The organism is Pseudooceanicola spongiae (assembly GCF_014899185.1).
In the GTDB taxonomy this organism is placed as follows: domain Bacteria; phylum Pseudomonadota; class Alphaproteobacteria; order Rhodobacterales; family Rhodobacteraceae; genus Pseudooceanicola; species Pseudooceanicola spongiae.
The window spans coordinates 1,082,530-1,536,439 of the sequence record NZ_CP045201.1; the positions used below are offsets into that span (position 1 = coordinate 1,082,530).

Here is a 453,910-nt window from a genome sequence, read left to right on the forward strand (position 1 = left end):
TCAGGCCATTTCTTTAGGCGACGGAAAAAACGTGGGTTACGCTGCACGAAGTCGGCAATCAGGGCTGTGAGCCCGCCCTTTTCCTGCCCCCGCAGATAGCCATAGCCGACCGAGGCGCCGAACGCCGCCCCGATGTGGTCGACGATGATGTCGCCCATGGTGTCGATCAGCCCGGATTTCTGCATATTTGTGCCGAAGATCTGATCCATGCCAAACTCGAAGACCTCCCACATCGCACCCATCGTCACGCCGAAACAAAAGGCGAAAAAGGCGATGGCGAGGGGCGGCGCGGCGTAGCGGTCGCCCTGAAACATCACGAAGACCAGCACAAAACCGATCATCCCGAATCCGACGGCGGAACCGGCGTGCATCACCACGTCCCACCACCAGTATTTGTTATAAAAATCAAACACTTCACCCAAGAACAGCGTCCCCCAGATAAAGGCGACAATCGCCGTCAGAAAGCTCGGCGGGATGCGCACCTGGGTCCAACGCGCCACGTAGATCGGCGCCAGAGACAACCCCAGCGTCGCCGCGGCAACAAACGCGAGAGGCCATCGGCCCAGCACCAGCGACTCTGCTATCGAGAAAAGCAGCGACAGCCAGATCAGCCGCGTCACGATGGTTTGCTCTCTCAACATCTTTGCTTTCCCGATTTCCACGTGTCACATCGCTGATATGAAAACACCCTCGCTTCGTATCGCAACCTACAACCTGCAGAAATGCGTCGGCATGGACCTGAGGCGCAATCCAAGGCGCTCACTTGAGGTGCTGGAGGATACAGGTGCCCTGATATGCGTGCTGCAAGAGGCTGACAAGCGATTGCCACCACGCCCTGCTGCGCTGCCGCACGACATGGTGACGGCTGAAAAATGGCAGATCCTGCAGTTCGGGGCGCCCGGAGGCTCTATCGGCTGGCACGGCAACGCCATGCTGATGCGCCCCGGCACCATCCATGTGGTTGAGACCGATCAGATCGACCTGCCCGGGTTTGAGCCGCGCGGCGCCATCCGGGCGGATCTCGACACACCCATCGGGCCGTTGCGCGTCATCGGGGTGCATCTGGGCCTCGTGCCCCGGTCGCGCCGTCAGCAATGCGCGGCGCTGCGCCGGATGCTGGAGCGTTTGCCGCCCCGTCCGACGATCATCGCGGGTGATTTCAACGAATGGGGCAGTGGCGCAGATCTGAATGCCGAACTGGCGCCCCTGCGCTTTCTGCCCTGCCCGCCCAGCTATCCCGCGATACGTCCCATAGCCGCGCTGGACCGTTTCTGGATCAGCGCCGACCTGAGCGCGGGTCCGGTGCGCCCGCATCTCGCGCAGCCAGCGCGTATCGCGTCTGACCATCTGCCGGTCACTGTAGAGCTGACGGCCCAGCAGCGATAGCCAGCCCGGCTTTGGCGTGCTATCTGCATGTAAACATTTGCAGAACAGAGGTCTTCCATGAACCTGCTTCAGATCGCCTCGCTGTTGATCGTGCTCGCGGCCGCATTTGGCTCCGTGAACTATTTCTTTCTCCGCTTGCCCTCCTCCATCGGCATTCTGCTGGTCGCTCTGCTGACATCCCTTGCAATGCTGGTCTTTGATATCTTTCTGCCGCAGTTCGGGCTGGCAGATCGCATCCGCTCCATCGTCAGCGGCATCGATTTCTCCGAAGCGCTGCTGGAGGGCATGTTGGGTCTGCTGCTGTTTGCCGGAGCCTTGCATGTCAAACTGTCGGATCTGCGCGAGCAATGGCGGATTGTCCTGCTGATGGCGACGATCGGTGTCGCGCTGTCGACCGCCATTGTCGGTGCCGGTTTCAGCTATTTGACGGGCATGCCGATCCTGATTGCGCTGGTCTTTGGCGCGTTGATCGCGCCGACAGATCCGGTGGCGGTTCTGGGTGTCTTGCGCGACGCCGCACTGCCCAAATCGCTGGAGACGAAGATCGCCGGTGAAAGCCTGTTCAACGATGGCGTCGGCTATGTGGTGTTTCTGGTCCTGATCGGCATCGCCTTCCCCAGCACCGAGGGTCATGGGGAGACTGGGATCGCAGCTGCGACAAAGCTGTTCCTTCAGGAGGCCGTCGGCGGCGCTGTGCTTGGCCTCGCACTTGGCTACCTTACCTTTCGGCTGATGCGGCTGATTGATGATGCGTCACTTGAGGTGCTGATCACCCTCGCGCTGGCCTTTGGCGGATACGAGCTTTCCGTGGCTTTGCATGTTTCCGCACCGATCATGGCCGTCTGCGCCGGGCTGTTGATCGGCGATATCGGCGCGCGCCACGGCATGTCGGAAAATACCCGCAAACATGTCGAGATGTTCTGGCACCTGATTGATGAGATCCTCAACGCTGTCCTCTTCCTGCTGATCGGGTTCGAGGTTTTCGCAGTGGCCTTCAGCGCGGACTATCTGCTTGCCGGAGCCATGGCGATCGTGCTGTCGCTGCTGGCGCGACTGGTCGCCGTGGCTGTCCCGGTTCTGATGCTGCGCAGCGTGCGCGATTTCAGCAATGGCACGATCCCGATCATGACGTGGGGCGGGCTGAAAGGCGGCATTTCAGTCGCACTGGTTCTTTCGCTGCCAGAGGGCGAGTGGAAACCCATGATCCTTGCTGCGACCTATTTTATCGTGATCTTTTCAATCGTTGTGCAAGGCCTCACGGTCGGTCGGCTGGCGAAGCGCGTCGGTCGTCAACCTGAACTGATGTAGGTCATGGCAGAATTGCCCGCCCGCCTTCCCCATACAAAGATCACAGTTCACGTAATTCCGCAAAACGCAGCTTGAACCTGTCGACGCGTCATAGAACAAGACAGCCAAAGGCCCGCACGGAGTGAGAGAATGACAAGTCGCAAAGATATCCTTCGGGCCGTGTTCTGGATGAGCGGCTCGGTCATCTCCTTCCTGACCATGGCGCTGGCGGGCCGCAGCCTCGGCAAGACTCTGGATACCTTCGAGATCATGACCTGGCGCAGCCTGACGGGCGCCGTCATCATGATCGTCCTCCTGACACTGCGGGGCAGCTGGAAGCAGATCCGTTTCGATCACATGGGCCTGCATGTCGCGCGAAATATTGCGCATTTCACTGGCCAGAACCTGTGGTTCTTCGCGGTGACGATGATCCCGATTGCACAGGTCTTTGCGCTGGAGTTCACCTCTCCGCTCTGGGTGCTGGCCCTGTCACCCCTCATCCTGGGGGAACGGCTGACCTCGATCCGGGTTGCGGCAGCGCTGCTGGGCTTCGTTGGCATCCTGATGGTGGCGCGACCGGGGGCCGAGGCGATTTCCCCCGGTATCATCGCGGCAGCCACTGCCGCGATCACCTTCGCGTTCACCATGGTCTTTACCAAGCGCCTGACACGCGATGTCAGCACGCTCTGTATTATCTTCTGGATGACGATCACGCAGAGTGTCTTTGGATTGCTCTGCGCCGGCTACGATCTCGACATCACCATGCCCGACATGGCGAGCTTTCCGCTGTTGCTGCTCGTTGGTTGCGCCGGGTTGTTCGGGCATTTCTGTGTCACTACAGCCCTGTCCTTCGCCCCCGCCACGGTCGTCGTGCCGATCGATTTCACCCGCCTGCCACTGGCGGCGATCATCGGCGCGCTGTTCCTTGGAGACAGAATCGATCTTTGGGTTCTGGCGGGCGCCTGCGTGATTTTCGCCGGGAATTATCTGAATATCTGGTCTGAGACACGGCCTCTGACGGTTGCAGACCGGCTCTGACACGGCGTAACCCCGGTTGCAGGCTCGATTTGAGCATCTCCTGCGGTTGTGCAGCTTCCCTTACGCTACGTTTACGCGATCATCCCGCTACGTCAACTTACAAGAGCGATTGATTGCCTAAACAAACATGTGAATATGGCTGACAATCTGACGTCGTAATCTTTAGGGAGGAGGTCGACATGAAACTTCAAGCCGGTATCGCACTGGTCTGTCTGAGTGCATCCACCGCTTATGCGGGCGGAATTGAACGGACAACACAATCAGCCATGATCCTGTATTCCGAAGGAAACCGGGTCGAGCTTAGCTATGGCTATGTCAAACCCAGTGTCTCCGGGACGAGCCGCAGGTTGGTTGCGCCCATCGGCAATGTGGCCAAGGATTTTTCGGTGCCTTCATTCGCGCTGAAAATGGATGTCGATGAAAAGCTCGCCTTTGCGCTGATCTACGACACCCCCTTTGCTTCTGACGTTGAATATCCGGCGAATCCGATGCTGGGCGGTACAATGGCGTCCTCCAACACCGACACGCTGACGGCGCTTGGCAAATACCAGCTGACCGAACAGGCCAGTGTCTTTGGTGGCCTGCGCATTCAGAAAGCCAGCGGCGCGATCACCTTGAAGGGCCTCGCGTATGGTCCGCTGTCGGGCTATTCGGTCGATCTGGGCGAAGATACGGCTGTCGGCTATGTCCTGGGCGCCGCCTATGAGATCCCCGACATCGCAATGCGCGTTGCCCTGACCTACAACTCGGATATTGAGCACGATTTCGACACCGTCGAGAACCTAGCCCCGACCGTCACCAGTTCGACAAAAACCAAGACGCCGTCGTCCTGGAACCTTGAGTTCCAGACCGGGATTGCGGCTGACACGCTGCTGATGGGGTCGATCCGCTACGTCAAGCACTCAGAGTTCAAGGTCGTCCCCGTTGTTTTCGGCAAGTTCCGTCCCGATGGACTTGTGAACCTCGAAGACACCACGACCTACCGTCTGGGCGTCGGGCGTCGGTTCAATGATCGCCTCTCGGGATCGATCATGGTCGGCTACGAAAAGGAAGGCGATCCGCTGGTTTCGCCTCTGGCCCCCAGCACGGGCATGACCTCGCTCACCCTCGGTGTGTCGTACAAGATCTCCGACCAAGTCGAACTGGGCGGCGGGATCAGCCGGACATGGCTTGGCAATGCAACGCCGCAGACTGCCAACTTGGCACAGGCCGATTTCAAGGACAACTCGGCAACCGCTCTGGGCCTGAAGGTCACCTATTCCTTCTAAGCACACGACACGACTTTGGGCGATACGCCCTTCTGCCCGGCCTTTTCACGAAGGTCGGGTTTTTTCGTGTCCGCCCTAAGCGTGTTAACCTAGCATTAGGATTTGACCGCCCCGCGCGCCTCGCCTACCCATGGCCTCAGGCTGGACCCCGGGATACTAAGGAAAACCAATGCTCTACAATTCGCCCCAAGACTGGCGCGACGCCGAAGAAAAGCGCGTACTGCTGTTCGGCATGTCCGGTCTGGGCAAGACCCACGTGTCCAATCTGCTGCGTGATGATGGCGGCTGGTTCCACTATTCCATCGACTACCGGATTGGCACGCGTCACATGGGCGAACACATCGCCGACAATGCCAAGCGTCACGCCATGCAGGTGCCGTTCCTGCGCGAACTGCTGATGACGGATTCGATCTACATCGGCTCCAACATCACGTTCAACAACCTCGCCCCGCTCTCGACCTATCTTGGCAAGCCCGGTGACCCCGCCAAGGGCGGTCTGAGCTTTGAGGACTACATGATCCGTCAGGAGCAGCACCGGGTCGCGGAGATCGCCTCTCTGCTGGACACCGAGCGTTTTGCGCAGCGCGCCGTGACGCTCTATGGCTATCCGCATTTCGTTTGCGACAGCGGAGGCTCGATCTGCGAGGTGGTCAATCCCGAAGATCCAGAAGACGAGGTGCTGAACGCCCTCGAGCAGACGACCCTGCTGGTCTGGATCAAGGGAGATGACGCGCATACCGAGCAATTGGTGCGTCGTTTTGATCGTGCCCCGAAACCGATGTATTACGAACCGGGTTTTCTGCGGCAGGCCTGGCAGGACTACCTGACCTCAAACGAGGTTGCGCCCGATGCGGTGGACCCGGATGCGTTCGTGCGCTGGACCTATGCCCGCGCCCTTGCACATCGCCAACCGCGCTATGCTGCCATGGCCAAACGCGGTGTCACCGTTTCTGCGGATGAAGTTGCGGCCGTGAAAACAGCTGAGGATTTCGAAACCTTGATCGCCGATGCTCTTGCACGACGCACGCCAGCGACTACTTAAACAAACCGCCGCGTCGGCCAACAATCAGGACAGCCCATGCCTATCAAAATCCCCGAAGACCTGCCCGCCTACGATGTACTCACCCGTGAGGGCGTCATGGTCATGTCCGAGGGTCAGGCGGCGCTGCAGGATATCCGCCCGCTACGGATTGGCCTGCTGAACCTGATGCCGAAGAAGATCCAGACCGAGAACCAGTTCGCGCGTCTGATCGGGGCCACGCCGCTGCAGATCGAGCTGAGCCTGATCCGCATGAGCGAGCATCAGACGAAAAACACGGCTGCTGAGCATATGGAGAGCTTTTATCGCCCCTTCTCGGAGGTCGCAGCGACGGGCGAAAAGTTCGACGGTTTCATCATCACTGGCGCTCCGATCGAACATCTTGAGTTCGAGAACGTCACCTATTGGGATGAGATGCGGCAAGTCTTCGAGTGGACGAAAACGCATGTCCATTCGACGTTCGGCGTCTGCTGGGGCGGCATGGCAATGATCAACTACCTGCATGGCGTGCCAAAGCACATGCTGGATGCCAAGTACTTCGGGTGCTTCCCACAGACCAACCTTGAACCCGCCTCACCCTACCTGCGGGGGTTTTCAGACGTCTGCACGGTCCCGGTCAGCCGTTGGACCGAGGTACGACAGTCAGACATTCTCGCTGTCGACGGCCTGAATACATTGCTCGGGGATGAAGACACTGGACCCTGCCTGGTCGAGGATCCCAGCAACAGGGCCCTCTACGTCTTCAACCACTTCGAGTATGACAGCGATACACTGAAGCAGGAATACGACCGTGACGTCGCCGAAGGCAAACAGATCGACGTTCCGCTGAACTACTTCCCCGGCGATGACCCGAGCCGGCGTCCGCAAAACCGCTGGCGCAGCCACGCGCATCTTCTCTACGGCAACTGGATCAACCAGATCTACCAGACGACGCCCTTCGACATGGCCAAAATCGGGACGACGGATAGCGATAGTGCGTAAACCATTTCGGATCGCGGTCGCTATCTGCCTTTGCTTTGCGGCAGTTACAGTCTGGCGGGTGCACGCGCGCAGCGCAGCCTTCGAGGCGGAGTTCCCGCCAGAGGGTCAATTCCTGAGCGTTGACGGCCACCCTGTGCACTACCTCCAGCTCGGGGCGGGGCCGGATCTGGTGCTGATCCATGGGGCATCTGGCAGCACGCGGGATTTCACCTTCTCGCTGGCGGATAAGCTGGCAAAACAGTTTCGCGTCACGCTTTTTGACCGCCCTGGCCTTGGCTATACGCCAGCGCTGGCCCCGCAAGGCGTCACTCTGGACGCTCAAACCGATCTTCTGGCCCATGCCGCGCGCGATCTTGGCCTCGAGGCCCCGATCGTCGTTGGACACAGCTTTGGCGGCGCACTTCTGATGGACTGGGCCGTCCGCCACCCTGACCAGATTGCTGCGGCGGTTTCAATCTCGGGGGCCACATATCCCTGGCCGGGCGAACTCGACAGGTTCAACAGTCTCCTCTCTCAGCCCATTCTGGGCACTGTGATGGCCTATGTTCTTTGTGCCTGGGTCCCGAGAAGCTATGTCATCAGCGAAGTCGGCAGCGTTTTTGCCCCTCAGCAGGCCCCCGCTGGCTATGCCGATTACATCGGTGCGGAACTGAACCTGCGCCCTGAAAGCCTGATTGCGAATGCACAGCAGCGCACGGACCTGCGCCGTCAACTGCGGGAACTCAGCCCGCATTATGCAGAACTGACCCTGCCGATCGAAATCGTGCACGGCACGGCGGATACCACTGTCGACCTCGAAATCCACTCAGCCGCGCTGGCACAGAATGCTCAGCATGCCCATCTTCAGCGGCTGGAGGGGATCGGTCACATGCCCCATCACGTCGCGGAACCTGATGTCATTGCAGCAATTGAGCGCGCAGCCCGCCGCGCCGGATTGCACTGACCGGGTAAGAGTTCCATATTGTATCAAAAGGATACCCCTATGGATCTGCCATTTGACGGCGCCATCAGCGCTTACTTCGAGAATGACGCCCCCGAGCCGATCCGCCAGGCGATCAAGCGGTACGACAAGGGTGATATTCTGAACCCATCCTACCCATATTCGGAACGTATGTCGGGCAAGACCTACGAAAAGGATCTGAGGGCGCTGCAGATTGAACTGGTCAACATGCAAGCCTGGGCCAAGGCAACAGGCGCCCGTATCGTCTGCCTTTTCGAGGGTCGGGATGCGGCGGGCAAAGGCGGTACGATCAAGCGGTTCCGGGAAAACCTGAACCCGCGTGGTGCAAATGTGATTGCCTTGCCGACCCCGAACAACCGCGAACAGGGTCAATGGTATTTCCAGCGCTACATCGATCACCTGCCTGCCCCGGGTGAAATCGTCTTCTACGACCGCTCTTGGTACAACCGCGCTGTGGTCGAGCACGTCTTCGGATTTTGCACACCCTCTGAGCGGGAACAGTTTTTCGCCCAGGTCGGGGATCTGGAAAAGATGCTGGTGGCAGACGGTATCCATCTGTTCAAGTTCTGGCTGAACGTCGGGCGCGCCGAGCAGCTGCGGCGCTTCATCGATCGTGAGCAAGACCTTCTGAAGCAATGGAAGATCAGCAATATCGACGTGAACGGACTGGCGAAGTGGGACGACTATTCCGAGGCCATTTCTGAAACCTTCCTGCGCACTCATACCGATTTCGCGCCCTGGACGGTGATCCGGTCGGATGACAAGCGGCGTGCAAGGCTTGCAGCCATGCGCAAAGTGGTCAGTTGCATCGACTACGATCGCAAATCCAAGACGGCGATTGGTGCGATAGACGATAAGATTTGCGGCGGCCCGGATATCTGGGATGCCTAAGAAACGCGGATATCACCACGGCAACCTGCGACAGGCGCTCGTCGAGGCCGCATTGGAACTGATCGAAGCCAAGGGGCCGACGGGCTTTACCCTCTCAGAGGCCGCAAAGCAGGCTGGCGTCACCCCTGCAGCGGTGTATCGTCATTTTGAGGGGCGCGAGGATCTGATCGCGGAGGCTGCGCACCAAGGCTATGAGATCTTTGCCGATGTCATCGATTATGCCTACCAGAGCGGCCAGCCCTCAGCGCTAGCAGCGTTTGAGGCGACGGGGCGCGCCTATCTCGCCTTTGCGCGCAAGTACCCCGGGCACTACATTGCGATGTTTGAAAGCGGCATCTCCGTCAACCGCAACCCTGAGCTTGCCAAAGTCGCGCGCCACGCATGGGACGTGTTGGAGCGCGCCGCCGAAGATCTGTCCCAGCATATTCCAGCTGAAAAGCGCCCTCCTGCGTCCATGTTTTCGGCCCATATCTGGGCGATGAGCCACGGCGTTGTAGAGCTCTTTGCGCGCAACTCACCGGGCAAGCAAAGCGCCTTTGCGGCTGAGGATTTGCTGGAAACCGGCATCGGTGTCTATCTGCGCGGCCTTGGCCTGATCGCGCCGGACGATTAGCGACATTGAGCGAGGCGAGGGCGTAATCTGTCGCACCGCCCGTTGCGGATCAATTTTTGGGGCCATTTCAGGTCGTGTCAGGCACAACTAACAAAAGTTGATTTCAACCTCGAGACATTAGGCCAGCGTTTTGCGGATCACCGCCGCTTTTCAACCAATGTCGTTCGCAGACTAGTTTCGCCCTACGTATTCGCTTTAGTTGTGCGCGCGTGCTGCATGGCGACCTCTCCTGATTGCATCTTAGGTGTTTGATCCCACGGTTTGATGGTGCGATCCTATCTCAGGATTGGAAGGAAGCATTATGGGACAAGTTCGTCACGGGAGCGCCACGACAACGCACGCCGTCAGAGCTGCAATACAGCGATCCGCTGCCCGGCAGGGTCATGCACAGCATGATCCCGAGAGGGGCAAGCTTCGCTCGCGCAGTTGAGAAAGGAGTTGGCATCAACCCCAAGACCGTCGCAAAGTGGCGCAAGCGTCCGACGGTATAGGATCTGAAGACCGGCCCAAAGGAGCCGCGTTCAATCGTTCTCTCTGAAGCTGAGCAGGCCATTATCGTCGCATTCCGACGGCGCACGCTGCTGCCGCTGGATGATTGCCTCTATGCCCTTCAGCTATCGATTCCGCATCTAACCCGATCGGCACTGCATCTTGCGTCGGGAAAACAATCCCTCGGATCGTTTTCTGACCCTCCTCACCTTCAGCGGCACGGCATCTCTCGCCTGCCGGATATCGAAGGAGACAAGCCAAAGCGCCAGAAGTTCAAGCGCTATCCCATCGGCTTCTTTCATATCGATATCGCGGAAGTTCAGACGGTGGAGGGCAAGCTCTATCTCTTTGCGGGCATTTGACCGGACTAGCAAATTTGCAGCCACGCAACTCGTGGCTAAGGCGGATCGCAAGACAGCGTGGGAGTTCCTCGAGCGTCTGCTCAAGGCCGTCCCCTATCGCATCCACACGATGCTGACTGATAGCGGCATCCAATTCGCCGAACAGCCCCGCAACCGGAACACAGCATACTCACGGCAGATGCGCTTTGACATGATCTGCGAAGTAAATGGGATTGAGCACGGGCTGACCAAACCATCCGTGGACCAATGGCCAGGTCGAGCGGATGAACCGCACGATCAAGGAGGGTGAGGCCCCACGCCGATCCGGGGGATCGGCGACGGCGGAACGTGAAGCGATACCATTACGACAGCCATGATCAGCTGCGCACGCACCTCGCCGACTTCATGGACGCATACAACTTCGCACGCTGGCTAAAGCCCCTGAACGGCCTCACGCCCTACGAATACATCTGCAACATCTGGACTTCAGAGCCACATCGATTCATCAGAAATCCGATCCACCAGATGCCAAAACCAATACACGACATGTCAAACAAAAAAGGCCGCCCAGAGGGCGGCCTTTTCTGAAAAGAAATAATCCAGATCAGCGCTTGGAGAACTGGAAGCTACGGCGGGCTTTGGCCTTACCGTATTTCTTACGTTCCACAACGCGACTGTCGCGTGTCAGGAAGCCAGCAGCTTTCAGAGCGCCGCGCAGGCTCGGTTCGTACAGCTGCAGGGCTTTCGAGATACCATGCTTAACCGCACCAGCCTGACCAGACAGACCACCGCCTTTGACGGTTGCCATAACGTCGAATTCACCTTCGACACCAGCAATCGTGAAAGGTTGACGCAGGATCATCTGCAGAACCGGACGTGCAAAATATGCGGACATATCCTTACCGTTGACGGTTACTTTGCCAGAACCTGGCTTGATCCAGACGCGGGCAACCGCATCCTTACGTTTGCCGGTTGCATAAGAACGGCCAAGCTCGTCACGGGTCGGTGCGGGCAGAGCGTCGGAGTCGAGAGCAGCAGCAACGGAACCGGTGTTAACCGCAACGGTGCCCTTGAGCTCTTCAAGCGAATTGATTTGATCAGCCATCTATCAGCTCCGCGTGTTCTTGGAGTTCATGGATTTTACATCCAGCACGTCAGGCGCTTGCGCCTCATGCGGATGTTCTGCTCCGGCGTAGACGCGCAGGTTGGTCATCTGCTGGCGGCTCAGGCGGTTACCTGGCAGCATGCGTTTGACGGCTGCAGTCACGACACGCTCCGGATAGGCGCCTTCCAGAATCTGGGCGGCGGTGCGGTTTTTAATGCCGCCCGGGTGGCCTGTGTGCCAGTAGTAAGTCTTGTCCGTCCGTTTTTTACCAGTCAGCTGGATCTTGTCAGCGTTGATGATAATCACGTTGTCGCCCATATCCATGTGCGGCGTGAAGGAAGGCTTGTGCTTGCCACGCAGACGCATGGCGACAATCGATGCGAGCCGACCGAGAACAACGCCTTCAGCGTCGATCAGGATCCACTTCTTGTCGATGTCTGCAGGTGTTGCAGAGAAGGTTTTCATGGGGGTGCCCTTTAAGATTGGCAGCCCGCGCGGCGAATGCTTAGCGGGCGAATTGATTGGGCGGTTATACAGGGGAAAAGGCCCCAGTCAAGTGAGCTTAATTCTGAAAACACAAGCAGTTTCAGTTACTTATAATTTAGGTATCTATATACCCCATATTTTTGCGCATCACAGACACCGAAATCTTATCGTCAGACCCCTCCACGAAGCCCCTGTCGGTATCCCGTCGGTACTACGACGGTATTGCGTATGTCATAGTGGCGCGTGCGACAGGTGCGTCGGCCCCCTCAGACCGCAATAGTACGTCGCCCACAGCCAGGGTGCGGCCGAGCTTGAGCAACGTGCAGCTGGCGATCAGATCCGCATGCGCCCGGGGCTTGCGCATGAAGTCCATCGAGCAGCCAGTGGTCACCGTCAGCGCCTTCGGTCCGATCATGGACAGAACCGCCAGGTAGACGCCAACATCGGCCAACGCGAACATGGATGGACCCGAGACTGTGCCACCGGGGCGCAAGTGCCGCTCTGCCACCTTGAGGCGGACGCGAACGGCCATCTCCTCGACATGCTCGATCGCAAAATCCTCGTGCACCTGTGGAAACACTTCGACCAGAAAAGCCGATAGGGCCTCTTTGTCCATCTTCACTGCCATGTCTGATCACTCCTCCCAAAGTGTGACGGTCGCACCCTGCCCTGAGGCAACCCTTATCCGCATCAGCGTCGACCATGTGATGCAGCAACTCAAGCACACGAATTTGCAACGTCACGGCACATGCTTTGCAAAGTGCTCTCCAGCTCAAATGCCTTTGCCTTCAACGCGGCGATGCCGTAAATCGCAGACATGACACAAAAGCTCCATATCATCGGCGGCGGCATGGCCGGATCCGAGGCCGCATGGCAAGCCGCGCAAGCAGGCTGCCCCGTGGTAATTCACGAGATGCGCCCCAGCGTTGAAACCTTCGCACATCGCACCGGCAACCTTGCCGAGATGGTGTGTTCCAACTCCTTCCGCTCGGACGACAGCGAACAGAACGCTGTCGGCCTGCTGCATTGGGAAATGCGCGCCGCGGGCGGCATCATCATGGCCACAGCAGACCGGCATCGTCTTCCCGCGGGCGGCGCATTGGCGGTGGATCGCGATCCCTTCTCCGCTGCCGTCACCGAGACTTTGATGAACCACCCGCTGATCGAGGTGGAGTATGGTGAGATCACCGAGCTGCCGAACGAGGGTCACTGGATCATCGCCACAGGCCCGCTGACCTCCGAAGGACTGGGCCGTGCCATTCAGGCGGAAACCGGGACCGAGGCTCTGGCTTTCTTCGACGCCATTGCACCGATCGTCTATGCCGACAGTATCAACATGGACGTCGCCTGGATGCAGTCGCGCTATGACAAGGGCGAGACCGAGGAAGAGCAGCGCGCTTACCTCAACTGCCCGATGGACAAAGATGACTATGAAGGCTTCATGGACGCGCTGCTGGAGGCCGACAAGGCCGCGTTCCATGAGGGCGAGACGGCAGGCTATTTCGACGGCTGCCTGCCCATCGAAGTCATGGCCGAACGTGGCCGTGAAACCCTGCGCCATGGACCGATGAAGCCTGTTGGTCTGACCAATTCGCACAAGCCACAGGACAAACCCTATGCCGTGGTGCAGCTGCGCCGCGACAACGCTCTTGGCACGCTCTACAATATCGTCGGCTTTCAGACCAAAATGAAGTATGGCTCGCAAGCTGATGTTTTCCGGATGATTCCTGGTCTGGAGGAAGCGCGATTTGCGCGTCTGGGGGGCATTCACCGCAATACCTTCATCAATTCTCCGACGCTGCTGGACGGTCAGATGCGCCTGCGCTCACGTCCCAATATCCGTTTTGCCGGTCAAATCACCGGGGTTGAAGGCTATGTCGAAAGCGCCGCTATGGGCCTGCTGGCCGGGCGAATGGCCGCTGCCGAAATCGCCGGACGCGAGTTGCTGCCCCCGCCACCGGAAACCGCGCTCGGCGCTCTGGTGACGCATATTACCGGCGGCGCAGATGCCAAGACGTTTCAGCCAATGAACGTGAATTTTGGGCTGTTCCCGCCTGTGGATGGGCTGAAAAGCGGCCGTCGCGGACGCAAGGACCGCTACAAGGCCTATACGGATCGCGCCAAGGAGTTGTGGCAAGGCTGGCTGGATGCACAAGAGCCTGTTGCCGCAGACTGATTGCATGAGCATCACCCTGCATATGATTGATATGACATGGTTGTGACCCGATTTGCCCCGTCACCAACGGGACCTTTGCATTTGGGTCACGCCTATTCTGCGCTCACCGCTGAGGCGCTCGCAAGGGGGGCTGGCGGTACGTTTCTGCTGCGCATCGAAGATATCGACAGGTCCCGCGCCCGCCCGGAGTGGGAGGAGCAGATTTACGACGACCTGCACTGGCTGGGTATCGCATGGCCAGTGCCAGTGATGCGTCAGTCGGATCGTTTGCAAAGCTACAGTGAAGCTTTGCAAAGCCTTTGGGACAAGGGCCTGCTCTACCCCTGCCACTGCAGCCGCCGCGACATCGCCGACGCTCTGTCGGCCCCGCAGGACGGCGTCGTTCCAGCCTTCGGACCGGATGGCCCTGTCTACCCTGGTACATGCCGCCCCCACGCGCCCCTGAACGGTGCGATGCCGCTGAACCTGCCGCTAAGGCTGGATATGGCGCGTGCAATAAGGGGCATCGACCTGGTATTCAGCGAGATTGGGTGTGGGCCCGATGGCCAGAGCGGCACCATCACCTATGACGCATCTCATATGATCGCTGAGATAGGTGACGTCGTGCTGGCGCGCCGCGATATGGGCACGTCCTACCATCTGTCGGTTGTGTGTGATGATGCCGCGCAACAGGTCACTGACGTGGTGCGCGGTCAGGATCTGTTCGAGGCGACGGCAATCCACGTGCTGTTGCAGCGCCTCCTCGGCCTGAAGACACCCCTCTATCACCATCACCGCCTCATCCGCGACGCCGACGGCAAACGACTGGCCAAACGCGACGACGCACGCGCGATAGCGGCCTATCGAAACGAGGGCGCGACGCCTGCAGATATCCGTCGCATGGTCGGCCTCTAGACCATCGGCTGCATAAGCTCGACTTCGGCCCCGTCCTGAATGGCGGTGTAAAAGCAGCTGCGGCGGTTGGTATGGCAGGCCGGTCCCGTCTGACGCACCTGGAACAACAGGCTGTCACGGTCGCAATCAACGCGCATCTCGACCAGCTCCTGCACATGGCCAGAGGTCTCGCCCTTGATCCAGAAACCCTGGCGCGAGCGAGACCAATAGGTCACCTTGCCGGTGTTCAGGGTCATGGCGATGGACTCGGCGTTCATCCAGGCCATCATCAGGATCTCACCCGTGTCCGCATCCTGAGCGATCGCGGGAATCAGGCCCTTTTCATCAAACTTGAGTGTCGAGGGATCAAAGCTCATGTACAAACCCTTTGCATCCGGTAAATCGCAGCCTATCTAAGCCAGATGCAATCTGCTGAACAGTGCGGAAAGGATGCGCCATGGCCGAGACGGACCTGATCAAACTCTATTCCAACCGGATCCTGGCGCTCGCGGCCGATATTCCACGGCAGCAGCGGCTCGAGACGCCCGACGCCACCGTCAAGAAACGCGCGCCGCTCTGCGGCTCGACCGTGACTGTGGATGTGCAGGTTTCAGACGACAAGATCATCGATTATGGGCAAGAGGTGCGCGCCTGTGCGCTTGGTCAGGCGGCGGCCAGTATCGTCGGTCAGGCGGTGATCGGCCAGAGCCGCGACCAGATCCATGCCGCCCGGGATGCCCTGAAGGCGATGCTGAAAGACGACGGGCCGACGCCGCCTGCCCCATTTGACGGGCTTGAGGTGCTGCGCCCTGCCCGCGACTACAAGAACCGCCATGCCTCCATCCTGCTGTCCCTGGACGCGCTGTCCGAAGCACTGGATGACGTGCGCAAACGCGACTGCGCTTAACAGCTTCTTCGGATATCGCCACTATCCCTGAGAAAGACGTCATTTCTTTGGTCAGGTATGGAACAGAAAAGCGATTTCTCCGATTCATCGCCCGTGGGCGCCTCGCTGGACCGTATGGCGGCGCATGCTGCCGAACTCGGGCAGGAGGTTGTGGACGTTGAGGGCTTTCTTGCTGAACTAAACAAGCACACCGGTGATTTGCTGGCAGAATTGCGCACGGTCCGCCACGGCTCGGGCAAGGTGCTGCAGATGAACGCCAGCGTCATGGTCACGATCAAGGAGGCCTACGCCGAGCTTGAACAGACTCAAGCGCGCTTCATGGAAGGATATGACAAGACGCGTCAGGCCGGCCAGCTGGGCCGCGAAGTCACGGACTGGATCGATACGCTCGAAAAACGCACGGTCAGCGTTGGTCAGATCCTGACGGACGTTCAGCAGAGTAACAATCATGTCGCTTCCATTGCCGCCCAGGTCAATATGCTGGCCATAAACGCCAAGATCGAGGCTGCGCGCGCCGGCGAGGCGGGTCGCGGCTTCTCGGTCGTCGCCGATGCAATAAACACATTGTCGCAACAGACCGGCACCGCCGCAGATCTGATCAGCGATAATGTGTTGCGGCTGGTGGACTGGATCGTCGAACTGCAGACTGAAACCAGTCGGGTCGCGAAAACATCGCAGGAACTGTCAGGCGTCAGCAATATGTCGCAGGAGCTGACGCTGCAGGTTCGAGCCGCGCTAGAGCTCACCGTCGGGCGGATGAAACTGGTGCGCGACGATGCCATCGAAGCAGACAAGGCCCTTCGCAAATACGCCCCTCAGATTGAGGAAACCTTCAACATCGTGCGCGACAGCGCGGAGGCGGTGGCCGAGGTTCACGAACGAGTTCACGACCTTGTCGATCTGTCCGAAGCCATGGTGCAGGACAGCGTCATCGCGGGTGGCGGCGCCTCAGACCTTCCTTTGATCCGCGCGGTTCAGGCCCGTGCAAAACAGATATCCGATCTGTTCAATGCGGCGGTAGACGCTGGTCGGATCGATTTCGACGATATGTTTGACGATGAGTACCGAAGTATCCCGCGCACCGACCCCGAGCAACTGATGGCCACGTTCACCGGGCTGACGGATGCGCTGCTACCGGACATTCTGGAAAGCGCGCTGGAGCTGGACTCCCGGATCGTCTTTTGCGCTGCGGTCGACTGCAATGGCTATCTGCCGACGCACAATCGAAAATTCTCTCAGCCGCAAAGCGATGATCCGGTTTGGAACATGGCGCATTGCCGCAACAGACGTATCTTTGACGATCGCGTCGGACTGAAGGCCGGGTTGAACAAGGATCCATTTCTTCTGCAGGTCTATCGCCGCGATATGGGCGGTGGCGACTTCATGTTGATGAAAGATCTCTCAGCGCCCATTTTCGTCAAGAACCGCCATTGGGGTGGGCTGCGTCTGGCCTTTCAATTCTAATGCTTCTATCGCGGAATCTTGTCGCGAATTGATATTGGACATAAAAATGCCGCCGCATCGTTAAATGCGGCGGCCAGTGATGCAGTGTCGCTTGGGACAGACGCGGTATCGGGGATGAGGCAGTTCCGATCCTCAGGGACAGGCAATCCCGGAGGTCACCGCTGGGGAAGCGGCCGCGCCATGAACGACATGCAGGCAGAAAACTTAAGTCAAGACAGGCAGGAACAACGATCCGACGAGCAGGACAATCAGCGCAGCTGCGCCAACCAGATCCTCCAGAAAAGTTGCCCGAGACCGCCGCGCGGCATTGAGTATATCGTTCAGCATTTTCCAGTTCCTTTCCATCTTCGCCGGAGTTGCCCCTTTGTTCCCACATGAAAAGCCTCACGTAAAGAACTTTTTAAGAACATTGGGGAACAAAGTGGAATTTCTTACCGTCGAAGGGATTAACCTACTGAAATCAAACGAATTGCCTCATCCTGTCCCATCAGCCACAAAAGTGAACGCGCAGCTTTCCCCCGGGGCGATTCGAGCTTGGGGTCGCGTGCCAAAAGCGAACGCGCATCGCTTTGGGCAATCGCCATCAGGTCCGTCTGATGTTCGAGATCGGCAATGCGGAATCTCGGCAGACCGCTTTGAGCGGTGCCGATCAGATCACCTGCCCCACGCATCCCCAGATCTGCCTCGGCAATACGAAAACCATCTTCGGTTTCGCGCAGCAAGGTCAGCCGTTTCAACCCGCTGTCGGCGATCGGGGGCTGGTACATCAGCAGACAGGTCGACTGCGCAGATCCCCGTCCGACGCGCCCCCGAAGCTGGTGCAATTGAGCCAGACCGAAAATTTCGGCCCGCTCAATGACCATGATCGACGCATTGGGCACGTTCACACCAACCTCGATCACGGTCGTCGCCACCAGAATATCTGTCTCGCCCCGCTGAAAGGCAGCCATTGCAGCGTCTTTCTGATCCGGGGGCATCTGCCCATGAACCAGCCCGACACGCGCTTCGCCTAAGCGCGCGCGCAGATGCTTGAAGCGTTGCTCAGCGGACGTCAGATCAACGCTCTCGCTTTCTTCCACAAGCGGGCAAACCCAATAGGCCTGCTTGCCGTCACGGGTTGCGCGGTCGAGATGGGCAATCACTTCCTCCATCCGCTCAGTCGAGGCGAGAGAGGTCTGCACAGGTTTGCGCCCGGGCGGTTTTTCATCCAGCACCGAAATATCCATGTCGCCGTATTGTGCCAGCGACAGGCTGCGCGGGATGGGCGTGGCCGTCATCACCAGAATGTCGACGCCCTGCCCTTTTTGCCCCAGCTGAAGCCGCTGACGCACACCGAATTTATGCTGCTCGTCGATGATCGCCAGACGAAGATCGGCAAAAACCACGTCGTCCTGAAAGACCGCATGCGTCCCGACCAGGATGCGGATCTCTCCCGCAGCCAGAGCGGCGAGCTTGGCGCGCCGATCGGCCCCCTTGTCGCGACCTGTCAGGATATCGAGCCGAACACCGGCCGCGTCTGCCAGCGGCGCCAACCCCTCAAGATGTTGACGTGCAAGGATTTCTGTCGGGGCCATCATGACACCCTGCCCGCCCGCCTCGACCGCAATCAACAAAGCCAACAAGCCGACCAGCGTCTTGCCTGAGCCGACGTCGCCCTGCAGCAGGCGCGACATGCGCTCACCAGTGGCCATATCGGCAGCAATCTCGGCAACCGCGCGACTCTGTGCCCCAGTTGGGCTGTAGGGCAAGGCAGCGAGCACCTTTTTGCTCAACGCACCAGTGCCGATGCTGGCGCGCCCTCTGGTTTTGCGCTCGCGCATGCGCGCCAGGGCAAGCGTTAACTGATGCGCCAGGAATTCATCATAGGCCAGTCGTGTGCGCGCGGGATCAAACGGGCTCACAGCGGCTGTGCTGTCTGGGTTATGGGCTTGCTGCAAGGCCGCGCGCCAGTCTGGCCACTCAGCCAAGGATTTCTGTGATGGATCGATCCATTCGGCAAGGTCTGGGGTCAGCGCCAGTGCCGAAGCCGCCGCCTTGGCCATCAGTTTTTGTGTGATACCGGCGGTCAGGGGATAAACAGGTTCAAAATCCGGGATCTCATCGGCCTCATCCTCGGCGAGGATATGATCGGGGTGCGGCATCTGCGCCTGACCGTCGTAGAGTTCCAAGCGACCAGAGATCAGCCGGCGTGCCCCGACTGGCAGAATACGCTCCAGGTAAGGGGCCTTGGCGTGGAAAAAGATCAGATCGAAGGTCGTTTCCGCATCAGCGACCTGTATGCGATAAGCGCCGCGATTGCGCGGAGGCGTGTGGCGCATCACAGTCACTTCAACCGTGGCCACGCTGGGCAAGGTCAGGCCAAGGATCGTATCGCGCCGCCGCCGGTCGATCGCCCCCTGCGGCAGCACGAACAACAGGTCGCGCGGCAGCAGAACGCGTAGCGCTTCCATATGCTTAGCTGTCTTTGGGCCGATCCCGTCAAGGCTCTCCAACTTGGCAAAGAGCGGGAAAAGGGCTTCGGGTCGGGTGCTCATGCGTCGCCAATCAGAGCCAGCCAGCCATCTTCGTCCATGGTCTCAATCCCGAGGTCAGCGGCCTTCTTGGCCTTTGAGCCGGCACCCGGACCTGCGACCAGAATATCCGTCTTGGCCGAGACCGAGCCTGCGACCTTGGCACCAAGGGCTTCGGCGCGGGCTTTCGCCTCAGACCGCGTCATCTTTTCCAAAGTGCCGGTGAATACCACGGTCTTGCCTGCGACGGGACTATCGCTGGTGTCGGGCGGCCTGATCGCTTGCACGTCAAGCTGCGCGATCAGGCGGTCGATAGACGCACGTTCAGCCTCCTGCGCGAAGGTCGCCACAAGCGATGTCGCCATGACTGTGCCGACGCCGTCGATACCCAGCAGTTCGTCCCAGGCCTCACCCGGTTCCTGCGCAGCCAGAACACCCTCCTCCAGCGCCTGCCAGGTACCGTAGTGCTGGGCAATCAGCCGCGAGGCCGCCTCCCCAAGATGCCGGATACCAAGAGCAAAGAGCAGCTTGTCGAGTCCAACCTTGCGGCTGATGTCGATGCCGTCGAAAAGATTGGCGGCGCTTTTTTCGCCCCAGCCTTCGCGATTTTTCAACTGCTGGAGGCCCGCTCCATATTTGTCGCGCAGCAGGAAAATATCGGCGGGCTCGCGGATCCAGTCGTCACGATAGAATTGCTCAACCTGCTTGGCGCCGAGCCCCTCGATGTCAAAGGCACCACGCGAAACAAAATGCTTCAGCTTTTCAACCGCCTGCGCCGGACAGATCAGGCCACCACTACAGCGGCGCACAGCATCGCCAGGCTCTCGGATCGCGTCCGAGTTACACTCCGGGCAGGTCATGGGGAACTGAAAAACGGGCGCATCTGGGCTACGTTTGGAGAGATCCACATTGGCGATCTTCGGGATCACATCACCTGCACGGTAAATCTGCACCCAATCGCCAATGCGGATGTCTTTTCCTTCGCGGATCTGCTCGCCCTTGCTGTCGCGACCGGCAATATAATCCTCGTTGTGCAGCGTCGCGTTGGAGACGACAACCCCGCCGACTGTCACCGGAAGAAGCCGCGCAACCGGGCTGAGAGCACCAGTGCGCCCCACCTGAATGTCAATTGCCTCAAGCGTGGTCCAAGCGAGTTCAGCGGGAAACTTATGCGCAATGGCCCAACGGGGCGTCGTCGAACGAAAGCCCAGCCTTGCCTGCAAGCCAAGGTCGTTCACCTTGTAGACGACGCCGTCGATATCATAACCAAGCGTGGCGCGCTGCGCCTCGATCCCGCGATAGTGGGCCACCATTTCTGTAGGGCCGTCACAGAGCGCCGTCAGTGGGTTGGTCTGGAAGCCGAGCTGTTGCAGACGCTGGATCGCGTCCATCTGGCTCTCCGCCAGAGGCTCCGACAGCACGCCCCAGGCATAGGCAAAAAAGCGCAAAGGCCGCGCGCGTGTGATGCCGGGATCTAGCTGGCGTAACGATCCGGCTGCCGCGTTGCGCGGATTGGCGAAGGTCTTGGCGCCTAATTCGCTTTGCCGGATGTTGAGCGACTGAAAGTCCTCGTGGCTCATGTAGACTTCGCCCCGCACTTCCATGCGAGACGGCGCACCGTGCAACTCACTGGGGATATCGTTGATTGTCAGCGCATTTGCCGTCACGTTTTCGCCAACCTCGCCATCACCCCGGGTGGCCGCACGCACCAGTTTGCCATTTTCGTAGAGCAATGACAGGCTCAGCCCGTCGATCTTTGGCTCCGCAGTGAAGACCAGCGCGGCATCCGATGCCAGATTCAGATAGCGACGGATGCGTTGATCAAAGTCAGTGATATCCTCATCAGAAAAAGCGTTGGAGAGGGATAGCATCCGCTGTTCATGCCGGATTTTGCCAAACCCGTCAGCCGGCGCGGCCCCCACCTGATCACTGGGACTGTCGTCGCGTTTCAGGTCCGGAAACTGAGCCTCGATTTCCGCATTCCGGCGCTTGAGGCGATCATACTCGGCGTCTGAAATGTCCGGCCTGTCTTCCTGATGATAGGAGAGATTCGCCTGACCCAGGATCAAAGCGAGATCAGCGAGGGCCTTTTCGGCTTGCGCCTCGGTCATTGCCTCCGGGGTCAGATCCTCAGAGGTGTCTGATGTGGGTTCCTGATGCGCGGCCATGACAAACGCCCCCTTGATTCACTTTTTCGACAGGCCCGAGGGCCGTTTCCGGAAGTGATAGGGGGCGTCTGGTGCAAGGTCCAGTCGTGAGTGGTGGTCGGGAGAGACCGATTTCCCGGGACAGTTCGTCAGCTCGCGGCGCCGAGCGCCATACGCTTTTGATCCATGCGACCGGGTTCAGGATCACGTAGCACATATCCTCGGCCCCAGACCGTCTCTATGTAATTGTCGCCTTCCGTCGCGGTGGAGAGCTTCTTGCGAAGTTTGCAGATAAATACGTCAATGATCTTCAGCTCAGGTTCGTCCATGCCACCGTAGAGATGGTTCAAAAACATTTCCTTGGTCAGCGTGGTCCCCTTGCGCAGACTGAGGAGCTCAAGCATCTGGTATTCCTTGCCGGTCAGATGCACTGGCTTACCGTCGGCCTCGACCGTCTTGGCATCCAGATTGACCTCGATCCGCCCAGTACTGATGACAGATTGGGAATGTCCCTTGGAGCGACGGATGATCGCGTGAATGCGCGCCACCAGTTCCTCCCGGTGGAAGGGTTTTGTAAGGTAGTCATCGGCGCCGAATCCAAAGCCTTTCAGCTTGTTTTCGGTGTCGTCGGCGCCAGACAGGATAAGGATCGGCGTTTCGATACGCGCCAGACGCAATTGCCGCAGAACCTCGTGTCCGTTCATGTCGGGCAAGCCCAGATCCAACAGGATCAGATCGTAATCATAAAGCTTCGCCAGATCGATCCCTTCTTCGCCCAAGTCCGTTGTATAGACATTGAGATTTGCATGGGTCAGCATCAACTCGATACTCTTCGACGTCGTCGGATCATCTTCAACCAAAAGCACACGCATACCGAGTTTTCTCCGTTTATCCCCTTGACGCTCTCGACCCTGACGCCATTTGGTTAATCTTAAGTTACCGCATATGACGCTTTTCAGCAACAACTTAAGGTTGACGGAACTTTTGCAGAGCCGTGGTTTTCAACGCTTCTTCCCCATGATTGGCGACGGCGCTGACCCACTCCAGAAACTCTTCGGCAGAAATTTCATATCTTTCCAAGGCTTCGTCCTGCGTGATCAGACCATGCACGACGCCGCGCACGACCGCCGCCTTGCGTGACGCCACCCAGCGTCGGGTCTCTGGCGGAGGCAGATCTGCCCGCGTCATGACGCGACCATCAGGCAAGGTTATCGCCCGCGGCCCCTGTACTTTTTTCAGATACATCGCTCTGATCCTCGTTCACTCACGAGCATCTTTGGGCTTGGGATTTAACGCAGGGTGAAACAGCGGGTTGAGAGTATCTCGCATTTTCCTATATTCACTTGGTCTTGCACCCCCAAACGGGGCAGATCAGGAGCAATCATGGCCTTGGACGCTGACACCAGACTGAATTCCTTGGGATTTCCCAAGCCCCCGCAGCAGACGCGCGTGGTCGTTGCCATGTCCGGCGGCGTCGACAGTTCCGTCGTGGCGGCCAAACTGGCGGAAGAAGGCTACGATGTCGTCGGCGTGACGCTGCAGCTCTATGACCACGGCGCAGCCTTGGCCAAGAAGGGTGCCTGCTGCGCCGGCCTGGACATACACGACGCCCGTCGCGTCGCCGAGGAGATGGGTTTTCCTCACTATGTCCTTGATTACGAGAACATTTTCAAAGACGCCGTGATTGATGAATTCGCCGACAGCTACCTCGCGGGCGCGACCCCCGTGCCCTGCATCCGGTGCAACGAGCGCGTGAAATTCAAGGATCTGCTGCAAACCGCCAAGGATCTCGACGCCGACTGCATGGCGACCGGCCACTACATCCAGCGCAAGATGGGCGCGAACGGAGCGGAGCTGCACAGTGCAGAGGACGCGAATCGCGATCAGAGCTATTTTCTGTTCTCCACGACACCAGAACAGTTAGAATTTTTGCGATTTCCTTTGGGTCACCTGGCCTCCAAGGCGGAAACACGTGCGCTTGCAGCGCAATACGGCCTTGCAGTGGCCGACAAGCCCGACAGCCAGGACATCTGCTTCGTGCCCAATGGCGACTACGCCAGCGTCATCGAAAAACTGCGCCCCGGTGCGGCCGAAGCCGGTGACATCGTGGATATGGAGGGCAACGTTCTGGGGACGCACAATGGCGTCATCCATTATACGATCGGTCAGCGACGTGGCCTTGGCATCGGCGGGCTGGCAGATCCGCTCTATGTGGTGAAACTGGACGTCGACAACCGCAAGGTGATCGTCGGCCCGAAAGAGTTGCTCTCCACACGGATCATTCCGGTGCGTGAGATCAACTGGCTCGGCGACGGCAGTCTGATGGATCAGGAGAGCTACGAGATCTCCGTCAAGGTCCGCTCCACCCGTCCGCCGCGCGAAGCGATCCTGCGCCCGATCTCGGCGACTGAGGCGGAAGTGGAGCTGTTGACGCCCGAAGAGGGTGTCTCGCCCGGTCAGGCCTGCGTGTTCTATGAGACGGGTGGCAGCCGCATCTTGGGCGGCGGTTGGATCTGGCGCGGCTAGAGCCGCGCCAGAATGGCCCGGGCCGCACGCAGGCCCGGCGCCTCTCCGCCCTTGCCAAGGCGCTGCATCGTCAGCGCCATGGCGTTCAGTTGCGCCTGCGGGGTTTCCAGCACCTGAGAAACCGCGGGAGCAATCAGCTCAGCCCGGCAATCTTGTGCAATGAATTCAGGGATGATGCGGGTTTCCGACACGAGGCTCACCAGAGTCACGGTGTCAGTCAGTAGCATCCGCTTGATGATACGGCGCGACAGCCAGTGCATGTCGTAGGCGATGACCATTGGCGTGGCCGAAGCGGCAAGCTCCAGCGAGACCGTGCCCGAGGCCGCAAGCGCCAGATTTGCCGCACCGAAAGCCGCGCGCTTTTCAGCCGCGAAGGTGCTGGGATGAATGCCGCGCGGGTCGAGAACGATCGGCGCGACGGGCCAACCAGCGACCATCTCCTGCACCGTTGCGACGACGTGATCTGCTGCGGGCAAGACCATCCGAAGCTCGGGATGGGTGGCTTTTGCCCGCGCCAGAACATCCGCAAAGACAGGGCCAAGCTTTGACACTTCGCCCCGGCGCGAGCCCGGCAGGACCAGCAGCAAGGGCGCATCGCCGATGCCGTGTCGTTCGCGGAACGCCGCGGTTTCCTGTTGTGTTGCAATGGGTTCGTTGACGACCGGGTGCCCGACAAAATCGCACTCCATCCCGGCGCGCTGCATATAGGGCGGCTCAAACGGGAACAGGGCGAGCACCTGATTGATCACCTGAGCCATCTTGACAGCGCGTTTCGGACGCCAGGCCCAAACGGTCGGGGCGACGTAATGAACGGTCCGGATGTCGGACTTTTCCTTGACCAGACGGGCAACGCGCAGGCAGAAATCGGGGCTGTCGATGGTCAGCAGAAGATCAGGCGGATCGGCCAGAACGGCCTCGGCGCATTCACGGATCCGGCGCTTGAGGTGGAAATACTTCGGCGCGATTTCGGCCAACCCCATGACCGACAGCTCGTCCATGGGAAAGCGGCTGGAGAGGCCTTCGGCCTGCATCTTTGCACCGCCGACACCGTCGAAACGGATGTCGGGAACGAGGCTCTTGAGCCCGGCCATGACAGCCGCGCCAAGGGAGTCGCCAGAGGGCTCTCCGGCGATCACGAATATACGCATCAGACCTCCACCGCGATGATTGAGACGCCGAGTTCGGCGGACAGGGACAGCAGGGTTTTCCGCTCGATCAGCAGCACACGACCGGCGGCAATGACGATGCCTTCCAGCCCGGCCTCAGCCGCGCGGCGCAGGGTTTCGGGGCCGATGGCGGGCATATCGACGCGCAAATCCTGCCCTGATTTCGGGAACTTACAGAGCACACCCTTGCCGCGGCGCAGGCGGTCCGGCGTCGATGCGGCAAATCGCAACATGGCATCCGTGCCCTGGATTGTCTCAATCCCGAGGCACATGCCCCCCGCCACGACGCAGGCCTGCGAGACGTCCAGAGGTGCCAGACCATCGAGGATTTCGCGCCCGCGATCGCTGTCAGCGCGGGCGTGTTTCGACAGGGCCACACCGCTCAGAACGCCGGCTTGCGCGGTCAGATCGGGCAGCAGATCATGGGCCCCGACGACGGCAAATCCCTGCTCCTCAAACACCGAAATCACCAGCCGCAACAGCGCGTCATCGCGCCCACTGCTCATGGCTTTGAGGATGCGCGGCGCCAGAGCCATCACGGTCAGATCGAGCTGTTTCATGTCGAGAACGGGGCGCGTCGTCGCACCGGCCATGACGATGCGGGTGACGCCTTCGGCCCGCAAAGCGGTGAAGACAGAGCCCAGTTTTTCGTATCGGTATCGCGTCAGTATTGCGTCGGTAAGTGAACAGTCCGTTCCCTCAAACGACAGGCAATATGCGTCGGGATAAGCTTCGGCCAGCAGGACCGGTAAAGTGCCGCTGCCCGCGATGATTCCGAGACGGCCCTGCCCCCCCGCCGACACGGGACTGAGGGCAGAGTTTGTCTTGCGCCTCGACAACCACGACATGGCGCGCGCGACCTATTGCTTGCCGGGGGTCAGGAAAGACCGGTCACTGCCTGCGAGCACGAAATCGACGATCTGGCGCACGTAGTCGCTTTCGGTTTCCTCGCCCAGACGGCGGGCGCGGTCCTGAAAGGCGCCCTCGCCCTGTGCCAGCATCTGAAAGGCGGCGCGCAGAGCCGTGATATCCGAGCGTGCCACGCCACGGCGCTTCAGTCCGACGAGGTTCAGCCCGTCCAGCTTGCCGCGTTCCGCCTGCACGAGGCCGTAGGGGATCACGTCGTGGGTCACCATGGTCACCGCGCCGATGATGGCACCGCGCCCGATGCGCACCCACTGGTGCACGCCCGAAAGGCCACCGATGATCACGTCATCCTCGATCACGCAATGCCCCGCGAGGGCCGCGTTGTTGACGATGATGACCTTGCTGCCAACCTGACAGTCATGGGCGACGTGACAGCCTGCCATGAACAGACCATCGTCGCCGACGCGGGTCACACCGCCACCGCCTTCGGTGCCGGCATTCATGGTGACGTGTTCACGGATGCGATTGCGTGCACCGACAACCAGACGGGTTTTCTCGCCGTTGAACTTGAGGTCCTGGGGGATGCCACCGATCACCGCGAAGGGATGGATCAGGGTGTCGGCACCGATCTCGGTGATGCCCTGCACCACCACATGGCTCATCAGTTCGACATTGGCACCAATGGTGACCTCGGCGCCGACGTGGCAGAAGGGGCCGATCCTGGCACCTGCGCCGATGGTCGCGCCGTCTTCGACCAGAGCCATGGGGTGAACGAGGGCTTCGTGACTGATCGCCATGCCCTCAGCCCTCAGCCGGTTGGTCGATCATGGCCATGAATTCGCTTTCACAGGCCAGCTCTCCGTCGACCGTCGCGACGCCGCTGAATTTCCAGACCTTGCCGCCGGGCTTGCCGCGCAGGGTTTCCACCCGCATTTCCAGCACGTCACCGGGCACGACCATACGGCGGAATTTGCTTTTCTCGATCGACATGAAATAGATCAGGATGTTCTTGTCTTCAAAGCCAAGGGTCGCGCCGACCATCACGGCTGCGGTCTGGGCCATTGCCTCGATGATGGTGACGCCGGGCATGATCGGCTTTGCGGGGAAGTGGCCCTGAAAATGCGGCTCGTTCATCGTGACGTTCTTGATGCCGAGCGCGGATTTGGTGCCGTCGATCTCGACCACCTTGTCCACCAGAAGAAACGGATAGCGATGGGGAATGATGCGAGTGATGCGATTGATATCGGCGCTTTGGAGCGTCTCGGTCATGCTGGTCTATCCTCGTGCGCAAGGAAGGGTCTGTCTGCCCTTCTGGTCTGAAGTGTCCCTAACAAGTCAGCCGCCGTGCGGCAAGCGCACTCGCGCTGAGGCGGCCAGAGTGTGGCCGGTTGAAATCAGTCGGCCGACGGCTTGGCAGGCATGACGGGCACGGCTGGCAACACCGGCTGCACCTTGGGGGCGCTGTCGGTTGGGCTGTCGGTGGGGCTGTCTGTGGCGGGCATGTCGTCGGGTGTGGGCGTCGCGTCGTCGAGCAAAGCCGCGTCGATACGCTCGATCGCTTCATCGGTGATATCGACGATATCGCGCGACACGAAGATGTTGCGATGTTCGAGGATGACGGCGGCCCCTGCCTCCTGCATCAGCGCATTCAGCACAGGCTCGGCCGCCTTGAGGAAAGCGCGGCGTGCGGCGTCGCTGTCCTGCCCGAGGGTTTTGGTCATTTCCTCACGCTCACGACGGATATCGGTGACCTTGTCGTCGAAGGCCTCGGCCATGGCGCGGAATTTTTCGGGCTCGGTCTTGGGGCGCAGATCGGTCAGGCGGCGCTCCTCATCCGCGAGCTCGCCTTCGATGCGGCGGTTGTCGGCGGCGATTTCCGCCGCCTGTGCCTCGATCTTGCTGGCCAGACTGGCACCATAGCGACTGTCTGCGAACAGGCGTTCGCTGTCGACGGTCAGAATGGGCGAGCGGGGCAAGCCACTGAACTGCTGCGCGCTGGCCAGCCCGGGACACAGGGAAAGCCAGGCGGCAAAGACGACGCTCAGCAGCCCTGTGATGCGCATCCCCTGCCCCTAGAAATCGGTGCGGATGGAGAGGTCGAAGCTCTGCTCGCGGTCAAAGGTCTCTTTCTGCAGAGCCTTGGACCAGTTGAACCGCAGCGGACCGATCGGCGTATCCCAGAAGACCGACAGACCGATGACCTGACGGATCGGGCCGTCCTCGTACAGCACGTTGGAGGAGCTGTTATCCAGGCCCCAGGAGCTGCCGATGTCATAGAACACGCCGCCGCTGATGCCATATTCTTCGGGCAGGCCAAGCGGGAACTCCATGTCGAACTGGGCGACGGCAAAGGCCGTACCGCCAAGCGCATCGTTGTAGGAGCCTGCCTGATATTCCCGCGGGCCGACACCGTTGGGAGAGAAGCCGCGCATGTAGTTGCTGCCGATCAGGAAGCGATCGGTGACCATGGAAGAGGACGAGCCGATGGACTGGATGGCACCGCCACGCAGGCTGGCGCGCAGGGTGACCTCTTCGTTGAAGACTTTCTTCTGCGCCACGGCGCGGGCCATGCTGCGAATATATTCCATATCGCCACCGACACCGGCAAAGTCCTGGCTGAATTCCAGCAACACACCGGCATTCGGGTTCAGGCCCGAGACGCGCGTGTCGTAGCTGTATTTGTAGCCCAGGGACGAGGTGTACTGCACAGGCAGATCAGATTCGGCCTGCAACAGCGGGCCGACCTTGCTGCCGGAGGAGCCGGTATTCGCACTGATATCAGTGCCTTTGATGGCGTAGTTGAAGTTCAGCGTCGACTTTTCGCCCGCTGGGAAGGTCAAACCGGTCGAGATCAGGCCCTGCTTGGTATCATAGGATGCGTAATCGGATTCGGTTTCTTCATAGCTGCCGTTGATGTCGAACTTGAGGTCACGACCAAGGAAGTGCGGTTCGGCAAAACGCAGGCTGTAGACGCGGTCGGAGGAGGCGCCAGAAACGGTCACGGCAACGGCCTGACCCCGCCCAAGGAAGTTGTTTTCCTTGAAGCTGATCGCCAGCCCGAAGCCGTCGGTCGACGAATAGGTGCCGCCGAAGGACAGCGAACCGGTGGTTGTTTCATCGACGTTGACGTCGACGATCACCTGATCCGAGGACGAGCCTTCGCGGGCATTGACCTGCGCATCGGTGAAAAACCCGAGCGCACGGATGCGCTCAGCGGCTTCGCGGATCTCACGGGGGTTGAAGGGGTCGCCCTCAACGCTGTTGAACTCGGCGCGGATGACGCGATCCAGGGTGGTCGTGTTGCCCTCGATGTCGATGCGTTCGACGAAAATGCGCGGGCCACGGGTCAGCACGAAATCAATGTCCAGCGTCATGTCGCGGTCATTGCGGGTGACGCGCGGCTCGACCCGCAGGAAGTCGAGGCCATTGCGGATGGCCAGACGTTCGATCCGGGCAATGGAATTTTCGATCAGGCTGGGGGAATAGACCTGCCCCGGCTTGATGTTGAGTGCGTCATTGTAGACGGCACTGTCGACACCCTCATACTGGCTGGTCGTCGTGACCTTGCCGAGGTGGAACTGCTGGCCCTCCTGCACATTGAAGGTCACGAGGTAGCCATCGCGTTCCTGCGACAGCTCGGCGTTGACGCCGGTGATGCGGAAATCGACATAGCCGCGGGACTGGTAGAAGTCCTTCAGCACCTGCTTGTCGAATTCGACCCGGTCGGCCACGAAGGTATCGTTCTTGAACAGCACGCGCAGCAAACCGGCCTGCTTGCTTTGCAGAACCTGACGCAGTCGACGGTCGGAGTAGTTGGTGTTGCCAACGAAGGAGATCCGCTCAACCTCTGTGACGCCACCCTCGAACACTTCAAAGACCAGATCGACACGGTTGTCGGAGCGGCGGATGATACGGGGTGTCACGCGCGCCGCCAGACGGCCCTGCGCGGAATAAGCCTCGGAGATCAGCGCCGCGTCGGCTTCGGCCTGCGCGGGCGAGAAGACCTGGCGCGAGGTCGACTTGACCAGCTTGGTCAGGACCTCGTCCTTGATGCGCTTGTTGCCCTCGAAGTTGACGACGTTGATCGTCGGGAACTCGGTCACCTTGATGACGAGATTGCCGCCGTTCGGCGTCAGTTCGACCGTTTCAAACAGGCCGGAGGCGACGATGCGCTGGTAGGCTTCGTTCAGCGTGCCGGCGTCGGTGGCCGCGCCCTTTGCGATTCCCGCGTAGGACAGGATCGTACCGGTCGGGATCCGTTCGTTGCCCTGAACCGTGACAGAGTTGAAGCTGTAGGTCTGCGCTGCGGCAAACGTCGGATAAACCGCGTAAGCGCCTGAAAGCAAAACGAAACCGCTAAGGATCGAAGATCCCAAGACAGTGCGGGTGCGATCCACGCTGGCAGCCCCGATTTTAAAGTACTTGTTCATGCGCCAGACCCACTCAGACATCCTATTCACGACGTGAGTAACGGGAATGAAACCAGTTGTCAAAACGCCAAAGTGCCCAATCGGTTGTGGGTCGCACGCGTGAGCATGGCCGATGTAGTTTCCAGCGGGAAATGCGGCTCTCACGTCACAAGAGAGGTGAAAATCCGCCGATGGCCATGACTGCGCCCTGTGTCAGAGGCCTTCTGCCCCCTCAGGGACAGAAGACATCATTTGTCAGCGCAAAGAGCATCACCCCGAGCACAATCGTCAGCCCGGCGAACATCAACACCCGCAGCGCGCGATCCGAAGGCGGACGGCCCGTGACGGCCTCATAGGCGTGAAACACCAGATGCCCGCCATCCAGCACGGGCACCGGGAACAGGTTCAGCAGGCCCACGCCCGTCGACAGCGCGGCGACGAACCAGACGAAGCTGACCACACCCTGGCTGGCCATCGCGCCAGAGGTCTTGGCGATCCCGATCGGGCCGGTCATGTTGCAGGACGAAATCGCCCCCGTGGCAATATGGTAGAGCCCCGAGAGCGAACTGAGGATGACCTGCCAGGTCTGGATCAGACCGCCCTGAATGCTCTCGAACACGCCGACGCGGGTGGTGGCCAGCTCAAACGCCATGCCACCGGCGATGCCGATCCGCCATTCCGTGCGGAAACCGCCTGCGGGATTCGGCTCGTCCACACGACGCGGGGTCAGGGCGAATTTCAGCGCCTCGTCCGTTTCGGGACGCCAGACATCCAGCAGAAGCGGCGCGCCGCTGGAGGCCTCGACGCTGGTCTTGAGCTGCTCGAACGAAAAGATCGGCGCACCGTCGATCGCTGTGATCACATCACCATTCTCAAGCCCGATGTCATAGGCGGCCGAGTTCGGCGACAGTTGAGTGATCACGGGCGGATAAGGATAGGGCCCCGGCACTGTCATCGTCTGACCGTCGCGGGCGATATCATAGTCGATCACCGGCGCCTTCGGCAGGCTGTCGCCAAACTGTGCCATGGCAGCGGAATCGCTGAACGCGGGCACGGCGACGCCGCCAATGGCGCGGATCTCGTCTCCGGCCCGCAGATCGGGTTGTTGCGGCGCACCGGCGACGGCCGGAAGAGGGCGCATCGCACCGACGGTCATCGGCTCGGCCACGTCGCCACGGGCGAACAACAAGACCGCGAAAAGCACCGTCGAGAGGATGAAGTTGAACACCGGGCCGGCGGCGACGGTCGCAGCGCGCGCCCAGAGCGGGGCACCCTGCATCGTGGCGCGGCGATCTTTCGCGCTCATCGCGCGGATCGCGTCGCCGTCACTGCCCGCCGAAGCCGGATCGGCGTCGCCGAGGAATTTCACATAGCCGCCAAAGGGAAGCGCCGCGAACTGCCAGCGGGTGCCATGCTTGTCGACGCGCGAAAACAGCACCGGGCCGAAGCCGAGCGAAAACACCTCGGCCTTGATGCCAGAGACGCGGCCGATGATGTAGTGACCGTATTCATGGATGGCCACGATGACCGAAAGCGCGACCACGAAGGCCAGTAAGGTATAGAGCGTGCTGCCGAACTCTGGCAAAAAAGTCATCAATTCATCCCTGCATTGGCAGTGTTGGACAGGCCTTCGGCGGCATATATCCGGGCCATGTGGTCTACCGCCATGACGTTATCAAGGGTGAAACTGGCGTCGATCAAGGTCGCGTCGCCGTCAAGGCGATCAAGAACGCGCGAGACGAGGGTCGCCATGTCCATGAAACCGATGCGCCGGTCGATGAAAGCGTCGAGGGCCACCTCTTTGGCGGCGTTCATCGCCGCGCCGGACATGCCGCCCCTCTGCATCACCCGCTGCGCAATGGCGAGCGCCGGATAGCGGCCCGGTTCAGGCGCACGGAAGGTCAGGCTGGCAACACGGGCAAGGTCGAGGCGTTCGACGGGCAGCGTGACACGCTCGGGCCAGTTCAGCGCATAGCCGATGGCATGGCGCATATCCGGCGCCCCGAGATGCGCCAGGATGCCGCCGTCGACATGGCCGACCAAGGCGTGCACCAGGCTTTCGGGATGAATGAGGACCTCGATCTGATCCGGTCGAAGACCGAAGAACTCTTTGGCCTCAATGACTTCCAGCGCTTTGTTAAACATGGAGGCGCTGTCGATGGTGATGCGCTGACCCATGTCCCAGTTGGGATGCGTGGCGGCCTGCTCGGGGGTCGCCTGCGCCAGTTTCTCGATCGGCCAGTCGCGGAATGCCCCCCCCGAGGCGGTCAGGATGACACGTTCGACACTGTCGATGGAGTCGCCCTGAAGCGCCTGAAAGACGGCGGAATGTTCGCTGTCGACGGGCAGCAAAGTAGCGTCATGACGCGCGGCCTCGGCCATGACCAGCGGGCCGGCGCAGACCAGGCTCTCCTTGTTGGCCAGAGCCAGAGTGCCGCCATTTTTCAACGCGGCAAGGCCGGGCGCAAGGCCCGCAGCCCCGACAATCGCCGACATCACCAGATCGGCCGGGCGTGCCCCTGCGTCATGGATGGCCTGCGTGCCCGCTGCAACCTCGATCCCGCTGCCAGACAGGGCCTCGCGCAGATCGGACAGACGATCCTCATGGGCGGTGACGGCCATGCGGGCGTTCAGAGCGATGGCATCGCGGGCCAGCTGGGCGATGTTGTGCCCGCCGGTCAGCGCCTCGACCGCAAAGGCGTCGGGGCGGCGGGCAATGAGGTCGATTGTGCTCTGCCCGATAGACCCGGTGGCCCCGAGAATCGAAATGCGTCGCATGTGTTATCCTACGATGAAGAACAGCCCCGTCCAGGGTCCGGTGATCAGCAGCATCAGCGAGGCGCCGAGCATCCCGTCAAAGCGGTCCAGCAAACCGCCGTGCCCGGGGATCAGGTTCGAGCTGTCCTTGACCCCAACGCGGCGCTTGGCGGCGCTTTCGGCCATGTCGCCCATTTGCGACGCCATCGAGAGAGCGACAGAAATGCCAGCCATCTGAATACCTTCGCCGGTCCAGATGCCGAAGATGATGCCGACCACGGCAGCAGCAATCCAGCCCGCAATCGTGCCGGACCAGGTCTTTTTCGGGCTGACGCGGGGCCAGAACTTGGGCCCGCCGATCATGCGGCCTGCGAAATAGCCCGCGATGTCGGTCACGACGACGACCGCCACCAGCCAACCCAGCCAGATGATCCCCTGATCATCGCGCAGACGCACCATGCCGTAGCCCGACAACAGGATCATCGCGCAGAAGGTCAGGAACATCGTCCGCCGGTGCGGCACGAGAGAGATCCCGACCATCGAGGGCGCGAGCAGGAATGGTAGCGCCAGCCCGCCCGGCAGATACAGCGCCAGCGCCAGACAAAGCGCGGCAATACCGCCCATCTGCAGCGGCATCATCTTGTTTTCGGGCGCGATCATGCGCGCCAGTTCCCACACCATGCCGCCGGAAATCAGCGCCAGAGAGATGCGGAACCAGTTGCCGCCGACCCAGATCAGCGCCAGGCCGATCAGAACCATCGCCACACCAGACGCCATACGCGGCGCGAGATCGGACCAGTTGCGTTGTGTCATGCGTGAGCCTTTCGCCCCTAGCCTTTTGCCCCACCGAAACGGCGGTCACGGCTGGCATAGCTGGCGACAAGGCCCGCCAGCACGTCGGGGGTAAAGTCAGGCCAGAGTGTATCAGTGAATTCATATTCCGCATAGGCAGACTGCCAGAGCAGAAAGTTCGAGATCCGGGCCTCGCCACTGGTGCGGATCACCAAGTCGGGATCGGGCAGCACGCAGGTGTCGAGGTATTTCGGCAAGGTCTCTTCGTCGATCGCACTGGGGTCGAGCCGCCCGGCCGCCACATCTTCGGCCAGCCGCTTGGTGGCGCGGGCGACTTCGTCACGGCCACCGTAGTTCAGGGCGATGGTCAGGTTGGTCCCGGTGCAGCCCGCCGTCATTTCCTCAAGCTCGTCCATCAGGGCCTGAAGTTTGCGATCCAGTCCCGGCCGGTCGCCGATGAAGCGCACGCAGACGTTCTGTTCGCGCAGCGCGCGGGCTTCCCTGCGGATGTAGGAGCGAAACAGGCTCATCAGGCCCGCGACCTCGATCTGGGTACGCTTCCAGTTCTCGGTCGAAAAAGCGAAGATCGTCAGATACTTGACGCCAAGGCTCGGGCAGGCTTCGACGATCTCGCGCACGCGACGCGCACCGGCGTGATGCCCGAACAAGCGCGGACGGCCACGCATCTTGGCCCAGCGGCCATTGCCATCCATGATAATGGCGACATGGCGCGGCCCCAAGGGGGCGACGGAGGCTTCATCCTGCGCCATATGCACTCCTTTCAAGGCCGACCTCCCCTCATGCAGCGGATGAGAGGAGGACCAGCGTGCCGTCTCAGACTTGCATGATCTCAGCTTGCTTGGTGTCAAGCGTCTCGTCGACCTTGGAAATATAGCTGTTGGTCAGATCCTGAACGGTCTGTTCCCAAAACTTCTGATCGTCCTCGGACAGGCTGTCCGCCTTGGCCTTCTTGATCTGGTCCATGCCATCACGGCGCAGGTTGCGGATCGAGACGCGGCAATGTTCGGCGTATTGCGCGGCGACCTTGGTCAGCTCGCGGCGGCGCTCTTCGTTCAGCTCGGGGATCGGCAGCATGATGATCGTGCCGTTCATCTGCGGGTTGATCCCGAGGCCGCTTTCACGGATGGCTTTCTCGACCTTGTTCACAAGGCCTTTATCCCAGACGTTGATCGTGACCATCCGCGGTTCCGGCACGTTGACCGTGCCGACCTGGTTGATCGGGGTCGGGCTGCCATAAGCGTCCACCATGATCGGTTCCAGCATCGAGCCAGAGGCCCGGCCCGTCCGCAACGAGGCGAATTCGGTTCTGAGGCTGGCAATAGCACCGTCCATGCGACGGGACAGGTCATCTGTATCCAGCTCGAAATCATCAGCCATTTGTCATTCCCTCAAGTCGTCTTTTCCGGTGCACCTATATCGCGACCGGGCGGAGTTTGTATAGTCTGCGGGCCGCAATTTGCGCGTGCGCCAACATCAGCTCACAGCGCGTTTGCGCGGCCAGGCGCGGAAGGCCAGCCACAGCGGCTGGCCCATCATGTGATTAATCCTGAACCTTCGTGTAGGTTCCCTGCCCCGACAGGATGCCACGGAACCCACCCGGTTCGTCCAGCGAAAAGACGATGATAGGTTTACGGTTGTCGCGCGCCAGAGCGATCGCCGAGGCGTCCATGACATTGAGGTGCTTGGCCAGCACTTCGTCGTAGGTCACGGTGTCATAGCGTTTCGCGTCGTCGTGCTTCATCGGGTCCTTGTCGTAGACGCCATCGACCTTGGTGCCCTTGAAGATCGCTTCGCAGGCCATTTCGTTGGCGCGCAGCGTCGCGGCAGTGTCGGTGGTGAAATACGGGTTGCCGGTGCCGGCCGCAAAGATGCAGACGCGCTTTTTCTCAAGGTGGCGCACGGCGCGACGGCGGATGTAGGGCTCGGCCACTTCATCCATGCGGATGGCGCTGATCACACGGGTGAAGACACCGATTTCCTCAAGCGAGGATTGCATCGCCAGCGCGTTCATCACAGTCGCCAGCATGCCCATGTAATCCGCCGTGGTGCGTTCCATGCCCTGTGCGGAGCCTGCGAGACCGCGGAAGATATTGCCGCCGCCGATCACCATGCAGATCTCGACACCCATGTCGCGCACCGACTTCACTTCGTTGGCGATACGCTCAACCGTGGGGGGATGCAGACCGTAGCCCTGCGGGCCCATCAGGGCCTCGCCTGATATTTTCAGCATGACCCGCTTGTAAGTGGGCTCCTGAACACTTTCGGGCATGTTGCACTCCTGCATGACGGGGTAATAGGATCGGGCGCAAAATGTCGCAAAAGCCGGTCAGGTTCAATGCGCGAAATGGCCTGACCGAGAGGAGAACGAGCGTTTTGCAGATCAACCGGCCCTTGGGCCTTTCCGTGGAGCGCCCGATACTTATTGCCGGGCCGACCGCATCGGGCAAATCCGCGCTCGCCATGCAGATCGCCGAACAGGACGGCGGGATCATCGTCAATGCCGATGCGATACAGGTCTATGCCAACTGGCGCGTGCTGACTGCGCGCCCCAGTCTGGCGGATGAAGCGGCCTTGCCACACAGGCTGTTCGGCCATGTAGCGGGCGATCACAGCTACAGTGTCGGGGAATGGCTGCGCGAGGTCGAGGCGCTGCTGAACGGCCCTGATCGGCTGATCATCATCGGCGGAACCGGCCTCTATTTCCGCGCTCTGACCGAAGGTCTGGCCGAGATCCCGGCGATTCCGCAGGACGTGCGCGCGGCGGGCGATGCGTTGCGTAAAGATGGGGCACTTGCACAGATGCGCGCCGAGGTTGATCCCGCCAGCGCCGCCCGCATCGACATGGCCAATCCCGCCCGCGTGCAGCGCGCCTGGGAGGTGCTGCGCGCCACAGGACGCGGCATTGCCGATTGGCAGGACGCAACCCCTGCCCCGCTGTTGCCCGACAGCAGAACCGAGCGGCTGGTGCTGGAGGCGCCGAAAGACTGGCTGAGCCCGCGAATCGCGCAGCGATTTGATCTGATGATGGAGGGCGGCGCGCTGGAGGAAGCCCGCGCCAACCTGCCCCACTGGGACGCCAGCCTGCCCTCGAACAAGGCCATCGGCGCACCGGAACTGATTGCGCATCTGCGGGGTGAGATGACGCTGGCGCAGGCCCGCGACGCCTCGGTGATTGCGACGCGTCAGTTTGCCAAGCGCCAGCGGACGTGGTTTCGCGCCCGGATGTCGCACTGGCGCGCAATCGCGATGGGATGAGCCTGCGACACAGGTTTGCACTTGCGCTTGAAGGCCGTGTCGCATTTCAATCATGAAACTGTCGCAATCACACGACCTGCGCGCGGTAGCTGAGAGGTGTGACGCGTCATTTTGCGGCCCCCTTAGCGCAAAAGAGGCAGATCAGGGCCAGTGGGCCGAAATAGTTCAGGATTTTGCGGCCAGTCGCTCTAGAGTTCCGGTCAGTGAAAAAGGTTACAGGGAGAATAGCATGACGTATCGCAACACCCCGCTGGGACGGGTCCACCCGGCGGCCAGCATGTACGCCGAGGAATTCAAGGCCGGCAAGCTGAGCCGCCGTGAGTTTCTGACCCGCGCCTCTGCTCTCGGCGTTGCCACCTCGACCGCCTATGCCCTTGGCGGGATCACGCAGGCGGCACAGGCCCAGACGGCCGAGCCGAAGATGGGCGGCACCCTGCGCATGAACATGCAGACCAAGGCGCTGAAGGACCCGCGCAGCTTTGACTGGTCTGAAATGGCCAACTTTGCCCGGGGCTGGCTGGAGTATCTGGTCGAATACCAGAAAGACGGCTCCTTCGATCCGATGCTGCTGGAGAGCTGGGACGTCAACGACGACGCCACCGAATATGTGCTGCACGTCCGCCCCGGTGTGACCTGGAACAACGGCGATCCCTTCACCGCCGAAGACGTCGCCTTCAACATTGCCCGCTGGTGCGAAGCCAATGCCGAGGGCAACTCGATGGCGTCGCGCATGACCTCGCTGATCGACGAGGCCACAGGCGTGGCGCGCGAAGGCGCGATCCTCGTCGAGGACGAGCATACGGTGAAGCTGGTCTGCTCAGTGCCCGATGTCACCGTGATTGCGACCTTCGCCGACTACCCCGCCTCGATCGTGCACCAAGGCTATGACGGCGGTGATCCTTCGGCCAACCCCATCGGCACCGGCCCCTTCCTGCCCGAAACCAACGAGGTGGGCGTCAAGCAGGTGCTGGTCAAGAACACCGAACACACATGGTGGGGCACCGGCGCCTATCTGGACCGGATCGAGTTCATCGACTTCGGCTCGGACATGGCCTCCTGGGTGGCAGCGGCGGATGCGGATGAGATCGATCTGACCTATCAGTCGACCGGCGAATTCATCGAAGTGCTGAGCGCCATGGGCTGGAAACAGTCCGAAGCGATCACTGCTGCGACGCTGGCGATCCGCTTCAACCAGACGCAGGCACCCTACGACAATGTTGCGGTGCGTCAGGCGCTGGCGATGGCGGTCGACAACTCGGTCGTGCTGGAGCTGGGCTATGCCGGTTACGGTACCGTGGCGGAAAATCACCACGTCTGCCCGGTCCACCCCGATTACGCCGCGATCCCGGCAATCCCCACGGACACCGACAAGGCCAAGGCGATGCTGGCCGAGGCCGGGCACGCCGATACCGTATTCGAGCTGATCTCGATCGACGACCAGTGGATCTCGGAAACCTGTGACGCGGTGGCGGCGCAGGTGCGTGACGCGGGCATCAACATCGAACGCAAGATCCTGCCCGGCTCGACCTTCTGGAACGACTGGCTGTCCTATCCGTGGTCCGCAACCGACTGGGCGATGCGCCCGCTTGGCGTGCAGGTGCTGGCGCTGGCCTATAAATCCGGTGTGCCGTGGAATGAATCCGCCATGGCCAACCCCGAGTTCGACGCGCTGCTGGCCGAGGCCCTGTCGATTGCCGATGCTGAAAAGCGTAAAGTCGTGATGGCCAAGCTGGAACAGATCATGCTGGACGAGGGCGTGATGATCCAACCCTACTGGCGCTCGCTTTACAACCACGCCAAGCCCGAGGTGATGGGGACCGACATGCACCCCTCGATCGAGCTGCATCACTACAAGTGGTGGATCGACGCCTGATCCATTTGCCGGGGCCGCCCTCTGAGGGGTGGCCCCGGTGCCTTTCGTGCCTCCACCACCTGCGGACGCCAAAACAATAAGGGGCCTCTGACGCCCCACTGACAGGGACAGTGCATGCTCTTCTTCCTCCTGCGACGGACGGCGACGATGATTCTGACGGCGCTCTGCCTTAGCTTCATCGTGTTTTACCTGACCAACCTGCCGCCCAACCTTGAAAAGGTGGCGAAGTTTCAGGGCAACAGCCGGATGACCGACGAAGAGGTCGACCGGTGGCTGGAGCATAATGGGTTCACGCAGCCGACCTATGTGCGCTACGGCGAATGGCTGGGCGTCAAACCCGGCTGGACAGATCTGCGCGATGGCAAGCTCAGCGGGCGCTGCATCGGCGCCGAGATGACCAAAGAGACCGCGCCGCGCTTCTGCGGCATCCTGCAGGGCAACTGGGGCACCAGCACGGTGTTTCGCGAAGACGTCAGCCATATCGTGGCGGTGCGCATGGCGCAGACCGGCAAGCTGATGTTCTGGGTGATGCTGCTGATGGTGCCGATGGCGCTGCTGATCGGGGTGCTGGCGGGGATGCGCGAGGGGTCCAAGCTCGACCGTGCGCTGTCGACGTTTTCGATCATGACGACGGCAACGCCGGAATATGTTTCGGGGGTCATCCTGATCGCGGTCTTTGCCTCATCCACCGTGGGGTTGAAATGGTTCAAGGGCACGGCAACCTCGGCCATGGACGGCGCGAATTTCGAGAACTTCTTTCTGCCGGTGCTGACCATCGCGCTTTACGGCACGGGCTACGTGGCGCGGATGACACGGGCCTCGATGGCTGAGGTGATGACGGCGCAATATGTGCGCACCGCCCGGCTCAAGGGGGTGTCGTTTCGCAATATCGTGCTGAAACATGCCCTGAGGAACGCGCTGATCGCACCCTTTACGGTGATCATGCTGCAGTTTCCCTGGTTGCTGAACGGCGTGGTAATCGTCGAGACTCTGTTCAACTTCAAGGGATTGGGCTGGGCTTTGGTGCAGGCCGCTGGCAATAACGACATCGACCTGCTGCTGGGCATATCGGTGGTTTCGGTGATCGTGGTTCTGGTGACGCAGCTGATCTCGGACATCGGCTACGTCTATCTGAATCCACGCATCCGGATGTCCTGAGGAGGATCGACACCATGGAAGACCTGTCCTGGGGCGCGATCCTGCTGCGTGTTTTCATCCGGTTCCTGCCGGTCTGGATTGCGCTGATCGTGACGTTTTCGCTGTCGATCGCCTTCAAGCGGCGGCTGGGCCTTTATGGCAAGTTGTTCGACAACAGCATCGGTGTGGTCGGCTTCGGGCTGGTGATGTTCTGGGTCTACACCGCGCTGAGCGTCGGGCTGTTCGGCTGGATCGCCACACAGGACCCGTTGTCTGCCGCAACCGGCATGAAGAACGCCATGCCCGGGTCGCCCCTGCGCGGAGCGGGTCCGGGGGATTATCCGTTTTATCTGCTGGGCGGAGACACGCTGGCGCGCGATGTCTTCAGCCGGATGATTGCGGGCTCCTGGGTGGTGATCCGGATCGCGCCGCTGGCGACACTGTTTTCCTTTATGGTCGGCATCACTCTTGGGCTGCCTGCGGGGTATGTCGGCGGCAAGCTCGATACGGTGCTGAGCTTTCTCGCCAACCTGATCCTGGCATTTCCGGTGATCCTGCTGTTCTACCTGCTGGTGACCCCCGAAATGGTCGAGACCGGCATTCCGAGCTATATGGCGATCGTGCTGTTCCTGTTTCCCATCATCTTTCTGACGGTGCTGATCAATGCGCGCTTTTATACCCAGCCCCGGCGCAGAAACATCACCCTTGCAGTGCTGCTGGTTGTGCTTGGCTGGACCTATCTGTCGCTGATCTCGGACCCGGAAACCGTGGTGCGGTTCTGGCCGCAAGCGCTGGATCTGTTCAACGTGCCGGCGGGGATTCTGGTGGTCTTCGTCTCGGTTGTCTTCGTCAATGCGCCGACGGTATTCCGCATCGTGCGCGGGCTGACGATGGACATCAAGACGCGGGATTATGTCGCCGCCGCGCAGACGCGTGGCGAAGGCCCTTGGTACATCATGCTGTGGGAGATCCTGCCGAATGCCCGTGGGCCGCTGATCGTCGATTTCTGCCTGCGCATCGGCTATACGACGATCCTGCTGGGCACGCTGGGCTTTTTCGGCCTCGGCCTGCCGACCGAGAGCCCGGACTGGGGCAGCACGATCAATCAGGGGCGCAAGTTGCTGTCGATCTATCCCCATGCGGCGATCGTGCCGGCTGTGGCGCTGCTGAGCCTGGTGCTGGGGCTGAACCTGCTGGCCGATGGGTTGCGCGAAGAAAGTCTGAAGGACTGAGTGCGGTTTCGGGACCGGGGGCCAGCCCCCGGACCCCCGGCATATTTGTACCAGGGAAACGGGGCAGGCTTGCGCCCCGGTTTGCAAACAGGGGCTGCGGCGCCCCGGGGAGAAGTGTCATGGACGCGTATGACGGACCCATACTGGAGATCGAAAATCTGTCGATTTCCTTTTTCACCCGATTGCGGGAAATCCCTGCTGTGATGGATTTCTCGGTCTCGGTGCGTCCCGGTGAGGCGGTCGGGCTGGTGGGTGAGAGTGGCTGTGGCAAATCCACCGTGGCGCTTGGCGTGATGCAGGATCTCGGCGTCAACGGGCAGGTCGTCGGGGGCTCGATCCGATTCAAGGGACGCGATCTGGGGGAGATGAGCGAGACGGAGCTGCGCGCGATCCGGGGCAATGAGATCGCGATGATCTATCAGGAACCCATGGCGAGCCTGAACCCTGCGATGCGGATCGGCAAGCAGCTGATGGAAGTGCCGATGATCCATGAGGGGATTGGCGAGAAAGAGGCCTATGCCCGCGCGCTGCAGGTGGTGAGCGACGTGAAACTGCCCGACCCCGAGCGCATTCTGAAGGCTTTTCCGCATCAGCTTTCGGGGGGGCAGCAGCAGCGCATCGTGATTGCCATGGCGCTGATGTCCAAGCCGGCGCTGCTGATCCTGGACGAGCCGACGACGGCGCTGGATGTCACGGTCGAGGCCGCGATTGTCGAGTTGGTGCGTGATCTCGGCAAGAAGTACGGCACCTCCATGTTGTTCATCAGCCACAACCTCGGGCTGGTGCTGGAGACATGCGACCGGATCTGCGTGATGTATTCGGGAGAGGCGGTCGAGCGCGGCTCGATTGCGGATGTCTTCGACAGCATGCGCCATCCCTATACGCAGGCGCTGTTCCGCTCGATTCCCCTGCCTGGTGCGGACAAGACCGCGCGGCCCCTCAAGGCCATTCCGGGGAATTTCCCCCTGCCCCATGAGCGCCCCGAGGGATGCAATTTCGGGCCAAGGTGTGATTATTTCGAAGCGGGCCGCTGTGATGTCGCCGACATTCCCATGACGCATGTGACAGGGGATGCGCGCCACACCACGCGCTGCCTGCGGTTTGACGAGATCGACTGGGCCGCGCCCTATACGGCCAGCGACAAGAAGCCCAAGGGCGAGATCGGGCGCACCGTGCTGAAGGTCAGCAATCTGAAGAAATACTATGAGGTTGCGGCCTCATCCCTGTTCACGCGCGGTGAAAAGAAGGTCGTGAAGGCGAACGAGACCCTGAGTTTCGAAGCCCGCGAGAGCGAGACGCTGGCGATTGTCGGCGAGAGCGGCTGTGGCAAATCAACCCTCGCCAAGGTGTTGATGGGGCTGGAGACGGCGACCGAGGGCACCATTCTGCTGGATGATCGCGAGATCCAGAACACCCCCATCGAAAAGCGCGGCGCCCGAACGATTGCCGATGTGCAGATGGTGTTTCAGAACCCCTTCGACACGCTGAACCCCTCGATGACCGTGGGGCGTCAGATCACCCGCGCACTGGAGGTCTTTGGCATCGGCGACAGTACGCAGGAGCGGCGCGAGCGGATGCTGACCCTGCTGGACCTCGTGAAACTGCCGCGCGCCTTTGCCGAGCGGATGCCAAGGCAGCTCTCTGGCGGGCAGAAACAGCGGGTCGGGATTGCCCGCGCTTTTGCGGGCGGCGCGCGGATCGTTGTCGCGGATGAGCCTGTCTCGGCGCTCGACGTATCGGTGCAGGCGGCTGTGACGGATCTGCTGATGGAGATCCAGCGCGAGGAAAAGACCACCCTGCTGTTCATCTCGCATGATCTGTCCATCGTGCGCTATCTCAGCGACCGGGTGCTGGTGATGTACCTCGGCCATGTGGTTGAGATCGGCACCACGGATCAGGTCTTTGCCCCGCCCTATCACCCCTATACCGAGGCGCTGCTGTCGGCGGTGCCGATTGCCGACACTTCGGTTGAAAAGGCGCGGATCGTGCTGGAGGGGGATATTCCCTCGGCGATGAACCCACCGTCCGGCTGTCCGTTTCAGACGCGCTGTCGCTGGAAATCCATGGTGCCGGGCAACCTCTGTGAGCGTGAGGTGCCGGTCAGCCGTGCGGTGGCCGAAGGGCATGACATCAAATGTCATCTGACGGATGCGCAGTTCGCCCAGATGGAACCGGTGATCAAGATCGCGGCGGAGTGAACTGGGCCGGAGTGAACTGGGCCGGAGCAACCAGCTCTGGCCTCAGCCGCCCCAGATGACTTTCACGTAGTTCTGGGTTTCGGCGTAGGGCGGGATGCCGCCGTAGCGCTTGACCACTTTCGGGCCGGCGTTATAGGCCGCCAGCGCCAGAGGCCAGGAGCCGAACTCGCGGTATTGCAGCGCAAGATAGCGCGCGCCGCCTTCAAGGTTTTCGTAGGGGTCGGTCGCATCGACGTTCAGGATGCGGGCGGTGTCGGGCATCAGCTGCGCCAGACCGAAGGCGCCCTTGACGGACTGGGCGGTTGCGCTCCAGCCGCTTTCCTGTTGCACGAGGCGCAGAAAGACCCCCTCAGGCACCCCGTGGCGCTGCGCGGCGGAGCGCGCCATGTCGAGGTAGGGTCCGTTGTACTTGCCCTTGTAGATCATCACGCCCCATTTCGTGGGCGCTTCAAACGCCTGCGGCTGCAGGCGGACCGAGGCGGAATATTGCTGGGCGGAACGGGTGTCGAGAACCCGGGTTTGTGCGCTGAACTGCGCTTTGCGCGCCTTTGAGGCCAGAACATCGGCCGAAACCGTGATCGGCGTGGCCAGCGCCAAACCCGTGGCGCAGAACAAAATGTGCAGCTTCACCCGCATCCCCTTTTTACTGTTCCACCCGGCAGTCTTCCCCAAAAAGGCCGAGCCATCGTTTTCGGTGTGAACCTTATCCTGAAGTTTTCAAAAAATGCACCCCTTTTGCGCCGCAATCGGCAGCAGCCCGCGCATCTGCGCTGTCAGAGCAATTTATTTCGGAACCTTTCTGAAACTTTACCTTTCGCCGCCGCTCTGTTGTAACGCTGCGAACGGCTGGCGCGGATTCGCGGACGGCCCTATGGTTTAATCGATACGCTTTTCGAACGAAGGGGAATTGCGACATGGCTGGATCTGTCAACAAGGTCATCCTGATCGGCAATTTGGGGCGCGACCCCGAGGTGCGGAACTTTGCGAACGGCGGCAAGGTGTGCAACCTGCGCATCGCCACCTCCGAGACCTGGAAAGACCGCAACAGCGGCGAACGCAAGGAGCGCACCGAGTGGCACACCGTCGCGATCTTTTCCGAGCCTCTGGTGCGCGTGGCCGAGCAATATCTGCGCAAGGGCTCCAAGGTTTACATCGAGGGCCAGCTGGAAACCCGCAAATGGCAGGACCAGAGCGGCGCGGACAAGTACAGCACTGAAATCGTGCTGCGTCCCTTCAAGTCCGAGCTGACCATGCTGGATGGCCGCAGCGAAGGCGGCAGCGGTGGCGGTGGCGGCGGCAACTTCGGTGGCGGCGGTGGTGGCGGCGGTTATGATGACCGTGGCGGCCAGGGCGGCGGCTACGACGATCGTGGCGGCTCCGGCGGCGGTTACGGTGGCGGGTCGGGCGGTGGCAGCACCCCCAACCGCGACATCGACGACGAAATCCCGTTCTGATAGCGGCCGGATCTTATCGCAGCGCCCAGTCCCACAAGGTCAGCGCAACGAAGACCGGTATGCCCAGAGCCAGAAACACCAGCAAAGCCGCCTGCCACGTCGGGCGGCTTTGTTCTATTTTAAGATGTGAAATCCTGCGCATGATGGCTTCTATTAACCATTGATAAGGTTTTTAATGTCTTAACAGACGGATGAACGGCGAGCGTTTTTCCCACTCTGTAGCTTTCGGATCGACCGGGCGTGCCGCGCCCGACACCGAGGCGACGCGCCTGCACAGTCACCGCGCCTATGCTCAGACCCTCGCGGCACTTGGGGCGCAAGTGATGGCCCTGCCCGACGGCACTCTGGTGGTGCAACGTCGGATCGGCCCGCTGCGGCTGTCCTGGATCCCCGCCCCCGTGCGGCTGCCGGATCTGACGCACCTGCGCCGCACCGTATTGATCAATGCCCGCGACGCCGCGATGGATCAGGCCTTGGCGGGTAGTGGCGCCATAAAGGTCATGATGCCGCAAACCCACGCAATGCTGGACCTGCGCCCCCCCGAGATCGAGCGGCGGGCGATGCTGCATCAGAAGTGGCGCAACCGTCTGTCTGTGTCCGAACGGACGATGCTCTCGGTGACCAACGGCCCGTTTCGCCGCGACCCCGATCACTGGCTGCTGCCGCTGGAAACCGCACAGCGGCTCGAAAACGGCTATAGCGCCCTGCCCCACAGCTTCGCCCTCGCCTGGCCCGACAGCCGCCTTTTCGTGGCGCGCCTTCATGGCACGCCCGTCGCGGCCGTTCTGATCCTGTTGCATGCCCCCGGCGCCAGCTATCACATCGGCTGGAGCGGGCTGGAGGGACGCGCCGCCTCGGCGCATAATCTGCTGCTCTGGCGCGCCAGCGGCTGGTTGCACGCGCGCGGTTTCACGCAACTCGACCTCGGCGTGATCGATACGATGCGCGGCGCGGGGCTGGCGCGCTTCAAGCTCGGCGCGGGCGCGCGGGCCGAACAATCGGGGCATACGTGGCTCTATAGCCGCTTAACTGCGCCGCTTGGCCGCCTGATCAGCTGAGTTTCACCCTTTCCTCTGGCAATTCGCGTCCAGTCAGTATAGGCGCGGGCGCAAGCTAATAAGGGATGTCCAATGGACCTGCGCAACATCGCCATCATCGCTCACGTGGACCACGGTAAAACCACGCTTGTGGATGAGCTTCTGAAACAGTCGGGTGCTTTCCGCGCCAACCAGGCCGTGGCCGAACGTGCGATGGACTCGAACGACCTCGAACGCGAACGGGGTATCACCATCCTCGCGAAAGCCACCTCGGTGGAATGGAAAGGCCTGCGGATCAACATCGTTGACACGCCCGGCCACGCTGACTTCGGCGGCGAAGTCGAACGTATTCTGTCGATGGTCGACGGCGTTGTTCTGCTCGTCGACGCGGCTGAGGGGCCGATGCCCCAGACCAAATTCGTGACCTCCAAGGCGCTTGCCCTCGGCCTGCGCCCCATCGTCGTCCTGAACAAAGTCGACAAGCCCGACGCCGAGCCTGATCGTGCGCTGGATGAATGCTTTGACCTCTTCGGCAACCTCGGCGCCGACGACGATCAGCTTGATTTCCCGCATCTTTATGCCTCTGGCCGTAACGGCTGGTGTGACGCTGAACTCGACGGCCCCCGCAAGGATCTGTCGGCGCTGTTCCAGCTGATCGTCAACCATGTGCCGCGCCCGAAACAGATCGCGCGTCAGGACGAAGACTTCACCATGCTGGCAACGACCCTCGGGTCCGACCCATTTGTGGGCCGCATCCTGACCGGCCGCGTTGAATCCGGCAAGCTCAAGGTCGGCGCAACCGTCCAGGCTCTGTCGCGCATCGGCCAGAAGATCGAACAGTTCCGCGTCACCAAGATCCAGGCGTTCCGCGGCCTCGGCCAGCAGGACATCGAAGAAGCTCAGGCTGGCGATATCGTATCGCTCGCTGGCATGACCAAGGCGACCGTGGCTGACACGATCTGCGCTCTGGCCGTCGACACGCCGCTCGATGCACAGCCGATCGATCCACCGACCATCACCGTGACCTTCGGCATCAATGATTCGCCCCTCGCCGGTCGTGACGGCAAGAAGGTGCAATCGCGCGTCATTCGTGAGCGCCTGATGAAAGAAGCCGAATCGAACGTCGCCATCAAGGTCAAGGACACACCCGGCGGCGAGGCCTTCGAGGTTTCCGGTCGTGGCGAACTCCAGATGGGCGTTCTGATCGAGAACATGCGTCGCGAAGGCTTCGAGCTGTCGATCTCGCGTCCGCAGGTGATCATGAAAGAGGGCGAGAACGGCGAACGTCTTGAGCCCATCGAAGAAGTCACCATCGACGTCGACGACGAATACTCGGGTGCCGTGATCGAAAAGATCACCGGCGCGCGCAAAGGCGACCTGACCGAGATGAAACAGGCCGGCGCTGGCAAAACGCGGATCATGGCCCACGTTCCCTCGCGTGGTCTGATCGGCTATCACGGCGAATTCCTGACCGACACGCGCGGCACAGGCGTTCTGAACCGTGTGTTCCACAGCTGGGCACCGCACAAAGGTCCGATCCCGGGCCGTCGCGCCGGTGTTCTGATTTCCATGGATGACGGTACCGCCGTTGCCTATGCGCTTTGGAAACTGGAAGATCGCGGCAAGTTCTTCATCGGTGCACAGGCCCCCGTTTATCAGGGTATGGTCATCGGCGAACACAGCCGTGAAAACGATCTGGAAGTGAACCCGCTGAAGGGCAAACAGCTGACCAACGTGCGTGCTTCGGGCACCGACGATGCGGTTCGTCTGACCACCCCCGTCACGCTGTCGCTGGAAGAGGCTATCGCCTACATCAACGACGACGAGCTGGTTGAAGTCACGCCGCTGTCGATCCGGATCCGCAAACGCTACCTTGACCCGCATGAGCGCAAGCGCCACTCGCGCGGTCAATAAGACCTGAGACACGAAAAAGGGCGGTGCCAAAAGCACCGCCCTTTCTGTATCTGGCAAAGTGTTCAGAAGAACCGCTTCAGAACGGTCCGCGAAAGATCACCACGGCCCCGGCGAAGATCAGACCAAAGCCGACCACATGGTTGAGCGTCAGCGCTTCTTTGAGGTAAACAACTGAGAAGGCTGCAAAAACCGACAGGGTAATAACCTCCTGAATGGTTTTCAGCTCAGCCGCGGAATAGACCGTATGGCCGATCCGGTTGGCGGGCACCGCGAGGCAATATTCCAGCAGCGCGATGCCCCAACTGACGAAAATCACCAACACCAGCGGTTTGTCGGTGAATTTCAGATGTCCGTACCAAGCCAGCGTCATGAACAGGTTCGAGCCGACAAGCAGAAGAACCGGCGCAAGATATGCGAACATGGCGCGAGGTCAGTCGAGAGCTTCGATGATCACCAGATCACGCTCGGACGCACCACGGGCATGCGCCAGCGCCTCCTGGTAATCGGGACCACGATAGCAGGCTTCCGCCTCTTCCAGGCTGGGGAAAAGCGCGACGACATTGCGCGCGTGCTCGGTCCCCTCAAGCGAGACATAGCGCCCGCCGCGGGCCAGAAACTTGCCGCCGTGTTTGGCGATGGCAGGTCCGGCCAGCTTGGCGTAGCGGCCATAGGCCTCTTCATCCGTGACGGTGACGTGGGCGATCCAATAGGCTTGGGGCATGGTTATTGTCCTTCGATGACAGCAGTTGCAGCGGCAATGGCTTCGGCGGCATTGGCGGCATCCTTCGCGCCACCCTGCGCCATATCGGCGCGCCCGCCGCCGCCCTTGCCACCAAGGGCCGGAACAGCTGCGCGCACTAGATCGACAGCAGAGACACGGTCGGTCAGATCACTGGTGACCCCTGCCGCCACGGCAGCCCGGCCATCCGCATCCGCGATCAACAGCACCACGCCTGACCCGAGCCGGTCCTTGTGCGCATCGATCAGCGCCGGAAGGTCCTTGCCCGACACGCCGGTCAGCACCTGCGCGAGGAATTTGATGCCGTTGACCTCAACCGCTTCGGGGGCCGCGCCCTGCCCGGCACCGCCAGACATAGCCAGCTCTCGCCGCAATTGCGCGACCTCGTTGGCCAGCGCCTTGCGTTCATCCGACAGCGCCTTGACCCGCTCGACAACCTCAGCCGCCGGTGCCTTCAGCATCGCGGCGATCTCAGACACTCGGTCCGATTGCGCCCCGAGATAGTCCATCGCCGCCTGGCCGGTCAGCGCCTCGATCCGGCGGACGCCAGCCGAGGAGGCCGAATCGCCCAGAATCACGCAGAGGCCGATATCGCCGGTCTGCACGACATGGGTGCCGCCGCAGAGCTCAAGCGAGTAGGTCTTGCCGTCGTGCCCCTTGCCGGTATCGGCACGGCCCATCGACACGACCCGCACTTCGTCGCCATATTTCTCGCCGAACAGAGCCTGCGCCCCGATGGCGCGGGCATCGTCGGGGGTCATGATGCGGGTCTCGACGGGCGTATTCTGCCAGATATAGCGGTTCACATCCGCCTCGACCTTCGCCAGTTCCTGCGCCGACAGGGCCTGCGAATGACTGAAGTCAAAGCGCAGACGGTCCGGTGCGTTCAAGGAGCCGCGCTGTGCAACGTGATCGCCGAGCGCCTCGCGTAGCGCCTCGTGCAGCAGGTGCGTCGCGGAGTGGTTGGCGCGGATCGTGCCACGGCGGGCATGGTCGACCTCAAGGATCGCCGCCTCGCCCGGTTTCACGGTGCCCTCGACGACTTCGCCGATGTGCATGAAGATCCCGTTCACCTTCTTGGTCTCGGTGATACGCACCTTGGCGGACTCAGTGCGAATCTCGCCGGTATCGCCAACCTGACCACCGCTTTCCGCGTAGAACGGCGTCTGGTTCAGCACCACAGTCACCGTATCACCGGGACCGGCCGCCGCGATCGCGACGCCATCCCTGACCAGCGCCAGGATCTGACCCTCAGCCGTTTCGGTGTCGTAGCCGAGGAATTCGGTCGCGCCGTTCTTGTCGGCCAAGTCAAACCAGATCGCGGCATCGGCGCTTTCGCCCGTGCCCGACCATGCGGCGCGCGCCTTGGCCTTCTGTTCGGCCATGGCACTGTCAAAGCCGTCGGTATCAACGGTGCGGCCCTTTTCACGCAAGGCATCCTGCGTCAGGTCCAGCGGGAAACCGTAGGTGTCATAGAGCTTGAACGCCGAGGCACCCGGCAGCGCGGCATCCTCAGGCAGGCCCGACAGCTCATCATCCAGCAGCTTCAGACCACGGTCGAGGGTCTGCTTGAAGCGGGTTTCCTCCAGCTTCAGCGTCTCTTCGATCAGTGACTGAGCGCGGCGCAGCTCAGGATAGGCCTCGCCCATCTGGCGCACCAGTTCGGGCACGAGGCGATACATCAGCGGATCCTGGCTGCCAAGCAGATGCGCGTGACGCATCGCGCGGCGCATGATCCGACGCAGCACATAGCCGCGCCCGTCGTTCGACGGCATCACGCCATCGGCAATCAGGAAGGAGGTCGAGCGCAAATGGTCCGCGATCACCCGGTGATGGGTGCGCCCCGGGCCATCGGGGTCCGAGCTGGTCGCATGGGCCGAAGCCTCGATCAGCGAGCGCATCAGGTCCGTCGCGTAGTTGTCGTTGGTGCCCTGCAGCAGCGCGGCAACCCGTTCGATCCCCATGCCGGTGTCGATCGACTGCATGTCGAGCGCGCGCATCGTGCCGTCCTCGAACTGCTCGTTCTGCATGAAAACGACGTTCCAGATCTCGATAAACCGGTCGCCATCCTCATCGGGCGATCCCGGAGGGCCACCCCAGAACTTGTCGCCATGGTCAAAGAAGATCTCGGTGCAGGGGCCGCAGGGGCCGGTCGGGCCCATCTGCCAGAAGTTGTCGGAGGTCGGGATGCGAATGATCCGGTCGTCCGAGAAGCCGGCGACCTTCTTCCACATCTCCGCCGCTTCGTCATCGGTGTGATAGACCGTGACCAGCAGCTTGTCCTTGGGGATGCCGAGCTCCTTGGTGATCAGCTCCCAGGCGAAGGGAATCGCTTCGGATTTGAAGTAATCCCCGAAAGAGAAGTTACCGAGCATCTCGAAAAAGGTGTGGTGCCGGTTGGTATAGCCGACATTGTCGAGGTCATTGTGCTTGCCGCCCGCGCGCACACATTTCTGCGCCGAGGTGGCGCGGGTGTAATCGCGGTGCTCGACCCCGGTGAACAGGTTCTTGAACTGAACCATGCCGGAGTTCGCGAACATCAGCGTCGGATCGTTGCGCGGCACCAGCGGGCTGGACGGCACGACCTCGTGCCCCTGCCGCTTGAAGTAGTCAAGGAAAGTGCTGCGGATATCGTTCAACGACTGCATAGGGGCGGCCTTTTTCGGTTGCCTGACGGTCTTGCTGATTTAGCCGTCACGAGCGGCGGTGTCCACCGGGTCTAAGCCCTTAGCAACATGGCAGTCGCAGCTGGTTGCAGATGCGTGCCGCAAACTTTGCAAATTTCCGTCTGCAAAACTGAAAAAAGACGGTCCAAAGACCGCCTTTTCCCAGAGTTTCTCAACGATACGCAGCCAGTGCTGTATCGAAGGGGGCTTTCTGCAGTGCCCGTCTGCGATCACTGGCGATGAAAGGCCTCAGCCCTCCGTCACCTCGTCGTCGCTGTCTTCCTTGAAGCCATTGCCGAAATCCAGACCATGTGCGGCGCGGATCTTGTCCTCGATCTCAAACGCCAGATCGGGGTTTTCCTTCATGAAGACCTTGGCGTTCTCACGCCCCTGCCCGATCCGTTCATCCCCGTAGGAATACCACGAGCCTGATTTTTCGACCACGCCGGCCTTCACACCCAGATCCAGCAGCTCGCCGGTTTTCGAGATGCCCTCGCCGTACATGATGTCGAACTCGACCTGCTTGAAGGGCGGTGCGACCTTGTTCTTGACGACCTTGACGCGGGTGGCGTTGCCGACAACCTCGTCACGGTCCTTGATCGCGCCGATGCGGCGGATGTCCAGACGCACGGAGGAGTAGAACTTCAGCGCATTGCCACCCGTCGTGGTTTCGGGCGAGCCGAACATCACGCCGATTTTCATGCGGATCTGGTTGATGAAGATCACCATGCACTTGGAACGGCTGATCGAACCGGTCAGCTTGCGCATTGCCTGGCTCATCAGACGGGCATGAACGCCGACGTTAGAATCGCCCATGTCGCCTTCAAGCTCGGACTTCGGCGTCAGCGCCGCAACCGAGTCGACGACGACCATGGAGACCGCGCCGGAACGCACCAGCGTATCGACGATTTCCAGCGCCTGCTCACCAGTATCGGGCTGCGAGATCAGCAGCTCGTCCAGATCGACACCCAGCTTGCGGGCATAGAGAGGATCGAGCGCATGTTCGGCGTCGACAAAGGCGCAGACGCCGCCTTTTTTCTGCTCTTCCGCCACGCAATGCAGTGTCAGAGTGGTCTTGCCCGAGCTTTCCGGCCCGTAGATCTCGATGATCCGACCCTTCGGCAGACCGCCGATCCCAAGCGCGATGTCGAGACCGAGCGAGCCGGTCGAGGTCGACTCGATTTCCTGGATGGCACCTTTGCCCCCCAGCGTCATGATGGAACCCTTGCCGAACTGACGTTCGATCTGCGCCAACGCGCTGTCCAGGGCCTTCTGCTTGTTGGGGTCTCGTTTGCTGTCCATGGATAATAGATCTGCCGTTGCCATTTTCTGCACCCTTATTTCACACCCGAAGGTGAGCGGCAATGATTGCCGATGTTCGCGCCTTGTTCCGACCTATATGAGGCTAAACCAAGAACACTTCAACCAGAATCTTGGTAAATCGACTTTGCGCGGTCAGGGTTAAGGATTAGTTTACACTGGAATGCTCAACTGCATTTCGGTCGAAGGGTTTGAGTATGCTGGTTTTTTCCAATGCGCGGCTGGTTTTTTTGTCGGTTCCCAAGACCGGTACGACCGCCTATGAAACAGCCCTCGCGCCGCTCGCCTCGATGGTGATCAGCGATCCGCCGGAACTGAAACATGCGCCGGTCTTTCGCTACAACCGCTTTTTCCGCCCCGCGCTGGAAAAATTCATCGGCCCCGATCTCGACGTGATCGCCGTCATGCGCGAGCCGATCTCCTGGCTTGGCAGTTGGTATCGTTACCGACAGCGCCCCTTCATGCAGGGTCGCCCCAATGCCACGCATGACCTCAGTTTCGATGCCTTTGTCGAGGGGTATTGCCAGTCCACGCGCCCCGGCTTTGCCAATGTCGGCAGTCAGGCCAAGTTTCTGGAGCCGTCGAAAAATGGCACATGCGTGACACGGTTGTTTCGCTATGAGGACCCGCCAAGCCTGATCCACTTCCTGCAAGAGCGGCTTGAGACGACCTTCGAGCTCAAGCGCGAAAACGTCGCTCCGCCCATGGCGCTCAGCCTCTCGGCCGGGACCGAAGCACGCCTGCGCGCCCGCCACGCTGAAGAATTCGCCCTTTACGCTTCGATCCCCTGAACCGCCTCAGCGGATCTGCTTGCGCACGGTCTCGGTCAGCTCAGCCAGAGAGAAAGGCTTGGGCAGGAAGACCGAATTCGCGATCTTGGCGTTGGAATCGCGGAAACTGTCCTCGGCATAACCCGACACGAAAACCACCCGCACATCGGGGTAGGTTTCACGCGCCTTGCGCACCCAGGTCGGCCCGTCCATGCCCGGCATGATCACATCGGTCACGAAGACGTCGATCTTCATCTCGCAACTGTCCAGCATCTCCAGCGCCTGCTCGGCACTGTCGGCCTCAAGCACCGTATAGCCGCGCAGACGTAGCGCGCGCGAGGCAAAGGCACGCACCGGCGCCTCGTCCTCGACCAGCAGCACAACGCCGTCCGCCCGCCCCGAGGTGTCCGGCTCCACCACAGGCGCCGGCAGCGCCATCACCACATCCTCCTCCCGCTGCGCCGGGAACATCAGGGTGAAACAGGTGCCTTCCCCCGGCGTGCTGTCGACAAAGATGAAGCCGCCGGATTGCTTGACGATCCCGTAGGCGGTCGACAGGCCAAGGCCCGTCCCCTCGCCGACGCGCTTGGTGGTAAAGAACGGCTCGAACACCTTGGGCAGCTTGTCGGGCGGAATGCCGACGCCGGTATCGGTGACAGTCACGATGACATATTCGCCCGGCACCAGAGAGGCGCGATCGCGCAGCATTTCCTCCGCCAGATGCAGGGTCTCGGTCTCGATCTGGATCTCGCCGCCGTTGGGCATGGCATCGCGGGCGTTGACCACGAGGTTCATCAGGACCTGCTCCAGCTGCCGCTTGTCCGCCCGGATCTTGGGCAGTGCCGGATCATGGCGCAGCGCCAGCGTGACCTTTTCGCCCACCAGCCGGTTCAGCAGATGCGTCAGATCCGACAGCGTGTTACGCAGATCCAGCGTTTCCGGCCGCAGCGTCTGCTTGCGCGAAAACGCCAGCAGCTGGCCGACGAGAGAGGCCGCGCGATTGGCGTTCTGGTTGATCTGGATCAGATCGCCATAGTCCGGATCACCATGATCATGGCGCAGCAACAACAGGTCGCAATGTCCTGAAATCGCAGTCAAAAGATTGTTGAAGTCATGCGCCACGCCACCGGCCAGCTGGCCGATCGCCTGCATCTTCTGGCTTTGGACGAACTGCGCCTCAAGTGTCTTGAGCTCGGTCGCATCGCTCAGCATGGCAATCAGCGCGATCTGCCCCTCGTGGCGCACGGGCTTGATCGCGACCTGAACAAAAACCTCACGCTCCGAACGCGACAGCCGCAGGAATTCCGAATGCGGCTTGGCGCCATGTTCCATCGCGGCAGTCGCCGCCTCCACCAGCCATTCGTTGATCGAGCGTCCCAGCCCCTCCATCAGACCCGAGAGCGGGATTTGCGGCTCGCGATCAATCGACAGCAACTGCTGCGCCGCGCCATTGGCCAGCTCGATCGTGCCCGACACCGACAGCCGCAGCATGGGCACCGGCAGATCGTCGATGGTCGTCCAGATGCTTTCTTCCGGCCGGGTGTCGACGCGGGGGCGCGCGATCTCGATTTCGCCCTGCACCGGGATGAACAGGAACTCCCGACGCCCACCCGAGTTGGCGATCTGCGTCATCCGGCAGGTCGTCGTGCCAGCGCTGGTTTTGATATCCGCCAGATCATCGAGGTCCGACAAGGGCCGCGTCAGCAGGTCTTCCAGCCGCCGTGGCCGCCCGCCGACCAGCTTGCGCGCTGCCGCGTTCATATAGAGAATCGCCTGCCCGCGTCCCACCGAAATCAGCGGCACCTGTGCCTCGACCTCGTCACCGGTCTGAGCCACAGCGAACTGCTCGATCCGCCAGAGCACGTTACCGCCGTCCAGCGATTGCACGATCAGCCGTACATGACCGGCACCGCTGACCACATCTTCGCGCAGGGCGCCCTCGCTCTGGGCGCGCCGCAACAGCCGGCGCACCAAGCTGTCCGCGTTGTTGAACCGAGAGGCCAGCGCCGCGACAACCGTTTCACAGTCCTCATGGCCGGTCATTTCCAGCGCCGAGGGATTGCGAAAGGTCAGATGACCCTCCGGCCCCGAAATCAGCGCCGGCGTTGGGTCCCCGGCCAGCAAAGCGTGCAGGTCACTGTCCCCGGCCGCGCTTCTTGCAGCGCCCCTGCGCGGCCTTGCCCGGACCAGAAGCACCAGCAGACACAGGGTAAATCCGCTCAACAGCAGGGCCAGCGAGGTGATGCGGTGTTCGATCAGCAGCGCCAGCGCCACAAACGCACCGCAGAGCAAAAGCAACAGATCGATACGCGCCGCCAGCTTGTGCCAGACCATCGCGCCCGCAGTCAAACTCGCTTCCGACTGAGTCACCCCGGCCCTCCTCGCATCGATGTCGATCCGCTTTTGTGGATCGCCCAGCTTAACGAGAGGTTAACAATGTCGCCGAATAAAACAAAGCGCTCCGTGAAACGGCTCAGCCGTGCCTCAGATGCGGCGCAGGCAGGCAAAGAAGAACCCGTCGCCACCCTCCAGCGGGGTCAGCCGGCGCGAAGTCTCCAGTTGCCAGCCCTCAGTACGGGTGAGGAAGGCGTCGATCTGGTCCGTGTTTTCCGCCTCGAACAGCGAGCAGGTCGCATAGGCCAGAACGCCCTTGGGCGCGACCAGTGCCGCCGCCTCGTCGAGGATCTGCGCCTGAATGCCCAGCAATTGCGCCAAACGCTCCTCGGTCAGACGCCATTTGCCCTCGGGCGCACGCCGCCAGGCGCCGCTGCCGGAACAGGGCACGTCACAGAGCACGACGTCAAACGGCGCGAGCTCGGCCAGCGCCTCTGTCTCGGCCAGGTGCACGTCGATGCCCGCGCGCCGCGCCCGGCTCGGCAGATCGCGCATCCGCTCGGGCGCGACGTCATGAGCCGTGAGATGCAGCTTGGCCCGCGCACCAAGAGCCAGCGTCTTGCCGCCGCCCCCCGCGCAGTAATCCAGCACGCTTTGCCCGTCTTGCACCGGCACCGCAGCACAGACCGCCTGACTGGCGGCATCCTGCATCTCGAACTGGCCCTCGCCAAAGGCGATGGTCGAGGTCAGACGCCGCGCTCCCTCGGTCACTTCCAGCGCCGTCGGCGCCAAAGGACCGGGAGTGGTCAGAATGCCTTCTGCCGCCAGTTCGCGCGTCAGATCCTCGGCACTGGTCAGGCTGGTGTTGACGCGGATGTAGACGGGTGCACGATGCCGCAGCACCTCCGCCACGGTCACGGCATCCTCGTCCAGAGCGCGCGTCAGATGCGGCCAGACCCAATCCGGCATATCGCCAGCTTCGGCGCCGCTTTCGGGCGCATGACCGGCACTGCGTTCCGCGTCGCTCAGCGCCGCGGCGCCATGGCCTTCGCCGGTAAAGATCGTCTCGGGATCGGTGCCGGCAGAGCGGGCCATGCCGATCACAAGCCCCCGCCCGGTCATCGCGCCGCCAAGCGCCGCGAACGAGCGCATGCAGCGCAGCGCATCAAAGACGTGGTCGCGCACCGCCGCGCGGTCCTTGGACCCGGCAAAACGCGACCGGCGCGCCCAGCCCGTCAACACCTTTTCCGCCGCCGTGCCCGCCAGAATCTCGTCCAGCAATTCCGCCGCTGTGGCGATCCGTGCCGCGGGGGTCATTGCGCCGCTCCGAACAGCTTACCGGGGTTGAGGATCTGGCGCGGGTCCAGCGCCAGCTTGATCGCCCGCATCACGTCGAGCGAGGGGCCCGCCTCAGCCGCCAGCGCCGCCATCTTGCCCTGCCCGATACCATGTTCGCCGGTACAGGTGCCGCCCACGGCCTGCGCCCGCTCGGTGATGCCCTTCAGGAAGGCCGAGACCTTGGGCGCCTCCTCCATATCCTCGGGGTCGGTCATCAGCACGACGTGGAAATTACCGTCCCCGACATGGCCAAGGATCGTGCCGATCAGCTGTTTTTCCAGCAGATCCGCCTGCGCGGCGGCGATATTGTCGGCCAGCGCGGAAATCGGCACGCAGGCATCGCTGACCAGCCCCTTGCAGGCCGGACGCAGCGCCAGCGCCGCCCAATAGCTGTCGTGACGCGCCTGCCACAGCTTGTTGCGGGTCTCGCGATCCGACGACCAGTTGATCGAGGTCGCGCCATGCTCCTCGGCGATATCGGCAAAGGTCTGCGCCGCGTCGCGCGCCGAGGTGTCAGAGCCCGCGCATTCAAAGAACAGCGTCGGCACTTCCTCAAGCTGCAGCTTGGAATAGGCGTTGCAGGCGCGGATCTGCGCCGCGTCCAGCAGCTCGACCCGGCCAACTTCGAGCCCGATCTGCACCATGACGATCACGGCCGCACAGGCGCTGTCGAGGTCGGGAAAGGCCGCAACCCCGCCCAACGTCTCTTCAGGAATGCCGCGCAGGCGCAGCGTCACTTCGGTGATGATCCCCAGCGTGCCCTCGCTGCCGATCATCAGCCGCGTCAGGTCATAGCCCGCCGAGCTTTTCGCCGCCCGCGATCCGGTGCGGATCACCTGACCATCGGCCAGCACCACCTCCAGCGCCAGCACATTCTCCGCCATCGTACCGTAACGCACCGCATTGGTGCCCGAGGCCCGCGTCGCGCACATCCCGCCGATCGAGGCATCCGCCCCGGGATCAATCGGAAACTGCAGGCCCGTCGCGCGCAGCTCATGGTTCAGCGCCTTGCGCGTCATCCCCGGCTGCACGACCGCCAGCAGATCTTCGGCGCGCACTTCCTGCAAGGCGTTCATCCGGCTCATATCGACCGAGACACCGCCCAGCGGCGCATTCAGCTGCCCCTCCAGCGACGAGCCCGCGCCAAAGGCGATCACCGGCACGCCGTTTTCCCAGCAGCAGCGCAGGATGGCCGAAACCTCCTGCGTGTTCAGCGGGTAGACCACCAGATCGGGGGCTTCGGTGCCCCGGCCCGTGGCCGTATTGGCGTGCTGCTCGCGCAGCGCCTGCGAGGTCTGAAGCCGATCGCCCAGCAGCGCACCCAGTGTCGCACGCACCACATCCAGCGCCGCCTCAGCGGGTTTCACGATCGCATTCATGGCCAAAACCTCCGGCAAATTGGGAACTGCCCTGTGCGGCGTCTCTGCGCCGGGATCCGGGCAGACGACTCGCAAGCGCACAGGCTATGGCCTTTCCCTAGCGCCCGCAGCCGTTGCAGGCAAGGCGCGCGCCCGAGAGCGGCTGATACCGCCAGCCTGAGCGCACCGCCGTGACGCGCCCCGCCTCACGCCCCGAAGCTCTTGCAATCGCTTGACGAAACCCGTCTGCGAAAGATCTCCGCCGACATATCCACTGAATAACTTTACCATATATTTCGGGCGGTAGATCCACCGAAGCTTGCCACATCCAACAACCTCAGGGTGAATAAAAATAGAACTGCAAGGCCTTCAATGATCACGCAAAACATTAGCTTCACCTAATAAGCCACTGGCTTTTATATATTATCGATTATACGTCACAGAAGAACCACTTCTCGAAACGAGAGTTCGGCGATCCATCCGCACCACACCATGCGCGTCGCGCCGCCCTCCCAGTCAGAGAGATGTCCACGGGCATATAGGGCAACCCTCCCCAGAGTTATCCACAGAGTTTTACCTGATCTCCCCGTAGGTTACCGCCCCAAAGACCGTCTTTGAGGCGGTGCGGCCTCAGCTCATCCGGTAGCCCGGTGTCGAGTTCGAAATCGCGACCTCCTCAGCGTCCATGTCCTCGCCGAAAACCTCGAACAGCGGGGTGCTCATATACCGCTCGCCCGTGTCCGGCAGCATCACCAGAATGACCGTGCCGGGCTCTGCGGTTTCGGCCATCTTCATTGCCACGGCAAAGGTCGATCCCCCTGAAATCCCGGTCAGGATTCCCTCATGCGCGGCCAGTTTGCGCGCCCAGGCGATGCCATCGGGACCGGCCACGGGGATCAGCTCGTCGAAGGTCTGATCGTCCAACGCCTCTTGCAGCACCAGCGGGATGAAGTCCGGCGTCCAGCCCTGAATCGGGTGCGGTTGAAACGCCTCGTGGCTGACAGCGGGGCTGCCATCGGCACCGCGCGCCTGCGCCACGCCACTGCCAACCAGCTGCGCGTTGGAGGGTTCGGTCAGAACGATCCTGATCTCGGGCCGCGCCGCCTTCAGCCCGCGCCCCAGACCCGTGGCGGTACCGCCAGTGCCATAGCCCGTCACCACCGCGTCCAGCCGCTGCCCCTCGAAATCGCCCAGGATTTCGCGCGCCGTCGTATGCTCGTGGATCGTCGCATTCGCTTCGCTCTCGAACTGATGCGCCAGGAACCAGCCGTTCTGCTCGGCCAGCTCCACCGCCTTGCGATACATGCCCAGCCCCTTTTCGGCCTTCGGCGTCAGCACCACCTTGGCGCCCATCATCCGCATCAGCCGCCGCCGCTCCATCGAAAAGCTCTCGGCCATGGTGATCACCAGCGGATAGCCCTTCTGCGCACAAACCATCGCCAGACCGATGCCGGTGTTGCCGCTGGTCGCTTCGACCACTGTCTGACCGGGCTTCAGCGCGCCGCTTTGCTCTGCGGTCTCGATGATGCTCAGCGCCAGCCTGTCCTTGACCGAGGAGGCGGGGTTGAAAAACTCGGCCTTGACGTAGATCTCCACCCCCTCGGGGGCGAGGTTGTTGATCCGCACCACCGGGGTATCGCCCACGGTTTCCAGGATCGAGCTGTACAGCCTGCCGCGTCCTTTGGTTGTTCTCTGGGTCATGGTCATGCTCCTTCATGTCTGTTTGCCCCACCTTATGCCAAGCCGCGCGTCAGGCAATGGTGGCGCGCAATTTCCCCGCAACCGCGCCACATCAACAGCCGTGTCCATAGGGTAACAGCGCGCACCAAAGGGTCGAAACCGCAGCGAAAATTTCATGTAAACCAATGCATGCGTCTCGACTTGAAAGGTCTGATCTTCTAACGATTACAGGCATGGGCGCAGCACATTCAGGTGACTCGCACCAGCCCGGCGGGCTCCGCCGGTCTCTCCATCCCAGAAGGAAATGCCTGTGCTGATTTGCTGCGGTGAAGCCCTGATCGACATGATCCCAACCCCGACGGTCGAGGGCCCGGATGGCTTCGTGCCCCACAGCGGCGGGGCGATCTTCAACACCGCGATCGCGCTTGGCCGGCTCGGGGCGAAGACCGCCATGCTGACCGGCATGTCGACCGATCTGTTCGGACAGCGCCTCGCCGATGCCCTCTCGGCAGCCGAGGTTTCCACCGATCTGCTGATCCGCTCGGAGCGTCCGACCACCCTGGCCTTCGTCACCCTTGTCGACGGCAAGGCCAGCTATGATTTCTACGACGAAAACTCCGCCGGGCGCATGATCACCCCCGAAGATCTGCCCCAGACCCTGCCCGAGCAGGCCGAGGCCTACTATTTCGGTGGTATTTCCCTGGCTTGCGAACCCGGCGCCGATGCCTATGCCGCGCTCTGTGACCGGGTGCATGCCGATCACGTGGTGATGATCGACCCCAATATCCGCCCCGGCTTCATCAAGGATGCCGACCGCTTCCGCGCCCGTCTCGACGCCATGCTGCGCCAGTCCGACATCATCAAGATCTCGGACGAGGATCTCGACTGGCTGCGCCCCGAAGCGGCGGCGCTGGATCAGAAGGCCTTCGCCCTGTGTGAAAGTGGCGCGGCTGTGGTGATCCTGACCCGTGGTGGCGATGGTGCCTCGGCCTATTTCGGCGACGGGCGCAGCCTGCATGTGCCCGCACGCGCGGCCACTGTCGTCGATACTGTCGGCGCGGGCGACACCTTCAACGCCGGCGTGCTGTTCCGCCTGTCCGAGCTTGGGTTGCTGAGCAAAACCGCGCTGCGCGACATCGACACCGGCGCGCTGTCGGATGCGCTCGGCTTCGGGGCGCGGGTCGCTGCGATCACCGTATCGCGCGCGGGTGCCAATCCGCCCTGGCGCAACGAAGTGCCGAACTGACACGGGATAGGGCGCTCAACGGAGCGCCCTTTCTGTTTAAACATCAAATCGTTACTGAATACTCTTAAGGCCCGGATAGGCGGCCCTGAAGCGGTGATACCCCGCGTCAAAGGCTTCGGTCAGGCTCTTGTCAGGCTCGACCACCGATCCGATTTCAGGCCGTGTCATCACCTCATCCGCCTGCGCCTCGCCCGCCGCGACCAGCCCCAGACGCGCCGCCCCGAGGGCCGCGCCGAATTCGCCTTTAGCCGGCAGCATCAGCGGCACATCCAGCACCGTCGCGATCAGCTTGACCCAATAAGGAGAGGCCGAACCGCCCCCGATCGCCAGCAAAGCCTCAGGCCGCGCGCCGACGCCTTTCAGCGCTTCCGCTGAATCGCGCAGACCATAGGCCACGCCCTCCAGCACCGCGCGGGTCATGTCCTCCAGCGTGGTTTCGGTGCCGAGGCCCGTGAAAGCGCCCCGGATCGCCGCGTCGTTATGCGGCGTCCGCTCGCCCGCGAGATAGGGCAGAAACTGCGCCCGCCCCGGTGCCTGAACATCGCCCAGAACAGAGGTCAGCTCGGCCGGACGGCGTCCGCTGATCCGTGCCAGCCAGTTCAGACTGTCGGTCGCCGACAGCATCACGCCCATCTGATACCACCGCCCCGGCACCGCATGGCAAAAGGTGTGCAGGGCGCTCTCGGCATCCGGCGCATAGCCATCGCGCGCCGCCAGCAACACGCCCGAGGTGCCGAGCGAGACAAAGCCCTCGCCCTCGGCCAGACAGCCCGTGCCACAGGCGGCAGCGGCATTGTCGCCTGCGCCCCCGGCGACGGTGACCCGGCCCATGCCCCATTTCTGCGCCAGCTCCGTGCGCAGCGTGCCCGCCGCAGCCGAGCCTTCGACCAGCTCCGGCATCTGGTCGCGGCGCATATGTCCGGCCTCAAGCAGCTCCTCAGACCAATCCCGCGCGCCGACATCCAGCCAGGAGGTGCCAGCACTGTCGGACATATCCGCGACATACTCTCCGGTCAGGTAATAATTCAGATAAGCTGCGGGCAGCAACACCTTGGCAACACGTGCAAAATGCTCCGGCTCATGCGTCCTCACCCAGTCGAGCTTCGGGGCGGTGAAGCCGGGAAAGACGATATTCCCCGACAGTTCACGCACACCCGGAATGGCATCCAGACGCGCCGCCTCAGCATGTGACCTTGTGTCGTTCCACAGGATGCAGGGCCGGATCACCGCGCCCTCCGCGTCCAGCAGGGTCGCGCCATGCATATGCCCGGCGACGCCGATGCCGGTGACTGCTGCCAGCGCGGCCGGATGCGCTTCCTTCAGCTCCTCCAGCGCCGCTTCAAGGGCGACGACCCACTCGGCCGGGTTCTGCTCGGACCAACCGGGGTGCGGGTTGCTGACCCGGCACGGGCTTTCCGCCGCGCCGATCACAGCGCCGCTTGCGTCGATCAGCAACGCCCTCAGCCCCGATGTGCCAAGGTCCAACCCCAATGCGTATGCCATTACTGCTCCTTCAGATAGGCGTTCAGCGCCGCCTCCGTGCCCTGCGCCCAGATCAGGCCCAGCCAACTGGCGAAACGCTCGGCAAAGGCCGGAACAGTCGCGAGGTCGCCATAGACGTCGCGCATGTCCAGCCAGGCCATTGGCGTATCCTTGGCGCGCGCGGCGGTCGTGGTCAACCGGTCCCAGCTCGGGTCGTTGGGGGCAATCTCGCTGCCGTCCTCGATCTGGCCGATGCAGTAGCGGCACCACAGCGCCGAGAGCAGCGCCAGCCCGTTGATCGACACACCCGCCGCCAGCCCGTCGCGGATCGAGGGCACGATGAACTTCGGCTGCCGGTTCGACCCATCGAGACACAGCCGCCGCGTGGTGTCCTTGATCGCGGGGTTGGAAAAGCGTGCATCAATCAGCTCAAGATACTGATCCGGCGTGAATTCCGGCACCGCGTGGACATGCGGCAGGATCTCCTCGGCCTCGACCTTGCGGAAGAAGGCATGCACCAGCGGATGCGCCATCGCGTCATGCGCCAGCTCACAGCCGAGCAGCGCTCCGGGGTAGGCAATCACCGCATGACCGCCGTTGAGGATGCGGATCTTCATCCGTTCATAGGCGTGCACGTCATCGGTGAAGGTCACGCCGACCTCCTCCAGCCGGGGCCGGCCCAGCGTGAACTTGTCCTCCAGCACCCACTGACGAAACGGCTCACAGGTCACCGGCACCGGATCGTCGATCCCCATGCTGGCGGCCAGCGTGCGCTCAGTCTCGCCCGTCGCCGGGGTGATGCGATCGACCATGCCATTGGGGAAGGCCACCTGCCCCTCGATCCAGTCCGCGAGGTCCAGATCGATCAGCTGCGCGAACCCGACCACCGCATCGCGCGTCACATCGCCATTGCCCGGCAGGTTGTCGCAGGACATCACGGTGAACGGCGGCACACCAGCCGCGCGTCGGGCCTTCAGCGCCGCCACGATCGCGCCGAACACCGTCTTCGGTGCCTCCGGCGTCGCGGCATCGGCGACGATATCGGGATGCGTCGGATCGAAGGTGCCGGTATCGGCGCTGACGAAATAGCCGCCCTCGGTGACCGTCAGCGACACGATCCGCGTCGCCTCCTCGGCCATCTTCGCGATCAGCGGCGCATTCCCCGGCGCGACCTCGGCAAAGTCGATCATGGCACCGATCACCCGGGCACGCGCGCCCTCTGGATCCAGCTCGATCACGGTCGAGAGGTTGTCCTGATCTCCCAGCATCTGGCGCATGTTGGCATCGGGCGCGCGCACGCCCGCCCCGGTCAGCGCCCAGTCATGATCGAGGCCGAGGGCGAAAAGGTCATCAAGGTAAACCGCCTGATGCGCGCGGTGAAAGTTGCCCAGCCCCACATGCACGATGCCGTGGCTCAGCGCCGCGCGGTCATATGCAGGCACGGCGATTGCGGGGTCGAAAGCCCCAAGCTTGTCATTCGCCAGTTTCATGGCATTCGCCTCCGATTTATTTGGTATCAGTCGCTTACGCGGCTCAGCTCATCCAGTTTCCGCCGTCGACGTTATACGTCTGCGCGACAATGTAGTCGGCCTCTGCCGTGGCAAGGAACACCGCCATGCCCGTCAGATCCTCGGCCCGCCCCATCCGCCCAAAGGGCACGGCGGCACCGACCTGTTTCTTCTTCTCGCCCGGTGCCAGACCCTCGGCGGCGGCGAATTTCGCGTCCACCCCGTCCCAGTGATCACCATCCACCACCCCCGGCGCGATGGCGTTGACGTTGATCCCCTTGCCAATCAGGTTCAGTCCGGCGCTCTGCGTCAGAGAGATGACGGCGGCCTTGCTCGCGCAATAGACCCCGACCAGAGCCTCGCCCCGCCGCCCCGCCTGAGAGGCCATGTTGATGATCTTGCCCCCCGTGCCCTGCGCCACCATCTGGCGCGCCACGGCCTGCATGGTGAACAGAGTGCCGCTGACGTTGACCGCAAACAGCCGCTCGTAGCTCTCACGCGTGATCTCGGTCAGGCCCGCCAGATCGAACAGCGCGGCATTGTTGATCAGGATGTCGATACGCCCGGTCTGCCCGACCACATGCGCTACAGCCGCGTCGATGCTGGCCTGATCGCAGACATCCATCTGCACGCCATACGCCCCTTCGCCCAGATCCAGCGCCGCCCGCTGCGCCGCATCGCCGTCGATATCGCCGATGGCGACGCGCGCGCCCTCCGCCAGATAGGCGCGGGCAAAGGCCTTGCCGATGCCACGCGCCGCCCCGGTGATCAGCGCAGATTTCCCCGCCAGCCGGGTCATGCGATCCGCAGCCCCTGCGCATCAAAGCGGTGCAGCTTGTCCATCTGCGGCGTCAGAAAGATCTTGTCGCCGTGGCGCAGCGCCACCTCGCCGCTCGCCCGTACCGTCAGCATCTCGGCCAGGCCCGTGTCATGGACATGAAAGAACGTGTCCGACCCGAGGTGCTCACTGACGCCGACGCGCCCTTCCCAGAGGCCGCTCTCCGCCGAGGTGTCCAGATGCTCGGGCCGGATCCCGATGGTATGGGCGTCGTGCTTTTCCGCCTCCGGCCCCTCGATCAGGTTCATCTTGGGCGAGCCGATGAAGCCCGCCACAAAGGTGTTCCTCGGCGTGTGATACAGCTCCAGCGGGCTGCCGACCTGCTCGATCCGGCCCGCATGCAGCACCACGATCTTGTCGGCCATGGTCATCGCCTCGACCTGATCGTGGGTGACATAGATCATCGTGGTCTTCAGGGTGTTGTGCAGCTCGGAAATCTCCAGCCGCATATTGACCCGCAGCGCCGCGTCGAGGTTCGACAGGGGCTCATCAAACAGAAACGCGGCCGGCTCCCGCACGATGGCCCGCCCGATGGCGACCCGCTGGCGCTGTCCGCCCGACAGCTGGCCCGGACGCCGATCCATGTAGTCCGTCAGGTTCAGCACCTTGGCGGCATAGTCGACGCGCCGGTCACGCTCTGCCGGGTCCATCTTGGCCATCTTCAGCGGAAAGGCGATGTTCTTTCTCACCGACATATGCGGATAGAGAGCATAGCTCTGAAACACCATCGCCAGCCCGCGCTTGGCAGGGGGCACATGCGTCGCGTCCTGCCGGTCGATGCGGATCTGGCCCGAGGTGATGTCCTCCAGCCCCGCGATCAGGCGCAGCAGGGTCGACTTGCCACAGCCCGAGGGGCCGACAAACACCACGAACTCGCCTTCATCGATGGTCAGATCCAGCGGCGGAATGACCTGCACCTCGCCAAAGCTCTTGGTCACCTTATCAAGTGTGATACGTCCCATTGAGGTCTTCCTTACTTAACCGCGCCAAATGTCAGGCCGCGGACGAGTTGTTTCTGGCTGAACCAGCCCATGATGAGGATCGGCGCAATCGCCATGGTCGAAGCCGCCGAGAGCTTGGCATAGAACAACCCCTCCGGGCTTGAGTAGCTGGCGATGAAGGCCGTTAGCGGCGCCGCCTTGGCAGCTGTCAGGTTGAGCGTCCAGAACGCTTCGTTCCACGCCAGAATGATGTTGAGCAGCACGGTCGAGGCCATCCCCGGCACCGCCATCGGCAGCAGCACGGAAATCACCTCATCCTTCAGCCCGGCCCCATCCATCCGCGCCGCTTCCAGAATATCCACCGGAATTTCACGGAAATAGGTGTAGAGCATCCAGACGATGATCGGCAGATTGATCAGCGTCAGCACGATGATCAGCCCGATCTGCGTGTCCAGCAACCCGACCTTCTGAAACAGCAGATAGATCGGCACCAGCACCCCCACCGGCGGCAGCATCTTGGTCGACAGCATCCACATCAGCAGATCCTTGGTGCGCTTGCCCGGCACAAAGGCCATCGCCCAAGCCGCCGGCACCGCAATCGCCAGCCCGATCAGGGTCGAGCCGACCGAGATCACCACCGAATTCCAGAAGTGGCGGAAGTAGTTCGACCGCTCCTGCACCGTGACGTAATTCTCCAGCGTCCAGTGAAAGTTGAACCAGATCGGCGGATCGGCAATCGCCTGCGCCTCGGTCTTGAAACTGGTCAGCACCGTCCACAGGATCGGAAAGAAGATCAGCAACCCGACACTCCAGGCAATCGCGGTATTCACCGCCTTGCGCCGGCTCGAAATCATCCGCGCCATGCCAGATACCTCCCAGTCATCTTGCCAAAAATACTTCGGGGTGAATGGGCCAGAGGCCCAGAGGGGCAGCGCCCCTCTCCCGGCTGCACCGAAAACAACATCCGCATCCCCCCTCAGGCGTCCAGATTCTTGCCGATCATCCGCATCAGGAAGATCGCAACGATATTGGCCAGCACGATGGCCACGACACCCCCGGCAGACCCGGTGCCAACGTCAAAGCGCAACAGGCTCTCGGCGTAGACAAGATAGGTCAGGTTGGTCGAGGCATTGCCCGGTCCGCCATTCGTCGTCACCAGGATCTCGGCAAAGATCGACAGCAGGAAGATCGTCTGGATCAGAATGACGACCGTGACCGCCCGCGACAGATGCGGCACGGTGATATAGAAGAACCGGCTGAACGGCCCGGCGCCATCCATCTCGGCGGCCTCCAGCTGTTCCTGATCCAGCGACTGCATCGCGGTCAGCAGGATCAGCGTCGCAAACGGCAGCCATTGCCAGCTGACGATGCCGATGATCGACATCAGCGGCGCCTGCGACAGGAAATCGTACGGCTGCAATCCGAGGAACTTGGCCGCATAGGCGAACAGCCCGTTCACCGGGTTCATGAACATGTTCTTCCAGACCAGCGCCGACACGGTCGGCATCACGAAGAACGGCGCGATCACAAGGATCCGCACAATCCCCTGACCCCACATTGCCTGATCCAGCAACAGCCCCAGCAGCACACCGCCCACGACGGTGATGATCAGCACCCCGACGACCAGCAGCAGCGTGTTGATCAGCGCGGTCTTGAACGCCGGATCGCTCAGAAAATAGCTGTAATTCTCCCAACCCACGAAGGGATGCTCGCCGGGCATCAACAGGTTGTAGCGCAGCAGCGAGAAGTAGATCGTCATCCCCAGCGGGATCAGCATCCACCCCAGCAGCAGCAAAACGGACGGCGAAATCATGAACCGCGCCGCAGCGCGTGAATGCTGTGTGGCCATTTTAGCCTCCCTCAGCGAAATGTCTGATCTGTGAATGTCGGATCGTCAGGGAACAGCGGCCGGAGGCACATCGCCCCCGGCCACCTGTCGCGCTTACTTCGGATAGCCCGAGCGCTTCATTTCCCGCGTGGTCAGCGTCTGAGCTGCTGCCAGAGCTTCATCTGCAGTCATCTGCCCGGCCAGTGCGGCCGAGAATTGCTGCCCAACGGACGTCCCGATGCCCTGAAACTCAGGAATGGCGACGAACTGAACACCAACATAGGGCACTTCATCCACGGTCGGATGCTGCGGATCTGCGGCCTGGATCGACTCCAGCGTCATTTTCGCAAACGGCGCCGCGTCGAGGTACTCTTGGTTCTCATAGAGCGAAGTGCGCGTGCCCGGCGGTACGTTGGCCCAGCCCTCATTGGCCGCGACCAGCTCCGTGTAGGCCTTGCTCGTGGCCCAGGCGACGAACGCCTTGGCCGCATCAGCCTTCTCGGTGCCCGCAGGGATCGCGAGGTTCCATGCCCAGAGCCAGTTGCCGCGCTTGCCCAGACCCTTGTCAGGTGCCAGCGCAAAGCCGACCTGGTCGGCCACGGTGCTGTCGGTCGGGTTGGTCACGAAGGAGGCCGCGACGGTCGCGTCGATCCACATGCCGCATTTGCCCTGCTGGAACAGCGCCAAGTTCTCGTTGAACCCGTTTGAGGAGGCGCCCGGAGGGCCGTAGTTGTTCATCAGGTCGAGATAGTCGGTCAGAGTGGCTTTCCACTCTGGGCTGTCGAACTGGGCGTTCCAGTCCATGTCGAACCACTTGGCGCCATAGGAGTTTGCCATGGCGGTCAGGAAGGCCATGTTCTCGCCCCAGCCGGCCTTGCCGCGCAGGCAGATGCCGTAGATCTCGCCGTCCTTGTCGGTCATCGCGGCGGCAGCGGCTTTGATCTCGTCCCAGGTCGGCGCGTCGGGCATGGTCAGCCCGGCTTTCTCCATCAGGTCCTTGCGATACATGACCATGGAGCTTTCGCCATAGAACGGCGCGGCATAGAGCTCGCCGTCCGTCGTCAGACCGCCCGCAATGGCAGGCAGCAGGTCGGCGGCGTCATAGCCCTCGGGCATGTCCTTGAGCGGCACCAGCCAGCCCTGCTTGGACCAGATCGGAACCTCGTAGGTGCCGATGGTCATCACGTCGAACTGACCGCCCTTGGTGGCGACGTCCTGCGTGACGCGCTGGCGCAGCACGTTCTCTTCCAGCGTCACCCACTCCAGTTCGATATCGGGGTGAGATTTTGTGAAGTCGTCGGTCAGCCCCTGCATGCGGATCATGTCGCCGTTGTTCACGGTGGCAATGGTGATCGTCTCGCCACTCGCGGACGTGGCGACAAGCGCAGAGGCGGCACAGGCCATAAGCCCGGCACGGATCGTGAAAGTCATGGTTTCCTCCCAAAGCTCTCCTGAGCTTCTGCCCAGTTGATGAACTATTTCTCACAAAAGGGTGTACCTCAAGTCAAGAACCTTTTCCGCTGCGGCGCAGCGTATCAGGGGGAGTAGACGGAGCGTGACTATCGCTCAGGTAGATTTGTCAAGTCTCGAGTAGCGCCTCTGCCGACAGCTCGTCCGTGATCAGACTGCTGACCAGACGACCATGCAAAGCGGCGCGTAACGCCTTGATTTTGCTGTTTCCACCGCCGATACACAGGGTCGCTCCGCCCTGTTCGGGGACGCGCACGCCCACCATCATGCGGTTGATCGAGTGGTCGAGGTAGCGCCCCTGGTCATCAAAGACATGGCCGCAGATTTCCCCCGCCGCCCCGGCGGCCCGAAGGCTCGCCAGCTCCTGCGCCGTGATGAAACCATCCATGAAAAGCGGGGCATCATCGCCCATTTGACCAATGCCGACGATGATCTTGCCCGCCGCCCCGGCCAGCGCCCGGCTGTTTCGCACATGCGGCAAATTTCGATAGAGAGAAAGCTCCTCCGAATCACGCGCCATCACCGGCACGGACATCGGATAGTGCGCCGCCCCCGTGCGATCCGCGAATCGCATCAGAACCTCGTAAAAGCTGGCCGAGCCGTCGGGGGCCACATTGCCGATCAACGACACCAGCTTGTGCTGCGTGCCCTGCACCGCCTGCATGTTCTCGACCACGTATCGCAGCGTGCGCCCGGTCCCCATGCCGATGATGCGCGGCACCTCGTCGCGAAAGATCCGCTCGACCTCGGCCGCGGCCACCGGCGCAATCGCCTTCAGCGCGTCGCCCTTGCCGCCAAGCGAGGGCGCCACGCGCACCAGCTCCAGCCCGAACCGCCGTTTCAGCTGCCGCTCCAGATCCAGACAGGCCCCGATGGGATGGTCGATGCGCACCCGGATCAGCCCGTCCTGCACCGCCCGCGCCACCAGCCGCTGCGCCCGCTGACGCGAGATCCCCATCTCCTCCGCGATCAGATCCTGCCGCATCCCGCCCACATAATAGAGCCAGGCCGCCCGCGCCGCGTCGTCCTTCAGCGCCCTGTCCGTGTCGTCGTTGCCGCCCTGCGCCATGCTCACCTGCTCTCGTTATGCATCTGCCCGGAACAGACCCGGCGCAAGATGCGGCAATTCGTCGAAATGTGCAAAGTGGCACTGTGGCGCAACCTTCAGCTCCGCCGTCAGGTCGAGGCCGACCAGATGGCTGCCACCGCGAAAATGCCAGACCTGCATCCCCGCCGCCAGTGCGCCCCGGATCCCCGGCAGGCTGTCCTCGATCACCAGACAGCGCTCCGGCGCCACCCCGGCCTTCTCGGCGGCCCGCAGGAACAGATCCGGCGCGGGCTTGCCCCGTTTGACCTCCGACGCCGTGGTGAAGCGCGTGCCAAAGACCGCGCCCAACCCCACCAGCCGCATCGAGCTCAGCACCCGCTCCTCGCTGGAGGAGGTGGCGATGCAGAACGGCACCACCATCCGCTCCAGCACCGCGCGCACGCCCGGCATGATCACCAGCTCCTGCTCAAACGCCGCCAGCAGACGCGCGCGATAGGTCGCCTCAAAGCCCTCGGGCAGCTCGATCCCGAACTCCGCCCGGATCTGCGCCAGCACCACCGGATAGGACCGCCCGAGGAAATGGCGCGCGATATAGGCCAGATCGACATGGATATCGTGGCGCGCCAGCTCGGCCACCAGCATCCGCGCGCTGATCACCTCGCTGTCCACCAGCACCCCGTCGAAATCAAAGATCACCAGCTCGATACCGTCCAAGATCACGCCTCCCCGCGCACCAGACATGCAAACGCCCCCGAAACTCAATCCGGAGGCGGTTTTTTCACAACCCGAGCGACCTCAGCCGATCCGGTAGTTCGGGCTTTCGCGGGTGATCTGCACGTCGTGCACATGGCTTTCGCTCAGGCCCGCGCCGGTGATCTTGACGAAACTGCAGTTGCTGTTCATCTCGGTCACGGTGGCGCAGCCGGTATAGCCCATGGCCGCCCGCAGACCGCCGACCAGCTGGTGCAACACCGCGCCCGCCGATCCCTTGTAGGGCACCTGCCCCTCGATGCCTTCCGGCACCAGCTTGTCGCTGGCGGCATCCTTCTGGAAATACCGATCGGCCGAGCCGCGTGCCATGGCGCCAAGGCTGCCCATGCCACGATAGCTCTTGTAGGTGCGGCCCTGGTACAGGATCACCTCGCCCGGGCTCTCGTCCGTGCCGGCGATCATGCTGCCCACCATGGCCACACTCGCGCCCGCCGCAATCGCCTTGGCGAAGTCGCCCGAGAACTTGATGCCGCCGTCGGCAATCACCGGCACATCGCCCGCCGCCCCGGCGCAATCCATGATCGCGGTCAGCTGTGGCACGCCAACACCGGCCACCATCCGCGTCGTGCAGATCGAGCCCGGGCCGATCCCGACCTTCACGGCATCCGCCCCCGCATCGATCAGCGCCCGCGTGGCCGAGGCTGTCGCCACATTGCCCGCCATCACCTGCACATGGTTCGACAGGGCCTTGATCCGCTCGACGGCAATCGCCACGCCTTCGGAGTGACCATGCGCCGTATCGATCACGATCAGATCACAGCCCGCATCGATCAGCGCCTGAGACCGCTCGAAACCGGCATCGCCCACCGTCGTCGCCGCAGCGACCCGCAAACGGCCCAGCTCGTCCTTGCAGGCAGTCGGGTTCAGAACAGCCTGCTCGGTGTCCTTCAGCGTCAGCAAGCCGGTCAGCTTGCCCAATGCATCCGTCACCAGCAACTTCTCGATCCGGCGTTCCTTCATCATGCCGATGGCACGATCGCGGTCCGCAGGCTCATGCAGGATCGCCAGATCTGCGCCTGTCATCATCGCCGACACCGGCGTGCGCGCATCCTGCGCAAAGCGCATGTCGCGGTTGGTCACGATCCCCAGCACCCGGCCATTTTCGTCAACGACGGGGAAGCCTGAGATCTTGTACTGCTCGCGCAGCGCATTGGCATCCGCCAGCGTCTGATCGGGGCGCAGCGTGATCGGGTTGTAGACGATCCCGCTCTCGAAGCGTTTGACGCGGCGCACTTCTGCGGCCTGTTCGTCAATGCTCAGATTGCGGTGGATCACGCCCATGCCGCCGGCCTGCGCCATGCAGATCGCCATGCGGCTCTCGGTCACGGTGTCCATGGCCGAACTCAGCAGCGGAATGTTCAGGGAAATGCTCTTCGTGACCCGCGTCCGCGTATCCGCCGTCGACGGCAATACCGAAGACGCGGCAGGAACAAGCAGTACATCATCGAAGGTCAAAGCCTCGCGAATCTCCATCGGGTCTCTCCATGGGTCAGTTCACTTGGCGCTTCCCTATTACATGGAAGCCGCCCGGGCGAAAGGTCAAAAGCGGTGTCACATAAACCTGTGAACACCCCGCGTCGCCAGCCCCGCCGACGCCCCACAACCGGCCCCTGAAAAGCCGATCTCTCGCGCACCCGGCTCTCTCATCTTGCCCAAATACTTAACCCGACGCCTCGAGTTTCGCACCGTTCGGATACCGTTCAGATACCGACGCCATACCGACATCGCATTTCCCCGGTTTCAAAGGCCTGTGAGCGACCCAGAGACAGACCGACAGACACACCGGCAGACACATCCGCACCCCCCTTTAGCTTCCCTGCCATTTTGCCTAGAGTGCCCTCTGAACCCGAGATTGAGGACAGCATGAGCGAACAGGACCCCCTGGTGATCTTCACCCCATCCGGCAAACGTGGCCGCTTCCCGGCCGGGACGCCCGTTCTTCAGGCCGCCCGCGCCCTCGGGGTCGACCTCGACTCGGTCTGCGGTGGCCGTGGCATCTGCTCGAAGTGTCAGATTACCCCCAGTTTCGGCGATTTTTCCAAGTACGGCGTGACAGTGCACGAGGACGCCCTGTCCGAATGGAACTCTGTCGAGCAGCGCTATGACGACAAGCGCGGCTTGAAACCGGGCCGCCGCCTCGGCTGTCAGGCGCAGGTGCTGCGCGATGTCATCATCGACGTCCCCGCCGAAAGCCAGGTCCACAAGCAGGTGATCCGCAAACGCGCCGACACCCGCGCCATCGTTATGGATCCCGCCACCCGGCTGTACTTTGTCGAGGTGCTGGAACCCGACATGCACGAACCCTCCGGCGACTTTGAACGCGTCGCGAGCGCACTCGAAGAACAGTGGGAAATCAAGGGCTTGACAGCCGATCTTAGTCTGATGGCGAAACTTCAGCCGGTGCTGCGCAAGGGCAAATGGCAGGTCACACTTGCCGTGCACCACGACCACACCGGTGCCGCGCCGCGTCTGCTTGAGGTCTGGCCCGGCCTGCATGAATCCGGCCTCTACGGCCTCGCCATCGACCTCGGCTCGACCACCATCGCCGCTCACCTGACTGACCTTGAGACGGGCGAGGTCAAGGCCGCCTCGGGTCTGATGAACCCGCAGATCCGCTTCGGCGAAGACCTGATGAGCCGCGTCTCCTACGTCATGATGAACCCCGGCGGCGACAAGGAGATGACCCGCGCCGTGCGGGAGGCATTGTCGCAACTCGCCAAGGAACTGGCCGCTGAGGCAGACATCTCCCCCGACCTCATCGTCGAGGCGGTCGTGGTCTGTAACCCCGTGATGCACCACCTGTTTCTCGGCATCGATCCGGTCGAGCTGGGCCAGGCGCCCTTTGCCCTCGCGACCTCCTCGTCGATGTCGCTGGCCATGGCCGAGCTCGACATCACCTCGATCAACCCCCGCGCCCGCTGCTATATCCTGCCCTGCATCGCTGGCCACGTCGGCGCGGATGCAGCCGCCGTTGCCCTCTCGGAAGCCCCTGAAAAGTCAGAAGATCTCGTCCTGATCATCGACGTTGGCACCAACGCGGAAATCCTGCTGGGCAACACCAAACGCGTCCTCGCCTGCTCTTCGCCCACCGGCCCCGCCTTTGAGGGTGCGCAGATCTCCTCCGGTCAGCGCGCCGCCCCCGGCGCGATCGAGCGGGTCGAGATCAACCCCGAAACGAAAGAGCCGCGCTTCCGCGTCATCGGCTCCGAGATCTGGTCCGACGATCCGGCTTTCGCCCAGGCCATCGGCACCTCCGGCATCACCGGCATCTGCGGCTCCGGCATCATCGAGGCCGTGGCAGAGATGCGCATGGCAGGCCTGCTCGACCCCTCAGGCCTGATCGGTTCCGCCGCCCAGACCGGCACCGCCCGCAGCGTGCCCGAGGGGCGCACCCACTCTTACGTCCTACACGACGGCACGTCTGAGAACGGCCCGCTGATCAGCGTCACCCAAGGCGACATCCGCGCCATTCAGCTCGCCAAATCAGCGCTTTATGCGGGCGCACGCCTGCTGATGGACGAGATGGGCGTCGATCATGTCGACCGCATCGTGCTTGCCGGTGCGTTCGGTGCGCATATCTCCTCCAAGCACGCCATGGTGCTCGGCATGATCCCGGACGCACCGCTCGACAAAGTGTCCTCGGCTGGCAACGCCGCTGGCACCGGGGCACGGATCGCCCTGTGCAATATCGCCGCCCGCAAGGCGATTGAGGCGAACGTCAGCAAGATCACCAAGGTCGAGACCGCCATCGCCCCCGCGTTTCAGGAGCACTTCGTTTCGGCCAACGCGATCCCCCACGCCACCGATCCCTTCCCGGAGCTGGCCAAGGTTGTCACGCTGCCCCATGTCAGCTTCAACGCCAGTACCGAGGATGGCGGCGGGCGCACCCGGCGTGGACGGCGTCGCAGCTAGATCGACGAAGATCGCGCGCCTTGAGAAGGTTTTTTAATACCTTACCTGCGCAGTATCGCTGAATTCAGGCGCGCGATCTGCTGTTTCACCTTGACGGGCCACGGGCCTTGAATTAGCTCGGTCCCCGAGACGCGGGTGTAGCTCAATGGTAGAGCTTTTGCTTCCCAAGCAAGTGACGAGGGTTCGATTCCCTTCACCCGCTCCAATCCTTCTCCGCCCGGATCGCTGAGGCCCGTTCAATGCCATGGCGTGCTCCGCGCCAAGACCGGCACCGAATGACTTGAACGCGTTTCTGAAATCCCTGCCCCTCGCCCTTGCACTGTGTCTTCTTGGGTTGATTGGCGGGATCGTTGCACATTACGCGCATTTCCCTCTGCCCTACATGCTCGGCTCTCTGTTCTGCGTCGCTCTGGTGACTGGGCTGATGCCGCGTGCGCTGCCGCAGAACTACCGCTTTCCAGAACATTTCCGCTCGATCTTCATCGGTATGATCGGCGCGACCATCGGCGCCAAAATCACCTGGGATGTCCTCGGCCAGCTGCCTCAGGTCTCACTGTCGATGGCGGCGCTGACGCTGTTCGTGCCGCTGACGCAGTGGCTCAACTTCCTGATCTTCCACAAGATCGGCGGCTATGACCGACCTACGGCCTTCTTCTCCGGCTCCCCCGGTGGTCTGATCGAGGCGATTGTTTCGGGCGAGGCGGCGGGCGCGGATGTGCGCGTGCTGGCGGTTCAGCAGTTCCTGCGCATCATCATGGTGGTGACATGCCTGCCGATTGGCCTGTCGCTCTACTATGGCCATCCCGTCGGCTCTGCTGCGGGGATCTCGCTGAACCGCACAGCTGTTGGGGTTGAGCATGTCCCCGCCGTGATCGCCATCGCCGTCGTCGGGCTGCTGATCTTTCGCCGCCTGCATATTCCCGCCTCGCAACTGATCGGCCCGTTGATATGTGCGGCCATCGTTACCCTGTCGGGGCTGAGCGTGATCCAGGCGCCGTCCTGGCTGATCAGCGGCTGTCAGGTGGTGATCGGCACCTCGCTCGGCACGCGCTTTGCGGGTATGGACCTCAAGCGTCTGGTCAAGGCCACCGGCCTCAGCATCCTCTCGGTCGGCACGATGGTCGCCGTAGGCTTGGCCATGGCGCTCAGCATCGCGCCGATCACCGGCCAGCATATGGATGTCTTGTTGATTTCGTTCTCGCCCGGCGGCGTGACAGAGATGGCGCTGATCGCCCTCAGTCTGAATGCCAATCCCGCCGTGGTCACCCTGCACCACCTCTACAGGATCATCCTGACAGTTGTGATGCTGGGGGTCGCGAAACGGCGTCAGTGGTTCCCGAACCCCGCCGATCAGCAGGGTCCGGGCAAGCTTTAGGCTTCGGCTTTTTCTTCGAGCTTCATCCACTCGGACTCGGTCTTGGCAAGCTCCGCCTGACGTTCGTTGAGCGCTTCCGTGCCCTTGGCGAACTTTGCCGGCTCTTTCTGGTAAAGCCCCGGCTGAGCGAGGAATTCCTCCAGCTTGGTGATCTCGGCTTCCAGCTTTTCGATCAGGCCGGGCAGTTCTTCCAGACGGTGGCGCTCGGTAAACGACAGACCGGACTTCTTGCCTTTGCCGCTGTCTTTCGAGGCTTGCGGCGTTGGTTTGGGCGCGACTTTGGCGCGGGCCTCAGCCTCGGCCGTATCGCTCTTGCGCTGTGCCTGATAGTCGGTCCAGCCCCCTGCATAGACAGTGGCCCGGCCATCGCCCTCCATCGCCACGGTGGTCGTCGCGACGCGGTCAAGGAAGTCACGGTCGTGGCTGACCAGCAGCACGGTGCCGTCGTAGTCGTCCAGCAGTTCCTGCAGCAGGTCCAGCGTTTCGACGTCCAGATCGTTGGTCGGTTCGTCCATCACCAGCAGGTTGGATTCCTTGGCCATCAGCTTGGCCAGCAACAGCCGCGCCTTTTCGCCACCCGAGAGTGAGCGGACAGGTGCACGCGCCTGCGCTTCGTCGAACAGGAAGTCCTTGAGGTAGGCGACGACGTGCTTGGGCGTGCCGCGCACCATCACCTGATCGGCCTGCCCCGAGACGCGCATGTCCTTGTCACCGGTCAGGCTTTCCCAGAGCGTCATCTTGGGGTCGAGGGCGGCGCGGCTCTGATCGAAAATCGCCGGCAGCAGATTCGAGCCGAGCTTGACGGTGCCGGAATCCGGCGCCTCTTCGCCCATCAGCATTTTCAGCAGAGTGGTCTTGCCGACGCCGTTCGGGCCCACGAAGGCCACCCGGTCGCCGCGATTGATCTTGATCTCGAAATTGGTGACGATCTGCTTGCCAGCATAGGCTTTTTCCAGACCTTCAGCCTCGATCACCTTGCGGCCGGACTGCTGACCACTGTCGAAGGCCATCGCGGCCGTGCCCTGACGACGGATCTGGCCAGAGCTTTCCGCGCGCAGGTCCTGCAGGGCGCGCACGCGGCCCTGGTTGCGCTTGCGGCGGGCACTGATGCCCTCGACCGCCCATTTTGCCTCGGCCTTGATCTTGCGGTTCAGCTTGTGGCGGGCGACGTCCTCGTCCTCCCAGACCTTGTCACGCCAGAGTTCGAAGTTCTCGAAGCCCTTTTCCTGCCGACGGACCTGGCCGCGATCGATCCAGAGGGTCGCGCGGGTCAGGTTGCGCAGGAAGGCGCGATCGTGTGAGATCAGAACATAGGCCGTGCGGGTCTGGCTGAGTTCAGCCTCGAGCCAAGCGATCGCCTCAATGTCGAGGTGGTTGGTCGGTTCGTCCAGCAGCATGAGTTCGGGCGCTTCGGCCATCAGCTTGGCGAGGGCGGCACGGCGGCGTTCACCGCCAGAGGCGGTCTCGACCGGGCGGGAGGGGTCGAATTTCAGCCCCTCACCTGCGATCTCGACCTTGTATTGCTCGGAGATGTCGAGGCGCGACATGGCGAAATCGCCAAGCGTCGCGAAGCCTGCCATCTCTGGCTCCTGCTCCATGTAGCCGACGGTTGTGCCCGGCGAGATCACGACATCGCCGCGGTCCGCCTCGACATAGCCTGCCATGACTTTCATGAGTGTGGATTTGCCCGAGCCATTGCGTCCGACAAGGGCGACGCGGTCGCCTTGCTGAACGGTCAGGGAAAGGTCATCGAAAACCGGATCGCCACCGAATGTCAGGGAGATGCCGGAGAGTTGGAGAAGGGGTGCCTGTGCCATGGGCGGCAGCTAATCAGGCGGCGGGTCGGCGTCAAGCGGAGCTTTGTGCGGGCAGCTATGCGAATAAGGGGGCGCTGCCCCCGCCTCGCGTGCCGCGCGCCTCCCCCGAAGTATTTCGGGCAAGATGACAGGGGCGCATGTGGCGGCTCGGGGCTTTGGCTCAGGTGGTGGTGGCACGCAGCAGGCGTTTGCGGGCGGCGGGGATGGCCTTGATCTCAAGCCCGGTGAAGACATGCAGGGTGTTCATCTGGGCATCGACGACCGCGTGGTCGGAGACCCATCCACCCATCAACAGGTAGGTGCGCAACAAGGGTGGCATCCCGAGGAGCGCGCGTTTGCGGTCGGGCGCGCGGCGCAGTTTCTGGGCAAAGCGGAAGACGCGTGGGGCCTTGACCCGTGGCAGCCAGCGTTTGGGGGCGAGATGACGCTCCTTGAGCACCGCGAAGGCATCGAGGTAGGCCTCGGCATCGGTGCCTTTGAAGGAGGAGCAGCCGAACAGCATCTCGACCCCGTTTTCATCCACATAGGCGGTCATCGCGCCCCAGGCGACGCGCAGGATATCGGCGTCGTGGTGATCGGGATGGATGCAGAAACGGCCCATTTCAACCATTGGTCCTTCGAAGGATTCGAGGCTGGAGAGTTCGTAATATTGAGCGGAGTAGCTGCGGCTGATTTCCCGACCCGCGCTCAGGGGGAGGATGCGGAAACAGCACACCAGCGTGCCCGTGCGCTGATCCTCGACCAGCACGTGGGTGCAGATCCGGTCGTAGTCGTCGACATCGCGGGGGGCGGAGACCTCTGGCGAAGCGGACGGGCCTTCGGCTGGGCCGAAAAACGCCAGCGAGCGCAGATGCTGGGCGGCCCGCACGTCTGCCGGTGTTTCAGCGAGGCGGGCTGCATAGCGGCCCTTTTTCAGCGTCAGCATAATGGACACTCCGACATGTACCCGAGGCTCAGTACGCCCCGGTTATCATGTCAGATGTGACCTCATCGTGACAAAAGAAAGGTCTGTTGGAAGCGTTTCACGCCAAGGGTAGGCCTGACGTGAGCGGCCATCGGCTAAGCTGAAAGCCGCCGATGGCCGCTTGGGCTCTATTCCGCGCCCAGAACCGAGGCGGCATCGAAGTTGCCGATGTTGCCCATGAGCTGGCGTATGAAGGTCTTGTCGGCCGTCGAAGAATCAGTGACCCGCCGCGTCAGCGGAACGACCTGGCCCTTTTCGAGGCCGAAGGTTTCGATATTTCTGACGGTCCCCGAGGGGTTGAAGCTGACGGCCAGAACCTCACGCGAGACCACAGTGGGGCGTGTGAAGGCATAGTGGCGCACCCGAGAGCGCACATAGTAAAGGCTGCTGTCCTTGAGAACGCCGGCCGTTGTGGGCGGGCCTGCGACCTCTTCCACAGTGGGGCGCGTGTCGACGCCGATAGTGATCTGGGAAAGCTGGTCCGCATCAGGCATATAGCCATGATTACGGAACTGAGCCGAGCAGCCCGAAAGGCCGGCAATGGCGACGAGTGATACCAGCCACCCTGCCCTGATCTTGTTGCGAGCCATTTTCGCCCCTCTTATATTCATCTGCACAGGCTGTTACTTCGCTTACAGAAGGAACGCAGCCTGTTCAAGAAAGGAAGCCATGACCGATCCCACCACCGACGCCCTGCGCGTCTCGACATTGCCCAAAAACGCGGCCACCGCGTTTGAGTTGCGCCCAGACAGCGACACGCTCAGCGCGATTGCCGCACGACTTGACCTGATCGGGCTGAAAAAGCTCAGCTTTCGGGGTGAAGTGCGCGCGGATGGCAAGGAAGACTGGGTGCTGAAAGGTCAGCTTGGCGCGACAGTGGTTCAGCCCTGTTCGGTGACGCTCGACCCCGTGACGACGCGCATTGATCAGGTCGTGCTGCGCCGGTTTACGCCGACCCTGCCCGACGACGTCAGCGATTCTGATGAAGTCGAGATGCCCGAGGACGAGACGCTGGAGAAACTCGGCAGTCATATCGACCCCGCGATCGTGATGGAGGAAGAGCTGGCGCTGTCCCTGCCGCTCTATCCGCGTGCCGAAGGCGTCGCTCCGGTCGAGATCGCCGTGACAGAACCCGGGCGCAAGCCGATGACTGACGAGGATGCAAAGCCGTTTGCGGGACTCGCGGGATTGATGTCGGGGCTTGACGGTTCCGCTGGAAAAGACGACGACGGCAGCAAGACGTAATCAAACCTCGGATACGAGGCAAAGAATCGCTTGCGCCTGTGGGGTTTCGAAGTATTTTCGCGCCTCCATACGAATTTTGGGTTGAATGCAGAGGCCGGGTCCGACTATGAGCCTCGCATCCGACTGAAACCGGGCCGTAGTGCCCCCGAATTACAGATAAGGTTGTGACATGGCTGTCCAACAGAACAAAGTCTCCAAGTCGCGCCGCAACAACCGTCGTGCGCATGACTCTCTCGTGGCTGCAAACCCGAACGAGTGCCCTTCCTGTGGCGAGCTGAAACGCCCGCACCACGTGTGCCCGTCCTGCGGCCACTATGCAGACCGTGAAGTCATCGCGATGGTCGATGAAGTCGATCTGGACGAAGACGCGGCATAAGTCGAATTCGTGAGGGCCGGGCGTCATAAATGACTGCGACGGATACGCCAGTTTCAGCGCTGCAAGCGCCCGGGCCCAAAGGGCGAATCGTACTTTCCATTGACGCCATGGGTGGCGATCGTGGGCCGGCGACGGTTGTCGCCGGCATGGCGCGTTCGGCCCGCAAGAACACCGATATTGAATTCATCCTGCACGGCCCCCGGGCCGAGCTGGAAAAACTTGTTGCCAAGCGCCGTCATCTGACAGACCGGGTCGAGATCCGGGATGCCTCTGATGTCGTCACGATGGACGACAAGCCAAGCCAGGTTGTGCGCCATGGCAAGCAGACCTCCATGTGGTCCGCCTTGGATGCTGTGCGCGCAGGCGATGCCTCTGTCTGCGTGTCCTGTGGCAACACCGGCGCGCTGATGGCGCTGTCCATGATGCGCCTGCGCAAGCTGCCGGGTGTCAATCGCCCTGCTATTGCCGTGCTCTGGCCGTCGCGTAATCCTCAGGGCTTCAACGTCATGCTGGATGTCGGCGCCGATATTCGCGCGGACGAAAATGACCTTCTGCAATACGCTCTCATGGGCTCTTCCTACGCCCGCAACGGCCTGCACCTTGAGCGGCCGCGCGTCGGCCTGCTGAACGTCGGCACCGAAGAGCATAAAGGCCGGAGCGAGCTGAAAGCCGCGCATGAGTTGATCCAGACCGCCTCGGTGGCTGCGAACTTCGAGTTTGTCGGTTTTGTTGAGGGCGGTGACATTCCAGGCAACCGCTGTGATGTGATCGTCACCGATGGCTTTACTGGCAACGTCGCGCTGAAAACCGGCGAAGGCACGGCCAGCCTGATCGGCGATCTGCTGAAAGAAGCCTTTAAATTCTCGCCCTTATCGCGGATTGCGGCGCTTCTTGCCCTCACCTCGATGCGGCGACTGAAAAAGCGGATCGATCCGCGTCGCGTCAATGGCGGGGTCTTTCTTGGCCTCAATGGGCCGGTGGTCAAATCCCATGGCTCGGCCGATGCAACGGGGGTTTCCGCCGCCATCAAACTGGCCTATCAGCTGGCTTTGTCCGGGTTTCAGGACAAAATAGCCGCACGGGTTGCATCTGCCGTTTCGCTGGCACAGGATGCCGCGCAACGGGAGACAGGAACGGAATGACACTTCGCTCAGTTGCAACAGGTGTTGGGCATTATCTGCCCGAACGAGTGGTTCCGAACAGCGAATTCGAGAAGAGCCTGGACACATCGGACGAATGGATTCGCACCCGCTCCGGGATCGAGAGACGCCATTTCGCGGCCGAAGGCGAAACCACGTCTCAGATGGCCACTATCGCCGCGCGCAATGCGCTCGATATGGCAGGCCTCAATCCCGATGATATCGACGCGATCGTGGTGGCAACCTCGACACCCGATCTGACCTTCCCGTCTGTCGCCACCATGGTGCAGAACGGCCTCGGCATGACGCGCGGCTTTGCCTACGATGTGCAGGCCGTCTGCGCCGGTTTCATTTTTGCCCTGGCAAATGCGAACGGTCTGATCCTGTCGGGCCAGGCTGAACGCGTGCTGGTCATCGGCGCAGAAACCTTTTCACGCATCATGGACTGGACCGACCGCTCGACCTGCGTGTTGTTCGGTGATGGTGCGGGGGCCGTCGTGCTGGAAGCACGCACCGGCACAGGATCTTCCGACGATCGCGGGATCCTGTCGAGCGATCTGAACTCTGACGGGCGCTACCGCGAGATGCTCTATGTCGATGGCGGCGTTTCGACCTCCGGCGAGTCCGGCAAGCTGCGGATGCAGGGGAATCCCCTTTTCCGCCAAGCGGTTGGCAAGCTAGCTGATACCGCTGAGGCGGCGCTGAAGAAGGCCGGGCTGACCGGTGACGACGTCGACTGGATCGTGCCGCATCAGGCCAATATCCGCATCATCCAAGGCACCGCCAAACGCATGGGCGTGTCGATGGACAAGGTGATCGTGACCGTTCAGGATCATGGCAACACCTCTGCCGCATCGATTCCCCTCGCGCTGTCCGTGGGCGTGGCTGAGGGCAAGATTCGCAAAGGTCAGTTGCTGGTTGCCGAGGCAATTGGCGGTGGACTGGCCTGGGGATCAGTCGTACTGCGCTGGTAGGGTCGAATACCGGCGTTAGGCGCTTGGTGACAAACCATTGATATTGACTCGGAAAATGCAGCACGCCTATTCTCGCGCAACCAGAGAGGGACGGTAAATGAGTGAAAAAACATTGACGCGCATGGACCTTAGCGAAGCAGTCTTCCGTGAGGTCGGTCTGTCGCGCAACGATTCAGCACAATTGGTCGAGACCGTTCTGGCACATATGTCGGATGCGCTCGTCGCAGGTGAGCAGGTCAAGATTTCGTCCTTCGGCACCTTCTCGGTGCGCGAAAAGGCGGCCCGCATCGGGCGCAACCCCAAGACCGGGGAAGAGGTGCCGATCAATCCGCGCCGCGTTCTGACGTTTCGTCCGTCGCACCTGATGAAAGACCGCGTCGCTGCCGGAAACAAAAGCTAAGGCAGGAATATGGTTAAAAGCGCCGACGCTTTCCGGACCATCAGCGAAGTCGCCGAATGGCTGGAAACCCCTGCGCATGTCCTGCGCTTCTGGGAGAGTAAGTTCACCCAGGTGAAGCCCGTGAAGCGGGCGGGCGGGCGCCGCTATTATCGTCCAGCGGATATGGAGCTTTTGGGCGGCATCAAGCGTCTGCTTCATGATGAGGGCATGACGATCAAGGGCGTGCAGAAGATGTTGCGCGATCATGGCATCCCCCATGTCGCCGCAATGTCACCCGCGCTTGAGGATATGGCAGCCCCCTTGCAGGCCGAGATCGTACCCTTGCGCCGCCCGTCGTCCATACCGCACCCGCAGATGTCCCCGAATCCCGTAACCGAAACGACAGGGCCGCATGGCGCCCCTGCCCCAGATCACGCGCAAGCGTCTGACGAGACGGCGCATTCGGCCTATGAAGAGCCTGCAGTCGCCGCCGAAGAGGTGCAACTCAGCGCCGAAGATCCCACAGAAGAGTCGATTGAAATGTCTGCATACCAACCCGGCGATCTTGCCTTTGAGTTGCCGCAAGACCCTGATGATGATGCCTATGATGTCGCCCCTGGCGTGCTGGGGCTTCTGGCTATGCGCCGCTCAGCGATGCCGACAGACGTGGCAATGGAAGCCTGGATGCTGGCCAGAAAGCTGACCCGCACGCTCTCCTGAGCCGCGTGACAAACCGACCCTGAGCGCGCAGAATTTTTTCCGCTCAAGGGGCGGAAAAAGCCCTTGCCCTCCCGGTCAGATCGGCTATTACACCCTCACATTCGGGCTATAGCGCAGCCTGGTAGCGCGTCCGTCTGGGGGACGGAAGGTCGCAGGTTCGAGTCCTGCTAGCCCGACCAAATATTCCCCTACTGCCAAATCCGCCGCAGCGAAAGCTCGGCGGATTTGGTGTTTTAAGCCCTGATTTGAATGGCTTTTTCCACCTTTCCTTCGCACGCCTTGCGTCCTACTCTCAGCCATCACACCTTTAAGGACACGCTATGACCGGCATTCTGGCCAGCCAACATCTGAAACGCATGATCGCCGATGGAGAGATCGCGGCCACGCCGGAGGTGACGGCTGCACAGATCCAGCCAGCCAGCCTTGATCTGCGTCTTGGAACGACGGCTTGGCGCGTGCGTGCGTCGTTTCTATCTGGCGAAGGCCGTACAGTTCAGGACCGCCTGAACGAGTTCGAGATGCACCAGGTCGATCTGTCCAAGGGCGCCGTGCTGGAGAAGGGCTGCGTCTATGTCGTGCCGCTGATGGAGCATCTGGCGCTTCCGATGGGTGTTGCCGCGATGGCCAATGCCAAAAGCTCGACCGGTCGGCTGGATTTGCTGACCCGGCTGATCACCGATGGCGGCACGGAATTTGACCGAATCCCCGCGGGTTACACGGGCCCCCTCTATGCAGAGATCTGCCCGCGCAGTTTTTCCGTACTTGTGCGGCCCGGGATGCGCCTGAACCAGATCAGATTTCGTGAGGGGCAAGCCGGCCTCAGCGACGAGGCACTGCGATCCCTGCATGACCAGACGCCTCTGGTCGACGGCACGGCGGTCATCGAACAGGGCCTGGGCTTTTCCGTGGATCTGCGCCCCGGTCCTGACAAGCTGGTCGGCTACCGCGCCAAACCGCATACCGGCGTCATCGATCTCGACCTGCTGAACCATTACGACCCGAGCGACTACTGGGAGGAAGTGCGCACCGACGCGCAACAGATCATTCTGGATCCGGGCGCCTTCTATATCCTTGTCAGCCGGGAATCTGTCACGATTCCACCGGATTACGCGGCGGAGATGGCCCCCTATCTCGCCATGGTCGGTGAATTCCGGGTGCATTACGCGGGCTTCTTCGATCCTGGCTTTGGCTATGCCGAGGCCGGTGGTGCGGGATCGCGCGGCGTTCTTGAGGTCCGCTGCCACGAGGCGCCTTTCGTGTTGGAGCATGGTCAGGTCGTCGGCCGGTTGGTGTTCGAGCGTATGGCCGAGCGCCCCGAAATGCTCTACGGCACGGGAATCGCATCGAATTATCAGGGCCAAGGCCTGAAACTCTCGAAACATTTTCGCGCGGGTTAAGATGAACCATCCTGTTGCTTTGCTGACCGGCGCAATTGCCGTGGTCGGCGCGAACTCCATGGTGCTGGCCCCGATCACTGCCGCCGTCGCCCGAGATCTTGGGGGCGATCCCGCCGAGATCGTGCAGGCCGCTGCGGCCTACGGGCTGACGACCGCCATCTCTGCCATGTTTCTGGCACCACGATCGGACACCATCGGAGCGGATCGTGCGCTGAACCAGGCAGTGATTATTCTTATAATCTCGCTACTTGCCTCAATCTTCGCCCCCAACAAATGGGCGCTGATCGGGGCGCAGGCTTTTGGTGGTCTGGGCGCGGGCATGGCCATTCCGGCGATCTATGTGCTCGCCCCGCAACTGGGACCCAAGGGCGAAGAAAAGCGCACCATGGGTCTGGTGCTGAGCGGCTGGACGCTGGCGCTGGTGGCCGGGGTCGCGGGGTCGGGCTTTCTGGCGGAATGGGCGGGCTGGCGGGCCGTTTACGTCGTGCTGGGCGTGCTGATGACCGGCCTCTGGATCGCGCTGCGGCGCACCGATCTGAAGGTGCCACGGGTGGCAACCAGCGCCACCTCTCCCCTGACCGCGCTCAGGGTACCGGGGATCTGGCGCGGACTGTTTTCCGCACTGGCTCTGATGCTGAGCTTTTATGGCACCTACGCCTTTGTCGGGGCGCATGTAGCGGACGCCCTTGGCCGTGGCACCGATGTCGCGGGCTTCATAACGCTTTGCTATGGCACGGGTTTCGGGATTTCGACGCTGCTTGACAAGTACTTTGACCGGCTGGCGCCGCTGACCGCTGGCGCGGTGTCGTTTGCGGCTCTGGCAGTGATCTATGCGCTGATGGCTCAGCTGGGGATGAACCTGACGCTGCTGGCGGTCCTTGCGGTCGTCTGGGGCATGGCGCAGCATCTGGCGCTGAACTTTGTCGTCTCACGTCTGTCGGCACTGGATCAGAGCCAACGCGGTGCGATCCTCGGGCTCAACTCTTCGGTGACTTATCTGGCGGTGTTCGGTGGGGCGCTGGCGTTTCGCCATCCCTATGAACTGGACGGCTTTGCCATCTGCAACACGATCTCGGCTGTGGTCGCGGCGGTTGCCTTTGTAGAATGCGTTTTGCCTCAGCGTGTTGCGCGCCGAACCTGAAGTTGCGTTTCCGAGCCAGAGATCATCACTGTCTACGCGGTGCGGTGACGGCCCAGAGAGCAGACCCCTCTACTCTTCGTCCTCGAACATGTCGGGCTGATCGTCGTCGATGACCTCGTCGTCGTCGGAGCCCAGGCGACCGGGGGGCGGTCGATTGTCGAGCAGCCCTGCCGCACGCAGATCCTTCAGGCCCGGCAGATCGCGCGGGGACTCGAGGCCAAAATGGTCGAGAAATGAAGGGGTTACCACGAAGGTCACCGGGCGGCCGGGCGTCATGCGACGACGGCCAAAGCGGATCCACTCCATTTCCAGTAGCTGATCGACGGTGCCACGAGAGACAGAGACACCGCGGATCTCTTCGATCTCGGCGCGGGTGACGGGCTGGTGGTAGGCGATAATGGCGAGGGTCTCGATCGCGGCGCGCGACAGCTTGCGCACCTCAACCGTCTCTTTTTGCATGAGAAAACCGAGGTCCGGCGCGGTGCGGATGGCCCAGGCCTCCCCGACGCGCACGACATTGACGCCGCGCCCCTCATAGCGCTTGACGAGATGCGCCAGAGCGGCGGCCCCATCACAGCCATGCGGCATGCGGGCATTGAGATCGGCGACCGAGACCGGCTCGGTCGAGGCAAAGAGGATGGCTTCGACCATGCGCTCCTGCGCACCCATTGGCGGCGCCTCGAACAGGCTTTCGCGGGGCGGCCTGGGGCTTTCGGTGTACTCGATCTGATCGGGAGAAAGGTCTTCAGTCACTGGATTTTCAACGTCGGTATCTGGTCGGTATTCGGACGGTATCTGAACGGTGCGATTTCGGACGGTCTGGAAGGTCGGCGCGGCTTTCGAGCCGCCCTCGGGATCGGAGGTTTCAGACATTGCCGCCCCTGTCCTGATCGCGGTCCCTGGCGCGTTCCTTGTCGCCTTCGCGGTCGCGGCGGCGCAGGTGGATCGGGGCGAAGGTGTCGGACTGGCGCAGCTCAAGCTTGCCTTCTTTGGCCAGCTCCAGCGAGGCGGCGAAGGTGGCGGCGGTGACCGAGCGGCGACGCATCGGATCATGGGTCCAGCCGGGCGGCATATAGGCCGAAAGTTCGGTCCAGTTGCCGGCAAAGCCGATCATGCCCCGCATATGGGCCAGCGCCTGCTCCATGGTGAAGACATTGTCGCGGTCCATCACGAAGGGGCGGAATTCATCGCGGGTGCGGATGCGCGCATAGGCCTGCATCAGGTCGAGCAGCGTCGCGGAGTAGGTGACGCTGCGCACGCGGGTGACGTCTTCGGGGATGCCACGCACGAAGAAGTCGCGGCCCCGCTGGTCGCGCGCCATCAGCCGGGCGGCGGCATCGCGCATCGCCTGCAGGCGCTCCAACTGGAAGGCGAGGTGCGCGGCGAGTTCTTCACCCGAGGGACCTTCTTCGGTGGGGTCAGGCGGCAGCAGCAGGCGCGATTTCAGAAAGGCGAGCCAGGCGGCCATGACCAGATAGTCGGCGGCCAGTTCGATACGCAGCTTCTTGGCGCGTTCGACGAAGGCCAGGTACTGCTGGGCCAGCATCAGGATGGAGATCCGGCGCAGGTCGACCTTTTGCGTCCGCGACAGCGTCAGCAACAGATCGAGCGGCCCTTCAAAGCCGTCGACATCGACGATCAGCGCCTCCGCCGCGAGGCGTTCCGAGACGCTCTCGGGGTCTTCCTGAAACAGGTCTTTGTCAGCCATACACCGGTCCGTCCAGCAGAGCGGACAGCTTGGCCTCCATCGCGTCAAAGTCAAGCTCGGGGGCGGTGTCGGGGCGCATGGAGAGCGCGCGTTCGGCCCGTTGCTGGGCGGCGGGCGTCATGAAGCCGGCGGCCTCGGCCACCTCCATACGGTCCTTGAGGTCAGCATTGCACAGCAGCACCACATCGCAGCCGGCCGCGAGAGAGCCGCGCGCGATCTCCGACAGGCTGCCCGAGAGCGCCTTCATCGAGATGTCATCGGTCATCAGCAGGTTGTCGAAGCCGATCTGGTTGCGGATCATCTGGATGGCGCGGGGCGACAGGGTGGCAGGCTGATCGGGGTCGATCTGGTCGTAGACGATATGGGCGGTCATCGCCATCGGCTGATCGTTCAGCACCTTGAAGGGGGCGAAGTCGACCTCGTCCAGCTCCGCGAGGGAGGTGGTGACGTGGGGCAGCTCCATATGACTGTCGGCGCGCGCCCGGCCATGGCCTGGGATATGCTTAACGACGGGCAGCACACCGCCCGCGAGCAACCCCATGGAAACGGCGCGGCCCAGGCCCGCCACCGTGGCGGCGTCGGTGCCATAGCAGCGGTTGCGCAGAAAAGGGTGGGTGCTGTCATCCGCAACATCGACCAGCGGCGCGCAATTGGTGTCGATCCCGACGGAGCGCATCTCGGCGGCGATGATGGCGTAGCGCAGGTACATCGCGGCGATGGGGTCACGCGCACGGGCGGCGAAATCGAGCGGCGCGTCCCACTGGCGGAAATGCGGCGGGCGCAGGCGCTGGACGCGGCCTCCCTCCTGATCCAGCAGGATCGGGGCATTGCGGCCAACAGCCTCGCGCAGCTCGGCGCAGAGCGCGGCCGTCTGCTCGGGCGTGTCGATGTTGCGGGCGAACAGGATGAAGCCATAGGGATCGGCGGTGCGGAAGACGCGCTTCTCCTCGTCCGTGAGGCGCAGTCCGGTGGGGTCGAGAATGGTGGCTCCGAAGGCCATGGCTACCTCTGACGGCGACGCGCGTGCGTGGCCTGTTGCGGACGCGGAGCATCCGGGTGGGCTTTGGGGCGGTCCCGCGCCTGATGCTCAGGCACGGGGTCCGGTTACTTGGTCAGAACGGGGATGCAGTCAGCCTTGTCCGCGACAAGGGCGGCGCAGAACCGGCGCGTGTCGGAGAGGTCGGTGAAGCCCATGGCGCGCAGGCGGTAGAAGGTGCGCCCGCCGGTTTCGGCCTTCTGGATCACACGGGATTTCCCGGCGAGATAGATGTCGAAGTCCTTGGACAGGCGGGTCCATTCCGACAGGGCAATCTCTTCCGAGGCAAAGGCGCCGAGCTGCGCCAACTGGGTGCCCGCAGGCACCGCGTCGGCAGCGATATTGGTGACGGTTTCGGCAGGTGGCGCGCTCTGCGGCACATCTGCGGCCGAGGCGGAAGCCTGAACGACGCTGGCCAGTGCCGAGAGGCTTGCCGGGCGGGCTTTGGGGCGCAGGGTAGCGGAGCCTGCCATATCCTCGCCAAGGCCCTGGCTGGTGCCCTCTCCGTCGGCGCGCAGGCGGGCGATGGCGGCGGCGTTTTCACCGGTGCCATCCGCTTCGCCGATGTCGAGTGGTGCGGGGGCGCTGACCGGGATGGCGCTGCGGGCGGCGAGCTCTTCTTCGGTGAGCGCGTCATCGCCGAGGCTGATGGCATTGGGTGCCAGCGTCACCTGATCGGGGGCCGAGGCGGCCTCCTTCGCGGCGGCAACGTGGTTGACCGAGAGGCCGAGGAAATCGGCGGTCTGGCCGCCGGCGTCGGTGGGGATGCGGCGGGTTTCGCCGGTCATCGCACGCACGACAGGCACGCCGGAGACGTCGCGCATGACCATCTGGTAGCCCCAGAGGCCGATGCCCGCGACCAGCGCCAGCGACACCACGCCGCCGACCCAGGTGAACAGCGCCCCGACAGACGCCGAGTCCCGCTGATCGCCGCCGTTGCCATACTGGCCACCGTCGTATGGGTCACCCTCGTACTGTGCTTCGTCGTACTGCGCTTCTTCGTATTGGCCGCCGTCGTGATGACCGTCGTCATATGAGGCGGTGTCGTAGTGGCCCGCGCCATAGGGGGACTGCGCCTCGGGGGCATAGCCTGCGTCGTGGCGACGCGGCGCCTGAGCGTGGGTCTGCTCGCGTCTGGGACGGGTGCCGTAATTGACGGAGCCAAAATGCCCGTCTGCCTGAAAGTCTGCCATACTGCCTCGCACGCCGGGGCTTTGACGCCCGGTCTTGTCGTGTCACGGATCGCGAACGGATCGGTTTGCCTGTTCGGGTCCGGCGCGCTGCGTTATCGCATTTCTTCCGCCGGGGTGACGCCAAGGATACCAAGACCTGCGGAAATGACAACGGCCACGGCACGCGCCAGCGCCAATTTTGCCTGAGACACCTCGGGCGCGTCCTCCTGAACGAAGCGCAAATGGCTCTCTTCGTTGCCCCGATTGTAGAGGCCGTGCAGATCCGACGCCAATTCATAGAGGAAAAAGGCGATCCGGTGCGGCTCGTTCGTGCGGGCGGCGATTTCGACCAGACGCGGCCATTCGGCGAGTTTGCGCGCAACCGCCAGCTCGGACTCGTGGGTCATGTCCGAGAGAACGGCGGCGGCCAGCGTCGCGTCATCCGTGGTGATCCCGGCCTCGCCGGCACGGCGCAGGGCCGAGCAGACGCGGGCATGGGCGTACTGGACGTAGAAGACCGGGTTGTCGCGCGACTGCTCCATCACCTTGTCGAAATCGAAGTCCAGCGGGGCATCGTTCTTGCGCGTCAGCATGACGAAACGGGTCACATCGGGGCCGACCTGTTCGACCAGATCGCGCAACATGATGAAGGTCCCGGCGCGTTTGGACATCTTGAACGGCTCACCGTTCTTGAACAGTTTGACCAGCTGGCAGAGCTTGATATCGAGCGGCACAGTGCCATCCGAGAGCGCCGAGACGGCCGCTTTCATGCGTTTGACATAGCCACCGTGATCGGCACCAAACACATCAATAAGGGCGTCGAAGCCTCTGGAAACCTTATCATAATGATAGGCAATATCGGGGGCGAAATAGGTCCAGTCGCCGTCCGACTTCTGGATCGGACGGTCGACGTCATCGCCGTGGGCGGTGGATTTGAACAGGGTCTGCTCGCGCGGTTCCCAATCCTCGGGCAGCTTGCCCTTGGGGGGTTCCAGCGTGCCGCGATAGATCAGGCCCTTGGCCCGCAGGCTATCAATCGCCGCTTCGATCTTGCCGGTGCCATAGAGCGATTTTTCGGAGAAGAAGACATCCATCTCGACCCCGAGCATGGCGAGATCGGCGCGGATCAGAGCCATCATCGCTTCGGTGCCGAAGGTACGGATCTCGGCCAGCCAGACCTCCTCCGGCTCGTCGACATAGGCGTCGCCGACCTTGTCCTTCAGCGCCTCGCCGACCTCGATCAGGTAGTCGCCGGGGTATGTGCCATCCTCGAAGGCGACCTCCTGCCCGTGGGCCTCAAGGTAGCGCAGATAGACGGACCGGGCGAGGACATCGACCTGTGCGCCGCCGTCGTTGATATAGTATTCGCGGGTCACGTCGTAGCCGGCATAGGCCAGCAGCGAGGCCAGAGCATCGCCGAAAACCGCGCCACGGGTGTGGCCAACATGCAACGGGCCAGTGGGGTTTGCCGAGACATATTCGACGTTTACGCGGGCACCCTGCCCCATTTCGGACTTGCCGTAGGCGGTGCCTTCGGTCAGCGCGGCCTTGACGACGCCCTGCCAGAGACCGCCTGCCAGACGCAGGTTGAGAAAGCCGGGGCCTGCCACTTCGGCCAGGGTGATGCGCTCATCCGCCACCAGACGGGCGGCCAGGGCATCGGCGATGTCGCGCGGCTTGAGGCTGGCGGGTTTCGCCAGCACCATGGCGGCGTTGGTCGCCATATCGCCGTGGGCGGGATCGCGCGGCGGCTCGACCGTGACGTTGTCGAAGGAAAGCCCCTCTGGCAGGTCGCCTGCTGCCTGCATGGCGGCAAGGCTGTCGAGAACGAGGCTGCGGATATCGGTAAAGAGGTTCATGGCGCTTTCCTGAGGTTTCGGGCGGGCCGGAGGGGTCCGGCAGGCTCGACGAGTTCCTCCGGGGTTTATCATTGCCGCAACAGAGGTCAATGGAGGAGGCAGATTTGGCGCATCCCTGGGGTGCGGTTCTGCCCTGATCTGGTTTTAGCTCTGGCGGGGGCTATCGGTCCAGCGCGCGGCGCAGCTGGATCAGAACGCGCTCGGCGGTGGCGGCATCCTCGGGGTCAACCATTTCTGCCAGAGAGTCGGTCCAGCTTTGGCGACGGGTTTCGGCCTCGGTCAGGGCGGCGCGCCCGGCCTCGCTCGGCACGACGAGACGCGCACGCAGGTGGGCCGGGTTGTCGGCCAGCGTGACGAGCCCCGCAACCTCAAGCTCGTTGACGACGCGCTGCACCGACTGGCGCGCCAGCCCAAGGCTCTGCGCGATGTCGGAAACGGTGCCGGGATCGGGCAGAAACTGCGCCGTTGAGAGCACCTGCCAGCGGGCGCTGCTGAGGCCGATATCCCCGACCAGAGCATCCCCCGCCGCCGTCAGCCGCCCGCCGAGGCGCAGGATTTCAAAGATGATCCGCCCTGTTGTGGCGGTTGTGGGGTTTTCAAAGCTCATGGGATCACTTTGCAAAGTTGACAGCACCCTGTCAATGCGGCAATCTGACAGCACACTGTCATTAAGGAGGAACCCATGGCAGACGCTCTGTATCGGATCGACAAGTTCATTGTGCCAGAGGCGGCGCGCGACAGGTTTCTGGATCAGGTGGCGCAGGTCCATGCGGTGCTGCGCCACTGTCCGGGCTGCCTGAGCGAGCAGGTCGTCGAGCAATGTGACGGGCCGGGACGCTTCAATATCGTGACCATCGCGGTCTGGGAGAGCGCGGAGGCGATCGAGGCGGCGAAGCGCGCCGTGCTGGCGTCGCGCGGTGAGAGTGGCATTGATCCCGCCAGCCTGATCGCCGAGCTGGGGATCACCGCGGATATGGCCGTCTACCGGGAGATCTGACGCTGAGGCAGAGCCGCGCCACCGATTTGCATCAGGCGGCGCGGAAAATGGGACGAGTCCCCTGCTCTACTCGTCTTCGAGGCGGGCTTCTTCGACGCGGTCGGCGTAGCGGATGTGGCCGGGACCAGAGGCGCGCAGGCCGGGCTCGGGATCATGACCCATCAGGCGGGCGTGTTCGACGATCGCGAAGCGGTCCGTCATGCCGGAGATGTAGTCCGCCACAAGCCGCGCCAGTGCGATCTTGTCGTCACCCACATCGTCGATATCCTTGCGCCATTGCTTCGGCAGCACTTCGGGGCGCTCCATGAACAGCGGGAACAGCTCCTCCACAATGCGGGTGACCTTCTGGCGCATCTCGACCACTTCCGGGGCGCGGTACATGCGGTGGAACAGGAACTCGCGGATCTGTTTCAGGTCAGACCAGACGGCGGGCGAGAATTGCACCATCATGCGGCCGGCAAGGCGGATGTCGGTGACGCTCTGCGGGTTCAGGGCGGCGATATTGGCGCGGCTGACCTCGATCACATCCTCGACCAGAATGCCGAAGAAACGGCGCAGCGCCTCGTGGCGGCGGCGGTAGTAGTTGAGGCCGGGATAGAGGCTGTCGACACCGGCAAAGCAGTCCTTCAGGATCGGCAGCTCGGCCAGCTCATCTGTCGAGAACAGTTCGGCGCGCAGACCGTCGTGCAGGTCGTGGTTGTTGTAGGCGATGTCGTCGGAGAGGGCGGCGACCTGCGCCTCGGCGCTCGCATGGGTGTGCAGCTCAAGATCATGCTTACGGTTGTAGTCGGCGAGCGCGAAGGGGATCACGCCGGTGACGGGGCCGTTGTGCTTGGCGATGCCTTCCAGCGTCTCCCACGTCAGGTTGAGGCCATCCCATTCGGCATAGTGCCGCTCCAGCGCGGTGACGATTCGGATGGCTTGCGCGTTGTGATCGAAACCGCCGTAGGGTTTCATCAGCGCGGCGAGAGCATCCTCGCCCGTGTGACCGAAGGGCGGATGGCCGAGATCATGGGCCAGCGCGACGGCCTCGGTCAGCTCGTCATTGAGGTTCAGCGCCCCGGCGATGGTGCGCGCCACTTGCGCCACTTCGATGGAATGGGTCAGCCGGGTGCGGAAATAATCGCCCTCATGCTCAATAAACACCTGCGTTTTGTGTTTCAGGCGGCGAAACGCCGAGGCATGGATGATCCGGTCGCGATCGCGCTGGAAACATGAGCGAAAATGGCTTTCATCTTCGGGATAGAGCCTGCCGCGCGACTGGGCAGGGTCGGAGGCATAGATCGCACGCATGTGATTGGTCCCTTCGGCTTCTTGTCGCCTTTTGCCATTGTCCTTATATTGGTGCAGGACGACATGCAAAATGTCAGGAGTTATTGCGATGAATTTGCCGCCAAAAGTCACTGACCGCGCCTTTGCCCGCCTCTCCGAGATCGCCGCGGGGCCTCAGGCCCTGCGCGTCGCGGTGGAAGGCGGCGGATGTTCGGGCTTTCAATACGAGATCAAGCTGGACGATATCGCCACCGATGACCTGGTGCTTGAGGGCATGGGGCAGAAGGTGGTGGTCGATTCCGTGTCGCTGCCGTTCCTGTCGGGCGCGGTGATCGACTTCACCGAGGAGCTGATCGGCGCACGCTTCGTGATCGAGAACCCGAATGCCACCTCGTCCTGTGGCTGCGGGACCTCGTTTTCGATGTGATCGCCGCAAAGGCGCAAGAAACGGGCCGCTTGAGAGGGCGGCCTTTTTCTTTGGTGCCGTCGGGCCTCAATCCTCTGGCGCGTGAAACACCGCCTCGATGCGGTTTCCATCGGGGTCGAGGATGAAGGCCGCATAGTAGCGGCCCTGATATTGCGGGCGCAGCCCCGGGGCACCGGCGTCCTGACCGCCCGCCGCCAGAGCTTCGGCGTGGAAACGATCGACGCTGGTACGGTCGGGGGCGGCGAAGGCGACATGGGTGCCTTGGCGTGCGCTGGCGGTGTCGCACTGCAGGCCGAAGTCCTGCCCGTCCTTGCCGTAGGTCAGCATGGTCGCGGTCTCCCACAGCAGCGGCACACCGAGCGTCGGCATGATACGATTGTAGAAGGCGCGGGCGCGGGCGATGTCACTGACCCCGAGGGTCACATGATCGAAGAGGGCGGACATGGCCCGCGCCTATTCGGCTGGCGAGATCGGCGAGGCTGCCTTGACCGACCCTGTCATCGCGCGCAGGGGGTCCTGCTGGGCACTGCTGCGGGCGAACTGTTCGTAGATCAGGTAGAGGCCCGAGCCGATGACGATGGTGACGCCGAGATAGATATGGGTGCCCGGGATCTCGCCGAAGAACAACGCGCCAAGGATCACCATCCAGACGAACTGCAGGTTCATCAGCGGCGTCACGACGTAGGCTGCCATCTGGCGCAGGGCGACGACCAGCACCCAGCGGGCCAGAAACAGAAAGCCGGCGTAGGCGGCGGCCCAGCCGACATCGACCAGCGGCATCGGCTTGAACACAAAGGGCAAGGCGCAGCTCATCACCAGCATGATCGTGACGTTGGGCCAGAACACCTGCGCCAGAGCGTTGGATTCGTGGCGACCGATGTAGCGCGCCATGACCATCGAGGTGGTGCCCGACAGAGAGGCCGCGAGAGCGATCAGGTGCCCCGAGGAGATCGAGTGCGGCCCCGCTGGAAACAGGCAGATGACGCCGATGAACCCCGCCCCGAGCGAGATCCAGACCGCAAGGCTGACATTTTCGCCCAGGATCGGGCCCGACATCAGCCCGGCGAAGATCGGCATCAGACCGACGAAGACGAAGACCTCGGCAAAGGGCAGCAGCTTGAAGGCGTAGAAAAAGCAGGTGGCAGCGATCACCGTCGCGACAGAGCGCACGGCCATGGCACGCGGCTGACCGGTGCGCACGGCGGCGACGAGGCCGGTGCGCTGCGACATCGCCTCGGCCAGCAGGCAGAAGACAGCGACGAGGCCGCCGGAGATGACATAGAGCTGCGGCGCGGCATAGCCGCCGGCGATGAACTTGGTGATCGCATCCGCAGAGGAGATCAGCGCCGTGTAGACCAGCACCATGGCGACGCCGAAAAGGGTCGCCCGTTTTGCCATGTGAGTCGTCACGCTGCCGCCCCCGCCATCAGATCATGAGGCCCGAAGGACCATGTTGGTGCGGGCGAACCCCGCGAAAAAGTCATGGAAATCAGTGCAGGAAGCCTCGGCCGCGCGCAGGTGAGCGATCTGGGCGTCGCTCTCAAGGGCTGCGAACATACGCTCTCGCATGTGGTGCCAGTCGCCACTGCGCGCGCCCTCAAGCGACAGCAGGCAGTGCGACATGCGGCGCAACGGGCCCGCACGACCGGGGCGCGCGTGAAACTGCGGTGTGCCTTCGGGGATCGTGTGGAGGAATGTGTCATGCCCGGCTGTGGCCAGCGCCCAATTGCTCACGAGGTATTCGTGGTAATCGTCTTGCGCTGCTGCCCCCTCTCCCCCTTGGACGGCAAAGCCGTGGGTTTCGCGCACCAGCCAGTCGTCCCAAAGTTGTGGAACGGCAAGGCCGGCGTGACGCAGGGCGACACAGATTTCGGCCAGAAGATCCGCGTTACATTCAAGATACGCAAGGGTCCCTGCAAAGTTAAGGCTTTCTTTGACCTGAGGCGGCAATTGCGGAGTTTTTCTGCCGTACTCGCTCAGGTAGAACAGGATGTGGGTCAATTCATAGGCAGCTTTCTTGTTCGGCATCACAAAAGTGGCAGATCTGGCGATGAAAGCATGCAGCCTCTCTGTCAGCTCTTCTGACGTGCCGAAGGGATCACGGCCCCGCCGCAGCATCAGACGCCGCGACTCGGCACGCTGCAGATCCGACAGCTCCGCCTGCGCCAGGCCTTGCGCGCAGGCCCAGTCGACCAGCGCGTCGCCCTTGCTGCCGGGCATCCCGAGGTCTTCCAGATCAAGGCAGATCGACAGGAAGAACCGGTAGTATTGCGGGAAGAACCCGAGGCGCTGTTCGAGGCTGTCATAGACGGCGCGGTGCGACGCGAGGGCCTCCTCGGTCAGGCGCTGGCCGGTGCACTCGAAGATGTTCAGGACTTCGGCGTTTTCCTTCAGCCAGAAGACATCGCCGGGGTCGCGGCGCCGTTGGGCAAAGCCCTCCAGCAGCGCCGCGCGGCGTGCGTCCCGGCTCTGCGCCCGGCTGGGGAAGGACAGATGGACAACATTGGAGGCGGTGGCGGGCATAGGCTCTCTCCTATCCGTCGTGTCAGCCCTGGCGTGGCGGGGCACCCCGCCCCGCCACAGCCCGGAGGTGCGGTCGGATCAGCTGCCCGAGGAGAAGCTGTGCACGGCATCGCCCATCTGCACATCGGATGCGGCGGTGGGCGCGGAGCCAGAGGAGAAGGCGCCGGTGTGCGCGCCTGCGCTGATCGGTGCGGAGCCGGAGGAGAAGGCCTCAACCGCATCACCGCTGAGCGTGGAGGTCGCGACAGGCGCCGAACCGGAGGAGAACATCGCCAGACCTTCCCCGTCGGACAGGCTGGCGGACGTCACCGGAGCGGAGCCGGAGGAGAACATTTCCACCCCCTCTCCGCCCAGCATCGATTCAGCGGAGGCATCGGAAATAGCGTTTTGAAACATGGCTTTACGGATAGCGGTCATGGTCATCTCCCGGTGTGTGATCAAGGGTTTGGATGTCTGTGGCGATGACCAACGCTGTGCACGCACAGCGATTTCGTCAAACGGTTAATTCAATTTTAACGTGTCAAGGAAAAACCGACCACATGAGCTTCGAACCACACCGGATTGCTTCATCGCTCTTAACAGATTTTTGACATATTTCTGATGAGGCACCTTTGCAAAATGGCACACCCCGGGAACGCATAAAGAACATATGTTCGTCGATTGCCTTGATTCTCAGCACCCACGCGACTCGGGCAGGATTTTGGCGGGGCGGGTCCTGCGCGCCGGGCGCGATTCGATGCCGATTGCAGGGTCGATTGGGTAAAATCCGGGGGCATCGCGGTTTGAAATCGGCTAGAAACGGGCCGACACCGGCGCGACACCGGCCCCGGCTTCGGCCAGGGCCCTGCCCGCGACCGGAACAAAGACCAGGGAAAAGGGCTGTCCGGCATGAAACTCGCCACCTTCAACATCAACGGAATCAAGGCGCGGGTGCAGGCTCTGTGCGACTGGCTCGACGAGGCGCAGCCCGACGTGGTGGTGCTGCAAGAGATCAAGTCCGTCGACGAGGGCTTTCCGCGCGAGCTATTCGAGGATCGCGGCTATCGGGTCGAGACCCATGGCCAGAAAAGCTTCAACGGCGTCGCGATCCTGTCCAAGCTGCCGCTGGAAGATGTCACGCGCGGCCTGCCCGGCGACGAAGCCGACGAACAGGCGCGCTGGATCGAGGCGACGGTGATCGGCGACAAGACGGCGCTGCGGGTCTGCGGGCTGTATCTGCCGAACGGCAATCCGGTGGAGCTGGACGACGCAGGCGCGCCGGTTTCCGGGGGCAAATACGCCTATAAGCTGGGGTGGATGGAGCGTCTGAAAGCCCGTGCCGAGGCGCTGCTGGAGGCCGAAGAGCCTGCCGTCATGCTGGGCGATTACAACATCATCCCGCAGGACGAAGACGCCGCCAACCCGGACAAATGGCGCGAAGATGCACTGTTTCGCCCGGAAAGCCGCGCCGCCTATCGCCGCGTGCTGAACCTCGGCTTTACCGAGATCTTTCGCACGCGCACCGCAGCGCCCGGGCATTATACCTTCTGGGATTATCAGGCGGGTGCCTGGAACAAGAACAACGGCATCCGCATCGACCATATGCTGATGACGCCGCAATGCGCCGATCTGGTCACCGAATGCGGCATTGATTCCGAGATCCGGGGCCGCGAAAAGCCCTCCGATCACGTGCCGCTATGGGCGGAAATCGACCTCTGAGAGGGTCTCTCCGCCGGTCACGTCGTGGTCATAGAGCCAGTCGAACTGGTGCCTCATGAACGACGGCGCGACCCGGTCCGACAAACGCAATACGCTGTGCGCCGCGGCGCGCAGCGGTGGAAACCGCAGGTGGTATTTCCAGGCGTTGCGGTTGGCGGCGGTGATAGCGCGGGTGGCGCGGTCCTTGCGGCGCGACTGATAGAGCGCGAGGCCCTCGGGGATCGTCGCGGCCTCGTCCAGCGCGGCGCCCAGCACCCAGGCATCCTCCAGCGCCATATTGGCGCCCTGCGCCAGAAACGGCAGGGTCGGATGCGCGGCATCCCCCAGCAACACGCAGTGATCGCGGTGCCAGAGCGGCGCAATGGGATGGCGGTGCAGGCCCCAGAGGTTGACGTCGGTGACACGGCCCAGCAGCTCTTTCACCTCGGGGCAGAAGCCCGCAAAGGCCCGTCGCAGCGCCTTGGGGTCATCCTTGTGCGACCAGCTGTCGGGGGCCCAGTCACGGCGCTCCTCGACTGCGACGATGTTTTGCGCGCGCCCGCCGCGCAGAGGATAGGTCACGAGGTGACGGCCCGGCCCCATGTAGAGATGCGCCTCGGAGGGCGGACCGGGGCGGTTGGCGGGCACGGGCACCACGGCGCGCCAGGCGACCTGACCGGTGAAGGCGGCTTTGCCATCGCCCAGCATCGCCGCGCGCAGACGCGAGTGCACGCCATCGGCGCCGACCACCAGATCGGGGCGGATGCGAGTTTGCGTATGGGTGCGGATTTCGGGGGTATCGCTGATCTCGACCGTGTCGACACTTTGCAGCAGGCGAATGCGGGCCCCGGCCTGACGCGCGGATTCGGCCAGCGCGCAGATCAGATCGGCGCGATGACAGAAGAAATAGCCCGCGCTGCCGTCCGCCTGCGTCAGATCCATCCGCAGGGCACTGCGCCCGCGATAGTCAAAGAGGTTGAGCGCGCGCCCCTGTTGCCCGATCTGCGCCACGTCGAGGCCAAGCCCCCGCAACACCGCTGCACCGTTCGGGCTGATCTGCAAACCTGCGCCAACCTCGCGGATCGCGCTGGCCTGTTCCAGCACCGTGACATCAGCGCCGCGCAGAGCCAGCGCCCGCGCCGCCGCAAGGCCACCAATACCGGCGCCAATCACGGCAATTTTCTGATCTCGCAGGGCCAAGGACGTCTCCTGTCGCGGTGAGGGGCGGGATTCGCATACAGGTCGATGCAATTTGAAAGCGCCGTGATATGGCCCGGCGGATGCCCGCTTTGCAAGCAACAACGCCGAGGCAGGGCCCCGGCGTTGTCAGATCTCGGATCACATTGGCGTCAGATCCGCAGTGCCAGACCCGACCAGCGACCGGACCCCGGAATGACCCGCGCCCCGGTCAGGGCGCGGCTTTTTGATCACTCGTCGCGATGCACACGTTCGCGCCGCTCGTGGCGTTCCTGTGCCTCCAGGCTCATCGTGGCGATCGGGCGGGCATCGAGCCGTTTCAGGCTGATCGGCTCGCCCGTGACTTCACAGTAGCCATATTCACCCTCTTCGATGCGACGCAGGGCTGCGTCGATCTTGGACACCAGCTTGCGCTGACGATCCCGGGTGCGCAATTCCAGCGCGCGATCGGTTTCTTCGCTGGCCCGATCCGCTACATCGGGAATATTGCGGGTGTTTTCCTGCAGGCCTTCAACGGTGTCGCGGCTGTCCGCCAGAAGGTCTTCGCGCCAAGACAGGAGTTTGCGGCGGAAATATTCGAGCTGACGCTCGTTCATGAACGGCTCGCCCTCAGCCGGACGATAATCGTCTTCAAGGAATGATTCAGCTTTCATCAGCGGCTCCCAAACTAGTCCTAAGCCCGGGGCGCGATACGCAATTCCGGGCAACAGGGTCCCCTGAACCGGGGACTTAAACTGTTCGCATATGGTTGTCACTACAGAAATCCAGTTAACCACTTTGCATTGCGCCAAACTGCGGAAAACTTTATCGTTAAGCGGAATTGGCGTGATCAGGGGCGAGGACTCAATGCATTTCGAAGGTACGGAAACTTATGTTGCGACAGAGGACCTTAAGGTCGCCGTCAACGCTGCGGTGACGCTGGAACGGCCCCTGCTGGTTAAGGGCGAACCGGGCACCGGCAAGACCGAACTGGCCCGTCAGGTTGCCCAATCTCTGGGCCTCGACATGATCGAGTGGAACATTAAATCAACCACGAAAGCGCAACAGGGCCTGTATGAATACGACGCCGTCAGCCGGTTGCGCGACAGTCAACTGGGCGAGGAACGGGTGCATGACGTGCGCAATTACATCCGCCGTGGCAAGCTGTGGCAGGCCTTCGATGCGGACCGCAAAGTGGTGCTGCTGATTGACGAGGTCGACAAGGCCGATATCGAATTCCCCAACGACCTGTTGCAGGAACTCGACCGGATGGAATTCCATGTCTACGAGACCGGAGAGACAATTGCGGCGCGCGTGCGTCCCATCGTCATCATTACCTCGAATAACGAAAAAGAGCTTCCGGATGCATTTTTGCGCCGCTGCTTTTTCCATTACATCCGTTTTCCCGATATGGAGACGATGAAAAAGATTGTCGAAGTTCATCATCCCGGTATCAAATCGCAGCTTCTGACCGCCGCGCTGACGCAATTCTTTGAGCTGCGCGAAACCACGGGCCTGAAGAAAAAACCCTCGACCAGCGAGGTGCTGGACTGGCTGAAGCTGTTGCTGGCCGAGGATCTGAGCGCCGAGGATCTGAAACGCGACGGCGCCAATGCACTGCCGAAGCTGCATGGCGCGCTGCTGAAAAACGAGCAGGACGTGCATCTGTTTGAACGTCTGGCCTTCATGGCGCGCGGTCAGCGGCGCTGATCTCAGGTGGGGCTGCGCGCGAGGGTGCGCGTGGCTCCGCCGACCGCGGGGCATGCGGGGTCTTGCCTGTCCCGCGCGATCGGTATTTTCTGGCGCCAGAGGCCGCGTCCTGTCCGCGGCAAGAGGATGACCTGAGAATGACCGGCGCTGTGGCCCCCTATCCAACCTCCCCCAGGGCGCAGCCTGCATGATCCGCATCCCGGCGGGACTACGCCCCATCGCCCTCGGGGCGGGCCTGTTGCTGGCCGCCTGTGCGCCGCAACCGGTGCCCCAGCCCCCCGCGCCAGAGCCCGGACCCACGACGCATTCGGTGCGCCCCCAGCTGCCCCCGGTCAAGCATTTCGCCGCTTTCGTGCCCGAGGTGCCCCGGGTCGCCAATGCCGATCTTGCGCGCGATTTCCTCGACCTCAGCTTCAAGCTGGAATCCGGGCGCGCTCTGCCGGTTCTGACCCGCTTCGAGGGGCCTGTGCGGGTCTCGGTCATCGGGGCCACGCCGCCGGGGATGATGCAGGACCTCAGGATCCTGATCGCGCGGCTGCATGACGAAGCCGGCATCGATATCGCGCTCAGCCCCGGTGCCCCGGACGCGACGACCGGCATCACCATTCAGGGGGTGAGCGGCAAGGACATTCGCGGCGAACTGTCGGATGCCGCCTGCTTCGTCATTCCCGGCATCCATGACCTGAGCGAATATCGCGCCGCCCGCCGGCAGGAGCGCACGGACTGGAGCAAGCTGACGACGCGCAGCCAGCTGGCGATCTTCGTGCCCAACGACGCCTCACCTCAGGAGCTGCGCGATTGCATGCACGAGGAACTGGCGCAGGCGCTGGGGCCGCTGAACGATCTGTTCCGCCTCAACGACAGCACCTTCAACGACGACAATACGCACTCGGTCCTGACCGGTTTTGACATGCTGATGCTGCGCCTGACCTATGCGCCGGAACTGCACAGCGGCATGACCCGGGCCGAGGTGGCAGCGCAGCTTTCGGCTCTGCTGGCGCGGCTCAACCCCGAGGGCCAGCACATCGCCCCCGCGCCGTTGCCCGAGACGACGCCGGACTGGGTCGCGGCCGTGCAGCAGGCGCTGAGCAGCACCGGCTCGCCCGCCGCCCGGCTGCGTGGGGCACAGACGGCTCTGGCGATCGCGAACCGCCAGGGCTGGAGCGATCATCGCACGGGCTTTGCCGAATATATCCTCGGGCGGCTGCTGGAGGCGCGCGACCCGGTGGGCGCCATGGCCCATATCCGCCGCGCCCATGCCCTGTATTCGGCCACCCCCGCGACGCGGCTTTACGCCGCGCAGACAGCGGTGCAACTGGCGCGTGACGCGCTGCGACAGGGCGACCCGGAGACGGCGCTGGGATATCTGCAGGACCTGCCTGCGCTGGCCGAAGCCAATCAGAACGCAGCCCTTCTGGCGCAGGTCATGATGCTGCAGGCACAGGCCTATGCGCTGCAGGGCAAGCGCGATCTGGCGCGCGCCACCCGTCTGGACAGTCTGGGCTGGGCAAGATACGGCTTTGGCCCAACTTGGGCGATCCTGGCCAAGCTGCAGGACGTCGCCGATCTGCCCCCCGACACCGCGTCGGAGCAGGGGCGCAGCTGACGCGGCGCACAGGATCGCTGCGGCAACACTCTCGGGGGGAATGCGATGTTCATTGTGGCAGGTCTGGTGCTGGGCGCCATTTTCGGTGGTTTTCGCGCGCGCAAGCGCGGCGGCAACACCAAGGACATTTGGCAATACGCCGCAGTTCATGCGATGCTGTTTGCAATCATCGGGTTGTTCGCGACCGTCATCCTCAACCGCATGATGCTCTGAGGCGGCGCGCGACCCTGCGAAAAGACCCCTGAAATAGGATCGAAGCCAGCATGTTCATTCCGTTTTTCGAGGCCTTGCGCACTCACGCCGTCCCGGTGTCGCTGCGCGAATACCTGACCTTTCTCGAAGCGCTGAAAGCCAACCTCGTCACCTATGACGCGGAGGGGTTCTATTATCTCGCCCGCGCCAGCATGGTGAAGGACGAGCGCAACATTGACCGCTTTGACCGCGCCTTTGCCGCCAGCTTTGAAGGGCTGGAGCAGATCAGCTTTGATCAAGTGCTGGAGAAGGTCGAGATCCCCGGCGACTGGCTGCGCTCGATGGCGGAAAAGCACCTCAGCGAGGAAGAAAAGGCCGAGATCGAGGCGCTTGGTGGCTTCGAGAAGCTGATGGAGACGCTGAAGCAGCGGCTTGAGGAACAGAAAGGTCGCCATCAGGGCGGCAACAAATGGGTCGGCACCGGGGGCACCTCGCCCTTCGGCGCCGATGGTTACAACCCCGAGGGCGTGCGCATCGGGCAGGACAAGTCCCGCCACCAGCGCGCCGTCAAGGTCTGGGACAAGCGCGAGTTTCGCAACTTCGACGATCAGGTTGAGCTCGGCACCCGCAACATCAAGGTCGCGTTGAAACGCCTGCGCAAATGGGCGCGGGATGGTGCGCATGAGGAGCTCGACCTCGACGGCACGATCCGCGCCACGGCCGAGCATGGCTATCTCGACGTCAAGACCCGGCCCGAGCGGCGCAACGCCGTGAAGGTGCTGCTGTTCCTCGACGTCGGCGGCAGCATGGATCCCCACATCAAGGTGGTGGAGGAGCTGTTCAGCGCCGCCCGATCCGAGTTCAAGCATCTGGAGCATTTCTATTTCCACAACTGCCTCTACGAGGGCGTGTGGAAGGACAATTCCCGCCGCTGGGACGCGCAAATGCCGACCTGGGACGTGCTGCGCACCTATGGGTCCGACTACAAGTGCATTTTCGTCGGCGACGCCAGCATGAGCCCTTACGAGATTGCCCATCCCGGTGGCGCCAATGAACACTGGAATCCCGAGGCCGGACAGGTCTGGCTCGACCGGGCGCGCATGCAATGGCCCGACCACCTCTGGATCAATCCGGTTCCGCAGAAATACTGGGGCTATACGCATTCCATCGGCATGATCTCCGAACTGTTCGAGAACCGCATGGTGCCGATGACCTTGCAGGGGCTTGAGGCCGGCATGCGAGAGTTGACACGGTGAGCGATCCCGAAGGCCGCCTGTCCGATCACCCTGCCCCGGACAGCACGGTCGGCGGCTTTGCGCGGCACATGTGGCACGATCACCGTCTCGGCACCCTCGCCTTTCTGGCGGCGCTGGTGCTGGTGGGGCTGTTCACGCTGCGGCTGATGCTGTTCTCGATGCACTACCGCGATGGCGACTGGCGCAACCCTGTGCCCGAGGCCTGGATGACGCCCGCCTTCGTCGCCCACGCCTGGCATGTGCCGCGCCCTCAGGTCTACCGGTTCCTGAACTACCGCGCCCGGCCTGACCATGCCCTGACGCTGTCCGATATAGCCGAAAAGCAGGGGCTGAGCGAAGACCAACTGCTGGCCCGGCTGAACATCTGGCTGTTGCAGTGGAAGCTGGATCACCCGCCGGTCGTCGCGCCTGAGCCACCTTTGGGGGAGGGGCAATGATCTTTCCCCCCCGAACGCCCGGAGCGCCTCATGAGTGAGGAGCTGATGGAGTTGCTGGCCAGCTACGGCGCGCCGCTGGTCTTTGCCGCGACACTGACCAGCTGTCTGGCGGTGCCTGTGCCGGCCTCGCTGATCATGCTGGGGGCCGGGGCGCTGGCGGCGGCGGGGGATCTGCCGATCGCCTTGTTGCTGATCGCGGCCTTCATCGGCGCGCTGATCGGTGATCACATCGGGCTGTTGCTGGGGCGTGGCCTGCAGGGTGCGCTGCAAGGCCGTCTGAAACCCGGCAAACGCGCAGTCGCAACCATGGACGAGGCGCGCAGCTTTCTGATCAAGCGGGGCGGCCTTGCGGTGCTGCTGTCGCGGTTCCCTCTGTCGCCGCTTGGACCTTATGTGAACTTCGCCGCCGGGGCCGCCCGGATGCCGCTGCTGAAATTCACCCCCTTCACCTTTATCGGAGAGCTGATCTGGGTCTCGCTCTACCTCGGCCTCGGCTATTTTGCCGAAGCGCATCTTGAGGCGGTGCTGCGCATTGCCTCGGATCTGACGGGCCTGCTGACCGCGCTGACGGCGGCGGCCGGGCTTGGGTACTGGCTGTGGCGCACGCATCGGGGCCGTCAGAAAGCCGCCTCCCCGCAGACTTTGCAAAGCGGCAAGGTGGCATCTGCAAAGTCACGAACAGCGGCGGCCCGGAAATCGGCAGGAACTTCTGCCAAGGCCGGGTCGTTGAGTCATGCAAAGACATTGAAGAAAAGGACGGACCCATGATCAAGAAAACAGGATCGGCAAAATGGAGCGGTGGACTGAAAGACGGCAAAGGCTCCGTCTCGACCCAGTCCGGCGCACTGAAGGACCAGCCCTATGGCTTCAACACCCGCTTTGAAGACGGCGCCGGCACCAACCCAGAAGAGCTGATCGGCGCGGCCCATGCTGGCTGCTTCTCGATGGCCCTGTCCAATATCCTTGGCGAAAAGGATCTGGTCGCGGACGAGATCGCAACCACCGCGACAGTGATGATGGAGAAACAGGACGGCGGCTTTGCCATCACCAAGATCCACCTTGAGCTGACCGCCAAGATCCCCGGCGCCAGCGACGAGGTGTTTCAGGAGTGCGCCAAGACGGCCGAGAAAAATTGCCCCGTCTCGAAAGTTCTCGCCGGTGCCGAAATCTCGATGACCGCGACGCTGCTCTGATCTGCGGATCTGACGCGCCGGACGCATGACCAGCTGCGCCGCCAGGGGCCGCCGACAGTTCAGTTGGCGGCCTTTGGCGCGCGTATCTGAGCTCAGCCGTAGACGCTAAGCCGCTCCTGCCGCGACGTTTCCCGCGCGGCCTCGCTTGCACAGCGGCCCCGGACGGCACATATCTTTCTCATGTTGAAGTTCACCCCCCTCCTTCTGGCGCTGATCTACGGGCTTGTGGCCTGGCGGTTCTCGACCTGGCGCCTGAAACGGGAGCTGGACGAGAAATCGAGCGAGCTGGCCGACCCCGCCCTGCACGCTCTGATGCGCAAGATGGCACAGGCGCTGGATATCGAACGCATCCGCGTGAACATCTATGAAATCCCGACGATCAACGGCCTTGCGGCCCCCGATGGGCGGATTTTTCTGACCCGTGGCTTCTACAATGCCTACCGCGCTGGCAAGGTCACGGCCGAGGAACTGGCCAGCGTCATCGCGCATGAGCTGGGCCATGTCGCGCTGGGCCACTCGCGCCGCCGCATGATCGATTTTTCGGGCCAGAACGCGCTGCGCATGGGGCTGAGCATGGTCATCGGGCGCTTCATCCCCTTCATAGGACCATTGATCGCCAATGCCGCCATGTCCCTGCTGACCGCAAAACTGTCACGCAAGGACGAATACGAGGCTGACGCCTATGCCGCCGCCCTGCTCAGCAAGGCCGGGATCGGTGTCGCCCCCCAGATTGCCCTGTTTCACAAACTCGAAGCGCTGTCGGGCGCACGCGGCGGTGAAAGCACCGCCTGGCTGCACAGCCACCCCGCCACAGCCGAACGCATTTCCGCGATCCGCACCCTGGACAAGGGCTGGTCGGGCCGCGACTGAAAGGACCTCAGATGAAATATTCCCTGCTCGATCTTGCCCCCGTCCCCGAGGGCAGCACAATGGCCGACGCGATGAAGAACTCCGTCGCACTGGCACAGGCGGCCGAGGCCGCGGGCTATCACCGGCACTGGCTGGCAGAGCACCACAACATGCCCGGCATTGCGTCATCGGCCACTGCGGTGATGATCGGCCACCTGGCGGGCGCCACCAAACGCATCCGCGTCGGGTCTGGCGGCATCATGCTGCCGAACCACGCGCCGCTGGTGATTGCCGAACAGTTCGGCACGCTGGCCGAGATGTATCCGGGCCGCATCGACCTTGGGCTTGGCCGCGCGCCGGGCACCGATCAGGAAACCGCCCGCGCCCTGCGCCGCAACATGAGCCAGCAGGACACCTTTCCCCGCGACGTGGGCGAGCTGATTGCCTATCTCGATGATCCGATCGCCGGTCAACGCCTGCACGCCTTCCCGGGCGAGGGCACCAAGGTGCCGGTCTGGATCCTCGGCAGCTCGCTCTATGGTGCGCAGCTGGCGGCCCAAGCCGGGCTGCCGTATGCCTTCGCGTCGCACTTTGCGCCGGACGCGTTGGAGCAAGCCTCCGACATTTACCGCCGGTCGTTCCGCCCGTCCGAGTTCTGCGCCAAGCCGCACTTCATGATGGCGCTGAACGTCTACGCGGGCGAGACCGACGCCGAGGGCGCCTATCTGCGCTCCTCCATGCAGCAGGCGTTTGTGCGGCTGCGCACCGGCATGCCCAGCAAGCTGCCCTACCCGGTCGACAATATCGAGGAAATCGTGCCGGCGCATATCCTTGCGGGCGTCAATCAGGCGGGCTCTGTCTCGGCCACGGGCGGGCCCGAAACCGTGCGTCGCCAGCTGGCAGCGCTGATCGCGAAGTACGAACCGGATGAGGTGATCATCGCGGGCCAGATCCACGACTCTGCCAAGCGGATCAAGAGCTTCCAGATCGCAGCGGAGCAGATGCAGGCGCTTGGACACGAGGCCAGCTGAGGCACCGAGGCGCCCGACTGTCAGACGTCGAGCGCCTCAAGGGCTTTGCCCAGACGTGGCAGCCGCGCCTTGCGCATCAGGGCGCGGATGCTCCAACCGGGGTCGGACATGGCGCGGGCCTGCGCCAGAACGCGGGCGCCAATGGGCGCCATGATATCGGGCGAGGCTTCGGTAAAGCCGACCAGCAGCGCGTCAGGATCAGCACGGCTGAGGCCCTCTTCCGCGAGGATATTGCGCGGGAAATCCTTGGCATTGACGGTGACGATGGCATCGGCAGAGCTGGCAATCGCCGCCGCCAGAACATGCAGATCGCCGCTGTCGGGCAGCCAGAGGCGGTTCACCAGCTCAGGCGGATAGCGCACCTCGGCTTTCGGAAAGGCGACGCGTGCCATCGCCACTTCGGCGCGGGCCTGCGCCTCGCCGTCGGCACCCAGCTTGGCGGCGGCGCGGGCCCATTCCTCAAGAATGCGGTCGGACCAGACAGGGGTGAACAACCCCTGCCCGGCCGCGCCCAACACCATTTCGCGCATCACTGTCGGATAGAGCACGCAGGCATCGATAACCGCTTTCATACCCTCAGACCCGGAAGATCAGCGCCTTGAGGTAGCCGCTTTCGGCCAAGTGCGGATGCATCGGGTGATCCGCCCCGGCAAAACCGGTGTGCAGCAGGATCGACTCGCGCCCCGCCCGGCCAATGCCACGAATGCAGGCGGTGCGGAACTTGGCGAGGTCCGCGGCGTGCGAGCAGGAGCACAGCACGAGGTATCCGCCCGGTGCGACCAGCGGCGCGGCAAGTTTCGCGAGCCGCTCATAGGCGCGCAGTCCGGCCTCAAGCGACTGACGTGCGGGCGCAAAGGCGGGCGGATCGCAGACGACGACGTCGAATTGCGCGCCCTCTTCGTTCATCGCCTCCAGCACCTCGAAGGCGTCGCCCTGACGGATCGCGAAGCGGTCCGAGGCACCCATGGCCGCAGCACCCTGCTCGGCCAGAGCCAATGCAGGGGCCGAGCCATCAACGGCCAGCGCGGACGCAGCCCCGTTCGCGAGGCACGCCAGACCGAAGCCGCCAACGTGCGAGAACAGGTCGAGGACTTTCGCGCCCTCCGCCAGCTTCGCGGTGAAGGCATGGTTCGGACGCTGGTCAAAGAACAGTCCGGTTTTCTGCCCGCCCATGAGGTCGGCCATATAGGTCGCGCCGTTCATCGTCACCGGCACGGGCGCATCGGGCGCCTTGCCCAGCAGAACGCCGGAAACATCGTCGAGGCCCTCAAGGCTGCGGGCGCGGCCCGAGGCGCTTTTCAGCACGCAGGTGACGCCGGTCACTTCGGCAAGCGCAGCGGTCAGCGGCTCGATCAGGGCTTCGGCCCAGGCGGCGTTCGGTTGCACCACGGCAGTATCGCCGAACCGGTCGATGATGACGCCGGGCAGGCCATCGGCCTCTGCATGGATCAGGCGGTAGAAAGGCGCGTCGAACAGGCGTTCGCGCAGGCTCAGCGCCTTGGCAAAGCGCGCGGCGAACCAGGCCTGATCGATGGGACCGGCATCGACCTTGTCGATGACCCGCGCCATGATACGGCTTTCGGTGTTGACGGTGACCAGCGCCAGCGGCGTGCGGTTTTCATCCTCAAGGATGGCGAGGGCACCGGGCGCCAGCGCCTTGGTGCGACGGTCGGTGACCATTTCATTGGCATAGACCCAAGGAAAGCCGTGCCGGATGCGCCGGGCATCGGTCTTCGGCTTCATGCGCACGGTTGGCAGGGTCGCAGGATCGGTGGCGGGAAGGGTGTCATTTGATTGCATCCCTCCCTCTACCCGCTTCGCTGATCCGGGGGAAGCCAGCACAGACAGGCCAGCGCGCAAATAAACGTGGCGTCCGGCGGGCGCTTGCCGTCCTCAGCTTGGCCTCAGCTTGGTGTCAGCCTGACTTCAGACGGGCGGCGCGGCCAGTTCGCTGCGCAGCACCTCGATCAGGTGGCGGGTGATGCGCACTTTCTGCGTCTCGCCCCGATGCACCGCTTCAGTTGCCCTGGCCCCGCCATAGCCCCGGATCTGGGTGCGCACTCGATATGGCGCGACCAGCACCGCACCGCTCGTCGCCTCCGTGAGCGAGAGCACGAAGTTGATGTTGTGCCAGCCTCCGGTGGTGCCGCGCGCGCGCTCGGTCAGCGCATGGAAATAGGTGATGCGCAGATGCGCCACGGCGGGCGGTCCGTCTGCAGGCGCCGCGAAGGCCTGCCGCGCCGCATCTCGCAGGATGGTCGCAACCTGTTCATACCGATCGCCAAGGGGATCTTCGCGCCAGACGATATCGCCACCGGGGTAGAAACTGTTGCTCTCCGACACCCTCAGACTGCGCGACACCTCGACCTCAACCGCGCGGATGTCATAGGCCAGCCTGATGCCATCGGTGGCCGTTGCACCGCGCGGTGTGCCGCCGACACGGGCATCATCGACATTCTCACAGGCGCTGAGGGCGATCACCGTCCAAAATACCAGCACGCCGGCCGCAAGCTTCATGATGTTTCTCCGCGAGGTTGCAATCCTCGCGCAGTTACATACGAATTAAGTCAATAAAACCGTAACGCCCCTGCCCTCGGGAAAAGCCCTGTTCGCCGTGTCTTAGCCGATTTTGCGATGCGATTTGCGGCAAGCAAGGATGGGCAAATCCGTCCAAATCTGGCAGGTTGCCGAAGTTGAAGAGTTGTTTTGCAGCATCGCCGTCTTTATGGGCTGGCATCTGCGACTGTTAGCGCTAAACTACAGCCGAAACGAGGAGGCGCTGGCGCCGCGCCCTCCCCCCGGCGTCACCCAAGATCCGCGACGCAGCCAGATTGGAGGCTTCGAGCCATGGCCCTGAACCAGACAATAGCAGACGTAACCGACCGGATTCGCGAAAGATCCCAAGGCACCCGTGACCTCTATCTTGAGCGGATCGGCCGTGCAGCCGAAGCCGGGCCCGTGCGTGCCCACCTGACCTGCGGCAACCAGGCCCACGCCTATGCCGGTGTGCCCGACGACCAGACCGCCCTGTCCAAGGGCAACGGCGCCAACCTCGGCATCGTCACCGCCTATAACGACATGCTCTCGGCCCACCAGCCGTATGAGCATTTCCCCGCCCTGATCCGCAAGACCGCCCGCGCCCAGGGCGCCACGGCGCAGGTTGCCGGTGGCGTGCCCGCGATGTGCGATGGCGTGACCCAAGGCCAGCCGGGGATGGAGCTGTCGCTGTTTTCGCGCGATGTCATCGCCATGGCCGCCGGGATTGCGCTGTCGCACAACTGCTTTGATGCCGCGCTCTATCTTGGGGTCTGCGACAAGATCGTCCCCGGCCTCGTGATGGCTGCCGCGACCTTCGGCCATATCCCGGCCGTCTTCCTGCCTGCGGGGCCGATGCCCTCGGGTCTGCCGAACGACGAAAAGGCCAAGGTGCGCCAGCAATACGCCAATGGCGAGGTTGGCCGCGACAAGCTGATGGAGGCAGAGCTTGCCTCCTATCACTCGCCCGGCACCTGCACCTTCTACGGCACCGCCAACACCAACCAGATGCTGATGGAGTTCATGGGCCTGCACCTGCCCGGTGCCAGCTTCGTCAATCCCAACACCCCGATGCGCGAAGCCCTGACCGTTGCGGGCACCGAACGCGCGCTGGCGATCACCGCGCTTGGTAACGAATTCCGCCCGGCGGGCGAGATCCTCGACGAGAAAGCCTTCGTCAACGGCATCGTCGGCCTGATGGCGACCGGTGGCTCGACCAACCTCGTGCTGCACATGCCCGCCATGGCGCGCGCCGCTGGCATCATCATCGACCCTGAGGATTTCGACACCATCTCCTCGATCACGCCGCTGATGGCCAAGGTCTATCCCAACGGTCTGGCCGACGTGAACCACTTCCACGCCGCCGGTGGCCTCGGCTACATGATCGGCCAGCTGCTGAACGAAGGCCTGCTGCACCCCGACACCAAGACCGTCGCCGGTGACGGGCTGGAGCTTTACACGCAGGAGCCGAAACTGCGCGAAGGCCGCATCGTGTATGAGCCCGGTGCCAAGGAAACCCTGAACGATCGCATCGTGCGCCCTGCCTCGGACCCGTTCCAGAAGTCCGGTGGCCTCAAGCACCTGTCAGGCACGCTGGGCCGCGCGATCATGAAGGTCTCTGCCGTCAAACCGGAGAACCACGTGATCGAGGCGCCCGTGCGCATCTTCCACGACCAGAACGACGTAAAAACAGCGTTCAAGGCGGGTGAGTTCACCTCTGACACCATCGTCGTCGTGCGCTTCCAGGGCCCCAAGGCCAACGGCATGCCCGAGCTGCACTCGCTGACGCCGACACTCGCGGTTCTGCTTGATCGTGGGCTGAAGGTGGCGCTGCTGACCGACGGTCGCATGTCCGGCGCCTCCGGCAAGGTGCCCGCCGCGATCCACCTCGCCCCCGAGGCGGCAGATGGCGGCCCGATTGCCCTGCTGCGCGATGGCGACATCGTCAAGCTGGACGCGGTCAACGGCACCATCACCTGCCCCGATCTGACTGGCCGCACCCCCGTCACGCCGGATCTGTCGGCCAACAAACACGGCATCGGTCGCGAGCTTTTCGAAACCTTCCGCCAGAATGCCTCGGCCTCCAGTGCCGGCGCGTCGAACATCGTCTGATCTTTTGTTACGGAGCTTTCCATGACCCCCGAAGCTGCTTCCGCCGAAGCCGAGAAAATCTGCAGACTGGCCCCCGTCGTGCCGGTGCTGGTCGTCCATGACGCCAGCATCGCCCGCGCTCTGGCCGAGGCGCTGGTCGCCGGTGGCCTGCCCGCGCTCGAAGTGACCCTGCGCACCCCCGCTGCGCTGGACGTGATCCGCGAAATGGCGAAAGTTGAGGGCGGCGTCGTTGGCGCAGGCTCGATCCTGACGCCCGCTGCCGTCACTGCCGTCGTTGCAGCGGGTGCCAAGTTCGGTGTCTCGCCCGGGGCCACCGACACCGTGCTCAGCGCCGCCGAGCAGGCCGACCTGCCGATGCTGCCCGGTGCCGCCACCGCGTCTGAAGTGATGGCCCTGCTGGAGCGCGGCTATCGCGTCCAGAAGTTCTTCCCGGCCTCGATCAACGGCGGCGCGCCCGCCATCAAGGCCATCGGCGCGCCGATCCCGGATGTGATGTTCTGCCCGACCGGCGGCGTCACCCCCGAGAACGCACCCGAGTATCTGTCGATGAAGAACATCATCTGCGTCGGCGGCTCCTGGGTCGCGCCGCAAAACCTGATCGACGCCAAGGACTGGAAGGCGATCGAGGAGCTGGCGCGCGAGGCTGCAAGCCTGCGCGGCTGACATTAAGATCGACGAAAAAGAGAAGGCGTGCCAATCCCTTGGCGCGCCTTCTTCATGTATAAGGTAAAGCCCTGTCAGTGCGCTTTGCGCGCCCGTGATCCACCGCGCCGCCGCACGGTCGTCATGTTCTGCAGGCCTTCCTGCAGCAGCGCCGTCATCGGATGCTCCGGCGCAGCGCGCCCGTATTTCTCCATCAGGATCTCGAGTGCGGCTTTCTGATCCTGCCCATCCTCAAGGCTCAGCGCCCAGTCCATCAGGACCGAGCGGCACTCGGGATCGTCGATGCCCTCAATCTGATAGGCCTCGCGGATCAGCGCCTTGGGGTCTGTTACATCGCCTTTCATGACCGTTCCAATCATCTGTCTGCCTCTCGTTCCAATATCGCATCAATCGCCTGTGCCGCGGCCTCGGTCGAGGCGGCGACCTGTGCCTGCAGGGCCTCGATCGTCTCAGCGCCAGTGTCGCGCAGCAGCAGTGCGCGGCCCCCCTCGCCAATTTCATCGGGGTCCAGAGCCTTGCCGCTCAGCAGTTTTCCGACCTGCCCGATATTCCACAGCAAGCGGTAAGTCGAGAGCAGAGCAGCGCTCTCCGCCGGCTCCATCCAGCCAGCCCGCACCGCCAGGTCCAGCCCCTCGCCAATCCAGCCATCGGGGTCGCCTGCGATCAGGCCACCGGCCTGCGCCATCAGCTCGATCTCCTGATTGCGGCCCCGACCTGTCTTGACGTCCCAGGGCGTCACGGCGGTCTTCGCCGCAGCGATGCGCGCGCGCATCTCGGCCACGTCCTTCAGTACCGGCCCCTTCGCGCGCCCCCGCGCAATAAGATCACGCCGGAACTCCATGATATCCTTGGACAACGCCTCAGGACCGGAGACGACACGCGCCCGGGTCAGCGCCAGATGCTCCCAGGTCCAGGCCTGGGTCTCCTGATAGTCGCGAAAGCTCTGCCAGCTGGTCGCAACCGGCCCCTGACTGCCGGAGGGACGCAGCCGCATGTCGACCTCATAGAGCCGCCCCTCGGCCATCGGGGCCGACAGGGCGGTCACCAGCGCCTGCGTCAACCGCGCGTAATAGACCCGCGACGCCAGAGGCCGCCGCCCCTCCGAGCTTTCCTCGCCCGCGGCATCATAGATCACGATCAGATCGAGATCGGAGCGCGCGTTCAACCGCCCGGCCCCCATCGAGCCCATGCCCATCACCGCCGCACCGCGCCCCGGCGGCGGCCCGTGCCTGGTGGCAAATTCGGCCTGCACCACCGGCCAGAGAACACGCAGCACCACGCTCGCCAGCTCGGCATATTCGTGTCCCGCCTCTTTCGGCTCGATCAAGCCACGCAGGTGGTGCACGCCGATGCGAAAGTGCCACTCCTTGACCCAGCGGCGGGCCGCATCCAGCTTGCGCTCGTAATCCTCTTCGATTTGCAAAGCGCGATCCAGCTCTTTGCAAAGGGCATCTTCGCCCGGCCATTCCGCAAAGAACCCACCCCCGATCACCGCATCGAACACAGCCGAATTGCGACTGAGGTAGAGCGCGAGGTCCGGCGCAGTCCCGGTGATATCGCCAAGCAGATCAATCAGTTGCGGGTTGGCCTGAAACATCGAGAACAGCTGCACACCGGCGGGCAATCCGCGCAGGAACCCGTCAAAGGCCGTCAATGCCTCTTCGGGGCGCGCCGCACGGGACAGGCTTTGCAACAGCTGCGGCCGCAGGCGGTCAAAGATATGACGCGCCCGTTCGGAACTCAGCGCGGGATAGCTGCGCCAGCGCGTCACCAGCGCCTCGTCAAAGCTGATCTCGGCCTCGGCCTCCTCAGCACAGACCTCCGGCTGGGCCTTGCCGCCCGGTTTGTCGGGGGCAAAAAAGGCCTCGGTGACGCTGTGGACCTCTTCCAGCCTGTCCTTGATCTCGCGCCCTAGCTCCGCCTCGCCCGTGCCCATGAAGGCCGCCAGCCGCGACAAGCCCTCGGCCCCGCTCGGCAGCTGATGGGTCTGGGCATCGTTGATCATCTGCACCCGGTGTTCAACCTCGCGGTGCGCGCGATAGTGACGCGACAGCACCTCGGCCGTGGCCTGCGGGATCCAGCCGCGCTCCGCCAGTTGCGCCAGCGCGGGCACCGTGCCGCGCAGCCGCAGCGACGCATCGCGCCCCCCGGCGACGATCTGGTGAAACTGAGCGAAGAACTCGATCTCGCGGATGCCGCCGCGCCCCAGTTTCATGTCGTGCCCGGCCAGTTGGATCGGCCCGAAAAAGCCCTTCTTGCGCCGGATCGCCAGCCGCACGTCATGGGCATCCTGAATGGCGGCGAAATCCAGATGACGACGCCAGACGAAGGGGCGCAGATCCTCCAAAAACGCCTCGCCCGCCGCGATATCGCCGGCACAGGGACGCGCCTTGATATAGGCCGCGCGCTCCCATGTGCGGCCCAGACTCTCGTAATACCGCTCCGCCGCCGCCATCCCCATGCAGACCGGCGTGACGCTGGGATCGGGGCGCAGCCGCAGATCGGTGCGAAACACATAGCCCTCGGAGGTGATGTCGTTCAGCGTCGCGGCCATCTTGCGGGTCGCCCGGATCAGCGCCGGTCGCGCCTCAAGCACGTCCTCGCCGCGATACCGCGCTTCGTCATAGAGCACGATCAGGTCGATGTCGGAGGAATAGTTCAGCTCTCCCGCGCCCATCTTGCCCATGGCCAAGGCCACCAGACCGCACCCCGTGGCCAGATCCGCCTCGCCCATCCCCGGCAGTTTGTTCCGCTTCACTTCCGCCGCCAGTGCAGCGCGCAGCGCCAGCGCGACCGCATGATCGGCGAAATCACTCAGCGCGCCCGTGACTTGGCTCAGATCCCAGGCACCCGAGAGATCAGCCAGCGCCACCAGCAGCGCCATACGCCGCTTGCCCCGGCGCAGCTCGGCCGCGATTTGGTCCGGCGCGATCTCTGAAAGGCGGGCCTTTTCCTCGCTTAGCGCCGCCAGAGGTGCGACCATCGCGCCGGGCAGCCAGTGCCGTTCCTTCGCCATCAACGCGCCGAGGTAGGGGCTACACCCGGCCGTACCCTCGATCAGCGCGGCCAGATCTCCGCTGAGGTCGGGAAACAGGGCGCGGCCTTCGGCACCACGATCGCGGTCAAAGGGGCGCGGCAGGCGGGTCGGGATCAATGTGTCATTCATCGCGCGAAGGTGCGGCGGGCGGGCGCGCCGGTCAAGACCAGATCCGCCTCGCTCTGGTCATTCCCGCCCGGCCTTGGCAGATTGCGCGCAAGAGCAGGGAGAGCCGGATGAGCAAGAGCATGAAACGTGTCGCCAAGGCGCTGGCAGACGCCGGGATCGAGACCGAGATCGAGGAGTTGGGCGCCTGCCGCACCGCACAGCAGGCCGCTGACAGTGTGGGCTGCTGCCTTGACCAGATCGCCAAGTCGATCATCTTTCGTGGCGAGGTGAGTGGCGAAGCGATCCTGTTCCTGACCGCAGGCGGCAATCAGGTCGATCCAGCCAAGGCCAGTGCCGTGGCCGGCGAAGCCCTTGGCAAGGCCGATGCCGCTCTGATCCGTGCCCAGACCGGCTTTGCCATTGGTGGCGTCGCGCCCATCGGCCACCTCAACCCGATCCGCGCCTATCTGGACCCGCGACTGCTGGAATTTGAACGGATCTGGGCCGCTGCGGGCACCCCGCGCCATGTTTTTGGCCTGCCCCCAAAACTTTTGCAGCCTCTGACAGCGGCGCAAGTGGCTGATTTCACATCCCAATCCAACTAATGTAAAAAACATTCACATGGCCCCCTTGTGGTTGAGGGCCGCACTTCCGATATCGGTAATGTGAAAGACATTCACATAGCAACAAACCAAGGATACGGAGACAGACATGACACCCGCCACCGCGCAAATGTACGACCACCAGAGCCAGGGCCCGCGCCCCGCTTCGTGGTTTCGTCGCACTGAGGCCTGGATGGACAGCAAGGGCAAACCCGCATGGATCACCGCGATGGTGCTGGGTTTCGTGTTCTTCTGGCCGGTCGGCCTCGCCATTCTCTTCTACATGATCTGGGGTAAAAAAATGTTCGGAAAATCCTGCCGTCACTCACGTTACAACGACATGCGCCGCACCGGCTTTGCGGCGATGAAATCCAGCGGCAACACGGCCTTTGATGCCTACAAGACCGAGACGCTGCAACGCCTTGAGGAAGAACAGAACAGCTTTGAAGGCTTTCTGGAACGCCTGCGCGCCGCCAAGGACAAGGCCGAGTTCGACCAGTTCATGGAAGACCGCTCCCGCAAGGCCAGCGCAGAGCGCGACAACGCCAATCAGGACGCCAACGCCTGAAGGCCAAGACACCTCGCCAGGCGCGCCCGGATGCGGCGCGCCCAAGCCCAGGACGGCCCCCTCGGGGCCGCCTCGCCCCCCCCCGATGACCGCCCCGTTTACAGGATACCGGACCCGATGCGCCTGACCCTTCCCGATCCCGACCACAGCCCGGAGTTCTATGACAGTGTCGCGATGAAGCGCGGCTTTGCCTGGGTGATCGATGCCATTGTCATCACGTTGGTGGCGCTGGTGATCGTGCCGCTGACCGCCTTTGTCGGCGCCTTCTTCTTTCCGCTGCTGCTGCTCACGGTCAGCTTCTTTTATCGCTGGATGACCATCTCTGGCAGCTCCGCCACCTGGGGCATGCGCCTGATGTCGATCGAGCTGCGCACCACCGAAGGCCAGCGGCTGAGCCCGCTTGAGGCATTGCTGCACACGCTGGGCTTTACCGTCAGCTTTGCGCTGCCCATCCTGCAGGTGATCTCGGTCGTCTTCATGCTGACCTCGCGGTACGGACAGGGTCTGACAGATCACATTCTGGGCACCACAGCCGTGAATCGCCGCGCATAAGCAGGCAAATTCGCCCACCCCCGAGGTCGAAAACCTCCAGAGGGCTTGGCGCTTGGGAACTTCGTTGTTATCGTTGCCGAACCTGCGGTGCCCGAAACGCTTCGGGGCCGCGCCCTTCCTTCGATGCTACACACTGGTTTTCATGCGTCATTCCCTGCCTCTTGCACCGCAATTCTATGTAACGGCTCCCCAGCCCTGCCCCTATCTTGCGGGCCGGATGGAGAGAAAGCTGTTCACCTCCCTGCAGGGCGACACTGCCGAGCAGCTGAACAATGCGCTCTCCAAGCAGGGCTTCCGTCGCTCGCAGAACGTGCTCTATCGCCCCTCCTGTGCCGATTGCGCCGCCTGCCTGTCGGCCCGCATCAATGTCGCCGACTTCACCGCCTCGCGCGGGCAGCGGCGCACCCTGCGCCGCAACCAACATCTTGAGCGTCGCGCCACATCGCCCTGGGCGACCGAAGACCAGTATGCGCTGTTCCGCCGCTACCTCGACAGCCGGCACGCCGATGGCGGCATGGCCGATATGGATGTCTTTGAATTCGCCGCGATGATCGAGGAAACGCCGATCCGCTCGCGCGTTGTCGAATACATCGACCCCGACAAGGGCCTGGCCGCCGCCGCGCTGACCGATGTTCTCGATGACGGCGTGTCGATGGTCTACAGCTTCTACGACCCGGCGCTGGAGAAGAACTCGCTCGGCACCTACCTGATCCTCGATCATATCGAGATCGCGCGCAACGCCGGTCTGCCCTATGTCTATCTTGGGTACTGGGTGCCCGGATCGCCGAAAATGGGCTATAAGTGCAAATTCACCGGGCTTGAGCTCTACCACGGCGGCAAGTGGGACCGGATGCGTGATCCGCATGATTACGACTCCACCACCCACCCGCTCAAAAGCGATCCCATCGCAGAACAGGTTGCCAATATCTCCTTACCCGACACACGCGCGCCCTGAAATGACACAAAACCTTTTCGCCGCGACGCTGGTGGTCCCCGACTATGATGCGGGCATCGCCTTTTATGTCGAAACGCTCGGCTTCGACCTTGTCGAAGACACCGCGCTGTCCGAAACCAAACGCTGGGTCCTGATTGCGCCGAAAGGCGCGCAGACCTGTCTGTTGCTGGCCCGCGCGGTGGGCGACGAGCAGACCGCCGCCATCGGCAATCAGACGGGTGGCCGTGTGGCCTTCTTTCTGCAAACCGATGATTTCAAAGGCGATCATGACCGCATGCTCAAGGCCGGCGTGACGTTTGAGGAAGACCCCCGCGACGAGCCCTATGGCCGCGTCGCCGTCTGGCGCGATCCCTTCGGCAACCGCTGGGATCTGGTGCAGTTCACCAAGACCCCGACGCGCGGCGTGCCCCCCGCCAAGGCGCGCACCTCGTCGCGCGAAACCGGCACCCCGGTGATCTGGCCGCATCCCGAAAAAGAGCCCTCCAAGGGCTGAAACCGCAAAAAGCCGCGACCCCAGCTAGGGATCGCGGCTTTTTTACGTCGCGCGGGCCTCAGCCGCCCATCAGGGCCGGCACGATGGTGACGATCTGCGGCACGAACCACAGCAGCGCCAGCCCCAGCACCTGGATCACCACGAAGGGCACGATGCCGCGATAGATATGGCCCGTGGTCACGCTGGCCGGGGCCACCCCGCGCAGATAGAACAGCGCGAACCCGAAGGGCGGCGTCAGGAAGCTGGTCTGCAGGTTCACCGCGATCATGATCGTCACCCATTTCGGATCGAACGTGCCGCCATAGATGACGGGCCCGACGATCGGGATGACGATGTAGATGATCTCGAGGAAATCCAACACGAAACCCAGCACGAACAGCACCAGCATCACGATCAGGAAGACCGTGAACTCATTGTCGAAGCTGCGCAGGAAGTCCTGGATATAGTGCTCTCCGCCGAAGGAGATGACGACCAGGTTCAGCAGCTGGCTGCCGACCAGAATGGTGAACACCATTGAGGTCACCTTGGCCGTCTCGCGCACGATGGGCGTCAGGACCCTCGTGCGGAACAGGACGTAGCCGGAATAGATCATTCCGAACCCGGCGATCATATAGGCCGCCGCCGCTGCAAGGTAGGCGATCCAGTTCTCGAAGGTCACCACATCCTGATTGATGCGCAGATCGAAATTCGCCCCCAGCAGGATCATCGCGCCAAGCGCCAAGGTCGCCCAGATGATGACCTTGGGATCGCGCCCCTCCTCCCGCAGTTTGCGATAGGCTGCCAGCATCATCGCGCCCCCCGCACCAAGCGCCGCCGCAGGCGTCGGGTTGGTGATCCCGCCGAGGATGGAGCCGAGCACCGCCACGATCAGCATCAGCGGTGGAAAGACCACGCGCACCAGCTCGTTCTGCGCCAGCCGCGCCGCCGCGTGCCGCAATGACCAGAAGGTGATCGCCAGCGGCACCGCCAGCAGCACCAGCGTCACCCCGGGCGAGGTCCGCGGCCCGATCAGCAGCAGATCGACCAGCAGCATCAGCGCCAGCCCGAAGCCGCCCACGGCCAGCGGCGCCACGCTGTCGCCCGGTTTCACCCCGTGCGCCAGCACCAGCACCAGCCCCAGCAACACGACAATCGTCGCAACGCCGGTGCCAATCGGCGCCGCACGATCCGCCTTCGCCTGCACGGCCGCCAGCATCTCCTCGTCGTTCAGCTTGTGCCCGGTGTCGAGACCACCCGAGGCCGCAATCGCCTCAGCCTCGGCCACGGCGGTGTCCCACTTGGCTTGCCCGTGCAGCTCGATCATCGCCGCCTTGCAGGGCGCGCTGACATTGGTGCGCAGGCTCGCGCCATCATCGGACTGGGAAAAGTTCGACACCGACAGGCTTTGCGATCCGACCACGCCAAACTCGGCAAAGGCCAGCACGCCGCCGATCAGCAGCACCGGCGCCAGCACGAACCAGGTCAGCCCCTCGCGCCGGGTGATCACCTCTCCCGAGCCGCCGCCGACGCTCACCGCAGGGGCCTTCGACGGGTTCAGCACCGCATAGCCGAAGGCATAGAGAGCATAGAGCACCGCCAGCAAGATCCCCGGCAACAGCGCCGCCTGAAACAACGTGCCCACCGACACGACCGCCGGTTTGCCCAGGTACGTCAGCGCATCGGAACAGCCCAAAGACTGCGCCCGCGCTTCCTGCGCTGCGGAATAGAGATCGCCCGCCAAAGTCCCCAGCAGCACGATCACGATGGAGGGCGGGATGATCTGCCCCAGCGTGCCCGACGCCGCAATCACCCCCGTCGACAGCTCTGGCGAATAGCCGTTGCGCAGCATGGTCGGCAGGCTCAGCAAGCCCATGGTCACCACCGTCGCGCCGACAATCCCCGTCGAGGCCGCCAGAAACGCCCCCACCACGACGACCGACACCGCGAGGCCGCCCGGCAAAGGCCCGAACACCCGCGCCATGGTCGTCAGCAGATCGTTCGCGATCTTGGAGCGTTCCAGCGTGATCCCCATCATCACGAACATCAGCACCGCCAGCAGCGTCTCGATCGACTGGCCGGCAAAGACGCGCTCGTTCATGCGGTTCACGATGAAGGACAGGTTGCGATCCAGCGCGGTTTCCCAGCCCCGCTCAAACACCGGCTGCGCCAGCGTCGGCAGATCCGGATAGCGGAAGATCGAGATCGTGTCCGGGTTCACCCCCGCCCCGATCAGCGCGCGATACCCCTCGCTGCTCGCATCAATCGCGTTGTGGATCAGCATGCCGCTGCCATCGAGCCAGGCAATCACCGCAAAGGCGAACAGCCCCGCGCCCGGAATGGCAAAGGCCACCGGAAAGCCCGACAGGATGCCTGCGAACAGGCTGAGAAATACAATGATCAGGCCGATCTCGACCCCATCCAAACCGAAAAACATCTGCCCCACCCCCTAGTGTGTGCCCTCATAGGCTTCTTCTCCGGCGCCCAGCGTATCGCGGTCGAGGTAGCGCCCCTCCGCGTCCTCGCCTTCGCTGAACTCCAGGAACGAGCGGTAGAAAAACGCGACCGCCTGCAGGAACACCAACCCGACGAAACACAGGATCAGCACCTTGAACAGGAAGTAGCCGTTGAAGCCGTCCGGACTGAACCCGATGGTCTCGACGTTCCATTTGACGATCTTCGCCTTGCGCATCAGCAGCTCCAGCTTGTCGCTGGCCGAGACCTTGGGCGTGATCAGATGCCGCCACAGGAAGAACCACGAATACATCCAGACCAGCACGACAACGGGCATCATGAAGAACAGCGACCCGAACATGTCGATCACCCGCTTGGCGCGGTAGCTGACCGGCGCATAGATCAGATCGACCCGCACATGACTGCCCTGCACGAAAGCGTAGGAGACGCAGAGCGCCACCACCGCAGCATTCCACAGCTTCAGCCCCTCGGCATACCAGCCGACGGACTGGGTGAAGCCGATCCCCAGCGGCGAAAACCCGATCTCGCCAAGGCGAAAGATGCTCTGCAGGAACACCACGATGATCTGCTGCGCCACCATGATCAGCCCGGCCCATGCGGCGGTGCGCCCGACGGCATTGGCGAAGGCCTCAAGCCCCCGCACGCAGCCCCACATGAACGGCCGCCAGATCAGCCCGGCAAGCGTCACGACGATAAAGATGTCGAAGACCGCAAAGAAGAACTCGGTCGAGCCGCCGTAATACAGGAACCGGATCATCGCTTCCTTGTTCGACCAGTCGAGCCAGAGGCCCGGATGGCTGATCGCATAGGCAATGTGATAAAACCCAAGGCCGATTTCGGTGACCAGCCAGAGCAGACCGTTCAGCATCGCTTCCCCCCCCGTTCGCAAAAGGCTGCGCACCGTTGGGGGTGCACAGCCTGCCTTGTCTTATGTCGGACTCAGCCGTCGACGCGGTTGCGCTGCGCGGTGTAGAAGCTGTCCGAGACAGACATCCAGCCCGAGGCCGACTTCATCGACGCTTCAGCGGACTCGCGGATCTTGGCGAACATCTCGTCATCCATGAAGCCGTCGAGCACCTCTTTCGAGGCCGCGCCGAGCGCGTCCCACACGTCATCGGGGAATTCCTGCACCTGCACGCCCGACGATTTCAGCCGCGCCAGCGCCGGGCCGTTGTTGGCGATGAACAGCGCATAATTGTGCTGATGCGACTCGCCGGCTGCGATCTCGATGATCTTCTGTTGCGACGGGGTCAGCCCCTCGAAGACTTCAAGGTTGCAGGCGACAGACAGCGCCGCGCCCGGTTCATGAAAGCCTGCGGGGTAGTAGTTCTTGCAGACCTCTTGCAGGCCCAGCTTTTCGTCCGACCACGGGCCGATCCATTCGGTGCCATCCAGCGCGCCGGTGGACAATGCCTGATAGATCTCGCCGCCCGGCAGAACCTGAACAGAGGCCCCCAGTTTTGCCAGCGCCTGACCACCAAGACCGGGCATGCGGAATTTCAGCCCCTTGAAGTCATCCGCCGATTTGATCGGGCTGCGGAACCAGCCGCCGCCCTGTGCCGCCGTCTGTCCGGCAAGAAAGCTTTTCAGGCCAAAGATTTCGCCCAATTCATGGTGCAATTGCATCCCGCCATTGGCGTAATACCAGGTCATCATTTCCGGCGCGGTCATCCCGAAGGGCACCGTGGTGAAAAAGGCCCAAGCCGGATGCTGGCCGACGAAATAATAATCCGCCCCGTGATACATATCCGCCTGACCACTGGTCACGGCGTCAAACACCTCCAGCGCGCCGACCAGCTCGCCCGCGGCTTTTGGTTCAATGATCAGCTGACCATCCGACATCTCATTGACACTGTTGGAAAAACGCTCCACCGAGTCCCAGACACCCGCAAGACCGCGCGGCCATGTGGTGACCATGGTCAGCTTGACCTGACCCTGTGCCAGCGCCGGCGCCGCCAGCGAGGTCGCCGCAGCGGCAGTCCCGCCCAATGCGGATGTTTTCAAGAAAGAACGACGATCCATGGAATTCTCCTCCCAGATGTGACTGCGCCAGACCTCCCATTGCCCCGCGCGGATCGTTTCAGTGAGGAGGGAGCCTAGCGAGGCCCACGAAACCGTGAAATACCAAGGATTACGTAGATCGGTCGAATAATTGGCGAAAATTGCCCGCCGAATGGCAAATATTGCGACAAGTAATCCTAGCCCGTATTACTTTACCTGACATTTACCGTGCCATTACCGTTGCATTCCCCCGCCATGGCGCTGGGAATCGCCAGTCCATTTCCGTAAAGCTCTGCCTCATGCACACCCGCCTGCCCCGCATCGCGCCCAGTTACGGACAGAAGCTGTTTCTTCTGGCCACCCTGCCGCTGATCCTCGCGGTGACGGCGATTTCGGCGTTGGTCGCCGATCAGTCCCGCGCCCTCGCCGAGCGTGAGATTGCCGCGCTGGAGCGCCAGATGATCGAGGCGAAAAAGGCCGAGCTGCGCAACTACGTGACGCAGGCGCGCAACGGGCTGAACTACATCTACGGCATGGCCGGGCCCGACAACCTCGCCGCCCAAAGCGAGGTCAAGCAGATCCTCTCGGCGATGACCTATGGCGACGACGGTTTCTTCTTCGTCTACGACTACGACGGCACCAACCTCGTCTCGCCGCGCCAGACCGACATGATCAACCGCAACTGGTGGGACCTCACCGACGGCAACGGCCGCCACGTCGTGCAGGCGTTCATCGCCACCGCGCGCGAGGGCACCGGCTGGGTCACCCATCTGTGGCCGAAACCCGGCACCGGAGAGGAGGCGCTGATGGTCACCTACGTCACCGCGCTGCATTCGTGGAAATGGGCCATGGGCACCGGCGTGTTCATCGACGATGTGCTGGCCACCACCGCCGCCGCCCGCGCCGATGTCGAGGCCCGCGTCCGCCGCACCTTCTTCTATATCGGCGCCATCACGGCCGCTGCGCTGTTTGCCGTCTTCGCCTCCGGCATGATCCTCAACATCCGCGAACGCCGCCTCGCTGATGCCAAGCTCAAGGAGCTGACGCAGCGCGTCTTCGATGCGCAGGAGGAGGAACGCGGCCGCGTCGCACGAGAGCTGCACGACGGCATCTCCCAACTGCTCGTCGGGGTGCGCTACGCTCTGGACAGCGCGCGGCGCCGGTTCGATGCCGGCGACGCGCGCGCCTCCGAGACGCTGGATCGCGGCATGGCCAGCCTGTCGGACGCGATACAGGAGGTCCGCCGCATCTCCCGCGATCTGCGCCCCGGCGTGCTCGACGACCTCGGCCTCGGCCCCGCTCTCAAGGCGCTGGTGGTGGATTTCGGGGCACGCACCGGCATCGAGACCACCTTTGACACCGTCGTCTTTCGCAACCGTCTGGACAACGACAGCAAGATTTCGCTCTATCGGATCGCACAGGAAGCCCTGACCAATGTCGAACGCCATTCCGGCGCGACCCACCTCAGTGTCGACCTGCGCGGCCATCGCAACGGGGCAACCCTGCGCATTTCCGACAACGGCAAGGGCATGTCCGCCCCCTCGACCAGCGCACAGTGGCAGGGCATCGGCCTGCGCAACATGCAGGAACGCGTCGATCAGATGGAGGGCACCTTGCGCATCCACTCCACCCGCTCCGGCACCGTGATCGAGGTGCAGGTGCCCCTGTCGCATATCATCGACCCGACCACCGGCGCGCCCGGCCCCGCGTCCGCCAAATGACCCCTCCGGCCCCCCGCGCCGCCCTGACCTGAAAAGGAGTGCAGATGCCCCACCAGCCCGCCGGCGCCAGTGACCTCGCACACACCATCCGACCGACCCGCGTCGCCATCGTCGATGATCACCCCCTCGTCGCCGAAGGCATCGAGGCCATTCTCGACAGCTTTCCCGATCTTGAGGTTGTCGGCACCTATTCCAACGGCCGCGCCATCATCGAGGCCGTGCCGACCTTGAATCCCGATGTCATCCTGCTGGATCTCAACATGCCCGAGATGGGCGGCCTCACTGCCTGCGAAATCCTGCTGGAAAACCATCCCGACCTGCGCATCCTGATCCTGTCGATGCACGACAGCCCCGAATATATCTCGACCGCGCTGGATCACGGCGCGCTTGGCTATGTCCTCAAGGACGTGCCCACTGACGAGATCAAGCGCGCCATCGACGCCGTGATGCGCGGCGAGCGCTACCTTTGCACCGGGGCGCAGGGCTCGCTGACGCCTCAGCCCGGTGCCGGGCACCTGACCAACCGCGAACAGACCATTTTGCTGCAGCTCGCGCAGGGTCAGTCCAACAAGGAAGTCGCTCTGACCTTGGATATTTCCGTGCGCACGGTCGAAACGCATCGCAAAAATATTAAGAAAAAGCTTGGCATTTCGTCGACCGCCGGGCTGACGCGCTATGCGCTGGAACATGGCGTCCTGCAGGGAACTGGACAGACATTCTGAAACATTGCCAATGTGTTGCAGGGTGAAGTTGAGGCATTAACTACCCTGACTCGGCTCAATGCATTGGCAATATATCGGCCCTAGACATGGCACAACCGGTTTCAGCCAGGAGTTGCCATGCCTCGCCCCATCTTCCCCGCATCCCCCTCGCTTGCTGCGCGGCCTCGCACACCCGCCCGCCTGACCAAACGTCTGTTCTGGCGCGCGACACTGGCGCTGCTCTCGGCGGTGCTGCTCGGCCCCCCTCCGGCGCTCGCCTCCACCCCCTCGCATGACGCAGCCCCTGCGCCTGCGGGCCATGCTGCGGCCCCGGCAGCGCATGCCCCGGCAGCCGCCCACACCAACGCCAGCGCCCAGACCCTGCCCCCCGCGCCCGAAGGTGGGCTCTGCACCGGGTTCGGGCCGCAGACACCGCGTGATATCGCCTCGCGCATCGGCCTCAACCAACAGCTCTTTCCCGTCGCACCGCCCTCGCAGGAGATGAACCTGTGCAATATCCACACCCACACCAACGCCGAACATAAGGGACCGGGCTTTTCCGTCCTGTCGCGCGATCCCGATTTCGGCGGCTATCAATGCGAAGGCTCTGAGTTGCTGACCGCGGATGAGCTGCGCGATCCCGCCTTCGGTCACGGCCCGTTTCACGGCGTCAAACCCGGCGACACGATCGAGGTGCACTGGGTCTATTCCTCCTGTGAGGTGACGCCGGGCAAGGGTCTCGGCGCCTGCCTCTCCGATGCCTGCTCCAATCCGACGTTGCGGGTTGAATCGCAGGTCTTCCTGCTGGTCAATGATCCCTTCGCGCTGGATTTCGCGCAGTATGATCACAAGGGCTACACGCCGAATGGCCATCCGCAGCCGCTGTCCCTGCCCGCCAACACCGGCGCGCCCGTGGTGTTCCGGGGCTCCACCACCGGACCCAGCTATACGCAGGCCGTCTGCTCTCCGTTGCAGGTGACATGGTCGGTGCGGCCCAACTGTGCCCGCCTCGATATCTCCTCGCTCTATCGCTGGGGCCAGGAGGGCAACGTTTTCGAGGAAGACCATTCTCACGGCGTGCGCGAACTGGTCACCGCGCCAGAGCTTCTCGCCCCGATCCAGTAGCCCCAAACCGCACCGTTCGGTTACCGACGCAATACCGACGCGATACCGACAGCTGATTTCGGGCCACTTTTGCCCCGTCCCGTTCCGATCCGCCCGCCGCGCGTCCCCCGCGGCGGGCCCTTGCGACTCTCCCTCAGGCTGTGACCCGAGGGCGGCTGACACGGGGATTTTTAGGCTCCACGGCGATTTCGCAAAGATTTTTGACGTCACGCGCAATTTTCAGAAAGAAAAAATGCCCCGGACGACATTTTTGGGCGATAAATACGGTTGACCTTGGGTGGATCAGCCCATATCAACCCAAATGAGTGAACAGGAGCCCTCGGGAATGACAACCCTAATCGTCATCGTAGGAGAAAGGCGCATGGGCCGGTAACACCGGACTCCCTCAAGGACCCCATGCGCCCCCGGACAATCACCGGGGGCTTTTTTGTTTGCAAAATCGACAGGCCGCATCCCCGCGGCGCGACACGGAGAGAGCAGATGGCACGTCAGATGACAGGTGCGAAAATGGTGGTTCAGGCGCTGAGAGATCAGGGCGTGGACACGGTATTCGGCTATCCGGGCGGCGCTGTCCTGCCGATTTATGACGAGATTTTCCAGCAAAACGACATCCAGCATATCCTGGTGCGCCACGAACAGGCCGCCATCCATGCCGCCGAAGGCTATGCCCGCTCGACCGGCAAGCCCGGCGTCGCCCTTGTGACATCTGGCCCCGGCGCCACGAACGCTGTCACGGGCTTGACCGATGCGCTGCTGGATTCCATCCCGATCATCGTCCTCTCGGGCCAGGTGCCCACATTCATGATCGGTACAGATGCCTTTCAAGAGGCTGATACTGTTGGGATTACCCGCCCCTGCACCAAGCACAACTGGCTGGTCAAGGAAACGTCGGAGCTGCCGCAGATCCTGCACCGCGCCTTCCATGTTGCCACCACGGGCCGCCCCGGCCCGGTGCTGATCGACATACCTAAGGACGTGCAGTTCGCGACGGCCAACTATACCGATGCGCCGAAAAAGTCCTCCTATCGCTATAACCCTCCCGTGAAGGGCGATCAGGACTCGATCACGGCATTGATCGCGGCGCTCGAGACCTCCAAAAAGCCGATCTTCTACACGGGCGGTGGTGTGATCAACTCTGGCCCCGCGGCCAGCCAGTTGCTGCGCGAGCTGGTTGAAGCGACGGGCGCGCCGATCACCTCGACGCTGATGGGCCTCGGCGCCTATCCGGCCTCCGGCGACAAATGGCTCGGCATGCTCGGGATGCACGGGCTCTACGAGGCCAACATGGCGATGCACGACTGCGATCTGATGATCTGCGTTGGCGCGCGCTTTGACGACCGTATCACTGGCCGCATCGACGCCTTCAGCCCGCATTCGCTCAAGGCCCACATCGACATCGACCCGAGCTCCATCAACAAGATCATACACATCGACATCCCGATCGTTGGCGATGTCGCCCATGTGCTTGAGGATATGCTGCGGATCTGGAAGGCTCGCGGCCGCAAGATGAATCGCGACGCAGTGGCCAAGTGGTGGACCCAGATCAATGAATGGCGCGCCGTCGATTGCCTGAAATACAAGGCTGGCGACTCCAAGATCATCAAGCCGCAATATGCCCTGCAGCGACTTGAGGCTCTGACCAAAGATCACGATCGCTATATCACCACCGAGGTCGGCCAGCATCAGATGTGGGCCGCGCAATACCTCAACTTCGAGGATCCGCATCGCTGGATGACATCCGGTGGCCTTGGGACGATGGGCTATGGCTTTCCCGCCTCGATCGGCGTGCAGATGGCGCATCGCGACGCATTGGTGATCAATGTCGCGGGCGAAGCGTCCTGGCTGATGAACATGCAGGAAATGGGCACCGCCATGCAGTTCGGCCTGCCGGTCAAGCAATTCATCCTGAACAACGAACGCCTCGGGATGGTGCGCCAGTGGCAAGAGCTGCTGCATGGCGAACGCTACAGCCAGTCCTGGTCGCAGGCCCTGCCCGATTTCGTCAAGCTGGCGGAGGCCTTTGGCGCCAAGGGCATTATTTGCTCCGACCCTGCCGACCTCGACGACGCGATCATGGAGATGATCAATTACGACGGCCCTGTCATCTTTGACTGCCTTGTCGAGAAGCACGAAAATTGCTTCCCGATGATCCCTTCGGGTGCAGCACACAACAAGATGCTGCTGGGCGATGCATCGACAAAGGACGCGATCAAGGAAGGTGGCGCGGTTCTGGTCTGAGAAAAGGCGGGCTGAAGCCCGCCCCACATCTCAGCGGCGCCGCAGTGCGGGGATCTCCCCGTTTTGCGAGGCCGAAACTCCAGGATCAGCGATCAAAAAGGATAGGCAAATGAACGCATTACAGATCAAAAAAGGCGCGAACAAGCATTCCGCCTACAACCTGCGCCCGACCTTTTCCGACACGGTCGAACAGCATACGCTTGCTGTTCTGGTCGACAACGAAGCAGGGGTTCTAGCCCGCGTGATCGGGCTGTTTTCCGGCCGTGGATATAACATCGACAGCCTGACCGTGGCGGAGGTTGACCGCGCCGGGCACCTCAGCCGTATCACAATCGTGACGCGGGGCACGCCTCAGGTCATTGAGCAGATCAAGGCACAACTGGGGCGTATTGTCCCGGTCCATACCGTCAATGACCTGACGGTAGAGGGCCCCTCGGTTGAGCGTGAACTGGCCCTGATCAAGGTCACCTCCGAGGGCGAAAAGCGTGTTGAAGCCTTGCGCCTGGCCGACATTTTCCGCGCCAAGGTGGTGGACAGTACGCTCAGCAGCTTCGTGTTTGAGTTGACCGGAACACCGGACAAGATCGACGCCTTTGCTGACCTAATGCGCCCCATAGGCCTGTCCGAAGTTGCGCGTACAGGCGTAGCAGCGCTGCGCCGGGGCGAGGACTGAACCCGATCCCACGCGCAGAATGTTGAAAGAGCCGCGCAGGAAACTGCGCGGCTCTTTTCAGTATACATTGTGCCCCGCGATGAGTGCTTCAGGAAATGTGCCGAAGACGCGGTCCGGGCCTGCGCGGTGTTTTCTTGCCGGGAAAAGCCACCACAACAGAGCTATGTCCTTCGCTGTTCGAGCCGGATCGCGGCGCTACTGTCGCGGATGAAGCAGAGCGCCCCATATCCTTGAGGCGTCGGGCCAACGTGGAGTCGTGATCTTCGGCCACAAGACGCGCGTTTTGCACGAGTCGCATGTCCCCAAACTCCTCGAGATCGAACTGCAGCAGGTCCCCCTGCGCAAGCCCTGTCAGATCCGGTGATTTCCCCCTTGATTCTGCATTCAAAAATGCAAGATCCCCATGATCTTCGCACCAGACGACTGCTTTGCTGTCGTCAGACGCGCTCCATAAAACCACACCAAACATTCACACCTCCCGATTTCTATCGGCACCAATCTTCTTAAAAGGATGGTTCACTTCCTCTCTGTTTCACATGACTGTTTCCGTGTCGCCATTTCAGATTTTGTGTCGCCTTGTTCAAAAAATGACGTTATATAGATACATGTCTGACGTGGTTCAGCGTCATGGTCATAAAAACAAGACCTTAAAGGGTGGTTAAAACATGAAGCTTCGCCATGTTTTCGCAACCGGGATGGTGATGAGTGAGTGATTCAAGCCTGAGTTCCGATCAATCCGCACTGAAACCCGTCGAGATCCGGAATATTTTTGGCGCCAATTTGCGTCAGATGAGCGCGCGCTACCCTTCGGTTGCAGGTTTGTGCCGTGAGTTGGGCATCAACCGGACCCAGTTTAACCGATATTTGTCAGGCGAGAGCTTTCCCCGACCGGATGTGTTGCATCGGATCTGTCAGTTCTTCGGCACGGACGCCCGGATCCTGCTGGAGCCTGTCGACGCGGTGAAACCCCTCAGCCGCGATTTGCTGAACCATCCGGAGATTTCCAGCTATCTCGGTCAGTCTGCCACCAATTTTGACCAGTCTCTGCTGCCATCCGGCTTTTACCGCTTTACCCGGCAGAGCTTCATCGACGGCTCCAAGGCGATCCTCGGGTTGGTTCTGGTGTACCGCAAGGATGGCTTTACCTTTGTGCGTGGCTTTGAGGCGCGCGAGGCCATGCGCCAGCAGGGTCTGCCCGAGGACAATCAGAGCCGGGAATTCCGGGGCATCTTTCTGGCGCAGGAAGAAGGGGTTGCCGCCCTGATCGCGCGGCGTGGGGCCATCACCTGCTCGTTCAACTTCCTCTCGAAAGTGGCAACCTTCGACAACAACTTCTGGGAAGGCTACATCACCCGCACGATCCGGGAAGCGATCTCGGGGCCGCGGGCGTCGCGTATGGTATATGAGCACTTGGGCAAGAATACCGGTGCGATCCTCAGGACTGCGCGCGAGGCCGGGTTGATCGAAAACGACCAGATCCCGCCCTTCCACCGCCGCCTGTTGCGGATGGAGCACCCGTTTCGTTAAGGCCCCGATACCAGCGCCCCGCAGTCACGCCGGGCGGCTGGTATCACGTCACAGGCAGATCAGACGACGACAGGGCGTTTTGCCATGAAAGTCTTCAGGCGCTGCATGGCTTCCTCAAGATCTTCCGTTGCGCCGGCATAGGAAAACCGCAGGGTCCCCGCTCCACGTGTCGCATCGAAATCGAGGCCCGGGGTGACCGCAACCCCTGCCTGCTCCAGGATCTCACGGGCGAAAACACGAGAATCCTGCGTCAGATCCCGCACATCGGCGTAGACGTAGAACCCACCATCCGGCGGAGCAATGCGCGTGAAGCCAGCCTGTGGCAGATGCTCGAGCAGCAGCTGACGGTTGCGGGCATAGACGGCCACGTTGGCCTGCAATTCCTCATGGCAGTCCAGCGCACCGAGCGCGGCCACCTGACTGGCTGTCGGCGCGCAGATGAACATATGCTGGGCCAGCCGCTCAACCCGTCGCACATGGGCCTCGGGGACAACCATCCAGCCGACCCGCCAACCGGTCATGCTGAAATACTTTGAGAACGAATTGATCACATAGGTCTCATCCGAGATCTCCAGAGCAGAAACCGCGCGGTCTTCGTAATGCAGGCCGTGGTAGATTTCATCAGAGATCAGGCTGATCCCCTCGTCTGCCGCCGCCCCCATCAGATCGCTGAGAGCGGTGCGGGACAACATCGTGCCCGAGGGGTTGCCGGGAGAGGCTATCATCAGGCCCTGCAAGCCCTGCCCGCGCAGATCATCGGGACGCGGCTGATAGCGGGCTTCCGGCGTGGTTTGCAGGATCACCGGCTCCAGATCCATCGCCTTGAGCAATTGCCGGTACGACGGATAGCCGGGTGCACCAATACCAACCCGCGCACCCGCATCAAACAGCGAGGCAAAGCTCAGCAGGAAGCCCGCCGAAGATCCCGTCGTCACGACAACGCGGTCCGGGTTCAGGTCCAGATCGTACCATTCACCATAAAGCGCCGCGATGCGCGCACGCAGCGCTGGCAGACCCAGGGTCACGGAATATCCCAGAGCCTCGCTCTCCAGAGCGCTCTTAAGCGCCTCGCGCGCGCCCTTGGGGGCCGGAGTGCCGGGCTGGCCAACCTCCATGTGGATGATCCGCCTGCCTTCCGCTTCCAGCTCTCTGGCCCGCGTCATCACGTCCATCACGATAAAGGGATCGACATCGCCGCGACTTGAAACTCTCATGGGCATCTCCGATTGTGGCTTCGCATCACCTATGGTTTCAACAGTCCTAGCTGGTAAGGTCAATGGAGGGGGTGAGTGCCATGGGGAGCTATCAAGTGCGCCTGCGCACAGTTTTAGCGGTTTGTCTGGCAATGCTCGCCCTTCCCGCACAAGCAGTATCGCTGTTGCGCGACCCCGACATCGAAAATGCGCTGAACCGAATGGCGCGTCCGGTACTGACGGCGGCAGGTTTGTCCGGCGCGACCCCCATTCTTGTGGTCAATGATCAGTCCCTGAATGCCTTCGTGATCGACAACAACGCAATCTATATCAATGCGGGGATGATCCTGCGCACCGCCTCTGCGGCAGAGCTGCAGTTTGTCATTGCCCATGAGGCCGCCCATATCGTCAACGGCCATATCACCAGCCGCGCCCTCAACGCTCAGCATATCTCGCGGGTGGCAGGGCTTGGCATGGCGCTGGCTGTCGCCACGGCAGCGGGCACCGGCAATGGCAAGCTGGGAATGGCGGCACTCGGCGTCGCCAGCTCGGCGCAAAGGTCCTACTTCGCGCATAGCCAGGCCGAAGAAAGCTCCGCCGATCAGAGCGGTATCCGGTTCATGTCGCTGGCGGGTCTTGGCACTCAGGGCGCGCTGGATGTCACGCAGATTTTCGCCGGACAGGAGTTGATCAGCGAGGGGCGTCAGGATCCCTACGTGCGCTCGCATCCGCTCTCACGTGACAGGTTGCGCCGCCTGACGGCCCTCGCGGGCACCTACGGGCTGAAACCGACCTCGGACCGCAGTGAGGACACCTATTGGTATGATCGTGCCCGTGGGAAACTCTCAGCGTTTCTGCGTGCGCCCAAATGGACCCGTGGACGGGCCGACGAGAGCGTCGCACAGGACATCACATACATGCGCCTTGCCATCGCCAAGCACCGTGAGGCCGATTGGAAGGGTGCGATTGCCCTGCTTGACCGCGCGCAGGCGATCCGCCCCAACGACCCATGGTATTTTGAGCTGAGAGGGCAGATCCTGCTGGAAGGACGTCAGTTTGCCGCAGCTGAAGCGGCTTACAAACGCGCCGCCGACCTCGCACCGAAAGACCCGCTGATCCTTGCCTCGCTGGGACATGCGATGGTGGTGCAGGGCGGTGCACAGAGGCTGCAACAGGCGCTGCCGGTGCTGGAACGCGCCCGGGCGGGGGATTATCGCAACGGCGCCGTGCTGCGCGATCTCGGATCGGCCTATGCCCAGCTGAACCAACCCGGCAATGCCGCGCTGACAGTCGCCGAATATCACGCGATCTCGGGGCGTATGAAGGATGCGCGCATTCAGGCGCAGCGCGCATCGGACCTGCTGCCCACGGGCTCACCCAGTTGGCAAAGGGCGCAGGATGTGCTCAATGCGGCAAAGAATACCATCGAGTAACGCGCGCTTGCAGGTCTGGCAAACAGGCCCCACATTACGCATGACGCCCCGCGACGACCCCAAGTAAGGAACCCCTTCAATGTCCAAGACCTTCCGTTCGATGATGCTTGCCGGGGCTGCCGCCCTGACCCTGTCTCCCCTCGCCGCTCAGGCCGAGATGAGCGAGGCCGAGCGCGCCGATTTCCGCGAAGAGGTCCGCGCCTATCTGATGGAGCATCCTGAGGTCATTCTGGAGGCCGTGCAGTCCCTGGAGTCCAAACAGGCGGATCAGAAGGCACAGGCCGACGTTGATCTGGTCGCCGACAATGCAGCCGAGATTTTCAACGACGACCATTCCTGGGTCGGTGGCAATCCAGATGGCGATATCACGCTGGTCGAGTTCATGGACTATCGCTGCGGCTATTGCCGCAAGGCCTTTCAAGAGGTTGAGGATCTGGTCAAGGGCGACGGGAACATCCGCTTCGTGCTGAAGGAATTCCCGATCCTGGGAGAGGAGTCGGTGACCGCATCGCGTCTGGCGATCGCCACGCAGCTTGAGGCCGGCGATGACGCCTACAAGGATCTGCACGACGCTCTGATGGCCTATCAGGGGGGCTTTGACGAAACCGCGATGACCCGCATCCTGTCGGGCCTCGATCTGGATCCGCAGCCGATTCTTGCGCGCATGGACAGCGATGAAGTAACCAGCGTGATTGCCAAGAACCACGCACTTGCACAGCAGTTGCAAATCAACGGCACGCCGACCTTCATCTTGCCCGAAACGATGCTGCGTGGTTACGTTCCCCTGGCCGGGATGCAGCAGCTGGTGGCCGAGGCACGCGACAAGTAATGCGCGCACCCGCAGCCCTGCTGGCCTCCCTCTTCTGCCTGCCGCTCTCAGCGACGGCAGAGCCGTTTCAGGATGCCTTTGAGGAGAACCCCTATCTCTTCAACGAAGAGCTGCGGATGCTGCTGCACGACGAACCCGATATCCTGGCCAGTGCGCTGGCACGGGGCGCGGAGCTGAGATCTGACGCTGTCTTTTCGCCGCTCCGCTCTGAGATCGAGACGGATCTGTCACGCATTACGGCCCTCTCGGATGATCTGTTCCGGACCACGCCTCAGGGCTTTGGGGCGGAGGGCCGCGCAAAGCTTGCTCTGTTCACGCAACTGAACTGCACCGAATGCGCCCGCGCCGAAGCAGAACTGCAAGATCTCGTCGCACAAACGCCCGGCCTGAGGGTAGAGCTGCGCAGCCTTACCACTGCCTTGCCCGACCGCCTGTCCTACGTGATCGCCCACGTGGCAGGAGCCGCCGCCGCACAGGATTTTCGCAGTGCTGTCAATAAGATGGGGGCGACTGATGATGTGGCATTGGCCTCAGTTCTCAGCAGCCTCGGACACGATCCAGAGGCCCTGCGCATTGCCGCAGACGCTCCTGCGACGATGGACGCTCTGACTCAGGAGGCAAGGATGTTCAACAGCCTGGGTCTCGACACGGCGCCCAGTTACGTGATGCCGCGGATGCTGATCCGCGGCCACATGCCGGCGATGGTGCTATCGAAATACCTCGCCAGGCCCTGACAGGCTATTCGGCCGCTGCCATATCCTTGACAGCTCCAGCCTCAATCGCCGCGGCGCGCTTTTCAACCTGCTCGACAATATGATCCACCATTTGCTCATTGCTGAGCTTGTGGCTTTGCTTGCCTGCCAGATAAACCATACCAGCGCCTGCGCCACCGCCCGTGAAGCCGACGTCTGTCATCAGCGCCTCACCCGGGCCATTGACGACGCAGCCGATGATGCTGAGGCTCATCGGGGTCTTGATATGCTCAAGCCGCTTCTCCAAAGCCTCGACGGTCTTGATCACGTCGAAACCCTGCCGCGCGCAGGACGGGCAAGAGATGATGTTCACGCCGCGATGCCGCAGCCCGAGGCCCTTGAGGATCTCGTAACCGACCTTGACCTCTTCGACGGGATCGGCGCTGAGGCTGACGCGCAGTGTATCGCCGATGCCCATCCACAGCAGATTGCCCATGCCGATAGCGCTCTTGATCGTGCCGGTCATCAGCCCGCCCGCCTCGGTGATCCCGAGGTGGATCGGTGCATCCGTGGCATCCGCCAGCTGCTGGTAGGCCGCCGCCGCCATGAAGACGTCAGACGCCTTCACCGAGATCTTGAATTCATGGAAATCATGATCCTGCAGGATGCGGATATGATCCATCCCACTCTCGACCATGGCGGCAGGGCAAGGCTCGCCATATTTCTCCAGCAGGTGCTTTTCCAGCGAGCCTGCGTTGACACCGATGCGGATCGAACAGCCATGATCGCGCGCTGCATTCACCACCTCTCGGACGCGGCTGGCGTCCCCGATATTGCCGGGGTTGATGCGCAGACAGGCCGCACCCGCTTCTGCCGCTTCAATCGCACGTTTGTAGTGGAAATGGATATCCGCGACGATCGGCACCGGGCTTTCGCGCGTGATCTCTTTCAGCGCCTTGCTGGCCGCTTGGTCCGGGATCGAAATCCGGACGATATCCGCCCCCGCTTCAGCGGCGCGAATGACCTGATCCAGCGTCGCCTTGACGTCACTGGAGTCGGTGTTGGTCATGGTCTGCACGGTGATCGGAGCGTCACCGCCCACGGGCACATTGCCAACCATGATCTGGCGGCTCTTGCGCCGTTCAATGTTACGCCAAGGGCGAATGGGATTGTGCGACATCGGAGGGTCCTCTCAATTGGCGCTTGGCCCCTACATAACCCGCCCGCAAGCTGAGAACAATCCGTTGGCGCAACGCTATCGGATGCAGTTTATATTTGGGCGAAGACAAAAGATTAGAGCCCAGATTACTAGACGCGTCATAGCCCGGAAAGAGACCTGGCATCAAAAAAACCGAATCTGAAGATCAGTCGACCCGAGGAAGATCCGCCTGGGCGACGGAGATGACACGCTCGGCTTCGGGATCAAGGGTCAGGTCAGCCAACGCAAAGGACGTCTTCAGATCATCGGCAGACAGCGCGACATTGCGAACGGCAGTCGTCCCTTTGCCTGCGGGGCCGTAAAAATTGCCATCGACCTGAAAATAGAGCGAACCGGACATGCCAGCGCGCAGCACCGGGGCGTCTTCTGTCTTTGGCAAGTCATAGCTTTCGCCGGCGTCTAGGATCTTTTCGAACAGGATCGTGCCATCTTGGCTCTGCACCCGCACCCATGCCGGACGCACAGCGACAAGAGAGACGCCAGGTTTGGCGGCGGCGACAACCTGCGGCATGTTGGCGGATGCCCCCGTTTTCGTGTCGGCCCCCAAAGCCTCAGCAACGGCACGATCTTCGCTGGACTGGCCCTGACCACCTGCTCTCGGCAGAGGCGAGCTGCTGGTATCGGCGTCAGCCATAAAGGTGCCGACAAGCGCGGGATTGAGTGTAGAGATCGGCGCATCACGCGACACGACGACCGGAACATCCAAAGCTTTGGGGCGATAGAGGCGATCCATGCTGTTGCGGGGCGGCGCGAAAACACCCGAGGCATTGGCACTGTTTTGCGGCACAGGATCTTCAACCACGCGGGTCGCCCCAGCCAGTGGGTCCAGATCCGCAAGCACGTCAGGCGTATTTTCAACCGGAGCGAATTGCACGCGCTGGACTTCGTTCAGCACCGCGTAGCCACCGTAAGCGAGCCCGCCGATCAGCGCCAGCAGCACGAGCCCCGAGCCAATGGCCGCGGGTTCGATCCGCGCAAAAAAGCTCTCTCCTGCAGGGATGAACGGCGTATTGGGGGTAATGAACAGGTCACGCGGAGCGGTCTTCGCCTGTTGGATCAACGCATCCTGACGCCGCGAGGACGCATCCGCCGACATACCGTGGGCAGTAATGAAGCCGCTCTCGGCACAGAATTTCTTATAAGTGCTGTCGGGGTCCATACCGAGATAACGCGAGTAGGACCTAACGTAGCCTGCAATGAAGCCCGGCGTGTCAAAGGCTTCGGGATCACAGTTCTCGATTGCAGCGATGTAGTTTGCCTTGATGCGAAGTTCACGCTGCACATCCAACAAGGATTTGCCGAGCGTTGCACGCTCGCCACGCATCATGTCCCCGAGTTTGATCTCGAAGTCATCATATCCTTTAGGTTGATCTGTGGCTTGGCCCTGCTCAGGCTTACCCTTACGCCGAATCATATCGCTGCCCCATCTGCGATCCACTGACCCGTTATCATCCCCGATTCGAGCCAGCTTCTTTCTTTACAAGAGGCTAACACGTTTCAAGGAGATTTGATGGGAAACAGGGATCCCCCTCTACATTTAGGCGTTTTGCCGCGCAACCTGCATATAAACAGGGTGCGATTTAGGACCATTCACGTCATAGTTGCAATTAATGTTTGCGAATAAAGTCTTGCCATATGGTTAACGGCTTCGAGCTGAACCCTTCGCATCAAAATCAAAAGCCCGGCATTTCAGCCGGGCTCTAATTTTCTGAGGCGCAGAATGCAAGGCAGTGGCGGGCTGCTTAGCCTGCCAGTTCCTGACGGTTCAGGGCGCAATGGGACCATAGCGAGTCCATTGCGCGGATCAGTTTCTCGATCTCGAGCGGACCATGGACCGGCGACGGCGTAAAGCGCAAACGCTCCGTCCCGCGCGGCACAGTGGGATAGTTGATCGGCTGCACGTAAATGCCATTGTCCTGCAGCAACATGTCCGAGAGCATCTTGGTGTGCACCGGATTGCCGACGATCACTGGCACGATATGGCTGCCGTGATCGATCAGTGGCATCCCCATGCCCTTGAGGCGGGTTTTGAGAATGTTCGCATTCTCCTGATGCTTGTCGCGCAGCGCCTGATCCGTCTTCAGGTGAGCCACCGAGGCGGCAGCCCCTGCAGCCACAGCTGGCGGCAGCGATGTCGTAAAGATGAATCCCGGTGCATAAGAGCGGATGGCATCGCACATCTTGGCGGATGCGGCGATATAGCCCCCCATCACACCATAAGCCTTAGCCAGCGTACCGTTGATGATGTCAATCCGATGGGCCAGATGATCGCGCTCGGACACCCCCCCGCCACGCGGGCCGTACATACCGACGGCATGCACCTCGTCGAGATAGGTCAGGGCACCAAATTCATCAGCCAGATCGCAGATTTCGCGGATCGGTCCAAAATCGCCGTCCATCGAGTAAATCGACTCAAAAGCAATCAGCTTAGGTGCCTTGGGATCGTCAGCCGCAAGCAACTCACGCAGATGAGCGACGTCATTGTGACGGAAAATCCGCTTGGCGCCTCCGTTGCGCCGCACGCCTTCGATCATCGAAGCATGGTTCAGCGCATCGGAATAGATGATCAGACCGGGGAACAGCTTGGGCAGAGTGCTCAGCGTCGCGTCATTGGCGATATAAGCGCTGGTGAACAGCAGCGACTCTTCCTTGCCGTGCAGATCCGCAAGCTCGGCTTCAAGCTGTTTGTGATAAAGGGTCGTGCCGGAAATATTGCGCGTGCCGCCCGACCCGGCGCCAGTGGCGTCGATTGCCTCGTGCATCGCGCTCAGCACCACAGGGTGCTGGCCCATGCCAAGGTAGTCATTGCCGCACCACACCGTCACTGGCTGCTCGGTCCCATCAGGGCGGCGCCATGTAGCGTGGGGGAACTGCCCCTTGTGGCGCACGATATCGATGAACGTGCGGTAGCGGCCTTCTTCGTGCAATTTGCCGATGGCCTGATCAAGTTGGGCTTCGTAAGTCACGGGCGACCCTCTTTCTTAGTCTACTTTGGGGTGCGGGCCGAACAGGTCTAGCATCCCAACCTTTATTTTGGAATGGCAATAAAACGCCATGCCGCCGAGCGACAGGTTACAAATTGCCGCCCCCCTCGCCTTGATCTGGGTCAACCTGTGCACAGGTTTTACACTTCGACCCGAAAATATGCCGAAAACAACGCCAAAAACTGATTTTGAGCGCCATTTCCATCTGTCTTTACTTTACGGCACCCCTGCATGGCAGTCACAACATACAGACGTATTAAATCAATATTTTTGGTATTTCAGCGCGATCTCTTTTCAGAACAAGGCTTTTTCGCCCCCGTCGTGCTGGCCTTCAGGGTTCGCACGGCGGGACTTTTGCTTGATGATCGCAGGAAAAACTTCTTCGCGACCGGCAGAGCCCGCTTCACCGCAGCCAAATCAAAATGCCGTGAACCTCCTCCAACACCCCGGCTGGACAAGCCCTCTCGGCCTGTTACCTTCCCCGCAAACATGAACACCGGAGGCACCATGTCCCTAGATCCCGTCCTGTTGCGCATCGATTCAGATCTGCCAAACGCCACTGAGCGTTTGCTGGAGCTGCTGCGAATCCCCTCCATTTCGACTGACCCTGCCTATAAAGGCGATTGCGAAACCGCTGCGGACTGGCTTGTTGCCGATCTGCAATCGATCGGGGTGGAGGCCAGCAAGCGCCCTACCCCCGGTCATCCCATGGTGGTCGGACATGTCGACGGAGACGGTCCGCATATCCTCTTCTACGGCCACTATGATGTGCAGCCCGTCGACCCCCTGAACCTTTGGGACCGTGATCCTTTCGATCCCGAAGTTCAGGACACCCCGAAGGGCAAGGTCATCCGGGGCCGCGGTGCTGCCGACGACAAGGGCCAGCTGATGACCTTTGTTGAGGCCTGCCGCGCTTGGAAAGAGGTCAATGGCACCCTGCCCTGCAAGATAACCTTTTTCTTTGAAGGCGAAGAGGAATCCGGCTCCCCTTCTCTCGTGCCCTTCATGAAGGAAAATGCGGCCGAGCTGACTTCGGACATTGCACTGATCTGCGACACTGGCATGTTTGGTGAACAGACCCCCGCCATCGTAACCATGCTGCGAGGCCTCCTCGGAGAAGAGCTGACGATCAGGGGCGCCTCCAAGGACCTGCACTCGGGCATGTACGGCGGCATCTCGATGAACCCGATCCGTGTGCTTTCCAAAATCATCGCCAGTCTGCACGACGAGTCCGGACATGTCACCGTACCGCAGTTTTATGACGGCGTGCCCGAACTATCGCCCGAAATCAAAGCCCAGTGGGATGGCCTGAACTTCGACGAGACTGGTTTCCTCGGAGAAGTTGGTCTTGGCACACCCGCCGGCGAACAGGATCGCACCGGGCTCGAGATGATCTGGTCACGCCCGACCTGCGAAGTGAACGGCATCTGGGGCGGCTATACTGGTGACGGTTTCAAAACCGTGCTGCCTGCCGAGGCCCATGCCAAGATTTCGTTCCGTCTTGTCGGGACGCAAGATCCCCTCGCCATTCGCGAAAGCTTCCGCAGCTATGTTCAGTCCATGCTGCCCGACGATTGCACGGTTGAGTTCAAGGCCCATGGTGCCAGCAGTGCCAGCCAGATGGAAATCACGGATCCGGCCTTCGAAAAAGCGCGGCGCGCGCTGTCGGACGAATGGCCCGAACCTGCCGCCTATGTGGGGTGTGGCGGCTCGATCCCAATTGCCGGGCATTTCAAGAAAATTCTCGGCACTGATGCAATGCTGATCGGCTTTGGCAAGGACGATGACCAGATCCATTCTCCCGACGAGAAATATGACCTTAACTCTTTTCATAAAGGAATAAGAAGCTGGGCACGCGTCCTTGATGCACTGACCAAGGGCTGATCGCCACGGGGTCTGCGCGGGATGCGTTTCCAAATGCATCCTGCGCAGCGTACCTTTCAAGGACGACAAGCCCTATGACCCTGAATATCGAAGAAGAGATCGATCAACGCATTGCCGCCATGGAAGCCGAACCGCAGGCATCTTCTGGTGTTGAGCATGTCCGCCGCGAAATCCTGTTCATCAATGATGTGATCCACACGACTGGCGTCGAAGCCCGCGGCGGCATCAGGTCACTGGCACAGATCGAGGTGTATGGACACGCCACTCCCTCCTCCACCGTCCGTCGAGGTATCATCCGCTTTCGCCCCGAAGCCGAGCTTCGCGCCCCTATTTCAAAGAAGGCGACAAAACGATCCGCCTTTGGATAGACCTCGCACATATGGCACATGCCACGACACAGCTTTTGCACCGAAAACGGTTTTTGTGGATCGGGATCTGGCCAGACGGCTACACCTACGCTGACCTGCATTCACGACCGTAACGCCAGACCGACTATTCAGCTGCTGCGCTGAAGACTCAATTCCAGCTCGCTAGCGGCTTTGCTACGATCGTCATTCCGGCTTTGTGCGTCTCCCATCGGACTTGACATACGCGCTGTTGGTGTCCGGAGAACCTAGGTGTTCAGTACCGGCATCTGGTGGATTGGATTTATGATGAATCGAGCTGGCTCTGAAGTCCAGATTTTGCAGATTTAATTGTAGGGCGTGAGGCCGTTCAGGGTCTTTAACCTGCGTGCGTAGTTGTATGTGAGGAGGGAGAAGCCGACAGTCCTGTGGACTGTTGACCCCGACACAAGATGAAGTCGGCGAGGTGCGTGCGCAGCGGGTCATGGCTATCGTAATGGTATTGTTTGACGTTCAGCCGTCGCCGACCCCCCGGATCTGATTGGGGCCTCACCCTTCTTGATCGTTCGGTTCATCCGCTCGACCTGGCCGCCCCTCGGAAAAACAGTTCCACGGACTGTTTTCTTATCCTCGCGGTTCCAAGGATAGTTGGGCTTGGTCAGCCGGTGCTCGATCCCATTTGCTTCGCAGATCATGTCATAGCTCATTTGCTGTGAGTATGCTGGCGAGGCTGCTCGGCGAATTGAATGCCCCTCGCCATTGTCGCTCGGACCCATGGCGCTCCTATGGCTCGACCCGTCAGGATCGTGTGGGCGCGATGGCTGCAAAGCAAATAGGCGTTCTTTGCACCAAACGATCCTCCGGATCGTTTGGTTGACGCTCGAACTCCAGCGGCAGCAGCGTGTGCCGCCCGAATGCGACGATCATTGCCTCCTCAGATTCAGCGAAAACAGTTGAACGCGGTTCCCTTGGCCCGGTTCTCAAGTCCTCGACCGTCGCACGCTTACGCCACTTTGCGACGGTCGTGGGATTCGTCGGGATAACGATCCCCCGGATCGTTTTCTGATCTCCCTCACTGCCCAACTCCTCGCTTAGCTGGGCGAGCGATGCTTGCCCCTTTCGGGACCATGCTGCGCATGACCCTGCCGGGCAGCGAGCCGCTGCATTGCAGCTCTGACGGCGTGCGTTGTCGTGGCGCTCACGTGGCGAACTTGTCCCATGATGCTTCCTTCCAAGCCTGAGAAAGGATTGGAGTGCCCCCATCGAGTGGTCCAGTTTGAATGTTAGTGCATGGTCGGTCGTTGGTCTATCGGGACGATGCTTTTGGGCGCTGGCGGCCGGTATCCCAAAGCACTGTGAGGCCTGACCGTATTGTAGTGACGCCGCCAGCGTTCGATAAGGATCTGGGCCTCGCGTAACGTGGTGAAGACTTCACCGTTGAGCAGCTCATCCCGGAAACGGGCGTTAAAGCTCTCGCAGTAGCCGTTCTCCCACGGTGAGCCTGGGGTGATGAATGCGGTTTTTGCGCCCACGGCACCGATCCAGGCACGCACCTTCTTGGCGATAAATTCTGCGCCATTGTCCGACCTTATGTATTCCGGCGGGCCGCGTGAGGCATGAACAGATCCGTCAAAGCATCGAGCACATCCGTTGAATTGAGCCTGCGTTTGACCCGGATCACCAGCGCCTCCCTCGTGAACTCAGCAATGATATTCAGCGTGCGGAAGATCCGCCCGTCGTGGGTCCGGTCCTGAACAAAGTCATAGGACCAGACATGGTTCGGGCGCTCCGGCCGCAGCCTCACACATGACCCGTCATTGAGCCAGAGTCGGCCCTTCTTCGGCTGTTTTTGCGGGACTTTGAGCCCTTCCCGGCGCCAGATCCGCTCGACGCGCTTGTGGTTTACATGCCAGCCGCTGTTGTTCAGCATGCCGGTGATCATGCGATAGCCATAGCGCCCGAACTCTTCGGCCAGCGCGGTGATGTCCTCGGTTAGCCGGGCTTCGTCCGGCAGACCGCAGGGCACTTTGCGCTGCGTAGAGCGATGCTGACCCAATGTGCGGCAAACCCGGCGCTCCGATACGCTGAGGGTTTGCCGCACATGGTCGATGCACCGCCTACGGCGGGAAGGGCTCAGTAGTTTCCCCGTGCAGCTTCGGCCAGGATCATCTTGTCCAACGTCAGATCCGACACGGCACGTCTGAGCCGGGTATTCTCAGCCTCCAGCTCTTTCAGCCGCTTGAGCTGATCCCGGCTCATGCCGCCATACTCCTTGCGCCACCGATAGTAGGTCTGAACCGTGACACCGATTTGCCGCACGGCCTCCTGAACTGATTTGCCTTGCCCTTGCAGCACTTCAACTTGTCGCAGCTTCAGCACGATATCCTCGGGCTTCTCTCGCTTGCCAGCCATCTCGTCGTCCTCCTGAAAACGGGATAACTCTATCCCAAAAGGTGGACCACTTCAGTGGGGGCATTCCAGGATCTCACCATCAAACCGTGGGATCGAACGCCTAGCATCTCCGCCTCCCGCTCCTTGATCAAGCCGATTATCTGCGCCTTGGTGATACGACTCTCTCTCATATGTCTCCAACTTCGAGGTTGGGGCAGACTGTACGATAGTCTGAGGGATTTTACGGAAGGGGGGCAGGTCACCGCGCACCCCAGTTTCTCCCCTCAACTTGATATTGAAGCCGAGCGCAGGTGCCGTATACCTCGCTTCATGAAGGCAAAGATATTTTCCATCGATATGCGCGACAGTGGCGGCGCGAGGCTCTCACTTAGCTATAAGGATGCTGAGCGGAACGGAATTTCGCGCATTTCCTGCGAAGTAGCGCCACAGCAACTGGTTCGTCTTGTTCTGTTCGCCGAAGCAATAAGCGCCGCCCATTCAGGTGACAGGTTGGATCCAATGAGCGTTTCCCTAGATGGCCTGAACATAAGATATGACGTTACGCATATGGAAAGCCTTACATTCGAACGTCAACTTGGATATTCCACTCAGATCGCACCAGCTACGCTGAGGGATTTCCTAACTGAGATGGCAGGCATTGCTGATGTCTGTCTCGCGCGCGCGGAATCCTCGAAACATGGGTCCTTGCTGAAGGAACTGCTTTCGGAAGTGCCTATGCCGCACTGCCTGTCATCTTCCCTCCCGGAAGATGCCGCAGAAGAAATCCTGTATCGACTGCGCGAAATGGCGCTGCTGATATTGGTCGACGACGCGTCCCACAAGACCTCTTCTTTGGCCCGGAAACTACGTGGCAAGAAGTCACGTCCAGAGGTGTGTGCAAAGGTTGAAGATCTTCTTCTCACATTGGCAAGCGAATTTACTCCCGAAAAGAAGAGCTCTGATTGGTCGACGGAAATCTTGCCAAGTGCCACTCAGGCTGAGCGTTTGTAAGGATAATTTTCGAATTCCTGTAGCAATTGTCCCAAGTTCCAGACCGGAAGAATGGCTCTTTGTTGTCTCAAATGTGGTGATGTCCAAAACGTTGATCAGCCGACGCTGACAGATAAACGCGTTGATTTTCTCGGCCGCATCAAAGCCCATGATGCGCAGGCAAAGCACGATCAGGCGGTTTTGGCGCGACGATGGAGATGTTCGGCTCTCCGCAACAGTAGCGCGCCCGCTACACGATGCGCCTGCGAACCACCTTTCGTCGTGGCGAACACTGGCTCGCAAGGGGCGGCTTGTGCTGCCTGCGCCGGATGATCCAGTTGCGTTCGCGGCGCTGATGCTCGGCTCCGCAGAAGATTCTCCGGGTGCCGACGTTGATGCCGTGGTCCGGCCGGACATGATCGCGGGCGCGGTGGTGATCCGTCTGGAAGCGGGGACCTCGGCGGAACGGATTGTATCGATCATTCGCGCCCTGGCGACAAGCCGGTGATCTTCCCGTCGATCCGGGTGCGGATCATGGTGGCGACTAAGTCCGTCGACTTCAGAACGGGCCAAGATGGTCTTGCCGCGCTGGTCTCATCTGCGCTGCGCGAGGATCTGTTCACCGGCACGGTGTTTGTCTTTCGCACGTGCCGGGCGGATCGGTTGAAGTAGCTCTATCGGGACGGCACCGGTCTTGTGATGGCCTGCAAGAGGCTTGAGGATGCGCGCTTCACTTGGCCCGCCATCAAGGACGGGATCATGGCGCTGAACCATGTCCAGTTCGAGGCGCTGGAAACACGCCCGCCTGCTGCGGTAGAATGGATCAGCTCCTTGATTTTGCATGCTTCTGTCTGAGTGATTGTTAAAAACGGGCATGTCTGCTGCCTCTGTTGTTGAGCTTTCCGCCATTCCCGACGCGCAACGCTTGGCGGTTCAGGCGTTTCTGAAAGAGGAGGCGGCCCTCAGGATGTCACCAAACGCCAGTAGCATCTGAGCGCTGAGCTGAGCCATGCGCTGCATGGCAAGCGGTACGAAAAGCTGTCTGAGGATGAGCGGCAACAGGCGTTCGAAGACCTGTCCATCGCGCTGACCGAGGTCGAGGTGGAGAAGGAAATGCGGGCCGCCAAGGCGGACAATGCGACGACCAATCCCGCGACGAAGCGCATCATCGGCAAGGCACCTCGAGGAACGAGACTCTGCTTGCAACACGTTACGATGCACAGGGGTTATAGAAACGCCGGACTGGATATCATTTAGGAAATCGCCTCAAGGCGAAGATGCACTGTCTTCGGGAGCGCATCGCAGCGAGAGATGCCGGTCATCAGACCGCCGAAAAGGCATTCAGATCCCACTCATGAAACGCTTCAATGCCCTCGCCGCGACCACAATCGTAAGAGCAGCGTGACTTCAGTGGGCTAAGTGGGGATAACGATTCATGCGGCATCTCTGCGACAATCCCACATCGGCCCGAGCTTGAGGTGAATGGTCGTTTCCCTCGACAAGCTAAAGAAACTTGCTTCCGGGACGGATATCTTTTCCGTCCCCTTGGACATAGAATACGAACTTCAATTTGGTTGGTAGAGCGTGACAGGTCCGACCAGCGGGACGGCCCCCTGTTACTGCAAAGTTGATCAGTTTACTCCTCTGGATGTCAAGCGTTGGGAGCCGGAAAATACGGCCAAGTATCTTTTGCTGGTCGTTTCCACGAAAGAAGACGCCGGTGTGAACCATTCACACCGGCGCCGCTAAAACCTGCCCAAACACTTAAAATTAACGCTAGGTCTGCGACTCCACCGCTGTCGCGGTCTTCGATGACCGAAACCGTTTTGTGACGAAGTGTTCGAAATCATCGATGAAGGTGTACATCACTGGGATTACCAGCAAGCTGAGCAATGTCGACGTTACCAACCCCCCAATCACCACCGTGGCCATCGGCTGGCGGAAGCTCGAGTCCCCTTCGACCATGCCCAAGGCCGCAGGCAACATACCCGCACCCATGGCAATCGTAGTCATGATGATGGGCCGGGCACGCTTGTGGCAAGCATCCACCAGCGCCTCAAACCGATCCAGACCGGATTGCCGCGCCGTCAACGCGTAGTCCACCAGCAATATCGAGTTCTTGGAGACAATCCCCATCAACAAGAGCAAACCGATGACTGCAGGCATCGAAAAGCTGGTGCCCGTGAGGACGAGTGAAAATAACGCGCCCCCCAAAGCCAATGGCAGGGCCATCAGAATTGTGACCGGCTGCAGGAAGTCGTCGAACAGCAAGACCAGCACTCCGTAGACACAGAAGACACCAAGCATCATCGCCGTGCCAAAACTGGAGAAGAGTTCGGATTGCCGCTTGAGGTCACCTTGCTCGACAAAACTTACCCCAGCGGGCAGATTTTGGTAGCTCGACAACTGTTGCACTTCGCTGTTGACGCCCGAGAGGGTTCGCCCGTTGAGCTCGATGGTCACGGACACGTTGCGTGAACGATCAAGACGATTGATCTCGGAGGGTGACGAGCCGAGCGAAATCTCGGCAATAGCCCCCAACGTCACGTTCCCGTTTGTCCCAGGGACGGGGATGAGCTTGAGTTGGTCGAGACTTTGGCGGGCAGTCTGAGCCAAAGTGACGCGGATGGGGATCTGACGCTCAGGCAGGTTTAGCTGTGAGAGCGCGGAGTCATACGCGCCGGACGTTGCAACCCGGATCGCATCAGAAATCCCCTTGGAGGTCACGCCGTAGGAAGCGGCGCGCGCCAGATCGGGCGTAATCACGATCTCGGGCGACTGAATCGATGCTGAAGACGTGACGTTGCCGATACCTTGGATATTTGCGCGCACGTCCTCCTCAATGCTTGTCGCTGCTTGCTCAAGTATCGCTGAATTATCGCCAGCAATGGTGATCTGCAGCTCGGTGCCGTTACCACCCGCGCCAACCTCGATGCGCGCACCAGGGATGTCGACAAGCGCACTGCGGATTGCGGCCTCTATGCCCGTCTGACTTATATCACGATCGTCAATATTGGTGAGATCAACCACGATTGTTGCCGATGTCACTGAACTGGTCGTAGAGCCGCCCATCCCACCATCAGAAGCAGACCCTGTCGCCTGGAATACCGCCTGGACGTGGTCGATATCGACCAGTGCGCCAGAGACGGGTCGCGAAATGTTGTCCGTTTCCTGAATAGTGCTGCCCGGAGCCGTGGTGATTTTGACTTGCGTCTGGCTGTCATCAGAGGCCGGGAAAAATCCTGTCGAAAGATGACTGAGCATCATCACTGTCAGCCCGAAGAAGGCAATCACCCCAAGCACCGCGACCCAGCGATGCCGCAGCGCCCCCTTGACCACTTTCAGGTAGGTCCTCATCGCCATGCCGTCTTTATGCTCTTCGGCTGGCTTGGTCTTCATCATGTAGGCCGCCATCATAGGCGTCACCAGCCGAGCAACCAGCAGCGAGAAGAACACGGCGACCGACGCCGTGATGCCGAACTGCTTGAAGATGATACCGATGACACCGCTCATGAATGCAGTTGGCATGAACACGGCAATCAGCGTGAAAGTCGTGGCGATGACCGCGAGGCCGATTTCGTCAGCGGCCTCCATCGATGCCTGGTAGGCAGGCTTGCCCATTTGCATGTGACGCTCGATATTCTCAACCTCCACAATCGCGTCATCCACAAGGATGCCGACCACCAGAGACAGAGCAAGCAGCGTCACGGTGTTAAGTGAATAGTCCAGATAATCCATCACCAGAAATGTCGGAATGATCGAAAGCGGCAGTGCGATCGCGGCAAGAAGTGTGCCACGCCATTCCATCAGGAAGAGAAAAACAACGAGTACTGCGATCGCAGCCCCTTCATAGAGCATGTCCATGGAGGCGGAATAGTTCTGCTCAGTCGGCAGGATCGTATTGTAGGCCTCTGTGATCTTCACCTGTGGATGGTCGGCAGAAAACACAGCCATCTCTGAGCGAATGTCTTCGGTCACCGCGAGGTCGGAATAACCTGAAAGCCGCTTGATCTGGGCGGCAATTACTGGTTCGCCGTTGAGGTAGGCAAGAGAGCTGAGATCCGAGTGCGTATCCGTGATTGTTCCAAGCTCATCCAGCCGCACCCAGCTGCCATTCGGCAGCGGAATCGGCGTGGCGCGCAGATCTTCGACGCTCTCGGAGGCGGCAAGAACGCGAACCGACTGGGACGCATTGCCGATCTCAGCCTTACCACCGGAGAGATCCCGCTGCACATCATCCAGCCGGGAATTCACATCGGCGGCAGACAGCCCAAGTCCATTCAGCAACAAGGGGTTCAGTTCGACCCTGATCTCGCGATCAACGCCACCAAGTCGCCCGACTTCGCCGACGCCGTCGACGGCCATAAGTGCCCGCTTGAGGTCGTTGTCGAGAAACCAGCTCAGCTCGGCGTCGTCGAGCTTGTCAGAACTGACTACATAGGTGACCAGCGGCGATCCTGCCAAGGAGCTCTTCGAGACCGTGGGGGCATTCATGTCAGACGGCAGGTCACTCTTGGCCTGATCCACTGCGCTCTGCACCTCGTCCAGTGCGGTCTGAACGTCCTTGCCGACCTGGAAGGCGACGGAGATGCTCACCGAACCGTCGGTGATTGTCGTTGTGACCGAATCCAGCTGATCGAAGCCGGTCAGCTGATCCTCGATTTTGCGCGCCACCTCAGTCTCAAGCTGAGACGCTGCCGCTCCATCCAGGCTGGCCGAGATCGAGATCGTCGGCAAGGACATGTCAGGAAAGTTCTGAACATCGAGGCGGTTGAAAGCCATCAACCCCATGACGGTGAGCAGCACGAAGGCCAGAATAGGAGGAACCGGATTTCGGATTGACCAGGCTGAGACGTTCACTTGCCATCCTCCAGCTTCGCGTCGTCCTTGGCAGAGGCGCCCTGTTTGTCGGCGTCCTCAGAAACCTCGTCGCCGCTGACCACCCGTACGACAGAACCATCCGACAGGAAGGCCCCGCCCGATTGCACGACTTGCGCGTCCTCAGGCAACTCGCTGGTGATCTCCACCCGGTCATCCTGACGACGCCCCGTATCCACCCTCACCCGCGAGACGGTATTCGTCTCACCCTCGACAAGCGTGAAGACATAGGAGAACCCGTCTTGCATCACGACAGCTGAGGCTGGAACAGAAAGAGCCTCACGTTCACCGACCTTGAAGACGCCGGAAATCATGATCCCGGTCTTGGGCTGCCCGGGACCTTCCGGTGCTGTCAGCGACACATAGACGATCACCCGTCCGTTGCTTTCTGAAGCCGTGGGAGCAATGCGCCTGACCACACCAGAAATCTCGCCGACGGGTGTGGGAATGCTGACAGGCGTCCCCACTTCGATGTTGCGCAGTTGGATCAAAGGCACCTCGGCCTGCCATTCCACACGCCCGTCGCGGATCAGGCGGAACAGTTCTGCACCGGCGCTCGCCACGTCACCAATCGCAGCGCTGCGTTCGGATATCACGCCGCCTGTGACAGCCTTCACTTTGGTATACGACAGGTCCAGCTGAGCCGAGGCCAGCTTGGCTTCGGCAGACGAAACATCAGCCTTCGCCTTGCGCTCCGTTGCAATATATTCAGCCGCTTGCTGCTGCGAGATTGAACTGCCCTGGCTGAGTTGACGGGCGCGGTCTGCTTCAGCGGTTGCCTGATCAAGTGACGCGCGCGCAGATTCCAGCGCAGCATCAAGTTGCAGGACTTCGTTTTCAAGAGACCCGCTGGAGAGTTCGCTGAGAATGTCATTCTCAGCCACGGTATCCCCCACATCGGCATTGACCGATACGATCATTTGACCGCCGACCTGAGCCGAAATCACCACCTCTTGCCATGCCGCGAGCCAGCCACTGGCTTCCACCTCCAACGGCCAGACATCCTTTTGAGGCGCTTGCACGGAAACAGTCAGCGCTGCCGCGCTCTGCTTGACCTCTGCTGTGCCAACATCGGTAGTATCTTCATCCTTGGGGCGCATAAAAACCAAGGCGCCAATGACGGCGACTGCGGCAACGCCAGCAATGAGTAGTTTTTGTTTTCTGGTCATGTGGCGGCTTTCGATTTTGCTGGTGACAGCTGGGTCGGTGGCACCCAGCCGCCGCCCACTGCCTTGTAAAGCGTGATCCATTGCCCAAGCAGGGTTCTGCGCTGGGTGATCCTTGTGATCCGAGCAGACTGCACCTGTCGACGCGCCTCTTCCCGGTCGAGCAGCGAGGCACCTCCGGCCTTCCAATCCTCATCGACCGCATCAAAATAGGCCTGATACTGTTGGACGAGGCTTTCGGCGCTTGCCACATTGGCTCGCGCAGCGGCGAGACGCGTCAGCGCCCCTTCCACTTCGGCAACGGCTGTAAGGACCGCGGAACGATAGCTTTCTGCTGCCGTCAGAGCATCGGCATTCGCAACCCTAACCTTGGACTTGGACGCGCCGCCATCAAGTATTGGCAAGGAAAGCGCAGGGCCAAAAGACCAAGACGTCGCATCAGAGAGAGTGACACTGCCGCCAAGGGTCAATGAAGGATAAAGGTTCGCCTGTGCGACCTTCAGATCCAGAAGAGAGGCAGCAAAGCGTTTTTCGGCCTCGATGACGTCGGGCCGCTGGCGCAACATGTCTGCAGGGACGGCAGCAACTTGAAACGGCTTCGCCTTAGGCAGACCGCCCCCCTTAGCGAGGATCGCATCAATCTGCCCCTGAGAAACGCCCACAGCCTTAGCGAGGCTCTGTGCTGCGATCTGGCAATCCGCGTGCTGCTGGGTCAGGTTGATCTGCGCGCTTGCCACATTGGCCCCCGCAAGCGAGAGATCAGAATTCGCGCTCATGCCAGCGTCGACGAGACTGCGCGTCGCCTCCAGCGTTTCCTGCTGCGAAGCTCGGGCCTCGCGATAATCCGCTTCAGCAAGTCTGCAGGCCCGGTACTCGACATAGTCATCCGCAACCTCAGCGGCGAGCGAGACATAAGAGCCAGCGTAGGACATTTCCTCAGCCTCAGCGCGGGTGATGTCGGCGCGCGACGCATTGCGAACCCGGCCCAACAGATCGACCTCCCAACTGGCGTCTAGAAGCATCGAGCTCGTTTCGCTACGCCGGCCAGCGTCACTGTCACTTACTGTAGAGGATGCCTGCCCCGTGACTGACGGAAAGAAATCCGCGCGACTTTGACCTGCCTGCGCTCGGGCCGACATGACGCTCGCTGCGGCACTTCGCAGATCAGGGCTGTTTGTCTGTGCCAGAGACAGCAACTCTGTCAGCTGTGGATCACCGATGCGCGACCACCAGTTGACGTCGAGCGCCGCACTGCCAGCAGGTTTTGCGGTGCTGTATTGCTCAGCAACGGTTTGTTGGGCATTGGGCCGGATCAGCGGGACGCTGCATCCGGCGAGCAGGCAGGCACCCACTAGGGAAAAGGCAGTCTTCATGGGGAGGCTCCGAAACTTCACTCGCCACTGTATGCCGCGCGAAGGTGTAAAGTTGTGTCAAGATTTGGCAAAGTTTTTAAAAGCTGGGTATCCGTGCCAAATCATGACGTTAACATGCCTCTGAAAGGACCATCCGGACATGACAACCATTCTGTTGATCGACGACGACACCGAACTGACAGGATTGCTCGGTGAGTACCTGGAACAGGAGGGTTTCAAGGTCACCGTGGCCGCAGATGGGGAGCGGGCACTCGGGCGTATCGTGGATGCGCGCGCTGATATCGTCGTTCTCGACATCATGATGCCGAAAGTCGACGGTCTGCAGGTGTTGCGCCGCATACGCGCGGAAAGTACCGTACCTGTATTGATGCTGACTGCGCGTGGGGACGAGGCTGACCGGATCGCCGGCCTTGACCTCGGCGCGGATGACTACCTCGCCAAACCCTGTTCTCCGGCTGAGCTTGCTGCGCGCATTCGCGCCATTTTGCGCCGCACCCTGCCTGTCGAGAACGTCTCGAATGAGACGTCGACGGTGCAAAGAGAAGGCCCCCTCAGCATGGATCGTCAGCGCCGTCTCGTCACCTGGGCTGAGACCCCTGTTGCCCTGACAGGCGTCGAGTTCAACATACTCGATGTGCTGATTGCCCAAACGGGACGACCTGTTTCACGGGCGGAACTGTCACTGCAGGGCCTTGGCCGCCCGCTCGCGGCCTACGACCGCGCGGTAGACGTGCATGTGTCATCAATCCGCCAGAAGATCGGCAGCTTTGACGACGGGCGCTCTCCGATCCAGAGCCTTCGCGGTGTTGGCTATGTTTTTGTCAGGGAGTGACCGGTCATGATTGTCCGGGTCTTTGCTTTCATCTGGTGCGCAAATCTGCTCAGCCTATTGCTGTTTTCGATGGTGACGTATTTCCTGGATCTGACACTGCCAGAGGACTTTCGTCACAAGGCAGAGATGGCAATTCTCACAGACGAGCTGACGCTGGTTTATAAAAACAACGGTGCAGACGCGGCGCGCGCGTTGTGGCAACAGATCGCAGACGCACATCCCAAATACGCCCTGACGGCCGAGACAACCTGCTCAAAAAACAGCATTTTCGGCACTCCGGAAGACGGCTGCTTTCAGCTGATCTACTCTGGATCAACCGATGACACGATGGCGATATTGCGCCCCGCCACGATGCCGATGCTTCTGGGAGCTGTCGTCAGCGCTGTGATGGCGATTTTCCTCTCTCAATGGCTGACCCGCCCGATCCGTGATGTCAGCCGCGGCCTCAAAGCCATCGCGGCAGGGCATCTCGACACAAGGATATTAGGCAGATTGCGCACCTCCAATCGCGAAATGCAGGACCTCGGCAAAGACTTCGATGTCGCGGCCGAACGGTTGCAGGCACTTTCTGAGGGACGAAACCGCCTGTTTCATGACATTTCCCACGAGATCCGCTCGCCACTTGCCCGTTTGAGAGCCGCCGTCGGACTGATTGAGGTGAACCCCGGACGCGGCGCTTCCCTTGCCGGCAGAATGGAGGGCGATATCGCTCGGCTTGACCATCTGGTGAATGAGATCCTGACACTTGCCAGGCTTGAACGCGGTGAGACCATGGGTGAAGTGCAGCGAATTGATCTGCTTGATCTGGTAGAAAACATTATTGCGGATGCCAATTTTGAAGGCCGCACCCGTGACGTAAGTGTACGATACGAGGGGGCCAACACTCTGGAGCTGCGAGGCAATCCGGAGCTGCTGCACCGCGCTTGCGAAAATGTCATCCGCAATGCCTTGTCACATTCTCCGCAAGGCGGAACTGTGTGCGTGACCGGGCGACTGGCAGGCGATGCGCTCATTCTGGAAGTCGCAGATTCCGGACCGGGCGTGCCGGAGGCCGACCTTAAAAACATTTTCATGCCCTTCGTTCGGGTTGACGAAGAAAGTCCATCCCAGGGAATCGGCCTCGGCCTGGCCATCGCCTACAGCGCCCTGCACTCCCATGGCGGCACCATAACTGCTCGCAATCGTGAGCCTCATGGCCTGCTGCTCTCCATCATGCTTCCCGCCGACCTTGAGACAGCCCGACCAGAGGCGTGAGACCTGCCGTCTGGTAGATGAAGAAAGGTCGCGTCATCGAACCTTGGGATCAACCTCAAATAGTCAGGCTCTGCAGACCGGTCGACGTGAGACTTCATCACACCCACCGGCCTAAATCACATCAGAGTGGGAAGAACACACTTATGGCAAGAACGGCAGTGATGCCAACGATGACATTCATCGGAATCCCGATCTTCAGGAAGTCAGCGAACCGGTAGTTTCCCGCCCCGTAGACCAGTGTGTTGGTCTGGTAGCCGATAGGTGTGGCAAAGCTCGCGCTGGCCGAAAACATGACGGCAACGACGAAAGGCCGGGGATCGACACCAAGTTGCCCTGCCAGCGCAACGACAATGGGTGTGAAGATGACCGCGACGGCGTTGTTCGTAACCACCTCTGTCAGCACCGAGCCAACCGCGTAAACCGCCAGCAGGGTCACAAACGGCGGCAAACCCGCAAGCCAAGGTGTAAGCTTTTCCACGACCAACTCAACTGCACCGGTATTTTCCAAGCCTGCGCCGACGATCAGCATGGAGAAGATCAGCACCAGGATCGACGCATCAATAGAAGCCCAAGCCTCGTCGTTGTCGATGCAGCGCAGCACCAGAATGGCAGCGACCCCGATCAGCGCCAGGATGCCGATCGGCATGACATCGAAGGCCGCCAGCGCAACGATGCCCACCAGAGTGAGGATTGCAATCGGCGCCTGGCGACGCCGGAACGCCCGCCCGCCTGGTTCCGTCACCGAAACGACATCGCCGGTTTCCATCAGCTCATCAAAGCCCTCGGCCGTTCCTTCCAGGAGCAGCTTGTCGGCGGGGCGCAGACGGACGCTAGACAGATCCGCTCCGGCGACGTGTCCCGGGCGAAAAGCCCCCAAAACGCGCATTCCCGCACGTCGACCAAGCGCCAGATCCGCGATGCGCAACCCCGAGCTCCGCCTTGACGGGGTGACAATCGCTTCTGCCACGCGCACTTGCGCGTCCGGGTCCAGCTCGACCGTGCGGCGCAGCCCGACGCGCAAACCGGGTACTTCTGCAAACGTCAGCAACTCAGAGGTCGGCGCCACGATGATCACGGCGTCGCCTTTGCGTAGCTGCTGTTCAGACACGGCTCTGCGCTCAATCTGCGCCCCCCTGCGAAGACCCGTGACACGGATCCCTGGGCGCTGGAAATCGGCGATTTCGGATAGCAGTGTTCCGATCTTGGGATATGTCGCCAGCACCGTGATTTCAGACAGAAACTCTGTCTCGGCGGTCTCGGACTTGCCGCCCTGAGAGGCACGATCCGGCAGCAGAAATTTGCCAAGAACCAACATCACCGTGCCACCGACCGCCGCCACTATCATGCCGACAGGGGCGATTTCGAAGATCGAAAAAGGGGCCAGTCCAGCCTCACGCGCGACACCATCGACGAGCAGGTTTGTCGAGGTGCCGATGAGAGTGCACGTACCGCCAAGAATTGCTGCGTAGGACAGAGGAATTAAAAGGCGCGTGGACGCGATGTTGAGACTTGCCGCCAGACGGATGACCACCGGGATCAGCACCAGGACAACCGGCGTATTGTTCATGAACGCCGAGGCCGCGATGGTCGCGAAGATAAAGATTCCGATGGCCAGAACCGGTCGATCCTTTGCGCGGCCGATCACCAGCCCCGCAATTGCGTCCAGTACTCCGGTCCGCACCAGCGCCCCGGACACAACAAACATAGCCGCGATGGTGATCGGTGCTGAACTGGAAAAGACGTCCATCACCTCGTCGTTCGTCACCAGTCCAAGCAAGATGAAAAGGGCAGCGGCCCCGGCCGCCGTAACTTCGGGCGGATATTTTTCGATGGTGAAAGCAACGAAAAGAAGCCCGAGAATAACCAGAGCGATTATGGGCGCATTGGCCCCAACAAATTCACTCATTGTGAAAACCTTTGCGAGAGCCTGTCCTTCGGGCGACAGGCCCGCTGGATACATTGAGGAGTGAACCTCTGAGAGGTGTTTGAGTTCCGTCCTGGGCGTGAAGTAGACTGCCGAGACCGAACTCTCTTTCACGATCACTTCGCCCATTTTCGCGAGGGCCAGAGGGTTCAGCCGGTTCTGACCTACAGTTTTCTTTGTAATTGGTGCCGCAGCTTCACGGCCCACCCTCAGAAAGCACACAAATCCGGCAAGTTAAGTTCCACAGTGGACCGACGGGCGCCGCAACCTCACCCCAGCCAAGTTCAGGCGTAACCCTGCGTACATCCTGTCGCAATTAATTGACAAGGCCACGCTATTTCGGGAAGAGGAGCTTCGATTCACGGCGATCAGAGCTCAGAACTTGGGGCTGTCGTGCCCATCATCCATCCTCCTCATCGTGGAAAGAGGTGCGCCGTAGCGCTGCCTTTCGATGGCGGGACTATTCAACACTGTGGCAGCCATTTGGTGCCGCAGTTCAAACAAACTGTGCAGAGGATTACCCTGTGTCGGAGCAAGCCAGCGTGACAGACCCGTTCAAAGTAGGCTGGGAAGAATGGGTTGCCCTGCCCGGACTCGGCCTTCCCGCGTTGAAGACCAAGATCGACACGGGCGCCCGTACATCGGCGCTGCACGCCTTTGACATCGAGCCATTCGGCCCGTCGCAGGCCCCGCATGTCCGCTTCTCGGTTCATCCCATTCCGGGGCGCGAAGATGTCACCATCGCCTGTTCCGCCGAGGTCATTGACCGCCGGGAAGTCACATCGTCGAATGGCGAGACCGAATGGCGCTATGTCGTCCGCACTGACGTGGTACTGGGCGACAGGACGTGGCCGATAGAGATCACACTGACCGACCGGGGCAGCATGGCCTATCGCATGTTGCTGGGCCGGCAGGCATTGGCGGATGAGATGGTGGTCGTCCCTGGCGAAAGCTGCTGTCAGGGCGTCCTAGACTACTCCGCCTACCACTCCACTGCCGTTCAGGCCGCCGCTCCGTCGCGCACACTGAGAATAGCCGTTCTGAGCCGTGAAGGTGGTGCCTATTCCACCCGCAGGATCGTCGAGGAAGGCGCGGCGCGCGGCCATGTGATCGAGGTCATCGACACGACCCGGTGCTACATGATGATCAACCCCCTGCAGCCCGAAATTCACTACGACGGCGCCCGCCTGCCCCGCTATGACGCCGTCATCCCCCGGATCGGCACCTCCGTCACCGCCTACGGCGCGGCCCTCATGCGCCAGTTCGAGGCCTCTGGCACGTATTGCGTCAACGGCGCCGAAGGAATCGTGGCAAGCCGCGACAAGCTGCATGCCCACCAGATTCTGTCGCGCAGCCGGATCGGGATGCCCGCCACGGCCTTCGCCGCATCCCCCAAGGATACCGACAACCTGATCGCGCTGGTCGGCAACGCACCGCTGGTGGTGAAATTGCTGGAAAGCACCCAAGGCAAGGGCGTCGTCCTGGCAGAGACGCGCCGCGCGGCACAATCGGTCATTTCAGCCTTCCGCGGACTTAAGGCAAACTTCCTGGTCCAGCATTTCGTGAAAGAAGCCGGGGGGGAGGATATCCGCTGCATGGTCATCGGCGGTCGTGTTGTCGCCACAATGCTGCGGCGGGCAGAATCGGGCGAGTTCCGCTCGAACCTGCATCAGGGTGGCAGCGCTGAACCTGTCAAAATCACGCGCGCCGAGCGGGATACCGCGATCCGTGCCGCGCGGGCGTTTCGCATGGGCCTGGCGGGTGTAGATCTTCTGCGCGCACATGACGGGCCACAAGTGTTGGAGGTCAACTCCTCGCCCGGATTTGAGGGCATCGAGAAGGCGACGGGGCGCAACATCGTTGCGGCTCTCTTCGAGGAAATCGAGAAGAAGGTCCGCCCCACCGTAGCACGTCGCCGCTCTCCGCGTGCCGAGGCGGCCAATCGCTAGCCCGAAGAAGTCAAATCAAACAGGGATCGGAAGAGCAAATTGCTCAGGCCAGTATCTTATGGACCGGATCTAGGTTGAATTTGTCTGCCCCTGATGGCCAAACGTTGCGGAAGTCTCCGTATGATGTGAGGGCATTGAGGGGCATGAGCCGACCCACGACATGATGAGCCGCTACCAAGTCAGTCAGATGAGGCCGTCACTGTTCATGATAAGCGAAATTTACATCTGTATAGGCAACGGGGAAACCTCTCCCAGTCATCATCCGATTGTTCTCCTCGATGCTACGGTTGATACGCTTCGCCTGCTTGTTGGTTTACTGGGGTACAGGTTGGGCAGCCTCTCCCCGATTTCACTCAACCACAATCCATGCGCCAATCACTGACAAAGGCTTCACCTCAACGAATTCTGTTCAAACGCAAACCGGATCTAGAGGGGCGTAGAGGAATCCAATATTGGGATCGTTTCCGATCCTCATCCTAGCCGAGAAGCGAGGGCGGAGCGCTTGTCCAAAGCATCACACCGGCTCACTTTCACTCAAAGGCATCGTCGCACTCCCGTGATGAGATTGGCGCATAATGCCATCTTGCCCACCCCCGAAAAGGATCGCGCCATCAAGCCGCCGGATCGTTCCTCCGATACAAACCAGGAACAATTGCGAAACAACATATCGCGCATGGCAACAAAGCGGTTAATCTGATAGAGGAGTTCTCATGAAAAATGTTCCCAAGAAGACCACCGACGATGCGCTAATCCAAGAGTTTCTGGACAAGGGCGGCGAAGTCAGCGTTGGCAAGACAAAGCCCCTGCCAAGTGCATTAGGGTTGAGCAACAACGTCTGGAACAACAAGCTGACCAAGAAAGAGCGGGCTGCGCGCGACCCGAAGTAATCTTTCAGCGTTTGCCCAAGCATCTCTACCTGAGCCGTAGTTTTAGTTTGGTTATGTGCGTTCCTTCGAAAACAACCTCCCACCTTCATTTATGCTCCGCGACACGACCATGCTTGCGAAGGTTAACTGTCGCCATCTGCGCTTACATTTAATTCGCTTAACTAATCAATCTGAAAGCCACCTGCCTGCTACGGAGCCTGTCCAGAAAGTCTACCGGACTAAATTAGGCGTTTTCTTGCAGAAACCCTGAATTCACGCTTTGAAACTTAATAGTTTGCGTCTCCCGATGATATGCATTAGCTAAGCATCGAAGTCGGATGAGCCAACAGTTCTGCTGACCGCGCGGCCCTAGTATGCTCTGGGCGCTGCGCAGGTCTGACATGTGTTGGTCGCCCGGTTTGCCCGAAATTGCAGGAGCACTTTAATGCGTAAGCTAACCCTGACGTCGACGGCACTTGTTGCCCTAAGCTTCATCCCCGCCACCGCCAACGCCGCCGATGACACCGCACAATGCGGTGACGTCTCGATCGCCCAGTTGGGCTGGGCCGCGGCCGAAGTGACCACGAACATCGCCAAATTCCTGCTCGAGCAGGGCTATGGTTGCGACGTATCGCTCGTTCAGTCTGATACGATCCCCGCGATCACCTCGGTGGCCGAAAACGGCGAACCCGACGTCGTGACCAACCTCTGGCTGAATTCGGCCGGCGACGCCTATGCCAAGCTGGAAGAAGGCGGCACCATCAAGACGCTCACCTCGGTTCTGGATCCCGGCGGCGTTGAAGGCTGGTGGATCCCGACATCGCTCGCCACGGAACACCCCGAGCTGAAAACCATCGAAGGCGTTCTGGCGCACCCCGAATGGGTCGGCGGCCAGTTCAACAACTGCCCCGATGGCTGGGGCTGCCGGGTTGTGTCCGACAATCTGGCGCGCGCGCTGGATCTGAAGGGACACGGCATCGAAGTCTTCAACCACGGCTCCGGCGAAACGCTGGCCTCGTCGATGGGCGCGGCTGTCACCGACGGCAAGCCATGGTTCGGCTACTACTGGGGCCCGACCGTGCCGCTGGGCAAATACGACATGACCCGCGTGTCTCTGGGCGAGTATGACAAGGCCAAGTTCGACCCGCTGCAGAACCCCGACACGCCCGATCCCAAGGTCTCGGACTTTCCGGCCGCGCCGATCCTGACAGCCGTCACCACCGACTTTGCCAAAAGCAATCCGGCTGTGACCCAGTTCTTCACCAACATGACCTTCAAGACTGCGGACATGTCCGCGCTGCTGGCCTGGAAAGAGCAGAACAACGCGTCAAATCAAGAAGTTGCGGTCTATTTCCTGACCTCTTCGCCTGACACCTGGTCGGCTTGGGTGAACGATGGCGCCCGCGAAAAGCTCTCGGCTCTGATCGACTAAGACCCGAACCACCTTCGGGTGATGCAATCAGGCGGGGCCGTTCATCGGCCCCGCCTCTGTTTTTAGCAAGGAGGGGCTGCGGCCCGAGTGCACGACATGGCAACATACGACGGACTTTTCGACATGCTGGGCCTGCGCAGCTGGTGCGACGGTGGCGAGGGCGGCGGACCGATGTCGATGGCCGACCTTCTGGCCAAGACCGGGGGCTCGGGGGATGGCGCGACCAGATTGCCCTTCCCCTCGCTCGACACGCTGAACGATGCCTGTACGGCGTTTCCGCAATCCCGCGATCTGACGGTGGGGCTGGAAGAAGGCTTTCTGTCCATCCGTGATCCGCTGCGCGCGATTGTCGATCCGCTGACCCAACCGCTCAGCTGGCTGCTGAACGGCACACTCGACGCCATGACACATACGCCCTGGTTCATCATGATCCCGCTGCTGATGCTGATCAGCTGGTTTGTCGGACGCTCTTGGAAGGTTGTCGGCCTTGTCGCCATGGGGCTGGGTCTGCTGGCCTTCGTCGATTACTACGACTACGCCATGCAGACACTGGCGATCATCTTTGTCTGTGCCTTCATATGCGTGCTGTTCGGGGTACCCATCGGCATTGCCATGTCGCGATCCGACAGGCTGCAGCGTATCGCCATTCCGCTGCTGGACATGCTGCAGACGCTGCCACCCTTCGTATATCTGATCCCGTTGATCTTCCTGTTCTCGGTGACGGAACCCAAACTCTACGGGATTGCCGTGATCCTGTATGCCATCGTGCCCGTGGTGCGCCTGACCGACCTCGGCATCCGTCTGGTCGACAAGGACGTGACCGAGGCCGCCGATGCCTTCGGCATGACCAAGCGGCAGAAGCTGTTCGGCGTGCAGATCCCGTTGGCCCTGCCCAACATCATGGCCGGTGTGAACCAGACCATCATGATGAGCCTCGCCATGGTCGTGATCGCCTCGATGGTTTCGGCCCCGGGTCTGGGCATTCTGGTGCTGCGCGGCATCCGCAACCTGGAACTGGGCGTCGGCCTGATTGCCGGGCTGGGGATCGTGATCCTGGCCATCCTGCTGGATCGCGTCACCAAAGCATCATTGGCGCGGATCGATTCCAGCCAGTCCAGCCGTTGAAGGAGGTCCAGATGACCAAGACTGTCAAAATATCCATCCGCAACCTCTACAAGATTTTCGGGGACGATCCGCAAACGGCCCTCAAGGCCGTACAGGCCGGCAAAAGCAAGGGCGAGTTGCTGGAGGAAACCGGCCATGTTCTGGGCCTACGCGACATCAACGTCGACATCCATGATGGCGAAATCACCGTCATCATGGGGTTGTCGGGATCGGGGAAATCAACCCTGATCCGACACCTGAACCGCCTGATCGACCCCACCGCGGGCGAGGTCGTGGTGAACGGCGAAGACATCATGAGCTATGACGAGGAGCAGTTGCGCGGTCTGCGCCGCAAGACCATGTCGATGGTGTTTCAGAAGTTCGCCCTGCTGCCGCACCGCACGGTTCTGGAAAATGCCGGCATGGCGCTGGCGACCCAAGGGCTGAAGCAGGCAAATTTCGAGGCCGAGGCGACCAAATGGTTGGACCGTGTCGGGCTGGCAGGCTACGGCGCGCAATACCCCCACCAGCTGTCGGGCGGGCAACAGCAGCGCGTCGGCCTTGCCCGTGCGCTGACGTCGAATTCCGACATCATGCTGATGGACGAAGCCTTTTCGGCGCTGGACCCCTTGATCCGGACCGACATGCAAAGCCTGCTGCTGGAACTTCAGGCCGAGCTGAAGAAGACCATCGTCTTCATCACCCACGATCTGGACGAGGCGCTGAAACTGGCCGACCACCTGGTCATCCTCAAGGCCGGGGCCATCGTGCAGCAGGGCGAGCCGCAGCATATCCTGCTGAACCCGGCGGATCCCTACATCGAACAGTTCGTCGCCGACATCAACCGCGCGCGCGTTCTGCGTGTGCGTTCGGTGATGACAAAGGGTGCGCCCGAAGGTGACGTGGCGGGTGACATCGCCGCAAATGACAACCTGGAAAGCGTCATTGCCCTCGCCCGTGGGAAGATGGACAACCGCTTCCGCGTCATGGACGGCGACACGCCCGTCGGCTCGCTCAACATGACCGAGCTGATGCTGGCTCTTGTCCCGCGCGAGGAGACGGTCGCGCAATGAACAAGCAATCGCGGCTCGCCTCTTCCGGGCGGCAAGCCGCGTCTTTCATGTCGGGCCCACACCTCACCCGAGCACGAAGGACCGTTCATTGCCGTCCCGAAGCACTTCTAAAGGCACCGAAGTCATCGGCATTAACCTCAACGATGAAACGAGGACTTCATGAAGCGGACAAGTAAAAGATCCTAGGCGTCGGATCCCCACTGAGGTCAAACGTTGCCATTCGAATACCACGATCAGCGACGGCCCCACTTACGCGACCTGATGTCAGCCCACAATTGCGCAGGCTGGTACGAGACCGCCCATGCTCTCACAAATGGTGATACAGCGGCAAACCTCGACATCGGGCCCAAACAGATTCATCCGAAATCGGATCCACAAGTCGCGATGGTTTAACGCCCATGGTCACTGCAATGTCGGAGACATGCCTAAGTCTCAAAAGGCATGTTCCAACTTCCGGTTCGCAACCCCTCGCGCAATTCGGCCTCAGGCATCGGCGCGGCCAGACCGTATCCTTGAAGATAGTTGCAGCCCATGGCTGTCAGCAACCGCACATGATCAGCCGTCTCGACACCTTCAGCGATGACATCGATATTGTGCATGCGGCCGATTTCGATGATCGAGCGCACGAGGGTTCCCTGCTTCTCGCCCAAGGTCAGAGGCCTGACGATCTGCTGATCGATTTTAAGCCGATCCGGCTGTAATTGAAGCATACCAACAATCGACGCGTGTCCGGTGCCAAAGTCGTCGATCTCGATTTCGATCCCCATACCGCGAATGGCGGCGATATTTGCAGCTATGACCGGGTTCTGAGTATCCAGAAACACCGTCTCAAGAAGCTCGAATGCAATCCGTCCCGAAGGAATATTCAATTTCTCAAGACGGAGAGGCAACTGTGGGTCAGAGAGTCTGCGCGCTGAGACGTTCACAGACACGCGCGGCACCGGAAGGCCCAGCGTCAACCAGTGCGCCTGATCTGTCATAACCTGATCCAGCACACGCTGATCGAGACGATCGACCACCCCCAGTTCTTCGGCCAGATCAAGAAAGACAAATGGCAGTTCGACCGTCCCGTCGGGCCGGCGCCAGCGCACCAGTGCTTCGACACTGCTGAGCTGCAGCGATCCGGCCTCGAACTGCGGCTGATAAACGCAAAAGAACTCGTCCCGTTCGAGCCCGCCAAGAAACGCGTCAGCCAGCAGCCGCTTTGTCTCGATCGCAGTGCGCATCCGATCAGAAAAGAACACGCTACGTCCGCGCCCGCTGCCTTTGGCTTCGTAGAGCGCCATGTCGGCATTTTCAAAAACCTCATCCGGCGTCTGGGCCGGCATCTCACCAAGGGCGATCCCGATCGACACTCCAAACCGGCAATTCTTGCCGTTCACCTCAAAAGGCGCATGCAATTCAGTGACGATCTGTTCGGCGATCCCGGCCAGAACATCTTGATCGGGAGCCTGCTCAAAGAAGACAACGAATTCATCACCACCAACCCGCGCGACAGTCGCCGTGTTGGGCACAAGGTTGTCCATGACGCACGCCACATGGCGCAGCACCGCATCGCCCGCAGCATGGCCGAGGGTGTCATTGATCTGCTTGAAGCGGTCGAGATCGAGCTGCATGATGGCAACGCGGTGATCCTTGCCGTGCAAAGCCTTCATCTGCCGGTCGAGGAAACGGCGGTTGGGCAGATCGGTCAGCGCATCATGCAAAGCGTTGTATTCCATCTCCGCGCGCGCCTGTTCCAGCTCCTCGTTGCGTTTGCGCGCCAGCGCGTGGGCACGTCGCAGCTCGTCAGCAGCCTCTACGTCGGCTGTCACATCCCAGTCGACGCCGATAAGACCGTGTCCGATGGTGTCATTGAACAGATTTGTTGAACGGGATCGAATGAACCGCACAGATCCGTCTGGTCTGACCACCCGGTAATCTTCGGAAAAGGTGATCTTGCCGGCCTCGACATCAGACGACTGCGACAGCACGCGATCCCTGTCATCGGGATGGATCGACTGCTCCCAGTAGCCATCCGGGATCGGACCGGGGGGCAGGTCGAGACCGTAGAGCTCCATCATCCGGGCGTCCCAGATGACCTCATCCTTCGCGAGATCCGCATCCCAGATCCCGACACGCGTCGCCTGAATGGCGATTTCGAGGCGTTGTGACATGCGGAAGATCTTTTCGCTCGAGGCTTTGATCTCGGTGATGTCGGTGTCGATGCCGATGATCCGGGACGCGCGGCCCTGACTGTCGCGCGCAATAACCCGTCCCCGCGACAGGATCGAGATCCAGTGACCGTCCCGATGCCGCTCGCGGTACTCCTGAAACACGGTCTCCGTATTGCCGTTGACCGTTGCATCGATCTGACGCGCAAGAGATGCGCGGTCGTCCGGGTGGGTGCGCGCAGCAAGCGCCTCGCGGCTCTCATCAAAGGCATCGTCGGGCCCATAGCCGCGCATGGCACGCCAAGTCTGCGATACATAGCGGGTGCCAGCGACTTCGTCATTGTCCCATAGCCCAAGCTGACCGTATTCAGCCGCGATCAGCCAGCGTTGTTCGAGACGGGCAATGTCGCGGATGTATTCCTCAGCGGAATGCGAGGCCGTGATATCGGCATCCGTTCCCGCAACGCGCACCACTGCCCCACTCGCGTCGCGCTCAATGACAGCGCCTTTGCAGAGGATGGTCATCCAGTGCCCCTGTGCGTGCCTCTCGCGGTAAATGAAAGGCACAAAATCAGCTTCGCCAGTCTGCAGTTTGCGCTGATAATCGAACAGAGCCGGCCGATCCTCCGGATGCACCTTCACATTCCAGGTCTCGTGGTCTTCAATGCCCGTCTCGCCAGACCGATAGCCGCGCAATGTATACCAGAGTTCGGACGCCTCAAAGGCGCCAGTCACAGGGTTACTTTCCCAATAGGCATTGGATAACTGTGATAATATCCGATGAGCAGATTCACGCGATGTGGATGCCACCCGGTCGGCATTCTGCTCTGGCATGTTAGAGATGCCGATGTCGGGGACTTCCTGCACGAAAAACCCGTAGGCCCGACCGTCGGCCTCCCTCAGCGGCGAGATCCGAACATCCATTTCGGGCTGAAGCAGCTCTACCTCGATAAAGTCGCTGGGTAGAGCGATATTGCATTCAGCATCCGCAGTACTGTTTCCCTCGGCGCAGCGGCTGAGGTCAGTCGGCTGCGGACCAGCAAAAGGTTCTTCACCAAAGGTTGAGGTCTGCTCTGCGCTCAGCGCCGCAGCCATGCCGGCAACATGCGCACGCGCCTCTGCACCCTTGATGCAGTCAAGAATACAATGACCCACCGGGTTTGGCGCCCCGAACCGACGCGCAAATCCCGGGGTGGTGTAACGCACGATCAGCTTTTCGTCGAGTACGGCGCCATCCACGACCAGCGACGCCACAAGCTGGGCAAGAAAAGCCTCCAGAGCGTTATTTCCTGGCGTGTTCACCGACATTCTCCAAGTGTAGCACAATCCTACCCTGCCCTGCATGTTGCCGCTGCTTTCTCGGACGTTCCCCAAGAAATCTGGCAACTGAGGGCAAAATCGCTTGATTATGCTTTTCGATCAAATATTTGGCGCTCCGTACAGCGTCTGAGTTTACCAGAACGCCTGAATGATATTGAAGGTCAACCCGGCCAAGACAGTTATCGCGAGGTTCTGGACTATAGTGACTATCATGCGATCATCTCCTGAAAAGCCGGCGATCTTGGCGCAGAAAGGTAACTTGCATGCGCAGATATTAACTCTCAAGAACAAAGCTCAAGATCAGACGATTTAGACTTTCTGCATGCTTCCGGCCCAGCAAGGCGAACATATTTCCGAGCGATCTTCTTTGATGACCAAGACGCTAATAGGGCCCTGACCGGCCTTTCCCACGCGACACAGTTGTAGCCAAGTCGGTGTCATACTAGTCTTAAATGGGACAGGGTTGTTCAATCACAATGGGTTATACTGGTTGGATACATCTGGGGAGACAGTCCGAAGAAAAAACTTGTGAAAGTTTGAAACGGCAGAGCGAGATAGGTACCCCTGTCCGGATCAGGATTTTGCTGATCGACGAGGGAAGGCGCAACGGTCTTCTTGCGGTTCCCTCATCGTCAGGGCGCGTACTGCGCCGGGCACCCGAAAGACTTTGCGACGCATCCAAACCAACCGCAACGCTGGATGGTCACGATATGCAACACCCGCCGAGTTTTGGATCTATGTTTTGCTTCGTAGCTAGGAAACGCCACTGGCGCTGCCATACGGCGAGAACCAAATCGCATTCTACCATGCAGGAATTAAGCTTTGTAAATCCACCCTGCATCGTTAACGTCATCACGCAACAACGGCTGCCTCAAGGGCAAAATGCGCATCCTACAAAGTATCGTCGTTAGAACATCGCGCCTAGCAACTGTATCCCTCACGCGGTCGAAGGCGTCCATTTCTGACGGCTTTTACACAGAGCGTGAGCAAGGTTGACCCGTTTCCGGGCGCCGGCCGTTATGATGAGCTTGTGCGGTTTCCCGGCTTTTCGCAGGCGATCCGCAAAGGTTTTCATGGTCAGGTTGTGATGCGCGGCGACCGAAGCAGCTTGGAACATCACATGCCTCAGAGCACGGCGATCGCCTGCAATAGTTCGCTTCCCAGGAAGGGTTCCACTGTTATGCACGACGGGGGCGAGCCCTACGAGAGCTGCGGCCTGTTCGCCGGTGACGGTGCCAGGCTCATGCATCTGCGCGACCAGCATTGTGCTGGCCACTGGTCCGACCCCGGGGATGGAGTGTAGAACACCAGTGGTCTTTGCCCGCAAATCGTCGAAAGATATGGCGGCACCGATTCTATCTTCCATCGCCTTGATCCGGCAGTCGAGCCGCGCCTTCAGTTCGGTATCGATGCTGTCGAACATTTCGGCTGCGCCAGGCTTCTGATGCGCGCGCATCTGTGCCAGTTGCCGTTTGCGCATCTCGACGACCTGGGCCCGCCTTGAGGTCAAAGCTCTAAGAAATCGCAGCTTTTCTGTGGGAAGCCGGCGACCAGCATCGAGCCGACAGGCAAAGAGGCGTGCAATAAACTCCGCGTCAATTCGGTCGGTCTTTGCACGCGTGCCCCGGCTTCATGCGAACGCCCTTACCTGCACGGGCGGCACTGGTCGGACGATGACGCCTTCTGTTTCGAGCGTTTCCCAGAGCTGCCATTCCTGTCTGCCGATCGTTTCAAAGCAAGCGACGGCCTCTTTATCGCGGGCAAGATCCGCGACGTCCGCGTGACCTTATGGTCCATTCGGCACGCGACATTGGAGCCCATCGGGCAGGCAATGAAGGTCCAGCCAGTCCGGCTGACGTCAATGCCGACAACGCGGCGGTGTGATAGATTGTCCATGCTCTCTTCCTTCTGGTGCGCGGTCCAGAGCGGAAGCAATCAACTCTCCGAGACGGTGCCGACAGGCTAAGAAGCGCGGTCATGCCACAAGGGTCAGACGTCGCGCACCATCCCGTCATTGTCCTGGCCAGGGAGAGTGACGGGGGTCGTTTAGCAGATGCCAGATCCAGAAGGGTCAGGTCTCATAACCAATCGATGATGCTCGCAGCGAGAGTGATTGCGGATAGGAAAACGTTTGGGCACCTGTCGTACTGGGGCGCGACACGTCTTCAATCCTTCGACCTGCCGAACATGATTTTGATGCGATTGCGGCGCTTGTAGCGACGCGTGTCGTATTTGACGGTGGTGCTGCTTTGTTTCCGGCTTGGGATGCGGGCGCGTTTCCCTTTGTCTTGCAACGCGTCTCTGAACCAATTGGCATCATAGCCGCGGTCCCCGAGCAACCAGTCAACATTTGGCAGGCCGCTCAGCAAGCAACTCGTGCCGAACAGTGCGGTTGTAGCGCTCGATCTAGGCGTTCTGTTGCCGCTGACCCGGTTGGATGTGCGCCAGGGCGATGCAGTGCTTTTCTGCCCACTCCGACAGCGTGAGTCTGATGTATTCCGGGCCGTTGCCCCCGTAGAATGCCCCCACTGAAGTGGTACACCTTTTGGGATAGAAATATCCCGTTTTCAGGAGGACGACGAGCTGGCCGACCAGCAGGTCAGCGATCCGCTCGTTTTCATCTCTGAGCAGCAGGCTGTAGCGATAGCAGGTCTCGCTCACACCAAACTTCCGACAGGACAATGCGATGCTGCCCCCCGGTGCTCAACTGCCTTGGCAGCCATCTCGCGACGCTAAGATGGCCGCGTCACTTTTTTCCAGGAGCCTGCTCAGGCTCTCTAGGGCAAGTGGCGTTCACCTTCGCAGTTCGGCCTGCATCCTCAGGTCCGCAAACATGCGATTCAGCCAGCGCTTGTCGTCCTCCAGACTCTTCATCTGGTTGATCATAAACGAATCCATCCCGCACTCGCCAATTATATCAGGACACCGTACTCACGACACAGCTCAGCAACCGGCACACCACCCCCTGCCTGAGGCAGGATCACAAAGATCTAGGGGCTCACTCAATATCGTCATCTCCATCACAATCATCTTAGATTTGCGGAGGATTACCGTAGCCCTACTGCCCGAGCGAAAATTTTCCCTCTCGGAGCCAATCAGTCTTTTCCCTTGACCGGAAGCAGATCACTGTGCCGCAGTTCTGGCCTTCTGACCCCCGGTTGGGCATCATTCTGAAACCCCGTTGCTTAACGAATTTTGCCAATCCCGAAACGCACGTTTAGCGAATTTCTTCCTCACAAGCCTGAGAATGGTTCCCAACTGCATACCCCGGAATGAACCAGTCCCAAAAGAGAGCGATGACATCTGATTGAACAAAAGAAAGGTGGCATTAAACATTGCCCGTCTAGCATTTTAAAGCAGACAAGGAGAAACCGAATGGCATGCTGCAATCAACCCAAGTCGACCATAAATCTGGTTCTCGATCTCTACTGTGCAATCCCGTGATTACACCGGGGACCGGAGCCACTTGGCAACGAGATACGGCAGAAACATCGTGGTTTTCGTCCCCGCCATTGCCCTCGCCTAAACGCGGTCCTGCGGTTATTACTCCTGAGCCTTGTTCAGAAATCTATGTCCCTTCCGGAAAAGCCGGCGAGGTAGGCCTCTAAAGAGGTTGTCAAGTCCTCCGAGAGATACCCACCCTCTTGGACCAGAACCGTCGGCAGCCCTGCGTCAGCAATCATACGGCCTGCTCTTCGGAAGCCATCAAACGTGACCTTCAACCCCTGCAGAGGATCGTTCTCATGAGCATCCAGCCCGAGGCTGACGACCAGAGCGTCAGGGTTAAACGCCGCAATGCGATCAAGGCATGACGCAATTGCCTCGCACCAACCGTCGTCGCCTGTGCTCTGGTTTAGCGGGATATTGAGGTTGAAACCCTCGCCTGCGTCCCGGCCGGTTTCGTGGGCGTAGCCTACAAAAAAGGGATAATAGGTCTCAGGCGTCGCGTGAACGGATAGAAAAAGAACATCGTCGCGCTCGTAAAATATGTCCTGTGTCCCATTGCCGTGATGCACATCAATGTCGAGAACAGCGACGCGCGCATAGGTCTGCTTCAGCGTCTCGACCGCGACAGCAGCACAATTGATCATGCAGTGCCCGGCAACCACGTCGGCAGAGCTGTGATGACCAGGTGGACGGCACAGGGCGTAAGCGACCCGATCCCCCCGTTGCACGGCCGTGGCAGCACAATGAGCCGACGCGGCCGCACCAAGCGTGGCTTGCCAACTATGTTCCGCGAGGGGCGCAGAGGTATCCCCCATATGCCAGCCAGCTTTGCCAACAATGTGTTTGGGATAGCTGCGCACCGAATTGAGTGCATGAACGTTCGGCACCACCTCCGGTCCCGCCCCTGGAAGTTTCTGCCACTCATCCCAGCCGGTTTCCAGGAAAGTCAAAAGAGCCTTGGTATGAACCTTCTCCAGGATCTCTTTTGGCACAGGCGTTGGTTCCGTCACCGGCAATCCGAGCCGGTCCAACCCCGCCAGCAGCAGCTGCGCACGTTCGGCCTGTTCGGCATTGCGGGCAATCCGGCCCAGGGAGAGGCGGAATATCGGGTCATGCGCCTCGGTTTGCTTTGCGTAGTAGCACTTCATGCCTCTCCGGCCTCCTGCTGCTTGCCTATGTGTTCGATCACCAAATCCTTCGCGACCCCGATGTGATAGGCGATGGCTTGTACGGCTGCGTCGGCATCACCTGCAGCAATCGCATCGACAATCGGTTCGTGGGTCTCGGCCATGCGGTGCGGATCGTCATAGAGACGGCCGATCACCAGCAAGCCCAGTTTTGTCTCGTTCGAGATCTGATCGAAGACCTGCAGAAAGCGCTGATTTCCCGAGCCTTCGCAGATCAACCGATGAAATTGCATGTCTGTGGTGACGTGGGCCATCATGTCCGCTCCGGTCTCCGCCAACTGATAGAGCTCCGCAACTTTGGCGCGCAGACCTGGCAAGGCTTGCGGGTTGGTCAGTGTCAGCGCACGCACCGCCGCCGTTTCGATCACGATACGCAATTCATATAGATCTGCGATGGAGCTGGCTGAGTTCACACGGACGAAGAACCCCCGGTTCGCGCGGTATTCCACGAGACCTGAGTTTTCCAGCAACCGCAACGCCTCCCTTACGGGTGCACGGGAAAGGTCCATTTGACGCGCGATATGGGATTCGGCGAGCCGGTGACCCGGGCGGATCGCACCCGAGAGGATCGCACTCACCAGAGAATGAGCGACACGGTCGACCAGCCCATCCCGGCTGAGCGGAAGGAAAGGATAGGCCTCAGACAAGGCGCTGGGTTCCCGGTGCATATGATGTCCAAATCTCAATCATCTCACCAATCAGATTATCTGCTGCTTTGTCGCGTGTCGACAATCTTCTTGACTCGGGGCGGCTCAGGCAATCTGTTTCAAGTTGAACGAAGCGCAAAAGACGATCTGAAAGGCAGACCACATGATGCCGTCACAAGTCACGCCGAAGCCAGAAGAGACCATGTCCTTGGGCGGCAGCAGCCCCGCCACGCCCCGCCGACTGAAAGGGGAAGATGAAATCCGGCGCGATCTGGCTGCCGCCTATCGCATCATTGCCCTCAAGGGGATGGATGATGGTATCTACACCCATATCTCCGCGCGTCTCGCAGACGGGCCATCCGGGCAGAAACGGTTTCTTCTGAATTCCTTCGGCCTGACCTTTGACGAGGTCACCGCCTCCAATCTCGTGACTGTGGACGAGAGTGGATCGATCCTTGACGATCCCTACGGCTCCGGGGTCAACGCCGCCGGGTTCACCATCCATTCAGCGGTACACATGGCCCGCCATGATGCCGCCTGCGTTTTGCATACGCATACCGTTGCCGGCGTCGCGACCAGTTCCGTAAAGGAGGGCCTGCTACCGCTCAACCAATGGTCTGCGCAGTTTCATGGCGCCATCGCCTATCATGGGTACGAGGGCATTGCGCTTGATCTGGAGGAGCGCGCGCGCATCGTCGCGGATCTCGGGACGCTGAACGTCATGATGCTGCGCAATCATGGCACTCTGGTCTGCGGACAATCCGTCGCGGAGGCCGTGAAGCTGGCTCTCAACCTGGAGCGTTCTTGCAGGGCGCAGGTCGCAGCTCTCTCGATGGGGCTGACACCCGACCCGCTGCCAGAGGACCTCGCTGCGCACACCGCCCAACAGTATGCGCGTGCCTATGAGAGGACCGAGGCCTCAGACAGCGACCCGGAGTGGGACGCAATCCTGCGACTGATCGACAGACAAGCGCCCGGCTACGACATCTGAAATCTACCCGAGATCCGGCTCAACGGATCCGCTTCAATCAAAACAACAGGGAAGAATAATATGAAACTTCTTAAAGCAACGACTTTTCTGGTCGCCGCAGCGATGGCGACCGGCGCCGCGGCGCAACAGGACGGCGGGCGGCTTGACCTGATCGTGCAACCCGAACCACCCGGGCTGATGCTGGGACTTGTGCAAAACGGTCCCACACAGATGGTGGCTGGCCAGATCTATGAGGGTCTGCTGCGCTACAATCAGGATCTGGAGCCGCAGCCCTCTCTTGCGAAGGAATGGGAAATCTCGGACGACGGGATGACCTACACCTTCAAGCTGCAGGAGGGCGTCAAATGGCATGACGGCGAACCGTTTTCGGCCGCGGACGTGATCTTCACCACCAAGTTTTTGCAGGACAATCATGCCCGTTTCCGAGGCGCATTTTCCCACGTGGAAAGCGTCGAGGCCCCAGATGACAACACCATAGTCATCCACATGAAAGAACCTTATGGTCCCTTCATCAATGCCTTCGAAGCCGGGTCGATGCCGATTGTGCCCAAGCACATCTATGAAGGCACCGATTACGCCACGAACGAGATGAACAACACCCCGATCGGCACAGGCCCCTACACCTTCGTTGAATGGGAGAAGGGCAGCTTCATCCACCTTAAAAAGAACCCGGATTACTACCTCGACGGTCTGCCCCATATCGATGATCTCTACTATCGCGTGGTGCCTGACGCGGCCTCGCGTGCCGTCGCCTTCGAGACGGGCGAGGTCGATGTACTGCCCGGAGGCGCGATCGAGAACTGGGATGTTGCGCGCCTGACCAAGATGGACAACGTCTGCTCCACTTCCGAGGGCTGGGAGTTTTTTGCGCCCCACGCCTGGATGTGGCTGAACAACCGTGAGGGGCCGACCTCGAACAAGCTGTTCCGCAAGGCGGTCATGTACGCTCTGGATCGTGAGTTCGTGAAGGACGTGGTGTGGAATGGTTTCGGCAAGGTGCCCACAGGCCCGGTGTCGTCGAAGACGAACTTCTACACCGACGACGTGCCGCAGTACCCGCATGATCCCGAAAAGGCGAAGGAACTGCTGAAAGAGATGGGTTATGACGGCACCCCGGTGCGTCTGCTGCCCCTGCCCTACGGCGAGACCTGGCAACGCTGGGCCGAAGCGGTCAAGCAGAATTTGGAAGAAGTCGGAATCTCTGTCGATATCGACAGCGCTGACGTGGCCGGTTGGAACGAAAAGACGGCCAACTGGGACTACGACATGGCCTTCACCTATCTCTACCAATACGGTGATCCGGCACTGGGTGTGGCGCGGAACTACATCGAGAGCCAGATCCAGAAAGGCAGCCCCTGGAACAACGTTGAGGGCTACGTGAACCCCGAAGTTGACGCAATGTGGGAGGCTGCGGCCGTGGAACCCGACAATGCAAAGCGTCAGGACATGTACACGGAAATCCAGCAGAAAATCGTCGAAGATGTCCCGGTGGCCTGGCTGCTGGAGATCGAATTCCCGACCATTTACCGCTGCGAAGTCAAGAACCTGATCACGACCGGGATCGGGTTGAACGACGGCCTTCGCGACGCCTGGATCGAACAGTAAGACGGGACGGGAGGGGCGGCACCGCCCCTCCCCACGGTCAACGGGGAACAGAAAATGGCCATTGCCGTAGCGATTTTTTCGCGCCTGCTAAAGGCAGCGATCACACTTCTAGCCATTGCGATCCTGAACTTTTTTCTGGTGCACGCCGCCCCCGGAGATCCGGCGACGGTTCTGGCTGGCGAGGCCGGTGCAGCCGATCCGCAGATGATCGCGGATCTGAAGGCTCGCTTCGGGCTGGATCAACCCTTCTATATCCAGCTGGCGCGCTATGTCGGAAACATCATGACGCTTGATCTGGGCTATTCCTTTCGGCAGGGCCAGCCGGTTCTGGACCTGATCATGGAGCGGCTGCCTGCGACGCTTATCCTGACGCTGACTGCCTTCTGGATATCCCTGCTTGCTGGGGTGGCGCTTGGCGTTGCGGCCTCCGCGCGCGTGGGGAAGTTCACTGACACGCTGATAACCGGCGCGGCGCTGCTGTTTTACGCCACGCCGCTTTACTGGGCGGCGCTAATGGCAGTGCTGGTCTTTTCGGTGCAGCTCGGCTGGTTGCCGGGGTTCGGCTATGAAACCGTCGGCAGCGGCTATGGCGGGCTGGCGCGGGCCTGGGACATACTCAAGCACCTGATCCTGCCAGCCCTGACCCTCGGCTTGTTCTTCATGGCGGTCTACATGCGCATGACCCGGGCCTCGATGCTCGAAGTTGCACAGCAGGATTTCGTCAAGACTGCGAAGGCCAAGGGACTCGCGCCCTCCATCATCCGGCGTCGGCATATCCTGCGCAACGCGCTGCTGCCCGTGGTGACACTGGCCGGCCTTCAGGCGGGGCAGCTAGTCGGAGGCGCCGTATTGACTGAAACCGTCTTTGCATGGCCCGGCATTGGGCGACTGATGTTCGAAAGCCTCGCAGCACGCGATTACAACACAATTCTCGGGGTCTTCTTGGTCTCTGCCGCGATGGTGATCGTGTTCAACATCATCACCGATCTTGTCTATCGGCTGATCGACCCACGGATTGGGCAGAAGGCATAATCATGACATTCTGGAAGCGTTTCATAACAAACCGGGGTGCCCTGTTCGGGCTGGCCATTCTGATTGCAGTCCTGCTGCTGGCCCTTTTGGCCCCGCTGCTTTTTCCGCGCGGTCCTTGGGCCATGGTGCAGCGCCCTTTTCTGGTGCCGTTCAGCACCGATGGGCTACCGCTTGGCACGGATACACTAGGCCGTGATGTCCTGGCAGGGCTGGTCTACGGCGCGCGGGTGTCGCTGCTGGTGGGGCTGGTCTCGACCGTAATGGCCCTGCTGATCGGGGTACCCCTCGGGGCATTGGCCGGGTTCTACGGCAAATGGGTGGACGAAGCCGCGATGCGCTTTACCGAATTCTTCCAGACCATCCCGAACTTTGCGCTGGCGATCGTGCTGGTGGCAATCCTCGAACCCTCTCTGACCTCGATCACCATTGCCATCGCGATTGTGTCATGGCCGCCCGTCGCGCGTCTGGTCCGGGCCGAAGTCATGTCGGTCACTCGTCGCGAATATGTCGACGCCGCGCGGCTTGCGGGCCTGTCGAACATGCACATCCTCGTGCGGCAGGTGCTGCCGAACACCGTCTCTCCGATCATCGTGATGGCCTCTCTGATGGTGGCAACGGCGATCCTGCTGGAAAGCTCGCTGTCTTTCCTTGGGCTGGGCGATCCCAACATCATGTCGTGGGGATTTCAGATCGGCGCCGCCCGCACCGTAATCCGCTCGGCATGGTGGCTGTCGTTCTTTCCCGGGGCCGCCATCGTGCTGACCGTGCTCGCGCTCAACCTCATCGGTGAGGGTCTGAATGACGCTCTCAATCCACATCTTTCACGCAAGGGGCGGTCATGAGCGTCTTAAAAATCACCGACCTGTCGATTGCCCTGCCCCAAGGTGCCGACCGGGGATTCGCCGTTCAGCAGTGTTCCTACGAGATCGCAGCGGGTGAAATCCTCTGCGTTGTGGGGGAGTCCGGGTCGGGCAAGTCGATGACAGCCAATGCCCTGATGGGCCTGCTGCCCGAAGGCGTGAGCGTCGCCGGCGGAACGGCTTATTTTGGCGGAAAGGATATCCTGACGGTGTCCGAGGCTGAACAGCGCGCCTTGCGCGGTGACCGCATCGCGATGATCTTTCAGGAGCCTATGACAGCGCTCAACCCGTTGATGCGGATCGGCGACCAAATCGCCGAGGTTTTTGAGGCGCACAAGCGTCATCGCCCGGCGGAGCGTCGGCAAAAGGCGCTGGAGCTGATCCGCGAAGTCCAACTGCCTGATCCTGAGAAAATCGTCCGCGCCTATCCCTTCCAGCTTTCTGGTGGTCAACGTCAGCGTGCGATGATCGCCATGGCGCTTGCGCTTGAACCGGAACTGCTGATTGCGGATGAGCCAACGACGGCGCTGGATGTCACGACGCAGGCGCAGATCCTCAAGCTGATCCTGGATCTGAGAGAGCGGCGCGGCATGGCCGTCATGTTCATCACGCACGATTTCGGCGTCGTGGCCGAGATTGCCGACCGGGTGATCGTCATGCGGTATGGCGAAATCGTCGAGAGAGGCTCAGCGGTTGAGGTGCTGGAGAACCCTCAGCACGACTACACCAAACGGTTGCTGGCCGCGATCCCCTCGGGTCTGGTACCGGCCTCCACCGAGGTTGCAAAAGCGCCAGCACTCGAAATCCGCAACCTGAAAAAGACCTATCGCATTGGTGGCGGGCTTTTCCGCGATGCGCGTGTGGTACAGGCGATCAACGATGTATCGCTGACCATTGCCCGCGGAGAGGTACTTGGGCTGGTTGGTGAATCCGGTTCGGGCAAGTCGACGCTTGGGCGCGCCGTGGTCCGGCTGGTCACCCCGGAGTCTGGCGAGATCATTGTCAGCGGCACCGATATGGCAGCGCTTGGCGAGGCCGAGCTGCGCGCGGTGCGCTACAAGGTGCAGATGGTGTTTCAGGATCCCTATGCCTCCCTCAACCCGCGGCACCGGGTGATGCGCGCCCTGACCGACGGCCCGATTGCCAAGGGCGTCGCAAAGGAAAAAGCACGTGAGCGGGCCCGCGCGTTGATGGAGACGGTTGGCCTCGGTGCAGATGCGGTTGAGCGCTATCCCCACGAATTTTCCGGCGGGCAGCGACAACGGATCGGGATTGCCCGTGCGCTGGCCATGGACCCGGAACTGATCATCGCGGATGAGGCCGTGTCGGCGCTGGATGTCTCGATTCAGGCGCAGGTGCTGGATCTGCTGCGCGACCTGCGTCGTCGGTTTGATCTGTCGATCCTGTTCATCACCCATGACCTGCGGGTCGCGGCGCAGCTCTGTGATAGGATCGCCGTCATGCAGAAAGGCAAGCTGGTCGAGATCGGCCCAGTGTCAGAGGTGTTCCTGAACCCGCAGCACAGTTACACTCAGACCCTGCTTGCGGCGGTGCCCGGCGGTGGTTGGGGGAAGGCTGCGCAATGACGACGCAGCGCACAACTGGCGTCGCCACCTGTACAGTGCTCGACATGATGACGTTCTTTGCCCGGCCATTTGCTGAGCTTGCTCCGGAGATCGACCTGATCACCCCGGAGCAGGTCACCGACGCGACAAAGGTCGACTTTGTCCTGACGTTCAAACCCGCCGACGATGCCTTCTCCCCCTACCCCAACCTTCGGGCGGTCTTTTCCGTCGGCGCGGGCGTCGACGGAATTGTCGGCTGCCCCTCCCTTCCCGATGTGCCCTTGTTTCGTGTCGAAGACCCCGATCAGGCGCTGCAGATGGCTGGCTTTGCCGCGTTTCATGTGCTCTGGCACCATCGCCGCATGGGTGATTTCCTGGCCGCCCAGTCCCAGCACGACTGGGCCCGGCGCGTCGGGGACCAGAGCCCGACCCTGCGTCGCATCGGGGTGCTGGGGTTTGGGATGATGGGGAGGGCGATTGCCAAAGCACTGATTGCACTCGGCTATCCAGTGACTGTTGTGTCTCGGTCCCGGCCCGACCACCCTCTGCCGAGAGCGGTGCACATGACGGTCGATGCCATAGACGAAGTCCTCGCACAGACCGACATCCTCATTAACGTCTTGCCCCTGACACCCGCAACGAACGGGTTTCTTAACGCCGCGACCTTCGCAAAGCTGCCCAAGGGAGCGGCTCTCATTCACATAGGTCGCGGTGCGCACCTTGTGGAGGACGACCTTTTGGCCGCACTCGAGTCCGGCCACCTCTCTGGGGCCTCGCTCGACGTTTTTGAAACGGAGCCACTTGCGAGGGACAGCTCTCTCTGGGACCATCCCGGCCTTTTCCTGACACCGCATGTCGCAAGCACGCCGAGGCACAGCAGTGTCGTTGAAAACGTTCAACGAAGGCTCGCCACTCTCTAACCTTTAAGCCTATTCTTTCAGTTCATCGGCACGTTGCAGACCGATCAAGGCAGTCCTACACATCGAAAAATCGTTATGGTTGGAGTCGGTAACACACTTCCTTGAACCGTTTTGAACAAAGAAGCATGCCCGAATTAAGCCGATTGAAGTGAGCCTCTCCCGGTCTTCTGGACGCTAAGTCGACGGATCCCAATATGGCGATCATGATCATCTCGAGATGAATGGAGACAAGAACGTCACCAAGACAACCCGACGTCTGAGATGGCGCTATTGGGCCCACTGCGCGGACGGCCCTCATGGCCAACATGAATGATCAGTACGATCGGCACCTTCCCTGAGGATGCGTGCGCCACGTCCGATTTGATCGTTGGCACAGGGCAACGCCCTTACGCATCAGTCAACATTCGGCGAGATCAATTTCACGGTGAATGGATTTTCGTCTGGGACGAAAAGCGGGACATGCCACTCTAAGTCTTATGTCCATCCCGGCTGGCTGCCTTTGTGACAAGCCTGCCCATCAAGGCTTTCCTGTCCGCCTTCGCGCTCAAACCAGCTGACACCTTCTGGCTCTGAAAGATACCGAGGTCTGGAGATTAGAGACGCAGTGTGCGGATGGTATCGCGGATATCTGACACAAGGAGATCGGGGGCTTCCAGCGCTGCAAAGTGTCCACCGCTTGCGTGCTCGGCAAAGTGCGTGAGCTTGTCGAAGCGGCTCTCGGCCCATCTGCGCGAAAGCCGTATCTGCTCTCCAGCGAACATGCTGATCCCTGCGGGGGTCGGAACCTTGGCCTGCGGCATCCCGCCCTGACGCATCGCCTGCATGCTTTCCCAGTAGAGGCGCGCCGAACTCGGCCCTGCGTTCGGCAACCAGTACAGCATGATGTCGTCAATGATCTCGTCGTGTGAAAAGACCGTTTCTGGATCGCCGCCGCTGTCGGAGACGTCCTGGAACAGCGCATAGATCCACGCAGCCAGCGCAACGGGGGAATCCGACAGCCCGAAGGCAACAGATTGCGGGCGCGTGCTCATCAGCTTCATGTAGCCGGAATACTCCGCGTCGTAGCGTCCCGCGTTGGCGAGCATGGCCTTCTCCTCGTCCGAGGCCTGCGCAACTTCCGCCTCAGTCGGCTGGAATGGCACGAAGTTGAGGTGAATGCCTTTCAGACCCGGCGGACACATGTGGCCAAGCGTCAGCGTGACCATTGCTCCCCAGTCTCCGCCCTGCGCCACCCAGCGGTCGTACCCAAGACGCGCCATCAGCGCGGCCCAGGCGCCCGCGTTACGGCTGGTGTTCCAGCCCGGCACCTCAGGCTTGCCCGAAAAACCGAAGCCGGGCATCGACGGGATGACCAGATGAAAGGCATCCTTCGCGGTTCCGCCATGCGCAGTCGGGTTCACCAAAGGGTCGATCACATGGCGGAATTCCAGCACCGAACCCGGCCAGCCATGGGTCATGAGAAGTGGCATGGCGTCCTCATGTTCCGAGCGAATGTGCAGGAAATGGATGCCAATCCCGTCGATCTCGGTCCGGCTTTGCCCCAGCGCGTTCAAGTCAGCTTCACACCGGCGCCAGTCGTAAGATGTGCGCCAATAGTCGACCAGCGCCTTTATCTTGTGCAGCGGTGGCCCCTGCCGACCATCCTCGATTGGCGAGGGATCCGGCCACCGGATGCGGTCCAGACGCGACGTAAGATCATCAAGATCGGACTGAGGAATATCGAGGATGAAGGGGGTGATGTCGGAGGTCATGATGTGTCCCTTGAAAAAATCGGTCAGACGAGGTCGCAGATCATGGCGCGGATATCTGTCCAGTCGGTCTTGCCGTAGCGCCCGTTATCAAGCCTGCGCAGCTGACCCCGCCCGCTCATCATGTCACGCAGGTATTGCATGCCCTGCCACGCCGGAAACACTTCGCCCTTTGCCGGGGCAACGCGCTGCGCAACCCAGATGACCAGCCCGAGCCGGCCGATGCTGCCAGCGCGAAAGGGTCGATAGGTTTTGCCCGATATTTCGCTCGCTATTCGCGCCAACTCCTGCGGAGAAAGACTGCCGCCGGCGATACGCAGGTCGCGTGGGGCAGCATCGTCGAGGGCGGCATCGGCGGTAAACTCAGCCACGTCATCCTTGGTGGTGAAGTCGAGCGGCTGATCCACGGCCCCCCAATGCAGGACCCGGCGCACGCGCGGCAGCAGAATCGGTGCGTCTTCGGTCAGAACAGTCGAGAAGGCGCCATTCAGCACTGAGGTCGCACGGATCGGCGCGGCATCGAGGCTTTTGCGAAACGCCCGGCGCAGGTCCATGTTACGATTTTCGCCGGGCCGGGTCTTGGTATAGTCGAGCGAGAAATCCGACGGAATGAAGCGCGCGACTCCTGCCAAGACTGCCGCGTTCAGCAGAACGCCCTGTTGGCCGAGGATCACGTCCTCAAGACCGTTCAGCGCCGAGACGACGCAGGCGACCCCCTCACAAAGTTCTTTCACCGACCGCGCATCATAACCGCTCTCCACAAGCGTGATGCCCTGTGCTTCGAGGTGACGCCGCTTTTGTGGCAACGTGCCGGGCCGCACGATTGCCCTCAGGTCGGCTCCCTTGCGCACCAAAGCCCTGGCGATCCGCTCTCCCAAGTCACCCGTCACACCGGCCAGAACAATTATCCTACGGTCCATGTCTCTTTTCCGTTCATCATCAGTTGCAAGGCTGTACATAGACCCAATGCGGATAAATGAAACGGTATCGTTCAGTTTTATTTTTGACCCGTCACAGCTAGACTCACCGAATGAAGCAAACGACGAAGATATCCTCGCGAATCGGACGCCCCCGGCTTGAGGAGGCCGGTGAAGTGAACGCGCGTATTCTTGCCGCAGCGACGGAGCTTTTCCTGAGCAAGGGCGTGGCCGCGACCAGTTGCGAGGCCGTCGTGGCCCGGGCGCATGTCGGCAAGGCCAGCCTCTATTCCCGCTATTCCGGCAAGGACGCGCTTTTCGAAGCCGTCATCAAACACGCAGTCGAGAGCGGAAGTTTTCAGATGGATGCCACAAAGCTTCCGGAAGGGACGGTCCGCGAGCGCCTTGCCTTTGCTGGCAAGGCGGTTCTGATGCAGGCGCTTTCCCCAATCCCTCTCGAACTGCTCCGGCTGTTCCTGACTGAGGCGCGACGATTTCCGGATCTGATCGCTCATGTGGACGCAATGGCGCGCTCAAAGGTCGTCGACATCGTCGCCCGTTCAATGGCTGCAAGTCCTCAGGACGCAGCGTCGAGAAAGGCTGTCGCGATTGCGGAGCGCTTTCTGGACCTCACCTTTGCGCCCATTATTCTTGCAGCTCTTACCGGGCGAGAGACAGCAACGACACCTGATGCGATCGAAGGCCAAGTCGCGTTTGCTCTCGACACACTTGAAAGCTCTGGCCTTCTTGATGACAGATTGTAGGCGCAATAGTCATGCAAAATATGATCGAACAGCTTCCACAGCTCTACCCATAGAGATATTCATTATAACGGATCTCTCCCGTGAGCGCCGACCAAACAAAAGTGCTAAAGTCGCAACAGGAGGGTCGCCTTTGAGGTCGGCGAAGGGCTCGACGCCGTTGATTTTCGCCGTGGTGGTGAGCGAAACGATCCGGCCCCAAATGCGGCCGCCTTCGTCGTGGCCAGCAAAAAGCGCATTCGTCCTCGTCAATGCAATTGGGCGTATCAGGGTTTCGACAGCAATGGAATCAATGCTCAACGCGGCGGTCGTGGAGGAAGGTCTGAAGCCCGTCCCATTGGCGATGGATATAAGTTAACTTCTCCGCGAGGCGTGACTTCGCGGAGATCCGGGGGCGCTGGTTTTGCAGCCATTCTCCAAATTCGGCTACCTTTGGCGCGGTGACGGCCAGCCGGGCCGACAGCCGCTGGCCGGGCCCCATACCGCGGATCTCACCCTCGATGCGGTAGAGCTCAGAGATGCGGCGCAGGCCTTCAGCGGTGATCGTCATGCCGTAGGCGTGCCTCTGGCACGACGCCGTCGTGATTGAAGACCTCCGTCAGCTTTCTGCGGGCATGTGCCCAACACTGCGCGAGCGTGATAGGCGCACCTCCTGTCCGTGAGGGGCGTGTCAGCCGATTGTAGTCGGCATAGTCGTCCAACTGCAGGATGCCGTCAGAGCCTTGCAGGATCTGTTCCGCGTTCTGTCCGGCCCAGCCTGGGGCATAAGTGAAGGCCACGATGCGGCAAGTCACGCCACTGGTCCGAGCGACAATGGCGAATGCGGATCATCGCTGCCCCCCGGTCGTCCCGAGCCAACGCCCAGAGATACCCGGTCTTTGTCCGGCCGCGGCCCGGGTCCAGAAGCGGCACCATGGTTTTCTCGATAAACAGCTTGGCTGAGGCCATCAGGTGCTCGGCCATGCTTGGGGTGGATGGCCACCCCTCGCGCACATGTAAAAATGCACTGCCAGGGAGCGGATAATGCGGAGAGATGCCGGGATGATGCCCAGCCGCTCGGTGCGGTCGTCACGCAAAAGGCGTGCTTGCCAGCACGACGCCGATCGGCTGCATTGTCCCGCTACGGCATTGGGCAGTCCAGGCTATGCGGTTCGACGACCCGTTCGATCCGCTGCAAGTCCTTGGGTGGATTGCCACGGTTGCGTCGGGCTGCCCGGCCCAGGGACGATTGCGGCGGAGCTTGTTCGTCCTGCTGGATCTCGGCCAGCGCGGTCTCGAGATCCTCGAAGGCAAACTGCCGCTCGCCGTTGTCCTAGGACCAATGGCGGAAAATGGCTCGCTCCTCGCTCAGCTTCTCCGACCGTTTGCCATGCACCGCCTGGTTCAACTCGGCGACAAGGTGTTCAAGACGCTTGACCAAATTCCTCAGCTAAGCCGCTTCACCTTTGAGTGCCAAGTGATCCCGCAGCAGCGCGGCGACAGCCTCGCGCTGATCTTCGAGGATGCAGAGAGGTCAATTGGCAGGGCCCTGGACATGGTCGGATCATATCATGATCCGGTCTGTGACGGGCAGCTTTTCCGCCCCCCGGATCATTCCGCCACAACCGGGCGGCGTGCCTTCTAGGGATCGCACCCGCCTCCAGCCCGGCAAACAGGGCCTCAAATTGAGCGCAGTTCAAGGTCATCGTCCCGCCGCTTATGGCAGGCCAGGCGAAGCTGATCTACTGCAGCCGCTTGTAGGCCATGACGAAACCGCTGCCGTCCCAGAACAAGATCTTCACCCTGTCGATGTATTGACCCATCTGAATCTGCTCAGGTTAAGCCGCTCCTCTGAATGCCTCGGCAGGCGTGCGTATGGCAAGCGCCTGATGAGGGCGGCGGTTTTTGTAGAAGCTGATCCAGTCGCCGATGACTCGGCTCGCATGCTGGATGCTTTCGAAACGATGGCGGTGAACACATTGCTCCTTGAGCGTCCGGATGACGCGCTCGACCATGCCGTTCTGTTGGGGGCAATGCGGGGTGATGAACTCCTGCTGCAGCCCGTCGCTGCGCGACCTGTGCCGCGAAGGGACGGCTGGTGAACACGAGGCCGTTGTCGGACCTCAGCAGGAACTCCTGTTCGACCCGGCCTAATGTCCCGAACCTAGCGATCAGGGCGTGCTCGAGGGCCGCGCTGGCGATGGTGGCCTTGCGCGAGCGGGACAGATGCCAGCCTAGAAGCTCGTGTGTGTGGCAGTCGATCACCAGTGCCAGCGAAGCCCAGCCATCCTTGGCGGCCCAGAAGCGCGCCAGGTCAGTAGGCCCGTTGCCTGGCAGGCGATTTGCAAAGCAAATCTGCCTAGAGGAGGCGTTCGTTCGGGCTGTGGCGACGGAAGGAATGGCCTGGACGCGGGGGCGCATGCCCACGGCGCGCTTGCGAACCTGCCAGCCCTTGAGCTGGAAGCCCCCCTTGACCGTGTTTTTATTGAAGCCCAGCAGCCAGGCAATAGTGCGATAGCCGAAGAAGGGCTCCTCCTCGATCAGGGACTTGATTGGGTCCGCGAAGCGCGGATCGATCTTAGACGCTGACGAGATCGGCTTGTCATAGGCTGTCCGAAGCGGCACGCCGAACCAATGGGCCAAGCCTGGCGATCGACATCGCGAGGCCCTCGTGGAGCGTCCGGATCAATTGCCGCCCTCCGTTCGGCCCTTGCCTCGGACCAAGAGCGGCTCAGGGCCTCACCAAAAGGGCCTGCAGCTTTTTCGGGCGCGCACCTCAAGCATCGCCTCGCCATAGGCCTCCTGCAGATTTTTAAGCGGCTTGTCGTAGTGGGCATGGATGTCGAACGGACTGGCCAGCGGGGACATCTTCGGGGCTTACGTGGCTGCACTGCAGCCACGGTCCCCTTCGAGATCCATGCCGCGCTTGGCATCCCCGACCCGGCTCTCGATCTCAGAGGGTGTCAGATCGAAGAATCGGCCCGCTGCGGCCACCGTTGTCTCGCCTTGAATGATCGCGATCACCTGGGCTGTCTTCCGCTTCGCAGTCCAACGTTTGATGCTCCGGTCCATCGTCACACACATTGCTGCCTTCTCCTTAGTAGCAGGAGCACATTTTCAGTGGGTTAATAGGGCATATCCGCAACGGCCTGCGCCTTCATGGTATCCGGCGATCGCCGGTGGCCCGAAGCGTAGATCTCGGCGTCCAACGATCTGAGAAACGAATTTGTAGTGCACATTGCGAAACGCACTCCCCACTATAAGATGGGTATGATCTCGCAGGCGAGCCTCACCGCTACAACATGGGGCCGGGACACCATTTACGAACAAACTCAAGCATGGCGTAAGTTCTCACCTAAGAATATTTGTTTTCAAACTAAAGCTGGCCGCTGGGTAAACTCTATTAGACCTCTGGGGCCGAACTGCTTATAATTGGGGCAAAATAGAATTGGTTTTTGTGCCTGAATAGATGCGGGATGCCGTTATTTGGCAGAAAATCTTGCTCGAAATCGTCGTTGCATCGGCGTCTGAGGCGATAACTTTGAGTCCCAATGTCGAGTCTTTCACAGAAAACTTAGGGTCAGGATTCATAACCAGAACATAACGACGGCGGGCAATGCGCATGCGGAGAGGAAGACCTTCGGGCATCTGTCGTAGCGGGTCGCAACACGGCGCCAGTCCTTGAGCCTGGCAAAACTGTTCTCGATCTTGTGGCGTTTGCGATAGCGAACTTCGTCGTGTCGGATCTGAACCTTGCGGCCCTTCCTTGCCGGTATGCATGGCGTGATACCCATGTTTTCAAGCGCTTCGCGATACCAGTCTGCATCATAGCCCCGGTCCGCCAGCATGTGTCTGGCAGGCGGCAGACCGTCCAGAAGCGCCCGTGCGCCGATGTAATCACTACGCTGGCCCGCCGTCAGGAACATCCGCAGGGGACGACCCTGGGCATCCGTGACGGTGTGCAGCTTGGAATTCATTCCACCCTTGGTGCGGCCAATCAGGCGGCCGCGCCCCCCCTTTTTCAGCCCCAGACTGGAGGCCGTCCGGTGCGTCTTGAGATGGGTTGCATCGATCATCAGCGTATCGGTCGTACCGCCCCGATCGGCCAGTTCCAGCAGCATCTGAGCGAAGATGCCCTTCTCGCTCCACCGCTTCCATCGACTGTAGAGGGTCTTGTGAGGGCCGTAGGCCTCAGGGGCATCCCACCACCGTAATCCATTGCGATTTATGAATATTATACCGCTCAGAACACGCCTGTCGTCAACACGCGGTTTGCCGTGGGACTTCGGGAAGAAGGGCTCCAGCTTGGCCATCTGTTCGTCGTTCAGCCAGTATAGATCGCTCATGTGACCCCTCCGTTTGGGGCTCCATGAAACAGACCGCTAGGCTAAAATCAATGCATCCTGACCCTACACCGTGAGCCTACGAAACGTCAGCGTCTGCGCGCAGCATTAAACATCATCTGACCGCTCATAAGAATGCGATTGCAAATCCGGCTTACTGCAACTCACTGCTCATCGAGCAGGATATAGCGATATAGCATCGTCTAGTTATGGGCGCTGTGCAAAGCGGGAGATTCATGGGGTTTAAGCACCGTTGCAGTGACCCCAGAAGCTGTTTTTGACAGATGACGTCATCTTACGGAGCCACATGAGGTTATTATCCGATAGGAAAGAATTCTTCTGGTGACTTCATAGCGGACAGCGCCAGCATGCTATCAATCCAATCAGCCATTATTGAACTTGGCTCGACGCCGCATGAGGCGAGCCATTGTGTGTAGCCCCAGATGGCACAATCCCCTATGCCCGGATGTTCGCCATGAAAGAAGGGCGTATCACCCAACAGAATCGCGAAACGGTCGCAATCTGCATCGTAGCGCATCTTCAGCCACTCCACAGCGCCAGGCGGGAAGCCACGTCCTTCTACACGCCTCGCCTCCTTGAGTTGCGGAAGGCACATGCCAATTCTGTTTGCCTCCCACATCAGCAGTTCGCGGCCTCTGCGAAGCCCGCTTGACGTCTCGCCTCCCAAAAGCCTGAAGCGACTGGCTATCTCGAGAAGGATCGCCCCGGACTGAACATAAGGCGCCCGATCAATCATCAACAATGGCACCTCCGCGAAGGGACTGGCAGCAAGGAAACTCGGAGGCCGGCGCGCAGGCTCGTCCCAGATATCGACCCGGATTACCTCATGGGATAACCCGGCCAGAGAAAGAGCGAGCGCAACCTTGCAAGCATGGCCCGAGTCTGGATGCCCAAATAGAACAAGTTCGGTCACGATATCAGCACCTCTACACCGTTCTGGAAACGTTGAGCCATTTACCAATGCCTGTAAAGCACTCTATTGCGGCTAATTTTCCTGCCTAGATGTTGAGCATTTGGCGAATATCAACTTCCGCGCGCAGTATCGTAGTGTTCAGAACCGACTGAGAATGCAGCAAGACCAGATTTGCAAAGATGACGACGCGTGGATTACCGTCGTAGATGCAAACTGTGGCCGTCACGTAATTACCTCTTACTCGCCAATTTCTTAAATCCTTCCTCAATGGGATCTCCTCCCAATTCGGGACAAATGAAAGCCAATTTTAGATGTCAGAGCGACATCGTTCGCCCAAGCTTTTCAGATCGTCTTGGCCTCTGCGGCGTGAGACCTGTGGCGCCCCGCTACGACGCAGTGCCAATCGACCTAAGAGTCGAGAAAGAGACAAGCCGGACATTGCGCACGGAAAATCAAAGGCATATGTCTAAAAATGATTTAGGGTCTGGTCCCATTGATCTTAGCCGAGCGTCGGGATTCACGGCCGGAAAACTGAGCGGTGACATGTCCGAGCTTTTCTGGTTGAGCGACGCGCATATGGCGCGTTTGAAGCCCTATTTCCCGAAGTCTCACGGTAAACCGCGTGTTGATGACCTCAGGGCGCTAAGGCGTAATTATGTTCATCAACCGCAAGGGGGTGAGCACAGGTTCGGGCCATAAGGCCCGATAAAACGCCATAAGACGTTTGAAGGTGAGAACGGGCGAAGCCCCGTCTACGCTGGCGCGATGCGCCCAAAGAATACGGCCCTCACAAGACACTCTACAACCGATGGAAGAAATGGAGTGATAAGGGCGTCTTTTCTCGCATCATGACTGGCCTTGCCGCCGAGCATCGCTAACGGAAGACCGTAATGGTCGAAGTGAGCAGGCGAACGCCATGCGTTCGAGTGAGCCTGCGCAAGTACCTCAAGGCACACCACACCGCGACCAGCATGGGAGTGAAAAGGGCGAGCGTAAGCGACTGATCGGGCGCACCAAGGGCGGCATGAATACCAAGCTGCACGCGGTCTACGTTAGCCAAAGTTGGCCGATCAGCTTGTTCGTGACTGCCCGGCAGGGCCTTGCTGAGCGGCCTGCCTTCTGTCGACTGGATGCTCAGGGACCGCAGCTAAGACGCTGATTGGTTCAGAGAAGCGTTGCAAGAGAAATGGATACGTGCCTCCTTCCCGGGCCGCAAACAACGCAACACCGCCGTGAAATACGGGACGCGTCGCTACAAACACCGCACTCGCATCGAAACCATGTTGGGCAGGTTGAAGGATTGGAGACGGGTCTCGACCCGGTACGACAGGTGCCCAAACGTCTTCCTATCCGCAATCGCTCTCACTGCGACCATCATTTATTGGTTATGAGACCTGACCATAGGGCAAAGGGCCAGTTGATAGTGACTGGCCCTTTAAATTTCCCGCAATTTTGAAAGGATTCATACGCCGATTGGAGGAACCTGCGCAGTTGCTCGAGCGCTCGTCTCACAGGCTTCGGATCATGCCACCGTCACAGCGCACCATAGAGCCGGTGATGTAGCCTGCGGGTACACTGCAGAGGAAGGCACCAACCGCGCCAAACTCCTCGACTGTCCCGTAGCGCTTGGCGGGGATGGATGCTCGGGACGCGGCGCGCACCTCATCCAGCGCCTTGCCCTGCGTCTCAGCCGCGACACCGTCCAGTTGATCGACCCGCGCAGTATGGATACGCCCGGGCAGCAGCATGTTGCAAGTCACCCCTTCACCCGCCACCTCCGTCGCGAGGGTCTTGTTCCACCCAGCCAGCGCACCGCGCAGGGTATTGGACAGCGACAGGTTGGGGATAGGCTGTTCGATTCCTGAAGATGCGATGGTCAGCACGCGTCCCCATCCTTGTGCGCACATGCCAGGGATCAACCGGCCCGTCAGTTCAATGACGGAAGCTACCATTGCCTGCGCCTGGGCCATCAGGATCGAGGCGTTGATATCGCGGGCAAGGCCGGGCTTGGGGCCTCCGGTATTATTGACCAAGATATCCACGCGGCCGAAGTGCTCCTGCACATGAGAGGCCAGTTTTGCAGCAAAATCAGGAGCGGTCAGATCGACGGTCACCCAGTCGGCCTGCCCCGCGCCGCGGGCATTGATTTCTGCGGCGGCGCTGGCCAGCGCGGCCTCATCCCTGCCGGTCAGCATGACGCGAACGCCTTCGGCGGCCAGTGCTTCGGCAACGCCCCGGCCAAGGCCGCGCGAAGAGGCCAGCACCAGTGCGCGGCGGTCCTTCAGTCCAAGGTCCATCTCAAATCTCCTTCAGCCGGATTTCGGTCCGGCGCATCAATCGTTCCAGTTCTTCCATGTCGCGCTTGACCAGTTTTGGCCCCGGAGCACGGGTGGCAGCGCATGCAATGGCACCGCGTTTCATCAGGATGTGCTTGCGCAGGGCAAGGCCCCAGCCCGGCTGCTGCTCATGGCGCAGGATCGGCAGGTAGCGGTCAAAGAGGTCCTCTGCCGCGTCAACCTGACCGGTCTGATAAAGCGCAACGGTCTGCACCAGTGCCTCTGGATAGGCAAAGCCGGTCATCGCGCCATCGGCTCCGCGCGCCAACTCCTGTGGCAGGTAGAGTCCCCCGTTGCCGCAGAGAATCGACAGACGCGCCACGCCTTCGTTCTTCTCGTGATCGCGCAAGGCAGAGATCTTGGTCAGCCCCGGCCAGTCCTCATGCTTGAGCATGACCATTTGCGGCAGGTCCTGCGACAACCGCCGGATCAGCGCGGGTGCGACGGCAACGCCAGTCGAAAGGGGGAAATCCTGATAGACCAACGGCACGTCCGCGCCGAGGTGTGAGGCGACGGCGTGGAAGTAACCTTCCACCCTGTCTTCGCGGGCCGGGCCGCGTGTCGGGGCCACCATGACGCCGGCAGCCCCGCGTTCCATCGCGTGACGCCCTAGGGCTGCAAGGCTGTCCAGTCCTGGGTCGGAGACGCCGACCACCACCGGCAGGTCAGTACGGGCCAGCACGCGGTCGATGACCTGCCGGCGTTCTTCGGCGGTCAGCTTGTCAGCTTCTCCCATCATGCCAAGAATTGTGATCCCGGTCACGCCGTGGGAGGCGTAGAAGTCCACCAACCGGTCAAGGCTGTCCAGATCCACCGCTCCATCTTCGGCGAAGGGCGTGGCGGCGATGATGAAGACCCCGCGCGTCTGACGGGTAATCAGCGTACTCATGGCTCAGTGCGCAAAAATGCCGGAGGTATCAGCAAATCCCTTGATCTCGATCGGATTGCCAGACGGATCGAAGAAGAACATGGTGCGCTGTTCGCCCGGCTCGCCTTCGAAACGGATGACCGGCGGAATGTCGAAAGCCACGCCCTTCTCTTCCAGCCGTGCGGACAGCGTCTTCCAGTCTTCCAGGCCCAGCACAGCGCCCATGTGGGGCATCATGACCATGTGATCCCCCACCTTGCCGGTGCGGCTGGTCTTGAAAGGCGCGCCAAGGTGCAGGGAAAGCTGGTGTCCAAAGAAATCGAAATCAACCCAGGTGTTGGTCGAGCGCCCCTCGGCGCAGCCCAGCACATCGCCGTAAAAGCGGCGGGTTTCATCCAGGTCGGTGACGTGAAGGGCGAGGTGGAAGACAGATTTCATGGGACAACTCCGTTTAAGGTCTTGTCTTGGGGTAGCCAATCGCCAGAGAAAGGAAAAACGAATTTATCTAACTCTCAGCGAAAGAAAAACTATTGGATACGCGATTTCTGGAAAGCCTTCTGGCGGTGGTAGACCATGGCTCCATCGTGGCAGCGGCACAGGCTCAGGCGCTGACTCCTGCGGCGGTGAGCCAGCGTATACAGGTGCTTGAGCGCGAGCTGGGACAAACACTGTTGGAGCGGCGGGCCAATGCCTCCTCCCCCTCGGCCGCGTGTCGGGACCTGCTGCCGGCGATGCGGCGGATCGTGGGTCAGGCACATGAGTTGCGGCGCAACGCCGACCCGGCAGTGGCGCAGGGGGTGTTCCGGCTGGGGGCGGTGTCGACCATGCTGACGGCGGCGGTGCCGGACCTGTTGATGGATCTGCGCCGCCGCGCGCCACGACTGGAACTGCAGATCACTCCGGGTTCCTCTGCCGCGCTGTACGAGGCCGTTCTGGCAGGGACCCTGAACGCGGCGCTCATCGTCGCGCCGCCCTTCCCCACGCCCTTCGGTTTGCAGCAGCATCCCTTGCGCAGTGAACCGCTCTGCCTGCTGGTGCCCCAAGGACACCCGGCCCGCAACGCCGAGGAGGCTTTCGCCGATCTGCCACACATTGCTTATGACCCAGAAAGCTGGGGCGGCCAGATTGCAGCGCGCTACCTGGCAGATCGGGGGCTGATGCCGCAGGTGCTTTGCGCGCTGGACGGGCTTGAGGTGATATCGGACCTTGTCGCCAGCGGGATCGGGGCAGCGCTTGTGCCGGAATGGGCCGGTCTGAAAAAAGCACGCCCCCTGCCCGACGGTTCGGGATATCAGCGCCGACTTGTGCTGCTGACCCGTGTCACGCACGAACGCGCGGCGGGTCGGCAGGCAATCATCGCCTCCCTTACGGGCACCTTGGCAACTAGTAGCCTTCCTGACGACTGACAAGGTGCAAGAAGGGTTCGCCAGCCTCACCGCGCCGGATATTCTCTGCGATCACCCCGGCACTGCTGTCGACCCGCACGAGAGAGGCAATATGTGGGCTGATGGTAATCTTCGGGTGGGCGCGGAAGGGATGATCTTCGTCCAGCGGTTCGATGCGGAAAGTATCCAGCGTCGCATGGCCAAGGGTGCCAGCGTCCAGTGCCGTGATCAGCGCGGCATCGTCAATCAGCGCGCCCCGCCCGGGGTTGATCACCACTGCACCCGGCTCAAGCAGCGCCAAGGTTTGCGCGTTCAGAACATTTTCTGTCTGTGGCGTAGTGGGCAACAGGCAGATCACGATCTCTGCGTCCGAAAGCGCGCGTGTCAGACCTTCCGCACCATGGTGGCAGGTCATGCCGTCCAGTTCACGCGCCCGGCGGCTCCAACCATGGACATCGAAATTCAGCGCCGAAAGCATCTGCGCGCAGGCACCACCAAGTTCCCCGAGGCCGAGCACAGCCACCTTGCGATACCGCGCCAGTTTGGGCGCTGTCTGGTCCCAACCAGTGGAGGACAGGATATAGCGATCCATCCCAATGTGATGGCGCAGAACGTGAGCGGTGACAAATTCCACCATGCCTTCGCGCTGGCCCGGATCCACCATCCGAGCGAGCGGCAGCGTCAGGGTCGGATTACCCAGCACCTTGTCGACACCCGCCCAGATCGAAAGCGCCGCCCGTGCGCGTGTGAAGCCAGAGAAATCCTTGATCAGATCGTTCGGCGTAAAGACAATGTAGTCCACGTCCTCGGGCGCAAGCTCCGGGCTGATCCGCGCCGGCACTCCGACTGATTTGAGAGCCGCCATGATGGCGGGATGGAATTCATCATAGACGTCTTGAGGCGCGGAGAAGAGGACATCGACTGTGCGGGGGGCGGACATGGGCAGGGCTCCTGGTATTTGCGTCACCGTGCCTCTGTCATGCTCCAACAGGATTCTCCAACCCGGCGCAGAAAGGGGCACCAGATTTGCTCCCCAGAAACCCTCATTGGAGCCGTTTTTGCGCATCGCTTTCGCGTCAGATGCCCAAAAAACGCCCAAAAGAACGCGAGGTTTCTGGGCTGGACCGCGCCACATTCAGGTACATCCGGCTTGCGGATGACAGGGGCGACAGAGATGCAATAGGCTTACTTTACAGGGCGATATGACGGTGCACCGCAAGCCCCTCAACCTATCCCACCTGAAATAGTATAAGCTGAGATTATACATTTAATCATAATATAATCCGCATTTATCTGGCCTCTTGATCCCTCCGCCCCGAAGTTGGCGGCACAGCGCATGCTGACAATGCGCGATCAGCAGGAGACCTCCCTTGACCTTCAAACATACATCTTTCGGCCTTGTTGCCGCCCTTCTTGTCGCCACCGCGGCCCACGCCGAAGGCGAGCCGCCCGCCGAGATCGCTCCGATCAAGGCCGAGGGCTACGTTGCCGGTGTCGACGGCACCTTTGCCCCCCATGCCTTCCCCTCGCTCGATGGTGGCGTGCAAGGCTTCAACATCGACCTCGCCGCGGCGATGGCAGAAAAGCTGGGCGTCGAGATCAAGATCGTTGCAGGCCAGTACACCGGCCTGTTCCCGGCACTGCATTCGGAAACCTTTGACTACATCGCCGCTCCGACCACGGTGACCGAAGAGCGCTCCAAGACGCTGCTCTTCACCGAAGGGTTCATGGAAACCAACTTCGGTTTCGCCACCAAGCCTGACGCCGGCATCACCAGCCTTGAAGACCTGAAAGGCAAGACCGTCACGGCCAACAAGGGCTCGCTGTACGAAACCTGGCTGACCGAAAAGGCCGCAGAGATGGACCTGACCGTGCTGACCTTTGGCACCCAGGCCGATGCTTTCGAAGCCGTGACCAGCGGCCGCGCGGATGCCAGCATGGCAGGCATGACCTCAACCGCGTGGGCTGGAAAGCAGAACCCACGCCTTGTATTCGCCTTCCAACTCAACACCGGCCTGTCCTGGTCGCTGCCCTTCCGCCGTGACGATTACGCGACCCGGAACCTGTTCGACTCCGTGCTGGAGTGCCTGAAGACAGACGGCACCATGGCGGCCCTCTCCGAAAAGTGGTTTGGCCTCACACCCGAGGAAGGCGAGCTGATCGTGACCCCCTCCGCCGGCTACGGTACCCCGGGTTTTGAGGGCTACCAATCCGACGCGCACGAAGTGTCCTGCACATTCAAGTGATCCACTTCACCTAACTTCCAGACCGGGGTTCCCGCCCCGGCCTGTCCCCTCTTTTCCCAGGTTCAATCATCATGGCAGCACAGCCTCGCCCCACGTTAGAAATCACCGCGCTGGAAAAGCGCTTCGGAGAGACGCAGGTGCTGAACTCCATCGACCTAAAAGTTCGGAACGGTGAGATGGTCTTCGTGATCGGGCCTTCAGGATCAGGCAAATCCACCATGCTGCGCTGCTGCAACCGGCTGGAAGAGCCCACATCGGGCGCGATCCATGTCAACGGCAAGCCAATGCTGGGCATCACCCGCAAGGAACTGGACCGCATGCGCCTGCGCGTCGGCATGGTTTTCCAGGGGTTCTTCCTTTACCCACATCTCTCCGTGCTCAAGAATGTGACGCTGGCTCAGCGCAAGGCCCTTGGCCGGCCCAAGGCGGAAGCCGAAGCCCGCGCGCTGGAAATGCTCGACAAGGTGGGTCTCAAGCATAAGGCAAATGCCATGCCGGGCGAGCTTTCGGGCGGCCAGCAACAGCGCGTCGCCATCGCCCGTGCCTTGGCCTTGGATCCGCAGGTCATGCTGTTTGATGAACCCACCTCGGCGCTGGATCCGGAGCTTGTTGGCTCGGTTCTGAAAGTCATGCGTGACCTGCGCGAAGGCGGCATGACCATGATCGTCGTCAGCCACGAAATGCAATTTGCCCGCGAAGCCGCCGACCGAGTCGTTTTCATGGATGGAGGTGTCATCGTCGAGGAAGGCCCACCAGAGGAGATCTTCGGCAACCCTAAATCCGATCGGCTGAAGGCCTTTCTGTCCCGTGTTTCGGGGCACGCAGCCTGATGGATTTCTTCGACGCATTCCTCAATCCCGAAATCATCGCGACCTACCTGCCGGCTCTGGTGCGGGCTGTCTGGGTGACCGTCTGGATATCGGTCCTGGTGGTCATCTCGGGCCTGGCGCTTGGCGCCTTGCTGGCCGGACTGCGGGCCTACCAGAAACGCTGGCTGACCTTGCCCATCGTCCTCTTTGCCGACCTGATGCGCGCCCTGCCGCCACTGGTCCTGATGCTGATCCTGTTTTTCGGCCTGCCCTCCGTCGGGATCATCCTGTCCGACTGGTTCGTGCTCTACCTGATCCTGACCTTGGTCCTGGCTGCCTTCGTGGAAGAGATTTTCTGGGCCACGATGACCTCCCTCTCCCGCGGGCAGTGGGAAGCCGGCCAAGCCACGGGCCTGTCGTTTCTGCAAGTTCTTGTCCACGTGATCTTCCCGCAGGCGTTGCGCATGGACATCCCGCAACTGGTGAACCGCTCCCTGACCATTTCCAAGATGACGGCCTATGGCTCTGTCATCGGGGTCAAGGAAATCGTCTCGGTCGCGGGATCTGCCCAAGCCTTTTCGGGGTCGGCGACGCCGCTGACCATGGCCGCTCTGGCCTATCTTATCATCTTCTTTCCGGCGATGCTGCTTTCGCGCTACATCGAAAACCGGTTCCACTACGAACACTAAGGGACCGACATGGAAAACTTTATAGATGCCTTCTTCAACATCGACATCATGCGGCAGGCCACCCCTTTGCTGCTGAGAGGGGCCTGGGTCACACTTCAGCTCTGTGCCGTGGTGATCGTGCTGGGTCTCTCCGGTGGTCTGGCGCTGTCCCTGCTGGCCAGCTCTAAGAACGCCCTGCTGCGCCTGCCGGCCTTCTTCTTCATCGACATCTTCCGCGCCATCCCACCGCTGATCCTGTTGATCCTGATCTACGCGGGCCTGCCCTTCGTCGGGGTGCGCGTATCGCCCTTCATCGCGGTCTGCATCGCCTTCCTGCTGAACAACTCCGCCTACTTCGCAGAGATCTTTCGCAGCGGCATCAAGTCCGTCGGCCGGGGGCAAACCGAAGCAGCCCGGGCCACCGGCCTCAGTCCCGCCCAAACGCAGGCCTACGTCGTCCTGCCGCAGGCGATCCGCAACGTGCTGCCCGATATCCTGTCCAACGTGGTGGAAATCGTGAAGCTGACCTCCATCGCCTCGGTCGTGTCGCTGTCGGAGCTTCTCTACAGCGCCAACATGGCCCGGGCCGTGACCTACAATTCCTCTCCGCTGGTAATGGCCGCAGGCCTCTACCTTCTTGTTCTCTGGCCGCTGGTGCGCGTGATCTCACGCTTCCAGCGCGGCCTGTCGATCACCAGCTAAACTATCAGAAGAGACTGAAAAGATGACACGCATGATCTTGGCCGCAGCACAGATGGGCGGCATTCAGAAGGACGAAACACGGCAAGAGGTCGTGGCGCGCATGCTGGCGCTGATGGCAACCGCGCATGAAAAGGGGGCTGGCTTCATCGCCTTCCCCGAAATGTGCCTGACCACCTTCTTCCCGCGCTTTTACGTCGAGGCCCGCGCCGATTTTGACCATTGGTTCGAAGCCGAAATGCCCGGACCCGATACCCAGCCACTATTTGATGCCGCGAAAAGCTACGCCATGGGCATGACTTTCGGCTATTGCGAGTTGACGCCGGAGGGAGAGCATTTCAACACCGCGATCATCGTGTCCCCAGAGGGCGAGATCACGCTGAAGTACCGCAAGATCCACCTGCCCGGCCACACCGAATATGAGCCCGAACGCACCCACCAGCACTTGGAAAAGCGCTACTTCCTGCCCGGCGACCTGGGCTTCAATGTCAAGCGCAGCCAAGACGTGTTGATGGGCCTTGCGATCTGCAATGACCGCCGCTGGCCAGAGGCCTGGCGTGAGCTGGGCCTACAAGGCGTCGAGCTGGTCTGCATCGGCTACAACACCCCCTCGCAGAACAACCTGTCTCAGGACGAGGGCTTGAAGCAGCGCCTTTATCATCATGAGCTTTCGGTCTGCGCCGGGGCCTATCAGAACTCGACCTACGCCATGGCCGTGGCCAAATGCGGCATGGAGGACGGCAACCACATGATCGGAGGCACGATCATCGTCGACCCTGACGGCTTCGTCATCGCCCGCGCGGAAAGCGAAAACGACGAGCTGATCACGGCGGAAGCCGATTTTGCCAAATGCGCCTTCGGCAAATCCACCGTGTTCAACTTTGTGGCGCACCGCCGGATCGAGCATTATGGCCGCATCGCCACCCAGACGGGCGTCAAATTGCCGGAGTAATACCCATGACTTTCGATTGCGTGATCCACGGCGGCCAGATCGCCACCACCGAAGGTGTCAGCACCGGCGACATCGGCATCAAGGACGGCAAGATCGCCGCCCTGGCCGACAAGATCGAAGGTGGTGAGCACCGCATCGATGCCGGCGGCCGTATTGTGATGCCGGGCGGGATAGAGACCCATGCCCATATTGCGCAAGAAAGTTCTTCTGGCGTGATGACGGCGGATGACTACCTGTCGGGCTCGATCTCTGCGGCCTTCGGGGGCAACTCCTCCTTCATTCCCTTCGCAGCACAGCAGCGCGGGGAAAACGTTGACGATGTGCTGGCGACCTATGACGCGCGCGGGTCCCGCTCCGTCATCGACTATTCCTATCACCTGATCATCTCAGACCCACGCGAAGAGGTGCTGACCGATCAGCTTCCCCGCGCCTTCGCCCGTGGCATCACCAGCTTCAAGGTCTTCATGACCTACGATCTGATGAATATCGGCGACGGCGGGATGCTGGACATCCTGACCGTAGCGCGCAAGCACGGCGCCATCACCATGGTCCATGCCGAAAACAACGACATGGTCAAATGGATGAACCGGCAGCTGGCCGATCGCGGCCTGACCGCGCCGCGCTACCATGCGATTTCGCGCCCCGAACTGGCCGAGCAGGAGGCGATCAACCGCGCCGTACAACTGGCCAAGCTGGCCGATGCTGCGCTTTTCGTGGTTCACGTCTCGACCGAAGGCGGGGCCGAGATCATCCGGCGCGAGCAGTTCAACGGGGCAAAGCTGTTTGCCGAGACCTGCCCGCAGTACCTGTCGCTGACCCGCAATGACCTCGACCGACCGGGCATGGAAGGCGCTAAGTACATCTGCTCGCCCCCCCTGCGCGATACCCAAACGCAGGAGGCCCTCTGGCATCACATCCGCATGGGCACATTCGTCGGCGTCCATTCGGATCACGCCCCCTATCGCGCGGATGCCACGGGCAAATTCCTGAACGGTTCTGACGTGCCCTACCCGAAGATCGCAAATGGCATGCCCGGGATCGGCCTGCGCCTGCCTTGGCTCTTCTCGGAAGGGGTCGTTGGGGGGCGCATCACGCTGGAGCAGTTCGTCGCCCTCTCCAGCACCAACACCGCCAAGGTCTTCGGCTGCACCACCAAGGGGCGTATTGCCCCCGGCATGGATGCAGATATCGCGATCTGGGACCCGGAAGCGCGCTATACGGTCACGCTGGAGGACCAGCACGACAACATGGATTACACTCCGCTTGACGGGCGGGAGCTGAGAGGCCGCCCCGAAACCGTCCTGACGCGCGGCGAAGTGATTGTCGACAAAGGCGAACTGAAGGCCACCGAAGGCCAAGGGCGCTTTTTCGGTCGCGCCCCGGTCGATCTGCGCGCCCGCCCCGGCGCCCCGGTGAAGGAATTCGACCCGGCCCAGAACTTCGGAACGGATCTGCGCGGATGACGGACATCCTGCTGATCAACCCGAATTCGTCGAAGACGGTCACGGACGGTATGGATCGCACCGCGCGCGCCATGTTGCCTGCCGGGCTTTCCCTGACCACGGCCTGCCTGTCCGAAAGCCCCGCAACGATCGCCAGCGACGAAGACGTCGCCCGCGCCGGTCTGGGCGTGCTTGGCATGGCACGCGCCACCCCTGCACGGGTGGTGATCACCGGCTGTTTTTCCGATCCCGGCCTGGACCTGCTGCGCGCCATGCCCGACGGACCCATTGCTATCGGCTGTCAGGAGGCCGCGCTTCTGTCGGCCATGGCACGGGCCGACCGGTTTGGCGTCATCGCCCTGGGCCCAGCCTCCATCCCGCGTCACATGCGCAAAATGCGCATGATGGGGATCGAAGGGCGGCTCGCCGGTGAACTGCACCTTTCGGGCTGTTCCGCCGAAGCCCCGATGCGCGACCCGGGGGCCTATGCGCTGATCCGCCAACGCGCCGAAGAGCTGGGGCAGATGGGGGCCGGCGCTATCGTGCTCGGCTGCGCGGGCATGGCGCTGATCCGCGCCCGTCTTGAAGCCGAAACCGGCCTTGCGGTGATCGACCCGGTCTCTGCCGCCTTGGCCCAGGCCATTGCCGCCTTGCAGGGTGATCCTGCATTCGACTTCTGTGCCACATGACCAAAGGTCCGGAGAAACTGCCCGAAACCTCCATGCGACAACTTGAGATTTTCGCCGCCATGATGGGGGAACGCACCACCGTGGCGACAGCGGAAAGCCTTGGTATTTCGCAACCGGCGGTCTCGTCCGGGCTGCGGCAACTTGAAGCCCAGCTTGGCCTCACCCTGTTCGAACGCACGGGACGCCACCTGGAACCCACGCTGGAGGCCCGCAACCTCTACGAGGAAATCAGACCGCTCTTCGGCATCGTGCGCAGCTTCGCCATGCGCGCCCGCGATCTGCGCAACGGACGCGTCGGGCGTCTGCGCGTCATTTCCACGCCGCCACCCGGCTATTCCGTCATCCCCCAGGCGATGCGGGGGTTCCTCGACACCCGGCCAGACGTCACTGTCAGCTTTGACGTGCGCCGCCTCGACAACGTCCTGCGTGCGGTACAGACTGGCCAAGCGGATATGGGCGTGGGCCTTGCTGCCGGGAGCATCCCCAACGTCAATACCGAAGAGCTGCGCCTGGGTCAGATGGTCGCCCTGCTGCCGCAGGACCACCCGCTGGCCCGCCATGACCAGATCGAGATCAAGGCCCTGAGGGGAGAGCGGTTCATCGGCATCGACCAGGAAAGCTTCCTTGGCCGGATGGTCGCCCAAGCCTTCGAGGCCGCCCACGTGACCTATCACCCCCAACTCGAAACACGCTATTGCCAGACGGCAGCATCGCTTGCGGCCAATGGCCTGGGCGTCTGCATCGTCGATCCCTGGTCGGCCCAGCCCTACCTCGATGGCCTGGAAGGCAAAGGTGGATTGGTGGCGCGTCCACTGGCACAGGACTGTCCGGTGCGCTGCATGATGTTCACCCGACGCGGCGTTCCTCATTCGGAACTCCTGAAGACGTTCATGGCAGAGATGCGTCGCGCCACCACGGCACTCGACATCCCCGGTCTGTCTGGCCCTGCGCCCGCCATCCCCGTAAAGGACGCCTGACATGACCCGCTCCATCGCCATCACCGGCGGCGCAGGCTTCGTCGGCCTCGCCCTGGCCGAGGCGCTTACTGCGCGCGGTGACCGGGTGACACTTCTGGACATAGCCCCGCCTGATCCGCAGCTTTTTTCACGGCCCGAAATTGCGGGAACGAGCTACCTGCCCTGCGATATCCTCGACGCCCGCAGCCTGCAGGCTGCGCTTGCCCAAAGCGGCGCAGATCTTCTGGTCCATGCCGCTGCTATGACGCCCAACGAGGAAACCGCGCAAAAAGACGCTCTGCGCATTGCCGAAGTCAACGTGACGGGTGCGTTGCGTGTTCTGGGCGCAGCGGCACAGGCCGGGCTGCGCGACGTGCTGCTGCTCTCATCAATCTCCGTTTACGGCAGTCTTGGCGGTGGCGCGGCTGAATTGCTGGAAGACGCTCCCGTCAGTCCAGACAGTCTTTATGGGGAAACCAAGCTGGCTGCAGAGAGGCTTTGCAGACGTGTCGCGCCGACGCTTGGGCTGCGGCTGGCAACTCTGCGCCTCGGGCCGCTCTTCGGCCCTTGGGAAAGCCTGCGAGAGGCCCGTCCGGATCTCTCACCCCAAGCGCAGCTCCTGCGGCTGAGCGCGGTGGGACACCCCGTGAGGCTGGCGCATGAAATGCGCGGTGACTGGGTCTATTCCCGCGATGCCGCCGCCATGATCGCGGCAGTGACTGCGCGCATGGATCGAGCCGCAGGCGGCTGCTACAACATCGCGGGCGGCGCGCCATTCGCGCTGACCGATTGGGCCGAAGCCATGGGTCTGCCAACGCCACTGATTGATGCGGCGTCCCCGGACATCGCACCCCGTGCAGATCCCCGGCGGGGGCCGATGTCCACCGCAGCCACAGCGGCCCTCACCGGGCTCAACGGCGGACGCCACATGGCAGATGCCGTGACCGACCAGATCCCTTGGCAGAAAAGTTTGCAGGAGCCCCTCGCATGACCCACCTTCCCCTCAGCGGCCAAAGCGCGCTTGTCACCGGCGCCTCCTCCGGCATCGGCCGCGCCATTGCACTGCGCCTCGCAGAGGCTGGCGCGACGGTGTGGGCGACCGATATCACGCAAGACGCCGTTGAAGGCGGACCGCCCGTGGCAGAGCCGTTGTCCGAAATCTCACCTGCCTCGTGCTTTGTCCGGCTCGATGTACGTGACCACGCTGCCTGCGCCGCACTTTGTGCGAAAATTGCGCAAACCCATGGCCGACTTGACCTGGTGGTGCCCTCTGCCATGACACCCGGTCGCGGTAGCTTGCCCCAGACCACACCAGAGGACTGGAAAAGGGTCATGGGCGTCAACGTCGACGGGGTCTACAACGTACTTTCAGGCACTTTGGTACAGATGCGTGCGCAAGAGCCGCTGAAAGATGTCCGTGGTCGTGTGGTCATCATCGGCTCACAACATGGCATGGTCGCCTCTCCCGGCGGCTTCGCCTATGGCGTCTCAAAGGCCGCAGTCCTACAGATGATGCGCCAGATCGCGGTGGAGCATGCCGAAGAAGGGATCATCTGCAACGCAGTCTCACCCGGCAAGATCCTGACCGGGAAAACCGGCCCCGCCATTGCACCAGAGATGATCGCCTATTCCGAAGCCCGCACTCCCATGCCTCGCCTCGGTCGTCCGGCAGATGTCGCTCAGGCGGTGCTGTTCCTTGCCGATCCGGCGACGACCTTTGTTACCGGGCATAACCTTCTCGTCGATGGCGGATGGATGGCTGGCTGATCTCACCCAATTGTCCCGTCCTTCGCAACAGGGACGAAATCCTTCAGACGGTCGCTCATGCGCACATATCGCCGTCTTCCTGACAGTTTGGAAATTCGCACGAATACTCAAGACGCTCATCGGCCGCACACCCAACGAATACATACGCCTAATCCAGCAACTGTATCCATCACACGGTCGAAGGCGTCCATTTGTGACGGCTTTGACACAGAGCATGATCAAGGTTGACCCGTTTCCGGGCGCCGTCCGTTATGATGACCTTGTGCGGTTTCCCGGCTTTTCGCAAACGATCCGCAAAGATTTTCATGGTAGGGTTGAGATGCGTGGCGACCAGAGCAGCTTGGAATATCACATGCCTCAGGGCACGGCGATCGCCTGCAATGGTTCGCTTCCCGCAAAGGGTTCCACTGTCATGCGCGACAGGGGTGAGCCCTTCGAGAGCTGCGGCCTGTTCGCCGGTCATGGTGCCAGTCTCAGGCATCTCCGCGATCAGCATTGTGCTGACCACTGGTCCAATCCCGAGGATGGAGCGTAGAACACCAGCGGTCTCTGCCAGCAAATCGTCGCTGGATATGGCGGCCCCGATCCTATCTTCCAGCTCCTTGATCAGGCGGTCGAGCCGCGCCGTTGGTTCGGTATCGATGCTGTTAAATATTTCGGCTGCGCCAGGCTTCTGATGCGCGCGGATCTGTGCCAGTTGACGTTTGCGCATCTCGACGATCTGGGCCCGCTTTGAGGTCAAAGCTCTAAGAAATCGCAGCTTTTCTGTGGGAAGGCGGTGACCGGCATCGGGTCGAAAGGCAAAGAAGCGGGCAATAAGCTCCGCGTCAATTCGGTCGGTCTTTGCACGCGTACCCCGGCTTCATGCGAACGCCCTTACCTGCACGGGCGGCACTGGTCGGGCGATGACGCCTTCTGTTTCGAGCGTTTCCCAGAGCTGCCATTCCTGTCTGCCGATCGTTTCAAAGCAAGCGACGGCCTCTCGTTCGCGGGCAAGATCCGCGGTGGCCGCGTGACTGTCTGGTCAATTCGGCACGCGACATTGGAGCCCATCGGGTAGGCAACGAAGTGTTTGGTCATACGGTTTGGTGCTGCGATCCTTTCTAGGGCTTGGAAGGAAGCCTTATGGGACAAGTTCGTCATGCGAGCGCCACGACAACATGCGCCGTCAGAGCCGCAATACAGCGATCTTCTGCCCGGCAGGGTCATGCGCAGCATAGTCCCGAAAGGGGCAAGCTGGCTCGCGCAGCTATGCAAGGAGTTAGGCAGTGAGGAGGATCGTTGCGAAGTGGCCAAAGCGTGCGACGGTGGAGAATCTGAAGACCGGGCCAAAGGAGCCGCGTTCAATCGTTCTTACCGAATCTGAAGAGGCGATGATCGTCGCATTCCGACGGCACACGCTGCTGCCGCTGGAGTTCGAACGTCAAAAAACCGATCTGGGGGACCGTTTGGTGCGAAGGACGCTTCTATGCTCTTCAGCCATCAATTCCGCGTCCGCCGGCCGACAGGGTATTTACGCAGGAAATGTCCCGAGAGGTCGACCCGGTCGGCATTGCGTCTTGCGTCGGGGAAAACGACCTGCCGGATCGTTTTCTTACCCTCCTCACCTTCAGCGGCACGGCATTTCTCTCCTGCTGGATATCGAATAAGACAAGCCAAAACGCCAGAAATTCAAGCGCTATCCCATCCACTGCCCGGCAGGCGATGCTGTAATCGCCTAGAGGGTGCTTATTCGATATCCGCTGCCCGTCAGTGAATGTTTACATGCACGAGAGGGGATATCGCGGAAATTCAGACGGTGGAGGGCAAACTCTATTTCTTTGTAGACATTGACCGGACCAGCAAATTTGCAGTCACTCAACTGGTGGATAAAGCGGATCTCAAGACAGCGTGGGAGTTCCTCGAGCGTCTGCTCAAGGCAGTGTCCTATCTCATCCACACGATCCTGACGGATCGAGCCATAGGAGCGCCATTGGTCCGAGCAACAATGGCGAGGGGCATCCAATTCACCAAGCAGCCCCGCCAGCATACTCCCAGAAAATGCGCTTTGACATGATCTGCGAAGCAAATGGCATCGAGCACCGGCTGACCCAGCCCAACCATCCTTAGCGCCGTGAGGATAAGAAAACAGTCCGGGGGGCTGTTTTTCCGAGGGGTGGCCGGGTCGAACGGATGAACCGAACGATCAAGGAGGGTGAGGCCCCAAGCCGATCCGGGGGATCGGCGACGGCTGAACGTGAAACCTGACGATTACGAGAGCCATGATAAGCTGCGCACTCACCTCGCCGACTTCGTCTTGCGTCGGAACCAACAGTCCACAGAACTGTTGGCTTTTCCCTCCTCACCTACAACTTCGCACGCAGGCTAAAGCCCCTGAACGGCCTCACGCCCTTCGAATACATCTGCAAAATCTGGACTTCAGAGCCAGATCGATTTCTTCATAAATCCAATCCAACATATGCCGGAACTGAACACCTAACCTCTGCCTCACGCCGCAGTCCGGCGCACTACATGTCCAAATGAACCGTTGAGATTGAAAATCGAAACCGCTTCCGACAGGGCGTCGACTTCACCGAGCAAGGCATGGGTAGCCCCGCTGGTTTCTTCGAACATCGCGGCATTGCGCTGAGTAACCTGATCCAGATCGCTTACGGCCGCGTTGATCTCGACCAGACTGCTACTCTGTTTGGCGGCGGATGCCGCAATACCTTCGACCCGTGTGGAGATGTCCTCGATCGAGGACTGGATCGACGATAGCGCGCCGCCAGTCTTTTTTACGAAATCCACACCGGTCGCCACATGCTGTCCCGACTTTTCAATCAAATCATTAATCTCTTTTGCAGCCTCGGAAGAACGTTGAGCCAGTGCCCTCACCTCGGTTGCGACAACGGAAAAGCCACGACCGGATTCTCCCGCGCGAGCGGCTTCGACACCGGCGTTCAGTGCCAGCAAGTTGGTTTGGAATGCAATATCTTCGATGACAGATGAAATTTTTGAGATTTCGTTCGACGAAACGCGGATCGCATCCATCGCGTCGACGGCGAGGGTCGCGACCTTGCTGCCGTTGGCCGCGTTGGTTTGTGCGTCCTTTGAAATGGCGTTCGCCTCATTGGCATTTTTTGCAGCGGTGCGAACCGAGCCGACCAGTTCGTTCATGGCGGAGGCTGTTTCTTTCAATGTGGCCGCCTGTCTTTCTGTGCGTCTTGCCAGTTCATCAGAGGCCGAGTTGATCTGCCGTGTTTCGATCCGGATCGAATTCGAGTTATTCACGACCGAGGACAGGGCATCGCGGAGGCTGGCAACGGCGGCATTGAAGTCGGTGCGTATCACCTCATAACTTCCGGAGAACGGGGTCAATATCATGCTGGTCAGGTCGCCCTGCGACAGCTGTTTGAGAGCATGCCCCAGTGCCTGCACAACAACCTGCTGCTTCTCGGCGTTGTCGTTCCGCTCATCTTCCAGCAACAGACGCTGCCGTTCACGTTCAGCCGCGTCTTGTGCCTCTTGCAGCTGGGCATCGCGTTCTGCGGCAGCCTCGCGGGCGAGGCGTTCGTCACGCTCGGCTTCTGCGCGCAGACGAGCCTTTTCTTTTTCACTGCGGGCTCGCGCGTCGGCCTCTTCCAGTTCGGAAGTGCGCTGGAGACCTACCTGGAAGGAATTTACGGACGCCGCCATCTCACCGATTTCGTCCGCCCAGTCGACAACCGGGATTGGCGACGCGAGATCGCCGGCCGACATGGAACGCATACGGAGGTTCAGTGCATGGATCGGTTGGGTCACGCTTCGGGCAATGGCGATACTGAGGAGCGACAGCAGCAGGATGCCCGCACCGAACACACCAAGCGCATAGTTGCGCAATTGAGATATGACGGCCTGCACATCCTCCACATAGGCGCCAGTGGAGACAATCCAACCCCATTGTGGAAAGTCACGCCCGTAGCTCATTTTTGGAATTAGGGTGTCGGGAGCGCCGTTGGTGCCGGTCCGGCCAGTGCTGTACTGTTGATTGTCATTGAGAACTGACCCGGCATTTTCATCGAGATCTGACCCACCCAGTCGTTATGATCTGCTGATTATGATGGCGTCAATGCTGTTGCCTCCTTTCGCTTTTTCTTCGCTATTTCGGAGCTGGCCTTGAAGCGGTAGCTGTCATTGCCGGTCTCGAGGATGTGGCAGCGATGCGTGAGACGATCGAGCAGTGCTGTGGTCATTTTGGCATCGCCGAAGACGCTGGCCCATTCACTGAAGCTCAGGTTGGTGGTGATGATGACGCTGGTGCGTTCATACAGCTTGCTCAGAAGATGGAAGAGCAACGCGCCGCCGGAGGCGCTGAACGGCAGATACCCCAGCTCATCCAGGATCACCAAGTCGGTTTTGACCAGCGCCTCAGCGATCTTCCCGGCCTTGCCTTGGGCCTTTTCCTGCTCCAGTGCGTTGACCAGTTCAACCGTCGAGAAGAAGCGGACGCGCTTGCGGTGATGCTCGATGGCCTGAATGCCAAGGGCGGTTGCAACATGCGATTTCCCTGTTCCCGGACCTCCGATCAGCACCACATTCTCGGCCGCGTCCATGAACTCACAACGATGGAGTTGTCTGACTAAGGCTTCACGGATCTCGCTGGCGGCAAAGTCGAAGCCGGAGAGGTCCTTGTAAGCCGGAAAGCGGGCCGCCTTCATGTGATAGGCGATAGAGCGCACCTCGCGCTCGGCCATTTCCGCCTTGAGCAGTTGCGACAGGATCGGCATGGCGGCTTCAAATGCGGGCGATCCTTGCTCATGCAGATCCTGCACAGCCTGCGCCATGCCTGGCATCTTCAGACTGCGCAGCATGATGACGATGGCAGCTCCAGCGGGATCATGACGCATCGCGCACTCCTTTCTGGACGCGCAATCCATCATAACGTGCGACATTGGCCTCGGGCTCCTTGCTCAGGGACAAGGCGGCTGGAGGGTTCACGTCTGGCTGGTCGGTCGGCATGCCATCCAACAGGCGGTGAAGCAGGTTCAGCACATGGGTCTTGGTGGGTACACCCGCCTCCAGTGCCAATTCCACAGCGCAGAGCACCGCCTGTTCATCGTGATGCAAAACCAGTGACAAGATATCAACCATCTCCCGATCTCCGCCGGGCTGCCGTAGCATCTTCGCCTGCAGCAAGCGGAAGGGTTCGGGCATTTCGACGAAGGGCGCACCATTGCGCAGCGCCCCGGGTTTGCGCTGAACGACCGCCAGATAATGCCGCCAATCATAGATGATGCGCCCAGGCTGACGATGGGATCGTTCAATGATCCGCTCATGCGTGCAGATCACATGCCCCTCGGCGACAATCACCAACCGGTCGGGGTAGATGCGCAGGCTCACCGGCCGGTTCGCAAAGCTGGCGGGCACGGAATAGCGGTTGCGATCAAAGGTGATCAGGCAGGTCGGTGAGACGCGCTTTCTCTCTTCGACAAAGCCATCAAACATCGTGGGCAGGGGCATCAGGGCAGACCTCTCGGCCTCCCAAACGTCAGCAATGCTGCCAGGCAGTGCGCCATGTGCCGTCTCCGCCCACAGCAGCTTGCAACGATCTTCCAGCCATTCATTCAGTGCAGCAAGGTCTGGGAAGACAGGAGCGACCTGCCATAGGCGATGTCGGGCATCACGCACGCTCTTCTCAACCTGACCCTTCTCCCAGCCCGCCGCCGGATTGCAGAACTCGGGATCGAAGACGTAGTGGCTGGTCATGGCCAGGAACCGCGCATTCACATTACGCTGTTTGCCGACACCAACCCGGTCGACCGCGGTCTTCATGTTATCATAGATGCCACGCCCGGGGACGCCTTCGAAGACGCGGAATGCATGCCAGTGGGCATCAAACAGCATCTCATGCGTTTGCAGCAGATAGGCCCGCACCAAAAATGCCCGGCTGTGCGACAGCTTGATATGCGCGACCTGCAGCTTGATACGCTCGCCGCCGACATAGGCCCAGTCCTCGCTCCAATCGAACTGGAAAGCCTCGCCCGGCGCGAACACCAGCGGCACGAAAGTCCCACGATCTGTCGTGTGATGCGCACGCTGCCGGTCACCCTTCCATTCCCGCACAAAGGCCGCAACACGTTCGTAGGAACCGTCATATCCAAGCTTTACAAGATCGGCATGCATCAGCTTCGCCGTTCGGCGTTCCTTGCGTGATTTGCGCTGATCAGTCGTCAGCCATGCAGTAAGATGCTTAGCATAAGGGGCCAGCTTGCTGGGACGATCCGGCACCTGAAATGTAGGTTCAACAATCCCCTCCCGCAGATACTTCTTGATCGTGTTGCGAGATACGCCCGTCCGCCGCGCGATCTCGCGAATAGGCATCTTATCCCGCAGTGCCCATTTCCGAATTACCCTCAAAAATCCCATGTCTATCACTCCATGCGCCCCCAGCTGATTCAAGCCGGGGCAAGGTTGCACATGGGTCAATTCTCAATGACAATTTCTGCTGGTGCCGGGTCAGTTCTCAGTGACAATCAACACTTGGGATTGTTCTTCAGCGAAGTGAACGCCGTCGGCCCCAGGGTCAGGGTATTGGGATAGCGCCCGATCGAGCGCCGCACCGCCTCCTTGCCAGCGTCCATGTCACCGGACGGGTCCGACGTTGCGGAGCCCCAGCGATCGGCACCGACCAGGGCCAGCTTGTGGTTTGCGTCATAGTTGGCCGCGCCACGCGCCAGCTGTGCCGCCTCGTATTCGTGACCAAGATCGATGACATCGAGCACCATGTTCACGGCACCCGCGCCGAGATCAATGCCAGGGATCGACATGGCCTCTTCCTGGTGTTCAAGCGGCACGACGCCTTCCAGAGCATCCTGGACCAGGGCGATGGGATCGGAGGCGTAGCCGTACTGGATGCGCTTCTTGTCGGCGCCGGGGGCACGGCGGGTGTTCAGCTTGCGAAAGCTCTCCTTGCCGAACTTGATCACGCGCATCGCGCGGTTCGGGACCGTCACGCGCGGGAACAGCAGGTGCGAGATGAATTCGGAATTGCGGTAGCCACGGGCATGGGTGGACAGGATCGGGTCGATCACGGCCGCGGTGCGTTGGTTGATGGCGTTCATGGATGCTTCCTCAGCGGATCAGGATCTGGACGGACGCGCCGTCGGCGGCGGCGGTCAGGGCGGTGGCAAAGACGTTCGCCGGATCAGCTCCGGCTTTCGCGACACCCCCCCCGACGGCGGAGACGAGCTTGTCGCCAACGGCGATGGCACCCACGGCGGTCACCGTCTCGAAGCCGATCGCGGTGACGGCGATATCGAGGCCGACCTCAGTGGCGGGGTTCTGGGCGATGCCCTTGACCGGCTGATCGGCGGTGACGATCGGGGTATCGTTGAAGCCAACCAGAGCGCCGGCTTCGCAGACGGCCGCCATGGTGGCGGTCAGGGATAGGATGGAATGGTAGGTGCGCAACATGGGGATCTCAGGTCAGGAAACGGCGTGCACGGCAGCGAGGTATTCGGTGCCGGGGTGCTGGCGCTGATAGTCCTGCGCCTTCTGGTGAAGCCCGAGCTGGGCGGGATCGACGGCATGGCCATCGGCGGCGAAGGCAGCAGCGACTTGACCGCCGGGACCGGCTGGCAGCGGCAGAGCGCCGAAGGAGACGGCCACAGGCTGGGCCTCCAGGATCTCGCGCAGGGCAGCAGCGGGCGAAACTTTCTCACTGCCCTCCGAGAAGCTGATCGAGGCCTCGCCCGGCAAAGCGTCCAGAATGGAGACGACCTTGTCGCGTGTGGCGGGCAGCAAGCGACCCTCGGTCACCAGCTTCTCGGCAAAGGCGGCGTTGTCGTCGTGCGTGATCTTGGCTTCGCGATCTTTGATTGCCTGCTCGCGGGTCGTCAGAGCGGCGTCGCGGGCGGCGAAGGCCGCATCATTGGGTTTGGGCACTGCGGGCACCTCGTTTGGTTTTTGGGGGGGGATTTGCCGCGCACCAGGCGCGGCATAGTTCGGCAGACCGTCTCGGCCGGGTTTCTCGACCTCGATCTCGTCGAGCCATTCGATGTTCCAGCTGGGCAGCGCGCGGTTGGCCTCTTCCAGGCCGAACTTCTCGATCAGGAAGTCGCGCATGCTGCGGAACAGGCTGGCGGTCTCTTCGAAGCCCAGCTCGCCGAAGTCTGCCGTGAAGGTCACATCGCCCTTTCCGGCGAAGTGCGCGTTCTTCAGGCCACTGACAGCCGGGGCCGCCGCGCCGAGAAAGCCGACGTGTTTCGGGTACCAGGTGCCGGGCACGGGGTTGTGCGATTGCTCGGGGGCAAAGAAGGACATGGAGACCTTCTTGAAGCGCCCGGCTTTGACCAGCGCGGCGAAGGCCGGCTCGATATCGTTCAGATTGGCGTAGAGCCGATCCGTGGTCTCATCAAAGTCAAAGTCCTTCACCCAGCCGAAGGCCGGTGCATCGAGGTCTGGGTGGCCGACGACGATCGGCGCCGGCGCGGTGTCAGGATCGTAGGCATCGGCAATCGCGCGCAGGTCGGCCACCGAGTAGGTGATCGGCGCGCCTGCCATCGGCTTGAATGTGCCGGGGCGGAATACCTCAATGCGGGCTGTGATCGGGTTCATAGGTCCATCCGTCGTTGATGAACCAGCTTTGCCATGCCCCAAAAAACGAAACCCCCGGACAGATGTCCGGGGGAGTGCTTGAAGTGGTTGTCAGCTTAGGGAGTAGTTCGATGATGGGGCGATCCGGGCTCATCGACAAGAGAAATCGCAGATGTCACCCCACTGAGGGGGCGGAATTGGCGCTGAGAGCGATCCTAACAGGGGGCTAACAGGGGTAGTTGGTCAACCGCGACCCTCTGCGCCCCTCCACATACCCATCGCACTCAGCGGGCCGTTCTGCGCAACGCCGGATTTTAGCCCATGAGCCAGTCCTGGGCGTCCTCAAGGATACCCTCTTCGTCTGCCGCCGTCAGCCCGAGATAGGGGCGCGCCGGAATGTTGATCTTGTGTGCCGGGATGGTGACGTCGGTGACATGGTTGGCATCGCCCTTCTTGACGAAGCGGCGCCCGACCTGTCCGTTGTCATCCTTCATGCGATAGATCTTCGCCTGGCGCGCTGGCTTGTTGATGGTGCCGCCGAGCTGATGGATCGCGGCATACGCCACCCCGGAGCCAACGCTGACCTCGTCGGAGGTGGCGATGTAGTTGATGGACCCGGCCAGATAGCCACGGGCGCGCAAAATCGAGATCGGCGTCAAACCCGCCGACTCGCGCGCCTTGATCGTGCGAGGGCTCAAGGGCGCCCAAGGCGTGCCGTCCGGTGCGTTCTGCTGGCGGAAGCGATCTTTCGTCGAGCTCAGCAGGCGCTCTCCGACTGACGCATAGAACGGACGCTTGTTGTCCATCTGGTCGAGCATGTCCTGAAGGGCGAGGCGCGCAGCACCATCGCGCAGTTCAGTGTCAAAGGTAATAATTCCGGCCATATTGCCAAGGTCTCCTGTCGTGCCTATGTTTTTGGGGCGGGCATGCGAAGACCGGCGATGGTCCTGCTAGCTCCCTGCACTGACGGTCGGATCGCCCCGGCCGTCATTTTCGTTTCCAGACCAGCTTGCCGCCGCGCCGCCGATCGAGCAGCTTCAGATCGGGGTCGCGCTTCTTGTTCGTCGGGGCATAGGCGGTGATCGCCTCCCACCACTTGCGCCCGATCTCAAAGACAACCATCAAGCCGGTCTCCTTATCGGTCCGGATGTAGCGCCGATCGACAATCAGTTCAGTCTGATCCGGGTTGATCGGGTCTGTCTTCGCGGCAACGCCAATCCAGATTTCGTCGGGATCGAGCAAGGTCTCTGCCATCAAGGGCGTCAGCGTGGCACGATTGCGTTTGCCGACCTTCCAATTGCCCTGGCGATCCTGGAATAGCTGGTCGGATATCGGGAGCTTCGTGCCGCTCGCATCCTCCCATAGCACCGCCGCGCCGATGTCGGCACCAAACGGCTCCAGGAAGGCGCGCACGTAGTCCTCGTCAGGCAGGCCCTCGGCCAAAGGCTTTGCCTTGAACGGCTTGGCCGCCGCGATCAGATCCTCCAGAGAAGACGGTGTGTCGATCTGAGCGACGTGTCGGCCCTCGTGGATCAGGCCGCCCGCCTCCTCTGTCAGGGCAGAGGGTACAAGGCCGCGCTCCCAGGTATCGCCTGGCATGTAGTCCCAGCCATAGCCGATGCCTTCGGGCAGCTGCACCGTCTCTCCGGATGCCTGGTGGGTGAAGGGATGGGTCGTCACCTCAGGTGCGGTGTCCGGCCCGGTCTTGCCCATGCGGCGCAGATCGCCTCGGGACAGGGTGCGCACGCCGCAGCTGCATTTCCAGTCATTGGGGGGGAAATGCAGGTCCCACCACGGATCGTCCCACATCAGGATAATGCCGTCCCAGAGGACATGCTCGGGGCGCGGTTCCAGCGGGACGCGCGTGTCGGCATGGATGTACTGCCAGTAGGGTCGGATCTTGACCATGTCCGGATCGCGCATCTGGCGCAGGCGGCCGGCCATGTAGCTCGTGCGGATATTGGTCTCGAAGATCGTCCGGACCCGCCAGTTGCGCCCGCCATTGTAGGACCAGCCATAGGTTTCGACGAGGCGATCGAACTCCTTGCCGAAGGTCTTGATGTCGTAGGTCTTGGCGCCGTCGATGACGGCCGCCTGGAACTCCTCCAGCATTGCCGTGTCGGTGACGCCTGCGACGACAAAGGCGCGGTCGTGATCGCCGTGCATCGCATCGGTCCAGGCGCGCGTAGGCTTGCCCCGCTTTTGCGTCAGGTAATCAATCTGCTCGCGAAAATCCTGACGGCTGAGATCAGCTTCGGCAAAGGCGGCCGGCGCGTCGTCCTCCGCAAAGACAACCTCGCGCCCCTCCAGCGCCGCAAGCTCGGTCGCCTGTCTGACCAGCGCGCCCAGGGCATCTGGGGTCCATGTCGCGGCGAGGCCGAGGAGGTTGCGCGCCGCCTCATCAAAATCACTGGCAGACTGGATGGCCTTGGCCGCGGCAGCGAGGCGGCGGGTAAAATGCCGCTCGGCCGCTGCCATCGCCAAATCCGTCAGACGGGCGACAGTGCCGTCGGGCTCAGCAAAGCAGACGTGGCGATGGCTCAGAGTTTTTTTTTGAGCCGCGCAGCCGAGAACGCAGGATTGCGGGCATCCGCGATGAAGGGATCCGGCTCACTCTTGACCGCGAAGGCGTGCCGCGCCGTTACCAGAGCGTCGACCGTGCGTTCGGAGAGGTGGTCGGTGATGTCAAATGACACGATGTATTCCCGTGCCACGGCATTATCCTCGAACCGGGCCGACGCCGCGACGATCGCACGGATCGCCTTGTCGACTGCCTCGGCCGCGCCGGCTTGGGTCTTTTTGGCCTCAGCAATGGCCTTCTCGTTCTTGGGTCGCACGCGCCAGACGGACGGAACCGCCGCGCCCGGCAGGTTGTATTCGACAATCCATGCGACCAGCTGATCGCGCAAGGTGTCCGACAGCAAATCGCCGTCACTGTCGACGAGCAGATCCAGCATCTCCTGGTGAACTTCGCCAAGTGCGCGACTGCCACCCGACTCGCCGACCTGCGTGGTGAGTGTCTCGCCAGTGACGCAGATCGAGATCTGCCGATCCCAATAGTTCAGGAACTGCTCGTAGGTCACGCTGCCCGATCGGCTGGCCTCCAGAAACTCGACATCGGTGCCGATCGGAACGGTGATAGCCGAGGCTGTCCGCGCACTGACCAAAGTGCGCAGCAGCTTGTTCTGCTCGTCCGACAGCGTGCCGTAGGGCGTCTTGCCCACCACCGTCGGTCCGGCAAACTTCTCCAGGAAGTGCAGCCAGAAGGTGATGCCCTCGCGCTTGAAGAGCACCGGCCAAAACAGCCGCGACCCGAGGCCGAGGCCATAAGGGTTATTCCCCTTCACCCCGACGCGATGAACGATGAACTTGCGATCGGGCAGCTCGATGCCGTCCGTCATCGATGTCCAGGTCAGTAGACGCGGCTTCCAATCGTGATCGAAGACGAAGCGGCGCTGATCTTCGGTCGTGATACGATCCGGCCGGATCTCATTGCCATGACGCGCCCAGACGATCTCGCTGACAGCATAGCCCTTCAGGTTCGCATCGAGCAGGTCTTCGCAGATCCGATCGAACGGAAGGCGCTTCAGCTGCGTTCTGACCAGATTGGCAGCTTCCGTGTCGATCTCACGCTCGCCGCCCGGCTCGACCTCCCACGCCCGCGCCACCATAGTCTTCTTGCGCTTCTGAAGCATCGAGAAGGCATGCGTGTCCTTCTCGATCTCATCATAGATCTTCAGGCCTTTGCCGCCACCCTGCTGGATCAGCGTGTCATCGGCATGCTGCAGAACCCCCGAATAGAACGGGATGGTGATGTCATTGGTCGCGTTGGCAATAAGAGTCTGCGACACTGCCGGCAGGTTACGACGCGACGGCTCAGCAAAAGCTGCGGGCGCGGACGGGGCGCTGGATCTCGATTTGGATTTGCGGCGGCTCATGAATTCGTTTCCCTACCGGACCCACGGGTCCTTGATCTGAAGGCCCTGGGCGCGATCCGCAGGGCCAGTATGTCGTTTGGGGCACGCGGCCGCATCATGATCCCTGCCGCCGCAGTAGGTGCAGCGCAGGTTGGCGCGACGTGATGATCCACCCCAAGTATGTGGACAGATTGCTTTGCCATGCAGTTGGGAGCCGCAGTAAGAACACCTCATCCGCGCCCCCCAAGCCGATAGCCTCCGAGACCGTCGCCGCCAGCCGGCGCTGAGGCTGTCAGCATTTGGCCGCCCGCTGCGCCACCGGCATAAAGCAGGGTGTTCTGCCAGAGCATGTCGAGGGCGTCAGGGCCGTCGTCGTGATCCGCGTTCGGCCATTGCTGCAGCTGATCGATCAGCGTGGTGTGGGTGGCATTGAACCGGATCAGCCCGGCGGCCACAGGAGGCTGTAGGCGCTCGATCCGTAGATCCTTGTCGGCAGATGGCGTGACGGGGATCGCTGAGATCCCGATGCCCTGCTTTGCAGCCTCCACCATCAGCTGCGTGCGAAGGAACTCCTGGAACTGGACAGACTCCACGAACCACAGCAGTGCGCCATACTCTTTCTGCAGGGCGATCGTGTCCGCGATGATCAGATCCGGCAGACGCTTGCGGATCGACGCCTCGACCAGGTCCATCGTTCCTGACAGGCGATCAAACCCGCCGATCAGGATGGCCGACGGATCTCGCCCCTTGCCCTTTTTGCCAAGTGACGGGTCAATCGCACCGAAGAACACCCAATCGTGCCGGCGCTGGACCCAGTACTTGAGATCACCAAAGGGGTTGCCTTCGCTGATCGGCTTGTTCTGGTACTCGGTCTGGAAGGCTGCAAGATCGGCCGCGCGTTCCAGCATGAGGAATAGCAGGGACTGCACGCCCGGCCAGTTGACGATCGCGCCGAGGTCCATCTCGGCTTGGTGCTGGGCATAGAATGCGCGCGCAGCCTCCTCACCGTCATTGTGATAAACCTCCTCGAAGGCCTCCCACATATCCATGCGATCGGGAAACTGAACCACGGCCTGGAACTCGGTGACATTCCAACCTGGAGACTTCGCCGCCCGTACGATTACGGCGTCAAAGTGCAGGACGGTGCCGACCCAGACCACGTCCATGCTGCCGTCCGGCGGACCCACCTTCAGCGCGGCCCGATAGATCCAGTTCCATAGCTTCTTGCGCTGATCGGGGCTGCGCACAGCATCATCGTTCTCGATGTCGTCCAGGAACAGCAGATCCGGGCGATATGGCCCGTGCCGACGGCCACGGATCTTCTTGGCCGCGCCGAGGCCTTCGACCCGGACGTTGTTCTGGGTGATGATCTCACCCTCCCGCCACAGGCGCCCGGCGCCGAACGCCTCGGGAAAATCGTTCTGCAGGCGGATGTTCGTCGTCAGCTCGGCCTTGATCGCCTCGATCAGTAGCGCGGCCTGCTCATAGACGTCACAGACCTCGATGATGTAACGCTTCAAGCCCCGCACGATGCAGTAGAGCGCAAAGCCGAGCGACAGGTGGGTGGATTTAGAGGCCCCGCGAGGGGCGATAAAGAGATCGCGCACGCCCTTCTCTGAGGCGAGGATCTCCGGCACGCGCGCAAAGATGTGCTGATGGAACAGGCTGTGTTCGCCGCGCACATAGTGCGGCAGGTAGGTTTCCATAAAGAACTGAAAGCCGTCCTCTTCCGCCACCCGGCGCAGGCGCTCGGCCTTTGCGACGGGATCGGAGGCGAAGGCCTCGACGTTCAGCTCGATATGGCGCGCGAAGTCGTTGGCCATATCCGCGATCTTGTCGCGGAAGTCTTTCTTGCTGATGCTCGCCCTGAGTTTCGGGCGCCGGGTCATGACGTGTAGATCTCGGCCAGATGTTCGCCGAAGGGCTCGATGACCTCAAGGATGGCGGCAGCGTGCATGGGGAACTCGTCGCGCACAAAATCCAGCAGCTTGGACATGACGTCCTGGGCAACGCCAAGTTCGGAGACGCGGGGGGCGAAGCGCTTGGCCGAAGCGGCCATCTTGGTCATCGCATCCGAGAGCGAGACCAGCATGGCGACCTTTTCCTTGACGCTGTGCTCGCCACCCTTGATCTCGTCCAGGATGGACTGGGCCTGCATCATGAAGTCTTCGACGACGCTCGACACGACGGCCTCGACGCCCTGGCCAGCGATCACATTCGCGGTGCGGGACTTGTCCCAATCATCACCCTGGGCCTTTGCGGCCTTCTTCCAGCGCCCGACTGTTGCCTCGCTGATACCATACGCGGCCGCGATCGTCGCCTGCGTGAAGCGGCGAAAGATATAGTCGGAACGGGCCTTGCGGCGGAGATCTTCGTTATTGCGCGCCATTCAGGCCTCCCGCGATGATGAAGGAAATGGCAGCGGCAATGATACCGCCGATAATAAGCCGGGAAATCCACTGTATCCCCGACTGGATGTTGTCGAGCTTGTCGGTGGTGTTGGCACGCCATTCGGACATACCCGCCTCTTTCACTTCAAGCACCTGTATGCGGAGCTCTTGGCGATCGAGGCGGCTATGCGCCTTGGAGATTTCACGGCTCTGGTGTTCGGAAAGTTCAACCAAGTCTCTACCCTTTTAGAGTGGTTCACCGGTCGGCTTGGGGCCGAGCCAGTTCGGGCCGGCGCCAATCACACAGCTGTTGCCGTCAGGAGCAACAAGGATGATCGTCCAGCTGTCATCATCGGGCGACGCCAGAAATTCGATCTTGCGGTCGAAAGTGGTACCACTGCCGATCGGCGTCTGGCCGAGCCGTTGTGCGAGATCGCGCAGCATGAGGTCGCGGGCGAGGCAGTCGGTATTGATGATGATCGACTGCGGGCGGGCATGGGCCTGAGAGGTCGATCCGACGATCATCAGTCCCGTGAGCATCAGCATGCCCACCATGGCAGCGCCAGACTTGCCTGGCAGCGTGACGCCCAGGCGATAGTTCGGCGCGCGACGTTCCCACCAGGCCCAGAAGCCGAAGATCAGCGGAGAAATCGTCTGCCAGACGCTGAGGCCAGTATCGATGACCGCGTCAGGATTGTCGCCAAGGCCGACCTGGCCAAAGATGCTCATGAGGTCGATGCCAGCAGCATTCAGCGCGACAGAGGCGAGCATCAGCAACTGGGCCCAGAAGCTGCGGGCTTGCCAGATCGGCAGGACGGGTAGGGAAAAGTTCATGTCAGGCTCCTTTCAGGAAGTCGGAGACATTGAAGCCAGGGCAGGCCTTGGCGGCGTATTCGTTATGGCCAGAGATGCGGGTGATCTTGGTGCGCATCGAAATGCCTTCGATCTGCTGGCGCAGAGCGAGGTCCTGTCTCGATGTGAAATTGCGTTTGAAGGGGTCGGTCTCGGCCGAGCCAAAGCCACCGATCAGGCAGATGTGGATCACACCAGCGTTGTGGCCCGCGACTCCCGCGCCAATGGTCGTCTCAGATCGCCCGGACATCAGTTGGCCATCGCGGCCGATCAGCCAGTGGTAGCCGATGTCTTTCCAACCATTGCCGTCGACGTGCCAGTGACGGATCTCTGCAACCTGATCGGCGAGCCCACGACCCGCCATCCATTCCGGCCGGGTTGCGGAGCAATGCACGACGATCTCATGGACCGGATAGCCCTTGCTGCCCTGCAGGATCATGTTCGAGGTTGAGACCGGCGCGGGAGTAGTCTTGAGGGCTGCTGCGCCGCCGGCTGCCATCCAGTCGAGGACGGCCGCTTTGGTTTTGTCGCCATAGACGCCGTCGATTGCGCCTGGTGCAAAGCCGAGGTTGCGCAGGGCGGTCTGGATCATCGAAATCGATGGGTTCATAGGGTGTCACTCTCCGGATATCGGGTGCTGGATCCCGTCTACAGAGAGGGCAAACGACAAACCCCCGGACATATGTCCGGGGGTCTAATCGTGATCGGGAAAGAGGGGGAGCGCAGGCGGCGGCGCGTTTGCGAGCCGCCTCACATGTCGCTGGGATATTCCCAGCCGCCTTGCGATCTCGCGGCGGGCAAGGCCGGTATTCTCCAGCTTTGTAACTTCGGCGGGCAGTCGGCGGGATTTCCCATGGGGAACGTAAACCCGCTGGCCGCTCATGAAGTGACATAGCGCATTTGCCTGCTCTTCGCCCAGCACTGAAATCAACTCATGCCCTGGGCGGGGCCGAAGGGGGAATTCCACCTCCTGCCCGCCGAAATGCTGCATCAGTTTTACGACAACGCCAAGCCCAAACGTATCGGCGACATCGAGAAGGGAGTTGGGCAGGCTGACGGAGGCGGTCATTTCGCCGAGCCCTTCGCCTCGGTCGGGATACCGGCGCGGCGGCACCATGCCTTCAGGGCCTCGATCACATCACTGATCTGGGTGGCTTCGGTCATCACATCGATGTCCATCGGCACATGGCCCCACTTGCCTTCGAACTGAGAGCGCAGGAAGGCGTTGAGACCCTTCGCGCCCCCCACCTGGGCCTCGCCCGCCTGGTGCAGCAGCCGCCACAGGACGTGGCAATAGCGCACATCCTTGCGCGGTGCCGCTTTGCGTTTTCCGCTCGTCTGTGCCTTAAATCCCTTCGTTTTGAGTGCGGAAACCACCTTGGCCAAATCTGCTTCAGACATGTCAGACATGCTGGCCTTGCCGGTGGCGACCAGCTGCAGGTCGCGTCGGGTGTCTTGATCCAAGCCGAGCTGCTTGCAGCCGACATGAACCAATTTGCGCAGGCTGGCGGCGCTCATGACTGTTCCGCCTGCAGCATGGCCCGGATTTGCGAGACAGCCTGTTCGCGCAGCTGCTTCAGGCTGACCCGAAAGCGGCGGGGCGGATCAGAGAGAACCTCGAACTCCATCGCAGAGCGACTGATCGTCATGGTGGTGCGGATCTCGGGCTCTCCGACACCATCAAAGCCGATGGTTTCAACAATCGACATCACAGGCGCCGCCGGCTCGAAGATATCGAGGGCGAGAGTGGAATTCAGAGGGGTTTTGGGAGCGGGAGCGGTCATCACAGCACCCCTGCAAGAAACAGTGCGAGAGCGCAGATTGCCAGAAAGACCGTCATGGCGACACTGCGCCATGCCTTTCTCCGGGGCCCTTCGACTGCGAGAACTCCGCTATCCATTGCCAGCACCAGCGCGCCGAGGAACAGGATGCTTCCGGCCAGATAGTACGCCATCAGTCTCTCCCGCACTTCGCACAGAGGTCCATTCGATCAGGCGACGGCCTGAAGGATTTGCCGCAGAGGCGGCAATCTTCGCGGTCATCAAGGCTGGTAGATCCCGTGGCGGGGACTTTGCGGTTCTTCTTCCAGGCCGCGTACTTGCCGCGGTACTGATTGAAGCTGACGCCGAGGGCATCGGCCGCGTCCTTCATCGGTTTCTGGTTTTTTGCGACCAGGGCGAAGGATGCCATCCAGCTCGCTTCGGTGGGCACCATGGCGATCAGCGTCGACACTTCCTTGCTCGTCGGTGTTTCCGGCTTGGGAATCGCCGGTACCCATACGCCGTCAGGATTGATCGCACCATCAAGGGCAGCCAGGACACGTTCTGCAAAGATGCGGTTCGGGAAGGTGCCGACAACGGTCGGCACATATTCGATCAGGTCAACGCTGCCGTTGTCGTGCTCCTTCAGAAGATATTCAGACATAGCTCTCTCCAGCTGCTCATCAGGCCCGGACCACAACGCCCGGACGACGCCCCCAAAACTGGGGGCGTTTCGCTCAGGAGATTGAGGCTTTGGTCGGGGTGAATTTCATCACCCGCTTTTCGGGGATCTCGACGGGATCACCGGTGGCCGGGTTGCGCCCGGTGCGGGCGGCACGGGTCTTGACCTCGAACTTACCGAAGCCTGCGATCGCCACCTTGTCGCCAGCGGCAGAACGCTCCGAAATCCGGTTGAACACGCCATCCACAATCTGCTGCGCGGTGGCCTGAAAGGTGACAGTCTCGGCGGCGAGGTCACGGATAAGGTCTTTTTTGGTGTAGTTTGCCATTGGGGGTCTCCTTTGATGGCGGGGTTAAGTCTTCGGGAACGACACATCGCAGTGGGGGCAAAGCATCGTTTTATCGTCGATTTCCTTGGCGTCTGGGTGGCTGGCGCGGCGACTAACATCTGCAGTCCATGGATCGTCTGCCGTGCAGGTGTGCCAGCGAAGGCAGCGGACGGGAGGGCGAGGATCAAATGTGGTGGCGGGGTCATCAGCGGCATCACCTTCGAACAGCTCGACCCCAGCTGCAGAGAAGCTTCGCAGGGCATCCACAATGGCCTTTTGCGCATCAGGAACGTCCACTTGTTTTGCGCCGCGCTCAGCCTTCAGGATCTCAGCGACGAGAATGATCGTTCCCGTATCAATTGTGAGCGTGATGTTCTCATTCATGGCTCAGGCCTTCGCCAGATCGATGGTCAGCGCCTGCCAGGCAGCGTCCTGAGCATCGCGGTGCGAAAACCGCAGGTAGCTCTTCGAGCCGATGACGTGGATCGCGTCGCGGATCGCCTCCTGGGCACGCGTCCAGCGGGTGTCCTCGCTCTCGGTGCGCAGCAGCAGGAAGATGTTCGTGCGGTTGATCTGGCCTTCCTTGTCGGTGTCGAAGGCGTTTGTGACGATCGAGCGCATTTCGGCGCGGGTCTCGGCCGACCATTCGTTCAGGCACTCGTCGAACAGCGCCTTGGCAATCTGCATCTCCGGGCCGAAATCCATTTGATCCTGGACACGAACTTCGATCTTCATCAGGCCGTCGAAACTGGTGTAGGTGCGGTTGCCCTTCGCGCCGCCCTTGGTCAGACCGTATTGCTGGGCCAGCAGAGCGTCGAAGTCGCCAAGGTTTTCATAAGCATGACCTTTGAAGCGGCGCAGCTGCTCGGCCAAGGCGAAGGCAAAGCCAAATTCCTGACGGACAAGCTCGTCCTGCAGTTTGTCTTGCGCCTTGATCACCTCCAGCGCTGTCAGGCGACCTTTGCCATCAGGCATGTATTTGTTGCCGTTGGCTTCGATGATGCCGTCAGGAATTTGGGCTGGCTCGAAAGTTGTATCGTGAGCGGTCATAAAGTGGCTCCTGTTGTTCTCGGTAGGGTGGTTTTGAAAGGGTGAATGTTCAGCAGGCGACGGTCAGTCATACTGGTGCAGGCCCTGGGCCATGGGCGACCTCGTCATCCAGCACAGCGTCGACGAGATCCTCCCGCACGACGGTCTCTAGGATCAGAGTGCCGAGCTCATTAGGGGTAAGGCCACGGAGCTGCGCATACGGAGCAAGCGCCCGCCAAACGTCCATATCGATCGGCACCATAGGTCTGTTGCGGGTCCAGAGACCGGGTTCAAACGGAGGGATATCAGCGCCCCTATTCCGGGCCGCCTTCAGCTGATCATGGACGTCTCTGCCATCCAGACCCATCTGGGCGGCGATCTCGCGCGGGGCATATTTGCGCATGGCGAGGCTGACGAGCAATTCAGACTCAGACATTGGCCTTTCCTCCTGGTGTGACCGGGTTCTGGGCGCACCGGCGGCACGCGCCCCAATGACGCAGCTTCTCGGGGCTGGACGTGGACATGGGCATGGTGGCAAAGGCTTGGCACTCTTCCGTCGCGATGCCTTTGTGCAGGTAGGGGCAAAGCACCTGGTCGCGGTACATCTGCACGACCTTGGCGCCATGCTTACGGGTCACTAGATCGAGGCTTTGCGCCGGATATGTGCCGTTCAGCAGCATCGAAACCGAGGGCCGGGCCATGTCACATTCGCGGGCGATCTGGCTGACGCTTTTGCCCTTGGCCCGTTCAGCATGCAGCAGCTGCACCCATTCCAGTTCGGGCAGATCGAGGTTCAACGCATAGGACATGGCACGTCCTTTTTGGTGTTGAAGTCATGCAAAACCTGAAGCTCTTCGCGGTAGGCCGGGACGCGGGGGCCAGTATCCTTGGTCAGGATGAACACCCTTGTTCCCCGCTTCCGGTTTGGCACTTCCGACACATATCCAGCCTTCTTCAGCTGCCGGATGATCTTGCTGACAGCCTTGTATGGTTCGACGCTTTCAGCGGTCTCAGCATCAGACGTGATGTCACCGATGGAGAAGCGGCGGCGGATCCGCATGGACATCCATGCACGTTGCCGGAAGGTTTCTCTGCGGTGCCGGATCTGTTTGAGGGGGCCGGCGGGGCCCGCACAAATCACTTCACCAGAGGCCGCTGCAGAAACGCCCAGTTCGGTCAGTTGCAAGCACCCAGCCCCCATGCGCATGAGGTAATTGCGCCGCATGAGCACGAGAGCCGCATTTTTGACCTGGGAACGCTTCACGCCCAAGTCACTGATCAGCTGATCGACAGTCCTGCAGGCGCCAGTCGAAAGCTCCTTCAGGAGAGCGGTCGGGACAGCACCTGGTTTGCGGGTGTCCTCGATCATTTAGGCACCGGCACAAAGATGTCCTTGCCGCTGTTGCGGTCGGTCATGATGACCTGACCGGCCATGTCAGCGACAGTAACCCCGTCCGAGCCGATATCGAACCGGCGGCCGAAGCGCTCGATCGACTTGATCGCATCGAGGATCTCGCGGCTGAACCCCTTTGAGGCGCGGCAGACAAATGCGATCAGGTCATTGGCCACGGGCACCTCACAGCGGCCCTCGATCAGGATCTTGGTATCCTCGACCGAGAGTGGCCTGAAATCGATCTTGTTCGGCGCGCGGCTTTCGATCTGGGGATAGCGGCGCAGGTCATCACGCAGCTTGCCCATCCCGACCAGGACCGTCGGCAAGAACTTCAAATCCGAGATGCCCCGGATCGCTTCCATGATCTCCGGGCGGCGTGAAATCATGTCGCATTCGTCGATGACAATCCCGAACACCTTGTCTTCCAGGGCGGCACGCTCGGAACGGTCCTGCAACTCCTGAAGGACGCGCTCGAAACGATCCCTGCGGCCCCGGATCGAGCGAGGATCCACCGACAGCTCTGCCAGCAGTTCCTGCATGAACCAGCTGTAGTCCCAGCCCTTCTGCGCCCGCAGATAGATGCTGCCGGTCTGCACAACCCAGCGGCTGAGCGTGGTGGTTTTGCCCAAACCGGGCTTGCCATCGACGATGACAATGCAGGCTTCTTCGGCGCCGCGTTCGTCCAGTGACTTCAGGGCTCCGACAAAGCGGCGGAAGTTCTCAGTCTCGACAAAAGTGTTTCTCATGGTATGCTCTCCTCATTCCTTGACGGGATTTTGCTTAGGCAACGGCACGGAGGAGGTTGCGAAGCGCCTCCGTGTCGATCCCGCTCATCCTGAACAATTCCCGCGCATTCGAGCTGTTCAGGCATTCCCACAACAGATCGATCTGGTTGCGGCTCAGTTGGTCGGGATGATCCAGCGCCCATGCGGCGAGTTCTTCATCCGATGCGAAGGTGCGGCGGCGGGCGGGTTTCGGGCCCGCGCTGTTGTCCACTGCGATTTCAAGGTGGTTCTGCTGGACCGGCTCACGCTCGGGCTGATCGAGATCTGCGAAGGGCACCATCGGCGCGTGGTCGAGGAGAAACTCGGCATCGCGCTCGGCGGTGATCGCATCCCGTTTCACATCGTTGCGCTTCAGGCGGGTATTGGTGCGGGTTTCCAGCGCCTTCTGTTCATACGACAGCGGCACATAGCGCTCGGCATTGCCCATGAACTCGGCCACGCAGATCAGCCGACCAGGCTGGCCCGTCGTGACATCGAATTCCCGGACCCATACCTTGTCGCCCTGATGATAATCGTACCCAACCATGACCTTGGTCTCGTGGTGGACCTCCAGATCGTGGTGGAAGTAGGTGTTGGTGTTCCACTGGACCTGCGCGCGGCGGACCGTGCGGATCTCGTAGGGCCGGAACAGATCGTCTGCTTCATCCGTTTCCACGGGCACTGGCTCAAAGCCGCTGGCGATGTGGGCGTCCCAGGCATCATTCGGGCTCATGTGGCGTTGGCGGCCGGTCTCAGGGTCCTGAAACTTTGGCAGGCTGCGGTGTGGCGTTGCATTGTACTCGGCAACCCGTTCATCACAGAGGCGCACAAACGTCTCCCAATCCGGAAGGTGGGCGGACTGCCCAAACTGCTTCAGTTCGCGCCGCGTCAGCTTGTGGATCCGGTCACCCGCTTCCTTGTCCATGTCCTTGCCGATGTAGGTCGGCAGGCGCTTTGCCAGGACATCCCAGATCGTGGCGTTGGGGCGTTCGATCCGGCCCTTTGCCTGCGATCCGTAGGGCGCCGCATGCATCTTGGTGATCCCCAGCCGCCCCATAAGGCCGCTGACATCAGCATCCATCGCCTGGTTTCGATAGCCCGGACCCCGGTCAACATAGAAGATGGCGCAGATGCCATGGGACACACAGGACCGGCGCAGCGCCTCTGCCACAGCCTTCTGGGTTTCCGAGCGTGACAGGGAAATGCCGACGACCTTGCGGGTGACGATGTCGATCACGGTGGTGATTTCTGGCCGGATCGGGCGCTTGGTTACCGGATCAGCGATCTCAGCGTCAAAAGTTTTACCATCCGCCGAATAGATCGTGGTCGGCCACATATCTTCGGTGGTCCGCGTCACATAGGACAGACGGGAGCGCAGTGTCAGCAGGCCTTCGCGCCCGACGTTCTTCTCGATATTGTTGAGCTTGTGGCGCAGGATATACCGCACTTGGTTCAGCGTGATCTGCAACTCCGGTGGCGGATTGGTATTCATGTAGGCCCGCCAGGCATCTGGCGCATCCGGCTTGCTGCCGATCGCGTAGAACTTCAGGAAATGGGCAAATCCGGGCGGGATCGGCTGGGGCTTGTGCGCCGGTTGTGGTGCGAGGGCGATGACCCCACGTTCATCCAGCGCCTTGAACCAGTTGTAGAGGGTGGCGCGCTTGATTTCCGGCTTGCTCCGACGGTCATTGGCCGTTGCCAGTCGCTCGGGCACCAGCTGGAAACCATCCATGGCCGTCAGCAGCGGTGGCCGCGCCAGCTTCTGGGCTTCCTGGGCTGTCAGGATTTCGCCAGCGTTGCGGCGGGCTTCAATTTCCTGACAGGTCGCATAGTCGATCTGCGCCTTCAGGAACTTCCGGATGCCGAAGGAACGATACTCCGCCTTTGAAGCTGCGAAACCGTCGATCGATGCGAGGACCTCAGCACGTGCTTCCATTACAGCCCTGGCGCGGGCGGAAAGAGACGTGGCCTTAATAGACTGCATCTGCAGCTGGTCGGCTTCGACGGCATCTTTGTGGCGGGATTTCAACATATTCCGGATAGAGCGGGCTTCGAGCGCCATGCGGAGGGCCTTTGGCATCAAAGAGTAATGGTATTCCACTCCACCGCCGCGACCTGGACGTTTGCGGCACAGATCTGAGCCAAGCTGGTCCCAACCCTCTCTTTGGGCATACGCACGAGCGCGTCGCCCAGTATGAGGAAAATTCTGCACACGGCTTTCCTTGGAAAGTTCGGCCATTTCCTCAGCAGAAAAGAACTCTTGAGATTTCAGAGCGCTGGACATGTCATTCATCTGCGTGTCTTTCTTTTTGCGGCTAGCACCTGGCGGCGCGCTTGCATCTCTTCGATGTGATCGTCGAGCAGCCGCTCCTCGATCATCTGCGCGTACTCTGCTTCGATCACGGTCAGGCCGAACTCACCCGGAACGAAACCCAGCAACTCTTGGGCGCCGGTGACCTTCACCAACCCGATGAAGGCATCGAGCGGGATGCGGTGATCCTCTGATCCCTGCGAAGACCACTTGTTCAGTGTGGCCTCGGTGACAGGACGGCCGAGGTATTCGCGCAGCCCCCGAGCAACCTCGGCCCGTGTCAGTCCTTCGTCCCTGGCATCGCGCAAAGCCTGCGCAATGATCCGGGCAATCTTGCCATCGAGGGTGCCGCGACCGATCACATCGGCGCTGTAGCCGACAGCCACTTGCGGGGGCTGCCAGTCAAACAGATCCTTGGTCAAAGGGTCGCGATACCGGGACATCAGATGCGGCCTCTCCGTTTGAGGGAGGCCATCACACGATCTTCGTTTTCATGAATGAGACGGTCGAAGCTGTCTTCAGGCAGGCTCTTCAGGCCGCTACTGACCGCCGCAAGCACCTTTTCGAGGCGAGAGTTGTCCGGCTTTTGATCCAGCACCTCAAGCGCCCCGGCGACATTCCCAGCCGCACTATCCTCGTCGAGGATCAGGTCGAGAACCTGCTCCTGCCTTGCGGGCGGCAGTTCGGCCAAGGCCTTCAGTTCGGTTTGCTTTCTTGCCGTGGGGGTACCGGCCAGGCGAGCCCGCGATGCAGATGTCAGATCCGTCCAGATCTTGACCGCGACCTGAATGGACCGCTGCGAAAGCCCAATATGCTCGGCGGTGACCTGTGCAAACGAAAAGATTTCGTTTGCAGAACCATGCTTAGCCTTGGCACCCGCGACACCTGCTTTGGTCTCTGGGTGCAGCCGCTCATATGCGTGCTTGAGCTCATAGAGGTGATGGCAGCGGTCAAGCGCGATAAGGTCATTGCGCGCGAGGTTCTCCATGACCTCTTCAAGGCGTTCTGCGTCATCCGTATCCGCATCCGACAGGCTGGCCGGGATGCTCTGGGCACCGTTGATCTGAAAGGCGCGCAAGCGAAGCAAGCCAGTGATCAGACGATAGCGATCCCCGATCTGGCGAACACGGATGGGATGGAAAAGGCCCTGAACATTCAGGACATTGGCAAGTGCTCGTGCGCTCTGATCATCGTAGTGCCGCGCGCGATCATCGGGCACGTCGATCAAGTCGATCGAGACATCAAGGACCATGGGTTTCGTCATATTAGGCCTGTTTTATTGAATGTTGTCCCTCTGCCACCGCACTCTCCGGCGCGGCGGCAAGTCGTTCGTCTTGCGTGGCCGGGCGTCACAAAACGCCAGCGAAATGGAAGATGAGGATCCAAATCACCAGGCCGCCCACCACCAAAGGGGGGAACCACCAGCCGGGCCGCACTAGCCCCGCTCCCGGACGATGGGCTTGCAATCGCCCCCGTGGAATTCGCGGACCGGAAGCGGGTCGCGAAGCCGAATGGATCGGAGCGCCCGAGAGAGAGCCTCGCAACCAGAAGAATTGGTCACCGAGACGGCAACCTGGCAATTGGAACTGATACCTTCCTCAACTTGCAGGGTGTCTGCCTCGAACTTCAGGAAGGTCTGCAGGGCACGCATGGAGCCGCAAAGACGGGAAAGATCGCTGGGCTGGGGCCGCACACCGCCAGTGAGGCAGGCGATAGCCTCACCGATATCGCTGGCAGAAGCACGGAAGCCGTCGGCTGTTCTGTCAAGAACAGTGGCCTCGCTGGACGAGATCGGGGTCATGCCGCCGCACTCTTGTCAGCAGCCGTGGTGGATTTTTGTCTGTCCACCGGAGGATATTTCTTGGTATCGAGAATGCGAGGACCGCCTTTGGGGTAGCGACTCGGCCAAAGTTCTTCCGGCTTGTACCCAATGAAGTCGGCAATGGCCTTCTGGGCGGGATAGCTGGTCGAGCTTTTGACCTTGCCGCACGCGGTACGGGTCAGGCCGGAACGGGTCGAAAGCTCGCCGAAGGTCATGCCCTTGCGATGCAGTTCGGCCTTGATGCCTTCCCAGTCCAGGGCGGGGGTCTTCTTGGGGTCGTGGGGTGTCATATGGGGGTCTCTCCGAAACTGGAGCGGGTGGTTGCACACCCGCTTCTTTTGGGACGATTTGTGAAACAGCGCCGATATTATTCGGGGCTTAAGTAAGGGATAGTGCAAGATCTTGAACCAGTCAACAGCGAAGGTTGAGGATATTGAACGTGGCGCTCGACTTCGCGAGGAGCGCGAGCGCCTTGGTCAGAGTCAGACGTTATTTGCCAAAGCTGCCGGAGCATCCAAGGGTTCTCAAATTTTATATGAGAAAGGGAGGGCCCCGACGGCTGACTACCTTGCTGCAATCGGTGAACTGGGAGCCGATATCATCTACGTTCTAACGGGAAGGAAGGGCCAGGATATTGAACCCCGCCTTGGTACCTCAGTACGGAACCGGGATGGCCAAACTCTGAGGCAATATCGACACGCGGTTCAGCCCGTCAGTGACGGGATTGAGATTGCTGAGGTTTCGGAGGATGAGGCCAGCAGCGAGAGCTTTGTGGCGCTCCCGTTCTACTCAGAAGTTGCCGCATCGGCCGGGCCAGGCAAGACGGCTCCGTCCGAATACTCTGACAGCGTGATCGCCTTCACGCGGGATTTTCTAGACGGATTGGGTGCGAACCCCGACCAATGCTCTGTCATCCGTGCGTCAGGAGACTCCATGCACCCGAGCATTCCTGACGGATCTCTGCTCACCGTTGACCACAGCCAAACCGAAGTCAGGAATGGCCATATTATGGTGATCAGCCTGAGCGATGATCTTCTGGTGAAGCGAATTCGGCGGCGGCTCGATGGACTGGTAGACCTAATTTCCGACAACAACGCCTATCCACCAGAGACGATCGGGAGAGACATGATCAGCCAGCTGAGGGTCGTCGGTCGGGTCGTATATTTTTGCAGGGTGCCATAAATACTATGCGCAAAATTATATTCTTAGCGCTCTTGGCAGGATCGGTAAGTTCAGCTGTCGCGGCCGAACGCCTACATGAACTTTCCGTTGAAGAGCAGGATCGTCTCGAAAGCTCGGTGCGGTCCTCGCTAAAGGACCCAGAAAGCGCTAAATTTTCCCGGATTACTGCAATTAAAGGGGAAGCAGAGCTGATCACGGCTTGCGGCCAGGTGAACGCAAAAAATAGTCTCGGTGGATATGCTGGCGACATGCCATTCGCGGTTTTCCTGATGTCTCCGGATGACGTAGCTATGCTCGGAGACACCGGGATGATGCAGGAAACCGTCGAGAAAATTTGCAGCTCTGTTCATGATGTGATGCCGTGAATTCGGCTTAATCTGGACCAAACTCGAGTTCGGAAACCAGTTGCAGCTCAAAACCTACCGCATCTATTATTTTATATATATTTATCAATAGCTTAAAACCCTCTCCTTGCTGCCTCTGAGTTTCCGACACCAGTTCGGAAACTCACTGAGCGACGTCCGAGTTCTTATGAAGTGAAAGTCCAATCATACGGCCAGCGTAATCCATATTTTTCAGCATCTTAACGCAAATTCTATCTCAAACCACGAACTTGGACGCGACGTCCGAGTTCGTGATGGTGTCCTTGACGGCTTCAGTGGCCTCGGCAACCTTTCTTTGCCTTTGCAGTCTTCGCTATCAAATAATTCTTCCAATGTTATCTGCGTGTTAGATTTTGCTATGCGTTTGATGTTGGAATGAAAGGCTTTGCGCTGGAAGTGCTACCTTCCGACGCATTTTCGACGACCATCTTTCATTCTTGTCCGATGACTCAGCCCCCCAAAAGCATCACTTTTCCTATATTTTCCAGTAGCTTCTGTTCCGCACACCGTCATTACCTCTCTGTCCAGAAGATAGTCCCCCCCTACACGTGGCTGCGCCTCTTGGCCCTGATTGGCATCTGCACCGTCATGCCACCTCTCCCCGTTTTGCGTCGACCAGCGCCATGGCCCGCGCTTCGCTCTGCTCGAACTCCGCCAGCCAACCGCGATCAATGATATCGACCGCGAGGTTGTGGCTCAGCCGCTCGCGGATACGCGTCACCCGGCTCTGATCTTCTGCGCCCTTGGAGCCGACACGGCGCTTCTCAGCCTCGCCCTGCGGCGGGCGGTTCTTCTCCAGCCAGAACCGGAACTCGGCCACCAGACGACCCCCGTCCAGAGCCTGCTGCCCCGCAACGCTGCCGAACCAGCTGGCAATGCCCGGCATCTCGCTGAGCGGGCGCGGCTGGGCGATCTGGGCGTAGGCGATGAAGGTGGCGTGATCCGGCCAGAAGCAGCGCGCACTGCCCTGCCCCTTGGTCCGCAGCACCGGCAGCATGCGAAACCGCAGGTGGTCATCGCACATGTAGGCCAGATCGTCGGCGATGCGGTCCAGCTTGCGCTGGCCGTCTTCGGCGCTCACCGCCTTGGGGAACCGGAAGCCCAGCTCGGCCATCGGTGTCAGCAGCAGGCGACGCACCCGGTCGCGCTTGGTTTCGGTCTTGAGATCCTCGGTCATGGCCAGCGCCTCCATTCTCAGAAAATGCCCGACGTCTGACGCTCATCCGGCGTCAGCAGGTCTGCGGCGATGATGTGGTTCAGGACGTAGCCGGGAAGCTCAGCGAAGGCCTCGGAGCGGCCCCCTCGAAAGCTGCGCACAGCGTCCTCGGCGCGCTTGCAAACCATCGGGTTCTGGGAGCGCTGGTGCGCACCCTCGCGCCCCTTATGGTTCTTATATGGTTTATCCTTATTATAGGGATGGCTCATATCTGACCCATCAACTGAGCAAATCTGACCCCTTTTGGTCGTGGGGGATGGCTCATTCATGACCCCTTTTGATGGGTCATTCCTGCACCCTTTAGCAGGTGCATCGCTGCACCCTTTTGATGGCTCAGTTCTGAGCCTTTGCAGGGGCACGACTTTGGCCCGCGTCAGGAAGCCGTAGCGGCTGTGACGGCCCTTGCCGCGCCCGGAGTCCCGCACGATCCAGCGCCCTGCCTCAAGGTCCGCCAGAGCCCGCTTCACGGTCGCCGCCGAGGTGCCCATGGCCGAGGCGATCTCGGCAATCGTGGGGTCGCACCGCGCGGTGCGATGGTTGGCAAAGTCCAGAACCAGCGCATGCGCCAGCAGCCGCGCCGTGGGGCTGAGACCACCGGGGCCGCCATCACGGCGCACGCCCTCCAGCCAGTCCCACCGCTGGCGTTCCCAGTCCGCCCTGGCGATCAGGCGGCAGCCTTCGGGAGCCGTGAACCCGCCGTCCGGTCTCGAAGGGGCCGAAGCATCTTCTCTCATCGCTGTGTTTTGCATCCTGTCCTCCAGACAGCCCAAAAGCGTCGACGGGCCGAAGCCGCATCAACGCCGCGCGCACTGCGCGGTGTGTTCCGTGTTGTGATGTCAGTCCTTAGAGAGGGCGCAGATCACGGCGGCGCGCGGCACGTCGCAGCGCAGGCGCCCCGCCACAGCGGGTGATAAGCTTGCATGGTCATGCCGCCTGCCCCCGGATGGCCGCCGGGATATTGAGCCCCAGCCGGTCCCGGCGCAGCCGCACCGCATCCTTGTGGCAGCCCGCCAGCCGGGCGATCTCAGTCAGGCCGCGCTCCCCATCCACGAAGGTCAGGATCTTGCGCGTGATGTCATCGTCATTGCCCGAGGTAGTCTTCTGGCGCGGCGCTGGCTTGGCCCGAGCGACTTCAATGCCGTACTCCCGCGCGACACGCTGGATCCGCTCGCGGCTGGTGTGCCGTAGCAAAGAGATCTCGCTGACGCTCAACCCGTCGCGGATATCCAGCGAGATCTCGCGATCCTTCATCCCATCCTCGGGGCTGCGGACATTGCGCAGGGTCATCGTCCGATAGCCGCCCGCGAAGACTTCGTTGCGCGTGATGATCCGCTGGGTCTTGGGATCCCAGACATAGTCCGGGTCCATCCCGCTCACGCCGGTTGGCACCCGCCGGACTTCCTCGGGGATCCGCGCCAGAGCCTCGTCGATCAGCTGGCGCTCTTCATCGGTCAGAATGTCCATGCAGCCACCCTCCCTTGCGCTGCCCCGGTCATTGAGCGCGCGCCTGTGCCGATACCATGGAGACGCCTGCCTTCTGCAGCAGAGCCGCGCGGAAGTTCATGGCGGCGCAAACCATCTCATCGAGCTCGACAACCTGCGCCATCGCCTCTTTCGGCGTGTAGTCGTTCGGGTTCTCTGAACTGGGCGAATGCGCCTCGCCATGGCGCTGCAACACGTCCGAGAAGTCGCGCGTGATCTGGTGAATGTCGGACGCCAGCCGCCCCTCAACCTCCAGCGGGTGAAACACCCCGCCGCCAAGCGCCGCAAAGTGCTGAGCGATCGGCACCGCCGCCTTCGGCGAGATCCGCCCCAGCCGGTCGAGATAGTTCACCCCGAGCCCGCCGGGGCGCTGTTCGGACAACTCCGTCCCATGGGACAGCGTCGATACCCCGAGACCGAGATCATTTGCGACGGCCTCCAGGCCGCCCCCTGCTCGCATCGAGGACTGGACCGCCGACTGAATCGACGCAGGGCGTACATTACGCATGGGGAAACTCTCCTGACGGTTTCGCGGGACAAGTCGTGCCCTGTGGGGCAAAACCTATCCAAACGAGGGAAGTGAATGTGGGGTAAGGGATGATGGTCAGAGCCTGCAGACGGATCATGCAGCGTCCTTTGCCTGCGCCAGCGAAACCGCTGTCACATTCCCTTCCGTGGCGAATTCAATCTTCACAGCCAGCGACAGGCTCGGGCTGACAGTCCCGTGCTCAATGCGAGAGATAAGGCTTTGGCTGACACCAAGCCTTTCCGCGAATGCCCGCTGGCTGATTGCGTTGTCCGCACGATATTGAGAAAGGCTCTTCATGCCGCCGGAGATGCACAACATGCATCAATACGTCAACCCACGATATGCATCACGAGCATTTGCCTGCGCGATGCATTCGGAGCATCATCATTCCATGAATTTGATGCGCATCAGACAAGCCAAAGGGCTTAGCCAAAGGGATTTGGCAGAGATGGTAGACATGAACCAGTCAACCATCCAGCGCGCTGAGCAAAGCCACCCAAGCGCCAAGCTCGCAACATATCAAGCTTGCGCCGACGCCCTCGAAGTTTCCCTTTGCGACATTTTTTGCGAAGATCGAAGCAGCATTGAGGGCATTATTCTACGGACTTTCCGCAAAATTCCTTCGGAGAAACAGGAAAAAGTTCTTTCGCTTCTTGAACTTCTTCACGCAGAAGACGCGGAAAAAGATCCAGGAACACATCCAACCGATCATCGCTGAGTTTCTCTAGGCCCTCAATGAGCTTGGCTTCCAGTGTCATGTCACCCCCCAAGTTAGTGCATCGTGACTATCAAGAACATTGAGGGAACTCCAGAGTCTGCGGGAAAGTTGGGGGCCCTGCTGCAAATCGACACGCAGATACGTGAAATACAGACATCGGAATTGGAACTCGATTCGGTGCGTTGATGCACGTCGTGAATATTTTAGTTTGACCTCAAGATGCATGTAGTGCATTTATCTACCATCATTCCTGATGGAGGTCCACATGCACCCACCTACCCTCAACGACTACCACACCCACATCTGCACCACTGATCTGATCGCGCGCTCCCCCGCGGCCAGAGCGGCAAACTGGGCATCCGCCAAGGCCGCCCGTGGTCAGGAAATCGCGCCTGATCGCCTCGCCCGCCTGACGCCGCTGCACGATCAAACCATCTCCGCCCGAGGCCGCACCCTCGGCCAGGCCATGCCAGCCGTTGGCACCGTCGCCGAGCAGATCCAGCCGCATTGCCAGCGCACCCAACAGCGCCTCGCCGAGATCATCGCGCGGCGAACCAGTGGAGGTGCGGCATGAGCCTTGATGCCCTGCACAACCGCTTGGCCGCGTTCCTGACCAACCTCGAGTGTCTCGACACCGCTGGTCAGCGCGACGCCTTGGTCAGCGAGATCGTTGAGACCGGCGGGCGCTATGACGCACCGCCCGAAACGCCCCATGCGCTCCACCTGTTCGAGATCAGCCTGCATGGCGTCAGCGCATCCGGGCGCGACGAAGCCGACGCCTTCCGCGCTTGGAAGCGGGCCGCCCGCGCGGTGACCTTCGAGAGCGCACCAGCCGAGGCCTAAACCCTCAGCCCCTTTTCGATCCGACATTTCAAACCGGCGCACCTCAGCGCCCACGGCCGCATGTCTTGCTGGCCGATGGAGATCCGCATGCTCAGTCAGCCGAACATCACAGGCCCCAAACCCGGCAACGCCAGACGCACCGCCTTCACAGATCTGCCCGCCGGGACGCAGGCGGCGTTGCTCTGCAAGGATGCGCGCTTCCAGCGTTTCGCGGCGCAGCAATGCGGCTACAGCGCCAGCTTCTTCACCGAGGACTTCACGGCAGCTTGGCTGCGCGACCAGTGCAACATTCTCAGCCGCGCCGACCTGCACAGCGACGCGCAGGCCCTTGCCAGGTTCAACGTCCTGATCACCGAGTTCGACGCCTGGACGGGCAAGATCGCGGCACCGCGCTAGGAGCCATCATGTCCGAAGCACCCGCCCCCACTTGGCTCAAGATCGCCGCAGGCGTGGCACTGATCGGCATCGCCGTCTGGGCCGCTGTTGAAGCGCCAATCGTCTACGACCCCGCCAACGCCGCAGGCCAGCGCGACGCCTGTGCAAAGCTCGATTGCGCCATCTACCCCACCTCGCCCGAGACGAAGGGACACCCCATGTCAGACCACTCCACCGGAAAGACTCCGATGAAAGAGACCGAGGCCGACAAAGCCGTCCGCGATGGTGCGTTCCGCGTCACCGGCGCCGAGTTGCGCGCTTTCATCGAACGCATCGAGCGGCTGGCGGCCGAGAAAAAAGACCTCGCCGACCAGCAGAAGGAGGTCTTCGCCGAAGCCAAGGGCCGGGGCTACGACACCAAGATCATTCGCCGCGTCATCGCCCTGCGCAAGCGCGTGCCTGACGACATTGCCGAGGAAGAGGCGGTGCTGGAGATGTACAAAGAAGCCTTGGGGATGGCCTGATGGATGGCTCTGACCTCTTCGGCATTCTGGCCGATCCCTCACCCAGTCCCGTGTACGCCGAAGCTCGCCCCCTGATCGTCGACAGCTTTGCAGGCGGCGGGGGCGCCAGCACCGGGATCGAGCTCGCCCTTGGGCGCAGCCCTGGCATCGCCATAAACCACAACGCCGCCGCGCTGGCGCTGCATGCCGCCAATCACCCGGAGACCCTGCACCTGTCCGAGAACGTCTTTCGGGTCGATCCTCTGGATCACCTGCAGGGCCGCCACATCGGGCTGATGTGGTTCAGCCCCGACTGCAAACACTTCTCCAAGGCAAAGGGCGGCAAGCCGGTCGAGCGCAATATCCGCGACCTCGCCTGGATCATTCCGGGCTGGATTGATCGGCTGCAGCGCAAGGGTGGCCGCGTCGATGTCGTGATCATGGAGAACGTCGAGGAGTGGAAGGATTGGGGCCCGCTCGTGCAGACCGCGCGCGGGTTGATGCCCTGCCCGGACCGGCGCGGCGAGACCTTCCGGGCGTGGCAAAAGAAGATCCGCCGTCTGGGCGGCAAGATGCAGACGCGCGAGCTGCGCGGCTGTGACTATGGTGCGCCAACCATCCGCAAGCGTCTCTTCGTCATCATCCGCTTTGATGGCAAGCCCATCGTCTGGCCCGCGCGGACGCACGGCGCGCCCGACAGCTCAGAGGTGATGTCCGGTCAGCTGCAACCATGGCGCGCGGCGGCGGAGTGCATCGACTGGTCGCTGCCATGTCCCTCGATCTTCGAGACCTCCGCCGAGATCCACGCCCGCCACGGCCTGCGCGCCAAGCGCCCTCTCGCGGCCAACACGCTGGCCCGCATCGCGCGCGGCATGAAACGCTATGTGCTGGACGCCGAGCGCCCCTTCCTGGTCAACCTCACCCACGGCACGCGGCTGGAAGATCTGGACGAGCCTTTCCAAACGATCACCGGAGCGCATCGGGGCGAAAAGGCCCTCGCCGCCCCAAGCCTGACGCGGTTCAACGGCGGTGCGACAGGATCCGACCTGCGCGCCCCGGCGCAGACGATCACAGCCAACAGCTGGATCAAGCGCCCCGGCCGCGCGGCCCCGCTGGGTCTGCTGGCCCCGTCACTGATGTCGCTCAAGGGCACGGCGCGTCGCGACAGTGCGGTCACGGCGCCGCATCCGACCGTACTGGCCGGCGGCGGCCACAGCGCTCTGATCGCGCCGGTTCTGACCTACGCCCAGCAGGGCGGCGCCTGCCGCCCGGCAACCCTGCCCCATTCCACAATCTGCGCCAGCCGCAAGGATCAGAACGCCGTCATCATCCCGACGCTCATTCAGACCGGATACGGAGAAAGGCCGGGACAGGTACCTCGATCTCTCGACATCACAAAGCCGCTTGGCACCGTTGTCGCTGGAGGCATCAAGCACGCCGTCGCTGCTGCGTTCCTTGCCCAGCAGAATGGAGGGCCGCGCATGGACTCGAGCACAGGCCGTGACCTGAAAGGGCCTAACTCCACGATCACCGGCAGCGGAAGCCAGCAAACGCCCGTCGCGACCTTCTTCGCCAAGTACTACGGCACAGGCGATGGCGCCCGCACCGACGCGCCTTGCCACACGATCACCGTCAAGGATCGCATGGCGCATGTTCAGGCGGCTTTGCAGGTGCCGCCGTTCACCGAAGCCCACGCGCCCCGCGCGCACGCTGTGGCCGAGTTCCTGCGCGCCCATGGCGTCTGGGACGGCGGCGATGTCGTCACTATGGAGATCGATGGCGCCACCTACGTCATCACCGATATCGGCCTGCGCATGCTCACCCCGCGCGAGCTGTTCAACGCCCAGGGCTTTCCGCCAGATTACGTCATCGACGGCCACTGGCAGGAAACCGACGGGGCTTGGGAGTTCCAGCCCTTCACCAAGGATGTCCAGGTCAGCTGCTGCGGCAACAGTGTGTGCCCGCCCCTGGCAGAGGCACTGGTCAGGGCGAACTGCGCCGAGCTCGCGGCCTCGACCGAGGACGGCGCGCCCACTCCGACGCACTCGGTCCCGAGCCACCAAATCCCACCACTAAAGCCGATCAACGACTTGCAACCGAACCACATTCAATGCCGGAAAGGGTCTTAGGATGGCCGCACCCCGCCCCTCACTTGCCGTAAAAGAAGCAACCGCCGCGCAGATGCTCGACTTGCGGACGCCGCACTTCCGCAAACTTGTCGCCGCAGGCGCCCTGCCGCAGCCGTTCCAGATCGGCGACGCGCAGCGCTGGCGTGTTGATGAACTGCAGGCCATCGTCGCCGGCGTCGCAGCAAAGACACATGAGGATTTCGAACTATGAGACGGCCCCCCAAGCCGAAGATCTCAAAGCCCTACCTGACGTGGAAATGGAACCCGCGACGGCTGCTCTGGGAGCCCTACCACCGCGTCACTTGGTCCGAAGACGGCAAGCGCAAGGAACGGGCCCTCAAGCTGGACTGGCAAGGGGATCAGCAGGAATTGGACCGACTGTACTGGGAATGTCAGGCAGGACGGAGCGAACGTCAGATCGCGCCCGCGAAACACACTTGGCAGGAGCTGATCGTCGCATGGCGCAACGATCCGCGCGTTCAGGGCAAACTGGCGGACGGCACAAAGCAAAGCTATCGGCGCACGATGGACGCGATCCTGCAGAAGAACGCGGCCAAGGACGTCCGCCACACCACCCGCAAAGCCCTCAGGACGGCGCACGACAGCCTGAGCGCAACGCCTCGCAAGGCGGACAAGTACCTGCAGACCGTCTCCCTGCTGTGGAACTACGCCGCGCGCAAACTGGACTGGCCCCTTGGCGACAACCCCGCCAGCGGCATTGATCACTTCGGCAGGCAGCGAGAGTTCGAGCCTTGGCCCGACTGGATGGTCCGCGCCCTGTCGTCCGCCCCCGCGAACGTGCGCACCGCCGCCGAAATCATCCTGAGCACCGGGCAGAGGCCGAACGCGGCGATCACCTTGCGCTTTGAGCAGATCCATGGCGAATGGATGACCGTGCGCGACGAAAAGGCAGGCGCATGGCTGGAGGTGTACTGCCCAACCGACCTGCGCGACTACGTCAAGCAAGTGCCGATCAAGGGCGCCCACCTGCTCGCGAAGAATATCAGCGAGCCGCTGGGGTACGACGCGATCGAAAGAGCCTTCCGAACCTGGCGCGACAGTCTGGGCGACAACGCGAAGCCTTTCAGTCTGCACGGGCTGAGGAAGCTGGCCATCATCCGACTGGCCGAGGCAGGCTGCAGCGACGCCGAGATCCAGGCGGTGACAGGCCAGAGCGCGGAGATGGTCGCCTTCTACCGCTCGAAAGCGAGTCGCAAAACACTCAGCCGCGCCGCGCAGAAACGCCGCGAATGACAGCCAGACGAACCGGGAACGAAACAAGGCTGTGTGAGTGGCCTGTGGGAGTCGTGACAAAGCAGCGCCTGAAAGCGCTGCCGGAGTCACACCTGAAAAGATGGAAAAACATTGTAAAAACAATGTGGTACCCAAGGCCGGACTCGAACCGGCAAGCCTTGCGGCGGGGGATTTTGAATAGCTTCGATAGTGAACAAAATCAGAGTGTTAGCATTGTTCCGAGCCCGCACACATACCAAGAACAGACCGTAAAAGCGGGCTCAGCCATGAGCCGCTATGCCAAACCCGCTCACAAGCGCGTTTCGCGGGTATTGGGCTACTGCCTGACCCTTGGCGGCGCGGATGCTTGGTCGGGCTTTGCCGCCGTTGCTGCTGCCTGGAGTGCCCCCATCGAGTGGTCCAGTTTGAATGTTAGTGCATGGTCGGTCGTTGGTCTATCGGGACGATGCTTTTGGGCGCTGGCGGCCGGTATCCCAAAGCACTGTGAGGCCTGACCGTATTGTAGTGACGCCGCCAGCGTTCGATAAGGATCTGGGCCTCGCGTAACGTGGTGAAGACTTCACCGTTGAGCAGCTCATCCCGGAAACGGGCGTTAAAGCTCTCGCAGTAGCCGTTCTCCCACGGTGAGCCTGGGGTGATGAATGCGGTTTTTGCGCCCACGGCACCGATCCAGGCACGCACCTTCTTGGCGATAAATTCTGCGCCATTGTCCGACCTTATGTATTCCGGCGGGCCGCGTGAGGCATGAACAGATCCGTCAAAGCATCGAGCACATCCGTTGAATTGAGCCTGCGTTTGACCCGGATCACCAGCGCCTCCCTCGTGAACTCAGCAATGATATTCAGCGTGCGGAAGATCCGCCCGTCGTGGGTCCGGTCCTGAACAAAGTCATAGGACCAGACATGGTTCGGGCGCTCCGGCCGCAGCCTCACACATGACCCGTCATTGAGCCAGAGTCGGCCCTTCTTCGGCTGTTTTTGCGGGACTTTGAGCCCTTCCCGGCGCCAGATCCGCTCGACGCGCTTGTGGTTTACATGCCAGCCGCTGTTGTTCAGCATGCCGGTGATCATGCGATAGCCATAGCGCCCGAACTCTTCGGCCAGCGCGGTGATGTCCTCGGTTAGCCGGGCTTCGTCCGGCAGACCGCAGGGCACTTTGCGCTGCGTAGAGCGATGCTGACCCAATGTGCGGCAAACCCGGCGCTCCGATACGCTGAGGGTTTGCCGCACATGGTCGATGCACCGCCTACGGCGGGAAGGGCTCAGTAGTTTCCCCGTGCAGCTTCGGCCAGGATCATCTTGTCCAACGTCAGATCCGACACGGCACGTCTGAGCCGGGTATTCTCAGCCTCCAGCTCTTTCAGCCGCTTGAGCTGATCCCGGCTCATGCCGCCATACTCCTTGCGCCACCGATAGTAGGTCTGAACCGTGACACCGATTTGCCGCACGGCCTCCTGAACTGATTTGCCTTGCCCTTGCAGCACTTCAACTTGTCGCAGCTTCAGCACGATATCCTCGGGCTTCTCTCGCTTGCCAGCCATCTCGTCGTCCTCCTGAAAACGGGATAACTCTATCCCAAAAGGTGGACCACTTCAGTGGGGGCATTCCACCCCGACAGCGCGCGGCCCGATCACTCCGGCGGGCGCGGCGCGCTTTTATTCACACGGAAATTTCTCACTCATAGCAATTGCCATTCCAACAGAAGCGGGTGAATCCCACTTCTCAGGATGGTCACGCGCCCAGTTTACGAAGGTTTGCACGCGTGCAAAATGACTAACGCGAGCGTTGTTTGAAAGAGAAGGTATTGAATCGAAACCATTGTCATTTCCTCCACAGTTGAGAGTTCCAATCTCCCCAACGCCTATCATCATCCCCAAGCACATTCCCGAATTGCCTGACCAATGATCGGCTAACACCTCATCACAAAATGGCAGCACATCTTGAACCGACACAAAATCGAGTGCTTGGCTAGATCCTGGAATTATGAATGCCAAAATTGATGCTAGAGCTTTCATTTTAACCGAACCCCAATGCTGCCACCATTTTCCTGAATAAATACCACACCGGCATCCTCCAGCGCTTTACAGATTTCTGCTATCGCATTTGGTGATGCAGAAAGCGCCCCTGAACCCTCTGCCCTTTTCACTGTAGGGATCGAGACGCCGCTTGCCTCAGCAACTCGCGCTTGCGTCCATCCAAGAAGCGACCGCGCCGCCTTAATTTGATTACCTGTCATTTTCCCCATTGATCCCTAAGGATCAATCGTGCATATTGATCCTTAGGGATCATAACACATCAGGAGAACCTGACAATGACCAATGAACGCGTTTGCGCGAACAATGCCCCTATGCCTGCGGAATCGGTCAAAGCGTGGCAAAATGAATCCGTTCACGGGCTGGCCCTCTGTGCCGAACATATTTTCAAAGACCATATCCAAAAGGCTGAGGACTTACGCGCCCAAGAGGCTTCTTACAGGGCGGGCCTACCGAAAACACCAGACGACGCGCTTAGGTCAGGTCTCCGGGTCATCCACCCAGAGGGCGAGGATTACCCCGAAGGAGTTGAGGAAGCCCTGCACCTCTCTTTTGCGTTAGAGGCCATGCTTCGCAAAGGCGAGCTAGATGAGGCCGGGCCCAGCCACGACGCCGCGCTGTACGTTGCAGACCGCATCACGCTCGCAATGCAGCTGGTTGTCCGGCAACTGGACTACCTTTCCGACGTTCTCGGAAGTCCGGGCCGGGTCGCGCGCGATTTCCCCTAAGTGCAAAACTTTCATTAACAGTTGACGTCGCGCCTTTATGAGTGTTAGTCACAAAGCATGAAACTTGGTGAACTCATAAAAGTCGTCGCATCAGCGTTCAAGGTCGAGGAGAAGACCGTGAAGCTTTATGCCCGTACCATCCGGGAAGCCGGATTGCTGACCACTGGTGCGCGGGGCGTCAACGCCCCCGACATGCAGCCACGCGACCTCGCCCGCATCGCCATTGCCTTCCTCGGCGCAGACGGCCCGTCCAAGGCGGTCGAGGCGGTCACCCAGCTTGGTGCCGTAACCGTTAACAAGACGATGAACACGGGGACCGTTCCCGACTTTGCAGAAAGCGATCTGGCCGAAAGTCTGGAAGACACATTGGCCGAATTTTTCTGCGGGCGCGGCTCCGTGGTGTCGATGAAGCAACTCGAAATCTCGCGCGAATTGAAGCTCGCCAAAATGTCATTCCAAGCTGGCGAAGTCTGTTTCGATGGAACGGCGGAAGAGGTTGAAGCCACCATTCTGGGCGGCGTCGGGATGCAGACCGTTGGCCGCATCAACGCAAGCGCCCTCATGGAAATCACCGTCGCGTATATGAAGGAGGTCTAATGGCTGCCCTGCAACCCCTCTTTGTTGATGACAGGACTGCCGCGAAACTGTTCTGCCTCTCGCGCGCCGAATTCCTCGACCTGATCCGTCAAGGCCACCTGCCCGCCCCGACCAAGCTGGGCACCTATGACCGCTGGGACGTGGAAGAGCTTCTGCGCATTGCGAAGGGTGAACGCGCCCGGCCAGACGAAGGCTTGGAACTGTGACGAAGCTGCCGCAAAAGCCCCGCCTCGAATGGAAAATGGTTCGCGGAGTTATCACGCCTCGGCATCGCGCCAGCTACACAGTGAACGGCAAACGCCGCGAACGTGTGGTCACCTTGGACTGGCAGGACGATCCCCAGGAACTGGATCGCCTCTATTGGCTTTGTGAGCGCGGAAATCACCCGATCCAAAAGCCCAAGCCTCCAGCTACGAGCTGGCGCGTTTTGGTTGAAGCATGGCGCAAAGATCCGATCAAACAGAAGAGCCTAAGCGACGAAACAAAGCGTTCCTATCGCCGAACGATGGATGCCCTTCTGGAGAAGAATGAGAGCAAAGACGTCAGCAAGACAACACGGCAGCACGTTCGCGCGATCCAAGCGCGGCTGGCCGATACGCCGCGCAAAGCTGATCACACAATCCAAGTTATCCGAATGCTCTGGAACTACGCCAAAAAGACGCTCGATTGGCCCCTTGGGGAAAACCCGGCGGCAGAGATCAAATTGTTCGGCCCCCAACGCGAACTGCCTGCATGGCCTGAATGGATGGTCAAAGCGCTCCCTACCGCACCGGCTGATGTGCGCACGACCTCCGAACTGATCCTCGGGACGGGTCAACGCCCAAACGCGGCGATCAACATGCGTCGCGATCAATTTGACGGCGAGTCGATGATTGTCTGGGATGAAAAAGGCGACGTTGCCCATGACGTATTCTGCCCGCCCCGGCTGGCTGCATTTGTGAAGGGCCTTCCCATCGAAGGGCAGCACTTGCTGGCAAAGAACCTGACGCAACCCAAGGGCTATGACTCGGTCGAAAAGCAATTTCGGAGCTGGCGGAAAACCTTGGGCGACAAGGCTGCCCCCTACTCGCTTCATGGCCTGCGCAAATTGGCAATTGTCCAGCTTGCAGAGGCTGGCTGTAGCGACGCGGAAATTCAGGCCGTCACCGGGCAATCGGCCCAGATGGTCGCCTTTTATCGCGCCAAGGCCAGCAAGAAGCGCCTGTCGAGAGCCGCACAGAATCGAAGAGATCAGAACAAGAACGGAACATGAAAGCGGGCTCAGCCTGTGGGCTCAAACCTCTCAACACTGTTCAACGTGAGTATCTAAGATGAATGAAAACACTGTAAAAACAATGTGGTACCCAAGGCCGGACTCGAACCGGCAAGCCTTGCGGCGGGGGATTTTGAATCCCCTGCGTCTACCATTCCGCCACTTGGGCCCAAAACCTGCATATCCTGCGGGTCGGGACTCTTCCTTAGCCTCAGCACAAAGCGGCGTCCAGAGACAAAAATGCCGGAAATTCGGCGCTCTGGCAAAAGACTGCAGAGATGTCACGCAACCTACATCGCAAAACCCCGACCAGCGCTTGACCGCTGCCCCCCTGCATGGTCTGTGAGCCCGAGAAACAGGCCCGATTTGCGGCACAGACAGGACCCGGCAGGACATTGATTAGATCCCTTTATGACTGGACGATCCGTATGGCGGATCACCCGAATGCCCTCTGGGTTCTGGCGCTCATTTCCTTCGTGGAAAGCTCGTTCTTTCCCATTCCGCCAGACCTGCTGATGATCCCGATGATCATCGCCCGGCCCAACCGCGCCTTCACCATTGCCGCTGTCGCCATGGCGGCGTCAGTGCTGGGCGGCCTGCTCGGGTATGCGATCGGCGCGCTCGCCTTCGACAGCATCGGCCGGCCCATTCTGGAATCGCTCGGCAAGGCCGACTCGATCGAGGTCTTCAACGAGAAGTTCAACCAAGCAGGCTTCTGGGCCGTGCTGCTGGCGGGCATGACCCCCTTCCCCTACAAGGTCATCACCATCATGTCCGGCTGGACCGGCATGAACCTGGCCACCTTCCTCATGACGTCGATCCTGGCGCGTGGCCTGCGGTTCTTCATCATCGCAGGGTTGCTGTGGAAGTTCGGCTCACCCGTTCGTGACTTCATCGAGAAGCGTCTGGGCCTTGTGTTCATTGTATTTTTCGCCATCCTCATCGGAGGATTCCTTCTGGTGAAATACATATGACCTTTCGATTTTCGGTGCTGATCGCTGCGGCGGGCTCTGCCGCGCTCCTGCTGGGGGCGCTCGGCTTTCAGTTCATCGGCGGGCTGGCGCCCTGTCATTTGTGCCTGCTGCAACGCTGGCCGCATCTGGCGGCGATTGCAATCGGCGCTCTGGCGTTGGCCACGCAACAGCGCATCTTTGCGCTGTTCGGTGCGCTGGCGGCGGCGATCACCGCCGGCATCGGCATCTATCACACCGGGGTTGAGCGCGGCATCTTCGAGGGGCCGACCACCTGCACCTCCGGCCCTCCCGGCTCGCTCAGCTCGGAACAGCTGTTCGACAAGATCATGAACGCGCCGCTGATCCGCTGTGACGAGGTTGCCTGGCAGATGCTCGGCCTCTCGATGGCCTCCTGGAACGCCATCATCTCGCTGATCCTCGTCGGCTTCTGGCTCTACGCCTTCAAACGCAGCCGCTAAGCGGAACAGGTGTCGATCGGCAGCACGCTGAGCGATTTCACCCGCCGCGAAGCGAACTGCACCGTCAGATCCCGGATCACGATGGCGCTGGTGATGCGCCCGCGCACCCGGTCGAAATCGGCCATGTCGCGCACCACGACGCGCAGCGTATAGTCGTAGCTGCCCGCCAGCTGGTGCGCCTCCATCACCTCGGGGATGGCGTCGACAACGGCGGCAAAGGCCTCGTGCCAGCCCGCGTCCTGCTGCGGCGCCGAAACCCCGACAAAGACCGTCAGCCCCAGCCCCACCAGCTCAGGATCGACCAGCGCGACACGGGCGCGGATGATCCCGGCATTCTGCAATTTCTGGATCCGCTTCCAGCACGGCGTCTGCGACAGCCCGACCCGTTCGGCCAGCCGCGACACCGGCTGGGTGGCATCCCCCATCAGGGCGGCAACAAGTTTGCGGTCAATCCGATCAAGCGTCATGGCGTCCTCCGGCGTCTGTTCTGCCCTCAGTCTGCCATTTAAAAATATAAAGTCTACCGTCTTTATCGTCTTTAAGCGGAAAGCCGACCTTGCCAGCCGAATATTGCGGGTTTAACGTCTCTTCATGATCACCCAGAAAACAAAATATGCTCTGAAATCGCTCATGGCTCTCGGGGCCCTCGAAAAGGGCGAAGCGCTGACCATCGAAGAGGTCGCGCAACGCTCCGGCGCGCCCAAGCGGTTTCTGGAACATATCCTGCTGGAGATGCGGCGCGCGGGCTTTCTGGGGGCCAAAAGGGGGCGTTCGGGCGGTTATTTCCTGATCCGCGAGCCGGGCAAGATTTCCCTAGGCGAGATCCTACAGCAGATCGACGGCCCCATCGCGCCGCTGCCGTGCCTGTCGCGCCGCGCCTATCAGAAGTGTGATGACTGCACCGACGAAGAAACCTGCCAGCTGCGCCGTGTCTTCAGCGATGTGTTCTACAGCTATCTGCTGCTGATCGAATCCCTGACCCTCGCGGACCTGCTGAAGGCCCCCGAACTCGCCGGGCTCAGCATCACCGCAGCAACAGACCCCTCGCTTCTCGGCACCGCAGGAGAATAATCTTCTCCGCACCGCCCGCAGAACGGTGAACCTTATCTCTCGATAAATCTACTAACTCGGTAGATATTTAGGACATCCCCCGAGCGCATCCCGCGCCGTTCCGAAAGGAGGTCCTGAATGACCCTGAACAGATCGCTTGCACCCGCCCTGAAACGCGTCGCCCTTGCGGCGTTGTTCGCTGGCAGCACGGCCATTGTCACCCTGCCGATCCTCGCCGATGCGGCCCTGGCCGAGACGAAACTGCTCAACGTCAGCTATGATCCGACGCGCGAATTCTACCGCGCCTATGATGCCATGTTCTCTGAATGGTGGCAGGCGCAGGGCAATCCGCCCGTCACCGTCGAACAAAGCCACGGCGGCTCCGGCGCGCAGGCCCGCGCGGTGATCGAGGGGCTCGACGCCCAGATCGTCACGCTCGCCCTCGCCTCGGACATCGACGCCATTGCCGCGCGCAGCCCCGCCGTGCCGAAAGACTGGCAGAGCAAGCTGCCGCACAACGCCTCGCCCTATACCTCGACCATCGTGTTCCTTGTGCGCAAGGGCAACCCCAAGGCCATCACCGACTGGGGCGATCTGATCGGCGACGGCGTTCAGGTGATCACGCCGAACCCCAAGACCTCCGGTGGCGCGCGCTGGAACTTCCTCGCCGCCTGGGGCTGGGCGCTGAAACAGCCCGGCGGCAGCGACGAGACGGCGAAGGACTACGTGACCAAGCTCTACAGCCACGTCCCCGTTCTGGACAGCGGCGCACGCGGGGCCACGACCACCTTCGCACAGCGCGGCGTCGGGGATGTCCTGCTGGCGTGGGAGAATGAGGCCTTTCTGGCGCAGGCCGAAATGGGCAAGGACGCCTTCGACATCGTCGTGCCCTCCGTCTCGATCCTCGCCGAGCCGCCGGTCGCCCTGGTCGAGGGCAACCTGACAGACGACGCACAGCGCGCCGCCGCGCAGGCCTACCTCGACCACCTCTACAGCCCCGAGGCGCAAGCCCTCGCCCTGGCGCACTACTACCGCGCCTGGGACACCTCGCTTGCCAAACCCGAAGACATCGCCCGCTTCCCCAAGCTCGACCTTGTCACCATCGCCGATTTCGGCGGCTGGGCGAAAGCACAGCCCGAATTTTTCGGCAACGGCGGCATCTTCGACCAGATCTACGAGGAATAGGGGCCATGCTGCGCACCACCTCGCCCCTGCCCGGTTTCGGCCTCGGCATGGGCATCCTTCTGCTGGCCCTCTCCATCGTGGTGCTGCTGCCGCTCGGCGCTCTGGTCGGGCAAGGCGTGGCGATGGGTCCGGCCGAGCTGGCCCAGCACCTCGGCTCCAAACGGGTTGCCTCGGCGCTGACCCTCTCGTTCCGCGCCGCGCTGATCGCCTCGGTGTTCAATCTGGTCTTCGGGCTGGCCCTCGCCTGGGTGCTGACCCGCTACCGCTTTCCCGGCCGCCGCATCATCGACGCGGCTGTCGACCTGCCCTTCGCCCTGCCCACGGCAGTCGCCGGCATCGCCCTGACGGCGCTCTATGCCCCCACCGGCGTCTTTGGCAGCGCCCTCGCCCACCTCGGCCTTCAGGTCGCCTACACGGAGGTCGGCATCTGGCTCGCCCTGATCTTCGTCGGCCTGCCTTTCGTGGTGCGCACCGTGCAACCGGTGATCGAGGAAATCGACGCCGAGGTCGAGGAAGCCTCTGCCACCCTGGGCGCCAGCCGCCTGCGCACCCTGCGCCGCGTCGTGCTGCCCACCCTCGCGCCCTCGCTGATGACCGGCTTCGCCCTCGCCCTCGCCCGCTCTGTCGGGGAATACGGCTCGGTCATCTTCATCGCCGGAAACCTGCCCAACCAGACCGAGATCGCCCCCCTGCTGATCGTCATCCGGCTGGAGGAATATGACTACAACGCCGCCGCTGCCATCGGCCTCGCCATGCTCGGCATCTCGTTCACCATGCTGTTTGCCATCAACGCCACACAGGTCTGGAACCGTAGGAGGATTGGACATGTCTAATAACCGCATACTGCCCCGTCACGCCACAACCCGCGCCCCGCAACCGCGCCGCGCCCTGCCTGCCGCTGCCGGTTTCGTGTTGGCCGCCCTCGCCGGAGCGCTCGGCCTCTGCGTCACCATCGCGCTCTGGATCACCGGCGCACCGCTGCTGCTGGTCCTCGCCTGCTACTGCGCCGCGCCGTCGCTGCTGGTCGCCCCAATGGGATACGTCGCTCTGCGCCGGGCGCCGCGCCGCGCCCACCTGCGCCGCTTTAGCGAAGTTGACAGCCATGTCTGACATCCCCCTCTATCGCCCCGCAGACGTCACGACCGAGGCCCGCCCGGCCCGTATCGTGATCACCAGCGTCATCCTGATCCTGACGGCGCTGCTGCTGCTCGCCCCCCTCGCCGCGGTCTTTGCCGAGGCGCTGCGCGACGGGCTCGGCGCCTCTCTCGCGGCGCTGAACACCCCCGACGCATGGGCTGCGATCCGCCTGACGCTGCTGATCTCGGTCATCGCCGTGCCCCTCAACGCAGCGATCGGCCTTGCCGCCGCCTGGGCCATCGCCAAGTTCGACTTTCGCGGCAAGGCGATCCTGATCTCGCTGATCGACCTGCCGTTCTCGGTCTCGCCGGTCGTCGCGGGCCTGTCGCTGGTGCTGCTGTTCGGCAGCTCCGGCTGGTTCGGCGCCTGGCTGAGTGCCCACGACCTGCGCGTCGTCTTCGCCGTGCCGGGCATCCTGCTCGCCACCCTCTTCGTCACCTTCCCCTTCGTCGCCCGCGAACTGATCCCGGTGATGAGCGAACAGGGCCGCAGCGAAGAAGAAGCCGCCCTGACTCTGGGCGCGACCGGCTGGTACATGTTCCGCACCGTGACCCTGCCCAACGTCCGCTGGGCGCTGCTCTATGGCGTGCTGCTGTGCAACGCCCGCGCCATGGGCGAATTCGGCGCTGTCGCGGTGATCTCGGGCAAGATCCGTGGCCAGACCACCACCATGCCGATCCTGATCGAGATGCTCTACAACGAATACCTCTCGGTCGCCGCCTTCTCGATGGCCGCGCTGCTGGCCGCCCTCGCCCTGCTGACCCTTTTGCTGAAATCCCTGATGGAATGGCGCCACGCCGATCTGCTCGCCGCCACCCGCAGACACTGAAAATCCGCCACTGAAGTCACTGAAAAGGAGACCGAAATGCATATCGAGATCGACGAAATCGCCAAGAGCTTTGCCGCAACGACCGCCCTGCACCCCGTCTCGCTCGCCATCCCCTCCGGCGCGATGGTGTCGCTGCTCGGCCCCTCAGGCTCCGGCAAGACCACCCTGCTGCGCATCATCGCCGGGCTTGAGGCGCCGACCTCCGGCCGCGTCCTGTTCGACGGCGCCGACGCCACCGGCATCACCGTCCAGCAGCGCCGCGCCGGCTTCGTCTTTCAAAGCTACGCCCTGTTCCGCCACATGACCGTCTATGAAAACATCGCCTATGGGTTGCGCGCCCGGCCCCGCAGCACCCGCCCCGCCAGCGCCGAGATCGAGCGCCGCGTCACCAAGCTGCTGGAGCTGATCCAGCTGCCCGGCATCGCCAGCCGCTATCCCTCCCAGCTCTCGGGCGGCCAGCGTCAGCGCGTCGCCCTTGCGCGGGCCCTCGCGACCGAGCCGCGCGTACTGCTGCTGGATGAGCCCTTCGGTGCCCTCGACGCCCGCGTGCGGCGCGAGCTACGTGCCGGTCTGCGTGACATCCACGACGCCACCGGCCTGACGACCATCTTCGTCACCCACGATCAGGACGAAGCGATGAGCCTGTCGGACATGGTCGCCGTCATGTCCATGGGCCGGATCGAGCAGGTCGGCACCCCCGTCGACATCCGAAAACGCCCGCAGACCGACTTCGTGCGCCGCTTCATCGAACAGCCCGCGCTCGTGTGAAACACGACTGACCGGCCCCTCAGGTTCGGCCGGTCAGGCCTTCCCCTTACCCGCACAGATCTGCACCTCGGTGCCCCAATCCGCGCAACGCGCGCTCAGATCGGGGTGCAGCGCCCGGTCGGTGAAGAACATGTCGACGTTCTGCAAAGACGCGATCCGCGCCGGCGCCGTGCGCTTGAACTTGGTATGATCCGCCACCAGCAACGTCCGCCGCGACCGCGTCAGGATCGCCTGACTGACGCCAACCTCCTGCACGTCAAAGTCCAGAATATCGCCGTCATTGTCGATCGCCGAACAGCCAATCACCCCGATATCGAACTTGAACTGCCGGATCGCCGCTGTGGTGATATCCCCGATCAGCCCGCCGTCCGAATGCCGCAGCGACCCGCCCGTCACGATCACATTGCAGTCGCGGTTCTGCGACAGGATGTTGGCCACGTTCATATTGTTGGTCACCACCAGCAGGTTGCGATGGTGCATCAGCTCGACCGCGACGGCCTCGGTGCTGGTGCCGATGTTCAGGAACACCGCGCAGTTTTCCGGGATCTGCGCCGCACAGGCCCGCGCGATCGCCGTCTTGCCGTCCGCGTTCAGCCGCCGCCGCTCCTCATACCCGATGTTGGTCGTGCCCGAGGGCAGCACCGCCCCGCCATGCACCCGCTCCAGCCGCCCGGCATGGGCAAGGTCGGACAGATCGCGCCGGATGGTCTGCAACGTCACGCCGAAATGTTCGGCCAGCCCCTCGACCGTGACCTTGCCTTCGCGGCGCGCAATATCGAGGATCTCTGGATGGCGGATGGTCTGCGACATGATGCGGTCCTTTGCTAAACCGAAAAGAAACGCGCCAGTGCGAACACGTCAATAGAAATCGAGGGGGGCGATTCCAGCCGAATGCTGCTCTGCAGCGATCATTTCCGGCGAAACCCACAGCAGCGCACCCCATATCATCGAACATTTTCACCAGCAAAGTCCATGACTTATCCGCCATTTCCTCCAATACGAAAAAAAACGAAAACAAAGCTTGTTCTTTTGGGCAAAGTTTCAGTAACCTTTCGGTAAGCAAATCAGGCTCAGGGGAGGGGTCCAGCGTGCAAGCCAGCGACGATATCTGTGACCTGCTGGTCATCGGCGGCGGCATCAACGGATGCGGCATCGCCCGGGACGCTGCGGGGCGCGGCCTGTCGGTCACGCTGGCGGAAATGTCCGACCTCGCGTCCGCCACGTCTTCCGCCTCGACCAAGCTGTTCCACGGCGGATTGCGCTATCTCGAATACTTTGAGTTCCGGCTGGTCCGCGAAAGCCTGATCGAACGTGAAACCCTGCTGCGCGCCATGCCGCACATCAGCTGGCCGATGCGCTTTGTGCTGCCCTACCACCCCGACATGCGGTTTGAGAGTGATACGCCCACCTCCCGCCTGATGAACATTGTCATGCCGTGGATGAAGGGCCGCCGCCCTGCATGGCTGATCCGCCTCGGGCTGTTCCTCTACGACACGCTCGGCGGTCGCAAGATCCTGCCCCCGACGTCCAGCCTTGACCTGAAGACAGCGCCCGAGGGCGCGCCTCTGGAAGACCGTTTCGAGAAAGCCTTCGAGTATTCCGACTGTTGGGTCGAAGACTCCCGCCTCGTCGTCCTGAACGCCCGTGACGCCCAAGCGCGCGGCGCGACCGTCCTGACCCGCACCAAGGTCCGCTCTGCGCATCAAAGCGATGGCATCTGGCACGTCACGCTGGAAGACGTCGAAACCGGCACCACCAGCACCGTCCACGCCCGCATGATTGTTAACGCCGGTGGGCCTTGGGTCGGCAACATCATCTCCAACACCATCCGCTCCAACAGCACCGATGGCGTGCGTCTGGTGCGCGGCAGCCATATCGTGACCCGCCGCCTGTTCGACCACGACAAGAGCTATTTCTTCCAGGGCACCGACGGGCGGATCATGTTCGCCATTCCCTACGAGACCGACTTCACCCTGATCGGCACCACGGATCAGGAACACACCGACCCCGACGAAAAGCCCGTCTGCACGCCAGAAGAGCAGCGCTATATGGTCGATTTCGTCAACGCCTACCTGAAGCACCCGATCTCAACCGACGACATCGTCTGGAGCTATTCCGGCGTCCGCCCGCTCTATGATGACGGCGCAAGCTCGGCCACCGCCGCCACCCGCGACTATACACTGAAGGTCGACACCAGCGCCGGTGCCCCCGTGCTCAACATCTTCGGCGGCAAGATTACCACCTACCGCCGCCTCGCCGAAAGCGCGCTGGAGCTGATCGGAGACCACTTCACCGACCTGCCCGGCCCCTGGACCGCAGGGGTCGCCCTGCCCGGCGGCGATTTCCCCGTCGATGGCGTCGCGGCCCAGATCGCCAGCCTGCAACGCGACTTCGCCTTTCTGGACGATGTTTGGGCCCGCCGCCTGATCCGCGCCTATGGCACCGAAGCGCGCCAGGTCCTGAAGGGCGCGACAACCGCCGACGACCTTGGCCAGCGCTTTGGCTACAACCTGACGGCGCGCGAAGTCGACTGGCTGATGCGCTTTGAATATGCCCGCAGCGCGCAGGATGTCCTGTGGCGCCGCTCGAAACTGGGCCTGCGACTGTCGGAGGAGGACACCGCAGAGCTTGAAACCTACATGACCGCACGTCGTGCGCAGCTTGTGTCGGAGGCCGCCGAGTAAAAACGGCCAGGAGGAGGAGGCAATGACACTGAAACTTGAGGGCGTGAGCAGCGTCGTCGGCGCGACGACGCATATCCACGACACCACGCTGACGCTGGAAAAGGGCACGATGAACGTGCTGCTGGGGCCGACCCTGTCGGGCAAGACATCCCTGATGCGTCTGATGGCCGGGCTTGATGCGCCGACCAAGGGCCGCATCCTCTGGAACGGCACCGATGTGACCGGCCAGCGCGTGCAGGACCGCCGCGTCGCCATGGTCTATCAGCAGTTCATCAACTACCCCTCGATGACCGTCTACGACAACATTGCCTCGCCCCTGCGCCTGCTCGGCATCGACAAGGCCGAGATCGACACCCGCGTCCGCGACACCGCTGCGCTGATGAAGCTGACCCCCATGCTGGAGCGCAAACCGCTTGAGCTGTCGGGCGGCCAGCAACAACGCTGTGCCCTCGCCCGCGCACTGGTCAAGAACGCCGGTCTGGTACTGCTTGATGAGCCCCTCGCCAACCTCGACTACAAGCTGCGTGAAGAACTGCGTGCCGAAATCCCCAAGATCTTTGAGGAATCCGGCGCGATCTTCGTCTACGCCACCACCGAACCCGAAGAAGCCCTGCTGCTCGGCGGCAATTGTGCGACGCTGTGGGAGGGCCGCGTGACCCAGTTCGGCCCCACCGCCACCGTCTATCGCAACCCCAATAACGCCACCACGGCACGCGTCTTCTCCGACCCGCCGATGAACTTCCTGCCCGTGGAAAAGCGCGGCAACCGCGTGACTTACGGCACCGCAGGCGAGATCTCTGCCGACACCCTCGCCCCCGGTCTGGCGGATGGTCGCTATATCGCCGGCTTCCGCCCCAACCACCTCAGCCTTGAGCCCCACGCCGGTGCCATCGCCTTCGACACCGCCCTCACGGTGACCGAGATCACGGGCTCCGAGACCTTCGTGCACCTCGACTATCACGGCGCCCGCTGGGTCGGTCTGATCCACGGCATCCGCAACCTCAGCCCGGGTCAGTCGCTGCCGGTCTACCTCGACGCCTCCCGCGTCTATCTCTTCGCCGAAGACGGCCAGCTCGTCGCCTCGGCGCCCTATGCGGAGGCCGCATAATGGCCAAGATCACCCTCGACAACCTCGCCCATTCCTACATGGCCAACCCAAAGGCGGACGATGACTTCGCCCTCAAGGAACTCAACCACGACTGGGCCGATGGAGAGGCTTACGCCCTGCTCGGCTCGTCGGGCTGTGGCAAGTCCACCCTGCTCAACATCATTTCCGGCCTGCTGATCCCCAGTCAGGGCCGGGTGCTGTTCGATGGCCGTGACGTGACCCATGCCCCGACGGCAGACCGCAACATCGCGCAGGTCTTCCAGTTTCCCGTGGTCTACGACACCATGACCGTGCGCGAAAACCTCGCCTTCCCGCTGAAGAACCGTGGCATGGACGCGGCCGAGATCGCCCGCCGGGTCCAGCGCGTCGGCAAGATGATCGACATGGAGGCGCAGCTGAACCACAAGGCGCGCGGCCTCACCGCCGACGCCAAGCAGAAGATCAGCCTTGGCCGTGGCATGGTGCGCGAAGACGTCAACGCCCTGCTGTTCGACGAGCCCCTGACCGTCATCGACCCCCACATGAAGTGGGAGCTGCGCACCCAGCTGAAAAAGCTGCACCACGATTTCGGCCACACGATGATCTACGTCACCCACGACCAGACCGAAGCCCTGACCTTCGCCGACAAGGTCGTCGTCATGTACGATGGCCGCGTCGTCCAGATCGGCACCCCGCAGGAGCTGTTCGAGCGCCCCGCGCATACGTTCGTTGGTTACTTCATCGGCTCGCCGGGCATGAACCTGTTCGACGCTGAGGTCGATGGCCGCACCGCCCGCATCGCCGGAACCCCGGTTGATCTGGGCGACGCTTACGCGGGCACAGGCACCATGCAGATCGGTGTCCGCCCCGAATTCATCCGCCTCTCGACGACAGACGAGGGCATCCCCGCGCGCCTGCGCCGGGTGGAGGACGTGGGCCGCCACAAGATCCTGCGGCTTGAGGTAAACGGTCATGAAATCAACGCCATATCCGGTGAAGGTGATGTGATACCTGAAGGTGCCAACCGCATCACTTTTGCGCCCGAAGGCGTCAACGTCTACGCCAACGACTGGCGCATCTCCCCGCAAGGAAAGGCCGCCTGATGAACAAGACCGTCAATCAAAAGGCATGGTTTCTGGTGCTGCCGGTGCTGCTGCTGGTCGCCTTTTCTGCCGTCATCCCGCTGATGACCGTGGTGAATTATTCGGTGCAGGACACCTTCGGCAACAACCAGTTCTTCTGGGCCGGCCTCGACTGGTTCCGTGACATGCTGGCGAGCGAGCGGATGTGGGATGCCCTCGTGCGGCAGCTGATTTTCTCCGCCATCATCCTCGCCATCGAGATCCCGCTGGGCATCTTCGTGGCGCTGCATATGCCCAAAAAAGGCTTCTGGTCGTCCTTCTGCCTTGTCACCATGTCGCTGCCGCTGCTGATCCCCTGGAACGTCGTCGGCACCATCTGGCAGATCTTCGGGCGCGTCGACATCGGCCTGCTCGGCTATACCCTCGACGCCCTCGGGATCGACTACAACTACACCCAGAACACCATCGACGCCTGGGTCACCGTCATCGTCATGGACGTCTGGCACTGGACCTCACTCGTCGCCCTGCTGGCCTATGCGGGTCTGCGCTCGATCCCCGACGCCTACTATCAGGCGGCCAAGATCGATCAGGCCAGCCGCTGGGCCGTGTTCCGCTACATCGAGCTGCCCAAGATGGCGGGCGTGCTGATGATCGCGATCCTGCTGCGCTTCATGGACAGCTTCATGATCTACACCGAGCCCTTCGTCGTCACCGGCGGTGGCCCCGGCAACGCCACGACCTTCCTGTCGATTGATCTGGTGAAAATGGCCCTCGGTCAGTTCGACCTCGGCCCGGCGGCTGCCTTCTCGCTGATGTACTTCCTCGTCATCATGCTGATTTCATGGGTGTTCTACACCGTCATGACCAACCTCGACAAAAGGGACGGCGTGCAATGACCGATACCACCGTTTCCACCACCCGCCTCGGCACACGCAGCCACGCGAAAGCGCGTACATGGCGGCCCTCGGCCTCGCTGATCGTCATGGCGCTCTACCTGATCTTTCTGCTGCTGCCGATCTACTGGCTGATCAACATGAGCCTGAAGACCAATACCGAGATTTTGGGCAGCTTCTCGCTCTGGCCGCAGGACCTGACGTTGGCGAACTACGAAAAGATCCTGACCGACCCGAGCTGGTACATGGGCTATGTCAATTCGCTGATCTACGTGGTGATGAACATGGTGATCAGCCTCGCCGTCGCCCTGCCCGCCGCCTATGCCTTCAGCCGCTATTCCTTCATGGGCGACAAGCATCTGTTCTTCTGGCTGCTGACCAACCGCATGGCGCCGCCCGCCGTCTTCGCGCTGCCGTTCTTCCAGCTCTATTCCTCGATCGGGTTGTTCGACACCCACATCGCCGTGGCACTGGCACACTGCCTGTTCAACGTGCCGTTGGCGGTCTGGATCCTTGAGGGCTTCATGCGCGGCGTCCCGAAAGAGATCGACGAGACCGCCTATATCGACGGCTACTCCTTCCCGCGCTTCTTCATCCAGATCTTCACGCCCCTGATCGCGAGCGGCATCGGCGTCGCCGCGTTCTTCTGCTTCATGTTCTCCTGGGTCGAGCTGTTGCTGAGCCGCACCCTCACCTCCGTAGATGCCAAACCCATCGCCGCGACCATGACCCGCACCGTCGGCGCCGCCGGTGTCGATTGGGGCGTGCTGGCCGCAGCAGGTGTGTTGACAATCGTTCCCGGTGCGCTCGTGATCTATTTCGTCCGCAATTACATAGCCAAGGGCTTTGCCCTGGGGAGAGTCTGATGAGTGCATTTCCACCCCGCGTTTTCATCCAAGATAAAATCGACAAGCTTGAGGTCGGAGACGTCACCACGCTGCCCGAACTTTGCGGCGATTTCTGGGACGACATCCCCAACTCCGTGAAACCGGAAGAAGGCAAACGATTCAAGGAGGAGGTTGCCCAGCGCCAATGGCCGAACCTTCGCCAAGTCACTGAAAGCGCGTCCGAACGCTCGGGCGACCAGCAGTACATAAGGACCTGACCAATGGCATGGATGGCATGGACATGGCCGACGGCCGCCTTCTTCCTCGTGATCGCGGCCCTGCTGCTGACCTTCACGGTGTTGGCGATCCGCTACCCCGAGACGCCGCGCACCGGCGTCCTGCAGATTGAGACGACGCGCGGCGATCGGCTGTTCATCACGCTGCTCGGTTCGGCCTTCCTCAATCTGGCCTGGCTGGGCCTTGATCTCGGCCCTCAGCCCTATGCGCTGCTTGTCTGCCTCGCCTATGCCGCAGCGGTCTTCCGCTGGGTATAGCGCCCGATACGACGATCCGAGGGCGCAGAGGAGGCACCCCGGATCACCCCACCACCACGTTCACCTTAGGGAGGAATCTACATGAACGTCCTACTGAAATCTTCCACGGCACTGGGCCTTGCCCTCTGCCTCGTCGGGGGCCCAGCGCTCGCTGACATGGAGGCGGCTAAAAAGTTTCTCGACGACGAAATCGGCGATGTCTCGACCCTTTCGCGCGCCGAAGAAGAAGCCGAGATGCAATGGTTCATCGACGCCGCCAAGCCCTATGCTGGCATGTCGATCAACGTCGTCTCCGAAACCATCACGACGCATGAATATGAATCCCAGGTCCTCGCGCCTGCGTTCACGGCCATCACCGGCATCAACATCACCCACGATCTGATCGGCGAAGGTGACGTTGTCGAGAAACTGCAAACCCAGATGCAGTCGGGCGAGAATATCTATGACGCCTATGTCAACGACAGCGATCTGATCGGCACCCACTGGCGCTACCAGCAGGTGCGCAACCTGACCGAATGGATGGCGAACGAGGGCAAGGACGTCACGTCCCCCACGCTCGACCTTGCGGATTTCATCGGCACCCAGTTCACCACTGCGCCCGATGGTGACCTCTACCAGCTGCCCGACCAGCAGTTCGCCAACCTTTACTGGTTCCGCTACGATTGGTTCAACGATCCCGACACCAAAGCCGCCTTCAAGGAAAAGTACGGCTATGAGCTCGGCGTGCCGGTCAACTGGTCTGCCTATGAAGATATCGCCGAATTCTTCACCGGACGTGAGATGGACGGCAAGAAGGTCTATGGCAACATGGACTACGGCAAGAAGGACCCCTCGCTCGGCTGGCGTTACACTGATGCGTGGATGTCCATGGCCGGTATGGGCGACAAGGGTGAACCCAACGGCCTGCCGGTCGATGAATGGGGCATCCGCGTCAACGACAAGTCCCAGCCCACTGGCGCTTGCGTGACCCGTGGCGGTGCGACCAACTCCCCCGCAGCCGTCTATGCCGTCGACAAGGCGATCAAGTGGCTGCAGGAGTACTCTCCCCCCGCCGCAGCCGGCATGACCTTCTCTGAGGCGGGCCCCGTGCCGGCACAGGGCGAGATTGCCCAGCAGATGTTCATGTACACGACCTTCGTGGCGCCTCTGGTCGCCTCTGACGCCGTGATGAACGAAGACGGCACGCCGAAGTGGCGTCTCGCTCCCAGCCCGCATGGCGTCTACTGGGAAGACGGCATGAAGGTCGGCTATCAGGACGTTGGCTCCTGGACGCTGATGAAGTCGACCCCGGTGGACCGCGCACAGGCCGCATGGCTCTATGCACAGTTCGTCACCTCCAAGACCGTGGACGTGAAGAAAGCCGATATCGGCCTGACCTTCATCCGCAACTCCACGATCGAGAGCCAGCACTTCACCGACCGCGCGCCGAAACTGGGCGGCCTGGTGGAATTCTACCGCTCCCCCGACCGTGTGCGCTGGTCCCCCACCGGTACCAACGTGCCTGACTACCCCAAGCTGGCACAGCTGTGGTGGCAGAACATCGGCGACGCCATGTCCGGTGCCAAGACCTCGCAAGAGGCTCTGGACTCGCTCTGCGCCGATATGGAAGGCGTCATGGCCCGTATCGAACGTGCCGGCATTCAGGGTGATCTCGGCCCGGTGCTGAACGACGAACAGGATGCGTCCTACTGGCTCGACCAGCCCGGTGCCCCCAAGCCCAAGCTGGCGAACGAGGATGAAGAGCCCAAGACCGTCAGCTACGACGATCTGGTCTCCTCCTGGAACAAGTAAGCCAAGCCAACCGGGGCGCGCGTGTCACATGCGCGCCCCGACCCTGACACCTACCGCGCGGAGCGACGCATGAGCTATATTCTGGCCATCGACCAGGGCACCACCTCCAGCCGGGCGATCCTGTTCGACGCCCAGCTACAGGTCACCGCCAGCGCACAGGAAGAATTCCCCCAGCATTACCCGCAGTCGGGCTGGGTCGAACATGACCCCTCGGACCTGTGGTCCACCACCGCCGCCACCTGCCGCGCGGTGATTGAGCGCGCCGGGATCTCCTCCTCCGACATTGCCGCCATCGGTATCACCAACCAGCGCGAAACCACGCTGGTCTGGGACCGCGACACCGGCAAGCCGATCCACAACGCCATCGTCTGGCAAGACCGCCGCACCGCCCCGATCTGCGCCGAGCTGCGAGACGCGGGGCACGAGGAAATGGTGTCTGAGCGCACCGGCCTGCTGCTCGACCCCTACTTCTCCGGCACCAAGCTGAAATGGCTGCTCGATAACGTCGAGGGTGCCCGCGACAAAGCCAAGGCGGGCAAGCTGATCTTCGGCACCGTCGACACCTACCTGATCTGGAAGCTCACCGGCGGCGCCTCCCATGTCACAGACGCCACCAATGCCGCGCGCACCCTGCTCTATGACATCCGCAAGGGCCGCTGGTCCCAGACCATCTGCGATCTGCTCGACATCCCCATGGAAATGCTGCCCGAGGTCCGCGATTGCGCGTCTGACTTCGGCACCACCCGTCCCGACCTCTTCGGCGGCTGCGAGCTTCCCATCCTCGGCGTTGCCGGTGATCAGCAGGCTGCCACCATTGGTCAGGCCTGTTTCCAGCCCGGTATGCTGAAATCCACCTATGGCACCGGCTGCTTTGCCCTGCTCAACACCGGCGACACGCCCGTGCGCTCCACCAACCGGCTGCTGACCACCATCGCCTACCAGCTTGACGGCAAACCGACCTATGCGCTTGAGGGCTCGATCTTCATCGCCGGGGCCGTGGTGCAATGGCTGCGCGACGGCCTCAAGATGATCCGCGAGGCCAGCGAAACCCAAGGCCTCGCTGAAAAGGCCGACGAGGGGCAGAACGTCGTCCTCGTCCCCGCCTTCACCGGTCTCGGGGCGCCCTACTGGAATGCCGAGTGTCGCGGCGCCGTCTTCGGCCTGACCCGCAACTCCGGCCCCGAGGAGCTGGCCCGCGCCGCCCTGCAATCCGTCGGCTTCCAGACCCGCGACCTGCTGGAGGCGATGCAGCGCGACTGGGACCGCCCCGCAGGCGGTGCCACCCTGCGCGTTGATGGCGGGATGAGCGCCTCTGACTGGGCGATGCAGTTCCTCTCCGACATCATCGGTGCCCCCGTCGACCGCCCAAAGACGCTTGAGACGACGGCGATGGGCGCGGCATGGCTCGCCGGCTACCGCGCCGGACTCTACCCAGATCAGGCAGGCTTTGCCGAGATGTGGGCGCTCGACCGTCAGTTCACCCCCGCGATGTCCGACGCCCAGCGCAGCGAAAAGTACGACGCATGGACCCGCGCCGTGGCCGCAGCCCAAGCCTTCTGATGCAACTGCTGCTCCCCCCGCGCATCCTGTTCGGGCGCGGCGCGCTGGCGCAGGCAATGCCGCACCTGCGCGCCCTCGGCGACCGCCTGATCCTCGTCCACAGCGCCTCTGCCAGCGCCGCCCTCCCACTTGCCGACGACCTGCGCGCGCTGGGCTGCACCGTGCACACCTACATCGCGAAGGGAGAGCCGACCCTGCCGGGGCTGGAGGCCGCGCTCAAGACCCTGCGTCCCCACAACGCCGGGGCCGTCATCGCGCTGGGCGGCGGCTCTGCCCTAGACCTCGGCAAGGCCCTCGCAGCCCTGCTGCCCGGCACGCATCCCCCGCTCTATCATCTGGAGGTGGTCGGCGACGGTCACTCCCTCGACACTGCGCCTCTGCCCTTCGCCGCGATCCCCACGACCTCCGGCACCGGGGCCGAGGCGACAAAGAACGCGGTGATCTCCGTCCCCGATGCCCAGCGCAAGGTCAGCCTGCGCGATGACCGCATGATCGCCTGCCTCGCCGTGGTCGATCCTGCCCTCACCGAAGACGTGCCTCCCGCGATCCGCCTCGCCTCCGGCCTTGATGCCATCACACAGGTGATCGAGCCTTACCTGTCGCGGAATGCCACCCCCCTGACCGACGCGCTCTGCCGCGATGCCATCCCCCTTGGGCTGCGCGCGCTCCGCTCCCTCATGCACACTCCCACCGAGCAGGCCTTCGGCGACATGGCCCATGTCAGCCTCTCCGGCGGCATCGCTCTGGCCAATGCTGGCCTCGGCGCGGTGCACGGTCTGGCGGGCGTGCTTGGCGGGCGCACAGGGGCCCCCCACGGCGCGCTCTGTGGCCGTTTACTGGTGCCGGTCGTGCGCACCAACCTCGCGCGCATGCGCGGCCCCCGCGGGCCCGAGGTGCTGTCCTGGATCGCAGCCGCCTTCCCCGAAGCCCCCGACCCGCTGAGCGCGCTTGAGGCATGGATCGACGCGCAAGGCCTGCCGCGCCTTGCCGACCTCGGTGTCACCCCCGACACCCACGGCGACGTCGCCACCGAGTCCCTCGCCGCCTCCTCCATGCGCCCCAACCCCGTACAGCTCAGCGTATCGGACCTGCTTCAAATCCTCGCCAGCAGCTGAGCACCGGAGCCACATCGCGGCGAAAATCGCACCGCCCGGATACCGACGGCATACCGACGCGATACCGACACCCCAAATCGGGCAGCTTCCCCCCCGATCAGCCTGCCCTCGCCTATACCTGAGCTTTTTACTTGTCTTCTCCGGGCCTGCCTCTCATAAAGCGGCAACACCGGTCATATCGGCGTCCTCAGCGCACTCGATCTGGCCCTCGATCCTAGCCAGCCAAGACCTTGCGAGAGACACCCCCTTCGGCCCGACGTGACTGACGCCCCTCTCAACACAGCTTTGCCAGCGACACTTCAGACCCGTCACAAAGCTAAAAAGAGCTGCCGAATGAACACGTTGCGCCATCGTGCCGCCCCAGCGGCCGCCTTGCAGTCCGCGCCTTTCCTGTTTCAGGGCCCCACCGGGGCGATCGGTGCCTCTGGTCCCCTGCAGCCCCTGCCGCGCGGACCCATCGCCACCCTGCCCGACCGCATCGCCAAGGCCATGCAGCACATCCCCCCCTCCGGCATCATTGGCGGCGCCCTGCCGTTTGAGCGCGACGGCGACGATTGCCTCTGGCTGGCCGAACAGACCCATCACACCCCCCTCGATCCCCGTCTCCCCCCCGAGGCAACCCTCACCTGGTCCGTCACCCCCGAACCCTCTGCCGAGGATTACGCCGCCTCCGTCGCTCAGGCCCTGACACTGATGGAGCGTCACGCCTCCCTTCCCGACCCGTTGCGAAAAATCGTGCTGGCCCGGACACTTGCCCTCTCCGCAGATCGCGCGATCCCGGTCGCTTCGGTGCTGGCGCGGCTGGCGCAGGATGCCTCCGTCACCGCCTTTCAGGTCGCCCTGCCCGACACCACAGACAACGCCCAGCCCCGCACCCTGATCGGCGCCTCGCCGGAACTGCTGCTGCGCAAGACCGGGGCCGAGATCCTCTCTCACCCCCTCGCAGGTTCTGCCAAACGCCGCGCCGACCCGGAGCAGGACCGCGCCGCCGCTCAGGCCCTCGCCGCTTCGGCCAAGGACCTGCGCGAACATGCCATCGTGGTGGAGTTCATCCTCGACATCCTCACGCCGCACTGCCGTACCCTCACCGCGCCGAGCGGACCCGAGATCACCAGTTCCGACACCATGTGGCACCTCGGCACCCCGATCAAAGGCACGCTGAAGGATCCCGACACCCCCTCCGTGCTGATCGCCAGCCTGCTGCATCCGACCCCTGCGGTCTGCGGTGCCCCCCGTGATCGCGCCGCCCAGCTGATCAGGCAGCTCGAACCCGTCGCGCGGGATTTCTACGCCGGTTCCGTGGGTTGGACCGATGCCACCGGCGACGGTGCATGGTACGTCACCATCCGCTGCGCCGAGATTCAGGGCCACCGCGCCCGCCTCTACGCCGGGGCCGGCATCGTGCCCGGCTCGGTCCCCGCTCTGGAAGCGGCCGAGACCGGCGCCAAGTTCGGCGCCCTGCTGCGCGCCCTTGGCCTCGCCCACGACATGGCGATCCCGACCGAGACCAACTGACGAAAGACCCCTGCCATGGCCCTGCCCACCATTCCCGCCTACGCCCTGCCCACCACTGCGGACCTGCCGACCTCGCGTGCCACATGGACGCCCGAGCCTGCGCGCATGGCGCTGCTCATCCACGACATGCAGTCCTATTTCTGCGCGCCTTTCCCGCAGGATAGCGCCCCCCTGCAGCCGCTGATCGCCAATATCGCCCGTCTCGCTCAGGCCGCCCGCGCCGCCGGGGTGCCGGTCTTCTACACCGCCCAGCACGGCAACCAGCTGCCCGCCGACCGGGGCCTGCAACGTGATCTCTGGGGCCCCGGCATGTCGCGCGACGCGGCGCATGAGGCGATCCTGCCCGCCCTCGCGCCCCAGCCCGACGACATCGTGCTGCACAAGCACCGCTACAGCGCCTTCCAGCGCTCCAACCTCGACCACCTGATGCGCGCGCGCGGCCGGGATCAGCTGGTGGTCACCGGCATCTATGCCCATATCGGTTGCCTCGCGACCGCCTCTGAGGCCTTTCAGCGCGATATCGAGCCCTTCGCCGTCGCCGACGCCCAGGCCGATTTCAACCGCCCCCGCCACGACATGGCGATGAGCATGGTTGCCGCCACCTGTGGCGTCGTCACCCAGACCGACACGCTTCTCGCCACCCTCACAGCCTGAGACACTCCCCAACCCCATTGCCCAAAGCGCGCCAATTTGCCATGGTCCGCTCTGGTCATGGGGAGGGGAGAACCAATGCGCCGGATTCTGATCACAGCCGGGCTTTGCAGCGTCCTCACGACCACCAGCCTCGCCGGGCCGCTGCCTGCGCCGGTCACCGACGACAGCTATGCGCCCGTCAACGCTGCCGAGGCCGCGCTTGGCCAGCTGCTGTTCTACGACCCCCTCCTCTCGGGCAACCGCGAGGTCTCCTGCGCCACCTGCCATCACCCGCGTTTTGGCACCGGCGATGGCCTGTCGCTCTCGCTTGGCGACGGCGGCATTGGCCTTGGCCCCGACCGTATCGCCGACCCCGACAACCCACCCGAAGCCCGCGTGCCCCGCAATGCCCCGGCGCTGTTCAACCTCGGCGCGCATGAGTTCACCCGCCTCTTCGACGATGGCCGGATTGAGGCTGACGCGACCCGCCCCGGCGGCTTTCGCACGCCCTTGGATGACGACATGGTCACCGGCTTCGCCTCTCTGCTCTCGGCGCAGACCATGTTCCCGGTGCTGAGCGCAGACGAGATGGCCGGCCACGTCAACGAAAACGACATCGCCCGCGCCACGCGGCAGGGCCTGATCACCGGCCCCGGTGGCGCCTGGGATCTGATCGCCCGCCGCGTCGCCGCGATCCCCGCCTATGCCACTGATTTCATGGCCGTCTATCCGACCATCACCCGCCCCGACGACATCGCCTTCACCGATATCTCCAACGCCATCGCGGTGTTCATGGCCGCCGAGTGGCGCTCGGACACCGCGCCCTTCGACGCCTATCTGCGCGACGCCACACCCCTGCCGGACGCCGCCCGGGACGGCATGGCGCTGTTCTACGGCCCCGCGGGGTGCGACAGCTGCCACTCAGGCGCGTTCCAGACCGACCACGATTTCCACGCCATGGGCGCGCCGCAGATCGGCCCCGGCAAAGCCGTGAAGTTTGAGCTTCACACCCGCGACGAGGGCCGCTTTCGCGTCACCGGCGATCCCGCCGACATGTACGCCTTCCGCACGCCGTCCCTGCGCAACGTGACGCTGACCGCGCCCTATGGCCATACGGGGGCGCATGCGGACCTCGCCAGCTTCATCGCCGATCACGCCGACCCGGCAACGGGCCTCGCGCACTACGACATCAGCCAAGCGATCCTGCCCGCGCTGCCCTATGACGATGCCACGATCATGACCAATCCAGACGAAGTCGCTGCCATCGCCGCCGCCGCGACATGGCGCACCACGCTCAGCGCGACCGACATCGCCAACCTCGTCGCTTTCCTCGAAACCCTCACCGACCCGCAGGCGCTGACAGGCGGCCTTGGCGTGCCCGCCACCGTGCCGAGCGGCCTGCCCGTCGCGCATTAGCGCCGCAGCGTGATCCCCTGATCTGCCGGGACGCTCTGCCCGGACCGGCTGCCATCCGGCCAGATCACCGAGACCTCGGCCACCTCCGCGTCGCCCAGCCCAAAGTGCAGCGGCCCCGCTTGCCCGCTGGCATGGCCGCCGCCTACCGTAAGCTCCTGCTCCTGCCCGTTGACGCTGACCCGCGCGCCGATGGCGTTGCGGTTGCCCCCCGGTTGCTGCAGCGACACCTCCAGCCAGTGCCCGGTGCCCTGCGTCACGTTGCGATACAGCTCCAGCGGCGCCCGCCGGTTCACCACCAGCAGATCGAGCCGCCCATCGCCGTCGAAATCCACCAGAGCCGCGCCCCGCGACCGCTCTGCCGTGGCAATCCCCGCCTCTGCCGCCGCCTCGACAAAACTGCCATCGGCTTTTTGCATCAGCAGGTTGTTCGGGTCATGGATCGCCATGCCCGGCATCTGATCGACATTGCCCTTGGCGATGAACAGATCCGCCCGCCCGTCGTTATCCACGTCGCCGAACTGCGCGTGCCACCCGGTCGAGGGGCGACCATCGCCGCCCACATGCGGCCGCGTCGCATAGGTGCCGATCGCGTAAGGAGCGTTGGCGTAGGTGCCATCTGGCTGCGCCAGTTGCAGCAGCTGATCGCCCATCGAGGTCATCATCACCTCGGCCCGCCCGTCGCCATTCAGATCCCGGCTGGCAATCCCCATGCCCCAGAGCGAGACCTTCGCGAAGTGATCGCTCTCACCCAGAAACCGCCCCTCGCCGATGTCCCACATCTGCTCGTAGCCGCCCTTGACGTAATAGTGCCGGTCGTTGGAAATCCTCAGCCCCAGCCGCCCACGCGCATCCCGCGCCGCCAGCATCGACAGGCTGCAAAAGCCCGGCGCCAGCACCTCGGCGCGATAGCCCTCCGCGTCCGGGATCAGCAGCGTGTTGGTGTCGCAGGCCTCGAACGGGCCGTCCGGATTGCTGCGGTCCACATAATGCCCGACCGCCATCTGAGGCCGCGCGTCGTCCGTCCACCAGGCCGTGAAAGCCGTGCTCCACTGGTCGCTCGGCGCGACACCAAACGCCTGCGTTGCGTCAACGAAGCCGCAATTCGGTTGCCCGCGCAGCACAGCGTCCGCCCCGACCCGCATCACATAGAGATCCATCAGCCCGTCCGCGTCGATATCGAGCGGATAGGCCCCCGTGACGCCGCGCAGCTCCGGCATCGCCACCGGCTCGAACGCAAAGCCGCCCGCATTGCGCACCAACAGCGCCGGGTTTTCGCCGCCAGCCGCAAAGATATCCGGCCGCGCATCGCCGTCGCAGTCGAAGACCGCCACGCCGCCGCCGACGAAATGCTCCCATCCGCCACCGTATATATGCTTGGGCAGCGCGGCGGAGTGATCCTCGAACACCGGGCCCGCCTGGGCCCCACTGGCCAGCAGCGCACAGAGCAGCGACAGGCGGATCACAACGCCCACCTCTCGCCCAGCACCGAGTCCGTCACCGCACTCAGCGCCAATGCCGAGGCGCCGCGCGCCCAGACCATATCGCCCCAGGCGTGCAGCTCGACCTGGCAGGGCACCCGGCCACTGCCCACCGTCAGAGCGCGCATTTCCGCCATCATTTCATCGGCATAGAGATAGTCGTACTGCATGCGCTCACCTGACAGGATGATCAGCTCGGGGTCGAACAGCTGCACCACATTCGCCAGCCCCAGCGACAGATAGCGCGCCGCCCGGCTGAAGATCGTGCGCGCCGAGTCATTGCCCGCCTTCGCCTCGGCGAACAGCGACTCAAGCAGCGCATGGGCGCTCTGGCGGTTGTGGGCGTTGCGATCCAGCGCCGTCGCCGCCTCGCGCGCAAGGGCGTAGTCGGCAACATAGGCCTCCAGACAACCACGCTGACCACAGCGGCAGAGCGCGCCATCCAGATGTACCTTGGTGTGCCCCAGCTCCAGCCCGACCCCACGCGAGCCGCGAAACAGCTGGTTGTTCAGCACGACACCCATGCCGACGCCCTCCTCGATCGTCACCACCGCGAAATCCGACCGTGACCGACCGGCGCCGAACCACAGCTCGGCCAGCGTCAGCATATTGGCATCGTTGTCGATCTGCACCGGCAGGCCGAAACGCTCCTGCAGGGCCGCCGCCAGCGCAAGGTCACGGTCGCGCAGCAGCGGCGACCAGACCACCTGCCCGGTGCTGTGATCGACCAGCCCCGGCAGCCCGACGCCCATGGCGCTGATCGCCGCAATCTCGCGCCCGGCCTCGGCAAGCAGCGCGGCGACCAGACTGCCGATCTCCTCCAGGATCTCTGCGCTGGTCTTGCGCGTCGCCGGCGTCGGCTGCGCCGCATTGGCCAACACATTGCCCGCGAAATCCGTCAGCACCGCCGTATGCGCCTGATCCGACAGCTTCAGCCCGATCACCAGCCGCGCATCCGGCACCACCTCCAGCGCCACCGGAGGGCGACCCCGCCCAGCCTCGCGCGCCAGCCCCTCGACCTCGCGCAGCAAGCCCGCCGCAATCAGCTCGGCGCTCAGCGTGGTGGCCGATCCGGCACTGATGCCAAGGCTGCGCGTCACATCGGCGCGCGTGGTCCGCCCGGCGGCCCGCACCGCCTCGAAGATCTGCTGGCGCAGGTTCTTGCCCGCCTGCCCGCTGACCGACAGAATCGGGCCACAGCCGCTGACCTCGGTCGCGCTGTCCTCTGTCGCGCTCGCACTGGCGTCACTCTCGTACATTATTCAGACTCTAAACTTATTGCTGCAGGTGCGAAGGCGAAACTCGCCATCCGCTCCCGTATCCTCCGGATTATCAGGCAGTAGAACCGCAAGAATGTGGAAAAGGGGGCGAAAAGCAATAAGTTTTATTTTGACAGATGAAATAAATATGCCATCCTGCCGCCACTGGGCCAACGGTCCGGGACTCTCGCCAGTGGCGAGGGGACTTTACGGGAGGAAAACATGCATAAATCCATTCTCGCAGCGGTGATTGCCGTTGCTGGCTTCAACTCGGCCGCACTCGCCCAGGACCTGACCGTCGGTGTCAGCTGGTCGAACTTCCAGGAGGAGCGCTGGAAGACCGATGAAGCCGCCATCAAGAAAGCCCTTGAGGCCGCCGGCGCGACCTATGTGTCCGCCGATGCGCAATCGTCCTCGGCCAAGCAGCTGTCGGACGTCGAGAGCCTGATCTCGCAGGGCGTTGACGCTCTGATCATCCTCGCGCAGGACACCGATGCGATCGGGCCCGCCGTGGACGCTGCTGCCAACGAAGGCATCCCGGTCGTCGCCTATGACCGTCTGATCGAAGACAAGCGCGCCTTCTACCTGACCTTCGACAACGTCGAGGTTGGCCGGATGCAGGCCCGTGCCGTTCTGGCCGCGCAGCCCGAGGGCAACTACGTCATGATCAAGGGCTCGCCCACCGATCCCAACGCCGATTTCCTGCGTGGAGGCCAGCAGGAAGTGCTGCAATCCGCCATCGACAGCGGCGCGATCAAGATCGTGGATGAGGCCTATACCGATGGCTGGCTGCCTGCCAACGCGCAGCGCAACATGGAACAGATCCTGACCGCCAACGACAACAAGGTTGACGCCGTCGTCGCCTCCAACGACGGCACCGCCGGTGGCGCCATCGCCGCGCTGACCGCGCAGGGCATGGAAGGCATTCCGGTTTCGGGTCAGGATGGCGACCACGCCGCACTGAACCGCGTCGCGCTCGGCACGCAGACCGTCTCGGTCTGGAAAGACGCCCGTGACCTCGGCACCGCAGCGGCAGAGATTGCCGTGATGCTGGCCGGCAACGGCGACGACATGACGGCAGTTGAGGGCGGCCAGACCTGGACCTCGCCCGCAGGCACCGAAATGACGGCCAAGTTCCTGACCCCCGTGCCGATCACCAAAGACAACCTGACCGCGGTTGTCGATGCCGGCTGGATCACCAAGGACGCGCTCTGCCAGGGCGTGGAAGCCGGTCCGGCTCCCTGCAACTGATCTGACATCCCCGGCCTGCCCCCACGGGCAGGCCGGACCCCACCCCATTTTAACGGCCATGTCGCAGCCCCGCATTTAGGGTCTCCGTGGCCTCCGCCCTCCCCGGCACGTCCGGCGCGCCCGCGCCGCTGTCCTACTCTGGAGCCCGAATGTCTGATAAGACGCCATCCCATCCGGCCCCCGCCGCCAAGCGCAACCTCCTCAAGCAACTCGACCTCGACACCCGCCTGCTGGGGATGATCGGAGCCTTCCTCGTCGTCTGTCTGGTGTTCAACGTCTGGACTGACGGGCGCTTTCTGACCCCGCGCAATATCTTCAACCTGACGATCCAGACCGTCAGCGTCGCCATCATGGCGACCGGCATGGTCTTCGTCATCGTCACCCGCCACATCGACCTGTCGGTCGGCGCGCTGCTGGCCACCTGTACCGCCGTCATGGCGATGATGCAGACGCGATGGCTGCCCGGCGTTCTGGGGCTTGAGATCGGCTCTCCGCTGATCCCCTGGATCACCATTGGCCTCGGCCTGATCACCGGTGCCGTCATTGGCGCCGCGCAGGGCTGGCTGATCGGCTATCGCGGCATCCCGGCGTTCATCGTGACGCTGGGCGGTCTGCTGATCTGGCGCAACGTAGCCTGGTACCTGACCGACGGTCAGACCATCGGGCCGCTCGATGACACCTACATCCTGTTCGGCGGCATCACCGGCACGCTCGGCTGGGGTCTCAGCTGGATCGTCGGAGCCCTCGCGGCCCTCGCCGCCGCCGCTGGCATCTGGTCGGCCCGGCGCGCCCGCGTCGCGCATGAGTTCCCGGTCAAGCCGCTCTGGGCCGAAGCTGTCGTCATCGCCCTGACCATCGGCGCCATCCTCGGCTTCGTCGCGGTGCTGAACGCCTATGAGCTGCCCTCGCGCGTCGTGGCACGTGACTTCGCCGCCTACGGCTGCGCCAGCCCCGACAACTGCAACGTCGCCTACGGCATCCCCTACTCGGTGCTGCTGCTGATCGCCGTCGCCGTCATCATGACCATCGTCGCCACCCGCACCCGGCTTGGCCGCTATATCTTCGCCACGGGCGGCAACCCCGACGCCGCCAGCCTCTCGGGCATCAACACCCGCCTGCTGACGGTCAAGATCTTCGCCATCGTCGGCGTGCTCTGCGCCCTTGGTGGTGTCGTCGCCTCGGCCCGCCTCGGCTATCACACCAACGACATCGGCACGCTGGACGAACTCCGCGTCATCGCCGCCGCCGTCATCGGGGGCACGGCCCTTTCGGGCGGCATCGGCACGATCTACGGCGCCATCTTCGGCGCGCTGATCATGCAGTCGCTGCAATCGGGCATGGCCATGGTTGGCGTCGACGCGCCCTACCAGAACATCGTCGTCGGCGCAGTCCTCGTCTTCGCCGTCTGGGTCGACATCGAATACCGCAAGCGTACGGGAGCCAAGTGAATGACCACCCCCCTTGTCCAGATGAAGAACATCTCGCTCTCTTTCGGCGGTGTCCGTGCGGTCGATGACGTCAGCATCGATCTCTACCCCGGCGAGGTCGTCGGCCTGCTGGGGCACAACGGTGCCGGCAAATCCACCCTGATCAAGATCCTCTCCGGGGCCTACAAGGCCGACTCCGGCGAGATCTGGATCAACGGCAAGAAGTGCGAGATCAACTCGCCCCGCGACGCCCGCGCCAACAGCATCGAGACGATCTACCAGACGCTTGCGCTGGCCGATAACCTCGACGCCGCTTCGAACCTGTTTCTGGGGCGCGAGCTGACCACCGCCATGGGCTTCGTCAACGATTCCAAGCAGGAGGCCGAGACGCGCAAGATCATGGCGCGCCTCAACCCCAACTTCAAAAAGCTCAAGGAGCCGGTCTCGGCCCTCTCGGGTGGTCAGCGCCAGTCCGTCGCCATCGCCCGCGCCGTCTATTTCAAGGCGCAGGTGCTGATCATGGACGAACCCACCGCTGCCCTCGGCGTGCACGAAACCAAGATGGTCGCGGACCTGATCACCGAGCTGAAGAAACAGGGCCTCGGCATCTTTCTGATCAGCCACGACACGCGCGAGATGATGGAGCTGTGCGACCGTGTCTCGGTGATGAAGAACGGTCAGGTCGTCGGCACCGAGCGGGTCGAGGACGTGACCGAAGATGACATCCTGTCGATGATCATCATGGGCAAGAACCCCAAAGCTGCCGCCTGAGAGACTGCCGCCTGACACCGCGGCACGACCACCCCCAGTTTACCCCGGGCGCGCCCGCCCTCCCCGGCGCGCCCCTTCCAGACCTGCCTGAAGGACACGACATGAGCGACTTTTTCAAAGATATCCCGGCCATCAAATACGAAGGCCCCGACAGCGACAACGACTTCGCCTTCCGCCACTACAACCCCGACGAAGTGGTCATGGGCAAGCCGCTGAAGGACCACCTGCGCTTTGCCGCTGCCTATTGGCACAGCTTTGCGTGGCCCGGTGGCGACCCCTTCGGCGGCCAGACGTTTGAACGCCCCTGGTTCGGCGACACCATGGCGCTGGCCAAACTCAAGGCCGATGTGGCGTTCGAGATGTTCCAGATCCTCGGCGTGCCCTACTATTGCTTCCACGACGCTGATGTCCGCCCCGAGGGCAACAGCTTCGAGGAAAACACCAAAGCCCTGCGCGAAATCGTCGACTACTTCGAGGAAAAGCAGGCCGCAACCGGCGTCAAGCTGCTCTGGGGCACGGCGAACCTGTTCTCGAACCGTCGCTTCATGTCCGGGGCTGCCACCAACCCCGACCCCGATGTCTTCGCCTTCTCTGCCGCGACCGTGAAAACCTGCATGGACGCGACGAAACAGCTCGGCGGCGAAAACTACGTCCTCTGGGGCGGCCGTGAGGGCTACGAGACGCTGCTGAACACCGACCTCTCCCGCGAACGTGCCCATGCCGGGCGCTTCCTGCAGATGGTCGTCGACTACAAGCACAAGATCGGCTTTGACGGCGCCATCCTGATCGAACCGAAACCGCAGGAGCCGACCAAGCACCAGTACGACTACGACGTCGCCACGGTTTACGGCTTCCTCAAGGAATTCGGGCTTGAAGGTGAAGTGAAGGTCAACGTCGAACAGGGCCACGCCATTCTGGCCGGTCACTCGTTCGAACACGAACTTGCCATGGCCCGCGCGCTGGGGATTTTCGGCTCGATCGACATGAACCGCAACGACTACCAGTCCGGCTGGGACACCGACCAGTTCCCCAACAACGTGCCCGAAATGGCGATGGCCTATTACGAGGTGCTGCGCGCCGGGGGCTTCACCACCGGCGGCACCAACTTCGATGCCAAGCTGCGCCGTCAGTCCCTCGACGCCGAGGATCTGATCCTCGCCCATGTCGGTGGCATGGATGCCTGCGCCGCCGGTCTGAAAGCCGCCGCCAAGATGCTGGAAGACGGCAAGCTGGAGGCCGCCCGTGACGCCCGTTACGCCGGCTGGGACACCGACACCGCCAAGGCCATGCTGACCAGCGACCTCGACAGCATCACCGACCGCGTCATGGCCGAGGGCATCAACCCCGAGCCGCGCTCGGGCCGTCAGGAGCGTCTGGAGAATCTGGTCAACCGCTACATGTAAGCGGGCACCCACGCCGAAAATCGCACCGTTCAGTTACCGTTCAGATACCGACGCAATACCGACATGCCGATTTGGCGCTGAAAAGCAAAAGGGCCACCCCTCGGGGCGGCCCTTTTCGTATCTGCCAGGGGCGGGGTTTATTCGCCGCCCGCATCCATCTTGCGATGCGCAATGACCTCTTCCAGCCAGCCCAGCCGCATCTCGGGAACCGAGGACAGCAGCAGGTCGGTATAGTCGTCAAAGGGCGGAGACAGCACCTCTTCGCGGTTGCCATAGCGCACCACCTTGCCGCGATACATCACCGCAATCTTGTCGGCGATGGCCTTCACCGTCGCCAGATCGTGGGTGATGAAGAGGTAGGCAACCCCCTCCTCTTTCTGCAGGTTTAACAACAGCTTGAGGATACCATCCGCAACAAGCGGATCCAGCGCCGAGGTCACCTCGTCACAGATGATCAGCTTGGGCTTCGCCGCCAGAGCGCGCGCGATACAGACCCGCTGTTTCTGTCCGCCCGACAATTCCGCCGGATAGCGGTCGGCAAAGCCCTCGCCCAGCTCGATCTCGTCCAGCAGCTCCTGCACCCGCTTGCGTTTGGCCGCGCCTTTCAGGCCGAAATAGAACTCCAGCGGCCGCCCGATGATCGAGGCGACAGTCTGGCGCGGATTCATCGCCGTATCGGCCATCTGGTAGATCATCTGCAGCTCGCGCAGATCATCCTTGGACCGCCCCTTCAGCGCCGGCGAAAGGGTGCGCCCGCAGAACTCGATAGAGCCCCCGTTGGGCGGCAAAAGCCCAGTGATTACACGGGCTAAGGTCGATTTCCCCGACCCGCTTTCGCCCACTACAGCCAGCGTCTGACCGGCTGTCAGTTCCACCGAAACCTGCTTGAGAACGTCGAATTTCAGCCCGCTGTAGCGCGCCGAAATGTCGTTGATCTTCAGCACGGCCTCGCCCACGGCGGGCTTTTCCGCATGATTCACCTGACGCACTGAAACGAGGTCACGGGTATAGTCTTCCTGCGGGTCATGGATGATCCGCTGAGCGGTGCCATGTTCAACCATATGTCCATGACGCAGCACCATAATCTCGTCCGAGACCTGCGCCACGACCGCCAGATCGTGGGTGATATAGAGCGCGCCGACACCGGTATCGCGGATCGCTTCCTTGATCGCCGCCAGCACGTCGATCTGTGTCGTCACGTCCAGCGCGGTGGTCGGTTCGTCGAACACCACCAGCTCGGGCTGAGGACACAGCGCCATGGCGGTCATGACCCGTTGCAACTGCCCGCCCGAGACCTGGTGCGGATAGCGGCTGCCGATGGTCTTCGGCGATGGCAGGCCAAGCTTTTCAAACAGCGCAACGGCCCGCGCCTCCGCCTCCGAGCGCGCGACGCCCATGGCCAGTGACGTCTCGATCACCTGATCCATCAGCTTGCGCGCCGGGTTGAAGGAGGCCGCGGCAGACTGCGACACATAGGTCACCGTCTTGCCACGCAGCTTGCGCAGGGCACCCGCGCCCCCCTTGAGGATATCGACGCCGTTGACCAGCACCTCACCCCCGGTGATGCGCACGCCTCCACGACCGTAAGCCATTGAAGACAAACCGATCGTCGACTTGCCCGCGCCGGATTCCCCGATCAGCCCCATGACCTTGCCCTTGGCGAGGGTCAGCGAAACGCCCTCGACAATGGTGATGTCCTGCGGCGCTTCGCCGGGGGGATAGCTGGTCGCTTCGATCTTCAGGTTCCGGATTTCCAGAACCGGCTTTTCAATGTCGCTCATCCGCGGCCTCCTTTCAGGCTGGAGGTGCGGGTCAGCACCCAATCCGCCACGAGGTTGACCGAAATGGCCAGCGTGGCGATGGCGACCGCCGGGATCAGCGCGGCGGGAATGCCGTAGACGATCCCCTCCTTGTTCTCCTTCACGATGCCGCCCCAGTCGGCCAGCGGCGGTTGCACACCAAGACCAAGGAATGACAGGGTCGAGATGAACAGCACCATGAAGATGAAGCGCAGACCGGCCTCAGCCACCAGAGGCGACAGAGCGTTCGGCAGAATTTCACGGAAGATCACCCAGATCGTGCCCTCGCCGCGCAGCCGCGCAGCCTCGACATAATCCATGACGGCGACGTCAACGGCGACGGCGCGCGACAGGCGATAGACGCGGGTCGACTCGATCAGGCCCATGACGCCGATCAGCACGGGGATCGACACGGGCAGCACCGACAGGATCACCAGCGCCAGGATCAGCGCCGGAATCGACATCAGCAGATCGACCAGACGCGACAGCACCTGATCGACCCAACCACCTGAAACGGCAGCCAGAAAGCCGAAGAAGGCGCCGGTGGCAAAGGCCAGTACGGTCGCGGCGGCGGCCACAAAGATGGTGATCTGGCCACCGTAGATCATCCGGCTCAGCAGGTCGCGCCCGATGGAGTCGGTGCCCAGCCAATGCTCGGCTGAGACAGGGTCCCAGACGTTGCCGACCACTTCGGCATATCCGTAGGGAGAGATGACATCGGCGAAGATCGCGGCAAGGAAATAGGCCGCGGTCACCACCATCCCGATCAGGGCGGAGAGGGGAATACGGCTCATTTAGGGTGCCTCAAGCGTGGGTTGGCGAGAATGGAAACGACATCGGCAATCATGTTCAGACCGATGTAGACGGCGGCGAACACCAGCCCGCAGGCCTGCACCACCGGCACGTCGCGCTTGGCCACGTGATCGACAAGGTACTGGCCCATGCCGGGATAGACAAAGACCACCTCGACCACGACGACGCCGACGACAAGGTAGGCAAGGTTCAGCATGACGACGTTGACGACAGGCGCGATGGCATTGGGCAGCGCATGGCGCCAGATGATGCGGAACGGGCGCATGCCCTTCAGCTCAGCCGTTTCGATATAGGCCGATTGCATCACGTTAAGGATCGCGGCGCGGGTCATGCGCATCATATGCCCCAGCACCACCAGCACCAGCACTGTCACCGGCAGAGCAATGGCATTCAGCCGCTCCAGCAGGGACATGCTGTCGTAGACTGTGGAAACCGAGGGAAAGGCGTGCAGACGCACCGCCATGATGAACATGACGATATAGCCAAGCAGAAATTCGGGAACGGAGACAGAGGCCAGCGTGACAGCCGAGATCACCTTGTCGGGCCAGCGCCCCTGATAGCGCACCGAGACGAGGCCGAGCGTCAGAGCCAGCGGCACGGCAATGATGGCGGCACATCCGGCCAGAAACAGCGTGTTCCCCAGACGGCGGCCCATGGCATCGGCAATGTCCTGACCATTGGTCAGCGCAGTGCCCAGATCGCCGTGCAGGGCCCCCACAAGCCAGGAAATGTAGCGCGTGACCGCCGGCTCGTTCAGACCCAGCTCAGCCCGCAGGTTTGCCAGAGCCTGTGGCGTCGCGGATTGCCCGAGGATGGATTGTGCGACGTCGCCGGGCAGGATTTGCGTTCCCGCAAAGATCAGCAGCGAGGCGGCGAAGAGGAGCAAGAGGCCCATCGCAATGCGATGGGCCACCAGCAGGACAACGGGGTGTCCAATGATGGATTTGATCAAGATCCCTGCCTCAGGCAAACCAGCACTTGTGTGCGACCAGACCGTTCATCAGATCCTGGTTGGGATCTTCGACCCAGCCCTGCACATCGGTCGTGATGGCACAGATGAAGTCGTTGAACATCGGCAGGATAACCCCACCTTCGTCGCGCACCATGTAGGCCATCTGGCTGTACATTTCCTTGCGCTTCGCCTGGTCCAGCTCGCCCTTGGCCTCGACCAGCAACTTGTCGAAGGCAGGGTTGTCGAAGCGGGTATCGTTCCAGTCGGCCGTCGACAGATAGGCGGTCGAATACATCTGATCCTGCACCGGACGGCCACCCCAGTAAGAGGCGCAGAAGGGCTGCACGTTCCAGACGTCGGACCAGTAGCCATCGCCGGGTTCGCGCTTGATCTCCAGCGGGATGCCGGAGGCCTTTGCGGTCTGCTGGAACAGCGCCGAGGCGTCGAGCGCGCCCGAGAACGCCACATCAGATGTGCGCATCACGATCGGTGTGCCGTCATGGCCGGACTTCTTGTAGTGGAAGGCCGCCTTGTCGGGATCATAGGTGCGCTGCTCGATGCTGTCGTCGAACAGCGGATAGGAAGCGTTGATCGGGAAGTCGTTGCCGATGGTCCCGTAGCCCTGCAGCACCTTGTCGACCATTTCCTGACGGTTGATCGCGTATTTCAGCGCCAGACGCAGGTCGTTGTTGTCAAACGGCGCCGTGTTGCAATGCATGATGAAGACGTAGTGGCCCTTGCCGGAGACGTTCTTGACGTCGATGCTCGGGGCGCGGCCCATCAGGCCGGCAACTTTGGGGTCAATCCGGTTGGCGACGTGGATCTGGCCCGACTGCAGCGCCGAGGTGCGCGCGGTGTTGTCGTTGATCACCAGAATCTCGACGCCAGCAAAGTGACCCTGGCTCTCGTCCCAGTATTCGTCGAACTTTTCAAAGACGTAGCGCACGCCGGGCTCGTTCACCATGACCTTGTAGGCGCCGGTGCCGATGCCGGATGCGGGATCATCCATGCCGCCATTGGGCTCGATCACGAGGTGATAGTCGGCCATCAGATACGGCAGGTCGGCGTTGGCCTCGGTCAGGCTGACCACGACATTGTCGCCATCGACCTTCATGGACTCGATGCCCTGCATCACGCCAAGCGCGCCGGATTTCGAGTTCTCGTCCGAGTGGCGTTTCAGCGTCGCCAGAACGTCGTCCGGGGTCAGATCCTTGCCATTGTGGAACTTGATGCCCTTGCGGATCTTGAAGGTCCATTGCTTGGCGTCGGGGGTGCTTTCCACCGCTTCGGCAAGACGCATCTGCACGGGGCCGCCCTTGGGGTCCAGCTCGACCAGCGGATCACCGAACAGCTTGAGCAGCTGGAAGGTCACCTGGTTGGCCGCCAGCGCCGGATCAAGGGAGTCGGTCGAGCCGCCCCCCTGCATCCCGATCTTCAGCACGCCACCCTTTTGCGGTGTCTGAGCCTTGAGGCCCGTCGCCAGCATCGTGTTCGCAGCAGCGGCGGTCAGGCCGACAGCGGCAGCACGTCCAAGGAAGTTACGGCGGTTCATCTTGCCCTGCACAGTACGTGCCAGCATGTAGCGGAGTTCGTCGTTCATGTCTTGGTTCTCCCGGATGGTCACACGGTCACAAATTGCGCCGCATGGTTCTTAATTGACTGGTCAATAAACTGAGGCATCCTGTCACAGACGCAACGATTTTTTGCTCAGCCGTGCAAAAAAATCTCGTTTCAGGCTCACAGATGGTCGCGGCGCACCTCATCTTCGACATTCCGCTCATAGATCAGAACATCGTCCTGCCATGCTTCGATGCGGCCGGTCAGATAAAAGTGCGACGAGTCGCACCACATTTCCTGCACCGCTTCGGTGCGCAGACGGATTCCGTCGCGTTCAAGCTCCTGCGTCCAGTGGGTCCAGCCGCGGGCCGACAGCGGATCGTCCGGGTGGATCGTCCAGCGCTCGCGCGCGATCGACCCGGCAATCAAGCCATGATCGCCGTTGCGGCTTTTGCCGAAGTCATCCTCGATTACCAATGCAACGGTGCCGGTCTGATGATCGGTCTCGCTGCGGCGCACATGCGCGGCGGGGCGCAGGGTCTCTTCTTTCAGAGGCGCAGCACTCTCCGCTTCGGCAAAGGTGATCTCATCGCCCTGCGCGGTGGGACGGACCGGCAACGTCAGGGCCCCTTCGCTCAACGTCAGAGTGGTCGCCTCGGGCGCAGGCCAGATCATCGGCCAGTAGGCGGAAGACACGGCAACACGCAGCTTGTGCCCCTCAGGCAGGCGATAGGCGATGTGATCGAGCGCGAGGGTGATCTCAAACTCCGCGCCCGGGGTGAGTGCCTGCGGATCGGCATGGGAGGTGTGGTGCGTCAGGTTCAGCACACCCCAGCTGATCCGCGTCGAGGCGCCATCGGGGTGGACGTGGTTCAGCCGCACCGCGACCTGGCCTGCGGGCGTGTCGGCGCGCAGCTTCAGACGCAGCGACGGCGCGCCGAGGATATCGGTCTGCGGCAGAGGCGCGGTATCAAAGCACAGGGACAGAGCGTCATCCGCGCGCTGGTCGCCGGGCATTTCCGGCCCCAGCCAGATGGCACAGAACTCACCACCCTGCGCACCGCAATGCTGCGGCGAGGCGAGCGGCAGGTCCAGCGCGCCAGCGCCCTTGCCCAGTCCCTGCTCCGACAGATCCATCACGCGGTTTTCGATGTTGGCGGAGGGCCATTCGGCTTCCGTCACCCAACGCCCCGGGCGCGTTGCATACCAGGTCGCAGGGCGCACGCCGTCCATCAGATAGGCGGCATAGGCGGGTTCTTCGGCTACGCCGGTGTCGACACCCTTGAGGTGCTGATCCCACCAGCGCAGCGCTTCCTGCAGGAAACCGATGCGCGGCTCCGGCACCGCGAAGTGCGGGTATTTGTGCACCCAGGGTCCAACGATTCCGCGCACCGGTCCCTCAATGTTTTCAACCAGTTGTGGCACGGCGTTCTTGTAGCTGTCGCCCCAGCCGCCGACGGCCATGACCGCCGCCTTGATCGCACCGAAATCCTCGCAGACAGAGCCGTGCTGCCAATAGGCATCGCGGCGCTGATGGTTCAGCCAGGTGGTCGCCAGAAACGGCTGCGCGTCGAGGCGCTTGAGCCATTCCTCGCGCCAGTCGGCGCGCATGGCAGGATCAGGCGGACGCGACGAATAGGACCACATGGTCCCCGCCCAGCCGAGGTTTTCATTCAGCAGGCAGCCGCCCTTGTAGTGGATATCATCGGCATACCGGTCGACCGTGGAACACAGCGTGATGATCGCCTTCAGCGCGGGCGGCTGGAGTGCGGCCACCTGAAGCGAGTTGAACCCGCCCCAGCTGATCCCCATCATACCGACATTGCCACTGCACCAGTCCTGCGCCGCGATCCAGGAGATGACCTCGCAGGCGTCAGCCAGTTCCTGAGCGCTGTATTCATCCTCCATCAGCCCGTCGCTGTCGCCATTGCCGCGCATGTCGACGCGCAGGCAGGCATAGCCGTGACCGGCGAGATAGGGATGGGTCAGCGCATCGCGCGCCGTGGTACCGTCGCGCCGCCGATAGGGCAGAAACTCCAGCACCGCAGGCACGGGCCCTGCCCCCTCGGGCATCCAAAGCCGCGCCACCAATCTGGTACCATCGGCAAGGGGAATCCAGAGGTCGGGCGTTTCAGTGACAGGATATGGAAACTCGGTTCGTATCGTCATGCAGTATCCCTGCGCTGGCCAACGTGCCGTCCGGCTGCCGCAGGGCGCGGCAGATCGGCTTGGGCCGTGGCGATCTCATCAAGTGTCGTGAGGACGGAGGCATCCGCCGCACAGGTGTGCCCCGCAGCCATGTCGACATGCAGTAGCATCTGTTCGATGGTCGCAACGTCTGCCCCGTCGTCATCGCGGGTCAGGGACATCCAGATATGCAGGCGCTTGTCGTCATGGCTCAGCACCTGCACCGTTCCGGTCAGATGCGCACCCAGTTTTGCCTCGCCCAGATGGCGGATGTGGGTTTCGGCTGTGTAATAGCTGTGTCCCGCGGCCACGTAGTCGAGCCCTGCCCCGATCCGGGCGAGAAAGGCATCGACGATCTGCGACCCCGCGAACAGATAGCGGCTTTCCGTCATGTGGCCGTTGTAGTCAATCCAGCTCGGAAGCACCACCAGCTTTGTCGCCTCTGGAATAGCCGAGGTCGCTTTTGTCGTCTCGGCTTGCAGGGCCAGTCTGCGGTCGTGGTCGTTGAAGACCTTGCCCGCCCCCCAGTCACGGTCTTTGAGAGACCGCAGGAATGCCACAAGGTTGCCGTCCCGGATGCGCTCCAGATCGCGGATCGAGTGGTGTCCGGACTGCGCGTCGGACTGGCCTGCGATCAGGTCAACCAGCTCCTCGGTGAACTCGGGGACATCCATCAGCTTGGTCCAGGGCCAGGCCAGCGCGGGGCCGAACTGTTCCATGAAGTGCTTCATGCCCGCCTCGCCGCCTGCAATGCGATAGGTCTCGAACAGGCCCATCTGCGCCCAGCGAAGGCCGAAACTCATGCGGATGACGTCGTCGATTTCCTCCGTGGTGGCGATGCCGTCCTTGACCAGCCAGAGCGCCTCACGCCAGAGCGCCTCAAGCAAGCGGTCGCCGATATGCGCGTCGATCTCCTTGCGGACCTGCAGCGGAAACATCCCGATGTCGCGCAGCAGCTCCAGCACGCCGCCGGTGAAGTCAGCAGTGTTGGCAGCAGAGGGCACGATCTCGACCAGTGGCAACAGGTAGACCGGGTTGAACGGATGCGCGACGAAGATCACGCCGGGGTTGGTTGCGCCCTGTTGCAGTTCCGACGGCTTGAAGCCCGAGGTCGAGGAGCCGAGCGGTGCATCCGGCGCGGCAGCCTGAATTTCGGCGAAGACGCGATGTTTCAGCGCCAGTTGCTCCGAGACGCTCTCCTGAATGTAGGACGCGCCCGTCACCGCCTCGGCCACGGAACTGGCAAAGCTCAACGTCCCCTCAGCCGGCAGGCCGGTGTCGGAGAGCTGCGGCAGCGTGGCACGGGCATTTGCCAGCACTTCGCCAATCTTGCGCGCGGCCTGTGGATCAGGGTCGAAAACCGCGACATCCCAGCCGTTCAGCAGGAACCGGGCGGCCCAGCCGCCACCGATGACCCCGCCGCCAATGATCGCCGCCTTCATGCTGCCACCTTCGGCGCGCGCTTGGTCAGACCCAGCTTTTCGCGCACGGCGGCAGGCCCCATGACCCGCGACCCCATCGCCTCGATGATCGTCACGGCGCGCTCGACCAGCTGCGCGTTGGTCGCCAGCTGCCCCTTCGCCAGCCAGAGGTTATCCTCCAGACCGACCCGCACATTGCCGCCCGCCAACACCGACGCCGCGACATAGTTCATCTGGTCGCGCCCCAGTGTGAACGCCGACCATGTCCAGTCCTGCGGCACGTTGTTCACCATCGCCATGAAGGTATTCATGTCGTTCGGGGCACCCCACGGTACCCCCATGCACAGCTGCACCAGCGCGGGCGAGGTCAGCGTGCCCTCCTCCACCAGCTGCTTGGCAAACCACAGGTGGCCGGTATCAAAGGCTTCGATCTCGGGCTTGACGCCAAGCGCCGTCATCATGCCACCCATGGCGCGCAGCATCCCGGGCGTGTTGGTCATGACGTAGTCGGCTTCGGCAAAATTCATCGTGCCGCAATCCAGCGTGCAGATCTCGGGCAGGCAGTCGGCGATATGCAGCATCCGTTCGGTCGCGCCGACCATGTCACTGGCGGCGGCATTCACCGGAAAGGGCGCCTCGACCCCGCCAAAGACGATGTCGCCGCCCATCCCGGCGGTCAGGTTCAGCACGACATCCGTGTCGCTGTCGCGGATGCGCTCCGTCACTTCGCGGAACATCGCCGGATCGCGGGACGGCGCGCCGGTTTCGGGGTCGCGGACGTGGCAATGCACAATCGCCGCACCTGCCTTGGCCGCCGCGATGGCGCTCTCGGCAATCTGCTGGGGCGAGCGTGGTACATGCGGGCTGCGATCCTGCGTCGCGCCCGATCCGGTGACGGCACAGGTGATGAAAACGTCTTTATTGGCGGCCAGTGGCATGGAAACTCCTATCCGTATTGGCCCCGAGCGTAGCTGATTTGCCACGGCACATTTGACGATATATGCACATTCCATGACACATCGCGCCAATATTTTTACCCTCAGTCCGCACAGCGGTGCCAATGACATGCTGCAGCTGGATGTGCTGGTGATGCCGCAAGCCTCTCTGCTGACCCTGGGATCCGTGATCGACCCGCTGCGCGCTGCAAACCGGCACCTTGGGCGGCAGGCATTTCGCTGGCGGATCGTCTCTGTCGACGGCAGTCCGGTGGCGCTGACCTTTGGCATTCATCTGCCTGCCGATTGCGCACTGGAGCAGACGCAGGGCGCTGTGCTGCTCGTGCTGGCGGGGTACGGCGCGCCCGACATGGCGCAACGCGGGCTGCTGCATGACCTGCGCCATGCCGCCACCCGCGCCGAGATGATGATGACTGTCGACAGCGGCGCCTGGTTGCTGGCCGGCACCGGGTTGCTGGATGGCTGCCGCGTGACCACCCACTGGGAGGATCTTGAAGATTTCGCCGCCACCTTTCCCGAAGTGACGCTGGTGCCTGACCGCTATCTGATCACCCAGACCTGTGCCAGTGCAGCCGGGGCTGGCCCGGCGCAGGATCTGATGCTGGAGCTGATCGCGGCACGCCATGGCGCGGCCCTGGCCATGCAGGTCGCCGGCACCTTCATCACCTCGCGCCGCGCGGGAGAGGAAAGCCAGCTTGCCGCCATCGCCAGTGGACGACGCTCAGGCGGGGATCCGCGCGTCGCGGCCGCCATTGCCCGCATGGAGATGCTGATTGACCAGCCCGAAACCGCCGCACGGACTGCTCGTGCCATCGGTGTTCCGCTGCGCCGCCTGCAGCGATTGTTCGCAACAGAAATCGGCATGGGCCCCGGACAATATGCGCTGGAGCTGCGCCTGCAAGCCGCGCGGCGCATGGTGACCGATACCCGCCACCCGCTGGCGGAGGTTGCGCTGCGCTGCGGGTTTTCCGCGCAATCGGCCCTGAGCCGGGCCTTCACCACCCGCTTCGGCAAGCCCCCGTCCGCCCTGAGATAACTCTTAGCGCACGCCAGACAGATGTCGCACCGCCGCGATCAGGACGGCAAAGCCCTCCGCCGCACCGGGGCTCATGTGCCGGGCACGCAGCCAGGAGTGGATCATCTGCGGCTCACTGCGAAACCAAGCCTCGACCCCGGCCCGGATCAGGGCCACCGCATAATCGGCGGCGTCATCATGCAGCGGATCGAAAAACGCCCCCGTCACATAGGCCGGGGCCAGACCCGCATACTCCCCGGCGCTGAGGGGCTGCGCCTCAGCATCCCCTTCCGGTGCGCCCAGCAGATCGCGGTAGAACCGGACGTCCGCCGTGCTCAGCCCAGGTGCCTGCGCCATGCTGACGTAGGACCCACGCCCAAGGTCGCCGCCAAGTCCCGGATAAATCAGCGCCTGTCCGCGCAGACCCGCCCGACCTTCGCGCGCGACCCGTCGCGCCAGACCGGCGGCCAGCGTGCCCCCCGCACTGTCACCGATGACGACGACCTGCTGCCCGGTGCTGAGCAGATCTTTCAGTACCAGATCGCAGTCGTCGATCTGCGCAGGCCACAGATGCTCCGGAGCGAGCCGGTAATCGACAGCTGTCAGACGCGCACCGACACCCTCCGAAATCTCGGCACATATCGCGTGGTGACTGTCGAGCGAGCCGACAACAAAGCCGCCGCCGTGGATATACAGCAGATGCACATCTGAGCGCAAAACCTGCGGCGTGTAGCGGCGCACAGGCACCTGCCCTCCCACGACGTCATCAATCCACGTCACCGAGGCCGCCGTGGCCGAGAAGGCCGCGCAGAGCGCATCGTACCACGTCCGCTGCTGTGCAATCGTGGCATCAGTCGCGCCCTCGGGATAGAACGCATCACATTGCGCAATGAACTCAAGGATCTCAGTTTCCGTCGGTCTTTGAGATTGGTCGGTCATGTCCGCGCCCTTTCGCTGTCTTGCCTGCCCATAGGTTTCACGGTGGCGATTTGCAGACAAGCAGCTTTGCCCATCCCCCCCCCATCAGCGCGTGAGCAATTTTGCGCCCATTCTCACCGGGGAACTTCGCGCCGTAAATCTTGGTTAAGAAACGTCCATAATACCTTTGTTTGTATTGCAAACTTCCCCTAGGGCACATTTCCAAGAGAGAGTGTGTGTGTCGTCGCGCAAGAGCCATCGAAACCCACAGATTGCGGATAACCGCAATTATTAACCAAAGCGGTCTCGCTCGATCAACTTCGCCCTATATTTACATGCTGACGGCGTGTGATGGGCGAAAGTCTGATCCTTGAAGGGCACTCTGATCCGTACCGGAAATCTGCGCAGTTGCAGCGGACCGGCATGGCAAGGTGGCGCAAGTTTCAAATCCAAAAGACGTGTCAGACGTATTTCGATTTGAGGCAAGAGAATGAAAGACCACACGCTGCCGATACAGCTTGACGCTCAGGATGAAGACATCCTCGACATCGCGCTCAAGACAATGCGCGAACATCTTGGCATGGATGTCGCCTATCTGTCCGAGTTTGTCGACGGTCGCGCCGTGTTTCGTGCCGTCAGTGCGCCGGGGCTGGAGGACATGATACAGCCCGGCCAATCCATCGACATACGTGAGGTCTATTGCCAGCACATTCTGGACGGAAACCTGCCTCAGGTGATCAAGGATACCAGCCAGCACCCGATTGCAACGGCTTTGCCAATCACCCGGAACATGCCGATCGGCAGCCACGTCAGCGTGCCCGTGACCCGCGAAGACGGCAGCGTTTACGGCATGTTCTGCTGCCTCAGTTCGACCCCCAACCCAACGCTCAACCCGCGCGACCTCAGCGTGATGGAAACTTTTGCCAATATCGCGTCGAAGGGTCTGAACGTCACGCTGGGCCGGCGCGCCGAACGGGCGGCACGGGTCAGCAGAGTTGATCAGGCGATCAAGGAGAACCAGATCGAGGTTTTCCTGCAGCCGATCTTCACGCTTGAGCCGCGCGCACTTTCCAGTTTCGAGGCGCTCAGCCGGTTCAGGTCAGTCCCCTACCGCACGCCGGATCTCTGGTTCAAGGATGCCCTCAGCGTCGGGCGTCAGGTTGAGCTTGAGATGATGGTCATTCGTCAGGCCCTTGTCCATGTTCCGAAACTGCCGAACAACGTGCGGCTTTCGGTCAATGCCTCGCCCGAGACGATTGCCTCCGGTTTGCTGACCGAGCTGCTGACCACAGTCAGACCGGATCGGCTGATTCTGGAGGTGACGGAACATGCGATCATCGAGAACTACAGTCAGTTGCAGGTCGAGGTTGAAACCCTGCGCAGTCTGGGTGTCAGGATCGCTGCCGACGACGTCGGTGCCGGGCATTCGGGCCTGACGCAGCTGCTGCGCATGAAACCCGATGTCATCAAGCTCGACATCGAACTCGTGCGCGGGATTGATCAGGATTCCGCCAAGCGATCCCTTGTCATGGGCATGACCCACTTCGCAGCCGATATCGGAGCCAAGCTGGTCGCAGAGGGGATCGAAACCGAAGCGGAACTGGAAACCCTTCGCCAGCTGAAGGTTCACAAAGGACAAGGATACCTTCTTGGACGCCCGGAGGCCGCCGCGAGTGCATTGGCACGGCGGCTTGAAAGCATCTGATCGCCCTGTTCTGATCAGAGACAGTCCGTTTTGACCTATCATGTTGGTGCAGGCGAGAGATGAGTCCGGATCCGACCAGTTGGCGGCCGCGTTCAACTTCAGCGCGGCAAAATCATCAGTTGCAGCACGGCGTTGATCACCATTTCGCAGCGAAAATCACAGATCAGCGAACACAGGAGGGCTTGGCGTGTGCCGTGATCCCACGGGTCAAAGCGGGCCTTGGACTTGTTTGCAGTCGACCAGCCATCCCAACCACTGGTGCTTAGCGGCAACGCAAGGGCAGTTCACTCCTGCTCACGCAAAACAAAAAAATCATACAACAGGTGCTGCCGGACCGCGTGTTCCTGCGCACGCGAAAATCTATTCGCAGCAGGGAAAAATACACGGGCTTCTTAAGTATCTGTACGTGCGCCGCAGCTGCCGGTGTGGTTCTGGCCACTCAGATGACAGGTGCCGCACAGGCTGATTTCGCCGCCGTGGGCAATGCCAAGCCCGCAATCATCCTGTTTGGCCTGACCAATGACGGCGGCTGGTCCCTGTCGATCGACGAGGCCCGTGTCACACTCGAAAACGAGCTGGACCTGCGGATCCCCGAAGTTGCCGAGATCCCTGAAAGCGCCACGGCCATACGCACCGCGGCTGAGCTGTTCATTGAGCGCGGCTCGAAAATCATCCTCGGCTCGGCCTTCGGCTCTTCGGACACCTTCAAGGAGCCGTCCGAAGAATACCCCGACATCCTCTTCATCACCCCCGCCGGCACCATCAATGGCCCTAACCTGAAAAGCGTCTAGGGCAGGACCTATGAGACGCAGTACCTGTGCGGCATGGTGGTGGCCTCACCAAGACCAACAAGATCGGCTTCGTGGCAGCCAACCCTTTGGCCTCGTGAACTGGACCGTGAACGCCTATCTGCTTGCTGGGCGCGCGTCAGGTTGAACCCTGCGGCCGAACTCAGCGTCGTGTTCACCGGCGCGTGGGGGATCCGGTGAAAGAACGCGCCGCGGCCGAAGCCCTGATTGAACAGGGGTTCGATGTTGTCGGCCAGCACATCGACACACTGAAACCGCAGATCGTTGCCGCGGAAAAGGGCATTTACGCCAAGGGCCACCATCGTGACCTGTCTGAATTCAGCGCCGCAACGCAGGGTTCCTCCGTCTGGACCTGGGCAGGCGTCCTCAAGCCCGAAATTGAAAAAATCGCCGCCGGTGACTTTGAACCGGCCCCCTATGGCGCCTTCCTGTCCATCGCAGACGACGCGATTGATATGGCCCGCTGCGGTGATGCCGTCTCGGACGAGGTGAAGACAAAGGTTATGGCCGAACGGGATACGATCATCGCAGGCAAGCAGATCTTCGCAGGTCCGCTGAGCGATCGCGACGGTGTCGCGCGCGTCGCCAAGGATGCAGTGCTCAGCGATGGCGATCTATGGGCGATGGATTGGTTCGTGCCCGGTGTTTCTGGTCAGTGAGCCGCAGGGAAACATGACGATGAAAGACGCGCTGCGCCTTTGCTCTGTGTTGAAAAGCTTCGGGGGCTTTCGCGCCTCGACAGCGTGGACTTCGCTGTAAAGCCTGGCGAGGTCCACGCGCTTCTGGGGGAGAACGAGGCGGGCAAATCCACCCCGGTGAACATTGCCTGCGGGCTCTACGCCCCGGATGAAGGCCATATCGGAATTGACGGCAAACCGGTCACACTTGCCGGGGCACGGGATGCCGCCGCGATGGGGATCGGCATGGCGCATCAGCACTTCAAACTGGTGTCAGCCTTCAGCGTTCTGGAAAACATCATGCTGTTCAATCCGCGCCGCCCTGCCGCTCAGGTCGCCCGGGTCGCAGGGGCCTCGCGGCTCTTGATATGGACCGGGCTGAGCCAGCCGGCGCGCAAAACCTGTGCAATGCCGCGCGCATCCGTCCGGTCAGTCTTGTTTCTCATTGCTCAAAGAGCGGCATTGACGTGACGCGCTTGCATGCAGACCGTTTCGAACCCGGCAGACTTCAGGCCCGAGAACAGGTGCTGGCTCATGGCACTCGCTTCAAACCCGACCAGGGTCAGGGGCTGAACAAACCTGTTGAGGCAGACAGCGATCTCGGCAATTTCAAACGTCACGCTCCGCTCCAGCACAACCTTGCCTTTGGCATCGACGATGCAGATCGCCACAGAGCCCAGTGACACGTCCAGTCCAGCGTCGTCGTCCACGCTTCTCTCCTGAGCTGCAGATCCATCTGCAGTCTAACCAGAGCCGGACCCCGCCGTGCAGGGCAGCCCGCAGCATCATTGAGCGCTGCAGCGACGCGCCGAGCGGCAGCTTTCGGGAAGGTCGTCACAGGATGTTGCGCCGGCAGCATCGTTGTCCCCGCACCAGATACGAATGGTGTGGAAGTGCAGACTACCGGTGGTTGCGGTGAACCCAAGGCAGATTGGGCGGAAAAGCTCATGCCGCGGCGCCGCAAGTCGGCTGTGATCCCTCTTTTCCAGTTGACTCGGTGTGGGGCAAAGGCGGCTGCACAAGTTCGTGCCGGGCCTAAAGCGCAAAATGCCCTGTGGCTCCAAACTTCCATTTGGCAGCGTACGGATGGCTGGCTTCGGACGTTTTTAAACTCCGTCAGCGATCCATCTGCGCTTAACAGTCTGGTTCGCAGCTACGAGACTTTTACGCACCCTAGGCCCAATCGATGGCCCTCATGGTCGTCCAGTCTGGCCGACTTACGTTCGGCCCACGACCCGAAGCACCGCGTCGGTTGGTCAGCCGGGAACGTCTACGCCTCACCCACTCGCCTCCATACTGCAGGTTTAAGACGTGGATGTTGCAAGGGTGATGGGGTAGTCTTGGTTGCTATGATACGAAGCGGAAATGCGCGCGGATCCTCCGGCGTGGCCGTGTCAGGTTATCGCATAAGAACTGCCCCAATTTCTGCCGCAGGTGCTGAACAGCCAAGGGCCAGAGTGGGCCAGCAGGGTCAGCGCCCGCGATACAGGCCCGCCTCAACGGTTTCCAGAAGATCCTTTCGAGACACCGGCTTCATCAGGCGGATGTCGCCTGGAGACAGACCATTTCCGTGAGCTGTCGCTTCTGAGGCATAACCCGACAGGAAAACGAACGCTGTTTGAGGGCGCAGCAGCCGACATTCCTTGGCCAGATCCGGCCCCTGCAGGCGTCCCGGCATCACGATATCCGTGAGGACCATGTCGAATTCGGGATCAGCCTGAAACAGCTCAAAAGCGATGTCGCCGGTGACGGCGGTTGTCACATCGTAACCTGCCGAAACAAGCGTTTTCTTGAGAACGGCCATGACCTCGGGCTGGTCTTCCGCGAGCAAGAGACGCGCGTGCGGCGCCTGAGCTGCGGTGCCTGTCCCTGGCTGAGCCCCTGCGTCTTCGCCCTGACGTTCCTGCGACACGGCAGGAAAATAAAGCGTGAAGCAGGCGCCTTCCCCCAGTCTAGACTCGACCTCGATCATGCCGCCGGACTGCCTGGCAAAACCTTCGACCATCGACAGGCCAAGACCGGTGCCCTGCCCCACGGATTTCGTCGTGAAAAAGGGATCGTAAATCTGGTCGATGATCTCGGGCGGGATGCCCGGCCCGGTGTCGGTGAGCGATACCAATACATAGTCACCCGCCGGCAGGATCTCTTGACCGGCACGGGACACGGTTGCATCAATGGTCAGGTTCGCCGTCTGGATCGTCAGCTTGCCGCCGGTGTCCATGGCATCGCGCGCATTCACGATCAGATTGAGAAGAGCACTCTGCAGGGAACTCTGGTCGATCCGAACCGGCCACAGACCCTCCTGAAACAGCGTGTTGAATTCGATATTCGACGGGATCGTGCGCCGCATCCAGCGCTCTGTTTCCCGCACCGTCTGGTTCAGGTCCAGAACCGTCGGGTCCAGCCGTGCCTTGCGCGCATACGCCAACATGCTGCGGGTCAGATCCGCGCCGTGCTTCACGGCCTTTATACCGGCCTCAATCAGCGTGCTTGTCTCGTTGCCGTCAAAGTCCTGTGCATCGAGTTCCAGTTGCAGAAGTTCGAGATTGCCCATGATGACGGCAAGCAGGTTGTTGAAATCATGCGCCACCCCGCCGGTGAGCTGCCCTATTGCCTCCATTTTCTGAGCTTGTTGAAGCTGCTTCTGGCGCGTGCGTTCTTCGGTGACGTCCTCTATCAGGGAAATGACACCGTTGCCGCTTGTCGGGATTTCCGTAGCGATGACCGTGCGACCGCTCGTCTGTTCGTGCAGCCAGCGCTGCCGTTTGATGCGCGCGCCCCGGATCCGCTCCCGGACGTATTCCTCTGGATCGTCATAACCGAACTGACCGGCCATATTAGCGGCAGAATTTCGGACAATATCCCTGAACGGGACACCGGGCACGAGCAGGTGGCTGCTGATCGGCAGCATGGTTCTGTACAGGGAGTTGCACATGACCAGTTCAAATTTATGATCGTAGTACGCCACCCCAAGCGGCAGCGCCTCACTGCCTTCGAACAGAATGTCCCGCAGGCGGCTCAGCATGCGTTCACTGGTCTTACGTTCGGAGATGTCGATATTGGTGCCGACGATCCGGACAACCTCGCCGTCGCGTATGGTCAGAAATGCCCGCGCCAGAATGTCGATCCAGCTGTTGTTCCGGTGCCGGACGCGAAACTCGACTTCTGGCGTTCTGGTGGCGTTCGGCGAGGGCCGGATCACGACAGCGCCGACACGCTCCTGGTCGTCAGGGTGAACGAGCGCCATGAATGTGTCTATGTCGGGCGGTGCGTCTTCCTCGGTGAAGCCCAGCATTTCGAGCCAGCGTGGCGAAAGATATGTCTCTCCAGTCTCGACATTGTGGTCCCACAGTCCGTCATTCGCGCCCTGCATGGCGAGCGAAAACCGTTCTTCGCTGATCTTGAGGTTTTCGGTCCCCTCTGCCACGCGCTGTTCCAGATTGGCGTTCAGGTCGGACAGCTGACGGCGAAGGTGGACCAGATCCGAAATGTCATATTCGATGAGGACCGCAGCCGTCGCGCCCGTTGCCGGATCGCGGCCTCTGTGCCCCCTGATCCGGTGCGTGCGTGGTCCGTTTTGGGTCTGGACGTCAATTTCAGCCTCAAACACATCAGCGTTCCTGACAGCGTCAAACAGGGCCTCTATCTTATCCTGGCCGCCCAGCCGTTGGATCAGATCCTCCGCATCGTCCGGCTGAGTGCCGTAACATTCAAAAGATGCGGCATTCTGCGCCAGTAGCACCCCGGAGAGGGAAAACATGCTGAGGATGGCACCGGAATATCGCACGGCTTCCCCGATCCGCGCTGCCTGTAAATCCGGCCCAATGTCGCGTTTGCCCGTGATTTCAACCAAGAGCGCCGACCGGCCCCCGTCAATCAAGATCGGTTGAAACTGCACCGTGACGGAAACAGGTTCGTCCCAAGGGTAAAGTGTCCAGGCCGCCTGGCGCAATTGAGGGTCATCCGGAGACAAATACATCCGCCGCAGCCGCCGCCGCACGCTTGCGCTGTCGGAAGAAAAGTCGCGCGCTATCAGCTCTTCAAGGCTCCCCGTTCGCCAGAACACCTGCGCGGCCTTGTTCCCCCACCAGATCCTGTGCTCGTCTAAGTCAAAGATCCAGACGGGCGCAGAGAGCGATTCCAGAACGGCAACACAGGACAGATCGGAGATGCTGAGTTTTGGCATGTGAAATCTTACTATCTTAGCAAAAGTTGCCCAAGCTTGCGGATCGTTAAATCATTTCCCAAGTTCGAACACACCAGAATTGCGAGGGTAATGGCGTTGGCACATCCTGACATAGAATGACTCGCTCCAGAATGCACCCATTATGGTGTTTTCGCATTATCAAGGCCGAGGTTTTCGGCGTAGGCGTCGCCTATGCAAGCTCGGAGCCATTGTCAGCCTAATCCGTTCGGTACTGAGACCAGAATATTTGTCCTGGCGTTTCGGTCATCCTGGGCATGGCGTCTTTTTCGATATCCAATATTGCAAGCGATGAACTTCAGAATGACTTCCATTCTCCCAATTCCAGCTGAAGAAATCTTATAAATGAAGGCATCCACACGGCGACGATAACGGGCTCATTGCGCACCGGCAGAAGCTGTAAGCTCGGCCTGATCACCGATCAGTCATCGAGCTGTGTGAATACTGCGCCATGATCGACCGACCGCTTTGGTGATGCAACAAAACCGCTCTGTCTTTGGGCCTCTGAGGTCAGTTGGTGATTGAACGCGTTGCCGAAGCCTCGGAGCATCGTCTTCACCCCGATATCCGAGTCCTGCGCCCCAATATTGACCCACTGAACATATGCTCCTGCTACTAAGGAGAAGGCAGCAATGTGTGTGACGATGGACGGGAGCATCAAACGTTGGACTGCGAAGCGGAAGACAGCCCAGGTGATCGCGATCATTCAAGGCGAGACAACGGTGGCCGCAGCGGGCCGATCCTTCGATCTGACACCCTCTGAGATCGAGAGCCGGGTCGGGGATGCCAAGCGCGGCATGGAACTCGAAGCGGACCGTGGCTGCAGCGCAGCCGCCCAAGCCCCGAGGATGTCCCCGCTGGCCAATCCGTTCTACATCCATGCCCACTACGACAAGCCGCTTAAAAATCTGCAGGAGGCCTATGGCGAGGCGATGCTTGAATTGCGCGCCCGACAAAAGTTGCAGACCCTCATGGTGAGGCCCTGAGCCGCTCTTGGTTCGAGGTCAGGGCCGAACGGAGGACGGCAATTGATCCGGACGCTCGTTGAGGGCCTTCTGGTCGAGGGCCTCGCGGTGTCGATCGCCAGGCTTGGCCCCTTGGTTCGGCGTGCCGCTTCGGACAGCCTATGACAAACCGATCAAGTCAGCGCCGAAGATCGATCCGCGCTTCGCAGACCCGATCAAGGCGATGATCGAGCAGGAGTTCCTGCTGAGGTCGGACAACGGTATTGTGTTCACCAGCCGTCCCTTCACGGCACAGGTCGCGCAGCGACGGGCTAAAGCAGGAGCTCATCACCCATTCGCCCGTTCTCTCGGACCGATGACGCGCTCCACATTGCCCATAGCAGAACGGCAATGTGGAGCGCGTCATCGGGACACTCAAGGAGCAATGTGTTCACCGCCATCGCTTCGAGAGCATCCAGCATGCGAGCCGAGTCATCGGCGACTGTATCAGCGTCTACAACACCCGCCGCCCTCATCAGGCAATTACCATGCCCCCCATGCCGACGCATTCAGGTGAGCGGCTTAAACTCAGCAGATGCAGATGGGTCGATACATCGACACCATTCCCGGTAAGTGCCAATGCCCGCCATTTTACTGCGTTCAGCCCCCTCGCCCCGGCCCCAGCCATTTCAATGAAAATCCCGGCTTGGGAACAGGCGCTTGGCCTGATCGCGGGGGTGGTGGGCGCGGGGTGGATAGCGGGCTGGGCGCGGGGCATCGTCGGCCTGCGGTTGGGTGATGCCGACAGCCTCGTCCATCGGGTGGCCGAGGTCGGAGATGCGGTGCGACAGATCCTCGATGCGCTCCGCGATCAGATGCACGACGATGCCTTCGCGCTGCAAGTGCCCGGTCACGCGCAGCAAACGGCCCCCCATGACGATGCGCCGGAACCGCTCATACACCTTCGGCCAGACGACGATATTGGACACGCCCGTCTCATCCTCCAGCGTGAGGAAGATCACCCCGGACGCCGTGCCGGGACGTTGGCGGGTGATCACGAGGCCGCAGACGCTGGTGCGTTTCAGCGGCGCAGTGGCAAGCTCGGCATGCGGCGTCAGCCCGGGGATCGAGGGGCGCAGCAGCTCCATCGGGTGCGCGCGCAGAGTGAGACGCAGCGAGACATAATCCTCGACCACCTCCTCGCCCAAGTGCATCTGCGGCAGCGTCACGACAGGCTCCTGCCCGCCCTCCCCGTCCAGCGGATCGGCAAACAGCGGCAGCGGCGCAGGCGCGGAAATCGCCTTCACCGCCCAGAGCGCATCGCGCCGTGTCAGCCCCATGCCGGTGAAGGCATCCGCCTCGGCCAGACGCTCCAGCGTGGCGGGCGCAACCCCGGCGCGCAGCCACAGGCTCTCGGGATCGGGATAGCCATTGCCACGTGCCCCAACGATCCAGCCCGCGTCTTCCTCGCGGAAGCCCTTGATCTGGCGGAACCCCAGCCGCAGCGCCAGCGTGCCATCGGCGCGACGTTCCAGAGTGTTGTCCCAAGCGCTGTTGTTGACGCAGACGGGCCGCACCTCGACGCTATGTTCGCGGACATCGCGCACGATCTGGGCCGGGGCATAGAACCCCATCGGCTGGGCGTTCAGCAGCGCGCAGGCAAAGACCGCCGGATGATGGCACTTCAGCCAGGACGACACATAGGTCAGCATCGCAAACGCCGCCGCATGGCTTTCGGGAAAGCCGTAATCGGCAAAGCCTTCGATCTGGGCAAAGCAGGCCTCGGCCACCTCCTGCGCATAGCCATTGCGCCGCATGCCGCGAATGAAGCGATCCCGATGCGCGCCGATGGTGCCCATGCGCCGGAACGACGCGAGCGAGCGGCGCAGATGATCCGCCTCCTCGGCCGAATAGCCCGCACCGACAATGGCAATCTGCATCGCCTGCTCCTGAAACAGCGGCACGCCGAGGGTCTTGCGCGTCACCTCGCGCAGCGCCGGGCCAAAGGGTTCGGGCTGCTCCAGCCCCTGACGGCGGCGGATATAGGGCTGCACCATGCCGCCCTGGATCGGACCGGGGCGCACGATGGCGACCTCGATCACCAGATCGTAGAACACCCTCGGCTTCATGCGCGGCAGAAAGTTCATCTGCGCCCGGCTCTCCACCTGAAACACCCCCACCGCATCGGCGCGACACAGCATGTCATAGGTGTGCTCATCCGCCTGCGGCACCGTCTCCAGGCTCAGATGCCGCTGCTCATGCTGGGCGAGCAGGTCAAAGGCCTTGCGGATACAGGTCAGCATCCCCAGGCTCAGCACATCGACCTTCAGGATGCCCAGGGCGTCGATATCATCCTTGTCCCACTCGATGACCGTGCGCCCCTCCATCGCCGCGTTCTCGATCGGGCAGAGCTCATCCAGCCGCCCCTTGGTGATGATGAAGCCGCCGACATGCTGCGACAGATGGCGGGGAAAGCCGATGATCTCGCCGATCAGCCGCAGGGTCTGCGACAGGCGGCGATCCTCGGGGTTCAGCCCCAGCTCGCGAATGCGGTCCGGGTCGGCGCCCTTGTTCGACATGCCCCAGATCTGGCCCGACAGGCTCGCCGTCACGTCCTGGCTCAGGCCCATCACCTTGCCGACCTCACGAATGGCGGCGCGGCTGCGAAAGTGGATCACCGTGGCGCAGAGCCCTGCCCGCTCGCGCCCATACTTTTCATAGATCCACTGGATGATCTCCTCACGCCGCTCATGTTCGAAATCCACGTCGATATCCGGCGGCTCGCCCCGGTGACGCGAGATGAAGCGCTCAAAAACCATGCCGATCATGTCGGGCGACACGTCCGTGATCCCAAGCAGATAGCACAGAATCGAATTCGCCGCCGAGCCGCGCCCCTGACAGAGGATCCCGCGCGAGCGCGCCTCGGCCACGATGTCATGCACCGTCAGGAAATAGGCGGCATAGCCGAGCTCGCCCACAAGGCTCAGCTCCTTTTGCAGCAGCCCATGCACCCGGTCCGTCGCGCCACGGGGATAGCGGCGAAAGAGCCCCTCCTCCGCCAGCCGCGCCAGCCGCTCCTGCGGTACTTCGCCCTGCGACAGCTCGTCGGGGTATTCATAGCTGAGCTCGGACAGATCGAAACTGCACCGGTTCGCAATGTCCTGCGTGCGCCGCAGCGCCGCCGGATGGTGGCGATAGAGCCAGCCCATATCACGGGCACTCTTCAGGCGACGCTCGGCATTCAGCAGCGCCCGCGTACCGATCTGGTCAATCGTCACCCCGCGCGCAGGCAGGTCAGCACATCCGCCAGCTGACGCCGCGCACCGTGGTGCATCAACACATCGCCAACCGCGACCATCGGCGCCGAGGTCCGCAGCGCCAGCTGCGCGCAAGCGTTGAACCAGCCCTGATCCGACCCGTCATAGCGCGGCGCCGCACCAAGAAACACCGCCCCCGGATAGCAGCGCACCAGCCGCTGGATCGGCGCGCGGGCCTGCGCCAGATCGGGGGGCGGCAGCGCGATCAGCAGCATCCCCTGACAGCCACGCTCCAGATCCGCCAGATCGAGATGACACTCCGCCTTGCCGGCGCGCCGCTTGCCAAGGGTCAGCAGCCGCGACAGCCGCTGATAGGCGGCCCGGTCGGTCGGCAGCGCCAACCACTCCACCGCGCAATCACGCAACACCAGACGGGTGCCGACGATCAGCCGGGGCAGCACCACCCCCTCAGGGCGCGCCAGATCCCTAGGCTCGCCAGTTTCCTGCCGCGAACAGGGGTCGATCTGGTGGGTCGAGCGGATGCGCAGATCCCCCTCGGCCTCGGCCCGCAACGTCTTCAGCGCACTATAGGCCCGCACCACCCCCGCCAGCGTGTTGCGATCGGTGATGGCAATCGCGCTCAGCCCCAGCTCGGCGGCGCGCAGCACCAGCTCCTCCGGATGCGATGCCCCTGTCAGGAAGGTGAAGTTCGAGGTCACGCACAGCTCGGCATAGCTCATATGAATTCTCCCTGTACAAACCAGCCCGGGTTCTGCGGCGTGTAGAACAGCCAGAGCCGCCGCCCCTCCCGCGTTTCAACCTTCCAGTAATCCCGCAGACCAGAGCGCCAGCTGTCGTCCTCCAGCCACCACTCCGGCGCGATGCGCTCTGGCCCCGTGGCACGACCCGTGGTCAGCGACATCCGCCGCCAGCGAAACCGCTCGGGCGGGCGGGCGCCCTCGGCGCTGATCGCCTCGGGCGGGAACAGGCGCAAAGGGCGCGGGCGATGAGAGTGCCAGCCGCTTTCAGCCGCGCTGAACGCCGCAGGCGCGACGATAAAACTCCGCTCCGGAATATGGCTGTCGGCGGGCAGAAAGCGCTGGACGTTTTCTAGACCGATCCGCGTGCCGATCCGGGTGATCAGGTCGTTCAGCTGATCGGGCTGCACCTGCGCCGAGAGGCCGATCTGCTGCACCGGCAGCGCCTCGACCACCGTCGCCTCCAGCCGCATGACGTCGATGCCATAGCCCGCGTCGATATCGCCGAGCCCGCGTTCAAACAGCGGCAGGATGCGCCCGGCGTCCCGCATCGCACTGGCCAGCCGCAGCTCAACCTGCTGGCTGCCCTGATCGACCCGGCGCAGCGTCAGCACCAGCGTGCGCGCCCCTGCCCCCTGCGCCTTCAGCTTGTCACAGAGCGGCGCCAACAGACGCTCCGTCGCGGACATGACATCGGGGAGCAGGCCGATCGGGTCGGGAAAGCTCAGCCGCACGCCGTAGTGCGGCGGCTCGGCGCCGGGGCTGATCGCCTCGGGCACATCGCCCAGGGCCTGATCCAGCCGCAGCAACACACCGGGGCCGAAGCGGCGCGCCAGCGGGGCGCGGGCCGTCGCCTTCAGGTCGCCGATGCTGCGCAGGCCCAGCCGTTGCAACCCCGTCACCACCTCCGCCTCAAGACGCAGCGCGGCAACCGGCAGAGCGTCAAGCACCCCCGTCGTCTGGCCATAATGCGCCAGCGCCCAGGCCGCCCCGCGCGTGTCGCCCAGCCCCAACCGCAGTGTCAGGCCCGACCGCTCGGCCCGGGCGCGCATGTCGTCCAGCATCGCCGCCTCGCCGCCCCAGAGGTGGGTCGAGCCGGTGACATCCAGCACCAGACCATCCTCGCCCTCGCGCCCCACCCAGGGGCAATAGCGCGTCGCCCACCGGCGCAGCGCGCCCAGAAACCGCGCATCCAGATCGGGGCGTGCGGGCTGACTCAGCAGGTTGGGGCAAAAGGCGCGGGCATCGGCAAAACTCATGCCGCGATGCAGACCAAGGGTTTCGGCCTGAGCGTTCAGGCAATAGATCCGCTCAGCGTTCTTGTCGGTCAGGGTCAGCGCAAAGGGCGCCTCAACCGGGCGCGCCTTCAGAACCCGGTCGCAGGCCAACCGGGGAAACCACATGCACACGACGCGCTTCCTGAGACCATCGAACATTCCAAGCCCCAATAGTTCCTGATTTGTTCTTAATAATTTCCCAACGCATCAGAGTCGAGTCTTCCCTTTCGTCATCGAACTCGGGGCGCACCCGCCAGCGCGTCTCGGCCGCGTTCGAGCCCATGCCCTCAGGGATCAGGCACAGCCCCGTGGTGCCGCCCGCCTTCGCCGCCAATTGCAGCCGCCGCCCCTCGCGCAGATCCAGCGGGCGGGTGATCTCGATCAGCACGCAGGAGAGAGCGCCATCGCGCAGGGCTTCCTCGGCCACGGCGAGGCTGTCGACCTCCTGCTGCGTCCGCGCGATCAGCATTTGAGCCGGTTCACATACCGACAGGATACCGACGGGATACAGACCCTCTTTTTGCCACGCTGGCCGGATCCAGAGCGCGCGCCCCTGCCCCGCCGCCATCACCGCAAACGCAGCCGCCCCCGGCCCGCAGGCCTCATGGACGCGCCCGGGGCGCAAAGGGAAAATGGTGGCGAAATCTGGCAGCATGGCGCGGATCATAACAAGAACGTGGCCGCAATCCAACAGGTCCAGCGCGAGAAAATCTCTGCAAGATAGAGCTATGCCTCCCTGTCAGGATCAGAGCGAATGCAGACCCGATACAGCGAAAAAGCTCCCCAGAGAGAAACTTCAGCTCTTGCTCACCATTAACCGATATCGGCAAAGCTTACGCAGTGGAATTTGCAAACTCATCCTTTCGACCAGAGCCTGCAATGCTGCATGACACGACGCCGTTAGAAAAATCTGACAGTGCCGGCAAGCGCAGCATTTTGCCCGCTCGGCTGTGTACTCTTCGGCCGAAGCTGCCATTCTCTAGATGAGCTTTTCGAAGTACACGCGATTGAAACCGTCTTCTGTCTTTCGTTCGATCTCTCGATAGCCAAGATGGGGGTAGATAGACAGATTTTCGGTCATTTTCTCATTCGTGTAGAGTTTGATCGATTTTGCGTTTGATCGTTTTGCTTCTGACTCGCAAAAGGCTATCAGCCGCTTTCCAATACCTCGCCCCACTGCATTTTGACGCACAGCAACATTTTCAAAAAGAACGTGTTCTCCCTCATGATAAAAGACGATAAACCCAAGCATATCGGCGTCCCGCCCAACGGCGACATGCAACACCCCTGAAGCGATAAGCGATGCAAAATCGGCAACCATCGGTGCAGGCTTCTTACCCATTGCCGCAACGTAGCGGCCATATGCACCCTCCGCACATTCTCGAACGGCTATTTCATCCGCGGCGTGCGCCTGCCTGATGTCAAAACCCTTGCCCATACTCACTCCATACTGCCCGTTAATTGATACTACTGCTGCCAGGCAGCTATGAGCAAGAAGGGCTCTGACCGGATTTGCGGCGGCGCAGTGCCCACATTTTCAGCGTAGGGTGCCACTGACGGGTTGTGGTGTGTGCATGAGACCGCTCCCAGCCTTTTCGCGATGCTCGGGCCAAGCGCAGCAATAGCTATGCTGCAGCCGCGCGATACTGAGGTCGATTTCCTGAAAGCCTACACTCGGCGCGCAACTGCAGATCTGGATGAGGTTGCAGACGGCTCGACCGGCAGCGATGCGAAACCGGGCCTTGTAAACGAGGCATGTGAAAGCCTCCTCTACAATCCGCACAAGGATTGCGTCTTGCTGACGCGCCAGTTCCGGCTCCCGGCGTATCTGAACGGTGGGTTCGCTGCACTGGTCGAGGCGCCTGCGGGGCTAGAAGGCACTTTTACAGACACGAGCTTTGGCGGAGCAGTCATTGGTGCCGCCGCAACGAACCTACACTTTGTCCGCTCTGAAGAATGTCGACCGCGCACAAAAGCGGCAGAGGCCCTCAGCGTCTGCTCTTGTCGCGGCGGCACAGCGCAAAATATGACAGAATCCGTTCTGAAAGTCGGGTTTCCCAGATCCGCTTGGATCGCTTCTCTGCCGGTCGAGAAGCTTGCATCAATTGAACGCGGCAGCGGCGTGTTGAGCATCAGCATCCAGAAAACTGGCCTCGGGATCTCGCGGCAGCAGCATAACTATAGCTGTGCCACGAACGAAGAACTCGAACGGCCTTTCCTTCGCTTGTCGACGCCAAGGCAATTTCCTCAGGGAGCAATCAGTGCGCTGCGGTGCTACAAGTCTGGTTCGGCCCAACAAGACGAAGACTGCGGCCATCATGGATAATGCGATCTCCAGAAAATGTATCGTGTTTTTCAAGGTCGATCCGAGCCACGTCCAGAGGCACGCGGAGACTAATCGTAGTTCGTGTTGCGTTCAGCCGTCGCATTTTAGCAAGATTGCGCCGATACGCCCACCTGCTTCAACGGCTTCGTGGGCCGCGACGCAGTCCTCCAACGTGTAGATAGACTCAACCGGGCAGGAAAGTGCATCCGCATCGAGGGCGCTGTGCAGCTTGGCAATCATCACGTCGCGCTCAACCTTTGGCAGCAGATAGATCAGGATGATGTCGATGGTCACGGCTTTGAACAGCAAGGGCAGGAATGGTAACGTCGGCTCCATGTCTTTGGCTGAACCATAGGCGGCCAGCCGGCCATTTGGAGCAATCACCTCTGCGTCCAGAGCCACATTGAGGCCAAATTCAACCTCGACGATTGTCGGGATCAACGCACCATCATTTGCAGCGAGGATTTGGGCGGCCAGATCCTCTGCGCTATAGTCAAGCACACTGTCAGCACCCGCGGCCTTGACCCGCTCCATATCACGCGGACTGCATGTGGAGATCACTTTTGCACCGCCCCATTTTGCCAGCTGTACGGCCAACAGACCGACAGTGCCCGCACCACCTTGTATCAGCACAGTCTGTCCCGTGATGTCACCACCGCCAAAGACGGCTTGTGCGGCAGTCAATCCGGGAATTCCAAGAATAGCCCCCGTTTCAAGGCTTACGGCGTCTGGCAATGGCACAACCAAATCTACCGGAAGGGTGATATGGCTGGCTGCGGTGCCATAGGCGCGCTGCCATTGACCATTCCAGATCCAGACCCGTTGACCGATGCGCGCTTTGTCCACGCCGCCACCCACCGCCTCGATCACGCCAGCACCGTCACTATGGGGGATAACGGTATCGAAGGCAGGCCGCTCCACCCCCGGACGACCTCTGCGCGATTTCACGTCTGACGGGTTCACACCGGAAAAGGATATCGCCACCCGCACTTCGCCCGCTTGCGGTGTCACGTCATTCAAGTCTTGCAAATGCAGAACGTCTTTAGCCGTGCCAAGTTTGGAATAGGTGATTGCGCGCATGATAGGTTTCCTTGCGATACATGTCTTTGCGCCACATTGTGGCAAAGGTGAGAGCCATACAATCCTTGCGACCCGACGATGTACGATTTGAAGAGTTGCCATGACCTTGCGCCGCATAATCTGGAGGGAGATGATACCGAAACAGGTAGAGATTAACTCGTAAGTTCTCCTTCACATTCTTAACACCAGAGCCGACGGCTTTCAGCTAAACCCTCATTGACCTCTCCTCATGCACTGGTCAGCGTCACCTCCTAACCTCTTCCGTTAAGGCATTTTTCTCCAGTTCCGGCTGTACGAAAATTTCTGTTCTATGACCGGTCAACGTCGGTCCGCCAAGATTTTCAGACGCCCCGCCCTCTGCGATGGCGGCAGCCCCCAACGCCGGGAGGGCCAACCGCCTCAGATCACCGCGCCACGTCCTTCGAAGAACCGTCGCATCTTGAGCAACCTCGCACCGGATCTGCGTCGAGAAAGATGGAGTACATTCAAAGCCCACGACTTAAGCGCGGTCCTTGCTCGGCCACCTGACAGAAACCATGTCCAGGCACTATGCACGGCAGCAGAAGGCGGCGCACATGAACCGCGAAACGGCGCGCCTACTTCCTGAAATTGGGAAACTTGCCTCTTGGATTGGTAACCAAAAAGGCTAGACTTCAATCAAGCTGTTGAAAGTATGGTGGGTAATGACGGGCTCGAACCGCCGACATCTTCGGTGTAAACGAAGCGCTCTACCAACTGAGCTAATCACCCGCCGGGGTTCCTCTACAGCAACTCCCGCATGACACGCAAGAGGTGACATGACCAAAATTCCCTTCATGGTGTTTACGGATCTCGACGGCACCCTGCTCGACCACGAAACCTACAGCTATGACGCGGCCTTGCCAGCCCTGTCACGGCTGAAAGAGATGGCAATCCCGGTGGTGCTCGCCTCCTCCAAGACCGGGCCAGAGATTGCCGTGTTGCGCGACGACCTCGGCCTCAGCGCATCGCCTGCAATCGTGGAAAACGGCGCCGGCCTGCTGGCCCCTCATGACGTGCCCCCCGCAAGAGGCGATGGCTACGCCCGCCTGCGTCGCTTACTGGACGACGTCGCACCGGACCTGCGGCGCGCCTTTCGCGGTTTCGGCGACATGGGGCCAGAAGGCGTGGCCGAAAATGCCGGACTGAAGGCCGCCGCCGCAGAAATGGCCTGTCAGCGCAGCTATTCCGAACCCGGCATCTGGTCAGGCTCACCCGAGGGGGAAGCTGCTTTTATCGCGGCGCTTTCGGCCAAGGGGATTAAGGCGCGCCGGGGGGGGCGCTATCTGACGCTGTCATTTGGCGGCACCAAGGCGGATCGTATGAAGGAAGCCGCGCAACTCTTTGGCAGTCCGCGTTTAATTGCGCTTGGCGACGCACCAAACGACGTTGAGATGTTGGAACATGCCGATCTTGGTGTGATCATCAGCAATGCGCATAGCACCCCCCTGCCAGAACTTGCGGGAGAGCAGGAGGGGCGCATCCTGCGCAGTACAAAATTCGGCCCCGAAGGCTGGAATGAGATGATGCAAAAGCTAATATCAAAACTAGCAGCGCAGTAAGAGACCCGCGCCTTTTTCGCGCCAGCTTGCCCTGGCCGACCCATTTCCAAGGAGCCCCCGGTGGCAGATTTTCATCAAAACGGCAATATCGCGACCATTCACAACCTGCGCACCCGCAGTTCCGAGGATATGGCGCGCGAGCTGGCCAGTTTTGCAACCTCGCGCAAGATCAGCCTGGTCCTGCCCTCGCTGTTTTCCGAGCTTGAGGGCGACGCCCTGCCCAACATCCTGGCCGAGCTGGCCGAGGTGCCCTATTTGCATCGCATCGTCATCGGCCTCGACCGCGCCAGCGAAGAGCAATACCGCCACGCCCGCCAGTTCTTTTCGGTGCTGCCGCAGAACCATGTGGTGATCTGGAACGACAGTCCCCGCATGATCGCGATCCACAAGCGTCTGGAAGACCTCGGGCTTGGCCCGATTGAGCCGGGCAAGGGCAAGAACGTCTGGGGTTGCCTCGGCTTTCTGATCGCCTGCGCCGACAGTTCGGTCGTGGCGATCCACGACTGCGACATCGTCACCTACACCAAGGACATGCTGCACCGCATGGTCTATCCGGTGGCCAACCCGAACTTCTCCTACCAGCTGTCCAAGGGATATTACGCGCGGGTCGGCAATAACAAGATCAACGGGCGCGTCAGCCGGATGCTGGTCTCTCCCCTGCTGATTTCATTGAAGAAAACCATCGGGGACCGCGACTACCTCGATTACCTGCGCGCCTTCCGCTATCCGCTGTCGGGTGAAATGGCGATGCGCACCGGCATCCTGCCCGACCTGCGAATTCCCTCCGACTGGGGCCTTGAGATCGGCGTGCTGTCTGAAGCCTGGCGCAACCTCGCCCCGAAATCGGTCTGTCAGGTCGAGATTGCGGACAACTACGATCACAAGCATCAGGACCTCAGCCCCGAGGACAAGACGCAGGGCCTCAGCCGCATGTCGATCGACATCTGCAAGGCGCTCTATCGCAAGCTGGCTGCCGACGGCACGGTCTTCAACGAGGAGATTTTCCGCACCCTGAAAGCGACGTATTATCGCTCGGCGCTCGACCTGCTCGACAGCTACTACGACGATGCCAAGGCCAACGGTCTCTACGTCGACCGCCACCAGGAGGAGAACTCGGTCGAGCTGTTTGCCGAGAATATCATCGAAGCGGGGCAGATGTTCCTCGACAACCCCTCCGCCACGCCGTTCATCCCGACGTGGAACCGCGTGCATTCTGCCGACCCAGACCTGATGGCGGATATGCTCAAGGCCGTGGCAGAGGATCTGAAGGAGTTCGTCTAAGCTGACCAACGGCGGCGGGATAATCCCGCCGCCACAAGCCCTTAGCCGCGGTTGGTGATCCAGCGGCACTGATACGGGGCAAAGCTGATCGGGGTGCCGTCGGGCACGATCGCCTCGCCACTCAGCAGGTCGACCCAGTCTTCGCCCTCGATCAGATTGATCGACAGCGGGTCAATGTCGAGCGCCTGATCCGAGACATTGTGCAGGGCAAAGATCGACTGATCGCGATCCAGGCTCTGCCGCCAAACCCCGAAAATTCGGTCGTCCAGTTGCAGCGTGAACTGCGTCGCATTGGGGTGAAAGCCGCGCTGGCGCTTGCGGATGCTGATGCGGCGACGCATCTCGCTCAGCACGATATGCTGCGGGCTTTCAGGGTCTTCCAGCAAGGCCTGCAGGTGGTCATATTCCCAGCGATGCCGGTTGATGGCCCGATTATGCCCTGACTTTTCAACACCTTCGAGGTCGTTCGGGCTGGCGAGTAGCGAATGGATGTAGAAGGCCGGGATGCCCTCCAGCGCCATGACAAGCGTTTGCGACGCCAGAAAGCGGTCGATCTGATGCGCGTCGGGACCGTTGAAGGTGCCCTTCATCGCCTCGAACCAGGTGATATTCAGCTCATACGGCGCCTCGCCGCCGCCGGGCAGCGCGCGCATCGACACACGCCCGCCAAAGCTGCGCACCGAGTCGATGACCGCCTGCGTGTCACCGGCCGACAAGATCCCCTCGGCAGGGCGCATCCCGATACCGTCATGCGAGGCGGTGAAGTTCAGATAGGCACAGCCCAGTTGCGCCGGTGGCATCGAGCCTTGCCAGCGGATCAGGTTCTTCGCCGTCCCTGCCATCATGGCGTGCAACACCAGCGGCGGCAGGGAAAAGTTATAGACCGCATGTGCCTCGTTGCGGTTGCCGAAATAACTGAGGTTTTCCTGATTTGGCACGTTGGTTTCGGTCAGCAGGATCACCGGTTCGGAGGCAAAATCGGCAAAAAGACGCATCATGCGCACGATGGCATGGGTCTGGGGCATGTGGATCGACTTGGTGCCCGCTTCCTTCCAGATGAAGGCGACGGCATCGAGACGCACGATGCGGACACCGTTGTCGATATGAAGTCGCATGACGCGGAAGAATTCCATCAGCACGTCGGGGTTGCGAAAATCCAGATCCACCTGATCGTGGCTGAAGGTACACCAGACGTGGCGCTTGCCGCGGGATGTCTCGACCTCGCGCAGCAGCGGATGTGTGCGCGGGCGCACGACCATCGACAGATCCTCGTCCGGGGAGGCTTCGAAGAAAAATTTGTCATAGGGTTCATGGCCTTGCCGGTAGGCGTTGAACCAGGCTGAGGAGCTGGAGACGTGGTTCAGCACAAGATCCGACATCAGCAGGAACTCCGAGCCGATGCGCTGGATGTCCGACCAGTCACCAAGGATGGGATTGACTGCGCGATAGTCGGTCACCGCAAAACCATCATCCGATGTATAGGGAAAAAACGGCAGGATATGCACGCCGTTGACCACACCGCTCAGCTGGTTTTGCAGAAAATCACGTAGCAAATCCAGCGGCTTATGCACGCCGTCGATGATCGAATTGCCATAGGTGATCACCAAGGCATCGCGTTCGGACCATTGCCGGTTTCCGGGCACCCTGCCCCGTTTGCGCGGCATCGAGCCTTCGGGCCAGAAGGCCTTTGTGAGGCCGGTGGCGACAGTTTCGACGTCATGATCGGGGTAAATCTGGCGGACCAGCGCGTCGAGTTTGTGTCGGAAGGTCGAGGAATACTCGGATGTCATCAGGAAATGCTCCGCTACAGTCCCCAAGACTTTCCAGAAAAAGGCTAAGGTTTCAAGCAGATCGTCCAAATCGCTGCGCAAGCGGACACAATCGGGGGCAGAATGACGGCTCAGAAGGCACTCCGGCAGGTGCCCCGGCTTTCGGGCGCGACGGGGAGCACGGCGCGGCGCCGGAGGTGGAAAGGGGCCGCCGCGACAACCGGGCAAGGCGGGGCAAAACCGCCAAAACGGCATGTCGGTATTGCGTCGGTATCTGAACGGTAACCGGTCAGTGGATATTCAGCGCTCCGTGCATCCCGGCGTCGTAGTGGCCTGGGATCAGGCAGGCAAATTCAAAGCGGCCCGCGTTGGCGAAGGTCCACAGGATCTGCCCTTTCGCGCCCGGTTCCAGCCGCAGGGCGTTGGCGTCGCTATGCGCCATCTCGGGGGAGTCCTCCATCATCGTCTTGTGCACGAGGATGTCCTCGGGGGTGTCCATGACGAATTCATGCTCAAGCGCGCCCGCGTTGGTGAGGTGGATCATCACCGTCTCGCCTGTCGCGAAGTCGAGGCTGGCCGGCGCGAAGGCCATGCCGTCGTCGGTCTCTTTCATGGTGACGGTGACGGTGCGCGCCGCCGCACCTGTCGCGGGGTGGCCGATGGCCATCATGGCGTGATCGTCGCCATGGCCTTCGGCCTTTGCATCGTCGTGGCCCATCATCATTTCGCCGTGGCCGTGGGCCGAGGGTGCGCTGCTGCCTTGTGGCTCAGCATGGGTGCCAGCGTGATCGCCGCTGGCATAAGCGGCGCTGCCGAGGGCGAGGGAGACGACGGTGGTGGTCAGAAACATGATCTTCATGGGCGAGCCTCAATGGGGTTGGGCGCGGCACGCCCTCAGATCAGCGGGTGCTCTCTCACGCAGGGTCAGCGCGACGCAGGACAGCAGCTGACAGTCGCGAAGGGATGATACGTCTTGACGCAAGTGATCTCTGCCGTGGGTCAGTCTGTCAATCACCTGCCCCCTGCGGGACGGCATACGATTGCGTGATCCGTCGCTAGGCGCCCTTGGGCAAGGGAAAGGCGCGGTCAAAGGTCCAGTTAAAGACGAAGGCATAGACCAGATAGAACAGGGCAATGGCGATATCCAGCATCAGCGCCTGCCAGAGACCGATCCCGAGGTAGAGCGCGATGAAGGGCAAGGTGAAGGCCAGCAGCCCGACCTCGAACAACAGGGCGTGGCCGACCCGGATCAGCAGGGTCTTGTGGACCGTGCCGCGCCAGCGCTTCATCAGCCGGTCAAAGCACAGGTTGTAGACGTAGTTCCACAGCATCGCCACCGTGGCGCCGACGACGGCCACGATCCCGATATCCTGTGCCGGCATGCCAAAGCCCGCCTGTGCAAGAGGCACGAACAGAAGGATGCCGATGACTTCGAAGCTGATTGCGTGGAAGATGCGTGCGCGTGTGGTTCGCATGATTTTCACCCCATGTGAAACCCGGGTCGTCCCGGTGTGCTGCCCTGATGGGGGAGGTCGTCCTCGCCCGCCGCATGTAGGGCAGCGGCGGGCATTTGTCCAGATTGCGCGACGTGAGAAAAGCACCGGGCCGCACCTGCATGGCAGGGCGGCCCGGAGAGGTCTGGTTGGGTTGCGGCCCGGGGTTGGCCTCAGAACTCGAGCCCGAGGGCGACGCCGCCCAGCAGGTAGCAAAAGGCGGTGATCAGGAAGATGCCGATGATGTTCAGCACCACGCCGCCGCGTGCCATTTGCCCGATGGTGACGGCCCCGGTGCCGAAGACGATGGCATTCGGAGGCGTGCCGACGGGCAGCATGAAGGCACAGGTTGCCGCAAAGGCTGCGGGAATGAGCAGGGTCATCGGGTCCATGCCGATCCCCACGGCGACGCCGCCGAGCACCGGAATGAAGGTCGCGGCGGTGGCGGTGTTGCTGGTGACTTCGGTCAGGAACAGCACGATCGCCGCGATGGCCGCCACCAGCAGGATGGAGGGCAACACGCTGAGGCCGGTGACCTGCTGACCGAACCACTGGTCCAGACCGCTGGCGCCGACCGCGCCCGCAAGGCTGAGACCGCCGCCGAACAGCAGCAACACGCCCCAGGGCAGGCCATCCTCGGCATCGGACCAGTTCAGCACCATCTCGTTGCTGCCACGGGCGGGCAGGATGAACATGGCGAGACCGGCAGCAATGGCGATGGCAGTGTCATCCAGCCCACCGAGCCAGCCGAAGCGCGCGCCGATGGCCGGAATATTGACCAGCAGACCCGGCACCACCCAGAGAAAGGCGGCCGAGCAGAACACCAGCAGGACCATCTTTTCGCCTTGGGTCAGCGGGCCAAGCTTGCGGATCTCGCCCTCGATCATTTCCTTGCCGCCGGGGATCTCGCTGATCTCGAAGCGGTAGAGGACGCGGGTCATCAGCACCCAGCCGATCAGGATGAAGGTCAGCGCCAGCGGGAAGCCCACCATCATCCACTCGAAAAACCCGATCTGACGGCCAAGCTCGTCCGCTGCGTAGCCCGCGACGATGGCATTGGGGGGCGAGCCGAGCAGCGTGCCGAGGCCGCCCATCGACGCCGACCAGGCAATCGCCAGAACAAGGCAGACGCCGAACTGACGCAGGTTTTCGGACTGGCTCGCGTCGCTCTGCCCCTCGGGCCGGGCGGAGCGTTCGCTGACAAGGGCGAGCACCGACATGCCGATGGGCAGCATCATCAGCGTCGTTGCCGTGTTGGAGACCCACATCGACAGGAACCCGGTCGCGAGCATCAGCCCCAGCACGATCCGCCGGGGCGAGACGCCGACACGCACCAGCGTCAGCAGGGCCACGCGGCGGTGCAGATTCCACTTTTCCATCGCAATGGCGATCAGAAAGCCGCCGAGGAACAGAAAGACGATGGAGCTGGCATAGGGGGCCGTCGCCTCGCTGACGCTGCGCTCGGTCAGCATGGGGATCAGCACGATGGGCAGCAGCGAGGTCGCGGCGAGCGGGATCGCTTCGGTCATCCACCAGATCGCCATCAGCGTGGCCACGGCGGCCACGCAGCGCGCGTCGGCCCCCAGATCCGCAGAGAGCCCGAGCAGCAGCCAGACCAGAAGCGCCGCCGCAAGGCCGAACACCCGAAAGGCCCAGATCAGCCGGGCCGATTTGGGCGGCGCGTCATCCTGCGGGCCATGCTGTTCGTATTCGCCCTGGTGGCGGGTCGGTTCGTCCATCGGTTTCTCCTTGATCGCGGCCCGACATGTCGGGCCCGGTGCAACGTCCGGCACCCAAAGGGACCCCGCCTGCATTTCTCGGGCGCCGATTTGCCATGTCTGCCCGACAGGGACAAGAGACGGCACGGCGGTTCGGGGCGCGGTCGGGCACGCGGTGGGGCTCAGCCTTGCGCCGCGCTGTTGACGCGGCGCAGAGGGGGGGTGCGCCAAATGCGCCCGTGGCCCCTGCCCCTCAGGCCCCGGAGACGCGGGACGGGGCCGGAAAGGCTCGGAACCGGTTTTCGCGGGGGGCGGGGTACTGAGGGACAGCAGGTCTTCAACTTACTGTGAGGCTTGATGCGTTGCGGTGAAAATCGCCATTTTCGGGGGTGCGGGGGCATAGTGTCGTGCGCTGAGCAGGTGGTCAGGACGCCCAGAAGAGGTCTCTGGCTGGCCCCTCGTCCTGTGCGGGCAGATCAACGGGCGGTCATGCCTCGTTGCGATCCTCGGCAGCAGGGGGGAGATGATCACGCAAGCGCTGCAACGGGCGGGAGATCGCGCCGCCTCTGGTCGAGGTCAGCACGCCGAGATTCCGCGTCACCAAAGGCTCGACAGCCGCACCGCGCAGGGCACGGGATGATCGCGCAACGGGCGATTGGCGGTAGGCAGGGCACTGACGCCCCTGCCCGCCTCGATCATCGCGGCGAGGGCAGTGAAGTGGTCGAAATGCGTGACCGTGCGCGCGGGGCGGTAGACGGAGGCGCATCGCCTCGTCCGTCATCAGGCGGGTGCCCCTGCCGCTGTTTGCGCCAAGGACGTCGTAGGCCAGTCGCGCGTTCCGGGTGATTTCGCGCTGGCGGGTCGCATCCGATCCCCGCCCCCCGGGAAACCCGAAATCCCTTTCCCATGAAACCCGCTTTCGTCCGCGCCAACCGGCGTCAGTGCCTGTTTGGAACAATATCCGCAATGGCGAGCCTCGGCGTGCCATTGCTTTTGCGCGCGGCGTCCGCTTCCGGCATGGGAGGGGCGTTCCTCGACGTCTCACAGCGCCTCATGAACCCTGATCTGAACCCGGCCATCGGCGCGCGTATCGCGGCCTCCGCGGCGACCAGATATCGGGATCTGGCTGGGATGCTGGCGCAGATCACTGCCGCTGCCGACGCAAGGAACAGCGCCTGTGTCGAGGATGTCTTCGACAATCTTCCGGAGGGCCCGACCCGCGATTTCGCCTATTGGGTGATCGTGGGCTGGTTCACCGCCTCCTCCTTTGCCGAGCGGGAGGCGACCCTGTTCACCAATCCCCACCTTCGGCTTTTCTGCGCCGAACGCCTGGGGGCGAGACCTTTATGCCACTGACCGCCCTGCCGTGGTTTTGACCTGTTTCAGAACGCCACACCATGACCAGTGCCTCGCAAGTCGGCACCGGAGTGATCGGCGTCGCCGTCACGGGACACGGCCTCGACGCGGGCCTCGACGTGCTGATGATCGAAGCCGGGCCGCGTGTCACGCAGGCCCAGATCGTCGAGAATGACCGCACCCTGCCGCTGGACGCCAAGCCCGGTGCCAAGGCCCCCTATCCGCCAGCGGACTGGGCGCCGCATCCGTTTCATCGGCAAGACCATCTGGTGAGCACCGGGCCGGACGCCTCCCCCCAACTATCTGCGCTATGCGGCGACTCGACATGGTACTGGGTGGGCAAGAGCTGGCGTCTCACCCCCGAGGACATGCCGCTGAAGTCGCTCTTCGGGGTTGGGCGCGACTGGGCGTTCGGCGACCAGACGCTGGATCGCTGCGACACCATGACCGAACGGGCGCTGGGCATCTGTGACCCCTCGGAGCCTGCCGACCAATGGCCGCCGCTGCCGCGCTCCATGGACTATCCGATGCCGCAGATCAGGTGGGGCACGATCATGGGCAACGATCCGGCACCTTTGGTGGTCGATGCCGATTGCCGGGCGCATGACCACGCCAACCACTCTCGGCCCGGTGGCGATACCCTGCACCGCCTGCACCAACAGCACCGGTGCGGACATGCAGGCGGCTTATGCCTATTGCATGACCGGGGTGGCGACGGTGAACCTGCCGGTCGGCACCACCGCGCTGCCGTTTCCCTTCAATATCCGTGCCTCGATGATCGGGGGGAACCGGGGCGCCGGCCTTGTCAAAGGGGCGGCGCATTGCGCCACCTGTCACACTGCGCGCGCCGTACTGATCCGCGCTATGGGCGGTCCTCAGGTCGGGGTATGGTATGCGACCAACATCCCCTCCGCCCCCGAGGCCGGGATCGGCAGCGGGTTCCGGGACGAGATCGTCGCCGACCTTACGACCGGCCGCACGGAGGGCAAGGCCGGGGGAAGCATGGCAGAGGCGGTCGAGCACAGCTTTTCCAGAATGATGCAGGATCTTCGGGCGATGGCGACCTATCCGCATGTCTTCATGCCGCCTTTCGGCACTCAGGAGAACGCCTTCAACCTGCCAAGCGACGCGGAGATTGCGACGCAGACGGCCACTGCGAGTGAGGCCTTTGGGAGCCGGTCCTTTGACGTACAGGCGTCCGACCCCGAACCTGCTGACGCTAGTGAGGGTGCTGATGGACCTTGGTTGCGTCCTTGTGGTGGGGCTGCTGATGATCCGAAAGCGGCGTCGGCGGACCGCCTGATCGCAGGACAGGACAGCGGCGTGCGGCGAGCGGGGGTGGAGCCGGCATCCCTTTGGCAATTGTGCAAATAGCGGCGATGAAGTTGACCTGCATCAACCTCATCGCCGCGCGGACGGTGCATCCTGCGACCATCGGGAAAAGGGATGTCGCCTGTGATGAGCCTGTCTAAGCCTGCGCCGCACTGCCACGAGATGCCAAGACTGCCCGGGCGATCCGCCCCTCTGCGGGCCCCCGGCCTGTCGGCACCGGGGAGCGCGACGGCATGACCCACCTGCGCCCGGACTACCTTGCGCGCGCCTTGACGGCTGTCGCGGCCCTTGGACTGGTCACCGGCATCGCTCTGTGGCTGTTCGGGCGGCCGGACGTTGCGGCCATCGCCTGGGCGGTCGGCGTCGGCCCTGTACTGCTGGCGCTGCTGGTCGAAATCCTGCGCAGTCTGCTGAAGGGCGAGGTCGGCCTCGACATTGTGGCGGCGCTGTCGATGTCGGCGGCGCTGCTGTTTGGCGAGATGCTCGCGGCGTCGGTCGTGGCGCTGATGTATGCCAGCGGCACCTTCCTTGAGCAGTTCGCCGAAGGCCGCGCCCGCCGCGAGATGAGCGCGCTTTTGTCCCGCGTGCCGCGCACCGCGACGCGGCACCGGGAGGGCGCGCTGCAGGATGTGCCGCTGGAGGAGGTCGCGCCGGGCGACCTTCTGCTGATCCGGCAGGGCGATGTGGCCCCGGTCGACGGCACCGTCGCCTCCGGTAGCGCGATCCTCGACCTCTCCGCCCTGACGGGAGAGGCGATGCCGGTGCGCGCCGCCCTGGGCGAGGAGGTCATGAGCGGCGCGACCAACGCGGGCGAGGCGTTTGATCTGCATGTGGCGCGGGCCGCCGCCGACAGCACCTATGCGGGGATCGTGCGTCTGGTCGAGGCGGCGCAGGCCTCAAAAGCGCCGATGGCGCGGCTGGCGGACCGCTGGTCGCTGATCTTCCTGTTGATCACCGTTGTCCTTGCGACCGCCGCATGGTGGGTCAGTGGCGATCCGATCCGCGCCGTGGCGGTTCTGGTCATCGCGACCCCCTGCCCGCTGATCCTTGCGGTGCCGGTGGCGCTGGTGGCGGGCCTGTCGCGGGCGGCGCATTTCGGCGTTCTGATCAAGGGCGCGCAACCGCTGGAGGCGCTGGCCCGGATCACCACGCTGATCCTCGACAAGACCGGCACGCTGACCGACGGTCGGCCCCAGATCGTGTCGATCCAGACGCGGGGGGCACTGTCGCAGGACGACTGCCTGTCTTTCGCCGCCGCCCTTGATCAGGCGTCGAAACACCCGATCGCGCAGGCCATTGTCACCGCTGCCACGGCGCGCGGCCTGCCCCTGCCGATGCCGCAGTCCATCGTCGAGACGCCCGGCGAAGGCGTTTCGGGCGAGGTCGATGGTCACAGGGTCGTGGTCGGCGGCGCGACCTTCGTTTCGGCGCAGCTGGGCGGCGCGCGGCCTGACGAGGAAATCGCCAGCGCCGGATCGGTCGTCGTCGCGGTTGGCGTCGACGGGCAGCTTGCGGGCCACCTGATGATGGCGGACGCCCTGCGCCCCGGCACCGCGGATTTGCTGAGCGGGCTGCGGCGGCTGGGCATCTCGCGCATCTTGCTGGCCACCGGCGACCGCCGTGCCGTGGCCGAGGCGGTGACGCAGGGCTTGCACCTTGATGCGGTGCACGCCGAACTGACGCCGGATCAGAAGGTGCAGCTGGTCGTCTCCGAGCGCAAGGCGGGGCGCGTGATGATGGTCGGGGACGGGGTGAACGACGCCCCTGCCCTTGCGGCCGCGGACATCGGTGTCGCCATGGGCGCGCGCGGCGCTGCAGCCTCGGCCGAGGCGGCCGATGTGGTGTTGCTGGTCGATGACCTCAACCGGCTGCTGCCGGGGATCGAGGTCGCGCAACAGGCCCGCCGGATCGCCCTGCAGAGCGTTGCCGCCGGGATTGGCCTGTCGGTTGCCGGGATGGTTGTGGCGGCCTTGGGCTATCTCACGCCCGTGCAGGGCGCCGTCGCGCAGGAGGCGATCGATGTCGCCGTCATCCTGAATGCGCTCAGGGCGCTGAGGGTCAGGCCCGGTTGAGTGTGGGTCTGTCGGTCCTGCCACAGCGCCACGGCAATTGACGCGTTGCTCTGGGGCGATGTCTTGCCGTGGTCTGAAACGCGCGAGGACGACGGTGTGGGCGGGTCCTGCGGGATCGAAGGGAAACCGAGCGGCGTCTCCAGCCGTCGGCACTGCTGAGGGCGTCCGCGTCGCCGAAGGGTTCGGGAAGGGGGATGTCCGCTCCATGCGTGAGGTTGCAACACTGCCCCTCTGCCCGGTCAGGCTCGGCAAGTATCGCGGTACCATCACACCGCGCATCTGTCTTGGAGCGATCCGTCACCCACCCCGGCAATCCCTGTTTGCATAGGGGCCTCTGCTTATCCGCTTTCACATGCCCACCGGACGCGTTAAGCATCCCCTCTTCGCTATTCCGGGACTGATCATGGCGCAAAAATCCACTATTTATAAAGTTGAACTTTCCGTGTCCGACATGGATCGTCACTATTATGAGACCCATAAACTGACCGTTGCCAAACATCCCTCCGAGACGGATGAGAGGTTGATGGTGCGCCTTCTCGCCTTTGCTCTGAATGCCAATGAGCAGTTGGAACTGACCAAGGGCCTGTCCACAGATGACGAGCCGGACATCTGGCAAAAGAGCCTGAGCGACGAGATGGAACTCTGGGTGGCGCTGGGACTTCCGAGCGAGAAGGTCGTGCGGCAATCCTGTGGCAAATCCAAGAAGGTGATCATCTATTGCTACGGTGGCAGAACGGCTGAAATCTGGTGGGACAAGATCAAGAACAGCACCACGCGCTTTGACAATCTTCAGGTCTTCAATCTGTCGGAAACGGATACCGGTGATCTGGCGAAACTGGCGAGCCGGTCGATGAAGCTGCAGGTGAACATTCAGGATGGCGATGTCATGGTCAGTGTAGACGATAGCATCGTCTACATCACGCCGGTGTCGTGGAAATAGGTCTGCTCGTTGCGTATCGACCCGCCCGCGACGCGCTGAAGGGCGCGGCGCAAAGCGCCGTCATTGCTTGGGCGCGTGCGAAGGCGCGTCCGCTGTGCCTTTGCCTTTCATGCGATCCGCGATGCGCCCGTCAATCGCCAGCAGGCCAATGCCGATAAGGGCCATGCCGATATAGTGCTGGCGGGCCAGATCCTCGCCCAGAATAAGCGTGCCCAGCAGGATGGCACTGACCGGCACAAGCAGGGTGACGAGGCCGACGTTGACCGCCCCTGCGGACGCCAGAATGCGAAAGTAGATCACATAGGCCAGCGCGGTCGAAACGATGGCGAGCGCCAGAACCGCTGCAATCACCGGCAGGCCGGGCAGCGGCAAGGTCCAGGGCCGGTCGACGATCGAGACGATCGGGATCATCATGGTGGTGGTTGCGGCCAGCTGACCGAAGGCCACCTGCGTCGACGTCAGGCGCATGGCCTTGAACCTGCGCCCGTAAACGCTGGCAAAGCCATAGGCCAGTGCCGCCCCGAGACAGGCCAGCATCCCCAGCGAGGCAATGCTGGCGCCGCCCAGAAGATCGCCGCCGAGCAAGACGACCACACCCAGAAAGCCGAACAGCAGTCCGATGGCCTTGTGCGTCGCCATCCGCTCGTCCGCCAGAAGGAAGTGCGCGACGATGATCGCAAAGATCGGCGTCGCCGCATTCAGGATCGAGGCGAGGCTGCTGGGGATCATCGTCTGCGCCCAGAACAACAGGCTGAACGGCAGCAGATTGTTCAGCAACCCCATGACGAAGAAGGGCAGGATCGCCCCTCTGGCGAAGGGCCATCTCTCGCCCTGCAACCGCAGTATCCCGATCAGGGTCAGGGCCGCGATGCTGGCGCGCAGGCTGACGATGGTCAGGGGCGGCAGCTCCTTTATCGCGACGGCGACAAAGAAGAACGAGCCGCCCCAGAGGAGAGACAGCAGAAATAGAAGGGCCCAGTCCTGTAGGGTCATACGCATGGCATTATCCGCAAACGGTTGATCTGGGCGGGGTATACAGACTTCCGTGGCGGAGCACTGGCCCTTTTCGGACCTCATCATCCGTCCCTGCTCGTCAAAAGCGGATTTCGGCTCTACTCTCGCGGCATGCTCGATTTTGACACATGCAACGAGGCACGGTTGAGGCGCGATCCGGCGTTTGACGGAAAGTTCTTCACAGCTGTCCGCACGACCAAAATCTACTGCCGCCCGGTCTGCCCGGTGAAGCATCCACTGACCCGCAACGTCAGCTATTATGCGACGGCGGCGGCGGCCGAACAGGCGGGCTATCGCCCCTGTCTGCGCTGCAGGCCCGAGACCGCGCCTTTCTGTGCCGCGTGGAAAGGTACGCAGACCACGGTGGAGCGGGCCCTGAAGCTGATCGAAGACGGGGCGCTGGATTCGGCGAGCGTCGCGGCGCTGGCGGATCGTCTGGGGGTCGGCACCCGGCATCTGTCGCGCCTGTTCAGGGATCACATCGGGGCCTCGCCGCTTCAGACCGCGCAGACGATGCGGATCGGACGTGCAAAGCGCCTGCTGGACGAAACCACGCTGCCGATCACCGAGATTGCATTCCAATCGGGCTTCGGCAGCGTCAGACGGTTCAATGCGGTGTTTCAGGCGCTCTACGGGCGGCCGCCGTCGTCGATCCGCCGGCGAAAATGAGGACCGCCGACGGGGCGGTGTGCCTCAAGCTGCCCGAGGCGTTTTTGCGCGGCATGGAGATTTAGAGGGGGCACTGCGAAAGGCCTCGGGGAGCGCCCTCGACCAGGCGATCCCTCAAGGCCTTCTCAATGTTGCGCGTGACGCTTGTCGGCCCGCCCCGCCGCGAGAAAATGGTCGAGATCCGTCCATTCCCCATGATCCGCGCCCACCAGAGCGCAGTCAAAGCCGAGCCGCGCCGCGCCTGCGGCGTCCGTCTTCGGGTTGTCGCCAATCGCAAGAACGCGGCGCGGATCGCCGGACAATCGCACAAGGGCGGCGTGGTAGAGGCCCGCTTCGGGTTTGCCGATCACGGTATAGCGCAGGTCGGGCAGAACGCTCAGAACCGCTGCAAGCAGACTGCCGGTTTCCGGCACTGGCATGCCATCCGGACCGGGGTGGCTTTCATCGGGGTTGGCGACAAACAGCTCTGCGCCCCGCGCCAGCAGTGCGATCACGTCGCGCAGGTCACTGTATCCGAAGGTCTCGTCCCGCGTCAGCAGGACATGCGTCGGCTCAGCGCTGTCAAGCGACAGACCGAGGGGCTGCGCATAGGCGCGCAGATCGGCACTCGCGTAGAGCCTGAGCCGCACGCCACCGATCTGCGCCAGATGATCCAGCGCGGCGGTGCCCGCCAGCACGATCCGCTCTGGCGGGGCCGAAAGGCCAAGCTGCTTGAGACGGGCCGACAGGGTGGCAGGCGTATCCGTGGAATTATTGCTCAGGATGATCAGCCGGTCACCGGCGTAGTCGAGCAGAGCCTTTGCCCCCGGCAGGACGGTTGTGCCGGAAATCAGACAGCCATCGAGATCGCAGAGAAAGCCGTCATAGGCGTCAAGGTGCATCAGAACCGCTCCAGGTCTTGGGGTGACGCAGCGGCGGCAGCGTCCGAGGATTCCAGATCGTAGACCGGACCGTCATAGGCGAAGGAGCAGTCATGGATCAGGATCGTGCCATCGGTGACGGTGACATAGGCCAGATCGGGGGCCTCGATGCTGCCCATGATCCGGCCCGGCTGGTCAAATTCGTGATGAACCTGGTGCATCAGGGCGCGCTGGATATGGAACGGGATGCCGTGCCACAGCCCGGTGATCGGGCGATGAACGTGACCCATGAACAGGTAGTCGGGTTTGCGGCCCGCGCGCGCGAAGGTCGCCAGTTCGGCGGCATCATCGTGCAGGCGGATGGCGTCCATCGGCGGGATCGACAGGTCCATCGGCGGGTGATGCTGGAACAACAGGACAGGCCGGTCAGCGGGGGCTTCGCGCAGCGCGGTTTCCAGAAACGCGAGGCGGTCGTCGCAGAGCGCGCCGTGATGCACCTGCGGCTCGTCGATCAGCGTGTCGAGGGTGATCAGGCTCGCCTGATCAAATACATGCAGACCCTGCACAAAGCCATTATCGTCGCGCGGGGCATCCGGGAAGACCGCGCGGAACGGCGCACGGGCGTCGTGGTTGCCGACCATCAGGATCACCGGGATCGAGAGGCGCGCAAGCTCGTTCTGCAGGCTCTCATAGGCGGCCTGTTCGCCGCGGTCGCTCAGATCGCCGATGATCACCAGAAAATCCACCTGCGGCAGGCTGTCGAGGAAATCGAGCGCGCGTCTGAGGCAGGTGCGGGGGTCGAAGCCATAGATCGTCTGGCCGTCGGGGACAAAATGCAGATCGGTGAGAACGGCGAAACGGAGGGGAACGGTCATCTTCATATCCTTCGGAAATGCAGCGCGGCGACAGCGCCGCCGCGCCTTGTGAGTGCGACGGGTTTAGTGCGGCAACAGGGCGTTGACCTCTTCGACCATCTCGTCGCGCAGCTCTGTCATATCAGTGGCGTCTCCGACGAAAATAGCTTCGAGATAGTCCTCGATCACCTGTGTTACGGCCAGACCGTTATCGCCGGGATATGCGAACCACTCCGACAGCAGCGGCAGCTGATTGACGGCGGTGAGCTTGTTGGGGTTCTTGGCATAGAGGTCCTGCATCAGCAGCTCGTTCGCCACCTTGTTCGGCGGCACGTAGCCGGTGGTCAGCGCCACGGCGGCAGCACCCTCGCCCGAGGTGGTGAACTTGATGAACTCCCATGCGGCCTGAAGGACCTCTGGGTCCTGCGAGGTCGAGGTCAGCATCGCGGAGTTGCCGCCAGCCGGCAGCGCCTGTGGCGCGCCGTCGAACCCCGGATAGGGCGCGGTCACAAAGTCCCAGTCGCCGACCTTGGAGCGGTCGACAAAGCCGACATAGGCGGTCGAGCTGAAGAACATGCCCAGTTCGCCCGCCGCCAGTGACTTGGCCGCATCGCCGCCGATGACGTTTTTCATGCCGCAGTCCTGAAAGATCGCCTTGGCCGTCTCAAGCGCCCTGAGGCCCTCGGGGTTGTCCATGTTCAGCTTGCCGTCCTTGATCATCGGCACCCCCTGGCTCCACATCGCGGCCTGCAGCAGCCAGTTGCCGGAAATGTTCCACTCCCAATAGAGCGGCTCCTTGTCGGTCTTTTCCTTGATCAGCTGGCAGGCCGCAATGACCTCGTCCCAGGTCGCGGGCAAGGTATCCACGCCGGCGGCGTTCAGAATGTCACGGTTGTAAAAGCTGATCGGGGTCGAGACGGAGAACGGCAGGCCATAGATGTGCCCGTCAAAGGTCGACAGGTCGAGCATGGCCTTGTGATAGCCCTCCGTCTCGAAATCCGGCTCGGCGGCGATATAGGCGTCGAGCGGTTTGGCGATGCCACGCTCGACCAGCAAAGCCTGACGGTTCAGCGCCTGAAAGGACACGTCGGGCAGCGTATTGGCGACGGCTTCGCGCAGGACGGTGTTGGTTGCGTCCTCGTAGTTCTCATACGTGGCGCGGAAGTGGACGGTGATGTCGGGATGGGATTTGGCAAAATCCTGCATGATCCGTTCAAAGGTCAGATCGAAGGTCGCGGAATAGGCGTAGCCCACTTCGATATCGACGGCATGGGCCTGAGTGGTCGCCATGGCAACCAGCAGAGCGGTGGAGAGAGGCAGAAGCTTTTTCACGGGAGAAATCCTTTGGGAGACTGGCAGTGTGAAGGGGGGTTATTTCATGCCCGACAGCGTGATCCCGTCGATGAAACGGCGCTGTGCGAGCAGGAAGGCGACGACAAGGGGCACGGCGATGATCGTGGCGCTGGCCATCATCGGGCCGTAGAAATCGCCGCCCAGATCGCCTTTGAATTCGCGAAGGCCCAAGGGCGGCGTGAACAGGCTGCGGTCGCCGGTGATGACGATGCGCGGCCAGAAATAGTCGTTCCAATGCGCCACGACCGAGAAGATCGCAAAGGCCAGCAGCGCCGGGATTGCGGTGGGCAACATGACGCGCCAGATGATCGCGAACTCGCCCATGCCATCCATGCGCGCGGCGTCGATCAGATCGTCGGGCACGGTCATGAAGAATTGCCGCATCAGGAAGATGCCGAAGGCCGACACGGTCCAGGGCAGGATGAGGGCGGCGTAGCTGTTGGTCAGCCCCAGCTTCGCCAGCATCAGATAAAGCGGCAGTGCAATAGCATGGACCGGGATCAGCAGGCAGAACAGCACCAGCGCAAAGGCGGCGTCGCGGCCCCAGAACCTGAGCTTGGCCAGCGCATAGGCGGCAGGCACCGCGACCAGCGTCTGCAGTGCAAAGATCGACAGGGTGACGATGACGCCGTTCAGCAGGTAGCGCCACATCGGCGCTTCGGTGAAGGCCTTGGTGTAGTTGTCGAGCACGGGGCGCACGAGGCAATCGGCCTTGCTGCCGCCGAGGGTCAGGCAGGTCTGATCCGCAAACAGCGCCTGAGATCCGAACACGCCGCCCGTGCCTGTGGCAATCTCGGCAGGTGATTTGAGCGAGGTCGAGATCATCACGTAGAACGGCAACAGCACGATCACGGCGCCAAGGATCAGGACCACATGGGCCAGCGTCTGGCGGGTGGAAAAGCGGTAGGTCATTGGTAGTGCACCTTGCGTTCGACAAAGCGGCGCTGCGCCACGCTGATCAGCATGACAAAGGCCAGAAAGAGGATGGTGATCGCCGCGCCAAGGCCCACAAGGTTCTGCGCAATGCCCTTTTCGTAGATCGCATAGATCATCACATAGGTGGACTTGGCAGGCCCGCCGTGGGTCAGCGCCTCGACCGTGTCAAAGACCTGAAACGAGCGGATCATCGTGATGGTGACGACAAAGACCGTTGTTGGCCCCAGCATCGGCCAGGTGATCAGGCGAAACCGCTCCCAGCCGCTCTTGACGCCATCCATGGAGGCTGCACCGTAGAGGTCACTCGGCACCGAGGTCAGACCGGCCAGATACAGCACCATGTTGAAGCCGAAGCTCTGCCAGACGCCGATGAACGCAAGGGTATAGAGCGCATAGTCCCGATCCCCGAGCCAGAGCGGAAAGCCCTCGGCGCAGCCGCGCGCAAACCATGGCCACCACTCCAGCGGCGTGCCGCACCCCATGGCAAGCGTACGGTTCACGATCCCCAGCGTCGGGTGCAGGGCAAATTCCCAGACAATGGCCATGGCCAGAAGCGACGCCATGACCGGCAGGAAATAGATGGTCTTGTAAAACGACTGCCCGACGTTGAGCGAGCGGATCAGAAGCGCCGCCCCAAGGCCCAGGAAGACCGAGGCCGGGACCACGAGCACGACGTACAGCACCGTGGCCACGATCATCTTGCGATAGGAGGAGCCGGTGAAAATGTCGACGTAGTTGCGCAAACCCACCCAGTCGATGCTCGGGCGACCCAGGGTGTAGTCGGTCATCGACAGGATCCCCGCGACGACAACGGGCACGATCAGGATCAGGATCAACAACACAAACGCCGGCGCAAAGAGCACAATCCCAGCACGGGCCTGCCGACGCTCAGGGCGCGCAATCCGCTGCTGTTTCGGGACGGCGTGAGAGAGGGAAGCTGCATCAGACATGGCTTGCCACCTTTTCAATCGCGACCACGGGGGCCGCTTTGCCCGCAACGTCAAAGCCGCAGATCCGTGCCGGGTCCGCGGTCAATTGCATCACGTCACGGAGCTTGACGCGGCCCCGCGCCTCGGACGGTAAGCGCACCGTCACCGGCAAGGGCACACCGGCGGCGTCCAGTTGCACGAAGAGGTCAGAGCCGAGGTTCTCGATCAGCCGCACGCGGCCCACGACGAAGCCATCCTCATCACACGGGATCAGCGCCTCGGGGCGCACGCCCAGATGCTCGATGGGGGTGCCCCCTGCCCGCAGCCCCGTGGCCATGTCGCACATGTGGATCGCGCCGCTGGCATCGGTATCGACCGGCAGGATGTTGATCGCGGGCGAGCCGATGAACTGTGCCACCCGGATATCCTGAGGGTGGTCATAGAGCGCGTCAGGCGTGCCGACCTGCAGCAACTCGCCCTCCATCATCACCGCAATGCGGTCGGACATGGTCATCGCCTCGGCCTGATCGTGGGTCACATAGACAAAGGTCGCGCCGAGGCTGCGGTTGAGCTGGGCAATCTCGGCGCGCATATGCACCCGCATCTTGGCGTCGAGATTGGACAGCGGCTCGTCCAGCAGAAACGCCGAAGGCTCGCGCACCAGCGCCCGCCCAACGGCAACACGCTGACGCTGACCGCCCGAGAGCTGCCCGGGCTTGCGGTCGAGCAGATGCGCGATGTCGAGCATCTCGGCCGCTTCGCGCACGGTGGTGCCGATCTCGGTGCGCGTTGCCTTGCAGCCGGGCAGCAGGCGACCGACCAGCGGCAACCGCTGGGCGCGCGACAGACGGCGCATGGTCAGCGGCACAGCGATGTTTTCGGCCACGGTGAGATGCGGGTAAAGCGCGTAGCTTTGAAACACCATGGCAAGGTCGCGGTCTGCGGCATGCAGCCCGTCGACCGGTTTGCCGCCGATCATCACCGAGCCGCTGGTCTGACTTTCCAGCCCCGCCAGAATCCGCAGCAAGGTGGATTTCCCGCAGCCCGACGGCCCGACGAGCGACAGAAATTCACCGTCCGCGACGTCGAGCCCGACGCCCTTGAGCACATCGGTGTCCCCAAATGACTTTCGGATATCTCGGAATTGGATAGTTGCCATGACGGCCCCCTTCGCTCTGTTCGGGGGCTTCATAGGAAAGTTCTACGACAGTCATGTTACGGTTACAGGGAGTTCCTATAGGGGACGCATGAAGACCTTGTTGCCCAAAGAGGCGCTTGCCGCCCTGACCCTTGCGCGCCTGCGCGCCCTCAACAGCGTGATGGAAACCGGCAGCTTTTCCGCCGCCGCACGCCGTATGGAAGTCTCGCAGGCGACGATCAGCCAGCAGGTGCGCGATCTGGAACGGGCGCTGAGCGTGGAATTGTTCAAACGGATCGCCAATGACATGGTGCCCACGTCGCTCTGTCAGGACATCTACAAGACCTCGCGCGAGATCGAGGATGCGGGAGAGCGCATTGCGAAAATCCTGTCGCAACACAGCACGTTGGAGCAGGGCGAGCTGCGCGTTGGTCTGGGAAATCCGTTGCCGGGGATGGCGCTGATTGCCGCGTTTCAGGATCATTTTCCAAACGTGAACGTGAAGATCGAGATGGGCAGCTGGAGCAAGATCGTGCAGGCCGTGACCGAAGGCCGCGTCGATGTGGCCGTGCTGCCAGAGGTTCCCGACCAGCCCCGCTTCAAACGGCGCAAGATCCAGAGCCAGTCCGTCGTGGTGATCGTCCACCCCCAGCACCCGCTTGCGACCCAAGCCGAGGTGACGTGTCGCGACCTGATGCAGGAGCGGCTGATCATGCGCACGGGAGGCTCCTCAACCCAGCGTGTCGTCGATGAAGCCTTTAAGACAGCAGGGCTTTCTCCGCGGGCCTCCATCGTGCTCGATACTCGCGACGGCGTTCTGGATGCTGTCGCCCATCGGCTCGGGGTTGGCTTTATGTGGAACAAGGGCGCCAGCCGTCAGGATGGGTTCATCCAGATCCCCTGCCGTGACATGCATCTTGAACGGGCCGACTACGTCTTTACCCTGCGGGCCACCAAAGGCACCTTGCCGGAGGTTTTCTTTGCCTTCGATCGCCGTGAAATTTAGGGACTCGAGCATTCCTTGCCCGAGGGGCCGCTTCAGAGGCCATGGACATATTTGCTGAGGTATCAGCGGGGCGGATGCTCGCGACCCGCGTGCCCAAGGCATCTGATTTTAGGGACTTACCTCCATTTCAGCGGCGCGATCATTCCGGATATGAGAGCTGAGGCTATCGATCAGCTCACTCATCGGCCCGGTGGATTTGTGCAGCAGCGCAAGTTCTGTCTGGATGGCATCCTGATCGCCGTCATTGATGCTCTCCTCCAGCAATTCTGTAATGCTGTTGGCCTGCACAATCGGGGCGCGGAAATCATGCACCAGAACATGCGCGAAGGTCAGAATCTCCTGCTGCTGTTCGACCTTCCAGCGCATTTCAGCGGCATCTCGCCCTGTCTTCAGCAGACGCTCTACCGCGTTCCGGCTGATTGAGCGTTTTGGAATGTAGTCAGTTGCCCCAAGCAGGATGGCCGACTTTGCGACAACGTCGTCCGCTTGGCCCGTCATCAGAAAAATCGCTGCCCGTGGCCACTTTTCCGCCAGCGGTTCTAGCACGCTGAGGCCATCTCCGTCCGGCATTCGCTGATCCAGAAAGATCACATCGACATGCTTCAAATCCGCAGCCTGTGCCTGCCTTGCGCTCTCAAAGCCTTAGATGTCAGCGCCAGCATGGATCTGGCGCACCAGCCTTTCGACCAGTTTCCGGTCAACTAGATCATCATCCACAATCAATATCTTCAATGTCGTTACTCTGCTGCAGCCGGGCCTAGGGTGATGTCCGGCATCTCAACAACGCGCCAGAAGTGGTCCAGCGTTTCGATGACGATCAGAAAGTCCTCGCCTGCGGTGTTCTTCAGGATGTACCCGGCGATATTCTGGCCGTAGGCCGCAACCTTGTCCTTTTCCTCGTTGGAGGTGGTCATGATGAACGCGATGGCGCGGTGCAGGTTCGGGTCCTTGCGAACCTCGGCCAGAAACTCCAGCCCGTTCATGCGGGGGATGTTCAGATCGACCATTAGAATAGACTTCTCCGGTGGCGTTCCTTTTTCGCCGCGCAGATGCTCAAGCGCTTCGATGCCATCCGTCAGCCGCATTATCGGGTTGCCGATGCGCGCTTTCAGTAAGGGGCCGAACGGCCTTGGCGTCACCATCATCATCCTCAACCAATATGATGGTCACCGCATTGGAATTCGGTTCTGTGGCCACGGCGCTCATCCCGTAAGGTCTTCTGCCGCAGTGGTTTTAGTTGGATGTTTCGGCCAGGTCAGAACAAAAGACGCCCCGCGCAGCCCGTCAGAGATTAGCTGTATTTTTCCACCTGAGGTTTTGACGTACTTCAGAACCATCGCCAGACCGATGCCGCTGCGCTCCAATTGGTCGCAGGCTTTGGAGGTCCTCGAGAACTGACCCGCCCTGGCGTTATGTTTCCTGGTTCATGACGTGGTTAATGCCACTGTCTCCTTCCGTTTCCTTTTCGCTGTCTCGGAGCTGGCTTTGAGCCGATATCCGCGTTCGGGTCCAGACTTCTCTCGGTTTCCGTTATCGAAGAGGTAGACTGGTGGGTGATAAGGGATTTGGACCCCTGACATCTTCGATGTGAACGAAGCGCCAACCAGCCAAGCTATTGAAATCCCGTCCAAGGAACTGTTTTTAAAGGGTGTCTTTTGGCGGCTCTGCCAAGGTTTCCCAGTTCATGCAGGTTCAATGAACTGGGGAGCACTTCGTAGATGTTCAGCCCCTGCCTCAAGGTCGGATTGCTGATCGCATTTCGGCTGTGGCACCCGGAGCGATCGTATGTCACACCATGCGGGAAATTTCTTTTGCGAGGCAGCGGCGGAGATGCCTGACAGTGGCTGGCCATGGTACGGTGACGCATCCCTGGAACTGAGCGATCTTGGTCCGGGTATTGATGTGATCCCTGACTTTGCACCCTTGGGCCCTCAATTCGGGGTCGCGTCTCCGCTGACGATCCCGCCTGCCCTGCGTGACCTTCTGTTTTCAGAAGGCCCCTTGATGGCGGATCAGCGCTCCTTAAACACCTTCGCCGTTCTCGATGCAGCTCGGGTCTTTGGACTGGTCGAGAGTCTGGAGGACTCGGGGCTGGAACATGGATGCCTCTTCCAGGGTAAGGCCGCCGACGACTTCAGGGATGTGGCGCCTTGGATCGTGCGCCTTGAACAGAACAACCGTTTCACCCGATCCATCTTTACGGAGGGTGAAGGATCTTCGGATCTCTGGGATCGTGACGCCAGTCTTCTGCTCCGGTCACCGATGTCTCTGGAGGCATTGCGCAGGCATTTCCGCAAGTTCACGAAGGTGCGCGATACGGAGGGGAAGTGGTTTTACCTTCGGTTCTGGACCGAGAGCTTCTGGGCGGCCATCGCCTCGACCCCAGACCTGATGGGGCATCCGATTGCAGCGGGATTACTCCAGGACATATCCCTGTTGATTCTGAAGGTCGAACAGGGGAACGCTTGCTGGACCGTGACACCGACCCGCAGCGATCAGCCAAGGCCCGGGCGAATTGCCATAGACGACGACCTGCGGGGCGCCTTGAACGCAGAGATCGACAGACGCCGGGTCAACGACGAGATACGCTATGCCCTATCTGGTGCAAACCCCGGGAAAATGACCTTTCAGGAGGGGTACAACCTGCTGAAACGGCTGAGATCCTGGCTGATCCAGTGCGGCTTCAGCCAATCGGATCAGCGCGGTACCGCCATGCGCCTACTGGTTGATAAAAGCCTGTTGCAGGGCAACCCATGGCCCCTATCGTTGCGCGAGATGCTGAGCGATCGCTCACGCGGAGTCGGTATTCGCTTGTGGATGCTTGAAATGAAAGACTGGGAATGACGATGTCGCTTGGCAGATCGACGCGCACCACCGCGTTCCTGATCGTTGGGGGAGCTATCGCTGCCGCTGCGGTGACGCATTCAGTATGGAGTGAGCCTATGCAGGAACAACCTTTCGCAACCCGAGCGGTCTGCGCCGGACGCTATGACCTGAACATTCCTGAGGGGTTCGAGATCCGCATCGATGCAGCTCTGCTCAACGGTTTTCAGGTCACGACCCTGGGGCAGATGGATGAGCAAACTCTCAGAACAACAGTAGAGACCCGCCGACGCAGCTTGGAGGACGGCGAAACCGACGCCTCGGGCGAGCAGACCCGCCTACGATGGGCGCGTGAAAATGGCAGAACGACCATCCTTGCGTCGGATGTCGTGATCGACATCCCCGGCGTCGTGCTGGAGTCTTACGAAGTCGAGGCCTACAGCCGCCAGAACGGTACAGTTTTCAAGCTGGTTGGGACCATCACGCAGGAAAATGAGGCGGACGAGCTGGCCATGCTCACGCATGTCGCGGAGGGTCTGCGCGACGAAGATGGGCCCGGGTTCTGCCTTGACAGCGGACGTTACCCTGAGCGCCTCGACTGGCAGGTGGTAGAGGCCTTTATTCACGACCCAGACATGGTGGGCTATGGCATGACGCTCTCCATTTCGGACGGATTGCGCGCGCCCTCGGATATCCCTGACCCCGCCAAGACACTGTCTCCGAACGCCACTTCTCGGCAGATCGCCGATCAGCCTGGATATGAGACTCAGATCGTGACCCCCGGTGCCACCGGACGTGAAGACGGCGTCGCGATCAGGTTCATGGCCTCGGCCGGACAAGAGGCCAAAGCGGGCCAGCCTTTCGTCACCATCGGCGCAGAGCTCTTCAAGGACGCTGAATCCGCCGACACCCCACCCTACGATACGCAAACGTCCCGCGCCCTGTGGGACAGTATCCTGACGAGCCTTCGGCCGAGGCCCTAGTATGACGGGAAGCGCCACTCAGAGCTGTCCGCTCAACGTCATCTGCCCGGTCGTGTTCGTGCCCGGCATCATGGGAAGCCGGCTGCGGAACGCGTCGACCAAACAGGTTGTCTGGGACCCCGGTGCCAGCTCCTGGAGCCAAGCATGGGACACCATCGGGCTAGCCACTTCGGGTGCCGCCGCGAAGAAACGAATGCTTATCGGCGGCCCCGGCAGCTCGTTCTCGCCCGGTTATCTGGAGGTCGCTCATCATCGATCGGGCTGGCGCGCCGACCGGGGGCGCAACGGTCTGCTGGGGACCTACCTGCCCTTTTTGGACTGGCTTGCCCGCGACGAAGTCACCCGGATCGACGGCTGCGTCGTCATGATCCGGTTCATGGTGTGGGCCTATCCCTACAACTGGACGGATTCCAACCGAGCCTCCGCAGCAGGATTGGGAGCGGTCGTTGCTGAGGCCGGAGCCGTAGCGTCAAAGGAAGCGGAGCGACTGAACAGGCAGTCCATGAAACCAATTCTGGTCACGCATTCGATGGGTGGGCTCGTAGCGCGCGGTTACACGCAACTGCTTGGCAAGGCCTCTGACGTGCATGGTGTGATCCATGGTGCCATGCCGACTCATGGCTCGCCCGAGCTTTACAAGCGTATCCGCGGCGGCTTTGAAGGCGCGACCCGCCATGTCCTGGGCAGTGATCAGGCTCAGGTCACAGCCACGGCGGCCAACATGCCCGGTCCGCTGGAGCTGGCACCGAACCGGGTCTACAAGGATGTCCCGGGACGCAAGCCTTGGCTGCGGGCACTTGACGGCGTAGGCAACAAGTTGTGGGAGCTCCCTAGGGCCGACCCTTATGCGGAAATCTATGCCAATGCCGTGGACTGGTATCGCCTTGTGGACCGATCCTTGCTGGACCCCGGTGGCAACCCGACCAAGGCATGGACTGCCTGCCTGCGGCAGATCAACAAGGCCAGAAGCTTTCACGTCCCGTTAGAGAACAACGCCTATCACCCCAACACCCGGATGTTCTACGGGACGGCCCGCAAGACTCGCGACCATGTCGCATGGCGACCGATGGAGCGGTTTGCAGGCGCCTATCCGGTCAACCCGGTCGCCAATGCCTCTTCTGGAAGGGTGAGCCTGCGAGGCTCCAACCCCAATGATCCAGGCGGACCTAAAACCTTCAGCCGTACCCTTCAAATGGACGGGCCAAAGGCACAGGGCGATGGCACTGTGCAGGCTGGCTCCGGGCTGCATGTCAACCAGATGTCGGTCGCTGTTACCGATGGCTTTGAACATCAGGGCGCCTACGACTCGCGTGAGGCGCGCGACCTGACCAGGGACTGGCTGGTCGCCATGGTTAAAGAGGCTGTTGCTTGAGGGAAGCGCTGGTCGGCCAGAGCGGACATTAAAGCGGAGCGCAGCGTATACCCGCAGACAGCCCATTCGCGACCTTTGTACCTGGTGCAGCATGACTCGTGGCGCCGACACGAAGGGCGGGAAGCGGTCGTTCGCTGCTGCTGCGAAGCGCTGGACGTCTAGGGCGGAGAACTGCCGTTCGCTGCACCCAACACCAATGACTGCGCTGCGCAGATAGCGCCGTTTGCAAAGTCGCGCCTACTGGATGTCCTATCGCCCAAAAGCTGCCCGTCAAGGCCGATAAACGCTCTGGCATAGGTAGCGTTCTGGTCGTTCTGCGGGAGGAGGCAAAGCCTTTACAGCTCCGAAAAGTCAATAACGCGTTCTTGGGATCGAGCCTATAATTGGCAATCGTTTGATGGCTTTCTCCGCCTGTCGCTTATTGGCATCCGCATCATTCATTGCAGCAAACAGCGCCTCATACTCCACATGCAGCTCAGAACCAGAAATCAACTCTTTTACCCAGCCTGCGTTGCGCAATGGGTCACAAATAGAGGAAAATGACTGTCCAGAGTTTCGTAGTCTTCGATAATTTCTGATGTCTGAGCTTGAGATCCCTAGTCGACACATCTCACGATGTTCGGCGGCCATAGACGGCGCCGAGAGCCTTTCAAAATAATTATCAGCCAACGGATTGATAAGTGACAGTAGGTTTTCGCGGGACGACCAGTAGTCATTCGCCGCCTTCTTGGCGGCCGTGGCCTCCTCTCTCGATACCAAGGATTGATACTCAATCTGCCAAACCTTAGAGCAATCGTTGCAGCCGATGTAGTAGTCGATGTCAGCGCTACTCCAAGGATTGTCCTGTGTTGTGACTGATTTTATTATTTTCCCATTGCCACAAGGGCAGGAACAGATCGGAAAATCGACAGTTTCAGATGTACTCATGCTGACCTTTGTTTCGTTTGGGGGGGCAGGGGAAGGGAAAGCTTACACTCTTTTTTCGAGGGCTCGGGTCATTGTTCTAAAGACGTACACAACTCTTGCAAGCTCAGCTGTCGTAGTGGTCTTTCGTGCTGCTTTGCCACTTTTAGCGCGAGGGTCAATTTTGAGCGCATTTTCCGATAGAAAACGTCAGTGCGAGCCGCAACTCCGGACAGTACTTACGCAGATACTGTGTTTTACATAACCACAGCCCAACGGTCGGGACCGGATACTCCCTGCAGCATGCAGCCCGTTGCCGGAGCGCGCAATAGGTTACCCGCGGTACAATGGTACTCTCTCTAAACGGCATCTACCTCTACCGTCACCTTAGTTACGTTGTAGATAGTTACATTCTCGCCGACTGCCTGTTTGGGATCGAATAGAGCAAGATTGATGCCATCGCTAACTGAGCTTCGGTACACTACGCCGTCAAAGCCACTTTTCTTAATAAACTCACACAGATACTGGCTTGGAATATAGTCTATCGCCGCGCCAGAAGGCTGAACCGGCCTCGTCAATTCCTCCCCCAGGCGTTCGAGGAACGGCAAGTCAGCGCGCAGCTGACCGATCTCGCTCGCGTCGGTTAGGATGAAAGGGGAGACGAGTTTGCGAGGATTGCGCAAGTCTACGGCCTTGATTTCGGGAATCGTAAAATGAGCGACACAAGCAACCTCGCCTGTATGAGGCCTGATCTCGGCAATGGCCGTATCTGGAAGTGACCCAAGATAGAGATAGGGAATGCCGGCAGGATTGGCCCTACCATTGGACGAACGCCGTCGCGGTGGCGCTCCCATTTTTTCAATTGGAATTATCTCATCTTCGCTACGGATGCGAGCGCGGTACCAATCCTGGGGCAATTCCGGCACAATAAGCATGTCGAGTAGAAGTTTAAGCCGATCTTCGTCTATAGCGACGTTGAGAAACCAACGATTGGAATACATCATCTCATCACGCAGCTTGTCCCATTGCGCGAGGCCTTTGCTAATATAGCTTGCTGCTGGGGCAAAGCCGCGTCGGACTATATCACCGTCATTGAGAATTTCGCCGAGCAGTTCTTTCGCATGTGCTGTGTCCATCCGCTCATGGCTGAAGAGTTGCCAATCGTCTTTCATCCATTCGATCAAAGACTTTCCGCCTTCGCTCGGCTCATAGACGTTAACCAGCAACTCGAAATAGTTCGCAAGCTGTTCCGGCTCGAGAAGTTGAGTGTCTGTAGTTCCACAAAAATCACACGTCCCGTGGTCAGGATTTAGCGATGGAAAGAGCTGACCGCGCAAGGCACGATCATCAAAGCATTCCGGGCAACAGAAACGTTTAGCCATTTCGCTTAACCCAGATAAGCCGCTAGAGTCTCGATATGATGCTTCATCGAAAGCTTTTTCACCGTACCAAGGCCTGGGAAATGACCTTTTTCGTGGAGCAGACGAAATTCCTTGATTGCCTCTGTCTCTAGTATATGCGAACTGCCGCTGTCTAGTTTCGCGATCAGCTTCGCCAGCGCTTGGGCAAACTTTCCTGCAGGATCAGTCGGTGTGTCCTTCGTGTCCGAGACGAAGTGATAGATGTACATGACATCGTCTTTGTCAGGATCGATGAACGTGACATGGATCGCTACAGCATAGGCCGGACCGCCACCCTCGCTGTAGGCGTCGCCGACCGTGAGAAAGTCACCAAAGCCCACCATGCCCAGATCGCCATAAGTAACATGAAGATCTGAGAACTCCTCCATCTCCTCATAATCAGCATTGCGTTGTCTCTTGAATCCATCGCGCACTAGGACACGTGTGCTCTTATCGAAATGTTTTCGATAGAGCAGCTTTGCATGATCTTCCACGAACACGTTGGTGAGTTCGGACATGTCCTCTACTAGCGCCGCCGCCAATTCCTTGGGTGCCGTGAAGCCTGCATGGACCAGAACAGGATCATGATCCGCGTGTTGCTCAAAGCACGTCATCACGTCTTTAACCGTCATGCTGCTGCGCAGTAGGATGCCAGCGTAGATATTCTCGAAGTCACTGAACTCTTCTTGAAGAAGGCTGGTTATGTTCGCCCCGTCCTCTTGGTGGTCGCCGTAATTGGGGTTCACGATTACAATCGCGTGTCCACCGGCGCTGCATACAGCCTCCAAGGCCTTTTTGAGCCCGGTTAACGATTCGCGGACGGGCTCAATAACAGGCACGAAGTTCATTTCGGCAAATAATTCCGCCATCTCGCGTATCGTAATTAATTCAAACTGCTTTCCGCGAAAATAGGGGTGATACATGCGTCAGCTAGCTCCAGGTCATGGCTACGTGCAGCGGGGTCGCTATGGCGTCGATCAAGCGCTGATGATCAGAGCGGCGCACCGAAACTGACAACGCCGCAGCTTGCAAGGACTTTGGCATACAATTGACCAGCTCGCCTAGCGGTGCAAGATCGCGTGTCCGCTTGAGGGTCCGCACCATCTCGATATGTAGTCGTACAGGGTCAAGCGTTGCAAAAAGGTCGCGCATCACGGCGTGCCGCTGCGTATTGGGTACCTGCGGCACCGTCACTCCCAGCGTCTCTAAAATTTCTTTTGCTTCAGCGGAACGTAGAGACTGAAAAACAGTCAGTGGGCAGATGCGTTCTGGACAATCAACCGCTTCGCGGACGGTATTGATCCGATATCGCTTGGAAAGGCACATTACCCCGACGTCGTTAGGGACGGTTGATAGTACCCCCTTCACATGACTTTCGCTGGCTATAACGTTGACTTTTGCAAAAACGCGCTTGTAGTTTTCGACCTGATTGGCCAGACGTGTAAGGGAATCCCGCTCCGACTTGATTTCATAAACTGTCGCAGTACCATTCAAGATAACTAGATCTGCTTTGCAGTTACCTGCGCGAAATTCATTGAGCATTGAGGCCGTGCTGAGAGAATGGGTCCCCATCAGCACTTTGTGGCTAATTGCCGTGCGATAAATGTATTCGTCGCGGTTTCCTGCAACTTTCAGATTCTCGAATGCCGAGTCGAAGGTGTCGCCTACCGTCGCACATGAGTAGACATCATGGATCAGATCGGTCTGTCCAATAAGCCGACGGAACAAGCCGGAACGGCCTTTCTTCGCCATCTCACGGTAAACGGAGGCAGAGAAAAGTCGCGTCAAAGCAGATAGTTGCGCTGAGCTGTTAATGTTCATTCCCCTACTAGCACTGCATGTCGCTTCTTTTAGATATTGCCTCTTTTAGCCTGAAACACTCCATAATGGAAACGGGGTCTTGCTGGTTCCGTCGAGCGGCAACTTCGAACTAACGCTTCGGCTACGCCTTGCCCTGTACGACCGGCAGCTTTGGGCTGCCACTGAACCTATGATGCGCTCAGGACGAAGGTCCGGTTCGGGCCGTTCGCGCCGTCTTGCCTTCTGTTTAGCCGCTCCATATCGCCGTCCGCTCGCGGCTACGGGCGACGATTCCGGAAGGTTTGGCGACGGTGCTTCTGGTCTCCAAACGATACTGCGCGGTGGCTGCGTTGTTGCACCGCTGCCACCGTGCAAGGGGCACGTTGTCTCTGCTGGCGGGGCGTTGTCGCCCCGATCAAGTCACCGGCAAGCGCCGGTCATCGCCGCGTCGGTAACCGCAATCCATACGCCGAGGGCGTTGTCGGGCAGCGGCCTCGGCATGTGGCTGCGCTCTGCTCCATAGGTCTGACACCCTGCCCCGCTCGGGATCTCGGGCGCGCAGGCGGCAAGGGCCAGGACGATCAGCGCAGCCGCCGCGCCCCTCATTTCCACGCCTCATCATTTTGGCGGGCGATCTCTTCGGGCGACTGATCGGAGCGCAGCGCCTCAGAAGCTGCTGCCCTGCCCCGATCGGTGCGCCGCAGATCCTCGCGCGCCTGATCGATCTGCGCTGATTGGCGGCCGCCCCCGCGCACAGCGACCAGCGCCGCGAGCACCAGAGCCGCTCCGGCCACCAGCTTCAGCCAGATCCGTGACAGCAGTGCACTCATGTCGTGCCCCCGCGTTTTTTGACCAGGCGGCTGGCGGCAAACGTTCCACCGAAGACGGCAAAGCCCGCCAACACCTCGACCAGCGGATCGAGAGCGATCGTCAGCGTGCCGGCGTCAGGATTGAACGTCGCCCAGCCCTGCCCGGCCACGAAGGCCCCGACAAGATAAAGCGCCATGCGAATAAACAGGCCAATGGATCCAGCCATCAGGTATCTCCTTTTCAAGGTGTTGCGCTCAGGCTGCGCCAGGCGCGTTAAAGAACCGCGACAGGAACGTCGCGATGCCTGAGCGATCTGCTTGCCGGGCCTTGGCCGGGGCGCTGTGCACAGGGGCCGGGATGATTGCTGCCGCCCGCGCCAGACGGGTCGCACGATCGAGCACGCCGCAATCGGCCACCTGCGCGCCAGCCTGCTGGCCGATGACGCGCACCGACCAGCCCGCCCCGAAGGTGCGCCAAGTTCGCAGCCCCTGCAGGAAGCGCATGCGCCGGGCGCAGAGCGCGGCAATCACCGCCTCGATGTCGGACGCATTTGCTGCAGCGATTGTCTGCGCCCCGACCACGCCGTCAACCGTGACGCCCAGCACCCGCTGCAGCTCTTTCGCGGCCCACGACACGCCAGAGTTCACCGCGTAGTCTCCGGCGCAGTAATCAAGGCCAGAGGGCAGCAGATCCGCGCCAACCTTGTCGAGGTACTGGTGCGCGATGATCGCCTCGGCCTCAGCCTTGGAGACCCCGCGCACCGCGCGCAGGCGCTGGCCGTGCATCCGGTTCCAAGCGTCAAAGGTCGCCTGCGTGATACCGCGATCGGTAGCGCCGCCGGGATCGTCGGGGTGATGCACATAGCCACCCTCCGACAGGCCGATCCATGACTGGATGGCCGGGTAATTGCTCCGCATATCTTTCTCCTTCAATGCAAAAGGCCCCGGAAGATCCGGGGCCTTGGGTCGTTATTGCGGGCGAACTGGAGGGCCTCAGGGCGGCCTCTCAAGCAGCGCCACAGCGGCGGCGACCAGACAGCCCACGACCAGCCAGACCACCTTGTCGAGCGCGCGAAAGAAGATGCCCCGACCAATGCTGAGGCGCTCCAGCAGCACGACCTTTTCTGCCAGGAGCGCCTGATCGTGGGTGTACTTCTGCGCCAGCGCGCCCTGTTCCCGGTCATAGCGATCCATCCGCTTGAACAGCGTCACAAGCTGTTCCTGCATACGGGCCTGCTGGACCACCACGTCAGACAGCTTGTCGAGCGTCTGTTCGATCCGTTCCAGCCTCTGCTGATCTGACATGCACGTCCTCCGCCGTTTCGTCTGAGTGTCATTCGCGCAGCCCTCACGCACTCCACACGACAGAGAAGTTGCAGGTGATGTCGATCCGCGCGCGCCCCGACCTCAGGTAGAGCTTCAGCGTGTCGCCCGCGTTCAACAACATGTCCGGACCGTGGCTCTGGTTGAGGGTGTCCTGCTCGGGATCGCCCTCCGCGTCATGGGTCCACTTGTTCAGAATGTCGGTGCCATTGCGGCGAATGACGACCGTGGCCGTGAAGCCATCCTCCGCCTTGACCTTCGCGCTGACCCTGTAAACCCCCGAGCGCGGGATGATCACCAGGCCCGTTGCCGGGTCATACATCGCACAGCTATCCCTGAACTCGTTGAAGGTCAGAACGACTTCGCCCCCGGCGGCATCGACAACTGTCGATCCGACGCCCTGCGCCGCAACACAGGGCAGGACTTCGATCCCGTCAAAATAGGAGATCAGCGGGATATGCACCCCGCCCGGCGTGTAGTCCGTCACCGGCAGATGCGGCGCGCCGAGAACGTAATTCCCGCCGGTGCCCGAGGGGACAACCTTATCGACCCACTTGTTGATGCGCGCGATATTGCCCTGTGCGCCGCGCACGATGCTCACGCTCGCCCCCGGATAATGCTTGCCCGTGAGAGAGATCACGTTGCAATCCACATAGGCATCGCCCTGCCCGCGAATGATGCAGGTGTCCGTGGCCAGACTGATGCCACCGGTCGCAATGTCGTACCCGGTGATCGCACCGATGCGGCCAAAGCTCTCCTGCAGAGCAACCAGAGCGGCATATCGCGCGGTCAGCTCGACCCCCTCAAAGTGCAGGGTGCCGATCTCAAACCCGTCGCAATTGCGGATGTCCAGCAGCGCATCCGACGCGGCGGTGCTCTCGATCACCATATTGTCGACCACAAGCCCCTTGGTCCCCCGCAGCTGCACGGCGACGGCAAGGCCCGGCTGCAGCTGGGTGACCTTGGTTCCGTCCTCACCAGAGCGGGTGATGCTGAGAGGCTCGCCGCCCGACGCGAACGGGGCCAGGACCGAGATAGAATGGATCACGCTGGGCGTATTGCCTTCGTTTGTGGGCCAGATACTCACCCCGACGACAGAGAACCGGAAGGCCCGCAGCGCGTCGATCTCATTGTCGAAGAACCAGTTCTTCGCCAGGGCTGGATCCTGGGCAAAGCCCTTCGCGGCCCCGAAGACCTCAAGAAAGCCCAGCTTGGAGTGCGACAGATCGCGGAAGGCGACGCCGATGCTTTCGGGGTTCGTGGGGTCCTGGAAGACACTGTAGATCACCCGGATATCGCTGGTCCTGATCCCCCGGCCATGCAGGATCAACCCCCGCGTGTTGGACGCCCCGACGAGAATGCTGCCCCTGCCGACGAACTCAAGGCGGCCACTCTCGGGCAGGCCCGCATCCTCCGGTGCACCGCGGCCAGAGTTTGTCCGAAAGAGGATCGGCCCGGTGATCAGCACCGGACCATCGACACGCGCGCAGAGACCATTCGCCACGCAGTAGGCAAAGAACCGGTTCAGCGCGTCGGTGTCATCCGTCACACCGTCACAGGCCGCGCCCATCTGGCGCGCGTTCATCACGCCGTTGACCGGGACGCCGTACAACTTCACGCCGCCAGCCGTGACAAAGTGGGCATCGACGGCATCCGCTGCTGCTTCCTTCAGGGGCAGGTTGTCGAACGTCTGCCAGAGCGCGCCCTCGCCCCGCGACGCCTCGAACGAGGCCAGCAGCACATTGGAGGTCGTGTAGATGCGCGGCACAATGGCACTGAGCCGCTTGATGTCCCAATGGCCTGCCGCCACAGTGGTGGAGGGCTCAGCCTGCAAGGCCTGCACACCATCGCCTACTGCGAAGGTCAGGCCGTCCCGCGTCCCGGCGACGGAGACTTCCCACCAGTCCCCCGCAGCCACACCAGCGCCACCCGGAAAGGGCGTTGCCGGGTTCCATGATCCACGGCGACGCTCGCCTGTCGAGATTGCAGCGATCCCGCCCTGCACCTCGGCGATCCGCTGTTCGCGCGCGAGCGCCTCCGCAGCCAGCGCCGCCGTGCGGGCCGCCGCCTCAGTGGCAAGGGCGGCAATGCGTGCGGCTGTCTCTGCGGCGGTGGCATCCTTGAGCGCGCCAAGCGACAGGCGGCTGCTCTTCACCCAGCGTTGCCAGACGTAGCTGCCGCGATAGGTGCCCGCATTGAGAACCGGGTTTCCAGGGCGATCATAGCCGCTGGCCGTTGCCTCAAGGTGCGACCCGATATCGGCCGTCCCGACCTCAGCCGTCTCCCCCTCATAGCGGACCGGCTGGGCCTTCAGGCCAGAGCCCGCCCCATCATCGAACGCCTCAAAGAAACGCGCGACGGCCTGCGCATTATACGCTGAAGCCGCCGCACCGGCCTGCGCCGATTGCGCCACCGTCTTTGCAGCCTCGGTCGCGCTCCGCGCGGCTTGCGCATCGACATTGGCGCTGTTGGTCTGATCGTAGGCGACCAGCATCTCCGCCAGCGCGCTGCTGACGCCCGACGACAGCCCCGCCAGTTGCGGCGCGCCCGTTCCCGTGAACCACTCAAACAGAGCCTGCGCGCGCGACGGAAAGGTCACGGGATCGCCCTCGGAGGGCAGCAGGCCATTGAAGGGCGTAAAGTCTGGAACCGGCATCAGGCCACTCCTGTGATGGTGAAGGAATATTCGTACTCATCGGGCAGATCCTCGCCCCACTTCACGGGGCCAAGAATGCCGAACTGGACGCTGGAGGCGCGCGTGGTGGAGCCGATGGCCGCCACCAGCGACCCGGAGTTGCGATCCAGCTCAGGCTTGACCTGATCCCAGAGCGCCTTGGAGGCGACGACCCGATAATCCATCTCGACCCGTGTCGGCCCCTTGGCCAGCGTCAGGCTGCCATAGTCGTTGAAGCTGTAGCGGCTGCCGCTGATCGAGCGGCCTTCGGTGCCGCCGACCTGCGCCGCGCCAATGGCAAAGCTGGCGCCAAGGAAGATCTCGCCCAGCCGAACTTGCGCGCCCTGCAGGGCAAGCACGATCCGCCGGGTCGGCCCCGGAATATCAAGCGCGATGAACTTGTCCGAGTAGGCCGAGAAGGCATCAAAGAACCAGCCCCACCAATTCCCGACCTGCCGCCCCGAGAGACCGCTCTCGCGGTCCAGCAGCACCTTTTCGTTCAGGTCCAGACAGATCAATCGCACCCGGCTGGCACTGACCCCGAACAGGATCAGCGTGTCGATCCCCGACAGCCCCGGCAGGTCGAGAATGACCGGGGTCGAGGCTGGCTCGATCCCGAACGCCGGATCGAGCCAGGGCACCTCTGCGCCCGGATCCTCAGAGGCCACGGTGGCATTGTTCAGCACCCCGTCAAAGCAGGCGAAGGCGTTGGTGTAGCGATCAAACACCCACCGCGCCGCCACCACCGACTGATCCTCAGCCAGCGGATCGAGGCCGCGGTTGTCCGGGATCGCCGACTGATAGATCCGGTGATCGCGCACCACCCGGGCATTCAGCGGATAGCTCGTGCCCGCAGCCCAAGCCGGCGCATCCTCCTCAGGGATCGAACAGCGCACCAGCCCCAGATCCGGGGCAAATTTGCGTGAGATATACATCGCTCAAAACTCCCGCTCGATGGGCATGCCGATCGCGTCCCAGCCCTGAATGAGATCGACCAGACGGCGCAGCGCGTTGGTCTGCGCTGTGTCGCCCTCGCTGAGCCGCCCGAGGCTGGCGGCCAGCGTCACACCTGCGTCACCGGCTGCGTGCACATCCGCCGCATAGCCGCGCGCCTCCGCGATCGAGGCGATCCTGGCGTCGAACTCCGAGGCGTAGTAACTGCCCAGGTCATAGGCGGCTGAGAGGTCCATTCCGGCCAGACTGGAGGCTCCGCCCTCGACTTTCGCGAAGAGCTCCGACAGCGACAGCAGCGCGGCATAGGTGCCGCGCCCCGCCTCGGTCATCAGGTCCTGTCCGGTCACCAGATCGCGGAACTGGCGCGCCGTCTGTGGCACCGCCAGCCCCAGCTCGGCAAAGCGCCGCCCCAGCTCATCACTGGCCATGCCGAGCTGTTCGCCCTCCGAGTAGAAGGTGTTGGTGAAGCTGGCGATCTGGCTCGACAGGCTGGAAAGGCCGCCCGTCGCCGCGATCAGATCATCCGAGGCCCAGATCATCGCCTCCGCCGTGCCGGCAAAGCCCTGACCCAGCGGCGTCAGCATTGCCGTCACATCACTGAGGCCTGTCCAGAGGGTCTGGGTTCCGGTGTTGAACTCCAGGAACTGGTCCGAGAGTGCCATCAGGCTGGCATAGGTCTGCTGGCCCGCCGTGGTCATCAGGTTCTGACTGTTCACCAGATCACGGAACTGCGCCGCTGTCTGCGGCACCGCCAGCCCGAGGTCGGCAAACTGGCGATGCACCGAGGCACTGACCATGCGAAAGCGCTCAGCGTCGCTATAGAACCCTTCGGTGAAGCTGGAGATCTGGCTCGAGAGCGCCTCCAGCCCCCCGGCCATGCCGACCAGCGCATCGCCAGAGATTGCCATGTTCTGCAGATTGCCCCAGAAGCCCTGCCCCAGCGGCTCCAGCATGGTCTTCACGGCGGCCAGGCTTTGGAGCTGATCGAACGCCACGCCCGCAAAGGCTTGGGTGACCGTGTCGGCATAGCCCGCGAACCAGGCCTCGACCTTGGCCTGCACTTCGGCCTCGGACAGCCCCTTGGTGTCGATCTTGTCCAGCGCGACGTTGACCCCGGCCACCATGGATGTGGTGACCCCGGACCCTGCCAGCTTGAAGGCCTGCGCGACGGTGTCCTGCACCTCGCGCAGCTGATCGCCAAGCATGGCCTGCGTGGCATCGTCAAAGCCGGTCAGGCTGGTCGAGGTCTTTTTCTTCAGGCCCCACCAGCTGCTCTTGCGGGTGGTCTCAAACGTGCCGCCCGCCAGACCGCCCTCCTGCACGCCCAGCTGCAGGCCCGACCCGATCAGATTCTTCGAGGAGAAGCTCTTGATCAGCCCGATCCCCGCCGTGACCGCGCCGATGATCGGCATGGCCGCCGACAGCGCGCTGCCGATGCCCGCCATCGACAGCCCCCCCGCAAGGGCCGAGGTGACGCTGCCAAAGGCGCCCGACAGGCCATCGGTGATCGCGCTGACCCCCGCGCCGCCGACCTTCAGCGAGGACTGGATCAGATCGCCAAAGCCCTGCGAAGCGGCTGCGCCCACGCCAGAGCGCAGATCGCCAATCGTGCCGGCGATGTCGCCAGAGGCAAAGGAAGCCACCGCCCCCTCGACCGCCCGGCCGAGCTCCGTCACCTCTTCCTTGAGATCCTTGATCGGGCTTTTGCCCTTGCGCCCGAGACCCCCGAGCTTCTTGTCGAGATCGGTCACGGCGTCGCCGGTGTCGTCCAGCGCGCGGGTCACGCCAACCGTTGCCGCCTGAACGTCCCTTCCGCCCGCCTCGCCGGTGTCAGAGGTCTGCGCCAGCGCCGCCTTCAGGGCGGCAACCGATTTGAGCGGTGCCGTCACCCCAGCCGCCAGCTTGGCGTTCTCCGCCTGCATGCCCGCGATGCTGTCGCGCAACCCGTCGATCGCGGACTGCGTCTCATAGACGCCCGCGCCGGCCGAGATCGCGGCATTGCCGACCGCGAGATAGGCGTCATCCATGCCCGGCACATCGCGCAGCTGGTCCTTCAGCCCGTGCAGGAAGTCGGCCCATTTGGTCTGCACCGCCACCAGCATCTTCAGCGCGCCGACCTCGATGGTCTGCCAGATCACCGCCATCTTGTTCTGCAGGATCTGGCCGGCGTCACCGATCCGCCCGAAGGCTTCGGAGGCCACGTCCCTGGCGAGATCCAGCGCCGTGCCAAAGCCGCCGACGCGGTCGATCGCGCCCTTCAGCTTCACCCCGACATAGACGGCGCCAGTGGCCAGCGCCGCAAAGCCGCCAACCAGCAGCCCGATCGGTGAGGCGATCGCGACCACCACCGGCAACAGCGCCGAGGCCGCCGCCGCCATGCCGCCGAGCGCCAGCAGCGCCGGACCAAGGGCGGCCGCCACCGCGCCGCCGATCACCACGAAGCGCTTGGTCTCGGGCGACAGGCTCTGGAACGCCAGGGCGAGATCCGAGACGCCCCTGGCAAGGTCAGCCACCACAGGCAGGATGATCGCGCCGACCTGCTCCATGGCATCGCCGATATCCATCATCGCGGCCTTGATCTGGCCCGAGGGCAGATCACGCAGCGCCTGCGCCTGCCCGGCGTATTGCTGGCGCAGCGCATCGAGGATCTTTTCCTGCGCGCCCGCCACGTCGCCGAGCTCGACCATGGTCTTGATCGTGTTCTTCTGGCCTTCCGAGAAGGAGACGCCGACTTCGCTCAGCGACGACAACCCCTGCAGCGGATCGTTCAGCGCCTTGCCCAGCATGATCGCCGCGCCCTGCAGATCCTGCCCAAGCGCCGCCGACATATCCAAGGCCGCCTGCTGCGCGCCGATGAAGGCCTCGCCCGAGACATTGCCGAAGGTCAGCAGGGTCGAGGTCACCTTGCCGAGGATATCCTCATCGCCGAACAGCGAGGTGCCCTGCAGCCCGCTCGCCATGCTCTGCAGCTGCTCAGACGTGAAGCCCGCCGTCTGCCCCATCGAGGCCAGCGCCGCATCGACCTGCGCCACCGCCGTGGCCTGCACCGTCTGCAGATCCATCGCCTGCTTGGCCAGCGCTACCAGCGGCGTCGTCAGCGCCAGCGACATCCGCCCGCCGATCTTGCCGAACTCCTTCGCCAGCCCAGAGAAGTCCGCCTGCATCTTGCGCATGCTCAGCGTCGCCTCGGACGCGCCCTTGTGGAACTGCGCCGAGTTCATGCCGAGATCGACACGCAGCGCGCCAATAATGCCTTTGAACATGGGTCAGGCTCCTTTTGAGCTGGCTGCTGCGTGCCGCTGCGCGACCCGGCCCGCGAAGTACGCGCTGAGCTCGGCGTCGCTCGATCCATGCTGGCGACGGCCATCCAGGAACGCGGCGGGTTTGGGGAAGGTCTTGGGGGCATGGGTGGCGATCATCAGCAGCTGACCGAGGCTGTAGATCTCGCCCCGGCGCTGCCGGATCGCGCGTTCCTGCCCGAGCAAGACGCCGGACAGGATCAGATCAACCTCGCGCAAGGTCAGCCGCCCGAACAGCGCATAGGGCTGTCCGGCGGCGACCCACTGGCGGATCAGCTCGGGCCAGTCGATGCCGGTGCGGGTTGGGCCAGTTCGGCTTTGGTCGGTGCTGTGGCCTTTGCGGCCTGCGGCTTTCCCGCGCCCGCGTCCTTCTGCTCAGGAAAGGCCAGCCGCATGGCCCCGCCGACCGCCGCGAAGGTCTCCTTGAAGCCGCAGGCGTCCAGAACCTCGCCGGCGTCGCGCTCGGTGAAGCCCTCCTGGTGCGCAATCAGCCCGGCCCAGAGAATGCGGCGCATGACACCGATATTGATGCGCCCCGCCTCTGCCTTCTCGAAGTGCTCATTCACCGCGAAGAAATCGCCGCCCGTCGCGGTCTCGTATTCCACCATGGCATTGGTGGTGAAGGCGACCTTCCAGCCGGCGCCATTGCTTGGGCCGCTGCCGTCTTTCGGTTTCAGGGTCACATAGTTTTGCATTGTCATGTCGGGATCCTTTCAGAGGTCGCAGGGCGATCAAGCGGCTGCGGTAAATTCGGTTTCGCCGGAGGTCTTGCCGGAGAGGGTGAAGGTTGCATCGGCGTCGAGCTGATCAAGCCCCGCCACCTCGACCACCGGGGTGATCATCCGGCAGTCAAAGGCATCGCCGCTGGCCAGCGTGATCCGGTAATAGGTGCCGCCCGCCCGCGCCTCATCCGCCTTCGCGGCAGCAAAGCCCTCGGCGGTGTAGAGGCAGGAGATCGAGAGATCGCCGGGTTCGGCAAACCCCTCGCCGTATTCATGGATCTTGGCGGGGCTATCCAGCGTGGTGCGCTGGCGGGTGTTCTTGGTCAGGGTCGGCACGCTGACGCCGGTCACCTTGGCGACGCGGCTGTAGGTCAGGCCATCGGGCGAGCGTTCGACTTTGCCGCCCCAAAGCTCGGTTTCACCGGACATGGAGGTTCCTTTCTTGGATGTGGTTTTGGTATTGGATCAGGGTTTGCGCGCAGCCCTTGCGGCCTTGCGCTCGGCACGGGCGACGGCCTTGGAGACCTCGGCCGTCATATCGCTCTGGATCTGATCGAAAATCGCCTGCTGCGTCGCATCCCAGGCGGGGCGCGCATGCGGCTGGGCGCTGTGGCGCGCGTTGCCGAACTCCTGCTGCAGGCCCGCAGGATCGCTGGTGCCCGCATACATGAACACGTCATCGCGCCCTTCGCGGCGGGCCTTTTGCGTCTGGCGCTTGGTCAGCTTGGTGCCGACGCCATAGCTTTCTTCCAGCACGCCCTCTTCGCCTCTTGGCGCCAGCGCATTGGCGCGATCGGCAAAGAGCTTGGCGGCGCGCTTCAGCACCCGCCGCGCCACGCCCTTGCGCGCCGTGTGTTTGGACAGGGCTTTCAGCGCCTCTTCGAGATCGCGCCCGCCGGTGAAGGTCACTTTGATCATGGCGCGCTCCAGCGAATGGTGACATCGATCGAGACGCCGAACAGCGCCGAGAGGTCGCCGAGGTCGCGTCCCGACAGATCCCGCGACCCGGCAATGAAGATCCGGCGGAAGGTCACGCCGGCCCGCGTGCCGCGATAGCCAGAGAGACAGGTACGCACTTCCCAGCGGAGCCGGTCTGCCTCCAGCGCCGAAGTCGCCCAAGCATCGATCTGCACCGTGCTGGTCGAGGTCTCTGTTTCTCCGTCCAGCGTGTAGGCCACCGGCGCGCTGACCAGCGTCATGTTGAGGTAAGGAAGCGCCGCCGCATGAGCGGGCAGCACGCCCCAATGGATGCGCGAGCCAACCCGCGCCTGCAGATCAGCGTCGGCCAACAGCAGCGCCGTCAGAGCGGCCTTCATGGCGCACCGCCCGCAGCATAGCGCGCACCGACGAAAGCATAGACGCCGCGCTTGACGCTATGTGGCCCGCGCCCGACCAGATCCCAGGTCTGCCCGAGGATCTGCAGCCGGTCGGCCAGCGTGATGCTGCGCGCCTGTGGTGTGTCCAGCACCAGCACCCGGATCGCGGCAACTGCGCCCTCAACGCCGTTCGCGGCAGTCTCGCCCTCGCCCACCTCTTCCACGGCCGCCCAGGAGGCCCCGATCGGCTGCCACTGGTAGATCGGTTCGTTCAGCGGATTGCGCCCGGTCTCGGCCCGGCGTTCGAACAGCGCCTTGCGGTCGCGGATGATCACCTCTTTGCCACGCGACAGCGGCGCGCCTTGGCTCTGCGCCATGCCTACATCCTCTCTGTGACCAGTGGCCGCGTGTAGCGCGCCTGTTTCATCAAAGCCCGCGCCCCGAAGCTGGCGCGGGTGTATTCTGTCTGATCGATGGCGATATTGGCCTCGCGCCAGTCCTTCACGATCAGGATCACCGCCTGCACCAGGCGCGGGTCGGGCGCCGGATTGCCGACCGTGGCCTCGACTTCCAGCACACCGCTGCCCCCCGCCGGTATCAGGCCAGCGGGAAACAGGATCTGCGGTTCGTCATGCAGCATGCGCGGCGCGACCTCGGCGGGCGAGATCTCGATCACCGCTGCCCCGCGCAGAAACCGCAGCGCCGTGATCTCGGCCACCGGGGCACAGGGAAACCACCAGCGCAGCAGTCGCGGGCCGACCTCAACCGAGAACCGAACATCGCGAAACCCGAGAGGCCGGTTGGTCCCGGCCTCGACGACATCCTGCGCCGCGCGCAGATAGCTCTCGATCAGCAGATCCGCCTCTGCATCCGGCTCGATGAAGCCGGTGGCGCGGCGGTACGCCGCCACGCTCACCGCCAGCGCCGGGGCCTCTCCAATCCCCTGCATGGCGCGCCCTTACGCCTTCGGCTCGGGTTTGGACGGGGTCTTGCCGCCCTGCGCAGGCGGGCTGCCGGCCTCGCGCGTCGGCGCAGGGGCGGGTTCGGGCTCCGTCGCGACGGTATCGGCAGGTTTGGACAGCGCCTCTTCCCGCGACTTGAGCGCCGCCTCGCGGGCATCGAGATCGGCGGCGCGACGGGCCACGTCCTGCGCCGCCTGTGCCAGAGCAATGGCATCGGGATCGGTGCCGGTCGCTGCGGCCTGCGCCGGAGCGCGATACGCCACGGCGACGCCGCTGGCGATCAGCTGGGCGGCGCGCGCCGGTAGGAAGCCGGCCACTTCGCCACGGTTATACTTGCCAGAGTGCTGGCGGAATTGAACGGGGGTCATCATCTCGGGATCTCCTGAGAAAGGTCAAAGAAAGCCCGCGCCGGGTGTACCAACGCGGGCAAAGGATCAGGCCGCCTGCAGCGACCAGTCGGCAGCGTTGAAGCCGGCGATCGCCTCATCATGCTCCGGGGCGAAGTCGTGCTCGGTGATCGCGCGGAACAGCGTCAGATCGTTCTGGAAAGCCGACTGCGTGTCGCCGCTGGCATCGACAAAAGCCGCCTCGGTCGACTGCGCGATCCGCATCTCGCCGCCCTCGCCGATCATCATCTCCGAGAAGTCCGCGAAGGTGATCTCGGTTTCATTACCGCCCACCCCGAGGTTGTTCGGGATCTGCGAGGTGGTGAAGATCGGGAAGCCCTTCAGCGTGCCCTTGGCGTCGATCTCGGGATACAGCAGGTTGCCATTGGCATCACGCAGGCTGGCCAGCCACGATTTGGCCCCCGCGCGCATCGTCCAGCCCGGCGTGACCATCGAGACGTTGGCATCCTCGACCAGCGACACCGCGCGCCGGAGCGCAAGATCGGCGGCCGCCGCCGTAGCGGCCACCGGCCCGGCGTTCCAATGAGCGGGCAGCGCCCAGTAGCGCATCCCCTTCGGCAGATCGCCCGAGCCGTCATTGCGCAGAAACGCCAGATCCTCGCGCAGCGCCATGACCTTCAGCATGTCGTCGCGCACCACCGTCGCCGTCCCGATCGTGGCCCGGTTCAGCAGCGTATTCGATACCGGCACCAGAGCGCGCAGCTTCTTCAGCGTGCGGTCGATCTTGTCGAAGCTCGGCTCACTCGGCGCAATCGGCTCCATCTCGCCGCCATAGCCCGCCGTCGCGCCGCCGGTCTGCTTGGCGTGGCGCAACTCGCCCGCCGACATCGGTACCGTGCGCGCCCCCGCCTTACGCACCACGACGCGCGGGCGCAGCAGTTCGATCATCGACGCCGCCATCGGGCGCGGCACCAGCACGCCGCCCGCGCTCTCGGAGGTGCTGTTCAGCGCCGCGCCGATGCCCGAGTGGCCATCGCGCTCCAGCTGCGCCACCGCCCGCGTCCGGTCGCCCCGGGTCGCCGCCAGGGCCAGCGCCATGAAGCCGACTTCAAGGCCCTGGTGTGCGGGATTCTGCGCTTGCGCCGGGGTGGTGTGGTCAGCGCCCTGCCCGCCCGTGCCCTGACCGGCATCGCCAGTCGCTGCTGCTGCCTGCGCGGCCTCAACGCTTTCGGCGCGTTTGACCGCGCGATCTGCAGCCTGAAACTCGGCGTCAGAACTATCAAAGTCGGTCTGCGCCGTGGCCAGCGCCTGGTCATCGACGTCCGTCGCGCCTTCCAGCTCGCCGAGCTTCAGCGCGGCTTGCTGCATCTTGTCCGCCGCCGCTTTGCGAGCGCGGCGCAGGTCATCGAGATTTTTCATGGGGGAACTCCTGTGGAAGTGCTGCGCGCAGGCAGCAGTGCGGCCCCGAACGCATGCTGCGGTCGGGGTTTGGGTGGTATGGAAAAGGTGCAATTTCGAGGACGCGCGACTTTGGGCGGTTTTCGCCAGCCTAGAGACGCGCCATGCTTAGAATCAAATATTCCGGCTGAGCGCAAAGGCCCCAGCCTTCAAAGCAATCCTAAAAAATTTGAATGGCCCTCGCCGCCTATTTCTAAGGTTCGATGGAGCCAAATTCGCTAAAAAGGAAGCAAACCACAGGGGAATCGCGTCCTTATAGCAACGGAACCTACTGCCAAGACAGTATGTCAAATATTTAGTCTGGCAGATTAATTGGCAGCGACCTACTCCCTTGCCACTGCTCGTCGGCGATAGATTACTTAGGGATCTAGAAACTTGAATATACGCGTTATGTGGTTCTTTTTCTCGTTCATGGGCGCAATAGCGTCTTTTAGCGTCGCTCAGGTCTTCCAGTTTCGTATGGCTGACGACCGTTTGCATGTTCAAGCCCACGATCTTCTCTCACTTGCCGTGAAGATAGCAACTCAGTCGCGTGAGACGCTAAGTGCGATCAACAGGCTTACCACATCGCCATGCTCGGAGAAGGATGTGCAGGAGTTGCGATACATCCTATATCTCACACCGTATATTCAGGATGTTGGGCGATCAACTGAAGGAAAGATCACCTGTACTGCGGTTTGGGGTCAACTCACCACGCCTATCCAGCTACCCGAAGCTGAGTGGAAAAACGAGCGGCGAACAGCGCTTTGGCGGAACATTCATGGCGCACCCGACAACCGCCTGATTTACGACATTGGTCTGGTAGCTGGAAAGGCAGTTGCTTTTACGCGTAGAAACCTGTTCCAACATTTCGAAACCGCAAATAAAAATTTTCAGGCAATCATTTTTTCACCATATGGAGATCACGTCTTAGCGAGCATGGGAACCGGCACTCCTGCAATGATACCCCTGTTAAACCAGCCCAATGGCATTTTAACTTACGTCGGCCGCCACGCATACGAGTGCGAGAAAAATTTTGACATGTGCGCATTGGTTCAAAGCAAGGTATCGAAAAACATAACATCGACCAGTCCATTAACAGCGTTATCAATAACTTTATTGGGTGCGTTAGCCGGAGCCGGGGCTGGGCATGGTTTGTCGCGGCAAATACTCTCCAAGAGAACCTTAGAAAAACAACTTGAGCGCGCTCTTGAGCGAAATCTGATTGGAGTGGTTTATCAGCCAATAGTTCGCTTGAGCGACAGAACAATCGTTGGAGTAGAAGTCCTTGCTAGGTGGACAAGCGAAGATCGAGTATCTGTATCGCCGGAAATATTCGTTCCTATAATTGAGAAAATGGGACAAACAAGAAAACTAACGAGGCTAGTAATAGACAAGTCTCTTGCAGAGCTTGAAGAAACTATTAATCGAGACTCTTATTTCTATGCGAGCCTCAATGTGACAGTTGAAGACATCACCTGTCCTGAGTTTAGAAAAATGATAATCGAAAAGTCTCGACTTCATAACATAGAACCCAATCGTATCGCTTTGGAAATAACAGAGCGACAAACCACGGACATGGCGACACTCCAAGATGCCGTAAAAGATCTTCGAAAATTTGGGTTCAAAGTATTCATCGACGACTTTGGAACTGGATATTCTGGAATATCATACTTAGCCAACACCCCAGTCGATGCGGTGAAGGTAGATAAGATGTTCACAAAATCCATTGGAACACACTCGATACAATCGAGAATGCTAGACAACATTTGCAAAATGATCTCAGACGTAAATGGCAGTATTATTTTTGAGGGCGTTGAAACTGAGGAGCAAGCCAGTCTACTTCAAAACCTCTATCCTACCGAAAATGCCCAAGGTTGGTTTTTTTGGAAAGCCCACTGAGGGGGTCGCGGAAATAGAAAACATGCGCATATATTGATTTGCTCCTTTCTTCCGAGACTATGTGGCAACCCCTCTATTGTTGATGTCACGACTATCATAACTTGACGCTGAAAAGTGGAGCCGCAGACCGTCACGATTAGGGTGCCAATCAGTGGTGAAACAGCCATCAATTTATGCTCAAGTTCATAGCGACGCGCGCGCCACTGCAGCCTGCGCCCGCGCCAGTGCACTGCGCCCCGCCGTCCGTCTCGGCGGGGGGGCATATGCCCCAAGGATGCGCGTATAAAACGCCATGCGGCTTTCCTCGCGATCGGCCAACCCGCGCTTGACCGCCTCGGCCCCGTCGAACAGCGCGCCGCCGTCTCGCACATCCTCCGTCACGCTGGCGCGGCTGCGCAGATCCTCCGGCGTCATGCCTCTGCCCGCCGCTGCCGCAACATGGAAGCGCGCCTCTGCCTCGCCAAGGCTGCGCAGGATCTCGGTGCGCCCCTCTTCGGTCGAGGGGTCGGGCCACTTGGCGCGGGCATGTGGCGAGGTGAACTCAAAGAGCTGCAGCCCGGAGCCCTGCCCCGGCTGCACATATGCGCCCGTCATCACACCGGCCCCGATACTGCCGAGCGCCGCGCCCGGCGCGACCGTGATCTCGCGCGCCTGACTGGCCAGCCAATAGCCGGCACTCGCCGCCAGCGGATGCACCAGGGCATGCACCGGTTTGATCTGGCCAAGCTCGGCAATCGCCGCCGCTGCGCCAGCGCAGCCAAGGACCATGCCGCCCGGCGTGTCGAACTCCAGGACAATGGCGGCGACGGCCTCATCTGTGGCGAGTTGGGCGCAGGTTTCGGTCAGGCCCTGATAGGTCGCCCATCCCATCCAGCGCTCCAGCACCATGGAGTTGGCCGTCAGCACGCCGCGCACCGGCACCACGGCAACGCCGCGTTCAATGGTGAAGCGCTCCGGCGCTTGCGGCCCTGCCATCTGGACAGGCTCGCCGGCCACGGGTTGCGGCATCGGCTGCGCCAGCAAGGGCTGCGCCGAGGCCTCATGCAGCGCCATGATGCCGCCGCCAAGCATGGCGCGCAGGGTTTGGATCGTCATTCCTCGGTCTCCTTTGGATCAGGTGCGTTTTCGTCTCGGGTCATGTTCGAGGGCGGATAGACGCGGTTGCCGCCATCCACATCGTCCAGCCCCTCTTCGCGGCGGGCTTCGTTCATCGCCATCCACGGCCCGCCGACCGCCTTGTTCAGCGCCTCGTAGCGCTCCTTCGTCGTGGCCCGCAGCAGCGCATCGAAGTTATGGCGCAGGAACAGACCCGCGCGGCGCTCGGCCTCGGTCAGCAGGCCAAGCCCCAGCTGGGTCTCGATAAAGCCGCCCCAATGGCTAAGGCAGTCGGCCTTGTAGTCGATCGCCTGCTGCTGGCCGTTCGCCTTCACGCCGTACTCCAGCATCTGCAGCTTGCTCGGCGGCACCCGGTAGATCGCGGCGATCTGTTCGCGGTCAAACTTGCGGTTCTCCAGCAGTTGCTGATCCGCCGCCGACAGGTCGAGGCTCTTGATGTCGTCATCCGGGCCGATCAGGGTCACGCCGCCAAGGCTGTTCTCATTGCGCAGCGCCTCGCGCAGCCGGACCTTGGAGCGTTGATAGGTCTCTTCATCGGCATCAAATGCGCTGACCTTGGCCACGGCCTTCATGAAGGTGCCCGAGGCCGCCCGCGCCGCCGCCTCCTGCCCTGCCAGCGCAATCCCGAAGCTCTCCGCCGCGACCGAGATCGGGCTGCGGCCCGTCCAGCCATCCTCGGCCATGTAGCGCATGTGGACCATGGCGCGGCCCGGCACCCGGCGCTGGATGCGGTCGCCATCCTCAAAGTCATAGAACCGCGCCCGCCCGTTGCGCAGCACCGTGCAGAGATCGGGGTGAATGCCGTCGATCATCGTCAGCTCGCCCGCGCCATCCCTCGGCGCATAGGCGTAGCCGGTGCCGCGCAGGGCGAAGGCATAGGCGAGATTGAACCGGGTCAGCATCGCGGTCACGCCAGGCGCGGCCTCGACGTTCAGCAGGTAGTTCGCCGCGTGATCGCGCACCCGGACCTCGCGGCCCGAGCCGTCACGCTGCCAGACCTGCACCGGCAGTTTTGAGAGATCCCCGGCGATGATGGTGCAGCAGGCGGTCACCGTGGCGTGGCGCTGCGCCAGAACCGGCGTGACCGGCGGCAAGGTGGCCACCCGGCTGCGCGTGCCCGCAAAGCCGATGTCCTGCATCCAGCCCTGCGGCGACGCGGTGCCGCTGCTGGCCCCGCTGCTGGGGCCGGCACTGATCACCGGCTCGGCGCGTGCCGTTACCGGGGCCGGTGCCTCCGCAGAACGGAAGGGTCTGGTGATCACATCGATCAGGCTCATAGCGTCTCGATCTCCCGCTGTTTCTTCTTGCCCTGCCCGGCCACCGCCCGGCCCACGGCCATGATCATCGCCACGGCGCCATCGATCCGGCCCGTGCTCTTCTTCTTGTTCGGCTTGACGTTTTCCGAGGCGTCTTCATCGCGGTGCACGTTGCCGACCTGCCACGCCAGCACCGGGTTGCCGCCGTGCCGGATCCGCTTTTGCGCCACCAGCTCCTCGACCCGCTTCATCGGGTTCGACATGCTGGCAAAGCCCTGCCGGTGCTCGACCATGGGAAAGCCCTCCTTTTCCAACCGCTCAGCGAGGTACTTCATGCCCCAAGGGTCATAGGCGACCTCCTGAATGTCGAAGAACCCCTTGAGCCAGTGCAGCCGCGCCCGGATCTCTCCTTCATCAACCGAGCCGCCCCGGCAGATCTCCAGCCATCCCGCCTGCTGCCAGCCGACAAATTCGCGCTTTTCCGTCTGGGCGCGGTGGATGAAGCCCTTCGGCCCCTCGGGCAGGAAGATATAGGCGATCACCACAACCGCCTCCCCGTCCGGAATCGCCACGACAATCGCCGTGGTGTCGACCTTGTTCGACAGATCGAGACCGATCCACGCCCGTTTGCCGCGCAGCCGCGCGAGGTCAATCGGCTGCTTGGCGTCGCCCTGATCCCAGACATCGCGGGCAATCCACGCCTCCGCGCCCTCGGTCCAGAGGTTGAGGTGAAAGCGGCGAAAGTTCGGCATCTTGGCCGCGATGATCGTCGCCAGCGTCGCCGCCGCCTTGATGTCGGCCTGCGGCTTGGAGACATCGAGGTTCGGGTTTCCCATCGCCCAGGCGGTGGGGTCCAGCGGGTCGCAATCCACCGGCGGCTCCGCCACATAGGCAAAGAACCGGTCATCCTCGACATCGCCGCGCAGCACGCTTTCGGCGTAATCGCGCAGCTCGCCACAGAGCGAGGCGCGATCATGCCCCGCCGTGGTGATCACCCAATCAATCGGCTGCGTCCGCGCGATCATCGATTCCGTGATCGTCTCGGCCAGCTCGCGATCGGTCCAGCGGTGCATCTCATCGCGCGCCAGAAAGTGCGGGTTGATCCCGTCCGAGCTGTTCCCGTCGCGCGAGAGACACGCGATCATGCCATCGGTGTCGGGGGTTTCGATCTGGGTGCGATAGACATCCATGCCCCGCGTCAGCACCGGCGAGTGCTTGATCATGCGCTTGACGCCCTTGAACAGCAGCCCCGCCTGATCCCGCGTCGTCGCGGCGCAATAGGCCTGCGGCGCGGCCTCGCCGTCCATCAGCTGCGAATAGAGCATCGGCACCGCCGTGTCGGTCGTCTTGCCGTTCTTCTTGCCGACCTGATGATAGGTATTGCGGAACCGGCGCAGGCCCGTCGCCTCGCGCTTCCAGCCAAACACCGAGCCCATGCGGAACACCTGCCACGGCTGCAGCTGGAAGCTCTGCCCCGCCAGCGCGCCCTCGGTATGGCGCAGGATCTTGGCGAAATTCAGGATCCGATCCGCGCCAGCGGGGTCAAAGTAGAGGCCCCGGTCACGCCCGGTTTCCAGATCGCTGAGGTGGCGCTTGCACGCCCGCCGCACCAGATCGCCCGCGATAATCCGTCCTTCGGTGACATCGCGGGCATATGCGCTCACCGGGTGATCAACTGGATCCATTGCCCTTCATTGCCTTCTCCAGTTCGTCCAGGAAACTGCCCTGACCCGCCGCGCCAAGGCGGCCCTCGTCCACCGGCGTCAGGCCGAAAAGCGCGCCGATCCGCAGCATGCTGGCCAGCGCGTCCTGCCGCTGGCCCCACGCGGCGCGCTTCTTTTCCTGCGTGCCGTTGCGGGTCTCGGTCAGGTAGTAATTGCCCATGATCGCGAGATCCCCGGTGCAGCGCACGAAGTCGCCCACCGAAACGCAATAGGCCGCGAAGAGATCCTCGAAGTGCGGCTCCAGCCGCCCCTTGGCGATCATCACCGGAGCCAGCCGATCCCATGCCTCAACGGCCTCTTCGCTCGGCATGAAGTCCGGTGCAGGCGGCGTCGGCCTGACGCCATCGCCCTTCATCCGCACCACGTTGTCGAGTTTTGGCTTGCTGCCCTTCATCTCGTAACCCTCTCTCAAATGGGCTTTTTTTCCCAATTCCGACCGCACGAAAAGAACTGTATACATACCGGTCAACGTGCCGAGCCCCAGATTTTCGAGGTACCCCCCGTCAGCGGTGGAACACCTCGCTCGCCGTCTTGCGGGAATGGCAGGGCTTGCAGAGCGGCTGCCAGTTCGACCGCATCCAGAACTTCGCGCGGTCGCCCTTGTGCGGATCGATGTGATCGACCTCCGTCGCAGGCACGACAAGGTCGAGACCGGCGCAATCGGCGCAGAGGGGATGCTTGGCCAAGAAACCTTTGGCCGCTTTCTTCCAAGCGACAGAGCCATAGAGGCGGCGATGCGCCTGAGCATCCTCACCCCGCTGCGCCTGCGCCTTGCGCTCGGCGATCCGGGCCTGCCTCTGTTCCCAATGGTCAGGGCAGTGCGACCGCCCCGCAATCGCGAGATCGTCACAGCCACCGGTCACGCAGATCTTGCGGGGCATGGCAGCACCTCGATGTCGGGAAAAGAAAACGCCCGGCAGCTGATGGGTCAGCTCCGGGCGCAGTTGTGTCGAGGACCATATGTCAAAGAGGAGAGAATCCCGTCAAGAGGAAATGTTCCATGGCGTGCGAGGCGGCATCGCCTCAGTCACCACGAAGGACGTCAGACCGCCATAAATCCGGAAACTATCGCGCACCTCACGCAGCGCGCCCCACCAGCCGAGATAGTCCCGGCGCAGTCGCGATGCGTCGCGCGGCGGGTTGATCACGCGGATCGGGCAATAACGCGTCTCGACCTCGCGCAGCTTGCCTCGGCTGATGTAGCTGAGCATCCCGCCGCTTTCGGTGCGCGCGAACTCCCCGTGCTTGGTGCTGCGCCATTCAACCGGCACCACGCGGGGCGTCTCGCTCATACGCCAGTTTGGCACCTCACCTGCCCGCGCCAGTTCCGCAATGCGCAACGCCATCCGCCGCCCGCCGTGCCCTTCCGGCAGTACCGCCAGAGCCGACGCCACCGCGTCCGCGTCGGGGTGCGGCTCCGATCTGCCACCACCATCGACCTTGCAGCCGAGGCGCGCCCGTTCGATCATGAGATATTCCATGCCAAAGCTCGGAGCCGTGTCGAACATCGCGCCATAGGGATCATCGACACGATCGAGATCAATCTGCGCAAACTCGCGCTGGAAGGCCCACTCAACCAGCTGAAGGATCGAGACCGCCTGGACAGGCCGGCTGCGGCTGTTGGAGCGGATCGGCATCTGGATACTCATGCGCCCGCCTCCGAGGTCTGCGCCAGGGCCGCGATCTGGTCGCACTTGCGCATCGCGTCGACGCGGCGGCTCAGCCACGCGCTTTCCTCTGTCGTCAGCCCCTGCCCGCGCGCCACAAACCCGCGCAACGTCGTCGCCTTGCGCACCGCAGGATCAGCTTGGGCGCGCACCTGTGTCAGCGTGTAGCTGCCCGGCCAGCGCCGCGACCGGCGCAGCTCGGCGAGCAACTCAGGCGCCCAGCCACCCTGCAACGCGTCCCGCCCGAGGGCATTGGCGAACACCGCCCGGATCAGCGGCGAGGCGTCATCCCCCGGCGGCTGGATCTCTGCCGCCCGCTCAAGGATGCGCTGCGCGATCGGGAACCGGTCACGCGCCTTGCCGCTGGCCAGACCCGCCGCCTCTTCCTCAAGCGCGCCGAGGTTGGCCGGGCTCATATAGGCCAGCCGCGCGCAGAGGTCGCTCACCATCGCGGCGAATTGGTCCTTGGTCATCGTCGCCGGCTTCACCAGTCCGCGCCGCTGCAGCGGCTCGACCAGTAGCTGTTCAACTCTCTTCTCACCCTCGGCCTGTTGCGTGCTGTCCATCGCACTCTTCCCTCTCTTCTAAGCCCTGTCGCGCCGGTCCGTCCCGGCGCAACGTCTCAAGGTTCTGGTGCCGCGCGGTGCAGGTAAGGTGTTTTGTCTTTTCCTGTTTTTTCTTGTCTTGTCCTGTAGGGCAATGACACCCGAGGACCTGAAAAAACAGGTGTCACCACCTGTGATGTGACTGTCATCTGACTGTCACCTGCTGTCATCACCTGTCAGATGACTGTCATCATGACACCATGTGACACCTGCCTGACACCGCGCCGCATCACTCCCGCGCCTCGCGATGCGCATCGAGCTGATGCACATGCGGGCGCAGGCCCACGGTCTCCTCCAGCGCCAGCCGCACGTTGTCGTCGGTGACGTAGAGATTGCTGGTGTCGAGGTAGCTCGCCACCGCCTGAACGATCTGATCGGACTCGCGGATATGACGGGCGACCTTCAACACGGACAACTTCTTGCGCACCCGGCTGCGCACCTGCGCCAACCGCCCGGCCTCGCGCGCCTGGTCGCGCCCCGACTTGCGCCGATGCATGTCCAGCGCGATTTCGGAGATCACGGCATGCCCAAGCCGCTGGGTCCGCGCGCGGGATCGGGTGCTTTCGCCGTCGATCTGCGTCGCCTGCCAGCCGTGCAGCACGCCTTCGCGCGCCGCCTTCCAGCCCTCGATGTCGGAGCCAAAGCGCGCAATCTGGGCAAGCTGGACATCGTCGTCGGGCAGCGTGCCCGCCGGGTCCTGCTTGAAGCTCTCCGACCACAGGATCAGCGCGGTGCCAATATCGCCGCGCCGACCCTCGGCCACCGAATAGGCGATGAAATCCGAGGTCAGCAGGCGGTTGATATAGAGCGGGATCCAATCGTGGTTTGACAGCGTGTCGCCCCACTGGAGCGGATACCACCATGTCTCTGAAATCAGCTCTGTGTCGTCGTCTGCGTAGTGCATACGCGCCTCCATGGTCACGGGCCGATCCGGGTCGGCCGGGATGTGTTGGGATGTGTGTTCAGGTCCGCGCATTGCGGGCCACCTGCGCCATGCGCTGGATCTCGGCGTCGTGGGCGGCGTCGACACTGCCGTGTTCCGCCAACAGCCCGCGCAATCCGGCGCAACGGTCGAGGCCGCGCCCACTGCAGCGGCAGCGACCATCCGAGGACAGCCGCGCGCAGAGCAGGTAGATGTCAGTGACCGGCATCGTCGCGACGCTGCTGATGTGCTGTATCACCGCCTGATCGGTGCCTTTGGCGCGTTTCATGCCCGGCTCCGCGTGTTCAACGGCACGGCGTCTTGCGGGGCCCTGCCCGAACACTGGTCAGAGAGGGTGGCGACAAAGCTGTTCACCAGATCGGCCACGTCCTGCGTTTCCTTGAGCGCCCGTGCGAGAACCTGCGGATCATCGCTGCGCTCAGCGCCTGCAAGCGCCAGCACCATCTCGGAGCTTTCCCGCAGCGCATCGAGATGGCTGATCACAGCTGAGGACGCCTCTTGCTGTTCCAGCTGGCGCGCCCGCATCTTGCTGAAAGGCACCTGCCCCGAGGCATCCTCAAGCGCGACCACCCAAGCCCAGACCGGCTCGGCATTGGCGTTCTGCATGCGCGAGATCGAGGCGATCGAGATGTCATGCCCGACACTTGCCTCGATGACGGCCCGGGCCGCTTCGACGCCGCCAACAGCATCGACCAAGGATTTGAACATGGCGGCACGCGCACGGATCAGCATGGAAGGGGTTTTCCTTCCCGATGAGCCTGTGGCGCGGCAAAACTGAAGCCAAGGCGAGGCGGATGCGGTTGAGAGTTTGGAACAACGACAAAAACACCGGAGCGATACATTGAAATCATGCAGCGTCACTCGCGGTTTCGTCGTCGCCCGGCGCACTGACCATCAAGCCAGGGTTTGCCAATTCGCCGAAGTTGTCTTCGTCATTCGCTCTATCGGCTGGGAAAAAATGTTCAGGCAGAAGCGGAATGTCCCGTTCGCGCGCGTTGCTCATCAAAATTTGCTGGCACTCGGATGGGATCAGACCGCCTGTGCCCCCCTTTTCTCTCGGGTAGGTCCAACGGCGAACACGAGTCTCATCACGGCGTGTGATTTCAGAGACTGCCCTGAAGCCGCCGCAGATCTGAATGATGGTTTGTGCAGGTTCCATGCAGCATAACATTGCGATAATCGCAACATCAGTCAATATCGAAAGTTGCGATTATCGCCGCTTACTTAATGATGCGAATTCCGCAATATTCAAACATATGGAAGAGATTGACGGAGCTTGGATCCGGAAGCGTTTGACTGGCACTCGCGGAGAGCAAGCAAGGCTCGCCGAGCACCTTGGCATATCGACCGACAAGCTATCAAAAACCCTGCGGGGCAATCGTAACGTTCAGGCAGAAGAGGTCCCGCTCCTGCTCGACTTCTTCAATGAGCGAATCGTCTCAGACACTAGCGGAGAATCTCTTCTTCTTCAGCAGATCGCTCGACTGAATACAGCTGGACAAGAAGTTCTGCGAAGGCAATTGGATGCTCTTCTGGCGACCCCAGAACTCGTTCAGCACGGCAAAAACACCGAGACAAAAGACTGACATCCTCCGAAGGAAGGCTTCCCAGGAGAGCGCGAAGCGAGTCTTTTATCATGTTTGCCCTCCAGATCGTTCTCTATCCGTTCACAATAAAATGCCCTAGTGGGTTAGGTCAAGGTATCCAACCCGAGAATTGACGACCGATCTCGACGCATTTCGACTCGGAGGTTTAAACTAAAAGTTGCGATTTACGCAATATACAGCTTGACCTAATATTGCGTTTTTCGCAATATTAGCGCCATCGACTTGATGGAGATCAACATGCCAAGACAAAATACCCCCGACTGCCACACCCATATTACTGCGCCCGAAACCTTCGCGCGCATCCCCGCCGTTCTGCAATTCAACTGGGCACAGGCAAAGCAAATGCAGGGGCATCCAATCTCTGCCGATCGCATGGCCCTGTTGCAGCCTCATCACCTGATGAGCGGCCCTGCCGCTCGTGGATTGGCGACGCAAGCGACTGTCGCACAGCAGATCGAACCCTATCACCAGCGCACGCAAGCCAAGCTCACAGCCATCATCGCCCGCCATAAAGCAAATGATCTGGCAGCTCGCCGCCCAACCCCCACGAAGTGAAAACCTGTCATGCCGATAGCTACGAGAGCCCATTCAGGAGGGCCTGTAAGATGAACCCTGCCCGCCCCTTCACGCCAGACGCGCTTGCCGATCGCTGGCAATGCAGCTCAGAAACCATCCGTCAAATGTGCCATCGCGGCGAATTGTCGTTCTTCAGAACCGGACGCATGATCAGAATCACAGCAAAGGCAGTGGAGGAACACGAATGCCAGAAATCAGTATCGGACGATTGCGCGGTGGACTCTGCGTCTACTGGACAGGATCGGACGGCAAGCGGATCCGTCGCCGTCTTGCGGCATGCACCCGAAAGGAAGCGGAGGCAGAGGCCCTAGAGGTCTATCGCACGGCAAACTACGCGCTGCGCCCCAAGGATCCAGCGGTCGCCGAAATATGGCAGCTCTATCAGGACGATCTGGGCGACAAACCGACGGCCAAAACCATGGGCTACACCGGCAAAGCCGTGCTGCCGCACTTCGGCCACCTCCGGCCCGAAGACATCACGAAGGCGGTTTGCCTGGCGTATTCCGCCAAGCGGCGCGAGGCAGGCAAATCACAGGGATCAGTGCACACGGAGCTTGGGCACCTTAAATCCGCGCTTCTGTTCGCGGAGCATACGCGCATGATTGATCGCGCCCCGAAGATATGGCGTCCGGAGAAGCCTCAGACCGACAAGCGGATCCTGAACGCGGGTGAAGCGAGATCGCTGATCGATGCCGCAATTGAACCGCACATCCGGCTTGCTCTGATCCTGCTGCTTGGCACAGGTGCGCGAGTAGGTGCTGTTCTCGATCTGACATGGGATCGCGTGAACTTCGAGCGGGGTGCGATCAACCTGCGCCTGGACGACGGCGCCACGCGTAAAGGCCGCGCCGTGGTTCCGATGAATGGCGGGACTAGAGCGGCCCTCGCAACGGCACACGACGCGGCGCTGTCAGACTACGTGATCGAATATGCAGGTGGCCCGGTCGGCTCGATCAGGAAGGGTGTGGCTGGCGCTGTCAGCCGGTCAGGGATCGGGCACGTCCGCATCCACGATCTGCGCCATACGGCCGCCGTGACCATGCTGTCGAACGGCATCCCGCTCGAGAAGGTATCTCAGGTGCTCGGACATTCGAACACCGCCGTGACGTTTTCGACCTATGGCCGCTACCTTCCGGAGCACATGCAGGACGCGGTCAACGTGCTGGACTTCATGAATCTGAGAGAGAGGAAAATCCAGAACGGCCCGGCCAAATAAGTTCAACGGACTGCGGGACACTTCGCAAAGCTATGCTCAGCAACATGTAAATGTAGAATTTTCAGTAGGTTAAATGGTGGGTGATAAGGGATTTGAACCCCTGACATCTTCGATGTGAACGAAGCGCTCTACCACTGAGCTAATCACCCGTGCGCCGGTGTTTAGCGTCACTCTGCCGGGTCTGCAAGCGTCTCTTTGCCAGAATCTTCACCCGTGCTTTCCACCGCGCCGCGCGCCGCATCGCTCTGGCGGATCCGCGTGTTCATCACCTTGCCGTTGGCCACGGATTTCGTGTTGGTGACCTTCACCTTGCCAAGCGGCTGCAAGTTCAGCTCCCGCCCCTCGGCAATGGCGTCGCCCAAAACCACCAGCAGCGCCTCGATCACCGGCTTGGCGAACTTCTTCTTCACACCAGAGCGCTGCACGACCTGCGCGATCAGATCTTTCTTGTTCAGTTCCGGAGACTCGCTGGGCGTCGCCGCATCGGGGGCGTCGACTGCCTCAGCCGGCAAGACCGCGTCTGTCGCCTCAGGGGCCGCGAGCCTGGCCTTTGACGCTCTCGGCTGTGACACCTTGCGAATGGCTTTGGGCTTGGCCTCGCCCGCCTTGCTCTTGGTTACCACTGTGCTCTCCCTCGCCGCTGGGTCCTGCTGAAACACCTTAGTGGAAAGGCTAGCAGCGGCCTCTGCGTTAATCCAGCATCCTCGCGGATTGCGCCAATTTATCCGCAGCGGCGCCGTATCGAGCGCCCTGCCCTGCATGAAAAAGGGCCACACTCCCTTGCGGAAACGTGGCCCCATTTGCGTCTACGTCAGCGCAGATCAGTGCGCGGTGGTCGACTGACCCGGTTCGGGCATGCGGTTGGCACGGGCGGCAGCCGCCGCTTCCTCCGCTTCCTCGTCCCACTCGATCGGCTCAGGCTGACGCACCAGCGCCTGCTTGAGAACCTCACGCACGTGGGTCACCGGAATGATCGTCAGGCCCTGCTTCACGTTGTCGGGGATATCCGCCAGGTCTTTCTCATTCTCTTCGGGAATGAAGACCGTCTTGATCCCACCGCGCAGCGCGGCCAGCAGTTTTTCCTTCAGCCCGCCGATCGGCATCGCATTGCCGCGCAGAGACACCTCGCCAGTCATGGCAATATCCTTGCGGATCGGGATCTGCGTTAGCACCGACACGATCGAGGTCACCATCGCCAGACCGGCCGACGGCCCGTCCTTCGGTGTCGCCCCGTCCGGCACGTGGACGTGGATGTCCATCCGGTCAAAGCGCGGTGGCTTCACCCCGATTTCCGGCGCGATCGAGCGCACGAAGCTGGAGGCCGCGTCGATGGATTCCTTCATCACATCGCCGAGTTTCCCCGTCGTCTTCATGCGGCCCTTGCCAGGCAGGCGCAGCGCTTCGATCTGCAGCAGATCGCCGCCAACGCTCGTCCAGGCCAGCCCCGTGACAACACCGATCTGGTCTTCCTTCTCGGCCAGACCATAGCGGTACTTCTTCACGCCGAGGTAGTCGTCGATGTTGTCCTCGGTCACGACAACCGTCTTGACGTCGCCCTTGACGATCTGCGTCACGGCTTTGCGTGCCAGTTTGGCGATCTCACGCTCAAGGCTGCGCACCCCAGCTTCGCGGGTGTAGCGCTGGATGATCTCGCTCAGCGCGCCATCCGTCACCTCGAACTCACCCTTGCGCAGGCCGTTGTTCTTGACCTGCTTGTCGACCAGGTGATGCCGCGCGATCTCGCGCTTCTCATCCTCGGTGTAGCCCGCCAGCGGAATGATCTCCATCCGGTCGAGCAGCGGCCCCGGCATGTTATAGCTGTTGGCCGTCGTCAGGAACATCACGTTCGACAGGTCGTATTCCACCTCAAGGTAGTGGTCCACGAAGGTGCCGTTCTGTTCTGGATCGAGCACCTCAAGCATCGCACTTGCCGGATCGCCACGGAAGTCCTGCCCCATCTTGTCGATTTCATCGAGCAGGATCAGCGGGTTGGTGGTTTTCGCCTTCTTCAGCGCCTGAATGATCTTGCCGGGCATGGAGCCGATATAGGTCCGACGGTGACCGCGGATCTCGGACTCGTCACGCACGCCACCCAGAGAGATCCGGATGAACTCGCGCCCCGTTGCTTTCGCCACGGATTTCCCCAGCGAGGTTTTACCCACGCCCGGAGGACCGACGAGGCACATGATCGGCCCCTTCAGCTTTTTCGAGCGTTGCTGCACCGCGAGGTATTCGACGATCCGCTCCTTGACCTTGTCGAGGCCATAGTGATCGGTGTCGAGCACGGCCTGCGCATCGGCAAGGTTCTTCTTGACGCGGCTCTTCACGCCCCACGGGATCGACAGCATCCAGTCGAGGTAGTTGCGCACGACAGTCGCCTCGGCGCTCATCGGGCTCATCGACTTCAGCTTCTTGATCTCGGCGTCGGCCTTTTCACGGGCTTCCTTGCTCAGCTTGGTTTCAGCAATGCGTTGTTCCAGCTCGGCAATCTCGCCCTCGCCTTCCTCGCCATCGCCGAGTTCCTTCTGAATCGCCTTCATCTGCTCATTCAGATAATATTCGCGCTGCGTGCGCTCCATCTGAGATTTGACGCGGGTCTTGATCTTCTTCTCGACCTGCAGCACGGACATTTCGCCCTGCATCAGGCCATAGACCTTCTCAAGCCGCTCGCTCACCGGCAGCGTCTCAAGCAGGTCCTGCTTCTGGGTCACGTCGATGCCGAGGTGGCCTGCGACCAGATCCGCCAGACGCGACGGTTCTGCGCTTTGCGCAACGGCAGACAGCGCTTCCTCGGGGATGTTTTTCTTGACCTTGGCGTAGCGTTCGAATTCCTGGCCCACGGTGCGCAGCAGCGCTTCGGTGATCGTCAGATCGCCGGGGGTTTCGTCCAGGTAAACGGCCTTGGCCTCGAAAAACGCGTCGTTTTCAAGGTATTCTTCGATGCGCACGCGCGCGGCGCCCTCGACCAGCACCTTCACGGTGCCATCGGGCAGCTTCAGCAGTTGCAACACATTCGCCAGCACGCCGGCGGTGTGAATGCCCTTGGGCTCAGGATCATCCTCGGCCGGGTCGATCTGACTGGCCAGCAGGATCTGCTTGTTGTCCGCCATGACCTCTTCCAGTGCGCGGACGGATTTCTCACGGCCTACGAACAGGGGCACAATCATGTGCGGGAACACCACGATATCGCGCAGCGGCAGTACCGGGTAGGATGGGTTCAGAGGCTCTTGCATGCTCTATCCTTAGTATTGGGCAGAAGGTCAGGCCCCGCTTGGCGGCAGCACAGCCTTCTCCGTTTCACAGTCTTTAAGTGGGAGCACGACTCCCGCAGTTCAACTGCATTTGCATCAGTGTGCCCGCCGATCCCCGGACGGGCAAGCACGATATATAGCGGTTTGAGGGGAAATCCCCCTGTATATCTTCCTTTTTTAACGTCGATGTGACAGGCCATCGCGGCCATCGGCCCGTTCTCCTTCACGAAAACGTGGGTGCGGGCGCTCATGATCCGCGCCCCAACTGGCCAGTGTCGATCAGCTGCTGCAGCATCGCGGTCACCGCAGGCTGCAAAGGCCGATAGCTCATCCCGAGCGCCTTGCAGGACTTGCTGTTGTCCACCTGCCAAGGATAGCCCATGGAGCGCGCGACCATATGCCGGGTGATGGTTTTGCTGACCATGGGGCCAATCAGCCAGACCACCCATTTTGGCATTTCCCGCGCGGTGATGGGCAGCGTCCCACCCGCATGCTCCTGCAGCATTTCCGCAAGCTGCAGCATCGTCAGGCTCTCGGCGCTGATGATATGGCGCCCCTCGGCATCGGGCAAAAAAGCGGCACGCAGATGCGCCTCGGCGACGTCGCGCACATCGACCATGCCGATCTCCATCGGCGGGACACCGGATTTGAACGCACCCGAGCCCATCTGCCGCAGGATCGAGAAACTGTCCGAGGTTTGCCGCTCAGCCGTTCCCGGCCCGACGACGAGGCTGGGGTTGATCACCACCAGCCGCCAGCGCGCCTGCCGGCTGTTGATCTCCCAGGCGGCGCGCTCGGCGGCGGTCTTGGAATAGGCATAGGGCTGATGCTCCAGCGACGAGGTGCTGTTCCAGATCGCCTCGTCCGCCACCCGCCCATCCAGATCCGCCGCATCGCCAATGATCGCCGCACAGGAACTGGTCAGCACAACGCGATGCACCGAGGCCGTCGCCGTCGCCGTGTCCAGCACATTGCGCGTGCCCTTCACCGCCGGGTCGACCAGATCGCGCTGCGCATCCTCCACGTCGCTGGTAAAGGGCGAGGCCGTGTGGATCACCACCCGACAGCCTGCCATCGCCGCCGCGTAAGACCCCTCCTCCAGCAAATCCGCGCGAAACAGCACCAGCTGCCCCGGCGTGCCTTCGGCCATACTGAGCAGATGCGCCACCTTCGCGGAATTGTCCGGGTCCCGCACCGCCGCGTGCACCGTGACGCCGTGCTCCAGCAGCCCCTGCACGATCCAGCCGGCGACATAGCCGGTCGCGCCTGTCACCAGAACCGGCGCAGAAGTCTCAAAAGGGATATCGCTCATGCTCTGCCTCACCTTCCGTGCGCCCCTGAGTGACCAGAGCCGGGGGGCAGCACCTTGAGCTGAAAGGTAATCGGGCGCGGACATCCGTCAACGACGCCGCCCCTCACCTCTGCGTGCGCAAGGCCGCCATTTGCGCGCGCCCCGCAAAGCATCTGGCTTTCACTCCGCAAAGCGTCTAAATCGCGCGACCATGAGCACACCTTTTTCCTTCTCTCTCGCCGCGACGGACGGCCGCGCCCGCACCGGCGTCATCGACACGCCCCGTGGCCAGATCCGCACGCCGGCGTTCATGCCCGTGGGCACTGCCGCGACCGTCAAGGCGATGCTGCCCGAAAGCGTTGCCGCCACCGGCGCCGACATCCTGCTGGGCAATACCTATCACCTGATGCTGCGCCCCACCGCCGAACGCATCGACCGCCTTGGCGGGCTGCACAAGTTCATGAACTGGGACAAGCCGATCCTGACTGACTCGGGCGGCTTTCAGGTGATGTCGCTGGCCAGCCTGCGCAAGCTGACCGAAGAGGGCGTCACCTTCGCCTCCCATGTCGATGGCTCCAAACATATGCTCTCGCCCGAGCGCAGCATGGAAATCCAGAAGCTGCTCGGCTCCGACATCGTGATGTGCTTTGACGAATGCCCCGCCCTTCCGGCCGAGGACAGCGTCGTCGCCGCCTCGATGCGGATGTCTATGCGGTGGGCGCAACGGAGCCGCGATGCTTTCGGCGACCGCCCCGGCCACGCTCTGTTCGGCATCCAGCAGGGCGGCGTCAATCAGGACCTGCGCGGCGAATCCGCCGAGGCACTGACGAAGATCGGCTTCGATGGCTACGCCGTCGGCGGTCTGGCGGTGGGTGAGGGTCAGGAGGCGATGTTCGGCGTGCTCGACTACGCCCCCGACATGCTGCCACAAGACAAGCCCCGCTACCTGATGGGTGTCGGCAAGCCCGACGACATCGTCGGCGCCGTCGCGCGCGGTATCGACATGATGGATTGCGTGCTGCCCTCGCGCTCTGGCCGCACCGGACAGGTCTTTACCCGTCACGGTGTCGTGAACATCAAGAACGCGCGCCACGCTGATGACCCCCGCCCGCTCGACGAAGACTGCAGCTGCCCGGCCTGCCGCAATTACTCGCGCGCCTATCTGCATCACGTCTTCCGCTCGCAGGAGATGATCTCGGGGATGCTGCTGACCTGGCACAACCTGCATTACTATCAGGAGCTTATGCAGGGCATGCGCGACGCGATCGCAGCGCAGCGCTTTGACGACTTCGTCACCGTGTTCCACGGCCTGCGCGCCGAGGGCGATATCGAGCGGCTCTGACCGCGCGCGCAATGGAGCGGTGCGCGCGAATTTCGCACCGTCTTCACGGTGCGTCTGGACCTTGCCTTCGAGTTTTCCTATATATTTGGTCAGGAAAAGGATAACACGCCATGACCGATAGCCCAGAACCCCTTGAAGGCGCGCCGCTTATTGCGCCTTCCACCACCGATCACCCGCTTTACGACAAGGTGACCGAGGCCTGTCGCACGGTGTATGACCCGGAAATTCCCGTCAATATCTACGACCTCGGCCTGATCTACACGGTCGATATCTCGGAAGAGAACGACGTGAAGATCATGATGACGCTGACCGCCCCGGGTTGCCCCGTGGCCGGCGACATGCCCGGCTGGGTCGCCGAAGCGGTCGAGCCTCTGGACGGCGTCAAAACCGTCGATGTCCAGCTCACATGGGAGCCGCCATGGGGCATGGACATGATGAGCGACGAAGCCCGCCTTGAGCTTGGCTTCATGTAAAGCGCAAAGGCTTGCATCCCCCCGATGCAAGCCTTTTTCCTTTTCTCGACCCTCGCCCTGCGCCCCTCGACAAGCATTTTCACTTGCTTTCCCCCGAAGAAAGCGTTTTCACTTTACAAAACTGCTGATCCCCGGGGGCCTGATGCCTGAAACCCTTGTCACCGTCCTCGCAGGCGATCTCGTCGCCTCGACAGATCTGACCGAAGAGGGCCTCGCCCTCGCCCTCGACGCCCTGCGCGCCGCGGCCACCCGGATCGAAGACTGGCACCACCAGCCCGTCCACTTCACCCGCAACCGCGGCGACGGCTGGCAGATCTGCCTGCCCGGCGACGCCCCCGGCATCCGCGAAGCCCTCGCCCTGCGCGCCGCTCTGCGCCAGCACGGCAAGGCCTACGAGACCCGCATCGCCATCGCCACCGGCCCCGCCACCCTGCCCGAAGACGGCGACCTGAACCGCGCCAGCGGCCCCGCCTTCACCCACGCAGGCCATCTGCTTGATCTCATGGAGGGACCTCATTTCCTTCATTGGAGCGGCGGCGCGTTGAACAGCATCGCGCGGCTGGCCGACCACATCAGCCATGGCTGGACCCCAGCCCAAGCCCGCGCCATCCTGCCCATGCTGACGCCGTCCTTTCCGCCATTGCAGTCCGACATCGCCAGCTCCCTGAAGATAACCCGTCAGGCCGTTGGTCAGGCGCTTGCAGCCGCAGGCTACGACGCCCTCCATGCAGCACTCACCGACCTGGAAAGGGCAGAGCAGCCATGATCGCCACCTTCACCGCCCTGCTCCTCGCCCACGCCCTGGCCGATTTCGTCCTGCAAAGCAAAGCCATGGCGACAGCCAAGGCGCGCCGCGCCCCCGGCCCCCTTGCGCTGCACATCCTCATCGTCGCCGCCACCGCGACCCTCGCCACCGGCCCCACCACGGCCGCACACGCCCTGCCCCTGCTGGCGCTGGCCGCCGCCCACCTGATCATCGACCTGATAAAAAGCACCCTGCCGCAAGACCGCCTCGCCCCCTTCCTGCTCGATCAATCCGCCCATCTCGCCACCCTTGCCGCCACCGCCGCGCTCTGGCCCGACCTCTTCGCCACCGGCCTCTGGGCCCCCACCACACACTGGCTGCCCGCCCTCATGGCCCTCGCCGCAGGCCTCATCCTCGCGACCCGCGCAGGCGGCTTTGCCGTCGGCCTGCTGATGGCCCGCTGGGGCGACACGGCCCTGCCCAAGGGCCTGACCGACGGCGGCTTCCTGATCGGCCTGCTGGAGCGTGGCCTGATCTTCCTCTTCGTGCTGACGGATGAACCCCAGGCCATCGGCTTCCTCATCGCCGCCAAGTCGGTGCTGCGCTTTGACACCGCGAAAACCGACCACCGCACCGGCGAATATGTCATCATCGGCACGCTCGCTTCCTTCGCCTGGGCGCTGCTGGCGGCTTATGCAACGCTGGCCCTCTTCTCTGCACTGCCGCACCTTGGCATTTCGCTTCCGAAGTCTTAAGTTTGCAGTCAAAGGAGACCCCGCATGTTCAGCATCCCTGGCAAGCAAGCCGTGACGATCACAGATCGCGCCGCGGCACAGATCATCAAGCTGATGACCCGCGAGGGCCATCAGGGCCTGCGTATCGGCGTCAAGAAGGGCGGCTGCGCGGGCATGGAATATACCATGGACTACGTTGATTCCGTCGACCCGATGGACGAGGTCGTCGAACAGGAAGGCGCCCGCGTCATGATCGCCCCGATGGCGCAGATGTTCCTCTTCGGCACCGAAATCGATTATGAGACCGCGCTGCTCGAATCCGGCTTCCGCTTCAACAACCCCAATGTGACCGAAGCCTGTGGCTGCGGCGAATCCATCAAGTTCGCCAATATGTAAGTGCACTGAGGAGATCCGGACCCATGGCCGTCGATCCGGATTTCCTTGACCACGTCCGCGACCTCTTCTCGGGCCTCGCGCCGCTGCGCATGGGGCGAATGTTCTCCGGCGTCGCGGTCTACACCGAAGACGACGTGATGTTCGCGATGATCGCCGCCTCTGGTACGATCTACATGAAGACCGACGCCACCAGCCAGCCCGCCTACCTCGCCGCCGGCGCCACCCCATTCACCTACACCAAAGCGGCCAGCACGCAGCAGATCACCTCGCTGATGAGCCTGCCCGACACCGCCCTCGATGACCCCGAGGAGGCGCTGAGTTGGGCCCGCCTCTCCCTACCCGCCGCCCGCGCCGCCGCCCTTGAGAAACGCCGCACCAAGGCGCGCCGCCGGAAATAGCGCCAAACCGCCCCTCCACAGTCCCGTCCCGAAAACACAAGCGAAAAGAGCGTCATGTGTGCGCTACCAATCGCTTGACCTGCGCGCGGGGCCAGTAAAAATGCCCCCAGAGGATTTTCATCGAAAGGGTGCGGAATGCGCAGAAAAATGGCAGCGGGCAACTGGAAGATGAACGGGCTCAAATCCTCTCTGGCCGAGCTTGAAAAGCTTGCCCGGGCCCATCCGACGGCCAGCTGCGACCTGCTGATCTGCCCTCCGGCCACCCTGCTCTGCGCCGCCGCCACCACCTGCGGCAACAGCGCCATCCGCATCGGCGGCCAGACCTGCCACGAGGCGACCTCGGGCGCACACACCGGCGACATCTCGGCCCAGATGCTGCGCGACGCCGGGGCCACTGCGGTGATCCTCGGCCACTCCGAACGCCGCCAGGACCATGATGAGCGCTCCGAGGATGTCCGCCTCCTCGCCCAGTCCGCCCAATCCGCCGGGCTGCAAACGGTGATCTGCGTCGGCGAAAGCCTGTTTCAGCGCGACGCCACCAATACCCTCGACATCATCGGCGCCCAGCTCTCGCTCTCGATCCCCGACAGCTCCACTGGCGAAAACCTCGTCGTCGCTTACGAGCCGGTCTGGGCCATCGGTTCCGGCCTGACCCCGACCACCGACCAGATCGGCGAAGTCCACGACTTCATGCGCGCGCGCCTGGAACAGCGCTTCGGCTACGGCGTCGGCAAATCGGTGCGCCTGCTCTACGGCGGCTCGGTCAAACCCGCCAACGCCGCCGAGATCTTCGCCATCTCCAACGTCGACGGCGCCCTTGTCGGCGGCGCCAGCCTCAAGGCCGATGACTTCGCCCCCATCATCGCCGCCCTAGAAGAAGCCTGACACCCCCAGGGCGCCCTCCAGCTTAGGCACGCCCCACCCCTTTCGGTCCGCGCCGCCCCTTTCGGCACGCCCCGCCCGTTTCCCTGTTTAAAATATCCCCGCCGGAGGCATCGCCCCACAGGGCGATCTGCCATAAGAAACGGCGCCCTCCCCCTCGGGAAGGCGCCGCCGCACCCCTTCAGACCAAACGCATCCGTCGAAGATTATCTCGTCACGATCACTTCGTCACGATTTCTGGCCCCATCACCGCATTCGGCAAGACGGTCGAGATCCACGGCACATAGGTGATCAGGATCAGGAAGACGAAGAGCACCGCCAGGAACGGCAGCGCCGCCTTGACCACCCGCATCATCGACATCCCCGCCACACCCGAGGTGACGAACAGGTTCAGCCCCACCGGCGGCGTGATCATCCCGATTTCCATGTTCACCACCATGATGATGCCGAGGTGGATCGGATCGATCCCCAGCTCGATGGCGATGGGAAACACCAGCGGCGCGACGATCACCAGCAGCCCCGAGGGCTCCATGAACTGACCGCCGATCAGCAGGATCACGTTGACCACAATCAGGAACATCACCGGCCCAAAGCCTGCCGACAGCATCGCATTGGCGACCTGTTGCGGCACCTGCTCATCGGTCAGCACATGCTTGAGGATCAGCGCATTGGCGATGACGAACATCAGCGTGATGGTGAGCCGGCCCGCCTCGAACAGCGTCTTCTGCGTGTCCTTGTGGAACCATGCCGTCACCAGAGCCAGCGGCTTTTGCATCAGCGACAGGTTGCGTCCCGTGCCTTCCGTCTTCAGCGGCCCCATGTCGCGATAGATGAACACCGCCGCGATGAAGGCATAGATCGAGGCGACAGCCGCCGCTTCAGTCGGCGTGAAGATCGCGCCGGTCACACCGGGAATGCCATAGATCCCGACCATGATGATGACGATCAGCATCAGACCCCAGAAAGCATCGCGGAAACTGTGCCAGATCTCGCCCCAGCCCAGCCATTCGCCCTTCGGCATGCCCTTGATCCGCGCCATGACGTAGATCGTGATCATCAGCATGACACCGGCCAGAATGCCCGGGATGACGCCCGCCAGGAACATCCGCCCGACCGAGACATCGACCGCCGTGGCATAGACCACCATGACGATGGAGGGCGGGATCAGAATGCCCAGCGTCCCGGCGTTACAGATCACACCCGCCGCGAAATCCTTGGTATAGCCCGCCTGCGTCATCGCCCCGATCACGATCGACCCGATGGCGACGACCGTGGCAGGCGACGACCCCGACAGAGCGGCAAAGATCATGCAGGCAAAGACACCGGCAATCGCCAGCCCGCCACGCATGTGACCAACGCAGGCGATGGAAAACCGGATGATCCGCTTGGCCACGCCCCCCGTCGACATGAACGACGAGGCCAGAATGAAGAACGGGATCGCCAGCAGCGTGTAATGCCCGACAAAGGCCTGCATCAGCGTTTGCGCGACCGAGGCGAGCGAGGTGTCACTGTACCACAGCAGGAACATGACCGAGGACATGCCCAGCGACACCGCGATCGGCACCCCGATCAGCATGAAGCCGATGACCAGCCCGAAAAGAATTGCGACGGCCATGACTTATGCCTCCTTGCTGCGGCTGTGAACGTCCGCGATTTCGTCTTCGACCTCGTGGCTGGCGACCACCCGGTCAATCTTGCCCACCCAGACCTTCACGGCCGCCTGACAAAAGCGCAGCAGCAGCAACGCCATCGACAGCGGCAGCACGGCATAGGGGATGAAGCGCGGCAGTTTCTCGTAATCGTCGCCGTCATTGAAGACGTCGCGCACGAAACCCAGCCACTCGGGGAAGGGAATGTCGTTGACCTCGTACCAGCCCTGCGAGCGGAAGGTGTCCTCGAACCCCGTGGGGATCCAGCGGCCCGTGGTCTGCGGCAGGTTGGCGAAGTTGGCCCAGTAATCCCAGGCGCCTTTCAGCAGCAGGCAGGTGAAGGCGATGCACACCGCAACCGAGATCAGCGCGAAGATCCGGCGCGTCGGGGCGGGCAGCAGCTCGATCACCGCGTCGACGCCGAGGTGCGCGTTCTTCTTCACCGCGTAGGAGGCGCCCAGCAGCACCATCCAGCCGAACAGGAACACCGTCCCCTCCAGCGCCCACAGGATGTTGGAATTGAAAACATAACGGGCAATGACATTGGCAAATGTGATCAGCGTCATGACGCCCAGAATGACCGCGATGAGGGTCTCCTCGATCCGGTCGATGACTGACCCCTCGGGCGCAACTTGCATACCCGTCCCCTTCCCTGGTGTTGTCGGATTGAATTGTGGCAGTAGAAAAGGGCGCGAAGATCCTCCGCGCCCTGTCCCCGCTCGGCGCTGTGCTTACAGGCCTGCGTTGATCGCCTGTGCGGCGTCGATGTTGTCCTGGCCGACGTCGTCGGTGAACTTTTCCCAGACCGGTTTCATCACCGTCACCCAGGCTTCGCGCTGCTCGGGCGTCAGCTCACGGATCACGCCACCGGCGTCCAGAACGCCCTGACGGGCTTCCATGTCGACCTCGTTGATCGCGGCGTTCCGCTCGGCGGTGACCTCGCTCAGGATGGTCAGGAACTGCTCACGCACTTCGGGCTTCAGGCTGTCCAGCCAGTCGACCGAGGCCACGACGAGGTAATCCAGCACACCGTGGTTGGTCTCGGTGGTGCCGTCCTGCACCTCATAGTATTTCTGGCCCAGAACGTTCGACCAGGTGTTTTCCTGACCGTCGACAACGCCCTGCTGCAGCGCGCCGTAGACCTCGGAGAACGCCATTTTCTGCGGGCTTGCGCCAAGCGCTTCCATCTGCGCGACCAGCACGTCAGAGGGCTGCACGCGGAACTTCAGACCCTTGGCATCTTCGGGCATGATCAGCGGCTTGTTGGCCGAGAACTGCTTGAGGCCATTGTGCCAGAACGCCAGCCCGGCCAGACCGCGTTTCTCCATCGAGGACATCATCTTCTGCCCGGCGTCCGAGGATTGGAACGCGTCGACCGCTTCCATGTTCTTGAACATGAACGGCAGGTCATAGATGCGGAACTGCTTGGTAAAGGTCTCGAATTTCGACAGCGACGGGGCGGCCAGCTGGACGTCGCCCTGCAGCATCGCCTCAAGCACCTTGTCGTCATCATAGAGCGTCGAGTTCGGGAAGACCTCCATGCAGGCGACGCCGTTCATCTCTTCGTTGACGCGCTTTTCCAGCAGCGAGGCGGCGATGCCCTTGGGGTGTTTGTCGGTATTGGTGACATGGGCGAACTTGATGACGATCTCGCCGTCGTCACAGGCAGCGAAGGCGGTCTGCGCGGTGACGGCCAGGGCCAGTGCGGTGGCGGCTGTGGTCAGGAATTTCATTTCGGTCTCCTCCCGGGAAATATGTCGAAGGCAGGGGCTCCCCTGTCTGCTCTCGAAAATCCGCCCGAGGGGCCTCTCGCTCAAGCAAAACTGACAAAGTTGTGAAAATAGATGAAAAGGCATGGCGAAACAGTGTGTTAACCATGACCTATGCGCAAAATTCATAGCGGCTATGCAGCGTTCGTGCGAAATTCCGCACACCGTCAGATCAAAATGTGCGGAAATCCGCACAAGCCCGCGCGGAATCAAATGTGGCCCCTGCACCGCGCTCCGTCGCAAACCGCCCTCCGAACCCGCATGCCCTGCTTCCCTGCGCAAAAGTTAACGCTATGATTGCAGGATTGAACTGGTTTGGGGGACACCGTGCCGAAATATGTCAAAACCGCGTCGCTGCTGCTGCTGATCGCCGTCGCAGGCTGCACCCCGCAAACCCCGTATGAGCGGTATAAATCCGGCACGCCCCTGCGCAGTTTCCCCTACAAGACCGGGGCCAACGCCGCGTCCAGCAACCGCGCCATCACCGACTGTGAGGTCACAGCCGCGCAGCGCGTGCCCCAGCAGCTGGTGATCCAGACCACGCCGACCTACGTCACGCCGACGCAGACCCAGTGCAACCGCTATGGCACCCAGACCTTCTGCAACACCACCGGCGGTCAGGTGATGGGCGGCGAGACCTACTCCCGCGATGCCAATGCCGGCCTGCGCTCGCGCGTTTACGGTCAGTGCATGGCCGACAAGGGCTATACCTTCGTCGACATCCCTGCCTGCCCGCAAGGCACGCCGCTGATGGGGTCTTTCGCCGAAGCCAAGCTGAGGCCGCTGTCGCGCAACACCTGTTATCTGGTGACGCCGAACGGCACGATGGCCGTCGGCAACCTCGGCACTTAAACCTTAGCGAAAGTCGTCTGGCTTCAGCGCGTATTTCGCCAGCTTGTCATAGAGCGTCTTTCTCGGCAGTTTCAGCGCGTCCGCCACCACGGCGGCGCGCCCCTCATGCCGTCGCAGCGCCGCCGCCAGCAGGCTTTTCTCGATCTGCGCCATCTGTTCGACCAGCCCCAGATCGCTGGCCCCCTCCTCGCCGCCGGTCTCGCCCGCGCCGAGGATGAAGCGCATTGCCTCGCTCATCAGCGCCCGCGCATTGCCCGGCCAGTCGCGCGCCATCAGCCCCGCAATCACCTCGGGCGTGATCTCGGGTGCGGCAAGGCCCGCCTGCTCGGCCGCCTGCGCGACATACTGGCGAAACATCACCGGAATATCCTCCGGGCGTTCCTTCAGTGCCGGGGAGTGCACCCGCATCACATCCAGCCGATAGAACAGATCCGGGCTGAACTGACCCGCCGCCACCGCCGTCTCAAGCTCGGCCGTGGTGCCCGCGATCAGCCGCGTGCCACTGTTGCTCTCCAGCCGCTCGGACAGGGCAAACTGCGCCTCGACGCTCAGCTGGCCGACCTCGTTGAGGTAGAGCGAGCCGCCCGCCGCCTCCTGAAACGCGCCCTCCAGCGCCGACAGGTCCATACCCGCCGCCGCCCGCTTCACAAACGGGCGCTGCGCCGTGCGGGATGACAGATGGATCACCTCCGCCACCTTGGAAATCCCCGCCCCCGGCGCGCCGGTGACCAGCACGTCAGCCCCCGTCGCCGCCACCTGCCGGATGCGCCGCCGCAACGCCTGCGACAGCTCCGAGCGGCCAAAGATCATCCGCGCCGCCGGATCGCCGGTTTCCAGCTGCGCCTTCAGACGGCGGTTCTCCAGCACCAGCGCGCGGGTGCGCAGGGCGCGCTCCACCACCGGCAGCAACTCGGCCGAGGCGCAGGGCTTTTCCAGAAACCCAAAGGCCCCCCGGTTCATTGCCGCCACCGCCATGGGGATATCGCCCTCGCCGGTCAGCAGGATCACCGGCAGCTCGCCGTCGATCTTCAGCGCATGATCCAGCAGGAAGAAACCGTCGCGCCCCGGCATCCGGATATCGGACAGCACGACGCCGTCGAAATCGGCGGCAATATGATCCTTCGCCTCGATGAACGAGGCCGCAACCCGCGGCTCAAGGTCCGCCAGTTCCAGCGTCTGGGCCAGCGCCTCGCGCACCGCCGCATCGTCATCCACCACCAGTACCGTCCGAGTCATGCCGCCTGTCGCCTTTGTATCCCTGCCCGAAAAGATAGGCCCCCCGCCCCGGATTGGCGAGGCATCTCGTCACGTTAGGACCGCGCCGGCCCCGCCGCGTTCAGCTGAACGGTGAACTCCGCGCCGCCCTCCGGGTGGGTCTGCCCCCGGATCGCACCGCCAAAGCTCTGCACCAGACCGTAGGAGATCGACAGGCCCAGCCCCATGCCCTCGGACGCACCGACCTCTTTCGTCGAATAAAACGGATCAAAGATCTTCTCCGGCGCTGCAATCCCGGGGCCCGTGTCGCGCACCCGGATTTCAGGGCGCGCCGCCTCATCAAGGCTCAGGCTGATCGTCAGCTCCTTGCTGGGCGAGGCCGCCATCGCATCCACCGCATTGGTGATCAGATTGACCAGCACCTGCCCCAGCCGCACCTCGCCCCCCATCGCCCAGACCGGCGCATTCGGGGCCTGCCAGTGCAGCGTCACGCCGTCCTTGGCGATGCGCCCTTCGGTCATTTCCAGCGCCGTGGCGATGACCGCGCCCAGCTCGATCCGGCGCACCGGCTCGCTCTCTTGCCGGGCGAAGGCGCGCAGGTTGCGAATGATGCGCCCCATGCGCCCGGCGAGGTCGGCGATGCGCTGCAGGTTCGCCGCCGCCCGCTCGGGCTTGCCGCGCTCAAGAAACACCGCGCCGTTTTCGGCAAACTGGCGGATCGCCATCAGCGGCTGGTTCAGCTCATGGCTCAGCCCCGCCGACATCTGCCCCAGCGCGCTCAGCTTGCTGGCCTGCACCAGTTCCGCCTGCGCCCGCTTCAGCGCCGCCTCGGCCTCCTGCCGCTCGGTCACCTCGCGGCGCAGCTGCGCGTTGGCCCCCGAAAGCTCTGCCGTGCGCGCCACCACCCGGCTCTCCAGCTGCGCATTGACCTGAGCCAGACTGCGCCGCCGCTCCAGCGCGGCAATCAGCGCCGTGCCCAGCACCATCAGCACCAGCGCGACCACCGTCGCCTGCAAGCCCGCCAGACGGCGCACCGGCGCGGCATCCACCAGCGCCTCGGCCCGCATGCCCACCTGCGGCAGGTCGCGCTCCAGATGCAGCGCGCGGCGCGGCAGATAAGGCGACCAGTCGATGCGCCACAGTTCCAGCCCGCCGATGCGGCGCGCGCTGACCGTGCTGTCGGTCGCCCCCGGCGGCACCAGCCCGGCCCCCGCCGTCGCCCGCCGCCAGCCAATCAGCTCCGACCGGTTGGAGATAAAGACCTCCTGCGCCGCATCGGTGAACAGAACCGCAGGGCGATCGCCGCGCCACTCCTGCTCCAGCAGGTCGATATTCACCGTCACAAGCAGGATGCCGATCACGCCGCCACTGCCCGAAAACGTCGGCGCAGCAAAGACATAGACGCGCACGCCCGCGCCGGGATCAACGCCATGCCCGCTGCCCAGCGCCCCGCTCTGCGCCCGCGTCACGGCCTCAGCGATATAATCGGTCGTAGGTACTGCGGCGGGCTTGGCCTCGGCCAGAGGCCGCCCCTGCGCATCGAGATAGGCCATGTTCAGCACCCCGGTGCGATCCACACTGGCCAGCAGCAGCACCTGCGCCGCCTCGACATCGCCGAGGCCGACGCTCAGCCCCCGCAGCACCGGATGGTCCGACATCAGCACCGCCAGATCCTGATAGCGCTGCAACTGCCCCGTCAGCCGGTCCGAGGCGAGCGACAAATCCGACTCGCCCCGCTGCGCCAGCGCGCCCAGCGATTGCCGGTACGCCGACTGGAACACCAGCCCCGACACCAGCCCCACCGACAACAACAACAGTGCAATCCCCAAGCCTCGCCGCCACATGATCGCACCCCTTCGCATCGCTCACCCGCTTTCATAGCGGTGCGGGGCTTGCCTTGGCCAGCGCCCGGCGTATCAAGAGCCGATGAGCAGAATTTCCCAATCCCCCACCGATCCCGCCTTCGTCCAGAATCCCTACGACTTCTACGCCCGCCAGCGGGCCTCGGGGCCGATGCATGACTGGGACGAATATCACATGCCCGCCGTCTTCGACTATGACACGGTGAACGCCCTGCTGCGTGACCGCCGGTTTGGCCGCGACTGCCCGGAGGAGCTGAAGACCCCCGTCGCCCCCCATATCGAGGATTTCCACCAGGTCGAGAAATACTCGATGCTGTCCCTCGATGGCGCGCCTCACATGCGGATGCGCGCGCTGACCCTGCGTGCCTTCACCTCGCGTCGCATTGCGCGCCTTGAACCCGACATCATCGAAATCTCCAACGCGCTGATCGACGCCTTCCCGTCCGGCCCCTTCGATCTGATCCCCGCCTATGCCACGCAGGTGCCGGTGATCATCATCTGCCGCCTGCTCGGCGTGCCCGAAGCCATGGCCCCCCAGCTGCTGGAGTGGTCCAACACCATGGTCGCCATGTACCAGGCCCGCCGCGACCGCCAGATCGAGGATGCCGCCGCCCGCGCCGCGACCGAGTTTGCCGACTACATCCGCGCCTACGCCGAAGAGAAACGCAAACACCCCGCCGATGACCTGATCACCGAACTGCTCGCCGCCGAGGAAGCCGGTGAAAAGCTGACCATGGACGAACTCATCGGCACCTGCATCGTGCTGCTGAACGCGGGCCATGAGGCAACCGTGCACACCATCGGCAACGGCGTCGTCGGCCTGCTGAACCACGGCCATGCGGGCCAGTGGCTCACCCCCGAGCGCGTCGATGCGACCGTCGAGGAAGTGCTGCGCCACGACCCGCCCCTGCACATCTTCACCCGCTACGCGTTTGAGGAGGCCGAGGTGCTGGGTCGGACCTTCAAACGCGGCGACCAGATCGCCCTGATGCTGGGGGCCGCCAACCGCGACCCCAAGGTCTGGGACAACCCTGAGGCCTTCGATCCCTCCCGTCCGATCAAGACCAACACCTCTTTCGGGGCCGGCGCGCACTTCTGCATCGGCGCGCCTCTGGCGCGGCTTGAGCTGCGCCATACCCTGCCGATCCTGTTCCAGCGCTGCCCGAACCTGAAGCTGGAAGGCACACCGGAGTATGCCGATCTCTACCACTTCCACGGCCTCGACCACCTGATGGTTTCCGCGCGCTGATCAGCGCCCGTTAACCACCGCCTTAAAACGCAAATACCCCGCCCTTTTCAGGGGCGGGGCATCTCAGCTCAGCAGCAAGATCGATCAGTACAGCGCGTTGGTCTTCGGCCCCGTCAGGGACGGCAGCACCACCACGTCGCAGCCATGCACGGCGACCTTGTACAAATGGATCACATCCTGATCCAGCATCCGGATACACCCCGAGGACACGGCCTTGCCAAGGTGCGGCGCATCCGCCCCCCCGTGAATACGGTAGAGCGTGTCGACGCCATTCTCGAACAGATACAGCGCGCGCGAGCCCATCGGGTTCTCCGGCCCCGGCGCCATGCCGCCATTGGCTACGGAATAACGCTCCAGCTCGGGCTTGCGCTTGATGGTTTCGGCCGGCACGTTCCAGCGCGGCCATTCGCGGCGGAACTGCAACCGTGCGGTGCCGGTCCAGGAAAAGCCATCGGCCCCCACTGCCACGCCATAGCGCGTCGCACGGCCGTCCTTTTCGCTGAAATACAGCAGCGCCGCATCGGGATCGATGATGATCGTGCCATAGGACGAATTGGGCCAGGGGTTGTCGACCTCCTGACGCCACAGACGCGGGTCCAGCGTACCCGGCTCGATCGCGGGGATCGGAAAGGGCTCATCGGTCACGGCATCGTAGAAGGCTGGCAAGGGCGGCGGTGGCGGCGCAGGCATGGCCATGCTCGCCTCAGGTTCGGGATTGGGGCTGGCACAGGCGGCCAGCAGCCCCATACCACCAAGGGCGACAAAACTGCGTCGGTTCAACATTGTTAACTTCCTTTTTCGGTCTGAACGCATGGGCGACGTATCGCGGTCTGTTCAGACCAGACGCGGCGGAGACCTCGGGGGGGCCAGCGCCATTTGCACCACATTCAGCGTCGCGCATATGGCGACCGTGTCAAACCTGTTGCCCGGTTGCGGTATGTCAACCTCTCCAGGCAAGACCATATGCGGCCCGCAGACAGAGCCCGGCAGATGCACCTTGCGGCATTTCAACCAGGAGACGACGATCCGGGGCGGTTGGGGGCTGAGGCGCGGCGCATCAAGACGCGACCTCGCCGTCACGAGGCTCTCCGCCTCGGCGGCAGCCAGCGGCGTCGCAAGGTCCAGAGGCCGCGCCTGCGCATTGCGCATGACTTCGGTCTCAACGGCCACGGTGCGTGCGCTTGCGGCATTCACATAGGCACCCCACGGTAAAATGAGGGCCATCAGCAGCAGCGATAGGGTCATCCGGGCAAGCACCATGTCCAGCAGGTCCCACAAGGCGCCGGAAAAGTCGAGCCATCCGGCCCGGGCGTCGCCTCACATCCCCGTGAAACCCGCGTCGAGGCGGCGATTTTTTGCTGACATATCAGGCGAAAACCGCACCGTTCAGTTACCGACGGGATACCGACGCAATACCGACATCGCAATCTGGCGTTTTCAGCGGCCTGTGCCTGGGCACCTCGCCGCCGGTTCGCGGTGCCGCCAGCCCCCCGCCGTCACAGCGGCAGGGCGGTCGTTGACTTGATCTGTTCCATGCTCAGAAGCGCGGTGACATTATGCACCTTCACCTCGGAAATCAGCGCCTGATAGAAGGCGTCATAGGCCCGCGCGTTCTTCACCCGCACCTTCAGGATATAGTCGATATCGCCCGCCAGCCGGTGTGCTTCCTGCACCTCAGGGCGGTCATGCAGCGCCTTGAGAAACGCCCTCTGCCAGTCCGCCTCATGCTCGCTGGTGCGGATCAGAACAAAGAAACAGGCATCAAAACCAAGGCTTTCCGCGTCGAGCAGCGCCACCTGCGCGCCAATGATCCCGGCCTCCTTCATCTTGCGGATGCGGTTCCAAACGGGGGTCTTGGAGGACCCCACCTTGCGGGCAATATCATCCAGCGATTGGGCTGCGTCCTCCTGCAATTGCAAAAGAATTTTCCGGTCAGTCTCGTCAAGGCGGACACTCATTCGCGCTTTCCCCTTTGTCGTGGAACGGATATCGGCAAGGCCGCGTTGGCCGAAACAGAATTCCTTATTTCCCCGCCCCCATGGCATTGGAACAGGAATATTTCCTATCTTGGGGGTAAGTCAACGATGCGGAAGAATCCTTTTCAGATGCGACATTTTCCAATCTTCCTCGACATGGATCGCGCGCTTGTCGTGATGTCCGGCGGCGGTGATGCGGCGCTCGCAAAACTGCGCCTGCTGCTCAAGACCCGCGCCCGCATTGTCGTGCACACGGTTGATCCCCTGCCCGAGCTGGTGGCCTTCGCCCGCGACGGTCTGCTGCGCCTTGTCGCGCACCCCCTGACTGCTGCAGATGTCGCGCCCGCCACGCTGGTCTATGCCGCCGACGAAGACGCTGAAATCGATGCACAAACCGCCGCACTGGCTGAGGCCGCTGGCGTGTTGTTCAACATCGTCGACAACCTCGCGGGCTCGGCCTTCATCACCCCTGCCATGGTCGACCGCGCCCCCCTGACCATCGCCATCGGGACCGAGGGCGCCGCCCCCATGCTCGCCCGTTCCCTCAAGCGCGACCTTGAAGAACGCCTGCCCGCCGCCACTGCCGATCTGGTCCGCGCCGCCCAGTCCTTCCGCCCCGAGGCCGAGGCCCTGCCATGGGGTCGCGCCCGTCGCGCGTTCTGGGACGAATGGTTCGCCACCGCCGGCCCTGCCGCAAGCGACGCTGGGCAAGACTATGAAACCGCTCTGAAATCCCTGCTCACACGGCACCTCTCAGCCGAGGCCAGCCCGGGCCGGATCACCCTGACCTTCACCGGCAGCGACGATCCCGACCTGCTGACGCTCAAGGCCCGCAAGGCTCTGCACAACGCCGATGTCGTCGTCCACGACGCTGCGATTTCGCCTCAGGTTCTGGAACTCGCTCGCCGCGAAGCCAAGCTGATCGCCCTCGCCCGTCCCACAGACGTGCCGCCGCTTCACCAATTGCTCGCTCTTGAGGCAGACAACGGCGCGCATGTCGTTTATGTCGCCGCAAGCCCGCTTCCCCGGCATCTCGTGACGGCCTGTCGCCGCACCGGATTGCAGCTCGACCTCATTCCCGGCATAGCCACGCCGCAAGTGGCTCAATGGAAGGAAACAGCCTGAATGCCCCGCCCTTTCACACCCAAAGTCGTGACAGCCAACGCCCTGCTGGAAGGCGACGTGGTCTACTTCACCGCCGCCGACACCTGGACGCGCCACCTCTCGGAAGCCGAAGTGCTGACGGATGAGGCCGACGCCGACCTGCGCCTGATCGATGCCTCGCGCCAGCAAAACCAGATCGTCGGCGCCTACCTGGCGGACGTTGAAGCCACCCCCGAAGGCCCCAAGCCCACCCACTTCCGCGAAGAGTTCCGCCGCACCGGCCCCTCGAACTACTTCCACGGCAAACAGGCAGAGCTCTGAAATGTATACCTATTCCGAATTCGACAAAGCCTTCCTGGCCGAGCGTAACGCCCAGTTCCGCGCGCAGGTCGAGCGCCGCATCGATGGCTCGCTGACCGAGGAGGAATTCAAGCCGCTGCGCCTGATGAACGGTCTCTATCTGCAGCTGCACGCCTATATGCTGCGCGTCGCAATCCCCTATGGCACGCTGCGCAGCGCCCAGATGCGCCAGCTCGCCCTGATTGCCGAGAAGTGGGACAAGGGCTATGGCCACTTCACCACCCGCCAGAACATCCAATACAACTGGCCGACCCTGCGCGACGTGCCCGATATGCTCGACGCGCTGAGCGAGGTCGAGATGCACGCCATTCAGACCAGCGGCAACACCATCCGCAACGTGACCGCCGACCACTTCGCAGGCGCCGCCGCGGATGAGGTGGGCGATCCCCGCCCCGTGGCCGAGCTGCTGCGCCAGTGGTCCACCGACCACCCCGAATTCCAGTTCCTGCCGCGCAAGTTCAAGTTCGCCGTGATTGGTGCCGAGGCCGATCGTGCCGTGATCCGCGCCCATGACATCGGCATCCAGCTGGTCGAGAAGAACGGCAAGCGCGGCTACCGCGTCCTCGTCGGCGGTGGCCTTGGCCGCACGCCGATGATCGGCAAGGTGATCCGCGACTTCCTGCCCGAGGAAGACCTTCTGCCATTTTCCGAAGCGATTGTCAGCACTTACAACATCCTTGGCCGCCGCGACAACAAATACAAGGCACGCATCAAGATCACCGTCCACGAGAACGGGATCGAGACCTACAAGGAGCTGACCGAGGCCCGCTTTGCCGAGCTGCGCCCCGAATTTGAGGGCGTCGATCAGCAGATCCTGGCGAATATCAAATCCCAGTTCGCCGCCCCCGCCTTCCGCAATGCCACGACCGAGGCCTATGACGCCGCCTACTACAGCGACCCGGTGTTCCGCGCCTGGGCCGATACCAACCTCAGCGCCCACAAGGCCGAGGGCTACGCCATCGTCACCATCTCGTTGAAAAAGCACGGCGAAACACCGGGCGACGCGACGGCTGATCAGATGCGTCTGATGGCCGATCTGGGCGAGAAGTACAGCCACGACGACATCCGCATCAGCCATGAGCAGAACGTCATCCTGCCGCATGTCCATAAATCCGACCTGCCCGCCCTACATGCCGCGCTGAAGACCCAAGGCCTCGCCACCGCCAACATCGGCCTGATCTCGGATATCATCGCCTGCCCCGGCATGGATTACTGCGCTCTGGCCACCGCCCGCTCGATCCCTGTCGCCCAGGAAATCGCGCAGCGCTTCGACGCCCTGAAGATGGAGCATGAGATCGGCCCGCTGAAGATCAAGATCTCGGGCTGCATCAACGCCTGTGGGCACCACCACGTCGGCCATATCGGCATCCTTGGCCTCGATCGTGCGGGGGTCGAGAACTACCAGATCACCCTTGGCGGCGACGGCACAGAAGAGGCGACCATCGGCCAACGCACCGGCCCCGGTTTCTCCTACGAAGAAATCACCAACGCCATCGAGCGCATCATCAAGGCCTACCTTGCGCACCGCGACAGCGCCGATGAGACCTTCCTTGAAACCTACCGCCGCCTCGGCGCGGACCCGTTCAAGGCGGCGCTTTATCCCGACAAGGCCGAAGGTAAATCCAATGCCGCCTGAAGCCGCGATGGATTTCAGCGCGGCCCCCGCCCCCGAACTGGCGGCAAAGGTGCAACTGCTGAATGACAGATACCGCCATCACGGCGCCACATCGGTGCTGGAGGCCGCGCTGAAAGATCCTGACGCGGGCGACCTTGCCCTCGTCAGCTCTTTCGGGGCGGAATCCGTGGCGCTGCTGCACCTCGTGTCGATGGTCGACCGCTCGGTTCCCGTGCTCTTCATCGACACGCAGATGCTGTTTCCCGAAACGCTGGTCTATCAGCAGGAGCTGTCCGAGCGGCTTGGCCTGAAGGATCTGCGGATCATCAAGGCGTCTGACGCCGACCTGTCGCGCGAAGACCCTGACGACACGCTGCACCAGTTCGACACCGACTCCTGCTGCGACCTGCGCAAGACCCGGCCCCTGCAAAAGGCGCTGAGCCAGTTCGACGGCTGGATAACCGGGCGCAAGCGCTTCCAAAGCTCGACCCGCGCCGCGCTGCAGTTCTTTGAGGCCGACGGGGTAGATCGCATCAAGGTCAACCCGCTGGCCCATTGGCATCCCGAGGACGTGCGCGCCTATATGGAGGAAAACCGCCTGCCCAAGCATCCGCTGGTGTCGCGCGGCTATCCCTCCATCGGCTGTGCGCCCTGCACCTCGCCCGTGGCGCCGGGCGAAGACCCGCGCGCCGGACGCTGGCGCGGACAGAACAAGACCGAATGCGGCATCCATGTCGTCGACGGCAAGATCGTTAAAACTGGAGGAAACGCATGAGCGTTATCGTCACCGATGCAGGCTTTGCGGCCACCGACTGGGCCGCCGACCTTGATGCAGCCGAAATCCTGACGCTGCCGTCAGACACGAAGCCGCAGGATGTCGACCTGTCGGGCGCACCGAAGCTGGTACGGGTGGAATTCCCCAGCTCGGCCGACGGGCGCGGCTTCACCATCGCGCGGGTGCTGCGTGACCACGGCTATACCGGCAAGCTGCGCGCCACCGGCCATGTGATCGCCGATCAATACGCCATGGCCCGCCGCTGTGGCTTTGACGATGTCGAGATCAGCGATGACCTCGCGGCCCGTCAACCCGAGGATCAGTGGAAATTCCGCGCAAATTGGCAGCAGAACGACTATCAGTCGCGCCTGCGCGGGGCCTGAAACCGACCGGTCACTCTTCCCAAGACTGGATCAAAAAGATAGAGGTGGGGTGAAAACCCTTTGTACACAAATGACCGAGACCGCCGTGACCGATAAAGCCGCTCCCAAGACGCCGACCCTGCCGGACACCCAGAAAGTGACCTTCGTCAAACACTGGACGGACCGGCTGTTCTCGTTCCGGGTGACCCGCCCGGCCAGCCTGCGCTTTCGCTCTGGTGAGTTTGTCATGATCGGCCTGATGGGCCCGGTGGACGAAAAGACCGGCCGTCAGAAGCCGATCCTGCGCGCCTATTCCATCGCCTCCCCCTCCTGGGACGAGGAACTGGAGTTCTATTCGATCAAGGTCCCCGATGGCCCGCTGACCTCGCGTCTGCAGAACATCGAAGTCGGCGACGAAATCATCCTGCGCCCCAAGCCCGTCGGCACGCTGGTGCATGACGCGCTGCTGCCCGGCAAGCGGCTGTGGTTCTTCTCGACCGGCACCGGCTTTGCGCCCTTTGCGTCGCTTCTGCGCGACCCGCAAACCTACGAAGATTATGAAGAAGTCATCATCACCCATACCTGCCGCGAGGTTGGCGAGCTGACCTATGGCGCGGAGCTGATCAAGTCGATCAAGGAAGACGAGCTGCTGATCGAGCTGATCGGCGCCGAAAACCTGGCCAAGCTGCGCTACTACCCCACCACGACCCGCGAAGAGAGCCCCAAGATGGGCCGCATCACCGACCTGATGCGCTCGGGCGAAGTGTTTGCCGATCTCGGCATCGAACCGATGCAGCCTGAGACCGACCGTGCCATGGTCTGCGGCAACCTTGCCTTCAACATCGAGATCAAGGACCTGATGGAGGGCTACGGCCTGAAAGAGGGCGCAAATTCCGATCCTCAGCAGTATGTCGTCGAAAAAGCCTTCGTCGACTGACCCCAGAAACAGACCCTTGCGAAGGGGCGGCGGGGAACCAGCGCCGCCCTTTTGTTGTTAACCAAGGGAAGATGGCGATTTCCCGCTTGAAAATGCGGGTTTCCGTAGCTACTTTCCCGGCTCAAATTCGATAACGATCAAAGGAAGAAAACCATAGCCCGCAGACCCCACAATGCGCCGCCGACTCGTGAAACTGGCCCGCGCGTAAATGACCGTATTCGCGGCCCTGAAATCCGTCTTATCGGGGCGGAAGGTGAAAACGTTGGTGTTGTGACCCCTGCCCGCGCAATGGCGCTCGCAGAAGAGGCCGGCCTCGACCTCGTTGAGATTTCGCCGAACGCGACCCCCCCCGTCTGCAAGATCATGGATTTCGGCAAGTTCAAGTACGAGCAGCAGAAACGCGAATCCGAAGCGCGCAAGAAGCAGAAGATCATCGAGGTGAAGGAGGTCAAGTTCCGCCCCAACACCGATGTGCACGACTACGAAGTCAAGATGCGCAACGTGGTCAAGTTTCTTGAAGGCGGCGACAAGGTGAAGGTCACCCTGCGTTTCCGTGGTCGTGAAATGGCACACCAGAACCTTGGCCGTGAACTGCTGGAACGCGTCGCGGAAGACACCAAGGAAATCGGCAAGGTCGAGAACATGCCGAAAATGGAAGGCCGTCAGATGGTCATGATGATCGGCCCCATGTCGCGCTGATCTCTGCCACTATCGGTAAAAAATTAACGCCCTCCAGCCGGAGGGCGTTTTGTTTTGTACGGGGTATGCTGTCGCGCGGTTGAGCGAGACGGTTCGTCTCAGATCTGGCCCGAGGCCGCCAGCGCCGCCTTGACGATGTTATGATAGCCGGTGCAGCGGCAGATATTGCCCTGCAGGTGATAGCGGATTTCGTCTTCAGTGGGCTTGGGGTTGCTGGCCAGCAGCGTGTCCAGCGACATCACCATGCCCGGCGTGCAAAAGCCGCACTGCAGGCCATGTTCATCCTGAAACGCCTTTTGCAGCGGCGACAGCGTGCCATCTGCGTTGGCCATGCCCTCGATCGTGCGGACCTCTGCGCCCTCGGCCTCGACCGCGAACATGGTGCAGCTTTTGACCTGTTGACCGTTCACATGCACCGTGCAGGCGCCGCACTGGCTGGTGTCGCAGCCGACGTGGGTGCCGGTCATGCCCAGCCCCTCGCGCAGGAATTCGACCAGAAGAGTACGGCCTTCGACCTCTCCGGACACCTCTTTACCGTTCACTTTAAGGCTGATGTTCGGCATGTCGCTTCCTCTGCGTTCTGGTTGCTCGGCGGCACTTAACCACGCACGCGCGCCGGGGAAAAGGGGGCAGCGTTATTTCGGATCACGCGGTTGCGGGCGTGTCGGAATTTCCATCAGCAAACCACCGACGCCCATGCCCGCTATATCGCCCGCAGTGACCGGCACGTCGCACAGGATCCGCTCCAGCACCCAGTCGGCGCCATTGAGCGCGGGCGAACGCGCGCATCCCGGCAGGCCAATCACCGGCAAGCCAACGATATCGCCCAGAAACAAAAGGTTGCCCGGATCGACCGGCATGCCAAAGCGGGTGATCTGCCCGCCGACCTGACGCACCGCCGCCGGGGCAATATCGTCCGGGTCCGAGGTCGCCGAGCCGGTCAAGATCAGGATCGCATCGACCTGACCGCGTCCGAGGACCTCAGCCAGAGCCGTCGCGAGGGCGGGTTGGCTGTGCTGAGCCTCGGCCTCGTCCGTCAGCGCCGCGCCCAGACGGGTCAGACGGGTTTCCACCGCCTTGCGGCCCTTGGCGCTGTCGCTGGTGCCCACCACGGTCTGGATCAGCGCGACTCGGGTTCGCTGCGTCGGGCGCATCCTCAGGCAGCCCTCCCCGGCGACGGCACAGGCCTGTTCCAGCGCCTCGCCCGGCACGGCGTAGGAGATGATCTTGACCGTCGCCACCATACCCCGCAGCGCCATACGCTGCCATTCGGGCACGGTGGCCACAGTGATCATCGGATGCACCGCGTTGATCGCATTGATCCGCGCGGCCAGAACCTCCGCCACACCCAGAGCTTCGGCGAAGATGTTGACGCGCCCCGTGCTGGCGGGGGCCAGACGCAGCCCCGCATCCGCAGGCTGCGGCACCATCGCAGCGGCCAGTCGCGCAGCGGCCTCATCCTCGATCACGTCACCGAGGTCGAGTTGAGCGGCCGTCACCGCGCCCAGCCCTGCCGCCTGAAGGCGCGCGATCTCGGCCTCCCCCAGCACGACGCCCTTGCGCAGGCGGCCATCGGGCAGGCTCAGCGAATGCGCCAGAACCGCGCCCTCAGCCTGCTCCAGCGCAACAGTGCCAAACCTCAAGCGCCTTTCCTCAGCACTTGCGTCATCTCGGCGATAATCGAAACAGCGATTTCCGCCGGGCTCGCCGCGCCGATATCCAGCCCGATCGGCCCGTGGATACGCGCAAGGTCCGCGTCGGTGAACCCTGCCCCGATCATCCGCTCGCGCCGCTTGGCATGGGTGCGGGTCGAGCCGAGCGCGCCGATATAAAAGACATCCGAGCGCAGCGCCTCGATCAGCGCCGGATCGTCGAGCTTGGGATCATGCGTCAGCAGCACCAGCGCGGTACGCCCATCCAAGCCAAAGGCGCGCACCCCCTCATCCGGCCAGTCGTTCAGGATCGTCTCGCCCGGGAACCGCGCGGAGGAGCCGAAGCTTTCCCGCGGGTCGATCAGAACCGGATCATAGCCCGCAATCCGCGCCATCGGCACCAGAGCCTGCGCGATATGCACAGCTCCGATCAGGATCAGACGCAGCGGCGGGTTGTGGATGGTGACGAAGGTCGCGCCGTCCTCCTCAAACCCCGAGCGATCCATGCGAAAACGGTCCTCGTGGCCCTCAAATGCAAGCGAGCGCGCGCCGATGTCGGGGTTGACGCGATAGGCCACGGCGCGGCGCGCTTTGCGGGCCTCAACCAGATCGGCCAGCATCGCCTCAGGCAGCGCCGCGCCGACGGGTTCGACCAGAATGCGGATCGTGCCGCCACAAGCCAGCCCCACGGCAAAGGCATCCCCGTCCGACACGCCGTACTCCAGCAGACGCGGCTTGCCATCCTCCAGCGCCTCAAGCGCCTCCATCACCACCGCGCCCTCGACGCAGCCACCAGAGACGGAGCCGGCAATCTCGCCCCCACCACTGATCGCCAGCTGGCTGCCGGTACGGCGCGGGGCACTGCCCCAAGTCTGCACGACCGTTGCAAGGGCCGCGCCCTGGCCTTCGCGGTGCCAGTGCAGGGCACGTTCGGGAATATCGTCAAAGAGGTCCATCGCGGTCTCCTGTGTTTGCCCCAACCTAAGCCCGCACCTGACGCGCCGCAATATGGCCCAAGGTCGTGACGCGGTGCGCCACTGCAGAACGCCCTCGCAGAACCGAAAAAGGGCCGCCCCTGCAACAGGGCGGCCCAAATCACTCTAATCGTTCTGCGTCGCGGCTCAGGAGCCTTGCAGCAGCGGTGTGATGCGGCGCACGGCAGCGCGGCGGTTTTCACGGGCAGCGTCACCGGTCTGAATCTTCAGATCGCTTTCGCCATAGCCCTGCACCACCATGTTTTCCGGCGGCACATCGAAATACTCACTCAGCGCCAGCGCCAGACTTTCGGCGCGACGATCCGACAGGGCGAGGTTATAGCTCGCACGGCCAACGGCGTCGGTGTGGCCCTCGACAAGGAACACCTCAGAGGGGTTCTTGGCGATCATGTCGCTCATCGCCTGCCCCAGGGCGGCCAGTTCGCGGGCTTCCTGCGGACGGATCACGGCACTGCCGGTTTCAAAGTTGATCTGATCCACCGAGATTTCCGGAACCAGCGCCCGCACGGCACGAATGTCGCGCACCTGACTCAGCGAGAAGCGGCGCCCAAAGTCCGATTGCTCGGACAGAGCACGCTCAAGCGCACGGGTGTCATTGTCCTGATACTCCACGACGCGCTGTTGCTGACGCGGCAGCTCCGAAACCCGGACACGATCAAACGACTGCGTATCGTCGAACAGAACGACCTGCTGGCCATTCTGCAGCTCACGGGTGCGGCGCAGCACTGTACCGTCAGCAGATCGGATGGTCACCACGCGCGAACCGTCTTCCCGCGTCACGGTCGAGCGGGTCGAGCCGTCGTTGAACGTCTCGGTCTGCACGTTGTTGCCGGGCTGACGCAGCAGCGCATCATCGTCCTTGAGAACGACGTATTCGCCATTGCGCTCCACCACGACGCGGTCGCCGGAGTTGGTGACGACCTTGTCACCGTTGTTCATGATCGAGCCGACAGCATAGGCACCCAGACCCACGAGGGCCGCCTTGGCGATGCCTTCAAAGATGTCGTTCTTGCGGTCGCGCTTGTCCTTGGCCTTCTGCTCGGCTTTCTGCTGTTCCGCCGTTTGCGGCGCGGGCGCAGCTGCCGGTTGCGGAGCCTGCTCGTTGACGCCGGTCGTGAACTCTTCGCTGGACGAACGCGCGGTGTCCGCAGTCACGGTCTCCGTTTGCACATCCGCGACTTCGGCATCCGCTGCAGCGGCGGCGGCGGGGGCGCGTTCCTGCTGCGCAGCATCCTGCGCCTCAGCCTGACGCTCGGCTTTCACCTCAGGCGCCTCTGTGACGGCAGTGGCTTCGGCAGCGGGGGCCTCAACCGGTGCCGCCGCAGGGGCCTCGGCAGGCGCTTCAGCGGCTTGTGCCGGAGCTGGCTCAGCCGCAGGGGCCGGTGCTTCTGCCGCAGGGGCGGGCGCTTCTGCCGCAGGGGCGGGCGCTTCTGCTGCAGGCGCGGGTGCCGCTTCAGCAGCCGGGGCGGGTTCCGCAGCGGGCGCTGGCGCAACCTCTGCCTCGGCAGTCGGTGCGACCTCGGCTTCAGCGGCGGGCGCGGCAGGCTCAGCGGTGCCTTCAGCGGCCTTCAGCTTGTCCGCAAGCTCGGCTTCAGTGGGGGCAGCCTTCGGCTGCGGCTGCTCGGCTGCGACGTCCGGAGCGGCCTCGGGGGCTGGCGCCTCGTTAGCTTCAGGCGCAGGCGCGGCCTCCGGCGCGGGCTGCTCAGCCTCGGCCGCTTGCGGTGCGGGGGCGGCCTCCGCAGGTGCGGGTTCCGCAGGTGCGGCCTCCGGGACCGGCTCGGCTTCTGGAGGAGTCGGCGCTTCAGCGGCATTTTCTGCAGGCTGGGCCTCGCCCGTCTCTGCATTCTGCGCGTCTTCGAGCTTCTTCTTCAGCTGCTCTGCAACCGTGTCCGCATCGGCTTGCTGGACACTGCCATCGGCGTTGGTTTCAACCTGCGCCGTCTGTGCGATCGTTGCGGAGGGCAAGGCCAGGGCGATGCTCACGGCCAGCGCGGTGGTGCTCTTGAGCGTTTTCTTCTTCAACATGGTTCTATTCGTTAACAAGGTCATGATATTCGTTTCCTTCCTTAACCGCCATCACGTGGACGGCCACTCAGCAAGCAAACACGCCCCCTGCGCAATTGGTTCAATTCTGGTTTGTGTCAGCTCTGGCGGCAAAGCGCCTAGCCCTTCCCTAACAGCCTGAGCATTCTTTGTTTTTCGCCCCCGTCATCGGGCTGAGAAAGTGCTGCCCCCAGGTCCTCAAGCGATTGTATGGAATGGCTGGCCCGGAAACTGTCGACATGCGGCAGGATCGCGGCAATGCCGCGCGCTTTGGGTGCAAACCCATCCCAGCGCAGCAGCGGGTTGAGCCAGATCACACGCCGGGCGGACAGCTGCAGGCGTTCGCATTCCGCCGCTAGGGCCTCGGGATCGTCGCGCTCCAGCCCGTCGGTGATCAGCAGCACGATGGCGCCCTGCCCCATCACCCGGCGCGACCAGTCGCGGTTGAAGGCGCGCAGGCACTGACCGATGCGTGTGCCGCCCTCCCAGTCCTGCGCCTCGGCCCCCGCCGCGGCGAGGCCGGCATCGACATCGCGGTGACGCAGGTGGCGGGTGATATTGGTCAACCGGGTGCCGAAGGTGAAGGCATGCACCTTGGCCCAGCCCGCGCCCTTTTCATTGCTGACCGCATGCAGGAAATGCAGGATCATCCGGCTGTACTGGCTCATCGAGCCGGAGATATCGCAGAGCACGATCAGGTTCGGCCAACGCGGCCTGGGCCGTTTCAGCGCCAGCCTGTGGATCTCTCCGCCCTGCCGCATCGACTGGCGCAGGGTGCGGCGGACATCGATGCGCGCCCCCGATGTGCTCGCCATGGCCCGGCGTGAGGGCAGCGGCGTCACCGGCAGGGAAAGGCGCGCGATCATCCGTTTGGCGCGGGCGATCTCCTCGGTCGACATCTGCTCGAAATCCAGCGTCCTCAGGCGTTCGTCCGAGGACTGGGTGCGCGCGGCATCGATCTCGATCTCGACCTCTTCGGGGCTGTCGTCGCGCGGCGGCACCTTGGGGTTGGCGCCATCGAGCAAGGCCTCGGCGGCCCGTTTCTGCGCCGCCTCTGCCGCGCGATCTTCCTGCGCGCCGCGCACCGCAGGAAGCAGCAGCGACATCATATGCTCCATGTAGCGCGGATCGCGCCAGAACAGGCGAAAGATCTGCGCAAAGACCTGTGACTGCTCGTGCCGTGTCACGAAACAGGCGTGCAGCGTCCAGTAAAAGTCGCGTTTTTCGCTGAAGCCTACCGCCTCGACCGCGCGAATCGCGTCGATGACGCGCCCCGGTCCAATCGGCAGCCCCGCCTTGCGCAGAGCGCGCGCGAAATGAGTGATGTTCTGCGCCAGACGCGGGTGATCCGGCAGATCCAGCGTCGGCAGTTCAACCATTCCCCAGCGCTCTCACACCGGGGCCAGAGATTTGCGCACATCCTCCAGAAGCCGCTTCGCTTCGCTGCCCTGCACCCGCGCGATATCGTCCTGATATTTCAGGATCGCGCCCAGCGTGTCCGATATCGCCTCGGGGCTGAGGCTGATGACATCCAGTGCCAGCAGACATTTCGCCCAGTCGATGGTTTCTGCCACACCGGGTTTCTTGAACAGATCTTCGGTGCGCAGCTTTTGCACGAAGGCGACGATCTCGCGGCTAAGCGCGGCGCTGGCTTCGGGCGCGCGGGCGGTCAGGATCTCGATCTCACGCTCGAAATCGGGGTAGTCGACCCAGTGATACAGGCAGCGCCGCTTCAGCGCGTCATGCACCTCGCGCGTGCGGTTCGAGGTCAGGATGACGATCGGCGGTTCCGCCGCCTTGATCGTGCCCAGCTCTGGGATCGTTACCTGAAAGTCCGACAGCGCCTCCAGCAGAAACGCCTCAAAGGGTTCATCCGTGCGGTCCAGCTCGTCGATCAGCAACACCGGCGGCCCCTCAGCATGTGGGCGCATCGCCTGCAACAAAGGCCGCTCGGTCAGGTAGTCCGGGCCGAACAGCTCCTCCTGCAGGGCGCCGCGATCCGCTGTACCGGATGCTTCCGCGGTGCGGATCGCCACCATCTGCGCGGCAAAGTTCCACTCATAGACGGCCGAGCTTGCATCCAGCCCCTCATAGCACTGCAGCCGGATCAGACAGCGACCAAGGGCGGCGGCAATGGCCTTGGCGATCTCGGTCTTGCCGGTGCCCGGCTCGCCCTCCAGAAACAGCGGCCGCCCCAGCTTGAGCGCCAGAAACACCACCGTGGCGAGGGGGCGCGCACAGATATAGTCCTGCCCGGAAAGCAGGGTCTGGACGTCCTCAATGGATGCGGGCTGGGTCATGCGGTGCTCCTTGCGCGGTTGGCTCAGCCTGCATTGCGCAGGGCTCGGGTCAAGGGCGACCAAGGTCGCCTTTGCGCGCCAAGATTGACGCAACGGGCAGAACTTGCTTTGCATGGGACACGGGCCAGGCGACAGGAATCCCCAATGAGCAACGGCACCACACGTTTCCTTGCCATTCTGAGCGTGCGAAACGAGGCCGCCTTCCTGCTGGAGTGGCTGGCCCATCATCGCATGGTCGGCTTCACCGATATTCTGGTGTTCTCCAACGATTGTCAGGACGGCACCGATACCATGCTGGACCGCCTGCAGGCGCTGGACCTCGTGACGCATGTCCGCAACGATGGCCCCTATGACCAACGTGGCATCCAGTTCACCGCCCTGAACAACGCCGCCAAACACCCGCTGACCCGCCAGGCCGACTGGATCCTGACCTGCGACATCGACGAATTCGTCAATATCCATGTGGGCGATCACACCCTGCCCGCGCTGCTCGCGGCGGTGCCCGAGGCCACGGCCATCACCTTGACCTGGCGGCTGTTCGGCAATGCCGGCGTGGTGAAGTATCAGGACCACCCCGTGACCGAGACCTTCCTGCGCGCCGCGCCCGAACTGCTGATCTGGCCGTGGCGCGCGTCGATGTTCAAGACGCTCTATCGCAACGACGGGATCTATCGCAAACCCGGCATCCACCGCCCCCGCGCACCCGACACCGACCGGCTGGAGCAGGCCAGATGGTTCGACGGTCAGGGCCGCGCCCTTGGCCCGGCCTTCCGCACGTCGCGGATTTTCTCGAACTACGGGCAGTTGAATTACGGGCTGGTCCAGCTCAACCACTACCCCCTTGGCGCGATGGAGAGCTATCTCCTCAAGGCCGACCGGGGCCGGGTCAACCATGCCAGCGACCCGATGGCGATGGACTACTGGGTCGAGCGCAACTTCAACATCGAGGAAGACCGCTCAATCCTGCGCACGGCACCGGGACGCAGCGCTGAGCTTGATCGACTGCACGCCGACCCGACGCTCGCCGCCCTGCACGCTGCCGCTGTCGCCTGGCGCCGGCAGCGTTTCGAGACACTGATGCAGCAGGACGATCAGCGCTCGCTGTTCGGACGCCTGCTACTGACACCGCCCTCCCAGCCCATGCCCCTGGCCGCAGCGCAAAGGATCATCCGATTTGCCCTTGATGCACAGGCAAACGCTGCAACCGATGAATAGGACCAACAGATGCGCCTTCTACCGCCTAAGCCTCTGGCACTTTCAAACAGCTTGCGGTAATCGGCAATCATGACCGATAGCCTCACGATCCACCGCCCCGATGACTGGCACCTGCATCTGCGCGACGGCGCTATGCTGGACGCGGTCCTGCCCGAAACCGCGCGTCATTTCGCCCGTGCGATCATCATGCCGAACCTCGTTCCGCCGGTGGTGACAGGCGCCCAGGCCGCAGCCTACCGCGACCGCATTCTGGCCGCCCTGCCCGAGGACATGGATTTCGAGCCGCTGATGACGCTCTACCTCACGGAAGAGACCGATCCCGCCGATGTCGCCGCCGCCCATGCGGCCGGCCTGATCAAGGCGGTCAAGCTGTACCCAGCGGGCGCGACAACCAACTCTGCCTCGGGCGTGCGCGATTTCAAGAAAATCCGCCCCGTACTGGAGCAGATGGCCCTGATCGGCCTGCCGCTCTGCACCCATGGTGAGGTCACGGACGCCGACGTCGATATCTTCGACCGCGAAGCCGTCTTCATCGACAAGGTTCTCGACCCGCTGCGCCGTGATGTACCGGAGCTGCGCGTGGTGATGGAACATATCACAACCTCGCAGGCGGCAGATTACGTGCGCTCCGCACCTGCCGGTCTGGGCGCGACGATCACCACGCACCACCTGGTGATCAACCGCAACCATATCCTGGTCGGCGGCATCAAGCCGCATTACTACTGCCTGCCCGTCGCAAAACGTGCCACCCATCAGCAGGCCCTGCGCCAGGCTGCGACCTCTGGGGATCCACGGTTTTTCCTCGGCACCGACAGCGCACCGCATGTTGATCCGGCCAAGGAATCCGCCTGCGGCTGCGCGGGATGCTTCACGGCGACAAACACGATGCCAATCCTGGCGCATGTCTTCGAGCAGGAAAACGCACTGGACAAGCTTGAGGCCTTTACCTCGCTGAATGGTCCGAATTTTTATCGACTGCCGGTCAATTCCAGCACCCTGACCCTGAACCGCGGCGCGCGTGAGATCCCGGCAAAGATACAAAGCGGCGACGGCCCCGTCACTGTCTTTGACCCTGGCTTTACGCCCGACTGGCACGTGGCGGACTAATTCGTTTCCCTGTCGGAAATATCCCCGCCGGAGGCATAAAATCTTTTGGAGCTTCCCTCGGAAGCCCCAAGCCTCCGGCGGGGATGTTTGAAACAGGGAAACAACGAAAATTTTACAGAGGACGCGATCATGATTCCCAGCTCCTACCCCTCGAAAGAGCAAATCGCCCGGCTGACGGCTGGTATGCTGCTTGATATCAAGGCGGTGCATTTCAATGCGGAAGAGCCCTTCACTCTCGCGTCCGGTTTGCCATCCCCCACGTATATCGATTGCCGCAAGCTGATTTCATACCCGCGCATTCGCTCCACCCTGATGGATTTCATGACCTGTACGGTGATGCGCAATGCCGGGCTGGAGGCTTTTGACAATATTGCGGGCGGGGAAACCGCGGGCATTCCTTTTGCGGCGTTGGTGGCAGAACGTATGGCTCTGCCGATGACGTATGTGCGCAAGAAACCTAAGGGATACGGGCGCAATGCCCGTATCGAGGGCGCGATGAGCGAGGGGCAGCGGGTTCTGCTGGTGGAAGATCTGACCACCGATGGTGGATCAAAACTATCCTTTGTCGATGCGATCCGGGAAACCGGAGCCAGCTGCGCACATACGGCCGTGATCTTTTTCTACGGGATTTTCGAGGGCACCGAAGAGAAGCTGGCCGAGCATGGCGTGATGCTTCATCATCTTTGCACTTGGTGGGATGTCCTTGAGGAGGCGCGCGTGCGGGCCGAATTCAGCGACGCCACGCTCAACGAAGTCGAAGCCTTTCTGAAGGCGCCGCGCGCCTGGCAGGAGGCCCGCAAGGCCTAGGCGCGATTCTTCGAGGCGCAGGGCGCCGGAGATTGTGAACCCGCGCCCCGTGCCTGTGCATGAACAAGCGGCACTTTGCCGGAGCTTGGGGTGTTTGCGGCACGGCTCCCTTGTGCAACCAGACAGATGTTGACCTGAACGGGTCTTTAGCCACATCATTTGGTGACAAACGCCATGCACAGCTTATCCACAGGTTTATACAATTTGCCTGATGCCCTCGTGGTTCGCTAAAGACCGCAGCGACGAGGGTGCGTTCGCTATCACGGAATGGCGGAATGGCGGGATGGCACGGGCAAACCACGCGGCGCATAAGCCTGCCGTGCATCACCGCAGCAGCCCGTCGGACAGGCACGAGATCAGGGGATACCAATGAACGAGATCACGGCATTCAATCCGACAGGCGCAAGTGTCGAGATGCCCGACACCATGCCCCATTCCGTCGAGGCCGAGCAGCAGTTGCTGGGCGCGATCCTGACCAACAATGACGTCTATGACCGGATCGCCCAGATCATCGGCGCGCGGCATTTCTATGACCCCGTGCATGCGCGGATCTTTGAGATTGCCGCTGCGCGCATCGCCAAGAACAACCTCGCCTCACCCGTGACGCTGAAGGCTTTCCTTGCGGACGACGAAGGGCTGAAGGAACTTGGCGGGCCGTCCTACCTTGCCAAGCTGGCCGGGGCGGCCGTGTCCTCGTTCGCTGTGCGTGACTATGCACAAATGATCTATGACCTGGCCGTGCGGCGAGAGCTGATCCGCCTGGGTCAGGATATCTCGGCCGCCGCGACCAAGGTCGACATCGACAACGACCCCAGCGAACAGATCGTTCAGGCGGAGCAGAAGCTCTACAAGCTGTCCGAACAGGGCCAGTCGGAAACCGGCTTTGTGTCGTTCCTCAAGGCCGTGACCGATGCCGTTCAGGTCGCCAATGCCGCCTATATGCGCGAAGGGGGTCTGGCCGGGATTTCGACCGGGCTGATCGATATGGACCGCAAGCTCGGTGGTTTGCATAAGTCCGACCTTCTGATCCTGGCGGGTCGTCCTTCGATGGGGAAAACCTCGCTGGCGACCAACCTCGCCTTCAACATTGCCAAGGCCTACAAGCGTGGCACCCTGCCCGATGGCAGCCAGGGCGCGGTCGAGGGCGGCGTCGTCGGCTTCTATTCGCTGGAGATGAGCGCCGAGCAGCTGGCCGCCCGGATCCTGTCCGAGGCATCTGAGGTCCCCTCCGAGCAGATCCGACGCGGCGATATGACCGAAGAGGAATTCCGCCGTTTCGTACAGGCCGCCAAGGATCTCGAATCCTGCCCGCTTTATATCGATGACACCGCCGCCATTCCGATTGCCCAGCTTGCGGCTCGGGCGCGGCGCCTGAAGCGGACGCATGGTCTCGATCTGCTGATCGTCGACTATCTGCAGCTGGTGCGCGGCACCGCCGAAAACCGGGTGCAGGAGATTGGCGAGATCTCGATGGGTCTGAAGGCCATCGCGAAAGATCTCAACATCCCGGTCATCGCCCTGTCGCAGCTGTCGCGCGGCGTGGAAAACCGCGAAGACAAGCGGCCTCAGCTGTCCGACCTCAGGGAATCAGGCTCGATCGAACAGGATGCCGACGTGGTGATGTTCGTGTTCCGCGAGGAATATTATGTCGAGCGCGAGAAGCCATCTGACGACCGACTGGACGAAATTGCCGCCTGGCAACAGCGGATGGAACGTCTGCATGGCAAGGCCGAGGTCATCATTGGCAAGCAACGTCACGGCCCCATCGGCTCGATCGAGCTGTCTTTCGAGGGCCGCTTTACCCGCTTCGGCAACCTCGTGAAGCCCTGGCAGCAGGACGCCGACGAATACTGACCCCGCCCCGCAGGCGTCGCCCGGTCGAGGCTGACGTCTGCGCCCGGCAAGCGGATGAACACGCTTGCTAAATTTGCCCTCTGGCGTCATTGCCAGTGCGCCGCATGACAGGCCCCTGCGGGGGCCTTTTTGCGTTGTCAGCCCCTGCGGCCCCGGCCTTGCGAGGGGCCCATGAGGTAGCCTCAGCGCCCCTTGTAGACGCGAGCACTGTGCACCTGCAGCATAAAATCTTGCCAGAAGATTAATCAGCCGGTCGACGGCGCCTTCATGCCTTTTGCTGAGGAAACGCAGTTTTTCAGTTCCGGAAATCTGACGTTAACGCAAAACAGCTAACTCTTTAAGCAACTCATGCGGTGTTCGCCGCTCGCATTCGCTGCGTTGCAGCGAATGTATTGGACAGACTCGTGAAACCAACGGGACACTAGCTGACATGCGATATGTATTTATTCTCCTCCTCGCTCTTTTCCCGGCCCCTGGCTGGTCCGACGGCATGGATTTCACCTATGATCCGACGCTGATCGAAGTTGACGTCGAACTGGCCCTCATGGTCGACGTATCGCGCTCAATGACCTCGCAGGAACTCGACATTCAGCGCCATGGCTATGCCTCTGCGCTGACCAGCGCCGCGGTGATGGATGTAATCACGCAAGGCTTTCTGGGGCGGATCGCGGTGACCTATGTCGAATGGGCCGGCCCCGGCAACCACCGCATCGTGCTCGACTGGACGACCATCGGCACGATGGCCGAGGCTGAGGCGGTCTCGGCAACTCTCATGAACACCCAGCCTTTCGGGATGCAGCGCACGTCGATCTCCTCCGCGCTTGATTACGCGGCCGAGCTTATTCAGGGCAATAAATATCAGGGTCTGCGCCGCGTCATCGACGTCTCCGGGGATGGTCCGAACAACTCCGGCGCCCCTGTAGAGGCTTCGCGCGACAGGGTTCTGGAGCAGGGGATCATCATCAACGGCCTGCCTCTGATGACGGAACAGGACGGCGCAGGGCAGTGGGCCGCCAGCGATCTCGATATCTACTACCGCGACTGCGTGATCGGCGGTCAGGGATCCTTCGTGGTCCCTGTGCGCAGCTGGGATGAGTTTGCCGGTGCCGTGCGGCAGAAAATCCTGATGGAGATCGCCTCTGCCACGCCGCAGATCCAGCATGCCCAGATGATCGTTCCAGTCGCAGGCACCGCCCCCGGCACCTTCGATTGCATGACCGGCGAAAAGACATGGGACCGCTTTCGCCAGAACTGGGAGCCGTGAGGGCGCCGCGTCACCGCCCTTTCCCCGGCTAAGCCCACTCAAATCCGTCAATACCCCCCGGATTCCCCCCTCTATCAGCGGGTCACCGCGCCAATAGCGACCCGGCACAGATATTCCCCTTGCACAGGCGCGTCCGGGCCAGCAAAAAGCGGCCATGAGCACCGCACGCCTTACAATTGACCTCGACGCGCTGACTTCCAATTGGCGCATGTTGGATTCCGCCTCCTCCGAAACCGTGGAAACGGGTGCGGTGGTCAAGGCCAACGGCTATGGATTGGGGGTCGAACGTGTCGGTAAGGCGCTTGCCGCCGCCGGCGCACGCCGCTTTTTCGTCGCCGTCCCGGAAGAGGGTCTGGCGCTGCGCCGCGCGCTTGGCCCTGCCCCCGAGATCAACGTCTTCGCCGGCCACATGCCCGGTGACACCGATCTGATCGCTCAGGCCGGTCTGACGCCGATGCTGAACTCCATCGACCAGCTGCTGCGCCATGTCGAAGCGCTGCCGGGCCATGCCTTCGGTGTCCAGCTTGATTCGGGGATGAACCGCCTCGGGATGGAGCCCGGTGAATGGGACGCCCTGCGCGACATCGCTCTGGCCCAGAACCCCACGCTGATCATGTCCCACCTCGCCTGCGCGGACGAGCCGGGGCACCCGATGAATGCCCACCAGCTGGCGATGTTCCGCGAGATGACCCAAGGCCTCGGCGTGCCCTGCTCGCTCTCTGCGACAGGCGGCATCCTGCTTGGACCTGAATATCATTGCGACGTGACCCGCCCCGGCATCGGACTTTATGGCGGCTTTCCGTTTGAGGAGGCGACGCCTGTCGTGCACCTCGACCTGCCGATCATCCAGACCCGCGACGTGATCCCCGGCGAGACCGTCGGCTATGGCAACACCTGGGTCGCGCAACGCCCCAGCGTGATTGCCACTGTCGCGGCGGGCTACGCCGATGGCATCCACCGCGCCATGGCCCCGAACACCTATCTTTATGCGGGCAACGTCGCCTGCCCCGTGGTCGGACGTATCTCGATGGATCTGATCACCGTCGACATCACCGACCTCGCGGAAGAGGTCCCTGAGACCCTCAGCCTGCTGAACGAAGTGCAGACCGTGGACGTGCTGGCCGATAACGCGGGCACCATTGGCTACGAGATCCTGACCGCGCTCGGCAATCGCTACAAACGGAGCTATGTCGAATAGATGGCCTTGCTCCTGCGCCTCCTCGCCCGCATAGGGCGCACCTTTCTTGGCTTTCTGGCGATGTTCGGCCGCCTGTTCATCTATTTCGCACAGACCCTCTCGCATATCGTGCGGCCCCCGTTTTATGGGCGGGAGTTCGCGCTGGCGCTGGTCAACATCGGCTGGCTGTCGCTGCCGGTCGTCGGGCTGACCGCGATCTTCACCGGCGGTGCACTGGCCTTGCAGATCTATGCGGGTGGCTCGCGCTTTGATGTCGAATCCGTCGTGCCGCAGATCGTCGCCATCGGCATCGTGCGCGAACTTGGCCCCGTCATGGTCGGCCTGATGATCGCAGCGCGCGTCACCTCCTCCATTGCTGCGGAAATCGCGACGATGAAGGTGACCGAGCAGATCGACGCCCTGATCACCCTGTCGACGAATCCGATGAAATACCTCACCGTGCCGCGCGTTCTGGCGGCGCTGATCACGGTTCCGATCCTTGTCGGCATTGGCGACATCGTCGGCGTGATGGGTGGCTATCTCGTGTCGACCTATTCCCTCGGGTTCAACCACGCCGCCTATATCCAGAACACCGTCAGCTTTCTGGAGCCGCTGGACGTGATCTCCTCGCTGGTCAAGGGCGCGGCCTTTGGTGTCATCGCGGCCCTGCTGGGCTGCTACTTCGGGATGAACTCGGGGCGCGGCGCGCAAGGTGTTGGCAGTGCAACGAAATCCTCGGTCGAGGCCGCTGCGATCCTGATCCTGGCCTGCAATTTCCTGCTCACGGGGGTGTTCTTCTCGCTATGATCCGCATGGAACAGGTCAAGAAGACCTTCGGCAGCAACGCGGTCCTGCGCGGCGTCGATCTGCATATCCCCAAGGGCACGTCCACCGTGATCATCGGCGGCTCGGGCACCGGCAAATCGGTGCTGCTGAAGTGCATCCTCGGGCTGGTCAAAGCTGACTCCGGCACCATCCTCGTCGATGGCAAGGATGCCACCAAGGGCGACCGCGATGCCTTTCTGGCGCGCTTCGGGATGCTGTTTCAGGGGGCTGCGCTGTTCGACAGCCTGCCCGTCTGGCAGAACGTCGCCTTCCGCCTGATGCGCGGCAGTCTCAAGCGCCCCCGCGCCGAGGCCCGCGAGATCGCGATCGAAAAGCTGCGCCGCGTCGGCCTGAAGCCCGATGTGGCCGACCGTCTGCCGGCTGAGCTGTCGGGCGGCATGCAAAAGCGCGTCGGCCTCGCCCGCGCCATCGCCGCTGACCCCGAGATCATCTTTTTCGACGAACCCACCACTGGTCTCGACCCGATCATGGCCGGCGTCATCAACGACCTGATCCGCGAGATCGTGGTCGAGATGGGCGCCACCGCCATGACCATCACGCACGACATGTCTTCGGTCCGTGCCATTGCCGATGACATCGCCATGCTGCACGACGGCGTCATCCAGTGGACCGGGCCGGTGTCGCAGATGGATAGCTCGGGCGATCCCTACGTCGATCAGTTCATCCATGGCCGCGCCACGGGGCCCATCGAAGCCGTGCGCTGATGCGCCGGGCGCTGTTCATCGCCAACCTCGCCCTGCTGATCCTGTTCCCAATGTCCTGGGCCGCCCCCCTCGCACGCGCCGGGGTGCTGCCGTTCTTCGGCCTGTCCGAGATTTCGGTGCTCTCAGGCATCCGCTCGCTCTGGTCCAGCGACCCTTTGCTGGCGGGCGTCGTGGCGCTGTTTGCCCTGGTCGCGCCGCTGGCCAAGACCCTCACCCTCGCCGCAGTCCTGTCACACAAGGCCCATCCGCGCTGGCTGCGCCTGACCGGCTTTCTCGGCCGCCTCGCCATGGCGGATGTCTTCCTGATCGCGCTCTATATCGTGTTGTCCAAGGGCATCGGCATCGGCCGGGTGGAAACCGCGTGGGGCCTCTATCTGTTTACCACCTGCGTGCTGGCCTCTCTCGCCATTTCGGCACTGGCCAAGCGTCGATAAAGACAGGTTTTCGCGCCGCACAGGCAGTCTTTCGCTCGGCCAGCGTCAGAATGCTTTTGACCCCCCCGCGCGCCTCGGGCACAAGCCCCCTCATGGCAAAACCCATCACCACATTTTCCTGCAACGAATGCGGCGCGATCACCTCCAAGTGGTCAGGGCGGTGCGAAGCCTGTGGGGCTTGGAATTCGATCACCGAGGACGTGCCCCTCTCGACCGGCCCCAAGGGCAAATCGCTGGGCTCGATGCGCGGCAAGCGCGTCGCCCTGTCGGATCTGTCGGATGCGGAAACGCCCCCGCCGCGCACCGCCTCGGGCATGGACGAGCTGGACCGTGTGCTGGGCGGTGGCCTCGTGCCCGCCTCGGCGATCCTTGTCGGCGGCGATCCCGGCATCGGCAAATCCACCCTGCTGCTGCAGGCCGCCGCCGCCTTCGCGGGCAAGGGCCTCAAGACCTTCTACATCTCGGGCGAGGAAGCCTCGGCCCAGGTGCGTATGCGCGCCGCCCGCCTCGGATTGCAGGACGCCAGCGTCAAGCTCGGCGCCGACACCTCCCTGCGCAACATCCTGACCACGCTGGATGAAGAGCGTCCCGACCTCGTCATTATCGACTCGATCCAGACGATGTGGAGCGATACCGTCGACAGCGCCCCCGGCTCGGTCTCTCAGGTGCGCGCCGCCTGCCATGAACTCACGACATTCGCCAAGACCCGCGGTGCGTCGGTGGTGCTGGTCGGCCACGTCACCAAGGAAGGCCAGATCGCCGGCCCCCGCGTCGTCGAGCACATGGTCGACACGGTGCTCTATTTCGAGGGCGAGCGTGGCCACCAGTTCCGTATCCTGCGCGCCGTGAAAAACCGCTTCGGCCCCGCGGACGAGATCGGCGTGTTCGAGATGACAGGCGCCGGGCTGGCGCAGGTCTCCAACCCCTCGGCGCTGTTTTTGTCCGAACGCGGCACCCCCTCTCCCGGCTCGGTCGTCTTTGCCGGGATCGAGGGCACCCGTCCGGTTCTGGTCGAGGTGCAGGCGCTGGTCGCCCCCACCCCACACTCACAGGCCCGCCGCTCGGTTGTCGGCTGGGATGGCAGCCGCCTCGCGATGATCCTCGCGGTGCTCGAGTCGCGCTGCGGCATCCCTTTCGCGGGGATGGATGTCTACCTCAACGTGGCCGGCGGCATGAAGATCAGCGAACCGGCAGCAGACCTCGCGGTCGCGGCGGCACTGCTCTCGGCACGCGAAGACATCGCTTTGCCCTCAGATACAGTGGTTTTCGGAGAGATTTCCCTGTCTGGCGCCCTGCGCCCCGTCGGTCAGACGGAAAACAGGTTGAAAGAAGCACAGAAACTTGGTTTTTCATCGGCAATCGCCCCCGAAGGGGGCAAGCCGGGAAGTAGCGAGGGGCTGAAACTGACCCGCATGGCGGATCTGACCAGCTTCGTAGGCGAGATTTTCGGCGCCGGATAGGGCGCCACATTAAACGGGATACGGACTTTAATGGACGGTTTTACACTCATCGACGGCATCGTGGCCGTGGTCATCCTGCTGTCGGCACTGCTGGCCTATTCACGGGGCTTCGTGCGCGAAGGGCTGGCCATCATCGGCTGGATCCTCGCCGCCGTTCTGGCCTTTGTCTTTGCCCCGCAGATCCAGCCTCTGGTCAAGGAAATCCCGATGATCGGCGATTTCATCTCCGACAGCTGCGAACTGTCGATCATCACCGCCTTCGGTGTGCTCTTCGCCGTTGTGCTGGCCATTGCCTCGCTGTTCACGCCGCTGTTCTCTTCGGTCGTGCAGCGCTCGGTCATCGGCGGCATTGATCAAGCGGCGGGCTTTCTGTTCGGCATCGCGCGCGGCATCTTCCTCGTGGCGCTGGCGTTCTTCGTCTATCAGACGGTGCTGACCGCGCAGGACGTGCCGATGGTCGACAACTCCCGCTCTGCCGTGGTCTTCGCCAAGCTCACCGGCAAGATCGAAGACGAAGATCCCGCCCGCGCCCTCGGCTGGATCACCAGCCAGTACGAAGAGCTGACCAGCTTCTGCGTTGCCCCGGCTGCGCAATAAGCTCTGACACCCTGACGCCGGTGCGCATCAGCGCCCGGCGACGCGGCCTCATCAGGCCCCGGCCTGCCAGATTATCGGGCGTCCGCAAGTGCGACCCCCCGCACATGTCACGTTCCTGATACGCACAGACCAGAGTCATGATCCTTTCGTGACACTCCTGTTCAAGGCGCGTATGAGGTGGCCAATGGACGTGACCGGATTCGGAGCATCTCCCTTGCCCACATCGAAATACGCTACCCAGGCCAAAATTCCTGCACCGGCTGACCAACATCAGCCGCAATGCGCTGTCAAAACTCTGGAAGAGGCCCCCAGATTTTACGCGCACCCCTTCGACGATGATAAGCTGAAAGAGGAATGCGGCATTTTCGGCGTCATCGGCGTGACCGATGCCTCGAACTTCGTGGCCCTCGGCCTTCATGCCCTGCAGCACCGCGGGCAAGAGGCAGGTGGCATCGTCTGCCATGATCCAGAGCTCGGCTTCAACTCGGCCCGTCGCTTTGGCTATGTGCGTGACAACTTCACTTCTGCGGATATCATGGAAACGCTGCCCGGCCCTCTTGCGATCGGCCATGTGCGCTATTCCACGGCGGGCTCCAAGGCCGCTGTCATCCGTGACGTGCAACCGTTCTTTGGCGAATTTTCCATGGGCGGGGCGGCGATTGCCCACAACGGCAATATCACCAACGCCCTCGCCCTGCGCAAGGAACTGATCGAGCGCGGCTCGATCTTCCAAAGCTCCTCTGACAGCGAATGCATCATCCACCTGATGGCGCGATCCCTGCAAAAAGACATCCCCGACCGCATGGAAGACGCCCTGCGCCGGGTGGAGGGTGCCTTCTCCGTCGTCGCCATGACCCGCACCAAGCTGATCGGTGTGCGCGACCCGCTGGGCGTGCGTCCGCTGGTCATCGGCAAGGTCGCTGACGGCTGGGTGCTGAGTTCGGAAACCTGCGCCCTCGACATCATCGGTGCCGAGTTCGTGCGGGAGGTCGAGCCGGGCGAGATGGTCGTCATCTCGGCCGCAAAGGGCGTTGAATCGCGCCGTCCCTTCCGCCCGCAGCCCTCGAAGTTCTGCATCTTCGAACATGTCTACTTCTCGCGGCCCGACAGCATCATCGGCGGCCAGTCCGTCTATGAAACCCGTCGCCGTATCGGTGTCGAGCTGGCCCGCGAAGCCCCCGTGGACGCTGATCTGGTCTGCCCCGTGCCCGATTCCGGCACCCCCGCCGCGATCGGTTACAGTCAGGAAAGCGGCATCCCCTACGCCATGGGGATCATCCGCAACCAGTACATGGGCCGCACCTTCATCGAGCCGACCGAGCAGATCCGCAACATGGGTGTGCGCCTCAAGCTCAACGTCAACCGTGCGCTGATCAAGGGCAAACGGGTCATTCTGGTCGACGACTCGGTCGTGCGCGGCACCACATCGCGCAAGATCAAGGAGATGATCCTGGATGCCGGCGCCGCCGAGGTGCACTTCCGCATCGCCTCGCCGCCGACGGCCTGGCCCTGTTTCTACGGTGTCGACACCCCGCAGCGCGAAAAGCTGCTGGCCGCCACGATGTCCGAGGACGAAATGCGCGAGCATCTCAACGTCGACTCGCTGCGCTTCATCTCGCTCGATGGTCTCTACCGCGCTGCGGGCGAACCTGAGGGCCGCAACAACGCCTGCCCGCAGTACTGCGACGCCTGCTTCAGCGGGGAATACCCGGTCGAGCCGTCCGACATGGTCGCCAAGGGATTTCAGCTCAAGACCGCCGCTGAATAGACCCGGCGCCAGATCGACCTAAGTCACAAAGGGACGCGGCCATTTCCATGGCGGCGTCCTTTGCTCATTCCGCCGTTCCAAACGTCATTGCCAAAGGCCTGTCCCATGAACCTCCTCTCTCTCGATGCCCGCTGGCGCCGCCTCAACGATCCCGATTTTGTCAGCCAGATCGACGGGCGCAGCTTCTCCGGTCTGATCGACCTCGGCTTTGACGCCCCCGACGCCTGGCCCTTCGGCCCCCTGCTGGAGGGCGGCGCGGACGTGCTCGAAGCCGGCGAAGACCGCCTTTCCCCCGAGCTGTGCCGCCTTGGCGAAGACCGCTTTCTGCACGCCGTCCTGCCGATCCCGGTGCGCGGCAGCGATGAGGTGTTCTTTTTCGCCCCTTGGGTGCAGGTCGCGCCCACCGATTTCTACGCCTATATAGACAGCCTGACCGAGGGCGGCCCGGCGTTTGAGGGCTGCGAGGGCCTGATCGCCAACGCCCTGCCGGGGTTCGAGGACGACGACGCCATCGCCTGCCGCCTTGTCCCCGGTGGCACCGGTGAACGCCCCGTCGCGCAGATCCAGACCGACCCGCTGGCCCAAACCCAGACCGATGGCATTTCCTTCGACGATCTGCTCGATCTCTACGCCGCCGCAGGCGACGACATCCGCCCGCATCTCGCGAACGGCTGAGCGTTCCGGCGCAGCCCTGCCGATGCGCAGCCCCCCTCTCGGCGGGGCTGCGCCGGTCCCCGGCCTGTCAGGCCCGGGCTCTTACCTGCAAGGCCCACCCGTGCGATGCGCGAGGGTGAACCCAGGACTTGCAGGATTGGACCCATGGCAAATATCCCCGCAGTGGTCGCCCATAACGCCACCCAGAAAGACAAGCTCGACCTCGCCAACATCACCCTGATCGGCACGGTCGTAGGGCCACGCGGCCCGATGGCGCTTGTGCGCCTCGGCTCGGGCAAGATTCACAAGGTCAGCGCGGGCGACAGGCTTGGCCGCGGCGCGCCGCGCGTGCTGGCCATTGGCAACGGTCAGCTGCAGATTGCCAGCGGCAGCACCGTGCAGGTGCTGAAGATCCCCGGCTCCTGACATTTGGCCGCGCTCAGATCTCTTGACCGGCGCTGCGAAAACCCGCAAGACGCCGGGCATGAGTGATCAGATCCAGCCCCCCGCCGCAGAGACCTCCGCCGCCGAGACCTCCGCAACCGACAAACCCGTGGCCCTCGTCACCGGCGCCTCGCGTGGCCTCGGTGCAGCGCTCGCGTTTGAGTTGTCGCGCAGCCATCACGTCGTCGCCGTCGCGCGCACCGTCGGCGCGCTTGAGGAGCTGGACGACCGCATCCAGAGCGCGGGCGGCTCGGCCACCCTCGCCCCGATGGATGTGACCAAGCCCGAGGCGATGGCGCAGCTCTGCCGCTCGATCTATGACCGCTGGGGCGGCGTCGCGATCTGGGCTCACACGGCTGTGCACACGGCACCGCTGACGCCCGCCAGCCACGTCGATGCCAAGGACTGGTCAAAGTCGCTGGCGACCAACATCACCGCCATGGGTCACCTCCTCCCCTATATCGCGCCGCTGCTGGGCCAGACCGGCACCGCGCTGTTCTTTGACGACCCCTCTGCCCCCGGCGCCAAGTTCTTTGCCTCCTACGGCGCGACCAAGGCGGCGCAGATTGCCATGGTCCGCTCCTGGGCGGCGGAAACCGTGCGCACCGGCCCGCGCGTGCAGATCCTGACGCCGAAACCCATGCCGACCGCCGTGCGTGCCCGCTTCTATCCGGGCGAAGATCGCGCCGCGCTGACCCCCTGCCCGGCCGAGGCCGCGCGCCTGCTGGCCGAGGTCTTTGCCCCCGCGCACTGACACGGGGTTGATGCCTCAAAGCATCGCCTTGCCGAGGTTGGGACCGCCCGTCGCTTGCCCCTCCGGCCCGCCTCGCCTATGCAGGGGCCAACGGGCCAGAGGGCTGTCGAAAAGGGGACAATCATGCGCATTCTCATCACCAATGACGACGGTATCAACGCACCGGGTCTGAAGACCCTGCACGCCATCGCAACCGAGCTTGCCGGCCCCACGGGCGAGGTCTGGACCGTCGCCCCCGCGTTTGAGCAATCCGGCGTCGGCCACTGCATCAGCTACACCCACCCCACGATGATCTCTGAAATGAGCCCGCGTCGCTTCGCGGCCGAGGGCAGCCCTGCCGACTGCGTGCTGGCGGGCGTGCATGACGTCCTGCTGGGCCAGCAGATCGACCTGATCCTGTCGGGCGTCAACCGGGGCAACAACTCGGGCGAAAACGCCGTCTATTCCGGCACCCTTGGCGGCGCGATGGAGGGGGCCCTGCAAGGCATCCCCTCGATGGGCCTGTCGCAGTACTGGGGGCCGGACAACGCCAGCCTCGACGACCCGTTCGAGGTCTCCGCTACCTTCGGCGCCGAGATCGTGCGCGCCATTCTCGACAACCACCCCGGCAATGGCGCCAGCGACTATCGCACCTTCTACAACATCAACTTTCCGCCCTGCGCCGCGGCAGATGTCAAAGGCCGCCGCGTCGTGCCGCAGGGCTATCGCAAGGGCACCAGCTTTGGCGTGATCCCCCATGAAGCCCCCTCTGGTCGGCGGTTTCTGTGGGCGCGCGGTGGCGATCAGCGGGTCGCCGCAACCCCCGGCTCGGACGCCGAGGTCAACCTGCAGGGCTATATCTCGATCACCCCGATGCGGGCCGATCTGACGGCACATGACCTGCTTGATGCACTCAAGGTCATTGAATAGACGCAAGCCCCGCGCCTGCCACGATAGCGCTTTCCCTGACGCCCTGATTGCCGCACTCTCTGGCAACCTCAGGGCGAATGCGCCCAACCCCGAACCAGCCGGATCTTTGCACAGATGAGCCAGGACGACAGCGACACTGCGGAACGCAAGATGCAGTTCCTCTTCGCCCTGCGCACCCGCGGGGTGACCGACAAGCGCGTGCTTGAGGCCATGGAAAAGGTTGACCGGGGCGACTTCATTCGCGGCATCTTCGCCGATCGCGCCTATGAGGACATGCCCCTGCCGATCGCCTGTGGCCAGACCATCTCTCAGCCCTCGGTTGTGGGGCTGATGACCCAGGCGCTGGACGTGCAGCCGCGCGACAAGGTTATGGAGATCGGCACCGGATCGGGCTATCAGGCCGCCGTGCTCAGCCACCTCGCGCGCCGGGTCTATACCGTCGACCGCCACGCCCGACTGGTGCGCGAAGCCAAAAGCGTGCTGGACCGGACCGGGCGCCTCAACGTGACGACCTTTGCCGCCGACGGCAGCTTCGGTCTGCCCGATCAGGCGCCGTTTGATCGCATCCTCGTGACCGCTGCCGCCGAAGACCCGCCCGGCCCGCTCTTGGCTCAGCTCAAGGTCGGCGGTATCATGGTGCTGCCCGTTGGGCAGTCGAACACGGTGCAAAGCCTGATCCGTGTCCGCAAGCTTGAACAGGGCCTGGAATACGACGAACTGCGCCCGGTGCGCTTTGTCCCGCTGCTGGAAGGCATGGGCAAGGACACCTGAACCACCCCAGCCCGCCACCCAGAGCGGGCGGCACAAAACACCCGAGAACAGCCCCTGACGTCTGGGGATGGGATGAGGACGAACAGATGACCGGTACTCTCAATGGCTTCACCCGCCTAGTCGCAGCCTCCAGTGCGCTGGCCCTGCTGGCCGCCTGCAACGGGCCCATGGATGCAGATCTGCGCGGCGGCTTTGGCGGCTTTTCCACCGCGGACGCCGCACTTGGCGTGGCCGCCTCGCGCCCCTCGCCCGACAATCGCGGGATCATATCCTACCCCGGCTATCAGGTCGTCGTGGCGCGCCGCGACGATACCGTCAACGACGTGGCCGCCCGTGTCGGCGCCGATCCTGCGGTGCTGGCGCGCTACAACGGCCTGAACCTCGGCGACCGGCTGAACGATGGCGCCGTGCTGGCCCTGCCAAGCCGCGTCTCCGAGCCCTCGCCTGCCACCGGATCGCCCGGTACCGGCCCGATCATGGCGCCGAGCGACGTCGGCTTCACCCAGATGGCCGGCAGCGCGATCGAGCGCGCCGCCGACAAGGAAATCTCGGTCGCGACCCTGCCGCCCTCCTCGCCCGGGCAACCGGCGCGTCAGGTCGGCGAAGAGCCGATCCGTCACCGCGTCGTGCGCGGCGAGACCGCCTATACCGTGGCCCGCCTCTATGGCGTCTCGGTGCGCTCGCTGTCGGAATGGAACGGGCTGGACGCCAATTTCACCATCCGCGAAGGTCAGTATCTGCTGATCCCGCTGGTGTCGGAAAATGGCACCGTGGCGCGCCCGCCCGAGAGCACCACAGCGCCCGGCGTCGGCTCTCCGACACCGCTGCCGCCTTCGGCCTCCAAACCGCTGCCCGCCGAATCGCCAGCAGCACTTGCGACAGCCCCCGTCGTGCCCAAGACCGACAGCGGCAAAACCATTGCGCCCGACCTCAGCAAGGAACAGGCCGCGCCCTCGGGCAAGCTGGGCTATCCGGTGCAGGGCCGCATCATCCGCGAATACGAAAAGGGCAAGAGCGACGGCATCGACCTGGCCGCCGATCCCGGTGTGCCGGTCAAGGCCGCGGGCTCCGGTACCGTCGCCGCGATCATTCAGGACACCGACAACCGCAGTGTCATCGTCGTCAAACATGCCGACAACCTGCTGACGCTCTATTCCAATGTCGAAGGCATCACCGCCAAGAAGGGCGACTCCGTCGAGCGCGGGCAGCAGATCGCCAAGATCGCGACCGATGGCACGCCCTACCTGCACTTCGAGGTGCGCAAGGGCCTCGATACGGTGGATCCGATGACCTATCTGAAGTGATGTGATGGTGTCTCAAACGACAAAAAGCGGTCCCGGGTTCGGGGCCGCTTTTTTTTTGGCGTACGGAGGAGGGCTTTGCCCCCTTGAGGCCTATGGCCTCAATTCACCCAAAGTATTTTTGGCAAGATGACAGGGGAGGCCGGTTGCGGGGGCCGGGCGTCAGGAGATCGCGATGCCGTGGCGGCCTGCGAGGTCGGTGAAGAACTGCCAGGCGACGCGGCCCGAGCGGCCGCCGCGGGTGGCCTGCCATTCGATGGCTTCGGCGCGCAGGGTGTCTTCGGCGATCCGGAGATCGTGGGCGGCGCAGTAGCCGTCGATCATCGCGAGGTAGTCGTCCTGGCTGCAGGGGTGGAAGCCGAGCCAGAGGCCGAAGCGGTCAGAGAGCGAGACCTTTTCCTCGACCGCTTCCGAGGGGTTGATACCGCTGGAGCGTTCATTCTCGATCATGTCGCGGGGCATCAGGTGGCGGCGGTTCGAGGTGGCGTAAAACAGCACGTTTTCCGGCCGTCCGGCGATGCCGCCGTCGAGCACTGCCTTGAGGGATTTGTAGTGCTGGTCGTCGTGGCTGAAGCTGAGGTCATCGCAGAACAGCACGAAGCGGTGCGTGCTGGCGCCCAGCAGCTGCATCAGGCGGGAGACGCTGGGCAGATCTTCGCGCTGCAGCTCGACGATCTTCAGCGGCTGGCCCTGGGCGATCACCTCGGCGTGCACCGCCTTGACCAGGCTGGACTTGCCCATGCCGCGGGCGCCCCAGAGCAGGGCGTTATTGGCGCCAAAGCCACGGGCGAACTGCAGCGTGTTTGCCAGCAGCGTGTCGCGTGAGCGTTCGACCCCGATCAGCAGCGTGAGATCGACGCGGGAGATCTTCGGGATCGGCTGAAGATGCTCGGGGTCGGTGTGCCAGACGAAGGCATCGGCGGCGTCGAAATCGGGGGCCTCCAGCGGCGCGGGGGCCATACGCTCCAACGCCGCTGCGATACGTTCCATCGGGTCAGTCATGCACCGTTACTCTTTCGTGTCAGGCGTATCAGCGGCTTCGTCTTCATCGTCGAAGTAGCCCTCGGCGCGCAGTCTTGCGTCACGGCGGCGTTCGACCCGGCGGACCAGGAAGATCGAGATCTCGTAGAGGCCGTAGACCACGACGAAGAGGATGATCTGGGTGATCACATCCGGCGGCGTCACCACAGCGGCCAGCACCAGGATGCCGACGACCGCGTATTTGCGCACGGCGCCAAGGCCGACGGCCGAGACGAGGCCCGCCTGCCCCATCAGGGTCAACAGAACCGGCAGCTGGAAACAGATCCCGAAGGCAACGATGAACTTGATCGTCAGCTTGAGGTATTCCTGCGCGGAGCCCTGGAAGGCGATGCCGGCGACGGTGCGTCCGACCTCGGCGTCGCCGGTCAGGGTGCCCGGTTGCTGGAACCCCAGGAAGAAGTCGAAGGCCATCGGCGTGACGACGTAGAAGGCAAAGGCCGCGCCCAGCAGGAACATGAAGGGCGAGGCGATCAGGAACGGCAGAAACGCGCCGCGTTCTGTCCTGTAGAGGCCCGGCGCCACGAAACGCCACATCTGGTAGGAGATATAGGGGAAGCTGAGGAACAGCCCGCCCAGCAGCGAGATCGAGACCGCGACGAAGAAGCCTTCCTGCAGCTTGATCATGATCAGCCCGCAGTCATCGCCCATGGCTTCGCGTGCCTGACACAACGGCTGCGTCAGAAAGTTGAAGATCGGGTTCCAGACGGTAAAGCAGATGGCCATGCCGACGATGAACGCGATCAGCGAATGGATCAGGCGCGTGCGCAGCTCGGCGAGATGCTCGATCAGCGGGGCGGAGCTGTCTTCCAGCTCATCCGTATCGCTCATGCTCAACCTTTCTTAGTGGGAGCAGGTTTCGCCTTGCGCGATTGCGCCGGGGCGGCCTTGCGGACGGGACGGTTGATGGATTTGGCCGGGCGACGGATCTGTGCGCGCGGCTGTTGTTGCGGCGCGGGCAGTGCGTCGGGCGTCGTCGGGTTCTTCACCGGCGCGATCTTCGGCACGGCAAGACCGGTCTCGGTGCCTGCACTGGCGGCCGCGTCCAGACGCTTCTGGGCCGCATCCGCTGTCGCTGCATGGATCTTCTTGGCAGCGGCGGCGCGTTCTTCGGCGAGTTTTGCGGTATTGCTGTCCGGTGTCCACTTGGTGAAGTCCGTGGCCTGTTTGACCTTGTCCAACCCATAGCGCTTCGGATCCGACAACCCTTTGAAGACGTTTGTGGCGTCTTTCATGCCGGATTGATCGGCAGCATCTTCCATGGCGCGGGAAAACTCACGCGCCATGCCACGCGCACGGCCGACAAACTGGCCGATATTGCGGAAAAGCCCTGGCAGCTCCTTCGGGCCCACGACGATCAGTGCGACCATCCCGATGAGCAGAAGCTCCGTCCACCCCATTCCGAACATGGGGGATCAGACCTTGTCTTTCGACTCTTCCGGAGTCACGTCACGTGCCGTATCGGCATGTTCTTTTTCGATTTCTTCGGTGCCGTCGGTGACGCCGCGTTTGAAAGCGGTGATCCCCTTGCCGACTTCGCCCATGAGCGACGAGATCTTGCCGCGTCCGAACAGAACCAGCACGACGACGGCGATCAGCAGAAGGCCCGGCAGGCCAATGTTATTCAGCATCTTAGCTCTCCCTTGCGCGGACGGATGCCGCCGTCCGCTGTCTGGGAACACTTAGTGTTTTCAAAGAAAGGATGAAAGAACCAAAGCGTGCCGCACACGCTTTTTTGCAGTGCACTGCGCTTTCTGGCCGACAGACGGGCGCTATTTTGCCGTGCGGGGCTGCGCGCGGCAGGCAGGCCCCGCCCCGCTCAGCGGCGACAGCTGAAATCGGGGCACATTTCCCTGTCAGCGCACAGGAAACACAAAGCAGCGGTCGCGCCGGATGGTCAGCCACAGCGGCTTGCCGGGCTTGGGCAGAAACACATTCGGCACCGTCGCCTTGAGGATCGAGCCGTCGTAATCCATGCGAAATTCGACGAGGCTCTCATTGCCCATGAAACGGGCACGTTCCACCACGCCGCGCGCCGGGGTGCCATGTTCCGGCGTCGGCAGAGGGCCGGTGCCATTGCGGTCAAAGTCGATGCGCAGGTGTTGCGGGCGGATGATGATCTCGACCTCGCCGCCCTCGGGCACACCGGGGGCGAGAAACTGGCCGAAAGGCGTCTGCGTCAGAGCGCCGCTGACCCGCCCCCGGATCACATTGATATCGCTGAAGAAAGCCACGGCGTCGCGGTCTCTTGGGGCGTTGTAGATGTTATAGGGCGCGCCCTGCTGAATGATCCGACCACCACGCATCAGCGCGATCTCGTCGGCCATGCGCATTGCCTCTTCCGGCTCATGCGTCACCAGCAGGACCGCCGCATCCTCGTCCTTGAGCACCGCAAGGGTCTGGTCGCGAATCTCGTCCCTCAATCGGTTGTCGAGGCCCGAGAACGGCTCGTCCATCAGCATCAGGCGCGGTCGTGGCGCCAGTGCGCGCGCCAGAGCAACCCGCTGCTGCTCGCCCCCCGACAGCCCGTGCGGGTAGTCGTCGATGTAGCGCAACAGGTCGACGCGGGCCAAAAGCTCCTCGACCCGGGCGCGTTGCTCGGCCTTGGGGCCGGTCAGCCCGAAGGCCACGTTCTGCGCGACGGTCAGATGCGGAAACAGCGCAAAATCCTGAAACATCAGCCCGATATGGCGGCGCTCCGGCGGGATGCGATAGACCGTGTCGCAGATCAGCTGGCCGTCGGTATAGATCGACCCGCTGTCCTGCATCTCGACCCCCGCGATCATCCGCAGCGTGGTCGATTTGCCACAGCCCGAGGGGCCGAGCAGGCAGGTCACCTGCCCCGGCATCACCGCCAGGCTGACATCATCAACCACGGTCAGGTCGCCGTAACGACGGGTCAGATTGCGAATCTCCAGGCGGGGGGAAGGCTGGCTCAAGGTCTTGTGGTCCGATCAGATAGGTCTGTGCGTCCCCCCGAACCCGCAGCGGGGCCGGAGGGGACGTCATCTCAAGTAGGGCAAATGCCTGAGGTCAGAAGGTCGAGTTGAAGGCGCCGCCGTCCAGCAGCACGTTCTGACCGATCATGAAGGCCGCATGCTGCGAGCACATAAAGGCGCAGGTCTGCCCGAACCCCTCAGCCGAGCCATAGGCATGGGCGGGGATGGTGGATTTACGCGCCTCGCGGGCCTCCTCCAGCGTGATCCCCTTGGCCTTGACGACACCGCCATCCAGCGAGGCCGCACGGTCCGTGTCGTGGATCCCCGGCAGCAGGTTGTTGATGTTGACGCCATGCCCGGCGACCTGACGCGCGGTACCTGCGACATAGCCCGTCAGACCGGCGCGGGCCGAGTTCGACAGCCCCAGCTGACCGATCGGCGATTTCACCGATTGCGAGGTGATGTTGACCACACGGCCCCAGCCCGCTTCGATCATGCCAGGCAACTGCGCCTTCATCAGCGCAATCGGCGTCAGCATGTTGGCGTCGATCGCCTTGATGAAGTCGTCGCGCTCCCAGTCGGTCCACATGCCCGGAGGCGGACCCCCGGCGTTGGTGACCAGAATATCCACCTGCCCCGCGGCCTCCAGCACCTGCGCGCGGCCGGCTTCGCTGACAATATCCGCCGCCACGGCGATCACGTTCACCCCGTAGAGATCCCTGATCTCCTGCGCCGTCGCCTCCAGCGCCTCGGCGCCGCGTGCGTTCAGCACCAGATCGACACCCGCCTCAGCCAGCGCCATCGCACAGCCACGCCCCAGCCCCTTCGAGGACGCCGTGACCAATGCCCGCTTTCCCTTGATCCCAAGATCCATGATACTCTCCTTCCGGGCGACGGGGATGCCGCCGCATCTGTTGCATCGATACCGTCACATATTTGCGATATCGCGTAACCTGAACGTAACCTGCCATATATAGGCAACAGATCACCAGCCAGTCTTCTTGTCAGAGGTAGCCGAGGCACTGTCATGCCCCCCACCAGCACTCAGACAATCACTGCCCTTCCGGTCTATCTATCCGGCGTGATGCAGGTCGTCCATGGCGTGAACGAAGGGGACAACCTCTCCTTTGCCGACGAACTTGTGCCCGACGACATCTACTGGTTCTCGGGCGCGGCGCAGCTGATGCGTCTGTCGCTCGAATCATGCCCCGATGGCGTCACCATCGTCAGCTCTCAGACCGATCAAGGCGAGCCGGGCGCTACCGTGTTCCTCGACAGCTGCGTGACCTTCATGTCGCCCGACGGCTCCACCACCGACATGCTCGTCCTTGTCGAGGTCGGTCAGGACGGCGCGGTGAACGAGGTCTACGCCTTGCCCCTCGCCCCGCTGACCCCGCGTACCGATTACCAGCTGGTCGGCATCGACACCCGCACCGCGCACCGCAAGCTGCAGGACCTCGCCTGCGTGTCCTTCACCCGGGGCACGCTGATCACCCTCGCCAGCGGACGCCAGTCCCCGATCGAGGCGCTGCGCGTGGGTGACCGCATCCTCACCCGCGACGACGGTGCCCAGCAGATCCGCTGGATCGGCAACTCCATCGTGCGCGCCACGGGCGATTTCGCCCCCATCGTCATCCGCGCCGGGGCGCTGTCCAACACCAATGACTTTGTCGTCAGCCCCGATCATCGGCTGTTCATCTATCAACGCGTCGATGCCCTGGATGTCGGCCGCAAAGAGGTTCTGGTGCGTGCCCGCCACCTGATCAACGGCGACACCGTCTTTGTGCAGGAGGGCGGCTTTGTCGAATATTTCCAGCTGCTGTTCGACAGCCATCAGATCATCTACGCCGAAGGCATCGCCGCCGAGACGTTGCTGCTCGACCATGCCGCCCGTATCGCGCTCAGCCCCAGCTTCCGGGAATCGTCGCTGGGTCCGCTGTCGGGTCATTCCGTCCGTCCCCATACCGACTATGAGGTGAAGGAGGCGACGCTGCAGCGCCCCGATGCCATCGACATCCTGCGCGGCGCGTCGCGGCGCTTGACGCCCCGCCAGGACTGACCCCGCCCGCCGGCCGACATCTTCTCGCCCCCAATCTTCATGCCCCAGCGACAAACCTTACCGGCCCCTTCACCGGCCCCGTCGACCTACAGCGCACCGTTCACATACCGTCCGAATACCGACGAGATACCGACATCGCGATTTTCGCCCTCCGGCCCTGTCGCCGCTGTCTCTTAACGCAGCGCACGCTTGCCCTTTTGCCGATCCCTGATATACGCCGCGACATGCTGGACACCCCTTCAAACCGCCCGAAACTCCCCGCCGAAATCGCGCGCAGGCGCACTTTCGCGATCATCTCGCACCCCGATGCGGGCAAGACGACGCTGACCGAGAAGTTTCTTCTCTATGGTGGCGCCATTCAGATGGCTGGCCAGGTCCGTGCCAAGGGCGAGGCGCGGCGCACCCGCTCCGACTTCATGCAGATGGAAAAGGATCGCGGGATCTCCGTCTCCGCGTCGGCAATGTCGTTTGATTTCAAGAACTTCCGGTTCAATCTCGTCGACACCCCCGGCCACTCGGACTTCTCCGAGGACACCTATCGCACGCTGACAGCGGTCGATGCGGCCGTCATGGTGATCGATGGCGCCAAGGGCGTTGAGAGCCAGACCCAGAAGCTGTTCGAGGTCTGCCGCCTGCGCGATCTGCCGATCCTGACCTTCTGTAACAAGATGGACCGAGAGAGCCGCGACACCTTTGATATCATTGACGAAATCCAGGAGAATCTGGCGATCGATGTGACACCCGCGTCTTGGCCGATTGGACTCGGGCGGGATTTCATGGGCTGCTATGACATGCTCAATGACCGGCTGGAGCTGATGGACCGCGCCGACCGCAACAAGATCGGTGAGTCCATTGAAATCAAGGGCTTGACCGACCCCAAGCTGGACGAGCTGATCCCGGCGGACCTCCTCTCCAAGCTGCGCGAAGAGGTCGAAATGGCGCGCGAGCTGTTGCCGCCCTTTGACCAGCAGGCGTTGCTCGACGGCACGCTGACCCCGATCTGGTTCGGCTCGGCGATCAACTCCTTCGGCGTCAAGGAACTGATGGATGGCATCGGCACATATGGCCCCGAACCGCAGATTCAATCGGCTGAACCGCGCAAGATTTCTCCTGAAGAAACAAAGGTTTCCGGCTTTGTCTTCAAGGTCCAGGCCAATATGGACCCCAAGCACCGCGACCGGGTCGCCTTCATCCGCCTTGCCTCCGGGCACTTCCTGCGCGGGATGAAACTGACCCATGTGCGGTCCAAGAAACCGATGTCGATCACCAACCCGGTGCTCTTCCTCGCCTCCGACCGCGAACTGGCCGAGGAGGCCTGGGCCGGCGATATCATCGGCATTCCGAACCATGGACAGCTGCGGATCGGCGACACGTTAACCGAAGGCGAAGCAATTCGCGTTACAGGTATCCCATCGTTTGCTCCGGAACTGCTGCAAAGCGTCCGCTCGACCGACCCGATGAAGGGCAAGCACCTTGAAAAGGCGCTGATGCAATTCGCCGAGGAAGGCGCCGCGAAGGTGTTCAAGCCGGCCATCGGTTCGGGCTTCATCGTCGGCGTCGTTGGCGCGCTTCAGTTCGAAGTGCTCGCCAGCCGGATCGAGCTGGAATACGGCATCCCGGTGCGTTTTGAAGCCTCGCAGTTCACCTCGGCCCGTTGGGTCAGCGGTGACCGCCAAGCCGTTGATAAGTTTGTGAATGTGAACAAGCAGCATATCTCGTACGACCACGATGGTGATACCGTCTATCTCACGCGCCTGCAGTGGGACATTGATCGCGTGGTGCGCGACTACCCCGAGATCACGCTCACCGCGACCAAAGAGATGATGGCCTGACGCTTGCGCGGGGCGACCCGCGCGGGCATCTTCCTGCCATGGACAGGTCCTCGACATACGGCGGTTTCGACCGGGTCGTCGCCCAGATGGAGGGCCGCCGTGATCCTTTGACCTTCGCGCCCGGCGAGGCTCTGCCAGATGCGGATCTCGATTTCGCTCCGCTGAAAACCCGGCGCATCGGCGACTTTGCGGAAACGCATCAGAAATCTGCGTCGACTTTTTCCTACAAGTATCTTGAAATAAAAGAGCAGTTTTCCGGACAGGCTGAGCTTCTCTGGCTGCATGGGCTGCTGATCTCCGCTCTACGCCGACGCAGTCAACCGCCTCAGACCGCGCCCCTGTTCCTGCGGATGTGGCAGGAACAGGCCCCGTTCCTCCTCTCCCATCTCAACCCGCGCTGGCTGGTCTCGGCCGTGACCACCTTCGCCGACCATGGCACGACCGAGGCGCAACGGCGCGTCGGTCACAGCCTGACGGTCCTCTTCTCAACCATGAAACTCTACGAGACAGAGCGGCTCTTTTCCCCGGCCAGCCCCGAGGATCCCTTTGAAGGGACACGCAAATCCGGCCCCCTCGCGCTGCAGATGGATCCCTATGCCATCGTTCGGGGGGGGCTGGACGTCAATATGCTCGGCCGCCTCTGGCAGGACGCCGCTGAGGATGACACCATCCGCCCCCTCGCGCATCACTTGCTCAGCTTGCTCGACAGTGACGAACGCACGGTGTTTCGCCGTCTCCGCAAGATGCGGGATGCACGGCAGGCCGACCATGCAAAACTTCAGGACCTGTTCGATTTCAGTACGATGGAGGGAACACCTCACGTCGCGCCGACGCCTCCGCAGGCCGGACCACCATCGCCAGAGACGCTCCGGTGGGGGATTGTCTCGACCGTGCAGGCGCCCTTGCCGCAGCTCGCCCGCTTCGTCGCCTATCATCTGAGCGAGGGCGCCGCGCGGGTTCATCTCTATCTCGACACGCCCGACGACGCGATTGCCAGCTTCTTCGCCAGCGACGCCCGCATCAGTGTCGTGCCCTGCACCGCAGACTACTGGGCGCGCCACCGCGCCGGGCGGCCGGACACCCATCAGGGCCGGCAGATGCGCAACGCGACCCATGCCTACCGCCGCAGCGACCTCGACTGGCTGGCGCATATAGATGTCGACGAATTCATCCTCTCGCCCTCCCCCCTCTCCGGCCTCCTCGCACAGGTTCCGAGCGAGACGGCGGTGCTGCATCTGCGTCCGGCCGAGATGTTGGCGGGCGGCCATGACGCGCCCTCCGCCTTCAAGCTGACACCGCGGTTTGCAGGCACCGACAAGGCCGTGTTGCACGACCTCTATCCGACCTTCGGCGCGCATCTGCGTGGCGGCTATGTCAGCCACCTTGAGGGCAAGGCGATCGCGCGCGTCGGCATCGCTGATTGCCGCTTGGGCGTTCACGCGCTGCTCTACCGGGGCGAGCCTGCCAGCAACCGGGTCACATTGCGTCATGGCTGGGTTGGCCATGCCCATGTGCAGGACTGGACCGACTTTCGCACGCGTCTGGAATTTCGCATGCAGAAGGGCTCCTATCAGAAACGCGGCACCTCGTTCGGTCTGTTCGATGTGCTTGAATTCGTGACCGAAACCGAGGGAGAGGACGGCCTGCGCCAGTTCTATGACGAGGTTTGCGCCGACACACCGCAGCTGCGGCAGGCGCTTGAACGCCACCATATGCTGTACACGCGGCAGCTCGACCTCGACGCGCGTTGCCGTGCGGTGTTTGGCACCCTGCCGGGCGAGCACACTGAATGACAACATGGGGTCTCGTCTCGACCCTAAAGGCGCCGGTCGAGGCCGTTCTGAACTTCGCCGCCTGGCATCTGGAGCTTGGCGCGACCCGGCTGATCCTGCATTTCGACGACCCCAAGGACCCGGTGCAGGCGCTGCTGCGCGACCATCCACGGATTGAGGTGATCAGCACCGATCACGCCTACTGGCAGCGCCTGAAGGGGCGCCGCCCGGCCCGCCATCAGCCCCGCCAGACCGCCAACGCCACGCGCGCCTACGCGGCCAACACCGCCTGTGACTGGCTCGGGCATATTGACGTCGACGAATTTCTGCTGCCAGAGCGCCCTGTCGCCGACCTGCTCTCAGACTTGCCCGCCCGGTGCCATGCCGCACGCTTGCGCCCCGCCGAGGCTCTGGTCGCCCCGGCCCCCTCATCGCAGGTCCACCTCAAGGCCTTCTCGGTTGAAACGCCCCTGCGCCATCAGCAAAGTACGCGGATATTTCCCACATACGGGCGTTGGCTGAATGGCGGGATGCTGAGCCATGTCGCGGGAAAGCTGTTTGTCCGCAAAGGCTTGCCGCAGGCAGAACTGCGCATTCACAACGTCCTCTCAAATGACATAAAGAACCCCGGACAGGTTGAGCTGAGCACCATCCCCCTTGCGCATTTCCATGCCGGATCCTGGGAGAATTGGCTCGCCCACTTCCGGTTTCGGCTGGAACAAGGCGCCTATCGGGCTGACCTGAAACCTGCTCAGCCAGACACCGCGACCCTGCACGAGCTGCTGTGCCAGATCGACGCCGGGGAGGGCGAACCCGGCCTGCAACGCTTTTTCGACGAGGTCTGCTGCGACACCCCAGCCCTGCGCGCACGCCTGTCGCACGAAGGTCTGTTGCGCGTCGCCGAGATGGATTTCGACCGCCTGCGCGCCGATCACTTTCCCCACCACAGCACGTAAAACCGGCCCCGAAGGCCCGGAGAGATGAAGAAACCGTGTCAAAACCCCGGCGTCATTGACGTTTTGCCACATATGCTGTATTTCGCGAGGCACCATGGGGCGCGGCCGATCTGCGCTCCGGGGGCCATGAGGGCCCCCTATCTTTTCAGACGCTACGGGCCGAGATGTGTCCGTAAACACCGGATACATATGACCAAGTTTTCTGATCTGAACCTGGACCCCAAGGTCCTGCAAGCCATTGAAGAAGCCGGCTACGAAACGCCGACGCCGATCCAGGCGGGTGCGATTCCCCATGCGTTGGCGGGCAAGGATGTCCTTGGCATCGCGCAGACCGGCACCGGCAAGACCGCCAGCTTCGTGCTGCCGATGATCACGCTGCTGGCCAAGGGCCGTGCACGCGCGCGCATGCCGCGCAGTCTTGTCCTCTGCCCGACACGGGAACTCGCCGCGCAAGTGGCTGAGAACTTTGACACCTATACCAAGCACCTGAAACTGACCAAAGCGCTGCTGATCGGCGGCGTCAGCTTCAAGGAGCAGGAGCAGCTGATCGACCGTGGCGTCGACGTGCTGATCTGCACCCCCGGCCGCCTGCTCGACCATTTCGAGCGTGGCAAGCTGCTGCTGACCGGCGTGCAGATCATGGTCGTGGACGAAGCCGACCGGATGCTCGACATGGGCTTCATCCCCGATATCGAACGCATCTTCAGCCTGACCCCCTTCACCCGTCAGACGCTGTTCTTTTCGGCCACCATGGCACCTGAGATTGAGCGTATCACCAACACCTTCCTGTCCAACCCCGAGCGGGTTGAGGTTGCGCGTCAGGCCACCACAGGCGCCAATATCGAACAGGGCGTCGTGATGTTCAAAGCGACCCGCAAGGATCGTGAAGCCACCGAAAAACGCCGTGTTCTGCGTGAGTTGATTGATCAGGAAGGCGACAGCCTGACCAATGCGATCGTGTTCTTCAACCGCAAGATGGACGTCGACACCACTGCGAAATCCTTGCGCAAATATGGCTATGACGCGGCTCCGATCCATGGCGATCTGGACCAGTCGACCCGCACCAAGACTCTCGATGGGTTCCGCGAAGGTTCGCTCAAGATCCTCTGCGCCTCCGATGTCGCGGCGCGCGGTCTGGACGTTCCGTCCGTCAGCCACGTCTTCAACTTTGATGTGCCCTCGCATGCCGAAGATTATGTGCACCGCATCGGCCGTACCGGCCGCGCCGGGCGCAAGGGCAAGGCGATCATGATCTGCGTGCCGAAAGATGAACGCAATCTCGCCGACATCGAGAAGCTGGTCGAGAGCGAGATCCCTCGCATCGAGCTGCCGGGCCGTCCTGGGGCGAAGGCAGACAGCACAGAGCCTCCGGTTGACACCGAAGCGCAGCCGACCGGCCCCGTTGCCGACACCGGCGCTGAGGCGAAACCCGCTCGCGCCCCCCGGACACGCACCCGCAGCCGCAGCAAGCCTGCCGCCGAGAAGGCCGCTGCCGTCGCGGAGGCCAAGCCGGAGCAAGCGGCAGAACGGCCCAAGCGCCAGCCGCGAAAGGCCCAGCCGAAGCCTGCAGAGGCGAAGGTCGACGCAGCACCACCTCAGCCCAAGGCCGAGACTAAGGCCCCTGGGGCCGCCCCTGCCCCGCAGCAGGTCAAGCCCGCAGAGGTGGCACCCGCCGAGACCAAGGCAGACGCGCCCAAGCCGGTCGAGCCCCGCGTCACCGACGCCCGTGCAAACGACAGCCGTGGCAATGACGCACGTTCTGCCGACAACAGCAACGATCGCACGCGCGGCAGCAGCAACACCAACAACAACGCGCGCGGCAAATCGCGCGGTGGCTCTGGCGGTGACAACCGCGTTGTCGGCATGGGCGATCATATGCCCAGCTTCATCGCCCTGTCGTTCGAGGAACGTCGCGCAGGCTGATCAGCCTCCGCGGTGACGTTTTTAACCGGCCGGAAAGTCGCGCGAATTGGCGCAACTTTTCGGCCGGTTTTTTAATGTCCAGTAAGAGTACAAGACTAGCCTCGGCTCTCAGCAACTTTGGGGAGCGACGGGATATGTCTTTCGATTTGAAGATTGATGCTGAAATCGGCCGCCGCCGGTTTTCACGCTATGCGTTCCAGCATGATTGCACCCTGATCGTCGACGACCTGTCGATAACGGGCCGCATCTTCGATATCTCTCTGGGGGGGGCCGGATTGATGCTTCCACTGGTCGCATCGAGCTACGGCAGGCTCGATCAGCTCAAGTTCAGGATCGAAGATGTCTGCAGTTTCGGCGCTTTGGTGCGCTGGAAGGCAGACAAGAAGATCGGTCTTCAGTTCGATCCGGTCGCGCACCGCTCAATGGCGTTGCGCGACCTTCTCGAAAGCTTGTCGGACAGGGATCAGGCCGACAACCGGGAAATGACAACCGTCACTTCGGGCTTCTTGCCGATCTCATCCTGAGAGGTGTTGCGCACAACGCGGCGCAGCGCCTCTTCCAGTTTGGCATCGTTCATCAGGGTCTTGGCATCCGCACGACCGATGAACTGGCTCAGATCCTGCTCCAGCACGTCGGTCAGCGGCGATTTGGAGCGGCCAGTCTCAGGCAGGCCCATCAGATCGCACCAGGGTTCCCCCAGAGGCTCGTCCTGCTCGTCCAGCACGAACGTAACCGTGACATGGCCATTCAGCGCCATGCGGATACGATCACGCACGATGCCGTCCATGGCCCCGATCTGAACCGACCCGTCGAGGTAGGTGCGACCGCTCTCGATATACTCGGCGACCTTGGGCTGATTGCCCGACAGGTCGAGCATCATGCCATTGACGCAGACGACCGCAGCACGGCCCTTGGCCAGCGTCATCTTGGCGTGTTCGCGCAGGTGACGGTGTTCGCCGTGCATCGGAATGACCATCTGCGGGTTCACAACGTCCTGCATCTTTTCCAGATCCGGGCGGTTGGCGTGGCCAGACACGTGATAACGGCCATTGCTGTCGTCGATCACATCCACGCCCTGCTCCGAAAAGGCGTTCATGATCGCAATCACGCCCTTTTCATTGCCCGGAATGGTCTTGGAGGAGAACAGGAACGTGTCGCCCTCTTGCATCTGCATGCCATGGAACTTGCCACGCGCCAGCTGAGCGGAGGCCGCACGGCGTTCGCCCTGGCTGCCCGTGACGATCAGCATCAGGTTCTCGCGCGGGATTTCCCGCGCCTCTTCGGTGCTCACAACCTTCGGAAAGCGGGTCAAGACGCCAGTTTCCAGCGAAGCTTCGACCATGCGACGCATGGCGCGGCCCATCAGGCAGATCGACCGCCCTGCCCGCTCGCCAGCTTCGGCCAGCGTGCGCACCCGGGCAACGTTGCTGGCGAAGGTGGTTGCAACCAGCATCCCCTTCGCTTCGGCGATCAGCGTCTGCACCTCGGGGCCAACCTCGGACTCCGAGCGGCCGGGGTTGGGCGAGAAGATGTTGGTGGAGTCACAGATCAGCGCCTTGACGCCGGGCTTGGACACTTCGCGCCACAGCTCTTCGTCAAACGCCTCGCCGACCAGCGGGTTGAGGTCCAGCTTGAAGTCGCCGGTGTGGATGATGCGGCCCTGCGGCGTGTCGATGACCAGCGCGCTGCTCTCCGGGATCGAGTGCGAGATCGGCAGGAAGCCGACCGTGAAGGGGCCGGCCTTGGTGGTCGCGGGCCAGACGCTCGCCGTGGTGACAGCATGGTCGCCAACGCCGTATTCCGCCAGCTTGCCACGGGCGATATTGGCGGTGAAGGCGCGGGTGTGGATGACGGGGGCGCCAAGACGCTCGTACAGGTGCCCGATGGCCCCGACGTGGTCTTCGTGCGCGTGGGTGATGAACACGGCCTCAAGCCGCTTCTTGTTCTTCACCAGCCAGGAGACATCGGCGAAGATCAGATCAACACCGGGCGTTGTCTCCATGTCCGGGAAGGCGACGCCAATGTCGACCAGGATCAGCCGTTCCTTACCGGCAGGCCCGTAGCCATAGACATAGGCATTCATGCCAATTTCCCCAGCACCGCCGAGGGGGAGATAGATCAGCCGGTCGTTGCTCATGAGTTGCCTAACGCTCTGTTGAAATCATAGATGATCCTCAGACCGTGAATGGTCAGGAACTCATCGAAATGGTCGAACAGCGTATCGCCCTGTCCGAACAGCGGCGCAAGCCCTCCGGTCGAGATAATGCGCATGGGTCGGTGATATTCAGCCTTGATCTGGTCGCATATCCCGCGAACCAGCCCCACATAGCCCCAAAACACGCCTGACTGCATACAAGCAACCGTATTCGTGCCGATGACCTTGGCGGGTTTCGTCACGTCAACGTGAGGCAGGGCGGCAGCCGCTTCGTGCAGCGCCTGCAGGCTGAGGTTGACGCCTGGCGCGATGACCCCACCGACATAGGCCCCGTCTTCGGCCACCACGTCAAAGGTCGTGGCGGTGCCGAAATCGACGACGATCAAATCGCCGCCGTAGCGCTCAAATGCGCCAGCGGTGTTGACCAGCCGGTCGGGGCCGACCTGCGTTCCTTCGTCGACACGCGGCGGCATCGGCAGCGCGCATTCCGGCTTGCCCACCACCAGAGGGCGACAGTTGAAGTACCGATCACTCAGCACCCGCAGATTGAATACCACCCGGGGCACGGTCGTCGAGATGATGACCGCATTGATGTCCATTGGAATCTTGTGATGCGTCAACAGCGTCGACAGCCAGACATAGTATTGATCCGCCGTGCGCTGATGTTCGGTCGAGGTCCGCAGCGTGCACAAGAAGCGCTCGCCGTCCCAGACCGAGAAAACCGTATTGGTGTTCCCGCAATCAATGGCCAGAAGCATGGGCTTCCTCCTCCCCTGTCCGGTCGTGCCGGTGTCGCTTAGAAAAATACGTCGGCGGCGGGGATCGCATGACGGGTTCCCTCGCTGCTCAGAACCAGATGGCCACGGTCATCAAGTGTCTCGAAAATGCCGGTCAGCGTGTCGGTCCCGACACGGGCTGTGATGGTATGGCCCAGATGACTGGCACGGGCCAGCCAGGCCTGCCGGATCGGGCCGAAGCCCATCGTCCGCATCGTCGCCTCGTGACTGGCATAATGTACCGCCAGCACGTTAAGAAACTCTTCGGGCCGCACGAGAGAGCCTGTCTCCTGCGCAAGCGCAACCGGGCGCAGCGCAGTGGGTTCAACCTCGTCTGGGGTGGGCGCTTCGGCCAGATTGACGCCAATCCCGATGGCCAGTCCCGGAATACCCGCCTTGGAGGGCAACCCCTCCAGCAGGATACCCGCCACCTTAGCGCCATTCAGCAGCACGTCGTTCGGCCATTTCAGGGAAAACGGATCGGTGCGCCCAGTCAGCGTCACGAAGGTGTCGTGCAGCGCCAGCGCCGCCACGAAAGAGCGCAGCGCGAATGTTTCGGGCCGCTCAGCCAGTGGCAGGATCAGGGTCGCCGCAAAGTTGCCCTTGGGATGTGACCAGGGCCGCCCACGGCGGCCCCGAGCCTTGGTCTGATTCAATGCCAGTAGCCAGATCGGCCCCTCTTGCAGGGCGTCATAGCGCCGCCGCGCCTCGTCGAGGGTACTGTCCACTTCGGCCAGCACCACCCGACCATAACCCGCGGGCCAATCGTCAGGCATCGGCACGCTCAAGGTCAGTTCACCAGTGTCATGGCCGCAGCCTCAGCCAGACCTTCGATGCCGAACAGGTTGATGACACCCAGCACCATGATCCCGGCAGAGACCATCAGAAGCGACCACAGAACCGGGCTCTTCGGTGTTTCCAGCGGATCCGAGGACTCGCCGAAGTACATGTAGAACACGATCCGCAGGTAGTAATAAGCACCGATCACCGAGGCGATCACACCCAACACTGCCAGCCAGCCAAGACCAGCCTCATAGGCGGCCCGCAGGACGTAGAGCTTACCGAAGAAGCCAACCAGCGGCGGCACACCGGCAAGGCTGAACATCAGGATCAGCACCGCGAGGGCGCGGCCCGGATTGTTCGCCGAATACATCTTCAGCGCCGAGATATCCGTCACCGGCTGGCCGTCCCGCTCCATCGACAGGATAAAGGCGAAGGCACCGACGTTCATGACGATGTAGATCGACATGTAGATCAGCATTGCCTGCACGCCAAAGGCTGTTCCCGCCGCGAGGCCCATCAGGGCATAGCCCATGTGCGCGATCGAGGAATAGGCCATCAGACGCTTGATATTCGTCTGACCGATGGCCGCGATCGAGCCGAGGAACATCGACAGCAGCGAAATGCACGCCAGGATCTGTTGCCAGTCACCAACGATCCCGCCGAAGGCATCAAAGACGACACGGGCGAACAGGCCCATGGCTGCAATCTTGGGGGCCGTGGCGAAGAAGGCCGTGATCGGGGTCGGCGCGCCTTCATAGACGTCCGGCGTCCACATGTGGAACGGCACGGCGGAGACTTTGAACGCCAGACCCGACACCATGAACACCAGCCCGAACAGCAGGCCAAGCGGGGCCTGCCCTTCGCTCATCGAGGCAAGGATACCGCTGAACAGCGTCGTGCCCGAAAATCCGTAGACCAGCGAGGAGCCATAGAGCACCAGACCAGAGGACAGCGACCCGAGAACGAAGTATTTCAGCCCCGCCTCGGTCGACTTGATGCTGTCACGGCGCAGCGAGGCGACGACGTAGAGCGCAAGCGATTGCAGCTCCAGCCCCATGTAGAGCGTGATCAGATCCCCGGCGGAGACCATCACCAGCATCCCCAACACAGCCAGAGTGACCAGCACAGGGTATTCGAAATTCAGGATCTTGCGACGGGCCATGTATTCCTGGCCCATGATCAGCACGGCCGCAGCCGAGAACAGGATCACCACTTTGGCAAACCGTGCGAAGCCATCGGCATTGTACATGCCGTGGAAGGCGGTTTCGGGGGTCGTGCGGGTGGCGATGAACAACCCGACAATCACATAGATGACCGCCGTGACCCAGACCAGCAGCCCCGCAGCCTTGTCCTTGCTCGTGTAGACCGCCCCGATCAGCGACAGCATCGCGAAGCAGGCCAGAATGATCTCCGGCAGAATTGTGTTCAGATCAGCCTGAAGCATCAGGTAGCCTCCAGATCAGTGCGACGTGGCAAGAGCGGCAGCCGTATCGCCGAGGCGATTGGCCGCTGCCAGAGCGGTTTCGTGGTGTGCGATCAGTGCCTCGACCGAGGGACCAATCAAATCGGTAACGAGCGCGGGGTAGACCCCCAGCAGGATCGTCATGGCGACGAGCGGCGTGAAGATCCACTTCTCACGGGGGCTCAAGTCTTTGATGGACTTGAGGCTTTCCTTGATCAGATCGCCCATCACCACGCGGCGGTAGAGGAACAGAGCATAGGCCGCCGAGAAGATGACGCCCGAGGTCGCGACCAGAGCCACCCAGGTGTTGACCTGGAAGATCCCCATCAGCGTCAGGAATTCACCCACAAAGCCACTGGTGCCCGGAAGGCCGACGTTCGACATGGTGAAGAACAGGAAGATCATCGCATAGGCCGGCATCCGGTTGACCAGGCCGCCATAGGCCGAAATCTCACGGGTGTGCATCCGGTCGTAGATTACGCCCACGCAGAGAAACAGTGCGCCGGAGATGAAGCCGTGGCTGATCATCTGGAAGATGGCACCGTCGACCCCCTGCTGGTTCATCGAGAAGATGCCCATCGTGACATAGCCCATGTGGGCAACCGACGAATAGGCGATCAGCTTCTTCATGTCTTCCTGCACCAGCGCAACGAGGCTGGTGTAGACGATGGCAATCACGCTCATCCACAGGATCAGCGGCGTCATCACATCTGCGCCCACCGGGAACATCGGAATGCTGAAGCGCAGGAACCCATAGCCGCCCATCTTCAGCAGGATCGCCGCCAGAACGACCGAACCGGCAGTCGGCGCCTGAACGTGCGCATCCGGCAGCCAGGTGTGCACCGGCCACATCGGCATCTTCACCGCGAAACTGGCGAAGAAGGCGACGAACATCAGCGTCTGCATCCCACCCACGACGTGGATACCCAGCAGCGAGAAGTCGGTGGAGCTGAAATCGTGCATCATCAGCGTCGGAATATCCGTCGTGCCCGCATCGGTGAACATCGCCACCATCGCGACCAGCATCAGCACCGATCCGAGGAAGGTATAGAGGAAGAACTTGAAGCTCGCATAGACGCGGTTCGCCCCGCCCCAGATGCCGATGATCAGGAACATCGGGATCAGACCGGCCTCAAAGAACAGGTAGAACAGCACCAGATCCAGCGCCATGAACACGCCGAGCATCAGCGTTTCCAGCAGCAGGAAGGCGATCATGTATTCCTTGACGCGCTTGTTGACGCCCCAGGAGGCCCAGATCGTCAGGGGCATCATGAAGGTGGTCAGCAGTACGAACAGGACTGAAATCCCGTCAACGCCCATCTTGTACTTCATGCCGAGCAGCCAGCTGCGCTCCTCGACCATCTGAAAGCCGGTGTCGGCCGAGTTGAAGCCGGCAAGGATGAACAGCGACACGAGGAAGGTCAGAGCGGTGGCAATCAGCGCCACCCACTTGGCATTGCGCTGCGCAGCCGCATCCTCGCCCCGAAGAAAGATCGCCAGGATCAGGGCCGCGATGGCGGGCATGAAGGTGACGATGGAGAGAAGATTGTTCATTATTCCGCCCCTCCGGTGAGCGACATCCAGGTGACGAAGACCGCGATACCGATCACCATCGCGAATGCATAGGTAAAGATGTAACCATTCTGCGCGCGACCAGCGAGCCGGGTGAAGAAGGGGATGATCCCCATCGCCACACCGTTGATACCGCCGTCAACGATCTTGCCGTCGCCGGTTTTCCACAGAGTCCGACCGATCCAGAAGGCAGGACGGACGAAGATGAAGTTGTACAGCTCGTCAAAGTACCACTTGTTCAGCAGGAAGAGGTACAGCGGACGGTTCGCGTCGGCCATGCGTTTCGGCAGGGTCGTGTCCTTGATGTACATCGCCCAGGCAATGACGAAACCAAGAAGCATCGCGATGAAGGGGCTCAGCTTGGCCCAAGCCGGGGCATGGTGTGCCTCTTCCAAGGTGTGGTTGTCAGCCCGCATGAAGATCGCGCCCTGCGGAGCCACGCCCGGAGCCATCGCAACATGCGCGCCCTCTGCAGCTACCGCCGTGCCATGACCAGCCTCGGCCACAGGGACAGCGCCTTCTGTCGTGGCAACTGCATGCTCGGCACCCTCGGCACTGTTTTCAGAAGCTTCGGCGTGATGCTCGGGCATCCCGAAGAAGCTCAGCACCTTCTCATGGTCGCCGAAGAAGCTGTTGTACCACAGCATCCCGGAGAAGATCGCGCCAAGGCTCAGCACGCCGAGCGGGATCAGCATCACTTTCGGGCTTTCATGGGCGTGGTCGTGGGTGTGCTTGTCACCGCGCGGCGTGCCGTAGAAGGTCAGGAAAATCAGCCGCCACGAGTAGAAGCTGGTGAACAGAGCCGCGATGACCAGCATCCAGAAGGCGTAGCCGCCGTTGGTGCCCGCATAAGCAGCCTCGATGATCGCGTCCTTGGACAGGAAGCCGGCAAAGCCGATGCCCGTGAAAGGAATGCCGACACCGGTGATCGCCAGCGTGCCGATGACCATCGCGTAGAAGGTATAGGGGATCTTCTTCCGCAACCCGCCGTAGTTCCGCATGTCCTGTTCGTGGTGCATCGCGTGGATGACTGAACCGGCGCAAAGGAACAGCAGTGCTTTGAAGAAGGCGTGTGTCAACAGGTGGAACATCGCCGCCGAATAGACGCCGACGCCCGCGGCCACGAACATGTAGCCGAGCTGCGAACAGGTCGAATAGGCGATGACGCGTTTGATGTCGGTCTGCACCAGACCCACGGTCGCAGCAAAGAAAGCCGTCGTCGCACCGAGGAAGGTGATGAAGGCCAGCGTCTCAGGCGCGTATTCCATCAGCGGCGACATGCGGCAGACAAGGAACACACCGGCGGTCACCATGGTCGCGGCGTGGATCAGAGCCGACACAGGGGTCGGGCCTTCCATCGCGTCCGGCAGCCAGGTGTGCAGGAACAGCTGCGCCGATTTACCCATCGCGCCGACAAACAGCAGGAAGGCCAGCAGGTTGGCGGCATTCCAGTCACGCCACAGGAAGGTGATCGTCGTATCCGCGATCTGCGGTCCAGCGGCGAAAATATCGTCGAGGTGGATGCTGTCGACCAGAAAGAACAGACCCGCGATGCCAAGCGCAAAGCCGAAGTCACCAACGCGGTTGACGACAAAGGCCTTCATGGCGGCGGCATTGGCCGAGGGTTTCTTGTAGTAGAACCCGATCAGCAGATAGGAGGCAACGCCCACCCCTTCCCAGCCAAAGAACATCTGCACCAGGTTGTCGCTGGTGACCAGCATCAGCATCGCGAAGGTAAAGAAGCTCAGATAGGCGAAAAAGCGGGGCCGGTATTCCTCGGCATCCGTGAAATTCTCGTCATGCGCCATGTAGCCAAGGCTATAGAGGTGCACGAGCGCAGAAACCGTCGTGACCACGATCAGCATCGTCGAGGTCAGCCGGTCCAGCCGGATCCCCCAGGAGGTGCTGAGCGAGCCGCTCTCGATCCAGCGCATGATTTCGATGTGCTGCACCAGTTCAGGCGTGGTGAAAAATGTGATCCAGCTGAGGAAACAGGCGAGGAACAGCAGACCCGTGGTCAGGTACTGCGCGCCCTTCACCGTAATCAGCCGCCAGCCGAAGCCTGCGATCAATGCGCCAATCAGGGGCGCGAAGAGGATGATCGTTACCATGGGCTCAGCCTTTCATCACGTTGACGTCTTCCACGGCAATCGTGCCGCGGTTGCGGAAGAAGCAGACGAGAATGGCAAGCCCGATGGCTGCCTCTGCCGCCGCGACGGTCAGGACGAACAGGGTAAAGACCTGCCCGGCAAGATCCCCGAGGAAGCTGGAGAATGCGACAAGGTTAATGTTCACTGCCAGCAGGATCAGCTCGATGCTCATCAGCAGGATGATGATGTTCTTCCTGTTCAGGAAGATCCCGAAAATCCCGATGACGAACAGCGCGGCCGCCACCGTCAGGTAATGTTCGATTCCGATCATGTCCCTCGGTTCCTTTTGTCCCCTGTGCCGGCGTTTGTGCGGCACTGGTCTTGATCTTGTTTCCAGCCGTCCCGCATGGGGCGGCGCATCCGGTCAGCGGCCCTTACAGGCCCTGCCCCGGTTTCACATCTTTCATTTCCATCGACTTGGCCGGATCGCGCCACATCTGGTGCAGCACGTTCTGCCGCTTGATGTCCGTGCGATGGCGCAGCGTCAGGACGATCGCCCCGATCATCGCGACCAGCAGGATCATGCCCGCCAGCTGGAAGGCCAGGAAATATTGCTCATAGATCAGCAGGCCAAGCGCGGCGGTGTTGCTGACACCCTCGGGCGTGATCGCCGTGCGGGCGGCCTCGGCCCCCTCAGACGTCGACCAGCTGCCGAACGCCAGACCGAATTGCATCAGCAGGATGACCCCGATCAGCAGCGCCAGCGGCATGTACTTGGCCATCTCGGCCTTCAGCTCGGCGAAATCGACGTCCAGCATCATGACCACGAAAAGGAACAGCACCATGACCGCGCCGACATAGACGATGATCAGCAGCATCGCGACGAATTCAGCCCCCAGCAGCACGAACAGGCCGGCGGCGCTGAGGAAGGTCAGGATCAGCCACAGCACCGAGTGCACCGGGTTGCGGGAGATCACCGTGAAGAGACCCCCGACAACCGCGCTCAGCGCGAAGAGGTAGAAGGAAAGCGCGGCGATGGTCATGTCTCATCATCCTCTTGTTCGTCCATGACCTCCTTGGCGAGCTGAGCGGCCCGGGTCATGGCTGGTATACCGGCGAACATCGACATCTGTGCGATGGCCTCGGCGATTTCTTGTTTCGTGGCGCCCGCTTCCAGCAGATGCCGCACCGTGATGCGCAGCTGCGTGTCCGCCTGAGCGCCCTGCATCGTCAGACCGGCGAGGGTCAAGAAAAGCCGGGTCTTGCTGTCCAGCCCGTCCTTGTTGAACCCTTTGCCAAAGGCCATCTCCATCCACTCTTTCGGGATGGTCGGCCAAAGCTGCTCGAACCCCTTGGGTGAAAAGGTCTCAAGCGCGGGGTTCATGGCCTTGGCCATGTCCTGCGCCTGTTTCATCATCATCTCGAAGGGGTTCTTTGCATCGCTCATCTGTAGGGTGCATCCAGTTCGAGGTTCATCGCGATTTCTGATTCCCAGCGATCGCCGTTCTCAAGCAGCTTCTGCTTGTCGTAGAACAACTCTTCACGGGTTTCCGTCGCAAATTCAAAGTTCGGACCTTCGACGATCGCATCCACCGGGCAGGCTTCCTGGCAGAAGCCACAGTAGATGCACTTCGTCATATCGATGTCGTAGCGCGTGGTACGGCGGCTGCCGTCCTCACGCGGTTCGGCGTCGATGGTGATCGCCTGCGCCGGGCAGATCGCTTCGCAAAGCTTGCAGGCAATGCAGCGTTCCTCGCCGTTGGGATAGCGACGCAGCGCGTGCTCACCCCGGAAGCGCGGCGACAGCGGGCCCTTTTCATGCGGGTAGTTCAGCGTCGCCTTGGGCTTGAAGAAATACTTGAAGCCCATCTTCATGCCTTTGAACATGTCGAACAGCAGGAAGTATTTGGCGGCGCGTGTGTAGTCGATGGCTTGAGTTGCCATAGGTCAGCCTCCAATCATCCAGCGGGCATAGGCGCCGCCGAATGCTTCGAATTTCGCAAGGAATGCCACGATTACGACCCAGCCGAGCGACAGCGGAAGGAAGACCTTCCAGCCAATGCGCATCAGTTGGTCGTAGCGGTAGCGCGGGACGACGGCTTTCACCATGGCGATCAGGAAGAACACGATGATGACCTTACCGAAGAACCACAGGAAGCCATCTGGCAGACCGGGGATCGGCGACAACCAGCCACCAAAGAACATCAGCGTCATCAGCGCGCACATCAGAACGATGGCGACATATTCACCGATCATGAACAGCAAGAACGGTGTCGAGGAGTACTCCACCTGATAGCCGGCCACCAGTTCCGATTCCGCTTCGGGAAGGTCGAACGGCGGGCGGTTCGTCTCGGCCAGCGCAGAGATGAAGAACAGGAAGACCATCGGGAAGTGCGGCAGCCAGTACCAGTTCAGCAGCCCGAGGTTGCCGTCCTGTGCATGGACGATGTCGGTAAAGTTCATCGACCCGGTCGAGATGATCACGCCGATGATGATCAGACCGATCGACACCTCGTAGGAGATCATCTGCGCCGCAGAGCGCAGCGAGCCGAGGAACGGGTATTTCGAGTTCGACGCCCAGCCCCCCATGATCACGCCGTAAACCTCAAGCGAGGAGATGGCGAGAACATACAGGATCGCGACGTTGATATCCGACAGGACCCAACCTTCGCTGAACGGGATCACCGCCCAGGCGATCATCGCCAGCACGAAAGAAAGCATCGGTGCCAGCAGGAAGACGAACTTGTCTGCCCCCGCCGGGATCACCACTTCCTTAGTGATGTATTTCAAGAAGTCCGCAAAGCTCTGCAGCAGGCCAAAGACGCCCACCACGTTGGGGCCCCGGCGCAACTGCACCGCCGCCCAGACCTTGCGGTCCGCGTAAAGCAGAAAGGCCAGTGCGACCAGAAGCGGCACCACGATCAGCAGAACCTGCCCAATGATCACAAGCAGGATGCCAAGCGGGTTGGAGGTGAAAAATTCAGCCATGTGTCCTCACACCGTCGGTATACCGTTAGCCGCGCAGTTCGCGGCGGCGACGTCTGCGTCGATCGTCAACGTGCCCTTGGGCAGGTCGGCTGAAACGGTATAAACCGCATCTGCTTCCCAGAGACCAGAGCGTTCGGAGACATTTGTCCGCAGATGTCTTGCAAATCCGTAGCCACGAATGAGCGTATATTGCGCAGCCGCGCAATCTGCATAATTCGTGACGTCGTCAGCGTCGCGCGCCCCCCGCATGGCAACCCGGAAATTGACCAGAGTGTCATCAAGAAGGCGCGTTTCGATTCCCTCATAGACCGGGGCAAACACCGGTTCGGCACGCTGCGCCGACTCTGCGCCGGACTGAGGGTTCGCCCCAGCCGAAGCGCAGGCCGACAACGCCAGCGCGCCTGCCCCGATATATGCCCCGTATCCGCTCATTCCGCAGCCATCGGTGCGGCGTTGCGTTCTGCCGCGCGGCGCGCCAGATCCGCCATGACTTCCGATGCACGTGCAATCGGGTTGGTCAGGTAGAAATCCGTCACCGGCATGGCAAAGCTGGCGTTGCTCAGCGGCTTGACCTCAAGCGGCTGCCAGTCGTTTTCCGGCACCGTGTCGATCAGCGCCAGATGCGGTACCGCCTCGATCAGCGCGCGGCGCAGCTGCGCCAGGCTGTCGAAGGGCAGTGTTGCGCCCAGTTCCGCCGAGAGAGCCCGCAGGATCGCCCAGTTTTCCTTGGCCTCGCCCGGTGCATAACCCGCGCGCACCGCCAGTTGCGTACGGCCTTCGGTGTTGACGAACAAGCCGTTCTCTTCCGTCCAGGCCGCGCCCGGCAGGATCACGTCGGCGCGGTGTGCGCCGCGATCGCCGTGGCTGCCCTGATAGATCACGAAGCTGCCCGGCTTGATGTCCAGCTCATCCGCGCCGAGCGAGTAGATCACTTCAGCGTCCTTGACGGCCGCCCCCATGCCACCCTCGGTCACAGCGCCGACGTCCATCGCGCCGACCCGTGCCGCTGCAGTGTGCAGGATCAGCAGCTTGGAGTTGGAGTTCTCCGCCAGTTTCATCGCATGGGCCAGCACATCCGCGCCGCCCTCACCGCGCAGGGCGCCCTGCCCGACGATGACGATGGAGTTCAGCTCTTTCGTCTCGCCGATCTCTTTCGACGACAGATCCGCAAGCGCACTGCGGTCCTTGCCGACATGCACATATTCATAGCTCAGATCGATCGCCTCGCCGATCACACCGACCGTCGCGCCGCGCAGCCAGGCCTTGCGGATACGCGCGTTCAGCACCGGCGCCTCGATGGCGGGGTTGGTGCCGATCAGCTGGATCATCTCAGCCGAGTCGATATCCTCAATGGTCGCCGTGCCGACGTAGCCAGAGCGGTTCCCCGCTGGCAGCTCCGCGCCATCGGTGCGGCATTCCACGACGCCGCCCAGACCCTCGACCAGCTGCTTGAGCGCATAAGTCGCCTCGACCGAAGCCAGATCGCCGATCAGACCGGCGACTTTCTTGCCCTTCATCGCGGTCGCCGCAACGGCCAGCGCTTCGGGCCAGGTCGCGGGCTTCAGCTTGCCGTCAACCCGCACATAAGGCGTGTCGAGGCGCTGGCGTCGCAGACCGTCCCAGACGAAACGCGTTTTGTCGGAAATCCACTCTTCGTTCACGCCGTCATTGTTGCGCGGCAGAATGCGCATGACTTCGCGGCCCTTGGTGTCGACCCGGATGTTCGAGCCGAGAGCGTCCATCACGTCGATGGTCTCGGTCTTCGTCAATTCCCAGGGACGGGCGGTAAAGGCGTAGGGCTTGCTGACCAGCGCCCCAACCGGGCAAAGGTCAATGATATTGCCCTGCATGTTGGAGTGCAGCGTCTGGTTCAGATAGCTGGTGATTTCGGCGTCTTCGCCGCGCCCGGTCTGGCCCATCTGCGTGATGCCTGCGACCTCGGTCGTGAAGCGCACGCAGCGGGTGCAGGAAATGCAGCGCGTCATATGGGTCTCGACCAGCGGGCCGAGATCCAGATCTTCACTGGCGCGCTTGGGTTCGCGGTAGCGGCTGAAGTCCACACCGTAAGCCATTGCCTGATCTTGCAAATCACACTCGCCGCCCTGATCGCAGATTGGGCAATCCAGCGGGTGGTTGATCAGCAGGAATTCCATGACCCCTTCGCGGGCCTTCTTGACCATGGGCGAGTTGGTCTTGATCACCGGCGGGGCCCCATCGGGGCCGGGACGCAGATCCTTGACCTGCATCGCGCAGGAGGCCGCTGGCTTCGGCGGACCGCCGACAACCTCGACCAGACACATCCGGCAGTTGCCCGCGATGGACAGCCGCTCATGATAGCAGAACCGCGGCACCTCGACCCCGACCTGTTCACAGGCCTGGATCAGCGTCAGGGCCGGATCTACCTCGATCTCCTGGTCGTCGATGATGATCTTGCGAAGGTCAGACATGCGTGCTCACTTTGCTCTCAGAAGGACACCGATGCGGCTGTTCCGCGCCATCTCGGCATCGCCGAGCCTGCACAGATCCGCCGGATTATTGGGGTCCAGACCTTGGGATTTCATGTAATTCTCGCCCAGCTTGCGAATGCGGGCCTTCTCGGCATCACTGCGGACATAGGACAGAACGTCCTTGTTGGAGTAGCCCATGTCCCGCGCCAGATTGCGCAGGTCATTCAGCTGCATCCAGCCTTTCACGGTGCGGGCACCGATCCGGTCGCACTTGTCGCTGATCTCGATCGCCATGGCGATCCACAGCATCTCGCCGTCGATCTCCTGCACCTCCCGCAGCGCCGGGCGCGCGGCGGCGGGCGAGGCGAACGTGGTCACGCTCACCGCACTCAGACCCGCCAGCACCAGCACGGCAGCGCGCAGGGGCGCAGCGCGATATGTCAGCCAGCTTACCATCCGCGGCACATCCCGCTGAACAGCATGCCGTTTTCCGACATCACCATCGCGGTGGGCGGGCTGTCCGGCCCGACAGCCCAGGTGATCACGGAATCGCCGTAGTACTTGATGCAATGCTGCACGCCTTCATAGCGCGCCGCCTCGCGGGCACCGGTCAGGCTCTTCTCCGGCTTGGCCACCGCGACCGTGAAGGCGCGCGGATCTTCCGGGTTTGCCGTCAGCTTGGCCCGAAAATACTGGCCGTCAAACGCAGGGCGTCCGCCATTGCGAATGCCGCTCATGACTTCATTGGTGCAGCCGGTCAACGCCAGCAGCGCCAGCGCCGCAAAAACGCCCGACCGGCAGAGGGTATGAGGGGAGCTCATCCGCACCACCGCTTACCGTGCCGCCAGAACAGTTGCGCCACGGCCAACGCGCTTGGCCTTGATGCGCTCTTCGATCTCGTCGCGGAAGTGACGGATCAGACCCTGGATCGGCCAGGCCGCCGCATCGCCGAGGGCGCAAATGGTGTGCCCCTCAACCTGCTTCGTCACGTCGAGCAGCATGTCGATTTCCTCGACCTCCGCTTCGCCCGACACCAGACGGTCCATCACGCGCATCATCCAGCCGGTGCCTTCGCGGCAGGGCGTGCACTGGCCGCAGCTCTCGTGCTTGAAGAACTTCGCCAGACGCCAGACGGCTTTCACGACGTCGGTGTTCTGGTCCATGATGATCATGCAGCCGGTACCGAAGGAGGACTGGTTCTGACGCATCCAGTCGAAATCCATGATGGCATCATCCAGCTTGTCCTTGGGCAGAACCGGGCAGGATGCGCCACCGGGAATGATCGCCTTGAGGTTATCCCAGCCGCCGCGCACACCGCCGCCATGACGCTCGATCAGCTCACGCACGGGCAACGACATCGCGTCCTCAAAGACGCAGGGGTTGTTGACGTGGCCGGTCAGCGCGAACAGCTTGGTGCCGACGTTGTTGGGGCGACCGAAGCTGGAAAACCACTCCGGGCCGCGCCGCAGGATCGTCGGCACAACCGCGATGGATTCGACGTTGTTCACCGTGGTCGGGCAGCCGTAAAGGCCCGCGCCCGCCGGGAACGGCGGCTTCATCCGCGGCATCCCCTTCTTGCCCTCAAGGCTTTCCAGCAGAGCCGTTTCTTCGCCGCAGATATAGGCGCCGGCGCCGTGGTGCACATAGAGATCGAAATCCCAGCCCGAACCGCAGGCATTCTTGCCCAGCATGCCCTTGTCGTAGGCCTCGTCGATCGCCGCCTGCAGCGCTTCACGCTCACGGATGTATTCACCGCGGATATAGATATAGCTGGCATGCGCATTCATCGCGAACGACGCGATCAGCGCCCCCTCGATCAGCGTATGCGGATCGTGACGCATGATCTCGCGGTCCTTGCAGGTCGCAGGTTCGGATTCATCGGCGTTGATCACCAGATAAGACGGGCGGCCATCGCTTTCCTTGGGCATGAAGGACCACTTCAGACCGGTCGGAAAGCCCGCACCGCCCCGACCACGCAGGCCCGAAGCCTTCATCTGGTCGATGATCCAGTCGCGGCCCTTGCCGATGATATCCGCAGTGCCATCCCAATGGCCACGGCTCTGCGCGCCTTTCAGCGAACGGTCATGCATACCATAGAGGTTGGTAAAGATGCGGTCCTGGTCCTTGAGCATGTCTTACCCTTTGTCATCCCGGCGCGCGCGCCAGATTTGTGCTGTCACCACCAGTGCCCAGATCAGGGCAGCGATGGCGGCAAAATCGAAAAGAAAGGCATACCGTTCCGGCAGCCCGAGCGTTCCGCCCAAAAACTGAAGCCCCATCCAGACGATCATGGTGCCGGCAATCACGATGCCGACCATGCGGGCCTTGCGGGCCTGCGCCATTTCTGCCGAACGGTTCCCCGTCATGTTCAATCCCTTACGCCCCGCCATCGGAGAGGAGCGTTCTTGCCTGCGCGGCCCAGTCGTCCCGGGTGACGCGCCCTTTGAACCCTTTCAGGTTCGCCTCGACCCAGGCCACTTCGGCCCCGGTCCAACTTGCGATCTGAGCGAAATGGTAGATCCCCATCTCGTTCAGCGTGTCCTCAGCCACCGGGCCGAGGCCCTTGATCAGCTTCAGATCATCCGCGCCACCGTCCTGCGGGGCCTTCAGACCTTGCGGCGCGACCGGCTCGATCACCAGCGGATCCCGCGCTTCGGCATCCTCGGCGTCCGGTTCCGGCACCACTTCCGTCGCCCGCGTGACCACTATCGCGGTCTCGGGCACCGCAGCGATCTGCACCTCGACGCCAGAGGGCGCTGGCTCGGCACGCGGCGCGAACATCGCCTCCGCAGCCTGATCACCGCCGACAGTCGCCGCGCCGGGGACAAAGCGCGTTTCGGACGCACAGATCACCCGTGTCAGCACCATCCCGATGGCCACCGCCCCAAGGATCGACAGGATCAATGCCAGAAGAAATCCGAAAGCACTGCTCAAGGCGACCAGCAGCGTGATGGCGATCACCACGCTCAGCCCCAGGCAGGTTGTCCTGCAGATATCTGCCGTCTTGCCCATCCGTCTCCGTCAGTTTGGCCCCAAGCGGCCCTTGTTACGCCTCACCAACCAGTGTCTTGGCCTGCGCGACCCAGTCGCCGCGGGTCACCGCGCCGCTGAAACCGGTCAGGTTTGCCTCCACCCAGGCCACATCCGTATCGCTCCAAGATGCGATCTGGTCGAGGTGGTAGATCCCCAATTCGTTCAACTGCTGCTCCGCCTTCGGGCCGAGGCCCTTGAGCTGCTTGAGATCATCTGCCCCACCCTCGCGCGGCGCATCCAGACGACCCGGCTTGCTCTGCCCTTCGGCAGGCGCATCGTCTGTCTCGACCTTGCCGGTCGACTCGGCAGTCGATTCCTGCTCGGTCACGCCCGTGTCGTCGACGGGTTTGCCTTCCGCAGGACGCGGCTCTTTCGCCTCAATCTCTTCTTTCGACGGCGTCTTCACCGCAGCATCCTGTTTCCAGGGCGTCAGGATTGGCACTTCGGTACCGTCGATCCGCTTGACGGTATCGCCCAGATCGACCGCAAGGCCGACGCTGGCGTTATACTTGGTGCGGCCACTGTCGTGCTCGGTCAGCGTGACCAGACCGGCCAGAGGCTCGGACGAGAAGCGACCGTTCTGCGGGCCCGGCACAGGCACTTCGCCCGCGGCCAGCTGATCCAGCAGATCCGACAGTTTCTCGGCGGTCAGGTCTTCGTAGTAGTCCTTGCCGATCTGCGCCATCGGAGCGTTGGAGCAGGCGCCAAGGCACTCGACCTCTTCCCAGGTGAACTTGCCATCGGCACTCAGCGTATGCGGCTTGGCAGCGATCTTGCTCTTGCAGACAGCGACCAGATCCTCGGCGCCGCAGATCATGCAGGTCGTGGTGCCGCAGATCTGGATATTGGCGACGCTGCCGGTCGGCAGCAACTGGAACATGAAGTAGAAGGTCGCCACCTCCAGCGCGCGGATATGCGCCAGCCCCAGCATGTCGGCGACATATTCGATCGCCGGCTTGGTCAGCCAACCTTCCTGTTCCTGGGCACGCCACAGCAACGGGATGATGGCCGAGGCCTGACGACCTTCGGGATACTTGGTGATCTGAGCCTCGGCCCAGTCCAGATTCGCGGCGGTGAAAGCAAAGCTTTCCGGCTGTTCGTGGTGAAGGCGTCTAAGCATCGGCTCAGGTTCCGTCCTTTGTCCGTCGTCGGGCGCGAGAGGCCCGGTTGTCAGTCATCGAGCCTGCGGCCCGGTTGCGAGCGTGCCGCGAAGGCACGCCGTGGCGAATATCTCTCAGCCCGCGGCTGAAGGTGCGCAGCTGCCTGTCACCAGACGCACTGCCCCGCCCTCAAGCGATACAGCGTCGCCCGTCGACATCTTGTGCTGGGCCATGGCGAGAGTCTGTTCCCGGGTCATGCCCGTTTGCAGCTCGACCGGCAGGTAGTCACGCTCGTTGCGCAGCTCACAGCCAACCGAGGCAACGGCGGCATCGAAATTCTCCGACGCGCCGCTGGGCAGGTTTTCAGGCACAGGCACACCACAGCCCGCCAGCGCAACCAGAGCCGCGACAGCCGCCGTTTTCACATACACGCCAATCACCGGTCCACCTCGCCGAACACGATATCCATCGTGCCGATGATGGCCGCCACGTCAGCCAGCTGGTGCCCGCTGGCGATGTGATCCATCGCCTGCAGGTGCAGATAGCCCGGCGCGCGAAGCTTGGCGCGGTAGGGTTTGTTGGAGCCATCCGCCACCAGATAGACGCCGAATTCGCCCTTCGGGGCCTCGACCGCCACGTAAATCTCGCCCTCGGGGACGTGAAAGCCCTCGGTGTAGAGCTTGAAGTGGTGGATCAGCGCTTCCATCGAGGTCTTCATCTCACCGCGTTTCGGCGGCGTGATCTTGCCCCGTGCCAGCACATCGCCGGGCGTTTCGCGCAGCTTGCTGACAGCCTGACGGATGATCTTGGTGGATTCGCGCATCTCGGCCATACGGCAGAGGTAGCGATCATAGCAGTCGCCGTTCTTGCCGACCGGGATCTGGAAATCGAACTCGTCATAGCATTCATAGGGCTGCGCACGACGCAGATCCCATGCCAGACCCGAGCCGCGCACCATCACGCCAGAAAAGCCCCATTGCTGGATTTCCTCTTCCGTCACGATGCCGATATCGACGTTACGCTGCTTGAAGATCCGGTTTTCCGTCAACAGATCCGACAGATCGTCGATGAAGTCGGGAAAGCCGATGGCCCATTCCTCGATATCGTCGATCAGCTTGTCGGTGATGTCCTGATGCACACCGCCGGGGCGGAAGTAGGCCGCGTGCAGACGCGCGCCACTGGCGCGTTCGCAGAAGATCATCAGCGTTTCGCGGTGCTCGAACCCCCAGAGCGGCGGCGTCAGCGCGCCGACGTCCATCGCCTGCGTACAGACGTTCATCAGGTGGTTCATGACCCGGCCGATTTCGCAGAACAGCACGCGGATCAGGCTGGCCCGCTTGGGCACGACCACGCCGGTCAGCTTTTCGATCGCCAGACACCAGGCATGTTCCTGGTTCATCGGAGCCACATAATCGAGGCGGTCCAGATAAGGCAGGTTCTGCAGGTAGGTCCGGCTCTCCATCAGCTTTTCGGTGCCACGGTGCAGCAGACCGATGTGCGGATCGCAGCGTTCCACGATCTCGCCGTCCAGCTCCAGCACCAGACGCAGCACGCCGTGCGCGGCAGGGTGCTGCGGGCCGAAGTTGATGTTGAAGTTACGGATCTTCTGTTCGCCGGTCAGGGCGTCGTCGAAACCTTTCGAACCGTCCATCACTTGGCCTCCGCTTTGTCATCACCGGGCAGGATGTATTCGGCACCCTCCCACGGGCTCATGAAGTCGAACTGGCGGTATTCCTGCACCAGACTGACCGGTTCGTAGACGACGCGCTTCTGCACCTCGTCATAGCGAACCTCGGTGTAGCCGGTGGTCGGGAAATCCTTGCGCAGCGGATAGCCCCGGAAACCGTAGTCCGTCAGCAGACGCCGCAGATCCGGGTGGCCGGAGAAGATGATGCCGAACATGTCAAAGACTTCCCGCTCGAACCAGTTGGCCGAGGGGTGCACAGACACGATCGAGGGCAGCATCTCGTCTTCACGGATGCTGACCCGCAGGCGGATGCGCTGGTTCTGATACATGCTCAGGAAGTGGTAGACGACATCGAAGCGCTTGGCGCGCTCGGGATAATCGACCGCCGTGATATCGACCAGCGACGAGAATTTGCAGCTGTTGTCGGTGCGCAGGAACTCAACGAACCCGACGATATTCGCCGGAGCGACGTCGATGTTCAGTTCCTCATGCGTCACATCCCAGGTCAGCACGCAATCCGCGCGCTTCTGCTCGATGTGGGTGCCAAGTTCTTTCAGGGCTTCGTTCATGTTCTTCCCCTGCCCTTATCGAACCAGCGTGCCGGTGCGGCGGATTTTGCGCGCCAGCTGCATGATGCCGTACAGCAGGGCCTCTGCGGTCGGCGGGCAGCCGGGCACATAGATGTCGACCGGAACGATCCGGTCACAACCGCGCACGACGGAATAGCTGTAGTGATAGTACCCGCCGCCATTGGCGCAGGAGCCCATCGAAATCACATAGCGCGGCTCTGGCATCTGGTCGTAGACCTTGCGCAGCGCCGGCGCCATCTTGTTGGTCAGCGTGCCGGCCACGATCATCACGTCCGACTGACGCGGAGAGGCGCGCGGCGCGATGCCGAAGCGTTCGGCATCATAGCGCGGCATCGAGGTGTGCATCATCTCGACTGCGCAGCAGGCCAACCCGAAGGTCATCCAGTGCAGCGAGCCGGTGCGCGCCCATGTGATCAGGTCCTCTGCCGTGGTCAGCAGGAACCCTTTGTCCTGAAGTTCGCGGTTCAGCGACTGCGTGGCGACCTCACGGTCGGCCCCGGCAGTATTTGCTCCGGCCATCACTCCCATTCCAGAGCTCCCTTTTTCCACTCATAGGCAAAACCGATTGTCAGTACGCCAAGGAACACCATCATCGACCAGAAACCGGTCATCGAGATATCCTTGAACGCCACGGCCCAGGGAAACAGCATCGCGATCTCAAGATCGAAGATGATGAACAGGATCGAGACGAGGTAAAAGCGAATGTCGAATTTCATCCGGGCGTCATCGAATGCGTTGAACCCGCACTCATAGGCGCTGACCTTCTCGGGGTCCGGGTTACGGACTGCGACGATAACGGCGGCGAGGATCAGGATTGCTCCGAGTGCGATCGCAACGGCCAGAAAGATGAGGATGGGAAGGTATTCCCGCAGCATCTCTTCCACGAATGGCTCCTTTCATGGGCGGCTAAGGTCCACCAGGGACCCGCTAGGCTGTGTCGGGTTTACGCCTGCGCATCGGCAGGGTCAACCGAGGCAGCACGTTTTCAGACGTCCAAATGTCAGTGAACCCACTTCGTAAACAATTGAATACCCTGCACTTGCCTAAGCTGATGTCGGTTAACGCTGCGTTGCCGCATCACGAGCAATTCATGACGGAATCACTCAGATATTTCCGACGGAATCACTTGGGTTTACAGATGCAGCGACATTGACCACCCCCAGCGGCCTGTTCGCGGCCTCTGAACGAGGCATCTGCACCTCGGATTTTCGCAACACCACTCAGCGATGCATTTTAACCCGAAATCGTGCAAGACCTTGAAACCAAACATCTATCGCGCTTAAGATGGGCTGTTAACGCGAACACTCCCGCGCAGCGGGCATCGTCAGGACTGCCAGCCCGGCTTGCGCTTATCGAAGAAAGCACTGATCCCCTCCCGCGCCTCAGGCCCCTCCCAGCAGCGCACCAGCTCGGCAATAGAATGCTCGATCATTTGCGCATCTGCGGCGTCGCCCAGAGCCTGCACCAGCGCCTTGGCCTGTGCGACGGCGCCCGGCGCACAGGCAAGGTAGGGTGCGACCTCTTGTTCCACCGCCGCGTCGAGCGCCTCTTCGCTGACCACTCGCGACAGCAGCCCCAGATCTCGGGCCTCATCGGCGTCAAAGCGGCGACCGGAGAAGAAGACCCGCCGGGCCCGGGCCTCGCCCATCCGGGCCACGACATAGGGGCCGATGGTGGCCGGGATCAGCCCCAGCCGGGTTTCGGTCAGCGCCATCGCCACTGCGCTGGTCCCCACTGCCACATCACAGACCGACACCATCCCGACGCCGCCGCCAAAGCAATTGCCCTGCACCCGACCGATCAGCGGCTTGGGCAGGGTGTTGAGCGCCTGCAGCATTCCCGCCAGATGCCCCGCCTCTTCAGCCCGCTGCGCCGCAGGGGCCTGAAACTGATCCCGCATCCAGCCCAGATCGCCGCCGGCGCAGAAACTGCGCCCGCGCGCCCCCAGCACGACCACCCGGACCGACGCATCCGCCGCCAGCGCCCGCGCCGCCGCCGTCACCTCGGCAATCATCACCGCGTTCAGAGCATTGTGCTTTTCCGCCCGGTCCAGCCAGAGGGTCGCCACACCACGGGCATCGGTCTGAATCTCGATCGTCTCATACGCCATGCGCAACCCTCCTGTATTTTATCGCGCGCGCGCTCGCGCGAGGTCGCCACGACTTTGCAAAGCTCTGTCGCGGATTTGCAAATGCAGCCTGTCCCGCTCGGCTCATGCCTGCGCTCGCATCGCACGCGCCATCACGGCGGCCTCGGCCAGCACCGCCGCATCAATGCCGGTGTCATACCCCAGAGCCTGCAGACGCGCCTGCACCGCCTCTGTCGCCACGTTGCCCTTGGCCCCCGGCGCATAGGGACAGCCCCCCAGCCCGCCGACCGCCGCATCAAATATCCTCAGCCCTCGCCCCAGCGACACTTCTATATTGTCCAGCGCCCGGCCACTGGTGTCGTGATAATGCCCCGCCAGCCGGTCCGGCGTCACTTCCTCCAGCACGGCGGTGAGCATGGCGTCGATCTGCTCCGGCGTGGCCTGCCCCAGCGTGTCGCCCAGACTGATCTCGCCACAGCCCATGTCGCGCAGCGCCGCCGCAACCCGCGCCACGGCGGACGGAGCGACCATGCCGTCATAGGGGCAGTCGGTGACACAGCTGATATAGCCGCGCACCGGCAGCCCCGCCGCACGCGCCGCCGCGACCACCGGCGCAAACCGCTGCAAACTCTCGCTGATCGTGGCATTGATATTGGCGCGGCTGAACCCTTCGGAGGCCGAGCCGAACACCGCCACCTCATCCGCCCCCGCCGCAAGCGCATCCTCAAAGCCACGCATGTTCGGCGTCAGCGCGGTATAGCGCAGATGCGGCGCGCGGGTGATGCCCGCCAGCACCTCCGCCGAGCCCGCCATCTGCGGCACCCACTTCGGGCTGACAAAGCTCGCCACCTCGATGCGGTGAAATCCCGCCCGGCTCAGGCAATCGACCAGCGCGATCTTTTCCGCGACCGGGATGGCGCGGGCCTCGTTCTGCAGCCCGTCGCGCGGGCCCACCTCGAAGATCTCTACAAACTCTGGCATCGGCCTCCCCTCCGATTGATCGCTCCCCCCTCAGGCGGCAGTCGTCGCCCCCTCGGGCAGCGGATAGAAGGCGCGGTCGAACACCCCCGTCCCCGGTTCGGGCATGGAGCGTTGAAAACTGTCGCGGCTGATGATCCGCTCCATCCAGGCGGCCACCTCGGGAAAGCCGTCCAGCGTGGTAAAGTGCTGCGCCATCCAGACCGCCTGCCCAAGCGCGATATCGGCGGCGGAAAAGCCGCTGGTCAGCAGATAGTCGCGGTTTTCCACCGGCGTCGACAGCCTTGCCTCGATGGCGGCGAAACATTTCTTCAGCCGCGCCACCTCGATCTTCATCACGGTGGGCGAGCGCATCCAGTCCTCGCGCAGCACCACATGCTGCTGCATCAGCGTCGCGCAATGCTGGCTGACGGTTTCGGCAAAGTGCAGCCAGATCAGCCAGTCGGGCCGGTCCAGATCGCCCAGCAGCCGCCCCAGACCGCGCGCCGGAAAGCGTTCGCAGAGGATCTCGATGATCGCCCCGCTCTCGAAATAATTCTCTCCGTCCAGCTCAAGCGAGGGGACGCGCCCGGCGGGCGAACGGCTCAGATGCTCGGGTTCGCGCAGCGAGGCGTCGAAGGCGTGGATCGACATCTCGAAGGGCACGGCCATTTCGTTCAGCAGCCACAGCACCCGCATCGAGCGCGAACCGCCGCAATGATGCAGGACCATCATGTTTCGGCACTCTCTTCGCTCTCCAGCCGGATCAGGGCGACGCCTGCCTCGACCTGTGCGCCCTCAGCGGCCAGCACTTCGGCAACGATACCATCTCTCGGGGCGATCAACGCGTGTTCCATTTTCATGGCCTCCAGAATAGCCAGTCGCTGCCCCGCAGCAACCACTTGTCCGGCCGCGGCGAAGATTGAGCGCAAAAGCCCCGGCATCGGCGCCTCGATCACATCACCACCGCCCGCGCTCTGCGCATCCGCCTGCAACGGATCGACATGCTCGAACACCAAGCCATAGCTTGTGAACAGCGTGATCCGCGACCCCGCGCGATGCCAGTCCGGCGCGCGCTGCCCGTCGAGCCGCCACTCCGCGCCGAAACGCGCCTGAACCAGCGACCCAGCCACCTCTATATCATGCGCCGCGCCGTCACTGCTGACCCGCAGGCGCAGTTCCTCCTCGCCGTGGCGCAGCACCACCTCGCGCTGCTGCGGCGCCCAAAGCGTAAAGCCCGACATCGCCTCCGGCGCGCCCGCCAGCCCCAGCGCAATCAGCGCCGCCCAGGCCAGATCCGCAGGCGCGGGCTCAGGTGCCGCACAAAGCGCCTCTGCCTCGCGCCCGATCAGCCCGGTGTCGACCTCACCGCGCCCGAATCCCGCATGCTCCGCCAGCGCCCCGAGAAAGGCGAGGTTGGTGACCGTGCCCGCGACTTCGGTCTCGCGCAGCGCCCGTGCCAGCTTGCGCAGGGCAATTTCGCGCGTCGCGCCATGGGTGATGATCTTGGCGATCATGGGGTCGTAGTGCGGGCTGATCACATCGCCCGCCCGCACACCGGTATCGGCCCGCGCGCCCGGCCCAAAGCGCAGATGCGCCAGCGTCCCCGTTGCCGGCAGAAAGCCCTTACCCACGTCCTCGGCATAAAGCCGCGCCTCGAACGCGTGCCCGGTCAGCGTCAGATCACTCTGCTGCACCGGCAAGGCCTCGCCCGCCGCGACGCGGATCTGCCACGCCACCAGATCAACACCCGTCACAGCCTCTGTCACCGGGTGCTCGACCTGCAGCCGCGTGTTCATCTCCATGAACCAGAACCGATCCGCCCTGAGCCCGTCCGAGCCGTCGACGATGAACTCCACCGTCCCCGCCCCGCTATAGCCGATCGCCTCGGCGGCACGCACCGCCGCATCGCCCATGGCACTGCGCATCGCCTGCGTCATGCCCGGCGCAGGGGCCTCCTCGATCACCTTCTGATGGCGGCGCTGCAACGAGCAATCGCGTTCGAACAGATGCACCGCCCGGGTGCCGTCGCCAAAGACCTGCACCTCGATATGGCGCGGGCTGGCGACGAATTTCTCGATCAGCACGACCGGGTTGCCAAAGGCGCCCTTCGCCTCGGCCTGCGCACTCGCCAGCGCCTCGGCAAAGGCCTCGGGCGCCTCGACCAGCCGCATCCCCTTGCCACCACCGCCCGCAACCGCCTTGATCAGCACCGGATAGCCCACCTCGGCCGCCATCGCCGCCAGATGCTCCGCCCCCTGATCCGCGCCCTGATAGCCCGGCACCACCGGCACACCGGCCTCGGCCATCAGCGCCTTGGCGGCATCCTTCAGCCCCATCGCCCGGATCGCGCGCGCCGAGGGACCGATGAACACCAGCCCCGCCGCCTCCACCGCCTCGACGAACTCCGGGTTCTCCGACAGAAAGCCATAGCCCGGATGGATCGCCTGTGCGCCCGTGGCCCGCGCCGCCTCCAGAATGGCATCGCCGCGCAGATAGCTCTCCGCCGGACTGGCCCCGCCAATCGACACGGCGACATCGGCCAGCGCCACATGGCGCGCCCCGGCATCGGGGTCGGAATGCACCGCCACCGTGCGCAACCCCATCGCGCGTGCACTCTCGATCACCCGACAGGCGATTTCTCCGCGATTGGCAATCAGGATCGTGTCAAACATCCGCCCCACTCCTCTTCTCACTTGATCCACCGCGCCGCACCGGCCAGCAGTCGCTCCGCCTCGTCACTCATCTGCGCCAGGATCTCTGCCGCCGGGGCCGTCTGCCGGATCAACCCGATCGCCTCGCCGACCACCGGCGCCGCAATCGCCGCGTCGCCGCTCAGGGCCGCCGCCCCCCATTCCGCCTTTGCCTCTGTATCCGCCGCCAGCGCCTGCAACCGTCCCTCCCAGCGCTCGGAAAAGGCATTCCTCATGCCGCGCAAGGTAAAAGGCGCCGGCCAGTCCAGCCCCCGCACCACATCCACCAGAGAGCTGCGATAGGTCGCGTCCCCCTCCGCCGCCAGCGCCGCGCGCCGCTGCCCCTCCGGCACCAGAGCCTCCGCCGCCGCCCAGAGCCGCGTGCCACAGACCACACCATCCGCCCCCAGCATCAGCGCCGCCGCCAGCCCGCGCCCATCGGCAATCCCACCGGCGGCCAGCACCAGAACCTCCGGCCGCTCCCGCGCCACCAGATCGACCACCTCCGGCACCAGCGTCAGGGTCGCCCGCCGCGCCCCATGCCCCCCGGCCTCCGCGCCCTGCGCCACGAGGACATCCGCCCCCGCCGCCAGCGCCTGCCGCGCCCCCGCCATATCCTGCACCTGACAGATCAGCTGCGCCCCCGCCGCACGAATGGCCCCGGCAAAGGGCGCCGCATCCCCGAACGACAGCAACACCGCCCGCGGAGCCTGCGCCAGCACCTGCTCCAGAACCGCGACGTCGCGCGCCAGCGCCCAGGTGATCAGACCCACCCCGACCGCCGCACCGTCGGCCCGCGCCATCTCCGCCTCGATCCAAGGCGCGTCACAATAGCCACCGCCGATCAGCCCCAGACCCCCGGCGCGCGACACCGCCGCCGCCAGCGCGCCTCCGGCCACCCGCGCCATCGGCGCCAGCACGATCGGCACTGACAGGCCGAAGCTCTGCGTCAAGCGTGTCTCGATCATCACTGCCGCCTTCTTCTTGCTCTCATACTCCGGGGGTGTCGCGCAGCGACGGGGGCAGAGCCCCCTTTTTCGCACCGTCCGGTTACCGACGGCATACCGACGCAATACCGACAGCGCGATTTCCCCCATTCAGCGGCTTGCATCCGCCCCCTCACATCCGGAACAGCCCAAAGCGGGTCTCCGGAATGGGCGCATTCAGCGCCGCACTCAGGCTCAGCGCCAGCACCTCCCGGCTCTTCCTCGGGTCCACGATCCCGTCATCCCAGAGCCGCGCCGACGCATAGAGCGGATGGCTCTGACGCGCGAACATCTCCACGGTCGGACGCTTGAACTCCGCCTCCTCCTGCGCACTCCAGCTGCCCCCGCGCCGCTCGATCCCGTCGCGCTTCACGCTCGCCAGAACCCCCGCCGCCTGTTCGCCGCCCATGACCGAGATCCGCGACGTCGGCCAGGACCACATGAAGCGCGGACTGTAAGCCCTTCCCGACATGCCATAATTCCCAGCCCCGAACGAGCCGCCGACAACCATGGTGATCTTCGGCACCTCTGTTGTCGACACCGCCGTGACCATCTTGGCGCCGTGCCGCGCGATGCCCTCATTCTCGTATTTCCGCCCGACCATGAAGCCAGTGATGTTCTGCAGGAACACCAGAGGGATCTTTCGCTGACTGCACAGTTCGACGAAATGCGCCCCCTTCTGCGCGGCTTCGCTGAACAGCACGCCATTGTTGGCGATGATCCCCACCGGCCAGCCATCCAGATGCGCGAAGCCCGTCACCAGAGTCTCGCCAAAGCGTTGTTTAAATTCATCAAATCGCGACCCGTCGACGACACGCGCGATCACCTCCCGGATGTCATAGGGCGTCTTCAGATCCGGCGGCACCACGCCGATCAGCTCCTCCGGGTCATAGGCGGGTGGCTCTGGCGACACCCGCACAGGCCCGCCTGGCCGCACCCGGTTCAACCCCGCCACACAGCGCCGTGCCAGCGCCAGCGCATGGGCGTCATCCTCGGCCAGATAATCCGCCACACCCGACAGCCGCGTGTGCACATCACCCCCGCCAAGGTCTTCTGCCGTCACGATTTCTCCGGTCGCAGCCTTGACCAGAGGCGGCCCGGCCAAAAAGATCGTGCCCTGATCCCGCACGATGATCGTCACATCCGACATCGCCGGAACATAGGCCCCGCCAGCGGTACAGGACCCCATGACCACCGCGATCTGCGCGATCCCCTTGGCGCTCATCCGCGCCTGATTGTAGAAAATCCGCCCGAAGTGATCGCGATCGGGAAACACCTCGTCCTGATTGGGCAGATTGGCCCCGCCGCTGTCGACGAGGTACAGACAGGGCAGATGATTTTCCTCAGCAATTTCCTGCGCCCTGAGGTGTTTCTTCACCGAGATGGGGTAATAGGTCCCACCCTTCACGGTGGCATCGTTGCACACGATCATCACCTCCTGCCCCGCAACGCGACCGACCCCGGCGATCACACCGCCACAGGGGGCGGCGTTGTCATAGAGCCCATGCCCCGCCGTCGCGCCAATCTCCAGAAA

The 453,910-nt window shown here is 62.3% G+C and carries 444 protein-coding genes, 6 tRNA genes, 1 other RNA gene and 12 pseudogenes (2 of these 463 running past the window's edge); 203 read left to right on the plus strand and 260 right to left on the minus strand.

Going from position 1 to position 453,910, the window contains the following annotated elements; all coding sequences use genetic code 11:
- Nucleotides 1-641 carry the 5' portion of a hypothetical protein gene (locus F3W81_RS05090; RefSeq protein ID WP_193082566.1) on the minus strand. Its footprint begins 13 nt before the window's first position, so 641 of the gene's 654 nt are visible here — the first part of the coding sequence; its start codon is at nt 639-641; its stop codon lies off the left edge, out of view.
- Nucleotides 642-678: 37 nt separating this feature from the next.
- On the opposite strand from F3W81_RS05090, the gene F3W81_RS05095 reads away from it, so the two are divergent.
- The 10 genes and pseudogenes from F3W81_RS05095 (at nt 679) to F3W81_RS05140 (ending at nt 10,882) form a co-directional block, all read left to right on the plus strand.
- On the plus strand, nt 679-1,386 hold the full coding sequence (locus F3W81_RS05095) for an endonuclease/exonuclease/phosphatase family protein (RefSeq protein ID WP_193082567.1): 708 nt from the start codon (nt 679-681) through the stop codon (nt 1,384-1,386).
- A gap of 57 nt (nt 1,387-1,443) precedes the next feature.
- Nucleotides 1,444-2,694 carry a cation:proton antiporter gene (locus tag F3W81_RS05100; protein ID WP_193082568.1) on the plus strand — a complete coding sequence of 417 codons (1,251 nt, stop codon included), beginning with the start codon at nt 1,444-1,446 and terminating at the stop codon, nt 2,692-2,694.
- A 129-nt stretch (nt 2,695-2,823) separates the two neighbouring features.
- Nucleotides 2,824-3,711 carry a DMT family transporter gene (locus tag F3W81_RS05105; protein ID WP_226941865.1) on the plus strand — a complete coding sequence of 296 codons (888 nt, stop codon included), beginning with the start codon at nt 2,824-2,826 and terminating at the stop codon, nt 3,709-3,711.
- A 179-nt stretch (nt 3,712-3,890) separates the two neighbouring features.
- Complete coding sequence (locus tag F3W81_RS05110; RefSeq protein ID WP_193082569.1) at nt 3,891-4,979, plus strand: OmpP1/FadL family transporter; 1,089 nt, start codon at nt 3,891-3,893, stop codon at nt 4,977-4,979.
- Between the two features lie 169 nt (nt 4,980-5,148).
- Nucleotides 5,149-6,021, plus strand: a complete 873-nt coding sequence (locus F3W81_RS05115; protein ID WP_193082570.1) for an ATPase — start codon at nt 5,149-5,151, stop codon at nt 6,019-6,021.
- A gap of 36 nt (nt 6,022-6,057) precedes the next feature.
- Nucleotides 6,058-6,999 carry a homoserine O-succinyltransferase gene (locus tag F3W81_RS05120; RefSeq protein WP_193082571.1) on the plus strand — a complete coding sequence of 314 codons (942 nt, stop codon included), beginning with the start codon at nt 6,058-6,060 and terminating at the stop codon, nt 6,997-6,999.
- Nucleotides 6,992-7,942 carry an alpha/beta fold hydrolase gene (locus F3W81_RS05125; RefSeq protein ID WP_193082572.1) on the plus strand — a complete coding sequence of 317 codons (951 nt, stop codon included), beginning with the start codon at nt 6,992-6,994 and terminating at the stop codon, nt 7,940-7,942. The genes F3W81_RS05120 and F3W81_RS05125 overlap by 8 nt, the downstream gene beginning before the upstream one ends.
- A gap of 39 nt (nt 7,943-7,981) precedes the next feature.
- Nucleotides 7,982-8,851: a polyphosphate kinase 2 gene (ppk2, locus tag F3W81_RS05130; protein ID WP_193082573.1), complete on the plus strand. Its 870-nt coding sequence runs from the start codon at nt 7,982-7,984 to the stop codon at nt 8,849-8,851.
- Nucleotides 8,844-9,464, plus strand: a complete 621-nt coding sequence (locus tag F3W81_RS05135; RefSeq protein WP_193082574.1) for a TetR/AcrR family transcriptional regulator — start codon at nt 8,844-8,846, stop codon at nt 9,462-9,464. The genes ppk2 and F3W81_RS05135 overlap by 8 nt, the downstream gene beginning before the upstream one ends.
- Before the next feature lie 301 nt (nt 9,465-9,765).
- Nucleotides 9,766-10,882: pseudogene (locus F3W81_RS05140) on the plus strand (IS481 family transposase).
- A 16-nt stretch (nt 10,883-10,898) separates the two neighbouring features.
- On the opposite strand, the gene rpsI reads toward F3W81_RS05140, so the two are convergent.
- From rpsI to F3W81_RS05155, 3 genes are all read right to left on the minus strand, one after another.
- Nucleotides 10,899-11,399 (minus strand): 30S ribosomal protein S9, encoded by a 501-nt coding sequence (rpsI, locus tag F3W81_RS05145; protein ID WP_193082575.1) that lies wholly within the window; start codon nt 11,397-11,399, stop codon nt 10,899-10,901.
- A gap of 3 nt (nt 11,400-11,402) precedes the next feature.
- Nucleotides 11,403-11,864 (minus strand): 50S ribosomal protein L13, encoded by a 462-nt coding sequence (gene rplM, locus F3W81_RS05150; protein WP_193082576.1) that lies wholly within the window; start codon nt 11,862-11,864, stop codon nt 11,403-11,405.
- A 232-nt stretch (nt 11,865-12,096) separates the two neighbouring features.
- Nucleotides 12,097-12,513 (minus strand): PaaI family thioesterase, encoded by a 417-nt coding sequence (locus tag F3W81_RS05155; RefSeq protein WP_193082577.1) that lies wholly within the window; start codon nt 12,511-12,513, stop codon nt 12,097-12,099.
- A 189-nt stretch (nt 12,514-12,702) separates the two neighbouring features.
- Between F3W81_RS05155 and trmFO the strand changes: the two genes are divergently transcribed.
- The gene (gene trmFO / locus F3W81_RS05160; RefSeq protein WP_193082578.1) at nt 12,703-14,061 is read left to right on the plus strand and encodes a methylenetetrahydrofolate--tRNA-(uracil(54)-C(5))-methyltransferase (FADH(2)-oxidizing) TrmFO; all 1,359 of its coding nucleotides are present in this window, start codon (nt 12,703-12,705) and stop codon (nt 14,059-14,061) included.
- A gap of 36 nt (nt 14,062-14,097) precedes the next feature.
- Nucleotides 14,098-14,955: a tRNA glutamyl-Q(34) synthetase GluQRS gene (gene gluQRS / locus F3W81_RS05165; protein ID WP_193082579.1), complete on the plus strand. Its 858-nt coding sequence runs from the start codon at nt 14,098-14,100 to the stop codon at nt 14,953-14,955.
- Here gluQRS and hisI read toward each other — a convergent pair.
- Nucleotides 14,952-15,311 carry a phosphoribosyl-AMP cyclohydrolase gene (gene hisI, locus F3W81_RS05170; protein ID WP_193082580.1) on the minus strand — a complete coding sequence of 120 codons (360 nt, stop codon included), beginning with the start codon at nt 15,309-15,311 and terminating at the stop codon, nt 14,952-14,954. The two genes, gluQRS and hisI, sit on opposite strands and share 4 nt — an antisense overlap.
- A gap of 80 nt (nt 15,312-15,391) precedes the next feature.
- On the opposite strand from hisI, the gene F3W81_RS05175 reads away from it, so the two are divergent.
- On the plus strand, nt 15,392-15,841 hold the full coding sequence (locus F3W81_RS05175) for an iron-sulfur cluster assembly scaffold protein (RefSeq protein WP_193082581.1): 450 nt from the start codon (nt 15,392-15,394) through the stop codon (nt 15,839-15,841).
- Between the two features lie 57 nt (nt 15,842-15,898).
- Nucleotides 15,899-17,305, plus strand: a complete 1,407-nt coding sequence (locus tag F3W81_RS05180) for a methyl-accepting chemotaxis protein (RefSeq protein ID WP_193082582.1) — start codon at nt 15,899-15,901, stop codon at nt 17,303-17,305.
- Nucleotides 17,306-17,751: 446 nt separating this feature from the next.
- Here the strand turns inward: F3W81_RS05180 and recG are convergent, their stop codons facing one another.
- The 4 genes from recG to sciP form a co-directional block, all read right to left on the minus strand.
- A complete protein-coding gene (gene recG, locus F3W81_RS05185; RefSeq protein ID WP_193082583.1) occupies nt 17,752-19,839 on the minus strand; it encodes an ATP-dependent DNA helicase RecG in 2,088 nt (695 codons plus the stop codon).
- Nucleotides 19,836-21,926, minus strand: coding sequence for an NAD-dependent DNA ligase LigA (gene ligA / locus F3W81_RS05190; RefSeq protein WP_407692474.1), 2,091 nt, complete (start codon nt 21,924-21,926; stop codon nt 19,836-19,838). Before ligA ends, recG begins: the two co-directional genes overlap by 4 nt.
- A 185-nt stretch (nt 21,927-22,111) precedes the next feature.
- On the minus strand, nt 22,112-22,834 hold the full coding sequence (ctrA, locus tag F3W81_RS05195) for a response regulator transcription factor CtrA (RefSeq protein WP_193082585.1): 723 nt from the start codon (nt 22,832-22,834) through the stop codon (nt 22,112-22,114).
- Nucleotides 22,835-22,928: 94 nt separating this feature from the next.
- Nucleotides 22,929-23,207: a CtrA inhibitor SciP gene (sciP, locus tag F3W81_RS05200; protein ID WP_193082586.1), complete on the minus strand. Its 279-nt coding sequence runs from the start codon at nt 23,205-23,207 to the stop codon at nt 22,929-22,931.
- 138 nt (nt 23,208-23,345) lie between these two features.
- Here sciP and mnmA point away from each other — a divergent pair, with 138 nt between their 5' ends.
- Nucleotides 23,346-24,488, plus strand: coding sequence for a tRNA 2-thiouridine(34) synthase MnmA (mnmA, locus tag F3W81_RS05205; RefSeq protein WP_193082587.1), 1,143 nt, complete (start codon nt 23,346-23,348; stop codon nt 24,486-24,488).
- Here the strand turns inward: mnmA and lpxB are convergent.
- From lpxB to pyrH, 12 genes are all read right to left on the minus strand, one after another.
- Nucleotides 24,485-25,636, minus strand: a complete 1,152-nt coding sequence (gene lpxB, locus F3W81_RS05210) for a lipid-A-disaccharide synthase (protein ID WP_193082588.1) — start codon at nt 25,634-25,636, stop codon at nt 24,485-24,487. The genes mnmA and lpxB overlap by 4 nt on opposite strands.
- Nucleotides 25,636-26,502 carry an LpxI family protein gene (locus F3W81_RS05215; RefSeq protein ID WP_193082589.1) on the minus strand — a complete coding sequence of 289 codons (867 nt, stop codon included), beginning with the start codon at nt 26,500-26,502 and terminating at the stop codon, nt 25,636-25,638. The genes lpxB and F3W81_RS05215 overlap by 1 nt, the downstream gene beginning before the upstream one ends.
- Nucleotides 26,503-26,514: 12 nt before the next feature.
- On the minus strand, nt 26,515-27,318 hold the full coding sequence (lpxA, locus tag F3W81_RS05220) for an acyl-ACP--UDP-N-acetylglucosamine O-acyltransferase (protein ID WP_193082590.1): 804 nt from the start codon (nt 27,316-27,318) through the stop codon (nt 26,515-26,517).
- Nucleotides 27,319-27,322: 4 nt separating this feature from the next.
- A complete protein-coding gene (gene fabZ / locus F3W81_RS05225; protein ID WP_193082591.1) occupies nt 27,323-27,790 on the minus strand; it encodes a 3-hydroxyacyl-ACP dehydratase FabZ in 468 nt (155 codons plus the stop codon).
- A gap of 125 nt (nt 27,791-27,915) precedes the next feature.
- Entirely contained in the window at nt 27,916-28,584 is a 669-nt protein-coding gene (locus F3W81_RS05230; protein ID WP_226941866.1) for an OmpH family outer membrane protein, read from the minus strand.
- Between the two features lie 9 nt (nt 28,585-28,593).
- A complete protein-coding gene (bamA, locus tag F3W81_RS05235; protein WP_193082592.1) occupies nt 28,594-30,951 on the minus strand; it encodes an outer membrane protein assembly factor BamA in 2,358 nt (785 codons plus the stop codon).
- 211 nt (nt 30,952-31,162) lie between these two features.
- The gene (gene rseP / locus F3W81_RS05240) at nt 31,163-32,524 is read right to left on the minus strand and encodes an RIP metalloprotease RseP (protein ID WP_193082593.1); all 1,362 of its coding nucleotides are present in this window, start codon (nt 32,522-32,524) and stop codon (nt 31,163-31,165) included.
- A complete protein-coding gene (dxr, locus tag F3W81_RS05245) occupies nt 32,524-33,708 on the minus strand; it encodes a 1-deoxy-D-xylulose-5-phosphate reductoisomerase (RefSeq protein ID WP_193082594.1) in 1,185 nt (394 codons plus the stop codon). The genes rseP and dxr overlap by 1 nt, the downstream gene beginning before the upstream one ends.
- Nucleotides 33,709-33,711: 3 nt before the next feature.
- A complete protein-coding gene (locus tag F3W81_RS05250; protein ID WP_193082595.1) occupies nt 33,712-34,500 on the minus strand; it encodes a phosphatidate cytidylyltransferase in 789 nt (262 codons plus the stop codon).
- Between the two features lie 17 nt (nt 34,501-34,517).
- Nucleotides 34,518-35,249, minus strand: a complete 732-nt coding sequence (gene uppS, locus F3W81_RS05255) for a polyprenyl diphosphate synthase (protein ID WP_193082596.1) — start codon at nt 35,247-35,249, stop codon at nt 34,518-34,520.
- 64 nt (nt 35,250-35,313) lie between these two features.
- Nucleotides 35,314-35,877: a ribosome recycling factor gene (gene frr, locus F3W81_RS05260; RefSeq protein WP_193082597.1), complete on the minus strand. Its 564-nt coding sequence runs from the start codon at nt 35,875-35,877 to the stop codon at nt 35,314-35,316.
- 163 nt (nt 35,878-36,040) lie between these two features.
- Nucleotides 36,041-36,769 carry a UMP kinase gene (gene pyrH, locus F3W81_RS05265; RefSeq protein WP_193082598.1) on the minus strand — a complete coding sequence of 243 codons (729 nt, stop codon included), beginning with the start codon at nt 36,767-36,769 and terminating at the stop codon, nt 36,041-36,043.
- Nucleotides 36,770-36,879: 110 nt separating this feature from the next.
- Here pyrH and miaA point away from each other — a divergent pair, with 110 nt between their 5' ends.
- From miaA to F3W81_RS05290, 5 genes are all read left to right on the plus strand, one after another.
- Entirely contained in the window at nt 36,880-37,755 is an 876-nt protein-coding gene (gene miaA / locus F3W81_RS05270; RefSeq protein ID WP_226941956.1) for a tRNA (adenosine(37)-N6)-dimethylallyltransferase MiaA, read from the plus strand.
- 229 nt (nt 37,756-37,984) lie between these two features.
- Nucleotides 37,985-39,628 carry an ABC transporter substrate-binding protein gene (locus F3W81_RS05275; protein ID WP_193082600.1) on the plus strand — a complete coding sequence of 548 codons (1,644 nt, stop codon included), beginning with the start codon at nt 37,985-37,987 and terminating at the stop codon, nt 39,626-39,628.
- A gap of 114 nt (nt 39,629-39,742) precedes the next feature.
- On the plus strand, nt 39,743-40,786 hold the full coding sequence (locus tag F3W81_RS05280) for an ABC transporter permease (protein WP_193082601.1): 1,044 nt from the start codon (nt 39,743-39,745) through the stop codon (nt 40,784-40,786).
- Between the two features lie 14 nt (nt 40,787-40,800).
- Nucleotides 40,801-41,997 carry an ABC transporter permease gene (locus F3W81_RS05285; RefSeq protein WP_193082602.1) on the plus strand — a complete coding sequence of 399 codons (1,197 nt, stop codon included), beginning with the start codon at nt 40,801-40,803 and terminating at the stop codon, nt 41,995-41,997.
- A gap of 119 nt (nt 41,998-42,116) precedes the next feature.
- Nucleotides 42,117-44,195, plus strand: a complete 2,079-nt coding sequence (locus F3W81_RS05290) for an ABC transporter ATP-binding protein (RefSeq protein WP_193082603.1) — start codon at nt 42,117-42,119, stop codon at nt 44,193-44,195.
- 42 nt (nt 44,196-44,237) lie between these two features.
- On the opposite strand, the gene F3W81_RS05295 is transcribed toward F3W81_RS05290, so the two are convergent.
- On the minus strand, nt 44,238-44,831 hold the full coding sequence (locus F3W81_RS05295) for a lytic transglycosylase domain-containing protein (protein WP_193082604.1): 594 nt from the start codon (nt 44,829-44,831) through the stop codon (nt 44,238-44,240).
- Nucleotides 44,832-45,109: 278 nt separating this feature from the next.
- Here F3W81_RS05295 and ssb point away from each other — a divergent pair, with 278 nt between their 5' ends.
- The 3 genes from ssb (at nt 45,110) to typA (ending at nt 48,600) form a co-directional block, all read left to right on the plus strand.
- Complete coding sequence (ssb, locus tag F3W81_RS05300) at nt 45,110-45,649, plus strand: single-stranded DNA-binding protein (RefSeq protein WP_193082605.1); 540 nt, start codon at nt 45,110-45,112, stop codon at nt 45,647-45,649.
- Between the two features lie 191 nt (nt 45,650-45,840).
- On the plus strand, nt 45,841-46,707 hold the full coding sequence (locus F3W81_RS05305; RefSeq protein WP_193082606.1) for a GNAT family N-acetyltransferase: 867 nt from the start codon (nt 45,841-45,843) through the stop codon (nt 46,705-46,707).
- 72 nt (nt 46,708-46,779) lie between these two features.
- Entirely contained in the window at nt 46,780-48,600 is a 1,821-nt protein-coding gene (gene typA / locus F3W81_RS05310) for a translational GTPase TypA (protein ID WP_193082607.1), read from the plus strand.
- A gap of 76 nt (nt 48,601-48,676) precedes the next feature.
- Here typA and F3W81_RS05315 read toward each other — a convergent pair whose 3' ends face one another.
- The 4 genes from F3W81_RS05315 to recA form a co-directional block, all read right to left on the minus strand.
- Nucleotides 48,677-49,021, minus strand: coding sequence for a DMT family protein (locus F3W81_RS05315; RefSeq protein ID WP_193082608.1), 345 nt, complete (start codon nt 49,019-49,021; stop codon nt 48,677-48,679).
- Nucleotides 49,022-49,030: 9 nt separating this feature from the next.
- On the minus strand, nt 49,031-49,321 hold the full coding sequence (locus F3W81_RS05320; RefSeq protein ID WP_193082609.1) for a DUF1330 domain-containing protein: 291 nt from the start codon (nt 49,319-49,321) through the stop codon (nt 49,031-49,033).
- Between the two features lie 2 nt (nt 49,322-49,323).
- Entirely contained in the window at nt 49,324-51,987 is a 2,664-nt protein-coding gene (alaS, locus tag F3W81_RS05325; protein WP_193082610.1) for an alanine--tRNA ligase, read from the minus strand.
- A 267-nt stretch (nt 51,988-52,254) separates the two neighbouring features.
- Nucleotides 52,255-53,331: a recombinase RecA gene (gene recA / locus F3W81_RS05330; RefSeq protein WP_193082611.1), complete on the minus strand. Its 1,077-nt coding sequence runs from the start codon at nt 53,329-53,331 to the stop codon at nt 52,255-52,257.
- A gap of 191 nt (nt 53,332-53,522) precedes the next feature.
- On the opposite strand from recA, the gene F3W81_RS05335 reads away from it, so the two are divergent.
- A complete protein-coding gene (locus F3W81_RS05335) occupies nt 53,523-54,116 on the plus strand; it encodes a gamma-glutamyl kinase (RefSeq protein ID WP_193082612.1) in 594 nt (197 codons plus the stop codon).
- A gap of 6 nt (nt 54,117-54,122) precedes the next feature.
- On the opposite strand, the gene F3W81_RS05340 is transcribed toward F3W81_RS05335, so the two are convergent.
- The 4 genes from F3W81_RS05340 to F3W81_RS05355 form a co-directional block, all read right to left on the minus strand.
- The gene (locus tag F3W81_RS05340; RefSeq protein ID WP_226941867.1) at nt 54,123-56,465 is read right to left on the minus strand and encodes a hybrid sensor histidine kinase/response regulator; all 2,343 of its coding nucleotides are present in this window, start codon (nt 56,463-56,465) and stop codon (nt 54,123-54,125) included.
- Nucleotides 56,466-56,579: 114 nt separating this feature from the next.
- Nucleotides 56,580-57,746: an RsmB/NOP family class I SAM-dependent RNA methyltransferase gene (locus F3W81_RS05345; RefSeq protein ID WP_193082613.1), complete on the minus strand. Its 1,167-nt coding sequence runs from the start codon at nt 57,744-57,746 to the stop codon at nt 56,580-56,582.
- Nucleotides 57,743-59,146 (minus strand): FAD-binding oxidoreductase, encoded by a 1,404-nt coding sequence (locus F3W81_RS05350; RefSeq protein ID WP_193082614.1) that lies wholly within the window; start codon nt 59,144-59,146, stop codon nt 57,743-57,745. The genes F3W81_RS05345 and F3W81_RS05350 overlap by 4 nt, the downstream gene beginning before the upstream one ends.
- Nucleotides 59,147-59,755: 609 nt before the next feature.
- Nucleotides 59,756-60,826: a PLP-dependent cysteine synthase family protein gene (locus F3W81_RS05355; RefSeq protein ID WP_407692460.1), complete on the minus strand. Its 1,071-nt coding sequence runs from the start codon at nt 60,824-60,826 to the stop codon at nt 59,756-59,758.
- A gap of 289 nt (nt 60,827-61,115) precedes the next feature.
- Between F3W81_RS05355 and F3W81_RS05360 the strand changes: the two genes are divergently transcribed.
- Nucleotides 61,116-62,051: a carbohydrate kinase family protein gene (locus F3W81_RS05360; RefSeq protein ID WP_193083651.1), complete on the plus strand. Its 936-nt coding sequence runs from the start codon at nt 61,116-61,118 to the stop codon at nt 62,049-62,051.
- A gap of 51 nt (nt 62,052-62,102) precedes the next feature.
- Here the strand turns inward: F3W81_RS05360 and xylB are convergent, their stop codons facing one another.
- The 10 genes from xylB to guaB all read right to left on the minus strand — a co-directional run bounded on the left by xylB (nt 62,103) and on the right by guaB (nt 73,410).
- Nucleotides 62,103-63,554 carry a xylulokinase gene (gene xylB, locus F3W81_RS05365; RefSeq protein WP_193082616.1) on the minus strand — a complete coding sequence of 484 codons (1,452 nt, stop codon included), beginning with the start codon at nt 63,552-63,554 and terminating at the stop codon, nt 62,103-62,105.
- A complete protein-coding gene (locus F3W81_RS05370; RefSeq protein ID WP_193082617.1) occupies nt 63,554-65,023 on the minus strand; it encodes a mannitol dehydrogenase family protein in 1,470 nt (489 codons plus the stop codon). Before F3W81_RS05370 ends, xylB begins: the two co-directional genes overlap by 1 nt.
- Nucleotides 65,024-65,066: 43 nt before the next feature.
- Complete coding sequence (locus F3W81_RS05375) at nt 65,067-65,840, minus strand: L-iditol 2-dehydrogenase (RefSeq protein WP_193082618.1); 774 nt, start codon at nt 65,838-65,840, stop codon at nt 65,067-65,069.
- Nucleotides 65,837-66,841 carry an ABC transporter ATP-binding protein gene (locus tag F3W81_RS05380; protein ID WP_193082619.1) on the minus strand — a complete coding sequence of 335 codons (1,005 nt, stop codon included), beginning with the start codon at nt 66,839-66,841 and terminating at the stop codon, nt 65,837-65,839. Before F3W81_RS05380 ends, F3W81_RS05375 begins: the two co-directional genes overlap by 4 nt.
- Nucleotides 66,842-66,852: 11 nt before the next feature.
- Nucleotides 66,853-67,683, minus strand: coding sequence for a carbohydrate ABC transporter permease (locus F3W81_RS05385; RefSeq protein WP_193082620.1), 831 nt, complete (start codon nt 67,681-67,683; stop codon nt 66,853-66,855).
- A gap of 113 nt (nt 67,684-67,796) precedes the next feature.
- Nucleotides 67,797-68,669 carry a carbohydrate ABC transporter permease gene (locus F3W81_RS05390; RefSeq protein ID WP_193082621.1) on the minus strand — a complete coding sequence of 291 codons (873 nt, stop codon included), beginning with the start codon at nt 68,667-68,669 and terminating at the stop codon, nt 67,797-67,799.
- Between the two features lie 93 nt (nt 68,670-68,762).
- Nucleotides 68,763-70,079, minus strand: coding sequence for an ABC transporter substrate-binding protein (locus tag F3W81_RS05395; RefSeq protein WP_193082622.1), 1,317 nt, complete (start codon nt 70,077-70,079; stop codon nt 68,763-68,765).
- A gap of 148 nt (nt 70,080-70,227) precedes the next feature.
- Entirely contained in the window at nt 70,228-71,187 is a 960-nt protein-coding gene (locus F3W81_RS05400) for a sugar-binding transcriptional regulator (protein WP_193083653.1), read from the minus strand.
- 15 nt (nt 71,188-71,202) lie between these two features.
- On the minus strand, nt 71,203-71,907 hold the full coding sequence (locus F3W81_RS05405; protein ID WP_407692461.1) for an HAD family hydrolase: 705 nt from the start codon (nt 71,905-71,907) through the stop codon (nt 71,203-71,205).
- Between the two features lie 54 nt (nt 71,908-71,961).
- Nucleotides 71,962-73,410, minus strand: coding sequence for an IMP dehydrogenase (gene guaB, locus F3W81_RS05410; protein ID WP_193082624.1), 1,449 nt, complete (start codon nt 73,408-73,410; stop codon nt 71,962-71,964).
- 390 nt (nt 73,411-73,800) lie between these two features.
- Between guaB and F3W81_RS05415 the strand changes: the two genes are divergently transcribed.
- The 3 genes from F3W81_RS05415 (at nt 73,801) to F3W81_RS05425 (ending at nt 77,224) form a co-directional block, all read left to right on the plus strand.
- Nucleotides 73,801-75,849 carry an ASKHA domain-containing protein gene (locus F3W81_RS05415; protein ID WP_193082625.1) on the plus strand — a complete coding sequence of 683 codons (2,049 nt, stop codon included), beginning with the start codon at nt 73,801-73,803 and terminating at the stop codon, nt 75,847-75,849.
- A gap of 131 nt (nt 75,850-75,980) precedes the next feature.
- Nucleotides 75,981-76,054, plus strand: a tRNA-Gly gene (locus F3W81_RS05420).
- A gap of 75 nt (nt 76,055-76,129) precedes the next feature.
- Nucleotides 76,130-77,224, plus strand: coding sequence for an AbrB family transcriptional regulator (locus F3W81_RS05425; protein ID WP_226941868.1), 1,095 nt, complete (start codon nt 76,130-76,132; stop codon nt 77,222-77,224).
- Here the strand turns inward: F3W81_RS05425 and F3W81_RS05430 are convergent.
- The 3 genes from F3W81_RS05430 to F3W81_RS05440 form a co-directional block, all read right to left on the minus strand.
- Nucleotides 77,221-79,041 carry an ABC-F family ATP-binding cassette domain-containing protein gene (locus F3W81_RS05430; protein WP_193082627.1) on the minus strand — a complete coding sequence of 607 codons (1,821 nt, stop codon included), beginning with the start codon at nt 79,039-79,041 and terminating at the stop codon, nt 77,221-77,223. The genes F3W81_RS05425 and F3W81_RS05430 overlap by 4 nt on opposite strands.
- Nucleotides 79,042-79,201: 160 nt before the next feature.
- Nucleotides 79,202-79,966, minus strand: a complete 765-nt coding sequence (locus F3W81_RS05435) for a GNAT family N-acetyltransferase (RefSeq protein WP_193082628.1) — start codon at nt 79,964-79,966, stop codon at nt 79,202-79,204.
- Nucleotides 79,967-80,133: 167 nt separating this feature from the next.
- Complete coding sequence (locus F3W81_RS05440) at nt 80,134-80,595, minus strand: outer membrane protein assembly factor BamE (protein ID WP_193082629.1); 462 nt, start codon at nt 80,593-80,595, stop codon at nt 80,134-80,136.
- Between the two features lie 79 nt (nt 80,596-80,674).
- Here F3W81_RS05440 and F3W81_RS05445 point away from each other — a divergent pair, with 79 nt between their 5' ends.
- The 9 genes from F3W81_RS05445 (at nt 80,675) to F3W81_RS05485 (ending at nt 87,376) form a co-directional block, all read left to right on the plus strand.
- A complete protein-coding gene (locus tag F3W81_RS05445) occupies nt 80,675-81,250 on the plus strand; it encodes a YceD family protein (protein ID WP_193082630.1) in 576 nt (191 codons plus the stop codon).
- 169 nt (nt 81,251-81,419) lie between these two features.
- Entirely contained in the window at nt 81,420-81,626 is a 207-nt protein-coding gene (gene rpmF / locus F3W81_RS05450) for a 50S ribosomal protein L32 (protein WP_193082631.1), read from the plus strand.
- A gap of 29 nt (nt 81,627-81,655) precedes the next feature.
- Nucleotides 81,656-82,768, plus strand: coding sequence for a phosphate acyltransferase PlsX (gene plsX, locus F3W81_RS05455; RefSeq protein WP_193082632.1), 1,113 nt, complete (start codon nt 81,656-81,658; stop codon nt 82,766-82,768).
- The gene (locus F3W81_RS05460) at nt 82,765-83,739 is read left to right on the plus strand and encodes a beta-ketoacyl-ACP synthase III (protein ID WP_193082633.1); all 975 of its coding nucleotides are present in this window, start codon (nt 82,765-82,767) and stop codon (nt 83,737-83,739) included. The genes plsX and F3W81_RS05460 overlap by 4 nt, the downstream gene beginning before the upstream one ends.
- A gap of 97 nt (nt 83,740-83,836) precedes the next feature.
- Nucleotides 83,837-84,139: an integration host factor subunit alpha gene (gene ihfA / locus F3W81_RS05465; RefSeq protein ID WP_193082634.1), complete on the plus strand. Its 303-nt coding sequence runs from the start codon at nt 83,837-83,839 to the stop codon at nt 84,137-84,139.
- 9 nt (nt 84,140-84,148) lie between these two features.
- On the plus strand, nt 84,149-84,838 hold the full coding sequence (locus F3W81_RS20745) for a MerR family transcriptional regulator (protein WP_226941869.1): 690 nt from the start codon (nt 84,149-84,151) through the stop codon (nt 84,836-84,838).
- A gap of 102 nt (nt 84,839-84,940) precedes the next feature.
- Nucleotides 84,941-85,017: transfer RNA gene (locus F3W81_RS05475), tRNA-Pro, on the plus strand.
- A 141-nt stretch (nt 85,018-85,158) separates the two neighbouring features.
- Nucleotides 85,159-86,235, plus strand: a complete 1,077-nt coding sequence (locus tag F3W81_RS05480; RefSeq protein ID WP_193082635.1) for a 2'-deoxycytidine 5'-triphosphate deaminase — start codon at nt 85,159-85,161, stop codon at nt 86,233-86,235.
- A gap of 1 nt (nt 86,236) precedes the next feature.
- Nucleotides 86,237-87,376, plus strand: a complete 1,140-nt coding sequence (locus F3W81_RS05485; protein WP_193082636.1) for an MFS transporter — start codon at nt 86,237-86,239, stop codon at nt 87,374-87,376.
- A gap of 69 nt (nt 87,377-87,445) precedes the next feature.
- On the opposite strand, the gene scpB is transcribed toward F3W81_RS05485, so the two are convergent.
- The 6 genes from scpB to F3W81_RS05515 all read right to left on the minus strand — a co-directional run bounded on the left by scpB (nt 87,446) and on the right by F3W81_RS05515 (nt 93,758).
- Complete coding sequence (gene scpB, locus F3W81_RS05490; RefSeq protein WP_193083654.1) at nt 87,446-88,045, minus strand: SMC-Scp complex subunit ScpB; 600 nt, start codon at nt 88,043-88,045, stop codon at nt 87,446-87,448.
- Nucleotides 88,046-88,241: 196 nt separating this feature from the next.
- Nucleotides 88,242-89,084, minus strand: a complete 843-nt coding sequence (locus F3W81_RS05495) for a segregation and condensation protein A (protein WP_193082637.1) — start codon at nt 89,082-89,084, stop codon at nt 88,242-88,244.
- Nucleotides 89,077-90,084 (minus strand): beta-N-acetylhexosaminidase, encoded by a 1,008-nt coding sequence (nagZ, locus tag F3W81_RS05500; protein WP_193082638.1) that lies wholly within the window; start codon nt 90,082-90,084, stop codon nt 89,077-89,079. The genes F3W81_RS05495 and nagZ overlap by 8 nt, the downstream gene beginning before the upstream one ends.
- A gap of 104 nt (nt 90,085-90,188) precedes the next feature.
- A complete protein-coding gene (locus F3W81_RS05505) occupies nt 90,189-91,313 on the minus strand; it encodes an SPOR domain-containing protein (RefSeq protein WP_193082639.1) in 1,125 nt (374 codons plus the stop codon).
- A gap of 92 nt (nt 91,314-91,405) precedes the next feature.
- Nucleotides 91,406-93,151, minus strand: coding sequence for an arginine--tRNA ligase (gene argS, locus F3W81_RS05510; protein WP_193082640.1), 1,746 nt, complete (start codon nt 93,149-93,151; stop codon nt 91,406-91,408).
- 160 nt (nt 93,152-93,311) lie between these two features.
- Complete coding sequence (locus F3W81_RS05515) at nt 93,312-93,758, minus strand: MarR family winged helix-turn-helix transcriptional regulator (RefSeq protein WP_193082641.1); 447 nt, start codon at nt 93,756-93,758, stop codon at nt 93,312-93,314.
- Nucleotides 93,759-93,833: 75 nt separating this feature from the next.
- Here F3W81_RS05515 and F3W81_RS05520 point away from each other — a divergent pair, with 75 nt between their 5' ends.
- Nucleotides 93,834-94,148, plus strand: coding sequence for an antibiotic biosynthesis monooxygenase family protein (locus F3W81_RS05520; RefSeq protein ID WP_193082642.1), 315 nt, complete (start codon nt 93,834-93,836; stop codon nt 94,146-94,148).
- A gap of 66 nt (nt 94,149-94,214) precedes the next feature.
- On the opposite strand, the gene F3W81_RS05525 is transcribed toward F3W81_RS05520, so the two are convergent.
- Nucleotides 94,215-95,441: a deoxyguanosinetriphosphate triphosphohydrolase gene (locus tag F3W81_RS05525; protein WP_193082643.1), complete on the minus strand. Its 1,227-nt coding sequence runs from the start codon at nt 95,439-95,441 to the stop codon at nt 94,215-94,217.
- 88 nt (nt 95,442-95,529) lie between these two features.
- Here F3W81_RS05525 and F3W81_RS05530 point away from each other — a divergent pair, with 88 nt between their 5' ends.
- Nucleotides 95,530-95,847: a HesB/IscA family protein gene (locus F3W81_RS05530; RefSeq protein WP_193082644.1), complete on the plus strand. Its 318-nt coding sequence runs from the start codon at nt 95,530-95,532 to the stop codon at nt 95,845-95,847.
- 66 nt (nt 95,848-95,913) lie between these two features.
- On the opposite strand, the gene F3W81_RS05535 is transcribed toward F3W81_RS05530, so the two are convergent.
- From F3W81_RS05535 to F3W81_RS05550, 4 genes are all read right to left on the minus strand, one after another.
- A complete protein-coding gene (locus F3W81_RS05535; RefSeq protein ID WP_193082645.1) occupies nt 95,914-96,291 on the minus strand; it encodes a VOC family protein in 378 nt (125 codons plus the stop codon).
- Nucleotides 96,292-96,300: 9 nt separating this feature from the next.
- The gene (locus F3W81_RS05540) at nt 96,301-97,245 is read right to left on the minus strand and encodes a DMT family transporter (RefSeq protein ID WP_193083656.1); all 945 of its coding nucleotides are present in this window, start codon (nt 97,243-97,245) and stop codon (nt 96,301-96,303) included.
- A gap of 33 nt (nt 97,246-97,278) precedes the next feature.
- Nucleotides 97,279-98,370 carry a DUF6902 family protein gene (locus F3W81_RS05545; RefSeq protein WP_193082646.1) on the minus strand — a complete coding sequence of 364 codons (1,092 nt, stop codon included), beginning with the start codon at nt 98,368-98,370 and terminating at the stop codon, nt 97,279-97,281.
- Nucleotides 98,371-98,448: 78 nt separating this feature from the next.
- Nucleotides 98,449-98,787 carry a DUF6749 family protein gene (locus F3W81_RS05550; RefSeq protein WP_193082647.1) on the minus strand — a complete coding sequence of 113 codons (339 nt, stop codon included), beginning with the start codon at nt 98,785-98,787 and terminating at the stop codon, nt 98,449-98,451.
- Between the two features lie 471 nt (nt 98,788-99,258).
- Here F3W81_RS05550 and xth point away from each other — a divergent pair, with 471 nt between their 5' ends.
- A complete protein-coding gene (xth, locus tag F3W81_RS05555) occupies nt 99,259-100,068 on the plus strand; it encodes an exodeoxyribonuclease III (RefSeq protein WP_193082648.1) in 810 nt (269 codons plus the stop codon).
- On the opposite strand, the gene F3W81_RS05560 is transcribed toward xth, so the two are convergent.
- Nucleotides 100,045-101,247: an FAD-dependent monooxygenase gene (locus F3W81_RS05560; RefSeq protein WP_193082649.1), complete on the minus strand. Its 1,203-nt coding sequence runs from the start codon at nt 101,245-101,247 to the stop codon at nt 100,045-100,047. The two genes, xth and F3W81_RS05560, sit on opposite strands and share 24 nt — an antisense overlap.
- A gap of 227 nt (nt 101,248-101,474) precedes the next feature.
- Nucleotides 101,475-101,897, minus strand: coding sequence for an RNA polymerase-binding protein DksA (dksA, locus tag F3W81_RS05565; RefSeq protein WP_193082650.1), 423 nt, complete (start codon nt 101,895-101,897; stop codon nt 101,475-101,477).
- 193 nt (nt 101,898-102,090) lie between these two features.
- Between dksA and F3W81_RS05570 the strand changes: the two genes are divergently transcribed.
- The 9 genes from F3W81_RS05570 to F3W81_RS05610 all read left to right on the plus strand — a co-directional run bounded on the left by F3W81_RS05570 (nt 102,091) and on the right by F3W81_RS05610 (nt 109,497).
- The gene (locus tag F3W81_RS05570; protein ID WP_193083658.1) at nt 102,091-102,933 is read left to right on the plus strand and encodes an AAA family ATPase; all 843 of its coding nucleotides are present in this window, start codon (nt 102,091-102,093) and stop codon (nt 102,931-102,933) included.
- Nucleotides 102,934-103,120: 187 nt separating this feature from the next.
- Nucleotides 103,121-104,539 (plus strand): DUF2927 domain-containing protein, encoded by a 1,419-nt coding sequence (locus tag F3W81_RS05575; protein ID WP_193082651.1) that lies wholly within the window; start codon nt 103,121-103,123, stop codon nt 104,537-104,539.
- Nucleotides 104,540-104,584: 45 nt separating this feature from the next.
- A complete protein-coding gene (locus tag F3W81_RS05580; protein ID WP_193082652.1) occupies nt 104,585-104,752 on the plus strand; it encodes a hypothetical protein in 168 nt (55 codons plus the stop codon).
- Between the two features lie 50 nt (nt 104,753-104,802).
- Nucleotides 104,803-105,987 (plus strand): vWA domain-containing protein, encoded by a 1,185-nt coding sequence (locus F3W81_RS05585; protein ID WP_193082653.1) that lies wholly within the window; start codon nt 104,803-104,805, stop codon nt 105,985-105,987.
- The gene (locus tag F3W81_RS05590) at nt 105,984-106,424 is read left to right on the plus strand and encodes a hypothetical protein (protein ID WP_193082654.1); all 441 of its coding nucleotides are present in this window, start codon (nt 105,984-105,986) and stop codon (nt 106,422-106,424) included. Before F3W81_RS05585 ends, F3W81_RS05590 begins: the two co-directional genes overlap by 4 nt.
- 30 nt (nt 106,425-106,454) lie before the next feature.
- Nucleotides 106,455-107,192, plus strand: coding sequence for a DedA family protein (locus F3W81_RS05595; protein ID WP_193082655.1), 738 nt, complete (start codon nt 106,455-106,457; stop codon nt 107,190-107,192).
- Nucleotides 107,189-107,617, plus strand: a complete 429-nt coding sequence (locus F3W81_RS05600) for an OsmC family protein (RefSeq protein WP_193082656.1) — start codon at nt 107,189-107,191, stop codon at nt 107,615-107,617. The genes F3W81_RS05595 and F3W81_RS05600 overlap by 4 nt, the downstream gene beginning before the upstream one ends.
- A 180-nt stretch (nt 107,618-107,797) precedes the next feature.
- Nucleotides 107,798-108,487, plus strand: coding sequence for a M48 family metalloprotease (locus tag F3W81_RS05605; RefSeq protein WP_193082657.1), 690 nt, complete (start codon nt 107,798-107,800; stop codon nt 108,485-108,487).
- A gap of 11 nt (nt 108,488-108,498) precedes the next feature.
- Nucleotides 108,499-109,497: an LLM class flavin-dependent oxidoreductase gene (locus F3W81_RS05610; protein ID WP_193082658.1), complete on the plus strand. Its 999-nt coding sequence runs from the start codon at nt 108,499-108,501 to the stop codon at nt 109,495-109,497.
- 20 nt (nt 109,498-109,517) lie between these two features.
- Here F3W81_RS05610 and F3W81_RS05615 read toward each other — a convergent pair whose 3' ends face one another.
- The 3 genes from F3W81_RS05615 to F3W81_RS05625 all read right to left on the minus strand — a co-directional run bounded on the left by F3W81_RS05615 (nt 109,518) and on the right by F3W81_RS05625 (nt 112,014).
- On the minus strand, nt 109,518-110,069 hold the full coding sequence (locus F3W81_RS05615) for an RSP_2648 family PIN domain-containing protein (RefSeq protein ID WP_193082659.1): 552 nt from the start codon (nt 110,067-110,069) through the stop codon (nt 109,518-109,520).
- Between the two features lie 4 nt (nt 110,070-110,073).
- Nucleotides 110,074-111,297, minus strand: a complete 1,224-nt coding sequence (locus F3W81_RS05620) for an RSP_2647 family RNA methyltransferase (RefSeq protein WP_193082660.1) — start codon at nt 111,295-111,297, stop codon at nt 110,074-110,076.
- 126 nt (nt 111,298-111,423) lie between these two features.
- Nucleotides 111,424-112,014, minus strand: a complete 591-nt coding sequence (locus tag F3W81_RS05625; RefSeq protein ID WP_193082661.1) for a DUF6778 family protein — start codon at nt 112,012-112,014, stop codon at nt 111,424-111,426.
- A 330-nt stretch (nt 112,015-112,344) separates the two neighbouring features.
- Between F3W81_RS05625 and edd the strand changes: the two genes are divergently transcribed.
- Both edd and eda read left to right on the plus strand, forming a co-directional pair.
- The gene (edd, locus tag F3W81_RS05630) at nt 112,345-114,144 is read left to right on the plus strand and encodes a phosphogluconate dehydratase (RefSeq protein ID WP_193082662.1); all 1,800 of its coding nucleotides are present in this window, start codon (nt 112,345-112,347) and stop codon (nt 114,142-114,144) included.
- A 21-nt stretch (nt 114,145-114,165) separates the two neighbouring features.
- Complete coding sequence (gene eda, locus F3W81_RS05635) at nt 114,166-114,807, plus strand: bifunctional 4-hydroxy-2-oxoglutarate aldolase/2-dehydro-3-deoxy-phosphogluconate aldolase (protein ID WP_193082663.1); 642 nt, start codon at nt 114,166-114,168, stop codon at nt 114,805-114,807.
- Between the two features lie 74 nt (nt 114,808-114,881).
- Here eda and F3W81_RS05640 read toward each other — a convergent pair whose 3' ends face one another.
- Nucleotides 114,882-115,151, minus strand: coding sequence for a hypothetical protein (locus tag F3W81_RS05640; protein ID WP_193082664.1), 270 nt, complete (start codon nt 115,149-115,151; stop codon nt 114,882-114,884).
- An 11-nt stretch (nt 115,152-115,162) separates the two neighbouring features.
- The gene (locus tag F3W81_RS05645; protein WP_193082665.1) at nt 115,163-117,973 is read right to left on the minus strand and encodes a bifunctional [glutamine synthetase] adenylyltransferase/[glutamine synthetase]-adenylyl-L-tyrosine phosphorylase; all 2,811 of its coding nucleotides are present in this window, start codon (nt 117,971-117,973) and stop codon (nt 115,163-115,165) included.
- Between the two features lie 107 nt (nt 117,974-118,080).
- Between F3W81_RS05645 and F3W81_RS05650 the strand changes: the two genes are divergently transcribed.
- The 5 genes and pseudogenes from F3W81_RS05650 to F3W81_RS05670 all read left to right on the plus strand — a co-directional run.
- Nucleotides 118,081-118,557, plus strand: a complete 477-nt coding sequence (locus F3W81_RS05650) for a YbaK/EbsC family protein (RefSeq protein WP_193082666.1) — start codon at nt 118,081-118,083, stop codon at nt 118,555-118,557.
- A gap of 106 nt (nt 118,558-118,663) precedes the next feature.
- A complete protein-coding gene (locus F3W81_RS05655; protein ID WP_193082667.1) occupies nt 118,664-119,122 on the plus strand; it encodes a DUF2852 domain-containing protein in 459 nt (152 codons plus the stop codon).
- A gap of 117 nt (nt 119,123-119,239) precedes the next feature.
- A complete protein-coding gene (locus F3W81_RS05660; RefSeq protein ID WP_193083660.1) occupies nt 119,240-119,674 on the plus strand; it encodes an RDD family protein in 435 nt (144 codons plus the stop codon).
- Nucleotides 119,675-119,816: 142 nt separating this feature from the next.
- A complete protein-coding gene (locus tag F3W81_RS05665) occupies nt 119,817-120,629 on the plus strand; it encodes an arginyltransferase (protein ID WP_193082668.1) in 813 nt (270 codons plus the stop codon).
- A 1-nt stretch (nt 120,630) separates the two neighbouring features.
- Nucleotides 120,631-121,014, plus strand: a pseudogene (locus F3W81_RS05670) (VOC family protein); the annotation flags it as partial.
- 166 nt (nt 121,015-121,180) lie between these two features.
- Here F3W81_RS05670 and F3W81_RS05675 read toward each other — a convergent pair.
- From F3W81_RS05675 to F3W81_RS05685, 3 genes are all read right to left on the minus strand, one after another.
- Nucleotides 121,181-123,535: a TRAP transporter large permease gene (locus tag F3W81_RS05675; protein WP_193082670.1), complete on the minus strand. Its 2,355-nt coding sequence runs from the start codon at nt 123,533-123,535 to the stop codon at nt 121,181-121,183.
- A gap of 12 nt (nt 123,536-123,547) precedes the next feature.
- Entirely contained in the window at nt 123,548-124,441 is an 894-nt protein-coding gene (locus F3W81_RS05680; protein WP_193082671.1) for a TRAP transporter small permease subunit, read from the minus strand.
- A gap of 71 nt (nt 124,442-124,512) precedes the next feature.
- Complete coding sequence (locus tag F3W81_RS05685; protein WP_193082672.1) at nt 124,513-125,595, minus strand: TRAP transporter substrate-binding protein; 1,083 nt, start codon at nt 125,593-125,595, stop codon at nt 124,513-124,515.
- Nucleotides 125,596-125,873: 278 nt separating this feature from the next.
- On the opposite strand from F3W81_RS05685, the gene F3W81_RS05690 reads away from it, so the two are divergent.
- The 5 genes from F3W81_RS05690 (at nt 125,874) to ilvN (ending at nt 132,032) form a co-directional block, all read left to right on the plus strand.
- Complete coding sequence (locus F3W81_RS05690; RefSeq protein WP_193082673.1) at nt 125,874-127,295, plus strand: cache domain-containing protein; 1,422 nt, start codon at nt 125,874-125,876, stop codon at nt 127,293-127,295.
- Between the two features lie 44 nt (nt 127,296-127,339).
- The gene (locus F3W81_RS05695) at nt 127,340-128,017 is read left to right on the plus strand and encodes a response regulator transcription factor (protein WP_193082674.1); all 678 of its coding nucleotides are present in this window, start codon (nt 127,340-127,342) and stop codon (nt 128,015-128,017) included.
- Between the two features lie 117 nt (nt 128,018-128,134).
- Nucleotides 128,135-129,121: a delta-class carbonic anhydrase gene (locus tag F3W81_RS05700; protein ID WP_193082675.1), complete on the plus strand. Its 987-nt coding sequence runs from the start codon at nt 128,135-128,137 to the stop codon at nt 129,119-129,121.
- Between the two features lie 480 nt (nt 129,122-129,601).
- Nucleotides 129,602-131,359: an acetolactate synthase 3 large subunit gene (locus tag F3W81_RS05705; RefSeq protein WP_193082676.1), complete on the plus strand. Its 1,758-nt coding sequence runs from the start codon at nt 129,602-129,604 to the stop codon at nt 131,357-131,359.
- Nucleotides 131,360-131,468: 109 nt separating this feature from the next.
- On the plus strand, nt 131,469-132,032 hold the full coding sequence (gene ilvN, locus F3W81_RS05710; RefSeq protein WP_193082677.1) for an acetolactate synthase small subunit: 564 nt from the start codon (nt 131,469-131,471) through the stop codon (nt 132,030-132,032).
- Between the two features lie 88 nt (nt 132,033-132,120).
- On the opposite strand, the gene F3W81_RS05715 is transcribed toward ilvN, so the two are convergent.
- Entirely contained in the window at nt 132,121-132,501 is a 381-nt protein-coding gene (locus F3W81_RS05715; RefSeq protein ID WP_193082678.1) for a hypothetical protein, read from the minus strand.
- A gap of 320 nt (nt 132,502-132,821) precedes the next feature.
- Here F3W81_RS05715 and F3W81_RS05720 point away from each other — a divergent pair, with 320 nt between their 5' ends.
- Nucleotides 132,822-133,559, plus strand: coding sequence for a helix-turn-helix domain-containing protein (locus tag F3W81_RS05720; RefSeq protein WP_193083662.1), 738 nt, complete (start codon nt 132,822-132,824; stop codon nt 133,557-133,559).
- Between the two features lie 59 nt (nt 133,560-133,618).
- Here F3W81_RS05720 and F3W81_RS05725 read toward each other — a convergent pair whose 3' ends face one another.
- Nucleotides 133,619-134,773, minus strand: coding sequence for a pyridoxal phosphate-dependent aminotransferase (locus F3W81_RS05725; protein ID WP_193082679.1), 1,155 nt, complete (start codon nt 134,771-134,773; stop codon nt 133,619-133,621).
- Between the two features lie 164 nt (nt 134,774-134,937).
- On the opposite strand from F3W81_RS05725, the gene F3W81_RS05730 reads away from it, so the two are divergent.
- The 3 genes from F3W81_RS05730 to F3W81_RS05740 all read left to right on the plus strand — a co-directional run bounded on the left by F3W81_RS05730 (nt 134,938) and on the right by F3W81_RS05740 (nt 137,748).
- The gene (locus F3W81_RS05730) at nt 134,938-136,185 is read left to right on the plus strand and encodes a M48 family metalloprotease (protein WP_226941872.1); all 1,248 of its coding nucleotides are present in this window, start codon (nt 134,938-134,940) and stop codon (nt 136,183-136,185) included.
- Nucleotides 136,186-136,264: 79 nt separating this feature from the next.
- A complete protein-coding gene (locus tag F3W81_RS05735) occupies nt 136,265-137,014 on the plus strand; it encodes a DsbA family protein (protein ID WP_193082681.1) in 750 nt (249 codons plus the stop codon).
- A complete protein-coding gene (locus F3W81_RS05740) occupies nt 137,014-137,748 on the plus strand; it encodes a thioredoxin domain-containing protein (protein ID WP_193082682.1) in 735 nt (244 codons plus the stop codon). Before F3W81_RS05735 ends, F3W81_RS05740 begins: the two co-directional genes overlap by 1 nt.
- 4 nt (nt 137,749-137,752) lie before the next feature.
- On the opposite strand, the gene ispG is transcribed toward F3W81_RS05740, so the two are convergent.
- The 3 genes from ispG to hemA form a co-directional block, all read right to left on the minus strand.
- Complete coding sequence (gene ispG, locus F3W81_RS05745; RefSeq protein ID WP_193082683.1) at nt 137,753-138,886, minus strand: flavodoxin-dependent (E)-4-hydroxy-3-methylbut-2-enyl-diphosphate synthase; 1,134 nt, start codon at nt 138,884-138,886, stop codon at nt 137,753-137,755.
- A gap of 184 nt (nt 138,887-139,070) precedes the next feature.
- A complete protein-coding gene (locus F3W81_RS05750) occupies nt 139,071-140,339 on the minus strand; it encodes a helix-turn-helix domain-containing protein (protein ID WP_193082684.1) in 1,269 nt (422 codons plus the stop codon).
- A 328-nt stretch (nt 140,340-140,667) separates the two neighbouring features.
- A complete protein-coding gene (hemA, locus tag F3W81_RS05755) occupies nt 140,668-141,891 on the minus strand; it encodes a 5-aminolevulinate synthase (protein ID WP_193082685.1) in 1,224 nt (407 codons plus the stop codon).
- Nucleotides 141,892-142,416: 525 nt separating this feature from the next.
- Here hemA and F3W81_RS05760 point away from each other — a divergent pair.
- A complete protein-coding gene (locus F3W81_RS05760) occupies nt 142,417-143,793 on the plus strand; it encodes a M20/M25/M40 family metallo-hydrolase (RefSeq protein ID WP_193083664.1) in 1,377 nt (458 codons plus the stop codon).
- A 74-nt stretch (nt 143,794-143,867) separates the two neighbouring features.
- Nucleotides 143,868-144,161, plus strand: a complete 294-nt coding sequence (locus F3W81_RS05765) for a hypothetical protein (protein ID WP_193082686.1) — start codon at nt 143,868-143,870, stop codon at nt 144,159-144,161.
- Nucleotides 144,162-144,344: 183 nt separating this feature from the next.
- Here F3W81_RS05765 and F3W81_RS05770 read toward each other — a convergent pair.
- Nucleotides 144,345-145,357: pseudogene (locus tag F3W81_RS05770) on the minus strand (hypothetical protein).
- Nucleotides 145,358-145,420: 63 nt separating this feature from the next.
- Nucleotides 145,421-146,549: pseudogene (locus F3W81_RS05775) on the minus strand (IS3 family transposase).
- A 309-nt stretch (nt 146,550-146,858) separates the two neighbouring features.
- Between F3W81_RS05775 and F3W81_RS05780 the strand changes: the two are divergent.
- The 4 genes from F3W81_RS05780 to F3W81_RS21235 all read left to right on the plus strand — a co-directional run bounded on the left by F3W81_RS05780 (nt 146,859) and on the right by F3W81_RS21235 (nt 148,373).
- Nucleotides 146,859-147,539: a hypothetical protein gene (locus F3W81_RS05780; RefSeq protein ID WP_193082687.1), complete on the plus strand. Its 681-nt coding sequence runs from the start codon at nt 146,859-146,861 to the stop codon at nt 147,537-147,539.
- A 292-nt stretch (nt 147,540-147,831) separates the two neighbouring features.
- Nucleotides 147,832-148,026, plus strand: a complete 195-nt coding sequence (locus F3W81_RS05785; protein WP_193082688.1) for a hypothetical protein — start codon at nt 147,832-147,834, stop codon at nt 148,024-148,026.
- 26 nt (nt 148,027-148,052) lie between these two features.
- Nucleotides 148,053-148,190: an IS66 family insertion sequence element accessory protein TnpB gene (gene tnpB / locus F3W81_RS21230; protein WP_456107209.1), complete on the plus strand. Its 138-nt coding sequence runs from the start codon at nt 148,053-148,055 to the stop codon at nt 148,188-148,190.
- 27 nt (nt 148,191-148,217) lie between these two features.
- Nucleotides 148,218-148,373, plus strand: a complete 156-nt coding sequence (locus tag F3W81_RS21235; RefSeq protein WP_193082690.1) for a hypothetical protein — start codon at nt 148,218-148,220, stop codon at nt 148,371-148,373.
- A gap of 921 nt (nt 148,374-149,294) precedes the next feature.
- Here the strand turns inward: F3W81_RS21235 and F3W81_RS05800 are convergent.
- The 3 genes from F3W81_RS05800 to F3W81_RS05810 are packed head-to-tail and all read right to left on the minus strand — an operon-like array spanning nt 149,295 to nt 154,935.
- On the minus strand, nt 149,295-152,378 hold the full coding sequence (locus F3W81_RS05800; protein ID WP_193082691.1) for an efflux RND transporter permease subunit: 3,084 nt from the start codon (nt 152,376-152,378) through the stop codon (nt 149,295-149,297).
- A complete protein-coding gene (locus tag F3W81_RS05805; RefSeq protein WP_193082692.1) occupies nt 152,375-153,565 on the minus strand; it encodes an efflux RND transporter periplasmic adaptor subunit in 1,191 nt (396 codons plus the stop codon). The genes F3W81_RS05800 and F3W81_RS05805 overlap by 4 nt, the downstream gene beginning before the upstream one ends.
- Nucleotides 153,562-154,935, minus strand: coding sequence for an efflux transporter outer membrane subunit (locus F3W81_RS05810; RefSeq protein WP_193082693.1), 1,374 nt, complete (start codon nt 154,933-154,935; stop codon nt 153,562-153,564). The genes F3W81_RS05805 and F3W81_RS05810 overlap by 4 nt, the downstream gene beginning before the upstream one ends.
- A 139-nt stretch (nt 154,936-155,074) precedes the next feature.
- Between F3W81_RS05810 and F3W81_RS05815 the strand changes: the two genes are divergently transcribed.
- Both F3W81_RS05815 and F3W81_RS05820 read left to right on the plus strand, forming a co-directional pair.
- Entirely contained in the window at nt 155,075-155,767 is a 693-nt protein-coding gene (locus F3W81_RS05815; protein WP_193082694.1) for a response regulator transcription factor, read from the plus strand.
- A 6-nt stretch (nt 155,768-155,773) separates the two neighbouring features.
- The gene (locus tag F3W81_RS05820; protein ID WP_193082695.1) at nt 155,774-157,021 is read left to right on the plus strand and encodes a HAMP domain-containing sensor histidine kinase; all 1,248 of its coding nucleotides are present in this window, start codon (nt 155,774-155,776) and stop codon (nt 157,019-157,021) included.
- A gap of 121 nt (nt 157,022-157,142) precedes the next feature.
- On the opposite strand, the gene F3W81_RS05825 is transcribed toward F3W81_RS05820, so the two are convergent.
- The gene (locus F3W81_RS05825; RefSeq protein ID WP_193082696.1) at nt 157,143-158,927 is read right to left on the minus strand and encodes an SLC13 family permease; all 1,785 of its coding nucleotides are present in this window, start codon (nt 158,925-158,927) and stop codon (nt 157,143-157,145) included.
- Nucleotides 158,928-159,487: 560 nt separating this feature from the next.
- On the opposite strand from F3W81_RS05825, the gene rimK reads away from it, so the two are divergent.
- The 5 genes from rimK to F3W81_RS05850 all read left to right on the plus strand — a co-directional run bounded on the left by rimK (nt 159,488) and on the right by F3W81_RS05850 (nt 165,369).
- A complete protein-coding gene (gene rimK, locus F3W81_RS05830) occupies nt 159,488-160,894 on the plus strand; it encodes a 30S ribosomal protein S6--L-glutamate ligase (RefSeq protein WP_226941873.1) in 1,407 nt (468 codons plus the stop codon).
- 710 nt (nt 160,895-161,604) lie between these two features.
- Nucleotides 161,605-161,781: a hypothetical protein gene (locus F3W81_RS05835; protein WP_193082698.1), complete on the plus strand. Its 177-nt coding sequence runs from the start codon at nt 161,605-161,607 to the stop codon at nt 161,779-161,781.
- A gap of 424 nt (nt 161,782-162,205) precedes the next feature.
- Nucleotides 162,206-163,192, plus strand: coding sequence for an ABC transporter substrate-binding protein (locus F3W81_RS05840; protein ID WP_193082699.1), 987 nt, complete (start codon nt 162,206-162,208; stop codon nt 163,190-163,192).
- A 96-nt stretch (nt 163,193-163,288) separates the two neighbouring features.
- On the plus strand, nt 163,289-164,317 hold the full coding sequence (locus F3W81_RS05845; protein ID WP_193082700.1) for an ABC transporter permease: 1,029 nt from the start codon (nt 163,289-163,291) through the stop codon (nt 164,315-164,317).
- A gap of 11 nt (nt 164,318-164,328) precedes the next feature.
- The gene (locus F3W81_RS05850; protein WP_193082701.1) at nt 164,329-165,369 is read left to right on the plus strand and encodes a quaternary amine ABC transporter ATP-binding protein; all 1,041 of its coding nucleotides are present in this window, start codon (nt 164,329-164,331) and stop codon (nt 165,367-165,369) included.
- Between the two features lie 425 nt (nt 165,370-165,794).
- On the opposite strand, the gene F3W81_RS05855 is transcribed toward F3W81_RS05850, so the two are convergent.
- The 7 genes and pseudogenes from F3W81_RS05855 to F3W81_RS05880 form a co-directional block, all read right to left on the minus strand.
- Nucleotides 165,795-168,824, minus strand: coding sequence for a bifunctional diguanylate cyclase/phosphodiesterase (locus F3W81_RS05855; RefSeq protein WP_193082702.1), 3,030 nt, complete (start codon nt 168,822-168,824; stop codon nt 165,795-165,797).
- A 955-nt stretch (nt 168,825-169,779) separates the two neighbouring features.
- A complete protein-coding gene (locus F3W81_RS05860; RefSeq protein ID WP_226941874.1) occupies nt 169,780-170,322 on the minus strand; it encodes a transposase in 543 nt (180 codons plus the stop codon).
- A 24-nt stretch (nt 170,323-170,346) separates the two neighbouring features.
- Nucleotides 170,347-170,442 (minus strand): annotated as a pseudogene (locus tag F3W81_RS21125) (hypothetical protein); the annotation flags it as partial.
- 478 nt (nt 170,443-170,920) lie between these two features.
- Nucleotides 170,921-171,223 (minus strand): annotated as a pseudogene (locus F3W81_RS05865) (transposase); the annotation flags it as partial.
- Nucleotides 171,224-171,248: 25 nt separating this feature from the next.
- Nucleotides 171,249-171,503: a hypothetical protein gene (locus F3W81_RS21130; protein WP_193082703.1), complete on the minus strand. Its 255-nt coding sequence runs from the start codon at nt 171,501-171,503 to the stop codon at nt 171,249-171,251.
- Nucleotides 171,504-172,402: 899 nt separating this feature from the next.
- Nucleotides 172,403-173,437, minus strand: coding sequence for a histone deacetylase family protein (locus tag F3W81_RS05875; protein ID WP_193082704.1), 1,035 nt, complete (start codon nt 173,435-173,437; stop codon nt 172,403-172,405).
- Nucleotides 173,434-174,054, minus strand: a complete 621-nt coding sequence (locus F3W81_RS05880) for a GntR family transcriptional regulator (protein WP_264298890.1) — start codon at nt 174,052-174,054, stop codon at nt 173,434-173,436. The genes F3W81_RS05875 and F3W81_RS05880 overlap by 4 nt, the downstream gene beginning before the upstream one ends.
- Before the next feature lie 232 nt (nt 174,055-174,286).
- On the opposite strand from F3W81_RS05880, the gene F3W81_RS05885 reads away from it, so the two are divergent.
- Genes F3W81_RS05885 through F3W81_RS05910 form a run of 6 tightly spaced genes read left to right on the plus strand, consistent with a single transcriptional unit; the run spans nt 174,287 to nt 181,096 of the window.
- A complete protein-coding gene (locus tag F3W81_RS05885) occupies nt 174,287-175,114 on the plus strand; it encodes a class II aldolase/adducin family protein (RefSeq protein WP_193082706.1) in 828 nt (275 codons plus the stop codon).
- 60 nt (nt 175,115-175,174) lie between these two features.
- Nucleotides 175,175-176,719: an ABC transporter substrate-binding protein gene (locus F3W81_RS05890; RefSeq protein ID WP_193082707.1), complete on the plus strand. Its 1,545-nt coding sequence runs from the start codon at nt 175,175-175,177 to the stop codon at nt 176,717-176,719.
- Nucleotides 176,720-176,773: 54 nt separating this feature from the next.
- Complete coding sequence (locus F3W81_RS05895) at nt 176,774-177,751, plus strand: ABC transporter permease (RefSeq protein ID WP_193082708.1); 978 nt, start codon at nt 176,774-176,776, stop codon at nt 177,749-177,751.
- Between the two features lie 2 nt (nt 177,752-177,753).
- Complete coding sequence (locus tag F3W81_RS05900; RefSeq protein ID WP_193082709.1) at nt 177,754-178,593, plus strand: ABC transporter permease; 840 nt, start codon at nt 177,754-177,756, stop codon at nt 178,591-178,593.
- Nucleotides 178,590-180,197, plus strand: a complete 1,608-nt coding sequence (locus F3W81_RS05905; protein WP_193082710.1) for an ABC transporter ATP-binding protein — start codon at nt 178,590-178,592, stop codon at nt 180,195-180,197. Before F3W81_RS05900 ends, F3W81_RS05905 begins: the two co-directional genes overlap by 4 nt.
- Nucleotides 180,194-181,096 carry a 2-hydroxyacid dehydrogenase gene (locus F3W81_RS05910; RefSeq protein ID WP_193082711.1) on the plus strand — a complete coding sequence of 301 codons (903 nt, stop codon included), beginning with the start codon at nt 180,194-180,196 and terminating at the stop codon, nt 181,094-181,096. The genes F3W81_RS05905 and F3W81_RS05910 overlap by 4 nt, the downstream gene beginning before the upstream one ends.
- 593 nt (nt 181,097-181,689) lie before the next feature.
- Here F3W81_RS05910 and F3W81_RS05915 read toward each other — a convergent pair.
- The gene (locus F3W81_RS05915; RefSeq protein WP_193082712.1) at nt 181,690-182,847 is read right to left on the minus strand and encodes an epoxide hydrolase family protein; all 1,158 of its coding nucleotides are present in this window, start codon (nt 182,845-182,847) and stop codon (nt 181,690-181,692) included.
- Between the two features lie 23 nt (nt 182,848-182,870).
- Complete coding sequence (locus F3W81_RS05920) at nt 182,871-183,764, minus strand: NmrA family NAD(P)-binding protein (RefSeq protein ID WP_226941875.1); 894 nt, start codon at nt 183,762-183,764, stop codon at nt 182,871-182,873.
- A gap of 110 nt (nt 183,765-183,874) precedes the next feature.
- Between F3W81_RS05920 and F3W81_RS05925 the strand changes: the two genes are divergently transcribed.
- Nucleotides 183,875-184,525, plus strand: coding sequence for a TetR/AcrR family transcriptional regulator (locus F3W81_RS05925; RefSeq protein WP_193082714.1), 651 nt, complete (start codon nt 183,875-183,877; stop codon nt 184,523-184,525).
- A 286-nt stretch (nt 184,526-184,811) separates the two neighbouring features.
- Here F3W81_RS05925 and F3W81_RS21005 read toward each other — a convergent pair whose 3' ends face one another.
- Genes F3W81_RS21005 through F3W81_RS21015 form a run of 3 tightly spaced genes read right to left on the minus strand, consistent with a single transcriptional unit; the run spans nt 184,812 to nt 185,485 of the window.
- Complete coding sequence (locus tag F3W81_RS21005; RefSeq protein ID WP_264298891.1) at nt 184,812-185,072, minus strand: IS66 family transposase; 261 nt, start codon at nt 185,070-185,072, stop codon at nt 184,812-184,814.
- Nucleotides 185,056-185,316 (minus strand): IS66 family transposase, encoded by a 261-nt coding sequence (locus F3W81_RS21010; protein WP_319022295.1) that lies wholly within the window; start codon nt 185,314-185,316, stop codon nt 185,056-185,058. The genes F3W81_RS21005 and F3W81_RS21010 overlap by 17 nt, the downstream gene beginning before the upstream one ends.
- Nucleotides 185,237-185,485, minus strand: a complete 249-nt coding sequence (locus F3W81_RS21015) for an IS66 family transposase (protein ID WP_319022296.1) — start codon at nt 185,483-185,485, stop codon at nt 185,237-185,239. The genes F3W81_RS21010 and F3W81_RS21015 overlap by 80 nt, the downstream gene beginning before the upstream one ends.
- Before the next feature lie 181 nt (nt 185,486-185,666).
- Between F3W81_RS21015 and F3W81_RS05935 the strand changes: the two genes are divergently transcribed.
- Nucleotides 185,667-186,146, plus strand: coding sequence for a hypothetical protein (locus tag F3W81_RS05935; RefSeq protein WP_193082715.1), 480 nt, complete (start codon nt 185,667-185,669; stop codon nt 186,144-186,146).
- Between the two features lie 97 nt (nt 186,147-186,243).
- On the opposite strand, the gene tnpB (F3W81_RS21135) is transcribed toward F3W81_RS05935, so the two are convergent.
- The 5 genes from tnpB (F3W81_RS21135) to F3W81_RS05960 form a co-directional block, all read right to left on the minus strand.
- The gene (tnpB, locus tag F3W81_RS21135) at nt 186,244-186,324 is read right to left on the minus strand and encodes an IS66 family insertion sequence element accessory protein TnpB (RefSeq protein WP_193083666.1); all 81 of its coding nucleotides are present in this window, start codon (nt 186,322-186,324) and stop codon (nt 186,244-186,246) included.
- 10 nt (nt 186,325-186,334) lie between these two features.
- Nucleotides 186,335-187,144, minus strand: a complete 810-nt coding sequence (locus F3W81_RS21240; RefSeq protein ID WP_264298893.1) for a DDE-type integrase/transposase/recombinase — start codon at nt 187,142-187,144, stop codon at nt 186,335-186,337.
- Between the two features lie 234 nt (nt 187,145-187,378).
- A complete protein-coding gene (locus F3W81_RS20775) occupies nt 187,379-187,525 on the minus strand; it encodes a hypothetical protein (protein WP_226941876.1) in 147 nt (48 codons plus the stop codon).
- Nucleotides 187,526-188,088: 563 nt separating this feature from the next.
- On the minus strand, nt 188,089-188,847 hold the full coding sequence (locus F3W81_RS05955) for an IS5 family transposase (protein ID WP_193082716.1): 759 nt from the start codon (nt 188,845-188,847) through the stop codon (nt 188,089-188,091).
- Nucleotides 188,848-189,160: 313 nt separating this feature from the next.
- The gene (locus F3W81_RS05960) at nt 189,161-189,778 is read right to left on the minus strand and encodes a glutathione S-transferase family protein (RefSeq protein ID WP_193082717.1); all 618 of its coding nucleotides are present in this window, start codon (nt 189,776-189,778) and stop codon (nt 189,161-189,163) included.
- Between the two features lie 543 nt (nt 189,779-190,321).
- Between F3W81_RS05960 and F3W81_RS05965 the strand changes: the two are divergent.
- Nucleotides 190,322-191,169, plus strand: a pseudogene (locus F3W81_RS05965) (IS5 family transposase).
- 117 nt (nt 191,170-191,286) lie between these two features.
- Here the strand turns inward: F3W81_RS05965 and F3W81_RS05970 are convergent.
- Genes F3W81_RS05970 through F3W81_RS05980 form a run of 3 tightly spaced genes read right to left on the minus strand, consistent with a single transcriptional unit; the run spans nt 191,287 to nt 193,420 of the window.
- The gene (locus tag F3W81_RS05970) at nt 191,287-192,075 is read right to left on the minus strand and encodes an SDR family oxidoreductase (RefSeq protein ID WP_193082718.1); all 789 of its coding nucleotides are present in this window, start codon (nt 192,073-192,075) and stop codon (nt 191,287-191,289) included.
- A gap of 1 nt (nt 192,076) precedes the next feature.
- Nucleotides 192,077-193,003, minus strand: a complete 927-nt coding sequence (locus tag F3W81_RS05975; protein WP_193082719.1) for a dihydrodipicolinate synthase family protein — start codon at nt 193,001-193,003, stop codon at nt 192,077-192,079.
- Between the two features lie 3 nt (nt 193,004-193,006).
- Nucleotides 193,007-193,420 (minus strand): VOC family protein, encoded by a 414-nt coding sequence (locus tag F3W81_RS05980; RefSeq protein WP_193082720.1) that lies wholly within the window; start codon nt 193,418-193,420, stop codon nt 193,007-193,009.
- 92 nt (nt 193,421-193,512) lie between these two features.
- On the opposite strand from F3W81_RS05980, the gene F3W81_RS05985 reads away from it, so the two are divergent.
- Nucleotides 193,513-194,388 (plus strand): LysR family transcriptional regulator, encoded by an 876-nt coding sequence (locus F3W81_RS05985; protein ID WP_193082721.1) that lies wholly within the window; start codon nt 193,513-193,515, stop codon nt 194,386-194,388.
- Here the strand turns inward: F3W81_RS05985 and F3W81_RS05990 are convergent.
- Nucleotides 194,366-195,307, minus strand: coding sequence for a 2-hydroxyacid dehydrogenase (locus tag F3W81_RS05990; protein WP_193082722.1), 942 nt, complete (start codon nt 195,305-195,307; stop codon nt 194,366-194,368). The genes F3W81_RS05985 and F3W81_RS05990 overlap by 23 nt on opposite strands.
- Before the next feature lie 430 nt (nt 195,308-195,737).
- Between F3W81_RS05990 and F3W81_RS05995 the strand changes: the two genes are divergently transcribed.
- The 10 genes from F3W81_RS05995 (at nt 195,738) to F3W81_RS06040 (ending at nt 204,595) form a co-directional block, all read left to right on the plus strand.
- Complete coding sequence (locus F3W81_RS05995; RefSeq protein ID WP_193082723.1) at nt 195,738-196,613, plus strand: transporter substrate-binding domain-containing protein; 876 nt, start codon at nt 195,738-195,740, stop codon at nt 196,611-196,613.
- 71 nt (nt 196,614-196,684) lie between these two features.
- Nucleotides 196,685-197,443 carry an amino acid ABC transporter ATP-binding protein gene (locus F3W81_RS06000; protein ID WP_193082724.1) on the plus strand — a complete coding sequence of 253 codons (759 nt, stop codon included), beginning with the start codon at nt 196,685-196,687 and terminating at the stop codon, nt 197,441-197,443.
- Nucleotides 197,443-198,111: an amino acid ABC transporter permease gene (locus tag F3W81_RS06005; RefSeq protein ID WP_193082725.1), complete on the plus strand. Its 669-nt coding sequence runs from the start codon at nt 197,443-197,445 to the stop codon at nt 198,109-198,111. Before F3W81_RS06000 ends, F3W81_RS06005 begins: the two co-directional genes overlap by 1 nt.
- A 9-nt stretch (nt 198,112-198,120) precedes the next feature.
- Nucleotides 198,121-198,792, plus strand: a complete 672-nt coding sequence (locus F3W81_RS06010) for an amino acid ABC transporter permease (RefSeq protein ID WP_193082726.1) — start codon at nt 198,121-198,123, stop codon at nt 198,790-198,792.
- 22 nt (nt 198,793-198,814) lie between these two features.
- On the plus strand, nt 198,815-199,741 hold the full coding sequence (locus F3W81_RS06015; RefSeq protein WP_193082727.1) for an N-carbamoyl-D-amino-acid hydrolase: 927 nt from the start codon (nt 198,815-198,817) through the stop codon (nt 199,739-199,741).
- A 5-nt stretch (nt 199,742-199,746) separates the two neighbouring features.
- Entirely contained in the window at nt 199,747-201,204 is a 1,458-nt protein-coding gene (gene hydA, locus F3W81_RS06020; protein ID WP_193082728.1) for a dihydropyrimidinase, read from the plus strand.
- Complete coding sequence (locus tag F3W81_RS06025; protein WP_193082729.1) at nt 201,201-201,872, plus strand: aspartate/glutamate racemase family protein; 672 nt, start codon at nt 201,201-201,203, stop codon at nt 201,870-201,872. Before hydA ends, F3W81_RS06025 begins: the two co-directional genes overlap by 4 nt.
- Complete coding sequence (locus F3W81_RS06030; protein ID WP_226941877.1) at nt 201,869-202,849, plus strand: LysR family transcriptional regulator; 981 nt, start codon at nt 201,869-201,871, stop codon at nt 202,847-202,849. Before F3W81_RS06025 ends, F3W81_RS06030 begins: the two co-directional genes overlap by 4 nt.
- A 1-nt stretch (nt 202,850) precedes the next feature.
- Entirely contained in the window at nt 202,851-203,819 is a 969-nt protein-coding gene (locus F3W81_RS06035; protein WP_193082730.1) for an NAD-dependent epimerase/dehydratase family protein, read from the plus strand.
- Entirely contained in the window at nt 203,816-204,595 is a 780-nt protein-coding gene (locus tag F3W81_RS06040; protein WP_193082731.1) for an SDR family NAD(P)-dependent oxidoreductase, read from the plus strand. The genes F3W81_RS06035 and F3W81_RS06040 overlap by 4 nt, the downstream gene beginning before the upstream one ends.
- Before the next feature lie 169 nt (nt 204,596-204,764).
- Here the strand turns inward: F3W81_RS06040 and F3W81_RS06045 are convergent, their stop codons facing one another.
- Both F3W81_RS06045 and F3W81_RS21145 read right to left on the minus strand, forming a co-directional pair.
- Nucleotides 204,765-205,307 carry a transposase gene (locus F3W81_RS06045; RefSeq protein WP_264298894.1) on the minus strand — a complete coding sequence of 181 codons (543 nt, stop codon included), beginning with the start codon at nt 205,305-205,307 and terminating at the stop codon, nt 204,765-204,767.
- Between the two features lie 24 nt (nt 205,308-205,331).
- A pseudogene (locus F3W81_RS21145) lies at nt 205,332-205,427 on the minus strand (hypothetical protein); the annotation flags it as partial.
- 448 nt (nt 205,428-205,875) lie between these two features.
- Between F3W81_RS21145 and F3W81_RS21245 the strand changes: the two are divergent.
- A pseudogene (locus F3W81_RS21245) lies at nt 205,876-207,074 on the plus strand (hypothetical protein); the annotation flags it as partial.
- 8 nt (nt 207,075-207,082) lie between these two features.
- On the opposite strand, the gene F3W81_RS06050 reads toward F3W81_RS21245, so the two are convergent.
- From F3W81_RS06050 to F3W81_RS06205, 32 genes are all read right to left on the minus strand, one after another.
- Nucleotides 207,083-208,540 carry a methyl-accepting chemotaxis protein gene (locus F3W81_RS06050; protein ID WP_193082732.1) on the minus strand — a complete coding sequence of 486 codons (1,458 nt, stop codon included), beginning with the start codon at nt 208,538-208,540 and terminating at the stop codon, nt 207,083-207,085.
- Between the two features lie 128 nt (nt 208,541-208,668).
- Nucleotides 208,669-209,460: an IS21-like element helper ATPase IstB gene (gene istB, locus F3W81_RS06055; protein WP_193082733.1), complete on the minus strand. Its 792-nt coding sequence runs from the start codon at nt 209,458-209,460 to the stop codon at nt 208,669-208,671.
- Nucleotides 209,450-210,979, minus strand: a complete 1,530-nt coding sequence (gene istA / locus F3W81_RS06060; protein ID WP_193082734.1) for an IS21 family transposase — start codon at nt 210,977-210,979, stop codon at nt 209,450-209,452. The genes istB and istA overlap by 11 nt, the downstream gene beginning before the upstream one ends.
- 107 nt (nt 210,980-211,086) lie before the next feature.
- Nucleotides 211,087-211,674, minus strand: coding sequence for a hypothetical protein (locus F3W81_RS06065; protein ID WP_226941878.1), 588 nt, complete (start codon nt 211,672-211,674; stop codon nt 211,087-211,089).
- Between the two features lie 10 nt (nt 211,675-211,684).
- Complete coding sequence (locus tag F3W81_RS06070; protein ID WP_193082735.1) at nt 211,685-212,026, minus strand: capsid cement protein; 342 nt, start codon at nt 212,024-212,026, stop codon at nt 211,685-211,687.
- Nucleotides 212,027-212,038: 12 nt separating this feature from the next.
- Nucleotides 212,039-213,169 carry a hypothetical protein gene (locus F3W81_RS06075; protein WP_193082736.1) on the minus strand — a complete coding sequence of 377 codons (1,131 nt, stop codon included), beginning with the start codon at nt 213,167-213,169 and terminating at the stop codon, nt 212,039-212,041.
- A 293-nt stretch (nt 213,170-213,462) separates the two neighbouring features.
- Nucleotides 213,463-214,032 carry a phage virion morphogenesis protein gene (locus F3W81_RS06080; protein ID WP_193082737.1) on the minus strand — a complete coding sequence of 190 codons (570 nt, stop codon included), beginning with the start codon at nt 214,030-214,032 and terminating at the stop codon, nt 213,463-213,465.
- A gap of 103 nt (nt 214,033-214,135) precedes the next feature.
- Complete coding sequence (locus tag F3W81_RS06085; RefSeq protein ID WP_193082738.1) at nt 214,136-215,626, minus strand: PBECR2 nuclease fold domain-containing protein; 1,491 nt, start codon at nt 215,624-215,626, stop codon at nt 214,136-214,138.
- A 62-nt stretch (nt 215,627-215,688) separates the two neighbouring features.
- The gene (locus F3W81_RS06090; RefSeq protein ID WP_193082739.1) at nt 215,689-217,086 is read right to left on the minus strand and encodes a DUF935 domain-containing protein; all 1,398 of its coding nucleotides are present in this window, start codon (nt 217,084-217,086) and stop codon (nt 215,689-215,691) included.
- A 209-nt stretch (nt 217,087-217,295) separates the two neighbouring features.
- Nucleotides 217,296-218,954 carry a phage terminase large subunit gene (gene terL, locus F3W81_RS06095; RefSeq protein WP_193082740.1) on the minus strand — a complete coding sequence of 553 codons (1,659 nt, stop codon included), beginning with the start codon at nt 218,952-218,954 and terminating at the stop codon, nt 217,296-217,298.
- Nucleotides 218,951-219,454 (minus strand): DUF1804 family protein, encoded by a 504-nt coding sequence (locus F3W81_RS06100; RefSeq protein WP_193082741.1) that lies wholly within the window; start codon nt 219,452-219,454, stop codon nt 218,951-218,953. The genes terL and F3W81_RS06100 overlap by 4 nt, the downstream gene beginning before the upstream one ends.
- Nucleotides 219,441-219,689 carry a hemolysin XhlA family protein gene (locus F3W81_RS06105; protein WP_193082742.1) on the minus strand — a complete coding sequence of 83 codons (249 nt, stop codon included), beginning with the start codon at nt 219,687-219,689 and terminating at the stop codon, nt 219,441-219,443. Before F3W81_RS06105 ends, F3W81_RS06100 begins: the two co-directional genes overlap by 14 nt.
- Nucleotides 219,690-219,701: 12 nt before the next feature.
- Nucleotides 219,702-220,289 (minus strand): hypothetical protein, encoded by a 588-nt coding sequence (locus F3W81_RS06110; RefSeq protein WP_193082743.1) that lies wholly within the window; start codon nt 220,287-220,289, stop codon nt 219,702-219,704.
- A gap of 1 nt (nt 220,290) precedes the next feature.
- Nucleotides 220,291-220,917: a peptidoglycan recognition protein family protein gene (locus F3W81_RS06115; protein ID WP_193082744.1), complete on the minus strand. Its 627-nt coding sequence runs from the start codon at nt 220,915-220,917 to the stop codon at nt 220,291-220,293.
- Between the two features lie 84 nt (nt 220,918-221,001).
- Complete coding sequence (locus tag F3W81_RS06120; protein WP_193082745.1) at nt 221,002-221,376, minus strand: hypothetical protein; 375 nt, start codon at nt 221,374-221,376, stop codon at nt 221,002-221,004.
- Nucleotides 221,373-221,825: a regulatory protein GemA gene (locus F3W81_RS06125; RefSeq protein ID WP_193082746.1), complete on the minus strand. Its 453-nt coding sequence runs from the start codon at nt 221,823-221,825 to the stop codon at nt 221,373-221,375. The genes F3W81_RS06120 and F3W81_RS06125 overlap by 4 nt, the downstream gene beginning before the upstream one ends.
- Nucleotides 221,822-222,091, minus strand: a complete 270-nt coding sequence (locus F3W81_RS06130) for a hypothetical protein (RefSeq protein WP_193082747.1) — start codon at nt 222,089-222,091, stop codon at nt 221,822-221,824. The genes F3W81_RS06125 and F3W81_RS06130 overlap by 4 nt, the downstream gene beginning before the upstream one ends.
- A complete protein-coding gene (locus F3W81_RS06135) occupies nt 222,091-222,261 on the minus strand; it encodes a hypothetical protein (RefSeq protein ID WP_193082748.1) in 171 nt (56 codons plus the stop codon). The genes F3W81_RS06130 and F3W81_RS06135 overlap by 1 nt, the downstream gene beginning before the upstream one ends.
- Nucleotides 222,261-222,731: a hypothetical protein gene (locus F3W81_RS06140; RefSeq protein ID WP_193082749.1), complete on the minus strand. Its 471-nt coding sequence runs from the start codon at nt 222,729-222,731 to the stop codon at nt 222,261-222,263. The genes F3W81_RS06135 and F3W81_RS06140 overlap by 1 nt, the downstream gene beginning before the upstream one ends.
- Before the next feature lie 6 nt (nt 222,732-222,737).
- Nucleotides 222,738-222,806: hammerhead ribozyme type II (locus tag F3W81_RS06145), an RNA gene on the minus strand.
- Entirely contained in the window at nt 222,805-223,077 is a 273-nt protein-coding gene (locus F3W81_RS06150; protein WP_193082750.1) for an HU family DNA-binding protein, read from the minus strand. Before F3W81_RS06150 ends, F3W81_RS06145 begins: the two co-directional genes overlap by 2 nt.
- A gap of 24 nt (nt 223,078-223,101) precedes the next feature.
- Entirely contained in the window at nt 223,102-223,461 is a 360-nt protein-coding gene (locus F3W81_RS06155; protein ID WP_193082751.1) for a hypothetical protein, read from the minus strand.
- Nucleotides 223,462-223,464: 3 nt separating this feature from the next.
- Complete coding sequence (locus tag F3W81_RS06160) at nt 223,465-224,127, minus strand: DUF3164 family protein (RefSeq protein ID WP_193082752.1); 663 nt, start codon at nt 224,125-224,127, stop codon at nt 223,465-223,467.
- A 67-nt stretch (nt 224,128-224,194) separates the two neighbouring features.
- Nucleotides 224,195-224,542 carry a hypothetical protein gene (locus F3W81_RS06165; protein ID WP_193082753.1) on the minus strand — a complete coding sequence of 116 codons (348 nt, stop codon included), beginning with the start codon at nt 224,540-224,542 and terminating at the stop codon, nt 224,195-224,197.
- Nucleotides 224,535-224,915, minus strand: coding sequence for a MarR family transcriptional regulator (locus F3W81_RS06170; protein ID WP_193082754.1), 381 nt, complete (start codon nt 224,913-224,915; stop codon nt 224,535-224,537). Before F3W81_RS06170 ends, F3W81_RS06165 begins: the two co-directional genes overlap by 8 nt.
- Complete coding sequence (locus F3W81_RS06175; protein ID WP_193082755.1) at nt 224,900-225,475, minus strand: hypothetical protein; 576 nt, start codon at nt 225,473-225,475, stop codon at nt 224,900-224,902. Before F3W81_RS06175 ends, F3W81_RS06170 begins: the two co-directional genes overlap by 16 nt.
- The gene (locus F3W81_RS06180; RefSeq protein WP_193082756.1) at nt 225,472-226,245 is read right to left on the minus strand and encodes an AAA family ATPase; all 774 of its coding nucleotides are present in this window, start codon (nt 226,243-226,245) and stop codon (nt 225,472-225,474) included. The genes F3W81_RS06175 and F3W81_RS06180 overlap by 4 nt, the downstream gene beginning before the upstream one ends.
- A 34-nt stretch (nt 226,246-226,279) precedes the next feature.
- Nucleotides 226,280-228,556: a Mu transposase C-terminal domain-containing protein gene (locus F3W81_RS06185; RefSeq protein WP_193082757.1), complete on the minus strand. Its 2,277-nt coding sequence runs from the start codon at nt 228,554-228,556 to the stop codon at nt 226,280-226,282.
- Complete coding sequence (locus tag F3W81_RS06190; RefSeq protein WP_226941879.1) at nt 228,553-228,996, minus strand: hypothetical protein; 444 nt, start codon at nt 228,994-228,996, stop codon at nt 228,553-228,555. The genes F3W81_RS06185 and F3W81_RS06190 overlap by 4 nt, the downstream gene beginning before the upstream one ends.
- Nucleotides 228,997-229,016: 20 nt before the next feature.
- Nucleotides 229,017-229,826 carry a ParB/RepB/Spo0J family partition protein gene (locus F3W81_RS06195; protein ID WP_226941880.1) on the minus strand — a complete coding sequence of 270 codons (810 nt, stop codon included), beginning with the start codon at nt 229,824-229,826 and terminating at the stop codon, nt 229,017-229,019.
- A gap of 183 nt (nt 229,827-230,009) precedes the next feature.
- On the minus strand, nt 230,010-230,375 hold the full coding sequence (locus tag F3W81_RS06200; protein WP_193082759.1) for a hypothetical protein: 366 nt from the start codon (nt 230,373-230,375) through the stop codon (nt 230,010-230,012).
- Entirely contained in the window at nt 230,372-230,686 is a 315-nt protein-coding gene (locus tag F3W81_RS06205; RefSeq protein WP_193082760.1) for a helix-turn-helix domain-containing protein, read from the minus strand. The genes F3W81_RS06200 and F3W81_RS06205 overlap by 4 nt, the downstream gene beginning before the upstream one ends.
- Nucleotides 230,687-230,798: 112 nt before the next feature.
- Here F3W81_RS06205 and F3W81_RS06210 point away from each other — a divergent pair, with 112 nt between their 5' ends.
- Both F3W81_RS06210 and F3W81_RS06215 read left to right on the plus strand, forming a co-directional pair.
- Nucleotides 230,799-231,578, plus strand: a complete 780-nt coding sequence (locus F3W81_RS06210; RefSeq protein WP_226941881.1) for an XRE family transcriptional regulator — start codon at nt 230,799-230,801, stop codon at nt 231,576-231,578.
- Between the two features lie 5 nt (nt 231,579-231,583).
- Nucleotides 231,584-231,943, plus strand: a complete 360-nt coding sequence (locus F3W81_RS06215) for a hypothetical protein (protein WP_193082761.1) — start codon at nt 231,584-231,586, stop codon at nt 231,941-231,943.
- A 604-nt stretch (nt 231,944-232,547) separates the two neighbouring features.
- Here the strand turns inward: F3W81_RS06215 and F3W81_RS06220 are convergent.
- The 5 genes from F3W81_RS06220 to F3W81_RS06240 form a co-directional block, all read right to left on the minus strand.
- On the minus strand, nt 232,548-233,138 hold the full coding sequence (locus F3W81_RS06220) for a hypothetical protein (RefSeq protein ID WP_193082762.1): 591 nt from the start codon (nt 233,136-233,138) through the stop codon (nt 232,548-232,550).
- Between the two features lie 17 nt (nt 233,139-233,155).
- Complete coding sequence (locus F3W81_RS06225; protein WP_226941882.1) at nt 233,156-233,911, minus strand: helix-turn-helix domain-containing protein; 756 nt, start codon at nt 233,909-233,911, stop codon at nt 233,156-233,158.
- Nucleotides 233,912-234,101: 190 nt separating this feature from the next.
- A complete protein-coding gene (locus F3W81_RS06230; RefSeq protein WP_193082764.1) occupies nt 234,102-234,641 on the minus strand; it encodes a hypothetical protein in 540 nt (179 codons plus the stop codon).
- Nucleotides 234,642-234,669: 28 nt separating this feature from the next.
- Entirely contained in the window at nt 234,670-235,167 is a 498-nt protein-coding gene (locus tag F3W81_RS06235) for a hypothetical protein (RefSeq protein WP_193082765.1), read from the minus strand.
- 114 nt (nt 235,168-235,281) lie between these two features.
- The gene (locus tag F3W81_RS06240) at nt 235,282-235,506 is read right to left on the minus strand and encodes a helix-turn-helix transcriptional regulator (RefSeq protein WP_193082766.1); all 225 of its coding nucleotides are present in this window, start codon (nt 235,504-235,506) and stop codon (nt 235,282-235,284) included.
- On the opposite strand from F3W81_RS06240, the gene F3W81_RS06245 reads away from it, so the two are divergent.
- The 9 genes from F3W81_RS06245 to F3W81_RS20795 all read left to right on the plus strand — a co-directional run bounded on the left by F3W81_RS06245 (nt 235,505) and on the right by F3W81_RS20795 (nt 241,504).
- A complete protein-coding gene (locus tag F3W81_RS06245; protein WP_193082767.1) occupies nt 235,505-235,906 on the plus strand; it encodes a helix-turn-helix domain-containing protein in 402 nt (133 codons plus the stop codon). The two genes, F3W81_RS06240 and F3W81_RS06245, sit on opposite strands and share 2 nt — an antisense overlap.
- A 265-nt stretch (nt 235,907-236,171) precedes the next feature.
- On the plus strand, nt 236,172-236,480 hold the full coding sequence (locus tag F3W81_RS06250) for a hypothetical protein (RefSeq protein WP_193082768.1): 309 nt from the start codon (nt 236,172-236,174) through the stop codon (nt 236,478-236,480).
- Nucleotides 236,477-236,749: a hypothetical protein gene (locus tag F3W81_RS06255; RefSeq protein WP_193082769.1), complete on the plus strand. Its 273-nt coding sequence runs from the start codon at nt 236,477-236,479 to the stop codon at nt 236,747-236,749. Before F3W81_RS06250 ends, F3W81_RS06255 begins: the two co-directional genes overlap by 4 nt.
- 87 nt (nt 236,750-236,836) lie before the next feature.
- Nucleotides 236,837-237,145 carry a hypothetical protein gene (locus F3W81_RS06260; protein WP_226941883.1) on the plus strand — a complete coding sequence of 103 codons (309 nt, stop codon included), beginning with the start codon at nt 236,837-236,839 and terminating at the stop codon, nt 237,143-237,145.
- 197 nt (nt 237,146-237,342) lie between these two features.
- Nucleotides 237,343-237,648: a DUF2312 domain-containing protein gene (locus tag F3W81_RS06265; protein WP_407692475.1), complete on the plus strand. Its 306-nt coding sequence runs from the start codon at nt 237,343-237,345 to the stop codon at nt 237,646-237,648.
- Nucleotides 237,648-239,756 (plus strand): DNA cytosine methyltransferase, encoded by a 2,109-nt coding sequence (locus tag F3W81_RS06270; RefSeq protein ID WP_193082770.1) that lies wholly within the window; start codon nt 237,648-237,650, stop codon nt 239,754-239,756. Before F3W81_RS06265 ends, F3W81_RS06270 begins: the two co-directional genes overlap by 1 nt.
- A 1-nt stretch (nt 239,757) precedes the next feature.
- Complete coding sequence (locus tag F3W81_RS06275; protein WP_193082771.1) at nt 239,758-239,967, plus strand: hypothetical protein; 210 nt, start codon at nt 239,758-239,760, stop codon at nt 239,965-239,967.
- The gene (locus F3W81_RS06280; RefSeq protein WP_193082772.1) at nt 239,964-241,010 is read left to right on the plus strand and encodes a tyrosine-type recombinase/integrase; all 1,047 of its coding nucleotides are present in this window, start codon (nt 239,964-239,966) and stop codon (nt 241,008-241,010) included. Before F3W81_RS06275 ends, F3W81_RS06280 begins: the two co-directional genes overlap by 4 nt.
- Nucleotides 241,011-241,063: 53 nt before the next feature.
- On the plus strand, nt 241,064-241,504 hold the full coding sequence (locus tag F3W81_RS20795) for a hypothetical protein (protein ID WP_226942006.1): 441 nt from the start codon (nt 241,064-241,066) through the stop codon (nt 241,502-241,504).
- On the opposite strand, the pseudogene F3W81_RS06285 reads toward F3W81_RS20795, so the two are convergent.
- From F3W81_RS06285 to F3W81_RS06295, 3 genes and pseudogenes are all read right to left on the minus strand, one after another.
- Nucleotides 241,422-242,550 (minus strand): annotated as a pseudogene (locus F3W81_RS06285) (IS3 family transposase). The gene F3W81_RS20795 and the pseudogene F3W81_RS06285 overlap by 83 nt on opposite strands.
- Before the next feature lie 114 nt (nt 242,551-242,664).
- Nucleotides 242,665-243,024 (minus strand): Rap1a/Tai family immunity protein, encoded by a 360-nt coding sequence (locus F3W81_RS06290; RefSeq protein WP_193082773.1) that lies wholly within the window; start codon nt 243,022-243,024, stop codon nt 242,665-242,667.
- The gene (locus F3W81_RS06295; protein WP_226941884.1) at nt 243,021-243,245 is read right to left on the minus strand and encodes a helix-turn-helix domain-containing protein; all 225 of its coding nucleotides are present in this window, start codon (nt 243,243-243,245) and stop codon (nt 243,021-243,023) included. The genes F3W81_RS06290 and F3W81_RS06295 overlap by 4 nt, the downstream gene beginning before the upstream one ends.
- A gap of 75 nt (nt 243,246-243,320) precedes the next feature.
- On the opposite strand from F3W81_RS06295, the gene F3W81_RS06300 reads away from it, so the two are divergent.
- The 4 genes from F3W81_RS06300 to F3W81_RS06315 are packed head-to-tail and all read left to right on the plus strand — an operon-like array spanning nt 243,321 to nt 245,619.
- Nucleotides 243,321-243,770, plus strand: a complete 450-nt coding sequence (locus F3W81_RS06300) for a hypothetical protein (protein WP_193082775.1) — start codon at nt 243,321-243,323, stop codon at nt 243,768-243,770.
- Nucleotides 243,771-243,827: 57 nt separating this feature from the next.
- Entirely contained in the window at nt 243,828-244,367 is a 540-nt protein-coding gene (locus F3W81_RS06305; protein WP_193082776.1) for a hypothetical protein, read from the plus strand.
- Complete coding sequence (locus F3W81_RS06310) at nt 244,367-244,573, plus strand: helix-turn-helix transcriptional regulator (RefSeq protein ID WP_193082777.1); 207 nt, start codon at nt 244,367-244,369, stop codon at nt 244,571-244,573. The genes F3W81_RS06305 and F3W81_RS06310 overlap by 1 nt, the downstream gene beginning before the upstream one ends.
- Complete coding sequence (locus tag F3W81_RS06315) at nt 244,570-245,619, plus strand: tyrosine-type recombinase/integrase (protein WP_193082778.1); 1,050 nt, start codon at nt 244,570-244,572, stop codon at nt 245,617-245,619. Before F3W81_RS06310 ends, F3W81_RS06315 begins: the two co-directional genes overlap by 4 nt.
- Nucleotides 245,620-245,704: 85 nt before the next feature.
- On the opposite strand, the gene F3W81_RS06320 is transcribed toward F3W81_RS06315, so the two are convergent.
- Nucleotides 245,705-245,788, minus strand: a tRNA-Leu gene (locus F3W81_RS06320).
- A gap of 226 nt (nt 245,789-246,014) precedes the next feature.
- On the opposite strand from F3W81_RS06320, the gene F3W81_RS06325 reads away from it, so the two are divergent.
- Together F3W81_RS06325 and F3W81_RS06330 are read left to right on the plus strand one after the other, a co-directional pair.
- Nucleotides 246,015-246,593, plus strand: coding sequence for a YqaA family protein (locus F3W81_RS06325; protein ID WP_193082779.1), 579 nt, complete (start codon nt 246,015-246,017; stop codon nt 246,591-246,593).
- On the plus strand, nt 246,590-247,051 hold the full coding sequence (locus tag F3W81_RS06330; RefSeq protein WP_193082780.1) for a disulfide bond formation protein B: 462 nt from the start codon (nt 246,590-246,592) through the stop codon (nt 247,049-247,051). The genes F3W81_RS06325 and F3W81_RS06330 overlap by 4 nt, the downstream gene beginning before the upstream one ends.
- On the opposite strand, the gene F3W81_RS06335 is transcribed toward F3W81_RS06330, so the two are convergent.
- A complete protein-coding gene (locus F3W81_RS06335; protein ID WP_193082781.1) occupies nt 247,048-247,518 on the minus strand; it encodes an Lrp/AsnC family transcriptional regulator in 471 nt (156 codons plus the stop codon). The genes F3W81_RS06330 and F3W81_RS06335 overlap by 4 nt on opposite strands.
- 124 nt (nt 247,519-247,642) lie before the next feature.
- Between F3W81_RS06335 and F3W81_RS06340 the strand changes: the two genes are divergently transcribed.
- The 6 genes from F3W81_RS06340 (at nt 247,643) to F3W81_RS06365 (ending at nt 252,020) form a co-directional block, all read left to right on the plus strand.
- The gene (locus tag F3W81_RS06340) at nt 247,643-248,122 is read left to right on the plus strand and encodes an RrF2 family transcriptional regulator (protein WP_193082782.1); all 480 of its coding nucleotides are present in this window, start codon (nt 247,643-247,645) and stop codon (nt 248,120-248,122) included.
- A 117-nt stretch (nt 248,123-248,239) separates the two neighbouring features.
- On the plus strand, nt 248,240-249,286 hold the full coding sequence (locus tag F3W81_RS06345; RefSeq protein WP_193082783.1) for a sulfate ABC transporter substrate-binding protein: 1,047 nt from the start codon (nt 248,240-248,242) through the stop codon (nt 249,284-249,286).
- A gap of 5 nt (nt 249,287-249,291) precedes the next feature.
- A complete protein-coding gene (gene cysT / locus F3W81_RS06350; RefSeq protein ID WP_193082784.1) occupies nt 249,292-250,119 on the plus strand; it encodes a sulfate ABC transporter permease subunit CysT in 828 nt (275 codons plus the stop codon).
- On the plus strand, nt 250,112-250,396 hold the full coding sequence (locus F3W81_RS06355) for a hypothetical protein (protein WP_193082785.1): 285 nt from the start codon (nt 250,112-250,114) through the stop codon (nt 250,394-250,396). Before cysT ends, F3W81_RS06355 begins: the two co-directional genes overlap by 8 nt.
- A complete protein-coding gene (gene cysW, locus F3W81_RS06360) occupies nt 250,389-251,252 on the plus strand; it encodes a sulfate ABC transporter permease subunit CysW (protein WP_193082786.1) in 864 nt (287 codons plus the stop codon). The genes F3W81_RS06355 and cysW overlap by 8 nt, the downstream gene beginning before the upstream one ends.
- A gap of 36 nt (nt 251,253-251,288) precedes the next feature.
- Nucleotides 251,289-252,020 carry a sulfate/molybdate ABC transporter ATP-binding protein gene (locus tag F3W81_RS06365; RefSeq protein ID WP_193082787.1) on the plus strand — a complete coding sequence of 244 codons (732 nt, stop codon included), beginning with the start codon at nt 251,289-251,291 and terminating at the stop codon, nt 252,018-252,020.
- A 33-nt stretch (nt 252,021-252,053) separates the two neighbouring features.
- Here F3W81_RS06365 and F3W81_RS06370 read toward each other — a convergent pair whose 3' ends face one another.
- Nucleotides 252,054-252,830 carry a DeoR/GlpR family DNA-binding transcription regulator gene (locus F3W81_RS06370; RefSeq protein WP_193082788.1) on the minus strand — a complete coding sequence of 259 codons (777 nt, stop codon included), beginning with the start codon at nt 252,828-252,830 and terminating at the stop codon, nt 252,054-252,056.
- 278 nt (nt 252,831-253,108) lie between these two features.
- On the opposite strand from F3W81_RS06370, the gene glpD reads away from it, so the two are divergent.
- From glpD to F3W81_RS06435, 13 genes are all read left to right on the plus strand, one after another.
- Nucleotides 253,109-254,704 (plus strand): glycerol-3-phosphate dehydrogenase, encoded by a 1,596-nt coding sequence (gene glpD / locus F3W81_RS06375; RefSeq protein ID WP_193082789.1) that lies wholly within the window; start codon nt 253,109-253,111, stop codon nt 254,702-254,704.
- A gap of 22 nt (nt 254,705-254,726) precedes the next feature.
- The gene (locus tag F3W81_RS06380; protein WP_193082790.1) at nt 254,727-255,812 is read left to right on the plus strand and encodes an ABC transporter ATP-binding protein; all 1,086 of its coding nucleotides are present in this window, start codon (nt 254,727-254,729) and stop codon (nt 255,810-255,812) included.
- Complete coding sequence (locus tag F3W81_RS06385; protein ID WP_193082791.1) at nt 255,812-256,894, plus strand: ABC transporter ATP-binding protein; 1,083 nt, start codon at nt 255,812-255,814, stop codon at nt 256,892-256,894. Before F3W81_RS06380 ends, F3W81_RS06385 begins: the two co-directional genes overlap by 1 nt.
- The gene (locus tag F3W81_RS06390) at nt 256,894-257,769 is read left to right on the plus strand and encodes a carbohydrate ABC transporter permease (protein WP_193082792.1); all 876 of its coding nucleotides are present in this window, start codon (nt 256,894-256,896) and stop codon (nt 257,767-257,769) included. Before F3W81_RS06385 ends, F3W81_RS06390 begins: the two co-directional genes overlap by 1 nt.
- Nucleotides 257,766-258,632 (plus strand): carbohydrate ABC transporter permease, encoded by an 867-nt coding sequence (locus F3W81_RS06395; RefSeq protein ID WP_193082793.1) that lies wholly within the window; start codon nt 257,766-257,768, stop codon nt 258,630-258,632. Before F3W81_RS06390 ends, F3W81_RS06395 begins: the two co-directional genes overlap by 4 nt.
- Nucleotides 258,632-258,871 carry a DUF1413 domain-containing protein gene (locus F3W81_RS06400; RefSeq protein ID WP_193082794.1) on the plus strand — a complete coding sequence of 80 codons (240 nt, stop codon included), beginning with the start codon at nt 258,632-258,634 and terminating at the stop codon, nt 258,869-258,871. Before F3W81_RS06395 ends, F3W81_RS06400 begins: the two co-directional genes overlap by 1 nt.
- 3 nt (nt 258,872-258,874) lie before the next feature.
- Nucleotides 258,875-259,147: a DUF2160 domain-containing protein gene (locus F3W81_RS06405; protein ID WP_193082795.1), complete on the plus strand. Its 273-nt coding sequence runs from the start codon at nt 258,875-258,877 to the stop codon at nt 259,145-259,147.
- A gap of 81 nt (nt 259,148-259,228) precedes the next feature.
- Nucleotides 259,229-260,938 carry an ABC transporter substrate-binding protein gene (locus tag F3W81_RS06410; RefSeq protein WP_193082796.1) on the plus strand — a complete coding sequence of 570 codons (1,710 nt, stop codon included), beginning with the start codon at nt 259,229-259,231 and terminating at the stop codon, nt 260,936-260,938.
- Nucleotides 260,939-261,007: 69 nt separating this feature from the next.
- Nucleotides 261,008-262,498, plus strand: coding sequence for a glycerol kinase GlpK (gene glpK, locus F3W81_RS06415; protein WP_193082797.1), 1,491 nt, complete (start codon nt 261,008-261,010; stop codon nt 262,496-262,498).
- Nucleotides 262,498-263,613 (plus strand): iron-containing alcohol dehydrogenase, encoded by a 1,116-nt coding sequence (locus F3W81_RS06420; protein WP_226941885.1) that lies wholly within the window; start codon nt 262,498-262,500, stop codon nt 263,611-263,613. The genes glpK and F3W81_RS06420 overlap by 1 nt, the downstream gene beginning before the upstream one ends.
- A 333-nt stretch (nt 263,614-263,946) precedes the next feature.
- Entirely contained in the window at nt 263,947-265,128 is a 1,182-nt protein-coding gene (locus F3W81_RS06425; RefSeq protein WP_193082799.1) for an isochorismate synthase, read from the plus strand.
- Between the two features lie 15 nt (nt 265,129-265,143).
- Complete coding sequence (locus F3W81_RS06430; protein ID WP_193082800.1) at nt 265,144-265,782, plus strand: isochorismatase family protein; 639 nt, start codon at nt 265,144-265,146, stop codon at nt 265,780-265,782.
- 75 nt (nt 265,783-265,857) lie between these two features.
- Nucleotides 265,858-267,177 carry a cytochrome-c peroxidase gene (locus F3W81_RS06435; protein WP_193082801.1) on the plus strand — a complete coding sequence of 440 codons (1,320 nt, stop codon included), beginning with the start codon at nt 265,858-265,860 and terminating at the stop codon, nt 267,175-267,177.
- On the opposite strand, the gene F3W81_RS06440 is transcribed toward F3W81_RS06435, so the two are convergent.
- Complete coding sequence (locus F3W81_RS06440) at nt 267,174-268,640, minus strand: CRTAC1 family protein (RefSeq protein WP_193082802.1); 1,467 nt, start codon at nt 268,638-268,640, stop codon at nt 267,174-267,176. The genes F3W81_RS06435 and F3W81_RS06440 overlap by 4 nt on opposite strands.
- On the minus strand, nt 268,637-269,914 hold the full coding sequence (locus F3W81_RS06445; RefSeq protein ID WP_193082803.1) for an ROK family protein: 1,278 nt from the start codon (nt 269,912-269,914) through the stop codon (nt 268,637-268,639). Before F3W81_RS06445 ends, F3W81_RS06440 begins: the two co-directional genes overlap by 4 nt.
- 222 nt (nt 269,915-270,136) lie before the next feature.
- Here F3W81_RS06445 and xylF point away from each other — a divergent pair, with 222 nt between their 5' ends.
- The 4 genes from xylF to xylA all read left to right on the plus strand — a co-directional run bounded on the left by xylF (nt 270,137) and on the right by xylA (nt 274,766).
- Entirely contained in the window at nt 270,137-271,165 is a 1,029-nt protein-coding gene (gene xylF, locus F3W81_RS06450; protein ID WP_193082804.1) for a D-xylose ABC transporter substrate-binding protein, read from the plus strand.
- A 149-nt stretch (nt 271,166-271,314) separates the two neighbouring features.
- A complete protein-coding gene (locus F3W81_RS06455; protein ID WP_193082805.1) occupies nt 271,315-272,613 on the plus strand; it encodes a sugar ABC transporter permease in 1,299 nt (432 codons plus the stop codon).
- Complete coding sequence (locus F3W81_RS06460) at nt 272,614-273,363, plus strand: ATP-binding cassette domain-containing protein (RefSeq protein ID WP_193082806.1); 750 nt, start codon at nt 272,614-272,616, stop codon at nt 273,361-273,363.
- Between the two features lie 101 nt (nt 273,364-273,464).
- On the plus strand, nt 273,465-274,766 hold the full coding sequence (xylA, locus tag F3W81_RS06465; protein WP_193082807.1) for a xylose isomerase: 1,302 nt from the start codon (nt 273,465-273,467) through the stop codon (nt 274,764-274,766).
- Between the two features lie 137 nt (nt 274,767-274,903).
- On the opposite strand, the gene F3W81_RS06470 is transcribed toward xylA, so the two are convergent.
- The 7 genes from F3W81_RS06470 to F3W81_RS06500 form a co-directional block, all read right to left on the minus strand.
- A complete protein-coding gene (locus tag F3W81_RS06470) occupies nt 274,904-276,547 on the minus strand; it encodes an ABC transporter ATP-binding protein (protein ID WP_407692463.1) in 1,644 nt (547 codons plus the stop codon).
- Complete coding sequence (locus F3W81_RS06475) at nt 276,544-277,359, minus strand: ABC transporter permease (protein ID WP_193082808.1); 816 nt, start codon at nt 277,357-277,359, stop codon at nt 276,544-276,546. The genes F3W81_RS06470 and F3W81_RS06475 overlap by 4 nt, the downstream gene beginning before the upstream one ends.
- Nucleotides 277,356-278,273 carry an ABC transporter permease gene (locus F3W81_RS06480; protein WP_193083680.1) on the minus strand — a complete coding sequence of 306 codons (918 nt, stop codon included), beginning with the start codon at nt 278,271-278,273 and terminating at the stop codon, nt 277,356-277,358. The genes F3W81_RS06475 and F3W81_RS06480 overlap by 4 nt, the downstream gene beginning before the upstream one ends.
- 67 nt (nt 278,274-278,340) lie before the next feature.
- Nucleotides 278,341-279,930, minus strand: a complete 1,590-nt coding sequence (locus F3W81_RS06485) for an ABC transporter substrate-binding protein (protein ID WP_193082809.1) — start codon at nt 279,928-279,930, stop codon at nt 278,341-278,343.
- Between the two features lie 137 nt (nt 279,931-280,067).
- The gene (locus F3W81_RS06490; protein WP_193082810.1) at nt 280,068-282,056 is read right to left on the minus strand and encodes a CocE/NonD family hydrolase; all 1,989 of its coding nucleotides are present in this window, start codon (nt 282,054-282,056) and stop codon (nt 280,068-280,070) included.
- Complete coding sequence (locus tag F3W81_RS06495) at nt 282,053-283,516, minus strand: carnitine 3-dehydrogenase (RefSeq protein WP_193082811.1); 1,464 nt, start codon at nt 283,514-283,516, stop codon at nt 282,053-282,055. The genes F3W81_RS06490 and F3W81_RS06495 overlap by 4 nt, the downstream gene beginning before the upstream one ends.
- Nucleotides 283,513-284,433 (minus strand): BKACE family enzyme, encoded by a 921-nt coding sequence (locus F3W81_RS06500; protein WP_193082812.1) that lies wholly within the window; start codon nt 284,431-284,433, stop codon nt 283,513-283,515. Before F3W81_RS06500 ends, F3W81_RS06495 begins: the two co-directional genes overlap by 4 nt.
- Nucleotides 284,434-284,506: 73 nt before the next feature.
- Here F3W81_RS06500 and F3W81_RS06505 point away from each other — a divergent pair, with 73 nt between their 5' ends.
- Entirely contained in the window at nt 284,507-285,487 is a 981-nt protein-coding gene (locus tag F3W81_RS06505; RefSeq protein WP_193082813.1) for a GlxA family transcriptional regulator, read from the plus strand.
- A gap of 3 nt (nt 285,488-285,490) precedes the next feature.
- Here F3W81_RS06505 and F3W81_RS06510 read toward each other — a convergent pair whose 3' ends face one another.
- Nucleotides 285,491-286,405: an alpha/beta hydrolase gene (locus F3W81_RS06510; RefSeq protein WP_193082814.1), complete on the minus strand. Its 915-nt coding sequence runs from the start codon at nt 286,403-286,405 to the stop codon at nt 285,491-285,493.
- A 469-nt stretch (nt 286,406-286,874) separates the two neighbouring features.
- On the opposite strand from F3W81_RS06510, the gene F3W81_RS06515 reads away from it, so the two are divergent.
- From F3W81_RS06515 to F3W81_RS06525, 4 genes are all read left to right on the plus strand, one after another.
- Nucleotides 286,875-288,089 (plus strand): sensor domain-containing phosphodiesterase, encoded by a 1,215-nt coding sequence (locus tag F3W81_RS06515; protein ID WP_193082815.1) that lies wholly within the window; start codon nt 286,875-286,877, stop codon nt 288,087-288,089.
- A gap of 443 nt (nt 288,090-288,532) precedes the next feature.
- The gene (locus F3W81_RS20800; protein ID WP_226941887.1) at nt 288,533-288,880 is read left to right on the plus strand and encodes a BMP family ABC transporter substrate-binding protein; all 348 of its coding nucleotides are present in this window, start codon (nt 288,533-288,535) and stop codon (nt 288,878-288,880) included.
- Between the two features lie 182 nt (nt 288,881-289,062).
- Nucleotides 289,063-289,557, plus strand: a complete 495-nt coding sequence (locus tag F3W81_RS20805; RefSeq protein WP_407692464.1) for a type 1 periplasmic-binding domain-containing protein — start codon at nt 289,063-289,065, stop codon at nt 289,555-289,557.
- Nucleotides 289,558-289,641: 84 nt separating this feature from the next.
- Entirely contained in the window at nt 289,642-290,046 is a 405-nt protein-coding gene (locus tag F3W81_RS06525; protein ID WP_226941889.1) for an ATP-binding cassette domain-containing protein, read from the plus strand.
- On the opposite strand, the gene F3W81_RS06530 is transcribed toward F3W81_RS06525, so the two are convergent.
- On the minus strand, nt 290,025-290,285 hold the full coding sequence (locus tag F3W81_RS06530) for a hypothetical protein (RefSeq protein WP_193082817.1): 261 nt from the start codon (nt 290,283-290,285) through the stop codon (nt 290,025-290,027). The genes F3W81_RS06525 and F3W81_RS06530 overlap by 22 nt on opposite strands.
- A gap of 761 nt (nt 290,286-291,046) precedes the next feature.
- Nucleotides 291,047-293,761: an ATP-binding protein gene (locus F3W81_RS06535; RefSeq protein WP_193082818.1), complete on the minus strand. Its 2,715-nt coding sequence runs from the start codon at nt 293,759-293,761 to the stop codon at nt 291,047-291,049.
- A gap of 710 nt (nt 293,762-294,471) precedes the next feature.
- On the opposite strand from F3W81_RS06535, the gene F3W81_RS06540 reads away from it, so the two are divergent.
- Together F3W81_RS06540 and F3W81_RS21150 are read left to right on the plus strand one after the other, a co-directional pair.
- The gene (locus tag F3W81_RS06540; RefSeq protein ID WP_226941890.1) at nt 294,472-294,765 is read left to right on the plus strand and encodes a transposase; all 294 of its coding nucleotides are present in this window, start codon (nt 294,472-294,474) and stop codon (nt 294,763-294,765) included.
- A gap of 371 nt (nt 294,766-295,136) precedes the next feature.
- Nucleotides 295,137-295,211: pseudogene (locus F3W81_RS21150) on the plus strand (hypothetical protein); the annotation flags it as partial.
- Nucleotides 295,212-295,412: 201 nt separating this feature from the next.
- Here F3W81_RS21150 and F3W81_RS06550 read toward each other — a convergent pair.
- The 4 genes and pseudogenes from F3W81_RS06550 to F3W81_RS06565 all read right to left on the minus strand — a co-directional run bounded on the left by F3W81_RS06550 (nt 295,413) and on the right by F3W81_RS06565 (nt 301,453).
- Nucleotides 295,413-298,720 (minus strand): annotated as a pseudogene (locus F3W81_RS06550) (error-prone DNA polymerase).
- The gene (locus F3W81_RS06555; protein ID WP_193082820.1) at nt 298,717-300,174 is read right to left on the minus strand and encodes a Y-family DNA polymerase; all 1,458 of its coding nucleotides are present in this window, start codon (nt 300,172-300,174) and stop codon (nt 298,717-298,719) included. The pseudogene F3W81_RS06550 and the gene F3W81_RS06555 overlap by 4 nt, the downstream one beginning before the upstream one ends.
- A complete protein-coding gene (locus F3W81_RS06560) occupies nt 300,089-300,670 on the minus strand; it encodes an ImuA family protein (protein WP_193082821.1) in 582 nt (193 codons plus the stop codon). The genes F3W81_RS06555 and F3W81_RS06560 overlap by 86 nt, the downstream gene beginning before the upstream one ends.
- Nucleotides 300,671-300,994: 324 nt before the next feature.
- On the minus strand, nt 300,995-301,453 hold the full coding sequence (locus tag F3W81_RS06565; protein WP_193082822.1) for a GNAT family N-acetyltransferase: 459 nt from the start codon (nt 301,451-301,453) through the stop codon (nt 300,995-300,997).
- A gap of 189 nt (nt 301,454-301,642) precedes the next feature.
- Here F3W81_RS06565 and F3W81_RS20815 point away from each other — a divergent pair, with 189 nt between their 5' ends.
- The gene (locus tag F3W81_RS20815) at nt 301,643-302,341 is read left to right on the plus strand and encodes an NUDIX hydrolase (protein ID WP_226941891.1); all 699 of its coding nucleotides are present in this window, start codon (nt 301,643-301,645) and stop codon (nt 302,339-302,341) included.
- A 90-nt stretch (nt 302,342-302,431) separates the two neighbouring features.
- Here the strand turns inward: F3W81_RS20815 and F3W81_RS06575 are convergent, their stop codons facing one another.
- On the minus strand, nt 302,432-303,421 hold the full coding sequence (locus tag F3W81_RS06575; protein WP_193082823.1) for an NADPH:quinone reductase: 990 nt from the start codon (nt 303,419-303,421) through the stop codon (nt 302,432-302,434).
- 674 nt (nt 303,422-304,095) lie between these two features.
- A tRNA-Val gene (locus F3W81_RS06580) sits at nt 304,096-304,171 on the minus strand.
- 47 nt (nt 304,172-304,218) lie between these two features.
- Here F3W81_RS06580 and F3W81_RS06585 point away from each other — a divergent pair.
- The gene (locus F3W81_RS06585; RefSeq protein ID WP_193082824.1) at nt 304,219-305,001 is read left to right on the plus strand and encodes an HAD-IIB family hydrolase; all 783 of its coding nucleotides are present in this window, start codon (nt 304,219-304,221) and stop codon (nt 304,999-305,001) included.
- A gap of 60 nt (nt 305,002-305,061) precedes the next feature.
- The gene (locus F3W81_RS06590) at nt 305,062-306,282 is read left to right on the plus strand and encodes a glycosyltransferase family protein (protein WP_193082825.1); all 1,221 of its coding nucleotides are present in this window, start codon (nt 305,062-305,064) and stop codon (nt 306,280-306,282) included.
- Between the two features lie 41 nt (nt 306,283-306,323).
- Here F3W81_RS06590 and F3W81_RS06595 read toward each other — a convergent pair whose 3' ends face one another.
- The 4 genes from F3W81_RS06595 to F3W81_RS06610 all read right to left on the minus strand — a co-directional run bounded on the left by F3W81_RS06595 (nt 306,324) and on the right by F3W81_RS06610 (nt 311,283).
- Nucleotides 306,324-308,072 (minus strand): sugar phosphorylase, encoded by a 1,749-nt coding sequence (locus F3W81_RS06595; protein ID WP_193082826.1) that lies wholly within the window; start codon nt 308,070-308,072, stop codon nt 306,324-306,326.
- 268 nt (nt 308,073-308,340) lie between these two features.
- Complete coding sequence (locus tag F3W81_RS06600; protein ID WP_319022297.1) at nt 308,341-308,910, minus strand: cupredoxin domain-containing protein; 570 nt, start codon at nt 308,908-308,910, stop codon at nt 308,341-308,343.
- A 196-nt stretch (nt 308,911-309,106) separates the two neighbouring features.
- Nucleotides 309,107-309,526, minus strand: coding sequence for a PACE efflux transporter (locus F3W81_RS06605; protein WP_193082827.1), 420 nt, complete (start codon nt 309,524-309,526; stop codon nt 309,107-309,109).
- Between the two features lie 191 nt (nt 309,527-309,717).
- Complete coding sequence (locus F3W81_RS06610; protein ID WP_193082828.1) at nt 309,718-311,283, minus strand: SLC13 family permease; 1,566 nt, start codon at nt 311,281-311,283, stop codon at nt 309,718-309,720.
- 945 nt (nt 311,284-312,228) lie between these two features.
- Here F3W81_RS06610 and F3W81_RS06615 point away from each other — a divergent pair.
- Complete coding sequence (locus F3W81_RS06615; RefSeq protein WP_193082829.1) at nt 312,229-312,618, plus strand: sugar dehydrogenase complex small subunit; 390 nt, start codon at nt 312,229-312,231, stop codon at nt 312,616-312,618.
- Between the two features lie 26 nt (nt 312,619-312,644).
- On the opposite strand, the gene F3W81_RS06620 is transcribed toward F3W81_RS06615, so the two are convergent.
- Entirely contained in the window at nt 312,645-312,863 is a 219-nt protein-coding gene (locus F3W81_RS06620) for a hypothetical protein (RefSeq protein WP_226941893.1), read from the minus strand.
- Between the two features lie 358 nt (nt 312,864-313,221).
- On the opposite strand from F3W81_RS06620, the gene F3W81_RS06625 reads away from it, so the two are divergent.
- From F3W81_RS06625 to F3W81_RS06635, 3 genes are all read left to right on the plus strand, one after another.
- The gene (locus tag F3W81_RS06625) at nt 313,222-313,992 is read left to right on the plus strand and encodes a cytochrome c (RefSeq protein ID WP_193082831.1); all 771 of its coding nucleotides are present in this window, start codon (nt 313,222-313,224) and stop codon (nt 313,990-313,992) included.
- 191 nt (nt 313,993-314,183) lie between these two features.
- Nucleotides 314,184-316,022 carry a heavy metal translocating P-type ATPase gene (locus F3W81_RS06630; RefSeq protein ID WP_193082832.1) on the plus strand — a complete coding sequence of 613 codons (1,839 nt, stop codon included), beginning with the start codon at nt 314,184-314,186 and terminating at the stop codon, nt 316,020-316,022.
- Nucleotides 316,023-316,425: 403 nt separating this feature from the next.
- Entirely contained in the window at nt 316,426-316,962 is a 537-nt protein-coding gene (locus F3W81_RS06635; protein ID WP_193082833.1) for a YaeQ family protein, read from the plus strand.
- Nucleotides 316,963-317,022: 60 nt separating this feature from the next.
- On the opposite strand, the gene F3W81_RS06640 is transcribed toward F3W81_RS06635, so the two are convergent.
- Entirely contained in the window at nt 317,023-317,961 is a 939-nt protein-coding gene (locus F3W81_RS06640) for a DMT family transporter (protein ID WP_226941894.1), read from the minus strand.
- A 126-nt stretch (nt 317,962-318,087) separates the two neighbouring features.
- Here F3W81_RS06640 and F3W81_RS06645 point away from each other — a divergent pair, with 126 nt between their 5' ends.
- Nucleotides 318,088-318,645, plus strand: a complete 558-nt coding sequence (locus F3W81_RS06645) for a bifunctional transcriptional activator/DNA repair enzyme AdaA (RefSeq protein ID WP_193082834.1) — start codon at nt 318,088-318,090, stop codon at nt 318,643-318,645.
- Nucleotides 318,646-318,770: 125 nt separating this feature from the next.
- Here the strand turns inward: F3W81_RS06645 and F3W81_RS06650 are convergent, their stop codons facing one another.
- From F3W81_RS06650 to F3W81_RS06675, 6 genes are all read right to left on the minus strand, one after another.
- Nucleotides 318,771-319,526, minus strand: coding sequence for an HAD-IIA family hydrolase (locus F3W81_RS06650; protein WP_193082835.1), 756 nt, complete (start codon nt 319,524-319,526; stop codon nt 318,771-318,773).
- Nucleotides 319,526-320,380, minus strand: coding sequence for a phosphodiesterase (locus F3W81_RS06655; RefSeq protein ID WP_193082836.1), 855 nt, complete (start codon nt 320,378-320,380; stop codon nt 319,526-319,528). Before F3W81_RS06655 ends, F3W81_RS06650 begins: the two co-directional genes overlap by 1 nt.
- Nucleotides 320,381-320,443: 63 nt before the next feature.
- On the minus strand, nt 320,444-321,691 hold the full coding sequence (locus F3W81_RS06660) for an ABC transporter substrate-binding protein (protein WP_193082837.1): 1,248 nt from the start codon (nt 321,689-321,691) through the stop codon (nt 320,444-320,446).
- Between the two features lie 39 nt (nt 321,692-321,730).
- Nucleotides 321,731-322,624, minus strand: coding sequence for a carbohydrate ABC transporter permease (locus F3W81_RS06665; RefSeq protein ID WP_193082838.1), 894 nt, complete (start codon nt 322,622-322,624; stop codon nt 321,731-321,733).
- Nucleotides 322,621-323,598, minus strand: a complete 978-nt coding sequence (locus F3W81_RS06670; protein ID WP_226941895.1) for a carbohydrate ABC transporter permease — start codon at nt 323,596-323,598, stop codon at nt 322,621-322,623. The genes F3W81_RS06665 and F3W81_RS06670 overlap by 4 nt, the downstream gene beginning before the upstream one ends.
- Nucleotides 323,591-324,736, minus strand: a complete 1,146-nt coding sequence (locus tag F3W81_RS06675; RefSeq protein WP_193082839.1) for an ABC transporter ATP-binding protein — start codon at nt 324,734-324,736, stop codon at nt 323,591-323,593. Before F3W81_RS06675 ends, F3W81_RS06670 begins: the two co-directional genes overlap by 8 nt.
- Before the next feature lie 88 nt (nt 324,737-324,824).
- Here F3W81_RS06675 and F3W81_RS06680 point away from each other — a divergent pair, with 88 nt between their 5' ends.
- Nucleotides 324,825-325,721, plus strand: a complete 897-nt coding sequence (locus tag F3W81_RS06680) for a LysR family transcriptional regulator (RefSeq protein WP_193082840.1) — start codon at nt 324,825-324,827, stop codon at nt 325,719-325,721.
- Nucleotides 325,722-325,829: 108 nt separating this feature from the next.
- Here F3W81_RS06680 and F3W81_RS06685 read toward each other — a convergent pair whose 3' ends face one another.
- The 3 genes from F3W81_RS06685 to F3W81_RS06695 all read right to left on the minus strand — a co-directional run bounded on the left by F3W81_RS06685 (nt 325,830) and on the right by F3W81_RS06695 (nt 327,346).
- Complete coding sequence (locus tag F3W81_RS06685) at nt 325,830-326,312, minus strand: response regulator (RefSeq protein ID WP_193082841.1); 483 nt, start codon at nt 326,310-326,312, stop codon at nt 325,830-325,832.
- 146 nt (nt 326,313-326,458) lie between these two features.
- Nucleotides 326,459-326,806, minus strand: coding sequence for a response regulator (locus F3W81_RS06690; RefSeq protein ID WP_193082842.1), 348 nt, complete (start codon nt 326,804-326,806; stop codon nt 326,459-326,461).
- Nucleotides 326,807-327,268: 462 nt separating this feature from the next.
- A tRNA-Val gene (locus F3W81_RS06695) sits at nt 327,269-327,346 on the minus strand.
- Nucleotides 327,347-327,506: 160 nt separating this feature from the next.
- Between F3W81_RS06695 and F3W81_RS06700 the strand changes: the two genes are divergently transcribed.
- The 3 genes from F3W81_RS06700 to F3W81_RS06710 are packed head-to-tail and all read left to right on the plus strand — an operon-like array spanning nt 327,507 to nt 330,899.
- Complete coding sequence (locus F3W81_RS06700) at nt 327,507-328,565, plus strand: DUF4123 domain-containing protein (protein ID WP_193082843.1); 1,059 nt, start codon at nt 327,507-327,509, stop codon at nt 328,563-328,565.
- Nucleotides 328,562-329,527 (plus strand): T6SS immunity protein Tli4 family protein, encoded by a 966-nt coding sequence (locus F3W81_RS06705; protein WP_193082844.1) that lies wholly within the window; start codon nt 328,562-328,564, stop codon nt 329,525-329,527. The genes F3W81_RS06700 and F3W81_RS06705 overlap by 4 nt, the downstream gene beginning before the upstream one ends.
- Nucleotide 329,528: 1 nt before the next feature.
- Nucleotides 329,529-330,899 carry a lipase family protein gene (locus tag F3W81_RS06710; protein WP_193082845.1) on the plus strand — a complete coding sequence of 457 codons (1,371 nt, stop codon included), beginning with the start codon at nt 329,529-329,531 and terminating at the stop codon, nt 330,897-330,899.
- Between the two features lie 351 nt (nt 330,900-331,250).
- Here the strand turns inward: F3W81_RS06710 and F3W81_RS06715 are convergent, their stop codons facing one another.
- The 21 genes from F3W81_RS06715 to F3W81_RS06815 form a co-directional block, all read right to left on the minus strand.
- Nucleotides 331,251-331,826: a hypothetical protein gene (locus tag F3W81_RS06715; protein ID WP_193082846.1), complete on the minus strand. Its 576-nt coding sequence runs from the start codon at nt 331,824-331,826 to the stop codon at nt 331,251-331,253.
- Between the two features lie 335 nt (nt 331,827-332,161).
- Nucleotides 332,162-333,184, minus strand: a complete 1,023-nt coding sequence (locus F3W81_RS06720; protein WP_193082847.1) for an RES family NAD+ phosphorylase — start codon at nt 333,182-333,184, stop codon at nt 332,162-332,164.
- A 5-nt stretch (nt 333,185-333,189) separates the two neighbouring features.
- Nucleotides 333,190-334,125, minus strand: coding sequence for a sce7725 family protein (locus F3W81_RS06725; RefSeq protein ID WP_193082848.1), 936 nt, complete (start codon nt 334,123-334,125; stop codon nt 333,190-333,192).
- A gap of 7 nt (nt 334,126-334,132) precedes the next feature.
- A complete protein-coding gene (locus F3W81_RS06730) occupies nt 334,133-335,023 on the minus strand; it encodes a sce7726 family protein (RefSeq protein ID WP_193082849.1) in 891 nt (296 codons plus the stop codon).
- 399 nt (nt 335,024-335,422) lie between these two features.
- Nucleotides 335,423-335,608 (minus strand): hypothetical protein, encoded by a 186-nt coding sequence (locus tag F3W81_RS06735; protein WP_226941898.1) that lies wholly within the window; start codon nt 335,606-335,608, stop codon nt 335,423-335,425.
- The gene (locus tag F3W81_RS06740) at nt 335,605-335,832 is read right to left on the minus strand and encodes a hypothetical protein (RefSeq protein WP_193082851.1); all 228 of its coding nucleotides are present in this window, start codon (nt 335,830-335,832) and stop codon (nt 335,605-335,607) included. Before F3W81_RS06740 ends, F3W81_RS06735 begins: the two co-directional genes overlap by 4 nt.
- Entirely contained in the window at nt 335,829-336,038 is a 210-nt protein-coding gene (locus tag F3W81_RS06745; RefSeq protein WP_193082852.1) for a hypothetical protein, read from the minus strand. Before F3W81_RS06745 ends, F3W81_RS06740 begins: the two co-directional genes overlap by 4 nt.
- A 28-nt stretch (nt 336,039-336,066) precedes the next feature.
- Nucleotides 336,067-336,729: a glycoside hydrolase family 108 protein gene (locus F3W81_RS06750; protein ID WP_193082853.1), complete on the minus strand. Its 663-nt coding sequence runs from the start codon at nt 336,727-336,729 to the stop codon at nt 336,067-336,069.
- 75 nt (nt 336,730-336,804) lie between these two features.
- Entirely contained in the window at nt 336,805-337,116 is a 312-nt protein-coding gene (locus tag F3W81_RS06755; protein ID WP_193082854.1) for a hypothetical protein, read from the minus strand.
- A 43-nt stretch (nt 337,117-337,159) separates the two neighbouring features.
- Nucleotides 337,160-339,790 carry a hypothetical protein gene (locus tag F3W81_RS06760; RefSeq protein ID WP_193082855.1) on the minus strand — a complete coding sequence of 877 codons (2,631 nt, stop codon included), beginning with the start codon at nt 339,788-339,790 and terminating at the stop codon, nt 337,160-337,162.
- Nucleotides 339,790-340,743, minus strand: coding sequence for a hypothetical protein (locus F3W81_RS06765; RefSeq protein ID WP_193082856.1), 954 nt, complete (start codon nt 340,741-340,743; stop codon nt 339,790-339,792). The genes F3W81_RS06760 and F3W81_RS06765 overlap by 1 nt, the downstream gene beginning before the upstream one ends.
- Before the next feature lie 3 nt (nt 340,744-340,746).
- Nucleotides 340,747-344,025: a phage tail length tape measure family protein gene (locus F3W81_RS06770; RefSeq protein ID WP_193082857.1), complete on the minus strand. Its 3,279-nt coding sequence runs from the start codon at nt 344,023-344,025 to the stop codon at nt 340,747-340,749.
- Nucleotides 344,026-344,028: 3 nt separating this feature from the next.
- Nucleotides 344,029-344,280: a hypothetical protein gene (locus tag F3W81_RS06775; RefSeq protein ID WP_193082858.1), complete on the minus strand. Its 252-nt coding sequence runs from the start codon at nt 344,278-344,280 to the stop codon at nt 344,029-344,031.
- Nucleotides 344,281-344,333: 53 nt separating this feature from the next.
- Nucleotides 344,334-344,762 carry a hypothetical protein gene (locus F3W81_RS06780; RefSeq protein ID WP_193082859.1) on the minus strand — a complete coding sequence of 143 codons (429 nt, stop codon included), beginning with the start codon at nt 344,760-344,762 and terminating at the stop codon, nt 344,334-344,336.
- 30 nt (nt 344,763-344,792) lie between these two features.
- Complete coding sequence (locus F3W81_RS06785) at nt 344,793-345,212, minus strand: hypothetical protein (RefSeq protein WP_193082860.1); 420 nt, start codon at nt 345,210-345,212, stop codon at nt 344,793-344,795.
- Nucleotides 345,213-345,248: 36 nt separating this feature from the next.
- Nucleotides 345,249-345,701, minus strand: a complete 453-nt coding sequence (locus F3W81_RS06790) for an HK97 gp10 family phage protein (protein WP_193082861.1) — start codon at nt 345,699-345,701, stop codon at nt 345,249-345,251.
- On the minus strand, nt 345,698-346,099 hold the full coding sequence (gene gp17 / locus F3W81_RS06795; protein WP_193082862.1) for a tail completion protein gp17: 402 nt from the start codon (nt 346,097-346,099) through the stop codon (nt 345,698-345,700). Before gp17 ends, F3W81_RS06790 begins: the two co-directional genes overlap by 4 nt.
- Nucleotides 346,096-346,476, minus strand: coding sequence for a head-tail adaptor protein (locus F3W81_RS06800; protein ID WP_193082863.1), 381 nt, complete (start codon nt 346,474-346,476; stop codon nt 346,096-346,098). The genes gp17 and F3W81_RS06800 overlap by 4 nt, the downstream gene beginning before the upstream one ends.
- 2 nt (nt 346,477-346,478) lie before the next feature.
- Complete coding sequence (locus F3W81_RS06805) at nt 346,479-347,048, minus strand: hypothetical protein (RefSeq protein WP_193082864.1); 570 nt, start codon at nt 347,046-347,048, stop codon at nt 346,479-346,481.
- 9 nt (nt 347,049-347,057) lie between these two features.
- The gene (locus tag F3W81_RS06810) at nt 347,058-347,432 is read right to left on the minus strand and encodes a hypothetical protein (protein ID WP_193082865.1); all 375 of its coding nucleotides are present in this window, start codon (nt 347,430-347,432) and stop codon (nt 347,058-347,060) included.
- Between the two features lie 63 nt (nt 347,433-347,495).
- Nucleotides 347,496-348,827: a phage major capsid protein gene (locus tag F3W81_RS06815; protein ID WP_193082866.1), complete on the minus strand. Its 1,332-nt coding sequence runs from the start codon at nt 348,825-348,827 to the stop codon at nt 347,496-347,498.
- 429 nt (nt 348,828-349,256) lie between these two features.
- Here F3W81_RS06815 and F3W81_RS06820 point away from each other — a divergent pair, with 429 nt between their 5' ends.
- The gene (locus F3W81_RS06820; protein WP_226941899.1) at nt 349,257-350,747 is read left to right on the plus strand and encodes an EAL domain-containing protein; all 1,491 of its coding nucleotides are present in this window, start codon (nt 349,257-349,259) and stop codon (nt 350,745-350,747) included.
- 183 nt (nt 350,748-350,930) lie between these two features.
- On the opposite strand, the gene F3W81_RS06825 is transcribed toward F3W81_RS06820, so the two are convergent.
- The 11 genes from F3W81_RS06825 to F3W81_RS06875 all read right to left on the minus strand — a co-directional run bounded on the left by F3W81_RS06825 (nt 350,931) and on the right by F3W81_RS06875 (nt 359,217).
- Nucleotides 350,931-351,842, minus strand: a complete 912-nt coding sequence (locus F3W81_RS06825; RefSeq protein ID WP_193082868.1) for a S49 family peptidase — start codon at nt 351,840-351,842, stop codon at nt 350,931-350,933.
- A complete protein-coding gene (locus tag F3W81_RS06830; protein WP_193082869.1) occupies nt 351,839-353,140 on the minus strand; it encodes a phage portal protein in 1,302 nt (433 codons plus the stop codon). The genes F3W81_RS06825 and F3W81_RS06830 overlap by 4 nt, the downstream gene beginning before the upstream one ends.
- Nucleotides 353,137-354,804: a terminase large subunit gene (locus tag F3W81_RS06835; protein ID WP_193082870.1), complete on the minus strand. Its 1,668-nt coding sequence runs from the start codon at nt 354,802-354,804 to the stop codon at nt 353,137-353,139. The genes F3W81_RS06830 and F3W81_RS06835 overlap by 4 nt, the downstream gene beginning before the upstream one ends.
- Nucleotides 354,791-355,237: a P27 family phage terminase small subunit gene (locus F3W81_RS06840; RefSeq protein WP_193082871.1), complete on the minus strand. Its 447-nt coding sequence runs from the start codon at nt 355,235-355,237 to the stop codon at nt 354,791-354,793. Before F3W81_RS06840 ends, F3W81_RS06835 begins: the two co-directional genes overlap by 14 nt.
- A 109-nt stretch (nt 355,238-355,346) precedes the next feature.
- Nucleotides 355,347-355,724 carry an HNH endonuclease signature motif containing protein gene (locus F3W81_RS06845; protein ID WP_193082872.1) on the minus strand — a complete coding sequence of 126 codons (378 nt, stop codon included), beginning with the start codon at nt 355,722-355,724 and terminating at the stop codon, nt 355,347-355,349.
- Between the two features lie 102 nt (nt 355,725-355,826).
- Complete coding sequence (locus F3W81_RS06850; protein WP_193082873.1) at nt 355,827-356,492, minus strand: hypothetical protein; 666 nt, start codon at nt 356,490-356,492, stop codon at nt 355,827-355,829.
- The gene (locus F3W81_RS06855) at nt 356,489-357,076 is read right to left on the minus strand and encodes a hypothetical protein (protein WP_193082874.1); all 588 of its coding nucleotides are present in this window, start codon (nt 357,074-357,076) and stop codon (nt 356,489-356,491) included. The genes F3W81_RS06850 and F3W81_RS06855 overlap by 4 nt, the downstream gene beginning before the upstream one ends.
- Before the next feature lie 268 nt (nt 357,077-357,344).
- Nucleotides 357,345-358,019, minus strand: coding sequence for a DUF1376 domain-containing protein (locus F3W81_RS06860; RefSeq protein WP_193082875.1), 675 nt, complete (start codon nt 358,017-358,019; stop codon nt 357,345-357,347).
- A 58-nt stretch (nt 358,020-358,077) separates the two neighbouring features.
- Nucleotides 358,078-358,326 (minus strand): hypothetical protein, encoded by a 249-nt coding sequence (locus F3W81_RS06865; RefSeq protein WP_193082876.1) that lies wholly within the window; start codon nt 358,324-358,326, stop codon nt 358,078-358,080.
- Complete coding sequence (locus tag F3W81_RS06870; RefSeq protein WP_193082877.1) at nt 358,323-358,790, minus strand: hypothetical protein; 468 nt, start codon at nt 358,788-358,790, stop codon at nt 358,323-358,325. The genes F3W81_RS06865 and F3W81_RS06870 overlap by 4 nt, the downstream gene beginning before the upstream one ends.
- Before the next feature lie 115 nt (nt 358,791-358,905).
- Nucleotides 358,906-359,217: a hypothetical protein gene (locus F3W81_RS06875; RefSeq protein WP_193082878.1), complete on the minus strand. Its 312-nt coding sequence runs from the start codon at nt 359,215-359,217 to the stop codon at nt 358,906-358,908.
- On the opposite strand from F3W81_RS06875, the gene F3W81_RS06880 reads away from it, so the two are divergent.
- From F3W81_RS06880 to F3W81_RS06890, 4 genes are all read left to right on the plus strand, one after another.
- Nucleotides 359,216-359,644 carry a helix-turn-helix domain-containing protein gene (locus tag F3W81_RS06880; protein ID WP_193082879.1) on the plus strand — a complete coding sequence of 143 codons (429 nt, stop codon included), beginning with the start codon at nt 359,216-359,218 and terminating at the stop codon, nt 359,642-359,644. The genes F3W81_RS06875 and F3W81_RS06880 overlap by 2 nt on opposite strands.
- 243 nt (nt 359,645-359,887) lie before the next feature.
- Complete coding sequence (locus F3W81_RS06885) at nt 359,888-360,220, plus strand: hypothetical protein (protein WP_193082880.1); 333 nt, start codon at nt 359,888-359,890, stop codon at nt 360,218-360,220.
- A gap of 125 nt (nt 360,221-360,345) precedes the next feature.
- A complete protein-coding gene (locus F3W81_RS21155; RefSeq protein ID WP_407692476.1) occupies nt 360,346-360,552 on the plus strand; it encodes a hypothetical protein in 207 nt (68 codons plus the stop codon).
- A 107-nt stretch (nt 360,553-360,659) separates the two neighbouring features.
- Nucleotides 360,660-361,457 carry a tyrosine-type recombinase/integrase gene (locus F3W81_RS06890; protein WP_226941961.1) on the plus strand — a complete coding sequence of 266 codons (798 nt, stop codon included), beginning with the start codon at nt 360,660-360,662 and terminating at the stop codon, nt 361,455-361,457.
- Nucleotides 361,458-361,531: 74 nt separating this feature from the next.
- On the opposite strand, the gene F3W81_RS06895 is transcribed toward F3W81_RS06890, so the two are convergent.
- The 4 genes from F3W81_RS06895 to F3W81_RS06910 form a co-directional block, all read right to left on the minus strand.
- Nucleotides 361,532-361,606 (minus strand) — tRNA-Val (locus F3W81_RS06895).
- Between the two features lie 18 nt (nt 361,607-361,624).
- Nucleotides 361,625-362,080 carry an HU family DNA-binding protein gene (locus F3W81_RS06900; RefSeq protein WP_226941901.1) on the minus strand — a complete coding sequence of 152 codons (456 nt, stop codon included), beginning with the start codon at nt 362,078-362,080 and terminating at the stop codon, nt 361,625-361,627.
- Between the two features lie 198 nt (nt 362,081-362,278).
- Nucleotides 362,279-364,690: an endopeptidase La gene (gene lon, locus F3W81_RS06905; protein WP_193082882.1), complete on the minus strand. Its 2,412-nt coding sequence runs from the start codon at nt 364,688-364,690 to the stop codon at nt 362,279-362,281.
- Nucleotides 364,691-364,955: 265 nt separating this feature from the next.
- The gene (locus tag F3W81_RS06910; protein ID WP_193082883.1) at nt 364,956-366,020 is read right to left on the minus strand and encodes an NAD-dependent epimerase/dehydratase family protein; all 1,065 of its coding nucleotides are present in this window, start codon (nt 366,018-366,020) and stop codon (nt 364,956-364,958) included.
- A 190-nt stretch (nt 366,021-366,210) separates the two neighbouring features.
- Between F3W81_RS06910 and tgt the strand changes: the two genes are divergently transcribed.
- The 7 genes from tgt (at nt 366,211) to tpiA (ending at nt 370,972) form a co-directional block, all read left to right on the plus strand.
- Nucleotides 366,211-367,341 (plus strand): tRNA guanosine(34) transglycosylase Tgt, encoded by a 1,131-nt coding sequence (gene tgt / locus F3W81_RS06915; RefSeq protein ID WP_193082884.1) that lies wholly within the window; start codon nt 366,211-366,213, stop codon nt 367,339-367,341.
- 110 nt (nt 367,342-367,451) lie between these two features.
- Nucleotides 367,452-367,814 (plus strand): SUF system Fe-S cluster assembly protein, encoded by a 363-nt coding sequence (locus F3W81_RS06920; protein ID WP_193082885.1) that lies wholly within the window; start codon nt 367,452-367,454, stop codon nt 367,812-367,814.
- Nucleotides 367,815-367,956: 142 nt separating this feature from the next.
- On the plus strand, nt 367,957-368,580 hold the full coding sequence (locus F3W81_RS06925; RefSeq protein WP_193082886.1) for a MarR family transcriptional regulator: 624 nt from the start codon (nt 367,957-367,959) through the stop codon (nt 368,578-368,580).
- Complete coding sequence (locus F3W81_RS06930) at nt 368,577-369,314, plus strand: DUF3307 domain-containing protein (protein ID WP_193082887.1); 738 nt, start codon at nt 368,577-368,579, stop codon at nt 369,312-369,314. The genes F3W81_RS06925 and F3W81_RS06930 overlap by 4 nt, the downstream gene beginning before the upstream one ends.
- Nucleotides 369,315-369,338: 24 nt before the next feature.
- Nucleotides 369,339-369,689, plus strand: a complete 351-nt coding sequence (locus F3W81_RS06935) for a HesB/IscA family protein (protein ID WP_193082888.1) — start codon at nt 369,339-369,341, stop codon at nt 369,687-369,689.
- Nucleotides 369,690-369,712: 23 nt separating this feature from the next.
- On the plus strand, nt 369,713-370,087 hold the full coding sequence (locus tag F3W81_RS06940) for a TfoX/Sxy family protein (protein WP_193082889.1): 375 nt from the start codon (nt 369,713-369,715) through the stop codon (nt 370,085-370,087).
- A gap of 135 nt (nt 370,088-370,222) precedes the next feature.
- Nucleotides 370,223-370,972: a triose-phosphate isomerase gene (tpiA, locus tag F3W81_RS06945; protein WP_193082890.1), complete on the plus strand. Its 750-nt coding sequence runs from the start codon at nt 370,223-370,225 to the stop codon at nt 370,970-370,972.
- A 217-nt stretch (nt 370,973-371,189) separates the two neighbouring features.
- On the opposite strand, the gene F3W81_RS06950 is transcribed toward tpiA, so the two are convergent.
- The 3 genes from F3W81_RS06950 to F3W81_RS06960 all read right to left on the minus strand — a co-directional run bounded on the left by F3W81_RS06950 (nt 371,190) and on the right by F3W81_RS06960 (nt 374,351).
- Nucleotides 371,190-372,584 carry a TRAP transporter large permease gene (locus F3W81_RS06950; RefSeq protein ID WP_193082891.1) on the minus strand — a complete coding sequence of 465 codons (1,395 nt, stop codon included), beginning with the start codon at nt 372,582-372,584 and terminating at the stop codon, nt 371,190-371,192.
- A 3-nt stretch (nt 372,585-372,587) separates the two neighbouring features.
- The gene (locus F3W81_RS06955) at nt 372,588-373,256 is read right to left on the minus strand and encodes a TRAP transporter small permease (protein ID WP_193082892.1); all 669 of its coding nucleotides are present in this window, start codon (nt 373,254-373,256) and stop codon (nt 372,588-372,590) included.
- Between the two features lie 93 nt (nt 373,257-373,349).
- The gene (locus F3W81_RS06960; protein WP_193082893.1) at nt 373,350-374,351 is read right to left on the minus strand and encodes a DctP family TRAP transporter solute-binding subunit; all 1,002 of its coding nucleotides are present in this window, start codon (nt 374,349-374,351) and stop codon (nt 373,350-373,352) included.
- A gap of 363 nt (nt 374,352-374,714) precedes the next feature.
- Between F3W81_RS06960 and F3W81_RS06965 the strand changes: the two genes are divergently transcribed.
- Nucleotides 374,715-375,239: a hypothetical protein gene (locus tag F3W81_RS06965; protein ID WP_193082894.1), complete on the plus strand. Its 525-nt coding sequence runs from the start codon at nt 374,715-374,717 to the stop codon at nt 375,237-375,239.
- Between the two features lie 3 nt (nt 375,240-375,242).
- Here the strand turns inward: F3W81_RS06965 and F3W81_RS06970 are convergent, their stop codons facing one another.
- Complete coding sequence (locus tag F3W81_RS06970; protein ID WP_193082895.1) at nt 375,243-376,475, minus strand: sigma-54-dependent transcriptional regulator; 1,233 nt, start codon at nt 376,473-376,475, stop codon at nt 375,243-375,245.
- A gap of 74 nt (nt 376,476-376,549) precedes the next feature.
- Entirely contained in the window at nt 376,550-378,298 is a 1,749-nt protein-coding gene (locus tag F3W81_RS06975; RefSeq protein ID WP_193082896.1) for a sensor histidine kinase, read from the minus strand.
- Between the two features lie 82 nt (nt 378,299-378,380).
- On the opposite strand from F3W81_RS06975, the gene F3W81_RS06980 reads away from it, so the two are divergent.
- A complete protein-coding gene (locus tag F3W81_RS06980) occupies nt 378,381-379,565 on the plus strand; it encodes a cytochrome P450 (protein ID WP_193082897.1) in 1,185 nt (394 codons plus the stop codon).
- 84 nt (nt 379,566-379,649) lie between these two features.
- On the opposite strand, the gene F3W81_RS06985 is transcribed toward F3W81_RS06980, so the two are convergent.
- The 3 genes from F3W81_RS06985 to F3W81_RS06995 all read right to left on the minus strand — a co-directional run bounded on the left by F3W81_RS06985 (nt 379,650) and on the right by F3W81_RS06995 (nt 381,523).
- Nucleotides 379,650-380,348 carry a L,D-transpeptidase gene (locus tag F3W81_RS06985; protein ID WP_226941902.1) on the minus strand — a complete coding sequence of 233 codons (699 nt, stop codon included), beginning with the start codon at nt 380,346-380,348 and terminating at the stop codon, nt 379,650-379,652.
- 51 nt (nt 380,349-380,399) lie between these two features.
- The gene (locus tag F3W81_RS06990) at nt 380,400-380,810 is read right to left on the minus strand and encodes a hypothetical protein (RefSeq protein ID WP_193082898.1); all 411 of its coding nucleotides are present in this window, start codon (nt 380,808-380,810) and stop codon (nt 380,400-380,402) included.
- Between the two features lie 251 nt (nt 380,811-381,061).
- A complete protein-coding gene (locus F3W81_RS06995; protein WP_193082899.1) occupies nt 381,062-381,523 on the minus strand; it encodes an Lrp/AsnC family transcriptional regulator in 462 nt (153 codons plus the stop codon).
- Between the two features lie 147 nt (nt 381,524-381,670).
- Here F3W81_RS06995 and F3W81_RS07000 point away from each other — a divergent pair, with 147 nt between their 5' ends.
- The 7 genes from F3W81_RS07000 (at nt 381,671) to infC (ending at nt 387,393) form a co-directional block, all read left to right on the plus strand.
- A complete protein-coding gene (locus F3W81_RS07000; RefSeq protein ID WP_193082900.1) occupies nt 381,671-382,666 on the plus strand; it encodes an NAD(P)-dependent oxidoreductase in 996 nt (331 codons plus the stop codon).
- Complete coding sequence (locus F3W81_RS07005) at nt 382,667-382,966, plus strand: DUF2849 domain-containing protein (RefSeq protein WP_193082901.1); 300 nt, start codon at nt 382,667-382,669, stop codon at nt 382,964-382,966.
- Nucleotide 382,967: 1 nt separating this feature from the next.
- Nucleotides 382,968-384,641 (plus strand): nitrite/sulfite reductase, encoded by a 1,674-nt coding sequence (locus F3W81_RS07010; protein WP_193082902.1) that lies wholly within the window; start codon nt 382,968-382,970, stop codon nt 384,639-384,641.
- Entirely contained in the window at nt 384,631-385,395 is a 765-nt protein-coding gene (locus F3W81_RS07015) for a phosphoadenylyl-sulfate reductase (RefSeq protein ID WP_193082903.1), read from the plus strand. Before F3W81_RS07010 ends, F3W81_RS07015 begins: the two co-directional genes overlap by 11 nt.
- The gene (locus tag F3W81_RS07020) at nt 385,392-385,778 is read left to right on the plus strand and encodes a DUF934 domain-containing protein (RefSeq protein WP_193082904.1); all 387 of its coding nucleotides are present in this window, start codon (nt 385,392-385,394) and stop codon (nt 385,776-385,778) included. Before F3W81_RS07015 ends, F3W81_RS07020 begins: the two co-directional genes overlap by 4 nt.
- Nucleotides 385,779-385,848: 70 nt before the next feature.
- Nucleotides 385,849-386,694, plus strand: coding sequence for a ferredoxin--NADP reductase (locus F3W81_RS07025; protein ID WP_193082905.1), 846 nt, complete (start codon nt 385,849-385,851; stop codon nt 386,692-386,694).
- A 240-nt stretch (nt 386,695-386,934) separates the two neighbouring features.
- Nucleotides 386,935-387,393 carry a translation initiation factor IF-3 gene (infC, locus tag F3W81_RS07030; protein WP_264298912.1) on the plus strand — a complete coding sequence of 153 codons (459 nt, stop codon included), beginning with the start codon at nt 386,935-386,937 and terminating at the stop codon, nt 387,391-387,393.
- A gap of 98 nt (nt 387,394-387,491) precedes the next feature.
- Here the strand turns inward: infC and F3W81_RS07035 are convergent, their stop codons facing one another.
- The 6 genes from F3W81_RS07035 to F3W81_RS07060 form a co-directional block, all read right to left on the minus strand.
- Nucleotides 387,492-387,956, minus strand: coding sequence for a (2Fe-2S)-binding protein (locus F3W81_RS07035; RefSeq protein ID WP_193082906.1), 465 nt, complete (start codon nt 387,954-387,956; stop codon nt 387,492-387,494).
- A gap of 72 nt (nt 387,957-388,028) precedes the next feature.
- Complete coding sequence (locus F3W81_RS07040) at nt 388,029-389,036, minus strand: molybdopterin-binding protein (protein ID WP_193082907.1); 1,008 nt, start codon at nt 389,034-389,036, stop codon at nt 388,029-388,031.
- On the minus strand, nt 389,033-390,001 hold the full coding sequence (locus F3W81_RS07045; RefSeq protein ID WP_193082908.1) for an XdhC family protein: 969 nt from the start codon (nt 389,999-390,001) through the stop codon (nt 389,033-389,035). Before F3W81_RS07045 ends, F3W81_RS07040 begins: the two co-directional genes overlap by 4 nt.
- Nucleotides 390,002-390,166: 165 nt before the next feature.
- Nucleotides 390,167-392,065, minus strand: coding sequence for an OmpA family protein (locus F3W81_RS07050; protein WP_193082909.1), 1,899 nt, complete (start codon nt 392,063-392,065; stop codon nt 390,167-390,169).
- A gap of 137 nt (nt 392,066-392,202) precedes the next feature.
- Nucleotides 392,203-393,462, minus strand: coding sequence for a vWA domain-containing protein (locus F3W81_RS07055; RefSeq protein ID WP_193082910.1), 1,260 nt, complete (start codon nt 393,460-393,462; stop codon nt 392,203-392,205).
- A gap of 12 nt (nt 393,463-393,474) precedes the next feature.
- On the minus strand, nt 393,475-394,383 hold the full coding sequence (locus F3W81_RS07060; protein WP_193082911.1) for an AAA family ATPase: 909 nt from the start codon (nt 394,381-394,383) through the stop codon (nt 393,475-393,477).
- Nucleotides 394,384-394,527: 144 nt separating this feature from the next.
- Here F3W81_RS07060 and F3W81_RS07065 point away from each other — a divergent pair, with 144 nt between their 5' ends.
- The 18 genes from F3W81_RS07065 (at nt 394,528) to F3W81_RS07150 (ending at nt 412,452) form a co-directional block, all read left to right on the plus strand.
- Nucleotides 394,528-395,598: a glycosyltransferase family 2 protein gene (locus F3W81_RS07065; protein ID WP_193082912.1), complete on the plus strand. Its 1,071-nt coding sequence runs from the start codon at nt 394,528-394,530 to the stop codon at nt 395,596-395,598.
- A gap of 69 nt (nt 395,599-395,667) precedes the next feature.
- Nucleotides 395,668-396,705 carry a dihydroorotase gene (pyrC, locus tag F3W81_RS07070; RefSeq protein WP_193082913.1) on the plus strand — a complete coding sequence of 346 codons (1,038 nt, stop codon included), beginning with the start codon at nt 395,668-395,670 and terminating at the stop codon, nt 396,703-396,705.
- 129 nt (nt 396,706-396,834) lie between these two features.
- Nucleotides 396,835-397,512: an orotate phosphoribosyltransferase gene (locus F3W81_RS07075; protein ID WP_193083697.1), complete on the plus strand. Its 678-nt coding sequence runs from the start codon at nt 396,835-396,837 to the stop codon at nt 397,510-397,512.
- Between the two features lie 369 nt (nt 397,513-397,881).
- On the plus strand, nt 397,882-399,366 hold the full coding sequence (locus F3W81_RS07080; protein ID WP_193082914.1) for a replicative DNA helicase: 1,485 nt from the start codon (nt 397,882-397,884) through the stop codon (nt 399,364-399,366).
- Between the two features lie 430 nt (nt 399,367-399,796).
- Nucleotides 399,797-400,630, plus strand: a complete 834-nt coding sequence (locus tag F3W81_RS07085) for a DUF1194 domain-containing protein (protein ID WP_193082915.1) — start codon at nt 399,797-399,799, stop codon at nt 400,628-400,630.
- Nucleotides 400,631-400,784: 154 nt separating this feature from the next.
- On the plus strand, nt 400,785-401,828 hold the full coding sequence (gene alr, locus F3W81_RS07090) for an alanine racemase (protein WP_193082916.1): 1,044 nt from the start codon (nt 400,785-400,787) through the stop codon (nt 401,826-401,828).
- The gene (locus F3W81_RS07095; protein ID WP_193082917.1) at nt 401,829-402,614 is read left to right on the plus strand and encodes an MlaE family ABC transporter permease; all 786 of its coding nucleotides are present in this window, start codon (nt 401,829-401,831) and stop codon (nt 402,612-402,614) included. It abuts the gene before it with no gap.
- Nucleotides 402,611-403,357 carry an ABC transporter ATP-binding protein gene (locus F3W81_RS07100; protein WP_193082918.1) on the plus strand — a complete coding sequence of 249 codons (747 nt, stop codon included), beginning with the start codon at nt 402,611-402,613 and terminating at the stop codon, nt 403,355-403,357. The genes F3W81_RS07095 and F3W81_RS07100 overlap by 4 nt, the downstream gene beginning before the upstream one ends.
- Nucleotides 403,357-403,791, plus strand: coding sequence for a paraquat-inducible protein A (locus F3W81_RS07105; protein WP_193082919.1), 435 nt, complete (start codon nt 403,357-403,359; stop codon nt 403,789-403,791). Before F3W81_RS07100 ends, F3W81_RS07105 begins: the two co-directional genes overlap by 1 nt.
- Nucleotides 403,792-403,883: 92 nt before the next feature.
- Nucleotides 403,884-405,251, plus strand: coding sequence for a DNA repair protein RadA (gene radA, locus F3W81_RS07110; protein WP_193082920.1), 1,368 nt, complete (start codon nt 403,884-403,886; stop codon nt 405,249-405,251).
- Nucleotides 405,252-405,281: 30 nt separating this feature from the next.
- Nucleotides 405,282-405,848, plus strand: coding sequence for a CvpA family protein (locus tag F3W81_RS07115; RefSeq protein ID WP_193082921.1), 567 nt, complete (start codon nt 405,282-405,284; stop codon nt 405,846-405,848).
- Nucleotides 405,849-406,032: 184 nt separating this feature from the next.
- Nucleotides 406,033-407,616 (plus strand): amidophosphoribosyltransferase, encoded by a 1,584-nt coding sequence (gene purF, locus F3W81_RS07120; RefSeq protein ID WP_226941903.1) that lies wholly within the window; start codon nt 406,033-406,035, stop codon nt 407,614-407,616.
- A 105-nt stretch (nt 407,617-407,721) separates the two neighbouring features.
- On the plus strand, nt 407,722-408,291 hold the full coding sequence (locus F3W81_RS07125; protein WP_193082922.1) for a DUF2199 domain-containing protein: 570 nt from the start codon (nt 407,722-407,724) through the stop codon (nt 408,289-408,291).
- Nucleotides 408,292-408,435: 144 nt separating this feature from the next.
- Nucleotides 408,436-408,696, plus strand: coding sequence for a pilus assembly protein PilP (locus F3W81_RS07130; protein WP_193082923.1), 261 nt, complete (start codon nt 408,436-408,438; stop codon nt 408,694-408,696).
- Between the two features lie 58 nt (nt 408,697-408,754).
- Nucleotides 408,755-409,468, plus strand: a complete 714-nt coding sequence (locus F3W81_RS07135) for an SDR family NAD(P)-dependent oxidoreductase (protein WP_193082924.1) — start codon at nt 408,755-408,757, stop codon at nt 409,466-409,468.
- A 123-nt stretch (nt 409,469-409,591) separates the two neighbouring features.
- Nucleotides 409,592-410,377 carry a 5'/3'-nucleotidase SurE gene (surE, locus tag F3W81_RS07140; RefSeq protein WP_193082925.1) on the plus strand — a complete coding sequence of 262 codons (786 nt, stop codon included), beginning with the start codon at nt 409,592-409,594 and terminating at the stop codon, nt 410,375-410,377.
- A gap of 114 nt (nt 410,378-410,491) precedes the next feature.
- Entirely contained in the window at nt 410,492-411,148 is a 657-nt protein-coding gene (locus tag F3W81_RS07145; RefSeq protein ID WP_193082926.1) for a protein-L-isoaspartate(D-aspartate) O-methyltransferase, read from the plus strand.
- A gap of 86 nt (nt 411,149-411,234) precedes the next feature.
- Nucleotides 411,235-412,452 (plus strand): M23 family metallopeptidase, encoded by a 1,218-nt coding sequence (locus F3W81_RS07150; RefSeq protein ID WP_193082927.1) that lies wholly within the window; start codon nt 411,235-411,237, stop codon nt 412,450-412,452.
- Nucleotides 412,453-412,611: 159 nt separating this feature from the next.
- On the opposite strand, the gene F3W81_RS07155 is transcribed toward F3W81_RS07150, so the two are convergent.
- From F3W81_RS07155 to F3W81_RS07180, 6 genes are all read right to left on the minus strand, one after another.
- Nucleotides 412,612-413,451, minus strand: coding sequence for an ATP-binding protein (locus F3W81_RS07155; RefSeq protein ID WP_193082928.1), 840 nt, complete (start codon nt 413,449-413,451; stop codon nt 412,612-412,614).
- Nucleotides 413,452-413,457: 6 nt separating this feature from the next.
- On the minus strand, nt 413,458-414,318 hold the full coding sequence (gene tatC / locus F3W81_RS07160; protein ID WP_193082929.1) for a twin-arginine translocase subunit TatC: 861 nt from the start codon (nt 414,316-414,318) through the stop codon (nt 413,458-413,460).
- A gap of 2 nt (nt 414,319-414,320) precedes the next feature.
- Nucleotides 414,321-414,896, minus strand: a complete 576-nt coding sequence (tatB, locus tag F3W81_RS07165) for a Sec-independent protein translocase protein TatB (protein WP_193082930.1) — start codon at nt 414,894-414,896, stop codon at nt 414,321-414,323.
- A gap of 6 nt (nt 414,897-414,902) precedes the next feature.
- Nucleotides 414,903-415,118 carry a twin-arginine translocase TatA/TatE family subunit gene (locus tag F3W81_RS07170; RefSeq protein ID WP_193082931.1) on the minus strand — a complete coding sequence of 72 codons (216 nt, stop codon included), beginning with the start codon at nt 415,116-415,118 and terminating at the stop codon, nt 414,903-414,905.
- 225 nt (nt 415,119-415,343) lie between these two features.
- Nucleotides 415,344-416,426: an ABC transporter ATP-binding protein gene (locus F3W81_RS07175; RefSeq protein WP_193082932.1), complete on the minus strand. Its 1,083-nt coding sequence runs from the start codon at nt 416,424-416,426 to the stop codon at nt 415,344-415,346.
- A 94-nt stretch (nt 416,427-416,520) separates the two neighbouring features.
- On the minus strand, nt 416,521-417,300 hold the full coding sequence (locus F3W81_RS07180; protein ID WP_193082933.1) for an SDR family NAD(P)-dependent oxidoreductase: 780 nt from the start codon (nt 417,298-417,300) through the stop codon (nt 416,521-416,523).
- A gap of 153 nt (nt 417,301-417,453) precedes the next feature.
- Here F3W81_RS07180 and F3W81_RS07185 point away from each other — a divergent pair, with 153 nt between their 5' ends.
- From F3W81_RS07185 to F3W81_RS07210, 6 genes are all read left to right on the plus strand, one after another.
- Nucleotides 417,454-418,485 (plus strand): Hint domain-containing protein, encoded by a 1,032-nt coding sequence (locus F3W81_RS07185; RefSeq protein ID WP_193082934.1) that lies wholly within the window; start codon nt 417,454-417,456, stop codon nt 418,483-418,485.
- Between the two features lie 224 nt (nt 418,486-418,709).
- Nucleotides 418,710-420,317, plus strand: coding sequence for a peptide chain release factor 3 (locus tag F3W81_RS07190; RefSeq protein ID WP_193082935.1), 1,608 nt, complete (start codon nt 418,710-418,712; stop codon nt 420,315-420,317).
- 38 nt (nt 420,318-420,355) lie between these two features.
- The gene (locus F3W81_RS07195) at nt 420,356-422,110 is read left to right on the plus strand and encodes a glycosyltransferase family 2 protein (protein WP_193082936.1); all 1,755 of its coding nucleotides are present in this window, start codon (nt 420,356-420,358) and stop codon (nt 422,108-422,110) included.
- Nucleotides 422,107-423,045 carry a glycosyltransferase family 2 protein gene (locus tag F3W81_RS07200; protein ID WP_193082937.1) on the plus strand — a complete coding sequence of 313 codons (939 nt, stop codon included), beginning with the start codon at nt 422,107-422,109 and terminating at the stop codon, nt 423,043-423,045. Before F3W81_RS07195 ends, F3W81_RS07200 begins: the two co-directional genes overlap by 4 nt.
- 189 nt (nt 423,046-423,234) lie before the next feature.
- Complete coding sequence (locus F3W81_RS07205; RefSeq protein ID WP_193082938.1) at nt 423,235-424,968, plus strand: DEAD/DEAH box helicase; 1,734 nt, start codon at nt 423,235-423,237, stop codon at nt 424,966-424,968.
- Nucleotides 424,969-425,102: 134 nt separating this feature from the next.
- Nucleotides 425,103-425,492: a PilZ domain-containing protein gene (locus tag F3W81_RS07210; protein ID WP_193082939.1), complete on the plus strand. Its 390-nt coding sequence runs from the start codon at nt 425,103-425,105 to the stop codon at nt 425,490-425,492.
- On the opposite strand, the gene F3W81_RS07215 is transcribed toward F3W81_RS07210, so the two are convergent.
- The 30 genes from F3W81_RS07215 to F3W81_RS07360 form a co-directional block, all read right to left on the minus strand.
- The gene (locus F3W81_RS07215; protein ID WP_193082940.1) at nt 425,432-427,105 is read right to left on the minus strand and encodes a ribonuclease J; all 1,674 of its coding nucleotides are present in this window, start codon (nt 427,103-427,105) and stop codon (nt 425,432-425,434) included. The genes F3W81_RS07210 and F3W81_RS07215 overlap by 61 nt on opposite strands.
- Entirely contained in the window at nt 427,102-427,881 is a 780-nt protein-coding gene (locus F3W81_RS07220; protein ID WP_193082941.1) for a type III pantothenate kinase, read from the minus strand. The genes F3W81_RS07215 and F3W81_RS07220 overlap by 4 nt, the downstream gene beginning before the upstream one ends.
- 38 nt (nt 427,882-427,919) lie before the next feature.
- The gene (locus tag F3W81_RS07225; protein WP_193082942.1) at nt 427,920-428,675 is read right to left on the minus strand and encodes a biotin--[acetyl-CoA-carboxylase] ligase; all 756 of its coding nucleotides are present in this window, start codon (nt 428,673-428,675) and stop codon (nt 427,920-427,922) included.
- A 14-nt stretch (nt 428,676-428,689) separates the two neighbouring features.
- Complete coding sequence (gene nuoN, locus F3W81_RS07230; RefSeq protein ID WP_193082943.1) at nt 428,690-430,126, minus strand: NADH-quinone oxidoreductase subunit NuoN; 1,437 nt, start codon at nt 430,124-430,126, stop codon at nt 428,690-428,692.
- 15 nt (nt 430,127-430,141) lie between these two features.
- Nucleotides 430,142-431,698 (minus strand): NADH-quinone oxidoreductase subunit M, encoded by a 1,557-nt coding sequence (locus tag F3W81_RS07235; protein WP_193082944.1) that lies wholly within the window; start codon nt 431,696-431,698, stop codon nt 430,142-430,144.
- Nucleotides 431,698-433,827 (minus strand): NADH-quinone oxidoreductase subunit L, encoded by a 2,130-nt coding sequence (nuoL, locus tag F3W81_RS07240; protein ID WP_193082945.1) that lies wholly within the window; start codon nt 433,825-433,827, stop codon nt 431,698-431,700. The genes F3W81_RS07235 and nuoL overlap by 1 nt, the downstream gene beginning before the upstream one ends.
- Before the next feature lie 4 nt (nt 433,828-433,831).
- Nucleotides 433,832-434,137: an NADH-quinone oxidoreductase subunit NuoK gene (nuoK, locus tag F3W81_RS07245; protein ID WP_119398520.1), complete on the minus strand. Its 306-nt coding sequence runs from the start codon at nt 434,135-434,137 to the stop codon at nt 433,832-433,834.
- A gap of 103 nt (nt 434,138-434,240) precedes the next feature.
- The gene (locus F3W81_RS07250; protein WP_193082946.1) at nt 434,241-434,849 is read right to left on the minus strand and encodes an NADH-quinone oxidoreductase subunit J; all 609 of its coding nucleotides are present in this window, start codon (nt 434,847-434,849) and stop codon (nt 434,241-434,243) included.
- Nucleotides 434,846-435,253 (minus strand): carboxymuconolactone decarboxylase family protein, encoded by a 408-nt coding sequence (locus F3W81_RS07255; protein WP_193082947.1) that lies wholly within the window; start codon nt 435,251-435,253, stop codon nt 434,846-434,848. The genes F3W81_RS07250 and F3W81_RS07255 overlap by 4 nt, the downstream gene beginning before the upstream one ends.
- Nucleotides 435,250-435,750: an NADH-quinone oxidoreductase subunit NuoI gene (gene nuoI / locus F3W81_RS07260; RefSeq protein WP_193082948.1), complete on the minus strand. Its 501-nt coding sequence runs from the start codon at nt 435,748-435,750 to the stop codon at nt 435,250-435,252. The genes F3W81_RS07255 and nuoI overlap by 4 nt, the downstream gene beginning before the upstream one ends.
- A gap of 3 nt (nt 435,751-435,753) precedes the next feature.
- The gene (gene nuoH, locus F3W81_RS07265; protein ID WP_193082949.1) at nt 435,754-436,794 is read right to left on the minus strand and encodes an NADH-quinone oxidoreductase subunit NuoH; all 1,041 of its coding nucleotides are present in this window, start codon (nt 436,792-436,794) and stop codon (nt 435,754-435,756) included.
- A gap of 6 nt (nt 436,795-436,800) precedes the next feature.
- Nucleotides 436,801-437,226, minus strand: coding sequence for a hypothetical protein (locus tag F3W81_RS07270; protein WP_193082950.1), 426 nt, complete (start codon nt 437,224-437,226; stop codon nt 436,801-436,803).
- On the minus strand, nt 437,223-439,241 hold the full coding sequence (nuoG, locus tag F3W81_RS07275) for an NADH-quinone oxidoreductase subunit NuoG (RefSeq protein WP_193082951.1): 2,019 nt from the start codon (nt 439,239-439,241) through the stop codon (nt 437,223-437,225). The genes F3W81_RS07270 and nuoG overlap by 4 nt, the downstream gene beginning before the upstream one ends.
- A 6-nt stretch (nt 439,242-439,247) precedes the next feature.
- The gene (locus F3W81_RS07280; protein WP_193082952.1) at nt 439,248-439,697 is read right to left on the minus strand and encodes a DUF5333 domain-containing protein; all 450 of its coding nucleotides are present in this window, start codon (nt 439,695-439,697) and stop codon (nt 439,248-439,250) included.
- Complete coding sequence (locus F3W81_RS07285) at nt 439,691-440,062, minus strand: hypothetical protein (RefSeq protein WP_193082953.1); 372 nt, start codon at nt 440,060-440,062, stop codon at nt 439,691-439,693. Before F3W81_RS07285 ends, F3W81_RS07280 begins: the two co-directional genes overlap by 7 nt.
- Nucleotides 440,063-440,074: 12 nt before the next feature.
- Nucleotides 440,075-441,373 (minus strand): NADH-quinone oxidoreductase subunit NuoF, encoded by a 1,299-nt coding sequence (gene nuoF / locus F3W81_RS07290; RefSeq protein WP_193082954.1) that lies wholly within the window; start codon nt 441,371-441,373, stop codon nt 440,075-440,077.
- A 3-nt stretch (nt 441,374-441,376) separates the two neighbouring features.
- Entirely contained in the window at nt 441,377-441,607 is a 231-nt protein-coding gene (locus tag F3W81_RS07295) for a DUF5337 domain-containing protein (protein WP_193083700.1), read from the minus strand.
- Between the two features lie 10 nt (nt 441,608-441,617).
- Nucleotides 441,618-442,253 (minus strand): NADH:ubiquinone oxidoreductase, encoded by a 636-nt coding sequence (locus F3W81_RS07300; protein ID WP_193082955.1) that lies wholly within the window; start codon nt 442,251-442,253, stop codon nt 441,618-441,620.
- Between the two features lie 34 nt (nt 442,254-442,287).
- Nucleotides 442,288-443,394: an NADH-quinone oxidoreductase subunit E gene (locus tag F3W81_RS07305; protein WP_193082956.1), complete on the minus strand. Its 1,107-nt coding sequence runs from the start codon at nt 443,392-443,394 to the stop codon at nt 442,288-442,290.
- 114 nt (nt 443,395-443,508) lie between these two features.
- Complete coding sequence (locus tag F3W81_RS07310; protein WP_193082957.1) at nt 443,509-443,805, minus strand: hypothetical protein; 297 nt, start codon at nt 443,803-443,805, stop codon at nt 443,509-443,511.
- Between the two features lie 5 nt (nt 443,806-443,810).
- On the minus strand, nt 443,811-445,025 hold the full coding sequence (locus tag F3W81_RS07315; RefSeq protein WP_193082958.1) for an NADH-quinone oxidoreductase subunit D: 1,215 nt from the start codon (nt 445,023-445,025) through the stop codon (nt 443,811-443,813).
- A complete protein-coding gene (locus tag F3W81_RS07320; RefSeq protein ID WP_193082959.1) occupies nt 445,025-445,630 on the minus strand; it encodes an NADH-quinone oxidoreductase subunit C in 606 nt (201 codons plus the stop codon). Before F3W81_RS07320 ends, F3W81_RS07315 begins: the two co-directional genes overlap by 1 nt.
- Before the next feature lie 15 nt (nt 445,631-445,645).
- A complete protein-coding gene (locus tag F3W81_RS07325) occupies nt 445,646-446,170 on the minus strand; it encodes a NuoB/complex I 20 kDa subunit family protein (RefSeq protein WP_193082960.1) in 525 nt (174 codons plus the stop codon).
- Nucleotides 446,170-446,535 (minus strand): NADH-quinone oxidoreductase subunit A, encoded by a 366-nt coding sequence (locus F3W81_RS07330; protein ID WP_193082961.1) that lies wholly within the window; start codon nt 446,533-446,535, stop codon nt 446,170-446,172. The genes F3W81_RS07325 and F3W81_RS07330 overlap by 1 nt, the downstream gene beginning before the upstream one ends.
- Nucleotides 446,536-446,975: 440 nt before the next feature.
- A complete protein-coding gene (locus tag F3W81_RS07335; protein ID WP_193082962.1) occupies nt 446,976-447,761 on the minus strand; it encodes a crotonase/enoyl-CoA hydratase family protein in 786 nt (261 codons plus the stop codon).
- A gap of 102 nt (nt 447,762-447,863) precedes the next feature.
- Nucleotides 447,864-448,721 (minus strand): hydroxymethylglutaryl-CoA lyase, encoded by an 858-nt coding sequence (locus tag F3W81_RS07340; RefSeq protein WP_193082963.1) that lies wholly within the window; start codon nt 448,719-448,721, stop codon nt 447,864-447,866.
- 30 nt (nt 448,722-448,751) lie between these two features.
- Nucleotides 448,752-449,432, minus strand: a complete 681-nt coding sequence (locus tag F3W81_RS07345) for a glutathione S-transferase family protein (protein WP_193082964.1) — start codon at nt 449,430-449,432, stop codon at nt 448,752-448,754.
- Nucleotides 449,429-451,372, minus strand: a complete 1,944-nt coding sequence (locus tag F3W81_RS07350; RefSeq protein WP_193082965.1) for an acetyl/propionyl/methylcrotonyl-CoA carboxylase subunit alpha — start codon at nt 451,370-451,372, stop codon at nt 449,429-449,431. Before F3W81_RS07350 ends, F3W81_RS07345 begins: the two co-directional genes overlap by 4 nt.
- 17 nt (nt 451,373-451,389) lie before the next feature.
- The gene (locus F3W81_RS07355) at nt 451,390-452,358 is read right to left on the minus strand and encodes an NAD(P)H-dependent flavin oxidoreductase (RefSeq protein ID WP_264298896.1); all 969 of its coding nucleotides are present in this window, start codon (nt 452,356-452,358) and stop codon (nt 451,390-451,392) included.
- 151 nt (nt 452,359-452,509) lie between these two features.
- Nucleotides 452,510-453,910: the 3' portion of a carboxyl transferase domain-containing protein gene (locus tag F3W81_RS07360; protein WP_193082967.1), read on the minus strand. Its footprint extends 204 nt past the window's final position; the window shows 1,401 of its 1,605 coding nt (coding positions 205-1,605); its start codon lies off the right edge, out of view — the gene reads right to left on this strand; its stop codon occupies nt 452,510-452,512.

Bases quoted from the DNA above. Each gene is read 5' to 3' on its own strand.
- F3W81_RS06075 (WP_193082736.1), bottom strand. From the start codon at position 213,169: ATGAACCCGATCACAGCCCGCATTGAGGTATTCCGCCCCGGCACATTC.
- F3W81_RS06330 (WP_193082780.1), top strand. From the start codon at position 246,590: ATGACCTTTCGATTTTCGGTGCTGATCGCTGCGGCGGGCTCTGCCGCG.
- F3W81_RS06950 (WP_193082891.1), bottom strand. From the start codon at position 372,584: ATGGCCGTCGCAATTCTTTTCGGGCTGGTCATCGGCTTCATGCTGATC.
- F3W81_RS05445 (WP_193082630.1), top strand. From the start codon at position 80,675: ATGACCGATCCCACCACCGACGCCCTGCGCGTCTCGACATTGCCCAAA.
- surE (WP_193082925.1), top strand. From the start codon at position 409,592: ATGCGCATTCTCATCACCAATGACGACGGTATCAACGCACCGGGTCTG.
- F3W81_RS06750 (WP_193082853.1), bottom strand. From the start codon at position 336,729: ATGCGGAGCAATTACCCGGCCATCCAGTCATGGATCGGCCTGTCGGAG.
- nuoL (WP_193082945.1), bottom strand. From the start codon at position 433,827: ATGGTAACGATCATCCTCTTCGCGCCCCTGATTGGCGCATTGATCGCA.
- F3W81_RS05320 (WP_193082609.1), bottom strand. From the start codon at position 49,321: ATGCCCCAAGCCTATTGGATCGCCCACGTCACCGTCACGGATGAAGAG.
- F3W81_RS06770 (WP_193082857.1), bottom strand. From the start codon at position 344,025: ATGTTCAAAGGCATTATTGGCGCGCTGCGTGTCGATCTCGGCATGAAC.
- gp17 (WP_193082862.1), bottom strand. From the start codon at position 346,099: ATGAAGGCCGCTCTGACGGCGCTGCTGTTGGCCGACGCTGATCTGCAG.
- F3W81_RS07055 (WP_193082910.1), bottom strand. From the start codon at position 393,462: ATGGTTGAACTGCCGACGCTGGATCTGCCGGATCACCCGCGTCTGGCG.
- F3W81_RS06050 (WP_193082732.1), bottom strand. From the start codon at position 208,540: ATGAGCTACGGGCGTGACTTTCCACAATGGGGTTGGATTGTCTCCACT.
- F3W81_RS06340 (WP_193082782.1), top strand. From the start codon at position 247,643: ATGATCACCCAGAAAACAAAATATGCTCTGAAATCGCTCATGGCTCTC.
- F3W81_RS06845 (WP_193082872.1), bottom strand. From the start codon at position 355,724: ATGCCCCGCAAGATCTGCGTGACCGGTGGCTGTGACGATCTCGCGATT.
- F3W81_RS07220 (WP_193082941.1), bottom strand. From the start codon at position 427,881: ATGCTTCTGGCCATTGATTGCGGGAACACCAATACGGTTTTCTCGGTC.
- F3W81_RS05350 (WP_193082614.1), bottom strand. From the start codon at position 59,146: ATGAATGCGATCGTGAAACCCGCTGAGGCGGCGCTGGATGTGGTGCGT.
- F3W81_RS06995 (WP_193082899.1), bottom strand. From the start codon at position 381,523: ATGAGTGTCCGCCTTGACGAGACTGACCGGAAAATTCTTTTGCAATTG.
- xylF (WP_193082804.1), top strand. From the start codon at position 270,137: ATGCATAAATCCATTCTCGCAGCGGTGATTGCCGTTGCTGGCTTCAAC.
- terL (WP_193082740.1), bottom strand. From the start codon at position 218,954: ATGACCCGGCGCCCGAAACTCAGGGCGAGCATCAGCAAGAAAGACTTC.
- F3W81_RS06935 (WP_193082888.1), top strand. From the start codon at position 369,339: ATGTTCAGCATCCCTGGCAAGCAAGCCGTGACGATCACAGATCGCGCC.
- F3W81_RS07320 (WP_193082959.1), bottom strand. From the start codon at position 445,630: ATGAACGAAGCCCTGAAAGAACTTGGCACCCACATCGAGCAGAAGCGC.
- F3W81_RS06805 (WP_193082864.1), bottom strand. From the start codon at position 347,048: ATGCAGGGGATTGGAGAGGCCCCGGCGCTGGCGGTGAGCGTGGCGGCG.
- F3W81_RS06640 (WP_226941894.1), bottom strand. From the start codon at position 317,961: ATGCGTATGACCCTACAGGACTGGGCCCTTCTATTTCTGCTGTCTCTC.
- F3W81_RS06780 (WP_193082859.1), bottom strand. From the start codon at position 344,762: ATGACAATGCAAAACTATGTGACCCTGAAACCGAAAGACGGCAGCGGC.
- F3W81_RS06275 (WP_193082771.1), top strand. From the start codon at position 239,758: ATGGCCGCACCCCGCCCCTCACTTGCCGTAAAAGAAGCAACCGCCGCG.
- F3W81_RS06140 (WP_193082749.1), bottom strand. From the start codon at position 222,731: ATGTCTGAATATCTTCTGAAGGAGCACGACAACGGCAGCGTTGACCTG.
- F3W81_RS07305 (WP_193082956.1), bottom strand. From the start codon at position 443,394: ATGCTTAGACGCCTTCACCACGAACAGCCGGAAAGCTTTGCTTTCACC.
- F3W81_RS06515 (WP_193082815.1), top strand. From the start codon at position 286,875: ATGAAAGACCACACGCTGCCGATACAGCTTGACGCTCAGGATGAAGAC.
- lpxA (WP_193082590.1), bottom strand. From the start codon at position 27,318: ATGGCGATCAGTCACGAAGCCCTCGTTCACCCCATGGCTCTGGTCGAA.
- F3W81_RS07145 (WP_193082926.1), top strand. From the start codon at position 410,492: ATGAGCCAGGACGACAGCGACACTGCGGAACGCAAGATGCAGTTCCTC.
- F3W81_RS06840 (WP_193082871.1), bottom strand. From the start codon at position 355,237: ATGAAGGGCAGCAAGCCAAAACTCGACAACGTGGTGCGGATGAAGGGC.
- F3W81_RS06700 (WP_193082843.1), top strand. From the start codon at position 327,507: ATGTCACACCATGCGGGAAATTTCTTTTGCGAGGCAGCGGCGGAGATG.
- F3W81_RS06200 (WP_193082759.1), bottom strand. From the start codon at position 230,375: ATGACCCCGATCTCGTCCAGCGAGGCCACTGTTCTTGACAGAACAGCC.
- F3W81_RS05380 (WP_193082619.1), bottom strand. From the start codon at position 66,841: ATGGGACGTATCACACTTGATAAGGTGACCAAGAGCTTTGGCGAGGTG.
- F3W81_RS06295 (WP_226941884.1), bottom strand. From the start codon at position 243,245: ATGACAGGTAATCAAATTAAGGCGGCGCGGTCGCTTCTTGGATGGACG.
- F3W81_RS07210 (WP_193082939.1), top strand. From the start codon at position 425,103: ATGTCTTTCGATTTGAAGATTGATGCTGAAATCGGCCGCCGCCGGTTT.
- F3W81_RS05105 (WP_226941865.1), top strand. From the start codon at position 2,824: ATGACAAGTCGCAAAGATATCCTTCGGGCCGTGTTCTGGATGAGCGGC.
- F3W81_RS06705 (WP_193082844.1), top strand. From the start codon at position 328,562: ATGACGATGTCGCTTGGCAGATCGACGCGCACCACCGCGTTCCTGATC.
- rseP (WP_193082593.1), bottom strand. From the start codon at position 32,524: ATGACTTTTTTGCCAGAGTTCGGCAGCACGCTCTATACCTTACTGGCC.
- F3W81_RS05620 (WP_193082660.1), bottom strand. From the start codon at position 111,297: ATGCAATCAAATGACACCCTTCCCGCCACCGATCCTGCGACCCTGCCA.
- F3W81_RS06820 (WP_226941899.1), top strand. From the start codon at position 349,257: ATGTGGTTCTTTTTCTCGTTCATGGGCGCAATAGCGTCTTTTAGCGTC.
- F3W81_RS06910 (WP_193082883.1), bottom strand. From the start codon at position 366,020: ATGAGCGATATCCCTTTTGAGACTTCTGCGCCGGTTCTGGTGACAGGC.
- F3W81_RS06870 (WP_193082877.1), bottom strand. From the start codon at position 358,790: ATGCTGATCCGTGCGCGTGCCGCCATGTTCAAATCCTTGGTCGATGCT.
- F3W81_RS05135 (WP_193082574.1), top strand. From the start codon at position 8,844: ATGCCTAAGAAACGCGGATATCACCACGGCAACCTGCGACAGGCGCTC.
- F3W81_RS05780 (WP_193082687.1), top strand. From the start codon at position 146,859: ATGAAGGCAAAGATATTTTCCATCGATATGCGCGACAGTGGCGGCGCG.
- F3W81_RS06510 (WP_193082814.1), bottom strand. From the start codon at position 286,405: ATGACCGACCAATCTCAAAGACCGACGGAAACTGAGATCCTTGAGTTC.
- argS (WP_193082640.1), bottom strand. From the start codon at position 93,151: ATGAACCTCTTTACCGATATCCGCAGCCTCGTTCTCGACAGCCTTGCC.
- F3W81_RS06680 (WP_193082840.1), top strand. From the start codon at position 324,825: ATGAAGACCTTGTTGCCCAAAGAGGCGCTTGCCGCCCTGACCCTTGCG.
- F3W81_RS06490 (WP_193082810.1), bottom strand. From the start codon at position 282,056: ATGACGATACGAACCGAGTTTCCATATCCTGTCACTGAAACGCCCGAC.
- F3W81_RS05405 (WP_407692461.1), bottom strand. From the start codon at position 71,907: ATGTCTGGTGCGCGGGGAGGCGTGATCTTGGACGGTATCGAGCTGGTG.
- dxr (WP_193082594.1), bottom strand. From the start codon at position 33,708: ATGCGACGCATTTCGATTCTCGGGGCCACCGGGTCTATCGGGCAGAGC.
- F3W81_RS06760 (WP_193082855.1), bottom strand. From the start codon at position 339,790: ATGCCGGTTCCAGACTTTACGCCCTTCAATGGCCTGCTGCCCTCCGAG.
- plsX (WP_193082632.1), top strand. From the start codon at position 81,656: ATGACTGCGACGGATACGCCAGTTTCAGCGCTGCAAGCGCCCGGGCCC.
- F3W81_RS05650 (WP_193082666.1), top strand. From the start codon at position 118,081: ATGAGCAAGAGCATGAAACGTGTCGCCAAGGCGCTGGCAGACGCCGGG.
- pyrC (WP_193082913.1), top strand. From the start codon at position 395,668: ATGACCGATAGCCTCACGATCCACCGCCCCGATGACTGGCACCTGCAT.
- F3W81_RS05435 (WP_193082628.1), bottom strand. From the start codon at position 79,966: ATGCTGACGCTGAAAAAGGGCCGCTATGCAGCCCGCCTCGCTGAAACA.
- F3W81_RS07105 (WP_193082919.1), top strand. From the start codon at position 403,357: ATGCGCCGGGCGCTGTTCATCGCCAACCTCGCCCTGCTGATCCTGTTC.
- F3W81_RS06830 (WP_193082869.1), bottom strand. From the start codon at position 353,140: ATGAGCCTGATCGATGTGATCACCAGACCCTTCCGTTCTGCGGAGGCA.
- sciP (WP_193082586.1), bottom strand. From the start codon at position 23,207: ATGTATCTGAAAAAAGTACAGGGGCCGCGGGCGATAACCTTGCCTGAT.
- F3W81_RS05480 (WP_193082635.1), top strand. From the start codon at position 85,159: ATGACCGGCATTCTGGCCAGCCAACATCTGAAACGCATGATCGCCGAT.
- F3W81_RS06615 (WP_193082829.1), top strand. From the start codon at position 312,229: ATGGCGAGCCTCGGCGTGCCATTGCTTTTGCGCGCGGCGTCCGCTTCC.
- F3W81_RS06205 (WP_193082760.1), bottom strand. From the start codon at position 230,686: ATGACACCCCACGACCCCAAGAAGACCCCCGCCCTGGACTGGGAAGGC.
- F3W81_RS06130 (WP_193082747.1), bottom strand. From the start codon at position 222,091: ATGACCGCTCCCGCTCCCAAAACCCCTCTGAATTCCACTCTCGCCCTC.
- F3W81_RS05720 (WP_193083662.1), top strand. From the start codon at position 132,822: ATGAGCGCGCGCTACCCTTCGGTTGCAGGTTTGTGCCGTGAGTTGGGC.
- F3W81_RS06605 (WP_193082827.1), bottom strand. From the start codon at position 309,526: ATGCGAACCACACGCGCACGCATCTTCCACGCAATCAGCTTCGAAGTC.
- F3W81_RS06670 (WP_226941895.1), bottom strand. From the start codon at position 323,598: ATGTCTGATGCAGCTTCCCTCTCTCACGCCGTCCCGAAACAGCAGCGG.
- F3W81_RS06355 (WP_193082785.1), top strand. From the start codon at position 250,112: ATGTCTAATAACCGCATACTGCCCCGTCACGCCACAACCCGCGCCCCG.
- F3W81_RS06800 (WP_193082863.1), bottom strand. From the start codon at position 346,476: ATGGCGCAGAGCCAAGGCGCGCCGCTGTCGCGTGGCAAAGAGGTGATC.
- F3W81_RS07300 (WP_193082955.1), bottom strand. From the start codon at position 442,253: ATGGGCAAGACGGCAGATATCTGCAGGACAACCTGCCTGGGGCTGAGC.
- bamA (WP_193082592.1), bottom strand. From the start codon at position 30,951: ATGAACAAGTACTTTAAAATCGGGGCTGCCAGCGTGGATCGCACCCGC.
- F3W81_RS05355 (WP_407692460.1), bottom strand. From the start codon at position 60,826: ATGACCCAGAGAACAACCAAAGGACGCGGCAGGCTGTACAGCTCGATC.
- F3W81_RS05415 (WP_193082625.1), top strand. From the start codon at position 73,801: ATGAGCGAACAGGACCCCCTGGTGATCTTCACCCCATCCGGCAAACGT.
- F3W81_RS05525 (WP_193082643.1), bottom strand. From the start codon at position 95,441: ATGCGTGCGATCTATGCCTCCGACCCTGCCCAGTCGCGCGGCAGGCTC.
- tnpB (WP_193083666.1), bottom strand. From the start codon at position 186,324: ATGGGTCAATACATCGACAGGGTGAAGATCTTGTTCTGGGACGGCAGC.
- F3W81_RS05430 (WP_193082627.1), bottom strand. From the start codon at position 79,041: ATGGCACAGGCACCCCTTCTCCAACTCTCCGGCATCTCCCTGACATTC.
- F3W81_RS06175 (WP_193082755.1), bottom strand. From the start codon at position 225,475: ATGATCGAGGACACCCGCAAACCAGGTGCTGTCCCGACCGCTCTCCTG.
- F3W81_RS07170 (WP_193082931.1), bottom strand. From the start codon at position 415,118: ATGCTGAATAACATTGGCCTGCCGGGCCTTCTGCTGATCGCCGTCGTC.
- nuoG (WP_193082951.1), bottom strand. From the start codon at position 439,241: ATGTCTGACCTTCGCAAGATCATCATCGACGACCAGGAGATCGAGGTA.
- F3W81_RS05850 (WP_193082701.1), top strand. From the start codon at position 164,329: ATGACCAAGACTGTCAAAATATCCATCCGCAACCTCTACAAGATTTTC.
- F3W81_RS06730 (WP_193082849.1), bottom strand. From the start codon at position 335,023: ATGAACATTAACAGCTCAGCGCAACTATCTGCTTTGACGCGACTTTTC.
- F3W81_RS06185 (WP_193082757.1), bottom strand. From the start codon at position 228,556: ATGAATGACATGTCCAGCGCTCTGAAATCTCAAGAGTTCTTTTCTGCT.
- F3W81_RS07355 (WP_264298896.1), bottom strand. From the start codon at position 452,358: ATGATCGAGACACGCTTGACGCAGAGCTTCGGCCTGTCAGTGCCGATC.
- F3W81_RS05575 (WP_193082651.1), top strand. From the start codon at position 103,121: ATGATCCGCATCCCGGCGGGACTACGCCCCATCGCCCTCGGGGCGGGC.
- F3W81_RS07085 (WP_193082915.1), top strand. From the start codon at position 399,797: ATGCGATATGTATTTATTCTCCTCCTCGCTCTTTTCCCGGCCCCTGGC.
- F3W81_RS06025 (WP_193082729.1), top strand. From the start codon at position 201,201: ATGACGGACATCCTGCTGATCAACCCGAATTCGTCGAAGACGGTCACG.
- F3W81_RS07000 (WP_193082900.1), top strand. From the start codon at position 381,671: ATGCGACATTTTCCAATCTTCCTCGACATGGATCGCGCGCTTGTCGTG.
- F3W81_RS20800 (WP_226941887.1), top strand. From the start codon at position 288,533: ATGACAGGTGCCGCACAGGCTGATTTCGCCGCCGTGGGCAATGCCAAG.
- F3W81_RS06890 (WP_226941961.1), top strand. From the start codon at position 360,660: ATGGGCTACACCGGCAAAGCCGTGCTGCCGCACTTCGGCCACCTCCGG.
- F3W81_RS06000 (WP_193082724.1), top strand. From the start codon at position 196,685: ATGGCAGCACAGCCTCGCCCCACGTTAGAAATCACCGCGCTGGAAAAG.
- F3W81_RS07325 (WP_193082960.1), bottom strand. From the start codon at position 446,170: ATGGCCGGAGCAAATACTGCCGGGGCCGACCGTGAGGTCGCCACGCAG.
- F3W81_RS06495 (WP_193082811.1), bottom strand. From the start codon at position 283,516: ATGAAGGCGGCGATCATTGGCGGCGGGGTCATCGGTGGCGGCTGGGCC.
- F3W81_RS06160 (WP_193082752.1), bottom strand. From the start codon at position 224,127: ATGACCGCTCACGATACAACTTTCGAGCCAGCCCAAATTCCTGACGGC.
- F3W81_RS06120 (WP_193082745.1), bottom strand. From the start codon at position 221,376: ATGACCGCCTCCGTCAGCCTGCCCAACTCCCTTCTCGATGTCGCCGAT.
- F3W81_RS07340 (WP_193082963.1), bottom strand. From the start codon at position 448,721: ATGCCAGAGTTTGTAGAGATCTTCGAGGTGGGCCCGCGCGACGGGCTG.
- F3W81_RS07005 (WP_193082901.1), top strand. From the start codon at position 382,667: ATGCCCCGCCCTTTCACACCCAAAGTCGTGACAGCCAACGCCCTGCTG.
- F3W81_RS06925 (WP_193082886.1), top strand. From the start codon at position 367,957: ATGCCTGAAACCCTTGTCACCGTCCTCGCAGGCGATCTCGTCGCCTCG.
- F3W81_RS06460 (WP_193082806.1), top strand. From the start codon at position 272,614: ATGACCACCCCCCTTGTCCAGATGAAGAACATCTCGCTCTCTTTCGGC.
- F3W81_RS06305 (WP_193082776.1), top strand. From the start codon at position 243,828: ATGAAACTTGGTGAACTCATAAAAGTCGTCGCATCAGCGTTCAAGGTC.
- F3W81_RS05840 (WP_193082699.1), top strand. From the start codon at position 162,206: ATGCGTAAGCTAACCCTGACGTCGACGGCACTTGTTGCCCTAAGCTTC.
- F3W81_RS06260 (WP_226941883.1), top strand. From the start codon at position 236,837: ATGCTCAGTCAGCCGAACATCACAGGCCCCAAACCCGGCAACGCCAGA.
- tnpB (WP_456107209.1), top strand. From the start codon at position 148,053: ATGGTGGCGACTAAGTCCGTCGACTTCAGAACGGGCCAAGATGGTCTT.
- F3W81_RS06345 (WP_193082783.1), top strand. From the start codon at position 248,240: ATGACCCTGAACAGATCGCTTGCACCCGCCCTGAAACGCGTCGCCCTT.
- F3W81_RS07280 (WP_193082952.1), bottom strand. From the start codon at position 439,697: ATGGTAAGCTGGCTGACATATCGCGCTGCGCCCCTGCGCGCTGCCGTG.
- fabZ (WP_193082591.1), bottom strand. From the start codon at position 27,790: ATGACCGAGACGCTCCAAAGCGCCGATATCAATCGCATCACTCGCATC.
- F3W81_RS05280 (WP_193082601.1), top strand. From the start codon at position 39,743: ATGCTCTTCTTCCTCCTGCGACGGACGGCGACGATGATTCTGACGGCG.
- F3W81_RS05580 (WP_193082652.1), top strand. From the start codon at position 104,585: ATGTTCATTGTGGCAGGTCTGGTGCTGGGCGCCATTTTCGGTGGTTTT.
- F3W81_RS06430 (WP_193082800.1), top strand. From the start codon at position 265,144: ATGGCCCTGCCCACCATTCCCGCCTACGCCCTGCCCACCACTGCGGAC.
- tgt (WP_193082884.1), top strand. From the start codon at position 366,211: ATGAGCACACCTTTTTCCTTCTCTCTCGCCGCGACGGACGGCCGCGCC.
- F3W81_RS05460 (WP_193082633.1), top strand. From the start codon at position 82,765: ATGACACTTCGCTCAGTTGCAACAGGTGTTGGGCATTATCTGCCCGAA.
- F3W81_RS07155 (WP_193082928.1), bottom strand. From the start codon at position 413,451: ATGACTGACCCGATGGAACGTATCGCAGCGGCGTTGGAGCGTATGGCC.
- F3W81_RS07045 (WP_193082908.1), bottom strand. From the start codon at position 390,001: ATGGACCTCTTTGACGATATTCCCGAACGTGCCCTGCACTGGCACCGC.
- F3W81_RS05890 (WP_193082707.1), top strand. From the start codon at position 175,175: ATGAAACTTCTTAAAGCAACGACTTTTCTGGTCGCCGCAGCGATGGCG.
- F3W81_RS06785 (WP_193082860.1), bottom strand. From the start codon at position 345,212: ATGTCCGGTGAAACCGAGCTTTGGGGCGGCAAAGTCGAACGCTCGCCC.
- F3W81_RS06310 (WP_193082777.1), top strand. From the start codon at position 244,367: ATGGCTGCCCTGCAACCCCTCTTTGTTGATGACAGGACTGCCGCGAAA.
- F3W81_RS05815 (WP_193082694.1), top strand. From the start codon at position 155,075: ATGACAACCATTCTGTTGATCGACGACGACACCGAACTGACAGGATTG.
- F3W81_RS07065 (WP_193082912.1), top strand. From the start codon at position 394,528: ATGAGCAACGGCACCACACGTTTCCTTGCCATTCTGAGCGTGCGAAAC.
- F3W81_RS06980 (WP_193082897.1), top strand. From the start codon at position 378,381: ATGAGCAGAATTTCCCAATCCCCCACCGATCCCGCCTTCGTCCAGAAT.
- F3W81_RS06225 (WP_226941882.1), bottom strand. From the start codon at position 233,911: ATGAGAGAAGATGCTTCGGCCCCTTCGAGACCGGACGGCGGGTTCACG.
- F3W81_RS06395 (WP_193082793.1), top strand. From the start codon at position 257,766: ATGACCGATACCACCGTTTCCACCACCCGCCTCGGCACACGCAGCCAC.
- F3W81_RS07150 (WP_193082927.1), top strand. From the start codon at position 411,235: ATGACCGGTACTCTCAATGGCTTCACCCGCCTAGTCGCAGCCTCCAGT.
- lon (WP_193082882.1), bottom strand. From the start codon at position 364,690: ATGCAAGAGCCTCTGAACCCATCCTACCCGGTACTGCCGCTGCGCGAT.
- xylB (WP_193082616.1), bottom strand. From the start codon at position 63,554: ATGGCATACGCATTGGGGTTGGACCTTGGCACATCGGGGCTGAGGGCG.
- F3W81_RS05485 (WP_193082636.1), top strand. From the start codon at position 86,237: ATGAACCATCCTGTTGCTTTGCTGACCGGCGCAATTGCCGTGGTCGGC.
- F3W81_RS06385 (WP_193082791.1), top strand. From the start codon at position 255,812: ATGGCCAAGATCACCCTCGACAACCTCGCCCATTCCTACATGGCCAAC.
- F3W81_RS05675 (WP_193082670.1), bottom strand. From the start codon at position 123,535: ATGTTTTTCGGTTTGGATGGGGTCGAGATCGGCCTGATCATTGTATTT.
- F3W81_RS06745 (WP_193082852.1), bottom strand. From the start codon at position 336,038: ATGGCTGGATCCATTGGCCTGTTTATTCGCATGGCGCTTTATCTTGTC.
- F3W81_RS06560 (WP_193082821.1), bottom strand. From the start codon at position 300,670: ATGCTGCCAGATTTCGCCACCATTTTCCCTTTGCGCCCCGGGCGCGTC.
- F3W81_RS07095 (WP_193082917.1), top strand. From the start codon at position 401,829: ATGGCCTTGCTCCTGCGCCTCCTCGCCCGCATAGGGCGCACCTTTCTT.
- F3W81_RS07015 (WP_193082903.1), top strand. From the start codon at position 384,631: ATGCCGCCTGAAGCCGCGATGGATTTCAGCGCGGCCCCCGCCCCCGAA.
- F3W81_RS07130 (WP_193082923.1), top strand. From the start codon at position 408,436: ATGGCAAATATCCCCGCAGTGGTCGCCCATAACGCCACCCAGAAAGAC.
- xylA (WP_193082807.1), top strand. From the start codon at position 273,465: ATGAGCGACTTTTTCAAAGATATCCCGGCCATCAAATACGAAGGCCCC.
- F3W81_RS06135 (WP_193082748.1), bottom strand. From the start codon at position 222,261: ATGGCGTACTATCTGGCCGGAAGCATCCTGTTCCTCGGCGCGCTGGTG.
- F3W81_RS05690 (WP_193082673.1), top strand. From the start codon at position 125,874: ATGCACACCCGCCTGCCCCGCATCGCGCCCAGTTACGGACAGAAGCTG.
- F3W81_RS20815 (WP_226941891.1), top strand. From the start codon at position 301,643: ATGCTGCAGCCGCGCGATACTGAGGTCGATTTCCTGAAAGCCTACACT.
- F3W81_RS06235 (WP_193082765.1), bottom strand. From the start codon at position 235,167: ATGCGTAATGTACGCCCTGCGTCGATTCAGTCGGCGGTCCAGTCCTCG.
- F3W81_RS06675 (WP_193082839.1), bottom strand. From the start codon at position 324,736: ATGGCAACTATCCAATTCCGAGATATCCGAAAGTCATTTGGGGACACC.
- F3W81_RS06855 (WP_193082874.1), bottom strand. From the start codon at position 357,076: ATGGACAGCACGCAACAGGCCGAGGGTGAGAAGAGAGTTGAACAGCTA.
- F3W81_RS05705 (WP_193082676.1), top strand. From the start codon at position 129,602: ATGGCACGTCAGATGACAGGTGCGAAAATGGTGGTTCAGGCGCTGAGA.
- F3W81_RS07135 (WP_193082924.1), top strand. From the start codon at position 408,755: ATGAGTGATCAGATCCAGCCCCCCGCCGCAGAGACCTCCGCCGCCGAG.
- nuoK (WP_119398520.1), bottom strand. From the start codon at position 434,137: ATGATCGGAATCGAACATTACCTGACGGTGGCGGCCGCGCTGTTCGTC.
- F3W81_RS05570 (WP_193083658.1), top strand. From the start codon at position 102,091: ATGCATTTCGAAGGTACGGAAACTTATGTTGCGACAGAGGACCTTAAG.
- F3W81_RS05100 (WP_193082568.1), top strand. From the start codon at position 1,444: ATGAACCTGCTTCAGATCGCCTCGCTGTTGATCGTGCTCGCGGCCGCA.
- purF (WP_226941903.1), top strand. From the start codon at position 406,033: ATGGACGTGACCGGATTCGGAGCATCTCCCTTGCCCACATCGAAATAC.
- F3W81_RS05390 (WP_193082621.1), bottom strand. From the start codon at position 68,669: ATGGCCACACAGCATTCACGCGCTGCGGCGCGGTTCATGATTTCGCCG.
- mnmA (WP_193082587.1), top strand. From the start codon at position 23,346: ATGGCCTTGGACGCTGACACCAGACTGAATTCCTTGGGATTTCCCAAG.
- F3W81_RS06195 (WP_226941880.1), bottom strand. From the start codon at position 229,826: ATGGTCCTTGATGTCTCGATCGACTTGATCGACGTGCCCGATGATCGC.
- F3W81_RS06810 (WP_193082865.1), bottom strand. From the start codon at position 347,432: ATGATGACCCCCGTTCAATTCCGCCAGCACTCTGGCAAGTATAACCGT.
- F3W81_RS05305 (WP_193082606.1), top strand. From the start codon at position 45,841: ATGAACGGCGAGCGTTTTTCCCACTCTGTAGCTTTCGGATCGACCGGG.
- F3W81_RS07115 (WP_193082921.1), top strand. From the start codon at position 405,282: ATGGACGGTTTTACACTCATCGACGGCATCGTGGCCGTGGTCATCCTG.
- ssb (WP_193082605.1), top strand. From the start codon at position 45,110: ATGGCTGGATCTGTCAACAAGGTCATCCTGATCGGCAATTTGGGGCGC.
- F3W81_RS05920 (WP_226941875.1), bottom strand. From the start codon at position 183,764: ATGGACCGTAGGATAATTGTTCTGGCCGGTGTGACGGGTGACTTGGGA.
- tatC (WP_193082929.1), bottom strand. From the start codon at position 414,318: ATGAGCGATACGGATGAGCTGGAAGACAGCTCCGCCCCGCTGATCGAG.
- F3W81_RS05275 (WP_193082600.1), top strand. From the start codon at position 37,985: ATGACGTATCGCAACACCCCGCTGGGACGGGTCCACCCGGCGGCCAGC.
- F3W81_RS06790 (WP_193082861.1), bottom strand. From the start codon at position 345,701: ATGATCAAAGTGACCTTCACCGGCGGGCGCGATCTCGAAGAGGCGCTG.
- F3W81_RS05545 (WP_193082646.1), bottom strand. From the start codon at position 98,370: ATGCCCGCCACCGCCTCCAATGTTGTCCATCTGTCCTTCCCCAGCCGG.
- F3W81_RS06505 (WP_193082813.1), top strand. From the start codon at position 284,507: ATGACACATCGCGCCAATATTTTTACCCTCAGTCCGCACAGCGGTGCC.
- F3W81_RS06475 (WP_193082808.1), bottom strand. From the start codon at position 277,359: ATGAGCCGTATTCCCCTCTCCGCCCTGATCGGGATGGTGGTGACCGCG.
- F3W81_RS07205 (WP_193082938.1), top strand. From the start codon at position 423,235: ATGACCAAGTTTTCTGATCTGAACCTGGACCCCAAGGTCCTGCAAGCC.
- F3W81_RS05735 (WP_193082681.1), top strand. From the start codon at position 136,265: ATGTCCAAGACCTTCCGTTCGATGATGCTTGCCGGGGCTGCCGCCCTG.
- F3W81_RS07350 (WP_193082965.1), bottom strand. From the start codon at position 451,372: ATGTTTGACACGATCCTGATTGCCAATCGCGGAGAAATCGCCTGTCGG.
- ctrA (WP_193082585.1), bottom strand. From the start codon at position 22,834: ATGCGTGTGCTTTTGGTTGAAGATGATCCGACGACGTCGAAGAGTATC.
- F3W81_RS05520 (WP_193082642.1), top strand. From the start codon at position 93,834: ATGGCAGACGCTCTGTATCGGATCGACAAGTTCATTGTGCCAGAGGCG.
- F3W81_RS06040 (WP_193082731.1), top strand. From the start codon at position 203,816: ATGACCCACCTTCCCCTCAGCGGCCAAAGCGCGCTTGTCACCGGCGCC.
- F3W81_RS06630 (WP_193082832.1), top strand. From the start codon at position 314,184: ATGACCCACCTGCGCCCGGACTACCTTGCGCGCGCCTTGACGGCTGTC.
- F3W81_RS06825 (WP_193082868.1), bottom strand. From the start codon at position 351,842: ATGACGATCCAAACCCTGCGCGCCATGCTTGGCGGCGGCATCATGGCG.
- F3W81_RS06065 (WP_226941878.1), bottom strand. From the start codon at position 211,674: ATGAACGCCATCAACCAACGCACCGCGGCCGTGATCGACCCGATCCTG.
- F3W81_RS05495 (WP_193082637.1), bottom strand. From the start codon at position 89,084: ATGGCTGACAAAGACCTGTTTCAGGAAGACCCCGAGAGCGTCTCGGAA.
- F3W81_RS05970 (WP_193082718.1), bottom strand. From the start codon at position 192,075: ATGGACCTTGGACTGAAGGACCGCCGCGCACTGGTGCTGGCCTCTTCG.
- rpsI (WP_193082575.1), bottom strand. From the start codon at position 11,399: ATGGCTGATCAAATCAATTCGCTTGAAGAGCTCAAGGGCACCGTTGCG.
- F3W81_RS05935 (WP_193082715.1), top strand. From the start codon at position 185,667: ATGCGGTTCGACGACCCGTTCGATCCGCTGCAAGTCCTTGGGTGGATT.
- F3W81_RS05180 (WP_193082582.1), top strand. From the start codon at position 15,899: ATGGAACAGAAAAGCGATTTCTCCGATTCATCGCCCGTGGGCGCCTCG.
- F3W81_RS07235 (WP_193082944.1), bottom strand. From the start codon at position 431,698: ATGAACAATCTTCTCTCCATCGTCACCTTCATGCCCGCCATCGCGGCC.
- cysT (WP_193082784.1), top strand. From the start codon at position 249,292: ATGCTGCGCACCACCTCGCCCCTGCCCGGTTTCGGCCTCGGCATGGGC.
- F3W81_RS06655 (WP_193082836.1), bottom strand. From the start codon at position 320,380: ATGACCGTTCCCCTCCGTTTCGCCGTTCTCACCGATCTGCATTTTGTC.
- F3W81_RS05385 (WP_193082620.1), bottom strand. From the start codon at position 67,683: ATGGCGCGGATGATTTCGAGCCGGCGCAAGGCGGTGAATACCGCGATT.
- dksA (WP_193082650.1), bottom strand. From the start codon at position 101,897: ATGAAAGCTGAATCATTCCTTGAAGACGATTATCGTCCGGCTGAGGGC.
- F3W81_RS06250 (WP_193082768.1), top strand. From the start codon at position 236,172: ATGCACCCACCTACCCTCAACGACTACCACACCCACATCTGCACCACT.
- F3W81_RS06860 (WP_193082875.1), bottom strand. From the start codon at position 358,019: ATGCACTACGCAGACGACGACACAGAGCTGATTTCAGAGACATGGTGG.
- F3W81_RS05535 (WP_193082645.1), bottom strand. From the start codon at position 96,291: ATGTCCGCCCTCTTCGATCATGTGACCCTCGGGGTCAGTGACATCGCC.
- F3W81_RS07270 (WP_193082950.1), bottom strand. From the start codon at position 437,226: ATGAGCGGATACGGGGCATATATCGGGGCAGGCGCGCTGGCGTTGTCG.
- F3W81_RS05750 (WP_193082684.1), bottom strand. From the start codon at position 140,339: ATGATTCGGCGTAAGGGTAAGCCTGAGCAGGGCCAAGCCACAGATCAA.
- F3W81_RS05295 (WP_193082604.1), bottom strand. From the start codon at position 44,831: ATGCGGGTGAAGCTGCACATTTTGTTCTGCGCCACGGGTTTGGCGCTG.
- F3W81_RS06865 (WP_193082876.1), bottom strand. From the start codon at position 358,326: ATGAAACGCGCCAAAGGCACCGATCAGGCGGTGATACAGCACATCAGC.
- F3W81_RS07060 (WP_193082911.1), bottom strand. From the start codon at position 394,383: ATGACCCAGCCCGCATCCATTGAGGACGTCCAGACCCTGCTTTCCGGG.
- F3W81_RS06940 (WP_193082889.1), top strand. From the start codon at position 369,713: ATGGCCGTCGATCCGGATTTCCTTGACCACGTCCGCGACCTCTTCTCG.
- F3W81_RS06110 (WP_193082743.1), bottom strand. From the start codon at position 220,289: ATGAACTTTTCCCTACCCGTCCTGCCGATCTGGCAAGCCCGCAGCTTC.
- F3W81_RS05335 (WP_193082612.1), top strand. From the start codon at position 53,523: ATGCTGGTTTTTTCCAATGCGCGGCTGGTTTTTTTGTCGGTTCCCAAG.
- alr (WP_193082916.1), top strand. From the start codon at position 400,785: ATGAGCACCGCACGCCTTACAATTGACCTCGACGCGCTGACTTCCAAT.
- F3W81_RS05860 (WP_226941874.1), bottom strand. From the start codon at position 170,322: ATGCGCAAACGGCAACTGGCACAGATGCGCGCGCATCAGAAGCCTGGC.
- recA (WP_193082611.1), bottom strand. From the start codon at position 53,331: ATGGCAACGGCAGATCTATTATCCATGGACAGCAAACGAGACCCCAAC.
- F3W81_RS07050 (WP_193082909.1), bottom strand. From the start codon at position 392,065: ATGTTGAAGAAGAAAACGCTCAAGAGCACCACCGCGCTGGCCGTGAGC.
- F3W81_RS06725 (WP_193082848.1), bottom strand. From the start codon at position 334,125: ATGTATCACCCCTATTTTCGCGGAAAGCAGTTTGAATTAATTACGATA.
- F3W81_RS05645 (WP_193082665.1), bottom strand. From the start codon at position 117,973: ATGAATGACACATTGATCCCGACCCGCCTGCCGCGCCCCTTTGACCGC.
- F3W81_RS06245 (WP_193082767.1), top strand. From the start codon at position 235,505: ATGCATCAATACGTCAACCCACGATATGCATCACGAGCATTTGCCTGC.
- F3W81_RS05900 (WP_193082709.1), top strand. From the start codon at position 177,754: ATGACATTCTGGAAGCGTTTCATAACAAACCGGGGTGCCCTGTTCGGG.
- F3W81_RS05810 (WP_193082693.1), bottom strand. From the start codon at position 154,935: ATGAAGACTGCCTTTTCCCTAGTGGGTGCCTGCCTGCTCGCCGGATGC.
- F3W81_RS05975 (WP_193082719.1), bottom strand. From the start codon at position 193,003: ATGAGTACGCTGATTACCCGTCAGACGCGCGGGGTCTTCATCATCGCC.
- F3W81_RS05825 (WP_193082696.1), bottom strand. From the start codon at position 158,927: ATGAGTGAATTTGTTGGGGCCAATGCGCCCATAATCGCTCTGGTTATT.
- F3W81_RS05725 (WP_193082679.1), bottom strand. From the start codon at position 134,773: ATGAGAGTTTCAAGTCGCGGCGATGTCGATCCCTTTATCGTGATGGAC.
- F3W81_RS06070 (WP_193082735.1), bottom strand. From the start codon at position 212,026: ATGTTGCGCACCTACCATTCCATCCTATCCCTGACCGCCACCATGGCG.
- F3W81_RS06690 (WP_193082842.1), bottom strand. From the start codon at position 326,806: ATGCGGCTGACGGATGGCATCGAAGCGCTTGAGCATCTGCGCGGCGAA.
- F3W81_RS06155 (WP_193082751.1), bottom strand. From the start codon at position 223,461: ATGAATGAGAACATCACGCTCACAATTGATACGGGAACGATCATTCTC.
- F3W81_RS07180 (WP_193082933.1), bottom strand. From the start codon at position 417,300: ATGGATCTTGGGATCAAGGGAAAGCGGGCATTGGTCACGGCGTCCTCG.
- F3W81_RS07190 (WP_193082935.1), top strand. From the start codon at position 418,710: ATGCTGGACACCCCTTCAAACCGCCCGAAACTCCCCGCCGAAATCGCG.
- F3W81_RS06920 (WP_193082885.1), top strand. From the start codon at position 367,452: ATGACCGATAGCCCAGAACCCCTTGAAGGCGCGCCGCTTATTGCGCCT.
- F3W81_RS06595 (WP_193082826.1), bottom strand. From the start codon at position 308,072: ATGACATCCGAGTATTCCTCGACCTTCCGACACAAACTCGACGCGCTG.
- F3W81_RS06015 (WP_193082727.1), top strand. From the start codon at position 198,815: ATGACACGCATGATCTTGGCCGCAGCACAGATGGGCGGCATTCAGAAG.
- F3W81_RS06835 (WP_193082870.1), bottom strand. From the start codon at position 354,804: ATGGATCCAGTTGATCACCCGGTGAGCGCATATGCCCGCGATGTCACC.
- F3W81_RS06565 (WP_193082822.1), bottom strand. From the start codon at position 301,453: ATGGGCAAGGGTTTTGACATCAGGCAGGCGCACGCCGCGGATGAAATA.
- F3W81_RS06735 (WP_226941898.1), bottom strand. From the start codon at position 335,608: ATGAGGGGCGCGGCGGCTGCGCTGATCGTCCTGGCCCTTGCCGCCTGC.
- F3W81_RS06370 (WP_193082788.1), bottom strand. From the start codon at position 252,830: ATGTCGCAGACCATCCGCCATCCAGAGATCCTCGATATTGCGCGCCGC.
- F3W81_RS06500 (WP_193082812.1), bottom strand. From the start codon at position 284,433: ATGCCACTGGCCGCCAATAAAGACGTTTTCATCACCTGTGCCGTCACC.
- pyrH (WP_193082598.1), bottom strand. From the start codon at position 36,769: ATGCCCGAAAGTGTTCAGGAGCCCACTTACAAGCGGGTCATGCTGAAA.
- F3W81_RS05600 (WP_193082656.1), top strand. From the start codon at position 107,189: ATGATCAAGAAAACAGGATCGGCAAAATGGAGCGGTGGACTGAAAGAC.
- F3W81_RS05715 (WP_193082678.1), bottom strand. From the start codon at position 132,501: ATGTTTGGTGTGGTTTTATGGAGCGCGTCTGACGACAGCAAAGCAGTC.
- F3W81_RS05315 (WP_193082608.1), bottom strand. From the start codon at position 49,021: ATGTTCGCATATCTTGCGCCGGTTCTTCTGCTTGTCGGCTCGAACCTG.
- uppS (WP_193082596.1), bottom strand. From the start codon at position 35,249: ATGGCGCAGGATGAAGCCTCCGTCGCCCCCTTGGGGCCGCGCCATGTC.
- F3W81_RS05740 (WP_193082682.1), top strand. From the start codon at position 137,014: ATGCGCGCACCCGCAGCCCTGCTGGCCTCCCTCTTCTGCCTGCCGCTC.
- F3W81_RS05655 (WP_193082667.1), top strand. From the start codon at position 118,664: ATGACACCCGCCACCGCGCAAATGTACGACCACCAGAGCCAGGGCCCG.
- F3W81_RS07025 (WP_193082905.1), top strand. From the start codon at position 385,849: ATGACCGAGACCGCCGTGACCGATAAAGCCGCTCCCAAGACGCCGACC.
- F3W81_RS05915 (WP_193082712.1), bottom strand. From the start codon at position 182,847: ATGACCTCCGACATCACCCCCTTCATCCTCGATATTCCTCAGTCCGAT.
- cysW (WP_193082786.1), top strand. From the start codon at position 250,389: ATGTCTGACATCCCCCTCTATCGCCCCGCAGACGTCACGACCGAGGCC.
- F3W81_RS05875 (WP_193082704.1), bottom strand. From the start codon at position 173,437: ATGAAGTGCTACTACGCAAAGCAAACCGAGGCGCATGACCCGATATTC.
- nuoF (WP_193082954.1), bottom strand. From the start codon at position 441,373: ATGCTCAAGGACCAGGACCGCATCTTTACCAACCTCTATGGTATGCAT.
- F3W81_RS21015 (WP_319022296.1), bottom strand. From the start codon at position 185,485: ATGGCCGAGCACCTGATGGCCTCAGCCAAGCTGTTTATCGAGAAAACC.
- hisI (WP_193082580.1), bottom strand. From the start codon at position 15,311: ATGAGCTTTGATCCCTCGACACTCAAGTTTGATGAAAAGGGCCTGATT.
- scpB (WP_193083654.1), bottom strand. From the start codon at position 88,045: ATGGGTGCGCAGGAGCGCATGGTCGAAGCCATCCTCTTTGCCTCGACC.
- ihfA (WP_193082634.1), top strand. From the start codon at position 83,837: ATGAGTGAAAAAACATTGACGCGCATGGACCTTAGCGAAGCAGTCTTC.
- F3W81_RS06470 (WP_407692463.1), bottom strand. From the start codon at position 276,547: ATGAGCGACATTGAAAAGCCGGTTCTGGAAATCCGGAACCTGAAGATC.
- F3W81_RS06115 (WP_193082744.1), bottom strand. From the start codon at position 220,917: ATGAACCCATCGATTTCGATGATCCAGACCGCCCTGCGCAACCTCGGC.
- F3W81_RS05290 (WP_193082603.1), top strand. From the start codon at position 42,117: ATGGACGCGTATGACGGACCCATACTGGAGATCGAAAATCTGTCGATT.
- F3W81_RS05625 (WP_193082661.1), bottom strand. From the start codon at position 112,014: ATGAAGCTTGCGGCCGGCGTGCTGGTATTTTGGACGGTGATCGCCCTC.
- F3W81_RS06435 (WP_193082801.1), top strand. From the start codon at position 265,858: ATGCGCCGGATTCTGATCACAGCCGGGCTTTGCAGCGTCCTCACGACC.
- F3W81_RS05695 (WP_193082674.1), top strand. From the start codon at position 127,340: ATGCCCCACCAGCCCGCCGGCGCCAGTGACCTCGCACACACCATCCGA.
- F3W81_RS06990 (WP_193082898.1), bottom strand. From the start codon at position 380,810: ATGACCCTATCGCTGCTGCTGATGGCCCTCATTTTACCGTGGGGTGCC.
- rpmF (WP_193082631.1), top strand. From the start codon at position 81,420: ATGGCTGTCCAACAGAACAAAGTCTCCAAGTCGCGCCGCAACAACCGT.
- F3W81_RS06255 (WP_193082769.1), top strand. From the start codon at position 236,477: ATGAGCCTTGATGCCCTGCACAACCGCTTGGCCGCGTTCCTGACCAAC.
- F3W81_RS06030 (WP_226941877.1), top strand. From the start codon at position 201,869: ATGACCAAAGGTCCGGAGAAACTGCCCGAAACCTCCATGCGACAACTT.
- F3W81_RS06875 (WP_193082878.1), bottom strand. From the start codon at position 359,217: ATGGAACCTGCACAAACCATCATTCAGATCTGCGGCGGCTTCAGGGCA.
- F3W81_RS06585 (WP_193082824.1), top strand. From the start codon at position 304,219: ATGACCAAAATTCCCTTCATGGTGTTTACGGATCTCGACGGCACCCTG.
- F3W81_RS05095 (WP_193082567.1), top strand. From the start codon at position 679: ATGAAAACACCCTCGCTTCGTATCGCAACCTACAACCTGCAGAAATGC.
- F3W81_RS06665 (WP_193082838.1), bottom strand. From the start codon at position 322,624: ATGACCTACCGCTTTTCCACCCGCCAGACGCTGGCCCATGTGGTCCTG.
- F3W81_RS07255 (WP_193082947.1), bottom strand. From the start codon at position 435,253: ATGAGCGATGCAAAGAACCCCTTCGAGATGATGATGAAACAGGCGCAG.
- glpK (WP_193082797.1), top strand. From the start codon at position 261,008: ATGAGCTATATTCTGGCCATCGACCAGGGCACCACCTCCAGCCGGGCG.
- F3W81_RS06420 (WP_226941885.1), top strand. From the start codon at position 262,498: ATGCAACTGCTGCTCCCCCCGCGCATCCTGTTCGGGCGCGGCGCGCTG.
- lpxB (WP_193082588.1), bottom strand. From the start codon at position 25,636: ATGCGTATATTCGTGATCGCCGGAGAGCCCTCTGGCGACTCCCTTGGC.
- F3W81_RS05550 (WP_193082647.1), bottom strand. From the start codon at position 98,787: ATGACCGCTATCCGTAAAGCCATGTTTCAAAACGCTATTTCCGATGCC.
- F3W81_RS05370 (WP_193082617.1), bottom strand. From the start codon at position 65,023: ATGAAACTGGCGAATGACAAGCTTGGGGCTTTCGACCCCGCAATCGCC.
- F3W81_RS05885 (WP_193082706.1), top strand. From the start codon at position 174,287: ATGATGCCGTCACAAGTCACGCCGAAGCCAGAAGAGACCATGTCCTTG.
- F3W81_RS07185 (WP_193082934.1), top strand. From the start codon at position 417,454: ATGCCCCCCACCAGCACTCAGACAATCACTGCCCTTCCGGTCTATCTA.
- F3W81_RS06555 (WP_193082820.1), bottom strand. From the start codon at position 300,174: ATGTTCGATGGTCTCAGGAAGCGCGTCGTGTGCATGTGGTTTCCCCGG.
- F3W81_RS06045 (WP_264298894.1), bottom strand. From the start codon at position 205,307: ATGCGCAAACGTCAACTGGCACAGATCCGCGCGCATCAGAAGCCTGGC.
- F3W81_RS07100 (WP_193082918.1), top strand. From the start codon at position 402,611: ATGATCCGCATGGAACAGGTCAAGAAGACCTTCGGCAGCAACGCGGTC.
- F3W81_RS05685 (WP_193082672.1), bottom strand. From the start codon at position 125,595: ATGGATCGTCGTTCTTTCTTGAAAACATCCGCATTGGGCGGGACTGCC.
- F3W81_RS05595 (WP_193082655.1), top strand. From the start codon at position 106,455: ATGAGTGAGGAGCTGATGGAGTTGCTGGCCAGCTACGGCGCGCCGCTG.
- F3W81_RS05530 (WP_193082644.1), top strand. From the start codon at position 95,530: ATGAATTTGCCGCCAAAAGTCACTGACCGCGCCTTTGCCCGCCTCTCC.
- F3W81_RS06710 (WP_193082845.1), top strand. From the start codon at position 329,529: ATGACGGGAAGCGCCACTCAGAGCTGTCCGCTCAACGTCATCTGCCCG.
- F3W81_RS06485 (WP_193082809.1), bottom strand. From the start codon at position 279,930: ATGAACGACGAACTCCGCTACATGCTGGCACGTACTGTGCAGGGCAAG.
- F3W81_RS06215 (WP_193082761.1), top strand. From the start codon at position 231,584: ATGCGCAAAATTATATTCTTAGCGCTCTTGGCAGGATCGGTAAGTTCA.
- F3W81_RS05110 (WP_193082569.1), top strand. From the start codon at position 3,891: ATGAAACTTCAAGCCGGTATCGCACTGGTCTGTCTGAGTGCATCCACC.
- nuoN (WP_193082943.1), bottom strand. From the start codon at position 430,126: ATGCTTCAGGCTGATCTGAACACAATTCTGCCGGAGATCATTCTGGCC.
- F3W81_RS06240 (WP_193082766.1), bottom strand. From the start codon at position 235,506: ATGTTGTGCATCTCCGGCGGCATGAAGAGCCTTTCTCAATATCGTGCG.
- F3W81_RS05515 (WP_193082641.1), bottom strand. From the start codon at position 93,758: ATGAGCTTTGAAAACCCCACAACCGCCACAACAGGGCGGATCATCTTT.
- F3W81_RS07010 (WP_193082902.1), top strand. From the start codon at position 382,968: ATGTATACCTATTCCGAATTCGACAAAGCCTTCCTGGCCGAGCGTAAC.
- F3W81_RS05155 (WP_193082577.1), bottom strand. From the start codon at position 12,513: ATGGCAGTGAAGATGGACAAAGAGGCCCTATCGGCTTTTCTGGTCGAA.
- F3W81_RS06150 (WP_193082750.1), bottom strand. From the start codon at position 223,077: ATGGCAAACTACACCAAAAAAGACCTTATCCGTGACCTCGCCGCCGAG.
- istB (WP_193082733.1), bottom strand. From the start codon at position 209,460: ATGCGTCATGATCCCGCTGGAGCTGCCATCGTCATCATGCTGCGCAGT.
- F3W81_RS06220 (WP_193082762.1), bottom strand. From the start codon at position 233,138: ATGACCGAGGATCTCAAGACCGAAACCAAGCGCGACCGGGTGCGTCGC.
- F3W81_RS06270 (WP_193082770.1), top strand. From the start codon at position 237,648: ATGGATGGCTCTGACCTCTTCGGCATTCTGGCCGATCCCTCACCCAGT.
- F3W81_RS07225 (WP_193082942.1), bottom strand. From the start codon at position 428,675: ATGCCTGACGATTGGCCCGCGGGTTATGGTCGGGTGGTGCTGGCCGAA.
- F3W81_RS05605 (WP_193082657.1), top strand. From the start codon at position 107,798: ATGTTGAAGTTCACCCCCCTCCTTCTGGCGCTGATCTACGGGCTTGTG.
- F3W81_RS07075 (WP_193083697.1), top strand. From the start codon at position 396,835: ATGATTCCCAGCTCCTACCCCTCGAAAGAGCAAATCGCCCGGCTGACG.
- F3W81_RS06035 (WP_193082730.1), top strand. From the start codon at position 202,851: ATGACCCGCTCCATCGCCATCACCGGCGGCGCAGGCTTCGTCGGCCTC.
- trmFO (WP_193082578.1), top strand. From the start codon at position 12,703: ATGACACAAAAGCTCCATATCATCGGCGGCGGCATGGCCGGATCCGAG.
- F3W81_RS07080 (WP_193082914.1), top strand. From the start codon at position 397,882: ATGAACGAGATCACGGCATTCAATCCGACAGGCGCAAGTGTCGAGATG.
- F3W81_RS05905 (WP_193082710.1), top strand. From the start codon at position 178,590: ATGAGCGTCTTAAAAATCACCGACCTGTCGATTGCCCTGCCCCAAGGT.
- F3W81_RS06970 (WP_193082895.1), bottom strand. From the start codon at position 376,475: ATGACTCGGACGGTACTGGTGGTGGATGACGATGCGGCGGTGCGCGAG.
- F3W81_RS06960 (WP_193082893.1), bottom strand. From the start codon at position 374,351: ATGAAATTCCTGACCACAGCCGCCACCGCACTGGCCCTGGCCGTCACC.
- F3W81_RS21005 (WP_264298891.1), bottom strand. From the start codon at position 185,072: ATGACGATCACCGCTGAAGGCCTGCGCCGCATCTCTGAGCTCTACCGC.
- F3W81_RS07315 (WP_193082958.1), bottom strand. From the start codon at position 445,025: ATGGACGGTTCGAAAGGTTTCGACGACGCCCTGACCGGCGAACAGAAG.
- recG (WP_193082583.1), bottom strand. From the start codon at position 19,839: ATGAGCACCCGACCCGAAGCCCTTTTCCCGCTCTTTGCCAAGTTGGAG.
- F3W81_RS07020 (WP_193082904.1), top strand. From the start codon at position 385,392: ATGAGCGTTATCGTCACCGATGCAGGCTTTGCGGCCACCGACTGGGCC.
- F3W81_RS05660 (WP_193083660.1), top strand. From the start codon at position 119,240: ATGCGCCTGACCCTTCCCGATCCCGACCACAGCCCGGAGTTCTATGAC.
- tatB (WP_193082930.1), bottom strand. From the start codon at position 414,896: ATGTTCGGAATGGGGTGGACGGAGCTTCTGCTCATCGGGATGGTCGCA.
- F3W81_RS06955 (WP_193082892.1), bottom strand. From the start codon at position 373,256: ATGCAAGTTGCGCCCGAGGGGTCAGTCATCGACCGGATCGAGGAGACC.
- F3W81_RS06425 (WP_193082799.1), top strand. From the start codon at position 263,947: ATGAACACGTTGCGCCATCGTGCCGCCCCAGCGGCCGCCTTGCAGTCC.
- F3W81_RS06180 (WP_193082756.1), bottom strand. From the start codon at position 226,245: ATGAGAAACACTTTTGTCGAGACTGAGAACTTCCGCCGCTTTGTCGGA.
- F3W81_RS05910 (WP_193082711.1), top strand. From the start codon at position 180,194: ATGACGACGCAGCGCACAACTGGCGTCGCCACCTGTACAGTGCTCGAC.
- F3W81_RS07125 (WP_193082922.1), top strand. From the start codon at position 407,722: ATGAACCTCCTCTCTCTCGATGCCCGCTGGCGCCGCCTCAACGATCCC.
- F3W81_RS06930 (WP_193082887.1), top strand. From the start codon at position 368,577: ATGATCGCCACCTTCACCGCCCTGCTCCTCGCCCACGCCCTGGCCGAT.
- edd (WP_193082662.1), top strand. From the start codon at position 112,345: ATGGCCCTGAACCAGACAATAGCAGACGTAACCGACCGGATTCGCGAA.
- ligA (WP_407692474.1), bottom strand. From the start codon at position 21,926: ATGACCGAGGCGCAAGCCGAAAAGGCCCTCGCTGATCTCGCTTTGATC.
- F3W81_RS05925 (WP_193082714.1), top strand. From the start codon at position 183,875: ATGAAGCAAACGACGAAGATATCCTCGCGAATCGGACGCCCCCGGCTT.
- F3W81_RS06005 (WP_193082725.1), top strand. From the start codon at position 197,443: ATGGATTTCTTCGACGCATTCCTCAATCCCGAAATCATCGCGACCTAC.
- F3W81_RS06085 (WP_193082738.1), bottom strand. From the start codon at position 215,626: ATGGCAGCGGCCGAGCGGCATTTTACCCGCCGCCTCGCTGCCGCGGCC.
- F3W81_RS06720 (WP_193082847.1), bottom strand. From the start codon at position 333,184: ATGGCTAAACGTTTCTGTTGCCCGGAATGCTTTGATGATCGTGCCTTG.
- F3W81_RS06740 (WP_193082851.1), bottom strand. From the start codon at position 335,832: ATGAGTGCACTGCTGTCACGGATCTGGCTGAAGCTGGTGGCCGGAGCG.
- nagZ (WP_193082638.1), bottom strand. From the start codon at position 90,084: ATGGCCTTCGGAGCCACCATTCTCGACCCCACCGGACTGCGCCTCACG.
- F3W81_RS06715 (WP_193082846.1), bottom strand. From the start codon at position 331,826: ATGAGTACATCTGAAACTGTCGATTTTCCGATCTGTTCCTGCCCTTGT.
- F3W81_RS05285 (WP_193082602.1), top strand. From the start codon at position 40,801: ATGGAAGACCTGTCCTGGGGCGCGATCCTGCTGCGTGTTTTCATCCGG.
- F3W81_RS21155 (WP_407692476.1), top strand. From the start codon at position 360,346: ATGTGCCATCGCGGCGAATTGTCGTTCTTCAGAACCGGACGCATGATC.
- F3W81_RS07250 (WP_193082946.1), bottom strand. From the start codon at position 434,849: ATGACCATCGCCGCGCTTTCCTTCTACCTCTTCGCGCTGAGCGCGGTT.
- F3W81_RS07345 (WP_193082964.1), bottom strand. From the start codon at position 449,432: ATGATGGTCCTGCATCATTGCGGCGGTTCGCGCTCGATGCGGGTGCTG.
- F3W81_RS06170 (WP_193082754.1), bottom strand. From the start codon at position 224,915: ATGTCCTATGCGTTGAACCTCGATCTGCCCGAACTGGAATGGGTGCAG.
- F3W81_RS06880 (WP_193082879.1), top strand. From the start codon at position 359,216: ATGCAGCATAACATTGCGATAATCGCAACATCAGTCAATATCGAAAGT.
- F3W81_RS20745 (WP_226941869.1), top strand. From the start codon at position 84,149: ATGGTTAAAAGCGCCGACGCTTTCCGGACCATCAGCGAAGTCGCCGAA.
- F3W81_RS07200 (WP_193082937.1), top strand. From the start codon at position 422,107: ATGACAACATGGGGTCTCGTCTCGACCCTAAAGGCGCCGGTCGAGGCC.
- F3W81_RS05955 (WP_193082716.1), bottom strand. From the start codon at position 188,847: ATGAGCGATCTATACTGGCTGAACGACGAACAGATGGCCAAGCTGGAG.
- F3W81_RS05805 (WP_193082692.1), bottom strand. From the start codon at position 153,565: ATGACCAGAAAACAAAAACTACTCATTGCTGGCGTTGCCGCAGTCGCC.
- F3W81_RS06125 (WP_193082746.1), bottom strand. From the start codon at position 221,825: ATGAGCGCCGCCAGCCTGCGCAAATTGGTTCATGTCGGCTGCAAGCAG.
- F3W81_RS06165 (WP_193082753.1), bottom strand. From the start codon at position 224,542: ATGTCTGAGTCTGAATTGCTCGTCAGCCTCGCCATGCGCAAATATGCC.
- F3W81_RS05375 (WP_193082618.1), bottom strand. From the start codon at position 65,840: ATGACCCGGCTGGCGGGGAAATCTGCGCTGATCACCGGGGCGGCGCGT.
- F3W81_RS05760 (WP_193083664.1), top strand. From the start codon at position 142,417: ATGTCCCTAGATCCCGTCCTGTTGCGCATCGATTCAGATCTGCCAAAC.
- xth (WP_193082648.1), top strand. From the start codon at position 99,259: ATGAAACTCGCCACCTTCAACATCAACGGAATCAAGGCGCGGGTGCAG.
- nuoI (WP_193082948.1), bottom strand. From the start codon at position 435,750: ATGGCAACTCAAGCCATCGACTACACACGCGCCGCCAAATACTTCCTG.
- F3W81_RS06975 (WP_193082896.1), bottom strand. From the start codon at position 378,298: ATGTGGCGGCGAGGCTTGGGGATTGCACTGTTGTTGTTGTCGGTGGGG.
- F3W81_RS05665 (WP_193082668.1), top strand. From the start codon at position 119,817: ATGCGTCATTCCCTGCCTCTTGCACCGCAATTCTATGTAACGGCTCCC.
- eda (WP_193082663.1), top strand. From the start codon at position 114,166: ATGACCCCCGAAGCTGCTTCCGCCGAAGCCGAGAAAATCTGCAGACTG.
- F3W81_RS06390 (WP_193082792.1), top strand. From the start codon at position 256,894: ATGAACAAGACCGTCAATCAAAAGGCATGGTTTCTGGTGCTGCCGGTG.
- F3W81_RS06650 (WP_193082835.1), bottom strand. From the start codon at position 319,526: ATGCACCTTGACGCCTATGACGGCTTTCTCTGCGATCTCGATGGCTGT.
- radA (WP_193082920.1), top strand. From the start codon at position 403,884: ATGGCAAAACCCATCACCACATTTTCCTGCAACGAATGCGGCGCGATC.
- F3W81_RS05440 (WP_193082629.1), bottom strand. From the start codon at position 80,595: ATGGCTCGCAACAAGATCAGGGCAGGGTGGCTGGTATCACTCGTCGCC.
- F3W81_RS07035 (WP_193082906.1), bottom strand. From the start codon at position 387,956: ATGCCGAACATCAGCCTTAAAGTGAACGGTAAAGAGGTGTCCGGAGAG.
- F3W81_RS06455 (WP_193082805.1), top strand. From the start codon at position 271,315: ATGTCTGATAAGACGCCATCCCATCCGGCCCCCGCCGCCAAGCGCAAC.
- tpiA (WP_193082890.1), top strand. From the start codon at position 370,223: ATGCGCAGAAAAATGGCAGCGGGCAACTGGAAGATGAACGGGCTCAAA.
- F3W81_RS06610 (WP_193082828.1), bottom strand. From the start codon at position 311,283: ATGGACGAACCGACCCGCCACCAGGGCGAATACGAACAGCATGGCCCG.
- F3W81_RS06620 (WP_226941893.1), bottom strand. From the start codon at position 312,863: ATGCGGCGCCCAGTCCGCTGGCGGATAGGGGGCCTTGGCACCGGGCTT.
- F3W81_RS05700 (WP_193082675.1), top strand. From the start codon at position 128,135: ATGCCTCGCCCCATCTTCCCCGCATCCCCCTCGCTTGCTGCGCGGCCT.
- F3W81_RS05640 (WP_193082664.1), bottom strand. From the start codon at position 115,151: ATGAAAGGCGATGTAACAGACCCCAAGGCGCTGATCCGCGAGGCCTAT.
- F3W81_RS06755 (WP_193082854.1), bottom strand. From the start codon at position 337,116: ATGTCAGATCAGCAGAGGCTGGAACGGATCGAACAGACGCTCGACAAG.
- F3W81_RS06635 (WP_193082833.1), top strand. From the start codon at position 316,426: ATGGCGCAAAAATCCACTATTTATAAAGTTGAACTTTCCGTGTCCGAC.
- F3W81_RS06480 (WP_193083680.1), bottom strand. From the start codon at position 278,273: ATGGGCCTCTTGCTCCTCTTCGCCGCCTCGCTGCTGATCTTTGCGGGA.
- alaS (WP_193082610.1), bottom strand. From the start codon at position 51,987: ATGCAGTCGTTGAACGATATCCGCAGCACTTTCCTTGACTACTTCAAG.
- F3W81_RS06645 (WP_193082834.1), top strand. From the start codon at position 318,088: ATGCTCGATTTTGACACATGCAACGAGGCACGGTTGAGGCGCGATCCG.
- F3W81_RS05115 (WP_193082570.1), top strand. From the start codon at position 5,149: ATGCTCTACAATTCGCCCCAAGACTGGCGCGACGCCGAAGAAAAGCGC.
- F3W81_RS06090 (WP_193082739.1), bottom strand. From the start codon at position 217,086: ATGAGCCGCCGCAAATCCAAATCGAGATCCAGCGCCCCGTCCGCGCCC.
- typA (WP_193082607.1), top strand. From the start codon at position 46,780: ATGGACCTGCGCAACATCGCCATCATCGCTCACGTGGACCACGGTAAA.
- F3W81_RS06230 (WP_193082764.1), bottom strand. From the start codon at position 234,641: ATGGACATTCTGACCGATGAAGAGCGCCAGCTGATCGACGAGGCTCTG.
- F3W81_RS06625 (WP_193082831.1), top strand. From the start codon at position 313,222: ATGACCACGCCAACCACTCTCGGCCCGGTGGCGATACCCTGCACCGCC.
- F3W81_RS06445 (WP_193082803.1), bottom strand. From the start codon at position 269,914: ATGTACGAGAGTGACGCCAGTGCGAGCGCGACAGAGGACAGCGCGACC.
- F3W81_RS06080 (WP_193082737.1), bottom strand. From the start codon at position 214,032: ATGGCCGGAATTATTACCTTTGACACTGAACTGCGCGATGGTGCTGCG.
- F3W81_RS05585 (WP_193082653.1), top strand. From the start codon at position 104,803: ATGTTCATTCCGTTTTTCGAGGCCTTGCGCACTCACGCCGTCCCGGTG.
- F3W81_RS05680 (WP_193082671.1), bottom strand. From the start codon at position 124,441: ATGCTGAACGGTCTGCTCTGGCTGGTCACCGAAATCGGCCTTGGGTTT.
- F3W81_RS05990 (WP_193082722.1), bottom strand. From the start codon at position 195,307: ATGTCCGCCCCCCGCACAGTCGATGTCCTCTTCTCCGCGCCTCAAGAC.
- hydA (WP_193082728.1), top strand. From the start codon at position 199,747: ATGACTTTCGATTGCGTGATCCACGGCGGCCAGATCGCCACCACCGAA.
- F3W81_RS06765 (WP_193082856.1), bottom strand. From the start codon at position 340,743: ATGTATATCTCACGCAAATTTGCCCCGGATCTGGGGCTGGTGCGCTGT.
- F3W81_RS05400 (WP_193083653.1), bottom strand. From the start codon at position 71,187: ATGGCGCAGGGCGGCAACGACGACACGGACAGGGCGCTGAAGGACGAC.
- F3W81_RS05215 (WP_193082589.1), bottom strand. From the start codon at position 26,502: ATGTCGTGGTTGTCGAGGCGCAAGACAAACTCTGCCCTCAGTCCCGTG.
- F3W81_RS07295 (WP_193083700.1), bottom strand. From the start codon at position 441,607: ATGACGGGGAACCGTTCGGCAGAAATGGCGCAGGCCCGCAAGGCCCGC.
- F3W81_RS06265 (WP_407692475.1), top strand. From the start codon at position 237,343: ATGTCAGACCACTCCACCGGAAAGACTCCGATGAAAGAGACCGAGGCC.
- ppk2 (WP_193082573.1), top strand. From the start codon at position 7,982: ATGGATCTGCCATTTGACGGCGCCATCAGCGCTTACTTCGAGAATGAC.
- ilvN (WP_193082677.1), top strand. From the start codon at position 131,469: ATGAACGCATTACAGATCAAAAAAGGCGCGAACAAGCATTCCGCCTAC.
- F3W81_RS07215 (WP_193082940.1), bottom strand. From the start codon at position 427,105: ATGAGCAACGACCGGCTGATCTATCTCCCCCTCGGCGGTGCTGGGGAA.
- F3W81_RS06985 (WP_226941902.1), bottom strand. From the start codon at position 380,348: ATGTTGAACCGACGCAGTTTTGTCGCCCTTGGTGGTATGGGGCTGCTG.
- F3W81_RS06290 (WP_193082773.1), bottom strand. From the start codon at position 243,024: ATGAAAGCTCTAGCATCAATTTTGGCATTCATAATTCCAGGATCTAGC.
- F3W81_RS05615 (WP_193082659.1), bottom strand. From the start codon at position 110,069: ATGAAAGCGGTTATCGATGCCTGCGTGCTCTATCCGACAGTGATGCGC.
- F3W81_RS06410 (WP_193082796.1), top strand. From the start codon at position 259,229: ATGAACGTCCTACTGAAATCTTCCACGGCACTGGGCCTTGCCCTCTGC.
- F3W81_RS05765 (WP_193082686.1), top strand. From the start codon at position 143,868: ATGACCCTGAATATCGAAGAAGAGATCGATCAACGCATTGCCGCCATG.
- F3W81_RS05980 (WP_193082720.1), bottom strand. From the start codon at position 193,420: ATGAAATCTGTCTTCCACCTCGCCCTTCACGTCACCGACCTGGATGAA.
- F3W81_RS05395 (WP_193082622.1), bottom strand. From the start codon at position 70,079: ATGACTTTCACGATCCGTGCCGGGCTTATGGCCTGTGCCGCCTCTGCG.
- F3W81_RS05505 (WP_193082639.1), bottom strand. From the start codon at position 91,313: ATGGCAGACTTTCAGGCAGACGGGCATTTTGGCTCCGTCAATTACGGC.
- F3W81_RS05540 (WP_193083656.1), bottom strand. From the start codon at position 97,245: ATGGCAAAACGGGCGACCCTTTTCGGCGTCGCCATGGTGCTGGTCTAC.
- guaB (WP_193082624.1), bottom strand. From the start codon at position 73,410: ATGGAGATTCGCGAGGCTTTGACCTTCGATGATGTACTGCTTGTTCCT.
- frr (WP_193082597.1), bottom strand. From the start codon at position 35,877: ATGGCTGATGATTTCGAGCTGGATACAGATGACCTGTCCCGTCGCATG.
- F3W81_RS06405 (WP_193082795.1), top strand. From the start codon at position 258,875: ATGGCATGGATGGCATGGACATGGCCGACGGCCGCCTTCTTCCTCGTG.
- F3W81_RS06365 (WP_193082787.1), top strand. From the start codon at position 251,289: ATGCATATCGAGATCGACGAAATCGCCAAGAGCTTTGCCGCAACGACC.
- F3W81_RS05820 (WP_193082695.1), top strand. From the start codon at position 155,774: ATGATTGTCCGGGTCTTTGCTTTCATCTGGTGCGCAAATCTGCTCAGC.
- F3W81_RS07195 (WP_193082936.1), top strand. From the start codon at position 420,356: ATGGACAGGTCCTCGACATACGGCGGTTTCGACCGGGTCGTCGCCCAG.
- nuoH (WP_193082949.1), bottom strand. From the start codon at position 436,794: ATGGCTGAATTTTTCACCTCCAACCCGCTTGGCATCCTGCTTGTGATC.
- F3W81_RS07335 (WP_193082962.1), bottom strand. From the start codon at position 447,761: ATGGCGTATGAGACGATCGAGATTCAGACCGATGCCCGTGGTGTGGCG.
- F3W81_RS05230 (WP_226941866.1), bottom strand. From the start codon at position 28,584: ATGCGCATCACAGGGCTGCTGAGCGTCGTCTTTGCCGCCTGGCTTTCC.
- F3W81_RS06815 (WP_193082866.1), bottom strand. From the start codon at position 348,827: ATGAAAAATCTCGATGACCTGCGCCGCGCTCGCAAAGCGGCGGCGGAC.
- gluQRS (WP_193082579.1), top strand. From the start codon at position 14,098: ATGGTTGTGACCCGATTTGCCCCGTCACCAACGGGACCTTTGCATTTG.
- rplM (WP_193082576.1), bottom strand. From the start codon at position 11,864: ATGAAAACCTTCTCTGCAACACCTGCAGACATCGACAAGAAGTGGATC.
- F3W81_RS06380 (WP_193082790.1), top strand. From the start codon at position 254,727: ATGACACTGAAACTTGAGGGCGTGAGCAGCGTCGTCGGCGCGACGACG.
- istA (WP_193082734.1), bottom strand. From the start codon at position 210,979: ATGGGATTTTTGAGGGTAATTCGGAAATGGGCACTGCGGGATAAGATG.
- F3W81_RS05610 (WP_193082658.1), top strand. From the start codon at position 108,499: ATGAAATATTCCCTGCTCGATCTTGCCCCCGTCCCCGAGGGCAGCACA.
- F3W81_RS05345 (WP_193082613.1), bottom strand. From the start codon at position 57,746: ATGACCCCCGCGGCACGGATCGCCACAGCGGCGGAATTGCTGGACGAG.
- F3W81_RS06600 (WP_319022297.1), bottom strand. From the start codon at position 308,910: ATGAAGATCATGTTTCTGACCACCACCGTCGTCTCCCTCGCCCTCGGC.
- F3W81_RS06335 (WP_193082781.1), bottom strand. From the start codon at position 247,518: ATGACGCTTGATCGGATTGACCGCAAACTTGTTGCCGCCCTGATGGGG.
- F3W81_RS05250 (WP_193082595.1), bottom strand. From the start codon at position 34,500: ATGACACAACGCAACTGGTCCGATCTCGCGCCGCGTATGGCGTCTGGT.
- F3W81_RS06300 (WP_193082775.1), top strand. From the start codon at position 243,321: ATGACCAATGAACGCGTTTGCGCGAACAATGCCCCTATGCCTGCGGAA.
- F3W81_RS05895 (WP_193082708.1), top strand. From the start codon at position 176,774: ATGGCCATTGCCGTAGCGATTTTTTCGCGCCTGCTAAAGGCAGCGATC.
- F3W81_RS06100 (WP_193082741.1), bottom strand. From the start codon at position 219,454: ATGGCGCGCAATAACGAAGATCTCCGCCGCAAGGCCCGTTCCGACTAT.
- F3W81_RS05845 (WP_193082700.1), top strand. From the start codon at position 163,289: ATGGCAACATACGACGGACTTTTCGACATGCTGGGCCTGCGCAGCTGG.
- F3W81_RS06280 (WP_193082772.1), top strand. From the start codon at position 239,964: ATGAGACGGCCCCCCAAGCCGAAGATCTCAAAGCCCTACCTGACGTGG.
- F3W81_RS06575 (WP_193082823.1), bottom strand. From the start codon at position 303,421: ATGCGCGCAATCACCTATTCCAAACTTGGCACGGCTAAAGACGTTCTG.
- F3W81_RS06535 (WP_193082818.1), bottom strand. From the start codon at position 293,761: ATGCCAAAACTCAGCATCTCCGATCTGTCCTGTGTTGCCGTTCTGGAA.
- F3W81_RS05835 (WP_193082698.1), top strand. From the start codon at position 161,605: ATGAAAAATGTTCCCAAGAAGACCACCGACGATGCGCTAATCCAAGAG.
- F3W81_RS05120 (WP_193082571.1), top strand. From the start codon at position 6,058: ATGCCTATCAAAATCCCCGAAGACCTGCCCGCCTACGATGTACTCACC.
- F3W81_RS06850 (WP_193082873.1), bottom strand. From the start codon at position 356,492: ATGAGTATCCAGATGCCGATCCGCTCCAACAGCCGCAGCCGGCCTGTC.
- ispG (WP_193082683.1), bottom strand. From the start codon at position 138,886: ATGTCGCACAATCCCATTCGCCCTTGGCGTAACATTGAACGGCGCAAG.
- F3W81_RS06400 (WP_193082794.1), top strand. From the start codon at position 258,632: ATGAGTGCATTTCCACCCCGCGTTTTCATCCAAGATAAAATCGACAAG.
- F3W81_RS21235 (WP_193082690.1), top strand. From the start codon at position 148,218: ATGGCCTGCAAGAGGCTTGAGGATGCGCGCTTCACTTGGCCCGCCATC.
- F3W81_RS06010 (WP_193082726.1), top strand. From the start codon at position 198,121: ATGGAAAACTTTATAGATGCCTTCTTCAACATCGACATCATGCGGCAG.
- F3W81_RS07285 (WP_193082953.1), bottom strand. From the start codon at position 440,062: ATGAGCTCCCCTCATACCCTCTGCCGGTCGGGCGTTTTTGCGGCGCTG.
- F3W81_RS05175 (WP_193082581.1), top strand. From the start codon at position 15,392: ATGGCCGAGACGGACCTGATCAAACTCTATTCCAACCGGATCCTGGCG.